The 461,373-nt window shown below is 51.0% G+C and carries 377 protein-coding genes, 2 tRNA genes, 6 pseudogenes and 1 riboswitch (1 of these 386 running past the window's edge); of the genes and pseudogenes, 128 read left to right on the top strand and 257 right to left on the bottom strand.

What is annotated here, in order from left to right:
• Positions 1-63: the beginning of a hypothetical protein gene (locus MKZ24_RS15515; protein ID WP_042138776.1), read on the bottom strand. Its footprint begins 267 nt before the window's first position; 63 of the gene's 330 nt are visible here — the first part of the coding sequence; the start codon lies at positions 61-63; the stop codon falls past the left edge of the window.
• A gap of 32 nt (positions 64-95) precedes the next feature.
• The gene (locus MKZ24_RS15510) at positions 96-1,031 is read right to left on the bottom strand and encodes a Gfo/Idh/MocA family protein (protein ID WP_340784346.1); all 936 of its coding nucleotides are present in this window, start codon (positions 1,029-1,031) and stop codon (positions 96-98) included.
• 148 nt (positions 1,032-1,179) lie between these two features.
• On the opposite strand from MKZ24_RS15510, the gene MKZ24_RS15505 reads away from it, so the two are divergent.
• Both MKZ24_RS15505 and msrA read left to right on the top strand, forming a co-directional pair.
• On the top strand, positions 1,180-1,788 hold the full coding sequence (locus tag MKZ24_RS15505) for a TVP38/TMEM64 family protein (protein ID WP_042237948.1): 609 nt from the start codon (positions 1,180-1,182) through the stop codon (positions 1,786-1,788).
• Between the two features lie 91 nt (positions 1,789-1,879).
• Entirely contained in the window at positions 1,880-2,866 is a 987-nt protein-coding gene (gene msrA, locus MKZ24_RS15500; protein ID WP_042237949.1) for a peptide-methionine (S)-S-oxide reductase MsrA, read from the top strand.
• A 112-nt stretch (positions 2,867-2,978) separates the two neighbouring features.
• On the opposite strand, the gene MKZ24_RS15495 is transcribed toward msrA, so the two are convergent.
• Positions 2,979-3,386: a GNAT family N-acetyltransferase gene (locus MKZ24_RS15495; protein WP_042237950.1), complete on the bottom strand. Its 408-nt coding sequence runs from the start codon at positions 3,384-3,386 to the stop codon at positions 2,979-2,981.
• 50 nt (positions 3,387-3,436) lie between these two features.
• On the bottom strand, positions 3,437-4,582 hold the full coding sequence (locus MKZ24_RS15490; protein ID WP_340784339.1) for a DUF4349 domain-containing protein: 1,146 nt from the start codon (positions 4,580-4,582) through the stop codon (positions 3,437-3,439).
• 370 nt (positions 4,583-4,952) lie between these two features.
• On the opposite strand from MKZ24_RS15490, the gene MKZ24_RS15485 reads away from it, so the two are divergent.
• Positions 4,953-5,105, top strand: a complete 153-nt coding sequence (locus MKZ24_RS15485) for a DUF1540 domain-containing protein (protein ID WP_076245672.1) — start codon at positions 4,953-4,955, stop codon at positions 5,103-5,105.
• Positions 5,106-5,291: 186 nt separating this feature from the next.
• Here the strand turns inward: MKZ24_RS15485 and metE are convergent, their stop codons facing one another.
• From metE to MKZ24_RS15460, 5 genes are all read right to left on the bottom strand, one after another.
• Positions 5,292-7,592, bottom strand: coding sequence for a 5-methyltetrahydropteroyltriglutamate--homocysteine S-methyltransferase (metE, locus tag MKZ24_RS15480; RefSeq protein WP_340784334.1), 2,301 nt, complete (start codon positions 7,590-7,592; stop codon positions 5,292-5,294).
• A gap of 252 nt (positions 7,593-7,844) precedes the next feature.
• Positions 7,845-8,705 carry an undecaprenyl-diphosphate phosphatase gene (locus MKZ24_RS15475; protein WP_042237952.1) on the bottom strand — a complete coding sequence of 287 codons (861 nt, stop codon included), beginning with the start codon at positions 8,703-8,705 and terminating at the stop codon, positions 7,845-7,847.
• Between the two features lie 30 nt (positions 8,706-8,735).
• Positions 8,736-9,359: a DedA family protein gene (locus MKZ24_RS15470; protein ID WP_039295402.1), complete on the bottom strand. Its 624-nt coding sequence runs from the start codon at positions 9,357-9,359 to the stop codon at positions 8,736-8,738.
• Positions 9,360-9,374: 15 nt separating this feature from the next.
• Complete coding sequence (locus tag MKZ24_RS15465; RefSeq protein ID WP_042237954.1) at positions 9,375-11,324, bottom strand: FtsX-like permease family protein; 1,950 nt, start codon at positions 11,322-11,324, stop codon at positions 9,375-9,377.
• On the bottom strand, positions 11,299-12,069 hold the full coding sequence (locus MKZ24_RS15460; protein ID WP_042237956.1) for an ABC transporter ATP-binding protein: 771 nt from the start codon (positions 12,067-12,069) through the stop codon (positions 11,299-11,301). Before MKZ24_RS15460 ends, MKZ24_RS15465 begins: the two co-directional genes overlap by 26 nt.
• 249 nt (positions 12,070-12,318) lie before the next feature.
• Here MKZ24_RS15460 and MKZ24_RS15455 point away from each other — a divergent pair, with 249 nt between their 5' ends.
• From MKZ24_RS15455 to MKZ24_RS15445, 3 genes are all read left to right on the top strand, one after another.
• Positions 12,319-13,356, top strand: a complete 1,038-nt coding sequence (locus tag MKZ24_RS15455; protein WP_340784325.1) for an NADH:flavin oxidoreductase/NADH oxidase — start codon at positions 12,319-12,321, stop codon at positions 13,354-13,356.
• A 95-nt stretch (positions 13,357-13,451) separates the two neighbouring features.
• On the top strand, positions 13,452-13,886 hold the full coding sequence (locus tag MKZ24_RS15450) for a MarR family winged helix-turn-helix transcriptional regulator (protein ID WP_340784322.1): 435 nt from the start codon (positions 13,452-13,454) through the stop codon (positions 13,884-13,886).
• A gap of 131 nt (positions 13,887-14,017) precedes the next feature.
• Positions 14,018-14,293, top strand: coding sequence for a PQ-loop domain-containing transporter (locus tag MKZ24_RS15445; RefSeq protein WP_042237962.1), 276 nt, complete (start codon positions 14,018-14,020; stop codon positions 14,291-14,293).
• A gap of 21 nt (positions 14,294-14,314) precedes the next feature.
• Here MKZ24_RS15445 and MKZ24_RS15440 read toward each other — a convergent pair whose 3' ends face one another.
• Together MKZ24_RS15440 and MKZ24_RS15435 are read right to left on the bottom strand one after the other, a co-directional pair.
• Positions 14,315-15,289, bottom strand: a complete 975-nt coding sequence (locus MKZ24_RS15440; protein WP_042237964.1) for a sensor histidine kinase — start codon at positions 15,287-15,289, stop codon at positions 14,315-14,317.
• Position 15,290: 1 nt separating this feature from the next.
• A complete protein-coding gene (locus tag MKZ24_RS15435; protein WP_042237965.1) occupies positions 15,291-15,989 on the bottom strand; it encodes a response regulator transcription factor in 699 nt (232 codons plus the stop codon).
• 107 nt (positions 15,990-16,096) lie between these two features.
• Here MKZ24_RS15435 and MKZ24_RS15430 point away from each other — a divergent pair, with 107 nt between their 5' ends.
• The gene (locus tag MKZ24_RS15430) at positions 16,097-16,894 is read left to right on the top strand and encodes a class I SAM-dependent methyltransferase (RefSeq protein ID WP_340784318.1); all 798 of its coding nucleotides are present in this window, start codon (positions 16,097-16,099) and stop codon (positions 16,892-16,894) included.
• 495 nt (positions 16,895-17,389) lie between these two features.
• On the opposite strand, the gene MKZ24_RS15425 is transcribed toward MKZ24_RS15430, so the two are convergent.
• The 7 genes from MKZ24_RS15425 to MKZ24_RS15395 all read right to left on the bottom strand — a co-directional run bounded on the left by MKZ24_RS15425 (position 17,390) and on the right by MKZ24_RS15395 (position 25,371).
• A complete protein-coding gene (locus MKZ24_RS15425; protein ID WP_340784316.1) occupies positions 17,390-18,187 on the bottom strand; it encodes a TIGR00266 family protein in 798 nt (265 codons plus the stop codon).
• A gap of 433 nt (positions 18,188-18,620) precedes the next feature.
• Complete coding sequence (locus MKZ24_RS15420; protein ID WP_340784314.1) at positions 18,621-19,307, bottom strand: YitT family protein; 687 nt, start codon at positions 19,305-19,307, stop codon at positions 18,621-18,623.
• A gap of 315 nt (positions 19,308-19,622) precedes the next feature.
• The gene (locus tag MKZ24_RS15415; protein ID WP_340784312.1) at positions 19,623-20,123 is read right to left on the bottom strand and encodes a Crp/Fnr family transcriptional regulator; all 501 of its coding nucleotides are present in this window, start codon (positions 20,121-20,123) and stop codon (positions 19,623-19,625) included.
• Between the two features lie 214 nt (positions 20,124-20,337).
• Positions 20,338-21,459: an IS200/IS605 family element RNA-guided endonuclease TnpB gene (gene tnpB, locus MKZ24_RS15410; RefSeq protein WP_340784307.1), complete on the bottom strand. Its 1,122-nt coding sequence runs from the start codon at positions 21,457-21,459 to the stop codon at positions 20,338-20,340.
• Between the two features lie 204 nt (positions 21,460-21,663).
• On the bottom strand, positions 21,664-23,613 hold the full coding sequence (locus MKZ24_RS15405) for a PTS fructose transporter subunit IIABC (protein WP_340784305.1): 1,950 nt from the start codon (positions 23,611-23,613) through the stop codon (positions 21,664-21,666).
• 44 nt (positions 23,614-23,657) lie between these two features.
• Positions 23,658-24,569 carry a 1-phosphofructokinase gene (pfkB, locus tag MKZ24_RS15400; protein WP_340790174.1) on the bottom strand — a complete coding sequence of 304 codons (912 nt, stop codon included), beginning with the start codon at positions 24,567-24,569 and terminating at the stop codon, positions 23,658-23,660.
• Positions 24,570-24,609: 40 nt separating this feature from the next.
• On the bottom strand, positions 24,610-25,371 hold the full coding sequence (locus MKZ24_RS15395; RefSeq protein ID WP_197072957.1) for a DeoR/GlpR family DNA-binding transcription regulator: 762 nt from the start codon (positions 25,369-25,371) through the stop codon (positions 24,610-24,612).
• Between the two features lie 400 nt (positions 25,372-25,771).
• On the opposite strand from MKZ24_RS15395, the gene MKZ24_RS15390 reads away from it, so the two are divergent.
• Positions 25,772-26,071, top strand: coding sequence for a hypothetical protein (locus MKZ24_RS15390; protein ID WP_042237985.1), 300 nt, complete (start codon positions 25,772-25,774; stop codon positions 26,069-26,071).
• 13 nt (positions 26,072-26,084) lie between these two features.
• On the opposite strand, the gene MKZ24_RS15385 is transcribed toward MKZ24_RS15390, so the two are convergent.
• A complete protein-coding gene (locus MKZ24_RS15385; protein ID WP_042237987.1) occupies positions 26,085-26,558 on the bottom strand; it encodes a general stress protein in 474 nt (157 codons plus the stop codon).
• Positions 26,559-26,769: 211 nt separating this feature from the next.
• Between MKZ24_RS15385 and MKZ24_RS15380 the strand changes: the two genes are divergently transcribed.
• Positions 26,770-27,909 carry an AI-2E family transporter gene (locus MKZ24_RS15380; protein WP_063840078.1) on the top strand — a complete coding sequence of 380 codons (1,140 nt, stop codon included), beginning with the start codon at positions 26,770-26,772 and terminating at the stop codon, positions 27,907-27,909.
• A gap of 899 nt (positions 27,910-28,808) precedes the next feature.
• Here MKZ24_RS15380 and MKZ24_RS15375 read toward each other — a convergent pair.
• From MKZ24_RS15375 to MKZ24_RS15360, 4 genes are all read right to left on the bottom strand, one after another.
• Positions 28,809-29,213: a hypothetical protein gene (locus MKZ24_RS15375; RefSeq protein ID WP_039295375.1), complete on the bottom strand. Its 405-nt coding sequence runs from the start codon at positions 29,211-29,213 to the stop codon at positions 28,809-28,811.
• A gap of 31 nt (positions 29,214-29,244) precedes the next feature.
• A complete protein-coding gene (gene ung, locus MKZ24_RS15370; protein WP_039295373.1) occupies positions 29,245-29,913 on the bottom strand; it encodes a uracil-DNA glycosylase in 669 nt (222 codons plus the stop codon).
• Between the two features lie 70 nt (positions 29,914-29,983).
• Positions 29,984-30,649 carry a ribonuclease H gene (rnhA, locus tag MKZ24_RS15365; RefSeq protein WP_340784296.1) on the bottom strand — a complete coding sequence of 222 codons (666 nt, stop codon included), beginning with the start codon at positions 30,647-30,649 and terminating at the stop codon, positions 29,984-29,986.
• Positions 30,650-30,807: 158 nt separating this feature from the next.
• A complete protein-coding gene (locus MKZ24_RS15360; RefSeq protein WP_340784295.1) occupies positions 30,808-31,383 on the bottom strand; it encodes a TetR/AcrR family transcriptional regulator in 576 nt (191 codons plus the stop codon).
• A gap of 162 nt (positions 31,384-31,545) precedes the next feature.
• On the opposite strand from MKZ24_RS15360, the gene MKZ24_RS15355 reads away from it, so the two are divergent.
• The 3 genes from MKZ24_RS15355 to MKZ24_RS15345 all read left to right on the top strand — a co-directional run bounded on the left by MKZ24_RS15355 (position 31,546) and on the right by MKZ24_RS15345 (position 34,541).
• Positions 31,546-32,106 (top strand): hypothetical protein, encoded by a 561-nt coding sequence (locus MKZ24_RS15355; protein WP_042138799.1) that lies wholly within the window; start codon positions 31,546-31,548, stop codon positions 32,104-32,106.
• A gap of 89 nt (positions 32,107-32,195) precedes the next feature.
• Entirely contained in the window at positions 32,196-33,554 is a 1,359-nt protein-coding gene (locus tag MKZ24_RS15350) for a metallophosphoesterase (RefSeq protein ID WP_340784289.1), read from the top strand.
• Positions 33,555-33,638: 84 nt separating this feature from the next.
• Positions 33,639-34,541, top strand: a complete 903-nt coding sequence (locus MKZ24_RS15345; RefSeq protein ID WP_039295366.1) for a manganese catalase family protein — start codon at positions 33,639-33,641, stop codon at positions 34,539-34,541.
• 186 nt (positions 34,542-34,727) lie between these two features.
• Here MKZ24_RS15345 and MKZ24_RS15340 read toward each other — a convergent pair whose 3' ends face one another.
• The 3 genes from MKZ24_RS15340 to MKZ24_RS15330 form a co-directional block, all read right to left on the bottom strand.
• Entirely contained in the window at positions 34,728-35,009 is a 282-nt protein-coding gene (locus MKZ24_RS15340; RefSeq protein WP_340784282.1) for a Dabb family protein, read from the bottom strand.
• The gene (locus MKZ24_RS15335; protein ID WP_340784279.1) at positions 35,009-36,133 is read right to left on the bottom strand and encodes a hypothetical protein; all 1,125 of its coding nucleotides are present in this window, start codon (positions 36,131-36,133) and stop codon (positions 35,009-35,011) included. Before MKZ24_RS15335 ends, MKZ24_RS15340 begins: the two co-directional genes overlap by 1 nt.
• A gap of 336 nt (positions 36,134-36,469) precedes the next feature.
• Positions 36,470-37,000: a hypothetical protein gene (locus MKZ24_RS15330; protein ID WP_340784276.1), complete on the bottom strand. Its 531-nt coding sequence runs from the start codon at positions 36,998-37,000 to the stop codon at positions 36,470-36,472.
• A gap of 258 nt (positions 37,001-37,258) precedes the next feature.
• Between MKZ24_RS15330 and MKZ24_RS15325 the strand changes: the two genes are divergently transcribed.
• Entirely contained in the window at positions 37,259-37,486 is a 228-nt protein-coding gene (locus MKZ24_RS15325) for a hypothetical protein (RefSeq protein ID WP_052416612.1), read from the top strand.
• Between the two features lie 148 nt (positions 37,487-37,634).
• Here MKZ24_RS15325 and MKZ24_RS15320 read toward each other — a convergent pair whose 3' ends face one another.
• Positions 37,635-37,883: a hypothetical protein gene (locus MKZ24_RS15320; RefSeq protein ID WP_042238005.1), complete on the bottom strand. Its 249-nt coding sequence runs from the start codon at positions 37,881-37,883 to the stop codon at positions 37,635-37,637.
• 187 nt (positions 37,884-38,070) lie between these two features.
• Here MKZ24_RS15320 and MKZ24_RS15315 point away from each other — a divergent pair, with 187 nt between their 5' ends.
• From MKZ24_RS15315 to MKZ24_RS15290, 6 genes are all read left to right on the top strand, one after another.
• The gene (locus MKZ24_RS15315) at positions 38,071-39,066 is read left to right on the top strand and encodes a LacI family DNA-binding transcriptional regulator (protein WP_081956602.1); all 996 of its coding nucleotides are present in this window, start codon (positions 38,071-38,073) and stop codon (positions 39,064-39,066) included.
• A gap of 181 nt (positions 39,067-39,247) precedes the next feature.
• Positions 39,248-40,669, top strand: a complete 1,422-nt coding sequence (locus tag MKZ24_RS15310) for a tagaturonate reductase (RefSeq protein WP_340784272.1) — start codon at positions 39,248-39,250, stop codon at positions 40,667-40,669.
• A 29-nt stretch (positions 40,670-40,698) separates the two neighbouring features.
• On the top strand, positions 40,699-42,186 hold the full coding sequence (locus tag MKZ24_RS15305) for a UxaA family hydrolase (protein ID WP_042238011.1): 1,488 nt from the start codon (positions 40,699-40,701) through the stop codon (positions 42,184-42,186).
• A gap of 35 nt (positions 42,187-42,221) precedes the next feature.
• A complete protein-coding gene (gene uxaC, locus MKZ24_RS15300) occupies positions 42,222-43,646 on the top strand; it encodes a glucuronate isomerase (RefSeq protein ID WP_340784268.1) in 1,425 nt (474 codons plus the stop codon).
• Positions 43,647-43,659: 13 nt separating this feature from the next.
• Positions 43,660-44,346: a rhamnogalacturonan acetylesterase gene (locus MKZ24_RS15295; protein WP_042238015.1), complete on the top strand. Its 687-nt coding sequence runs from the start codon at positions 43,660-43,662 to the stop codon at positions 44,344-44,346.
• A gap of 106 nt (positions 44,347-44,452) precedes the next feature.
• Positions 44,453-45,295: a sugar phosphate isomerase/epimerase family protein gene (locus MKZ24_RS15290; protein ID WP_042238017.1), complete on the top strand. Its 843-nt coding sequence runs from the start codon at positions 44,453-44,455 to the stop codon at positions 45,293-45,295.
• 159 nt (positions 45,296-45,454) lie between these two features.
• Here the strand turns inward: MKZ24_RS15290 and fucU are convergent, their stop codons facing one another.
• Genes fucU through MKZ24_RS15270 form a run of 4 tightly spaced genes read right to left on the bottom strand, consistent with a single transcriptional unit; the run spans position 45,455 to position 49,862 of the window.
• The gene (fucU, locus tag MKZ24_RS15285) at positions 45,455-45,895 is read right to left on the bottom strand and encodes an L-fucose mutarotase (RefSeq protein WP_042238018.1); all 441 of its coding nucleotides are present in this window, start codon (positions 45,893-45,895) and stop codon (positions 45,455-45,457) included.
• 33 nt (positions 45,896-45,928) lie between these two features.
• Complete coding sequence (locus tag MKZ24_RS15280) at positions 45,929-46,582, bottom strand: class II aldolase/adducin family protein (RefSeq protein WP_339841432.1); 654 nt, start codon at positions 46,580-46,582, stop codon at positions 45,929-45,931.
• A complete protein-coding gene (locus MKZ24_RS15275; protein WP_340784259.1) occupies positions 46,579-48,066 on the bottom strand; it encodes a rhamnulokinase in 1,488 nt (495 codons plus the stop codon). The genes MKZ24_RS15280 and MKZ24_RS15275 overlap by 4 nt, the downstream gene beginning before the upstream one ends.
• A 29-nt stretch (positions 48,067-48,095) precedes the next feature.
• The gene (locus MKZ24_RS15270; protein ID WP_042238025.1) at positions 48,096-49,862 is read right to left on the bottom strand and encodes an L-fucose isomerase; all 1,767 of its coding nucleotides are present in this window, start codon (positions 49,860-49,862) and stop codon (positions 48,096-48,098) included.
• A gap of 333 nt (positions 49,863-50,195) precedes the next feature.
• On the opposite strand from MKZ24_RS15270, the gene MKZ24_RS15265 reads away from it, so the two are divergent.
• Complete coding sequence (locus MKZ24_RS15265) at positions 50,196-50,966, top strand: DeoR/GlpR family DNA-binding transcription regulator (protein WP_042238027.1); 771 nt, start codon at positions 50,196-50,198, stop codon at positions 50,964-50,966.
• 166 nt (positions 50,967-51,132) lie between these two features.
• Here MKZ24_RS15265 and MKZ24_RS15260 read toward each other — a convergent pair whose 3' ends face one another.
• Positions 51,133-51,984: an MBL fold metallo-hydrolase gene (locus MKZ24_RS15260; protein WP_340784253.1), complete on the bottom strand. Its 852-nt coding sequence runs from the start codon at positions 51,982-51,984 to the stop codon at positions 51,133-51,135.
• 302 nt (positions 51,985-52,286) lie between these two features.
• On the opposite strand from MKZ24_RS15260, the gene MKZ24_RS15255 reads away from it, so the two are divergent.
• Positions 52,287-52,628, top strand: a complete 342-nt coding sequence (locus MKZ24_RS15255) for an antibiotic biosynthesis monooxygenase family protein (RefSeq protein WP_340784251.1) — start codon at positions 52,287-52,289, stop codon at positions 52,626-52,628.
• A gap of 302 nt (positions 52,629-52,930) precedes the next feature.
• Positions 52,931-54,868, top strand: coding sequence for an NAD(+) synthase (locus MKZ24_RS15250; protein WP_340784249.1), 1,938 nt, complete (start codon positions 52,931-52,933; stop codon positions 54,866-54,868).
• 283 nt (positions 54,869-55,151) lie between these two features.
• On the opposite strand, the gene MKZ24_RS15245 is transcribed toward MKZ24_RS15250, so the two are convergent.
• The 4 genes from MKZ24_RS15245 to MKZ24_RS15230 form a co-directional block, all read right to left on the bottom strand.
• Positions 55,152-55,580 (bottom strand): GreA/GreB family elongation factor, encoded by a 429-nt coding sequence (locus MKZ24_RS15245; RefSeq protein ID WP_042238035.1) that lies wholly within the window; start codon positions 55,578-55,580, stop codon positions 55,152-55,154.
• A 168-nt stretch (positions 55,581-55,748) separates the two neighbouring features.
• The gene (locus tag MKZ24_RS15240; RefSeq protein ID WP_340784245.1) at positions 55,749-56,654 is read right to left on the bottom strand and encodes a class I SAM-dependent methyltransferase; all 906 of its coding nucleotides are present in this window, start codon (positions 56,652-56,654) and stop codon (positions 55,749-55,751) included.
• 110 nt (positions 56,655-56,764) lie between these two features.
• Positions 56,765-57,166: an RrF2 family transcriptional regulator gene (locus tag MKZ24_RS15235; protein ID WP_042238039.1), complete on the bottom strand. Its 402-nt coding sequence runs from the start codon at positions 57,164-57,166 to the stop codon at positions 56,765-56,767.
• 262 nt (positions 57,167-57,428) lie between these two features.
• Complete coding sequence (locus tag MKZ24_RS15230) at positions 57,429-60,092, bottom strand: glycoside hydrolase family 78 protein (protein WP_340784243.1); 2,664 nt, start codon at positions 60,090-60,092, stop codon at positions 57,429-57,431.
• A gap of 149 nt (positions 60,093-60,241) precedes the next feature.
• On the opposite strand from MKZ24_RS15230, the gene MKZ24_RS15225 reads away from it, so the two are divergent.
• Together MKZ24_RS15225 and MKZ24_RS15220 are read left to right on the top strand one after the other, a co-directional pair.
• Positions 60,242-61,165 (top strand): helix-turn-helix transcriptional regulator, encoded by a 924-nt coding sequence (locus MKZ24_RS15225; protein WP_340784241.1) that lies wholly within the window; start codon positions 60,242-60,244, stop codon positions 61,163-61,165.
• Between the two features lie 105 nt (positions 61,166-61,270).
• Complete coding sequence (locus MKZ24_RS15220) at positions 61,271-63,010, top strand: ABC-F family ATP-binding cassette domain-containing protein (RefSeq protein WP_340784238.1); 1,740 nt, start codon at positions 61,271-61,273, stop codon at positions 63,008-63,010.
• Positions 63,011-63,086: 76 nt separating this feature from the next.
• Here the strand turns inward: MKZ24_RS15220 and MKZ24_RS15215 are convergent, their stop codons facing one another.
• The 9 genes from MKZ24_RS15215 to MKZ24_RS15175 form a co-directional block, all read right to left on the bottom strand.
• Positions 63,087-63,638 (bottom strand): SMI1/KNR4 family protein, encoded by a 552-nt coding sequence (locus MKZ24_RS15215; RefSeq protein ID WP_042238043.1) that lies wholly within the window; start codon positions 63,636-63,638, stop codon positions 63,087-63,089.
• Positions 63,639-63,908: 270 nt separating this feature from the next.
• Positions 63,909-67,094 (bottom strand): alpha-mannosidase, encoded by a 3,186-nt coding sequence (locus MKZ24_RS15210; RefSeq protein WP_340790172.1) that lies wholly within the window; start codon positions 67,092-67,094, stop codon positions 63,909-63,911.
• 275 nt (positions 67,095-67,369) lie between these two features.
• Complete coding sequence (locus MKZ24_RS15205; protein WP_042238045.1) at positions 67,370-68,407, bottom strand: LacI family DNA-binding transcriptional regulator; 1,038 nt, start codon at positions 68,405-68,407, stop codon at positions 67,370-67,372.
• A gap of 1,020 nt (positions 68,408-69,427) precedes the next feature.
• Positions 69,428-71,119 carry a cellulase family glycosylhydrolase gene (locus tag MKZ24_RS15200; RefSeq protein WP_340784230.1) on the bottom strand — a complete coding sequence of 564 codons (1,692 nt, stop codon included), beginning with the start codon at positions 71,117-71,119 and terminating at the stop codon, positions 69,428-69,430.
• A gap of 15 nt (positions 71,120-71,134) precedes the next feature.
• Positions 71,135-72,007: a carbohydrate ABC transporter permease gene (locus tag MKZ24_RS15195; protein WP_340784227.1), complete on the bottom strand. Its 873-nt coding sequence runs from the start codon at positions 72,005-72,007 to the stop codon at positions 71,135-71,137.
• Complete coding sequence (locus tag MKZ24_RS15190) at positions 72,004-72,891, bottom strand: carbohydrate ABC transporter permease (protein ID WP_340784220.1); 888 nt, start codon at positions 72,889-72,891, stop codon at positions 72,004-72,006. The genes MKZ24_RS15195 and MKZ24_RS15190 overlap by 4 nt, the downstream gene beginning before the upstream one ends.
• A gap of 32 nt (positions 72,892-72,923) precedes the next feature.
• Entirely contained in the window at positions 72,924-74,246 is a 1,323-nt protein-coding gene (locus tag MKZ24_RS15185; RefSeq protein ID WP_340784218.1) for an ABC transporter substrate-binding protein, read from the bottom strand.
• A gap of 132 nt (positions 74,247-74,378) precedes the next feature.
• Positions 74,379-75,452 carry a response regulator transcription factor gene (locus MKZ24_RS15180; RefSeq protein WP_340784215.1) on the bottom strand — a complete coding sequence of 358 codons (1,074 nt, stop codon included), beginning with the start codon at positions 75,450-75,452 and terminating at the stop codon, positions 74,379-74,381.
• Positions 75,430-77,220: a sensor histidine kinase gene (locus tag MKZ24_RS15175; protein WP_052416616.1), complete on the bottom strand. Its 1,791-nt coding sequence runs from the start codon at positions 77,218-77,220 to the stop codon at positions 75,430-75,432. The genes MKZ24_RS15180 and MKZ24_RS15175 overlap by 23 nt, the downstream gene beginning before the upstream one ends.
• Positions 77,221-77,421: 201 nt before the next feature.
• Here MKZ24_RS15175 and MKZ24_RS15170 point away from each other — a divergent pair, with 201 nt between their 5' ends.
• Positions 77,422-78,057, top strand: coding sequence for a TetR family transcriptional regulator (locus MKZ24_RS15170; RefSeq protein WP_052416619.1), 636 nt, complete (start codon positions 77,422-77,424; stop codon positions 78,055-78,057).
• Between the two features lie 13 nt (positions 78,058-78,070).
• Positions 78,071-79,345, top strand: a complete 1,275-nt coding sequence (locus MKZ24_RS15165; RefSeq protein ID WP_042238057.1) for an MFS transporter — start codon at positions 78,071-78,073, stop codon at positions 79,343-79,345.
• A 140-nt stretch (positions 79,346-79,485) separates the two neighbouring features.
• Here MKZ24_RS15165 and MKZ24_RS15160 read toward each other — a convergent pair whose 3' ends face one another.
• Positions 79,486-80,001 carry a hypothetical protein gene (locus MKZ24_RS15160; protein WP_042238060.1) on the bottom strand — a complete coding sequence of 172 codons (516 nt, stop codon included), beginning with the start codon at positions 79,999-80,001 and terminating at the stop codon, positions 79,486-79,488.
• Positions 80,002-80,228: 227 nt separating this feature from the next.
• On the opposite strand from MKZ24_RS15160, the gene MKZ24_RS15155 reads away from it, so the two are divergent.
• Positions 80,229-81,689, top strand: coding sequence for an alpha/beta hydrolase family protein (locus MKZ24_RS15155; protein WP_340784209.1), 1,461 nt, complete (start codon positions 80,229-80,231; stop codon positions 81,687-81,689).
• Positions 81,690-82,339: 650 nt separating this feature from the next.
• Here the strand turns inward: MKZ24_RS15155 and MKZ24_RS15150 are convergent.
• The 6 genes from MKZ24_RS15150 to MKZ24_RS15125 all read right to left on the bottom strand — a co-directional run bounded on the left by MKZ24_RS15150 (position 82,340) and on the right by MKZ24_RS15125 (position 90,770).
• Positions 82,340-84,766 (bottom strand): glycoside hydrolase family 31 protein, encoded by a 2,427-nt coding sequence (locus MKZ24_RS15150; RefSeq protein WP_340784207.1) that lies wholly within the window; start codon positions 84,764-84,766, stop codon positions 82,340-82,342.
• 36 nt (positions 84,767-84,802) lie between these two features.
• Entirely contained in the window at positions 84,803-85,726 is a 924-nt protein-coding gene (locus MKZ24_RS15145; protein WP_042238061.1) for a carbohydrate ABC transporter permease, read from the bottom strand.
• Between the two features lie 16 nt (positions 85,727-85,742).
• Complete coding sequence (locus tag MKZ24_RS15140) at positions 85,743-86,666, bottom strand: ABC transporter permease (protein ID WP_042238062.1); 924 nt, start codon at positions 86,664-86,666, stop codon at positions 85,743-85,745.
• Positions 86,667-87,185: 519 nt separating this feature from the next.
• Positions 87,186-88,469: an alpha-amylase family glycosyl hydrolase gene (locus MKZ24_RS15135; protein WP_340784206.1), complete on the bottom strand. Its 1,284-nt coding sequence runs from the start codon at positions 88,467-88,469 to the stop codon at positions 87,186-87,188.
• Positions 88,470-88,486: 17 nt separating this feature from the next.
• Positions 88,487-89,113: a LacI family DNA-binding transcriptional regulator gene (locus MKZ24_RS15130; protein WP_052416623.1), complete on the bottom strand. Its 627-nt coding sequence runs from the start codon at positions 89,111-89,113 to the stop codon at positions 88,487-88,489.
• Positions 89,114-89,162: 49 nt separating this feature from the next.
• A complete protein-coding gene (locus MKZ24_RS15125) occupies positions 89,163-90,770 on the bottom strand; it encodes an extracellular solute-binding protein (protein WP_042238065.1) in 1,608 nt (535 codons plus the stop codon).
• 318 nt (positions 90,771-91,088) lie between these two features.
• On the opposite strand from MKZ24_RS15125, the gene MKZ24_RS15120 reads away from it, so the two are divergent.
• The 3 genes from MKZ24_RS15120 to MKZ24_RS15110 all read left to right on the top strand — a co-directional run bounded on the left by MKZ24_RS15120 (position 91,089) and on the right by MKZ24_RS15110 (position 96,007).
• Positions 91,089-92,828, top strand: a complete 1,740-nt coding sequence (locus MKZ24_RS15120; RefSeq protein WP_042238067.1) for a sensor histidine kinase — start codon at positions 91,089-91,091, stop codon at positions 92,826-92,828.
• The gene (locus MKZ24_RS15115) at positions 92,825-94,435 is read left to right on the top strand and encodes a response regulator (protein ID WP_042238068.1); all 1,611 of its coding nucleotides are present in this window, start codon (positions 92,825-92,827) and stop codon (positions 94,433-94,435) included. Before MKZ24_RS15120 ends, MKZ24_RS15115 begins: the two co-directional genes overlap by 4 nt.
• A 555-nt stretch (positions 94,436-94,990) precedes the next feature.
• Positions 94,991-96,007, top strand: coding sequence for an ABC transporter substrate-binding protein (locus MKZ24_RS15110; protein WP_042238071.1), 1,017 nt, complete (start codon positions 94,991-94,993; stop codon positions 96,005-96,007).
• A gap of 126 nt (positions 96,008-96,133) precedes the next feature.
• Here the strand turns inward: MKZ24_RS15110 and MKZ24_RS15105 are convergent, their stop codons facing one another.
• From MKZ24_RS15105 to fabZ, 7 genes and pseudogenes are all read right to left on the bottom strand, one after another.
• A complete protein-coding gene (locus tag MKZ24_RS15105; RefSeq protein ID WP_042238073.1) occupies positions 96,134-97,126 on the bottom strand; it encodes a Gfo/Idh/MocA family protein in 993 nt (330 codons plus the stop codon).
• A 139-nt stretch (positions 97,127-97,265) separates the two neighbouring features.
• A complete protein-coding gene (locus MKZ24_RS15100; protein ID WP_042238074.1) occupies positions 97,266-98,621 on the bottom strand; it encodes a glycoside hydrolase family 30 protein in 1,356 nt (451 codons plus the stop codon).
• A gap of 61 nt (positions 98,622-98,682) precedes the next feature.
• Positions 98,683-100,323 (bottom strand): sugar ABC transporter substrate-binding protein, encoded by a 1,641-nt coding sequence (locus tag MKZ24_RS15095; protein ID WP_042238076.1) that lies wholly within the window; start codon positions 100,321-100,323, stop codon positions 98,683-98,685.
• 63 nt (positions 100,324-100,386) lie between these two features.
• Positions 100,387-101,274 carry a carbohydrate ABC transporter permease gene (locus MKZ24_RS15090; protein WP_340784194.1) on the bottom strand — a complete coding sequence of 296 codons (888 nt, stop codon included), beginning with the start codon at positions 101,272-101,274 and terminating at the stop codon, positions 100,387-100,389.
• Between the two features lie 15 nt (positions 101,275-101,289).
• Positions 101,290-102,270, bottom strand: coding sequence for an ABC transporter permease (locus MKZ24_RS15085; RefSeq protein ID WP_197072958.1), 981 nt, complete (start codon positions 102,268-102,270; stop codon positions 101,290-101,292).
• Between the two features lie 183 nt (positions 102,271-102,453).
• Positions 102,454-103,473 (bottom strand): LacI family DNA-binding transcriptional regulator, encoded by a 1,020-nt coding sequence (locus MKZ24_RS15080; RefSeq protein ID WP_340784191.1) that lies wholly within the window; start codon positions 103,471-103,473, stop codon positions 102,454-102,456.
• A 111-nt stretch (positions 103,474-103,584) separates the two neighbouring features.
• A pseudogene (gene fabZ / locus MKZ24_RS15075) lies at positions 103,585-104,015 on the bottom strand (3-hydroxyacyl-ACP dehydratase FabZ).
• Between the two features lie 838 nt (positions 104,016-104,853).
• On the opposite strand from fabZ, the gene MKZ24_RS15070 reads away from it, so the two are divergent.
• Entirely contained in the window at positions 104,854-105,168 is a 315-nt protein-coding gene (locus MKZ24_RS15070) for a helix-turn-helix domain-containing protein (protein ID WP_052415919.1), read from the top strand.
• Positions 105,169-105,173: 5 nt separating this feature from the next.
• Positions 105,174-106,106, top strand: a complete 933-nt coding sequence (locus MKZ24_RS15065) for an IS3 family transposase (RefSeq protein WP_081956614.1) — start codon at positions 105,174-105,176, stop codon at positions 106,104-106,106.
• Positions 106,107-106,602: 496 nt separating this feature from the next.
• On the opposite strand, the gene MKZ24_RS15060 is transcribed toward MKZ24_RS15065, so the two are convergent.
• The 3 genes from MKZ24_RS15060 to MKZ24_RS15050 all read right to left on the bottom strand — a co-directional run bounded on the left by MKZ24_RS15060 (position 106,603) and on the right by MKZ24_RS15050 (position 109,523).
• Positions 106,603-107,988 (bottom strand): MATE family efflux transporter, encoded by a 1,386-nt coding sequence (locus MKZ24_RS15060; RefSeq protein ID WP_340784189.1) that lies wholly within the window; start codon positions 107,986-107,988, stop codon positions 106,603-106,605.
• 44 nt (positions 107,989-108,032) lie between these two features.
• Positions 108,033-108,464 (bottom strand): MarR family winged helix-turn-helix transcriptional regulator, encoded by a 432-nt coding sequence (locus tag MKZ24_RS15055; protein WP_197072959.1) that lies wholly within the window; start codon positions 108,462-108,464, stop codon positions 108,033-108,035.
• A 303-nt stretch (positions 108,465-108,767) separates the two neighbouring features.
• Positions 108,768-109,523 (bottom strand): YheC/YheD family protein, encoded by a 756-nt coding sequence (locus MKZ24_RS15050; RefSeq protein WP_042238087.1) that lies wholly within the window; start codon positions 109,521-109,523, stop codon positions 108,768-108,770.
• Between the two features lie 212 nt (positions 109,524-109,735).
• On the opposite strand from MKZ24_RS15050, the gene MKZ24_RS15045 reads away from it, so the two are divergent.
• A complete protein-coding gene (locus tag MKZ24_RS15045; RefSeq protein WP_042238089.1) occupies positions 109,736-110,551 on the top strand; it encodes a DUF6492 family protein in 816 nt (271 codons plus the stop codon).
• Positions 110,552-110,565: 14 nt separating this feature from the next.
• A complete protein-coding gene (locus tag MKZ24_RS15040) occupies positions 110,566-111,891 on the top strand; it encodes a sugar phosphate nucleotidyltransferase (RefSeq protein WP_340784184.1) in 1,326 nt (441 codons plus the stop codon).
• 295 nt (positions 111,892-112,186) lie between these two features.
• On the opposite strand, the gene MKZ24_RS15035 is transcribed toward MKZ24_RS15040, so the two are convergent.
• Positions 112,187-112,981, bottom strand: a complete 795-nt coding sequence (locus tag MKZ24_RS15035) for a Nif3-like dinuclear metal center hexameric protein (protein WP_340784182.1) — start codon at positions 112,979-112,981, stop codon at positions 112,187-112,189.
• A gap of 34 nt (positions 112,982-113,015) precedes the next feature.
• Complete coding sequence (locus MKZ24_RS15030; protein ID WP_042238104.1) at positions 113,016-115,100, bottom strand: alpha-glucuronidase family glycosyl hydrolase; 2,085 nt, start codon at positions 115,098-115,100, stop codon at positions 113,016-113,018.
• A 291-nt stretch (positions 115,101-115,391) separates the two neighbouring features.
• Here MKZ24_RS15030 and MKZ24_RS15025 point away from each other — a divergent pair, with 291 nt between their 5' ends.
• Positions 115,392-116,297 (top strand): AraC family transcriptional regulator, encoded by a 906-nt coding sequence (locus tag MKZ24_RS15025; protein ID WP_042238106.1) that lies wholly within the window; start codon positions 115,392-115,394, stop codon positions 116,295-116,297.
• Between the two features lie 82 nt (positions 116,298-116,379).
• Here MKZ24_RS15025 and MKZ24_RS15020 read toward each other — a convergent pair whose 3' ends face one another.
• Positions 116,380-117,012 carry a GntR family transcriptional regulator gene (locus tag MKZ24_RS15020; RefSeq protein ID WP_340784179.1) on the bottom strand — a complete coding sequence of 211 codons (633 nt, stop codon included), beginning with the start codon at positions 117,010-117,012 and terminating at the stop codon, positions 116,380-116,382.
• Positions 117,013-117,256: 244 nt separating this feature from the next.
• Here MKZ24_RS15020 and uxuA point away from each other — a divergent pair, with 244 nt between their 5' ends.
• Positions 117,257-118,333, top strand: coding sequence for a mannonate dehydratase (gene uxuA / locus MKZ24_RS15015; RefSeq protein WP_042238111.1), 1,077 nt, complete (start codon positions 117,257-117,259; stop codon positions 118,331-118,333).
• Positions 118,334-119,950, top strand: a complete 1,617-nt coding sequence (locus MKZ24_RS15010; RefSeq protein WP_340784175.1) for a mannitol dehydrogenase family protein — start codon at positions 118,334-118,336, stop codon at positions 119,948-119,950. It begins immediately after the preceding gene.
• 96 nt (positions 119,951-120,046) lie between these two features.
• On the opposite strand, the gene MKZ24_RS15005 is transcribed toward MKZ24_RS15010, so the two are convergent.
• The 6 genes from MKZ24_RS15005 to MKZ24_RS14980 form a co-directional block, all read right to left on the bottom strand.
• Positions 120,047-121,054, bottom strand: coding sequence for an alpha/beta hydrolase family protein (locus tag MKZ24_RS15005; protein WP_340784173.1), 1,008 nt, complete (start codon positions 121,052-121,054; stop codon positions 120,047-120,049).
• The gene (locus tag MKZ24_RS15000; protein ID WP_042238118.1) at positions 121,032-121,715 is read right to left on the bottom strand and encodes a GNAT family N-acetyltransferase; all 684 of its coding nucleotides are present in this window, start codon (positions 121,713-121,715) and stop codon (positions 121,032-121,034) included. The genes MKZ24_RS15005 and MKZ24_RS15000 overlap by 23 nt, the downstream gene beginning before the upstream one ends.
• Entirely contained in the window at positions 121,712-122,506 is a 795-nt protein-coding gene (locus tag MKZ24_RS14995; RefSeq protein ID WP_445324167.1) for a MerR family transcriptional regulator, read from the bottom strand. The genes MKZ24_RS15000 and MKZ24_RS14995 overlap by 4 nt, the downstream gene beginning before the upstream one ends.
• A gap of 178 nt (positions 122,507-122,684) precedes the next feature.
• A complete protein-coding gene (locus MKZ24_RS14990) occupies positions 122,685-124,271 on the bottom strand; it encodes a glycoside hydrolase family 43 protein (protein ID WP_340784166.1) in 1,587 nt (528 codons plus the stop codon).
• The gene (locus tag MKZ24_RS14985) at positions 124,268-126,235 is read right to left on the bottom strand and encodes a YjhG/YagF family D-xylonate dehydratase (RefSeq protein ID WP_042243002.1); all 1,968 of its coding nucleotides are present in this window, start codon (positions 126,233-126,235) and stop codon (positions 124,268-124,270) included. The genes MKZ24_RS14990 and MKZ24_RS14985 overlap by 4 nt, the downstream gene beginning before the upstream one ends.
• Positions 126,236-126,300: 65 nt before the next feature.
• A complete protein-coding gene (locus tag MKZ24_RS14980) occupies positions 126,301-127,059 on the bottom strand; it encodes an IclR family transcriptional regulator (RefSeq protein ID WP_042238121.1) in 759 nt (252 codons plus the stop codon).
• A gap of 95 nt (positions 127,060-127,154) precedes the next feature.
• Here MKZ24_RS14980 and MKZ24_RS14975 point away from each other — a divergent pair, with 95 nt between their 5' ends.
• The 4 genes from MKZ24_RS14975 to MKZ24_RS14960 all read left to right on the top strand — a co-directional run bounded on the left by MKZ24_RS14975 (position 127,155) and on the right by MKZ24_RS14960 (position 129,014).
• Positions 127,155-128,090, top strand: a complete 936-nt coding sequence (locus tag MKZ24_RS14975; protein ID WP_340784164.1) for a dihydrodipicolinate synthase family protein — start codon at positions 127,155-127,157, stop codon at positions 128,088-128,090.
• Positions 128,091-128,325: 235 nt separating this feature from the next.
• A complete protein-coding gene (locus MKZ24_RS14970) occupies positions 128,326-128,535 on the top strand; it encodes a sugar diacid recognition domain-containing protein (RefSeq protein ID WP_340784162.1) in 210 nt (69 codons plus the stop codon).
• Positions 128,532-128,735 (top strand): sugar diacid recognition domain-containing protein, encoded by a 204-nt coding sequence (locus MKZ24_RS14965; protein ID WP_340784159.1) that lies wholly within the window; start codon positions 128,532-128,534, stop codon positions 128,733-128,735. The genes MKZ24_RS14970 and MKZ24_RS14965 overlap by 4 nt, the downstream gene beginning before the upstream one ends.
• A gap of 69 nt (positions 128,736-128,804) precedes the next feature.
• The gene (locus tag MKZ24_RS14960; RefSeq protein WP_052416635.1) at positions 128,805-129,014 is read left to right on the top strand and encodes a hypothetical protein; all 210 of its coding nucleotides are present in this window, start codon (positions 128,805-128,807) and stop codon (positions 129,012-129,014) included.
• Positions 129,015-129,543: 529 nt separating this feature from the next.
• Here MKZ24_RS14960 and MKZ24_RS14955 read toward each other — a convergent pair.
• The 9 genes and pseudogenes from MKZ24_RS14955 to MKZ24_RS14905 form a co-directional block, all read right to left on the bottom strand.
• The gene (locus MKZ24_RS14955) at positions 129,544-130,686 is read right to left on the bottom strand and encodes a glycerate kinase family protein (RefSeq protein WP_042238123.1); all 1,143 of its coding nucleotides are present in this window, start codon (positions 130,684-130,686) and stop codon (positions 129,544-129,546) included.
• A gap of 27 nt (positions 130,687-130,713) precedes the next feature.
• Positions 130,714-131,516, bottom strand: a pseudogene (locus tag MKZ24_RS14950) (GntT/GntP/DsdX family permease).
• 187 nt (positions 131,517-131,703) lie between these two features.
• On the bottom strand, positions 131,704-133,182 hold the full coding sequence (locus MKZ24_RS14945; RefSeq protein WP_042238124.1) for an MDR family MFS transporter: 1,479 nt from the start codon (positions 133,180-133,182) through the stop codon (positions 131,704-131,706).
• A gap of 124 nt (positions 133,183-133,306) precedes the next feature.
• Positions 133,307-133,735, bottom strand: a complete 429-nt coding sequence (locus MKZ24_RS14940) for a MarR family winged helix-turn-helix transcriptional regulator (RefSeq protein WP_042238125.1) — start codon at positions 133,733-133,735, stop codon at positions 133,307-133,309.
• 104 nt (positions 133,736-133,839) lie between these two features.
• Positions 133,840-134,373, bottom strand: a pseudogene (locus MKZ24_RS33105) (HNH endonuclease signature motif containing protein); the annotation flags it as partial.
• A gap of 328 nt (positions 134,374-134,701) precedes the next feature.
• The gene (locus MKZ24_RS14920) at positions 134,702-135,178 is read right to left on the bottom strand and encodes a hypothetical protein (RefSeq protein ID WP_042238127.1); all 477 of its coding nucleotides are present in this window, start codon (positions 135,176-135,178) and stop codon (positions 134,702-134,704) included.
• 15 nt (positions 135,179-135,193) lie between these two features.
• Positions 135,194-137,296: a DNA/RNA non-specific endonuclease gene (locus MKZ24_RS14915; protein ID WP_340784152.1), complete on the bottom strand. Its 2,103-nt coding sequence runs from the start codon at positions 137,294-137,296 to the stop codon at positions 135,194-135,196.
• Between the two features lie 130 nt (positions 137,297-137,426).
• On the bottom strand, positions 137,427-138,485 hold the full coding sequence (locus tag MKZ24_RS14910) for a helix-turn-helix transcriptional regulator (RefSeq protein WP_340784149.1): 1,059 nt from the start codon (positions 138,483-138,485) through the stop codon (positions 137,427-137,429).
• Complete coding sequence (locus tag MKZ24_RS14905; RefSeq protein WP_340784148.1) at positions 138,461-138,883, bottom strand: hypothetical protein; 423 nt, start codon at positions 138,881-138,883, stop codon at positions 138,461-138,463. The genes MKZ24_RS14910 and MKZ24_RS14905 overlap by 25 nt, the downstream gene beginning before the upstream one ends.
• A gap of 369 nt (positions 138,884-139,252) precedes the next feature.
• Here MKZ24_RS14905 and MKZ24_RS14900 point away from each other — a divergent pair, with 369 nt between their 5' ends.
• From MKZ24_RS14900 to MKZ24_RS14880, 5 genes are all read left to right on the top strand, one after another.
• Positions 139,253-141,043 carry a cache domain-containing sensor histidine kinase gene (locus MKZ24_RS14900; protein ID WP_340784145.1) on the top strand — a complete coding sequence of 597 codons (1,791 nt, stop codon included), beginning with the start codon at positions 139,253-139,255 and terminating at the stop codon, positions 141,041-141,043.
• Positions 141,036-142,637: a response regulator transcription factor gene (locus tag MKZ24_RS14895; RefSeq protein ID WP_340784143.1), complete on the top strand. Its 1,602-nt coding sequence runs from the start codon at positions 141,036-141,038 to the stop codon at positions 142,635-142,637. Before MKZ24_RS14900 ends, MKZ24_RS14895 begins: the two co-directional genes overlap by 8 nt.
• An 87-nt stretch (positions 142,638-142,724) precedes the next feature.
• Entirely contained in the window at positions 142,725-143,681 is a 957-nt protein-coding gene (locus MKZ24_RS14890) for an ABC transporter permease (protein ID WP_340784141.1), read from the top strand.
• Positions 143,682-143,690: 9 nt separating this feature from the next.
• Complete coding sequence (locus tag MKZ24_RS14885; RefSeq protein WP_340784139.1) at positions 143,691-144,593, top strand: carbohydrate ABC transporter permease; 903 nt, start codon at positions 143,691-143,693, stop codon at positions 144,591-144,593.
• 75 nt (positions 144,594-144,668) lie between these two features.
• Positions 144,669-146,420 carry an ABC transporter substrate-binding protein gene (locus MKZ24_RS14880; RefSeq protein WP_340784138.1) on the top strand — a complete coding sequence of 584 codons (1,752 nt, stop codon included), beginning with the start codon at positions 144,669-144,671 and terminating at the stop codon, positions 146,418-146,420.
• A gap of 342 nt (positions 146,421-146,762) precedes the next feature.
• Here MKZ24_RS14880 and MKZ24_RS14875 read toward each other — a convergent pair whose 3' ends face one another.
• On the bottom strand, positions 146,763-147,977 hold the full coding sequence (locus tag MKZ24_RS14875) for a helix-turn-helix domain-containing protein (protein WP_340784136.1): 1,215 nt from the start codon (positions 147,975-147,977) through the stop codon (positions 146,763-146,765).
• 177 nt (positions 147,978-148,154) lie between these two features.
• On the opposite strand from MKZ24_RS14875, the gene MKZ24_RS14870 reads away from it, so the two are divergent.
• From MKZ24_RS14870 to MKZ24_RS14860, 3 genes are all read left to right on the top strand, one after another.
• A complete protein-coding gene (locus MKZ24_RS14870; RefSeq protein WP_340784135.1) occupies positions 148,155-149,501 on the top strand; it encodes an MFS transporter in 1,347 nt (448 codons plus the stop codon).
• A 228-nt stretch (positions 149,502-149,729) separates the two neighbouring features.
• Complete coding sequence (locus MKZ24_RS14865; RefSeq protein ID WP_340784132.1) at positions 149,730-150,137, top strand: hypothetical protein; 408 nt, start codon at positions 149,730-149,732, stop codon at positions 150,135-150,137.
• Between the two features lie 92 nt (positions 150,138-150,229).
• Complete coding sequence (locus tag MKZ24_RS14860; protein ID WP_340784130.1) at positions 150,230-150,652, top strand: DUF4362 domain-containing protein; 423 nt, start codon at positions 150,230-150,232, stop codon at positions 150,650-150,652.
• An 83-nt stretch (positions 150,653-150,735) separates the two neighbouring features.
• Here MKZ24_RS14860 and MKZ24_RS14855 read toward each other — a convergent pair whose 3' ends face one another.
• A complete protein-coding gene (locus MKZ24_RS14855) occupies positions 150,736-151,383 on the bottom strand; it encodes a FusB/FusC family EF-G-binding protein (RefSeq protein WP_340784128.1) in 648 nt (215 codons plus the stop codon).
• Positions 151,384-151,619: 236 nt separating this feature from the next.
• Between MKZ24_RS14855 and MKZ24_RS14850 the strand changes: the two genes are divergently transcribed.
• Positions 151,620-151,841 (top strand): helix-turn-helix domain-containing protein, encoded by a 222-nt coding sequence (locus MKZ24_RS14850; protein WP_340784126.1) that lies wholly within the window; start codon positions 151,620-151,622, stop codon positions 151,839-151,841.
• A gap of 84 nt (positions 151,842-151,925) precedes the next feature.
• Here the strand turns inward: MKZ24_RS14850 and MKZ24_RS14845 are convergent.
• Both MKZ24_RS14845 and MKZ24_RS14840 read right to left on the bottom strand, forming a co-directional pair.
• Positions 151,926-152,676 (bottom strand): annotated as a pseudogene (locus MKZ24_RS14845) (glycoside hydrolase family 30 protein); the annotation flags it as partial.
• Positions 152,677-152,928: 252 nt separating this feature from the next.
• A complete protein-coding gene (locus tag MKZ24_RS14840; protein WP_042238138.1) occupies positions 152,929-153,426 on the bottom strand; it encodes a MarR family transcriptional regulator in 498 nt (165 codons plus the stop codon).
• Positions 153,427-153,542: 116 nt separating this feature from the next.
• Between MKZ24_RS14840 and MKZ24_RS14835 the strand changes: the two genes are divergently transcribed.
• A complete protein-coding gene (locus MKZ24_RS14835) occupies positions 153,543-154,424 on the top strand; it encodes an SDR family NAD(P)-dependent oxidoreductase (protein WP_042238141.1) in 882 nt (293 codons plus the stop codon).
• 165 nt (positions 154,425-154,589) lie between these two features.
• A complete protein-coding gene (locus MKZ24_RS14830) occupies positions 154,590-155,012 on the top strand; it encodes a VOC family protein (protein ID WP_042238143.1) in 423 nt (140 codons plus the stop codon).
• A gap of 68 nt (positions 155,013-155,080) precedes the next feature.
• Here the strand turns inward: MKZ24_RS14830 and MKZ24_RS14825 are convergent, their stop codons facing one another.
• The 4 genes from MKZ24_RS14825 to MKZ24_RS14810 all read right to left on the bottom strand — a co-directional run bounded on the left by MKZ24_RS14825 (position 155,081) and on the right by MKZ24_RS14810 (position 161,580).
• On the bottom strand, positions 155,081-156,979 hold the full coding sequence (locus MKZ24_RS14825; protein ID WP_231637694.1) for a DUF2264 domain-containing protein: 1,899 nt from the start codon (positions 156,977-156,979) through the stop codon (positions 155,081-155,083).
• Positions 156,980-156,986: 7 nt separating this feature from the next.
• The gene (locus MKZ24_RS14820) at positions 156,987-158,123 is read right to left on the bottom strand and encodes a glycoside hydrolase family 88 protein (protein ID WP_042238145.1); all 1,137 of its coding nucleotides are present in this window, start codon (positions 158,121-158,123) and stop codon (positions 156,987-156,989) included.
• 413 nt (positions 158,124-158,536) lie between these two features.
• Positions 158,537-160,351 (bottom strand): heparinase II/III family protein, encoded by a 1,815-nt coding sequence (locus MKZ24_RS14815; protein WP_042238147.1) that lies wholly within the window; start codon positions 160,349-160,351, stop codon positions 158,537-158,539.
• A gap of 86 nt (positions 160,352-160,437) precedes the next feature.
• Positions 160,438-161,580, bottom strand: coding sequence for a DUF2264 domain-containing protein (locus MKZ24_RS14810; RefSeq protein ID WP_042238149.1), 1,143 nt, complete (start codon positions 161,578-161,580; stop codon positions 160,438-160,440).
• 121 nt (positions 161,581-161,701) lie between these two features.
• On the opposite strand from MKZ24_RS14810, the gene MKZ24_RS14805 reads away from it, so the two are divergent.
• Positions 161,702-162,532 (top strand): helix-turn-helix domain-containing protein, encoded by an 831-nt coding sequence (locus MKZ24_RS14805; protein WP_052416642.1) that lies wholly within the window; start codon positions 161,702-161,704, stop codon positions 162,530-162,532.
• 92 nt (positions 162,533-162,624) lie between these two features.
• Here the strand turns inward: MKZ24_RS14805 and MKZ24_RS14800 are convergent, their stop codons facing one another.
• Both MKZ24_RS14800 and MKZ24_RS14795 read right to left on the bottom strand, forming a co-directional pair.
• Positions 162,625-164,139 carry a response regulator transcription factor gene (locus MKZ24_RS14800; protein WP_340784112.1) on the bottom strand — a complete coding sequence of 505 codons (1,515 nt, stop codon included), beginning with the start codon at positions 164,137-164,139 and terminating at the stop codon, positions 162,625-162,627.
• Between the two features lie 16 nt (positions 164,140-164,155).
• On the bottom strand, positions 164,156-165,940 hold the full coding sequence (locus tag MKZ24_RS14795) for a cache domain-containing sensor histidine kinase (protein ID WP_340784110.1): 1,785 nt from the start codon (positions 165,938-165,940) through the stop codon (positions 164,156-164,158).
• Positions 165,941-166,134: 194 nt separating this feature from the next.
• Between MKZ24_RS14795 and MKZ24_RS14790 the strand changes: the two genes are divergently transcribed.
• The 3 genes from MKZ24_RS14790 (at position 166,135) to MKZ24_RS14780 (ending at position 169,266) form a co-directional block, all read left to right on the top strand.
• Positions 166,135-167,478 (top strand): ABC transporter substrate-binding protein, encoded by a 1,344-nt coding sequence (locus MKZ24_RS14790; protein WP_042238155.1) that lies wholly within the window; start codon positions 166,135-166,137, stop codon positions 167,476-167,478.
• 85 nt (positions 167,479-167,563) lie between these two features.
• Complete coding sequence (locus MKZ24_RS14785; RefSeq protein ID WP_340784107.1) at positions 167,564-168,436, top strand: carbohydrate ABC transporter permease; 873 nt, start codon at positions 167,564-167,566, stop codon at positions 168,434-168,436.
• The gene (locus MKZ24_RS14780; protein ID WP_042238158.1) at positions 168,436-169,266 is read left to right on the top strand and encodes a carbohydrate ABC transporter permease; all 831 of its coding nucleotides are present in this window, start codon (positions 168,436-168,438) and stop codon (positions 169,264-169,266) included. The genes MKZ24_RS14785 and MKZ24_RS14780 overlap by 1 nt, the downstream gene beginning before the upstream one ends.
• Before the next feature lie 469 nt (positions 169,267-169,735).
• Here the strand turns inward: MKZ24_RS14780 and tnpB (MKZ24_RS14775) are convergent, their stop codons facing one another.
• The 5 genes from tnpB (MKZ24_RS14775) to MKZ24_RS14755 form a co-directional block, all read right to left on the bottom strand.
• Positions 169,736-170,857, bottom strand: a complete 1,122-nt coding sequence (gene tnpB, locus MKZ24_RS14775) for an IS200/IS605 family element RNA-guided endonuclease TnpB (protein ID WP_340784104.1) — start codon at positions 170,855-170,857, stop codon at positions 169,736-169,738.
• A 207-nt stretch (positions 170,858-171,064) separates the two neighbouring features.
• Positions 171,065-177,739: an S-layer homology domain-containing protein gene (locus MKZ24_RS14770; protein WP_340784101.1), complete on the bottom strand. Its 6,675-nt coding sequence runs from the start codon at positions 177,737-177,739 to the stop codon at positions 171,065-171,067.
• A gap of 150 nt (positions 177,740-177,889) precedes the next feature.
• Entirely contained in the window at positions 177,890-178,729 is an 840-nt protein-coding gene (locus MKZ24_RS14765) for a carbohydrate ABC transporter permease (protein ID WP_340784098.1), read from the bottom strand.
• 15 nt (positions 178,730-178,744) lie between these two features.
• Positions 178,745-179,635, bottom strand: a complete 891-nt coding sequence (locus MKZ24_RS14760; RefSeq protein ID WP_231637695.1) for a carbohydrate ABC transporter permease — start codon at positions 179,633-179,635, stop codon at positions 178,745-178,747.
• A 201-nt stretch (positions 179,636-179,836) separates the two neighbouring features.
• The gene (locus tag MKZ24_RS14755) at positions 179,837-181,180 is read right to left on the bottom strand and encodes an ABC transporter substrate-binding protein (RefSeq protein WP_042238165.1); all 1,344 of its coding nucleotides are present in this window, start codon (positions 181,178-181,180) and stop codon (positions 179,837-179,839) included.
• A gap of 325 nt (positions 181,181-181,505) precedes the next feature.
• Here MKZ24_RS14755 and MKZ24_RS14750 point away from each other — a divergent pair, with 325 nt between their 5' ends.
• The 6 genes from MKZ24_RS14750 (at position 181,506) to MKZ24_RS14725 (ending at position 192,522) form a co-directional block, all read left to right on the top strand.
• On the top strand, positions 181,506-183,233 hold the full coding sequence (locus MKZ24_RS14750; protein WP_340784094.1) for a sensor histidine kinase: 1,728 nt from the start codon (positions 181,506-181,508) through the stop codon (positions 183,231-183,233).
• Positions 183,234-183,706: 473 nt separating this feature from the next.
• The gene (locus MKZ24_RS14745) at positions 183,707-185,338 is read left to right on the top strand and encodes a helix-turn-helix domain-containing protein (protein ID WP_042238169.1); all 1,632 of its coding nucleotides are present in this window, start codon (positions 183,707-183,709) and stop codon (positions 185,336-185,338) included.
• 433 nt (positions 185,339-185,771) lie between these two features.
• Positions 185,772-186,761, top strand: a complete 990-nt coding sequence (locus MKZ24_RS14740; protein WP_042238172.1) for a LacI family DNA-binding transcriptional regulator — start codon at positions 185,772-185,774, stop codon at positions 186,759-186,761.
• Positions 186,762-186,870: 109 nt separating this feature from the next.
• Complete coding sequence (locus MKZ24_RS14735; protein WP_042238175.1) at positions 186,871-189,171, top strand: alpha-galactosidase; 2,301 nt, start codon at positions 186,871-186,873, stop codon at positions 189,169-189,171.
• A gap of 333 nt (positions 189,172-189,504) precedes the next feature.
• Entirely contained in the window at positions 189,505-190,122 is a 618-nt protein-coding gene (locus MKZ24_RS14730) for a TetR/AcrR family transcriptional regulator (protein WP_042238177.1), read from the top strand.
• A gap of 33 nt (positions 190,123-190,155) precedes the next feature.
• Positions 190,156-192,522 carry an MMPL family transporter gene (locus tag MKZ24_RS14725; protein WP_340784088.1) on the top strand — a complete coding sequence of 789 codons (2,367 nt, stop codon included), beginning with the start codon at positions 190,156-190,158 and terminating at the stop codon, positions 192,520-192,522.
• Positions 192,523-192,728: 206 nt separating this feature from the next.
• On the opposite strand, the gene MKZ24_RS14720 is transcribed toward MKZ24_RS14725, so the two are convergent.
• The 4 genes from MKZ24_RS14720 to MKZ24_RS14705 form a co-directional block, all read right to left on the bottom strand.
• Entirely contained in the window at positions 192,729-192,938 is a 210-nt protein-coding gene (locus MKZ24_RS14720; RefSeq protein WP_042238181.1) for a hypothetical protein, read from the bottom strand.
• 260 nt (positions 192,939-193,198) lie between these two features.
• Positions 193,199-193,336, bottom strand: coding sequence for a hypothetical protein (locus tag MKZ24_RS14715; RefSeq protein ID WP_156123271.1), 138 nt, complete (start codon positions 193,334-193,336; stop codon positions 193,199-193,201).
• A gap of 48 nt (positions 193,337-193,384) precedes the next feature.
• The gene (cls, locus tag MKZ24_RS14710) at positions 193,385-194,827 is read right to left on the bottom strand and encodes a cardiolipin synthase (RefSeq protein ID WP_340784084.1); all 1,443 of its coding nucleotides are present in this window, start codon (positions 194,825-194,827) and stop codon (positions 193,385-193,387) included.
• Between the two features lie 35 nt (positions 194,828-194,862).
• Positions 194,863-195,261 carry a winged helix-turn-helix transcriptional regulator gene (locus MKZ24_RS14705; protein WP_340784082.1) on the bottom strand — a complete coding sequence of 133 codons (399 nt, stop codon included), beginning with the start codon at positions 195,259-195,261 and terminating at the stop codon, positions 194,863-194,865.
• 202 nt (positions 195,262-195,463) lie between these two features.
• Here MKZ24_RS14705 and MKZ24_RS14700 point away from each other — a divergent pair, with 202 nt between their 5' ends.
• Complete coding sequence (locus tag MKZ24_RS14700; RefSeq protein ID WP_042238187.1) at positions 195,464-196,060, top strand: NAD(P)H oxidoreductase; 597 nt, start codon at positions 195,464-195,466, stop codon at positions 196,058-196,060.
• 105 nt (positions 196,061-196,165) lie between these two features.
• Here the strand turns inward: MKZ24_RS14700 and MKZ24_RS14695 are convergent, their stop codons facing one another.
• The 15 genes from MKZ24_RS14695 to MKZ24_RS14625 all read right to left on the bottom strand — a co-directional run bounded on the left by MKZ24_RS14695 (position 196,166) and on the right by MKZ24_RS14625 (position 224,727).
• A complete protein-coding gene (locus MKZ24_RS14695) occupies positions 196,166-196,561 on the bottom strand; it encodes a hypothetical protein (protein WP_042238189.1) in 396 nt (131 codons plus the stop codon).
• A gap of 487 nt (positions 196,562-197,048) precedes the next feature.
• Entirely contained in the window at positions 197,049-198,548 is a 1,500-nt protein-coding gene (locus MKZ24_RS14690; RefSeq protein WP_340784078.1) for a beta-N-acetylhexosaminidase, read from the bottom strand.
• 55 nt (positions 198,549-198,603) lie between these two features.
• Positions 198,604-201,375 carry an alpha-mannosidase gene (locus tag MKZ24_RS14685; protein WP_340784075.1) on the bottom strand — a complete coding sequence of 924 codons (2,772 nt, stop codon included), beginning with the start codon at positions 201,373-201,375 and terminating at the stop codon, positions 198,604-198,606.
• A gap of 6 nt (positions 201,376-201,381) precedes the next feature.
• Complete coding sequence (locus MKZ24_RS14680) at positions 201,382-202,380, bottom strand: glycoside hydrolase family 130 protein (protein WP_042238195.1); 999 nt, start codon at positions 202,378-202,380, stop codon at positions 201,382-201,384.
• An 85-nt stretch (positions 202,381-202,465) separates the two neighbouring features.
• Positions 202,466-203,785: a glycoside hydrolase family 125 protein gene (locus MKZ24_RS14675; protein ID WP_340784073.1), complete on the bottom strand. Its 1,320-nt coding sequence runs from the start codon at positions 203,783-203,785 to the stop codon at positions 202,466-202,468.
• 234 nt (positions 203,786-204,019) lie between these two features.
• Entirely contained in the window at positions 204,020-207,334 is a 3,315-nt protein-coding gene (locus tag MKZ24_RS14670) for an alpha-mannosidase (protein WP_340784070.1), read from the bottom strand.
• Positions 207,335-207,336: 2 nt separating this feature from the next.
• The gene (locus MKZ24_RS14665; RefSeq protein WP_340790171.1) at positions 207,337-209,631 is read right to left on the bottom strand and encodes a glycoside hydrolase family 3 N-terminal domain-containing protein; all 2,295 of its coding nucleotides are present in this window, start codon (positions 209,629-209,631) and stop codon (positions 207,337-207,339) included.
• Between the two features lie 43 nt (positions 209,632-209,674).
• Positions 209,675-210,592, bottom strand: a complete 918-nt coding sequence (locus MKZ24_RS14660; protein WP_042238202.1) for a carbohydrate ABC transporter permease — start codon at positions 210,590-210,592, stop codon at positions 209,675-209,677.
• A gap of 29 nt (positions 210,593-210,621) precedes the next feature.
• Positions 210,622-211,548, bottom strand: coding sequence for an ABC transporter permease (locus MKZ24_RS14655; protein ID WP_042238204.1), 927 nt, complete (start codon positions 211,546-211,548; stop codon positions 210,622-210,624).
• 91 nt (positions 211,549-211,639) lie between these two features.
• Positions 211,640-213,145 carry an ABC transporter substrate-binding protein gene (locus MKZ24_RS14650; protein WP_042238205.1) on the bottom strand — a complete coding sequence of 502 codons (1,506 nt, stop codon included), beginning with the start codon at positions 213,143-213,145 and terminating at the stop codon, positions 211,640-211,642.
• Positions 213,146-213,340: 195 nt separating this feature from the next.
• On the bottom strand, positions 213,341-214,858 hold the full coding sequence (locus MKZ24_RS14645; protein WP_340784065.1) for a response regulator transcription factor: 1,518 nt from the start codon (positions 214,856-214,858) through the stop codon (positions 213,341-213,343).
• Positions 214,851-216,677 carry a sensor histidine kinase gene (locus MKZ24_RS14640; RefSeq protein ID WP_042238210.1) on the bottom strand — a complete coding sequence of 609 codons (1,827 nt, stop codon included), beginning with the start codon at positions 216,675-216,677 and terminating at the stop codon, positions 214,851-214,853. The genes MKZ24_RS14645 and MKZ24_RS14640 overlap by 8 nt, the downstream gene beginning before the upstream one ends.
• A gap of 137 nt (positions 216,678-216,814) precedes the next feature.
• Entirely contained in the window at positions 216,815-221,854 is a 5,040-nt protein-coding gene (locus MKZ24_RS14635; RefSeq protein ID WP_340784061.1) for an endo-beta-N-acetylglucosaminidase, read from the bottom strand.
• A gap of 354 nt (positions 221,855-222,208) precedes the next feature.
• Positions 222,209-223,210 (bottom strand): glycoside hydrolase family 43 protein, encoded by a 1,002-nt coding sequence (locus tag MKZ24_RS14630; protein WP_042238211.1) that lies wholly within the window; start codon positions 223,208-223,210, stop codon positions 222,209-222,211.
• Complete coding sequence (locus MKZ24_RS14625; RefSeq protein WP_340784057.1) at positions 223,207-224,727, bottom strand: glycoside hydrolase family 43 protein; 1,521 nt, start codon at positions 224,725-224,727, stop codon at positions 223,207-223,209. Before MKZ24_RS14625 ends, MKZ24_RS14630 begins: the two co-directional genes overlap by 4 nt.
• A 332-nt stretch (positions 224,728-225,059) precedes the next feature.
• Here MKZ24_RS14625 and MKZ24_RS14620 point away from each other — a divergent pair, with 332 nt between their 5' ends.
• The 4 genes from MKZ24_RS14620 (at position 225,060) to MKZ24_RS14605 (ending at position 228,690) form a co-directional block, all read left to right on the top strand.
• Complete coding sequence (locus MKZ24_RS14620; RefSeq protein ID WP_340784055.1) at positions 225,060-225,998, top strand: ATP-binding cassette domain-containing protein; 939 nt, start codon at positions 225,060-225,062, stop codon at positions 225,996-225,998.
• Positions 225,976-226,731 carry an ABC transporter permease gene (locus MKZ24_RS14615; protein WP_340784053.1) on the top strand — a complete coding sequence of 252 codons (756 nt, stop codon included), beginning with the start codon at positions 225,976-225,978 and terminating at the stop codon, positions 226,729-226,731. The genes MKZ24_RS14620 and MKZ24_RS14615 overlap by 23 nt, the downstream gene beginning before the upstream one ends.
• 190 nt (positions 226,732-226,921) lie before the next feature.
• Positions 226,922-227,620 (top strand): response regulator transcription factor, encoded by a 699-nt coding sequence (locus MKZ24_RS14610; protein WP_340784051.1) that lies wholly within the window; start codon positions 226,922-226,924, stop codon positions 227,618-227,620.
• 2 nt (positions 227,621-227,622) lie between these two features.
• A complete protein-coding gene (locus tag MKZ24_RS14605; protein ID WP_340784049.1) occupies positions 227,623-228,690 on the top strand; it encodes a sensor histidine kinase in 1,068 nt (355 codons plus the stop codon).
• A 2-nt stretch (positions 228,691-228,692) separates the two neighbouring features.
• On the opposite strand, the gene treR is transcribed toward MKZ24_RS14605, so the two are convergent.
• The 3 genes from treR to treC all read right to left on the bottom strand — a co-directional run bounded on the left by treR (position 228,693) and on the right by treC (position 233,202).
• Entirely contained in the window at positions 228,693-229,412 is a 720-nt protein-coding gene (treR, locus tag MKZ24_RS14600; protein ID WP_039302521.1) for a trehalose operon repressor, read from the bottom strand.
• Between the two features lie 77 nt (positions 229,413-229,489).
• On the bottom strand, positions 229,490-231,478 hold the full coding sequence (treP, locus tag MKZ24_RS14595) for a PTS system trehalose-specific EIIBC component (RefSeq protein WP_340784046.1): 1,989 nt from the start codon (positions 231,476-231,478) through the stop codon (positions 229,490-229,492).
• 11 nt (positions 231,479-231,489) lie between these two features.
• Complete coding sequence (gene treC, locus MKZ24_RS14590; protein ID WP_445324166.1) at positions 231,490-233,202, bottom strand: alpha,alpha-phosphotrehalase; 1,713 nt, start codon at positions 233,200-233,202, stop codon at positions 231,490-231,492.
• 711 nt (positions 233,203-233,913) lie between these two features.
• On the opposite strand from treC, the gene MKZ24_RS14585 reads away from it, so the two are divergent.
• Positions 233,914-234,141, top strand: coding sequence for a hypothetical protein (locus MKZ24_RS14585; protein WP_340784044.1), 228 nt, complete (start codon positions 233,914-233,916; stop codon positions 234,139-234,141).
• Between the two features lie 38 nt (positions 234,142-234,179).
• Here the strand turns inward: MKZ24_RS14585 and MKZ24_RS14580 are convergent, their stop codons facing one another.
• Both MKZ24_RS14580 and MKZ24_RS14575 read right to left on the bottom strand, forming a co-directional pair.
• Positions 234,180-235,283, bottom strand: a complete 1,104-nt coding sequence (locus tag MKZ24_RS14580; RefSeq protein WP_340784041.1) for a Gfo/Idh/MocA family protein — start codon at positions 235,281-235,283, stop codon at positions 234,180-234,182.
• 23 nt (positions 235,284-235,306) lie between these two features.
• Positions 235,307-235,966, bottom strand: a complete 660-nt coding sequence (locus MKZ24_RS14575) for a ThuA domain-containing protein (RefSeq protein WP_042238223.1) — start codon at positions 235,964-235,966, stop codon at positions 235,307-235,309.
• 176 nt (positions 235,967-236,142) lie between these two features.
• Between MKZ24_RS14575 and MKZ24_RS14570 the strand changes: the two genes are divergently transcribed.
• From MKZ24_RS14570 to MKZ24_RS14560, 3 genes are all read left to right on the top strand, one after another.
• Complete coding sequence (locus MKZ24_RS14570) at positions 236,143-236,976, top strand: helix-turn-helix transcriptional regulator (protein WP_042238224.1); 834 nt, start codon at positions 236,143-236,145, stop codon at positions 236,974-236,976.
• 123 nt (positions 236,977-237,099) lie between these two features.
• Positions 237,100-238,131 (top strand): ROK family protein, encoded by a 1,032-nt coding sequence (locus tag MKZ24_RS14565; RefSeq protein WP_340784036.1) that lies wholly within the window; start codon positions 237,100-237,102, stop codon positions 238,129-238,131.
• Positions 238,132-238,220: 89 nt separating this feature from the next.
• Complete coding sequence (locus MKZ24_RS14560) at positions 238,221-239,420, top strand: MFS transporter (protein WP_340790168.1); 1,200 nt, start codon at positions 238,221-238,223, stop codon at positions 239,418-239,420.
• A gap of 68 nt (positions 239,421-239,488) precedes the next feature.
• On the opposite strand, the gene MKZ24_RS14555 is transcribed toward MKZ24_RS14560, so the two are convergent.
• Complete coding sequence (locus MKZ24_RS14555) at positions 239,489-240,172, bottom strand: GDSL-type esterase/lipase family protein (RefSeq protein ID WP_340784033.1); 684 nt, start codon at positions 240,170-240,172, stop codon at positions 239,489-239,491.
• A 265-nt stretch (positions 240,173-240,437) separates the two neighbouring features.
• On the opposite strand from MKZ24_RS14555, the gene MKZ24_RS14550 reads away from it, so the two are divergent.
• Both MKZ24_RS14550 and MKZ24_RS14545 read left to right on the top strand, forming a co-directional pair.
• A complete protein-coding gene (locus MKZ24_RS14550; protein WP_445324190.1) occupies positions 240,438-241,079 on the top strand; it encodes a pectate lyase in 642 nt (213 codons plus the stop codon).
• Positions 241,080-241,181: 102 nt separating this feature from the next.
• Positions 241,182-241,853 carry an SOS response-associated peptidase gene (locus MKZ24_RS14545; RefSeq protein ID WP_336102520.1) on the top strand — a complete coding sequence of 224 codons (672 nt, stop codon included), beginning with the start codon at positions 241,182-241,184 and terminating at the stop codon, positions 241,851-241,853.
• A 309-nt stretch (positions 241,854-242,162) separates the two neighbouring features.
• Here the strand turns inward: MKZ24_RS14545 and MKZ24_RS14540 are convergent, their stop codons facing one another.
• Positions 242,163-242,705, bottom strand: a complete 543-nt coding sequence (locus tag MKZ24_RS14540; protein ID WP_340784028.1) for a thiol-activated cytolysin C-terminal domain-containing protein — start codon at positions 242,703-242,705, stop codon at positions 242,163-242,165.
• A 136-nt stretch (positions 242,706-242,841) separates the two neighbouring features.
• Here MKZ24_RS14540 and MKZ24_RS14535 point away from each other — a divergent pair, with 136 nt between their 5' ends.
• Entirely contained in the window at positions 242,842-243,432 is a 591-nt protein-coding gene (locus MKZ24_RS14535; RefSeq protein ID WP_336102515.1) for a hypothetical protein, read from the top strand.
• Positions 243,433-243,488: 56 nt separating this feature from the next.
• On the opposite strand, the gene MKZ24_RS14530 is transcribed toward MKZ24_RS14535, so the two are convergent.
• On the bottom strand, positions 243,489-244,265 hold the full coding sequence (locus MKZ24_RS14530) for an NAD-dependent epimerase/dehydratase family protein (protein ID WP_336102514.1): 777 nt from the start codon (positions 244,263-244,265) through the stop codon (positions 243,489-243,491).
• 483 nt (positions 244,266-244,748) lie between these two features.
• On the opposite strand from MKZ24_RS14530, the gene MKZ24_RS14525 reads away from it, so the two are divergent.
• From MKZ24_RS14525 to MKZ24_RS14515, 3 genes are all read left to right on the top strand, one after another.
• Entirely contained in the window at positions 244,749-250,292 is a 5,544-nt protein-coding gene (locus tag MKZ24_RS14525; protein ID WP_340784023.1) for a CBM35 domain-containing protein, read from the top strand.
• A gap of 507 nt (positions 250,293-250,799) precedes the next feature.
• Complete coding sequence (locus tag MKZ24_RS14520) at positions 250,800-251,114, top strand: helix-turn-helix domain-containing protein (protein WP_052415919.1); 315 nt, start codon at positions 250,800-250,802, stop codon at positions 251,112-251,114.
• A 5-nt stretch (positions 251,115-251,119) separates the two neighbouring features.
• Positions 251,120-252,052, top strand: a complete 933-nt coding sequence (locus MKZ24_RS14515; protein ID WP_081956614.1) for an IS3 family transposase — start codon at positions 251,120-251,122, stop codon at positions 252,050-252,052.
• A gap of 308 nt (positions 252,053-252,360) precedes the next feature.
• Here MKZ24_RS14515 and MKZ24_RS14510 read toward each other — a convergent pair whose 3' ends face one another.
• Genes MKZ24_RS14510 through MKZ24_RS14485 form a run of 6 tightly spaced genes read right to left on the bottom strand, consistent with a single transcriptional unit; the run spans position 252,361 to position 259,670 of the window.
• Positions 252,361-253,572, bottom strand: a complete 1,212-nt coding sequence (locus MKZ24_RS14510) for a DUF4432 family protein (protein ID WP_340784019.1) — start codon at positions 253,570-253,572, stop codon at positions 252,361-252,363.
• Entirely contained in the window at positions 253,569-254,273 is a 705-nt protein-coding gene (gene pgmB / locus MKZ24_RS14505) for a beta-phosphoglucomutase (RefSeq protein ID WP_340784016.1), read from the bottom strand. Before pgmB ends, MKZ24_RS14510 begins: the two co-directional genes overlap by 4 nt.
• Entirely contained in the window at positions 254,251-256,509 is a 2,259-nt protein-coding gene (locus tag MKZ24_RS14500; protein ID WP_340784014.1) for a glycoside hydrolase family 65 protein, read from the bottom strand. Before MKZ24_RS14500 ends, pgmB begins: the two co-directional genes overlap by 23 nt.
• Positions 256,510-256,561: 52 nt before the next feature.
• Positions 256,562-257,386 (bottom strand): carbohydrate ABC transporter permease, encoded by an 825-nt coding sequence (locus tag MKZ24_RS14495; protein WP_039308352.1) that lies wholly within the window; start codon positions 257,384-257,386, stop codon positions 256,562-256,564.
• Positions 257,387-257,406: 20 nt separating this feature from the next.
• Positions 257,407-258,282 carry a carbohydrate ABC transporter permease gene (locus MKZ24_RS14490; protein ID WP_340784010.1) on the bottom strand — a complete coding sequence of 292 codons (876 nt, stop codon included), beginning with the start codon at positions 258,280-258,282 and terminating at the stop codon, positions 257,407-257,409.
• A gap of 38 nt (positions 258,283-258,320) precedes the next feature.
• Entirely contained in the window at positions 258,321-259,670 is a 1,350-nt protein-coding gene (locus tag MKZ24_RS14485) for an ABC transporter substrate-binding protein (RefSeq protein ID WP_340784008.1), read from the bottom strand.
• 315 nt (positions 259,671-259,985) lie between these two features.
• Here MKZ24_RS14485 and MKZ24_RS14480 point away from each other — a divergent pair, with 315 nt between their 5' ends.
• Positions 259,986-261,818 carry a sensor histidine kinase gene (locus tag MKZ24_RS14480; protein WP_081956616.1) on the top strand — a complete coding sequence of 611 codons (1,833 nt, stop codon included), beginning with the start codon at positions 259,986-259,988 and terminating at the stop codon, positions 261,816-261,818.
• A complete protein-coding gene (locus MKZ24_RS14475) occupies positions 261,811-263,433 on the top strand; it encodes a response regulator (RefSeq protein WP_042238238.1) in 1,623 nt (540 codons plus the stop codon). Before MKZ24_RS14480 ends, MKZ24_RS14475 begins: the two co-directional genes overlap by 8 nt.
• A gap of 25 nt (positions 263,434-263,458) precedes the next feature.
• Here the strand turns inward: MKZ24_RS14475 and MKZ24_RS14470 are convergent, their stop codons facing one another.
• Entirely contained in the window at positions 263,459-263,698 is a 240-nt protein-coding gene (locus MKZ24_RS14470) for a hypothetical protein (RefSeq protein ID WP_340784005.1), read from the bottom strand.
• 367 nt (positions 263,699-264,065) lie between these two features.
• Between MKZ24_RS14470 and MKZ24_RS14465 the strand changes: the two genes are divergently transcribed.
• The 4 genes from MKZ24_RS14465 to MKZ24_RS14450 all read left to right on the top strand — a co-directional run bounded on the left by MKZ24_RS14465 (position 264,066) and on the right by MKZ24_RS14450 (position 266,951).
• Positions 264,066-264,836 (top strand): amino acid ABC transporter substrate-binding protein, encoded by a 771-nt coding sequence (locus tag MKZ24_RS14465; protein ID WP_340784003.1) that lies wholly within the window; start codon positions 264,066-264,068, stop codon positions 264,834-264,836.
• Between the two features lie 29 nt (positions 264,837-264,865).
• Complete coding sequence (locus MKZ24_RS14460; protein WP_042138968.1) at positions 264,866-265,525, top strand: amino acid ABC transporter permease; 660 nt, start codon at positions 264,866-264,868, stop codon at positions 265,523-265,525.
• 15 nt (positions 265,526-265,540) lie between these two features.
• Positions 265,541-266,284: an amino acid ABC transporter ATP-binding protein gene (locus MKZ24_RS14455; RefSeq protein WP_340783998.1), complete on the top strand. Its 744-nt coding sequence runs from the start codon at positions 265,541-265,543 to the stop codon at positions 266,282-266,284.
• Positions 266,285-266,510: 226 nt separating this feature from the next.
• Positions 266,511-266,951: a hypothetical protein gene (locus MKZ24_RS14450; RefSeq protein WP_340783995.1), complete on the top strand. Its 441-nt coding sequence runs from the start codon at positions 266,511-266,513 to the stop codon at positions 266,949-266,951.
• A 489-nt stretch (positions 266,952-267,440) separates the two neighbouring features.
• Here the strand turns inward: MKZ24_RS14450 and MKZ24_RS14445 are convergent, their stop codons facing one another.
• Positions 267,441-268,547, bottom strand: a complete 1,107-nt coding sequence (locus MKZ24_RS14445; RefSeq protein ID WP_340783992.1) for an AI-2E family transporter — start codon at positions 268,545-268,547, stop codon at positions 267,441-267,443.
• A gap of 177 nt (positions 268,548-268,724) precedes the next feature.
• Between MKZ24_RS14445 and MKZ24_RS14440 the strand changes: the two genes are divergently transcribed.
• Together MKZ24_RS14440 and MKZ24_RS14435 are read left to right on the top strand one after the other, a co-directional pair.
• Complete coding sequence (locus MKZ24_RS14440; RefSeq protein WP_042238251.1) at positions 268,725-269,396, top strand: response regulator transcription factor; 672 nt, start codon at positions 268,725-268,727, stop codon at positions 269,394-269,396.
• Positions 269,393-270,463: a sensor histidine kinase gene (locus MKZ24_RS14435; protein WP_340783989.1), complete on the top strand. Its 1,071-nt coding sequence runs from the start codon at positions 269,393-269,395 to the stop codon at positions 270,461-270,463. The genes MKZ24_RS14440 and MKZ24_RS14435 overlap by 4 nt, the downstream gene beginning before the upstream one ends.
• Positions 270,464-270,536: 73 nt before the next feature.
• Here the strand turns inward: MKZ24_RS14435 and MKZ24_RS14430 are convergent, their stop codons facing one another.
• A complete protein-coding gene (locus MKZ24_RS14430; protein ID WP_340790167.1) occupies positions 270,537-271,550 on the bottom strand; it encodes a suppressor of fused domain protein in 1,014 nt (337 codons plus the stop codon).
• Between the two features lie 250 nt (positions 271,551-271,800).
• Here MKZ24_RS14430 and MKZ24_RS14425 point away from each other — a divergent pair, with 250 nt between their 5' ends.
• The 3 genes from MKZ24_RS14425 (at position 271,801) to MKZ24_RS14415 (ending at position 275,612) form a co-directional block, all read left to right on the top strand.
• Positions 271,801-271,959 carry a hypothetical protein gene (locus tag MKZ24_RS14425; RefSeq protein WP_340783986.1) on the top strand — a complete coding sequence of 53 codons (159 nt, stop codon included), beginning with the start codon at positions 271,801-271,803 and terminating at the stop codon, positions 271,957-271,959.
• Between the two features lie 129 nt (positions 271,960-272,088).
• On the top strand, positions 272,089-273,846 hold the full coding sequence (locus MKZ24_RS14420; RefSeq protein WP_340783984.1) for an ABC transporter ATP-binding protein: 1,758 nt from the start codon (positions 272,089-272,091) through the stop codon (positions 273,844-273,846).
• On the top strand, positions 273,846-275,612 hold the full coding sequence (locus tag MKZ24_RS14415; RefSeq protein ID WP_197072966.1) for an ABC transporter ATP-binding protein: 1,767 nt from the start codon (positions 273,846-273,848) through the stop codon (positions 275,610-275,612). The genes MKZ24_RS14420 and MKZ24_RS14415 overlap by 1 nt, the downstream gene beginning before the upstream one ends.
• 142 nt (positions 275,613-275,754) lie before the next feature.
• On the opposite strand, the gene MKZ24_RS14410 is transcribed toward MKZ24_RS14415, so the two are convergent.
• The 4 genes and pseudogenes from MKZ24_RS14410 to MKZ24_RS14395 all read right to left on the bottom strand — a co-directional run bounded on the left by MKZ24_RS14410 (position 275,755) and on the right by MKZ24_RS14395 (position 277,549).
• The gene (locus tag MKZ24_RS14410) at positions 275,755-276,318 is read right to left on the bottom strand and encodes a 5' nucleotidase, NT5C type (protein ID WP_042238258.1); all 564 of its coding nucleotides are present in this window, start codon (positions 276,316-276,318) and stop codon (positions 275,755-275,757) included.
• A gap of 209 nt (positions 276,319-276,527) precedes the next feature.
• Positions 276,528-276,674, bottom strand: a complete 147-nt coding sequence (locus MKZ24_RS14405) for a lmo0937 family membrane protein (RefSeq protein WP_144026097.1) — start codon at positions 276,672-276,674, stop codon at positions 276,528-276,530.
• Between the two features lie 165 nt (positions 276,675-276,839).
• Positions 276,840-277,286: pseudogene (locus MKZ24_RS14400) on the bottom strand (carbohydrate ABC transporter permease); the annotation flags it as partial.
• Entirely contained in the window at positions 277,187-277,549 is a 363-nt protein-coding gene (locus tag MKZ24_RS14395; RefSeq protein ID WP_231637939.1) for a carbohydrate ABC transporter permease, read from the bottom strand. The pseudogene MKZ24_RS14400 and the gene MKZ24_RS14395, both read right to left, overlap by 100 nt.
• A gap of 46 nt (positions 277,550-277,595) precedes the next feature.
• On the opposite strand from MKZ24_RS14395, the gene MKZ24_RS14390 reads away from it, so the two are divergent.
• The 8 genes from MKZ24_RS14390 to MKZ24_RS14355 all read left to right on the top strand — a co-directional run bounded on the left by MKZ24_RS14390 (position 277,596) and on the right by MKZ24_RS14355 (position 284,263).
• Positions 277,596-277,991, top strand: coding sequence for a hypothetical protein (locus MKZ24_RS14390; protein WP_340783980.1), 396 nt, complete (start codon positions 277,596-277,598; stop codon positions 277,989-277,991).
• 32 nt (positions 277,992-278,023) lie between these two features.
• Complete coding sequence (locus tag MKZ24_RS14385; protein WP_340783977.1) at positions 278,024-278,461, top strand: hypothetical protein; 438 nt, start codon at positions 278,024-278,026, stop codon at positions 278,459-278,461.
• Positions 278,458-278,628: a hypothetical protein gene (locus MKZ24_RS14380; protein ID WP_156123281.1), complete on the top strand. Its 171-nt coding sequence runs from the start codon at positions 278,458-278,460 to the stop codon at positions 278,626-278,628. Before MKZ24_RS14385 ends, MKZ24_RS14380 begins: the two co-directional genes overlap by 4 nt.
• A gap of 1 nt (position 278,629) precedes the next feature.
• Complete coding sequence (locus MKZ24_RS14375; RefSeq protein ID WP_042238263.1) at positions 278,630-279,139, top strand: response regulator; 510 nt, start codon at positions 278,630-278,632, stop codon at positions 279,137-279,139.
• A 188-nt stretch (positions 279,140-279,327) separates the two neighbouring features.
• Positions 279,328-281,217 carry a PAS domain S-box protein gene (locus MKZ24_RS14370; RefSeq protein WP_340783970.1) on the top strand — a complete coding sequence of 630 codons (1,890 nt, stop codon included), beginning with the start codon at positions 279,328-279,330 and terminating at the stop codon, positions 281,215-281,217.
• 134 nt (positions 281,218-281,351) lie between these two features.
• A complete protein-coding gene (locus MKZ24_RS14365) occupies positions 281,352-283,013 on the top strand; it encodes a ribonuclease J (RefSeq protein ID WP_231637698.1) in 1,662 nt (553 codons plus the stop codon).
• 240 nt (positions 283,014-283,253) lie between these two features.
• On the top strand, positions 283,254-283,883 hold the full coding sequence (locus tag MKZ24_RS14360; protein WP_042243072.1) for a LysE family transporter: 630 nt from the start codon (positions 283,254-283,256) through the stop codon (positions 283,881-283,883).
• Positions 283,884-284,035: 152 nt separating this feature from the next.
• Entirely contained in the window at positions 284,036-284,263 is a 228-nt protein-coding gene (locus MKZ24_RS14355; protein ID WP_340790166.1) for a sensor histidine kinase, read from the top strand.
• Positions 284,264-284,396: 133 nt separating this feature from the next.
• Here the strand turns inward: MKZ24_RS14355 and MKZ24_RS14350 are convergent, their stop codons facing one another.
• The 19 genes from MKZ24_RS14350 to MKZ24_RS14260 form a co-directional block, all read right to left on the bottom strand.
• The gene (locus tag MKZ24_RS14350) at positions 284,397-285,146 is read right to left on the bottom strand and encodes a class I SAM-dependent methyltransferase (RefSeq protein ID WP_340783968.1); all 750 of its coding nucleotides are present in this window, start codon (positions 285,144-285,146) and stop codon (positions 284,397-284,399) included.
• 7 nt (positions 285,147-285,153) lie between these two features.
• Positions 285,154-285,909: a class I SAM-dependent methyltransferase gene (locus MKZ24_RS14345; protein ID WP_340783965.1), complete on the bottom strand. Its 756-nt coding sequence runs from the start codon at positions 285,907-285,909 to the stop codon at positions 285,154-285,156.
• The gene (locus MKZ24_RS14340) at positions 285,906-287,576 is read right to left on the bottom strand and encodes a nickel ABC transporter substrate-binding protein (RefSeq protein ID WP_340783963.1); all 1,671 of its coding nucleotides are present in this window, start codon (positions 287,574-287,576) and stop codon (positions 285,906-285,908) included. Before MKZ24_RS14340 ends, MKZ24_RS14345 begins: the two co-directional genes overlap by 4 nt.
• An 18-nt stretch (positions 287,577-287,594) precedes the next feature.
• On the bottom strand, positions 287,595-288,443 hold the full coding sequence (locus MKZ24_RS14335) for an ATP-binding cassette domain-containing protein (protein WP_340783961.1): 849 nt from the start codon (positions 288,441-288,443) through the stop codon (positions 287,595-287,597).
• A gap of 39 nt (positions 288,444-288,482) precedes the next feature.
• Complete coding sequence (locus MKZ24_RS14330) at positions 288,483-289,268, bottom strand: ABC transporter ATP-binding protein (RefSeq protein WP_340783958.1); 786 nt, start codon at positions 289,266-289,268, stop codon at positions 288,483-288,485.
• Positions 289,265-290,116 carry a nickel transporter permease gene (nikC, locus tag MKZ24_RS14325; protein WP_340783957.1) on the bottom strand — a complete coding sequence of 284 codons (852 nt, stop codon included), beginning with the start codon at positions 290,114-290,116 and terminating at the stop codon, positions 289,265-289,267. The genes MKZ24_RS14330 and nikC overlap by 4 nt, the downstream gene beginning before the upstream one ends.
• A gap of 17 nt (positions 290,117-290,133) precedes the next feature.
• Entirely contained in the window at positions 290,134-291,072 is a 939-nt protein-coding gene (gene nikB, locus MKZ24_RS14320; RefSeq protein ID WP_231637699.1) for a nickel ABC transporter permease, read from the bottom strand.
• Between the two features lie 240 nt (positions 291,073-291,312).
• Entirely contained in the window at positions 291,313-293,844 is a 2,532-nt protein-coding gene (locus MKZ24_RS14315; protein WP_340783953.1) for a hypothetical protein, read from the bottom strand.
• A gap of 24 nt (positions 293,845-293,868) precedes the next feature.
• On the bottom strand, positions 293,869-294,957 hold the full coding sequence (locus tag MKZ24_RS14310; protein WP_042238280.1) for a sensor histidine kinase: 1,089 nt from the start codon (positions 294,955-294,957) through the stop codon (positions 293,869-293,871).
• Positions 294,950-295,648: a response regulator transcription factor gene (locus tag MKZ24_RS14305; RefSeq protein ID WP_042238281.1), complete on the bottom strand. Its 699-nt coding sequence runs from the start codon at positions 295,646-295,648 to the stop codon at positions 294,950-294,952. Before MKZ24_RS14305 ends, MKZ24_RS14310 begins: the two co-directional genes overlap by 8 nt.
• A 24-nt stretch (positions 295,649-295,672) precedes the next feature.
• Entirely contained in the window at positions 295,673-296,992 is a 1,320-nt protein-coding gene (locus MKZ24_RS14300; RefSeq protein WP_340783950.1) for an ABC transporter substrate-binding protein, read from the bottom strand.
• Between the two features lie 50 nt (positions 296,993-297,042).
• Positions 297,043-298,203 carry an efflux RND transporter periplasmic adaptor subunit gene (locus tag MKZ24_RS14295; RefSeq protein WP_340783948.1) on the bottom strand — a complete coding sequence of 387 codons (1,161 nt, stop codon included), beginning with the start codon at positions 298,201-298,203 and terminating at the stop codon, positions 297,043-297,045.
• A gap of 47 nt (positions 298,204-298,250) precedes the next feature.
• Positions 298,251-299,084 carry a carbohydrate ABC transporter permease gene (locus MKZ24_RS14290; protein WP_042243084.1) on the bottom strand — a complete coding sequence of 278 codons (834 nt, stop codon included), beginning with the start codon at positions 299,082-299,084 and terminating at the stop codon, positions 298,251-298,253.
• Between the two features lie 55 nt (positions 299,085-299,139).
• Positions 299,140-300,006, bottom strand: a complete 867-nt coding sequence (locus tag MKZ24_RS14285) for a carbohydrate ABC transporter permease (RefSeq protein WP_042238285.1) — start codon at positions 300,004-300,006, stop codon at positions 299,140-299,142.
• A gap of 241 nt (positions 300,007-300,247) precedes the next feature.
• Positions 300,248-301,918: a sensor histidine kinase gene (locus MKZ24_RS14280; protein WP_340783945.1), complete on the bottom strand. Its 1,671-nt coding sequence runs from the start codon at positions 301,916-301,918 to the stop codon at positions 300,248-300,250.
• 149 nt (positions 301,919-302,067) lie between these two features.
• Positions 302,068-302,949 (bottom strand): carbohydrate ABC transporter permease, encoded by an 882-nt coding sequence (locus tag MKZ24_RS14275; RefSeq protein ID WP_042238289.1) that lies wholly within the window; start codon positions 302,947-302,949, stop codon positions 302,068-302,070.
• A 15-nt stretch (positions 302,950-302,964) separates the two neighbouring features.
• The gene (locus MKZ24_RS14270) at positions 302,965-303,855 is read right to left on the bottom strand and encodes an ABC transporter permease (RefSeq protein WP_042238291.1); all 891 of its coding nucleotides are present in this window, start codon (positions 303,853-303,855) and stop codon (positions 302,965-302,967) included.
• Positions 303,852-305,549: an extracellular solute-binding protein gene (locus tag MKZ24_RS14265; protein ID WP_340783943.1), complete on the bottom strand. Its 1,698-nt coding sequence runs from the start codon at positions 305,547-305,549 to the stop codon at positions 303,852-303,854. The genes MKZ24_RS14270 and MKZ24_RS14265 overlap by 4 nt, the downstream gene beginning before the upstream one ends.
• A 211-nt stretch (positions 305,550-305,760) precedes the next feature.
• Entirely contained in the window at positions 305,761-307,293 is a 1,533-nt protein-coding gene (locus MKZ24_RS14260; RefSeq protein ID WP_340783941.1) for a response regulator transcription factor, read from the bottom strand.
• 81 nt (positions 307,294-307,374) lie between these two features.
• Between MKZ24_RS14260 and MKZ24_RS14255 the strand changes: the two genes are divergently transcribed.
• The 3 genes from MKZ24_RS14255 to MKZ24_RS14245 all read left to right on the top strand — a co-directional run bounded on the left by MKZ24_RS14255 (position 307,375) and on the right by MKZ24_RS14245 (position 311,137).
• The gene (locus MKZ24_RS14255) at positions 307,375-308,271 is read left to right on the top strand and encodes an AraC family transcriptional regulator (RefSeq protein WP_340783939.1); all 897 of its coding nucleotides are present in this window, start codon (positions 307,375-307,377) and stop codon (positions 308,269-308,271) included.
• Positions 308,272-308,382: 111 nt separating this feature from the next.
• Positions 308,383-310,209 (top strand): class I mannose-6-phosphate isomerase, encoded by a 1,827-nt coding sequence (locus tag MKZ24_RS14250; protein WP_340783937.1) that lies wholly within the window; start codon positions 308,383-308,385, stop codon positions 310,207-310,209.
• Positions 310,199-311,137, top strand: a complete 939-nt coding sequence (locus tag MKZ24_RS14245; protein WP_340783935.1) for an ROK family protein — start codon at positions 310,199-310,201, stop codon at positions 311,135-311,137. Before MKZ24_RS14250 ends, MKZ24_RS14245 begins: the two co-directional genes overlap by 11 nt.
• A gap of 545 nt (positions 311,138-311,682) precedes the next feature.
• On the opposite strand, the gene MKZ24_RS14240 is transcribed toward MKZ24_RS14245, so the two are convergent.
• The 17 genes from MKZ24_RS14240 to MKZ24_RS14160 form a co-directional block, all read right to left on the bottom strand.
• Positions 311,683-312,798, bottom strand: a complete 1,116-nt coding sequence (locus tag MKZ24_RS14240; RefSeq protein ID WP_340781212.1) for an IS110 family transposase — start codon at positions 312,796-312,798, stop codon at positions 311,683-311,685.
• A 204-nt stretch (positions 312,799-313,002) separates the two neighbouring features.
• Positions 313,003-314,556 (bottom strand): response regulator transcription factor, encoded by a 1,554-nt coding sequence (locus MKZ24_RS14235; protein WP_340783933.1) that lies wholly within the window; start codon positions 314,554-314,556, stop codon positions 313,003-313,005.
• Positions 314,557-314,883: 327 nt separating this feature from the next.
• Positions 314,884-317,328, bottom strand: a complete 2,445-nt coding sequence (locus MKZ24_RS14230) for a glycoside hydrolase family 38 N-terminal domain-containing protein (RefSeq protein ID WP_042238299.1) — start codon at positions 317,326-317,328, stop codon at positions 314,884-314,886.
• A gap of 95 nt (positions 317,329-317,423) precedes the next feature.
• A complete protein-coding gene (locus MKZ24_RS14225) occupies positions 317,424-318,941 on the bottom strand; it encodes a discoidin domain-containing protein (RefSeq protein WP_340783930.1) in 1,518 nt (505 codons plus the stop codon).
• On the bottom strand, positions 318,935-319,186 hold the full coding sequence (locus MKZ24_RS14220) for an acyl carrier protein (protein WP_042238301.1): 252 nt from the start codon (positions 319,184-319,186) through the stop codon (positions 318,935-318,937). Before MKZ24_RS14220 ends, MKZ24_RS14225 begins: the two co-directional genes overlap by 7 nt.
• Entirely contained in the window at positions 319,179-320,237 is a 1,059-nt protein-coding gene (locus tag MKZ24_RS14215) for a Gfo/Idh/MocA family protein (protein ID WP_042238302.1), read from the bottom strand. Before MKZ24_RS14215 ends, MKZ24_RS14220 begins: the two co-directional genes overlap by 8 nt.
• Before the next feature lie 27 nt (positions 320,238-320,264).
• Positions 320,265-321,068 carry an ABC transporter permease gene (locus tag MKZ24_RS14210; protein WP_340783929.1) on the bottom strand — a complete coding sequence of 268 codons (804 nt, stop codon included), beginning with the start codon at positions 321,066-321,068 and terminating at the stop codon, positions 320,265-320,267.
• 9 nt (positions 321,069-321,077) lie between these two features.
• Positions 321,078-321,881 carry an ABC transporter permease gene (locus MKZ24_RS14205; protein ID WP_042238303.1) on the bottom strand — a complete coding sequence of 268 codons (804 nt, stop codon included), beginning with the start codon at positions 321,879-321,881 and terminating at the stop codon, positions 321,078-321,080.
• On the bottom strand, positions 321,878-322,861 hold the full coding sequence (locus tag MKZ24_RS14200) for an ABC transporter ATP-binding protein (protein WP_340783926.1): 984 nt from the start codon (positions 322,859-322,861) through the stop codon (positions 321,878-321,880). Before MKZ24_RS14200 ends, MKZ24_RS14205 begins: the two co-directional genes overlap by 4 nt.
• Before the next feature lie 10 nt (positions 322,862-322,871).
• Complete coding sequence (locus MKZ24_RS14195; RefSeq protein WP_081956621.1) at positions 322,872-323,786, bottom strand: FkbM family methyltransferase; 915 nt, start codon at positions 323,784-323,786, stop codon at positions 322,872-322,874.
• A complete protein-coding gene (locus MKZ24_RS14190) occupies positions 323,783-324,670 on the bottom strand; it encodes a hypothetical protein (RefSeq protein WP_340783923.1) in 888 nt (295 codons plus the stop codon). The genes MKZ24_RS14195 and MKZ24_RS14190 overlap by 4 nt, the downstream gene beginning before the upstream one ends.
• Positions 324,671-324,672: 2 nt before the next feature.
• On the bottom strand, positions 324,673-325,851 hold the full coding sequence (locus MKZ24_RS14185) for a radical SAM protein (protein ID WP_340783921.1): 1,179 nt from the start codon (positions 325,849-325,851) through the stop codon (positions 324,673-324,675).
• Positions 325,805-326,914, bottom strand: coding sequence for a hypothetical protein (locus MKZ24_RS14180; protein ID WP_340783919.1), 1,110 nt, complete (start codon positions 326,912-326,914; stop codon positions 325,805-325,807). Before MKZ24_RS14180 ends, MKZ24_RS14185 begins: the two co-directional genes overlap by 47 nt.
• A gap of 33 nt (positions 326,915-326,947) precedes the next feature.
• Complete coding sequence (locus MKZ24_RS14175; RefSeq protein ID WP_052416649.1) at positions 326,948-328,276, bottom strand: hypothetical protein; 1,329 nt, start codon at positions 328,274-328,276, stop codon at positions 326,948-326,950.
• Between the two features lie 13 nt (positions 328,277-328,289).
• The gene (locus tag MKZ24_RS14170; RefSeq protein ID WP_042238312.1) at positions 328,290-328,535 is read right to left on the bottom strand and encodes an acyl carrier protein; all 246 of its coding nucleotides are present in this window, start codon (positions 328,533-328,535) and stop codon (positions 328,290-328,292) included.
• Between the two features lie 186 nt (positions 328,536-328,721).
• Positions 328,722-329,990, bottom strand: coding sequence for an anaerobic sulfatase maturase (locus tag MKZ24_RS14165; protein WP_340783913.1), 1,269 nt, complete (start codon positions 329,988-329,990; stop codon positions 328,722-328,724).
• A gap of 50 nt (positions 329,991-330,040) precedes the next feature.
• Positions 330,041-330,841, bottom strand: a complete 801-nt coding sequence (locus MKZ24_RS14160) for a helix-turn-helix domain-containing protein (protein ID WP_340783911.1) — start codon at positions 330,839-330,841, stop codon at positions 330,041-330,043.
• Between the two features lie 226 nt (positions 330,842-331,067).
• Between MKZ24_RS14160 and MKZ24_RS14155 the strand changes: the two genes are divergently transcribed.
• The 4 genes from MKZ24_RS14155 to MKZ24_RS14140 all read left to right on the top strand — a co-directional run bounded on the left by MKZ24_RS14155 (position 331,068) and on the right by MKZ24_RS14140 (position 334,596).
• Complete coding sequence (locus MKZ24_RS14155) at positions 331,068-332,528, top strand: sulfatase family protein (protein WP_340783909.1); 1,461 nt, start codon at positions 331,068-331,070, stop codon at positions 332,526-332,528.
• 447 nt (positions 332,529-332,975) lie between these two features.
• Positions 332,976-333,341 (top strand): ArsR/SmtB family transcription factor, encoded by a 366-nt coding sequence (locus MKZ24_RS14150; RefSeq protein WP_340783907.1) that lies wholly within the window; start codon positions 332,976-332,978, stop codon positions 333,339-333,341.
• 12 nt (positions 333,342-333,353) lie between these two features.
• Positions 333,354-334,313: a permease gene (locus MKZ24_RS14145; RefSeq protein WP_340783905.1), complete on the top strand. Its 960-nt coding sequence runs from the start codon at positions 333,354-333,356 to the stop codon at positions 334,311-334,313.
• A 55-nt stretch (positions 334,314-334,368) separates the two neighbouring features.
• Positions 334,369-334,596, top strand: a complete 228-nt coding sequence (locus MKZ24_RS14140; RefSeq protein WP_340783902.1) for a thioredoxin family protein — start codon at positions 334,369-334,371, stop codon at positions 334,594-334,596.
• Between the two features lie 74 nt (positions 334,597-334,670).
• On the opposite strand, the gene MKZ24_RS14135 is transcribed toward MKZ24_RS14140, so the two are convergent.
• The 8 genes from MKZ24_RS14135 to MKZ24_RS14100 form a co-directional block, all read right to left on the bottom strand.
• Positions 334,671-335,102 carry a protein-tyrosine phosphatase family protein gene (locus MKZ24_RS14135; RefSeq protein WP_042238320.1) on the bottom strand — a complete coding sequence of 144 codons (432 nt, stop codon included), beginning with the start codon at positions 335,100-335,102 and terminating at the stop codon, positions 334,671-334,673.
• A gap of 18 nt (positions 335,103-335,120) precedes the next feature.
• Entirely contained in the window at positions 335,121-336,908 is a 1,788-nt protein-coding gene (gene arsA / locus MKZ24_RS14130; protein WP_042238322.1) for an arsenical pump-driving ATPase, read from the bottom strand.
• 20 nt (positions 336,909-336,928) lie between these two features.
• Positions 336,929-337,288, bottom strand: a complete 360-nt coding sequence (arsD, locus tag MKZ24_RS14125; protein WP_042238324.1) for an arsenite efflux transporter metallochaperone ArsD — start codon at positions 337,286-337,288, stop codon at positions 336,929-336,931.
• A gap of 55 nt (positions 337,289-337,343) precedes the next feature.
• A complete protein-coding gene (gene arsC / locus MKZ24_RS14120; RefSeq protein WP_042238326.1) occupies positions 337,344-337,763 on the bottom strand; it encodes an arsenate reductase (thioredoxin) in 420 nt (139 codons plus the stop codon).
• Between the two features lie 21 nt (positions 337,764-337,784).
• On the bottom strand, positions 337,785-339,095 hold the full coding sequence (locus tag MKZ24_RS14115; RefSeq protein ID WP_340783895.1) for an arsenic transporter: 1,311 nt from the start codon (positions 339,093-339,095) through the stop codon (positions 337,785-337,787).
• Positions 339,096-339,440, bottom strand: a complete 345-nt coding sequence (locus tag MKZ24_RS14110; RefSeq protein ID WP_042238330.1) for an ArsR/SmtB family transcription factor — start codon at positions 339,438-339,440, stop codon at positions 339,096-339,098.
• An 83-nt stretch (positions 339,441-339,523) separates the two neighbouring features.
• A complete protein-coding gene (locus MKZ24_RS14105) occupies positions 339,524-339,847 on the bottom strand; it encodes an ArsR/SmtB family transcription factor (protein WP_042238333.1) in 324 nt (107 codons plus the stop codon).
• A gap of 112 nt (positions 339,848-339,959) precedes the next feature.
• Positions 339,960-340,385 carry an arsenate reductase ArsC gene (locus MKZ24_RS14100; protein ID WP_042238335.1) on the bottom strand — a complete coding sequence of 142 codons (426 nt, stop codon included), beginning with the start codon at positions 340,383-340,385 and terminating at the stop codon, positions 339,960-339,962.
• Between the two features lie 157 nt (positions 340,386-340,542).
• Between MKZ24_RS14100 and MKZ24_RS14095 the strand changes: the two genes are divergently transcribed.
• The 3 genes from MKZ24_RS14095 to MKZ24_RS14085 are packed head-to-tail and all read left to right on the top strand — an operon-like array spanning position 340,543 to position 342,376.
• Entirely contained in the window at positions 340,543-340,992 is a 450-nt protein-coding gene (locus tag MKZ24_RS14095; RefSeq protein WP_042238337.1) for a MarR family winged helix-turn-helix transcriptional regulator, read from the top strand.
• Positions 340,993-341,052: 60 nt separating this feature from the next.
• Positions 341,053-341,859 (top strand): arsenite methyltransferase, encoded by an 807-nt coding sequence (locus MKZ24_RS14090; RefSeq protein WP_340783890.1) that lies wholly within the window; start codon positions 341,053-341,055, stop codon positions 341,857-341,859.
• 22 nt (positions 341,860-341,881) lie between these two features.
• Positions 341,882-342,376 (top strand): arsinothricin resistance N-acetyltransferase ArsN1 family A, encoded by a 495-nt coding sequence (locus tag MKZ24_RS14085; protein ID WP_340790165.1) that lies wholly within the window; start codon positions 341,882-341,884, stop codon positions 342,374-342,376.
• Positions 342,377-342,454: 78 nt separating this feature from the next.
• Here MKZ24_RS14085 and MKZ24_RS14080 read toward each other — a convergent pair whose 3' ends face one another.
• The 9 genes from MKZ24_RS14080 to MKZ24_RS14040 all read right to left on the bottom strand — a co-directional run bounded on the left by MKZ24_RS14080 (position 342,455) and on the right by MKZ24_RS14040 (position 351,187).
• Positions 342,455-343,687 carry a cation:proton antiporter gene (locus MKZ24_RS14080; protein WP_042238345.1) on the bottom strand — a complete coding sequence of 411 codons (1,233 nt, stop codon included), beginning with the start codon at positions 343,685-343,687 and terminating at the stop codon, positions 342,455-342,457.
• 108 nt (positions 343,688-343,795) lie between these two features.
• On the bottom strand, positions 343,796-344,614 hold the full coding sequence (locus MKZ24_RS14075; RefSeq protein ID WP_340783886.1) for an alpha/beta fold hydrolase: 819 nt from the start codon (positions 344,612-344,614) through the stop codon (positions 343,796-343,798).
• Positions 344,603-344,736: riboswitch (cyclic di-AMP (ydaO/yuaA leader) on the bottom strand. Its footprint overlaps the gene before it by 12 nt.
• On the bottom strand, positions 344,735-345,094 hold the full coding sequence (gene mnhG, locus MKZ24_RS14070) for a monovalent cation/H(+) antiporter subunit G (RefSeq protein ID WP_081956623.1): 360 nt from the start codon (positions 345,092-345,094) through the stop codon (positions 344,735-344,737). Its footprint overlaps the riboswitch before it by 2 nt.
• A complete protein-coding gene (locus tag MKZ24_RS14065; RefSeq protein WP_042238350.1) occupies positions 345,084-345,377 on the bottom strand; it encodes a Na(+)/H(+) antiporter subunit F1 in 294 nt (97 codons plus the stop codon). The genes mnhG and MKZ24_RS14065 overlap by 11 nt, the downstream gene beginning before the upstream one ends.
• Positions 345,377-345,859: a Na+/H+ antiporter subunit E gene (locus tag MKZ24_RS14060; RefSeq protein WP_042238352.1), complete on the bottom strand. Its 483-nt coding sequence runs from the start codon at positions 345,857-345,859 to the stop codon at positions 345,377-345,379. The genes MKZ24_RS14065 and MKZ24_RS14060 overlap by 1 nt, the downstream gene beginning before the upstream one ends.
• 5 nt (positions 345,860-345,864) lie before the next feature.
• A complete protein-coding gene (locus MKZ24_RS14055) occupies positions 345,865-347,340 on the bottom strand; it encodes a Na+/H+ antiporter subunit D (RefSeq protein ID WP_340783878.1) in 1,476 nt (491 codons plus the stop codon).
• Positions 347,337-347,669 carry a Na(+)/H(+) antiporter subunit C gene (locus MKZ24_RS14050; RefSeq protein ID WP_042238359.1) on the bottom strand — a complete coding sequence of 111 codons (333 nt, stop codon included), beginning with the start codon at positions 347,667-347,669 and terminating at the stop codon, positions 347,337-347,339. The genes MKZ24_RS14055 and MKZ24_RS14050 overlap by 4 nt, the downstream gene beginning before the upstream one ends.
• Entirely contained in the window at positions 347,657-350,509 is a 2,853-nt protein-coding gene (locus MKZ24_RS14045) for a Na+/H+ antiporter subunit A (protein ID WP_340790164.1), read from the bottom strand. Before MKZ24_RS14045 ends, MKZ24_RS14050 begins: the two co-directional genes overlap by 13 nt.
• A gap of 45 nt (positions 350,510-350,554) precedes the next feature.
• Entirely contained in the window at positions 350,555-351,187 is a 633-nt protein-coding gene (locus MKZ24_RS14040; protein WP_340783875.1) for a universal stress protein, read from the bottom strand.
• 498 nt (positions 351,188-351,685) lie between these two features.
• On the opposite strand from MKZ24_RS14040, the gene MKZ24_RS14035 reads away from it, so the two are divergent.
• From MKZ24_RS14035 to MKZ24_RS14020, 4 genes are all read left to right on the top strand, one after another.
• The gene (locus tag MKZ24_RS14035) at positions 351,686-352,555 is read left to right on the top strand and encodes an alpha/beta fold hydrolase (RefSeq protein WP_445324189.1); all 870 of its coding nucleotides are present in this window, start codon (positions 351,686-351,688) and stop codon (positions 352,553-352,555) included.
• Positions 352,556-352,693: 138 nt separating this feature from the next.
• On the top strand, positions 352,694-353,173 hold the full coding sequence (locus MKZ24_RS14030; RefSeq protein WP_042238363.1) for a cupin domain-containing protein: 480 nt from the start codon (positions 352,694-352,696) through the stop codon (positions 353,171-353,173).
• A 295-nt stretch (positions 353,174-353,468) separates the two neighbouring features.
• Entirely contained in the window at positions 353,469-354,419 is a 951-nt protein-coding gene (locus MKZ24_RS14025) for a hypothetical protein (protein WP_042238366.1), read from the top strand.
• A gap of 124 nt (positions 354,420-354,543) precedes the next feature.
• Positions 354,544-354,780 carry an aldo/keto reductase gene (locus MKZ24_RS14020; protein WP_081956624.1) on the top strand — a complete coding sequence of 79 codons (237 nt, stop codon included), beginning with the start codon at positions 354,544-354,546 and terminating at the stop codon, positions 354,778-354,780.
• Between the two features lie 269 nt (positions 354,781-355,049).
• Here MKZ24_RS14020 and MKZ24_RS14015 read toward each other — a convergent pair whose 3' ends face one another.
• Positions 355,050-355,733 carry a hypothetical protein gene (locus MKZ24_RS14015; RefSeq protein WP_340783868.1) on the bottom strand — a complete coding sequence of 228 codons (684 nt, stop codon included), beginning with the start codon at positions 355,731-355,733 and terminating at the stop codon, positions 355,050-355,052.
• Positions 355,734-355,926: 193 nt separating this feature from the next.
• On the opposite strand from MKZ24_RS14015, the gene MKZ24_RS14010 reads away from it, so the two are divergent.
• The 3 genes and pseudogenes from MKZ24_RS14010 (at position 355,927) to MKZ24_RS14000 (ending at position 360,132) form a co-directional block, all read left to right on the top strand.
• The gene (locus MKZ24_RS14010) at positions 355,927-356,682 is read left to right on the top strand and encodes a LytR/AlgR family response regulator transcription factor (protein ID WP_340783865.1); all 756 of its coding nucleotides are present in this window, start codon (positions 355,927-355,929) and stop codon (positions 356,680-356,682) included.
• Positions 356,669-357,967, top strand: a complete 1,299-nt coding sequence (locus MKZ24_RS14005; RefSeq protein ID WP_042238372.1) for an ATP-binding protein — start codon at positions 356,669-356,671, stop codon at positions 357,965-357,967. The genes MKZ24_RS14010 and MKZ24_RS14005 overlap by 14 nt, the downstream gene beginning before the upstream one ends.
• Positions 357,968-358,090: 123 nt before the next feature.
• Positions 358,091-360,132, top strand: a pseudogene (locus tag MKZ24_RS14000) (serine hydrolase domain-containing protein).
• Between the two features lie 78 nt (positions 360,133-360,210).
• On the opposite strand, the gene MKZ24_RS13995 reads toward MKZ24_RS14000, so the two are convergent.
• Positions 360,211-361,380 (bottom strand): hypothetical protein, encoded by a 1,170-nt coding sequence (locus MKZ24_RS13995; protein ID WP_340783861.1) that lies wholly within the window; start codon positions 361,378-361,380, stop codon positions 360,211-360,213.
• Between the two features lie 194 nt (positions 361,381-361,574).
• On the opposite strand from MKZ24_RS13995, the gene MKZ24_RS13990 reads away from it, so the two are divergent.
• Entirely contained in the window at positions 361,575-362,108 is a 534-nt protein-coding gene (locus tag MKZ24_RS13990) for a cupin domain-containing protein (RefSeq protein WP_445323665.1), read from the top strand.
• Between the two features lie 78 nt (positions 362,109-362,186).
• Here MKZ24_RS13990 and MKZ24_RS13985 read toward each other — a convergent pair whose 3' ends face one another.
• The 8 genes from MKZ24_RS13985 to MKZ24_RS13950 form a co-directional block, all read right to left on the bottom strand.
• The gene (locus MKZ24_RS13985) at positions 362,187-364,304 is read right to left on the bottom strand and encodes a serine hydrolase (RefSeq protein ID WP_340783858.1); all 2,118 of its coding nucleotides are present in this window, start codon (positions 364,302-364,304) and stop codon (positions 362,187-362,189) included.
• Positions 364,305-364,384: 80 nt separating this feature from the next.
• Positions 364,385-365,755, bottom strand: coding sequence for a 3-phosphoshikimate 1-carboxyvinyltransferase (gene aroA / locus MKZ24_RS13980; protein ID WP_081956625.1), 1,371 nt, complete (start codon positions 365,753-365,755; stop codon positions 364,385-364,387).
• Entirely contained in the window at positions 365,712-366,950 is a 1,239-nt protein-coding gene (locus MKZ24_RS13975; protein WP_340783855.1) for a Coenzyme F420 hydrogenase/dehydrogenase, beta subunit C-terminal domain, read from the bottom strand. Before MKZ24_RS13975 ends, aroA begins: the two co-directional genes overlap by 44 nt.
• Positions 366,951-366,968: 18 nt before the next feature.
• Positions 366,969-368,147, bottom strand: coding sequence for a glycosyltransferase family 4 protein (locus MKZ24_RS13970; protein WP_340783853.1), 1,179 nt, complete (start codon positions 368,145-368,147; stop codon positions 366,969-366,971).
• 21 nt (positions 368,148-368,168) lie between these two features.
• Complete coding sequence (locus MKZ24_RS13965) at positions 368,169-368,603, bottom strand: hypothetical protein (RefSeq protein ID WP_340783851.1); 435 nt, start codon at positions 368,601-368,603, stop codon at positions 368,169-368,171.
• Entirely contained in the window at positions 368,596-370,656 is a 2,061-nt protein-coding gene (locus MKZ24_RS13960) for an alpha-amylase family glycosyl hydrolase (RefSeq protein ID WP_340783849.1), read from the bottom strand. Before MKZ24_RS13960 ends, MKZ24_RS13965 begins: the two co-directional genes overlap by 8 nt.
• 2 nt (positions 370,657-370,658) lie before the next feature.
• Positions 370,659-371,798: a DUF1611 domain-containing protein gene (locus MKZ24_RS13955; protein ID WP_340783847.1), complete on the bottom strand. Its 1,140-nt coding sequence runs from the start codon at positions 371,796-371,798 to the stop codon at positions 370,659-370,661.
• Positions 371,799-371,818: 20 nt separating this feature from the next.
• The gene (locus tag MKZ24_RS13950; protein ID WP_340783844.1) at positions 371,819-372,961 is read right to left on the bottom strand and encodes a DUF1611 domain-containing protein; all 1,143 of its coding nucleotides are present in this window, start codon (positions 372,959-372,961) and stop codon (positions 371,819-371,821) included.
• A gap of 199 nt (positions 372,962-373,160) precedes the next feature.
• Here MKZ24_RS13950 and MKZ24_RS13945 point away from each other — a divergent pair, with 199 nt between their 5' ends.
• Together MKZ24_RS13945 and MKZ24_RS13940 are read left to right on the top strand one after the other, a co-directional pair.
• Positions 373,161-374,072, top strand: a complete 912-nt coding sequence (locus tag MKZ24_RS13945) for a LacI family DNA-binding transcriptional regulator (RefSeq protein ID WP_340783843.1) — start codon at positions 373,161-373,163, stop codon at positions 374,070-374,072.
• Positions 374,073-374,119: 47 nt separating this feature from the next.
• Positions 374,120-375,385 carry an MFS transporter gene (locus MKZ24_RS13940; protein ID WP_042238391.1) on the top strand — a complete coding sequence of 422 codons (1,266 nt, stop codon included), beginning with the start codon at positions 374,120-374,122 and terminating at the stop codon, positions 375,383-375,385.
• On the opposite strand, the gene MKZ24_RS13935 is transcribed toward MKZ24_RS13940, so the two are convergent.
• The 4 genes from MKZ24_RS13935 to MKZ24_RS13920 all read right to left on the bottom strand — a co-directional run bounded on the left by MKZ24_RS13935 (position 375,366) and on the right by MKZ24_RS13920 (position 380,766).
• Positions 375,366-376,718 (bottom strand): sigma-54 interaction domain-containing protein, encoded by a 1,353-nt coding sequence (locus MKZ24_RS13935; protein WP_042243123.1) that lies wholly within the window; start codon positions 376,716-376,718, stop codon positions 375,366-375,368. The two genes, MKZ24_RS13940 and MKZ24_RS13935, sit on opposite strands and share 20 nt — an antisense overlap.
• A 156-nt stretch (positions 376,719-376,874) precedes the next feature.
• Positions 376,875-377,834 (bottom strand): DUF561 domain-containing protein, encoded by a 960-nt coding sequence (locus MKZ24_RS13930; protein WP_042139058.1) that lies wholly within the window; start codon positions 377,832-377,834, stop codon positions 376,875-376,877.
• 66 nt (positions 377,835-377,900) lie between these two features.
• On the bottom strand, positions 377,901-379,139 hold the full coding sequence (locus tag MKZ24_RS13925; protein WP_042238392.1) for an L-lactate MFS transporter: 1,239 nt from the start codon (positions 379,137-379,139) through the stop codon (positions 377,901-377,903).
• 40 nt (positions 379,140-379,179) lie between these two features.
• Positions 379,180-380,766 (bottom strand): acyl CoA:acetate/3-ketoacid CoA transferase, encoded by a 1,587-nt coding sequence (locus MKZ24_RS13920; RefSeq protein WP_042238393.1) that lies wholly within the window; start codon positions 380,764-380,766, stop codon positions 379,180-379,182.
• 642 nt (positions 380,767-381,408) lie between these two features.
• On the opposite strand from MKZ24_RS13920, the gene MKZ24_RS13915 reads away from it, so the two are divergent.
• Positions 381,409-381,603 (top strand): hypothetical protein, encoded by a 195-nt coding sequence (locus MKZ24_RS13915; RefSeq protein WP_042238395.1) that lies wholly within the window; start codon positions 381,409-381,411, stop codon positions 381,601-381,603.
• A gap of 82 nt (positions 381,604-381,685) precedes the next feature.
• On the opposite strand, the gene MKZ24_RS13910 is transcribed toward MKZ24_RS13915, so the two are convergent.
• The 34 genes from MKZ24_RS13910 to MKZ24_RS13745 form a co-directional block, all read right to left on the bottom strand.
• A complete protein-coding gene (locus tag MKZ24_RS13910; RefSeq protein WP_340783829.1) occupies positions 381,686-382,492 on the bottom strand; it encodes a Nif3-like dinuclear metal center hexameric protein in 807 nt (268 codons plus the stop codon).
• 27 nt (positions 382,493-382,519) lie between these two features.
• Positions 382,520-383,413 (bottom strand): carbohydrate ABC transporter permease, encoded by an 894-nt coding sequence (locus MKZ24_RS13905; protein WP_042238399.1) that lies wholly within the window; start codon positions 383,411-383,413, stop codon positions 382,520-382,522.
• 12 nt (positions 383,414-383,425) lie between these two features.
• The gene (locus tag MKZ24_RS13900; protein ID WP_042238401.1) at positions 383,426-384,349 is read right to left on the bottom strand and encodes an ABC transporter permease; all 924 of its coding nucleotides are present in this window, start codon (positions 384,347-384,349) and stop codon (positions 383,426-383,428) included.
• Positions 384,350-384,419: 70 nt separating this feature from the next.
• Positions 384,420-385,964: an ABC transporter substrate-binding protein gene (locus MKZ24_RS13895; RefSeq protein ID WP_042238403.1), complete on the bottom strand. Its 1,545-nt coding sequence runs from the start codon at positions 385,962-385,964 to the stop codon at positions 384,420-384,422.
• Between the two features lie 357 nt (positions 385,965-386,321).
• On the bottom strand, positions 386,322-387,917 hold the full coding sequence (locus MKZ24_RS13890) for a helix-turn-helix domain-containing protein (protein WP_042238405.1): 1,596 nt from the start codon (positions 387,915-387,917) through the stop codon (positions 386,322-386,324).
• Between the two features lie 2 nt (positions 387,918-387,919).
• Positions 387,920-389,632 (bottom strand): sensor histidine kinase, encoded by a 1,713-nt coding sequence (locus MKZ24_RS13885; RefSeq protein ID WP_340783823.1) that lies wholly within the window; start codon positions 389,630-389,632, stop codon positions 387,920-387,922.
• A gap of 210 nt (positions 389,633-389,842) precedes the next feature.
• Positions 389,843-390,634 carry an alpha/beta hydrolase gene (locus tag MKZ24_RS13880; protein WP_340783821.1) on the bottom strand — a complete coding sequence of 264 codons (792 nt, stop codon included), beginning with the start codon at positions 390,632-390,634 and terminating at the stop codon, positions 389,843-389,845.
• Positions 390,635-390,661: 27 nt separating this feature from the next.
• On the bottom strand, positions 390,662-392,128 hold the full coding sequence (gene gtfA, locus MKZ24_RS13875; protein ID WP_340783819.1) for a sucrose phosphorylase: 1,467 nt from the start codon (positions 392,126-392,128) through the stop codon (positions 390,662-390,664).
• 10 nt (positions 392,129-392,138) lie between these two features.
• A complete protein-coding gene (locus MKZ24_RS13870) occupies positions 392,139-393,095 on the bottom strand; it encodes a carbohydrate kinase family protein (RefSeq protein WP_042238413.1) in 957 nt (318 codons plus the stop codon).
• A gap of 176 nt (positions 393,096-393,271) precedes the next feature.
• Positions 393,272-394,210, bottom strand: coding sequence for an alpha/beta hydrolase (locus MKZ24_RS13865; RefSeq protein ID WP_042238415.1), 939 nt, complete (start codon positions 394,208-394,210; stop codon positions 393,272-393,274).
• Between the two features lie 53 nt (positions 394,211-394,263).
• On the bottom strand, positions 394,264-395,238 hold the full coding sequence (locus MKZ24_RS13860) for a LacI family DNA-binding transcriptional regulator (protein ID WP_042238417.1): 975 nt from the start codon (positions 395,236-395,238) through the stop codon (positions 394,264-394,266).
• A gap of 140 nt (positions 395,239-395,378) precedes the next feature.
• Positions 395,379-396,368, bottom strand: a complete 990-nt coding sequence (locus MKZ24_RS13855) for a LacI family DNA-binding transcriptional regulator (protein ID WP_340783811.1) — start codon at positions 396,366-396,368, stop codon at positions 395,379-395,381.
• Between the two features lie 71 nt (positions 396,369-396,439).
• The gene (locus MKZ24_RS13850) at positions 396,440-397,267 is read right to left on the bottom strand and encodes a carbohydrate ABC transporter permease (RefSeq protein ID WP_340783809.1); all 828 of its coding nucleotides are present in this window, start codon (positions 397,265-397,267) and stop codon (positions 396,440-396,442) included.
• The gene (locus MKZ24_RS13845; protein ID WP_042238420.1) at positions 397,267-398,148 is read right to left on the bottom strand and encodes a carbohydrate ABC transporter permease; all 882 of its coding nucleotides are present in this window, start codon (positions 398,146-398,148) and stop codon (positions 397,267-397,269) included. Before MKZ24_RS13845 ends, MKZ24_RS13850 begins: the two co-directional genes overlap by 1 nt.
• An 85-nt stretch (positions 398,149-398,233) precedes the next feature.
• On the bottom strand, positions 398,234-399,592 hold the full coding sequence (locus MKZ24_RS13840; RefSeq protein ID WP_231637703.1) for an ABC transporter substrate-binding protein: 1,359 nt from the start codon (positions 399,590-399,592) through the stop codon (positions 398,234-398,236).
• A gap of 397 nt (positions 399,593-399,989) precedes the next feature.
• A complete protein-coding gene (locus MKZ24_RS13835) occupies positions 399,990-401,618 on the bottom strand; it encodes a response regulator (protein WP_052416653.1) in 1,629 nt (542 codons plus the stop codon).
• Positions 401,572-403,284: a sensor histidine kinase gene (locus MKZ24_RS13830; protein WP_197072969.1), complete on the bottom strand. Its 1,713-nt coding sequence runs from the start codon at positions 403,282-403,284 to the stop codon at positions 401,572-401,574. Before MKZ24_RS13830 ends, MKZ24_RS13835 begins: the two co-directional genes overlap by 47 nt.
• A gap of 56 nt (positions 403,285-403,340) precedes the next feature.
• Positions 403,341-405,047, bottom strand: a complete 1,707-nt coding sequence (locus tag MKZ24_RS13825) for an extracellular solute-binding protein (protein WP_042238422.1) — start codon at positions 405,045-405,047, stop codon at positions 403,341-403,343.
• A gap of 93 nt (positions 405,048-405,140) precedes the next feature.
• Positions 405,141-406,019, bottom strand: a complete 879-nt coding sequence (locus MKZ24_RS13820; RefSeq protein ID WP_042238424.1) for a carbohydrate ABC transporter permease — start codon at positions 406,017-406,019, stop codon at positions 405,141-405,143.
• An 18-nt stretch (positions 406,020-406,037) separates the two neighbouring features.
• On the bottom strand, positions 406,038-407,006 hold the full coding sequence (locus tag MKZ24_RS13815) for an ABC transporter permease subunit (RefSeq protein ID WP_081956627.1): 969 nt from the start codon (positions 407,004-407,006) through the stop codon (positions 406,038-406,040).
• 782 nt (positions 407,007-407,788) lie between these two features.
• The gene (locus MKZ24_RS13810; protein WP_340783796.1) at positions 407,789-412,117 is read right to left on the bottom strand and encodes an endo-1,4-beta-xylanase; all 4,329 of its coding nucleotides are present in this window, start codon (positions 412,115-412,117) and stop codon (positions 407,789-407,791) included.
• 817 nt (positions 412,118-412,934) lie between these two features.
• Positions 412,935-415,325, bottom strand: coding sequence for a glycoside hydrolase family 95 protein (locus tag MKZ24_RS13805; RefSeq protein WP_340783794.1), 2,391 nt, complete (start codon positions 415,323-415,325; stop codon positions 412,935-412,937).
• 83 nt (positions 415,326-415,408) lie between these two features.
• Positions 415,409-417,142 (bottom strand): hypothetical protein, encoded by a 1,734-nt coding sequence (locus MKZ24_RS13800; protein WP_340783793.1) that lies wholly within the window; start codon positions 417,140-417,142, stop codon positions 415,409-415,411.
• Between the two features lie 70 nt (positions 417,143-417,212).
• Positions 417,213-418,085, bottom strand: coding sequence for a carbohydrate ABC transporter permease (locus MKZ24_RS13795; RefSeq protein WP_340783791.1), 873 nt, complete (start codon positions 418,083-418,085; stop codon positions 417,213-417,215).
• A 27-nt stretch (positions 418,086-418,112) separates the two neighbouring features.
• The gene (locus MKZ24_RS13790) at positions 418,113-418,979 is read right to left on the bottom strand and encodes an ABC transporter permease (RefSeq protein ID WP_442950529.1); all 867 of its coding nucleotides are present in this window, start codon (positions 418,977-418,979) and stop codon (positions 418,113-418,115) included.
• A gap of 123 nt (positions 418,980-419,102) precedes the next feature.
• Entirely contained in the window at positions 419,103-420,692 is a 1,590-nt protein-coding gene (locus MKZ24_RS13785) for an extracellular solute-binding protein (protein ID WP_042238431.1), read from the bottom strand.
• A gap of 322 nt (positions 420,693-421,014) precedes the next feature.
• Positions 421,015-423,267, bottom strand: coding sequence for a helix-turn-helix domain-containing protein (locus tag MKZ24_RS13780; protein WP_042238432.1), 2,253 nt, complete (start codon positions 423,265-423,267; stop codon positions 421,015-421,017).
• A 29-nt stretch (positions 423,268-423,296) separates the two neighbouring features.
• The gene (locus MKZ24_RS13775; RefSeq protein WP_340783786.1) at positions 423,297-423,791 is read right to left on the bottom strand and encodes an MFS transporter; all 495 of its coding nucleotides are present in this window, start codon (positions 423,789-423,791) and stop codon (positions 423,297-423,299) included.
• A gap of 203 nt (positions 423,792-423,994) precedes the next feature.
• Positions 423,995-424,978, bottom strand: coding sequence for an ROK family protein (locus MKZ24_RS13770; RefSeq protein WP_042238433.1), 984 nt, complete (start codon positions 424,976-424,978; stop codon positions 423,995-423,997).
• A 27-nt stretch (positions 424,979-425,005) separates the two neighbouring features.
• A complete protein-coding gene (locus MKZ24_RS13765; protein ID WP_042238434.1) occupies positions 425,006-426,199 on the bottom strand; it encodes an ROK family transcriptional regulator in 1,194 nt (397 codons plus the stop codon).
• Positions 426,200-426,535: 336 nt separating this feature from the next.
• Complete coding sequence (locus MKZ24_RS13760) at positions 426,536-427,147, bottom strand: GNAT family N-acetyltransferase (protein WP_340783783.1); 612 nt, start codon at positions 427,145-427,147, stop codon at positions 426,536-426,538.
• A 22-nt stretch (positions 427,148-427,169) separates the two neighbouring features.
• Positions 427,170-427,742: a TetR/AcrR family transcriptional regulator gene (locus MKZ24_RS13755; protein ID WP_042238437.1), complete on the bottom strand. Its 573-nt coding sequence runs from the start codon at positions 427,740-427,742 to the stop codon at positions 427,170-427,172.
• Between the two features lie 181 nt (positions 427,743-427,923).
• Positions 427,924-429,867 carry an alpha-L-arabinofuranosidase C-terminal domain-containing protein gene (locus MKZ24_RS13750; protein WP_052416657.1) on the bottom strand — a complete coding sequence of 648 codons (1,944 nt, stop codon included), beginning with the start codon at positions 429,865-429,867 and terminating at the stop codon, positions 427,924-427,926.
• A gap of 48 nt (positions 429,868-429,915) precedes the next feature.
• Positions 429,916-430,929, bottom strand: coding sequence for a glycoside hydrolase family 5 protein (locus MKZ24_RS13745; RefSeq protein WP_042238438.1), 1,014 nt, complete (start codon positions 430,927-430,929; stop codon positions 429,916-429,918).
• 188 nt (positions 430,930-431,117) lie between these two features.
• Here MKZ24_RS13745 and MKZ24_RS13740 point away from each other — a divergent pair, with 188 nt between their 5' ends.
• Positions 431,118-431,900 carry an AraC family transcriptional regulator gene (locus tag MKZ24_RS13740; protein WP_042238439.1) on the top strand — a complete coding sequence of 261 codons (783 nt, stop codon included), beginning with the start codon at positions 431,118-431,120 and terminating at the stop codon, positions 431,898-431,900.
• 63 nt (positions 431,901-431,963) lie between these two features.
• Here MKZ24_RS13740 and MKZ24_RS13735 read toward each other — a convergent pair whose 3' ends face one another.
• Positions 431,964-432,503, bottom strand: coding sequence for a PadR family transcriptional regulator (locus tag MKZ24_RS13735; RefSeq protein ID WP_042238440.1), 540 nt, complete (start codon positions 432,501-432,503; stop codon positions 431,964-431,966).
• A 229-nt stretch (positions 432,504-432,732) separates the two neighbouring features.
• Between MKZ24_RS13735 and MKZ24_RS13730 the strand changes: the two genes are divergently transcribed.
• Complete coding sequence (locus tag MKZ24_RS13730) at positions 432,733-433,989, top strand: MFS transporter (protein ID WP_042238442.1); 1,257 nt, start codon at positions 432,733-432,735, stop codon at positions 433,987-433,989.
• Between the two features lie 382 nt (positions 433,990-434,371).
• On the opposite strand, the gene MKZ24_RS13725 is transcribed toward MKZ24_RS13730, so the two are convergent.
• The 3 genes from MKZ24_RS13725 to MKZ24_RS13715 form a co-directional block, all read right to left on the bottom strand.
• On the bottom strand, positions 434,372-435,217 hold the full coding sequence (locus tag MKZ24_RS13725; protein ID WP_340783773.1) for a glycoside hydrolase family 130 protein: 846 nt from the start codon (positions 435,215-435,217) through the stop codon (positions 434,372-434,374).
• 348 nt (positions 435,218-435,565) lie between these two features.
• Positions 435,566-436,471 carry an ROK family protein gene (locus tag MKZ24_RS13720; RefSeq protein WP_340783771.1) on the bottom strand — a complete coding sequence of 302 codons (906 nt, stop codon included), beginning with the start codon at positions 436,469-436,471 and terminating at the stop codon, positions 435,566-435,568.
• Positions 436,452-438,002 (bottom strand): glycoside hydrolase family 32 protein, encoded by a 1,551-nt coding sequence (locus MKZ24_RS13715; RefSeq protein ID WP_340783769.1) that lies wholly within the window; start codon positions 438,000-438,002, stop codon positions 436,452-436,454. Before MKZ24_RS13715 ends, MKZ24_RS13720 begins: the two co-directional genes overlap by 20 nt.
• 466 nt (positions 438,003-438,468) lie before the next feature.
• Here MKZ24_RS13715 and MKZ24_RS13710 point away from each other — a divergent pair, with 466 nt between their 5' ends.
• Entirely contained in the window at positions 438,469-439,506 is a 1,038-nt protein-coding gene (locus tag MKZ24_RS13710; RefSeq protein WP_340783767.1) for a LacI family DNA-binding transcriptional regulator, read from the top strand.
• 462 nt (positions 439,507-439,968) lie between these two features.
• Here the strand turns inward: MKZ24_RS13710 and MKZ24_RS13705 are convergent, their stop codons facing one another.
• The 11 genes from MKZ24_RS13705 to MKZ24_RS13655 all read right to left on the bottom strand — a co-directional run bounded on the left by MKZ24_RS13705 (position 439,969) and on the right by MKZ24_RS13655 (position 453,172).
• Positions 439,969-440,862, bottom strand: coding sequence for a hypothetical protein (locus MKZ24_RS13705; protein ID WP_042238448.1), 894 nt, complete (start codon positions 440,860-440,862; stop codon positions 439,969-439,971).
• 4 nt (positions 440,863-440,866) lie between these two features.
• On the bottom strand, positions 440,867-444,079 hold the full coding sequence (locus tag MKZ24_RS13700) for a reverse transcriptase domain-containing protein (protein WP_197072971.1): 3,213 nt from the start codon (positions 444,077-444,079) through the stop codon (positions 440,867-440,869).
• Between the two features lie 1,423 nt (positions 444,080-445,502).
• Positions 445,503-445,576: transfer RNA gene (locus tag MKZ24_RS13695), tRNA-Lys, on the bottom strand.
• Between the two features lie 157 nt (positions 445,577-445,733).
• Positions 445,734-446,531, bottom strand: a complete 798-nt coding sequence (locus MKZ24_RS13690) for a DUF4145 domain-containing protein (protein ID WP_042238449.1) — start codon at positions 446,529-446,531, stop codon at positions 445,734-445,736.
• A gap of 409 nt (positions 446,532-446,940) precedes the next feature.
• A complete protein-coding gene (locus MKZ24_RS13685; protein WP_042238450.1) occupies positions 446,941-448,692 on the bottom strand; it encodes a GTPase in 1,752 nt (583 codons plus the stop codon).
• Between the two features lie 477 nt (positions 448,693-449,169).
• Complete coding sequence (locus MKZ24_RS13680) at positions 449,170-449,280, bottom strand: hypothetical protein (RefSeq protein ID WP_339843021.1); 111 nt, start codon at positions 449,278-449,280, stop codon at positions 449,170-449,172.
• 148 nt (positions 449,281-449,428) lie between these two features.
• Positions 449,429-450,811: a type I restriction endonuclease subunit R, EcoR124 family gene (locus tag MKZ24_RS13675; protein ID WP_231637704.1), complete on the bottom strand. Its 1,383-nt coding sequence runs from the start codon at positions 450,809-450,811 to the stop codon at positions 449,429-449,431.
• A complete protein-coding gene (locus MKZ24_RS13670; protein ID WP_231637917.1) occupies positions 450,783-451,607 on the bottom strand; it encodes a DEAD/DEAH box helicase family protein in 825 nt (274 codons plus the stop codon). Before MKZ24_RS13670 ends, MKZ24_RS13675 begins: the two co-directional genes overlap by 29 nt.
• Before the next feature lie 108 nt (positions 451,608-451,715).
• Positions 451,716-451,801, bottom strand: a tRNA-Leu gene (locus MKZ24_RS13665).
• 149 nt (positions 451,802-451,950) lie between these two features.
• Positions 451,951-452,409: a WGxxGxxG family protein gene (locus MKZ24_RS13660; protein ID WP_340783759.1), complete on the bottom strand. Its 459-nt coding sequence runs from the start codon at positions 452,407-452,409 to the stop codon at positions 451,951-451,953.
• Positions 452,410-452,485: 76 nt separating this feature from the next.
• Positions 452,486-453,172: a M15 family metallopeptidase gene (locus tag MKZ24_RS13655; RefSeq protein ID WP_042238451.1), complete on the bottom strand. Its 687-nt coding sequence runs from the start codon at positions 453,170-453,172 to the stop codon at positions 452,486-452,488.
• Between the two features lie 252 nt (positions 453,173-453,424).
• On the opposite strand from MKZ24_RS13655, the gene MKZ24_RS13650 reads away from it, so the two are divergent.
• Entirely contained in the window at positions 453,425-453,586 is a 162-nt protein-coding gene (locus MKZ24_RS13650; RefSeq protein ID WP_197072972.1) for a hypothetical protein, read from the top strand.
• 36 nt (positions 453,587-453,622) lie between these two features.
• Here the strand turns inward: MKZ24_RS13650 and MKZ24_RS13645 are convergent, their stop codons facing one another.
• Both MKZ24_RS13645 and MKZ24_RS13640 read right to left on the bottom strand, forming a co-directional pair.
• Positions 453,623-453,958: a YolD-like family protein gene (locus MKZ24_RS13645; protein ID WP_042238452.1), complete on the bottom strand. Its 336-nt coding sequence runs from the start codon at positions 453,956-453,958 to the stop codon at positions 453,623-453,625.
• A gap of 245 nt (positions 453,959-454,203) precedes the next feature.
• Positions 454,204-454,824, bottom strand: coding sequence for a hypothetical protein (locus tag MKZ24_RS13640; protein ID WP_042238454.1), 621 nt, complete (start codon positions 454,822-454,824; stop codon positions 454,204-454,206).
• A 199-nt stretch (positions 454,825-455,023) separates the two neighbouring features.
• On the opposite strand from MKZ24_RS13640, the gene MKZ24_RS13635 reads away from it, so the two are divergent.
• Positions 455,024-455,521, top strand: a complete 498-nt coding sequence (locus MKZ24_RS13635) for a zinc ribbon domain-containing protein (protein WP_042238456.1) — start codon at positions 455,024-455,026, stop codon at positions 455,519-455,521.
• Between the two features lie 17 nt (positions 455,522-455,538).
• On the opposite strand, the gene MKZ24_RS13630 is transcribed toward MKZ24_RS13635, so the two are convergent.
• Entirely contained in the window at positions 455,539-457,026 is a 1,488-nt protein-coding gene (locus MKZ24_RS13630; protein ID WP_340783755.1) for a glycosyl hydrolase, read from the bottom strand.
• Between the two features lie 185 nt (positions 457,027-457,211).
• Between MKZ24_RS13630 and MKZ24_RS13625 the strand changes: the two genes are divergently transcribed.
• The gene (locus tag MKZ24_RS13625) at positions 457,212-457,652 is read left to right on the top strand and encodes a NucA/NucB deoxyribonuclease domain-containing protein (RefSeq protein WP_340783753.1); all 441 of its coding nucleotides are present in this window, start codon (positions 457,212-457,214) and stop codon (positions 457,650-457,652) included.
• 237 nt (positions 457,653-457,889) lie between these two features.
• The gene (locus tag MKZ24_RS13620) at positions 457,890-458,027 is read left to right on the top strand and encodes a hypothetical protein (protein WP_156118708.1); all 138 of its coding nucleotides are present in this window, start codon (positions 457,890-457,892) and stop codon (positions 458,025-458,027) included.
• Between the two features lie 48 nt (positions 458,028-458,075).
• Here the strand turns inward: MKZ24_RS13620 and MKZ24_RS33100 are convergent, their stop codons facing one another.
• A complete protein-coding gene (locus tag MKZ24_RS33100) occupies positions 458,076-458,231 on the bottom strand; it encodes a hypothetical protein (RefSeq protein WP_155991357.1) in 156 nt (51 codons plus the stop codon).
• A gap of 169 nt (positions 458,232-458,400) precedes the next feature.
• Here MKZ24_RS33100 and MKZ24_RS13615 point away from each other — a divergent pair, with 169 nt between their 5' ends.
• From MKZ24_RS13615 to MKZ24_RS13605, 3 genes are all read left to right on the top strand, one after another.
• Positions 458,401-458,577: a YjfB family protein gene (locus tag MKZ24_RS13615; RefSeq protein WP_076243860.1), complete on the top strand. Its 177-nt coding sequence runs from the start codon at positions 458,401-458,403 to the stop codon at positions 458,575-458,577.
• A 143-nt stretch (positions 458,578-458,720) separates the two neighbouring features.
• The gene (locus tag MKZ24_RS13610; protein ID WP_340783748.1) at positions 458,721-459,263 is read left to right on the top strand and encodes an ImmA/IrrE family metallo-endopeptidase; all 543 of its coding nucleotides are present in this window, start codon (positions 458,721-458,723) and stop codon (positions 459,261-459,263) included.
• A gap of 87 nt (positions 459,264-459,350) precedes the next feature.
• On the top strand, positions 459,351-459,515 hold the full coding sequence (locus MKZ24_RS13605; RefSeq protein ID WP_156123296.1) for a hypothetical protein: 165 nt from the start codon (positions 459,351-459,353) through the stop codon (positions 459,513-459,515).
• Between the two features lie 496 nt (positions 459,516-460,011).
• On the opposite strand, the gene MKZ24_RS13600 is transcribed toward MKZ24_RS13605, so the two are convergent.
• The gene (locus MKZ24_RS13600; protein ID WP_042238463.1) at positions 460,012-460,209 is read right to left on the bottom strand and encodes a hypothetical protein; all 198 of its coding nucleotides are present in this window, start codon (positions 460,207-460,209) and stop codon (positions 460,012-460,014) included.
• Between the two features lie 215 nt (positions 460,210-460,424).
• On the opposite strand from MKZ24_RS13600, the gene MKZ24_RS13595 reads away from it, so the two are divergent.
• A complete protein-coding gene (locus MKZ24_RS13595; protein ID WP_197072973.1) occupies positions 460,425-461,084 on the top strand; it encodes a WD40/YVTN/BNR-like repeat-containing protein in 660 nt (219 codons plus the stop codon).
• Positions 461,085-461,095: 11 nt separating this feature from the next.
• Here MKZ24_RS13595 and MKZ24_RS13590 read toward each other — a convergent pair whose 3' ends face one another.
• Positions 461,096-461,365 (bottom strand): hypothetical protein, encoded by a 270-nt coding sequence (locus tag MKZ24_RS13590; protein WP_042238465.1) that lies wholly within the window; start codon positions 461,363-461,365, stop codon positions 461,096-461,098.
• Positions 461,366-461,373 lie beyond the last annotated feature (8 nt).

The raw sequence follows: 461,373 nt of genomic DNA, 5'->3' as shown, positions 1-461,373 counted from the left end.
ATCCCGTTTGTAGCTTTCGATAATTCTCTCTTCCATTGACTTGCCGTAATCCTGATCCTCCATGTTGTTCTCCTCTCTGCTGCTCATCTGATAATTCAACGGCTGAGCTTCGCTGCCAGCTCATGGCTCGGCAATACGGCTGAAGCGGAAATGCCGCATTGCTCCGGAGTCGCGATATTACTCAGGTAATGGCTGACGGCTCCGCTGAAGCCTCTGCGCTCCAGTATAGTGTCCCAGCTGCCGAAATTCTGCGTGCGCGGCAGGGAACCCTGCTCATATAATGTCGCCCGTTCCATATCCGTCACTTCGACTGATCTGCCGTTTCCGTGCAGCTCCAGCTTCTCCAGATCAGCACCGGCATCACGCACCATGCTGTATATTCCGGTTGCTCCGCTCTTCCAGTCCAGCTGTCCCAATGACTGTAACAATCTGTCCTCCGCATCTGTCTTCAGGCTGCTGTGAAGCAGCTCATAATCGCCGCCGCACAGCCAGAGGAGCAGATCCAGCATATGGATCAGATCATCATGAATAGTCTCACGGCTTGCTCCCTGCTGCAGCTTCGTCCGGTGCTTGATTGCACTGCATTGGCTAATGCCCCCGGCCTTCAGCAGCCAGGACTTGGCCGCCATGTACATCGGAGCATAGCGGCGGTTGAAGCCGACACCCAGCAGCAGACCCTTGTTCTCCGCGAGTTCAGCCATCCGCCGGGATTCTTCCAGATTATACGACAGCGGCTTATCCACATATACGGACACCCCATGTTCCAGGCAACGGGTAACAAGTTCATAATGTGTAGGTGTAGGGCTATGCACGAATACAGCATCAAGATCCCAGGATAACAGCTCATTCAGTTCTGTTGTCCCTTTCTGAAGACGATAAGTCTGAACTGCCCGCTGCACCGTCGCAGAGGAATAGCTGAGTACCCCTACAATTTCTGCCTGATCATGACGGGAGAGCAGCGGCAAATAGACTTTACGGGCAATATCGCCGATGCCAATTAATGCTACTCTTTTGCGTACAGGTATATTCATTGAGGTATCTCCCTTAAATATTGGGGGATTTCTATCCCTTATAGGTGTATTATACCGTGACAAGCGGCTTCGACAATGATCTTTGCTTCAATAATCACTTTTTTTTCAGTATGATGAAATGTATGGAGTGAAGAAGGGGCATAGTAAAATGAGAAAATGGTTGACCGTAATTCTGTATGTTTCGTCTATAATCCTTGCGTTTATCTACAGGTATGACATTCTGGCCTGGCTCAAAGAGGACCATAATCTGCTGCTGTCCATGCTCGCCGCCACTGTTCTGGCCTTATTTCCGGTAATCCCCTACAAGCTGATCATCGGTCTGTTCGGATACGCCTATGGAAGCCTGGCGGGAGCGTTACTATGCTGGAGCGCAACCACATTGGCTGCAGCGATCGTGTATGGTCTAGTTAAATTTATGTTCCAGAATAAATCCATGACTTATCTGAACTCGATTTCGGCGCTGGATAAATTCACCGGGGCCGTACAGCGGCGTCCGTTTGCCTCTGTAGTCCTTGCCCGGCTGGCGCCTGTGATTCCACAAATGGCCGTAAATATCTACGCCGGTGCTGCCGGACTGCCCTTCTGGAGTTATCTTGCAGCAACCGGCATTGGTAAAATCCCGGGGATTACCCTGTACGCCTTCCTCGGCGGCCAGATGTTCCAGCATCCGCGCAGTGCTGCCATTGCCGTGATTCTATACGTTGCCGTGCTTGCAGCTGCCGGATTCTCCCTGCGTCCGCGGTCCGCTAAAATCTGAGCGTGACCCGTCAAGCTGGCAGAGTGCAGCTATTTGATTTATAATTAAATTGTGATCTATTTAATTGCATTCTATAGATGGAGGGATATTAATGAGTGAAGTTCAATCTGATTCTATAAACGTCAAGACGGAAAAAGCTACGTTCGCCGGCGGATGCTTCTGGTGCATGGTATCCCCGTTTGAAGAACTTCCCGGTATTGTCGAGGTAATCTCCGGCTATACAGGCGGTCATACCGCGAATCCGACTTACGAGGAAGTCTGCTCGGAAACGACCGGACATGTCGAGGCTGTGCAGATTACGTTTAATCCGGATATTTTCCCATATACCAAGCTGCTTGAGCTGTTCTGGCAGCAGATTGACCCTACTGATGCCGGAGGACAATTCCATGACCGTGGAACCTCCTACGGAACAGCGATTTTCACCCATTCGGAAGAACAGCGGCAGCAGGCTGAGGCATCTAAGGCAGCACTGCAAGCCAGCGGACGTTTCTCTGCTCCTATTGTGACTCCGATTCTTCCGGCTAAGCCATTCTATCCGGCTGAAGAATATCATCAGGGATATCACCACAAGAATCCCGGCCATTACAAGCGTTACCGCAAGGGCTCAGGAAGGGAAGCTTTTATCGAAACCCACTGGACCCACAAGGAAGACAAAAAAAGCCTGAAGGAGCGTCTGACTCCGCTGCAGTATGAAGTTACGCAGAACAGCGCTACCGAATCTCCTTTCCGCAACGAATTCTGGGATCATCACGGGGATGGAATCTATGTGGATATTGTTTCCGGTGAACCCCTGTTCAGCTCACAGGATAAATTCGATTCCGACTGCGGCTGGCCGAGCTTCATGCGTCCGATCCGCGATTATGCGGTCAAGGAGAAAACTGACCTCAGCCATCTGATGATCCGTACCGAAGTGCGCAGCAAAAAAGCCGATTCCCATCTCGGCCATGTCTTTAATGATGGTCCCGGGGCAAACGGGCTGCGCTATTGCATCAATTCTGCGGCCTTGCGTTTTGTTCCCAAAGAAGATTTGGAGAAGGAAGGCTACGGCGAGTACCGCGTTCTTTTTCAGCATGCCTGATGCAGGGGAATAAGGGCCGTCTCATCCACCCATAGACAGTTACAGCTACAGCACAAAGCCTCCAGCCCGGTTACAACGGGTTTGGAGGCTTTGTGTAATGACGCTATCGCTCCTATAAAAACAAAGTCATCCCCGGCGCCCCGGCAGGACGTTCCTGAAATCCGAACTGAGTATAGAAGCCCGATTTCCCCTGGGCGGATGACAACTGAATCCAGCGGATTCCCCGGCTGCGGCAATGATTGATCAGCTGATCCATAACTACGCGTCCCAGCCCCTGCTTCTGATAAGCCGGAAGCACAATCATATCGCATACATAACACTGGATTACACCATCGGACACGATCCGGCCGGAGGCCACCAGGCGGTTATCCTCATACACCGTGAGAACATGCCAGCTGTTCTTCAGCGCCATGTGCATATGCTCCTTCGTCCAGAGCCCGTCTGCATTCCAGCCGGTGGACTGATATAAGCTGTAATACTCATCCATGTCCGGAATATCTGTGCGGTAAGTAAAGCCCACTCTACATCCCCCTTAATCACTTCAAACTCTGAACATGACTATTCAACTGCTTATTTATTGTCTTTCTCAGTATCACTCTCTATTTCAGCTGGTGCGATAGGCGCCTCAACGTCACGGTTCAGCAGCTCCCGGTTCTGCTCCCGGTTGCCCTGACGTACCCCTGCCAGGTGCTCCCGCTCCCGCCGCTTATAGATTCTGCGGACCCAGATCACAATGGCCACAACCACTCCAGCCACAATCAGCACCGGAAGCGCTGCCGCCAGCACAACTACAAGCCACTGGAACATCACAGATAATGCCTTCATGCTGCCCTGCAGCGCCTCCGAAGCACGTTCACCCAGCGGCCCCTGTACTTTTACCTGTGTGACGGCATTGCTCTCCTCTGACTGGTAAAGGCGAAGCTCCACGGTTGAGAAGGATACGTTCTGGTCGATGTAACGCATTCTGCCCTTGATCTGTTCGATTTGCTCCTGAATTGCACCCAGCTGGTTGGCAAACTGCACAAGATCTGCCGGCTTGGTCGCTTTTTTCATAAAATCGATATATTGGGTCTCCATCATCTGCTTGGCTTTGAGGCGTGACTCCAGATCTACGTACTCTTCCGAGACATCCTGCCCCTGAATACTTCTCTGCAGCTTCTCATGTTTGACCTTCTCCAGATTGTTCAGAAAAGAAGAGAAACCCGACGCCGGTACCTTGAGGATGAAGGTTCCGCCCTGTTCATACTCAGACATATTCTCTGAAAATTCAATAATGTAACCGCCTGCCAGTGTAATCATATTCCGTACTTCGGTCTGTGCCGCCCCGTAATCGGCCACCTCCATGTTGAGGTTAGCCTTATAGATCAGCTTTTTGTTCAGTCCTGCCACTACATCGGTTCCTGTGAACCCGGCTGAAGCGTCTGCCGCCTGCTCTGCTCCCGGATTAGGGACCGCAGGATTCGCACCACTGACTTGCACTGCATTCTGATCATTCACAGCCACCGCGGTGGTGGAGTTGAAATTTTCGGTCATTTCCTTCGCTGCCGGCACACTGGCAGCTGAGCCTTCTTCCACTGCCGCCGCGGACTCAGCAGTCAGCGCATTACCCGCTGTATCTGCCGCCGAATTGGAATTGTTGTTTCCAGCCCCGCAACCTGCCAGAACCACTGCCAAAACAATTAAACATAACAAAGAATGCAGACCCCATTTTCGCATGTTCATTCCTCCAAAAGTGTAATTGCGAAAGGCCGTTATATCTATAGATCTCTTCCGCACTTATACCTTTGACGTTCCAAAAGCTGGAAGGTTGCAGACAATTAGGAGGATAGCAGCCTTTTTTTGTGTTTTTTCCCATATCGGTAAAATGCCAAACAGGACCACTCAACAGCTGAATGATCCCGTTTGCGTAATAGCTCTTTATTTGTTACAATTATAGTGTTTGTAAAAGACAAAAAAAACCAAATACCCTCCATTCTCAAGGAATAAGGGTAAGGTGCTGTTCGGACAAGCTCCACCTTGCCGGACAGATCTATTCAATTGCTAACTGATTTATGATGCCAACTACTATAAGAGGAGGTGAACCCTCATGGCAAAAGACGTATTGTGTGCAGTTAACTCCTGTACTTACTGGGCTGAAGAAAACAAATGCAACGCTGAGTCCATCTTCGTTGCTTACCACAGCTCCAAAGAACCTACTCATTCTGAAGAAACAGATTGCAAAACCTTCGAAAGCAAATAAGGTCTGAAAAATATCGAAGGGACCCTCCACGGTTCCTTCTTTTCTTTTTCTCATTTTATCAAGAATGATAATTATTATCAAGTGTTTCTTTCAAAAAATGAAAATAAATCACTTTAACCAGAGTGAATTACCCCGGATATAGTGATTTATTTGTGTCCGGCAGCTACCACAGATTAGCTAAATCGTTTATCGGGTGACTGCTCCGCTCTTCTCCCGTACAAGGAGAGCAGCCTTCACCATATTACGAAGCGCGGCTGTGGTCTCTTCCCATCCACGAGTCTTCAATCCGCAGTCCGGATTAATCCAGAACTGCTGCACATCAAGAGCGCGCAGCGCCCGCTCGATGGCCGAAGTCATCTCCTCTACGACCGGAACCCGCGGGCTGTGGATATCATACACTCCAAGTCCAATGCCCTTGTCATATTCCTGCTCCTCGAAGCTGACGATCAGCTCCCCGTGGCTGCGGGAGGTCTCAATGGAGATAACATCCGCGTCCATCGCCGAGATCGAACCAATCATGTCGTTGAATTCGCTGTAGCACATATGCGTATGCACCTGGGTCGTATCCTTGACATGGTTCGTCGCGATCCGGAACGACTTCACAGCCCAGTTCAGGTAGTGCTCATGATCTCCCGCCTTCAACGGCAAGCCTTCGCGGATGGCCGGTTCATCGACCTGGATCATCTCAATACCCGCCTCCTCCAGGGCTGTTACCTCATGGCGCAGCGCAAGTGCGATTTGCCCTGCAACGGCTTCACGGCTGAGATCATCGCGGACAAAGGACCAGTTCAGGATCGTGACCGGACCCGTCAGCATCCCCTTGACCGGCAGCTTCGTCAGCGACTGGGCATACAGGCTTTCTTTGACGGTCATCGGCTCGATAAAAGCAACATCGGCATAGATAACCGGCGGCTTCACGCAGCGTGAGCCATACGATTGAACCCAGCCGCCTCCGGTGAAGAGATAACCGGCCAGCTTCTCTCCGAAGAATTCGACCATATCTGTCCGCTCAAACTCCCCGTGTACCAGTACGTCAAGCCCAAGCTCCTCCTGAAGGGTGATAGCCTCAGCGATTTGACGCTTGATGAACCCGTCATAACGCTCCTGGGTCCATACCCCCTTGCGCCACTTCAGCCGGGCCTGGCGGACCTCAGCTGTCTGCGGGAAGCTGCCGATAGTGGTTGTAGGCAGCAGCGGTAACCGCCACTTCTCCTGCTGAACCTTCAACCGCTCTACAAAAGGAAGACTGCGGTTGTCCGGCAGCTTCTCCAATGAGCGCACCTGCTCAGCTACATCCTCACGCCCACGTTCCGGAAGGGCACGGAATACAGCAAGCATCTCACGATTTGCAGCGAGTTCCGCTGCATAACGTTCAGTCCCCCCGTTTGCAGCTGCCGCAATTAGAACCAGCTCTTTAAGCTTCTCATTGGCGAAGGCTAATGCATTCTTGACCGCGGATTTCAGTTTATTTTCCCCTTCGACTGTAACGGGCACATGCAGCAGGCTCGAGGCGGGCTGAAGAATCAGCTGCTCTTGTGGCACATATTTCTGCAGATCAGCAACCAGCTCCAGCTTGGCATCTATATCCGAAAGCCAGATATTGCGTCCGTCGATAATTCCGGCAGCCAAGGTCTTATCCTGCGGCCAGCCCAGCCGGGCAATGGACTCCAGGTTCTTGCCTCCATCATGGACGAAATCCAGGCCCAGACCTTGCACTGGCAATTCCAGCAAGGCTTCCAGCGGCTCGGCAGCTTCGAAATACGTCTGCACAATAACATTAAGGCCCGGTACTGAAGCGGCGATCTCCCCGTAGATTGTCTTAAGCAATGTGATGTCCTCTGCCGTTATACCCGTTACAATTGCCGGCTCATCGATCTGTACCCAGGCCACGCCTTCTTGCAGCAGCTCCTGCAATAGCTGCACGTATACCGGCAGGAAGCGGGCAGCAACTGCGGATATTTCGGCAGCCGGGAAGCCCTTGGACAGCTTGAGGAAGGTATAGGGCCCTACTATAACAGGCTTGCCTTGTATGCCCGCCCGCTCTTTAGCGAACCGGTAGGCTGCCAGCGGCTTATTCTCTGTCAGGACAGGTGTAATGCTGCCAATCTCAGGCACGATATAATGGTAGTTCGTATTGAACCATTTGGTCATCTCGCAGGCTGTAGCCCCTGCATTGCCGCGGGCCATGGCAAAGTACAAGTCGAGCGGAATCTCTCCACCCTGATAACCATAGCGCGCCGGTACAATTCCGAACATCGCTGCTGTATCCAGTACATGATCATAGAAGGTGAAGTCGCCCACCGGAATCAGCTCTATGCCAGCCTGCTGCTGGGTTTGTAAATGCTGTAGCTGAATTTCTTCCATCTGCGAGCGGAAATTCTGCTCATCTATTTTCCCGGCCCAGTAAGCCTCCAATGTTTTTTTCCATTCGCGGTTCTTGCCGATTCTCGGATAGCCGAGGCTGCTTGTCTTAATTCCTTTGCTCATTTATGTCCGCTCCTCTTGGGTTAAGTTAGGTGCTGCATCCTTAATCTGCTGCCATCTTACTTCACATTTTCCGCGGTCCGCAACAGATTCCGGGGAGTTTGGCTATACAGATTCCTTATAACAAAAGCAAATCCCCACACAAAGCGGGGGATAGCTTCGGGGATCACTCAGGTACTTTACGGGGACCCCGAACATAATAAAAGCCGCAGTCTCCAATGAAGGAGGTGCGGCTGTGGCAACCGTGCAGACGGCTCAGAACCAGATCAGATAGACTACACCGGCGAGAATAATCCGGTAGATGGCGAAGGGCAGCAGCTTAATTCTGTTAATCAGCTTCAGGAAGAAACGCATCGATAACAGCGCGAACAGGAAGGCGCTGATAAAGCCGGCAATGAAGAACGGCAGGGCATCCAGTGTGAAGTACTGCCAATTCTTCAGCAGCGAAATCAGGCTCGCTCCGGCCATAATCGGCACAGCCATAATGAAGGTGAAATCGGCAGCCGCGCGGTGGCTCATCCCCAGCAGAACACCGCCGGATATCGTCGAGCCGGACCGCGAGAACCCCGGCCACAGGGAGACACACTGGATCAATCCGACCGATAGCGCCTGCCTATATGTAATCTGGTCCACACTCTCTGTTGTGATGGTTTTGGGTGCAAACCGGTCGGCGCAGATCATAAATACAGCACCTACAACCAGTCCGATCAGCACTGTAGAAGTGGAAAATAAATGCTCATCAATGTAGTCCTCGAACAAAAAACCGAATATCCCGGCCGGAATCAGGCCTACGATTACCTGGGCTAACTTCAGACGGCCTTCGGCAGGTGCCTGCGGCTGCCCCTCAGGCACCACCGTAAGCTCCTTGCGGCTGAATTTCTTCAGTCCGAGCAGATCGATGAACCGGTTACGGAAAATAATTACTACAGCAAGGATGGAGCCCAGCTGAATAACAACCTTGAACGTGTTCGCCGTATATTTTCCCAGAAACTCCTGCGATTTAAGCCACATATCATCAACGATGATCATATGGCCTGTTGAGGATACCGGAGCAAATTCAGTTAGTCCTTCTACAATTCCCAGTATGATTGCTTTGACAATGGTCAGCAGCTCCATGGTTATCCTCCTTTGAATGTTGTTGGAAAATTATCCCCGGACCTTGCCGGCATTCAGTCTTTTACGGTAATACAGGAATCCGAGCAACAAAAGTCCTGCAGCAATGATGGCATATACTACACTGGAATAGGTGCCGATAATACCGGCAATATCCTCCCACGACTCTCCAAGCGCGGCCCCCAGCAGCACCAGCAGCACATTCCAGCCTAAGGTTCCGATCGTTGTAAACAGCATGAACACGCCGAATTTCATCCCGGACATCCCTGCGGGAATGGAGATCAGACTACGTACGAGCGGAATCATCCGGCAGAAAAGCACGGTCCAGTAGCCGTATTTGTCAAACCAGGCGTCCGCCTTGCGGATATCCTTCCCGCTGATCCGCAGCAGGCCGCCCCAGCGGTCTACGATCCGCTCCAGTCTGTCCACATCCAGCATCCGTCCGATCCAGTACAGAATCACTGCTCCCAGCAGTGAACCGGCGGTTGAAGCGATCAGCACTCCGGGAATCGTCATGTCAGTCGTAGTGGTCATGAATCCGCCGAAGGGGAGAATGACCTCTGAGGGAATGGGCGGAAAAACATTCTCCAGCGCCAGCATCAGAAAGATGCCGAAGTATCCGAACTGCTCCATAAAATCCGTAATCCATGTTTGCATATGCGGGCCTCCTGTTTAGAGCAGATTTTTCTTGAGATTACGTAAATAACGGCTGCGGATGAAGAAGAAATAGATTCCCTGGGCTGCCAGATATCCGGCCAGCACTGCCCCTGTCTCGGCCGCAATCGACAGATAGAACAGGCGCTGCAGGGCAATGAAAGCAAAGACGCTGTGCAATATGGCCAGCAGCACCGGAACGAAGAACATCAGGGCCAGCTGCTGGGTGACGCTGCGGTCCAGCTCCTGATCGGTGAAGCCCATTTTGGACAACGCAGAATACTGGAAACGGTCATGCTCCAGATCCATGTACAGCCGGAAATACAGGAAGCTTCCTGCCGCGATGAAGAAGACGGTCCCCACCAGGAGGGAAGCAAACAGCATGGTGCTGTACAGTGTCCGCTGAATCTCAAACAGTGTACCGCTGACCACGACAGCGTAATTTGCCTTCTGCTCATAGGCGACCTTGCCGCCGTCCGCAAGACTTGAAGCAATGCCTACCGTCTGGGGGAAATCCTCCATGTAAAAGCCGTAGTATATGTCCTGCTGGACCGGAACTATGGTGTTATAGAGACTGTCGCTGACCACCAGGCCGCTGAAATCTCCGCCCCCCCGCCCGTCCAGCTCCGGCAGCAGATATTCGGCAACCGGCACATGCTGTGTGTAGCCAATTTCCCGGATATCTGTTCCCTGCTCCAGCGTATAAGTGGCTTTGACACGCTCACTGATCAGGCTGCGGTCCCGCTGAGAGCCGATCATCACCAGACCGTCGTGTCCTGCCAGCGGAGGTTCAGAGGAATCGAAGCCGGCATATTGGAGAGCCAGCCTATAGTCACTGTAAGCCATGAGCGGCAACCGTTCGGTATGGTCCGGTCCGCTCTGCGCGGCCACATCGGCATATTTCACCGGGATCGACAAGGTATCATACGCTAGTCCCAACTGCTTCAGCTCCGACTCGATGCCGTCCAAATCCTGCACTGCCGTGGAACTGGCCGCTCCGCCTTTGGCGACGTAGCCTACGGCTGCGGGATAATCCAGCTTCAGCTCCCGGGACAGGGTATGGATTGAGGCGAAAACGCCCACCGAAGTGAAGGATACCGCCGAGACAATGGTCACCATGAAGAACATCCGCCCGTTATCCTTCCAGCGGTAGGATAAACCCGAGAAGGTGATAATCCGCATCCGCTGCCAATAGAAGCGCCGGATTCTTCTCAGCTGTTCCACCACGTGTAGACTCAGCTGTGTATAGAACAGGTAGGTACCCACAACCGTGATAGCCACTACCGGGAACATCATCACCTCAACCGTTGTGGCTGTAGTGAGCACTGCCAGCACATAACCGCCAAGCAGCAGCAGAGCGGCGAGCAGCGCCTGCCAGCGGCGAACGCGCGGCTCCGTATCTCCTCTGCGTCCGCCTTGGAACATTCCCCGCGGCGACTCATTGCCGATAAAAAAGAAGGTGCACAGCGAGATCAGTACGAACAGCAGCACAAAGCTGATAATAGTCAGCACGGGTGCCTGCCAGCTTAGATGGAAATCCAGCGGGGGAATGCCGAGAAAGGCGGAGCCGATCATCAGGAACAGCTTGCCGAGCAGCATCCCGAGCAGTGTGCCGGTGACGATGGCCGAGCCGCCGATCAGCATATTTTCCAGAAACACCATCTTGTTGAGCTGTTGCTTGGTCATGCCATGCATCAGCAGAATACCGAATTCCAGCTTGCGGGACTGCAGGAAGGAGCCGACGGATACCAGTACGAACAATGAGCAGAAAACATAGATGATCCCTTCCGCCATCATCATTGTCTTAGCCGCAGTATCCAGGATCAGATCTCCTGAGATTACCGGATGAAAGATGAACAGGGCACACAGAAAGAAAATCATCACCGAAAAGGCACTGCTGACGAAGTAGGCGGCATATTTGCGCTTGCTCCGGGTTACATTCCTATAGGCGAATTGCCGAAAGGTCATGGCCGGCTCCTCCCAGCAGCGACAGCATGTCGATGATATTCTGGAAGAATGCGGCTCTGCTGCTGCCCCGGTACATCTCGCTGTAGAAACGGCCGTCTTTGATAAAAATCACCCGGTGGCAAAAGCTCGCTGCCACCGCGTCATGCGTAACCATCAGCACAGTGGCCCCCTCGGCTTCATTCACTTCAGCCAGCAGCCCCATCACTTCTTCCGATGCCTTGGAATCCAGACTGCCGGTGGGTTCATCCGCCAGAATCAGCGAAGGGCGGTGGATCATCGCCCGGGCAATGGCTACACGCTGCATCTGGCCGCCGGAGATTTCATAGGTGCGTTTGTTCAGCAGCCCGGCAATATCCAGCCTGGAGGCCACTTCGGCCAGCCGCTTTTCCATTTCCGCAACGGAACTCCCGCTTAGCGTCAGCGGCAATACTACATTCTCTTCTACCGTGAGCGTGTCCAGCAGATTGAAATGCTGGAATACAAACCCCAGCTCCTTGCGGCGGAACAGCGCCTTCTCTTTACGGCCCAGCAGGTTAGGGTCCCGGCCGCTGATCATTACCTGGCCTGAGGTGGGTTCATCAATCGTCGCGATAACATTGAGCAGCGTGGTTTTGCCGCTGCCGGACGGGCCCATAATTCCGACGAATTCCCCCTTCTCTACGGCGAACCGGATATGGTTCAGCGCGTGAATGGATACCTTGCCTTCATATATTTTGGATAAATTGTGTACGTCTAATAGGGGCAAGGGCTACCGCTCCTCTTTCACCTGGATTGCTTTCATTATACAAACTGTAAACTAATGCTGCTATTTCTGAAACTTACAGCTACCTTACAGTATTGTAAGCACAGTTGTAGTTGATAGTTGACAGTGTAGAAATAAAGCCTTATATTTAAATGCATGAGCATGCATGTATTTTATGGAGAGCCGATTTTTACCATAATCCTCCCCCTGCCGCATGCCAATTCCAGATGGAACGAAGGAGCGCGACGAATAATGAAGGATCTGTTCACCCCCTATGAGTATAAGAGCCTGAAGCTGAAGAACCGGGTAGTTATGCCGCCTATGTGCCAGTATTCGGTCACCAATAAAGATGGAATCGCTACAGATTGGCATTATAACCATTATGTGAGCCGTGCAGTCGGCGGTGCCGGACTGATTATTGTAGAGATGGCTGATGTTGACCCGGATGGCCGTATCACCGACTATGATCTGGGACTCTGGTCCGATGAACAGATCCCTGCCCTGGCCCGGATCGTGGAGGCCAGCCATGCCTACGGTGCCAAAGTGGGGATTCAGGTCGCCCATGCCGGACGCAAGGCCGAGGATGCCGTGCTTCCTGTCTCCTCTTCCGCTATTCCTTTTGACGATAAGTCCACTACTCCGCATGCCTTGACTACGGAAGAAGTGAAAGCTATGGTAGGCAAATTCAAGCTGGGTGTGCAGCGGGCTGTTCAGGCCGGCTTCGATGTCATTGAACTGCATGGTGCCCACGGCTATCTGATTCACCAGTTCCACTCACCACTGACCAACCAGAGAACGGATGAATACGGACAGGACCGGACGCTGTTCGGCCGGGAAGTGATTGCCGCCGCGAAGAGCGTAATGCCTGAGGGTATGCCGCTGATCATGCGCATTTCCGCGCAGGAATACGTTGAGGGCGGCTATGGACTCACCGAGAGCCTGATAATCAGCAGAGCTTATAAGGAAGCCGGAGCGGATATCTTCCACATCAGTGCAGGCGGTGAAGGCCCGATAGCTGCAGCCGGCAGACCGGGCACCCATGCTGCCTATCAGGTGCCGCTGGCCAGAGCTATCAAGCAGGAGCTGAATGTTCCGGTGATTGCCGTCGGCCGGCTGGATGAAGCGGTACTCGCCAATGCGGTCATCGGTAATGAAGAGGCTGATCTCGTAGCGGTTGGACGGGGCATGCTGAGAAATCCTTACTGGACGCTGGAAGCTGGTGTAGTACTCGGCAAAGACGCGGGCGTTCCCACGCAGTATGAGTTCGGGTTTCCCCGCGCCGCCAAATAATTGAGTATTCCCTGCGGTGTCCTTCTCATCTTCCAGATGATATACTAAAGTGAAATTTATATTCATGAATGGCATGCACCGGGAGGATTGAAGACATGAAGAACACCCCTGCAAATGACCTGATATCCAGCTGGTTGTCACTCTCTCATATACAAATGAATGTTGCCGCTGCACTTGAAGCAAAGCTGGTGGAGAACTATCAGTTATCGCTCAAGGAGTTCTACGTACTGCTGTTTCTGTCCGAGGCACCCGAGAAGAAGCTGAAGCTCCAGCAGCTTGAGTCCATGGTCGGGCTGAGCCAGAGCGCCGTATCCCGGCTGGTCAGCCGGTTCGAAGCCAAAGGCTGCGGCGCGCTGGAGCGCAAGGTCTGTGATGATGACCGCAGAAGCATCTATACCTCTTTGACTGACATCGGTCAGAATAAGGTGGACCGGGCGCAGGTGACCGTAAATGAAGTGCTGCAGGAAGCCTTTCCTGTAGCCGATATACAGCAGCTGCTGGAACAGCTTGTGCAGCTGAAACAGCAATAGACCCGGGCAGAGCGCCTGCCGGGTGAACCCGCCGTCCCTTACAGGGGCGGCGGGTTTTTGATATGCAGCACCGAACCTGATACGCCCCCTGAGCATACAACGTACTAAACGAAGAATAGCGGGGTGTACGCATGTTGTTCACAGTAATGCAGCTGATTGGCGGTATCATTCTCTCTGTAGGCTGGGTTCCACAGATTCTGCAAATCATCAAGACCCGGTCTGTCACAGACCTTAGCTTGAAATCCTACCTGCTGATGCTGCTGGGCATCGCCCTGATGGAGGCTTATGCGGTAAATCTGGCCGCTCACGGGGTTGGGCTCGCTTTTCTGATCACCAATACCCTGTCGCTGGCGGTTGTAACAACGGTCGTCCTCCTGATTATCCGCTACCGGGCAAGCAGTAAATAGGCAGAAATGCCGCCCCCTGTGTCAAAAAACAATCCGCACTGCCGTCCCCTTGCCTACCTCAGAGCTTATCTCCACCTCATGCTCCAGCTTGCCGCAGATTTGCTTCACCAGATACAAGCCCATGCCTGTAGACTCCTGAAAGCTGCGCCCATTGACGCCGGTAAAATAAGGATCGAATACCCGCGGCAGGTCACCCGGAGGGATGCCCACGCCTTCATCGCGCACCTCCAGCACAGCCCTGCCCTGCTCCTGAAGATACCCATGGAAATGCACAAACTTCCCCTCCTCCACTGTATAGCGCAGGGCATTGGTTATCAGCTGGGTTATGACGAAGGACAGCCATTTCTCGTCCGAGGTAACCGAAATCCCGCTCTCCACAGAAATCACCGGAAACACCCGCTTGCGGATAAACAGCCGTTTCTGTTCCGAGGTTACGCTCCGCACCACGGCCGAGAGCTCCAGCCGCTCGACATAGAAATCATGCTCAAAGGTATCCAGCCGGGCGGTGTAGAGCACCGTTTCCAGCCCTTTCTTCAGCCGGTCCAGCTCATCGCCAATGGCCGTGAACGGAGCCCCGTCTTTATCCTGTATCATCAGATGAATCACTGAAAGCGGCGTCTTCATGCCATGCACCCACTGGTTGATGAAGTGAATATGCTCCTCCAACTTGTGGCGGTAGTTGTGCAGGTCGTTCTGGTACAGCCGGAACTGCTGGGCCAGCAACATACGCAGACTCCCGGCCAAAGGCGTGTTCTGCGCCGGCCCGCCGGATTCCTCGAGCGATGCCGGCACCGTCAAAAGCCGCTCATAGAATGTACGGTTTGTGAGATAACGGTAGGCCAGATAACCCAGCAGCAGAATTGTACTGAGCAGCGCCGCATACAGGCTCACTGTGACTCCACTCCCCCCGTCCAGCCGGTAGACAAGCGTAATTATGATAAGCTGGGCCAGATAGACGATGATCAAAGGCGATTGTTCCCGCATGAACAGCTTCATGTCACCCCTCCTCCCAATTCCCGGTGAGCCTGTACCCTTGACCGCGCACCGTCTGCAGCCCCTCCATAATGTCCAGCGCAGCCAACTTCTTGCGTACCCGGGTTACGTAGACATTCAGTGTGTTGTCATCCACAAAAGCTTCGGTATCCCAAATCTTCTCCAGCAGCCGGTCACGCGTAACGAGGGTACCGGATTTCTGCATCAGCTCATCGAGAATCTTGGCCTCGGTGTGGCTGAGGTCGATTCTGGCTCCGCCCCGTGTCAGGATCAGCCGTTCTACGTCCAGCATCAGTCCCGAGACGGTGAGGCTGCGTTCAGTGCCGCCCCCGGCGTAGGAGCCGTAAGCGCGGCGCAGGTGGCTTTTGATTTTGGCCATCGCAATCTCGTAATCAAAGGGTTTCGTAATATAATCATCCGCGCCATTCTCCAGCGCCATGACCTGATCCATCTTCCCGTCTCGCGCGGAGATGAACAGAATGGGACAAGTCGAGACCGCACGGATCTGGCGGCACCAATAATATCCGTCGAATTTGGGCAGGTTCACGTCCAGCAGGACCAGCTGCGGGGCGAACGTCTCGAACTCGGTCCGTACCGCTTCAAAATCATGCACCGCCATTGTTTCGTATCCAAACTTATGTAAGTAGTCCTGGAGCAGGGTTACCAGTCCCTTGTCGTCCTCAATGATAAATATTTTGAACATCATAGCCCTCCGGTTGCCGCCTTAAGTAGTCTAAGGGGTTTGCCCCATAATATATACAGTACCTGCGTTCCAGTCAAATCTGCGGTATACTTTCCGGGAAGCGGTGAATGCCAGTACAATTCCTGTTTCGAAAAAATAACGGGCTTAAAGCCGTTAAGGAGGTACCCCGCATGAAGCAAAACAAATATGATGAGACCAGCTTTTTTGAAAATTACAGCCGGATGCCGCGCTCCACAGGCGGACTTGAGTCCGCCGGAGAATGGGGAACCTTCCGCACGCTGCTGCCTGACCTGCAGGGTCAGCGGATACTGGATCTGGGCTGCGGCTTCGGCTGGCACTGCCGGTATGCCCGTGAGCAGGGGGCCGTATCTGTAGTGGGCATCGATCTTTCCGCGAATATGCTGGAGCGGGCCAGGGCGATGACCCGCGATCCGAAGATTGAATACCTCCAGCTGGCAATTGAAGATGCCGCTTTCGGTGCGGATGAATTCGATACAGTCATCAGTTCACTTGCCATTCACTATGTAGAAGACATCGCCAGCCTCTGCCGCCAGGTCTACTATTGCCTGAAGCCTGGCGGAGCCTTCGTGTTCTCGGTCGAGCATCCCATCTTCACCGCGCTCGCCGCGCAGGATTGGCATTACGGTCTTGAAGGCGGGAAGCAGCATTGGCCTGTTGACAATTATCATCTCGAAGGACCGAGGCAAGCCAATTTCCTTGATCATGCAGTCACGAAGTACCACCGTAATACCGCCACCTACATTAATACGCTGATCGGTTCCGGCTTCACCCTGACCCGGATCTCCGAGCTGCAGCCGACTGCAGCTATGCTGGAGAATAATGCTGCCTGGCAGGAGGAAACCCGGCGTCCGATGTTCCTGCTGCTGTCTGCGGTGAAGAATTAGCCGGTATATAGCGTGCGTTTGAGAAACAAAATTGCTGGAGGGCGAGGCTGGGTGAGGCTTCGCGGGCGAGGCTGGCTGGAGCTTAGTATGCGCGTATTTGCTCCAGCAGTGGCCGGTGGGTTCTTCATAACTCACTCATCAGCTTGTGGGGAGGACTGAGATTCCGTTATTTGTGCAAATCGAGTGATTTCACAGGGTAAGCGGACTCAGATTCCGTTATGGGGCCGATTATCCCTCCTTTTGAGCTGAAATCAACAGGATAAAGGAATCTCAGTCCGTTTCATCAGCAAAAAAAAGGTCTTTCCAGGAAATAAGGGCATCTCAGTCCGCTTCCCTCCGCAGACCAAACAGCCGCCTCCCGGGGAATCCGGCGAGGCGGCTGTTGCACTTACCGGGGAATCCCGTGAAGCAGCGGCTGCATTCCGCTCAATCCCGCGAGGCGGCAATTTGTTACGGTTGAATTTGGAGCGGCGGCTTATTTTGTCGCCGCTCCACTTACTTGCCGTCCAGCAGATTACCCAATCCGCCAAGGATGCTGCCCTCTTCCTTGCGCCCGGAAGGTCCGGCGGCTGACAGAATACGGTCGGCCATCCGGCTGAACGGCAGCGACTGCACCCACACCTTGCCCGGTCCGCGCAGGGTGGCGAAGAACAGGCCTTCGCCGCCGAAAAGTGCAGTTTTCACACCTTTGACCATCTCGATATTATAATCGATAGAGGATGTCATGGCGACGAGACAACCGGTGTCGAGCTTTATAGTCTCTCCAGGCTGCAGCGTCCGCTCCAGCACATGACCGCCGGAGTGGACGAAGGAGAGTCCGTCTCCTTCGAGCTTTTGCATGATGAAGCCTTCGCCGCCGAAGAAGCCCGCCCCCAGCCTGCGCTGGAATTCAATGCCGATCGACACGCCTTTGGCTGCGCAGAGGAAGGAATCCTTCTGGCAGATGATTTTGCCGCCGTATTGCTGAAGATCCAGCGGAATAATCTTGCCCGGGTATGGGGCGGCAAAGGTTACGCTTTTCCGTCCATATGCCCCGCTGTGCGTGAAGACGGTCATGAACAGGCTCTCCCCGGTCAGCAGCCGTTTGCCTGCACCCTTCAGCATGCCCATCAGTCCGCCGCCGCCCCGCGAGTTGCCGCTGCCGTCACCAAAGATCGTCTCCATCGTAATCTCCGGGTCCATCATCATGAAGCTGCCCGCTTCAGCAATGACACTCTCCCCCGGGTCGAGCTGCACCTCCACACACTGAATTTCCTCACCCATAATCGCATAATCAATTTCGTGAGCACTCATTCTCGTACATCCTCCTCTACATTCTGAGCATAGTGTAACCTCGGGCCTTGCAGTTTGAATGAAATATATACGCGCGCTCACGCCTCACGGTTTCAGTATCCAGGAACACCTGGGAGGTCAATGTGTGAATTGTGGCGCAAACGAAGAAATACACATTTTACCGAAAACAAACTAACAGAGGATGATATGTAAAATTGTTGCAATATTACAACTTCGATTCACTGATACCGGGGTGTGCGGAAGGATTGTTGTATGAAATACAAGAATCCTCTCGTTAATCGGCTTGGAGGGGGCAGAATGCTGCATTTCATAAAGCAATTTCCGGTTACGGTCGATATTACGGGCGGAATGTTGTATGAAATGCAGGATTTTTTCAAAAAAAAGACCAGCTGGACTTAAGTCCGCTGACCTTTCATCATCCCCGTATAGGGGTTCACATTGCATTGTTCACATTCACCGTGCCATCCTGAGTCTTGGCTAGTGGAGATGGAATCTTCGGAGCCTTGACCAGCTTCGGTCTGCCCAGAGAGGTTGTAAAAGTAATCACATATCCGGCCACAACTACAGCCATCACTGTGTACAGGGTCTCTTTTAACGGCATATAGAAGAGGGACAATGCCAGTACAATTACATCCATCAGGATAAATACGGTTCCTACCTTAATTCCTTTCCATTCACTAATCAATAGCGACAAAATATCATCACCGCCGCTCGCCCCGCCACCACGCAGGACCATTCCCGCTCCTAGACCTGTCAGTACACCGGACAACAGCGCCGCAACAGGCAGATTGCCCTGCAGATCAATAACCCATCCGGAATAGCGTTCCATAAGTCCGTAGAATACCGTGAAGGCTACTACAGAAATGAAGGTGTTCACAACGAACGATTTTCCTTTGAAGATGATGGCGATTAAGAGCACTGGAATGTCTAAGATCAGGATCGATAGTGATGGTGAAATCCCTAGTACATATTTGCCGAGCAGCGATAATCCTACGAATCCGCCCTCGGTCAAATGGTTCTGATAATTAATGTGATAATACGTAAATGCAAGCAATAGTGTTCCGGACAAAATAACAGCTAGTCGGAGCGGCAAACTCATGCCACTGTCTTGTTTCCTCATTACTCGGTCTCCCCTTATCGTATATGGCGGCTAGACGTCCCACCAGCCTCTACGACGGGTTAAACCGGAGGTGTTGCTCCTTCGCATACAATACTCCCTTCCCTCGCAGAGGCGGTTCGTCAATTAACAACGGTTCGCGCACATTCTACAGGGAAGCTAAGTATAAGACAGATCATAACGTTTCCAAATCGTCCTTTGGGGAATCGTCCTTCGGGGACACATGGTATCCTGATCCTTTCTTTAGTTTGATATGTTCTGAATAGATTATACCACGCGGAACGGCCACTCTAAACAGTTTCCAGTAAAAATAAGCAATTAGCCCTGATTTCGCAATAAGCGGTTGACTGTTTCCCGGCGTACACCAATTAATTGTCCGATCTCTTCCTGTGTCAGCAGATCTGTGAGCTGTGCGCCATGAGAGTATTCGTTCAGCCAGTCGGTCAGGAGTGCCATCCGTTCTGCGGGTGATCCGACCGTGAGGTGGTCGAGCCGTGTCTGCATAAACCGCACCTTCTCCTGCAGCAAAAGGGCGATCTCCATCACCTTCTCAGGATTCTCCCGCAGCTCGCGGTACCATTCCGCAGCGGGAACGATCTCGACCTCGCTTCTCATCATTGCCACCGCTGTTCCATGCGCCTCCTTCGGCGAAATGAGGGAATGATGGGGGACGGTCTCACCCGGATACAGCAGGTTGAACAGTACCATGTTCCCGTTCTCGTGCAGTCTTGTCACCTTGAACAGCCCGCTCTTCACCCGGTACAGGTTCTCGCCGCCGTCGCCCTGGCGGAACAAGACTTCCCCTTTGTGCAGAATCATTTCGCATTCTCCTTTGCTTTCTCTTTATATATATTTTTAATTATACCGAAATACGACATTGAATTCTCCCCCACTTAGCTAACGCTTGAAGTGGCGGATTCTTGCGAACAGAAGAGTACCCTCTTCTTATGGAGCAAGCGATCCCTGCGTTCCCGCAGTTTTACATTTTTGACGCTAGTGAAATCTTGAATTCTATCGTTTGGTTAGGTGGGGGTTAAACCGCTACTTGTTCAATATTGTGAGCGGCGTTTTCGTCACGGTCATGGATCGTCCCGCAGGCCGTACACGTCCATTCCCGAATGGACAGGTTCTTCACCTCGGGGTGGATTGTGCCACACACATGGCAACGCTGACTGGTCGGCTCAAACGTGTCGGCGATCCGAAGATTTCGTCCATACCATTTCGCTTTATACGTCAGCTGTCGCACCCACTCGCCCCAAGACGCATCAGCAATGGATTTTGAAAGCTTGGGGTTCTGAATCATATTCGCCACACGCAGATGTTCGATACTAATCGTTTGGTTTTCACGAATCAGTCTCGTGGTCAGCTTGTGGAGGAAGTCATTTCGTTTATTGGCAATGCGTTCGTGAATACGAGCGATATGCTGCCTTGCTTTCTTCCAGTTGGAGCCGCCCGGAGTACGCCGAGCCATCCGCCGCTGCCAAAGCGCCAGCTTGTTCTCGTATTGACGGTAAAAGCGAGGATTGGCGATATGTTCGCCGTTTGAGCATACTGCATATTCTTTCAAGCCTAAGTCGATGCCAATAGGTGTATCCACCTGAGGCAGAGGGTTCTTTTGAACTTCGCAAACGAGCGAGACGAAAAATTTCCCGCTGGCGTTTTTACGAACGGTAGCGGACAATATCCGGCCTTCCAGCTTCCGGGAGTTTGCAAAACGTATCCAGCCGAGTTTGGGGAGCTTCAAGCGACTGCCCTCCATGGCGATATTCCCGTTGGTGAATTTGGTCGTGTAACTTTGAATCGGATGCTTTCGGCTCTTGAAGCGTGGCGCTTGATTTTGCTTCTTGAAAAAACGATCAAAGCTATCCGCCACATGACGAGCAGCCGACTGCAAAGCGATGCTATCGACTTCTTTCAGCCAGTCGTATTGTGCTTTTAAACCGGGGAGTTGTGTCGCACAAGCGTGATAAGACAAGCCTTTTCCCGTTTCCGCATAGCTTTGATTCCAAGCTCCCAAGAAGTAATTGAACACAAAACGGCAGCAGCCAAACATTCGACGAATGAGTTGCTGTTGCTCTGTATTGGGGTAGATCCGATATTTATAGGCTTGATGAACCAGGTGTTTCGAAGAAACCTCCTGCGCAGACACGAGCATGTGCAACACCTCCTTTTAGTGATCTCATCCATATTATAGCACATACGTTCGTCTTGAAATCGAAAACTACAGATTCATCCCCACCCTATCGAGGGTGGGGTATTCTCAGCTTTTTTAGATAAAATGGAGCGTGCAAACAAAGAAACCGTATGAATGCAGAATGTTGCTCTGCTTCCATACGGTTAAGGACAGGAAATGATTACGTTACTTCAATGCGAGCGGCTTCTTCCAGAGACCCAGCATCAGCCCGGAAATAACGGAGCCGATCAGCACAGCCAGCAGGAACAGCAGCGCGCTGCTGGACAAGAAGGCTACGAACACACCTCCATGCGGTGCAGGTACATTGATATTCCACAGCTGGGTCAGTCCGCCGGCTACGGCTGAACCCACGATACAGGAAGTGAGCACCCGCAGCGGATCTGCTGCAGCAAACGGAATGGCACCTTCGGTGATGAACGACAAGCCCAGCACGTAGTTGGTTAATCCGGATTTGCGTTCAGTTTCAGTGAATTTATTCTTGAAGAACGTAGTTGCAAGGGCAATCGCCAGCGGAGGCACCATCCCTCCGGCCATGACGGCAGCCATCATCAGTCCGTTTGTATTGCCGCTTGAGGTGAACACACCGATAGCAAAGGTGTATGCTGCTTTATTGAACGGACCGCCCATATCGATAGCCATCATACCGCCAAGCACCAATCCCAGCAGTATTTTGTTGCCAGTACCCAGGTGGTTAAGCGCATCAATCATACCTTCATTAATCCAGCTGAATACCGGATTGAACAGATAGAACATGACCGCGCCGGTAATAAGCAAACTGAACACCGGATACAACAGAATCGGTTTCAGGCCGTCAAGCGTACGCGGCAGGCCAGAGAAGGCTTTGCGGAGCATAATCACCACATAACCGGCCAGGAAACCGGCAGCCAGGCCGCCCAGGAAGCCCGCATTGGCATTTAGAGCCATGATACCGCCGACCATACCAGGCATCAGCGCCGGGCGGTCGCCGATGCTAAGTGCGATAAATCCGGCCAGAATTGGAATCAGGAAGTGGAACGCCCCGTCTCCTCCGCCAATCGTCTGCAGCAGCTTCACCAGCGGATTATCGACACTGGCTACCTGTTCAATCAAGAAGGAGATCGCCAGCAGAATCCCGCCGCCGACTACGAACGGCAGCATGTGGGAGATGCCATTCATCAGGTCTTTATAAATTTTGCTTCCGATTGTACCGGACTTCGCCGATGCGGCACCATCCTCATTACGGCCGGAGCTGCGGTAGATTGGCGCATTGCCTTGGACCGCGATGCGGATTAATTCCTCTGACTTGCGGATTCCATCGCTTACGGGACGCTGAAGTACAGGCTTGCCGTTGAAGCGGTCCATCTCCACGTTCTTATCCGCAGCAATAATAACTCCGCTCGCCCGGGCAATCTCATCCGCAGTCAGCACATTCTGCGCACCTTCTGAACCGTTCGTTTCTACACGGATGTTAACTCCCATCTCTTTGGCTTTCTTCTTCAGGGCATCCTCAGCCATGAAGGTATGGGCAATTCCCGTAGGACATGCTGTCACAGCCACAACAAAGCTCTGCGAATCCGGGTTCCCGGTGATCATCCGTGCAGGTTCAGCCTGCGGCGCCGCTGTCTTCCGGGCTTCATGCTCCGCAGCTGCCTTAGCTTCCGCTTCCGCCTGAGCTTCGGCCTCAGCTTGCTTGGCATCGAACAAGCGTGTTACTTCAGCAGGAGTCTTGGCACTCATGAGCTGCTCGATGAATTCGCTTTCAATGAGCAGCCTTGATAATGCAGCCAGTGTGCGCAGGTGCATATTTCCAGCTCCGTCCGGCGCTGCAATCATGAAGAACAAATGAGCCGGCGCTCCATCCAGTGAGGCAAAATCTAGTCCGGCGCTGCTCTTGGCGAACACAACCGTTGCTTCATTCACAGCTTTGGTCTTGGCATGAGGCATAGCGATGCCTCCGCCGATTCCCGTACTGGACTGGGCTTCACGGTCCAGTATCTTGTCTTTGAACAGCTTCACGTCATTAATGCGTCCGCTGGCTGCGAGGCTGGCAATCAGTTCGTCAATCGCCGCTTCCTTCGTTGTAGCCTTCAGCTCCATAATCATAGTTTCCTGTATCATCAAATCTGTAATTTTCATTAATCTCAACTCCCCGGTTTACTTAAAATCTTTCGTTATGTTGTTTACAGCTGGGAAATTACAACGAGCGGCCGAAGCTGATCTATCTTCTGTCTGTCCGCCAGATCGTCCGAGAATGCCGTTGCGCTTCCTGAGGCGACGCCGGCACGGAATGCCTCCAGCACATCTCCGGTCAGCGACAAGTTCCCCACAAACCCGGCGATCATGGAATCTCCTGCACCTACTGAATTCTTCACCTGCCCTGCAGGAGCAGCTGCATGGTAGACACCTTGCTCCGAAATAAACAATGCCCCTTCACCGGCCATCGATACCAGCACATGCCTGGCCCCTGCTTCCAGCAGCTTGCGTCCGTAGGTAATAATCTCCTCCCTTGTGCTGATCTGAACGCCGAACAGCTCTGCCAGCTCATGGTGATTCGGTTTGACAAGCAGCGGTCCCAAGGGCAACGCGTCTTTCAGCGCCTGTCCCGTTGTATCAATTACAAACTCTGCCCCCTTCTGTTTGCATACTGCGATCAGCCTGCTATAGAAATCTCCGCCAAGTGACGGTGGAGTACTTCCCGACAGAATAACAACATCACCCTGCTTCAGGGCATCCAGCTTGTGCAGCAGAGAAGCGGTCTCAGGCTGCGAAATCTCCGGTCCGGCTCCGTTAATTTCCGTCTCTTCCCCGGCTTTCAGCTTGATATTGATCCGGGTATCATCCGTTATGTGAACGAAATCACTTGCAATCATCTCTTGACGCAGCCACTGTTCAATATATCCGCCCGTAAAACCGCCAAGGAATCCGGTTGCCGTATTCTCGACCCCCAGCTGCTTCAGTACGCGGGATACATTGATTCCCTTCCCACCGGGCAGCTTCATATCCCGCTTCATCCGGTTTAACCCGCCTAGTGTAAACTCATCAACCTCCACGATATAATCGACGGAAGGATTAAGTGTCACTGTATAAATCATCATTCATCCCTCATTTATAATGTTTGTCTTCTTCTCACACTCACACCAATGTATAATCAACGTCCATCTTCTCCAGCTCCCGGCGGAAGTTATCCGGCGTATCCGTATCAAGAATGCAGTGATCCATCTCCTGCAGATCCGCGACTTTACAAAAGGAGATTTGCCCGATCTTGCTATGGTCTGCGAGCAGAATGGCTTGCTTTGCGACAGCAATCATTTTGCGCTTGGTTGCAGCCTCCAGCATATTGGGAGTCGTGATGCCTTCATGTATATCCAGCCCGTTGGTTCCAAGGAAGGCTTTGTCTACCCGAACCATATCCAGTGAGCGTTCTGTCATCGGTCCGACAAAAGCCATCGTGTCCGGCCGCAGCATTCCGCCTGTAATCGAGACTTCGATATGGCGGCAATCCTTCAGCTCATTAAGCGCCATAATCGAGTTGGTGATGACCTTGAGATTACGGAAGGATTTCAGCGCCCGGGCAATCTGCAGCGTAGTCGTTCCGCCATCCAGAAGAATTGCATCGCCTTCCTCAATCATCTCCACGGCCTTGCGGGCAATCCGCAGCTTCTCATCAAGGAACCGGTCTTCTTTATCCGGAACAGCCGCTTCAAAGTTCACACTCTGCAGGGATACCGCCCCGCCATGCGTACGTTTCAGCAGCCGTGCTTCCTCAAGCTCCTTGAGATCGCGGCGGACCGTTGATTCTGAAACGGACAGCTCCTGGCTCAGCTCCTGAACCGATGCTCTTGTATGATTCTCAATAAACTGCAGAATACTCAGCTTCCGTTCTTCTTCAAACATGCGCTTCACTCCTCGGACTTGCAGCACCTGCTGCCGGATTCCTTTTATACACAATCGTCTATTTGTGTTCGGGCTTATTGTTAATTGAATTTAAATAAAAGCTCATTCGTGACTGATATTGATCATTTCTGCTCATTTATGATTGTAACAGCGTTTTCATAAACTGTAAAGTGCTTTTTTATCCGCTTATTTTTTACGGAAAAAGCTTATACTATGCCTTATGCGGCGGCTTTTTTCGTTATCCGCTGATCGAATGGCTGAATGGATGCTCATCTCTGCTCATTTCATCCTGAAAGGGGCAAATACCGGCTGCAGCAAATAACCACCCGAACGCCTATTTCACAAACGCGGTCAGCGACATATTTTATATTACATATGGGGAAAAGCGGGTGAACAGGAGATGGCCTATAACAATAATAATTATGGATCCGGCTATACAGGCGGTAACAACAATAACACTAACGGAGGTGCGGGCAAATCCTCCCCTGCAGAAGCTGAAGAACTCAGTGCCGAAGACTATGCAATCATTGCCGCAGGTTTTGGGGCACTAGGTGAAATCTTTGCTTTTCTCTCCCTGGTCAAAGCCAAACAGGTCACCAAAGAAACCGGAGGACAGGCAGGCTTTGAAGTGGACCCTATCCTATTCGTACAGTCACGAAAAAAAAAAGCAGCCAGACGAAAATCCCGCCGGCCGCGTTGATATATTCTTGTGCTTAAGAAATCTTCAAAGGCAGAACCTGATGCTTCGCGAATATAGAGTCCACCTTCTCTCGCTGCTCCTCCTCATCAAGGAAAACAATGACTATAATATGCTCCAGCTCTACATGCCTGGCATAAGCCTCCGCATCCTCCTGCAGAATGCCAATACCGATCAGACTTACAGTAAGACCATCCGTTTCAATATCCGCTCCAGCCAGTTTGCGTGCAGCCGGACCCGCAGCCACAGCAGTATCGGCCAGCATGTCGAGTCCAACTCCTAACCCGCGGGCTGTACCGAATAATCCCTCATTGCCTTCCCCGGTCTGCGCAGTACCAATTCCGGTATCGTGGCTGATGATCTCCAGCGTATTTTTCTGCTTGGTTACTGCAGATATATTCTTCGAATTGATTCCATTCTCTTTCATTTCCCCAATCGCCAGTGCAGCATCGGTCCGATGGCCAAAAATCCCGAGTACCAATGTAGGCATCTAACATCCCTCCTGTTAGTGCGATATTACCACTCTGCCTGCAGCTTGAACCTGACGGCAAGACTCACCAGTAGTGAATCAATCTCTCCTAATTCGGTTATAAAGATAGAATCAGGCAAATTGATATACAGCAGTCTTATAAAATAAGATAGAACGCTGTTGCTCCTGATGCGTATACATAAACATAAATTATAAGATTGGAGGGGCTCCTGTGCTTCAAAGCAAATATTTCCGGACAAGCCTGGCCATTATCGCCTTTTTGACGATATTGTATCTGGGTTCCAAAGTTATCTTCTTATTCACGCCTCTCGTGTCCATCTTTAATCTTCTGCTTGTGCCAATGATGCTGTCGGGCTTCATGTTTTATCTGCTTCGCCCGCTCGTCAACTTTCTGGAGACCAAAAAACTTGGACGCGCACTCTCGATTCTCCTAATCTATCTCGTCTTTATCGGATTGTTCGTCCTGTTCTGGGTGCTGGTCTGGCCGACATTGCGCGAGCAAATCCAGAATTTCATTGACAACACGCCGTATCTGGTAGAGGGACTGCAGAATCAGTTCAACAAGCTGCAGAATGATCCGTCATTATCCCGTTTTTTCAAGGGCGATACCGATCTGGCTACCCGGCTCTCCGGGTACTTGAATGACGCTATTACCTGGGTGACCAATTCCATGTCCAATCTGATCGGTGTCATCTCCAGCATCGTAGTAGTCATCGCCACGCTGCCGATTATTCTCTATTACATGCTGAAGGATGGACATAAGCTGTCTCCGATTCTTCAGGGCCTGATACCAAGAAAGTTCCGCAAGGAAGGCCAGGATATGCTGAAGGATATCGACAGTGCGCTAAGCGGCTTCATCGTTACGCGCGTCCTGCTGAATGTGGTGCTGGGCATTATTCTCTACATCGGATTCCTGGTAATCGGCCTGCCTTATTCCCTGTTGCTGGCCGTCATCTCCATTCCGCTTAACTTCATTCCGTATGTCGGCTCGCTGCTAGCGGCAATCCCGGTTATTATCGTAGGATTCATTGAATCACCTTCGATGGCGCTCTGGTCTCTGGTCATCATCGTCGTTGCCCAGCAGATTCAGGATAATGTTCTGTCACCGATTATCTACGGTAAATCCCTGGATGTACATCCGCTGACAACCGTTGTGCTTGTCCTGATAGGCGGCGACTTCTTCGGCATTATCGGTGTGCTCATTGCGCTGCCTGTATATATGATTCTCAAAATCCTCTTCTTGCGAATTTATGAAATCATTATCGCTGAGCGTGAGGATGATCCGGGCGGTCCCGGGCCTATAGCACCGGAAGGGATTGAGGTCGAGATAGTTAAGGAAGAGCAGTTGTAGTTCAGTTAAACCTGGTTTGAGTGTTATATTTCAAGACTGATTCGCCCAAGGGCGAATTCTGCTGGAGCAGATGGGGCATGTGCGAACTAATATAAGCTCATACAGGCAATAAAGCTTATAAGGCAACCTCACATTGCTCCAAGTAGACTAATTCTGGGATACCAGGGGGTGGAATCAAGGGCATTAATGCCCCTCATTTGCTCATTTGGGTTGCGTCCGGTAGAATCAAGGGCATTAATGCCCCTCATTTGCTCATTTGGGTTGCGTCCGGGGGAATCAAGGGCATTAATGCCCCTCATTTGCTCATTTGGGTTGCGTCCGGTGGAATCAAGGGCATTAATGCCCCTCATTTGCTCATTTGGGTTGCGTCCGAGGGAATCAAGGGCATTAATGCCCCTCATTTGCTCATTTGGGTTGCGTCCGGTGAAATCAAGGGCATTAATGCCCCTCATTTGCTCATTTGGGTTGCGTCCGGTGAAATCAAGGGCATTAATGCCCCTCATTTGCTCATTTGGGTTGCGTCCGGTGGAATCAAGAGCACTAATGTTCCTCATTTGGTCATTTGCTCAAAGTTCGACGGAATTAGAGGGATTTATCCCCTTGATTTCTCCGTTCCGCCTACTTTCGGCGGGATTAGAGGAATTTATCCCTTTAATTTCCCTGTTCCGCTTACTATCGGCGGGAACAGAGGGATTTCTGATATAAGAATAAGAATTAATTCATTCTACAAACGGATCGCCACAATTCGAAAGCATCTTATCTATAACTAATACGCAGATCTTATCCACAACAGTCAAATATCATAATATCCAAATAACAAAAACAGCAAAACGGGCAAATCTCTTATTTAGAGGTTTGCCCGTTTTGCTGTACCTTCCGAAGCCTTCCGTTCCGCAATCTCAGCCCCGCAGAGAGCGCACCACAAAAATGTGATTGCCCTTCAGCAGGTTCTGCCCGTCGCGGAGCGTGACTGAACCCTTAGTGTGCGCTACGATGGTCGTATTGAGGGCAACCAGCTGATCACCTTTCCAGATGGTGACCGCCGACTTGAAATATACTGCGTTGTCAAACTGCTGGCGTTCCCTCATCACGTACCCTACAGAATGGAGGACCGGGGGCAATGCCCTCTCCTTGGGAGCCAATGCCTTGATGAACACAATGTCACGAAAAGGGACGGCAATCTCCTGATGTCCGATTACGGCTACCGAAGCTGCAGGGTCCCATCTGCGCAGCACGCCTTTCATGATCGTATATGGCTCTTCTCCGCAGTACATAATGACCGGTCTGCCTACCCAATGCTTCATGGCTCCACCCCCTTCGCTGTGTCCGTGCTACTTATACATTCGGTATGGACCAATCGATTCCTGTAAGCCCGTGCGACTCCAGATAGGAGTTAGCCTGTGAGAACGGATGGCTGCCGAGAAATCCGCGGTGGGCCGAGAACGGACTTGGATGCGGAGACTGAATAACCTTATGCCTGCTGCGGTCAATCGAAGCCCCTTTGAGCTGAGCATGACTGCCCCACAGGATGAACACCATCGGTTCTGTCCGTTCATTCAGCTTCTCCATGATGGCATCTGTAAACGTCTCCCAGCCCAGGCCTTTATGCGAGTTCGGCTGGCCTTCACGTACGGTCAGCACTGCGTTAAGCATCAGCACCCCTTCTTCTGCCCAGTGGAGCAGAGAACCATGGTTCGGCACAGGTACGCCCAGATCATTATGCAGCTCGGTATAAATATTGCGCAGTGACGGAGGAATCCGCACTCCCGGCTCGACCGAGAAACTCAGGCCATGAGCTTGTCCCGCCCCATGATACGGGTCCTGACCCAGAATGACCACCCGGGTCTTGCTGTAAGGCGTCAGCTTCAGCGCTGAGAACAGCTTGTCTTTTGGCGGATAGACTGTATATTGCTTATATTCACGTGCCAGCGCATAACGCAGCTCTTCAAAATAGGGCTTATGCGTTTCTTCCTGCAGTACCTCATCCCAATCATTGCCAAACATCCCGTTCTCCTCCTGCTTGCTTCCCTGTAGTATTCATTCATTACCTGTTATTAACCAGAACCCGCAGAATTTATTTGCGCCCGTAATCTGCTTTGATCTCGCCCCACACCTTAGTCTGCCATTTCAGCACCTTATTCTCATATGTATGGCTGCGCAGCCAGCTCTCCGCCCGGTCAATCAGCGTCCAGATTTCCGCTGTGGAAGCATCCCGGGGCAAGGTAGTAGCGACCTTCTTCTGCTTCACCCACTTCATAGCATTCACGGAGTCGGTATAGACCGTACGGCTGCTGCCTTCCTTCTTAAGCAGAGCCAGCGCATGGACAATCGCCAGAAATTCCCCGAGGTTATTCGTTCCCTTACTGATTGGACCGCAGGAAAAAATAATGTCTCCGGTCTGCGTGTCTACGCCTTTGTATTCTACCGGTCCGGGATTGCCGCGGGTGCCGACATCTACAGAGATGCTGTCATAATCAATCTCCTCTGACGTTTCTACCGAGGCACTGCGGCTCCAGCTGTTTGCCGTTTTACTCTTGGCACCTGCGCCGGATGATGTAGGTCCTGTTCCCCAGTTGCCTTTCCAGCCCGCCTTATAGGCCGTATCCGCCGCCGCTTTGCTCTCATAGGATTTATATTTCGCTCCGGTATAGTGATCGGTCTGCGCCTGGCATTCTGCCCAAGTGCTGTACACTCCCGGCTGCTTGCCTTCCCACACCACATAGTATTTCTGCTTAGCCATGAATACGTCTCCTTCCTGCACGCTGATGAATCATCAAAAACATATTGTAATCCAAACAGCAGCGATATTGAAGTGAAAATAAGCTCAGCACCACTGCTGTGAGCCTAAATTAAAATTGGATAATTACCAGCAGGCGTGTTCATACTATTAGGGTCGCATTATTCCAATACGGCAAGCGTAGTGTTAACGATAGTCTGGAGCTTGTTAATATCCCGGGTGGTTTTGACCATGACCCGCAGCCCGACGAGGGCATTATGCAGATAAGCAGCAAGCGCGGAGGCCTGATACCGACCGGAGAGCTCACCGCTAGCCTGTCCGTGCTGGATCAGCCGTTCAATGAGACGTTCGGTATTCAGAAAAGCATCATTCGCTTTGGTTGCTGCTTCCGGATCATGATTGGACAGCTCCACTGCGGTATTCACCAGCAGACAACCCTTGGGCTCGTCTTCACTTCTGTGAATCGTTGCTTCGAACAGCAGGGTGATCGCAGCTTTAGCCGAGGAAATACCTTCGATCCGGCTCTCCATCCGGGAGGCGTTGATGGCTGCGAACCGCTCCAGTGCTTTTATATATAAAGTATGCTTGTCTCCAAATGTGTCATACATGCTTCTCTTGTGAATCCCCATGCCAGTTACAAGATCCTGCATCGAGGTTTTCTCATAGCCCTGCTGCCAGAAGATATTCATCGCCTTTAACAGTACATCATCAATCTCGAATTCTTTGCTTCTCGCCATCACCATGCTCCTTTCTGAGTCAATTTTACCATTTATAGAACGATCGGTAAATATAATTAACAATTGTGAATTGAATCACATTAATTCCGCACTAGTCATTCTATATTAATTTTAAAGGAAAAATAAATCTACAGCAACACACACCATAAGGAGGTTATTTACATGAGAAAGCTCGCAGCAATAGCAGCCGTATTCACTCTGACCCTGCTCGTCGGATGCGGCAACTCGGCCAACAACAATGCGGCAAATACAAACACGTCCGCAAATAACGGCAATACGGCCACGGCCACCGAAGCACCGGATGCTGTAACATCAGTCTCCGTCGTTGATAATAATGAAGCCTTCAAGAAGGCGATCAGCAAAGACGGCCACTGGATCGCCGCAGTCCTGAATGACCTGACCTTCACGGAAGAGCTTGTGGTAGACGGACAGTTCATCAATAAGGAAGAGCCGGCCCGCAAAATCGCGCTCTATACCCAGGATGCAGATCACAACATCACCAATTCCTTCACACTTACCGCTCCAAAAATGACAATCCGCAGTGAAAATGCCCGTATTCAGGGCGGTACCTTTGTTGGGGATGTCTACGTTGAAGCTGACGGCTTCGCTGTTGTGAATGCTACCATCGAAGGCAATGTCTATTTCTCGGATGCCAAATACCAGGCTACCTACACAGCAGCTGACCAAGGCAAGGTAACCGGTGTGACTGAAGTCAAGAAATAAGTTATTCTGTACAGGAGGTGTTCCCTTCAGGGCAATCTTGCCGGGGACACCTTTTTGCGGTTTCTACCAGGAAAAGAGGTGCAGAACCCATGTTATCCGTCCGTAAGTCCGTCATACTCTCCCTATTGCTGCTGCTGTTCTCATCCTGCAGCGGGCAAGAAGAGAATCAACAACCGCAATACCGTATACAGTCCGGCCATGATCTTAGTATTCTTACGACTACCGATACGCACTATTTATCTCAAAGCCTGCGGGATCTCGGGCCTGCCTTCAATCAGTTTCTGGCTGCCGGAGATGGTAAACAGCTGGGATACAGCAACGAAATGATGGAAGCCCTCGGATACGACATTGGCATCCGTAAGCCGGATGCCGTCATCATTAGCGGGGATCTAAGCAACAATGGTGAAGAAGCCAGCCATAAGGACCTGGCCAAACATCTGAAGACCATTGAACAGGAGACCGGGACCCGGGTATATGTGACTCCCGGCAATCACGATATTCAGAATCCCTGGGCCCGCAAATTCAAAGGCCCGCGCCAATCCCCTGCGGATTCCGTTACAGCCAAAGAATTCCGCAAATTCTATGGCAGCTTCGGTTACGATGAAGCGCTGCTGGAGGATGAGGATTCGCTGAGCTATCTCGCCGCCCCGTCGGATGATTTATGGCTGCTTATGCTCGACACCGCGCAGTACAAGAATAATAAAATTCTGGGAAATCCGCAGCTTGAGGGCAAGGTGAGCGCTTCGACCCTCAAATGGATTGATACCTGCGGTGAAATGGCTGCGGCACATGATGCTCAGATCGTAGCAGTCATGCATCACAGCCTGCTGGATCACAGCGATTTCATCCAGGAGGGCTTCACTGTCGATGATAACGGGCAGGTTATTGACGCCCTGCTGCGCAATAATATCCATACCACACTCAGCGGCCACATTCATATTCAGGATATAAGTGAATATCAGAAGGACGGTAACAGCATCTTTGACATCGCAGACAGTGCCTTATCGGTATTCCCGCATCAATACGGCATCTTAAACTATTCAGCTGCCAATCAGACCCTGGATTACAATACGGCTAAATTAGGGATGGAGCTGTGGGCCGCAGCCTCGGGCAGCACAGATCAGAATCTGCTACAGTTCAACACTTACAGCGAAGCGAATTTCCGCAAGCGCTCCGCGACCCGCAGTTATTCCCGGCTGACCGCGGACACAGCCTATGCTAATTACACGGATACCGAGCTGAAAGCGATGGCGGATGTGGTCGGCCGGCTGAATGAGATTTATTTTGCAGGGACCGCCAGTACTGACAATGCGGCTGTAATCAACACGGAAGGCTACCGCCTCTGGCAGAAGGCCCCCGCCAGCGGGACTAGAAGTTATGTCCTGAGCATGGCTGCACGGGAGCAGAAGAACAACCACCAGCTGCATGTACAGCTTCCGGTCCGTTGATGTTTGAGCATGAAGGATTGCGTTTAATTTAGGGCTGTACAGCAATATCATGACTGCTGAAGCGCTAAGGAGGATGACAAGCCAATGTTCAAACGCATGGATGAGATTATGATTGAGATTCCGGACGTCGAGAAACCAGATCCGAATGCTGCTGCGGCTGTACAGGAACTGCTTGGCGGTAAATTTGGTGAGATGTCAACACTCAACAACTATCTGTATCAGTCCTTTAACTTCCGTTCCAAGGAGAAGCTGAAGCCCTTCTACGATCTGGTAATGAGCATTACCGCAGAGGAGTTAGGCCATGTCGAACTCGTCTCCCACGCGGTTAACAAATGTCTTAGAGGTTCCACGGATTATAAGAAGCCGGACTCTACTCCATTGGATGCTGTAAAAGATGCCCGGCTGTCCTATCACTTCCTGGCCGGAGCCCAGGGTGCCATGCCGTTCGATTCCATGGGTAACCCCTGGACCGGGGCCAATGTGTTCAACAGCGGCAACCTCGTGGAAGATCTGCTGCATAACTTCTTCCTGGAATGCGGGGCCAGAACACATAAAATGAAGGTCTACGAAATGACCGACCATCCGGCTGCACGTGCTGTTGTCGGCTTCCTCCTTGTCCGTGGAGGCGTTCATGTGGTCGCTTATGCCAAGGCACTAGAGATTGCCACAGGCGTCAATGTAACCAAGCTTGTGCCGATCCCTTCCCTTGACAACAAATCGTTCAATGAAGCTAGAAAGTATGAAGAAAAAGGCGTGCATACGAAGCTGTACACCTGGAGTGATAAGGATTTCAGCTCCATTGACCAGATCTGGAAGGGCACCCATCCAGAGGACGGGCTTCCGCTTGAGGTTATTCAAGGCGTGCCTGAAGGTGTACCGATCCCCGAGGCTCCCGAGTCCAAGGAGGAATTCGCACCGGGAATCTCGGCCGAGGAATTCAAGGAGATTGCCAAACGGCTTAAGATGGCAGGCAATATCAAAGATTAGACAGGGCTGGTGTTGGCGTATATTTTATGCGGTGAACACAGGCTGGCTGAAATAAAGAAGCGGATGTTCCGGAAGCCCTGAGAGGGCTGCATGGACATCCGCTTTGTTGTGCAGGTTGGTGCAGGAGGAGGTTGCGGATTATCCGCATATCCCTCAAGATTCGCTGAATCCCTGACTTTTACCGAATCAGGATTCATAACAGAAGGAAGCTGCCGACTGCAGAACACCAGTAATGTACTCCGAAACCCTGACATGCACCGGATGAACCAGATAGGCTTCCAGATCCGCCATGCTCTCATATTGCACAATCAGCATCAGATCGTAAGAGCCGCTGCGGACATCCACCTCCACCTTCAATTCATGGATTTGGCCGATTTGACCACGCATGCCCAGCAGCACTTCACGGGCTTCAGCAATGCGCTCCGGGCTGTTGTCCTTCAGCTTGATTAACAGATTGTTCGTAATCATTAAACCGTTCCCCTTTCATTCTGAGGTTCGAGAAGCAGTGATGTGCTTGCCGCTTCGCGGCCATTTACCAGCAGCGTCACGGTATGTTGTCCGGGATAATGCCGGCGGGTGGTCAGGTCGGCCCAGCGGTGCGTCCGTACACCAGCCAGTCTGGAACCCCCGGGGACTGTTTTGTCTGACAACAGAAAGAGCTTGCGGGAGGTCTTTCCTCCTGCCTTCACGAAGTCTATCCCGTATTCGATGCGGATACGCACCGGTTCACCTTCCCGGATGGTGAGGGCATACTGCAGTTCGCAGTGGTCACCGATCCGCAGCTCAGCCGGTTCTGCCGCGAGGACAGCAGCGGTGACCAGCGGCGCACCGCTCTCTTCAGGAGCATAACCGAACAGCTCCATAATCTCCGGGGCCGCCTTACGGATCAGCGACCGGCAGCCATGCCGCACAATCCAGTCCGTATTCACATTGTTGCCTTTCCAGCGGCGGGCTGTCTCAATGACGACAGCCGGATGATCCTTCGCGATATCGTTCAGATTGTTGGCCACACTCTTGCGTACATAGAGCGACGGGTCCGCCTTCAGCTTCTCCAGCAGCGGCAGCACCGGGGACGGATCGCGCTTGAACATCGGCAGCGCCTGGCCCCATGGGAGACGGGGCCGGCTGCCTTCGCTGGCCAGACGCCGCACATGCTCATCCGGATGCTCTGCCCAGGCCAGCATCTGAATCATCATCCGCTCCGGGTCCCGCAGCATGAACGGCCTGACGGCGAACTCTGCCGAGGATTTCGGCGTGAACCGTTCCAGCGCCGCCATGGACAACTCCCAGTGCTCCTCCCTGCCGCCGAACACCTCGATGAAATCAGGGAAGATCAGATACGGAAACCCGACACAGTCTTTATCGATGGCGTACAAAATATCTAATGCTTCTTCATAACGCGATGGCAGGAATGCCCCCAGAGTCTCTGTGATCCGCCGCATCCGCGCCTTAAGCTCCAGTTCCTCCCAAGGCTCTTTCATTGCCGCAGCGGTGAAGTCCTCCGCATCAAATGAACCGTATACGGCATGGATCTTAGTGCCGAGGCTGCGCAGGAATTCCTTGTTGTACATTGCTTTTAATGGTTCCGCCATCCTATGATTCCTCCTGCTGATTGTGTTCAGATCACTTGTCAGAACAGCGTAACATAACAAACTGGACAGCCTTATGTCACGTTAAAATGATTCCCGTCCAATACCTTGGCACGGCTTAATAAAATATGCCCAACGACAGCGCCATCCTGCTCGGCAACAATGGACAGCTCCGGCACGAACTCCTCCGAAGCTCTGATCCGCTCAATCAGCCTGGATTCATCCTCCCGGTTCCGAATGCCTTGACATTCAGTTCAAATACTTGACTATAATCCTGCGCCGCTGTCTCGGTTCTTATCTGCATCTGAGTTTCCCCTTCCATAATAACGGTTATGCCGGTCAGTTAATCAGGCGCTCCACTTCTTCAATGCTTTTCTTCGCCCGGCTGTTCAGCGCCCGCTTGTCCTTGAGTCCGAGCTGCTGCAGCTCATGGCCGGGGTCTGTCACCAGCGGCTGTGTTACCACACTTTCTAGCAGTTGCACGGCGATCCGGCAGGCGCTGAAAAGCAGTTCGCGGGTAATTACTATTTTATGGGCGCGGATGATGTCTACCAGAGCTTCTGCATACATCAGTCTGACTATACTGTCTGCGCTCATCAGGTTGCGGGAGGCGAAAGAAGCTGTCTTGTCCACAATGACCGGGTCCTGATAGTTCTTGGACAAGGCTTCAAGCCCGGCAACAGCCTCCCAGTCCCTGATCGACAGACGCCCGCACCCTTCCGCGATCATCTCCTGAAACCATTGAAGCTCCATTTCCCGGACAATGCCATATTGTTTGTACTGCTTAAGGGCACCTTCACGGTGCATTTGGGCCGGGCTGCCCAGATACCGGATGAATATCTCCCGTGCTTGCCGCGTTTCTGCTTCCATACTGCCCTCCACCTTATTTGCTATATTTTTTTGTTCACCATAACCATTAACGCCAGGGTAGTATAAACCGTCTTTCTCCCAACACTCACGAGGGAACAGCCACCTTCATCCTTCGTCCGGCCTTCAAGCACAATTCCGGGAAAATTTTCAACTATTTCAGAAAAGAAATCCTATTTTCAAAACCCGCTGTGTGTCGTAGAATAGTGCTTAAGATTCTTCAACGTTATATTCATATTACAAATGGAAGGGGCTGGGATTATGCCGCAGACACTGGTCCAAAATGCTGATTTCTGGGTTGCCGCTTTATCGCAGACCTTCGTGTCCGCCTTGCAGCTTGACCCCGATGGAATGTACTCCCAGGTTGGAGTCGGAATTGTAGAGAAGTTCTCCGAGGAATATGTGCGGCTCAAAAGATTCGACGGCACTGTCTCGCATTATGCCCGCGATATTACCAAATTCCAGCACAATCAAGCCCCACGCCGCTAACAGGTCTATGATGTACTTTCCCCTTTGGGCCGGAGTTCTCCTGCTTGGGGGAAGTGAATTCCAATTGGTTTCCCCACAATGGGCCGATACCGCTACAGCCTGCCCGATGTCATTTCCTTGCCCTGCTCTGTTCGCTATAATCAGGTTCTCAAGCATCAGCTTCCGGCCGCCGAGGAACAGTGTAGGGTGTAGCAGCGCCTTGGCTTGTCTGTTCATGGTCATTACCACTTACCCGATGCCCACTATTAAGATTGGACCGGTATATTCTTACCGCCTCTTCATACACACCTGATATAATATACAGGGTCACCGGCTTCTCCAGCGGATCCCGTTCAAGTTCATCCACCGCTCCCTTGATACTCTGGTAATCGCAAAAGTCCCGCTTGCCCACCAGCATTGCTTCGTCCCCCCTGAAGAAACAGGTCCTGTTCAAACCGGCATTCTTTGTCACGTAAATTATACCGCCACTTCACAGTAATATTCCAGATAAATTTTAACGTGTGCATTTCAATAATGTCTTGACTTGATGCGGTTGTAGCACTAAACTGAAATCGTTAACAATTCTATTTTCCCGGAGAGATATTATGATTACTATCAAAGATATTGCACGCGTCGCCGGCGTCTCCCACACGACTGTATCCAGAGCGCTGAACGGCAGCCCGCTGATCAAGAAAGTCACCCGGGATAAGATTGAGCGAATCGCCGCGGAAATGAATTATGTACCGAATTACAGCGCCAAGAGTCTGGTTACGAAGAGATCATTCACCATCGGGCTGTTCTTCTCAAGCATTGAGCAGGGTACTTCAGCAAGCTTCCTGGTTGATGCGGTCAAAGGCATTACGCATATCCTGGATGAGAACTACAATCTGACCGTTAACGGAATAGACGGTGTCCATAATTTCAGCAATATTCAGCCCCAGCGTTTCGACGGCATTCTGGTCATGAGCCAGAGTGATGAGGATAATGCCTTCATCTATCATGTGAAGAAGATGGGCATACCGCTTGTGGTGCTGAACCGCCATCTGGAGGACCCGGGCATTATGAATGTTGTAGCCAATGACCGCGAAGGCGTAAAGGAAGCGATTGATTACGCTGTGCTTCAAGGGCACCGGAAGCTGGCCATTATTGAAGGGAAGCCCGGCTTCAAATCGTCAAGCGAACGCAAGCAAGGGTTCATGGACAGCCTGATTGCAGGCCGTCTGGCGCTTAATCCCGATTATTTCGCTTCAGGAGATTACAGCATCGAGAGCGGCTATGCGGCAATGACCGCGCTGCTCAGCCTTGAGGATCAGCCTACGGCTGTATTCTGCTCCAACGATGATATGGCCATTGGCGCGATGAACGCCTGTTATGCCCATAAGGTAGATGTGCCGGGACAGATATCCCTGATTGGATTCGACGATATTATGTTCGCCCGTTATACGAATCCTGCCCTGACCACCGTCCGCAAGCCCATTGCGGAGATCAGTGAGCTCGGTATGAAAATGCTGATTCAGCTGTTGCAGCAGCCCGAAACAGAGCCGCAGCAGCTATTCGTCAAGACCGGCCTCATGGTACGCGATACTGTCGCCAAGATCTGAGTTGAGTGCTGGTTCTGCGCAGTGAATTACCCGCACGTGCCGGGCTCCCCGGCTTGCCCCGCTTTGTATTTTCAGCAGACACGAATAACGTCTTACAATGACGCATTTCAGGGTTTGCTCTAAATAAAATGTTAACGTGTGCATTTATGATATTATACTTTAAAAGGAGATCATGACCATTATGACAAACCGTTTATCCAGAAGTACCCACCCGGGGTTAACCCTGCATCCTGAACGGATGATCCAATTCGGCGAAGGCAACTTTATGCGCGCCTTTGTTGACTGGCAGCTGCAGCAAATGAACAATCTTGGCCTGTTTAACGGAAGCGCCGTACTGATTCAGCCGATTGAACAAGGACCCGGGGGAGTCGGCGGATTCATGGCCGCCCAGGACAATCTCTACACCGTGCTGCTGAACGGCATTATGGATAACCAGACGGTCAACACGCGGGAAATCATCTCTTCGGTCAGCCGCGTTATTAACCCTTATAGCGATTACGGGAGTTATCTTGCGCTTGCAGAGAATGATGAGCTGGAATTCATCACCTCTAACACTACGGAAGCCGGTATTGCCTATCTTCCGGGCGACCGTGCAGACGGCACGCCGCCGAAGAGCTTCCCTGGCAAGCTGACTGCGCTGCTCCACCGCCGTTTCGAGCTAGGCAAAAAAGGCTTCGTCATCATCCCCTGCGAGCTGATCGACCGCAACGGTGAGAAATTGCAGGAAATTGTACAGCAATACGCCGCTGACTGGAATCTGGGCGGGGAATTCCTGCAATGGCTGAAGGAGGAGAATACCTTCTGCTGCAGTCTGGTTGACCGGATCGTTCCGGGTTATCCGCGCGATAAGGCCGCTGAGCTGGAAGCTGAACTGGGATATCTGGACCATGTGATGGTTACTGCCGAGCCTTTCCTGTTCTGGGTCATTGAAGGGCCGGAATCACTGGTTGAGCGCCTGCCGCTGGCCAAGGCCGGACTGAACGTTATAGTCACTCCTGATATGACGCCTTACCGCGAACGCAAGGTTCATCTGCTGAACGGGCCGCATACGGCAATGGTTCCACTGGGGTTACTGACGGGTCTGGAAACCGTTGAGGATGTTATGAATGACGAAACATTCTCCCGCTTCGTGAAGCAGCTGATCGAAGACGAACTGATTCCTATGCTGGATCTGCCTGCTGAAGAGCTGCTATCCTATGCGGATGCCGTGCAGGAACGGTTCAGAAATCCGTTCATTCGCCATGAGCTGACTTCCATCTCGCTGAACAGCATCTCCAAATTCAAAACCCGGCTACTTCCAGTGCTGCTCCGCTACCAGCAGGAACGCGGCAAGCTTCCGGAGCGGATTACGCTCGCCTTCGCCGCCCTCCTGCTCAGCTACCGCGGTGACCGAGTGCCGCTGCAGGACAGTCAGGAAATCCTGGAGATTTTCACACAGGCATGGAGTGATCCGGCAAGCTTCGCAGGCACCATTCTCAGCAACACCAGCCTGTGGGGACAGGATTTGTCCTTGCTGTCCGGACTCACAGCTGAGATTAACGCCCATCTTCAGCAGCTGGAGCAGCACGATTCCCGCGCCGCTCTGCAGCAGCTTGTCGGCTAGGAATAACTATCAAACTTAGGAGGGTCAACATGAAGCACTTAATGAAAATGAATCCAAGAGATACAGTAGCTGTAGCCCTGCGGCCGATATCGGCCGGGGAGCAGCTTACCATAGACGGCTTGACGCTTCAGGCAGCCCAGGATATTCCGCAGGGCCACAAGATTGCCCTGACCGGTTTCCAGACTGATGAGGTTATCACCAAATACGGTTATCCTATCGGCCATGCCATCGCTCCAATTGCCGCAGGGGACTGGATTCATACGCATAATATCAAGACCAATCTGTCCGGCGAAGAGGAATATGAGTATGTGCCGGATGTTCATCAGGTTACGTATCCCCGCCGTGATCTGACCTTCCAGGGCTATCGCCGGAGCAATGGCAAAGTCGGCATCCGTAATGACCTGTTCATTATCCCGACCGTCGGCTGTGTGAACGGGATTGCCGAGCAAATGCTGCAGGAGTTCAAGGCTGAGCATCCCGATCTCGGCGGCTTCGATAACTTCACGGTACTGAAGCATCCTTACGGCTGCTCGCAGCTCGGCGATGATCACCGCATGACCCGCAGTATTCTGCTCGACGCGGTCAACCATCCGAATGCCGGAGGGGTGCTCGTGTTCGGACTCGGCTGCGAGAACAACATCGTCTCCGAATTCCGCAGCATGCTGGGCGATTATGACGAGTCGCGGGTGAAATTCCTGGTTGCCCAGGAGGTGGGCAATGAGGTAGAAGCCGGTCTTGAGCTGCTGGAGCAGCTGTATGAAGCTGCGAAGAACGATGTACGTGAGCCTGTTCCGCTTAGTGAGCTGAACATCGGCCTGAAATGCGGCGGCTCTGACGGGTTCTCCGGGATCACAGCTAATCCGCTGCTGGGGGCGTTCTCCGACTTCATCATCTCCCAGGGCGGAACCTCGGTACTGACGGAAGTGCCGGAAATGTTCGGTGCAGAGAAAATGCTGATGGCGCGTGCAGAAAGCCATGAGGTCTATGAAGAGATCGTCTCGCTGATCAATAACTTCAAACAGTATTTCCTCTCCTACGGCGAACCTGTATACGAGAATCCTTCCCCCGGCAACAAAGCCGGCGGCATCAGCACTCTGGAGGACAAGTCGCTGGGCTGCACCCAGAAGGCTGGAACCTCGCCGGTGGTGGATGTGCTGCAATACGGCGTGAAGCTGCGCAAAAAAGGGCTGAGCCTCCTGCAGGCTCCCGGCAACGATCTGGTAGCCGCCTCCGCTCTCGCTGCTTCGGATTGCCAGCTGGTGCTGTTCACTACCGGACGCGGAACGCCGTTCGGCAGCTTCGTGCCTACGGTGAAGGTGGCCACCAACAACGATCTTTTTGCCAAAAAAGGCCACTGGATGGACTTCAACGCCGGTCCTCTGCTGGAAACACCGATGGCCGATGTGCTGGAGGAATTCATCACTTATATCATTGATGTCGCCAGCGGCCAGAAAACACGGAACGAGCAGAACGAAGTGCGTGAGCTGGCTATTTTCAAAACCGGCGTTACGCTATAAACCCTGTCCAAATTCATGTAAGGGAGATCTTATCCATGTTTCTTAATGAAGATTTCATGTTATCCGGCGATACCGCACGCCAGCTCTTTCATCAGCATGCCAAAGCAATGCCGATTGTCGATTACCATTGCCATCTGGACCCGCGCGAAATCTATGAAGATCAACCGTTCGAGAACCTCACCGCAGCCTGGCTCTATGGAGATCATTACAAATGGCGGCTGATGCGCGCGAACGGTGTGCCGGAATCGCATATTACCGGGGACGCCTCCGATTATGATAAATTTCTGGCCTGGGCCCGTACACTCCCGAAAGCCATCGGCAACCCGCTGTACAGCTGGACCCATCTGGAGCTCCGCCGCTTCTTCGGAGTGAATGATCTCCTGAACGAAGCTTCAGCCCCGGCAATCTGGGAGAAGGTGAACCGCAAGCTGGCCGAACCGTCATTCACCCGGCGTGGTCTGATCCGCAGTTCGAACGTCAAGGTAATCTGTACTACGGATGATCCGGCAGACTCGCTGGAATACCACAAGCTGCTCAGAGACTCTGAGACTGCGTTCCAGGTGTTCCCGACCTTCCGTCCCGACAAGGCACTGAACATCGATGCCGAGGGCTTCAGCGCCTGGATCGGCAAGCTGGAGGAAGCTGCAGGCCAGCAGGTCAAGACCTATCAGGCACTGCTTGAGGCACTGAGTAACCGTGTGGACTTCTTCCATGAGAATGGCTGCCGCTTGTCGGACCATGCCCTCGATGTGCTGCGTTACGAGGCTGGTGAACCGGAAGCTGCCCAGGCGGTCTTCGCCAAAAGACTTCAGGGCGCTTCCCTGTCACCGCAGGAAATTACCCTCTACCGTACAGAGCTGCTGACTGCACTGATCGGCTTCTACCAGGCCAAAGGCTGGACCATGCAGCTTCATTTGCATGCATACCGCAACAACAACACGCCGATGTTCCGGAAGCTCGGGCCGGATACCGGATACGACGGCATTAATGATCTGCCGCTCACCACACCGCTGTCGAAGCTGCTTGACCGTGCTGAGAGCGGCAGCGGACTGCCGAAGACGATTCTGTACTCGCTGAATCCCGGCGACTACCCAGCCCTGCTGGCCCTGCTGGGCTGTTACCAGAAGGATACCGCCGGCAAGCTCCAGCTCGGCTCCGGCTGGTGGTACAACGATACGCGCAGCGGTATGCGCCAGCAGTTGACCCTGCTGGCTGAGGGCAGCCTGCTGGGGAACTTCGTCGGCATGCTGACCGATTCACGCAGCTTCCTCTCTTATACCCGGCACGAATATTTCCGCCGGGTGCTCTGTGAGCTGCTCGGGGAACTGGTGGAACGCGGCGAGGCACCGGATGACATAGACTTACTGGGCGCTATGGTAGAGGATATCTCCTACAATAATGCAGCAGGCTATTTCGGCTTCCAGACCTCCGGCAGCTCTGTGGAGGTTACCACCCGGTGAAGGAGTGCTGAAGATGCCAACTATTTATATTGCCGGCGATTCTACCGCAGCCCGGAAGGCGGCCTCCGAATCGCCGATGACCGGATGGGGAGAATTTCTGCACAGGCATGTAGGACAGGAGATGCGGATTGAAAACCGGGCAGTGAACGGACGGAGCACACGCTCCTTCCTGGCTGAAGGCAGGCTTGCAAAGATCGAGCAGGACTTCCAGGCTGGAGACTTCCTGCTGATCCAGTTCGGGCATAATGACCAGAAGATCGAAGATCCGGCGCGTTATACGGATCCGGATACCGAATACCGCCAGAATCTCAAGGTGTTCATCGATTCCGCCCGCAGCCGCGGCGGGTTCCCGCTGCTGTTAACCTCTGTGAGCCGCCGCCGCTTCACAGCGGAGGGTGACCCTGATCCTGAGGCTGTTGGACCTTATCCGCAGGCCATGCGCGAAGTTGCAGCAGAGACCGGAACACCGCTGCTCGATATCTTCGCCTCCTCCCAGCAGCTCTATCGCTCAATGGGAGTACACGCTTCGATACAGCTGTTCATGCATCTGCCGCCGGGCAGTCATCCCAACTACCCGGACGGGATCGCGGATGACACTCATTTCTCGCAGGCTGGCGCACAGCGGATCGCCTCGCTGGTTGCGGAAGCAATGGAACAGACTGCGGGACTCTCAGCACTGCAGCCTTACTTGCGGGTATAGCGCAAGTAAGCCGCTTCACTTGATGACTCAAATTGGCCGCCATGTGCCTTTGCGGACACAGGCGGCCTTATTTGCGGGAAAATTGCAGAACAAAGGAGTAAACCATATGACCGTTCCGTTTCATCTCGGCGTCCGCGCCCATGATTTCAACCCGTGTCCTTTGCCGCAGCTGATTCAGAAGCTGGAAGAGTACAGCTTCTCCTCTGTTCAGTTCGCGCTGCATAAGTCCTTTCCGGAGAGTGCGCCCAGACTCAGCGCACTCAGTCCCGGAACGGCTGCCTATTATGGCGAAGCCTTCAGGCAGGCCGGCATCAGGATTGCCGTGCTCGGCTGCTATGTAAACATCATCGATCCTGATCCCGAACGGCGCGCACAGGCATTGAACGATTTTCATGCCCATCTGCGGCTGGCCCGTGATTTCGGGGCGAGTCTGGTAGGTACCGAGACAGGCAGTGTTGGAAATGGATATACGCCGGATAATTTCACGGAGGAAGCTTTTGAACAAGTTGTGGCTTCTGTTAAAGCAATGGTTGCGGAAGCAGAGCGTTTCGGGGTAACGGTCGGCATCGAGGCAGGGATTAACCACCCGCTTCATACGGCTCAGCTGACCAGACGGCTGTTGGACGAAGTGGCCTCCAATAATCTGCAGGTTATATTCGATGCCGCTAATTTGATAACGCCGGATAACTATTTACAGCAGGAGAGTATTGTTGCAGAGGCTCTTGAGCTGCTGGGTGACCGGATTGCCGTTCTGCATCTGAAGGATTTCACGCTCAGGGACGGCAGGATTGAGATCGTCCCAGCAGGAGAGGGACAACTGAACTTCGCTCCGCTGCTCCATTACATGAAATATAAGCGTCCCCATATTCAGGGCCTGCTGGAGAGCACCCCCGAAGAGCATATGTGCGGCAGTGCAGAGCTGCTGCGGAGGATGTATAACGAAATATGAACAAGTGCCCCGCCATATAGCGTACGGGGCACTTGTTTATATTGAATCCGGTTTAGGGGCTGGTTCAATACTAGAAATGAGCAATTAACAGTAATCGGTCGTTCGCTCCGGTCCTAAGCGTGTATCCTTTATCCTGCGACATTAAGCAGACTTGAACCTTTATACCCCGGCATCAGGCGGAATTACGCCTTTTTTGAGAATAATATTCCCGTACAGCGCCTCTTCTCCAGTAACTAAGATGGCATAACTCCGCTTCGAGCGGTCATAGAACTTAAAACGCTCTTCAAACTCTACCTGAGCCGCAGCGTCATGTTTGGCCAGGATCTCCTTATACGTCTCCCATATCACCGGAACCGTGGGGTCTCCCTCCACTACAGCCATGAATGCGGCCTGGGCCGGGGCATAATGATCCAGCGGGAGCAGCTCCAGGATGGCATCCAGCAGCCGGGGAATACCGATTCCGTCTGCTCTTAGCACTCTTGAATGAAGCCCATGGCCCGGGTAATTAGCATCTGCGAGAACCAGCTCATCCCCATGGCCCATTTCCATCAGGGTACGGACCAGTTCGGGGGAGAGCAGCTTGGGTATTTTTTTGAGCATAAGCATCCTCCTTCATTTCTGAGTCGAAGCAGCTTACATGCCGTAGAATGATCTCAAAGCTACCAGTTCCTCGATCCGGTGCTGTGGCAGCTCACGTTCCCCGCCAATCATCCGGGTCAGGAAGGTCAGCTTCGCTGTATACTCAAGCCGCTCCATATTCATGTATGCGCTCATTACGTCCTTGCCCCAGGTCAGGGCACCATGACTTTCCAGCAGTACAGCGGTTTTCTTGCCAAGGAAGGGGATTAGCGAATCCGGAATCTCTTCAGTTGAAGGCGTCCCGTATACCGCCAGTGGAATGTCCCCCATGGCAATCACAGACTCAGGCATCATCATCTTGTCGAGCGCTTCACCCTTGATGGCAAAAGCGGTCGCATATGGCGGATGTGCATGAACTACACCGCCCATCTGCGGCAGCTCATTGTAAATCTTCAGATGCATCTTCACTTCTGTGGATGGCCGGTAGCCTTCCGCAGCTTCAAGGATATCTCCCTGCAGATTCACTTTGACCAGCATATGCGGCTGCAGATAGCCTTTGCTGACTCCTGTTGGTGAGGTGATTACCTCTGTAGCCGACAGTCGTGCCGAGATGTTGCCGTCATTGGCGGCAATAAAGTCCTTATTAAACAGATTGCGGCCGATATCACAGATAAGCCGGCGCAATTCCTCTTCCTTCGTATTCATCATTGTCCTCCTTGATCGCTATGGATAATTGATAAAGCCGGCTGATACCGGACAGGGGCACTGGAACGGGCTACAATTGTTCTGGCTTCGGATGCTTCAATCGCTCCCAGTGCCGTCAATTGCACCAATACGTTGCCGATTGCACTTGCCTCTACCGGTCCGGCAATGATTTCTTTGCCTGTGGCATCCGCTGTAAGCTGGCACAGCAGCTTGTTCTGGATGCCTCCGCCGACCATATGAATGCAGCTGACCGGGCTGCCTGTAAGTGTCTCCAGTTCACGGATCGTGCTGGCGTAAGACTGGGCTAGACTCTCCAGAATGGTGCGGATGATCTCAGCCCGGCTCTGCGGTACAGGCTGGCCTGTGCGGATACAATACGATTCAATCCGCAGCGGCATATCCCCCGGGGTGCTGAAGAGGGGATCGTTCGGGTCCAGAACGGCTATGCGCGCTGTCGACCGGTCCAGCCCCTCAGCAAGCTCTGCCGCCTCCTGATGGCTGAGCGGTTCTCCCGCTTCTGCCCAGCCGCGCTGGGTCTCCTGCAGCAGCCACAGGCCGGTGATATTCTTCAGCAGGCGGTTCGTGCCGCCGAAGCAGCTCTCATTGGTGAAGCCGTAGGCGGCGGCCTCGGCGCTAAGTACGGGCTCCGCAGTCTCCAGCCCGGCCAGCGACCAGGTTCCGCAGCTGATGAAGCCGGCGGAACCTGCCGGACTGGAGAAGCCTCCAAGTCCGTAAGGGATGGAAGCCACAGCGGAAGCTGTGTCGTGCGAAGCCCCGGCAATGACCTTGAGCGGGCCGGAACCAAGCTCTTCCTGCAAGCCTGGCCGAAGTTCGCCAATTACAGTGCCTGCCGGCACCAGCCGGGGAACCAGCTCCACCGGGAGCTCCAGCCTGCGCAGCACTTCGCTTGCCGGAGCAGACGAATCCGGATTCAGCAGGCCGCTGGTGCTCCAGATGGTCTGCTCCGCCACAGCTGTGCCGCTGAACATATAATTGAACAGGTCAGGCATCATCAGCAGCTGACTCGCCTTCCCCCGGAGCTCCGGATTAGCCTGAAGATCGGCAAATAATTGATACACCGTATTAATCGGACTGGACTGGTTGCCCGTCAGCCTGAACTGCTCCTCAGGGGGCAGGGCAGTCTCCAACGCCAAAGCAATCCCCTCCATCCGCTGATCCCGGTAATGATGCGGGGAGTACAGCAGTTCTCCCTCTGCATCCAGGAAGCCATAGTCGACTCCCCAGGTGTCGACACTTATAGACTGCAATGGGCCGCGGGACTTCACGGCCTCCAGAATCCCCTGCTTCATCTCATGAAACAGCTGCTGGACATCCCAGTACAACTGCCCGTCAGCCTCTACGGGCCCGTTAGGGAAGCGGCGGATCTCTTCCACCTCCACCTTCCCTCCAGCATACGTTCCCAGCATGGCCCTGCCGGAGCTGGCACCCAGATCGATGGCCAGCAGCTTGATTATCTCTTCGCCCATGTTCTCCGCACCCGCTTCATTTTGAAGATTTAGTAGAGCGGCCCAAAGTTACGGCAGGCTCTGTAGTCAGCACTTTCCAGATCCTCTGTGCCGAATAGCGACCAGACACGCGGCCGGAAAATACGCGATTCCTCCACGTTATGCATACTGACCGGAATCCGCAGGATCGAGGCCAGTGTAATCAGATCGGCTCCAATATGCCCGTAGCTGATCGCTCCGTGATTGGCGCCCCAATTGTTCATCACATCATATACAGACTGGAACGAGCCCTTGCCTGTCAGCTTAGGTGCGAACCAGGTTGTCGGCCAGGTAGGGTCCGTTCTCTGATCCAGCGTATCATGCACTTCTCCTGGCAGCTCCACCGTGAAGCCTTCCACCAGCTGGAGCACAGGCCCGAGGCCCTTAACCAGATTCAGCCTGGCCATGGTGACCGGCATTCCGCCCTTGGTCAGGTAGTCTGTCGAGAAGCCGCCCCCGCGGAAATATTCCTGCGAGGCCGGGCGGAACTGGGTCTGTGCGAGACAGGCAGCCGCTTCCTCATCCGTGATGTCCCAGAATGGCTTGATCGCCGGCTTGCCGTCAATGCTCTGCTCACCGGTTCCGTCCAGTGCCGCTGAACCGGAGTTAATCAAATGCAGCAGACCGCCTGCCGCTGCCCCCTCCAGCTCGTATCCGGTCACACGCTTCACTGCAGCCGGACTCCAGAAGGTACGGACATCGGCAAAAATCTGCGCCGTATTCGTCAGCAGATAATTGAACAGCATCGTGATCCCGTTCAGGCTGTCATTCTCGGTCGCGACAATATAAGGCGCCCGTCTGCCGTTCCAGTCGAACGAGGAGTTAAGAATCGTCTCCATGAAATCACCGTTCGGGAAATGGTCCGTCCATTGACGCTGGCCCTGGAAGCCGCCCAGCAGAGCGTTGTGACCGTTTGCTTCTTCCTCGAAGCCAAGCTTCGCAAGCTCCGGATTGCCGATCATCAGATCGCGGGCAATCAGCGCCATTTTGACACAGGTCTCCCATTGCTCTTCCTTCACTTCTTCGCTGAGCTGCAGATGCTGCGGGTTATTGTCCGCGCCCACCCGGCAGTTGTCCTTCACCCAGGCCAGCGCCCGCCCAAATTCCTCAGGATCATAGATCCCTTCCTCGAATCTCCGGACATATTCAGACATATCGATATACTCATTGCGCATGCCGAGGTACTCCTGGAAGAACTGCTCGTTGACGATGGAACCGGCGATCCCCATAGATACGGAGCCCATCGACAGATAAGACTTCCCTTTCATCAATGCAGCTGCAAGTGCCGACTTCGCGAACTGGAGCAGCTTGGCCTGCACATCCGCCGGGATCTCTTCGCTGCTGGATTCCTGAACATCCTCGCCGTAGATGCCGAAGGCCGGAATACCCTTTTGCGCATAAGCAGACAGCACTGCTGCCAGATATACCGCCCCCGGGCGTTCCGTTCCGTTGAATCCCCAGACCGCATGCGGAATGGAGGCATCCATATCCATCGTTTCCGATCCGTAACACCAGCACGGTGTCACCGTAATCGATACGCCTACACCTGCACCCGCGAACTTCTGCGCCGCCGCAGCAGCTTCCTTCACACCGCCGATCGTAGAATCTGCAATAATACATTCCACATGCGAACCGTCCGGATAAAATAAATTCTTCTGTAGAAATGCTGCCACACGCTCCGCCATGCCCATCGTCTGGGCCTCAAGCGATTCACGCACCCCGCGTCTTCTGCCGTCAATCGTAGGCCGGATGCCAATCTTCGGATAATTTGCTGTCACTGCTGTTCCTCCCCGGAATGAATAATGGATTAAATAATTACATAGGAGCTGCATACTCCGATTAGTAAGCGCTATCAAATACAGCCCGCAAATGTCTGCAAACTATGGGCATCCTCCGCCGACTAATCATTTTCTTCTCCATCATAGATTTCTAAACCCATAAAGTCAACAATATTCCACACTTTTTATTTGATATTTATGTGGTATTGTGTGATATAATTCAAATACAGTGTGGGATTATACCCGTTTTAATTATTTAAGTTTTGCAGAAATATGTAGTAAACTAGTTGATATACTATGGCTAGAACTATTTAATCAAGGGTGGGCAACGGGATGAAGGCTTTTGAACGGCGGGATCTGGTAATCAACGAGCTATACAGGCATAAGAAGGTTCACGTAGCGGACCTGGCGCAGAAATTTGGTGTATCGGAGGAGACCATCCGGCGTGATCTCGACCGGTTGGATAAAGAGGGTATTGCCAAGAAGAATTACGGCGGGGCGATTCTGAACGCCCATACCAACGAGGACCCCTCCTACTCCCATAGGCATCAGGTCAACATTGAAGCGAAGCGGATGATTGCCGCATGTCTGCTGGAGCTGATTAGTGACGGGGACAGTGTGATGACTGATACCAGCACAACAGCTTTTGAAGGCTTGCGGAGAATCGTGGAGGACAAAAAAAATCTGACAATCATCACCAATTCCCTGGCGGTATTGTCAGAGTTCCAGCATTCCGGACAGAAGCTCATTTCTACGGGAGGCATCCTGGGGCCGGAGACCAGCTCTTTTGTAGGGCCGACGGCGTCGCAGACGATCCTGAAATATAATGTGGATGTGGCCATCTTCAGCTGCAAGGCGCTCTCCATGACCGGCGGACTCAGTGATTCGAACGAAGCGGAGACCGAACTCAAGGTGCTGATGCAGCAGCAGGCGAACAAAGTTGTGCTCCTGGCCGACCATTCCAAGTTCGACCGGATCGCCTTCATCCGGCTGTTCAGCTTCGACAAGGTCGATTATATCGTCACCGATCAGCGGCCGTCCGAAGAATGGATTGAATTCTTAAGCAAATATCAGGTGTCTTTGCTCTATCCTGCGCTGCAGTAGTGCACACTCTGCACCGGAAGGAGGTGAACCACAGAATGGGGATGATCCAGATTGCTGCAACCTCCGCTCCACTGTGGTTTCCGCTGGTTCTCGCCGCCGTCGGTGTGTGTCTGATTTCGCTTTTGTGGATGGTATTCAAGAAATCGGGCTGATTTTATGAATGCGCTCACTTGAAGTCTGGAGTGCTGTTCTTAAAAGCCTGCGCCGATACATAGACAAACCGTTCGGCTCTGGCCATCATATGGAATTTCTGCTCCGGGAAGTGGCGGTACAGGTGATCGACGAAATATCCCGGATTCTCAGCGTTTCCGGCGAACAGGTCATAATGGAGTGGAATGACCGTCTCAAACCCGCTGGTCGCCGCAAACTCCGCCGCTTCCCGGTAGTTCATATTGCCGACAATATTGCGGCTTCCCCGGTAGTAGTCACGGCCGTTAATCGGCAGCAGCGCCAGATCAATCTTCCGGCTGCCGACTTCCTCAATCAGCTCAGGGAACAGAACCGTATCTCCGGCATGATACACCATGACCCCATTCAGCTGCAGGATGTAGCCGACATACTTGGGGTTTCCCTGTTCATCGCGCTCCAGCTGTTCATGCGCTGCGGCAACAGGGAACACCTGCAGGCCGGGTGCAGGCTCTGCTGCGTGAGCAGGCAATGCTGCGGTTAGGCGCTCCTTCTGTATTCCTAGTCCCTGCAATCGTTCCAGGCAGACCGCCGGAGCCATGAACCGGGCTGCGGGATTGTGCTCTGCAAGCATCGGCAATGCCCGCTCATCCAGATGATCCGAGTGGTCATGGGTGATCAGACATACGTCCATATTGGTAATCTCCGCAGGCGGAATCGGCGGCGGGAACGTCCGGTCCGGGTCAGGAGAGACATAAGGATCAATATAAACGGTCACCTCTGCCCCTTTGATAATCACACTGGCTTGTCCCAGAAACCAGACGGCCAGACAGCCATAGGGCACCTCGGTCGCCCAGACTTCCTCGATCAATTCTTTTCCTGTTAACGGCATGTACATGCCCTCCCTTCTTCTCGGCAAAATTCTACCCCAAAACCAGCGTGCACGCAAACGCAGCGAGCAGGCCCGTGGCTTCAATCGCGGATTTTGCTCCTCCGCCCGTTGTCTTACCGCTGCATAATCCCTTCCCTGACATCCCGCTTCTGTGGACCGGCGCTTGCTTCATGAAGCTCTGACAGGCCGGTTCGTCCGCCAGGCTATACATCCGGATCATAGATGCACTACTATAGATAAAGAATTAGATAATAAAATAGATAAATGAAATAGCAACATTCCAATCAAATGGAGGGAAAGTCATGAGTGAAATTGCCAACACACCAGAGCCCCCTTATTATGCCGTGATTTTCACATCTGAACGGACAGACGGGGATAACCAATATGCGGAGATGGCCGAGGAAATGGATAAACTCGCAGCCGCCCAGCCTGGATATCTCGGAGCAGAAAGTGCCAGAGAAGGTCTAGGAATCACCGTCTCTTATTGGGATTCGCTCGAAGCTATCCAGCAATGGAAGCACAACGAACGGCATCTGGTCGCCCAGAGCAAAGGGATTGAGGATTGGTATCTGACCTATAAAACAAGAATCTGCAAGGTGGAAAGAGATTATGGATTTGAGAAGGGGAGCCCCCCGGTCCGTTAGTCCACCCCAAAAATTAATGGTTAGGTACCGGCTGAATCCCGCATTGAAATTAGCAGCTGCCCGGCAAATGCGCCTCCGTTCATGATCAAGTGGAGAAAATCCACCTATTGCCTGCCGCCAACGCTACCACACTCACTCCTGCCAACTGCCAATGCTGTGATTTCCTAATCTATCAAAAAGCGCGTCCCGTTCGGTTGCTGCTTATTGCTGCAAATCCCCGCTTGTTACCGATGCCATTTCATGGGTACAATATTTAGATAGTGTACTTCTACTAAAGGACAGGTAAAGGACAGGTGAAATGCATGCAGAATCACGGATTCGCGCGAGTCGCTGCCGCTTCCCCCGAGCTTAAGGTGGCCGACTGCGTATTCAATTCCGAACAAATTATTGAAGTGATAAATAATGCCGCGGCACAGGAGGTTGAGTACCTGGTACTCCCGGAACTGTGCATCACGGGGTACACCTGTGCCGATCTGTTCCTGCAGCCCAAGCTGCTGGATGCCGCAACGGAGGCTCTGCTCCGGATCACTGCCGCAACGGCAGAATATACAATGATCGTTATTGCCGGTCTGCCTATCTCCATCAAGAGCCGGCTGTTCAACTGCGCTGCTGTCATCCAGCAGGGTCATATTCTCGGGATTGTCGTGAAGACCTGCATTCCCGGGTATAGCGAATTCTATGAGCCGCGCTGGTTCGCGGGAGCTGAAGAGCTGGAAGTGGCAGAACTTCGGATCGGCGGAGCTGTAGTACCGATCGGTAATGATCTGATTTTTGCCTGCGAGAGTAACGGGAATTTGTCCTTCGGCGTTGAGATCTGCGAGGATCTCTGGGTTCCTGTTCCGCCAAGCAGTCTCCTGGCCCAGGCCGGGGCCACGCTGCTGTTCAACCCGTCTGCCAGCAATGAGCTGGTAGGCAAGGCCGATTACCGCCGCCAGCTGGTGGGCAGCCAGTCTGCTTCCTGTGTGGCCGGTTATGTCTATGCCGGCTGCAATACCGGTGAATCTACAACGGATGTTGTCTTCGGCGGGCACTCGCTGATCGCGGAGAACGGCCAGCTGCTGGCCGAGTCTGAACGCTTCACCCACGAGAGCCGGATGATCACCGCCGACATCGACCTGCCGCGGATTCAGTATTCCCGCACCGTGATGGGCACCTTCCGGGCCGGCAAAGGCGGCCGCAATTACCGCGAGCTGCTCTTCACTTCTCCAGTCCGCGAGAATAGTAAGCGGGAGCTGAAGCGTACAGTAGGTGTCAATCCGTTTGTCCCTGGCAATCCATTGCAGCGCGCCGAACGCTGTCAGGAAATCCTCTCCATCCAGACCTCCGGCCTGATGAAGCGTATCCGTCACATCGGCACCAAGCAAGCCGTAATCGGCATCTCCGGCGGCCTTGACTCTACGCTTGCGCTGCTGGTAGCTGTGCGTGCTATGGAGCTGCTCGGGCGTCCGGCCAGCGATGTGCTTGCCGTCACGATGCCTGGCTTCGGCACGACGAACCGGACCTACGACAATGCCGTCGGCCTGATCAAAGCGCTCGGCGCCTCGCTTAAGGTCGTTGATATCAAGGCTGCCTGCCTCCAGCACTTCGAGGATATCGGCCATGACAAAGATGTACATGACCTGACTTATGAGAATGTCCAGGCCCGGGAGCGTACGCAGATTCTGATGGATCTCGCCAACAAAAACGGCGGCATTGTCATCGGAACCGGCGATTTATCCGAGCTGGCGCTAGGATGGTGTACCTATAACGGCGACCACATGTCGATGTACAGCGTGAATTCAGGCATTCCGAAGACACTGATCCAATATGTCGTCGCCTGGTATGCGGATCATGAAGCCGATGAGACGGTGGGCAAGTTCCTGTACAGCATCATCGAGACCGGAATCAGCCCGGAGCTGCTGCCGCCATCGGCAACCGGAGAGATCGTCCAGCTCACCGAGAATATTCTGGGGCCCTACATTGTGCATGATTTCTTCCTGTATTACATGCTGCGCACAGGGGCTTCTCCCGGCAAAATGCTCTACCTTGCGCAGCACGCTTTCGGTGAGGCCTACCCTAAGGAGCAGCTGGTCGCTTGGCTGAAGGTGTTCATCACCCGCTTCTTCACCCAGCAGTTCAAGCGCTCCTGCCTGCCGGACGGACCGAAGGTGGGTACCGTCAGCCTCTCGCCGCGCGGCGACTGGCGCATGCCGAGTGATGCTTCCGCTGCACTCTGGCTCCGGGAAATCGAAGAATTGTAATCACCGCCCGGGCGCTCGTGAGGACGCTCCGCGAACAGACCGTTGTTCCAATCGCTGTTGTCCCCAGATTTTATTCATTCTCCTTAGCGGTGAAAATCCGGGGACAAAGGCGACCGCTGCCGCTTTTACACAATCGTTCTGTCCTCTCCGCTGTTTAAGCGGGAATCGTATCTTCAATCTTAAAACAGAGCAGCAATCCTCGCGTTATTGGAGGATCGCTGCTCTGCTGATTTTCGCCTTTTTTTATTAACCGCCCTAGACAGTTACTGCACTTCCTGCCCGTTCAATCATACACATTATCCAGAATCAGCACTTCATCGCTGCCAAACGGGGTTTGGATTGTGACGGTATCGCCGGGACGTGCCAGAATCAGCCCCCTGCCCATCGGAGACCAGAGGGAGATGCAGAATTCATCCAGCTCGGCTTCACCGGGAATTACGATTCTATAGGCATCCTTCAGCGTTTCCTGGCCGATCCGCAGCGATACCCGCGACCCGACCAGAACAGTGGATTGCTCCAGCGCTTCATCCCCGCCGGACAGAATCTGCTCCACCGCCTCCTGATACTTCCTGATCAGGGACTGAATCTCCGCCCGTTCGGCCGGTGACTCCCATGTTCCCCGGTCCAGAATAACAAATTTATGCTCATCGAGATAGACCAGCTGCTGCACCAGCTCCTGGCGCAGGGAAATCGTAACGAGACTATGGCTCATAGTAGATTTCACCCACTTTCTTCATCAGGTCATGCTCGAAAATACGCTTACTCAACCTCATAGCCCTCAGTCCTCCCAAATAATAAAATAGATCCCGCGTGGGGATCTACTCTCTATGATAGCATCTTTCTATGGAAAGACAATGTCATGTATATATGCTGTTGTGATTTACTGCTTGGCTGCAGCTGCAATGCTGTACATATTGAGATCCTGCAGCTTAATCAGTACCTTGCCGAACCGTCCGCCTTGGCGTATCACTACCTTTTGATCAGAATAAGCAGTATGCAAATAATCCGTGACGACCTTCAGGGTAGCCTCTTTCCCGTCCAAATGATGCATAGGCAGCATCTCTATTACTTCAGCAAGCGCAGCTTCAACGGATAGCTCCTTGCTTTTCGTCTCGCGGGTCACAATCGATTCATAGGAATACCCCTTCAAATACAGCAGCTGCATCAGGTAGGCCATATCCGAAGATTCCGCATGCACTGCCCGGCCCGTCAGCAGAGGCAGCACTTCATTCATGAGGCTATGCTCCTGAACCCCCGCCGATGTGCTGATATAGCAGTATTGCCGGGCACAGCTAATGACCTTCTCCGTGCTCTCCCAGTCAAATACCGCCGGACACATGGACACAAATACAAGATCGAAGGCGTTCAGCCAGCCTTTTGCCGCAATATCAATATCCTCAAACGGTTCGCGCACCAGTTCCACTTGACCAGGGGCGTAGCCTGCGGTGTTGTGCAGAAACAGTTCAGACAGTGGAATGTTAGGCTCTACTGCTGTTACCTTGGCCCCTCTCTCGATAAAAGGTACGGTGAAGCCGCCAGAAGCCGCGCCAACATCCAGGACAGTCAGCCCTTTGAAATCTACTCCCTGGCCCTCCATCCAGCTGATAATCCGCTCACTTCTGTCTCTCCCCGCGCTGCTGAACACCTCTTCATTAAACACCTTCGCCTTATGATCGAAGCTGGTGTGCGGGTTCATTCCCATTGCTTTGAACTTGTTGGTCATTGCCTTGGGATCTTCCTTCCAGGCCTGTTCCCATACTTTTGCATCAAATAATCCGTTAATCATCTCTGATTCATCCTCTCTTATTTTACAGACTTTACAGACTTTGAATATCTACAAAACCCCAAGAAGAAACGGCTTTGCCGTCCTTGAATAAGGACGATACCGTTTCAGACTTAGTGACTCTGCATCATCTTATCGGCAAGCTCCGACATCATCTTATTGCGCAAATACTCCTCCATCTGACCCTCGGCCTTCACCATCTCCTGCTGGATCAGACACTCGCTGGAATGATTAAGCGTGCAGTCAAACAGCGAAGCCGTGCCTTCGATCGCATGAATAATATCGAGGAACGATATTTCTTCCTTCCTGCGTCTCAGGCGGTACCCGCCGTTCGCACCGGATGCCGATTCAACCAGCCCCGCCTTTACCAGCTTCGTAAGGATCTTGGACAAATAAGTAGGCGATACATTCTGCCGCTCGGCAAGCTGCTGTACGCCTACCGGCTTATCAGGGGTGTGCGCTACCAGGAACAGCATCGTATGCAACGCATAGTTCGTTGCCTTTGAGTATTTCATCGTACATATCTCACCTCAATCACGGACTTTATTGATCTATAATAACCCCTATAAGGAGAGAATGCAAGCGGGTGCTACAAGAGGGCAGCCCTTTTCCATTTCCTTCTATGATCGCTGACCAAACAAATGAAAACGGCTTTACCGTCCTTTTTTAGGACGGTACCGTTTCAGCGAGAAAGATAAGGACAATTTATGCGCGGAGCATATCAATTTTGAAAAAAACAGAGCCCGTTGTCCCCTAGGAGCTCTGCATAATGTAATGTTATATCGTCCGCAGGGTATACTCAAATCTGTATTCACCGGACCCGAGCGTAATCTTCACAGCTTGCTCCAGCTGCTCTACGGCATGAATGCCGCGGACCTGCTGAAGCTCCTGCCCGTTCTCCAGCACACCCGCCAGCACAGCGTCCGGGAGATGCACAGTAGCCGAGGTATTCGGCGGAACTACGGTCACCAGCTCTATTTTGCCGGAAGCTATCGTCCACTCGGAGCGGATCTTCCCATACATGGATTCCAGCCCGCCAGCAGCCGAAGTCAGTCCGCCTCCCGGATGCGGCTGAATCAGAAACTGCTTATAGCCCGGATACTCTTCCACCTGCTCGATGCCGGCAACACAGCGGTACAGAAAATCGCCAATCGCCCCATACGCATAATGATTGAACGAATTCATATCCTTGCTCCAGAAGCTGCCGTCCTCCTTAATTCCGTCCCAATGCTCCCAGATGGTCGTTGCTCCCCTAGTTACCTGATACAGCCAGGAAGGGTAATCGGTCTGCAGCAGCAGCTTGTAGGCAGCATCATAATGGCCCGCCGCGGCCAATACCAGATTCAGATAAGGTGTGCCGACGAAGCCCGTTGTAAGATGATATTTGCTCTCTTCCAGCAGTTCTATAAGCTTGGCAACTGTACGTTCCTCCGCCTTCCCCTCCACCAGTCCGAACATTAATGCCAGCACACAGGCCGTCTGTGTAGCTACACTTATCCGTCCGGCAGGCGTGATGAATTCCCGGTTAAAAGCTTGTTTGATCCGCGCATGCAGCTGCGAGTAATACTGCACGTCTTCTGTTCGGTCTAGCACTGCCGCCGTCTTGCCCATAAGCTCTACAGAATAGGCATAGAAGGCAGTCGCGATATAATCCCTGTCCGTAGCGCCGATGTAACTGTCAGGCCTCGCGTCCAGGCCCAGCCAGTCTCCGAAATGGAAGCCGGTATTCCACAGGAATTCATCCGTCCCCTGCCGGCGGATATACTCCACCCAGCCCTGCATGCTGCTGTACTGCTGCTCCAGAATCCGCTTGTCGCCATAACACTGATAAATCGTCCACGGACAGATGACAGCCGCATCGCCCCAGGCAGCGGAAGAATGGGAATTCTCATCCAGCACGTGGGGAATTACGAACGGAACACCGCCGTTATCCAGCTGATCGGCAGCCAGATCCTTGAGCCATTTGCTGAAAAAGGGGGCCACATTCATCAGATACGCCGACGTACGGATGAACATCTGCGCATCCCCGGTCCAACCGAGCCGTTCATCGCGCTGCGGGCAGTCTGTCGGCACATCGACGAAATTGCCTTTTTGCCCCCAGAGAATGTTATGCTGCAGCTGATTCAGCAGCGGATTGGAACAGGTAAAGCTGCCGGTCGGCTCCATATCCGAATGTAAGACAATCCCTGCGAAATCCTGCAGATTGAGGTCCTCCGGGAAGCCTATCAGCTGAACATACCGGAAGCCTTGGAAGGTGAAACTCGGCTGGAAGCTCTCCCGTACTCCGCCTCTGGCAATATAAGTAACTGTCTGTTTGGCTGCCCGCAGGTTGTCTGTGTACACATTACCTTCCTGATCCAGCACCTCGAAATGCCGCAGCTGAAATTCCTGTCCTGCCTGCCCTTCCATGGAGAACCGCATCCAGCCGACCATATTCTGACCCATGTCCAGCACGGTCTCCCCGGCCGGAGTGCGCAGGAGTGCGATGGGTGACAGTTCTTCAATAGCTTTTACGGGAACATTCTCCTGGGCCAGCAGAATATCCTTGGTGTACGGAAGGATCTCCGCAGGCGTCCATAACTGGTCATCGTACTCCGCCCTGCTGAAACCGGTCTGCTCCAGACGGGCATCATAGGTTTCGCCGTGATAGATCTCCGACATCAGCAGCGGTCCGGGCGATACCATCCACTCTTGATCCGTCCGGATGATCTGCTCCACCCCGTCCGCATAGATGAGATGAATCTGCATCAGCAAGGCCGTGCGGTCGCCGAACACATGCTTTTTGTTATCCCAGGCCAGGTTTCCTTTGTACCAGCCGTTCCCCAGCCAGGCGCCAACCGCATTGTCCCCCACTGCCAGCTGCCCTGTGATGTCATAGGTCTGGAACTGCAGGCGGGTGCTGTAGCTGGTCCAGCCGGGGGTCAAATAATCCTCGCCGACTCTTGTACCGTTCAGCTCCACTTCATAGAGACCGAGACTGGTCACATACATTCTGGCCCGGGTGACCTGCCGGTCTACATGGAAGCTCCGCCGCAGCAGCGGAGCCTGCTCTGCCTGGACATCCAGGCAAGCCAGCGGCGCTGTAATCCACTCTGCCTCCCAATCCTCCGGCGAGAGCAGGCCCGTCTCCCACCAGGCGGTATCCGACCATTCTGTAGGCCGGTTCTGCTGATCCCATATTCTAATCCGGTAATAATAGCGCTGCTTAGGCTGCAGTTCCAGCTCCTTCAGCTCAATATGAAGGGATTGTCCGGACTCCACTCTGCCCGAATCCCATACCGTGCTTACGAAGTCCTGATCTATTGCTGCCTGAAGCTGATACGCTTGCTGCATGACATCCCGCTCATACGCACTCAGCTGCCAGCTGATTCTTGGATAACGGACATCCAGTCCCAGCGGATTGTCTTTGTACTCCACACGTAATTTCCGGACTTCTATCATGGACTCCACCCCGTCTTTTCTAATAATGACCCTATAAATATGAAACGCTTTCTATTACAATTATAGAACTAAAGATTCGATGCATGACCTGCAATATGGACATTTCACCGGGGTAAAAAGGACATTTTGTTGTTTGGAGGAGTGAGCTGATGCATTCGGCCAATCATACGCTAAAAGGAGAGTATTTCTTCCAGAACAATCTCCAGTTATATGTGAACCGCGCTACCGAGAACTATGATCTTCCGCTTCACACCCATGATTTCATAGAGCTGACGTTCGTTGCCGAAGGCAAGGGCTTTCATTATATCGGGCAGCAGGCTCAGCAGACCGGCAAGGGTCGGCTGTATTACATTCCCGTCGGAGTCTCCCATGTCTTCCGTCCGTCTTCACCCAGCCCGCTCCGGGAACCGCTCGTAGTCTACAATTGTCTGTTCAAGCCGGAGCTGCTGGACAGCCTTGCCTCCATTGTTCCGGACCCGCCGATTGCCTCCTATCTGGAGCAGATCCGCAATCATCAGCTGCCCGCATTCTCTGTGACGGACCAGAACGGCTCTATCGAGAGCCTGTTTCTGGCGCTTCACCGGGAGGTTCATCTTCCGCAGACCGGCGCGGGCAGCTATTTGCTGACCTTGTTCATTCAACTGCTGATAAGTATCTACCGGCTCAGGCATGACGAGATCCAGTTTCCGCTGAACAAGCAGACGCAATTCCTGCAGATTCTGAATTATGTCAACCAGGAGTACGCGCAGGAAATCACCCTGAAGCGTCTGTCACGCAGTTTTGACTGGAGTGAACGACATCTTCAGCGGCTGTTCAAGGCGCATACCGGGCAGACCTTCCATCATTACCTGCAGAATGTCCGGATTCAGCAAAGCTGTCTGCTGCTGGTTCAGCAGCTTAATGCGCCCGTTCAGCTCATTGCGGAGCAGGTCGGCTACCATGACCCGAAGACCTTCAATCTGGTGTTCAAGCGGATTATCGGCACCACTCCGGGGAGCTACCGGCAGGCGTCCGGCAAGAAACATTTGGAGGGCCCGGAGCCGGGAGGAACAACTTTAACGCAGAATGATTGATGTTATTTGTAAATAGTGTTAGGCTATCAACGGTAAACTCAACATCTGTGCTCTTCAATACATCCTAAAATAGTCACAAATTTAGTTAGAAAGAAAGGTAACACTATGATAAAAGTAGAACACTTATCCTTCTCATTCCCGCAAAAAGAACTATATAAAGATATTTCCTTTACGCTTGAAGCCGCACAGCATTGTGCTTTCATTGGAACAAGCGGCAGCGGCAAAAGTACACTGACCGATATTCTGATGGACCCGGAAAGATATCTGTTTGAGGGCAGGTTAGAGATAGATCCTACTTGCAGCATCGGGTATGTAAGCCAGTTCTCCCAACCGGAAAAAACTAAAGATACAACCGTTTTTGAATATATCGGCGAAGAATTTATTAAGGTACAGACTGAAATAAATTCTATTTTGGCTGAAATGGAAACCTCCTCGGATATGGATTCGCTGCTGGAAAGGTATCAGTTGGCGCTAGACGCCTTCGATGCTATGGACGGGAATGATTACGAAAGCAATATTAATAAGAAGCTAAATCTGGCAAACCTCATGAAGCTAAAGGATGTCAGGGTATCTGACCTGAGCGGCGGGGAATTCAAGCTCATTCAAGTAATGAAGGAAATGCTCAGCCGTCCGGACTTCATGATAATGGACGAGCCCGATGTATTTTTAGATTTTGACAACCTAAATTCGCTTAAGAATCTTATTAATGCCCACAAAGGCATACTGCTGGTGGTTACGCACAACCGCTATCTGCTCAATCATTGCTTCAACAAAATCCTGCACCTTGAAAACAAGGAGATCCAGGAGTTTGACGGGCGGTATATGGATTACAACTTCTCCTTGCTGCAAACCAAAATTGAGCTGCAGGAGCTCGCCATCGCTGAAGAGGAAGAAATTGCGAGAAACGAGAACATCGTCAATAACCTTAGAGCAATCGCAACTTATAATTCTGAGGCCTCCAGAGGGAGAGCGCTAAAAGCCAGAGTTAAATTTCAGGAAAGACTGGAAGCGCGCAGAATTAAAGCTCCATTCGTAGAGATTAAGCAGCCGGATATCCGTTTCGGGTTCGATCAAGAACTGGAAGACACAACTGTTATAAATGTTAATAACTATAGCGTTTCCTTTGATGAGCTGCTGTTAGAAAATATTAACTTTGAGATCAAATCTACGGATAAAGTAGCCCTTATCGGTGCAAACGGCACCGGGAAAACGACATTACTCCGGGAGATTTATAGGAATAATCATGAGGCAATTGAAGTAAATCCGGATGCTAAAGTGACTTATTTATCTCAGCTTCAAGGTGAAATGCTGAAGGATTCTAATACCATCCTGGAGGAATTCATCGATGCCGGGTTCGCAACGTATGATGAGATTAGATCGCATCTTTCAAGCTACGGCTTTGAAGGGGAAATCCTTGAGCAAAGAATAGAATCCTTATCCGGCGGCGAAAAAAACATGCTTCAGTTAGCTAAAGTTTCGGCCAGTAAAGCGAACGTACTGCTGCTTGATGAACCGACAAGCCATTTGGACACCTATACACAAATCGCACTGGAGAACGCTATCCAGAACTATAAAGGTGCGATTCTCATGATTTCGCATGATTTCTATTCGGTGGTAAACGGGATGGATTATGTTCTGATCATTGACGGCAAGACGATTAGAAAGATGACGATCAAGAAATTCAAAAAGATGATATATGCCCGGCATTTCGATAAAGACTATCTGGAACTGGAACAAAATAAAAAAGCTGTTGAAACGAAAATCGAGTTGGCTTTGAAAGCTGCTAATTTCGAACTTGCACAAGGTTTGATGGATGAGCTGGAGGAGCTGATTAAACAGCTGTAAATGATAACTAAATAGGATTCACCTGTCAGAAAAAAACGACAAAAGAAGCCTTATATTTAGGGTTTCTTTTGCTGTTTTATGGAAAATATTTATTAAGATTCTCTGGTGTGATGCCGTTCCATAACCAAAATTGATCCCCTTGCGATACAAGTAATCGATCGAGCCATAGTTCAAAGCTTAAATTAAGCGGCTCACCATTATCACGAGCTGAGGTATAGATTGACTGGTCAAACAGATAGTCTTTTCTGCCTTGCTTTACATAATCGCTATTTACACATATTAAAGTCTCACTGAATTTTGCTATAACGTATACATGCTCAGGGGTTGGAAACTTTTCCAATGCATCTAGAATTTCATCCACTCCAAAAATATGCCAATGAGGTGCCGATTCTTCAACATCCTTATATAATTCCATTCCGTTATGAAGAGACAAAAAGAACTTATAATCCTCAGGCAGCTTTAACTCCGTCTCCGCTTCAAAATCCTTGATTTCTTTCAATAAGACGGGCTTAGAAAATGAAAATCTACATGTAAGCTGGAATCCTAAATTTCTTTGTATAGAAAAATTTTTGTTATTGTAAATTACCTTCTTTAAAGCCTCTAAGGATGCGGTTATTAATTTTGACATTTGCCCTCCTCCTCATAAAAAAACCACCAATTGATTTGTAAAACCCATCATATCTAGGGTATTCGCTTAGTATTTAAACAATCCTGCGCTTAATGAAAGTACCCGCAATCTAATACTTTTGTCCTTTGAACATCAGGGGATCGCCTCTTTTGGGTTTGATTTGGTCCGGCTTACCATTATTCGGCAGGGCGGCTTTTCTCCCGCAAAAAAGCAAAAAATCCCCGGAGTCCGGGGATCTTTCGGTCAATCAATGCATAATTAACGCTCACATCAGGCAAAGACAACATGCAGCGTATGAATCTCATACGGTTTGAAATCAAGGCGGATGGCCGGTCCGTCCACCGCTTCAGTCTCCAGCGGACGCTCCATCAGATCGCGCAGCTGCCAGGAGACGGCGGAGTAATCGCTGCCGATATTCGCCGTGCTGCGTGTTCCCGTATACTCATGCAGTCTGACGATACATCCGCTGCCATCCTCGGCCAGCTTAACGGCATCGACGGCAATGTTCGGCACATCACAGGTGATCAGCGACTTGCCGTTACCGGCGGCATAACCCCCTTCTGCAGCGAGGAGCGGATTATTCAGCGCCCAGGCTTCCTGCACGGTGCCTGCCGCAGCCCAATCCCCTTTATGCGGAAGCAAGGCATACGTGAAGCGGTGCTCGCCCTGGTCAGCCAGCCGGTCCGGGCTGGTTGCCGATTTGATCAGCGACAGCCTCATCGTGTGATCTTTAATGTCGTATCCGTATTTGCAGTCGTTCAGCAGACTGACGCCATAGCCCCGCTCCGACAAGTCCGCCCACTGGTGGCCGACGCTCTCGAACCGCGCATAATCCCAGCTCGTATTCCAGTGGGTCGGCCGCTTCACATTCCCGAACTGGATATCATAGGTAGCTTCCGTCGCGCGAACCGCAACCGGGAAAGCTGCCTTCATCAGCTGATGCTGTTCATGCCAGTCCACCAGGGTCTCGAAATCAATCCGTGCACTTCCGGCATATACCCTAACCTTCTGAGTGATCGAGGAATCCATGTACTTCCAGGTGAACTCAAGCACCGCCTGCAGCGGGCCGCATTCGGTCAGCTCTACAGAGCGCAGATCGCTCACCACCCGCATTTTCTCCTGGTAATACAGATCGATATCCCAGGCATCATACATCTTCGGCTTATCCTCGAATACCTGCAGCAGGTTGCCGCATTCGCCCGGCGCCAGCACCTCACGGGCTTCTCTGCGGTCGAAGATCCGGCTCAGCTGTCCGGCTGCATTCCACTCCAGAATGTAATAAGGGGTAGTTAGCGTAGAATCCTGCCAGGTAAAAGGAACGGAGGGTTCCGTATTCTCTCCGGAAGCGGCGGGTTGTGCAGCGCGGATCACTGCACTGCCCATCGCCGGAACGGTTTCTACCTCAACCAGCCATTGGCCGCCGGAGCGCTGGGCGGACAGCGGGTTGCCGGCGGCATCACTCCAGACGGCATTCTCTGCGCTGTGTGGGACGGCTGCCAGACGGGGACCTCCAAAGAGGGAGCTGTTGAACAGCGTGTACTCCTTGTGTGAATCGGTAGACGCCGGGTCATCCTCACCCGCTGATGCAGCATCAGGGCTGTTAAGGTTGACGAGTCCCGCAGCCGCAGCATTAAGCGCAGCCCGGCCCAGTTGCTCTGCTTCGGCATATTCCAGCCGTGAATCCTGGTAGACCTCATGGATCGAGGAGCCAGGGATAATATCATGGAACTGGTTGCGCAGAATAATCTGCCAGCCTTCCAGGAGCGACTCTGCAGGATATTGTGCATATCCGCCTGTCTCCGCAGCAAGGAGTATCTGCAGCCACTCCGCCTCGCGGTACAGCAGCTCCAGCTTGCGGTTCATTCTTTTGTTATAAGCCTGGCTGGTGTATGTCCCGCGGTGAAACTCCAGATACAACTCCCCGTCCCAGGTATGCACATATTGATCGGTGCCCTCTATAGTTTCATGCAGCCGCTCGAAATAGTCATCCGCCCGGCCCGGCTTCACTTGCGGCAGCCCCGGCATGGTATCCAGCCTCCGGCGCATCTCCAGCATCTCGCGGTTCACACCGCCGCCGCCATCTCCATACCCGTAGGAGAGCAGCAGCTCACGGTTCAGGTTCTTGTCGCGGTACTGGTCCCAGATTCCCTGCACAGAGAAAGGCTCGATAAGGCCGTTATACGTATAGTACCAGGCGCTGGAATCAGGAGCTTCGGGTGTGGTGATGAAGTGGGTCAGTACCTCGCTGCCGTCAATCCCTCTCCAGTGGAACGTATCATGCGGCATGCGGTTGTATTGGCTCCAGCTGATCTTGGTCGTCATAAAGGTGTCAATGCCCGACTTGCGCAGAATCTGCGGCAGCGCCCAGCTGTAGCCGAACACATCCGGCAGCCATAGGTACTTGCAGTCTACGCCAAATTCCTCGCGGAAGAATTTTGTCCCGTACAGAATCTGCCGCACCAGCGACTCGCCACTGGTCAGATTGCAGTCCGCTTCCAGCCACATTGCACCTCCGGCTTCCCAGCGCCCTTCCTCCACCCGCTGCTTAATTTCGCTATAAATCTCCGGATAATCCTGCTTGATGTAGGCATAGAGCTGCGGCTGGGTCTGCAGGAAGATGTACTCAGGGAACTCCTTCATCAGCCGGAGCACCGTAGAGAAGGAGCGGGCCGCTTTCTCCCGCGTATGGGTAAGCCGCCATAACCAGGCCACATCAATGTGGGTATGGCCGATTGCGGTTACCGTAACCGGATGCTGCTGTTCCAGCAAGACCAGGGCCTCAAGCAGGCTCTTCTCGGCCTCCTGGACTGAAGCATAGAAATCCGCGCTGCCGGGCCTTGACCAGTCCAGCTTGTTAAACGAGCGGTTCAATGCCATCAGCAGCTCATGCTTCTCGATCTGGCTGTCGGCAAGCTGCTTGAATGTACCCAGTGCCGCCCGGCCTGTATAATAGAGATTGTCGGCCGCTTCATCCAGATATGCCAGCTCAGCCTGCTTGATCCGGTGTTCCTGAGCAATCAGCTGGCCGTCTCCGTTCAGGCCTGACCATAAGCGGAAGGTGAAGTCCAGCTCCCTGCCAGCGGCATCCTCAAGAAACACCTCCTGGTGATTGGAATCCACGCCCTGATACGGCTTGCCATCCAGAAACAGCAGGGATTCGAAGCCGCTGTTGTTCCCTCCGCCTGTCCGGCCGAAATCGAATATACCTACAATACGTTTCCCCTGCCAAGCTGCGGGTACGGTTATTTTGCGGTGCAGCCACAAATACACATCACTGCCGGTCCAGTAATCCCCTATACGAAGCTTCTTGTCTCCTTCCGGGGCGGATGGATAGACACCATTGTCACCCTCCTGATCCTCTGTAACCAGCCATTCATCAAGCGTAATAACCTCACGGTACCGGTAACCCTCCAGCTCCTTCAACCGCAGTGCAAGCTTCTCTTCAGTCCAAAACATTCCCATTCCGATTTTCCTCCCTTTTGTATAACACGTGTTATAAAATGGGCAGAAAGACGGTCCATCCGTGTAAGGATGGTACCGTTCCCTGCTAATTAGGATAAGCTGCCACTACAAAGTGAATCGCTGCTTAAGGCATATTGCCTGTTAGCTCAGCCGGCTCAGACTATGTGCAAGCTAAAGCTACATCGTCCCCCAGCAGAAGCTGTTCAGGCTGTGCCGGCAGCAAGTGCAACACCCTAAATGGCTTAGCCTCCCCTTCATACCAAGCGCGGTTACGCGCTTTCTCCTGCCCTTAATACTGCTGGAAGCCAGATTTTGTCCGCCTGTCCTGCTTCGTTCCTGCCGTTCATCTGCGTAAGTAAGCAGCGTACCGCCTCTTCCCCCATACTCACATAAGGGATTTCTACGCAGCTTAGAGACGGCAGGCTAAGACGGTGACCCTGAATCGTATTATCTGCCGCCATGATCCGCACATCTTCACCGATACGCAGGCCAAGCTTGTGAGCCGCCCGGTACAGATCGGGAATTGCGCTTGACCAGTTGACCAGCAGCGGCACATGCTGCGGCCCGCTATCCGCCAGCCTCTGCAGGCACGCTGTCCAGTCGCCATGGTGTTCCTCCAGCCGGATCACGATTGGCTCCATCCCATGTGCGCTGCACCAGCCGGTATAGGCATCGCGGCGGTTCCGCTCCGCCCAGTTATCCGCGCTATGCTCATGGTATACCTCGGCATAGACCGGGCCGGGCTGCTGCGGTGTACCCTCCCGCAGCAAATAATTCAGCGCCGTCTCCACACTGCCCGAATAATCGGCCAGCACGGAAAACACACCAGGCACTTCTGCGTACCCTTCCACAGAAACATAGGGGATTCCGGCATTCCCTATGCGGGAAGCCCACTCCTCATCGTGGTAGCTGGTATGATCCAGCGTCACAATCCCGTCGATCTTCCGCCGGTGATATAGCTCCAGCAGCTCGGTCCTGCCGTTGGCGTTCCCCTTATGGCGCGGAGAGCAGAGCAGAATATGATACCCGCTGAGCTCACACTCCCGCTGCATGCCTTCCAGTAGCCGGGTGAACAGCGGATGACGCGTATCACCGAAAGCGGCAAGCGTCATGCTTCTTCCCGTCTTCATGCTGCGCGCTCCGGCGTCCACATGGTAATTCAGCTCGCGGATGGCTTCCAGCACGGCTTCGCGCGTCTCCGCTCCAACCCCGATGCCGGGAGTATCATTCAGCACCGCAGATACTACACTGCGGGACACGCCTGCCCGCTTGGCTACGTCAAAGCTGGTCACTCTTTTTTTGCCCATATATCAGCACCTCACCGAGAGTATAACACGTGTTATCAAAAGTTGTATAGCGCTTTCTTTCATTTTTATGCCTGCTGACTTTTCGCCTTATGCATTGCGCAGATGAATTTGTGCTAGCTTTCGGAACGAATCGGACTTCTGCCTAAAGCAGAGGAGCTTTCGGGCTTTAACTGTATTTAGTGCAATTAAAACAGCAAGATTTTGTCAGACGAGTACTATAGTTGCACTCTCTCTCTGCAGTTATATTTAAAGTTATTCCTTAGAGCATCACCATTTGCCGGTTTTAGTTGTACAGAATACAGTTAGCGGAATAAAACCGGCTTTTCCCGGCTTTTAATTGTACGAAATACAGTTATTTGCTCGCTGCATACAATTATCTGCTATCCGCGTTCCATAACCACACTTCACTTAATTCGGTACCGGCTGAAAATCTACTCCCCCTGATGGAGACATCCAGGAAGCCCTGTAATCATAATTGTTGTATGTTTTACAACTTTGATTCACGGATAGTTCGGTGTTCGGGAGGATTGTTGTATAAAATAAGAAAAATCCGGCTAAGCCGTCTGAAACAGGAAAAATGTTGCATTTGATATAACAATATTGGATTTGAATCGATATTAGGCGGAAAATGTTGTATTTTGTGTAGGATTTCACAAAAAGTCACCCGCTACCTGCCACGGAAAGCGGATGAATGAGGAAATTCCTGAGGTAACAAAGGTAACAAAGTATTATTGCATACAAAAAGGCCCGTAAACTGCGGAAACGCAATTCACGAGCCTTATCACATTAGCTGAATGATCCTGTTAGCGCAGACGGGCATGCTTGTCTGCATTCCCATACTGTACCTTTACTGTACCTTCGCTGTACCTTCGCTGTACCTCTACTTTTCCTGCACTCTAACTATATTCTATTCTTACATTACCTCTACCCTACCATTTACTCTACTTTTACTGCACCCTCGCCGTTCCTTCTCTGCATCCATACTGTACCTTCATGTTGTACCTTTACAGCACCTTTGCACTACCGCAAATCCAGCCACTCCAGGGATGCCGCACCCGATGCAGCGCTGACTGTCAGCTCATGTGCTCCAGCTTCCAGCGGCTGACCACTCTGAATCCGCACCGTCTGCCAGTCCTGCCCGGAGTCCGAGGCATTACCGTGAATCCGGCCGATCTCCTGACCATCCAGCTTCACCATCAGCTCACTGTCCGAGCCGCTCATCAGGACCCGCAGCTCCAGAGCCAGCAAGCCCTCCAAGTCCCCCAGCTTCAGCAGCTCCATATCCCCAGCCGCAACCGCAACCGTAAATTCATACGCTGCCCAGTCCCCCTCCGCCAGATCCACACACAGCCTCTCCTCAGGCAGCCAGGCCTGGCCGCGGCCGTGCTGGAAATTGGGTACCGTCCGGTCTCCCTCCACGAAGCGGAAGTTCATTCCGTCCTCCTCCCGGAAGCCCGTGCCTACCGCAGCCTGTCTGCCGGAAGCTCTCCCGAAGCTGAGACCGCTCCCCTTGTAGCCATAAAATATAGCAGGAATCCTCACCGGCAGCCGCCGGAACAGCGAGTGGACCACCTCTGAATGGTACACACAGTTGTCCAGGCTCAGATTGAGCAAATATTCGTCCAGAATCTCTTGAGCCTCCACACGCTCCGGCTTCGCACCTCCCTCCAGATAGCGGACCAGCTTAGGCCAGCCCTCAGGAGGAACGATGGAGCAGGGGGAGTTATCCGTGTCGAGCTTCTTCCAGGTCCAGAAGTTCCAGGAGATGCCGTGATCCTCAAACAACTGGAAAGCGCCGGCATACCAGTCCTTATTATTCTCCCCGCCCTCCCCCATGAACAGCGGCACATTCAGCCGCTCTCTTACGTCGAGATACTTCTGAATGCTCTCCGTATCCGGGTTGTTCCAGTACTTGTGAAACTGCAGCATTACATTATCATCCGGCAACTTATTATCAGGCAATCCCTCGAAGATCGACCAGTCCGTCGCCCAGTGCACGCCCTCCAGAATAATCATATGCAGGGCATCGACCTCCCGGATAGCCGCAATAATCTCGCTGTACAGCGGCATCACCTGGTCATTGTATTGCGAGAACCAGTCCGGCAGCGGCTCGTTCAGCAAATCATAACCCGCTACGATCCACTCGTCCTTATACCGCTGCGCAAGCATCCGCCAGATGGCGATGGTCAGCTGCTTGTTACGCTCATCTGTGAACAGCTCCGGCAGATCCCGCGCGGAGTCGTCGATATTCGTTCCGGTCTGGCCTCCGGGTGCTCCATGCAGATCCAGAATGGCGTAGATTCTGTGCTCCCTGCACCAGCCAATGATCTGATCCAGCCGCACCAGATGCTCCTCATGCCAGCCGGACACTCCCTCTTCTTCCCGCAGGATATAGCGGGCGTTAATCGGAATCCGGATCGAGTTGAAGCCTTCTGCGGCAATCCGCGCAATATCCGTTTCGGCCACATAGCGGTCATAATAGGTCTCCCAGAACGCCTCCGCCCCGTCAGCACCAATTAGCGCTGTAATCATCGCTTCGATCCGGCGCGGACGGTCTCCCTGTTCCGGGAAACGCCACATGTACCCTTCAGGCAGCAGCCAGCTGCCAAGCCCCACACCCCTCAGCAGCAGCTCGCGCCCTTCCCCGTTTCTTAAGCGGTGCCCGTCTGCATAGAGAAACCCGCTTACTTCATGATGGTCCGGGTGAATCATTTGTTTTTCCTCCCTTTACCCTTTGACGGCGCCTTCGGCAATGCCATTCAGAATGTATTTTTGCAGCAGCAGATATAGAATCACAACGGGCAGCATCGTCAGCACCAGCGAAGACAGAATCGCCGACCAGTCATTATTGCCATATTGCCCGAACAGCATATTGGTGGACAGCAGCAGCGTATATTGATCGGCATCCGTGAGCATGAGCAGCGGCAGCAGAAAGTCATTCCACATCCACAGCAGGTTGAGAATCGCCACAGTTGTCGTAATCGGTAGCAGAAGCGGAAAAATAATCGTAGTGAACAGCCTGACCTCCCCGCAGCCGTCGATTACCGCAGCCTCATCCAGATCCCGGGGGACCGATTTGACGAATCCGTGATACAGGAAGATGGCCATCGACACACCCAGCCCGATATAGATTAGGCCGAGGCCGACCGTGGTGCCCTGCACCGCCAGCTTCATGGAGATCCGGTTCAGCGAGATCATAATCGAATGAAACGGAATCAGCATCGACAGGACGAACAGGTTGAACAGGAACGTGCTCAGTCTGCCGGGTGTTCTGGACAGCTTATAGCCGGCCATGGACGAGAATAGAATAATACCGACGAGACCAGTAGCCGCGACTACCACCGTATTGCCGAGACTGCGCAGGAAATTGGTTTTCTCAAAAGCATCACTATAGTTGCCGAATTCCAGCTTACTCGGAATGGCCAGAATATTATTCATCATGTCCCCTTCCGTCTTCAGAGAGTTGAGCACCCCCATGTAGATTGGAAAGAGCGTAATTACGGCACCTGCCAGCAGGAAAAGAAAGACGATAAACGAAGACAATCTGCGCCGCCCCGCAATACCGGACTTCAATGTTGAATTCAACCGGACGGTACTCATGCCTCCACCTCTCTTCGTTTCATAATGCTCAGCTGTATCAGCGTGATCACCAGGACCACCAGGAACAGGATCATCGCCTTGGCACTGGCGTAGCCGTAGCGGCCGCTCATCTTGAACGCTTCCTCAAAAATATTCAGCGCGAGCACCTGGGTCGCTCTTCCCGGTCCACCCCCGGTGAGCGCGAACACGGCGTCAAAAGCCTTGAACGAGCTGTTCAGCGTCACGAAGATACCGATCGTTACAGCCGGATAGACCATAGGCAGTGTAATGCTGCGGAAGGTCTGCCAGCTATTCGCGCCGTCAATGGCAGCCGCTTCCTTGAGCGCATCCGGCACCCCTTGCAGCGCCGCAATATAGATCACCATCAGGTAACCTACGCCGCCCCACAAGGAGACAATGACAATCGCCAGAAAAGAATATTTCGGGTCGCCGATCCACGACTGGTCCAGAAAAGCCAGGCCCGCATGCTCAGCGATATAAGGCAGTGCTTTGGTGAAAATAAACAGCCACATGAATCCGCCGATAATCATGCTGATCATGTTCGGCATGAAGAAGATCGTCCGGAACCAGGCCTTGCTGCTGCGGCGGGATTCGATCAGCACAGCCAGCAGCACCGCCAGCACATTCTGCAGCACGACCATAAAAACTACAAATTTCAGGGTAAACCAGACTGAATCGATGAAAAAAGCATCATCCGTCAGCGCTTCGATGTAATTGGCGAATCCCACCAGATGGTAGGCGGGATTCAATCCGTTCCAGTCCGTGAAGCTGTACCATGCCCCGCCGAAGGCGGGAGCAAGCATGAATACGGCGTAGAACAGCAGGGCGGGAAACACGAAGGCCAGCAGAATGAGCGACTGTTTGCTTTTACTGCTTCCACTCATCTCTATCACTCCTATGCTGTTTCTGGGTTTCCTTAGTTACCTGCTTTTACCGCATTGGCCCAGGTCTTGTCGAGCGTCTTAATGAATTCCTCCTGAGTTACACCCTTGGTGTAATAGCTCTGCAGCAGCTTGGCCGTCTCATCGGTTACGCCGTTCGGGAGCGACAGATCCAGATAAGCCTTGCCTTCGGAGACATAAGAGCTGGCCTCGGTCACCCACGGATAGGTATTGTAGGTGTGCTGCTTCGCCACCGGATTAAATTTCAGCTCCTCGAACAGCGCCGAAGAATCCTGGTCATCCAGCACATAATTCACCAGATCCAGCGCCACAGCCTTGTTCTTGCTGTTAGGGGATACCGCCAGAGATGTCGAGGTCGCCAGATTAATCTGTGTAGCCGCGGGATCGTTACTGACTGGCAGCGGAGCCACACCAAATTCCATATCAGGATTGGCTTTGAGGATGGATTCCGCCTGCCACGGTCCCTGCACCCACATTGCCGCTTTGCCGTTCGCAAAATCCGTGGACCCTGCCGCACTGCCCACCTCAAACGGTTTATCCGTGCCGTTCGCCATAATCAGATCAATAATGTTGAAGACATCCTTCACATCGGCATAGGAGGCTTCGCCTTTGTTCATCTTCTCCACCCAGTCCGGATGCTCGGAGGATACGATGCCTCCAAGAGACAGCGCCATCATCAGCTGCGGAATCCACGATTCCTGGAAGCTCAGCTCGAACGGCTTAATCCCGGCTGCATTCAGCTTGTCAATCGCTGCCTGCATGTCATCCAGTGTCTGCGGCGGCTGAATGCCGAGCTCGCTGAAGATTTGCTTGTTGTACAGATATCCCCAGGACAGGCTCTCCAGCGGCAAAGCTACAACTTTATCATCATAGGTAACGGTCTGCCGGACACTGTCATACAGCTTCGGTACGAAGTCCTGATCCGACAGATCGCTCAGATAGCCGGCCTTGTAATACCGGGGCACATCCGCAATCGCATGGAGGGTGAATACATCCGGCGCATCATTTGAGGCCATCCGGGTCTCCAGAATCTGCTTGGCCTGATCCGGGTTCGGCATCTCCAGCTTGACGGTGACATCAATATTTTTCTCCGCCAGCTCCTTGGCCTTGAATTGCTCGAAATATTTATCGAATTGATCCTTAAAACGCGGGAAGCTCATGAATACCTTCAGCTCCACTTTTTGGGCCGGGCCTTCAGTCGCTGCTGCTGCCGCACTTTCTGACGGCTTGCTGCTTGCGCTCTCCCTTGGCGTATTTCCATTTGAACCGGAGCTGCACCCCGATACAATCCCCAGAACAAGCATCAGTGCCATTGCTGTATTAAGCGCTTTCTTCATTTCTGTTACCCCCTTCTGTTATGTCTGCCTCTTTAGTCTAGGGGATATAAGGGGCAGCGTCTTTTAAGGATATTAACATCGGGAGTTGCATTATATTGATACGCTTTCATTTTTATTTATCATCCGCAAAATTCACTTCTCGCTCCGCAGCTCTCCGGGGGTAATGCCGTAGTGCTTCTTGAAGACACGGTAAAAGTATGCCAGATCCTCGTACCCGCAGAGTCCAGCAGCATCTTTGATCGGCATGTCACGCCCTGCGATCAGCTCTCTGGCCCGCTCCATTCTCAGCCGGGTAATCCGGTCGAGTACCGTGTCTCCCGTTGCGGCCTTGAAAGCGCGGCTGAGATGCTCCTTCGTCACCAGGAAATGTACGGCGATGCCCTCCAGCGACACCTGCTCCAGGTAATGATTCCGGATATAATCCTCAACCTCCGCCAGATCAAGCTTAACGCGGTTCTTGCGCTGCTCCAGAAGCGTGTTGATCAGCTCTGTGAAGTGATCCCCAAGCCCCGTTACCATGGTCTGAACTGACGGCCATGGCTTATCGGGCCTATCGGACGTATCCGGCGTATCCGCCGCCGTGACACCCCCGTTTGTCTTCGCAGCTTCACCGGCTAGCAGCAGCAGATCACGGGCAGTCCGCTCGATCATTGCTTCCAGCTGATGCTGCGGCACCGAGCGTTCCAGCTCCCGTCCCAGCTTCTCCAGCTCTTCTCTTGCCGCCGGCTTGTTCAGCGCGAGCAGCTGATCATAGATCCGCTGGCGGTAGGCGAGATAACGCTCCATCAGCGGCTGATCCATGAGCATCAGCGGTGATCCGGTTAAGCGCTGCCGTTCCCGCTCCTTCGCGCACTCCGAGAGCACGTTATTCAGCTCTGCCCGGTCCACCGGCTTCAGCAGATATTCAACCGCCTTCGAGCGGATCGCCTGCTTCAGGTAGACGAAGTCATCATATCCGCTCATCACAATAATCTGCACCTCCGGGTACTGATGCTTCAGTCTTTCCAGCAGCTCGACCCCGTCCAGTCCGGGCATCCGCATATCGGTAATTACTAGCCCCGGATGAAGCTTCTCCACCAGCTCAAGTCCTTCGATTCCGTCCTCCGCTTCGCCGATCACCTGCATTCCGTGTTCTTCCCAGGCGCCGAGCGACTTCACGACCTGTCTGGACCAGGGCTCATCGTCAATAATCAGAACCTTCAGCATTCCGCTCTCCCCCCTCTGCGGCCGCAGGCCACTGGATCACAACCAGTGTTCCCGCCCCGGCCTTGCTGTATATACGCATTCCATACTTCTCTCCAAATTGCAGCACCAGCCGTGAATGGACGTTGTGCAGGCCGATGCCCTTTCTCCGCCGGGGCTCTCCCGCTCCGGGATCGGCCAGCATCGTGACATTCCCCCGGAGTGCCGCACGGATCTCCTCGAGCCGCTCCGGCGTCATGCCTACGCCTTCGTCCTTAACCATGAATACAGTGCGGCTGCCAACGGTCCGGATCCGGATCAGCAGCCTCCATTGCCCGCGCTGTGGCTGCAAGCCATGCTCAAAAGCGTTCTCCACCAGCGGCTGCAGCGTGAAGCGCGGCAGCAGGCTGGCCCGGGAGAACTCATCCGCCTCAGTCACCACTGTACAACGCCCCAGGAAGCGGTTCTCCTGAATGAACACATAGTTGCGCACATGCTTAAGCTCTTCCTCCAGCTTCACCAGCCCGCCTTCATTGCTGATCGAATAACGCAGCAGGTCGCCAATCACCCGGGTGATGTTATAAATATCATCAGCATTCCTCGACAAAGCCATCCCCCCGATCAGCTGGAGCGTATTGTTCAGGAAATGCGGATTGATCTGGGCCTGAAGAGCGAGCAGCTGGGCATTCTTGACCTCAATCTCCTGGCGGTATTCCACCTCAATCAGCTCCCGTATCCGTTCCATCATCGAGTTGTAGCCGCGCTCCAGCAGCCCGATCTCATCACGGCTCTGCACCGAGTGCTGTTCGAAGTTGCTGACATGCGCCTTGCGCATCGACACCGCCAGACTGACAATCGGGCGGGTAATCCGCAGCGAGAACAGGATAGACAGCAGAATGGAGGCAATCATGAACAAGCCTCCGGTCAGAAAACCGGCAGCAATCGTAGGCCGTGCGCTCTTGGCGACAGTGGACAAGGGAATGGCTTTCACGACCGTAAGCTGACCATCGGCCACTTTTTTCATGAAGAAGAAATAGCCGTCCTCCTGCCGGAATTCAAGTTCATGCTCAGAGACGGCAAGATTCTGCAGCCGCCTGCCGATATCACCGGAGCTCTCGGAAATGCTCGAGCCGGAGAGCAGCTCGCCCTCATCATTCAGCAGGAAGACCGAGCTCTCGTCCTCGGACTGGAGTATATGGCTGACCTCCTCCCATACCTCCCGATTGATCCGCACGCCTATGCCTCCGAGCAGCCGGTGATCCTCGAACCGGTTAATGCCGTGGTAGGCATAGATGCCGGTGCCGTTCTGCTTGAAATACATATTGACCGGCCCGTAGGGCAGCCGGCTCCAGGGGCCCTCACCGATATCCAGCGGGGAAACGCTTCCACTATTCACGAAGTCAACGGAGATGGCTTTTAATTGGTCATGCATGTACAGTGTCAGCTCGTCTACCTTCCGGGAGTTCGTATAGAACTGCGAGGTTATGGCTTCGCGGATATTGTTCAGCGAACGGTACTGGACACTAATGTCCGGGCTGTCCGTACCCGTTAACCCCGCCATAAGCTGAGGGTTAATCTGCAGGGTGTAGAACAGGGTATCCAGCTGCTCAATCAGCTCATCCAGATACTGGTCCGCCCACTGCATCCGGGAGTTATTCGCATTGATCATTTCCTTCTCCACGGATTGCCGCGTATTGTACGTGGCAATGGTGGTAACAGTGAGCACCGGCAATGTGGTCAGGCAAATCATGATGACCAGGAGCCGGACCCGGAGACTTGTCCGCTTCATCATAGGCTGATTCCTTTCTGCGAAGCTGGATTGCTTTTACCGTCAAAATATAGCATGCCGGATCAGGCCAGACAATACGGTGCTGAGAATATTGCTGGCCGGGGAGTGGATATAGCGGCCGATTCAACTGCCACTTGTTAAATGACAATGATGTCATTATAATATTAATGACAAGCGTGTCATTATTTGAGAGGGGGAAGTGAGATGTCACCCAGAATATCCGACCAGCAAAAAGAACAGCGGAGGATGCAGATCCTCGGTGCCGCCAAAGTGGTGTTCACCGCCAAGGGCTATGAAGCAGCTACGTTCACAGATATCCTGGAGGAAACAGGGATGAGCCGGGGCTGGATCTATTTGTATTTCCAGACCAAGGAGGAAATATTTGAAGCGCTGCTCGATCAGCAGGATAGTGAATATGAGGCCTATACAGCAGCCCTGTTATCGGCACACCCTGGGGTGTGGGAAGTCATCCGGCAGATGTACGCCGATCAGCAGGCAGAGCTGCTGCGCATGCCGGGCGGAAGTTTCCTTCCGGCCTTCTATGAGTATTTCCTGGGCGGCTCCAGGGATGAACGGCGGCGAAGCCTGCTGCTGAAGCGGTACGAGACCGGAATTGCCCGGTTTGAGGCACTGCTGCACTCAGGCGTGGAGCGGGGGGAATTCAGCCCGCTTATGCCGCTTGCGCAGCTGGCGAGAATTACAGCCTCTTACCAGGAAGGAATCATGACCCACACTCTTGCCGTAGGCCCGGAGCTCGCTCACACGGAATTCCAGATTAACGCGCTGCTTAATTATCTGGAGCAATTACTGAAGCCCGGGCGCCGCCCGGCTGAAGAATAGGAGGCCCCGCCACATGTCCGCACTCTTCCGCAATCCCGTCTTTACCAGGCTGTTCCTGGCCGCCTTCGCTTCACAGCTCGGGACAGTTGTCGGGAACATGGCCTTTGCCTATTACCTTGTGGACCATTTCAGCACGCGTCCGGCACTGGCGGCAACGGCTGAACTGATGTATTCCTTGCCCACCCTTGCCGTGTTCTGGCTTGTCGGAGTCATCGCCGACCTGCTCGACCGCAAGAAGATTGCCGCTTACAGCGACTGGATCCGGGCCGGATTAACGCTGCTGCTCCTGGTATGCGTACATGGTCAATTGCTTACCTTATGCTTCCTGGTGTTGTTCCTGCGCAGCGCCATTGCGAAGTTCTTCGGCCCCGCCGAGATGGGCCTGCTGCAGGGCAGCATCGGGCAGGCGCAATATGTTCAGGCAGCGGGCCTGAACCAGATGATTATGGGGCTGTTTATGCTGTTCGGCATGAGCCTTGGCGCGGCGGCTTACCGCTTTCTCGGGATTGAAGGTGCTATCCTTATCGACGGGGCGAGCTTCCTCATCTCCGGACTCCTGATCCTAAGCTGCCGGTTCACAGCTGAAGTGCGGATGCCCAGCGGACACTACGCACTGCGGGATATCCGGTTTCCGCAGCTGCTTAAAGATTTCCGTGAAGGGCTGCGTTATATCCTCGGGCACAAGCTGCTCCTTACACTCATCTCCGGCTTCCTGTTCTTCGGCATCGTCAACGGCGTATTTGCCGTCCTGCCTATTTTTGCAATGAAATACAAGCTCAGCCCGGATAACTATATGCTTCACGCCTCGCTGATCACCCTCTGCCTGGGCACCGGCTTCCTGATCGGCAGCCTCGCCGGCTCCGCGCTGATCCGCCGGTTCACACGCCCCCGGGTGCTGATCTTCGGACTGCTGTTATCCAGCCTGCTGATTGTTGCCCTGGGCTCGGCGGACACCCTCTGGATCTATCTCCCGCTCGTTCTGATCGAAGGCATCTGCATTGCGCCGGTGAATATCGCGCTGGGCAGCTGGCTGCCGGAGCTGGTCATCCCGCAGAACATGGGGCGGGTGAATGCAATGATTGAGCCGGTGATGATGCTCGGCCATTCCCTGGCGCTTGGTTTTGTCGCTATTGCATTTCCGGCTGTCGTGTCGATCACTTGGCTTCACTACATTCTGGGCCTATGCACCCTGCTGGTCAGCGTGTATTACGGATTCGCCCTGCCTCCGCTCGTCCGCAGGCTGGCCCTGCCTAACGGGAATTCTTCAGCCGCTGAAAGAGCTGGCTAAGGCCGTACCAGATAACTGTTTATTCGATCGAATGCACAGCAAAAAGGATGCCCCAAGCCCATGATCCATTACATTCGGCTTTAGGGACATCCTGTCTCAATTTTTCCTGCTTCTTCATGCTTTTTCACAGCTGCCTCTGTTTATTTTTGCAGCTCCAGATCCTTTTGCTTCAGCAGATCAGCGTATTCCGCTTTGTACTGCTCCAGCTTCAGCTTCAAATCGGCGCTGTCCGGACTCGATTTCAGCAGGCTGCTGGTGGCCAGGATATTATTGACCGCCGTATCAATTTTAGCGTCGATAACTTCGATTCTGCTCTTGGTCACGCTCAAGGCGGGATCAGGCGTAACAATCGGCACAGGACCAAGAATGGCATTCTTATCGCTTGAGGAAGAAGCGCCTCCCTCTGTCTTTTCATCCAGACTGATCGTTTTACCTTCTACGGAAACCTTGAATCCGGCTAATTCTCCGATTGCACGGACGGGTGCATAGCTTTTGCCGTCAATTACGATGGCCGGATCGGCCAGCTTCTTGCCATACACCTTCACGGTATACTCCGCCTGAATTGCCTTTCCTACCAGTGTTGCCGAAGCGCCCAGCGCCTGCGCACCCACCATCAGTATCGCCCCGGCAATGAATCCGGCAGCAATCTTTTTCATAAGAAATTCACTCCCCGTCAAAGACTATGACTACTATTCTACCATTTCACAGCCGCCTGTGCCGACATTTGCCGGTGATTCCATTGGAAACGCCTGTCCGAAGAACCCTTTTAACCCAAATTTAAACCCGGCAGCTACCGGTATTTAACCTTCCATATGTACACTTTAGATAGGCTGAATCTATGAAACATGCGGTCTTACTGGGGATGTAAATATAGGAGGTACATATGAGAGTATTGGAGATTATTTTGACTGTGTCCGCATTATTATTAATGTTCAGCTTCGTGTCTGGCAAGGGCGTTCTCAAGGTGAAAATAGCTTTAACTGCGGTTAGCGGCACATTGTGCGCAGCACAGCTTGGGCTCGAAGGGTACCGCTGGCAAATGGCGGGCGTGTATGTAATTGTGCTGCTTGGCCTAATCATCCGCATTGCAGGAATAATTAGCGGCCGTTCGCGGAAGCTGTTGTCCACTGGCCAAAAAACCAGGAAATCTGCATTCCGCCGGTTGAAACGCGGCTGGGCAATAGCAGGTACCGCAGCAGGTATACTTATAGTGATCTGCTCGGCAGTGCTCTCTTCCATGATCCCGGTTGTGGAGTTACCCGCTCCTTCAGGGCCTTTTGCCGTTGGCATGCAGACTCTACATCTCACCGACAGCAGCCGGCCTGAATCTCAGACACCTGACCCCGGGGACTCACGGGAGCTGATGGTTTATGTCTGGTATCCGGCCCCGGCGGAGAAGGGTCACCAGACTGCACCTTTGCTGCCTGGTGATAAACAGAGCAACCGGAAGGTTATGTCCGCTTTTGCCGGATCATTAGGAATCCCATCCTTCTCCCTCGATTATTGGGCATATATTCATACGAATGCTTACCGGAATGCGGACTGGCTGCGCTCAGAGGGACCTTATCCGCTGATTCTGATCAATCACGGCCTCGGTACCTCAAGTCTGCTGCATACCACACTTGCAGAGAACCTGGCAGCGAACGGTTATATTGTAGCGGCCGTAGATCATACTTACAGTACAGCGGCTACTTTATTTCCAGACGGCACAGTTACCGAGTTCAGCGAGTCTTTAAGCAGTGATCATTTCATAGCAACAGGAACGCAGCTGGGCAACGTATGGAACGACGATAACCGCTTTGTCCTCAGCCAATTGAAGCAGCAATTCGCAGATTACATAGATACTGATCTCATCGGGATAGCAGGACACTCCTTCGGTGGAGCAGCTGCGTACGAGGCGATGTTCTCCATTCCTGAGCTTAAAGCGGGAATTGATCTGGATGGAAGCTTGTATACCCTCACAGGTCCGTCCCTGGGTAAACCGTTTTTGTTCATAGAGTCAGAGGATTACAATAACCGGAAGAAGCAGATTTCAGATCCGGATATCGATGCCGAGGAAAAAATAATGAATAACGCCAGGCTAAGCGGGGGCGGCAAGCTCTATATCAAAGGCACAGCACACTTCAACTTTACAGATCTGCAGCTCTATTCAAGCCTGCTGAAGTACACCGGAATGACGGGCGGCATTGACGGCGGGCGAAGCAATGAAATTGTGAATCAGCTTGTGCTGGATTTCTTCAACAGCCATTTGAAGGGAATCCATGAGGATGGAGAGGATGCCGGGACCGCTGCTGGGACCGCTGCCGGGACGGATGCCGGGTATGATGAGGTGGTTAGGCCTTAATCTCCTTGGAATACATATCGCTAGCTTGGCTGTTCACTTCTGGTTTACTTCTGGTTTGCTTCTGGTTTGCTTCTGGTTTGCTTCTGACTTGCTTCTGACTTGCTTAGGTCTTTAACCTGTTCCTTGCGGACTGTACCGCGCTTATTTTCAGTCCTGGGCACGATTCGCCAGGCCAACGGACTCCAGCGCGCTTATTGTCTCGCCACGGAGCCGATTTCAGGTGAATCCTGGCAAATAGCTGCATCTGAGTCCGTTAGCACAGAAAAAAGGTGCTTTTCGAGGAAATAAGGTCTCCTCAGTCCGTAACAGGTGTACCATGCGATAAAGCCGCTAATATATGCTAGAAACTGTAAGAATTTCCGTATCCACCTATCAGAATCTAATTCTCCATCCTGAATGCTCCACCTGTTCGGCTTCAAAAAGTCCCCCTGAGAATTCCCCGTTTATGCAGACGGGTAATTCTCAGGGGGACAACACTGAACGCTCCATGCTTCATGCTTATGTCTCATACTCATACTCATACTCATACTCATACTCATACTCATGTTCATGCTGAATGCTTATGCTCAATACTCATGCCTCATGCTCCATGCTTCACATTTCGCGCTTCACGTTATACTCCTTGCTTCACATCCGGAGACGCAGGCCGCTTACAACCGGGCCGTCACAATCTCACATATCGCCCCATACAGCGCAGGCTCCAGCTCCAGCGAGGATAGCGCGGCAAGTGCCGCCGCAGGACCCGCGTTCTCCTTCACCAGCCGGTAGATTTGCTCCTTATGGTCGAACCGGATCTGCGCATGGTTTAGCAGCGCAAATACCTCCTCCTCCACCCTGTTCACCGCAACCCGCGCCGTAGTGAGCATTACCGCCAGCTCCTCAGTCACCTCAAGCTCCGGCACAGTAACGGTCAGGGTATGCGAAGCCTCATCATACTTAGTTTCGGCCGCAACCGCTCCTCCTCCAGCCATGACTGTCACCTCTGTCTCTGCACAGCCCATGAAGAGCAGCTTCCAGCTCCGCCGCTCCGGCACCATCGCAGTATTACCCTGCGCAGGCTGAATGGTGAAGACCGCCGACTGTCCGGCTTGTCCCCATGCCAGGGCCATCCCGGTAACACACCAGTTCCCGTCCAGGTCTTCCGCAGTGTCACCTGCGTCCTCCCAGAGCTGGAACTGGCCGTCCGCTCCGGCAAACACCCGTACCTCCAGCCGTTCCGGGTTGGCCACCGATGACGTATACTCCGTCAGATCGGCCAGCGGCACGATGGCCCCCGCCTTCGCCAGCACCGGAATATGCTCCAGCGTGCGGTACAAGGACAGCCTTCTGCCGCCGTCATAGACTCTTCCGCTGAAGAAGTCGGTCCACAGCCCTTCCGGCAGCCAGGCCTTGAACTCCGCCACGCCTGTCTTGGAATGTACAGGCCGGGTAATCGGACATGCGATCAGCTCGGTGCCGAAATAATACTGATTCGGCACCCCGTAAGCTTCCCGCTGCTCCGCGTGATGGTAATACATCGGCTGCACCAGCGGAAGTCCTTCCCGGCTGGCATAACGGTTCATCGTATACAGATAGGGCAGCAGGCGGTGCCGCAGACGCAGGGAATCCTTCATAGCCTCCCCGGCAATTCGATTGAACCGCCATGGCTCCTTGCTGTTGAACGGACTGGCTGAGCTGTGCAGCCGCAGCAGCGGGGAGAATACGCCGAACTGCACCCAGCGCAATGCCAGCTCATCATCCAGATACCCGCCCATATGGCCGCCGATATCATGACTCCACCAGCCATACCCGCTATTGGACGCCGTTGCCGTGAAATACGGCTGGAAGTCCAACGACTCCCAGGTGATGATCGTGTCGCCGGAGAACCCTACCGGATAACGGTGGCTGCCAAGACCTGCATAACGCGAGAAGGTAAGCCGCCGCTTCCCCCGCCGGCCGCTGTCCAGGTAATGATAGTGATTCAGCATCCAGAGCGGATCAAGACCCGGAACCTTAGTCATCCCGCCCTGCTGCCAGTCGATCCACCAGAAGTCAACGCCCTCTTCCTCCAGCGGATAATGCAGGAACTTGAAGTAGGCCTGCAGGAACTGCGGATCGGTAATATCAAACTCCACTGCCTCCCCTTGCTCCGGGTCCATGCCCAACTCCCCCGCAATTGCCAGATACGGCTCCTCGAAGGCCCGTACCCCGTCAGCGGGATGGACATTTAGCGTTACGCGCAAGCCCCTGCCATGCAGCCAGTCCAGGAAACGCTGCGGGTCCGGGAACAGCTCCCGGTTCCAGGTGTAGCCGGTCCAGCCGCTGCCGTACTTCGGATCAATATCGACCAGATGCCAGTCCATATCCATCACCGCTACGGAGAACGGAAGCTGCTCCTGTTCAAAACGTTCAATCAGCGTAATATACTCTTCCTCGGAATACCGGTAATACCGGCTCCACCAGTTGCCAAGCGCATACCGCGGCAGTAGCGGAGTGCTGCCGCACAGCCGGTAGAAATCCTTCAGGCACTTCAGGTATTCATGTCCATAGCCGAACAGGTACAGATCGATTCCCTCCTGCTCCCGCTGCTGCACCGTCCCGTCTGCTTCCAGGAGCAGAGAACGGCTGTCATCCACCACCGTAACGCCTCCACGCGACAGCAACCCCGGCTCCAGCGGAATGACACCGTCGGCATTATCCAGCGTGCGCGCGGTACCGCCGAGATCCTGCTCCTCATCCCCATAGTGCCAAACGCTCAGCAAATGTCCGGATTCATTCCTCACCTTCACACTCAGCCCATGCCGGGAGAAGGGCGCTTTGTCATAGGTGAGCTGCAGGCGGTCCGTCATAATTTCAAGCCTGTTCCCGAGATCGGTCACCCGGAAGTCAGGAACCGGGAACTTACGGTTCATCACCATCTGGGTCGCCCGGTCTTCGAAGCCTCCCTTAGGACTGTATTCCATCCGGATCAGCGCCGGAGTAAGCACTGTGAACCGGTAGCATTCGCCTTGAATGACTGCCCCAGCACTTGCGGCCGGTTCAGATGCGAACCGTAAGTGCTCCGGCAGCGGCAGCAGCTCTTGAGTTGTTGTTTTCATCGATAAACCTCATTTCTGCGTAGATAAGCAATCTGTCTATTCCTTCACGGCACCAATCATGACGCCTTGATTGAAATACTTCTGGACGAACGGATACACACACATAATGGGAACTGTAGCAATGATAATAACGGAATAGCGCATCATATTAGCCAGACGCAGGGCAATCTGTGCCGCTTCACCGCTGCCGATGCCCGACTGCATCTGATTCGTGATCAGAATGTTACGGAGAATCAGCTGCAGCGGATACATATTCGGATTCTTCAGATAGATTAGCGCGTTGAAGTAGGAGTTCCAATACCCGACGGCAATCCATAGGCCGAGCACGGCAATAATCGCTTTGGACAGCGGCAGCACCACCTGCAGGAAATAACGCAGATTCCCGCAGCCGTCAATCTGCGCCGCTTCCCACAGATCTCCGGGAAGGCTCGTCTGGAAGAAGGTCCGGGCTACGATAATGTTGTAGACGCCAACCGAGAACGGCAGCACCATAACCAGGAAGGTATCATACATGTGGAAGTCCCGGATCGTCAGGAAGGTCGGGATCAGCCCGCCGTTGAAGAACATGGTGAAGATGAAGAACAGCGAGAGGATTTTGCGTCCCGCCAGGTCTTTTCTGGACAGTGCGTAGGCTGCCGATATATTCACAACCAGACCAATGACCGTCCCCACCACCGTATAGAGGATGGTATTCCGGTAGCCAATCCAGATGTTTTTATGCCGCAGCAGCTCCTGGTAACCGTCAAGCGTGAACCCCCTCGGGAACAGCCAGACCTTGCCGCCCGCCACCGCAGACGGATCACTGAATGAAGCAATGACGATGAAATACAGCGGATAGATCAGGATGATCAGAAACAGGACAGCGATAACATACATAATAATTTCCATTACCGAATCCGAGGACCGGTTATTTTTGATTTTGCCAGTTCTCTTGCTGGCTGCAGGCTCTAGTACTCCCATTGTGCTGCTCCCCTTTCTACCACAGGCTGTTTTCACTAAGTTTTTTGGAAAGCTGGTTCACCATGATCAGCAGAATAAAGTTGATGACCGTATTGAACAGGTTGATCGCTGACGAGAAGCTGTATTGGCTGCTGAGCAGGCCGATTTTGTAAACATAGGTGGACAGAATCTCACTGGAGGTGATATTCAGATCATTCTGCATCAGATAGACCTTCTCAAATCCTACGCCCAGCAGACCGCCCACCCGGAGAATCAGCAGCGTGATCGCCGTCGGCATCAGCATCGGGATATCGATATAACGGACTTTATTCCAGCGGCTGGCCCCATCCACCGTAGCAGCTTCGTACAGGCTCGGATCGACCGACGAGAGCGCGGCAATGAAAATAATGCTGTCCCAGCCGACATGCTGCCACACATCCGACCAGACATACACACTGCTGAATAGCGAGGTCGAGCCCATCAGATCAGGAGCCTCCCCGCCGAACAGGCTGTACAGATTACCGACCAGCCCGGTGCTTGGCGAGAGCAGAATCATCATCAGGCCTACCATTACGACTGTGGAGATGAAATGCGGCATATATGACACGGTCTGGAAAAAACGTCTGAACCGGTTCGGCCGCATCTGATTGACCATTAGCGCAAGGATAATCGGGATCGGGAAGGTGATCAGGCTGTACACGCTAATAATCAGCGTATTCTTAATCGTGTTCGAGAATTGATAGGAATTGAAGAACTTGTCAAAATACTTGAATCCCGCCCACGGACTGCCGTCAATTCCCAGCGCCGGGCTGTAATTCTTGAAGGCGATGAGCACCCCGTACATCGGTTTGTATGCGAACAATAACGTAAGCACAACTGCGGGAAGCAGCAATAGATACAGTCCCCAGTTTCGTTTGATCTGTCCGATGGCTGCTGCCGGACTGGACTGACCGGATTTCATTGTGACCCCTCCTAAAAGTTTGAGTTTGTTAGCATAAGCTTCATGATCGACTTCGGCAAAACTCGCTCCGGTAGCCTACGCTTATCTATATTTTCATTCAGTATACCTGCCCCCCGCCGCGCCAGCCGGACCTCCTCACAGCGTAAACCGGACTTTCGTTGTCCGCAGGAGAGAACTTCGCGCGGCCCGTTACCCGGGAGACACTAAGCCAGACGGTATGCAGACTTCCGCTAACGTTATCCGGACTTTTGGGGCATAAACCCATATGTCGGACACCTGAGCAGGGAACGGATGCTTCCGGAAGGCAAATCCTGCAGCATACTGCGAATCAGGCTTAACCCATCCAGCGTTCACGGCGGAATTAAAGGGGTTTATCCCTTTATTTCCCTCTTTCCGCCCACTTCCGGAGGGAGCAAAGGGACTTTCCCTTCGTCAACAAAAATACCGCCCTGCAGCAGACATCGTTGCGGGACGGCATTTTATCAAAAGGCAGCCTGAAGCTTGCTCACACTGCTTATTTCATGCTTCGATGATCACCGGCCGGCCGCTGCAGTGCAATCTGCCCTCGGCCACGTTTACCGCGCTGCCGTCAATCAAATTGACATACGCTCCATCCGGAAGCTCCAGCTCCACATCTCCCTGCCTGCCTCTCAGGCTGAACACACCAGCCAGCTTCTGCTCACCCCAGGTATGCATGCCGCAGACCATTCCGTCTTCTTCATGTGCCGTAAACTGACAGACACCATGGGCCATAATTGCTTTGTGCTTAATGGGGTACAGCGCTTTGAACAGCCAGGACAGGTCCTTCCCCGTATTCCAGCTGACAGTACACTTGTCGAACAGATCGGGACAGACCTCATTCTCCGTCTCCTGCCCGCCGTAGATCAGCGGCATGCCCTTCTGGAAATACATGAATGCCGTCCAGTTGATCAGCTCATTCTCCTCCGGGAACAGTGCCTTGGCCCGCGGCCGGTCATGGTTCTCCAGAAACCGCAGCTTCACATAATTGCCCGGATAGATATACTCCTGCGCATTGATCTTCTCTATATAGCTGCCCAGCGTAACGCTGCCGTTCAGATAGCCCGTGAAATACGGGTACACATCATAGTCATAGCAGGCATCAAACGCCTGGAGCACCTCGCTGTCGGACAGACTGGCCATGCCCCGGGAACGCAGATGCATCGTGAAGTCCGGTTCGATGGATTCGGCAAGCCATAGGCAGCCGGGGTTAACCGCAGCCACCTCTTCCCTGGCGTTCAGCCAGAAGTCCAGCGGCAGCAGAGGGGCTACGTCACAGCGGAAGCCGTCTACCATTCCGGCCCACATTTTCAGCGATTCGATCTGATAATCCCACAGCTCCTGATTGTTATAGTCCAGATCCACAATGTCGCCCCAGTCGCCAACACGGTTACCAAGCTTGCCCTCCGGAGTCCTGTAGAAGAATTCAGGATGATGTTCCACCAGCCAGGAGTCGGGCGAAGTATGGTTATAGACCACATCAATGATGCATTTCATCCCGAGCCTATGAATGGCCTCCGTCAGACTCCGGAAATCCGCCAGACTGCCAAGCTCCGGATTCATCTCCCGGTAATCCTGATTGGCATAAGGACTGCCAAGCCCGCCCTTGCGGGCCGCAAGGCCAATCGGGTGCACCGGCAGCAGCCAGATAATATCCACACCAAGCTCCTTGATGCGCTCCAGATCCTTCTCTACCGCCTTGAGGGTTCCTTCTTCGCTGTGATTGCGCACATAGATGGAATAGACCACTTGGTTCCGCAGGGTTACTTCCGTTAATTTAGCCATACTTACACTCCTATTGGTTACACGATTCTGCTTGCCTTGAGATGCTCTGGAAGCCTGATCTTCCCGGTTAATGCCCGGACAGCAAGAGTTCCCAGCTCATATCCCTCCCTGACCAGATGCTGCGCAGCCTCAAAATCTGCCATATTCTGCTGCGTACCCGCACTTATGATCCCTTCATCACCGCCGCAGCGGCCTGCCAAGACAAAAGGGTAGCCGCTGCTCTGCAAATACCCCATCACAGCCTCTTCCCCGCTGGATGGCAGCAGAATGACTCCGTCTGCGCGGTGCCCCTTCAAGAGACCGGAGACAGCCTTCAGTTCCTCCTGCTCATCCGCACCTGAACAGATGATCGTGTCATATCCTAAGCGGCCCGCCTCCGCTATAATTCCGCGCAGGGTCTCCATGAACATCAGACCTAAGATGGCCTGCTCTGAAGGTCCCGGCAGCAGAATGCAGAAGCAACGGGCTGACTTCAACACCAGGCTCTTCGCGATGATATTCGGCGTATACCCCAGCTCCTCCATCACCTGCTTCACCTTGCGGGAGACTTCCTCCCGGACCACCGGCCGACCGGACAGCACCCGGGAGACCGTGGAGATGGAGACTCCCGCTCTCCGGGCGACTTTTGCCATCGTAACCGTCATTATAGAAGCCTCCTTCCGCGGATCAGTGGAATCTTTAGAGCTATGGTCTTTATTTCACGCTGTTGTAACGTCCGTATGCATCCGTGCGGATCTTCACCAGCTTATCCAGACCCATATCGTTCAGCTTCTTCACATAAGCATCCCAGTTCCCGTCGATATCCCCTTTGCTGATAAACTGTGCACGCATGGTGTTCACATAAGTATCGATATCCGTGGTCAACGTCGGAAGCTCTTCGAACTCCTCGGAAGTGTACATTACGTTAGGGAACGGTGTCGTTACATATTCACTGCCCAGCTTGTCGAGCTCCAGCTTAAGACCGTCGCCCGCTTCCGGGTTAAGTACGATCTTCTGTTCAAAGGACGGGCTGACATATTTCGGTCCGAAGTCCCGCAGGGACTGATCCCAGTACCAGGCATCTGCGCTGGTTCCGCTTGGAGGGTCCATCAGTGTATAGGTGTCGTTATCATTCTTCTGGATAACCGTTCCGATTGCTCCCCAGAAGTTCTGAATGCTCGCTTCGTTCGTGTAGAACTGGTCCGCCCAGCGTGCGGCAATCTCCGGTGTTTTGCAGGAAGAAGTGATCAGCAGCTCGTTGCGGTTCAGACTCATCCCGATCGGATTGCCGATGGTGTAGCGGTTACCATCCGGTCCGGCAACCGGCGGAATCGTTACATACTGGTCACTCCATTTGCCGAATACGGCATCCGGTGTCCACTGGTAGGTGAAGCCGACGATCGGCGCATCCGGGTTCTGGAACTTGGCTGAGATCATCGTAGCGTCCTGGGTGAACAGCTCTTTGTCGAGCAGACCTTCGGAATACAGCTTATTCTCCCATTTCATGCCTTCCTTGTACTCCTCCGTTATCGGGTAATACACAGCCTTGCCGTCTTTAACCAGCATGTTGTTGGTATTCAGATCGGCAATTCCAAACGGACTGATCATATCATTGCTTACTTCAATATACGGAATTTCATCCGCTTTGCCGTTTCCGTTCGGGTCCTGCTCCTTGAAGGCTTTGAGCACAGTGTAGAGCTCGTCAATCGTTTCCGGAACCTTCAGGCCCAGCTTGTCGAGCCAGGTTTTGTTGATGACCGGCTGGCGTGAGCTCTTCGGACGCGAAGGCAGCCGGGTCGGCATGGAGTAGATTTTACCGTCCGGGAAGGTGCTGATCTTCTTCATATCTGGTGTTTCTTCCATCGCGGCCTTGAGATTAGGCATATACTGATCAATATAATCGTCCAGCGGACGGAAATAGCTGAGATTGTTCACGATATCGGAGTCGGTGAAGGTCTGATCGCCCAGCACGACATCCGGCAGTGTGCCGCTGGCCAGCAGAATGGATTTCTGTTCGGCCCAGTCATTGGAGGACATGACCTGCCAGTCGATTTTGACATTGGTATTCTTCTCGAGATCGATCAGCCACTGGTTCTTGGTGAAGGTATCCCCCATGCTGCCCCAGCGTACCGTCAGTACCTTAAGCGTTACCGGCTCCTTGACGATCGGCAGGCCTTCTTTATTGAAGCTGTCCGTGTCTACAGCCGCCGTGTTATTCTCTTTGTTGCCGCTGCCGCATCCGGCCAGTCCGACAAGCATCGCTGCCGCCATTAGTGAGATCGCCCACGTCTTGGCCACCGGTTTCCTGTTCTGTTTAACCATTCATAATCCCCCGTTTCGATGTATTAGATCCTTTTGACATCCCTAATGATACCTTCTTGCTTCTCCGCATTCCGGACAATAACGCCCTGTTATTCGGACCTATGCATCCGCTTACATTATTTAGGGAAGCCAGCCCCCGGTTTTAGGCAGTTTTCATGACGCTATTCAGACTTTTACTTGCGGTATCCGGACTTTGGGGTGAAAAGCCGGGATTTCCCCATGTTTTTTTGATCCCGGGGTTTTATAATGACTGTGTTACCTACTCGCAAGTAGTACGTCCGGAAACGGACATACAGGAAAGGACTTCACCAGACAACTATGGTCAAAAAAACGGCACGAAACAAACCCTACCCGATACGCCATTATGTTAGAGTCACGATCCTGATCTCATTCATTGTGCTTATTCTGGATCTTGTCATCAGCGTTGCTTCCATTTCCATCGTCAAGCAGCAGTCCACCCGGTATTTGCAGGATACCGCCGATTTGTATATCAACCGGATTAATCATGATTTTGCCTACATTAATCATTATATGGGCTGGACGCTCGCGAACGATGAGAGCCTGAATATGATGAATGCCCACGACAAGACCAGCAAAGAGTTTATTAATTCAAACGAGGATTTGCACAAACGGTTTACAGAGCTCCAGAAGAATTACGGGCAGGAATATAACTTTTTCTACTATTTAAAAAACCAATCCTTCTTCCTGAATTGCGCCCCCATCAGCATCGATTATACCGTCTACCGGGAGCTGAAGAAGCAGATTATTTCTTTTATTGATGATAAAGAGGTGTATGAGAAGTTCTATTCCCGCTGGACCCCTATACTCGTGAACGGTAAATATTACATTATCAACATTGTTCCGTACCACAACCGTTATTTCATCGGGATGATCTCGGCCGATAATCTCATTACCCCGCTCCGCCAGATTAATTTGGGTGCGAACGGCTATGCTTCACTTGTTGATGAGAACGGGACAGACCTCTCCACTCTGGTCTCGAACAGCGGCAAGCCTCTGCAGGAAGAGGCGGGCATCCGGAACCTGTTCCAGTCGCGCACAACCATTGAGAGTGAGTTCTCCGGTACAGCCTTCAGCGCCAAGATGGTAATCAAATTCGGGGCTTTCGAGAAAATTATGATTGCCCAGCTGCTCATCATGCTGCTCTTCTTCATGGTCACCTCTACGCTCTGCGCCGTCATGCTGTTCTTCAACCGCAAGGTGCTCGGACCGATCCAGAGCTTCTCGGAGAGTCTGACGCACCTGAATGAAGACGGCCAGCCCGCCGGGTTCAAGAGCAGCACAATCATCGAGCTGGAAGAGGCCAGCGCGCAGTTCAAGGATTTGGCCCTGCAGATCCGCAATTACAAAATCGCCATGTACGAGCAGGAACTGGAGAAGCAGAGTATCCAGCTGGACTTCATGAAGCAGCAGATCAAGCCCCATTTCTTCCTGAATTGCCTGACCAGTATCTACAGCATGGCGCAGATTCAAATGTACGAGGAGATTGAGCAGATGGCGATGTCCACCTCGAAATATTTCAGATATATTTTTCAAGGCAGCGAGGACTTTGTCCTGCTTAAGGATGAGATTGAGCATGTGCGGATCTATCTCGATATTCAGAAAAGCAGGTACCGGGACGCTTTCATCTATCAGATTGAACAGGAAGCGCAGACTACAGACATGAAGATCCCTCCGCTGGTGCTGCAGACCTTTATCGAGAATTCAATCAAATACGCGATCTCCAGAGCTAACGAGGTGCAGATCAGGCTTACTGTGAAACGCCGCAGAATGGATAATGAAGAGATGACCATGATCCAGATTTCCGACACCGGTCCCGGATTCCCCGCAGAGGTGCTGGATAAGCTTGTGCAGGGTAAGCCGCTGGACCAGTCCAAAGGCAACCAGATTGGCATTATGAATACGCTTAAACGGCTGGAATACCTCTATTTGAGCAAAGCAGCCGTCAGCTTTTCCAATCCCGCAGAAGGCGGCGCATGCATCACCCTTTGCCTACCGGATCTGCCGGAACTCTCAACAGGAACGGAGCAACTCTTATGAATATTTTGCTGGTTGATGATGACTACTATGTAATTGCCGCGCTGCAAAAGAGAATGGACTGGGCGCTGCTTCAGATCGAAACCGTGTTCACTGCGAGCAATGTGTCACAGGCCCAGGACATCCTGGAGAACCATTCTGTGCAGATTCTCATCTCCGATATCGAGATGCCGCAGGGGAGCGGGCTGGAGCTGCTGGCCTGGATCAGAGAGCGGCAATACAGGATCCAGACGATCCTGCTGACTAACTATGCCGATTTCAACTATGCCCAGAAGGCGATTGAGCTGCAGAGCTTCGAGTACTTCCTGAAGCCGATCGAATTCGACAAGCTGATGCTGATTATCCAGAAAGCGATATTACGTGCCCGGGAGCAGCAGCATAACGAGAAGGCCATTCAGGAAGGGCAATACTGGCAAAAGAATCAGGCGAAAATTCTCGAGCACTTCTGGCGCAAGCTGGTCAATGACAGCACGGCCTTCCCTATCCGGACCTCTGCCATCTTCCAGGCCATGGAGGAGCAGAACCTGAGCTATCAGATGAATGAGATCATCCAGCCTGTGCTCTTCAATCTCTTCCCCCATAACGGCAGCATGGGCAAGGAAGAGAAGTACCTGTTTGATTTCGCACTGCTGAATGTGCTGTATGAGCTGTTCATGAGCCCGCTTTTCTCGATCGAGAGCATCCTTGAATATAAGGAATCGAACTGGATCGCCATTCTGAAATGGAACAGCGCACCTGAGCTTCACCTACTGGAAGGGCTGTGTAGTTCTTTTATTCAAAAAGCCAATCCGTATTTAAAATGCGATGCCTGCTGTACGATCGGCTTATCTGGTGAACTTGGCGAGGTCGGCAGTATCTTCAAATCCACCCTCACGATGGATGAGGAGATTACCCGCAGCCGCAACCATACCTTCCTGGTGGAGACCTATCTGCAGCATAGCAAAGCCGCCTATCTTCCGCCGGATCTGACGCAGCTGGAGGAGCTACTCAGCCAGAACAACCTTTCCGCCTTTCTGGCCGAGGTGACTGGATACCTGCGGGGGATGCTCCGGGGCCGGGCGCTGGATACCTCTGTCCTCAGCCTGTTCCGGCTTGATATCGTGCAGCTCGTCTACTCCTTCCTCAAAATGAAGGGCATTCAGGTTCACAAATTATATACTGGCAAAACCCATGACCAGCTGCTGCTGCACTCGCTGGCTTCCATTGAAGATATGGAGGAATACCTGAACTATCTGGTCAGCACGGCGATGAAATACCGGGACTTCACCTCGCAGCCCCAGTCGGTAGCCGAAGAGATCAAGCAATACATCCATACCCATTACGGCGATGATCTGACCCGGGGCGATCTGGCAGAGATTGTCTACCTGAATCCGGATTATCTGGCCCGGCTGTTCAAGAAGGAGACCGGCATTTCCTTAGGCAGCTATGTCATTCAGGTCCGAATCGCCGCTGCCAAGCACCTGCTCGAAACGACCCACCATTCCGTCTATACCATTGCGAACAAGGTAGGCTACTCTAACTACTCTTATTTCTCCAAGCTGTTCAAGCAGGAGGTCGGCCTGCCGCCGAATGAATATAAGAAGGATCAGCATTCTCAATCGGTGCTGTAGCCCCTACATTTCCAACTCTAGCACAAAGATGCCGCTGCACCACTTGGATGGTGCAGCGGCATCTTTGTGCTGTTGCTGATAGAGTGCGGGTATCGAGGAGTGACTTAATGAGTACCTTTGGGGAGTAGCTTGGATAAGTAACTTAATGAGTAGCTTTAGAGAGTACCTGTTGAGGATTGACAACTCTCTTGTTCCTCTCTATTATAATAAATTATAATCTAGTGATAATGATTATCATCTTCATTTAGGTGCAAGGGCATTTTCACAGTTGAGGACCGGCTGCGCTTACCTCCAACCTTTCCCACCGCCTCCAGCCTCTGCGAACCATTCAAATCCGTTGTAAATAGCGGGATGTGGTAGTTAGTGGGATATACCCCTTTAAGTTCACTACAAGTACACGGAGCAAAACCGCTGCGAGAGCTTCTACTTTTTTTGCCAAACGGCCAGTTAGCAACAAACAAGGTTGTTGCAAGAAATAAGATCTGCTCAGTCCGTTACAGGCCGGAACCCCTCTCCCGCAAGTCCAAAACAAACCATCATAAAGGAGCGTCACCCATGCTAAGCACAAAAAAGATATTTCTTCCATTAACCTTCCTTCTACTAATGTTAATCCTGGCCTCCTGCGGACAATCGAACAACAGTAACAACGCAGCTCCAGCTTCTGCGGCTGCAACGGCGGCTGCTACTGAAGCACCTGCTGCCACTCCGGAGGCAACTGAGCCCGCTACGGCTGCAACACGGCTGTACACGGATTATAAAAAGAGAGAGGTAGAAATCCCGACCGATCCGCAGCATATTGTATATGTCGGCAGCAATCCTGGTGACCTTCTGGCGCTTGGAATAAAGCCTATAGGGGCTTCGCTTAGCGTCATCGGGACGCAGGTTGCCTACCCCGATCTGCTCGAAGGCATTGAAGATATCGGATACCCTTTCTCTCCTGAGAAGATCCTGGCCCTATCACCGGACCTGATTATTTTTGACGACTGGGATGAGACCGGGATTGAGGCGTTAAGCCAAATTGCACCGACCGTAGTAGTCGGCCTTGACGGCACCTTCCCGACGGAAGAGCGTGTACGGCAGATTGCTGAATTGTTCGGCCGCACGGAACAGGCGGATACCTGGTTCAACGCTTATAAAGCAAAGGTTTCCTCCGTGAAGGAGCAGCTGAACTTAACAGAAGGCGAAACCGCTACGTCCCTGCTTGTCCTGGGCTCTGATCTGTATATCATGGGCAACAAAGGCCTGAACGAAACGCTGTACGGACAGCTCGGATTCAAACCGACAGAAGGTGTCCAGAAGCTGATTGATGCCGACGAACGGTTCGCGAACATCTCCGACGAGGTGCTGACGCAGTATATCGGCACACACATGTTCATTCTGACCGACAACAGCAGCGAAACCGTAGCGAGACAGACGGCACTTACAGATAGCGGCTTATGGAAAGCTATTCCTGCCGTCAAAGAAGGCCGCGTCTACACCTTCGACAGCAAGTACAACTTCGACGACCCGATTACGCTGGACAGGCTGCTGGATGAGATCACCAGTATCTTTAGTAGTCCGGGGACCAAATAACACAACTTTTCATCCAGATGCAGCCTATCAAGAAAGGGATGTCCTCCGCCAACTAACGGCCGGGACATCCCTTTGCTCATTCATCTAACCGGTTCAGCTTCATCAGCTTGCTGGTTCTTCGCCAGTTTAAGCCAGTGCCGATAAGATCAGATCGCATAATTCCATCGTCTGTACATTATCCCTTCCGCTGGACAGCGGAGCCTGACCCTTCCGGCAGCAGTCCATGAAATGCTCCATTTCCCCGACAAAACCCCGGAGATACAGATCTCTAAGACCGCCGGACATCGCCGAAGCCGAAGGTGTCAGGACGGTATCCTGCTCCTCCAGCGATTGCCACGGCAGCCTGCTGCCGGAATACGATCTGTGGATCTTAAGCGTGTTGAGCTCATCGGCAAGGGCAAACCCCTGGTCGAAAGTAACCAGCACACTCTCGCTCTCCCTGGACCATGCGCTCATGCCGGAGAAAGACAGGCTGCCCACTACACCGCTGGCAAACTTTATGGAGAGACTCTGCGAGATACACTCCCCGCTGCTGCCCGACATGCCTGACACCTGAGCGGCCTTTCCGAACAAATATCGGGTCAGATCGACCATATGAATGGCCGCCAGCTTAATGAACTGTTCCTCATCCTTACAGAAGGGGGTACTGTCCACGGCAAACTTCACCTGAAAAGATCTGGCGGCACCCAGACTTCCATCCTCAATAAGTGCTTTAAGTTTCTGATACACAGGAGCATACCGCTTCATAAAGCCGACCATCAGAACAACCCCTGCTTTCTCCGCAGCCTCTGCCATCACAAGCGCCTCCGTTGCATTCCAGCCCAGCGGTTTGTCTACATAGACATTTTTGCCTGCCCGGATGCAGTCCAGCACAAGTGAAGGCTGATCCCCGGGCTGGGCTACCACAACCACGCCGTCGCAGGCTTCATTCTGGAGCATCGCTCTATAATCCCCGTATGGTGTCCCGCTGCTCCCGAAACGCTGAAGCGCAGCTGCCGAACGCTCCAGGCTGCGGGTCGCAATAGCCTGAATGTCCGCCTTCGCTTCCACTGCCGCAGGATATATATTCGTGGCGGCATGGAAGCCTGCCCCGATGAAACAAAGCTTGATCGTACTCACTGGATGAATCGCTCCTTCTTCGTATGAGGCTTCTTAGTTGCTTATATCTTAACGCAGGCTGTGCCATTAGAAAAAGGACAGGTGTCCCTGTCCTTTCTCTGCATTCAATATACGCATGTGACCGGAGCTTAACGCCTGCCTACTCCCTATTGCCGTCCACCTTCAATGAAACAGCGCTTTTTGGTGCCATGGAGAAGGTCAGCACCTCTCCCCCCTGCAGCTTCACAGCTACCTTCTCTTGCGTATCCCCATTGTTGAACAAAACCGCCGCAACCGATCCGTCACTGTTGCGGAAGGCAACGGAGCGTACTTGCTCATTGCTCGCGGCAGAAGCAAGCCGCAGCGCCTTTGGCCGGATGACTTTGCTGAAATGTGCCAGCGCGTAATAATCCAGGGTATACGTAAGCTCCCCGGTCTGCTGGTTGACCGTCACTACTCCGCGGCAGGTACTCTTGCCGAAGCCGGGAACGGTGGGGCCATTCTGCTCATCCAGCGCCATATTCCACAGCACGAACGACTTGCTGTGATTCCTCAGGATCTCAATTCCCGTACGCATTACATTGGAGAACGCCTGCTCAAACGGCGGAATCCATTCCCCGCCCGAGCCTTCGGTGAAATGTACCTCTTTGCCGGGATAAGCCTTTAACACCTCGGACTGTGCGGCCGGTGCGCCGCCGTACCAGTGCCAGGCTACACCATCCACTTCAGTTGCAGCCTCCGCTAGAACAGACAGCGCATAGTCCGGCCGGTCCCAGTTGTGGTCATAGCAGAGGATTTTAGTCCCCAGTCCGTGCTTCTGGAAGCTTGGCTTCAGAAACCTGCGGATGAACTCCAGCTGCTCCTCCGGAAGCATCAGCATACTCGGATAGTGCTGCGGTTCATAGAGCGGCTCATTCTGCGCAGTGACGGCATAGGTAGGCAGACCGTGAGCCGCGAAGGCCTGGATATAGCGGACAAAATAATCCGCATACACCTGATAATGCTCCGGCTTCAATTGGCCGGCAATCATCGACCCGCTGGTCTTCATCCAGCCCGGCGCACTCCAGGGCGAAGCCATCAGCTTGATTTCCGGATTCAGCTTCAGCGCCTGCTGCAATAAAGGGATAATATCCGCTTCATCATGGGCAATGGAGAACCCGGACAATTCGGGATCGGTCTCGTTCTCAGGCAGATCGTTATAGCTGTAGACCGTTCTGGCATAATCCGATGCCCCCATCGGATTCCGCAGGAAGGACAACCCTATCCCGTCCTGCGGGTGGAACAGCTTGCTCATTACTTCCGTTCTTCGCTCCTCGTCAAGCACCTGATGAATCAGATAGGCGGCCGAATCCGTGAAAGAGGCCCCGAACCCATCCATCTCCTGGTAGGTTTGACTGGCATCTATCTCAACTGTGGCGGTAACCGCATCCGCTGAAATCTGCGGCAGCTGTGCAACAGACTGCTCCACAAACAGCTCGTCTTCTCCGTTAGACTGATACATGATAATCTCCCGCATGTGTTATCCCTCCATCTTTTTATAGAAAAGGGCCCAAAGCGGGCCCTTTCTTGTGCCTTGCTTATTTAATGCCCAGTTTATCCTTGTTGGCTTGCATCTTCCCGCTGCGGATCTCTACGATCTTATCCCAGCTGTTTTTGTCCAGGAAGGCTTTATAGTCAGCCAAGGTACTGTCAAAGGCTGCATCATCCTTGGCACGGATCATGCTTACCATTGTTGTGTTCCAGGTGGTGTTAATCGCCGTCAGACCGCGGGCTTCGGCCGTACCTTGATCCGGATTAATGTTCTCCAGAATGAAATGCGGTTTCAGCTTGCCTTGGCCCCATTCCTGCATTTGCTTGATCGATTCAGGGAAGGCATCCTTGCTCAGCGCTTTGTGGCGGTCATGCCCGAAGAACATGAATTCTCCCATCCGGTAATCCTTCTTGAACTTATCCGCATTATTCAGCTGCAGATCCTTCACTTCCGGCAGCAATTCAACCGTACCGTCGCTATTTGCCTTGTAGGTCTCGCCTTCAATACCATAGTTCATCAGCTTCTGACCTTCTTCACTCAGCAGGTACGTGAAGATTTGAATCGCTTTAGCCGGGTCCTTGCAGTCTTTGGTGATGTAGCTGATCATCCAGCCGGTAATTCCGGACTGATTGAGTGTAGGCTGATGTCCAACCGTGCTCTGCGGGCCATCGATGGCAATGTACTCTTTTCCCGGATTAGCACTCATGAAGATCTGCAGATTACCGCCCTGCTGTGGAGTCCCGTCGAGCAGCATCGTGGCATATTTACCGGACTTCACTTTCTCCTCAAAGCCTGTACCGTCATCGGCGAAGCTGTCGTCACTGATCGCCCCGTCTCTATATACGGCATTCAGCGTCCGGAGCCAGGTCAGGTAATCCTCATCCAGATTGCGGTTGTAGAACTTGCCATCTTCCGTTTCAAGCGGAACGCCGATGAAATCCTGCAGCACATCCCCGAGCGATCCGGTGCCTTCCCCAATGGAGTTGAAGCCGAAAGGAATCATGTCAGGGAACTGTGTTTTGATCTGGTTCAGGACACTCTTGAATTCTTCCGGGGTCCCGAAGGATGGGCTGCCCAGTGCTTCATAGACATCCTTCCGGATGACAAAAGCGGTTTTGGCCGGAATGTTGCCGCTGTCGTAATCTGCCTGTGTATTGGAATAGTTAGGATAACCGTAGGTTTTGCCGTCTTTCAGTTGGAACCAGTTCAGTGTGTCGGCCGCAGCGACCTTGTTGAAGTACGGATCGTATTTCTCGGCCAGATCATTCAGCGGGAGCGCCCAGGTAGCGGCCTTTTGCACGACCGGGGAGTTCGAGTCGAAGATCGTCAGCAGATCCGGCATATCACCGCCCGCGAAGAACGTATTCAGCTTGGTGTCGTCCCCCGTAATGAACTTGATGTCAATGTTCAGATCCTCTTTGATCTTCTTGGTTACTACATCCTTGCCGAAATCGGTGTTCCACCAGTCCGCGTTGACATACCAGGTCAATTCCGTAGTCTCCGATTTCTTATCCAGCTGCCAGGCCGGGGTTTCCGGGTCCACCGTGTAGCGGTCTTCTATTGAGACATCGCTGCCCTTCTTCGAACCGCCGTTTGAGCTGCAGCCTGCCACCACCAGCATTGCCGCCATCAGCAGCAGCGCAAGCTTAACACCCTTATTCCCCAGGACTTTATTCATCTTAATCATTGATAAACCTCCTATAATATGATGTAGAAACCTTTTTTTAAGAAATACGCCCCCTCTTCTTCTCTACTCTTTGACCGCCCCCATCATCATGCCGGAGATAAAGTACCTTTGAAGAACTGGATACATCGCAACAATCGGCAGGGTAGTAATGACAATTGTTGCTAGTTGAACCCCTTTGGTGGTGGTTTCAATCACGGCGGAGCCCCCGATGTTCTGCATCGACTGGGTCTGTGACTGCACGATAATCTCATACAGCTTCATCTGTAGCGGATAGAGGGCCTGATTGGTGATATATAGCTTCGTTGTCATGAAGTCGTTCCATTGCCCCACCCCGTTGAACAGGGCGATTGTCGCCATCGCAGGCATGGAGAGCGGAATGAAGATTTTGAGGAAAATATGCCAGTCGCCTGCGCCGTCAATCTTGGCCGATTCTTCCAGCGAATCCGGGACATTCCGGAAAAAGTTCATCAGAATGACAACGTCGTAATAGCTGAATAATGCGGGTATGATATACACCCAGAAGCTGTTCAGAAGTCCAAGCGATTTAATGAGCAGGTAGGTCGGAATCATCCCGCCTGAGAAAAACATCGTAATCACGCCCATCGTCACATACAGCTTGCGGCCGCGGATGTATCTTTTGCTGAGACCGTAGCCGATCATGGCGCAGAAGAACACATGGGTGAAAACCCCGACAAAGGTTTTGGAGATGGAGACCAGGAAGGACTGCCCGATGCTGCTGTCATTGAATACGGCGCGGTAATTCTCCAGGGAGAATTCCTTGGACCAGAAGATAAATCCGCCTTCGGCAAGCGCCTTGCCTGAGCTCAAGGATGAAATAATGACGTTCCATAAGGGAACGAGAATAATAACCATGAAGATTATCAGCAGAACCATATTGACCGCGTCAAAGATCCGGCTGTCGATATCTTCTTTAACCACCTTTCGGTTCACAGCACATGCCTCCCTTTATAACACGGATTGATTATCATTCAATTTACTGGTGATTTTGTTCGCCGTAACCAGCAGGATCACCGATACGATGGAGACACCCAAACCAACGGCGGTCGCATACGAGAAATCACCTTGCGTCATCCCCATACGGTATACATAAGAGTTGATAACTTCGGCTCTCGCCCGGTTCTGGGAGTTCATGAGGACCAGCGTCTGATCCAGATTGGAGCCGAGTAAACCGCTTACAGTCAGAATCAGATTCAGGCTGATAATTGACTTCATGTTCGGAAGAGTGATATTCCAGATTTGCCGGAGCCGGCTGGCTCCATCTATTTTGGCCGCCTCGTAGTAGGTCGGATCGATTTTTGACATAATGGCCAGATACAGAATTGTGCCCCACCCGGCTTCTTTCCAGATATCGGACAACGTGGCAATCCACCAGTACTTTCCGGAATCCAGTAGAATGTTGGACGGCTTCGAGATCAGTCCCAGATTCAGCAGCAGCTCATTGAACAAGCCGGAAGTAGAGAACCAGGTGATCAGCATTCCGCCGAGTACGATCCATGACAGGAAATGCGGCAGGTAGGAGATGGTCTGGACGAATTTTTTGAAGCGCCCCATGTTCAGCTCGTAAATCATGATGGCGAGAATAATCGGAATGACGAACCCGATCCCAAGCTTCAGGAAGCTGATGCCCAGCGTGTTCACGACCGCATCCCAGAAGTATTCGTCAGACAGAATAATCTTGAAGTTATCCAGTCCCACCCAGGGTGCAGTAGACAGTGTGTCTATGACCGTGTAGTTCTTGAAGGCAATTGTCAGACCGTAAATCGGTATGTAGCAAAAAATAATCATAAAAATAATGCCCGGCAGAATCATGGATTGAATCTCCCACTGCCTTTTGTAATCGATTACAAATTCTTTGATCCGCTGCCCCATAGGCTTCTTGGCGTTCGGCGGCATTGAAGTTGCCGGTACTACAGCTGTTTTATTCACGTTCTTCTCCCCTCCAAATCAAGAAATCAGATATTTAAATCAATAAAAACGTTTTTATTTCTGCGCAAAAAAAAGCCCCCCTGCTGTGCATATTTTTATATAACAATGAAGTAGAAACAGAAGGAAACCTAATCGTGTGAAAACATATGGATGCTTATATCTGGAAACGACCACTTCTACTCTCTAAGGGCGGTCATTCCGGTCCATCTTTACATGGCTTGAGCCTCTTACAACAAGTTCACCCTGCAATTTCTGTACGGCGCCTTGCTCCTTCTCTTGAATCATGCGCACCAGATGGTCAATTGCCAGCATGCCCTGCCTTGCGATCTGATTCCGCACTGTCGTGAGCGGCGGCGAGTAGTATGGAGCGATATCAATATCATCGAAGCCCATTACGCTGACATCCTCCGGCACCTCATACCCGTAGCTCTTAAGCGCCTGGATACAGCCGATCGCACTGATATCATTACCGGCCAGGAAGGCATCAGGTAATTTCTCGGGATGCACGCGGATAAAGGACTTCACGGCATTATAGGTGCTGTCTTCCTCAAAATAACCCTGAAGAATATAATCCTCATCTTCCGGAAGCTGATATTGGCGGAGCGCTGCCAGATAACCTTCCCGCCGCTGTACGCTGTCGAACATCGTATCTACGCCGGAGATATAGGCAATTTTCTTATGCCCCAGGCCGATTAAATACTTGGTAGCCTCATAGCCTGATTCAAAAGAATCAAAAATGATGCTCCCCATCCCTTCGTCCTCCAGCACCCGGTCCAGAAACACTGCCTTAATCTTGTCTTTCTTCATCGCGGCAATGTCCTTCTCATCGATGCCCAGCTCTTCATAGATAATGACACCGTCCACGCGCCGCCCGAGAATATTGCTCATGACCACTTGTTTGTCCTTGGTGACAAATACATTCAGCCCGTAGCCTAGGCGGTCGCACTGACGGGCCATGGATTCTACCAGCTTGTAGAAGTATGGACCTGACACACTTGTGGTGAAAAACCCCAGCATCTTGGTCGTACCGGACTTCAGCAGCTTACCGTTCAGGTTCGGAACATAATTCAGGCGCTGCGCTACCTTCAGCACATGGGATTTGGTCTCCGGGTTGAGTACATCCACGTCATTCAAGGCGTTGGAGACCGTGGAGATGGAGACGCCCGCTTCTCTGGCCACGTCTTTGATTGTTATCTTTCCCATATCATTGTTCCTCTGCAATAAAAACGTTTTTATAGTTTATAAAATAGCATGAAACCGTTTTAAATACAACACTTTTTCTCATGATCTTTCTCCAGCCACCTTTTCCGCTAGTTATTGCCCGCTGAACGCAAACATAATCTCTGCCTCGCACACCCGCTCACCCTCTACAGTGGCGGTCCCGGTTCCTTTTACAATCATCCCTTTGATGCGGGTGACCTCACATTCAAGGCGCAGCTGATCTCCCGGCTTCACTTGACATTTAAACCGGCAGTTGTCTATTCCCGTGAGCAGTCCGAGGGTGCTTCTGCTCTCCTCCTGCTTGGACATGGCTATACCGCCTACCTGAGCCAGCGCCTCTACAATCAATACACCCGGCATCACCGGGTATCCGGGGAAATGCCCCTGGAAGATCGGTTCGTTTATACTCACATTCTTAATTCCTACCGCGCCCGCTTGCCTTCTTCAAGCTCGGTGATCCGGTCTACCAGCAGAAACGGATAACGGTGGGGAACCCGCGCCTGAATTTCATTCACGTCCAGCATACAGTAACTCCTCTGTGATTAAATTTATCTCATTTTACTATAAAGCAGCGGGCTTTAGCTATGCAGGAGTTGGAGTGGCTGCGGCGGATGGGGCGGTGAGTGCGGGAGGGCGCGGCGGCGGACAGCGGGCCGGTGGAGTAGCACGGTTTCACGGTCACACGGCGGCGAGGGCGGTGGGTGCCGGTGACTGACGGTGGTACTGGCGTGGGCGAGGGGTGTGCCGGTGACTGGCGGTGGTACTGGTGGGGGCGGGGGGTGCCGGTGACTGACGGTGGTACTGGCGGAGGCGGGGGCGGGGGGTGCCGGTGCGGATGCAGCGCGGATACAGCGCGGATGCAGCGCGGATACAGCGCGGATGCAGGGGCAAGCACAAGTTGGGAGGTGAGTGGGGACGGAGTGTTATAGGGTACAGGCGATGGAGGCGAATTGAGGGACGCTGTCCCCCTTCGTTCCACTCACTAGCCCACTTGCAGCAGAATTAAAGGGATTTATCCCTCTAATTCCACTCGTCCCGCCTACTTTTGGTGCATTTAATGGGATTTATCCCTCTATTCCTCTCATTCTGCCTACTTTCGGCGTAATTAGTGGGATTTATCCCTCTATTTTTCACCGGAACCAGGGGCACTGTTGCCCCTCATTTACCTCTCCACGCCCGCTTCCACCGGAACCAGGGGCACTTTTGCCCCTCATTTCCCACTTCAGGCCCACTTCCACCGGAACCAGGGGCACTTTTGCCCCTCATTTCCCACTTCAGGCCCACTTCCTCCACAGCCCCCTAAAGAAGTTGGAGTCCTCCCCCACAAAAATGTAGACTAGATACAGGAGGAGGATGAACGGAATGGGACACTTAACAGGAACAAGAGAGAAGGCAGCGCAAGAGGTGTTGTCTGGCATTAAGGCGGCGGTGGTTGCCCGAAAGTATGGGGTGACTCCATCAACGGTGAATCAGTGGGTGAGGGATTACCGGGAAGCCCATGGGGAGCAAGATCATCCGTATCCCCAGGACCAGGTGGAGGAACGGAAGCGCCTGCTGGACGTCGAGCAGAAATATGAGAAGGCCGTCAAGATGCTCGGTGAAAAGGAGTTAGAGATTGAGATTCTGCGTGAACTGCTAAAAAAGCCAACCCCTGCTTATCCGAAAAAATCGAGGTAGCCGATATGTTCATTAAGCAGGGGAATACCGCAGCCTTGGTGCTCCGTCTCGTGGGGCTAGCAGAGTCTACGTACTACGACCGTAAGAAACGCAAGAAGCAGGAGGCGCAGGCCGTCCCCCAGGGGCGTGGAAGACCCCTACCCGGCTACTCCCTGACCGAGTCGGGAGAGAAGATTAGCGACGAGCAGATCCAGGAAATGCTCCTGGAACTGGTCGCTGGAGAAGAGCACGTGTACGGGTACAAACTGCTGGCCAAGTGCTTGTGGAACCAGCACGGGCTGAGGCTCAACCACAAGAAAAGCTACCGGCTGTGTCAGGCGCTGGAGATCCTGCAGCCCCAGCGTCAGAAGCGCTTTAAGCATCCCCGGAAGCTGCCGGAGAACCGAGTCATTACCGGAGCGGGCCAGCTCTGGCAGATGGACATTAAATACGGGTATGTGGCGGGCCGGGACCGGCATTTCTTCGTCCTGAGCATTATCGATGTGTTTACCCGGGTTATCGTCGGGTATCACCGAGGATCGTCGTGTGAGGCCAAGCACGCCTGCCAGACGCTGGGACGCGCCATGGAGCAACACTGCGCCCCTGGCAGCGCGCGCCCGGTGATCCGCACCGACAACGGCCCCCAGTTCATCAGCCATCTGTTTGGCGACATGTGTGAAAGCTGGGAGATGACCCATGAACGCATTCCGCCTCGAACGCCGGATTTAAATGCTTTTATTGAATCGTTCCACAGCAATATCGATCGGGATTTGTTCCGCAAAGAGGCCTTCGACACGTTCGAAGAGGCCTATGAAGCCGTGGACCGGTACATGGACTTTTACAATAACCGCAGAATGCATACGAGTCTTCGCAACATGCCGCCAGCTACCTTTGCGGAGTGGGTGCTGACCCTAGAAGACCAGTCCTGCTTCTTCTGGCCGAGAGAAAAAGCGAAATAAAGAGCAAGGCTACGACAAGTACCGATTTTATACGGAGGACTCCGGGATAAGGGGGTCGCACCGCTTCCACCGGAACCAGGGGCACTTTTGCCCCTCATTTCCCTCTTCAGCCCCATTTCTACCGGAATCAGGGGCACTTTTACCCCTCATTTTCTCTCACAGCCGACTTCCACCGGAATCAGGGCACTTTTACCCCTCATTTTCTCTCACAGCCGACTTCCACCGGAATCACTCTTACCCCTCATTCCCTCTCATTGCCTACTCTCGGGGGGGGGGGGGGGGGGGGGGGGGGGGGCCGATGGATTCATCGTATAATTAAAACCTTGTATATAGTTTAACTTAAGAATGTTGACCAGCCGATGGACGACCTTCCTGCAGAGCAAGGGTTCGTCCATGTAGCAATTCAGATTCTAGGTTTACCCTATATAGATTCAAGGTTTTTAAAGAAATCTAAGTAATTCACTTAGGACTTCAGGGCTTCAAGCTTCAGGAAGCGTCACACCGACAACGCCGGAGCAGCATCCAGATCATCTACACTAGCCATGTTTCTCAGCTTCCGCTTGAAGCCGATGAACAGGATCGCGCCCAGAAGGCTTGTCGTCACCTCGGTAACCGTCATGGACCAGATCACGCCATGCAGTCCGAAGAAATAATGCAGCACGATAATCACCGGGATATAGAGCACACCTTGCGTAACAGCCATAATCCCCGCCTCGGCGGCTTGGCCCGTGGCCTGGAAGATGCTCATGAACAGACCGGTAAAACCATTGAACAGCGCGGAGATGAGCATGGCTGCCAGGATATAAATCCCCATGCTGATCACTGAGTTATCGCTGGAAAATAAATGCAGGATAGGTCCCCGGAACACATAGACCAGACTGACAAATACCACCGCAATGCTGGCGATATAGCCAAAAGCATACTTTATGCTGGAGGTAAGTCTCGCTCTGTTCCTGCTGGCATAGTTAAAGGCGAAGAGCGGAATCAGGCCCAGGAACAGTCCCATCGACAGGAACTCGGGAATCTGCACAATTCTCAGCGCCACCCCAAACCCGGCTACGACATTATCACCATACTGGATGGAATAGTTATTAAGCAGTAGTGTGGTCACAATCAGAAAAGCGCATTGCAGCAGCTCAGTGATGCCGACTTTATAGATCTCCAGCTTATCCTGTAGGGATATTCTGAAATGCTTCAGGAACCCCCTGAGATTCTGACTCCGTTTCTCCAGATAATAGAGATAATAGAGTGCCGAACCAAGGTTAGCGAGACACATGGCCAGCGCCGCTCCGGCTACATGCCAGCCCAGAATCAGGATAAACAGCGGGTCAAAGATCAGGCTGAGCGCCGTGCTGATGAAAATGCCGTACATCGACTCCTTCGAGGCCCCCTCCGCGCGGACCAGCTGTTCAAGCGCAAAGTTAAGCACAATCGCGAAGCCGCCGGCGAACATCGTCAGGGCATAGGTCTTCGTGTAATCGAAGGTTGCCGCATCCGCACCGAGCAGGCGGGTGAGCGGATTAATCGCCAGCAGCGCCAGCAGGGCGATAACGATTCCGGCGATGATGCTTGCATAGAAGGTATATCCGGCGATCCGCTTACCCTTCTCCGTATTCTTCTCTCCGGCCAGCCGGGTGACGAAGGTTCCGCCGCCTACTCCAAACACATTGCCGAAGGCCATCAGGACGGTAAAAATCGGCAAGCCCAGCGTAATCGCCGTCAGCATCCCCGTATTATGCAGCAGGCCGATGAAATACGCGTTGATCACATTGTAGACCGTTCCGACCGACATGCCGATCATCATGGGAACTGACAAATGGAATATCGCCTTTTTCATTGGAGCGGATTCCAGGTAATATTGGTTGGATACTTCCTTGTTCATATTCATTCCTCCGAACGTGTATCTTCATAATCAAATTCATTCCATTACAAGCTTTGATTAACTTTGGACAGCAGCGACAATAGGGTTGCTGCCTCCTCCTTGCTGAGCTGCCGGGTAATACCGGCTTCGACATCCGAGAACATCAGGTTGAACTCCTCGACCAGGATGACTCCCTTCTCCAATACGGTCAGCTTCTTCTGACGCTCATCCTTCTCATGGGTGACGCGTGCGATGTAGCCTTTTTTCTCCAGGCCCTGGAGCATGCTGGTGATGCTGGCCCCGCGCCGCTTGAACTGCTCCGCCAGATCCTTCTGGATCACACCTTTGTCCTGATTCTCATAGATATATCCGATCATCCTGCCTTGTGCGGAGTTCAGTCCCAGCTCGTTCAGCCGGGCATCGGCAGAGCTCTTAAGCTTGAGTCCAATCTCACGGATCAAATCTGAATACGGTGTATGCAAAATGGGTTCGGCCATCTTCATTTCCCCTTGTCATTTTAGATAGAATTCTAAGTAATACAGTAAGCATATTAGATAGAATTCTAACTGTCAAGGTTCTAATTAACTGGATATCGAAGCAGCCCGGGCCTCTCCTCCTCTCGGCATAGCCATGATCCGCTGCAGACCTAATGTACTTAGGGAATGTAAACTGAGTTTAAACAGCGTCAATGACGAATCGGCCAAGCCGTCTGGTTGACTCCTGCTAGCTAAGCGTAAGCCTATATAAATAATTATTACAAAAGAAAGGCCTCGCACGCTGGCAGGCCTTCTTCGTATGCTCTATGGCTTCAGGCTAAAACGCCGGTACCTCATCACTCTGCGGTACATGGATTTATCCTTAAGCTGATTAAAAATATACGGGTCTGGATTCATGTTCACTTCAATAATCCACGGCTTGAGCGTCCGGTCAAGACCGATGTCTACACCGAATTGCCGGTGGTGAGGATAGGTCTTCTGCATTTGAACCGCGATGCGTGTGCCCAGACGGTTCAGTTCACCCTTCAGCTGTACGAGCTGGTGGGCCGACAGATGGGTAGAGAGCAACTGCTCCACTGCGGTCGGTTTGCCGCCGCTGTGGTAGTTGGTGACTATTTTGCGCGGATGGCCCAGCCGGCCAATGATCCCGGTAGCCTCCCAAACGCCCTTGGGGCTGAGCTGCACCATCACCCGGAGGTCAAAGCGGCGCCCGCCCTGCTTCAGCAGATGGATACCTTTTTGAACCAGATAGCTCTTTCTGCCGATCTTCTTCGCCAGACTTTTATGAAAAGCTTCAAACGCATCGAAATGGCGCCGCGTTTCCTCATACTGGTACGTATACCCCTGCCGTTCCCCCCGCTCAGCGCGGATCACTCCATTGCCATAGGTTCCCCGTTCCGGCTTGACATAAATCATTCCATAGCTGTGAATCATCTGCTCCAGATTTCGTCTGGTAAACCTCCGGGTATCCGGAATGAACGGGGAAATGGTTTGGTTCTTAAGCAATAATCGGGTCTTGTACCATTTGCTCTGACCTGACTGAACCTGCTTGGCTGTCACGCATACACTCTCCTGTCCGGGAAGGAGCTTTCCATCCTCCCTTGATTTGCATAGTCGCTGCATTCTATGCGGAAGAAGGCGTATTTGAATAAAGCATCTGCCCCCTACGGGAAGATTATCTTTCAGCAGGATCATTGCCCTGTCAACCGTTAATCCGCAGGCATACCCTAGTGCAGGCGCTCAAGTGTCAATATAGGTACGGAGATGAACCCATGTCAGATGCTTCGGAAAATGTAACGAAAAATGGTCCTCCAATCGATGTCCTGATCCCGGCTATTGAAAAGGATCTTGCCACCCTCCCCCATGTAATCGACAGTCTCCGCCGTTACGTCCGCCACCCTATCAGCCATATTTATATTGTCTCGCCGAACAGCAGCAAGATCAGAAGGCTATGCTCCCGCAAAAATTGTGTCTTTGTCGATGAAACCACCGTTCTGCCGTTCACTAAGAAAGCTATCCGCTACTCCTCTTCCCGCTGGAACCGTTCCGGCTGGCTGTACCAGCAGCTGCTTAAGATGAACGGGGATCATATTTGCCGCGAGAAATTCTTCCTGGTGGTTGATGCGGATACGGTGCTGATTCGCCCCCATCGTTTCCGTTCCGGCGGGAAAAGCATCTTTTACTGCCGCAGCTGGAGCCAGCCGGAATATTTCCGCACCTACCGGAAGCTGCTCGGCGCCGCCGCTCCTTCCCCTAAGTCTTTTGTTACACACTATATGCTGTTCGAGTCCGCGAAGCTGGCCAGTCTCAAAAGAATGATTGAAGCCCGGCACGGGATGCCCTGGCATGCCGCTATCCTCCGCTCCATCGACAAAACGAAGCAGTTCGGCTTCTCCGAATTCGAAACCTATGCCAACTATGTGTACAGCAGGAACAGCGCCGCTGTGCTGCTCAGGAACGCCAACAATAAAGCTCTGAAGACTCCGGCGGCCTCCCTGGGCAAAGCGCAGCTTCAGAAGTATGCCCGTACGTACCGTTCGCTGTCCTTCCATCAGCGCAAGGGATATTCCACTCCGCCCAAACCTTAAGGAGGCAGACCGCCTTGCATACTATTCTTCTAAGCGGGGGCTCCGGTATGCGGCTATGGCCCCTCTCCGGCAGCATCCGTTCCAAGATGTTCCTGCCGCTGCTTCCTGCACCTGACGGGGGCACAGAGTCCATGATCGGACGCGTATGCCGGCAGCTCGGTCAAGCGGGACTTGACGGATCCGTGCTGTTCGTTGCGCATCAGGAGCAGCTGGCCATCACCCGGCGCTATACCGGAAAAAAATTCCAGGTGATCGGGGAGCCTTACAAACGCGGCACATTTACGGCAGCCGCCTATGGCGCCCTGCATTTGTACTCCGCAGGAACGGCTAAACTGGAGGACATCATCTGCATCGCTCCGGCTGATATGTATGCGGACGAAGACTTCTTCCGGCTGTTTCCTAAGTTTCCGGATATTCTGGCAGCCTCACAGGCAGAGCTCCTCCTGCTTGGAACTCAACCTGCCCATCCTTCGGATCAATACGGCTATATTGTCCCGGCACAAGGAGGCATGGAGGCGTATGCTCAGGTGCTCTCTTTTGCAGAGAAACCGGATATCGCCAAAGCGCGGGAGCTGATGCAGGAGCATGCCTTATGGAACTGCGGGGTATTCGCGTTTCGGCTAAGCTTCCTGCTGTCGCATCTGCAGAGGATGGGGCTGCCCACTGATCATGCGGCATTTGCTGCTCAATATGCCGGACTTCCGGTCCGCAGCTTTGACAAGGAAGTGGCGGAGCACAGCACCAAAGCAGTCGTTGTGCGGCATAAGGGGGAGTGGTCTGATCTGGGAAGCTGGGATATGCTGACTGCCCGGCTGGACTCCCCGTTGACTGGCGAAGGAGGCTTATGGGGGGAATGCCGGGATACCCATATCGTCAACGAGCTGAAGGTTCCGCTGCATGTAATCGGTGTACCCGGCATAGTCGCCATAGCGAGCCCCGAAGGCATCCTGGTTGCAGCCAGGAAGGAAGCAAACATGATCAAGGACATCCTGCAAGAGCATTCTGTTCAGGAACCGAGGTACGGTGAGACCGGCTGGGGCAGCTATACCCTTCTGGACCAGGCAGCAAATGGCATCCGCCTTGTACTTACGATGATGCTAACACTGCTGCCGGAGCATGACATCCCGGAAATGGACTGTCAGCATTCTGCCAAGACATGGATGATTGTATCGGGCCACGGTGAGGTCACGGTGAATGGAGCCGCAGCCGCAGCATCGGCAGGGGGAATATTCACTATAGCCCGTGGAGACCGGCATGCGGTCAGGGCTGTCAGCACCTTGAAGCTTATTGAGGTACGGATCAGTGATCCAGGCGATGAGAGGCGGGTATATGGCAGCTGATAAGAAGTTTCAAGGCTTGTTCTTCGCATCCGCCGCTACAAACAAAAAGGGATATCTCAAACGCCAGATGGTGGCTGTTTGGAATATCCCTGATTGCTATACGGACCGCCTCCGATATAAGTGCAGTTGACGGCTTGCTGCCTCTACAATGTAAGCCGAATCTTGTATACAAACAATATTCTTAATGCGGAATCCGGCTGGATATTCCCGCCGATTGTCCCCCCTTTGCCGGCAGAAGACCTGAAGGGACAGCCATTGTCCCTTGATCTTCACACCTTCAAAGAGGCTTCTCCAGTTATACAATTTGATACACAGGCTGTTCCTGAATATAATGCACCGGTACATCCGGAAACTGCAAGGCCAGCCGCTGCGCCAGCAGCTTCATCCCCGGCGCTTCACTCTCCGCATGGCCCAGCATAATTAATGCCTGGCTTCGGCCCTGCCGGACGGCATCCCGGATATATTCCGGGGTCTCCCACTCCGGGCCTTCACCGGCGATAATCAGATCAAGTGACTCCTGCTCAAATAGGGGAATGGTAGCTGCACCACCGCCTCTGTAGCCAACCAGCACGCCCACTCTGCTGCATACAGCGGATAAATTGCCTGCTGCGCGGACATAGGGGATATGCAGCTGCTGCTTCAAATATCCGGCAATCTCTGAAACTGACGCAGCAGGGACCGAGAGAATAGACACATGGGGCAGATGCCGTTCGACATACGGCTCCCATTCCAGCTCCCGCAGCAGCCCTTCTATGATCCCGTCCGGTGTATAGCGGTGCACATAGTCATGGAAGCGGTAGATACCTACCCCGGTGCTGGCGATCAATGCAGATTTCTGCCGGTATACAGGATCATTCTCCAATCCTTCCCGGTTGTCCTGATGGCTATAAAAAACACCTTCATGCGTAATGATCAGATTCGCGCCAAGCAAGACCGCCTGTTCAATTACATACTGCGAAGCCGAGAAGGCGGTCACAATTCCCTGCACTTCCGACTCCGGAGCACCCGGCTCCAGCCTGTCTACCGTTCCATCCGGCTTGCGGATGCCTGCTGTTAAATGTCCGATAACCTGTCCGAAAGTGAGCGTCATGAACCTGCCCCTCCTAATAGTTCCCTATTAACTCTCAATAAATCTTGCGTGCTCCGGAATCTTCTATACCGCTCTTGCGGTAAAAGTAAGTATTGATCTGGTCGCGCCACTCCTTGGCATGCGCAGCCTGTCCCCGCAGACGTTCCTCTACCTGCACATACAACCCCTCTGCGATCCTTCCCTTCAATCCGTTCCAGGCAGCCAGCAGCCCGTCAGCACGTTCCGCACCTGCAAAATGGGTGTCGTAGATATGCTGAATCACAGTTTTGCCGGAATGCAGCACATGGGTGTAAGGCACATGATGGAAGAACAGCAGCAGTTCATCCGGACATTCTTCCAGCGAATCATAGCGCTGCGCATTGTTGCCCATATACTGGGCGCTGTATCCGGTGCCTGTAGCCACAGTCCGGTCTACACCGATTCCCTGATGATCGGCATAATGGTAGGTACCCCATTGTGAATATTCATAGCCGTCAACATTAGGTCCATAGTGATGCTCAGGGTTAATCATCCAGCCCACGCCAAGCGGTGCCGTATAGGACTCGTAAATCTCCCAGGAATCCAGTAGAATCCGGCTGATTACGCCGGCAACCGCAGCCTCTGCACCAAACGTCAGGGCGATCCACTCCGCAGCTATTTCTTCCGCGCTAAGCTCCGGGTTCCAGGCCAGCCGCCCGAATCCGTAAAGATTCGCCTGAGCCAGCAGATGACCGGTCCAATTCCGGTCATTGCCCACATTGGATACCGCGGCCACACCGCTGTAACGGTTGCCCCATAACGAGCCGTCAACGATATGCTTCACCGGAGCCGTTCCGCCTTGGGCCAGCGTATCAAATTCCATAATCTCTTTCCACTGCGGAACCAGATAACAGACATGACGCTGCTGTCCGGTATACTCCTGGGCAATTTGAAATTCAATTACCTGATTGGTCTGTTCAAGCGCCCCGAACAGCGGAGATACCGGTTCTCTGACCTGGAAATCCATCGGGCCGTTCTTGATCTGCAGAATTACGTTATCATGGAACTTACCGTCAAGCGGCTTGAAATGATCATAGGCTGCTCTCGCCCGGTCCGTCTTGCGGTCACGCCAGTCCTGCTTGCAGTTGTACACGAAGCAGCGCCAGATAACGATGCCGCCGAACGGCTCCAGCGCCTCCGCCAGCATATTGGCGCCATCGGCATGATCCCGCCCGTACGTGAACGGGCCTGGCCGGTTCTCCGAATCGGCCTTGACCACGAATCCGCCGAAATCAGGAATCACCGTATAGATTTCAGCCGCTTTCGTCTTCCACCACTCCCGGACTCCGGTGTCCAGCGGATCTGCAGTTCCTACTTCACCTTCATGCATCGGGCCCGCGAAGTTCACGCTCAGGAACAGCCGGATACCATAGGTTCTGAATACATCAGCGATTCTCGCTACATCGGGCAGGTAGGTGGAGATAAACAATGTTTCCAGCGCATGAACGTTCACGTTATTGATCGCAATGGCATTAATCCCTGCGGTAGACATCAGCCGAGCGTAATCGGTAATTCTGTTAAAATCATCCGTGAAGCGGTTATTCTCATAGAGGAAGGATCTCCCCGAATATCCCCGCTCTACACTGCCGTCGAAATTATCCCAATGGTTGATCATGCGCAGCGCGTTCACCGGATTCACGGTTTCATCCAGACGCTCAATGTCTTTCAGACCTCCAATCAGGCGCAGGAGGTGGAAGACACCATACAGCACACCTGCCGGTGCGGAAGCCCCTACGGCAATGCACTTCTGGGTCAGGCTGGTGCGGATCGCGAATCCTTCCGGTCCTACCCCTTGAATCGTCTTCACATCAAATACATCCTGAATCAGCGGATTGCCACCATGGAAGGTGCCGAATGCTATGGTGAATCCGCCCGCAGCCGGTGAAGCCCCTGCCTCAATGTCCAGCATCGAGGCAATCCCTCTCTGCCATTCACGCAGCGCCGCTTGCACCGTCTCCTGCTCTTCCGTCACGGTTACGGCTCCGCACCATTTCACATATTGCGTATATAGATTGCCTTGCGGCAGCTTCGGGTAGCTTAACCAGGCGTCGTATCCGCTGCCGGCTACTACGGCAGTCTGATTGTCCGGTTGTTGTCTCATGCCAACATCTCCTCCAGTGTATTAATCATGTTTAGCGGGCGTATGACCGGGCAGGTATCGCTGAGCCACGGTTATTAACACAGCCGTGAAGCTCAGGCTTCTTCGCCCATCTTGTATACTAGTTCCTGTTCAGGTTCATCCTACCACGCTGCCGCCGGACGGGAACATTGTCAAATCAAGCAATTATTTACCCAAATCAAGCAGGTTTCAGCTATACTAAAAACGAGATAATGGATCGCGTAAAACGAATACACTCGTTAATTCTAACGCAAGTGTCAGGGGGAGAATCTATTGGTTTCCGCTTTTTTACCGCCTGTATTGGGTCAATGCCTTAGTGAAACGATCATCCCGGATGTGAAAACCACGCTTAACCTGTTTGGTATGCATCTGCGCAAGGTCAGCGGGGAATGGGATTATCCGCTGCACGCCCATCCGCAATATGAATTCAACTATGTGCTCGAAGGGGAGCAACTGTTTACCGTTAATAACCGCAGCTATATCCAACGGGCCGGAGACTTAGTACTGCTCCGGCCGGGAGATTCTCATGCCAGCCGCAGCGGAAACGGCCAGGCTTTTACGTATTTCTGCATTCATTTTGATATCGATGACAAGCTCCTGATCTCCTTGCTCAGCCGCCTGGATCACGTACTCTTCCCTTCCGCAAGCAATATTGCCCATAAGCTAGGGCCCATCCTCTCCAAATTGGTGGATATTTCAGGCTCTATCTCGGGAGACATCACCATGTCACAGCGCATGAGGCTGCAGTCCGCCGTCTTCGATCTGTTCGCCCAGCTGTGGGAAGCCTTCTCTATTGAAGCTGATCTGTCTTCCCCTGCCACCTATGAGAAGATTGAGCTGGCCCACCAGATCCGCGGCCGCCTTCAGGGGCTGGTCTACCAGCAATTCAAGCTGGAGCTGCCCTATGACAGCCATTACGGAATTGATGATATTGCCTCGGAGCTCGGGATCAGCGCCTCGCACTGCTACCGGGTGTTCCGCCAGGTGTTCGGCATCTCGCCCCGGGAGTTTCTGTCCGAACAGATGCTCCATGAAGCTAAGGTCCTGCTGGATGATCCCAGCCTGTCCGTCAGCCGGATATCAGGCATTCTCGGCTACCGCGATATTGCCCATTTCAGCCGGCAGTTCAAGCGCTGGCACGGCACCTCACCGCGCGAATACCGCGAGTCCGGACTATAGGCCTCCATGCCAAATATCCCTGCCTTCATGTCACATGAGTGCAGGGATATTTGGCATCTGCCAGACGGTCCAGAATACGGATTTATTGCTTGATATAAGTGGCAAAATGCTCCTGAAAGTTCGTCGAATCAATATCTGCCCGCAGATGATGATGCAGCAGCTCATCGATCCCCGCCGTGTCCCCCTGCAGGGTATAATCCAGCAGCTGCTGATGCTCCTGCTGAATCGTAGCCAGCTTCTCGTCCTTCAGCATATGCAGCTTCCGGTAGCGGATGTAATGCACATTGAACTGCTGCAGCACCCCCCACAGGAATTCTCGTCCGGCCAGGCCGAACATGGTGCGGTGAAATTGATCATCCAGCTGCAGGAAAACCTCGGCCCCCTCGGCCTGCTCAATACACTTCTGCTGCTGCGCAAGGTTGCCCCTCAGCTCATGCAGCCCCTTCAGCGGAATATTACCGGCCAGCGACTTCATAATTTCCTTCTCCAGCACATTGCGGAGATAGATTATCTGCTCCACCGACTCCAGATCTATGTACGAGACCAGATTGCCTTTTTTGGGATAGATGTCCACGTACTGCTCCAGGGACAATTGCTTCAGCACATCCCGGATCGGCGTCCGCGACAGCTCGAAGCGTTCGGAAAGCGCGGTCTCACTGATCATCGACCCGGGCTTCAGCGCAAGCGAGAGAATTTCCTGTTTCAGATACGACATTATTTCTTTCTTGGAAGTCATGGAATGGACCAACTTTCTGTACGATATTCTTCTCCACTCATTATATAGAAAACAGATAGGAATTACATTGACAAAGCATAAAGCTTATTCTATGATCAATACGAATCCTAGCTTGTATACAAGATAATCATATCACAAAACGTTTTATCCGTATGGTCAATTGTCACAAGGCTTCAGAATGATTGTATTTGTATTTATGTTTAATACCAAGGAGGAAATGACAATGAATATGACTTGGAGATGGTATGGCGAGGGCAACGACAATATTACCCTTGACCATGTACGTCAAATTCCCGGAGTAATGGGCATCGTCTGGTCGCTGCATCACAAGGTAGCGGGTGAAGTATGGGAAATGGAAGAAATCCAGAAGGTTGCCGATCAGATTACAGCCAAAGGCTTCAGCACAGCGGTTGTAGAAAGCGTTAACGTTCATGATGATATCAAGATCGGGCTGCCGTCCCGCGACAAATACATTGACATCTATATCGATACCATCCGCAAGCTGGCCAAGGTCGGCGTTAAGGTCATCTGCTACAACTTCATGCCGGTGTTCGACTGGACCCGTACTGAGCTGTATAAGGAGCTGCCGGACGGATCGAATGCACTCTTTTATGAAAAGGCTGCCATTACGGATAATCCGCGCGAAATGGTGGACCGGATTCTGAGGGGTGCCGGAGAATTCACAATGCCGGGCTGGGAGCCGGAGCGGCTGGAGAAGCTGGATGATCTGTTCGCGGCTTACGCCGATGTCACCGAGGATATCCTGTTCGACAACCTGAAGTATTTCCTGGAGCGCATTATTCCGGTGTGTGAAGAAGTGGATATCCGTATGGCGATTCACCCTGACGATCCGGCCTGGCCGATCTTCGGACTGCCGCGCATCATCCGCAGCCGCGATTCCATCCGCCGTTTCCTGGACATGGTCGACAGTCCGTATAACGGCCTTACCTTCTGTACAGGTTCGCTTGGAACCAACCCGCAGAATGATCTTCCGGCGATGATCCGCGAATTCCACGACCGGATTTATTTCGCCCATATTCGCAACGTGAAGGTATTCGACAATGGCGACTTCATTGAAGTATCCCACCGGGGGCAAGATGGCAGCGTGGATGTGGCTGAGGTTGTCAAAGCTTACCACGAGAACGGATACACTGGCTATGTGCGTCCGGACCACGGCAGACATCTCTGGGGCGAAGAGAAAAACTGCCGTCCGGGTTATGGCCTGTACGACAGAGCGATGGGCATTATGTATCTGCTGGGCGTATGGGACAGCCTGGAGAATGCCAAGGGGGCGAAATAAATGCTGAGCCTCACCAGAAGCAGCATTGCGGACCGTGAAGCCTGGGAAGCCGCAGGTGTAGAGCTGCCGCAGTTCGATTTCGCAGCGGTAGCACAGAATACACTGGATAAGCCGGAGTGGGTTCACTTTGGAGCCGGAAATATCTTCAGAGGCTTCGTGGCCAATGCCCACCAGAAGCTGCTCGACAGCGGCAAGGCAGATACCGGTATCATTGCTGCCGAGACCTTCGACTTCGAGATGATCGACAAGGTCTACAAGCCTTATGATAATCTGACTCTGCTGGTATTGATGAATGCGCGCGGCGACTTCCAGAAGAGAATCGTCAGCAGCATCGTGGAAGGTCTCACAGCGGATAAGACCCGCGAAGCGGATTACAGCCGCCTGACCGCAGTGTTCGAGAATCCCAGCCTGCAGATGGCCAGCTTCACGATTACGGAAAAAGGCTATTCCCTCACCGGACCGAACGGCCAGTATCTGGGTATCGTCGAGAAGGATATCGCCGGCGGTCCGGAGCAGCCGGTCCATGCGATGAGCATCGTCTGCTCCTTCGCTTACCGGCGTTATCTGAAGGGACAGCATCCGATGACCTTCGTCAGCATGGACAACTGCTCGCATAACGGCGATAAGCTGAAGAACGGCATGGTTACGATCGCCAAAGAATGGGCGGCCAAAGGCCATGTAGAAGAAGGCTTCGTTGCTTATCTTGAGGATGAGCAGAAGATTACCTTTCCGCTGTCCATGATTGACAAAATCACGCCGCGCCCGTCCGAATCGGTGCAGGCGGCGCTGCTGGAGCAGGGAATCGGCGGCATGGATGTGATCGTCACCTCCAAGAATACGTACACCGCCCCCTTCGTCAACGCCGAGATCAGCGAGTACCTGGTGATTGAAGATAAATTCACCAACGGCCGCCCGGCGCTGGAAGAAGCCGGTGTCATCTTCACCGACCGGGATACGGTCAACAATGTCGAAACCATGAAGGTAACTACCTGCCTCAATCCGCTGCATACTGCGCTGGCAGTAACCGGCTGTCTGCTCGGTTACACGCTGATTGCCGATGAGATGAAGGATGATACCTTGCGGAAGCTCGTGGAGATTATTGGCTACAAAGAAGGCCTGCCGGTGGTTGTAGACCCGGGCATTCTGAGTCCGAAGCAGTTCCTCGATGAAGTGCTGCAGGAGCGCTTCGCCAATCCGTTCATTCCGGATACCCCCCAGCGGATTGCTACCGATACTTCGCAGAAGGTCGGCATCCGCTTCGGCGAGACGATCAAGTCGTACATCCGCCGTGAGGAGCTCGATCCGGCGCAGCTTACGGCCATTCCGCTGGCAATTGCAGCTTGGTGCCGGTATTTGCTCGGCGTGAACGATGAAGGCGGCGTGTTCGCGCTGAGTCCCGACCCGCTACTGGAAGCTTTACAGGCGCGGCTGGAAGGAATTACGCTAGGCGCGAATGCAGAGCAGGCAGCGAAGGTGCGGGCGGTTCTCGAGGATCAAGCCATCTTCGGCGTTGACCTGTACGCCATTGGACTGGGTGAAGTCATCCAAGGGATGTTCACTGAGATGCTGGCGGGCCCCGGTGCTGTGCGGGCTACGCTGGAGAAATATATCGCCTGATGGGCAGGTGATACGAGATAGGTACTTACCGAAAGACCGGGACGGTTGGTCCCGGTCTTCTTTTATATCCAACCCCTCCGTTCTTCCTTCCACCCTTCAGCCTTGTTTACTAAGAAACTGTTCTATCTGCTCCATATAACCATCAACTGTAATCTTCCGAGGGGCAAAGAGACTGATCATCAATGCACGCAGAGCAGAATCAGCCGTTTGGACCCGAAGCATAGAATGCTCGGTGTCCGGGAACAGCCTAACCGTGAGCAGTGAGGCAGGGCTGATGTTCTCACGGTACACCGACTCCGTTTGCTCCACATCTACATTCAAGTCCTCTTCGCCAAGCAGCAGGAGCACCGGGGATTTGAAGTTCTGTAGCTCATTCGTAGCGTCTGACAGAAAGTTCCGGCGGACAAATGACCAGCGTTCTGCGGACATTGCCTCCTTCGGATGAGTCAATTGTGTATATTCTTCATAGTCTGCTCCCTGAAGCAAAAGCTCGTCCACTTGCTGCTCGTAGGTGATCTGACGCTTAATTTCCTCGGCGGTATACCCGTCCTTCTTCATCTGCTGCCGGGTATTATACGCCCCCTGCTGCAGCCAATTGATGGCCGGTGAGACCAGAATGCTGAATGCGAGCGTTTCTTGTGCCGCAAGCTTCGGAATCACCCAACCCGCTTGGCTGGCTCCCCATACACCAACCCGCCCGCTATCCACGAACGTCTGCGCTCTGGCCCAGGCCAGTGCCTGTCCGGCTTCCTCCACCCGATCCCCGATACTCTGCTCAAGCCAGCTGCCTGCGGATCCATTGATTCCTCTTTTATTAAGCGACAGAGAGGCATACCCCAGCGAGGCGAGCCGTTCCCAGAGTGGTTTGTATCCGTCATGATGTGAAGCATCGACCGGTCCGTCGCCATGGATGAATAGTACTAAACCCAGTCCGCCTGCGGCGTTCTTAGGGAGCGTCAGTATCCCCGTTAATTTGCCCTGCGGGGTGGGAATCTCAACGGACTGCTCTATCATTTCAAACGTATTCTGACGCACAATATAAAGACCCGCACCAAGCAGTATACCTAACACGATGATTAAGCTAATTACGATTTTCTTGTTCATATGAACCTCCATATTGCCTGCTGATCATATACTCCCACTTCACTTCACCGGACAGAAATTTGCTTAACAGGCTATACTCTTCCGCTTGGGTGCTGAATCCAAGCCGTTCATACAAACTCTTGGCAGCCCTGTTGTTTCCAGAGACATGCAGGCTTAAATATGTTAATCGCGGATGATCCTGCATAAATTGTTGTGCCCGGCCTATCAGCAGTTGCCCTACACCTTTACCCTGATGTTCAGGATGAACCGCAAGATCTGCGATATAGCATTCTCCCGGCAATGGGTCATAGTTCAAGCCATAGAGTGTGGCCAGCAGCAGCAGTGTATTTCTTGTGCCAATCGCTGTAATCTGCTTCCATGCAGAAAGCTTGGCGGATTCAGCCGCCTTTCCGGTGATACTTACAGAGTTCTTGTGCCACTTCAGGCTAAGGGTACCCGCCACTACCCCGCCTCGCAGCGCCACCACCCGTTTCGTGCACAGACCTTCCGCTGAATGCTCCAGCAGCTGCTCAAAAAACACGGCTAACTCCCCTGGATCAACCTTGGCTAGCGCCATAAACTTACTCTGGAATCCATGCACAATGATCCGGCTGACCTCAAGATTATGTTCCGGCTGTATGTCTACAGTGGTAATCGTTTTGGGAACAGAAGAATGGGTCATAAAGGATCTACGCCCGAAGCGGCTTCGGTTTCAATGCAGAGCAATATCTCATAATGGAGCATGCCCTGGCTGAACAAAGAGAGGTAGGATTTCTCGATAAGAATAAGCGGACCCGGAAGTTCACCATATTCATGCTCAGCATGGCGGCTGAATTGTTCAATAGCCTTCTCAAGCCCGGATTCATCTTTCACCTGTAACTTAAGAGAGAGATAGTTGCCCGCCGGTAAAATCCGTCCGGTTCCTCTGCCCCGCTCCAGAGCCGTATACAATGAGACAGTATCCTTACGGTCATAAACATAATGAATATCAGTTTCGAACAAATGGTTTACGCCTGCAGACTGTTCCACCAGTGTTCTTGCATCAAGAGCGGCTGCCGAATCCATGTCAAACCACTTTTGCAGCTGCAATGCTTCACGCATTTTCACGCTGTAGCTCTGCTTGTCCATCTGAAAATCACGCTGCTCATGCAGAACCTTCAAGAGGAGCTGCTCCAGCTGCTGGAGCCTGGCAATCTCTCTGCCTACCTCCCCCAGCGAGTGATGCAGCTTCTCTTCCATTACCTGCTCTCCGTCCTCCGCCATACTTTCTTTTATCGCCTGCACGGGCATCCCCAGCTTGCGCAGCAGCATAATTTGCGAGAGCTGATAGATCTGGTCTATGCCATACTTGCGATACTGGTTCGTATCCGTATAGGAAGGGAGAAGCACCCCTTTTTCCTCAAAATACCTGATCTGATGAACCGACACCTGCATCAGCTCGGCCAATTCGCCAATTGTAATTTCCGCCCCCAACACTCATCCCTCCTCACTTCCCTGCCTATGCTTCAATGATATACCTTAGGCCAGACCTAAGGTCAATGACTTAGTCAGAAATGTAAAAAAGACGGCACGAAAGAACGATGTAATGGATATACAACCGCTCTTTCAGTGACGCCTGGTCCTATCGTATTTCAATCAATATTAACTACGCTTACACATCAAACTCCTGGTACTCAAAATAATCAAAATCCGCCGCATGAAGCGTTCCGCTCAAATCCTGCACACACATTCCGATGAAAGTCCCGGTAAAGCGGATGTAGGCCGGGAAATCATCGGACAGATGATAGATTTCCATGGGCCCGCCGATTTTCTCCCAAGCGGATTCCCCCGACTGATAGTGGAATTGGGCGAATTCCCGGTCGATCACTACCTTTAATGCTACGCTTGCTCCCGTCGGCAGCGGGACATCCGCAGTTAGGGTATCCTCATAGACCCCGTCCCGCGAGCGGATGATGCCCACGCATTTCCCGAGGGTCTCATCATGAGTAATCCGCAAGTAGAGATAATCCTTCGTATCATAATAGACAATTAATCCGGCCATCTGCTGGAAGTGCTGCGGCTCGAATTCAATGGCGGTTTCGGCGCTGCAGCTGAAAGCCTGCTGGCGCAGGGCAACCAGACTCTGGTGGTGCATGGAGCTCATGGATTCTCTGCCCCGGAGGCGCAAATACCCGGGGCGCTCCTGTAGCGATAGCCACGCTTCCTCAGCAGGCACACGCAGGGTGCTCCAGCGGACATCCAGCTGCGGGGCATCGAAATCATCACGGGGAGCCGGAGCGGAGAATGGATGCTCCGGAATGGCCGGACCGGGCACAGTAAGCGCCGGGGCGTTCCCGCCGCCGGCCAGGGTGAGCCAGCCTTCATCCGTGAATTCGCAGCGCTGAATAGCCGTCTCCCGGCCCAGATTACAATAATTGTCCTTCACGGGACGGCCGCATAAATGCACCATATACCATTCATCTGTATGCGTGTGGACAAGACTGGCGTGTCCCGCCTTCTGCAGCTCCAATTCACGATTTCCGGCAGAAGTCAGCAGCGGATGATTAGGGGCCGTTTCGTAAGACCCTTCGATTTGCCGTGACCGCGCCACGGTTACCGCATGATTATACTGTGTGCCGCCCTCAGCCGTAATGAGATAATACCAGCCGTCCTTCCGGTACAGATGCGGTCCTTCCGTGAGCTTCAGCTCCGTTCCCTTATAAATGGGAATGACCGGACCGGTAAGCCGCTGCTCAGTTGCCGAATACTCCTGCAGCACAATGCCGGCGAAGCTGTTATTCCCGGTGCGGTGATCCCACAGCATATTAACCAGCCATTTGCGCCCGTCTTCATCATGGAACAGCGAAGGGTCGAAGCCACTGCTGTTCAGATACACAGGCTCAGACCAGGGACCTTCGATATTCTTAGCAGTTACCAGATAGTTAGGCGTATCCTTGAACGCCCCCTGTCTGCTTTTGACATCGGTATAGATCAGATAAAAGAGTCCCGCATCATAAGTGAGACAAGGCGCCCATACGCCTCCGGAATCCGGATCACCTTCCATATTCAACTGCGATTTGCGGGTCAGCGCATACGTAAGCGGGCGCCAGTTTAACAGATCGCGTGAATGATGAATCCGTACGCCGGGAAACCATTCGAAGGTGGAGGTGGCAATGTAGTAGTCCTCCCCCGCCCGGCAGATCGACGGGTCCGGATGAAACCCGCGGAGAATCGGATTATGAATCAGATTTCTGCTCATGCTTTCTCCCCCAATGCTTGCCGTCCTGCTTCCAGTAAGGCAATGATTTTGTCGGTATCGTAGACACAGCCCTGCCAGGTCCCTCCGCTTGCTGCCTGCAGTGCGGCCCATAGCCGGGTGTCATCGGGCAGTCCCGGATCAACGGCAAGACCCGGATGCGGAGTCCGCGAAGCCAGAATCAAGGTGCCTGCTTCCTTCGACAGCGGCTGTCCCCCTTCTCCGCCTTCCCCGACCAGATTCACGCTCCCATCCAGCTTCACAGTATCGATCAGCACCTCTACCCAGTCATTATCCCGCAGCTTCCCGAGGGGACCGCCCGCCAGCGCTTCCGGTCCCATATGCCCGATGCAGGCACCGGTGGACACACCGGAGAAACGGGCATCCGTGATCAGCGTGACATATTTGCCGTAAGGCAGATGCTTGAGCGCGGATGTCAGCTGGTAGGTCTCTTCCATTCCTGTTCCGCTCGGCCCACGGCCGATAATGGCTAGGATATCGCCAGCCTTCACCTTGCCGTCCTTAATGCTACGGATCGCATCCTTCTCGGCAGTGAACACCTTCACTCTTCCCGTATGCCTATAGACTCCTTCGCTGTCCAAGACGGAAGGGTCAATCGCTGCCGATTTGATCACCGCCCCTTCAGGGCAGAGGTTCCCGGTGGGAAACGTCATCGTGGAAGCCATACCCTGCCGCTTGGCCTCTTCCGGGCTCATGATCACAGAATCCGGGTCAATACCGTCCGCTTCCTGTAATCTCCTGCGCATGTCCGTCCGTCTCTGCGAAGTCTCCCACCAGTCGAGATTCTCGCCCAGTGTCCGCCCCGTTACCGTCAGTACGGATTCATCAATCAGTCCCAGGCGCCGTAAATGCAGCATGACTTCAGGGACACCGCCTGCCAGGAACACGCGGATCGTCGGATGCGGCACCGGACCGTTCGGAAGCACACTGACCAGCCGGGGAACCTGGCGGTTCACCTCGTTCCAGTCATCTACTGTGGGAATCTTCAACCCGGCGGCATGGGCAACGGCCGGCAGATGCAGCAACAGATTCGTGGAGCCTCCGAACGCAGCATGCAGTACCATCGCGTTCTTAATAGCCTGATCTGTAAGAATATCACTCATCACTATCCCGCTATGCTCCATATGCTGAAGTGCGCGGGCCGACTGGCGGCCGATATTCTTCCAGACCGGCTGCCCCGATGGTGACAGAGCCGAATGTGGCAGTGACATGCCCAGTGCTTCAGCAATCACCTGGGCCGTTGCGGCGGTGCCGAGGAATTGACAGCCGCCTCCCGGGGTCGCGCAGGCCCGGCAGCCCAGATCTGCTGCATCCTCGAGCGAAAGTTCACCATTGCTGAACCGCGCTCCGATGCTCTGTACCTTGCCGGCATCCTCGCCGTTAACCGGCGGCAGTGTAACGCCGCCAGGCACGATAATCCCCGGAAGCTGATGCCGCATTCCGGCCAGCGCCAGCATCATGGCGGGCAGACCTTTATCGCAGGTGGCTACGCCCAGAACTCCTTTGCGGGTAGGCAGGGAACGAATCAGCCGCCGTAGAACCACGGCAGCATCATTCCGGTAAGGAAGAGAATCGAACATGCCCGTGGTCCCCTGGGAACGCCCGTCACAGGGATCACTGACATAACCGGCAAACGGTATCCCCTGATTGGCGGTGAGCTCCTCAGCAATTTCTTCCATCATCACGCCGATTTCCCAGTGTCCGGTATGGTAACCGAGCGCTAGCGGACTGCCGTCCTCCCGCCGGATTCCGCCCATTGTGCCGAGAATCAGATATTGCGGTCTGTTCAGCAGCAGCGGATTCCAGCCCATGCCCGCATTCTGAGTCATGCCGAAGATTTCTCCGCTTGGTGCACTTCGCAGCTGCTCTCCTGTAATCGGCAGCTTGCCTGCGGGACCCTCCGCAGCGGTATGTACAGGAATAGTATCATCTATGGCTTCCTTCATAATCTCATGCAATGTCAGCTTCACACTTAACCCTTCTTTCCTTCAGAATGAACTTGCCCAGACGATTAACACGAGGATAGTTTCCTCGCCAGCTCTATCACTTCCCGGACCGCAGCCTCCTGTTTATCGGCAAAAGCATGCTGCAGCATCGTGGTGCTTACAGCGGCAACGGCATTTCCTGTAGCATCCAGAATCGGCGCAGCCACACAGCTGATGCCCTGAATAATTTCTTCCCGGTCCACGGCGTAACCGGCCTCACGAATCTCAGACAATGCAGCCGTGAATTCCGCCCAACTCGTCAACGTGTGAGACGTAACCGCAGTTAAGGTTTTGCCGGAGTAACGTCTTAGGAGCTCGGCTTCCGGCAGCAATGCCAGCATCATCTTGCCCATGGCGGTCGCATGTGCCGGGAACCGCATCCCTGGGCTGGACTCCAGCCTCACAAGTGAGGGCCCTTCCTGCTTGGCCAGATAGATAATCTCATCCCGGTCAAGAACCGATAACTGAAAGGTTTCCCCGATTACCCTGACACTCTGTGCAGAGCTTACCAGGAACCGCTCCACCAGATTCGTATTCTGCTTAAGGGATTCGTTGTAAACCGTATTATAGTAGGAAACCCCAGCCCCCAGTGCGTAAGCCTCCCTGTCATCCTTCACCACCCATTGCAGGGTTTCCATCGTGCGTAGCAGCGAGAACATGGAGCTTTTGTTAATGCCCGTTTCATCGCACAGGTCGGTCATCTTATGTTCTCCGGGCTTCCTGGAGATTGCCGTAAGAATCAGATCGGCCCGTTCTAAAGCTGGAACCCAATATTTCCGGTCCAAACCTTCATTCCCCTCTCATAAATCAATTGATTAAGCCGCCTTAGTTCACTATAATAATCTTATGTTTATAATAACAAACTTGGAGGCGGAATAAAATGAAAATTTCTAACATGACCATGAGACCGCATCATACAGGCATCATCCCCCCGGTTCCGACGATTCTGGATCAATCCGGAAAATTCGACCCTAGCGGAATGAAGCTGCTGATCGACAGCCTGATCCGGCAAGGGGTTCAGGGACTCTTTTTCCTCGGGACAGCCGGAGAATTCAGCTTGTTCAGCACCGAGCAGCGCGAGGAAATCGCTGAGGTATGCGTTAAATACACGAATGGCCGTCTTCCCGTATGGATTGGTACCGGCAGCAATACGACAGCAGAGACCCTCCGCCTTACCAAGCATGCTGCGGAGCAAGGAGCAACAGGCGTCGTTGTCATTAATCCTTATTATTACAAGCTTAGCGAGGAGGCTTTGTTCTCGCATTATGCCTCAATTCTGGAAGCCGTTGATGTGCCGCTGATGCTGTACAACTTCCCGGCACTGACTGGCCAGGATCTGAGTCCGGCCTTCGTCAGCCGCCTTGCCGCCAAATACACAAATGTAACTGGAATTAAGGAAACCGTAGACCAGCTCAGCCATATCCGGCAGATGATTATGCAGGTGAAGGCGGTCAAACCGGACTTCTCGGTATTTTGCGGTTTCGATGAATATCTGCTGCCTACGCTTGCTGCCGGTGGAGACGGGGCGATTGCCGCCAGTGCCAACTTCGCACCGCAGCTGATGCTCGGGTTACTCAGCAGCTTCCTGAAGAATGATCTGGCAGAGGTGCATGAGCTGCACCGGAGAATCATAGAGATCCCTGCGCTGTATAGCATTGATGATCCTTTCATTCCTTCAATAAAAGAAGCCATTCGTCTGGCTGGTGTGCCGGTGTCCACCTTCTGTCTTGCACCCGTAACCCCCTGGAATGCTGACAAGGAGGTTAAATTGAAAGAGATTTTCAGCCGGGCGGGAATCTCCCAAATCTCTATCTAGTCCATAGTCCCCATAACCCGTAAAACACCGCTACGCTACTCTGCCTGGACCGTTTGGCCGCCCCCTTAGCTCCGGTACACCGGTTCAGCCTTTATTCTCCGTGCAGAAGCTCTATACTTTTGTTCAGATGCACAATGAAAGAGACTGAGGCTGCCTAGGCAGCCCTCCGGGCACGGCGAAGGGGGAAATTCCGGTTGTTTCAGCTATCCGAGAAGCAGGCACAGGAAATTGTAAAATGATGATGGATATTCCTTATAACATCATCATCATTAATCATCAGGGGATTATTGTCGGCAGCGGAAAGAAAGAACGGGTCGGCACCGTTCACCAGGGTGCAGTCAAGGCATTGTCCACCGGGCAAATGGTCGAGGTGCTGGAGGATGGTCTGTATGAGAAAAAAGGACCAACGAACCGATTGTCATCGTCAACACCCGCGTTGGTGTGATCGGAATTTCCGGGAGCCCTGAGGAAGTCCGGCCTTTTTGCAACATCGTAAGAACAACGGTATCCCTCCTGCTCATCGAACAGCGGAACACACTGGAGAATCTCGCGAATGAGGTATACCGCAAGAAGGCTATGCTGGAAATGCTGCTCGCCCATCTGGGAGCGTATTCCCAGAAATTAAGAAAAGAAGCTGCTGCATAACCAGCCGCTCCTGCTGCTGGCCTCCGGCAGACTGGAACCCAGCATTGCCGAGGGATACCTCAGGCCAAATTGGCCTTGGGTATACAGCTTGCGCTGAAGCCTGCTTCACAAGCCATTACCTTCGAAGAAGCTGAATTTCTGGTGAAGCTCAGCCATGCGAAGCTGTCGGACAAACCCGGCAGGGCGATCAAGCTGGAGGATACCGCCGATCTGCTGGAGACACTTAGAAGCTTCATCAACCATAACTGCAGCTCTTCGAGCTTACGTATGAATTGCTAGCGCTCTATAAGTAGAGCGGCTTCTCGTGTTGTTATGCCCGGGCGAGGATGCGGGCGAGGGAGGGGGTGCGGGTTGCGCGGGCGTCCCGTGCGGGTGTCGGTGCCGGTACGGGTGCTGGTGCGGGTGCGAGGGGGCGGATGCGGGTGTAGGCAGGCGGGTGCTCGGGCTCGGGTGCGGGCGGGTGCGGATTGCGGGGCCTCCCGTGCGTTGAATTACTGCCCCGCGTTTCCAAATGTTGTACGTAATACAACTCGGAAGCGTAAATTCAGGCGGTTTCGTAACGATTGTTGTATGAAATACAACAATCTGTGATTAGACCCGATATCACGGGAAGAATGTTGTATTTCGTGCAGGATTTCACCTCTGCGGGGATTATTTATAGTCTTATCTCCCGCACAAAATCAATAGCCCCTGGGAATTATCCCAGGGGCTATTCAATCAGGCTCAATTCAACTCAACTCAATCCAATTCAACTCAGCTATTCGCCCAGCTCCACTATTCACCTCGCTGCACTACCCGTCCAGCTCCACTATTCGCTAAGCTTCAGCAACCTCGCAATATTCTCGCAGGTCCGCTCAACATTAGCCGGGCCTTCAGCCAATAACTGCTCCAGGCTGGAAGCGCCCGGGACTATGCCGAAGATGGCATCAATGCCTTCTGCATACAGCGTTTCAATTCCTTCGCCGATGTAGCCGGCCAGGGCAATCACCTTCTTGCCGTTGGCCTTGGCGGTACGGGCTACACCATATGGTGTTTTGCCGAATTTCGTCTGGAAATCGATTCCGCCTTCACCGGTTAATACGAAATCCGCATCCGCCAGCTTCCGGCCTAGACCCGTGTATTCAATCACGATCTCGATCCCCTTCTGGAGTGTGGCCTGCGTGAAGATCATAAGGCCTGCCCCCAGACCGCCGGCCGCACCGGCACCGGGAAGATCCCGCACATCCTTGCCAAGCTGCTGCTTCACCACCGCCGCATAATGAGCGAGATTGGCATCAAGCTGCTGCACCATTTCAGGTGTAGCACCTTTTTGCGGGCCGAATACCGCCGATGCCCCGTGATCACCGCAGAGCGGATTCGTCACATCACAAGCCACAATCAGCTGAATCTGCTGCAGTCTTGCATCAAGTGAGCTGATGTCGACGCTGCTCAGCCGGCCCAGACTGCCGCCGCCGCGCGGCAGCAACTTCCCCGCCTCATCGATGAATCTCGCACCCAGCGCCTCGGCCATGCCTGCGCCGCCGTCATTGGTCGCACTCCCGCCGATGCCGATGATAATCTTGCGGATTCCCCGTTCCAGACATTCCATAATCAGCTCACCCGTACCGTAAGTCGTTGTGATCAGCGGATTCCGTTCCGCCTTGTCCACCAGCTGAATGCCGCTGGCAGAAGCCATTTCGATCGCCGCAGTCTCTCCGTCGCCCAGAATCCCGTATTTCGCCGTAACCGGCTGTCCCAGCGGCCCCACGACTTTTTTATAATGAATCTCCCCGCCGGAAGCATCGACAAGAGACTGTACCGTCCCCTCTCCGCCGTCTGCCATGGGAACATGGATATAAGCCGCTTCCGGATAAATCTTCCGCAGTCCGCTCTCCATCGCAAGACAGACTTCCTTCGCAGTCATACTCTCCTTAAAGGAATCCGGTGCCAGTACAAAGGTTTTCTCTCTCATTTCCACACCCCGTATATGATATTGATATTAGAATGAAAATCCGTAAACCAGCGTAGCCACAATCGTCATCGTTCCGCCGACAAGCGCTTCGTAAGGGATGAGCCCCATACGCTGTTTGATCGTCATCTTCATACTGTCCGCAGTAACGTGATAAGTAAGTGCCCTGCGGCAGCGAGTCGATGACCGTCGCCCCGGTATGGACCATAACGGCTGCCGCCAGCGGAGCCGTGTCCATATCCAGAATGGCCTGTCCGAAGGAACCGGTCGCCACAATAACCCCAGTCGAAGTGGACGCAGTTGCCGCTGCTATCAGAATACCGGAGATCGGTGCCAGGAACGTGCCGGAGATTCCGGACAGCTCAATGAGATGAACCACCTGATTCGATAAATCCGAAGCAGAGATCAAGCCGGCAATTCCGCCTGCCCCGATCAGGATCAGGACGGTGGCTGTCATTTTATGGAGACCGGAGGAAGTATACTGCAGAACCTTGTTCCCCTGCCCCATCGCCAGCATACCGATAATTCCGGCCAGCGGCAGAATATAAAGCGCATCTACTTTAAGTCTGGCCAGTGGCTTCAGCCGCCCCCGATTCCATCATGACACCAGCCAGGACTCCGGCGGCCAGCACCCGCAGAACCGTGCCCATTACACTTTGTGTACCGCTTACAAGAACGCTTACCGTCTGTTCCAGATTGGCTCCGCCAATAAGCGCCCCTACAATGGCTCCCAGGAACAGTGCGTATACCGGATTCAATTTTCTAAGGATCAGAATAATGGCAATTGCCAGTCCTGTCAGTGCTCCGTACCAACCAATGATTAATCCTTCCATTTCGAATATCCCCCTAAGTACTTGTTGAACACGCTCTCATTATACGGTCTCGGGGCAGTAAAAGAATATTGATGATCGGACGAAATGCATTGTGCAAGTGACCAATAGAAACCCGCTATATTTGTACTCCATTGTTAAAAGAGGACCTCCGGCAACTGCCGGAAATCCCCTTATGAACTCTCGAATATTAGGAAGCCGTCTGCCGTCTTGGCGTATCCGGCTGTGCTGCAGCATGGCTGTGAACGATACTCCGTCTCACGAAGAATCCGGCAATCACACCAATCAGCGTGATGACTGCCGCCAGAATGAACGCATTATGCACGCCTGCCGCCAGACTTAGTGATCCCATATCCGCTGCTGCGGTATCCAAATGAGTACTGATGTAAGTACTTTGGCCGGCAGTCATCACACTTACAATCAGAGCTGTCCCGACTGCACTGGCTAACTGCTGCAGGGTATTCATGATGGCTGTACCATGCGGATGCAGTTCCCGTGGCAGCTGATTCAGCCCGTTCGTCTGCGCCGGCATCAGGGTAAGCGCCAGACCCACTGTCATGCAGCAGTGCATAAGAATGATCATGTAGACTGGAGTATTTACGTCAACGCTGGTGAACATCCACATGGCAGCGGACAGAATGATCATACCCGGAATAACCAGTACCCGGGGGCCGACTTTATCAAAGCTCCGTCCGATAATGGGTGACAGTATGGCATTGACCAGCCCTGCGGGAAGCATGAGCAGTCCGGCATACAGCGCTGACAATCTCAGTGAGCCCTGCATAAAGATCGGCAGCAAATACGATGTAGCGAAAATCGTCAGGAAGCCGATAACAATAAACAACGTACCTGCTGTGAACATAGGATATTTGAACGCCCGCAGATTCATGATCGGCTGCTTCATCGTGAGCTGGCGCAAGATAAACAGTAAGAGCGCTGCAAGTCCGATAACAAGGCAGGCAATAACCTTCGGACTGCCCCAGCCTCCGTCTCCTTCGCCCACAACACTAAGCCCGTATACGATACCTCCAAAGGCGATGGTGGACAGGACAAGCGACAAAATATCAATCTTCGGTTTGGTGATCGTTGCCACGTTCTCAATATTAAGCAGCCCGATAATAAAGTCGATCACCAGGAAAGGAACCAGCACCCAGAACATCCAGTGCCAATCCAGCTTGTCGATGATCAGCCCGGACACGGTAGGTCCAAGCGCCGGAGCTACCATCATCACGAGACCTACCATACCCATAGCCGCCCCGCGTTTAGCGGGTGGAATAATAGTCAGGATCGTATTGAAGATGACCGGCATCAAGATTGCGGTACCCGCTGCTTGAACCAAACGCCCGATAAGCAGCATCCCAAAGCCCGGGGCAAGCCCTGCGGCCAAGGTTCCGAGCATAAATAAGCTGATCGCTGTCACAAATAGTTTTCTAGTTGTGAACCACTGCAGCAGTAAGGCTGAGACCGGCATAATGATGCTGATGACCAGAATGTAACCTGTGGTGATCCATTGTGCGGTTGAAGCGGAAAGATTCCACTCCGCCATAAGCACGGGCAGGGCCACGTTCATCATGGTCTCACTTAACAACCCGATGAATCCCCCTAATAATAGCGCAACGAGCACAGGGATTACCTTGTATTTCACCTTGATTTGTGTTGCCTCATTCATGTACTAACGTTCTCCTCTCGAATTGCCTAACCATATTATCTATATGTTCGATTATTATATGTTCACTTATTAAATGGAGTCAAGGTTTTTCTTTAAACTTTCTTTTGGCAAATTCATTCCAGAGCTATGTCGACAGCGTCTTTAGGCGGGCAATGAAATCATGCATATCCGGCCCCAGTCTGGAGAAAAACATCTGGTCCGCGCTCATAACAATCCGGCTGGCACGTTCCATAACAGCTACACCGGATTCGGTCAGTGAGATCAGCTTGGCTCTGGTATCCTGCGGATGCGGCACACGGCTGATATACCCTTTTTTCTCCAATGTTCTCAGCACTTCTGAAGCCATCATCGGATCGATATCAGAATTGTGGGCAATCTGAATCTGCGTCACACCGGACGCGCTTTCCCGCTCATTCAGTGCATGGCAGGAACGCAGCAGCGCAAATTGGACATGTGTCAGATCCACCTCCCGCAGCTCAGCTTTCATTAACTTTTGCCAATTGTTCGTGACTCTCCACATGATATAACCTATATCTTCCGTATATTGATCCATTCCGCGTCTCCCGTCGTTGTTGCTGCATTATATTTGTTCATTATAAGCAGGAGAAGAAGCGCCGTCAAAAAATATAGATGCTCCCCATTCCGATTATTTTGCTGCTAAATTACAACATCCTGATATCCAACATCAACTACAGCTTCATCCAATAAACGAAGTCCCAGGCCATTTTCCTGATCCCATGTACTCTTAAATAGAATCCCAATATCTTGTCCTTCCCTTTTTAAATCTCTCCCTACTATTTATCCGCAAATCCTTCAGGTTCAAACGCACCCGCGTTCCACCAACACCACCAAGATGTTCAAATGTATTGTTTATCTTTGTTGGGACAAGCTGCATTGTTTTAACATCATTTAATTCGTGCCATGTTAATTTGTATTTATCTCTTTTGTTCTGATGCCTGACGAAAAAACAGGTCAACTTTGGTGGAATCCACTTATAGTCGGTCTGTAAATGAAATAGAAATATTTTGACAAAGAATACTTTGCTGAATAGCCCCCCCAATTTTCTTTCAAAGTATTAAAAGTATTATATGAAGCATACTGTTTTTCACTAAATTCGCCATCTTCTTCACCATCTACCATCAAAGCAATATTGACTTCTCCTCCGAAAAACTCAATTGTAGTATCCTTGCTTGATTAACAAATCTGTTGTCAACGGTTTTAATAAGACCATTAAGAATGAATATTATCTTTTCTTCTTAACCGGTACTGCCGAACCCCTATGAGAAACGAAAACAACAAAAACAAGTCAATCATGGGGGCATCTGACCACAATTGACCTGTCCTGTGTAATAGAATAGCGACACTTTCTTCATCATAAAAGAATACTTCAAGTAATTGACTTAGGTCATAACTTGACTCTCCCTCCTAATTGAACGAACATAATTTCTGTTTCATTTGCAATTAGGCAGTTTGGTGACCAACGTTAGTCACTTCCAAAAAAGAAACAAAATCATTGGGTTCAGACTTTATTATTAGTTAGTCCCATTTTAATTTGTTCAAACCATTCCATAGAAATGTCATCTGCAGTTTTAACAGGATCATTAGTATGTATCAAATCATATTTATATTCAGCATTAAGACTATTCTTATCTACTTTGTAAACTAGTTTAATTTCAGTGGGCATTTCTCTGTTGTAATCATTGCATAATTTATATATTTTTTCGATGTCTCCATTTATTATTCTCATTACTCCTCTTTGCCGGTCTACAGATGTATTATATTGAAATTTATTTTCATTTTTTTCCAAAGCATCATTTAATTTATTTTTTCTAACAACTTTCCCATTAATCAAGAAGAAAAAATCACTGGAAATGACCTTTTCCTCAAATGAGCAATAGATAAATATTGTATCAGCATTATTACTAACATACTCCAAACATATAGAGACCATATCCGCTTGCAATTCACTAAAAAAATCTTCAAACACCTTATTCATTGATTGATCATCCTTTCAATTCAATAAATCCTTAGAAAAAAATTCTCCATCTATCTCGTAATCTATAATAAACTTAGATGGTCGTAAGTTATCTCCCTCATATTTCACTTCAACATTTACTTTTACTTGCTTTCCTTCCTTTATTGCTGCCGCCCACTGATTTTCAATTTTTTTATACTTACTCAAATTCACATTACTTGACTGAGATACAAGGTTATCAATCTCTGGTGACCCTCCAAATCTGTCTCCTGCCAAATGACCTGCATGGTCTCCAGTTACTTTGCCTGGTGTATTTGCATCATGCGGTAATCTTTCATCTCTTGCCGTTAATTTTAGCTCATCCGTACTAAACTTTTCAATTCTACCCAACTGATCTGTTTCATAATTATATTGGTGCTCACCGGCCTTATACTTCGCATTAGGTATTAGTTTCCCTGTATCATCAAAAGGATTATCAGCAAAAGTCTTTTCAGGTACTTCACCCGGCCCCTCAACCCTACCGCCGTTGCCACCCATTTCATCCATCGCATCAATATATTGCTGCTGCACCGGCGTCTTCGGCAACGCTGGGGTATCGGGTATTTCCCCTGCCTTGAAGGCAAACCCCTCCGGTGTCTGTAAGACTGGACCCAGCTCCGGGAGCTTCGACTTGATTCCTTTCAGGGCATCCTTCGCCGCCTGGCTGACGACGTCTTCCACCCCGCTGAACACTTTCCCAGCTTTGCCAATTTTGGTGACCTGCAGTCCCGGAACCAGTATGGACGCTACCGAGCCCAGCATCGCTGCCTTCTCTTCCGGGGTTCCTTCGTCAAAATTATGATAAGCCATCTTGGCCGCTTCCACCAGTACTTCCGGATGCTCCATGATATACACCGCTTGATTCTTCATTTCCGTTGTTGTTTTGACCGGGTGGACCACAAGCTTGAAGGCAAATGTAGCCGTATCCGCCACACCCATGACGACCTCTGTGATCAAGCCTTCCCCAAAAGCCCTTACTACCGCGTCCGCTTGTACGACTTTTTTCCGCCATTCCGTCATACCGTACGTGTCTTCCAGCCACATTTCATAGGCCAGCACCTGATTGGTTACTTTGGGATCAGAAATCCGCTCCATATAATAGTTAAAGGTCGTCTCATTTCGTTTGTTGCTAGCGGTAATCGGAGTGCCATCCGGCAGTTCCAGCGGCGGACCGTTCAGCCGTCTTGCAGCTTCGATCTGCTCCTGGACCTGCCTCACAGCCTCAGCGATCCTGATCTCCTCCCGCTTCACTTCCAGCTGGCTTCGCGCATAGTTCCCAGCGGCACTCTTCTCCATCGCCAGCCGCAGCAGCAGGAGATATTCTTCGTTATGTATGAGCGGTACACTCTCCGCCGTGATCGACGGATCATAATCGCAGGCTTTGACAGCCGGCTGCTTGAAATAGCCGCTTAGATCCTTCCCTGGTTCATATTGGACCTTGGCTACACCCAGCGAAACCAGCTTCCGGCGTGCTTCCTCGGCCTGCGCATGGACAGCCTCCATCTGCGTCTTGTTCCCGAACGCTTCATAGACCTTGAAGGCCATCTGCGCCTTCGCGATCCCATCCCGCGCCGCGAAGATATCCTTCAGCTTGCTTACGGCCGCAATACCCTCTACGGTCAAAAGCCCGGACGTTTGGATGATATTCCGCAGCTTCTGCACTGCCGGATCGTTATTCAGCTCATCCTTTCCCAGCAGGACGGTAACCGAAGTGATCAGATGCGATACACTCTTCTGCACAAAGGCTGGAATGGAAACCCGCCCGGCAGGACCTTGTGTCCCAAAGCTTCCGAATACACCCGCGAGAAGACTAAACTGCTGCGTGAGCTTGTCGGCCTGCCGTTTATTCTCCTCCTGGAGTCCTGCAACCCCCTTCAGGGCGGTCCGGATAATATCCTCCAATTTCTCTGCTTCTACGGTTAATTCATTGATCATGACCTGGGACTTCACGAGGTGGTCTCCCAGGGGAATTCCGCCCCAGCCGCTGGACTGGCCCTTCAGCTGCAAATACAGCCGGTTAGTGTCCTGGCTTACCTGGCCTATTCTGGTCTGCAGGCGCTGGACTTCATTCTCATTAAATATAAGCTTCCTGGAAGACAATATCATCCCTGCTTCCTTGTCAATATATATCCATTATTGTTATGCAGATTCCTTCTTTATCGGATTAATCTTCCATAAATTTAAGAGATAACCATTGAGATGAAAGAGTAAGGGATGGTAAACACTTCGGCTATTGATCTATTGACGCAGACAGTACTTTTTGCTGATTACGGTATTCTACCGGACTCACACCTTCACTTTCTTTAAACACCCGGTTGAAGTTCTTCGTGTTCTCAAACCCGGATTTCTTGGCGATCTCGTAAATCATATCATCTGTTGTTTGGAGCAGCTGCTTGGCCTTACCGATCCGGACTTTCTTCAAATAGTTCACAAAATTCTCTCCCGTGTATTCCCGGAAGACCTGGCTAAAATAAGAATAGTTAAAGGACACTAGATTAGAAATAATGGTCATATTAATATTCTGCGCATAGTTCTCGTGAATGTATTGGATCGCCTTCTTCATTTCTTTATTATCGATCTGCACGGATTTCAGGGTTTGGAGGTTGCCATCCAGCAGCAGGAACAGGCTCTCTACTTCACAGGAATAGTCTTGGAAACAGCTGAACTGATATAAATCGCTAACCTTGCTGTACTGTTGGAGTATTTCCGTTGATTCTTCTTTACCATACGATTGAAAGGTTTGATCAAATACAAGTTCGTTCAAGGCTCTGCTAATTCCCTCAAGATACCCGATATTCTTCGGGCTGATATCCGCAGCGTCCAATATTTCACGCAGCAGGCCCAGCAGCTCCTTCTCCCGCCCTGAACCCAGCATATTTGCAACCCTTTTGATTGTATCAGCCGGCACCTGATAGGCGTTATCCTTAAGGCAAACCTCTTCGAATGTTACGATACCGGGTGCGGGCAGCATGAAAGTATGCTTCAAAGAAACAGCCGCCTCCTCATAAGCAGAGTACAGCTTCTCCATCCCATAATTCAGCCCGCTTACGGAGATATTCAGGTGAGAATCTGCCTGCATCAGCAGCCTTGTTACTATCCGAGCAGCATGCATCCCTTCCGTCAGGATAACAGCCTGCGTATTCCGGTCAAAAAACCGCACAAAGCGAAAATGAAATGCAGGCTGAAGCTGTTCTATTAACACTTGAAACTGCGCCTTAAAGGTCATCGACCCTAGTGCCTGCAAATCCCCGGCATGTTTAATCATTACTGCATGAAAACCGTGATCCATCCAAACCAGCTCCAGCTGGGCCAGCCGCTCTCTAACCTCTTCCGGCTCCGCTGATGAAAACCTTTATAGGCACCCCTGGTGAAGGTCTGCACACTCTCCTTAATGAATGCCTCAAGTGAGATTGTACCAATATCCAGGTTGTTGGCGAATACCCCGTAATTCATCGAGATGAAGGAATAAGCCTGAATCTCCGGATTGATATCGGTCAGCTTCCCCTTGCCGGCCATCACCGTGAAATAATTCGTCAAAATATTTATAAATTGTCTGGGATGCTTCAATGTTCTTTCCCTGAACCCCGGTAGATTATCCGCTTCCTTCACGCTGATCATAATCATTTTGCGGTTGCGGTTCATAATTTCATGGTAGGTCCGGCTGATTAGCAGCAAGTCTGTCTGCAAATCCCAGATAGCCAAACTTGGCTGAGAATGAAGGAAATTTCGTGCCAGCCCCCCCAAAGCTTCTAGCTGCTGCCTAAAGTTCTCCTGAATCGGTTTATCGGCGTCAAAATTTGAATCAAAGCTAATGCCTATGAATAAACGAAACGATACGTCAGAAAACAAGTGGAAGTTAAGCTCCATCAACAAGCTTATGTGTGTGAGGAGTAGATTTACCGGCTGAGTGTAAACGAACACGTCCTCCCGCAGAGCTATCCGGACTCAGATGACCTTATTTCGTGGAAAAATAAATTACATATATTGCTTTGCAGTTTGCAGATATACTCTTATGTAAGCGTCAACAATAAAGGACTGACGGAGGGGATTGTATTCGTGTATACCCGTATCATCACCCTGATGAACAATCTGAAGCTCAGGACCAAGCTCTTTCTATCCTTTGGTTGTGTTGTCCTGATTCCGGTGCTGATTGTGGGGGTGTTCCTGACAAGTGAACTGCAGAATATGGCTCTGGATAACGCACTGGAGCAGATTACAGCCAATGTAGACCGGGTCAAAAAAAGAACCGGCGAGATGCTGAATGTCCCGCTCGATATCGCCTACCGGCTGTCCAATGACAGCCGGCTGGAGGAGGCTGCCAACCACCGTTATGAATCGGTCTATGATGTGGTGCAGGCTTACCGGGATTATCCGGACTTCCGGGAATTCGTTAGGCTATACAAAGAAATCTCGAGCATCCGGCTGTATATTGACAACCCGACGGTGCTGGACAACTGGGAATTCCTCCAGGCAGATGCTGCAGTAACGCAGGAGTCCTGGTATCAGACCGCCCTTGCCCAGAAAGGGCTGGTCTGCTGGAATTATATCCGTGACAACCGTAACGGCCAGTATTATCTCAGCCTGATCCGCAAGATCGATTTCCTGAAGCAGCGGACGACCGGCGTGCTGATTGTGAATGTGAATACGGAGAGGCTCAACGCCATTCTGGATCAGGAGACCTTCGAGACCATTATCGTTGATGAGAACGACAACATTGTTGCCTCGAACCGTGCAGATTCGCTGGGCAAGACGCTGGAGGACATCGACTTCAAACCGCTGTCTCCCCTTGCCGGACAAGGACCGGCCGATGTAATGATTGGCGGCATGCCCTCCAAAATGCTGCTCGATGACTGGCATCCCGGGGGCAGCTTGAACAGCCTGCGGATTATCTCCATCTTCTCGGTAGAGAGCATTGTGGGTGAGCCCAACCGGATTATCTCACTGGCGTCTATGGTCATTATCTCAGCTCTGATTCTAGCAATTATCCTGATCTACTACTTCTCACGGCTGCTCACCGGACGCATGCTGCACTTAAGCAAGCATATCTCCAAGGTCGCGTCCGGGAATCTGGAGGCGAGGCTGGTGATAGACGGCAAGGATGAGATCGGCCAGCTGGCAAGGCAGTTCAACCATATGGTAAGGAATATTAACGATCTGATGAGCGAGGTGCAGGAATCGAACCGCCAGAAGAACGCCACCCTGCTGAAGCAGAATGAGATTAAATTCAAGATGATGGCCAGCCAGATCAACCCTCATTTCCTGTTCAATGCCCTGGAATCGATCCGGATGAAAGCCCACTCCCGGGGCCAGACCGACATCTCCCAGGTGGTAAGGCTGCTCGGTAAGATGATGCGCAAGAATCTGGAGGTCGGTAATGGAAGAATAGCGCTGCAAAGTGAGCTGGAGACCGTAAGCTCCTATCTGATCATCCAGAAGTTCCGCTATAATGACCGGCTCGCCTATGAGCTGTATGTTGATCCGGCAGCGAATGCAGTGCAGATACCGCCGCTGATTATTCAGCCGCTGGTAGAGAACTGTGTCATACACGGACTGGAAAACCGGATGGACGGCGGAATGGTCAGAGTAGACATCAGGGTCGAGAATGCCCTGCTCAAGGTGGAGGTATCGGATAACGGAGTAGGGATCTCAGCTGACCGGATCGCTGAAATCCGGCAGATGCTGGACAACAAGGATGATTATGACACCAATAATATCGGAATGCGCAATATCCACCTGCGTCTTCAGCTGACCTATGGCCCGGAATGCGGCCTGAACCTGGCCAGTCAGAGCGGATACGGCACGCAGATCAGCTTCGACATCCCCCTAAGGAGTGATTCCTATGTATAGTGTATTAATTGTTGATGATGAATTGTCTATCCGTGAAGGACTTGTCACCCTGCTGGACTGGGAGAGCCTTGGCTACCAGGTGGTGGATACCGCGGCCAACGCGGTTGAAGCCCGGCATAAATATGAGCTGTATACCCCGGATCTGATGATTATCGATATCCGCATGCCCGGGAAGGACGGACTGGAGCTGATCCGGGAGCTGCGGGAGGAAGAGGCGGATATGCATATTATCATCCTGAGCGGCTATGCCGACTTCAGCTACGCCAAGCGTGCGCTGTCTTACGGCATCGATAATTATCTGCTTAAGCCTGTCGATGAAGATGAACTGCAGCAGTATCTGACCAGCCTGTCTGACGTGCTGAATGCACGGACTATAGACCGCAGGAATCATGCCGCCGTCAAGGTATGGAGCCGGGAGATGCTCGTCCAGTCCCTGCTGATGAAGAGCCGATTGCACCCAGCAGCGCCCGTAATGATGGACCCGGTACTGGAATCCGGCCTGCTCTGGGATTCCTATCAGGTAGTCCTGATCCGGCTGCTGCTCCAGGATCATGCGGATAACGGACCTTCCACCGCCGTCAAGGCCAGACTTACGGCAAGCTTTGAGAACAACAGCTGGGGCATCGTCTTCTCGCTGGATTCTTATCTGGGCGTGCTGCTGCAGCCCTCTTACCAAAAGGAGCTGGTCCGCAAATTAATCGTGCAGAATATCCGCGAAGCATCCGCCGCCGAGGGACTGGAATGTATTATTACCGCCGGAGACATGGTGGACAGCCTGGATGAACTCTCCGTCTCCCATCAATCGGCGCTGGCCCGGATGAAGGATCATTTCTTCTATGATGAGCCGGGGATGATCGGTCCAGACTCGCTGAAGATGAAATCGGGACTTCCCGTTAACCTCCCGGATGCGGAGAGCAGCCTCGCACCTGTGATGGATCGGCTGTATTTTGCCATGGATACCGGGAACCTCACAGTGATTCCTTCCCTGATCCAGGAAGCCTGGGATATCATGACTGCCGCAAGCTTATCGGAGATGGCTGTGAAATCCTATTACGTCCGGACGGTTACGGGCCTTTTCAACAAGCTCTCCCTGGAATTCAAGGAGCTGGTCCAGGCGCAGAGCCGGGTGGACGGGCAAATCCAGCAAATCTACAGGCATACCTCGCTTCCCCAATTGCAGCGCTATATCACGGATCTGCTGGAGCAATATGCTGGCGGAATTATCCGTGATGAGATGAATGTCTTAATGAAGCGGATGCTGGACCTCATTCACCGGCATTATGACGAGAATCTGAAGCTGGAAACCCTGGCTGATGTGTTCTCTTACAGCAGTGCGTACCTCGGCAAGCTGTTCAAGAACAGTACGGGCAGCTCCTTCAACAGCTATCTGGACAATGTTCGCATCGGGAGAGCCAAAGAACTGCTGGACCAGGGCTGCAAAATCCATCAGGCCGCTAGCGAAGTCGGGTTCAGCGATGTGGATTATTTCCGTGAGAAGTTCAAAAAAATCACAGGCCTCTCCCCCTCTGTCTACCGGCGGAAAGATTCACTGCAGGAGGATGATTTTTCAGAAAGCGCTTACGAAAAGGACTGATTTCCCCCTGTTTTTCCGCGTAAATCTTCGGGTGTTTCCCCGTTTCCCGGAAGATTATGATAAAGCCATATCGAAGGAGGGACATAAATGAAAGCGATTACTCCCGCAATGAAGCCGGAGCTCAAGAAACCAGCTTCACGCTTCTGGGCCAAATTCCGGCAGCAGAAATATCTCTATATGATGGCGGTTCCCTTTGTCCTGTGGGCCTTTGTCTTCAGCTATCTGCCGTTATGGGGATGGATGATGGCCTTCCAGAAGTATAAGCCGGGCAAATCTTTTTTGGAGCAGAAATGGGTCGGCCTGCAGTATTTCAGGGAGCTCTTCCAGGATGAACAATTCTTCAATGCCCTGCGCAATACTCTGGCGATGAGCCTCATGGGCCTGCTGGCCGGATTCATCATTCCTATCCTATTCGCCATTCTCCTGAATGAGGTCAGACTGCAGGTGCTGAAACGGTTCGTCCAGACGGTATCTTATCTGCCCCACTTTGTGTCCTGGGTGGTTGCCGCCGGGATCATTACCAAGATGCTCTCCACCGACAACGGCGCAGTCAATGACCTGCTGCTGAGTCTCCATATTATTAGTGAACCGGTCCAGTTCATGGCCAAAGGCAATCTGTTCTGGGGAATCGTGACCGCGTCTGATGTCTGGAAGGAAACGGGCTGGAACACAATCATCTATCTCGCCGCGATCTCAGGGATCGGTCCAGAGCTGTATGAAGCCGCCAGAGTCGACGGGGCAAGCCGGCTGCAGCAGGTGCGGAACATTACACTGCCGGGCATCCGGGCGACGATCGTCATTCTGCTGATCATTTCCATCGGCCATCTCATCAGCATTGGGTTCGAGAAGCAATTCCTGCTCGGCAACAATCTGGTGCGCGACTACTCGCAGACGCTGGATCTATATGCGCTGAACTACGGGCTCGGAATGGGACGGTTCTCCTTCGGGACCGCTATTAATATTTTCAACTCGGTGGTTAGTGTGATTCTGCTGTTTACGGCCAATGGTATCTTCAAAAAAATAACCAAGGAAAGCATCATTTAGGAGGCCCTTATGCTGATCAAAAAACTGGCCGCCGCGTCCTGGTCGGACCGCATCTTCGATTTGGTTGTCTATATTGCAATTACGGTGGTGACTGTGGCTACACTGTACCCTTTTCTCAATGTGCTGGCGATTTCATTCAATGACTCCACGGATAGCATCAAGGGCGGTATTACGGTCTACCCCCGGGTGTTCACCTTCCAGAACTATGAGACGATCTTCGCCTTCTCCGGTCTCATTACCGGATTCAAAATCTCTGTGCTGCGCACCATCATCGGGACCCTGCTCGGCCTGATCAGCGCCTCTATGCTGGCCTTTACCCTGAGCCGGGTAGACTTTCAAGCCCGCAAATTCGTCTCCACCTTCCTGGCGCTGACCATGTACGTCTCGGGCGGACTCATTCCTTTCTACATTCTGATCAAGAATCTGCATATGATGGGCACCTTCGGCGTCTACGTCCTTCCCGGTCTAGTAAGCGCATTCAATGTATTCATCATCCGCTCTTTCATTGACGGCCTGCCATACGCCCTGCAGGAATCTGCCAAGCTGGACGGGGCCAATGACTTCACCATCTTCTGGCGGGTAATTCTGCCGCTGACCAAACCTGCACTCGCTACCATCGCCTTATTCCTGGCCGTCGGCCAATGGAACGCGTGGGTTGATACCTATCTCTACAACGGCTCAAATGACGCGCTGACGACACTTCAGTTCGAGCTGATGAAGGTCATCCAGAGTACCACGACCAATGCGGATAATTTCCGTGGCCGGAATATGGTTGAGGTTATGGCCCAGATCTCCCCGGAATCGGTCAAAATGGCAATCACGATTGTTGTCACCGTACCTATTCTAATTGTTTATCCGTTCCTGCAGCGCTACTTCGTCAAAGGTATGACGCTCGGTTCGGTCAAAAGCTAGTTCGTTCACTGGTATCGCCAGGCAAAGCCTGTGTATACAATATATTCTCACCAGATAAAGGGAGGGTTTCTATTCATGACAAGAAAGACAGCGAAACCGTATGTGCTGCTGATGATCTTGACCTTACTGCTTACTGTGCTGGCAGGCTGCAGCGGGAATAATAACAACAACAAGAATACAGCGGAGAATACCGGTGCCAAGGCTACCAATAGCGGGAATGCGGCCGCCACTGCTGAGGCTACGGCAGAAGCCGAGGATTTGAGTCCATTGACACTTTCCTTCTTCGCGGAAGATCCTAATCCGAACTGGAATAACATGAAGGACGAAGTCAGCATGGTCCTTACGGAGAAGACAGGTGTCACTCTCGATGCCGAGTTCGCCGTAGGCGATCCGCAGCAGAAGATCGCACTGATTGCTGCCGGCGGGGAATATCCCGACATCATCTCGGCCAAAGGAGATATCGGCAAGCTGGTCGATGCCGGTGCTGTCATTGACTTGACTGAACTGATTGATAAATATGCGCCCAACATCAAACGGGTGCTCGGCGACAATCTGGCCCGGGCGAAATACACAAATGAAGACCAATCCATCTATTCGATTCCTACCTGGGCAGCTGTAGATGAGAAGAAATTCGTAGCCGGCGGCGGCTTCGAGCTGCAGCACCGGGTAGTGAAGGAAGCCGGATATCCGGAGATCAAGACGGTCCAGGATTATGAGAATGTAATCAAGGCCTACCTGGAGAAGCATCCGACTGACGAGAACGGCAATAAGAATATCGGCGTATCCCTGAATGCAGATGACTGGCATATGTACATTTCCGTAACGAATCCAGCGGTTGCAACTACCGGCGGTTCCGATGACGGGGAATATTATGTCGATCAGGAGACGCATGAAGCGATCTACCACTTCCGCCGTCCGGAAGAGAAGGAATATTTCCGCTGGCTGAATCACATGAATGATGTTGGCCTACTCGACAAAGAAAGCTTCGTTCAGAAATACGACCAATACAAAGCCAAAGTGGCAACTGGACGCGTTCTTGGCCTGATTGACCAGGACTGGGACTACAATGACGCACAGCAGGCTTTGAAAACTGCCGGTAAATTTGATCAAACCTACGGCCATTATCCTGTGACCTTGACCAGTGAATATAAGGAAACCAGCTTCTGGCCTACAGGCTTCATGGGCGGCTACGGGATCTCGATCTCGACCACTAACCCTGATCCGGTCCGGACGATTAAGTTCCTGGATTATCTGGCTTCCGATGAAGGACAGATCCTCAACAACTGGGGCATTGAAGGCAAACATTATGTGCTTGAGAACGGCAAGCGCGTTGTCCCTGCCGAAGTGCAGGACCGCATTAACAATGACAACACGGCCTTCACCAAGGAGACCGGCATCGGCTTCTACTGGAATATGATGGTCCACTACGGTGACGGAGCTAAGGATTCTACCGGCAATTATTACACCAAGAATTTCCCTGAGCAGCTGGTACTCGGCTACAGCGATGTTGAGAATGAGACGCTGGCCGCTTACAAAGCAACTACCTGGAAAGATCTGTTCCCAAAAGAAGAAGAATTTAAAGAAAAAGCATATGGGGCAGCCTGGAACATTGCGATTCCCGGCGAGGATGAAGTCTCCATTCTGGGCAATAAAATGAAGGATATTACATGGAAACGCATCCCGCAGGCTATTCTGGCCAAACCGGCTGAATTCGATAAAATCTGGGATGACTACATGGCCGACCTCGAGAAAGCCGGTGTTAAGAAGATGGAAGCAGGCTACACCAAATACGTGCAGGACCGCGTGGAGCTGTGGAGCTCAAAATAGGGTGTTCGTTATTGCTTGAGCCACAAATGATTAAAGATATGGAGCCTGTACTATTTAAGAGATGGACTTAAAGCTTATTCGTTACTGCGGTGAACATTTGGACTTCCGGCCGCTGTTGTCCCCAGATATCTTCAATTTCCACCGCTGTTAGCGGTTGATATCCGGGGACAAAGGCGGTCGCTATCGCTCCTACAGTTCCAAATTTCCCCTTCGCTCCTTTTCGCTTTTTGTTAATCTCTATAGTACTTTTTCCTTTCTCTAAAGATTTAGAGTTCAACCAATAGTTCACATGCAGAACCAACCGTGCGAGAAGCTGCACGGTTGGTTTTTGTTTGTGATTGTTTAGTTTTGGTGATCGTGGAGTTCGTGGTAAGTCTGTCTAATTAGTTCCGCATATTCAGAAGGCGGATAATCCTTTACCTGATCATAGGCAAACTCCACCTCGTGGCGGGCTTCCTCCATCCGGCCTTGCATAGCGAAGATCTTCGCTTTGTAGGCATAGGCAGTGAGCAGGTCGACCCGGTCAAGCGGATGATAGACCTGGTCGTTCAAGACTACTTTGGACAAGTCCGCCAGTGCCTCTTCATTCCTCTCCAGATGGTAGAGAGCGGTCCCCGTCATCATATGGACAAAAGGCATGAACTGGCTGTCTTTCGCCGGATAATGCTCCGCCAGTATCAGCACCTCCCCGTAATTCCGCTTCGCAAGAGCCAGTCTAATTTCGCCAAGATGCACCAGCTCCAGTGACTCCGCAGCTTCCGTGAACTGTGCGAACAGCTTTGCCTTGCTTAGGTACGCCTCTGCCTGCTCAAGGTCATTGTGAAGCAGGGCCAGATGGGAGAGTAGACGGTACAGATGATCCGACAATGAGTAGACCCCTTCTTCGTGCGACAGCTTAAGTGCCGCCAAGGCAGCTTCCCGGCTGCCGGAGTACTCTGCCAGTGCAGACAACGTAACACTTTCCGCATAATAAAGATCGATTTCAAATAAAAAATCGTTGCCTACCTTATTGTTCACATATTCCTTACGGACACGGCGAATCAGCTCCAGGCCATCCTGGTATCTGCTTTTGGCGAACAATAAAGCATAAGCCAAATACTGAATCTTGGCACGCTCTACAAATAAACCGAAACGCTCATAGATTTCAACAGCCCGTTCGATTCCTTCTTCTCCGCCCTCTATTCCGGTATGGTAGCAGGAGCCCACATAAAACTCCATCAGCCGTGCGGCATCCACTGCCATCGGAAGCGTATCCTTCATCAGCGGCTGGATTTCCGTGACAATCTCCTTATACTGCTTCGCCTTGTACTGCTGCTCAATCTTACGGACCAGCGGACCCAGCTCCGCTTCGTGTTCGCCCTCCAGGAAATAACCGGCATCTGTACCCAGACGCCCGGCAAGGAATTGCAGCGTATTCATCGAAGGCAGAGCCCGTCCGTTCTCGATTTGGCTGAGCATGCTTTTGGTCATATGTTCCCCGGCCAGGTCAGTCTGCGTAAGGCCCTTGGCTTTACGTAACTGCTTGACTTTATCGCCGATTGTCAGTTTAGTCGTCATCTGCTGTGCCAACTTTCTTTGGTTGCTTTTCTTCCAGTATAGCCTAATATTCAAGCGAGAAAAAGCCGCATCAAGACAAAAGTTAAATATAATTAAACTTTTCATTGCGATAATCAGATTCAACCGCTACAATAAGTTTAATATAATTTAACTTTTTCGGAAAAAGGAGTGTTTGTAATGTCTGAACCAACACCGGTGTCAGCAGCATCCAACCGCAATATCATTCTTTTCTTCAGCGGAAAATTCGCTTCTGTTCTCGGCTCCAGTATGTACACCTTTGTTGTCGGCCTGTATATTCTGCAGCTCACCGGTTCAGGAAGCAGCTTTGCAGTTACGTTGCTGTGCGGTATGCTGCCCAGTATTATTCTGTCGCCCTTCGCCGGCGTGGTGGCTGATATGGTGAACCGCCGCAAGCTGCTGATCGGCTCAGATGCTGCAAGTGTTTTGATTATGCTGCTTTCCTTTGCCGCCGTCTCCATTGGGGGAATGTCCCTCTTACCGATTTATATCTCACTGATCCTTCTGTCCATCTGCGCTACCTTCTACAGTATCTCCGCCTCCTCTTCCATGTTGATGCTCGTTGACCGTGATTCCATCCAACGTACCGGCTCCCTGAATCAAATTGCCAGTTCTGTCGGCCACCTGCTGGCTCCCATTCTTGCCGGTATGCTCTACGCCTTCCTCCCGCTTGAAGAATTCATGCTGCTGAACGCGGCAGGGCTTACCCTCTCGACCGTGATGGGCTGCATGCTGAAGTTTAGACCGGTTCCAGAAGCCTTATCTGAAGCTGGCCTTGCAGATGGGGCTGCCGAAACCGGAAATCCGCCCTTTCGCGAACGCCTGGGCAACGTGGCTGCCGAGGTCCGCACGAATCTGAAAGCAGGCTTCTCCTATGTAATCCGCCGTCCCGTTATCCGCTCCCTCCTAATTATCGTGTTCTGGATTAATTTCTTTGTAGTCGCGCTGAATGTCGTGCTGCCCTTTGTGGCCGTACAGACCCTGGGGCTGTCTTCTAAGCAGTACGGTATACTTGAAGCCATGCTGGCAGCGGGCATGCTGCTGATGTCCCTGCTCCTCACCGTTCTCCGCCAGAGCAACAATCCGGTAAATACAATTATCGGAGGTCTAAGCGCACTGGGGCTGCTGTTCCTTGCGATGGCGCTTCCGCTGCTGCTTCATTTCACCGCTGCCGTTACCTTCTTTTTCTTCCTGCCGCTATTGATTCTGGTCGGTGTCGTCATTATGATCATCAATATTCCGATTCAAGTGTACTTACAGCAGAGTATAGAAGAAGAGTATCGCGGGCGGGTATTCGGGCTGGTTGAAGGTATCGCCGGTTCCATCGCTCCGCTGGGCATGCTGCTCTACGGAGTGCTCCTCGACTGGATTCCGGGCTCCATTATTCTGCTGGCCTCCGGAGCGGCTATTCTGGCGGTAACTCTGATCGGGCGGAGAGGCTTAATCAGCAGTAATGCTGATGAGCAGCAAGGAATTCATGCAGAGGTGGAGCAGGCCGGGGCGTAACTCCTTGAGGAGACATAGCAGGTATAGTAACTTGTACCATCAATGATGCTACCTTTCCAGAGATAAAGAAACATTTTTAGACAATAAAATACTAAATTTTCATTTTATCGTTAAAAATATTTATAATTTTAGAAATTAACAGATAATGTAACGGATAAAGTAACTTCTACAGCTTCCCCAAAAGAGGTTGTAGAATATCATGGAGACCTGGCCGAAAATTTCAATACAGTGTCTAAACTCACTTATGGTTCAGATGCTATTTATGAAGTTGAGGTGAATGATTCTAAATCTTTTGAATATGAGGGTGTAATATTTACCGTATCAAATGCCAATGTAAATGAACATTATAAAGGCGGTTCCATTGACACAGTGAATATTCTGGAAACTGGTGGTAATTACAACAATACGGAATATGTGTTCGAGGATTCAAGTGTTTTGAAAATTGGAGATAAAGCTATAGTTTATTTGGAGAAATATGAAGGACCCATCCCCGAAGCACAAGGAACATATGTAGTTACAGGTGCCTATCAAGGGAAATTTGAAATTGATGAAGCTAATGGTTCATTGATTCCTGCTGCCGTAGATCAAGAGGAACTAAAAGAAGTCAGAGCACTAACAGATTTGAATTTGGAATAGGATAAATTAGTACAATTTTACGGTAGAACGTCAGAAACATTCTTTGACGTTCTATCGTCTTTTTGTTAAACGGTTTAATGGAGGGCTACAGAATGAAGATGTTAAGAGTATGTATATATATGTTGCTGATGTCGTTAATTATAGTAGCTTGCTCAAATTCAATGCATTATGAAGCGGCTGCAAAGAAAGGTTATGTTGTATATGTTCAAGGTGAGATTATTAACTATACGTATTTCGAACAATTCGTGGAAAATTACAACAATGGTCAGGATGCCACTGTTAAAATCGCAAAATATACAGATGAAGGAGATCCTATCTTCCACACGCTTGAATATAAACGGGATCAGAAAAAAATCAGTTATACCTATGATAACAGCGAGGATGAAAATGGAGATAAATTGCAGGCAAATACTCTGTGCAGCAGTATCACAAATGACGATGGTGTCTATCACTTAGCCGATTGCGCTGACGATGAAACGGGTAAGTGGTTTAGTGCAAAGCAGCCATCTAAGTAAGCCATGCAAGTGCTGGAGGCATGGACTAAGACAAAGGGACTGACCCGTATTCCTATGGGCAGTCCCTTTGCAGCTATATCATGCTATTTCTGCACCGAGAGCACGAACCTCTCCAGCGAGCTTATATTGGTGATACTCTGATTACATCCATGATTATCTATACATACGTATTGCCCCACAGAAGCAATGTTATCGGCTGAAGCAAGCTCAGGCTTGGTCTTGACTGTAAGGAAGGCAAGCTCCTGCTGGCGGTTGCAGAACAGGCAATAGCCTTTCTTCTGGGTCGGTATTATTCTGCCCTCTACGCCGATGAATTGTCCTTCGTATGGATAGACGATGAACAGCTTATTCGTGGCAATGTCTGCCCAGGCCAGATACGTCACATAACGAAAATCAAATGATTGTAAATCAGGTAGTTTCATCTTCTTATTCTTAGGAAACAGCTTCTGAATCTGCTTCAGTGTAATCGGCGGAAATGGCTCCAGATAAGGCTCGAAGCCGCTGATATACTGCTGGAAATCCTCGGCTTTCTCCAGGGTGGAGATAGGCTTCAGCATCTGCTCCTGCTCGGTGGTCAGCGAAGAAAATGCCTCATTCACATTCACCTCAGCACTGTACCGTACGGTCTCCAGGACACGGCGATCTGCTACAGACCGTAGTGTTTTCAGCACGAAATCCGATTGTTTCTTAATATAATTATATTGATGGTTTCTAATAAATGTTGTAGTCACAGCTCTTCAGCCCCTTATTCATATTGGTCAATCCAATAAGGTGCAGAGCCTGCTAATTAGAAACGATAAAATCAGTTTGGGCGATCAAGATCTTCCTGCCGCACCCCACGCAAAGTATCGCCCCAGATCAGGCTCTGCATGAGGACTTCCTAGCTAATGAGCAATTCGTTGCCATCAGTGTAACCCCCTATCCAATAACATGCCAAAAGTATAGCAGGAAATTGCGGAGCCTACAATTGATAATCTCTTATCTATCATTCCCCTTAATTAAAGATCTGGCGGAGTGGATCGGACTGAATCCCGTCTACCTGGGTAAGCTGTTCAAACAGAATACCGGCTCCACCTGCAAAGAATTCCTGAACAGGGTCAGGGTCAATAATCCCGAGATGATTCTGTCTGCGGGCGGGTTCAATGTGTCTGAGGTGGCGGAGCACTGCGGATATCATGATGTGGCGTAATTCAGCAATGTGTTCAAAAGCATGAAGGGGTATCCGCCGTCAGCTGCTTTGAAATGACGGCGGATGGAGTCATGTGATTCTATTTTACAGAACAATGGTATTAAAAGATTCTGCATCCAAATTGAGCATATATTGCGTTTCATCTTTAGCCAAAAGAATCGTTCTTGCTTCCTTGAACGGATTCGCGATCACCAGCACCCGCCTGCCTTCCGGCGTCCCGAATGCCAGCGCGTTGCCTGTCCATCTGCGCTTCAGTCCGATTCTGCGGGAGCCGGGGCCAATGAAATGAGCGAAATGCTTCATGACGTAGAACTCGGGATTATGCACGGCCTTCGGTTCATCCGGATCTACAGTAATCATGGAGTTCTGCTCCCATCCCCAAGTACTGCGGCCTTTCGGCTGAAGCACCATGTTCCAGTAGATATAGGCGTTCACGCCATTGGTGAAGTAATGTTGATACAGGTTAAACACATATTTGGCATAAAACCAGGTGTTCACCCCATCCCCGCACTCATTCTCCGTCTGCATGTAGCGCAGTTCAGGATAAGCCTGCACCGTACGCTGAATGCCATATTTGCCCGCCCATTGGTAGCCAACGCCTTGCACATATTTGTATGCTTCAGGATCGCTTAACACCGTGTGCGCATAGGCATCGAATCCGCTGTCCTTCTGCTTCATCCACTCATCCCAAGGCTCCGGCGCATTAATCGTACCCAGCCAAATCTCTGTATCCAGGCCATGCTGTTCAAAAGCCGGTCCCAGATAGTCACGGATAAATTCAAGCAGCTGCTCGCCCGCCCGTCCATACGCACGAAGGGAATTTCTGATCTGCTACGGTAGATGCCATAAATTGTCCCGCGTTTATCGCTGCCGGCAATGACAAGCGCCCGGTCCACGACAGGCATTGGAGCTTCAACCAGCTACAGCCGGTAGCATTCCCGCTTGCCTTAAATCGATGTGACGTTGAGGACGCCTTCTGCAATCAGCTTGTCGATCAGTTCATTTCCGCCTATGGGGCCGGCGATGACTGCTGTTTCCGCCAACTGCTCCAGCTGCAAGCATTACCGGTGCTATCCCGCTCACCAGCTTATAACCCGTTGAACTGCTTGAGCATGTAAATGAACTGATGCAGCTCGTCGTCATTCCATACCGCAGTCCGCCCGAAGAACACGGAACCTTTCTCGTTCAGGGCTGATATTGTCTGCTGCTGTCCCTGCTCCGTCAGCGAGAGGAGGATGGCCCGGCCGTCATCGGGTGAGGCTTCCCGGCTCACATAGCCCAGAGACTCCAGCTGTTTGATCAGACGGCTGACCGCGCTGCGGTCCATAGCCGTTGCTTCCGCAATGGCGGCAGCACTTGCCGGCCCATAGGAATAGAGCCAGCGGACAATATGGAAGGCAGCCGGCTGCAACGAGGAATCGAAGCGCGCGGCGGCTTTGACATTCAGCGCATGCGCTGCGCTGATCAGTGCGTTAAGCTGCTCTCCCAGCGCCAGCTCCAGCTGTTCTCTTGAGTCAAGCTTTGATTGATTAATGTTTATCGGGTCATTGTTTACTTGGTTATCGTTTATGGGGCCCTGCTTCATATTCATTCACCTGTCCTTATCTTCAAAGATAACAGTTACTGATATAGTTGACATATATCCATCATATAATTATAGTGGACATATATCAATTATACGTCACTTAAAGGAGAATAACCATGCCTAAACAACCAACCGTTGTCATCACCGGAGCCACTAGCGGACTGGGACAGCTTGTTGCCATCCAATTGGCGGAAAGAGGCTATGCGCTTGTCCTGACTGCCCGCAGTGAAGAACGTGCCGCGGCTACCAGAACCATCATTGAGGCCCGTCAGCCTGCTGCAAATATCCGTTTTGTCTATGGGGATCTGTCGCTGATGCAGGATGTGAACCGGGTTAGCGCTGAAATTACTGCCGCCTGCCCTTCCATCGACGTACTTTTGAACAATGCAGGAATCCACGCCTTCGAGCCCCGCACCACTACCGAAGGTTTGCCAGAGATGATGGCTGTGAACTATCTGGCACCGTGGCTGCTGACTCATAGACTGGAGACTTCACTGCGCAATGCAGGCAAGGCCAGAGTAGTCAACGTAGCCTCAGAGGCTTCGCGCCGTCATGGTATACTCCGCCTGCCCGGGGACTTAACGGATACTGCTGCTTTTACTGCCCGGGGCTCCTCTCCTGTCTACGGCAAAACCAAACTGCTAAACATCATGTTCACGGCAGAAGTGGCCCGGCAATGGGCAGGCAGCGGAATAACCGTCAATGCCCTGAATCCGGGCTTCAATGTAACCGGACTGGGACGCGAGCTGCGGTTCGCTTCTGTGATCGAGCGGATCCTGAAGCTCATCCGGCTCGGAGACCCGCGAAGAGGAGCAGAGATTATCACCCGGTTAATCGTGGACCCGTTTTATGGGACAGTAACCGGAGGTTATTTTAACGTGGGCACAGGAAAGTCCATTGTACCGGTATCCCCTGGCGGCGATGAAGCGATGCAGCGCAGGTTGTGGGCAGATACACGGGAGCTGCTGGGGGAGATACTGGTACAGCATCAGAACTAAAGAAGTGAGTTAGTGCATTTAAGCCTATCTCATACCGTAATGTGGTCACTGCAAACCCTCAGCAAACATTTGGCCAAAGTGGTTTTCACCAGTTAATATCAGTAATATAGAATAATACAGGTACACACAAGATGATCTATTACTTGAATTGGAGGGTGCTAAGAAATGATTCAGTCTATTATACACATCGCTTTGGTTGTAAAAGATTACGATGAAGCAATAGATTTTTATACAAAAAAGCTGCGCTTCACATTGATTGAGGATACATATCAGCCAGAGCAAGATAAACGGTGGGTAGTGGTTGCCCCCCCCGGCTCTTCCGGTACGACAATTTTACTTGCCAGAGCGTCGAAAACTGAACAAGAACAGTTTATAGGCAATCAGACAGGCGGTCGTGTATTTCTATTTCTGAACACCGACGACTTTTGGAGAGATTATAAGGAAATGGTCTCTGAAGGCATCGAATTTGTTAGAGAGCCCAAAGAACAATCCTACGGAATGGTTGCTGTGTTCAAGGACTTATATGGTAATTTGTGGGACTTGCTGCAGATGAATGAAGCTCACTCGATTTCCAAACGCGTTAGATGAGGTCATATGAGATGCATATAATCAAATAAGGCTGCACCCTCACAATCACTTGAAGATGCAGCCCTTTTCTATTGTATCGGGATAAAAATTTCTGCTTCGCCCGTAGTTTGAACCGTGATGCCATCCTCAGCAAAAGTAACCGTCAGCAAGGACTCGGGAGATTGCTCCAGAATATTACTGACTCCGTTCGCCTGCCGATCTGAAGGATCCGCTGACGGATCACCGTAGACGGCCGAAGCCAGCCAGTGAATTCCGGGCTCAAGTGTAGCCGTCAATGTGGGCAGTACCGTCCGGGGACGAAGTACATTCGTGTTGGCATTGGGCCAGATCAGCTCTGCCTTCCCGTAACCCTTCAACCCCTTGATTCCGCTGGTTCCCCAAGCTGTAGACGCAACTGCACCAGATCGGCTAATCTGCTGCGCAAGCTCCGTTTCCTGGCCCAGGGCGAACCCGCCTTCTGCGGCGTCTAGTGCCCGGCCTGTCTCGATCCGGTGAATCCGGATATGCCACGGCAGTCCCGCTACAACCCAGGTTCTGACCTCCACATTGGCCCAAGGTTTCCAGACAGACCGCAGAACATTGTCCGTAATCTCAGATTCCACATTCCGGCGCCGCACGCGATACAGATTGTCCCCGCCTTCGCTAAGCGCAAGCATGGAATCGAATGCTCCCTGTGACAGTCCCCACTCGGAACGGGGCACGCTGAACCCGAAGCCTGTGGAATAGACGAATTTCTCGTATTTGGCCGAGGTATGGGTATGCTCATTCGTGTACTGGTGGCCGCTGTTGAACGCCGCCACATGACCGGAGGCCGGCTCGCGGACTAGGACAAGATGTGCAGGCTTCTGAACCATAACTGCCGGGATTTCCGGCAGGGGAAGCTCCTCTTCGTTCCAGAACGGATGCTCTTCACCAAGTGCGAGCGGCAGGAAGGTCTTCAGGGCCCAGTAGGGTGAGCCGGGAGCATTATAATTCTCCGCCATGACCAGATTCGGATACGTGTATCCGATGGTCAATACGCCTGCCGCATCAAAGATCGGCTGGCTGAACCACCAGCGCAGATTGCGCAGAACAACGCCTTTCACCACACCGGCAGGGAAGCCTTCAACATCCGCATAAGCCAAGGCACTCCAGAACGCCGATTGGGCGAAGCGGTATGCCAGGCTGCGCCCGTAAGGAAGCGCGGAGCCGTCCGGGGCGAACCAGCCTAGGAAACCGGCGGCGAACAACCGGGCCCGTTCTTTGAACAATCGGGAACGCTCTGGATCCTCCTGCTCCATCAGCTTCGCATAGAGCAGCGAATAGTAATGGATCGCAAACGGCCCGTAATAATCGCAGTGCCCGTCAACACCGTCACTGTACCAGCCCTCGCCCAGGTAGAAAGCATCCATCCGCTGCAGATTGTTCTCCAGCTGCACCGCATCATACGGGCGGCCGATGGTGCGGAATCCAACATTAACAAGTACATTGAAGAACAGCCAGTTGCAGTCATAACAGGGATGGGAGTTAATCTGATTCAGCCAGTTGTACAGGTGATGCTGCTCCTGAGGAGCAAGCGGTGACCAGATCTGCTCCGGAACCGCTGCAAGCGCGAAGCCGAAGGCCGCCATCTCGACCAGACGCTGGTCGTAATCCCGTACATCTCCCCAATATTCTTCATGGGCAGGGTCGGTGCCATGCCGGATACCCTCCAGCACGATGTCCCGGATTTCGCTGCTTCCGCCTCCAGCGAGCAAGGGAACCAGCCCCCATAACACCCGGGAAAAACCTTCCATCCCGGCAGTTGCTGCCGGATAGCTCGCTCCGGTTCTGCCGATCTCAAGTCTTGCGCCGCCTTTGCTGTAGAGCGGACACAGCGGACCCGTAAGCTGTTCAAGTGCAGTCACCAGGTCCGCCCGCGTCTTCAGCGGATTGTCTGCAATCCGCGAGGATAATATTTCGGATGCTGCTTTGCCGTTAGTCATCATAATCTCCCTACTCCCAGTAGAACGGGCCGGCTTCTTTGATCCGTGCCAGCGCTTCGACATAGAAGAAATCACCGTAGATCAGCGGAACATCGATATTCCGGTTCTCCGGGTAGTTGCTTGTACCATGAAGCAGCAGCCCCTCTTCCTCCGAATTATCCCAGGTCCCATAATTCCGGTAGAGGGATTCCGTAATTCTTAGCGCGCCGTTCCGGTACACATGCGCCTCCGATTCATCCACCTGGCTTGCCAGCAGCAGCAAGCCGCTCGCCGCGCAGGAACCGGCGGAGCTGTCACGAATCTCTCCGATCTCACCAGGAGCCCGGAAATCCCAATGCGGAACCTGATCCTCGGGGAGATGCGTCAGGAAGAAATGGGCAACCTGCTTGGATGCATCAAGGTAGCTCTGCTTGCCGGTATGATGATAGGCCAGCGACAACCCGTAAAGTGCCCAAGCCGCGCCGCGCGACCAGGCCGACTCCGGTGCGTAACCCTGACCGCCGCGCTTCTCTACCACTTCGCCTGTTTCCGGGTTGAAATTGACAATGTGATAGACAGAGCCGTCCGGCCGGATGAAATGTTCCAGCACCGTGTCCATATGGGCCTCGGCGATATGCCGGTAGCGCGGGTCTCCGGTTACTTCAGAAGCCCAGAAGAGCAGGCTGGTATTCATGCTGCAGTCGATAATAGCGACCCCGCTGTTGTCCTCTCCTTCTCTCCATGGATTCCACGCGCGGATATAGCGGCCTTTGAGGTTGAAGCGGGCAGCCAGATAGTTGGCAGCCTTAAGCGCCCGGACCCGTGATTCCTCGGTGCCCGTGAGCTTGTAGTTGGCTACACTGGTCAATAGCCACATGAACCCTAAGTCATGATCCAGCTTCCCATATCCATCCAGTACCTCGTCCAGCCGCTCCTCGCAGCGTTCGGCAATCTCCTTCAGGCTCTCGTCTCCGCTCCCGGCGTAGAGCTGCCAGAGCATGCCCGGCCAGAAGCCGGCGGTCCACCAGCTCGGTGTCTCCAGTACATACTTGCCGCCTTGGCTGGCATGGGGGAATTCCGCGCCGATTCTCAAGCTGTTTGCTCGCGTTTTCTCCAGTGCCTTGCTCCAAGCCTCATCTACCCATGCCTGCTGTATTGTTCCACTCATCTGAATCCCGCCTTTGTTTGAATTGAATTGCATATCTATATAAGCTAAACGAAACACATCTGCCAAAGAATTAGCTTTCACCAGGGCAAATCAGGGGGCTTTCGGCGCTTTCCGATGGGGGCGCAGGAGCTCCGGCGGCGTGCGCCGCAGCTTTCCGGCGGCGTGCGCTGCTGCTTCCCGGCGGCGTACGCGGCAGCTTTCCGGCGCTGCTGTTGCCGCAAAAATCACCCGGTTCCCCGCCCCATTGTACAATCCTGCATAAAATACAACATTTTGACCTAGTCCGTCTGAACACCAGCGATGGACCGGCCGCTTTGTTGGAATCGTCTACTATGCGGGTTATATGCCCCACCAGAGAAGCGGTAACTGCGGCGGATGCGGGTACCTGGAATTCGGGCCGCCTGATTCAATCTTCACAGAAATTGAAAAGTGAATGCTAATGTGCCCTCCGCCCCGGGCTGTAGAACATGGAAGTCCAGACTATGCCACAGCGTCTCCTGGCCATAGTGATCCCGGTACACATGCGCGGTAATCTCCGGCCGGACTGCCTCCGGTTCATAAGTGACCTCAACACCGTGACCCGCCGCAGTGCCCGGCAGCAGTACGCTGCCCGGGTGAAGAAGCTTGGGTCTACGCGAGGTTACAAACCGCTCTGTCCAACCCGCCGGAGCTCCCTCATACCGGTAGGTGTCTGTCAATTCCAGACGGGGCAGGTCCTCTTTATGCCAGACCAGCGAACGCACTAAGGACTGCAAGCCTGACACCGGATAAGCCTGTGCCATCTCCAGTGTCAGCTCATCCTTCTCCGCCGCCGCAGATGCATGCAGCACTGCGGTGCTGAACTCCCGGCCTGCACCCTGGTACTGGCCGCCTACGATTGGCACCGAATGTCCCTGTGATCCATTGCAGTCATAGCTGTAGCGTCCGGCACCGAAATAATCAGCGGTATATTCTCCACTGCCCAGGTCAGAAGCGAAGATCTCTCCCCGGCCGCTTAGAATGAAGTGGCCCAGATCATTGTGATTGTGCGGCTCATCATTGTGGCCGGCTTTGGCTGCGAACCCAAAGGAGCCTGCTGCCGGCACATGACGCGAGACAATCCATGCGGCATCCGGAAGATAATAACTGGCAGCCTCCCAGGCTTCGTTCTCCCGTCCCGCTCTGGTCCAGATCAGATTCCGCAGAGCCGGTGCGAAGCGGCTGCAATGATCTTCAGTGAACGGAGCGCGGAGCCCAGACGGGGGACGCAGGACATTCGTGCAGGCCTCAGCCAGATAATGGGACAAGCCCATATGCACACGTACCTGAGGCACCGAATCCGAGAAATTGGCGACATGACTTTCGTCAATGAAGCATTTTTGCTGGAAACGGGCAATCTGCGATACCTTCTCCTGCTTGAACCAGTCCAGCCTGCCTCCGGTTCTTGCCCGGAGCAGATCGCTATAATAAGTGAAATAGCCAAAACCATAATTCCAATAGCCCAGCCCTTCCAGACAAGCGCCGTCGTCCCCGAAGCCTTCCAGATAATAACTCATGCTGCTCTCTGTCTTCAGCAGAATATCCGTCAGCATGGCCGGTTCCTTCACCAGCAGCAGCGCAGCTGCCCCGATGGAGCCCGCACAGACTGCCGCCCAGTTATGGCGTGATGTCTCCCAGAAATATGGCCCCTGCTCAAGAAAAGGCCGGAAGATTCTGCGCTCTACCTCATGCCGTATCCGGGACTGGAGCAGCAGCGAAAGCCGGTCCCCCAGCAGCAATAATACTTCACTTAAAGTGAATCCCGTCTCGGAGGAGAACAGGTCAATATGCCGGCTGATCTCAGCAGCGTCAGGGTCTGCGGGAAGATGGGCCGGAAGACACCAGGTGTACTCATCGCAAATGACCCAGAGGATATCCTCCAGCTTCTCCAGAGCCCCCGTATTATCCGGCTCCAGCAGGCTTAGGAATGCATAGGTATTCAGTCTTCTTCTCCGTTCGAAATAGACCCGTTCATATTCCAGTCTCGAGCCTGTACGCGCAAAAATAGAAAATAACGTATACGTCAGCGCGGATATAGGCTGACCGTCCAGCCTTTGCGCTTCTGCGCGAATCTCGCTAATGTCTGCCTGTAATCCTCCGGATGATATCGCCCTGGTCCAAAAAGCAGACGAATCGCCCTGCGGATAATATAAGCTCCAATCCGCCGGCTTCATGTCCTGCACAATTCCGGCAAGCTCCTGTCTGTTCATGCCCGTTATCTCCTCCTTATGGGTGCACCTTCTGATCAGAGCCGCACCTCATTCTCGCTAAAGCACCTAAAGCGGGTGAATATCCATTATTCCAGCGCATGATCCCGCATGACATTCTCACCGTCTGCTATTCTCAGCGCAGTCCATTTCAGCGCTTCACCCGACCAGAAGGGATCTGCCGGAAGCAGCCCCAGCGGAAGGAATACAGCAGCGCATAAATAGAGGCTGCCTGTATTGATGTAGCTCTCCGCAAGCTCCGGCTGATAGCCGTAGATCCCCGGCCGCAGCCAGCCGTTCTCATTCAGTGTACCCGGAGCATTCATGATCCGCTCTATCACGGCGGTCAAAGCACTGCGCACCTGTGCCGGAGGCAGTGCCTCCTCCAGGAAATGCTGCAGCGCCGCCTGCGACAGCAGCTGAAAGGCGCCGAAGCGATACACGATCGAGCGCCCGAGGAACGGATAGGTGCCGTCCGGGGCAATGCTGCGTTCAAGCACGGAGGCATATCTCTGCGCCCGTTCCATAATCACCGGCTGAAGTGCAGCATATTGCGCCGATTCCTGTTCAAAGACAGCCACGACATCAACCAGCATCGGCTGAATCACGAAGCTGTTGTAATAATCCCAGTGAAAATCCTTGCCGTCCCCGTAAACCCCATCACCCTTGTACCAGTCCATGAACATATGAACCGCATAACCGACACGCATCCGGTCATAGTCGGCATCACCCAATATATACAAAGCCGCTTCCACCATTGCACTGAACAGCAGCCAGTTGCTGCCGCTTGGAGCAGTCCGGCGCGTCTGCTTCAGCGCCAGTATCAGATTGCCTTTGACACGCTCATCCAGCCGGCCTGTAATCGCTTTCGGTGCGCGCACCAATGCATGGGCCAGGAAGGCCGCATCGACCAGCGGCTGGCCTTCGGTCCTGAACTCCATATAGTCAGGCGACTGCGGATCTACAGCCGCATCGAGGGCTTCCAGCATCAGCGCGGTATAACGGGCTCTAAGCTGTTCTTCTTCTCCCTCCAGGCCCTCAAGCTCCAGCCATGGGGCCATCCCGCAGGCCAGTCTCGCAAAGGCTTCCAGATGGGCAAACTGGCTCCGGTCACTGTGAAACTCCGTAGGCAGCTGTTCTTTCAGCTGCCGCTTGGCCAAAGCCTCCAGCACAGGCCCTCCGATCAGCAGCATCGTGTCCAGCCAGTATTTTCGCTGTTCCTTACCCTTCATTCACAATTCCACCCTTTCAGGTATTCTTCTTCTCTAGTGTAGTGTGGTATTATTGCAATGTCTTTGCGAATAATGATGTTTTATTGCGTTTGTTGCGATTAATCTGAAAGGGGCAATGACTATGAAGCATGCCCGGTATCATCAAACATTCAACGGCGATATTCTGGCCGGAATCGGCAATTCCCCGATCTCCCCGACCAGGGACTTCCATATCCATGACCACTATGAAATCTTCCTGTTTCTCGGCGGCAGTGTGAACGGATTCGTCGACCAATACAGCTATCCGTTGCAGCGGGGCAATGTTCTCTTGTTCAACAATCACGAGATTCATAAGATCATCAATCTATCCCCAGAGCCTTATGAACGGCTCACGATTCATTTCAAAGCTCCGCTGATCTATCCCTTCTGCACGGCAACGACCAATCTGCTCGCCTGTTTCCAGAACCGTCAGCCCGGAGAGAATAATCTGGCACAGATGGAGGAACCGCTGCTAACCGAATATATGACACTAGCTTCACTTCTTATTGCGGCACTGGAGAGTGAGCAATACGGCAGCGAGGTGCTGGCTCTGACTTACCTGATTCAGATTCTGGTAATCGTTAATGAGCTATACAGCCGGACCCGCTCTGCCGTACCCAGCATTATTTCCTCACATATTCAATCGGCCATGAGCTACATCGACAACCACCTGCATCTGAATCTGTCCCTGGAGCATATAGCCGGAGAACTGAACGTCAATAAATATTATCTGAGCCACTTGTTCAAGCAGCAGACCGGAGGAACCATCTACCGTTACGTCCTGCTCAAAAAGATAGCGTTATCCAAGCAGCTGCTGGCTGCCGGAAACTCCGTATCTGATACCTGCTACCTGTCCGGCTTCAATGACTACGCCAACTTTATCCGCACCTTCAAGAACATCACGGGCACCCCGCCCGGCAAATACAGCCAATAGCAAAGGTACCGTTCTTTTAGAGAATCAGTACCTTTGGGGTTTGGAACATATTCTTATCAAAATCACCGACCCATCAGGACAGCCACGCCCTCCTAGCTCCCGCCCGTCTGTCCTTCCTTGTACTCTGTGGGACTTGCGCCCGTGTATTCCTTGAATACTTTGGAGAAATAGTGCTGGTCTCCGAACGACAGCACCTCCGACAGCTCCTTCACCTTCATCTCCGGCCTCACTGTAAGGAGCCGGCAGGCTTCGGCAATCTTCAGCTGCATATAGTAATGCACGAAGGTCCTATTCGAATATTTTTTAATGACCCTGCTGATATAAGATGGACTCACATGAAATTTGAGCGCCACCTCGGCAATGGAAATCTGGGAGTAGATATGCTCCTGCAGGTATTGATCCAGCTGCCGGAACAGCTCCTCGCCACTTTTCTTCCTCTGCTGGTTCAGCCAGTCAAAGCATTGCTCCGTCCAGTCCAGCACCGCTTCCGTGAAAGCATCATAGTCCTCACTCTCCAGCATCTGCCAGACATCCTCCTCCAGCTTCAGCCCGTCCTCTGAATCCTGATCGGAGCTTATGCTGCCAAAGGCTTCTGCCAGCGACCAGATGAACCTTTCCAGCTCGGCAATCCGGATATTGGCCGTTCTAAAATGCATCAGCTGCTGTTCCAGCAGCAGCATACAGCGCTCCTTCTGCCGCTGTGCAATCATGTCTGTGAATTGCGCCGTCAAGCGCACAAAGTCACCACCGGGCAGTATTCCCTTTGGCAATGTGTACGCCGTGTCCATAAGGCGGCTGGACACAGACAGTTGCTCATTCATCAGCTGATCCAGCCTCTCATAGACCTTGCCCAGCGCCCGGTTCACTGCAGGCTGTGGCTCCACCGCTATGGACACCTCTATGCCCTGAAGCTGCAGCAGCGTATAGATTCTCTTCATCCATTCATGAACAGGCGGGTGTGCTTCCAGCACCTGGCTGCTTAAAACAACGAGATACTGAGCGGGCTTCAGGGCAGGAAATACCAGGCATTCATAGGGTGCACAGGCCTCGTTCAGAGAAGACCGAATGACCTGCGGATTCCAGCGGTCCGGTCCCGGCCAGGGTGTGAACGGCTGTCTGCGGAGGATCAGCATAATTTTGTCCCCGGCAGCGAAGCAGGTCTCAGGCGCTAGCGCCATGAGGAACCTCGGCTCGGCGATTCCTTCCAGAAGCTCCTTGATACTGCCCTGCTGCTCCTGCAGATGGGCAATCAGCCGCTGCATAACCTCGGCCAGCTGATGGCGCTCGACAGGCTTCAGCAGGTAATCGAATACCTGCAGGTTCAGGGCTTTGCGCGTATATTCGAAATCACTGTACCCGCTGATAAGTACTGCCTTCAAATTCGGATTCACCAGCTTGCACTGTTCGATCAGCGCAAGCCCGTCCAGCTTGGGCATACGGATATCGGTCAGCAGGATATCGACAGAATGAGCCTTGATATATTCCAATGCCTCCAGCCCGTTCGACGCCGTGGCGGTGATGACGATGGGCAGCTCCATTGACTGCATCAGAGCCCTGATATTCCGCAGGATCGGCTTGCTGTCTTCTGCAATAATAGCGGTATACATTGCGGTCCCTCCCGGTTTAGTAGAAGTCTTTACTCATGGATGCAATAATCTGAACCGTGGCTCCCCGGCCCTCCTCTGAATGGTTGTAGATGTTGAAGAACAGCCGGTTCTTGTACATCAGCTTCAACCGGTTCACTGTATTCACAATGCCCATATTGCCGATCCCCGAAGTATTATGCTGAAGCTCGTACACCCCTGAATCCGAGCCGTCGATTTTATCCAGAATTTCCTTGATTCTGCCTGGCTCGAAGCCCTCTCCGTTATCCCGGATTTCGATGGCCCACAGGCCGTTGTACACCTTCACCCTTACCTTGATATTCCATGGCGGATCCGTGTTCCTGAAAGCATGTTCAATGCAATTCTCCACGAACGGCTGTATGACAAGACGGGGTAGCTCGATCCGGTCAAACACCTCATCCTCGTCGATCTCCCATTCAAGGTCGTCCTCGAAATTGTGCTGAATCAGAGACAAATAATGCTGGGTATGCTTCAGCTCCTCCGTTAACGTGACATGCTGATAGGGGGAGGACACAATATAGCGCAGGCTGTCCGACAGATGCTTGCACATATCGGTTACGACCACATTCTTCCCCTCCTGTGCGGCGATACTGATGAGATACAGAACATTGTGGATGAAATGAGGGGCAATCTGCGCTTGAAGGGCAGAATTCCGCGACTTCACCTCTTCGTGCAGCGCAAGCTTCTCCCGTTCGATGGATTCCTGCAGCCGTTCTAGCAGCTCCTGAAAAGCCCCGTTCAATTGAATCAGCTCATTGTTGTGGGTGCGCGTATCCGCCTTTACATTCAGATTGCTGTAATTAATCCGCAGAATCTGGCTGCGCAGCTTACGGATGGGGAGCAGCAGGTTCTTCGTAGAGAAGTAGATGAAGATGAACGAGAATAGAATCAGCGCTGTAATCAGCAGAATAGAGATGTATTTCACCGAATTGACAGAACCCAGCACCACATGCTTCGAGGTCACAACATAGGTGGTCCAGCCCGTCTCGGCAGATCTATGATAGGCCACATAGCTCTGGCTGCTGCTTAAATAGATTCCGCTCGCCGCTGAAGCCGGGGCAAATTCCGGAGCCGCTTCCCCTTCCTGAAGCACCGGGGAGCTTGAGATCAGCTGATCGTCCGGATCAACAATGTATACCTTGCCGCCTGCAATGCCGGCCGCCGATCTTGTCAGATATTCCTGATCCAGCTGAATCGCCAGATAGCCGAACACCTGACCGTTCTGGTTCCTGATTGCCCGCACAAAGGAGATAACATCCGCCCCCTGACGGTACACGGCGTAACCGCTTGCATTCCAAGTCGCCAGCCTCCCGCTCTCCTCCAGGAATGGGACAAGTGAGGTCTGGTTGCCGGCATATCCGATATAGGAGGCTACCTCTGCCCCCTTCAGGTCATAGATAATCATATCTTCAATGTTCAGACTCGGGCCAAGTGCCTGGAACATGATATCCTTGAGCCTGCGGCTGCGGGTCAGTCCCTCAAGGGTAAGCTGCGAGTAATCACCGGCGGACAGCAGCGTGAAGACGTCTTTGTTCGACAGAATCCGCTGGGACAGCTGGTTCTGGTTATTGATATAGAGATTGAGCTGATCGCTGACTTTGGCGGCGGCCATCTTCATTTCATTCTCGGTCTTGTCCTTCAGCGGCTTGATGACCATGATGTTGACATAGACCAGGAAGCAGCCCAGCACAATCAGCAGGAGCAGCATGAAGGTTAAGAAAAACTTCGTTTGCAGACTGGCCTGAACCCTGCCTCTGCCGAATTTGTTGAGAAGGTTAGCCAAGTTGAATCCTCCCTGAACCGTTTGATGTCCCTACTTTACAACCAAACCGGCAATTGGACAAGCGGCCCACGAGTTCAGAATATTACACAGAAAGAGTCACGTACAAACATGTACCTTGCACAGGCATCAATCTATAATCAGAAATGTAAACGGATTCAAAGGCACCAGAAAAAAATCACTACGGGGGCGATCACATGAATGGCAAAATGAAAAAAATCGCAACAGGCGTGTTGGCGGGTGTAATGACCCTATCCCTGGCGGCATGCGGCTCTGACAATTCAGGCTCCGGCAATGCTGCGGCTACCAACAGCGGTGGAAATGGGAACAGCGGCAGTGGCAGCGGTGGCGGCAAAAAGGTAACCATTGAGCTGGCCATCTCCAAAAGCTCGCAGGATTCGGCGTTTGTGGCCCAGGATGTACTGGATGAGTTCGAACAAAAAACCAATATCAAAATCAATCTCCAGCTGCTTCCGGCAGAACAGACCGCCACCGTGCTGCAGACCAAGCTGGCGGTTGACGAGGTTCCCGACCTTATTCAGTACAATCTGGCCAGTGCCACCACGGATCTCAATCTGGAGCGTAACTTCGAAATTCTGGACAATGAGCCTTGGGTGAGCCGGCTGCTGAATAAGGACGTTCTCTCCGCCTATGGTCATGTATACAGCTTCCACTATAGCCAGGATACAGGCATGCAGGGAGTGGTCTACAACAAGGATATCTTCAAGGAGCTGGGGCTGAGTATTCCGAATACCTACGAGGAATTCCTGGCCGTATGCGAGAAGATCAAGGCCAGCGGGATTACACCGGTCTTCATGCCGTTCAAGGATAACTGGGCGGCGAATATTTGGCCGGCTGCCGCTTTTGCCGACTGGGCTGCCAAGAACGAACCTTCCCTGTTCGAGGACATCAATGCCGGCCGCAAGAAGTGGTCCGATGTTCCGGAATTCGCTACCTTCCTGGAGCAGCAATACGAGGTCTACAAGAAAGGCTACACCAACGCTGACATCCTCAGCGACAGCTACGATATGGCCGTGGGCAAATTCCTGAACAAGGAAACCGCGATGATGTTCATGGGAGACTGGCTGATTGTGAACGTGGCCGAAAAAGATCCGAATGTGCATCTGGGCCTGTTCGCCATCCCTTCCTCTGAAGATGCAAGTCTGGGCGCAAGCCCGCTGGGCGGCCAGTTGTTCATTCCGAAGAAAGCCAAGCATATGGATGAAGCGAAGAAATTCCTGGAGTTCCTCGCCACCAAAGAAGTCGCACAGAAAATGGTTGACAGCCAAGGCTCCGTCTCCAACTTCAGCGATGTCACTACGCCGAAGCTTCCGGAATACAAGCAGGAGATTGTCGATCAATATATCACACCGAAGAAGACTACACTGACTACCGATGCTTACATGATCGTAGACCGCAGCGAGCTGTACCGTCTGCTTCAGGATGAGTTCGCCGGCGGTCTGGACGCTGCGGGCGTACTCAAGGCCTGGGATGAGAAATTCAGCCAGCTGATGAAGGACAAAGGCGTCGAGGGCTTTTAATGTACAGCAAATAACCATTACAACAGGCAGAATAAAGTCCGGCCAGGGCTTTATTCTGTCCTGGGCTATATAGGAGTGTGAAGAGATGAAAATATCAAAGAAACTATACTCGTATTACCTCATCTGGCCTGCGCTGCTGATCTATTCCATTTTTTTCGTGCTCCCGGCGCTAACGGGTCTCTTCTATTCCTTCACGGATTGGCGCCTGGACCGGGAAGCGATCAAGTTTGTCGGCTGGGACAACTTTGAACGTATTTTCACCGACAGAACCCTGCTGCTGGCCATCAAGAATACAGCGATCTTCGCAGTAGTCACCGTCATCGGCAAAAACCTGCTCGGGATCGCGCTGGCGGTCGGCTTAAATATGAAGCTGAAATCCAAAAATCTGCTGCGGGCTATTTTCTACTCCCCGTCGATCTTAAGCGTTCTGGTCATCAGCATTGTCTTTACGCCTATGCTGCGCTCTGACGGTACGATTAACCGTATCTTCGAGGCTGTGGGTCTGCCTTCGCTGAGCCAGGCCTGGCTGACCAACCCGGCCATTGTCATCTGGACCGTTGCCTTTGTGTCCATCTGGCAGCATACCGGCTTCCAGATGGCGATCTACCTGGCCGGACTCCAGTCCATATCCAAAGAATATTATGAAGCCGCTACGATTGACGGGGCCGGATCATGGCGGAGCTTCCGCAGCATCACGATTCCGCTTCTGCTTCCTGCGATCAACATTAATCTGATGCTCACCCTGATCGGCGGACTCAAGGTGTTCTCCGAGGTATTCGTGCTGACCGGCGGGGGACCGGGCAATGCCTCCCAGGTGGTCGGTACCATCATCCTGCGCTCGTTCGGGGAAGGCAGCTGGGGACTTGGCACGGCAGTCAACACCCTGCTGTTCGCCGCTGTAACCATCATCGCGATTCCACTGCTCATCTTCATGCGGCGTAAGGAGGTATCGGAATAATGAGCTTTTCACGCAAAATGGCCTGGCGCAACTATCTGGTAGAGGGCTTCCTGATCCTTGCCTCCCTGCTGATTATCCTGCCGCTGCTGATCATGATTTTTGGCAGCTTCATGACCAGCACGGAGGTGCTGAAGTTCTCCCTTCGTCTCCCGGACAAATGGGTATTCTCCAACTATTCCACGGTCTTCCGTGAGGGCGGTCTGGGGCGCGCGTTCCTGAACGGGCTGCTGATTACCGGCGTGTCTTCGATTCTGAATATTTTCACCTCGTCGGCGGCCTCCTTCATTCTGGTCCGCAGGGAGACCAAGTGGTCTAATTTTCTGTACATGTTCTTCTTCATGGGCCTGATTGCCCCGATGTCCACCATCACCACAATCCGTGTGGTCCAGTGGATGGGCTTCTATGGCAGCATCACCAGCGTAATCCTGATCTATGCTTCGCTCAACACCGCGTTCAGCGTGTTTCTCTACAGCGGATTTATCCGCTCCATTCCCAAAGCTCTGGATGAGGTGGCTTTCCTGGAGGGTGCGAATACGTTCGATGTGTTCTTCCGAATCGTCACCCCGCTGATCGTTCCGGTCAACGCGACCGTAGCAATTATGGTCTTCATGTCCGTCTGGAACGATATTACCATTCCGCTCTACTTCCTGACCGACAGCTCGGACTGGACCATGCCTCTGTCAGTATACAATTTCTACGGCAAGTATAGCCGGGATTGGAATCTGATCTTTGCGGATCTGGTGCTGACCTCGCTGCCCGTACTCATCCTGTACGTATTCTGCCAGAAGTATATTGTAAGCGGCCTTACCGCAGGAGCGGTCAAGGGGTAACCCGTGGCAGAATACCTAGCGGTTCCGGCAACCCATTGTGCAGCAAGAGCTGCCCCTTAGCCATGAGATGGCTTGGGGCAGCTCTTGTTTTTTTTGATGCAGGATTTAGGTTAGAGGCACTCTGCGAACAGACCAAAGGGCCTGCTTTTGGCGGACTCTGAGGGATTTACCCGTTTGATTTCCACGCAAAGCCAACCGCCTGCCGTCCACAGCCAATGGACTCCGCACAATTCCTGATGTAGCAACATATTTAAACAACAAAAGACAGATATAATCCAACAAACGACTATCATCATTATCTAAGGCAACGACTTTGAATTCTCCCCCACTTAGCTAACGCTTGAAGTGGCGGATTCTTGCGAACAGAAGAGTACCCTCTTCTTATGGAGCAAGCGATCCCTGCGTTCCCGCAGTTTTACATTTTTGACGCTAGTGAAATCTTGAATTCTATCGTTTGGTTAGGTGGGGGTTAAACCGCTACTTGTTCAATATTGTGAGCGGCGTTTTCGTCACGGTCATGGATCGTCCCGCAGGCCGTACACGTCCATTCCCGAATGGACAGGTTCTTCACCTCGGGGTGGATCGTGCCACACACATGGCAACGCTGACTGGTCGGCTCAAACGTGTCGGCGATCCGAAGATTTCGTCCATACCATTTCGCTTTATACGTCAGCTGTCGCACCCACTCGCCCCAAGACGCATCAGCAATGGATTTTGAAAACTTGGGGTTCTGAATCATATTCGCCACACGCAGATGTTCGATACTAATCGTTTGGTTTTCACGAATCAGTCTCGTGGTCAGCTTGTGGAGGAAGTCATTTCGTTTATTGGCAATGCGTTCGTGAATACGAGCGATATGCTGCCTTGCTTTCTTCCAGTTGGAGCCGCCCGGAGTACGCCGAGCCATCCGCCGCTGCCAAAGCGCCAGCTTGTTCTCGTATTGACGGTAAAAGCGAGGATTGGCGATATGTTCGCCGTTTGAGCATACTGCATATTCTTTCAAGCCTAAGTCGATGCCAATAGGTGTATCCACTTGGGGCAGAGGGTTCTTTTGAACTTCGCAAACGAGCGAGACGAAAAATTTCCCGCTGGCGTTTTTACGAACGGTAGCGGACAATATCCGGCCTTCCAGCTTCCGGGAGTTTGCAAAACGTATCCAGCCGAGTTTGGGGAGCTTCAAGCGACTGCCCTCCATGGCGATATTCCCGTTGGTGAATTTGGTCGTGTAACTTTGAATCGGATGCTTTCGGCTCTTGAAGCGTGGCGCTTGATTTTGCTTCTTGAAAAAACGATCAAAGCTATCCGCCACATGACGAGCAGCCGACTGCAAAGCGATGCTATCGACTTCTTTCAGCCAGTCGTATTGTGCTTTTAAACCGGGGAGTTGTGTTGCACAAGCGTGATAAGACAAGCCTTTTCCCGTTTCCGCATAGCTTTGATTCCAAGCTCCCAAGAAGTAATTGAACACAAAACGGCAGCAGCCAAACATTCGACGAATGAGTTGCTGTTGCTCTGTATTGGGGTAGATCCGATATTTATAGGCTTGATGAACCAGGTGTTTCGAAGAAACCTCCTGCGCAGACACGAGCATGTGCAACACCTCCTTTTAGTGATCTCATCCATATTATAGCACATATGTTCGTATTGAAATCGAAAACTACTGATTCATCCCCACCCTATCGAGGGTGGGGTATTCTCAGCTTTTTTAGATAAACGTAGAGCAGCGGATCTCCATTAACTGGAGATCCGCTGCTCTGTTTGAACGATATGGTGTGGGGCATGAACCGCCTCGCTGGTGTTACAGCTGCCCCATTAAATTAGCGATGACTTGGGCACTCTCGGCGCGGGTCATGCTCCCCTGCGGCGCGAATTGCTGATTGCCGCGGCCCTTGATCAGCCCGGCCTGTAGGGCGATGCCGGCTGCGTTCTTCGCCCAGCTATGAATCTGGGAGTAATCACTGAACGCGCCTGCAGCTGTATCACTTGCCTGGCTTACCCGGCTTCCCTGTAAGTACTCATAAGCGCGGACGATCATGACCGCCATTTCCTCCCGGGTAATACGCTCATTCGGAGCGAAGGCATCCTTGCTGCGTCCGAGCACGATCCCCGCTTCATTTACAGCCGCAACAGCTCCGGCATACCAGGACTTGGAATCCACATCAGCAAATGACGGTGTACTTCCCGCCTTAAGGCCAAGTGCCCGTGTAATTATAGCGGCGAATTGCGCCCTGGTTACTTCACTTTGCGGATTGAATTCTGTAGCCGAAATGCCTTCGAGAATATGCTTCGCAGCCATAGACTTAATGACACCGCTGGCCCAGCTGGTGCTGCTGACATCCGAGAATGTCTTGTCATACTCCAGCACTGCATACTGGCTGAAATGATTGATTTCGGCGGTGAATTTACCATCTGTCAATGTTCCGCCCATGTATTCAAGGGCACCGCTGGCAGCAATATAGTAGACACCGAGCAAGCTGCGGTTCGCATTAGGATCTACAGTGAATGTAAGGGTAAGCGGCTTGTCAAAAGCGGTTACCGGCATGGCCGTGCCGTCCGCAGCAAGTACCTCCAGGCTGAAGCTGATTACATCACTTGCCGCCGATAGCTGAACGGAACCGTTGACAGCCGGATTCTTCATCAGCTGCTCCGCAGCAGCCTTCGCAGTCTTCACGGCTGAAAGCTTAATTCTCGCCCCCTCCGGTTGTCCTCCGGCACCCGCAACCTTCTGCTGAATGCTCTTCAGCACTTCCGGTGTCAGGTCGACCGCAACCGTACTCCAGGCGAGACGCAGGGTATTCTCTCCTGTAATTCCCGATAATCCTGCCGGAAGCAGCACGGATTCTGTAGCATCCGTGAGCTGAACCGTTATTGTCCCGCCAGCCGGGGCCGCGAAATCACCAGGGGCAAGAACCTTCTCGGTCTGCGGCTGCGGAGCCGGTGATGGCGTAGCCGCTGGTGTTGGTGCTACCGTAGACACTGGCGCATCTGTAGGGGCCGGTGTTGCCGTTGGTGCTGTTGTCGGCTCCGGTTCCGGCGTCGGCGTAGGTGTTGGTGTCACCGGCGGCTGTTCTGCTTCGCCTACAGTCACCGTCCGGGTCACCTCAGCAGCGGCGTTGCCCGCTGTATCCGTCACATTATAATGGTACAAATAGGTGCCTGCAGCCGATGTATCCAGCGTCAATACTGACTCCCCATCCTTCGTAATCGTCTCCACGATGCGCTCCGTAATGTCGCCGTCACGGTCATCTGCCGCAGTAGCTCCGGCATCGGTATAGCTTGCGCCATTCTCCAGTTGAACGGATGCTTCCCCAAGCAGGGTTATCACCGGCTTCGTTACATCCGGATCAATGGCAACCACTACGGTTCTTGTTACTTCCTCCGCTGCATTCCCTGCGGTATCGCTGACGTTATAATGGAAGGTATAAATATCCTCTACCGCCGTATCCAGCTCTGTCAGGCCGTATACTTCACTGGTCACTGTTGTAACGATACGGCCCGTTATATCGCCGTCCTGATCATCAACAGCCGTGGCTCCGGCATCCGTATATTCCGAACCAACCGGCAGATTAACGGTCGCCTCGCCACTCAGGGTAATTACCGGCAGAACCGTATCCGGTACCGGCAGCGTAATTGCTCCGCTGGCCGAGCTATCCGCCTTCGCCTCTCCCTTGCTCAGCGTAACAGAGAAGGTGAAGCTGCCATCCGTATCCTTCGTTGCTTCCTGGAATGGCGACAAAATGATGTCACCCATGGCAACTCCGGTAGCACTGAAGCCGGGCAGTGTGTTTATGGTTTGCTGCAGCCAGGTCTGGACAGCCTCCTCACTATTCGCTGTCTCCTTCTTCACATTGTAGGCCGCACCTTCAATGATGCTCTTCGCCTCATGGACAGCCTGCTCATTGGCAACGCTGACCTTATCTCTGGCTACAGCTACATAGCTGATTACTGCAGCCTGACTGAACGTATTGTACACTGCATAGGTCACGGTACCGCTCACCGGCAGCGTGAAGTCATGATTGACCGCTGTACCCGCAGAACCTGCAACCAGGCCGGTACGAACCTTCTCAGATACGGCTTTCCCCTCAGCATCAGAATAGCTAAGAGTAACATCCATCGTCCGGCTGCTGTTGTTCCACCAGTCCAGATGATAGGACGAAATCGTATATTTGCCTGCATTCAGAGGCAGCTTGTAGACCAGAGGCGTATTCTTCGTATTCAAGCTGTATACTCCAGTCTGTGCTTTGTCTGTAGCAACTACTGCTCCGCCAAGTCCCTTTGGACTGTAGTTAGCCGTACTGTTGGTATGTCCCCAGACCGCATCCCCTGTCGACAATTGATCCGCCTTGTCATTCAGCAGGCTGTCGCCGAAGAAATTCTTGATGGTTGTATATGGCGGTGTTACCCCGTCAGCGGAGACACCAGGGTCCAGGAAATATACGAGGCCAGCAGGTACCACTTCCACATACGCTGTTGTCTTCAAATTTCCGAAAGTACCGGTTACAGCTACCCGCTCATATGGAGTATCGAAGCTGACTGCGTCTACATTCCATTTCACAGCCACCTGCACCTTGGAGCCGTCAGCGCGCGTTGCTTCCAGCATGGCCGGCAGGTTAGGCTTCTTCCTGGCATAAGTGGCCGTATCCTGAGGAGCGGCAAGCTCCCTCACATCGCCTACAACCAGTCCGATATAGGCCGAGGTCAAGCGCGCTTCAAGGTGCGTTGCTCCTTCCTGATCCAATCTGTACAGCACAGGATTATTCAATGCTGCCTCAACTGCACCTAGCGCATCTGCGAACAACTTCCAGTCACTCTCCGGAAATTCATCCTGCCGGGTAATTTCCTGCGCGTCCTTCACCGCCTGCTGAAGCGCAGCAGTATTCACGTTTCCTGCAGCTCCGCCGGAGATAGTTCCCACGGAATCCACTGCCAGTGTCCCGCTCAGCACCTTGATCTGGACCGTGTGCTCTCCGTATTCCAGCCCGCGCAGCATGAAGGTCTGATACAGCTCCTTCGATGCCGCAGCAGCGCCCGAGAGCACTACAGTCCGGCCGTCCACACTCGCCTCCAGCTTGGCGGAGCCGTCATTAGGCCCGAGAATATCCAATCCGGTGCCGGTAAAAGTATACTTTAGCACCGCACCAGCAGCCTGACTGGTCGAAAGGGAACGCTGGTACACATACATCCCTTTGCCATTCTCATGGGCCCATGCCCCCTCGTACACCAGCTTGGATTGCGGAACCGCAGCCAGATCGTGCATCTCCAGATTATCCAGCAGCTCTGAATAATAAGGAGTATAGCCGTCTACCTTCTCCACCTTTAGATTATCGAAGCAGACATGATAGAAGCCGCTCGCGAGCTGCACGCGTCCGGACAGCTTCGGATTCGGGTCGGTATAAGTTGTAAGCTCAACATGATCCAGATAGGCAGTGATTCTATCACCTGCAACCTGAAGAGCAATGTTATGCCATGCGTCGTGTGCGGTATCGTAACCCTCAAGCCTCACACCGCCGGTGCCAGTGGAAGCATTGCCGCTGGCGACAACAGTACCGCTGGACAGCAGCTGCCAGCCGCCATCGAACCAGAACTTCAGCGCATATGGCGTTCCGCTTAGCGTCTGTGACCCGCCCTGATAGCGGGCTCCGACTGCTGCGTAATTGTTGCCGCTATAAGTACTGTTCTGCTCAAAAGACACATCGGCACTGACCTTATAGTTGGTCCAGCGGTTATCACCGATCACTGTGACCGGGTCTCCGCCGTTCCAGGCACCGCCAACTCCTGTTGTAATCTGATCCAGCTGCTGGCGCAGGACATAATTATCCGTATCGCCGATACGATACCCCTCGAAGGCTCCGTTAAGGTCCTGGGTATAACGCGGAATGACGCTCTGCTCACCGCCGCGGGAGCTGACATAACTCTGCTCGCCGGCAATCCCTCCGTCTTTGCCGATGACGGGAACGCTTTTGCTGCCGTAATTGAAGTCATCCGCATACAGAATTCCGTCTTCCGTATTCTGTACGGAACCTGTTGCATCGGTATCCAGCACCGTACGTTCTCCCTCAACCGGAAGCGGTGCCGGCGACTCTGCTGTAGCGTGATTATCCAATGTGCTTACAGTTACAATCGAGAACGGCTTCACTCTCACCGTGTATACACCGCTGCCGTCTGCCGCCGCATCGCCTAGATATTTCATATAATTGCTGTTAAAAGCCTGACCCTCATCAGCCGCACGGGTCTCCCATACTTCCAGGGAAGGGTTTCCTGTATAGCCCATGTTCACCGCCTGAAGCTTGTAGATCTTCTCATACTCGCTGTCATTGATGATGACTGTCGAGAAATCCTGCTTGCCCGGAGCAGCAAGTGTCATGTAGCTCGGAGTCCCGTTCCGTCCGCTGACAGGGTTCGTGCCGGATGCACCGGTATTGCTGGCCTTGGGAACCGCTCTCCAGATTCCTGCTGTATTATCCCCATTCTCCCAGCCCGTCTTGGCAAACCCGTTGAAATGCTGGAGAATAACCAGCCCTGCGTCATAGTGTATGAAGCCCGACCACGGATCCCGCGCGCTGACCAGCTCCTTGAAGGAATACTGTCCGCCTTCATAGAAAGAGCCGATCGCCGGCTGGTAGATGAAGTGTGTCCGGCGGGAATTCACGAAGCCCTTAATGATGGTATTGCCCATCTCCAGCGGACCGCCGGTGCCGCCGATGCCCGTTCCGGCCGCTGACGGGTCCTTCATATTGTTGTTCGGGCGGAAGGCCGAGTTGCTGAAGGTCGCCTGCGCCTCACTGTTCCAGATTTCCTTGTCGAATTCTTCGGCCAGCCGTTTGAAGTTGCCTTTGCTGTCATCATCGGTGTTGTAATGATAGCCTGCGGCCGTTACCGCCTCCCGCAGCGAAAGATCGCTCACCATAGCATCGCCGAAGGTGCCGATTCCGACCTCGTCGGAAATAATCAGCTTGATGTCGTGATACAGCGCCTCCTCCTCAGTGCTCTCGAAGCCTACAGTATCCGCTTTAACCTTGGCGCTGTATTGCTTGATCCAGTTCAAATCTGATGCATGCTCATTGACATCAGGATTGACGTAATCGACCATATACCCGTATTCACGGTAAGCGGACAGAATCGTATTTTTGTACCAGGTATATATTTTGTCGTTGTTATTCGCCCAGGCCGGAGCGTTCCAGCGCAGGAAGCTTACCTTAACCGCAGGATTGATGGCCTTGGCATCAGCCGCAAGCTGGAAGCCGGGATGCCGGGTAACATTGGCTTCATCATTCTCCGTACGCATCGTCGAAGGGTCGGGACCTGTCGAGTTGTTGCGGTCATTCCCCATCTCAATCTTGACATGGTCGATCAGCGGACGGTCGCCGCCGAACAGAACCTGCAGCAGCTGCGCATAAGCCTCTGGCTGCTCAGATTTATAGTCCATCAGCAGGGCGCTGGTACTGTTGCCGCTCAGCACGCCGAAGCCTTTGAACGTCAGGCCGTTAACATTGTCTTCCTTAATATCGTTGCCGTCGAGCAGAACTTTGACCGTAGAGGCTGCGGTCTGCCGGGCATCCTCAAGCTCTTGCTTGATCGCACCTTCGGCAACAGCGAACCAGCTCAGGATCGGCTTCTCCCCGGATACTGAAGCATAGGTCAAGGTCATAGGACTGCTGACATCAACATCTCCGGGAATGGTGAATTCACCGGAAATAAACTTGGTCGTATAGGTGTCCAATTGCGTGAACGTGATCGTCTTGCTGTCCCCGGCGGTATTCTTATACTCCAGGCGTGGCTCTATCCCGCGGTTGCGCGTGCCGGAGTACCATTCATAGAAACCGCTGCTGAGTGTATACGTGCCCGCATTAAGCGCTTTCAATTTATAAACGATATTAGCGCCGGACGGATCTGCCCGCAGGCCTACCTTCCATATGGACGGTTCGGTGGCCGGATCGGCTAGTCCTCCGTCCTTAGAGTTCTTTACCTTATTGCCGGTATCATCGAAGCCCCAGTCTGTCGTTCCGCTGACGTATTTCTGATCCGGTAACCCGTTAAGCAGGCTGCTGCCGGACAAGGTTTTGACCGCCTCGTACAGGGGCGAGTCTCCAGGAGGATTCCCTAAGGAATCGCCGCCTCTGCCGCTGTCCACGAAGTAGACGAGCGGACTATCGGCCGGCGGAATTACTTCCACATTCGCCACCACCGGCCCGCCGTTCGCGGTTCCGTTCACGGTTACGGTGTCATACGGCACATCAAAGGTATCTTCGCCAATGCTCCAGTTCACAAGTGCACTCTGGCCGCCAACATCGACGCTTGCAGGCAGAGTCGTACCTGCCGTTGTCTTTGCCCCCATATAGGCCGCTGCATAGACCGTATTTACAGTGGCCGCAGATACGGCCGGCATACCTAGTGCCGGAAACATTCCGGCTACAAGTGCCCCTGACATCAACACAGAGAATAGCCTTTTCTTGACACGGGTTGTGCTGTTCATTCATTCATCCTCCTCTTATTCAACAAATAATCGTATACATTGCCTTGTTAGAAGAATATTTACTTGGACAGACCTTTGCCTTACCTCCATAGTGGTTATAAAAAACCCGGCAGCCACGAAAAGATGCAACTGCCAGGCGCGTTACTTGTTCTAGCCTTTAATCCCCGATGCTGCAACACCTTGCACGAAGTACTTCTGCAGGGCCAGGAATACAATCACTACCGGAATAATGGAAACCACACTTGCTGCCATGATCAGACCGTACTCCGCAGAATACTGCGAGATGAACATCCGCAGACCGATCTGAATGGTCTTGAGCTTCGTATCTGTCAGATAAATCATCGGCCCCAGGAAGTCATTCCAGGTGGCGACGAAGGTGAAGATTGTGAGTGTAGACAATGCCGGCTTGGACAGCGGCAGCATGATTCTTGCCCAGATGCCGTATTCACTGAGTCCGTCGATCCGGGCTGCTTCACATAATTCATCAGGTACTCCCTGATAGAACTGGCGCATCATGAACACACCGAATGCCGAGAACGCCTGCAGCAGAATGATAGCCAGGTGGGTATTGTTCAGTCCCATGTAACGCATCAGGATAAACTGCGGCACCATGTAAGCCTGCCAAGGGATCGCAATCGTTGCGATATACCCCAGGAAGATAAAGTTCTTGCCCCGGAAATGCAGCTTCGAGAACGCATAGGCCGCAAAGCTTGAAGTCAGCAATTGCAGAATCGTTACGATAATCGATAATTTCGCAGTGTTAAAAATAAACCGTCCGAGCGGAATCCGCGTCCAGATATCCGTGAAATTCTCCCAGCGGGGGTTCGCCGGAATCCACTGCATCGGGAAGGAGAAGACATCCTTGTTCAGCTTGAGCGATGAGGACAGCATCCATATATACGGAACCAGCATCGCCAGCACGGTCGCAAACAACAACATATACACAAGAACCATGAGGCTGATTCTGAGTCCTTTACTTTTTCCAACCATATCTTTTGAATCCTCCTATTGTCCGTATTTCTTCTCGCCGCGGAACTGGACGATGGTGATGCCAAGTACCAGCAGAAAGAGTACAATCGCCATGGCACTGGCATATCCGTAATCAAGTGAACGGAATGCCGTATTGTAGATTTGATAGACCATAACCCTCGTAGAGTCGTTGAGCTGGTTATCGGCGCCGGCAAATAGGTTGATAAAGATATCGTAGACCTTGAACGAGTTAATGACCAGAATCATCAGAACAAAGAAGGTTGTAGGTGCCAGCTGTGGCACGGTGACATTGCGGAATCTTCTCCACGGGCCTGCGCCGTCCAGCTCAGCAGCCTCGTAGAGCTCAGGGTTAATTCCCTGGAGTCCTGCCAGATAGATGACCATATAATAACCCATATTTTTCCACACTGTGAAAAGAACTACGGTAAACATGGCCCACTGCTTATCCGCCGCCCAGCGGGGAAGATCCTCCAGCGGGATACCGGTAAGGGTATGCAGAATGTTGTTGATCGGACCCATGGTAGGGCTGAAGATGAAGTTCCATACCGCCGCAACGGCTACCAGGGAGGCTACATAAGGGAAGAAGAACACGGTTCTCATGAAATTACGGCCCATAATCTTCTGGTTCAGCAGAATGGCCAGCGCCAGCGCCACAATCATGGTCAGCGGTACGACTCCGATGGTGTAGACAATGGTGTTCCACAAGGCTTTGTGGAAGGTTGAATCTTTGAGCAGCCGGGTGAAATTGTCCAGCCCGATGAACTTCATCGGATTGGCCCCGTCCCATTTCACAAACGCAAGGACAAAGGCAAATATCATGGGTACCAGTGTAAACAGGGCAAATCCGATAAAGTTCGGCGCAATGAAGCTGTAGGCAATCAGGTTATCTTTAACCCCTCTTGACATACGTCTTTTTGGGCTCTTATTTGTATGCAATATGGTTTCGTTCTGCATTGTTTCTCCTCCAAACCTTATATAACATCCCCGCAAAGTATGAATTACTGTGATGCCTGTTCAGGTACTTTGCGGGAACCCCAAAGCTGTCCTTTGTCATATAGAGGGCGGGCCTTCGCCCGCCCTTACTAGCGACCGCCCTACTCAGAACGGTTAATTGTTCAAGAGCTCTCCTACACGTTTGTTCATATCCTTCAGGCCTTCATCAATCGAAGCGTTCTTCGTCATGATGTTATCGTGTGCTTCATTCAGGATAACCTCGATGTCTGCACTCTTTTCATGTATAGGCATTTCCAGATAAGTCTGAACAGTATTTAGTGCAGCCTTACTGTTCTCGTCTGCAGGGAAACCGTCGATGGAAGTAATGGAATTGATAACTTCATCGTTCTTGATGGCCGGAATGGTTCCGGTAGAAGCAATAACCTTCGCGCCTTCTTCACCAGTTACGAAGTTCATGAACTCCAGTGCGGCTTCTTTGTGCTTGGATTTCTGGTTTACAGCCAGGGAAGTAATCGTACCCAGAGTTGTACCGGCTTCCACACCGTCAGGGTGAGGGTATTTCACAATGCCCCATTCTGTTGATTGGGATTCGCCGCTCTTCACTTTCTCGATCTGGGTAGCAATGAACCAGCTGCCCATGTTCATCATGGCAACGGAGTTGTTGTAGAATACGCCGGAATAATGCGTGCTGGAAGTCTTCAATGTAGCGTAATCCATCACGATACCGTCTTCCTGCTCTTTCAGAATCCGTTCATAGGTAGGCTTCAGGAAGTCATAGTTGCCGCCGACCACCGTATTCTTGCCGTCAAGAATACCGAACAGTTGAACCGCGCTCCGCCAAGTGTGGTAGTGGGCACCGTATACTTTTTCGGAACCGCTGCCGGAGGTCATTTTGCGGGCGAGCTCATCATATTGGTCGAAGGTCATATCATTACTCGGGTATTCCACGCCTGCTTTGTCGAACAAAGCTTTGTTGTAATAAACCACCCAGAAGTCACTGCGGAAAGGAAGCGCATACACCTCGCCGCCCACTTCAATCTGCTCCACAGTACCGCCATACAAGGAAGGATCAATGGAATTTGTGCTCATGTAGCTCTTAAGCGGCTCCAGATGATTCTGCTTCACCAGGTTCGAATAACCGGGAATATCTTTAATGGTAAGAACGTCCAGGTCTGCACCGCCGGAGAGCTGTGTGCTGAGCATGGTCATATAGTCCGTGGAGCCAAGATCTACATATTCAATCGTTACATTCGGATGTGCAGCTTTATAAGCATCGATCAGCGGCTTGTAGTAAGCGGTTGCTTCCCAGTCCCACAGCGCCCATTTCAAAGTCACAGGCTCCTGACTTGGTTCAGCGGAAGCGTTTGCAGCGTTACCCGCCGCAGGTGCGGTAGTTGCAGCAGCTTCATTATTGGCGTTGTTCCCGGAACATCCGGCCAGCATGCTCACGGAGAGCGCTGCGCTAAGGGTCATGCCATAGAATCTTTTTAAGTTCATTTAAATATCCCCTTTTCCTTCTTATGGTCAATCCGCGACCGGCTCAACCGGCCTTAGTTCAAAGTGTAAGCCTTTTCAGACGGGATTGGGATGCAATATCAAACACAGAACATTCACTTTTCTGTGCTCTTCTTCCCCTCGTCCGGCCTAAACCTGTAATATCCTATCCGAAACATGTAAAATTCTTAGCTTCTTCTCCTTGGTCTGTATTGAACGGCAGGAATATGATAAGGTAGATGAAAACGCTTAATATGTTTTCAACATTTACAAAGGAGTGTTCTCAACGGTAAGAAAATCTACTATTAAAAGCCGCATCATTCTGCTCATGGCCGTATTCGCACTGCTGATTGCGTCGCTGCTGTCTTTTTTCAGTTATGAATTGATTACGTATTATCAGCGTAAAACAACCATTCAGGCGACCGAGTTCAATCTGCAGCTGGTTTCCCATATTATTGAACAGGATTTGATTAACCTGTCTGGCCTGGCAATGACCTGCAGCACCAACTCGTCCACCAATACCCTGATCACGAATTATTTCGCGTCCAAGAACCCCAGCTCCAAGGAAGCCATTAACGTCTTCAACTCGATGCAACAGGAATTCCTGAATAACCGCTCGAACAGCTATGCCCGCCGCCTGATTGTTACGGATAACAACGGAAAGTTTCTGCAGGTGGATAACACCGGCACCTCCGTTCCGCTTACCATACACAATATCGGTCATATCGCCGGTCTTAATGCAGATGCCGAGGAGCAATGGGATCAGGTGATCAAGGACCCGCTCTCCAACACGAATGGAATCCCGTTTGTGTTTCCGATTTACGGCAAAGGAGCTATACGGGTTGGAACGGTATATATGTTAGCCAATACCTCTGTTATCACCGACAAGCTGAAGGGATACTCCCTGCCGAAGAATTCCCGGCTGCTGCTCACGCTCGGCAATCATCATTATCAGCTTACCGGCGATCAGGTCACAGCCATTACAGAACCTTATGTACCGGTAGCCTATACCAATGACAAACCTGTCGGCCCGCAAACCGAGCTGTCCATGGTCAAGCTTACGGATGATGAAGAAAGACATATTGTGGTATCTTATCCCGTACGCAGCGGAGTCATTCTGTCACAGACTTTATCGAACGACCAGTTCGCGCCCAAGGCAAACATATGGATTCTGGTGATGCTTGGCGTTGTCCTTCTGGTTATTGTCTTAAGCGCTATCATTACGCTGTATTTGACCCGTACGATCAGTCTTCCAGTAGAGAAGCTCAAGAAGCGCATCGATAAGATTGCCCAGGGTAATTTCCTGATTGACCGCAATATTGAGTGGAAAAGCGAGCTCGGCGACGTCGGACGCGGCATTAACCGCCTGTCTCAGGATATCGTGGCCCTCATGGACAGCCGGCTCGCGGACGAGAAGCAGAAGCAGGAGCTGGAATACCGGATGCTGCAGAGCCAGATCAATCCGCATTTTCTCTACAACACACTGAATTCAATCAAATGGATGGCCACGATCCAGAATGCTACAGGCATTGCAGAGATGACGACTTCACTGTCCAGACTGCTCCGCAGCATCGCCAAGGATAACCGGCGGCTGATGCCGCTGAAGGATGAGCTGAGCCTGCTCGATGACTATTTCCTGATCCAGAAATACCGCTATGGCAGCACGGTCACCATGGTCAAAGACATTGAGAATGAAGAGCTGCTCACCGGCCTGATTCCCCGCTTCACGCTTCAGCCGCTGGTAGAGAATGCGATCTTCCATGGCATTGAGCCCAAGGGCCGTGGCGATATTATCATCACGGTCTCCAAAAGCGGATTCGCCGATATCCTGGTCACGATCGAAGACAATGGTGTCGGCATGAAAGAAGAGCAAATCTCCACAATTCTATCCGTTCCTGAGGACGAATCCAAGGGAATGCTGGAGAATGTCGGACTGCGCAGCGTGAATGAACGTTTGCAGCTGGCTTTTGGCGGGAATTACGGCCTATCTATTGAGAGTGAGCTTGGACAATATACCATCATGAAGCTGCTCCTGCCCTTCCTGCAGAGAGAGTAGCTAAGTACAGACTGCGTTACCGTCCCTTTTAGGACTATACCTCATCCGCCCGACGTTGCCCAGTAACAGTAACTGTATATAAAAGTGCCGCTATGCTTAAGCAGAACCGCCCTGGCTGTGAAGCTGGGGAGCTGCTGTAGATTCGGGGGCTGGCGGCTGGAGCTGACTGCTGACTGAAGAGCTGGCGGCTGGCTGAAGAGCTAGAAACCAGCGGTTCCCTCAAGCAAGTGGAAAAATGTATCTTAATTGTTCGGTTTCGCAGGATTAGGGGCAATTAAGTGGAAAAATGACATCTACGACTTGAGGTTTCAGCTACTTTGAAAGAAATGAGATCATTTAAGTGCTTTTTATCCAACTGCTGTAATTGCAAGGCTCCCTCGCTCCTCAGCAAGTGGAGAAAATCCAACTGCTATCATACGTATGAACCATATAAACTCTTATATTTCAGCAGACTGAGCAAGGATGTGATGAGCTTGATCAAATTATTAATCGCAGATGACGAGGCCCTGGTCTGTATCGGCCTGCAGTCCATGCTGAAGTGGGACCAGTACAATATTGAGATTGTAGGCATTGCCCACAACGGCGCCCAGGAAGAGGAGATGATCGATACACTCCGCCCTGACATCGTCATCAGCGATATCAAAATGCCGATTAAAAGCGGTCTCGAGGTTGCCGGCTCGGTACGCAAAAAGTATGGCCGGCTGCCGCTCTTCATAATGCTGACCAGCTATGAAGAATTTCAATACGCCCGCGGAGCGATTGAAGTGCAGGCCACGGATTATCTGGTTAAGCTGGAGCTGACCCCGGAGGCGCTGTCCGAATCCATCCGCAGAGCGATCGGCATGCTTGAGACTTACCAGACGATGGAGAGCTACCCGAAGCTGGTCCACCGCGGGAATATCCAGGGCCAGCGCGATAAATTCTTCATCCGCCTGTTCAACAACCTGTTCGAGAACAAGAACCAGTATCTCCTGCAGAAAGAGGATCTGGACCTGGATTTGCCAGGGGCCGCCTATCTCGTCTGCACCTGCCGCATTCTGGGTCCAGATACGGTTCCACCGCGCGGCGATAAGCTGGTTGCCTTATGCTCCAGTACCGTACAAATGGCTAAGGATACACTCTCTTCCGTCAGCCCGTGTTATGTAACCAGTCTGGATCTACGCAATTTCGCCGTAGCACTGCCTCTCCCGGGCACCGATCCACAGCTCTGGATGCCTGACATCCAGAAGCTGCTTGGAGACATGGCCTCTGTGCTGCACAACTACTTCAATGTGACGATCATCGGTGCCATCGGCTTTGCCGTCGAAGATCCTTATCTGCTGCGGGAGAGTTATCTTGCCGCCCGGAAGGCACTTCCGGCCGCGGTTAAAGAGCGCTCCTTCGTCTTCTTCACAGAGGGCGAGACACTTCTGCAGGAGCATCTGATGTTCGATTTCTCCGAATCACGTTCGGAGATCCGCCGTGCTTTTGAAGAGATGGATACCCGGGCCTTGTACACCATTATCTCCAGAATGATCGAAATCTTCGACGGCCGGTCCGACCTGCTGGTTCCCGCCACCGATGCCGCCTGCAATATCCTGTATATGGCCACTTCCCTGCTTGCGGACGGGGAGAACATTGTGGAGCAGATATTTGAGAATGAGCCGGAGGGCTACCGGGCCATTTATCAGATGCATACTATAGAAGAAATCGCCGGCTGGCTGATCCAGTTCCGGGACGGATGCGAAGGTATCCTCTCCACCCGCAGACAGAGCTACAAGGAGCAGGTCGTGAAGAATGTCCAGGAATATATCAAAAGAAATCTTGGCAGTAAGCTGTCGCTCAATCAGGTGGCGGATGTGTTCAATTTCAGTCCTAACTATCTGAGCCATCTGTTCTCCAAGGTCGCCAAGGTAAACTATGTAGAGTATATCACAGAGATCAAAATCACCACCGCCAAGGAAATGATGGTCCGCGGGGAAGGCCGGATCTACGAGATCTCGCAGAAGCTCGGCTACGAGAGCGCCTTTTACTTCAGCAAGGTATTCAAGAAGGTCACCGGTCTCTCCCCCCGGGATTACATGCAGCAGATTGAATCAGGTACGGAGGATGTGCGGAGTCATTGAGCTGAACTTGGTTAGGCGGATGACGGAGTTGAAGTACATGAAGCGATCTGAGTCCGTATGCCTGCCGAATGGCGATATTCATGCAAATAACGGCTCTCCAATCCGCCAGGAATCTGCTGTGTAGCGTGACATAACATAAAACTGCTTCATGAGGGCTCATGTCCATCATGTCTCATAACGAGCCTGCTCCTGAAAGAGATTGCCCAAAAGCCATGTAATGGCGCCTTGGGGCAATCTCTTATTTTATAGTTAACGAAACTTTTACCCGGTTAAGGCACAAACTAAGGCCATTGCACAGTTGAGGCAGGAGGAGCTCTCATCGACGCCCTCCTAATGTAAGCGCCTCAAAAATCCACTTGAAAGAACATGAAAGTAGTGGTAGGATAAAAGCGAAGTTTTAGTAAATATATTAACTAAAAAGGCGTGAAGCAGCTTGGCAACGATTAAAGACATCGCCCGTGAGGCGGGTGTATCAGCCGCAACCGTATCGAGAGTGCTAAATAATGACCTGTCCCTGGCTGTCAGTGACGACACGCGGAGCCGTGTGTTTGCAGTCGCAGAGCAGCTTGGCTACAAGCCCTCACGGTTAAGGCAGCTGAAGCGGGAGACTGAGCTGAGCAGCAAAGCTATTACGCTTCTGCTCTGGTGCTCGGCGGAAGAAGAACGGGAAGATCCGTATTACGGCTCAATCCGCCGCGGGGTTGAGCTGCGCTGTGAGGAGCTGGGGATTGTGCTCGGCCAGACGCTGCGCGGACGTAACCTCCTGCCCCCGCTCCGGGCCGATGATGGACTTATCGTCGTAGGCGGCTTCGACCCCAAGGAATTCGAGAGGCTGCATGCCGACAAAAGCACGACCGTACTGGTCGACCAGTACGAGGAACACCTGGAGTACGACTCCGTGCAGACGCATTTCCGTCAGGCTGTCGGTCAGGCGCTTACTCATCTGCTGGACCTTGGCCACCGGGATATTGCCTTCATCGGCGGCGGCAGTGAAGGCGAGCGCCGGGCGCATCACTTCAGCCGTATGATGCAGAGCCAGGGCTGCTACGATCCGGAACTGGTCCGCAAGGGCAGCTGGAGCAGTGCTGACGGTTACCGGATGATGGACGAGCTGCTGGCAGGTGGCAAGCGGCCAACCGCCTGCTTCGCGGCCAGTGACCCGCTGGCGGTCGGCGCCCTCCGCGCCCTGCACGACCACGGCGTGCAGGTGCCTGCAGAGATGGCCATTGTCGGCTTCGATGATATCGAGATGGCCGCCTACGTCCAGCCCCCGCTGACAACGGTGCGCGCCTATCCCGAACAGATGGGCAAAGCGGCTGTCCAGCTGCTCGCCGAGCGGTTCGAAGGACGCGAAGTGCCATCGCATACGATTATCGGCACGAAGCTGATCGTCAGGGAGACCAGCGGCGGGACACCAGAGTAACAGTAGCCCGGTACACACAGAAATCATGTAATGCATATCACCAGTACAGAAGGTTCTGACGGTTCAGACATCCGGACCGTATCTCACTTCACAAGGAGAGTATATGAATATGAACATTTATGCAGACGAAACACTGGGATTGTTCCACCTTCAATCCAAAGATACCAGCTATATTATCCAACTGGTGGAAGGCTATCCCGCCCATGTATACTGGGGTCCACAGCTCCGCCATGACAACAGCCTGACCGGGGCGCTAGAGCTGCGCGAGCGCGCATCCTTCTCCCCAACCCCGCTGCTGCAGAAGCCCACCCTTTCTCTGGATGCTCTGCCCCAGGAATATCCGCAGTATGGAACAAGCGACTTCCGCCGCCCTGCCTATCAGGTTCAGCTGGCTGACGGCACGCGGATCTCTGAACTCCAATATGCCGGCTATGCCATTACACCGGGCAAGCCTGTACTCGAAGGACTGCCTGCCGTCTATGTCGAGAATGAAGCAGAAGCACAGTCTCTGGAGCTTACACTGAAGGATGATTACGCGGGTCTGAGCGTTAAGCTGATGTATACCGTCTTCGCTGACCATAGCGCGATTACCCGTTCTGTCCGCTTTGAGCATAACGGTGAGGCACCGCTACGGCTGGAACAGGCGCTTAGCGCATCCGTTGATTTCGCCGATTCCTCCTACGATACCCTGCACCTGAGCGGTGCATGGGCGAGAGAACGCCATGTTCAGCGCCGTCCGCTTACCCCGGGCGCAGCCTTGTCGCTGGAGAGCCGCCGCGGCTCAAGCAGTCACCAGACCAACCCGTTTCTCGCCCTGCTCCGACCGGGTGCGGATGAAGATCAGGGTGATGTGTTCGGCTTCAATCTGGTCTACAGCGGCAGCTTCGCCGCAACTGCAGAGGTTGAACAGTTCGGACAAACCCGGGTAAGCATCGGGATTAACCCGTTCGACTTCTCCTGGCTGCTGGAACCGGGCCAATCGTTCCAGACCCCGGAGGCTGTGCTCGTCTATTCCAGTGAAGGACTCGGCGGCATGTCACGCACCTATCACCGTCTGTACCGGACCCGGCTGTGCCGCGGCGTTCACCGCGACCAAGCCCGTCCGATTCTCGTCAATAACTGGGAAGCGACCTATTTCGATTTCGACGCTGACAAAATCGCGGCGATCGCCAAAGAAGCAGGCCCGCTCGGGATTGAACTGTTCGTACTCGACGACGGCTGGTTCGGCACACGTGACCGGGACAACAGCTCGCTCGGCGACTGGTTCGAGGACCGCCGCAAGCTGCCTGAAGGTCTGGCCGATCTCGCCAGCCGTGTTAACAGCGAAGGCCTTCAGTTCGGACTGTGGGTCGAACCGGAGATGGTCTCACCGGACAGCGATCTGTACCGGAAGCATCCGGACTGGTGCCTGCATGCCGCAGGACGCCGCCGCACGGAAGGCCGCAACCAGCTGATCCTGGATCTCTCCCGCCCGGAAGTATGCGATTATCTGTATGAGACACTCAGCGCAGTCTTTTCCAGCGCACCCATCACCTATGTCAAATGGGATATGAACCGCAACATGACGGAGATCGCCTCCGCCAAAGCCAGCCCTGAGCGGCAAAAAGAAACCGCGCACCGCTATATGCTCGGTCTGTATCATTTGCTGGAGCGCCTGACCTCCCGCTTCCCTCACATTCTGTTCGAGAGCTGCTCCGGCGGCGGCGGCCGGTTCGATCCGGGAATCCTGTTCTATATGCCGCAGACCTGGACCAGTGACAACACCGATGCGATTGAACGCCTGGCTATTCAATATGGTACAAGTATGGTCTATCCGGCCAGCAGCATGGGAGCTCACGTGTCAGCGGTACCGAACCATCAGGTGGACCGCATCACTTCCCTTGCCACCCGCGGGGATGTAGCGATGAGCGGCAACTTCGGCTATGAGATGGATCTTACCAAGTTCACGGAAGCCGAGAAGGATCTGGCTGCCCGGCAGATTGCCCAGTACAAGGAGATCCGCACGCTAGTGCAGCAGGGTGATATGTACCGTCTGCTGAGTCCGTTTGAGGGCAGCGGTGATACCGCCTGGATGTTCGTCAGTGAAGATAAGACAGAAGCTTTCGTAGCCTATTTCCGGGTGCTTGCCATACCTAACGCACCGATCTCCCGCCTTACGCTCAAAGGACTCCATCCGGAGCTGGATTATGTCATTGAGACGGGTGCAAAAGGCAGTATCGCGCATGTCCACGGCGGCGCAGAAGCCTCTGCACCTGCAGAAGGCGACAGCTCCGCTCCATTCCAGACCGCCTTCGACGGCACACCGCTCGGCGGCGACCGTCTGATGCAAATAGGTCTTGTGGTCTCCGACCTGCGCGGGGATTACGCCAGCTGCACCTATCGATTAAGAGCGGTACAGCGCCAATCCTAAACTTTGAAAAGGCTTCAGTCTCCCCGGGGACTGAAGCCTTTTGGTTATATGGGTCGGCGAGGCTCCCGCAATATCTCATCCATCAACTGAAATTGTTGTACGAAATGCAGCATTTCTGCTCCCTCAGTAGTAACTAACCAGGTGAGGGAAAGCGATTTTTTTGTAAAATTTTAAATATTCACTATTCAGACACTAATTGCTCATTGTGCAATCTTTCTCTTTGGGCAATAATATAGACTATAGATGATATCAATAGCCAAGTGGAAATGGCATGGCTGCCTTCCATAGGGGCAGCACCGTTTCAGCGGGAAAGATAAGGAGGAAGCATAGAACTTGAATCCCAAACTGACACTGCGGGACAAAAAAAAAGAAGCCACCGCCTACGCTTTAGCTATTGCCGCCTTCGAGCTTGCGGTTGAGCAAGGCATGGACGGCTTCATCGTTGATGACATTGTCCATAAAGCTGGTTATTCCCGGCGGACCTTTGCGAATTACTTCTCCTGTAAAGAGGAGGCAGTGGCGGCCTATTTCATCAGCAGCGCTGCCCATGAGCATGACAACCAGCTGTTCGACATTCTGCCTCAGGATGCTACACCTCTGGAAGCCATGTACAATCTGCTCAAGCTGCAGTTCACCTCCGAGTTTCTGCATAAGCTGCGGCAGTTCGTATCCCTGGCGAATCAGTACCCTTCACTGGAGCCTTACATCCTGAGCGTATTCCGCCGCCTGCAGATCGCAGCCGAGGAAGTGCTGGAGCTGTTCTCCCGGGGCCGTTACGATGACGGATATACCCACCTTCTCGCCGGTGCTGTCTACGGGGCATTCGTCCCTATTCTGGACGGACGCCTCAACGTCATGCTGCCGGGCGAAACACAGGATGAGCCCTCCAGTGCCATGCCGTTTGATCAATATTTGAATTCCATGTTTGCTTACTTACGCAACGGCTTCTAATTAAATTCACAGATAAAGAGGAGAAACCATTACATGTCAACATTTCTGTACCGCCTAGGAAAGTCGGCCTATTCCAAGCCCTGGTATTTCATCGCGGCGTGGATCGTCGTGCTCGGTGTTATAGGAGCCCTGCTTGGTGTCAATGGCATCCAGTCCAGCTCCGAAATGAAAATTGAAGGCACCGAATCGCAAAAAGTGCTGGATAAGCTCACCCAGGAGCTCCCTGCTGCTGCCGGCGGCCAGGCGAGCGTCGCCTTCACCGCACCAGACGGAGAACGTTTGGATACGCCGGAGCGTGCAGCTCTGCTCCAGAAAGCTATCAATGACGTCTACAATATGGAATACGTCATCAATCCTATGGAACTGGCAGCACAGGCTGCCGCCGCCGCTCAAGCCGCTGCTGCTGATCCTTCCGCTGCTGCCGGCCAAGCCGCCGCTGCTGATCCTTCCGCCGCTGCCGATCCTTCTGCTGCCGCCGCCGCGGGCCAAGCTGCCGCTGCACAGTCCGCTCCTTACGGCCCGCTGATGGCAGACGGCGCTCCTGTTCCCGGCGTGATGCTGTCTGCGGACGGGAATATTGCGCTGTTCCAGTTCCAGTTCACCGTGCAGCAGACCTCTCTGCCGTCGGATGTACCGGATAACATCATCGATACCGTGACTGAAGTCGAACAGTCTGGCTCCGGCATCACTGCGATTCCGAGCGATTCGCTGAAGAGTATGCCGGCCATCGGCTCCACTGAAGCTGTCGGTGTTGTCGTTGCGGCCGTTGTACTGTTCATGACGCTGGGCTCGGTCGTTGCCGCCGGCTTGCCGCTGATTACCGCCCTCCTCGGTGTCGGAATCAGTGTCGGAGGCGCGTTTGCCCTCGGCAGCCTGATCCAGATGAATGACATTACACCGGTTCTTGCCGTGATGATCGGCCTGGCCGTAGGTATCGACTACTCGCTGTTTATTGTCAACCGTCAGCGTCGCCTGATTCTCGATGAGAAATTAAGCGCCGGTGAATCCGCCAGCCGGGCACTGGGTACTGCCGGCAGCGCCGTATTCTTCGCCGGTCTGACCGTCATTATTGCCCTATGCGGCATGCTCGTTATCGGCATCGGCTTCTTGTCGACCATGGCCCTTGTCGCCGCAGCCAGCGTGCTGATCAACGTTCTGCTGGCGCTGACTCTGCTGCCTGCGCTGCTGGGACTGGTCGGCGAGCGGATTGTCACCGCCAAAGCCCGCACGAAGAATACCGCAGCAGGCAAAAAAGCAAAGCACAGCTTCTCTCACCGCTGGGCCAATGCTACCGTGAAATACCGCTGGGCCATCATTATTCTTGTGATACTGGTGCTTGGAACAGCAGCGATTCCGGTAACCAAGATGGAGCTGGGCATTCCGTCCGGCGCCTCGGCGAACCTGGACACTCCGGCACGCCAGAGCTATGATGTGATCTCCAAAGGGTTCGGCGAAGGCTTCAATGGACCGCTGCTGCTGGTAGCGGAGCCGAAGAACCCGTCTGACAAAATCTCAATGGAACTGCTGGGCAAGCTGACCCAGGAGCTGCAAATGCATGATAACGTAACACAGGTGTCTCCGTTGGGGGTAAATGCCACCGGTGAACTCGCCATTATCAGCCTGATCCCGAAGACAGGTCCGACCGATACAGCAACAAGAGATCTCGTGCAGGAGCTGCGCGATCCGTCTTCCAGCCTGACCTCGGGCAACAATATTAACCTGGGCGTGACCGGCTTCACCGCCATCAATATTGATATGTCCTCCAAGCTGTCTGATGCCTTCCCTGTCTACATCGGCATCATTGTTATTCTCTCGCTGATCATCCTGCTGCTGGTCTTCCGGTCGATTATTGTACCGATTAAGGCAACCATCGGTTTTGTTCTCAGTATCCTTGCCACCTTCGGTGTGACCACTGCTGTCTATCAATGGGGATGGCTGCATTCCCTGTTCGGCTTCGATACAGGAGGACCACTGCTCAGCTTCATGCCGATTCTGGTCACCGGCATTCTGTACGGTCTGGCCATGGATTATCAGGTGTTCCTGGTCAGCTCCATGCGTGAAGCTTATGTCCACGGCCGCCGCGGCAATGACAGCGTCGTTCACGGCTACGATCTCGCCAGCCGCGTTGTACTTGCCGCAGGCGTAATCATGGTTTCCGTCTTCTTCGGCTTCATCTTCGCCCCTGATGCGATGATTAAGCAGATCGGCTTCGCACTTGCCTTCGGCATCCTGATCGATGCCTTCATCATCCGCATGACGCTCGTTCCTGCTGTCATGGCCGTCTTCGGCGACAAGGCCTGGTGGCTGCCGAAATGGCTGGACCGCCTGCTGCCGAATCTCGATGTTGAAGGCGATAAGCTGATCGCCAGGCTGAATGCCGAGAGCGGACAGAACAAGTAGAAACGGCTTGACCGTCCTTTCCAGGACGGTACCGTTTCAGCGGGAAGGGCGGCATCCCCGCCGTCCGCCCCGAAATACACAGAGCCTGCGGGATTGTCCGCAGGCTCTGTTTCACTTGCTAAACGTAAGCTGACCGCGTTCTCCGCTTCAAGCCTGTGCTTGTGACGCTCAGACAGACTTACCGGCTCAGACACGATATACATACATTATTCCCTCCGGTTTCGTGCAAAATTTGGACACTGCCAGCCTTGTTCTGCCGCTTCCGTCAGCCATGCCTGCATCCCGAGCACCTGCTGCAGATAACCGTCAGCTATACGCTCTTCCCGGAGCTGTTCAACTTCCTCACGGGTCCAGGGCTCACAGAAGATTCGCTCGGCCCGGATGACATTCTGCCAACCTTCTTCACCGTACCCCATACCAAATATTCGTGAAGCACACTGACCCAGCCCCCGCTGCTCTGGCTTACGTACATAACCGCCTTACGCTCCGGCGCCTCCAGATCAGGATAACCCAATACTTCGCCATACTTGCTGGCCAGCTCTCTTAAGGGTTATGAGATCTTCGGGGAAATTAAAGATTGTCCGCAGGAAGGCCACACGAAATATTGTCTCCAGAAAAGCCTGAAGACCGGGTCCTCTCCTTCCTGAGACGGCCCGGCGCTTCACGCGATCGGATTTCAGACTATACTGAAGATGACATGCTTCCCGGCGGCCAGCGCCTTCCTGTAGAAGTCCAGTAGCCTGGCTCCATCCATCTCCATCATACGCTCCAGGGTGTCCTCATCTACCATGACATATTGGCCCAGCATCCCCATTAGCTATTCCTCCTTCTACGAAGTGCAGTTGCTTACTCTTCACTCTCTTTACAGAATCGGCGACAGCAGCCGGGAGATTCCCTCCTTCAGCTTAATCATCAGCGACCGCTCCCTGTAGCGCTCAAGCGTAAGCTCAGAGCTTAGCTTGCTGTCGCTCAGGAACATATCCTGGAGCTGTGCAGCAATCTTCCGGTCATACACAATGGCATTGACCTCGAAGTTCAATCTGAAGCTGCGCGAATCGATATTCATCGTCCCTACGGAAGCCACCTCCCCGTCTGCCACAATGGTCTTGGCATGCAGGAAGCCGTTCTCATAGAGCAGGATCGTGGCTCCATAATTAAGCAAATCCCCGGCATACGCCCAGGTCGCCCAATACACGAACGGGTGGTCAGGCTTGTCAGGAATCATGATCCGCAGATCCACACCGGAGAGCAGGGCGATTTTGCAGGCATCCATGAAGCTCGTGTCCGGAATGAAGTAGGGGGTCTGGATAAATATGCTTTGTTTGGCCGACAGAATGAGCTTGATGTACATGTTCTTCAGATGCTCAGTTTCTGAATTGGGGCCGCTTGTAATGATCTGGACCGGGCTTATCCCGGAATGCTGCTCAGTGTAAAAGGCGAATTCCTCGTAATCCCCCCGCGTATGCTTCCCGGCCTGATGCCAGTCCAGAACAAATCTGCCTTGAATATGATTGACTGCATTCCCGGTGATCCTGAGGTGGGTGTCCCGCCAATAGCCGAATTTCTTGTCCAGCCCAAGGTATTCATCCCCTACATTGAACCCCCCGATATACGCAATTCTTCCGTCGATAATGCACAGCTTACGGTGATTTCTGTTGTTGATCCGGAAATTCAGCGGCTTCAGCACAGACGGGAAGAACACCTCAACCTCTCCTCCGGCTGCACGCAATTCCTGAAGAAAATGCCTGGAGATCCGCTTGGATCCAACCTCATCGTAGAGCAGACGTACCTTCACGCCTTCCAGTGCTTTTGCCGTTAATTCATCCCTAAGCCTCGTCCCCAGCGCATCCGGCTGAATGATGTAATACTGAATATTGATCTCTGTCCTGGCCGAGCGGATATCCTCGAATAAAGCGGCGAATTTCTGATGGCCGTCACTGTAGATGACCAGCTCATTATCACTGGACAAAAGGCCATGCGACGATCTGATGTTCATGGTGATCAGCTCTGCATATTTCTGCAGCAGCGGCGGCGCATCGTCAGCCTCCTGGTTCAGGACCGCCAGCTGCTTGTCCGCTTCCGCCTGGACATATTCCTGCTCTTCGATAAACAGATTATAGAAATTCTTCTTCTTCAGATTACGCCCGAAAAAGATATACAGGATAAATCCCAAAATAGGAATGAAGAATAGAACCATCAGCCAGGCCCAGGTATATCCCGCCTCCCTGCGTTCAATGAACAGAAAGCCCAATGCCAGAATGATATTGATCAATGTAACCACTGTCGTTATATTTGCAAATTCCATGACTTGTCCCCTTTCGTACGTCCGTGAAGTCCGGCCTAGAACTCCTCCAGCACTCTGGATTTGTCGCCATACACCTTGTCCAGATGCTCCTCACCCCAATAGCAGAGCAGATCCAGGGCAGGCTTCAGTCCCCAGCCGTAGGCCGTCAGCTCATATTCCACCCGGGGCGGGATTTCCTGATACATCTTCCGCGAGATAATCTCATCCTTCTCCAGGCCTCTTAGCTGGGTGGTGAGCATTTTTTGCGTAATACCGGGGATCAGCCGCATCAGCTCGGAGGTGCGTTTGTGTCCGGTCATAAGATGGTAGATAATCAGCGGCTTCCATTTGCCGCCCATCACTTCCAATGCCGCCTCAACGCCCACCTTATATTTCTTCGGCGCATTAGTTATCTTTTCCCCGCTCAGTTCACGATTTCCATTCTGTTCAGTCATTTCCGATTCCTCCGTTACCGCGGTTGTTAATGCCGGGACAAGATTAGCCTATGTAGGGAACTTCAATGTTCCTGTGGCACTTCGAGCTTCCTATAGCACATGAAAGTGCGTACTTCCGGATTATTAGATTCCTGTCTATAATAGCATCAGCCACTGAACATGGCTACAAACCTGCAGCTTAAGAAAGGTAGTGAAGATAGAGATGAACGTATTAATTGTTGTTTCGCACCCGAGGCAGGATTCCCTGACCTTCCAGGTTGCCCGCCGCTTTGCACAAGGTCTGACCGCAGCCGGACACGGCTATGAGATATTGGATTTGCACGAAATCGGGTTTGACCCTATTTTAAGAGAAAGAGACGAACCTGACTTGTCCCTTGCGGAGCAATCCTTCTCACCTGAGGTAGAACGGGAAATGCAGCGGATGAAGGAGCATGATGCCCTGGCGTTTGTGTTTCCGGTGTGGTGGTGGCATCTGCCTGCAATGCTGAAGGGATATGTGGACCGTGTGCTCAATAACGGATTCGCTTACGGCACAAGCCAGCTTCCCCATCAGCATGCCCTGTGGCTGGCTCTGGCAGGCGTAACGCAGGAGCAGATGAAGAAGCGTAATTATGATGAAGCCATCATGCAGCTGCTTAACGTGGGCATTGCCGATTATTGCGGAATCACAGACTCCAGGGTGGAGTTCCTCTACGAGACTACGAGTTCCGACCCGTCGCATTATGGGGTGCTGCTGGAGCAGGCTTATCAGGCGGGGTTGAATTACGGTAAGGGAGAGCACAGTCAGAAGTTCTTGTGAAAAATTGTCACATAGAAAAACAACCCAATCAAGCGAATTAAGGTATCCTCAAGATTCACTCTAAAAGGATGATTCGTTGTATGGGTTATAATTAACTGCCTAAAATTAGCTGACTTTATTATGTCTCCGACGAATATATTGGACATATGCTTTAAAACAACTAAACAAAATAGTAGTTACGTTTGCTATTAGCATCCCAATATAGACATCTGATGCTCTAGTTCGAAACACCCATTTTTTAACTCCTTGTCCGGTTACTCCTAATTTCATTAGATATGGTTCTAGTTCTTTTGTTGTAAGTTTATCAACGTATACTAACGGAATGTCAGTAATGTCATTTGTACCAATTTCAGGAGTGAATTCAACCCATAATTGTTTGGTCCATCTATCATATTTATAGGTGAATATCTCATCTGATTCGCGGTATTCCCACCTGAAATTCCCCATAACAATTAATATACAAAATGTAAGTATGCTAATTAACAAAATTTTATAGTTCATAGGATCACCACCTTAAAGATCAAAAAGTATATCCATGTAACACTGGATATACTTTTTGTTAATTATAATTAATCCGTTAATTCCTTTTTTATATTATCAATAAAAGCTTCCGCATCCAAACTCTTAAATTCTTGAAGAGCCTGAGCTTCTGAACCAGAATGAACACTTCCATTTATACGGTTCCATTTGGGCAAAAACAGTAGTACTTACATAAAGACAGCTAAACAAACCAATGAAAGGCTAATTATAAACCTTTTATTCTTTTTCATTTATAAACCTCGTAATTAATAAAACAAATCACCTCAATTACATTTGCCGATCATTTTTCCAAATTATAACATTTCATCGCTTTTTACAACCATTTTTTTACTATTGTTGAAAATCCAAGATGGGAATACTCTGTTTTCACCATCTCTGCCTCCCTCCATTAAAAAAGCTGCCCCGACAAGCCTTGGTGGCTTGTGGGACAGCACTTAGCTTCAAACTATTAACTTCGTTCGCTAACCTCCGCGTCACCGTGCGGCTTCTGCTTCCCCAGCCACGCTAACTCCGCCATCGCGCCAAGCGGCCCGCGGATGCCTTGCGCCACTTCGGCTTCGCTCTGCGCTTCCGGCTTATCGCTCCAGATAGAGAACGTGCAGCCGATGAATTCACGCGGATAATCTCCGGTGTATTCCTGCTTGGCTTCCCCGGTACGGGCCGAGAATAATCCCGGATGCCAGGAAGCGCGGATTTTCTCTGCCGTCGGGTACGTGTAGCCCGCATGCTCGCCCAGCACGTAATACAAATAACCGTCGTTGAAGTTAATCACCTGATGGCCTTTGGCCACAATCGCGTCCAGCGGGGCCATCATAGGGTGCCACTTCGTCCAATACGTAATTTGAATGGAGGGTTTGGGTGCCACTCTCTGGGTCTGGTCGCCGCGGTACAACCCGTCATTCCAGGCGCGGACAATCCACCCCTTGGACTCCAGATGCTCAGCAACTCCGTTGAGGTAGTCAATGTAGGCATCCACGCCTGTTCCGCCGCTGATGTTCAGTACATTCCGCGCATATTCGGCGAGCTGCGGATACTTGTCGAACTCCGCAAAGTCGATGAATTCATCCCCGCCGATATGAAAATAGCGGCTGCCCGCAAACAATTCCGCATATTCGTCCATCAGGTCCAGAACGAACCTGCGGGCTGCCGGGCTCGTAATATCCAGCGCCCCCCGAGCAGCATTACCTGCCGAGTCCTTGAGCAGCCAGTCCGGATGTGTAAGCAGCGCTTGGGCCAGATGCCCCGGTGAATCCAGTGAAGGAATGATATCCACATGATATCGCTGGGCCGCAAGGATAATAGCCTTCATCTCTGTCTTGGTTAAAGCTTGATCCGACATCACCTCAGGATGGCTCTCACTCATCAGCCGGAAGCCTTCGTTCTCGGAGAAATGCAGCTGCAGCGTATTCAGCCGGAGCCGGGACATCTCCCTGACCCGGTCCATGATCCATTCTTCGGTATAGAACTTCCGCCCGATGTCAATATGCAGCGACCGCTCCGCCACCGCAGGATAATCGGTAATGGTTCCGCAGGGCACGAAGCCGTCAGCCTCCAGTATCTGCAGCAGCGTCCGCAGTCCATACATCACTGCACGTTCACTTGGCGCGGTAATCCTCGCATAGCTCCCGATGTCAATGACATAACCTTCCAGGCTGTCCATACCTCTGCTCTGTCCGCTGCTGTTCAGGTCAATGACAATGTCTCCTGAATCCGGTGTCTCACCTTCTCCATATACTACAGGCATGAGCCGCTCAGATTGCGTCAGACTGCCCGCATATTCCGAGAGAACAATAAAAATTGTGTCATACAGAACCTTGTTTCCATCCGAACTGGCATTGTCTGCGATCCTAACCCGGGATTGTGCCGACAGTCTCCATTGCCCCTGAGAGGCCCTGATATACTGCTGCACACCCGGGAACGGGCTTGGATCACCGGTTAGCTTCTCCATCTGCGGTTCACCTCTCTACTACAGCTTTATCTTCTGCATCTTCGTTATCCATGGATCAGCCAAGCCGGATGCCGACCGTTGTAATCTCATGTCCGCCAAGCTGAAGCTTGAGCGCGGCAGCGTCCCGGTCAGTCTCCAGCAATTCACCCTCGGCTTCCAGCACATTCGATGTATAGAAGGCGGCAACCGGCAGCGGGGTATCCAGCTTCAGTATACTGGACTCGCCGGTCATATTGAACCAGCGGAGCAGCAGATCTCCGCTGTCCTCGTTCAGCTTGAGTGAGGAGAACGCTGCCGTCTTGCCGCTCCAGCGGACAGCCGAGTACACGGCAGGAATGGTTCCAGCGTGAAGCTCCGCCTGCGAGCAGGTCCATGGAATCTGGAACTGGTAGGCCATAGCCGCCGCACCAGAGGCCACAACATCTCCATGATGCGGAATAAGCAGCATCTCGGCAGTCTGTTCACCCAGGCACTGGGCTTCCGGCGTAGGGAACCAGCCCCAGTCGCCCATCTCGCCGACACTGCGGAGCAGAGTCACGGCGATGGTATTGCGGCCGTCGCGCAGGATCTCGTATTCATGGAGTCCGAGATTGGCGGCCGTAAGTCCCGCCTGCTCCCCGGACACATCTACGAAGCACTGCTGATGCTGCGCATTGCTCGGGTTCAGCCACTCCGGCGCCGGTTCATTCGGACGCTCGGCCAGCTCGAACATCGAGTCCACACGGTGGGATGCCGCTTCAAGGTCGGTAGGGAACAGCATCCGCAGACGGTGGTCCTTCGCTGTATTGTCGATGTAGCTCTTCACTTCCAGGCCTTGGCCGCTGCGCTCCAGCCTTAATACCGTCCGCAGCTTAAGCAGCACTGTTTCCGAGGAGCGCTGCGCCTGCCGCTCCGGATAATAGACCAGCGCACGCTGCTCTTCTTCCAGCATGGCGTCAGCGGAAGCGGGAATCTCCCATTCATGGACTATCTCTACGGAGGCCCGGTATGGTGTATCTTCAATGACGCTGACCGCAGCCGTCAGCCCCCGGGTAGTCAGCGGAACTTCACCCGCAGGCTGTCTGTACATATACTCATTGCCGATGTCACCGGTGTTCTCATAGACGCCGAGATCGCGGTAGACTCTGCCGCTTGGCTTATGCTCCAGTGTGAAGGAACCGTCTGCCATCACCTCAACCCGCAGCGTGGCATTCTCCAGAATACGCCCGCCGTGGACAAGCGTCGCTGAGGCTCCGGCCACTGCCGGGTCTTGGCCGGACCGCCCGGCAGCAGCCTCTGCCAGCGGGTGAACCCAGGCATAGGTGCGGAGGCCCAGCGCAGGCACTGCCGCCGCTTCGAAGGTCAGCTGCACCTTGCGGCAGCTGTAAGGCTGCCGGAACCGGTCATCCGGCAGATCATAGCCGAACGACAGGCCCAGATCCTGAACCGTACAAGGAATCTCATTGCCTTGTTCATCGATTAGAATCCGTCCGCCGAGGTCCACCGCCTTCATCCGGCGGGCGGTCTCTTCAAGCGTGTGCCCTTCGCGCAGATACAACCGGACCGCATCAAGCTCCACGGTCACTGTCCCCGTGCGGCTCCAGCCGCTTGTATTGGTCACAACGAGCGGAATTGCAGCTTCATCATAGGCGGCGAAGCCCGAGGTGTCCACCGCTGCGGTGATGGCCTGCATGCTGTCCGCCACAATGCCCTCGGCGGTGTGGTAGCTCTTGTCGAACCGGGTAACCATCTCCCGGTGCACCTCATCCACACTGCAGCCGCAGATGGAATCATGCGGATGGTTCTGCATCAGCGTCTTCCACGCATAGGTAAACAGATGATGCGGATACTCCCCGCCTTGCAGCTTGGCGATAACAGCCAGAGGCTCAGCCACCTTCTCCAGCAGCGCCTGGCCCCGCTGGTTCAGCTGCTTCAGGTACACCCGGGCGGAGGCGGTATTGACCAGTGTGCCCCAGCCGTCAGTGCGCTGGCTTCTCAGCTCGCCCTTAACGGTGGAGAGGCTACGGCCGGCAAGAGAGTTCTGCACAGCCTTAATATAATCGGCAAAGTTCGAATGAACGAAGGATATCTCCGGGTGCAGCTGCTCCGCAGTACGGATCGCTTCCGGCAGATCGGTCTGCAGCGGCTGATGATCGCAGCCGTTCATGAACAGCAGCTGATCCGTGGCCGCATATTGCTTCGCATCTGCCAGCTTGCGCTCCCAGAAGCTCTTCGCCTCCTCTAAGCCTGCCGGAATCTCATTCCCGTTAGAATACCAATTGGCGAACAGGATACCCAGCACCTGCGACCCGTCCGGCCCTTCCCAGACCAGCTCCGAGAAGGAGGATTCATAGCCGTCGCTGGAGACCGTATTGTTGAAGCCTGTCGGCTTCACCCCGCGCCCGAAGAAGGCATTGGTAATTCCCGCCTGCACCATGAGCTGCGGAATCTGTCCGGTCAGGCCGAAGGTGTCAGGGAAATAACCGATCTTGGAGACTTCCCCGTACACACCGGCATCCTTATGGCCGATCTGCAGATTGCGCACATTGGCTTCCGGACTGGTCAGGAACGCATCCTGCAGGATGTACCATGGCCCGATATAGATCCGGCCTTCACGGATATGGCGCTCCAGCCGTTCCCGGTTCTCCGGGCGGACCTGGAGGTAATCCTCGATGATAATGGTCTGTCCGTCGAAGAAGAAGCTCCGGAAATCCGGGTTCTGCTCCAGTGTGTCCAGCAGGCTGTCCACCAGCCGGATAAGCCGGAGGTGATGGCGTTCATACGGGAGGTACCATTCCCGGTCCCAGTGCGTATGTGAGATAATATGCGCTGTCTGTTGTTTTGTCATAGCTGTTTACCCCTCAATCTCCAGCGGATATTCCTCCATATAGCTAATCAGCTCATCCACAGTGGTGAAGGCCAGACCTGTAACTGTATCTGCACAGCCGTAATAGATGGCAATACGTCCAGTAGCCGCATCGGTCAATGCCGCGCAAGGGAAAGTTACGTTCGGCACATCGCCTACACATTCGTACAACGTCTCCGGGCCGAGAATATAGTTGCGCGAGCGGGCCTTCACCTTCCAAGGCTGATCCAGATCCAGCAGCGCACATCCCATGCGGTAGACGAACCCGTTACAGGTGTTAATTACGCCATGGTAGATGAGCAGCCAGCCTTTGTCGGTTTCAATCGGAATCGGACCGGGGCCAATCTTCTTGGACTGCCAGGCGGAGGCATCGCCGTTCACTGTGCCCATTACATAACGATGTTTACCCCAGAAGGTAAGGTCAGGACTTTCGCTGTAAAAGATATCGCCAAACGGCGTATGTCCAGTATCACTTGGACGGCTGAGCATGGCATAATTCCCGCCAATCTTGCGGGGTAACAGTACGCCGTTACGGTTATACGGCAGGAAGGCATTCTCCAGCTGATGAAAGGTCTTGAAATCAAATGTATATGCAAGTCCAATTGTAGGCCCGTGATAGCCGTTGCACCAGGAGATATAATAACGGTCGTCAATCTTGCATACGCGCGGATCATAGCGGTATTCCCGCTTGATGATCTCTTCATCGCCCTCGAATACGATAGGCTCATGGTTGATCTTCCAGTTCACACCGTCTTCGCTGAAGCCGGCAAAGATATCCATGCTGACCGACCTGGAATCACAGCGGAACACACCTGCGAAGCCGCCTTCAAAAGGGATAACCGCCGAATTGAACACACTGTTCGAGTTCGGGATGGCATCGCGGTTAATGATCGGGTTAGCGGAATATCTCCATACAGGCGAATGGCTGCCCGCCGGTTTTTCCTGCCAAGGGATGTTTGCTAAGGGTTCTCCAATAATTGTATTCATGATCAGGTCTCCTTTGTATATGAAAAGTGCTTTTACACAATAATTAGCATCCTGTATTCACTATGCTTCTGTATGCAGGCCAGACCTAGAGAATCCCTTCCTGCAGCGCCCGCCAGACCAGCTGGGAGAACAGGCTGTTCGACCAGGCGAACCACTTGCGGGTGAAGACCGACGGATCGTCGGCGAGGAAGCCTTCGTGCATATATCCGGTATCGGCGTCGGTTGCTTCAAGCATAGCGATAAGTGCAAGCCGTTCTTCCTTGTTGTCCGCCGTGATTCCCTGCATGGACAACGCCATATGCCAGATATAGCCCGGAGGGGTATGCGGGCTGCCAATTCCCTTGGCGGCTTTGCCCTCGAAGTAGAACGGATTCTCGCTGCTCAGCGCAAAACGTCTTGTATTCTGGTAGACCGGATCGTCATTCGTCACGTAGCCCAGATACGGAATGGACATGAGGCCCGGTGTTCCGGCATCATCCATCAGGCTGTAGTTGCCATAGCCGTCTGTCTCGTATGCGTAGATCGGCCCGAATTCCGGGTGGCGGTAGGTGCCGTACAGCTTGATGCCGTGGTCCACCTCCTGCTCCAGTTCCTTCAGCTCGGCCAAGAAATCCAGGTCCCGGAATACCCACTCGGCGAAATCCTGCATCTGGCGCAGTGCCACAACGGCGAACATATTCCCTGGAATGTTGTAGTGGAAATCGCAGGCATCGTCGCTGGAGCGGAAGCCGGACCAGATCATTCCGGTGTAATTCACCGGCATCCCAAGGCCGCCATTTCGGATTGAATCCTCCATAATCCCGTTGTTCCGCGTGAAGCGGTAAGGGGACTGCTCGGCGTGATGCTGCTCCCGCTTGAACAGATCGGTGATGACACGCAGCATTTTTTTGAAATCCGCGGTGAAGAAGTCGGTCTGCTTCGTCTCTTCCCAGTACGCATGGGCCAGCCGGATCACGAAGCACAGCGAGTCAATCTCGAACTTGCGCTCCCACACCCAGGGCGACATCTCCGTCACATCCCCGGCATTCCAGTGCCAGTCGTTAGCCGTTTCGTTGAATGCGTTGGCGTAAGGATCAATCAGCACATACTGCGTGTGACGCTTAATCAGCCCGCCGATAATACGCTGTAGGTCCGGGTCCTCTGCGGCAAAAGGCACATAATGAATGACCTGCTCCACGGAATCGCGCAGCCAGCAGGCCGGAATATCGCCCGTAATGACAAATGTAGTTCCATCGTCAAGCAGCTTGGTGGTAGTCTCCAGCGTGTTCGGAAAACAGTTCCGGAACAGACGTTGCAGCTTGGGCCGGTGGGCCAGCTTCTGTTCGGCTTCGGCCAATACGGCCTGAATGGATGACGGGAGCGGCAGCTCCGGCATCTGAATGCGGGGAAGTCTGAATTGTTCCAAGATGATAGTCTCCTTCGGTTTAATCTATAGTGTAGCTGAACTGAAGCTATTAACTTAAAGCTCGCTCGTCACTGCGATGAATATTTGGACTTTCGGCCGCTGTTGTCCCCAGATTTCTTGATTTAACCTGCTTTTCGCAGTTGAAATCCGGCGACAAAGGCGGTCGCTATCGCTCCTACAGTTCCAAAATCCCCCTCCGTTCCTTCTAGCTTTTGTTATCTTCAATTATTCAGCTTATTTAGAATGAATAACTTTCAGGGTCTTGATTTCAAAAGGTTGGAAGTCTAGCGTCAGCTCTCCAGCCTCACCCGGCAGCAGCTCTGTCTCTTCTTCCAGTGCGTTGGACAGATAGATCGCCGAATGCGGCAGCGGCCAGCCGAGCTTGACGGTCTCGCGTCCGCCAGCGGATTCATACAGCCGCAGAATACTGCCGCTTCCGTCTTCCGCAAGCTTGACCGTATCCAGCACAACCTGCTTCCCTTCATAGGGAAGGAAGGTGCCGACCGGCGGGCGCTGGCCCGTACTTGAATCACAGGCGACCGCATAGGAATTGTGATTCAACTCAGTGGCTTTGCGGAGGGTATGCGCCCCGCGCCAGTCGCCGGTATGCGGATACAGTGAATACGTGAATTCATGTGCGCCCTGATCCGCCGAATGATCCGGCCAGCGCGGCGCGCGTAGCAGCGACAGACGGATCGTGCTGCCTTGCGTGTCATAGCCGTATTTGCAGTCGTTCAGCAGACTTACGCCGTAATCATACTCCGACACATCGGCATAGCGGTGCCCGCAGACTTCATATTGCGCCTGCTCCCAGCTTGTGTTGCGGTGCGTTGACCGTTCCAGCGCGCCGAACGGAATCTCATAGGTCGCCTTGCTGGTCACTACATCTACCGGGAAGCCGACCTTGAGCAGCTTATGGGCTTCATGCCACTCCACCTTCGTCTTGAAGTCGATCCGCCGGTCACTGTGATACAGGATCAGCTCCTGCTCTATTTCGGATTGACCGATGCTCCAGCGGAAGTACAGCACATCGCTGACGGGGCCTGAGGACAACAGCTTCTTCTCCAGCAGTACTGCTTCTCCGGCAGGCTGCTCTTCATAACGGCTGTCTATATCCCAGGCATCCCATAGGATAGGGCGGTCATGGAAGAAATGCAGCCGGTTCAGGCGCTCTCCGGACTTGACAATCTCACGCCCGGCTTCCTTGTCGTACAGGCTGATGATCTCGCCCAGAGCATTGAACCGGAGACGGTAATAACCGGTCTCCCATTCCAGATCGAACGATGCTGCGGCTGCCGATATTGGCTCATCTCCGCCATTGTCGTCATGCGTGCCCTCTCCGACAACTCCGCTATCTCCACCATTTCGGGAATTAGCGACAGCTCCGCTGTTTCCGCTGTTTCCACCGTTACCGTGAACTCCGCTGTTTCCACCGTTACCGTGAACTCCGCTGTTTTCACTGTTACCGCGAACTCCACCGTTCCCCGCCGGTTCCGTCTGCTCCTCTGGTCTCAGCCACACCGTAACATACCCGAAGGCCGGAACCGCCGGCACCCGGACACGGAGAACGGCTTGCTCTCCAGCAGTAACCTGCTCTGATTCCAGCCGTATTCCGCTCTTGTCATATACGGCTGAAGCGGTATGCTCCACTCCGGTCTGCTCCAGCTCTACCACCATATCCCGGGTCCAGCCCAGACCATTCAGAATGACATAAGGCTGTCCCTCTCCACGGGTATCAATATCCGTTACGGCAGCCTCCATGACCGACTTCAGGCTGCCCCCTCCAAGGGCGAAGATGCTCTGGTACTCCTTATCCGAGGTCTGATAGACCTCGGGGATCGACGAGCCGGGAATAATATCATGGAACTGGTTGAGCAGAATCAGCTTCCAGCCTTCATGCAAGGCATGAAAGATCTCTTCCCGCCGCTGCGGCTGCAGATGGTGTCCGGCCAGCGTCTGCCATAGTTCCGCCTCCCTATAAAGAATCTCGGCCTTGCGGTTATTGCGCTTGTTCCGGGCATGTGTGGTATAGGTTCCCCGGTGCAGCTCCAGATAGAGGTCGCCCTGCCAGACCGGCAGCTCAGGCTTCGCTTGCTCAATGCCTGCGAAGAAATCAGCCGCCGTGCTGTAGCCGGAGGCTGGCTGGCCCACCATCAGCTCGGAGCGTGAGAGATATTCGAGCATCTCCCGGGTCACTCCGCCGCCTCCGTCGCCGTGTCCATAGAGCAGCATTTGTTCGCTGTGCACGGCTTTTTCACGGTAAGATTGCCAGTGCTCATGAATATCCTTCGGCAGCGTACTCTCATTCACTCCGTGGTTCATATAAGACAGAAGTTCGGTTCCGTCGATGCCTACCCAGTGGAACAAATCATAAGGGAACAGATTCGTATCATTCCAGCCCAGCTTGGTCGTCATGAAATAACGGACCTTGCCGTGCTTCAGGATCTGCGGCAGGGAAGCGCAATACCCGAAGGTATCCGGCAGCCATTCAATCTCGGACTGCCGTCCGAACTCCTCCTGGTAGAACCGCTGCCCGTACAGCATCTGCCGCATCAGGGATTCGCCGCTTGGAATATTCAGATCCGGCTCCACCCACATACCGCCAACCAGCTCCCAGCGCCCTTCGAGAATCCGCGCCTTCACCTTCCCGTACAATTCAGGATCATTGTCTTTCAGATAAGCGAATAGCTGCGGCTGGCTCTGGGCATAACGGTAATCGGGATATTCCTCCATCAAGGCATGAACCGTCGAGAAGGTACGACTGGTCTTCCGCACCGTTTCCCTCGTGGGCCATAACCAGGCAATATCAATATGTGACTGCCCGATCATATGAATGAAGCCCTCGCTGTTACCGCCGATGGCCCGCACACTTGCGGTCAGCGCCTGCTCAATGTCTCTGATCCTGCCGCTGCTGCCCCCATCTTCAGGTCGTCCCAAAGACACATACGCATCCATCGCCTGGTGTAGCGCTTCAAGGATACGGACACGCCGGAAGTCCTGCTCCGGCAGCAGCAGCGCCGAATCCCGGATGACGGTCACTGTATACATCAGCGACTGTACCGGCTGGTTAACCCTGACGAGCGCAGCAGTGATGAACCGGATTGGCGGCTGAATAACCGCCTGCTTGTTCAGCGGATCATCCGGCTCGGGAACCGGATCGTAGAGCTCGATCTCAAGCTCCGGGCTTCTTCCGTCGGAGGCAGGGTCAAGTGAAACGAAGGTATGATTGCGGTCCAGCCCCTGGCGGGAAGCTCCGCCTACACGCAGCAGCCCTTCTCCGCCGGAGTGGAAGATGATCCCTGTATCCGCACCGGTCCAGTCCGCCGGAATATCAAGCGTGGTGCGGAAGAAATAAGTCGTTCCTTGCACACTGGGAAACAATCCGAAGGATTCGCTGCCCGCATAAGGCTGTAATTCGTCATAATGCCCCGGCTGGCGGTAGGTTGTGGAGAAGACCTTCCAGTCTTCAATCGCCCGGTATTCCAGCCATTGCGCTTGCGAACATTCGCGGATAAATCTATCTATTCGTTCCGTATTCAATCGTTCCATATCTAACCCTCCATCACCGCAAGATCTGTACCCAGCGTATCGGTCACATTCCGGCCGACTCCGATCCGGAAGATCCCCGGCTCAACCACCAGCTTGTACTCCGGTCCGATATAGCTCAGGTGCTCTGCACTCAGCTTGAACGTAACGGTCTGCTTCTCACCCGGCTCCAGAACAATCTTGCGGAAGCCCTTGAGTTCCTTGGCCGGCCGGGTGACCTTGCTGACCCGGTCAGATATATAGAGCTGCACGACCTCTGCACCGCTGCGGGTGCCTGTGTTCTCTACTTCAACCGTAACCTCAGCCGTCCCGTCCGCCTGGATTTCAGCAGGCTCTACCTTCAGTCCGCTATAGCTGAATTCGGTATAGCTGAGTCCGAAGCCGAAGGGATACAGCGGCTCCGAATCTCTTTCAAGATAACGTGCGCCGCGTGAACGTTTGCCCAGATAATATACGGGTAGTTGTCCTACATCCGCAGGAAGGGAGAGCGTTAATCTGCCGGACGGATTCACATCGCCGAACAGGATGTCCGCAATGGCATGACCGCCCTCCTGCCCGGGATACCAGGCTTCCAGAATGGCATCCGCCTGTTCGTCAATCCAAGGCTCAGCAATAGGACGGCCGTTGATATACACGACAACTACCGGCTTGCCGAGCGTCTTCAGCTCCTTCAGCAGCTCCAGCTGAACGCCGGACAGATGTAGCGACATCCGGTCAATGCCTTCACCGCAGTCCATATCGCTAAGGCCATTCTCCGTTACCTTCGAGGCTCCGGTCCGCAGATCAATGCTGCCCTCGCCGAAGTCTCTGGCGCTCGACCCGCCCAGCGCCAGCACAATCGTATCCGCTTCGGCTGCCGCCTGGCGCGCCAGCTCGAAGCCCTCGGTGGAGCTGTCTTTGATCCGGCAGCCCGGCGCATAACGTACCCGTTCCGGTTCAGCGGCGAGCTTGGCCCGTATTCCGGCCAGTACCGTTGCTACCCGGTCACGCGGCTGCGGCGAGGTGTAATCCCCAAGCTGATTGTAGCCGATATCTGCGTTGGGGCCGATCACGGCAACCGTGCCTTTGTTTTTCGATAATGGAAGGATACCGTTATTCTTCAGCAGTACAATTCCTTCTGCCGCAATGCTCCGTGCCAGCTCCGCATGTTCCGGATTGCCGATCACCTGCTCTGCCCGGCCCGGATCGGCAAACGGCTGTTCAAACAGGCCCAGCCGGAACTTCAGCTCCAGCACACGTGCAGCCGCTTGATCCACCAGCTTCTCATCCAGCCGCCCGGAACGGAGCGCCTCCAGCAGATATCCTCCGAACATGACGCCGGACATCTCCATATCAATCCCGGCGGTGAGCGCCTGCACTGCCGCATCTTCTCCGCCGTCCGCTGTATCATGGCCCGAGGCCAGCATATCAATAGCGCCGCAATCGGTAATGACCATGCCCTTGAAGCCCCATTCGCCGCGCAGGATATCCTCTAGCAGCTCCTGATTGGTTGTGCAAGGCACTCCGTCAATCTCGTTATAAGCCGGCATGATGGATACCGCACCGGCTTCCACCGCTTTGCGGAACGGGTACATATCGACCTCCAGCAGCTCCCGTTTGCCGATATGCGCCGGACCGGCATTCCTGCCGCCTTCCGAGCTGCCGTAAGCGACAAAATGCTTCAGTGTCGCCCCCACACTGGACCCGCTGTCAAGCCGGTCGCCCTGCAGTCCTTCCACAGAAGCTACAGCGAATTCACCGATGAGATACGGATCTTCGCCGAAGCACTCCTCGGTTCGGCCCCAGCGCGGATCACGCACCACATCAAGCACAGGGGAATACGTTACCGCTCCCCCCTGTGCCCGGGTCTCCAGCGCTACCGCGCGGGACATCTCCCGATAGAGGTCTACATTCCATGTGCTGCCGATCAGCAGGGGAACCGGAAATACTGTCGCCCCGATCGCCATATGCCCATGCGAGCATTCCTCGCCGATCAGCAGGGGGATACCCAGCCTGGAATGCTCCAGCACATAACGCTGGATGGTATTCACCGCTTCGGCTCCGGCCCGCGCTCCAAGTCCGCTCTCCAGGGTGACCCCTGTCCAGGGATCTGCCCGCAATGTGCCGTATAATGCACCGATGCCGCCTTCGCGGATCTGGCGTTTGAAGTCTTCTGTAAGTTCTATCGTTCCTTCTGTATGATCATAGGTCTGCCACCCGAACAGCTGAACGAGCTGGCCTACCTTCTCTTCCGGCGTCATCAGCCCAAGCAGATGTTCAGTCCGTTCCTTGACGGGCTTCGCAGAGTCTTTATATAACATTACGGCTCCCACACCCTTTCTCCTGTTGTACTCCTCTAGACCCCTACTCTTTAACCGCACCCACGGTAAGACCCTGGATGAAGTAACGCTGGAAGAACGGATACGCAAAAATAATCGGCCCGGTAGCCAGTACCACCATCGCCATACGCGAGGTATCCTGCGGCATATTGCGGAGTGCCTCCAGGCTGAGCGAGCTGTTCTGCGAGTTCTGCATAATGAACTGCATACTGGTCTCAATCCGCATCAGCATCGACTGCAGCGGCACCAGATTCGGATTATCAATATAGAGCAGGGCATTGAACCAGTCATTCCAGTACCCCAGGGTGCTGAACAGCCCGATTGTAGCGAGGCCCGGCAAGGACAGCGGCAGCACGATTCCCAGGAAGGTGCGGAACTCTCCGGCGCCGTCGATTTTGGCCGACTCAATCAGGGCATCCGGCACGCTGGTGATGTAGAAGGTACGCAGGATCATAATGTAAAAAGCATTGACGGCCAGCGGCAGCACCAGTGCCCAGATGGTGTCCTTCAAACCGAGCATCTGTGTCACTACAATATAGGTAGGAACCAGCCCTCCGTTAAACAGCATGGTGAAAAACGCGAAAAACGCGAAGAAATTGCGGTATTTGAAGCTTTTACGTGAAATGGCATAGGCATAAAGTGAAATAATGATCAGGCTGACAAGCGTGCCAATGACGGTTACGGCAATGGTCACCCCATAGGAACGGAGCAGCGTGTCCCCAGAGCCGAATACATATTTGTAGGCTTCCAGACTCCATTTGGCCGGGATTAATTGATAGCCGTCCCGCGCAAGCGCCCCTTCGTCCGTGAACGAGATGAGTACGACGAACAGGAACGGGAAGATACACAGGATGGCAAAGCCCCCGGCGATACAATTGAAGATAATATTCCACACCGGCGACAGCTTGTGGAAATCGCGCGATTTCACTGGATTAGCAGACATTTGGATGACCTCACTTTCCTTCTTTTTCCCTAGAATAATGCACTGTCCTTATCGAATTTACGCACGATGTAATTAGAGGTAATGACCAGCACGAACCCTACAACGGATTGATATAAGCCCGCAGCCGTACTCATTCCGATCTCGCCGGTAGTCTTGAGTCCACGGTACACATACGTATCAATTACGTTGGTCACGCTGTAGAGCGTCCCCGAATCTCTCGGCACCTGATAGAACAGTCCGAAGTCGGCATAAAATATCTTCCCTATAGCAAGCAAGGTCATAATGGTGATGATCGGCTTCAGCATCGGCAGCGTAATCCCGCGGATCTGCTGGAATTTGCTGGCCCCGTCGATCATGGCCGCTTCGTAGAGGGACTTGTCTATACCCATAATTGCGGCGAGATAGACCACGCTGTTATAGCCGACGGCTTTCCATAGAAACACGAATATAATAATGAACGGCCAGTATTTCGATTCAGAGTACCAGGAGATATTGCTGCCGAACATGGCGTTGAGCAGCCCCCGCTCCGAGCTAAGGAAGCTGAATGCGAAGTATCCCACAACGACCCAGGACAGAAAGTATGGCAGGAACATGCCTGTTTGATAGAACTTGGCAAGCTTCTTGTTGGCAATCTCGGACAGCACCACCGCCATCACCACCGACAGGATCAGGCCAAGGATGATGAAGGCTAAATTATACAAAAGAGTATTACGTGTGATCAGATAGGCATCATTGGTGCTGAACAGAAACTTGAAATTATCCCAGCCGACCCATTTGCTATTGATGATGCTGGCCCAGAAGCCATCCCGGCTGAAGCGGTACTCCTTAAAGGCAATGACCGTACCCACCATCGGCAGGTAGGAGAAGAATAAAAACCACAGCGTGCCCGGCAGAACCATAAACAGCAGCACTTTATTTCTCAACACATCTTTGGCGGACTTTCCTATTTTCCCCATACTCCTAGTTCCTCCTATACCGGAAAATTCTTCCGTTGATACAAAAAGACCGGGCAAAGTCTAATCACCCGCCCGATCCTTGAATAGAATGCTACTTATTGTTCGCTGCTTTCCAGGCGTCGATCTGTGATTGGGCTTCGGCAATGATTTTATCCAGACCGGCGGCTTTTAGTTTCTCATTGGCCTTGGTCAGGTATTCTTCCGAATCTACAGATCCGGTCATCAGCGGTGCCCAGAATTCTTCCTTCACGTTCTGAACGGCGGCGATTTCATTCGTCACCTTGGAAGTATCGAAGTTGAAGCCGAGCAGCGGTGCATTGATACCGGCATCATTGAACTTCTTGAATTCTTCCCATTTGTTCTCAGGGTCGCCTTCATTCAGATAGTTGATCATAATGTTACCCAGGGAGAACGTCGGCATATCGTAGTTCTTCGCATCCGGGAGGTTCTTGATCATGTTGTCGCTGATTTTCTCGTAATGTACGCCTTCGATGCCTGAGTCAATCATGTTGCGCAGCTTAGGGTCTGTATTCAGCAGGTTCAGGAATTCCATGGCTTTCTCAGGATACTCGGAGTTGGCGGAGATCGCCTGCATGGAGCCCATGACGGACCAGTTGTAGATATAAGGCTGACTGGCTGGTGTTGACACAACCGGATACCCGTAGCTTACTGACCACAGATTGTCGGCCATCGGCTGGGTAGATGCGCGGTCAGTGAACCATTTGCCGGCTTTGTACAAGTCATCCACCGATGATGTAGTGGCTACTTCAGGAGAGATGTAACCCGCCTGATAGAATTTGCGGACCGTCTTAAGCGCTTCCTTGATCTCAGGAGTTTCAAGGATGTTGACCACTTTGTAGTCCTTGGTGTCCATATATACTGCCATCGGCATCTTCTCGATCACATAGTCAAATGGCATAATCGGCATGAAGTCTTTGACCATAGCGTACGGGGTCACTCCAGGCTCGTTTTCCTTGATGGTTTTGAGCAGCGGCTCCAGATCGGCCATCGTTTTCACGCTGGTCAGATCAAGCTTGTATTTGTCCAGCAGCTCTTTATTGAAGCGGAAGACTTCTTGAGCCGGAAGCTCTTTATTGGCCGGAATGGCATAGTTATGGCCGTCAACCTTGGAGCCTTCCATGAATGCCGGATCAATCGTATCTACAATGCCCTTGCCCTGGTTCTTCAGCAGATCATCGAGCTGCAGGAAGGCGCCCTTACGTGCATTCTGCACATAATCGAAGGCCCAGGAAGAGGTGAACAGGATATCCATAGGCTCGCCCGAAGCAGCCATGACCTGCATTTTTTGCGTATAGTCCCCGAAGTCGAGCATTTTGATATCGAGTGTTGCGTTGATTTTTTCAAGCGTGTATTTATTGACTTCTGCAAGCACCTTATCCATATCCTTCTGCGGCGGCCCGATAGTGTACCAGATCAGCTCTACAGGCTTCTCCGTAGACTCCGTAGCTTTGTTGCCTCCTGAAGCCGTTTCCCCGCCTGCATTGTTCTTAGTGTTCCCCCCACATGCGCTAAGCGCAAGTGAAACGGTTAAAAGCGTTGTCAACAACAAGGAGAAGTGTTTCTTTTTCTTACTCATTTGCCGTACCCCCTTTTAATTAGCCGTCCGGAAATTCAGGCCTGCCGGGCATTCCCGGCTGCAGGTTTCCATGAGCTATACCTTTACTTTATAAGATGAAAGCATTTTCAAATAGAAGAGAAACTATATATATTCAGGTATGAAATAAAGAAATTAAACCCCAAACATAACATATATCTATCAATAAGGAGCTGCTTAGAGCAGCCCCTTGAATTCTGTCGGTGAGATGCCAACGTATTTCTTAAATTGTTTATAAAAATAGCCCATTTCCCAGTAGCCGACACTTCGTGCGATCTCATGTACCTTGTTGTTTGTCGAGCGGAGCTGCTCCTTTGCTTTCTCAATCCGGTAACGGTTCATATATTCCGCAAACGATTCACCGGTCATTTTGTGAAATAGCTGGCCCAGGTACACCGGGTGAATATTGAACATGAAGCCCAGCTTCTTCAGTGACAGATCCTCACTGTAGGATTTCTCTATGTAATTCAGCACCTGGTTCACAACTGGACTCTTCAGCTCACGGTCCAGCAGCTCGATGATGCTTCCGGCCGTCTGCATGACTGCGGCGGACAGCCCGGGCAGCGAATTCGTCCTGTGGATCGCGGTCAGCCCCTGTGCAATAAGCTCCCGTTCCATTTCACTGCGGATTTCCTTAATCAGCATGCGGAAATACAGAATCCATTCCAGGGAAATCTCCCGGAGCAGCTCGGGTGTTAGGGACTCCATAGCTTTCCCGGAGAAATACAATTCAATTTTCTCTGTCAATGCTGGAAGATTCTTGCCCATAATCAGCTTGGAATATTCGCTCCAGTCCTCCGGCAAAACCGCCCCCAGATCCTCCTTCCGGTCCTTCAGCTGCTCATAATAAATGAGGCTCCGTGCCGGATGGATCTCCATGAATTCCTGGGTCTGCTTCGCCTGCTCATAGCTGAAGGGTGCAGCATCCACTCCCTCCACAGCCGAGCCTACGGCCGCCCGCACACCTTGGCCTGTAGCGCATAGGCCGGTGATCTCCTGGAGCATGACTGCCATCTGCTCCGCTCCCTTGGAGGCTTCTTCATAATTATGTATGAGCACCAGATCATTGTCGGAATCCCAGAACATGAAGAATGAGGTCTGTGCGCCGACCAGCTCCTCCACGTTCTTCCTGAAGGCTTCCGTAGCCGGTTCTGCCTGCACCAGGGCAACTTGAACATAACGCCCGCCGAGCGGCAGGCCGATCAGATTCAGCCGTTCGGACCGCTCTTCAGGATCAATCTGCCCCCGCATCCAGCGCAGCAGCACATTATCCTTCAGCACAGAGTTCGTATATTCCCACCACTGCGTACCCAGCCTGGAGACATCAAGCTTCTCCACAATCGTTTCCAGCGTGCTCCGGAATTCCTCCAGATTGATCGGCTTGAGCAGATAATTCTCAATCCCCAGTGACAGGCCTTCTTTGACATATATGAATTCATCATATCCGCTCAGCACAACCACCTTCAGCTCCGGACGGAATTCCCGGACCGCACGGATCAGCTCTAGGCCGGTCATCACGGGCATTGAAATGTCGGTAATGAGAATATCGGCAGGCACCTCCCGCAGCTGCTCCAGCGCCTCCTGCCCGTTCTCGGCTTGTCCCACAATCGCAAGGCCCAGCTGCTCCCAGTCCAATATATCCTGCAGGCCGCTAAGAATGAACGGCTCATCATCAACAATAAACACCTTATACATGATCTGTCTCCTCCTTGACGGGATATGGAAAAGTTATAGTGACCTCGGTTCCGGCTCCTGCTTCACTGGCCAGCTCAACCCCGTACGGCTTGCCGTACATCAGCCTTAACCGCTCATGAATGCTCCGCAGCCCGAATGACTCTGATCCGGACAATTCACGGTTATCCTCCAGGCCCAGCCGGAGCTGGTTCAGCTTCTCCCCGGCAATCCCCAGGCCGTTGTCCGAGACAACAACCCTTATATTGTTGTGATCATCCGGATGGACCCTGATGCTGATCACATTACCGGTTTGTCCGGTGCGCATGCCGTGCAGAATATAGTTTTCAATCACGGGCTGAAGGGACATTTTGAGTACAGGAATAGGCTCCAGCTCTTTACTGCATTCAATGGTATAGGAGAACCGGTCCTTGTAACGGATCCGGAACAACTCCAGATACATACGGCAGGCTTCGAGTTCATCCTTGAACGTATATTTCGCCTTCGGACGAACATACGATTTGAACAGCACAGACAGGCTGTAGATCATCTCGCCCACATCCTTCGCCCCGCTTGAAATCGCCCGCATCCGTATAACCTCCAGCGTATTGTAGAGAAAATGCGGATTCACCCTTGCCTCCAACGTAGCGATTTCCGTATGCTTCTGCTTGATTTCAGCTTTGTACACCTGATCAATGTACTGGTTCAGTTCATCCAGCATGCTGTTGAAGCTCTTGGCAATCTGGCCCAGTTCATCCTCACGGTTGTCTATAATCCGGGTGTTCAAATCCCCGTTTTTCACTTTCCGGGTGAAGCGGATAATACGGTGCGTCCGTTTGGCAAAATTCGAAATAAACATCGCCGGCAGCAGCACGGCGAACAGGATACAGACGAGGGCAATCGTAACAATAGTATTGCGTGCGCTGCTATAGGTTTCGGCAAGCTCCTTCTTGGAGATCAGACTGACCACCGTGTAGCCGGCCTGGCTCTGGGTCAGGCTGGTGACCACCATTCCGTCCATAGAGATTTCCTCCCCGGAGTTCGCCCCCTGCAGCTTCATATATTTCCGGCCGTACCCTTGACCCGAAGTGTCAAAGATGACTTCATTCTGGGCGGAGAGCACAAGAATCTCGCCTTTGAAATCCTGCTTATAGTTATGCATGGACTGCCAGATGGATTCGGAGTCGAAGTAGACCAGCATCTGGCCGATATTGAGCAGCGACGACTTATTGTTAATGGGAATCTTCACCGAGAACATAGGGGCTCTCGGCATGCCGATGCTCTTCAGCACCCATATATTCGGCACGGAAACCAGGCTCTCTTCATCCAGAACCATCGAATCCGGGACAAAGGAATGGGCCGCATTGGTGGATACCCGGTCAAATTGCCTGCGGTTGTCGTAATAGTACATCACCTGCTGATTGGCGCTGTACAGCATCAGGCTGCGGATATCCGGATCATCGTCGATCTTGTTCTGGAAATACTGTACGGCGTTAGAGGTCGTCTGATCCCCGAGCAGGTAGCGGTCCAGCCTGTGCTCGACATATTCGCCGAAGGGGTGCTCCAGCAGAAAGGTGGTATTGCTCGCCAGGCTGCCGTCCCGGTACACATCACGGATCATATCCTGGACGGACTGGTATTTGTTCTCCACATAGTTGCTGATACTCTCCATCGTCTTGCGCTGGATATCCATCTGCCGCTGCACCGCAGAATCCGAGATCAGCATCAGCACCAGATACGAGAAGGCAATAATCGTTGCAATGAAGATACAGGAGACAATAAGAGTGAAGCGCATAAACATATTATCTTTAAAATACTTGCGGTACAGGGAATTACTCCGCATAGTCCACCTCCTTAAAGTATGTCAGCTTACGCTTATCATTATGATACACAAGAAGCGCTCCCCCCTAAATGCTGTTCAGGGGGTGAGCGCCTTGTTTATGGCTTGAGCCGGCGGTATTTCCTTACCGCCCGCCAGGCTTAATTCAAATAATTCAGCAGCATCTGCGCAGCTTCTGCCCGGGTGGCGGGAGCTTTGGGTGCAAAAGTTCCATCAGCCCGCCCTTTCACGAGGCCAAGCGCAGCGGCTTCAGCCACCTGATCCGCTGCCCAGCCGGAGATGTCTCCAGCATCCTTAATAGACAGGCTGCCCGCTGCGGCCGGGATTGAACCCTGCTGCAGCCGGTAAGCGCGCATCAGAATGACGGTCATCTCTTCCCGGCTGATTGCTGCAGCCGGCTGGAAGGACTCCGGCGTACGGCCGGTAATCAGACCGGCCTGGACCATGCCAGAGAGTGCCTGCTGATACCAGGCGCCTGCCGGAACATCAGCGAAGGAAGTGGTGCCGTTACCGCTTAGCTGCAGCGTACCGGCCATCAGCTGCACGAATTCAGCCCGGGTAATATTCCGGCCCGGCTGATAAGCCTGCTCCGATATCCCCTTGATCAGATGCTTCGCAGACAGCTCACGCAGGGCTTCAAAGGCCCAGTGCGTAACCGGAACATCGTTGAACTGCTTCGTATACTCCAGCAGTGCGTACCTGCCGCTGCCGTCAAGAAGTCCCGTAAATCCACCGTCTTCAGCCGCTCCGCCCAGATAGGCGAGTGCGCCGTCACCTCCTACACGGTACAGGCCAAGCAGCTTCGGATGAAGTCCTTCACCGGCTGGCCAGCTTATCCTAACAGGAGAAGCGTAACTGCCGGGACGCTTAACGGTTCCATCTGCAAGGGACAGGCTCAGATCATAGTCCAGGAGTTGTCCCTTAAGCGATACACCGGCTTCCGTCTTCAGCGAAGCTTGTGCAAGTGCCTTGAATTCTGCTTGCAGCACGATCTTTGCACCGTTGCCCTGGGCAGCAGGCACGGCTTCGGCCAGCTGCTTCAGCAGGTCTGGTGTCAGCATCAGCCCGATTCTGTCTCCTTGCACACGCAGGGAATTGGTTCCCAGCAGCTCACCGGCGTTAACCGGAAGCTCAACTCTAACCGCTTGCTGTATCTGCACGGTAACTACACCGTTCACGGCCGGACTGCCCAACTGTGCGGCTGATATCACTGCAGCTGCAGTCGCAGGCGCCGGTGTTACAGCCGGTACAGGTGTTGCTGTTGGCAGAGCAGCCACCGGAGGATAGGTTGCCGTCAACGGGGGATTCGTCGGCGTCACCGGCTGACGGTTTACAGTCAGAGTAATAACCTCTGTATCCGCCGCGTCCACATAAGGGCGGCCGCCAACGATGCGGGTATTCTCTACACGCGCCTTATAAACGCCCGTATCAGAAAGTTGTGCCTTGGCAAGGGTCAGGCTGCTGCCAAGAGCACCCTCTATAACCAGATCATCTTTGAACCAGCTGTAGCCCATTTCACCATAAACGGAATCGGCAACAACTGTAAAGGTCACATCGTTACCTTCCATTACCGACTGGCTTGTCGCCGTAAATGAAGCAATCGCTGGAGCTTCATGCTGCGGATAGACCTTCAGTGCCAGCGGTGAGCCAACGATACGCGCCGGGTCTGTGGCCTCTTTGCCGGTCAGCACAACACGATAATTCGTTCCATCCTCTTCAAATAATGGATTGAACCGGTATACCGCACCGGTAACGCCCGGAACCGTCTGCCATTCCTCATCGGCAGCACGCTTTCTTTCCCACTCAATCGAGGCAATATCTCCTGATGTATCGACGGCAAGCGCGATCGGCTCCCCGCCAACAGTCTCAAGTACCGATGGCAAGTCCATCACAAAGGCCGGGGTCATCCATTGGATTTCCGCCGGAAGCACCTGCAGGTTATATTCCTTCTCTGCGGTCAAGCCTCCTTCGCCGGTCACAATGACCTTATAGCGGTAACCGCTCATATCTTCTGTCAGATCTGTAAGTGTCAGCGTGTCGCCAGCGGCAATAACTTCACCGTATCCTTCTCCCTGATCGACATACCAGGCATAGACTAATGTGCCGGAACCTTTACCAACAGCGCGAAGCACCCCATCCTGTCCTGCCCGGAACGAGCCTTCACTGACCACCTGTACATCCGACGGCAGCGCGGTCCATTTCGCCTGAAGCGTAAGCGGACCATTCACCGTGTCAGAGGCAAAGTGCCATCTCACATTACCGTTATACCAGCCTTCCAGCACATAACCTTCTCTCGCCACATTCGGTGCAGTCACAAGCGCACCGTTCATAACCTGAACAACCTTCGCATTCGGCTGGCCGCCGTTACTGTTAAGGGTTACATTGTACCGCTTATCCAGCTGCAGCGGCTGGGATTTGTTGCCGCTGTAATCCTCCATCACCACTGTTACTGCTTTGGTCGACGTAAGGCTAAGGCTCGCCTTCGTGGTGCGTCCGCGGATAATCATCGGCTTTTGCGCTGCTGCCCCTGAGAAATAGGTTACCGCAAAAGATTTAGGAACTCCGTCTTCATAGACGTACATGTACCTCCAGTCCCGTGTGTTCGGCATTGGCAGGCTCAGTGTATTTCCATTCCAGGACCATGCTTCGGCATAAGGCTCCGACAGCTTGTCAATGAACCTACCATTATAGGTTACAATATCGGAGTTGCCTGCCTGGATGGTTACAGTGTACTCGTCTCCATTAATTGGCATATCACCGAACAATGCCGAGGTTGTCCCTTGCGGCAGGATCAATTGTCTGGAGACAGGTTCTGCGGTTGTAATCCAGTTTACCGATTTCACCGTCACCTTAACGTTCCCGGCAGCGTCTGAACCGGACCACTTGACCAGGAGATCGCCGTTCTCGCTTGATTCGGCTTCAATACCCGATACCGCCGAGTCCAAATTAAAGGACACTGTAGCCGCTTCCCCTTCTACTCCGTCCGCTCCTACAGGAATGACTTTAATTATACCGGATTTGGCTGGCAGCTGTTTGATGTAGAACGTTTCGTCATATTTGCCACCCATAAAGATGTCGTTCACATATACATTGTATTGCTTCACCTTGGAATAATCGCTGTTTAGATCCCACTTCAAAATCATTTCATTCGTATTCGGCAAGGCCTGCGCAACCACCAGATGGGTTGGCGCGGCCGGCTTCACGGCTGAACCGTCCGAGATGCGGATTTGACCGATGTTTACCTGATAATCGGCGATTGTGCTTGCCCCCGGTGTAAACACCAGGCCAAAGGCCGCAATTTCTTTACCTGCGTAAGCCCCCAGATCTACCTCTGCCGTTACCCAGCCCATGGTTTGTTTACCGCTGTTCTCCACAGGAACCTTGACTACCTTGGACGGATTGTCCTTGAAGATCAGGCCTGCACTCAAGACAGAAGCATCGTCGGCTGAAGTCTTATTATAAGCAATCGACAGTTGGGACGTTGCCTGTACAGACAGGTTGCTCTTGTACAAACGGAGAAAATTCTCCTTGTCCAGCGCCCCGTTCACAACCAGTGAACTGCCTCCGTTGAAGCCGCCGATCTGCTTATAGCTCATACGTGAATTGTCTGTCATTGTATATTCCGGACCGTAGTCATAATCAACCGTCAAGCGGTTGCCCAGGGTATCCTGCCACCACTGCCACGTTACAGGAATATCCTGAAGGCTCATGTTGGACCATTCTTCCTGATTTGACTTCTCCCCGTTAACATAATAGGAGATACCATGTCCGGTATTGAAATTCGTATAGAAGTTGGAATTCTGTACCACTGAGCGTTCCGCAATGACCGAAGAAATTCCCGGCCAGTAGCGGTTATCCGCATAGACATCCGACACCGTATTCGCGGGCGAAACAGTTGTATTGCCGGGATTCACATTCGGACCTGACCACCAGAGCTGCTCCCGCAGATTGGCCATCCACTGGTAATCATTGTCTGTACGCCTCGAGACAGGCCACGCTTGTCCCATATCCTCGTCAAGACCGGCATGGACGAAATCGGCTCCGAGCGTAGCGATGCTTAAACGCGGAGCTCCGCCTGCTGTCAACTTGTCTTTCAGAGCTGTTCCCTGTACGCTCTTGAAACGGTCACGGCCTGCTTCAAGTCCTGCAAAGCCAATATCATACAGATTGTAATTTGTCCCTTCATCCTCATTCATTCCAGTCAAATAGCCTATCGCTGTATTAATATGGGTACTATTCACTCCGTAATCGAAGAAAAAGGAGTTTGAAACCGGCTCTTTTGCCGTTTTATCATACAGCATCGAAATATTGTTATTACTAAAGGTCCTTGTAAAGGTATTGGAACCGTTGTTCGTAGTTAAAGAATCGTACCACTGGACGTATAACCCGCCTTTTTGCAGCACCTTCATGAAAGCAATGTAATCGGGAATATCGGCTGGAGCAACGTTCGGATTCAGCTCTTCCTGATTAAGGAAATAGCCGTCGAAGCCGAAGTAATTGGCCATTTCAATCATTTTCCTGGCCACCGGGAAGTCACCGTTCTCATCCTTCACAATCATTTGTTTGTACGTTTGCTGTCCGCGGTCATTGTTGGAGAAAAACACACCGGCCAGCGACATGACCCCATTCTTGTGCGCGGCATCCGTATAGGTTGGATTCGGAATATTCAGCATGCCGAACTCAAACCACTTCTGCTGCCAGTCGGACTGGGCCAGATCATCGTAATATTCCGGCGGTGTATATGCCGTTGCCGTACCATGCCAATACGAATAATAATCAACATACTGCCAGAAATTGAAGTGATATTGGGCAAACTTGTTGGTATAAGGAGCATTTTCAATGAAAGCATTTCCATAATCGCCTGCGACATTCATCATTTTGACATCCGGACTCAGCTTTGGATTAGCCTGTGTAGCCGTGAAAGATGCAATCCGCTTCTGTAAAGGCACGCGGGAACGAAGCAGTTCCGCATCCGGATCGGTCTCAGGACTCCAACCCGCAATTTGATTGCTGGTATAGCCATGTACACTCGGCTGGTTAGCTCCATGCGCGCTGCCCCCTTTGAACGGCCAGGTATCTCCGGCCAGGACAGTCTGCGGCAGCAAGCCTGCAAGTAGCGCCGCACTTATTACGGTTGAAGTCAGCCTGCGAAGTTTTCGTGTTTGGGTATGAGATATCATGGTCCACTCTCCTCATGTAATGGGGATGTTCTTGGATTCTGCTTGCTCAAACGGCGCAATATTGGAAACGCATTCATAAAAACCCTGCTGTCCCCCCCTTCTATTCTCTGTCCAAATTTAATATATAGCAGGAACTACCAGTCCAAGTAGAAGCGAAATTAAAGATACACTGGTCAAATTAAAGGAAAGTCTGCAACAGCCCATAACCAAATAGAGCACATCTCCAATAGTCCTGAGGCATGCTCTGATTAATTATTCACTCTACATACAGCAAAAAAGCAGCCTCCGCGGGGAAGCTGCCGTTTGTTCTGCTGTCATACAGGCTGCTGTACTGCATGCTGCTGGGCTTGCGGATTACTCCGCTGATTCAGTAGAGGCCGGGTATGGATCAATCTTCTGAATTGTTCCGTCTTCATTATACTTAAGCTCGGTATATTTCACGCTGCGCTTATGGTTCACGCCACCCGATAACGAGCTGTCGTGATAGAACAGATACCACTTGTCCTCGAATTGAACGATGGAGTGATGAGTGGTCCAGCCAATGACCGGGGAGAGAATTTCTCCCTTAAAGGTAAATGGACCCTGTGGATTCCGGCTGACGGCATATACCAGCGTGTGCTGAGTTCCAGTCGAGTAAGAGAGATAGTAATAATCATTGTATTTGTGAACCCACGGTCCTTCGAAATATCTCCGCTGCTCGTCACCGGCAAGAATCGGGTTCCCCTCTTCATCTACAATTGAGATCTCAGAAGGCTGCTCCTGAAAAGACAGCATATCCTCACTCAGCAGCGCCACACGCGGCCCAATCGCCGGCGCATCCAGCGCAGGCCCTTCCGCATCCGCCACGAATGTGCCTGTCTGCCATTTCTCCAGCTGCCCTCCCCAAAGACCGCCGAAATAGATATAAGCCCGGTTATCGTCATCCACCAATACAGCCGGATCAATACTATAGCTGCCGGCGATGTAATCGGGTTGCGGCTCAAACGGGCCTGCCGGTGAAGCAGAGGTTGCCACACCCAACCGGAATATTCCGTCGTGATCACGAGCCGGGAAGAACAGATAATAGGTATTATTCTTATAGGCTGCGTCCGGAGCCCAGAGCTGCTTCGAGGCCCAGGGGATCTGATCCAGATGGAGCGCCTGGCCGTGATCCACTACCGGTGACTCAAAATTATCCAGTGACAGAATATGATAGTCTTCCATCGCATACTGGTCCCCGTTATCATTATCCGGTCCATCGTGATCCAGGTCATGGGAAGGATAAATATAGATTTTTCCTTCATAGACATGGGCGGACGGGTCCGCAGTATAGATGTGGGTAACGAGCGCTTCATTAGGTTTCGGCAAATGTGTCATAAGACATCTCCTTTTGTATTTGTGTAATAGAATTCGGCAAAATAACCTGGAGCCGCAGCATCCGCACCCTCTCCCGAGGCGTGAAGTCCCAGGCAGACACCGGTGAATCCGCCGTTCACCTCAGGTGACAGGACAGATACATGTACCTTCTGCTCTGCGTCATGCCAGGAGAGGCCATCCTCAGAATACGAGCAGGTATAGACCTCACCGTCCGAACGGAGGCGGAGCCGAATCTCTCCCGAGCTCCCAACCGGGTAATGATATATCTGCTTCTGATCCCCGTCCTTGACGGTAAGCTCCATAACCCGTCTGCCACTCCGGCCCGAGAGTCCCCAGAAGAGATAGCCCCGGTTGTTCAGGCGGGCGGCCAGTCCGGCATATTCCCCATCCTTCGCCGGATCAAATTCCAGACTTACGCCCATCTCCATCCGGTGATGCTTCTGGCGGATACAGGCCAACACTGCCGGCGCCTCGTCATCCAGCGTATAGGCATTCCCCAGGATAGCGAGTTTACCTTCATGCTCCGTCCAGGAATACCGTTCCTCCTCATAGCTTCGCAGAAAAGCCCATTCCGGGCCGAAGCTGCCGCTCAGCTCCAAACGCTGAACAATGTCATCCGGACTGGAATTTTCAGCGGAGACAACGGTTCCTTCATTGTTGTCAATCACCGGCCAGCCTTCTTCGGTCCAGGTCACCGGAGCCAGGAAGGTCTCTCTGCCCAGCGGAGAGTATTTGCCGTCCACCGGACGCATGCCCAGAAAGACGGCCCACCACTTCCCGGACGTATCCTCTACCAGATCCGCATGGCCCAGGCATTGAACCGGATGCTCCTTCAGCCCGCGGTGGGTCAGTATAGGTTCAGGCTTATCCTCAAACGGCCCGTAAGGGTTGCTGCTGCGGGCAATGATCTCCCGGTGATCCCGGGCGGTGCCGCCCGATGCCGTCATCAGGTAGTAGACGCCCTTGATTTTATACAGATGCGGCCCTTCTACCCATGGACCCTCATCCCCACGCCAGATCTCCACAGGCTCAGACAGCACTTCACCGGACTCCGGATGAATCTCGTACTGGATAATATGGGATTCATAGCCGGCTCCATTCTGCACAGTCACGTAAGCGCGCCCATCCTCATCGAAGAACAGGGACGGATCGATCCCCCCATAAGGCAGCAGGACCGGCTCCGACCAGGGACCTTCCGGTTTGTCCGCGGTCACGAAGAAATTACCGATCCCCCTCACATCCGTAGTAATCATATAATAACGGCCCGCATGATGGCGTATCGTAGCGGCATATATACCGCTAGAGCTACGGCATGTCCGCAGGTTCACCTGGGAATTCCGGGTCAATACATGTCCTATGGGCGTCCAGTGGATCAGATCCTTGCTATGGAAGATAGGGACGCCGGGAAAATACTCAAAAGAGCTGTTAATCAAATAGAAATCATCATTTACACGGACTACACTCGGATCTGGATAGTAGCCGGAGATCACGGGGTTCCTGACATTTGTTGAGTACATAATAGCCTCCCTGAAATGGTGCGCAAGCGTTTACAAATCCTCAGTACCATTCTACAAGCCGAAATTATTTTATCCCATACGCAGAATAAAGGACTTCCCCCGAAAATTATGAGAATTGCCATCCTATTGAAATTGTAATTCAAACTGGGGACCACTGCTCGCCATTTTATTTGAAGGATTGGTCATTTTTTGCTGAATGTTTATCAAATGTTAATGAAATCTTTATGGACTGTTCAGATTAGCTGCGGTGAACGTTTATAACGCGCCGCTAGAATGAGAGAAAGCCGGCAGATAATTTAAGTACGTAGAAATCAAATGAGGTGGGAGAACGCATGAGCGAATATGTGCTTCAGGCACGCCAATTATCCAAGCATTACAAGCATCACCCTGCACTGGACCGTGTCGATCTGTCGATACGCCGGGGCAGCATCTATGGGTTCATAGGCCAGAACGGTGCCGGGAAATCAACCCTTATGCGGATAGCGGCGGGACTTTCCAGGCCAACCTCAGGTCAAATCGAATTATTCGGATATAAGGAAGGCGCACAGCTTGTACAGGCGAGAAAAAGGATGGGCACGACTATTGAGACACCCGCCCTTTTCCCTCATCTATCAGCCGCAGAGAACCTGGAGGTATTCCGGCTGCAAAAGGGAATCCGCGACAAGGCGCAGATCCGCCAAACCTTATCACTGGTAGGACTGGAGCAGGCCGGCAGCAAAATCGCTGCCAACTTCTCCTTGGGTATGAAGCAGCGTCTGGGACTAGCGGTTTCACTGCTCGGCCACCCTGAGCTGCTTATTCTTGACGAACCTACCAATGGACTCGATCCTGTGGGAGTTGTTGAATTAAGGGAACTATTGCTTCATTTAAACAGGGACAAGGGCATTAGTATTCTGATATCCAGCCATATTCTGAGCGAGCTTCATTTGCTGGCAACGGATTACGGGATTATTCATAACGGGCGAATGCTGGAGCAGTTGTCTGTAAGCGAGCTTCAGGCCAAGTGCAGGCAATACCTGCACATTAAGGTAGACTCACCAGAGAAGGCCATAGGAATTATACAAGAAGAATGGCAGACAACGGAATATGAATTAGATGCTGACGGTATCATCCGCTTGTATGAACCGTTCGGCCCTCCCGGCGCACTCTCGGCTAAGCTGTTTGCAGCAGGTCTGGAAGTCCAGCAGCTCATGCCGAAGGGCGAAATGCTGGAACGGTATTATACCAAGCTGATTGGAGGGGCGGCAAATGGCAAATCTGTTACGGTCTGAGCTGTACAAATTATACAAAGAGCCCTCGTTCCGGATTCTCTGTTTCACTTTTATCTTCGTGGCGGTCATCTTATCCGGAGTTATCCATTATATGGGCTCAGATCAGAAGGTTTTCAGCGGGATATCCGGGCTAGGCCAAGGTGTACAAGTGAATGTGCTTGTGCTTAAAATCTCATTAGCCGTAGTAGGAGGCTTCTTTCTCTCAGGTGAGCATGGCCTTGGGATTATGAAAATCTCGGTTGCTTCAGGGTACAGCCGCAGACAGATTTACACTGCCAAGCTGACGGCCTATGCTATCGGAATCATCATTTTGTCCTTAATCGTCCCTGTCATATGTGTGATAGCCGGTAGTTTGCTGAATGGCTTCGGCAGCCTCCGGGAAATTCATGCCGCCCTATATTTATTTCGTACACTTGCCTTCACGATACTGTATGCAGCTGCCTTTGCCTCCATGGTTGCCGTCTTCGCTGTCACAACAACAATAAGCGGCATAACGATTGGCGCGGTGCTGCTGGTAATGCTTTTCTTCGACACCCTCTCAGAGTGGCTGAGCGGCAAATGGGCTGTGTACAGAGAATTTTATGAGCATTCCGTATTTAAGCTTAGTATGGATATCGCAACCCCAACGCCGACAACGTATGAGCTTACTCTCTTAATCCTGATTCCCATTGCGACTATTCTCGTATTTGCCTGGCTTGGGATCATGAGCTTCCGGAACATGGAAATCAAATAATCAATACATTAAATCCAAGGAGACCTGACTATGAAAAAACGCATTCTCTATCTGTTGATCATTGTTGCTGGCGCAGTTTTAATCTTATTATCCATGATCGGTTTTGAAACGTCCTGATTTACGGAAATATCCAAATCATATATGATGGTCACTAGAACAACAATCCTATGAAAACGGGTGTGTCCTTACTATGGCAAGTGAACGGATTATGATTGTCGAAGATGAGCTGGAGATCGCCGAGCTGATCAAGGATTATTTGGAGATCGAGCGGTATGAGGTGATCATCTGTCCTGACGGTGAAGAAGCGCTCCGGGCTTTCGGACAGTTTCATCCGCAGCTGGTAGTCCTTGATATTATGCTGCCGCTGCTTGATGGAATGGAGGTATGCCGCAGAATACGTACGGAGTCCGATGTTCCCATCATTATGCTCAGCGCAAAAAAACGGGATTCCGATAAAATTCTGGGCCTAGGTCTGGGAGCGGATGATTATGTGGTGAAGCCTTTCAGTCCAGGTGAGATTGTAGCCAGAGTTAAAGCTCAGCTGAGGCGTTTCAACGGGTTAACCCTACCTTCAAAGCAACAAAGCATAGTCGTATATCCCGGCCTGGAGCTTGATCTCAAAGCCTATGAGGTCCGGGTACGCAAGGAGACCGTTCATTTCTCAGCGCGGGAATTCGAGGTGCTCCGCTTTCTTGCGATCCATCCCAATCAGGTGTTTACCCGTGAACAGATCTTCGGAAGTGCCTGGGGAATACACGAATACGGAGATCTGAATACGGTAACAGTGCATGTCAAAAAGATACGGGAAAAAATCGAAATAGATCCGGCCAATCCCCGGTACATTCTTACTGTTCGAGGCATAGGCTATAAATTTTACGGGGGGATATAAATATGAAGAAACCGGGCCTCCGCTTTCAAATGGTTACTTCGATGTTTATCATTATCCTGCTTCCGCTGCTTCTCTTTTCTATATTTATCGGTACCAGTTACAGTAATAACGCACCTGCAGATAAAGCTTACACTGGAATGATCCCTGTGGTCATCCTGGTGTCTCTTCCGCTGATCTGCTGTACAATTTGGATGACCCGAACGATAACCCGCAAAATTCTACTGCCTCTCCGGGAGCTTACGCTCGCGGCTGAACAGATTGTGCAGGGCAACATGGATTGCCCGATCACTTACCGGGCCAACGACGAAATGGGCCAGTTCAGCACTGTGTTCGAGCTAATGAGAACCCGTCTGCTGGAATCCAAGGTGAACCAGGACGCTTATGAACAAGCACGCAATGAACTCATAGCGAGCATCTCCCATGATCTCCGAACCCCTCTTTCCTCCATCAGGGGATATGTGGAAGGTCTGCAGGATGGCGTCGCACAGGATAGAGTCAAATTCGAGCGTTATTTATCGATCATCCGGGACAAGACAGACAAGCTAAACGATCTGATTGAGGATTTGTTCCGCTTCTCGGAGCTGGAGTCGGGGCAGCTGCAAATGAACTACGAAGAGATCGAATGCGATCTTCTGCTGGAGTCCATCGTGCGGCCGCTGGAATATGAATTTGCTGAGGGCAGGGCCAGATTAAGTGTGGTCCGGCCCTTTCCGGCTGGAAGGGTGCGGGCAGACGCGGTCCGCCTCACACAGGTATTTAACAACTTAGTCGGCAATGCCACCAAATACGCAGGTGAAGAGGCACATATAACCATAGCCGCTTCCCGTACCGGGAAGCGGCTGAATGTGAGTGTGAGTGATAACGGTACAGAAATCGCACCCGAGCACTTGCCCCATCTCTTTGAGCGGTTCTACCGCGGGGATAAATCACGCTCCAGCCAATGGGGGGGAGCCGGCCTGGGGCTTGCCATCTGCAAATACATTATTGAAGCACATGGCGGGGACATCGGAGTTCACACCCTGCCGGGTGCCGGCAATGTTTTTTTCTTTTCGTTGCCGCTTACCTCATAGTATTACCGCCGCACCCGTCTGGCAAAATCCACGAACTGAAACTTATCCAGCCGGTGTCTGGATTCGGTATATTGGAACAGCACCGTATTCTCCAGATACACATAGTTCCGCACTACGACAATATGCGTATATTTCTTCAGATCAAGCAGGCGGTGATCCTCCTCCGTCGCAGGCTCAACGGATATCAGCTTCTTCGCATAACTGATTTTCAGCCCCAGCTCCACTTCCAGATATTCATAGATCGAGCCTGCCGCGATCTCTGCGCTTAAGAACGGCACAATATCTGCCCGGAAATAATCCTTGTCCAGAATGATTCGTTCTTCTTCTATCTCTCTGGCGCGGATCACCTTCCATACCGGAGTATCCTCCGGAACCTGCAGCTGTCTGGCCAGCGCAGAGCCGGCCGGCTCCATCACCGTTTCCTCTACCAGTGTCCGTGAGGGAGCACCGAGTGTACCTGCCATTTCCTTGAACGAGATCAGACCGGTAACGGGAAAATCCATCCGGGTCATATCCAGCACAAACGAGCCCCTGCCCTTGATTTTGTGAATATAGCCCTCACGGAACAGCAGATTCAGCGCTTTGCGCACCGTTTCCCGCGAAGTGCAGTACGCCTCGGCCAGCTCACTTTCAGAAGGCAGCTTGGTCCCCGGCAGCAGCTGGCCGGAATGGATCTGGTTACTGTATTCATTGTAGATTTGCAAATATATATTTTCTCTCATTATAGATCACCGCCCTATATTGTATCACGCCATGGCTCTGGACGCATGGATTCAATTCGGGGGCGGGGCGGGTCCGGTCAACCCTTAAGATGAATAGTCAGAATACTGGTCTGCTTCGCCGCCGCTGGTCCTATCTTCTCCTCAATCTTCTCCACCATCTCCTGCCCCGCAGGAATGATGATAGGGGTAATCACCGGGTAACCGGCTGCACGGATAGCATCCATATCGAATTCCAGCAGAAGCTCGCCGGCCTTCACCTTATCGCCAATATTCTTAAGCTGGGTGAACCCGCTGCCCTTGAGCGACACCGTATTAATCCCTACGTGGATAAGTACCTGCACGCCGCTGGCATGCTCCAGTATAAGCGCATGTTTGCTCTTGATTACATGGGCGACTGTCGCATCAAACGGTGCATATACTTTCCCTTCGGAGGGTTCAATCGCAACCCCCTGACCCATCTGCCCCTCGGCAAAAGCAGGATCGGGTACCTGCGCAAGCGGTACTGCCGTCCCGTTGAGCGGTGCAGCCAGCTCCAATATGTTCACCGGCTCCTGTGAGCCTTGAACGGACCGGCGGCTGCTGAGTTCATCTTTTCCAGCCGGGGGGCTGAGCGTTGTTGGTGCGGTTGCAGCTGCTGCTGCCCCTGAACTCTTCTCGGCACGGCCGACGACGGCACGGCCATACAGCACAGTAGCCACAAACGGTACGATCAGCACAATCGCCATACCCACGAAGAATACACCCCACTGGTTCGGGAAGATGGACAGGAAGCCGGGAACCCCGCCAACGCCAATGGAAGAGGCGCGGACCTGGTTAATCGTGAGCAGAACCCCACCCAGTGCAGAGCCGATCATCCCGAAGATGAACGGATAGCGGTAGCGGATATTAACCCCGAAGATCGCAGGTTCCGTAACTCCGAGGAAGGCAGAGATCGATGACGTCACCGCAAGTCCCTTGGTCTTCTGTTCTTTGATGACGAACATCATCGCCAGTGCCGCAGCCCCCTGTGCAATGTTGGAGAGAGCGAGCATCGGCCAGAGGAATGTGCCGCCTTCACTGCCGATAAGCTGAACGTCAACGGCCAGGAAGGTATGATGCATCCCCGTGATGACCAGCAGCGCATAGAATCCGCCATAGATTAAGCCGCCTAGAATCGCGAAATGATCGAACACGTAGACCAGTCCGGAAGTGATCGCATTGGCTATGCCGAAGGTAACCGGTCCAATGATTGTGAACGCCAGAAAACCTGTAATCAGCAGAGTCACTGGCGCAACAACCAGCAGCTTCATCGAGTCATGTACCCTCTTGTTCAGGAACTTCTCAATGCCGGCCAGAATATAGGCCGAGACCAGCACCGGCAATACCTGACCCTGATAACCGATTTTCTCCAGATGCCAGCCGAACAAATTCCAGGTCGGAACTGTTCCTTCCGTGGAAGCACTGGCATAACCGTAGGCACTTAATAAATCCGGATGAACGAGAATGAGTCCGAGCACAATCCCGAGCAGCGGACTGCCGCCGAACCGGGTCACTGCCGCCCAGCCGATCAGGGCCGGCAAGAACGTGAAGGCCGTACTGGCAATCGTATTGATTATCGCCGCAATATCTTTCCACTGCGGATAGACATCGACCAGCGACTGGCTGAAGAAGATACCCGGGCCGGTCAGTATATTATTGATCCCGAGCAGCAAACCTGCGGTCACGATGGCCGGAAGGATCGGAATAAAAATATCGGCGAGCGTCTTGATCGCCCGCTGCAGAGGATTCTGCTTACGGGCCGCTGCCGATTTCACCTCATCCTTAGAAGAACGGGCACCGCCGGTCAGCTGAATCATTTCGTCATACACTTTATCAACGGTTCCCGGACCGATGACGATCTGGAACTGGCCTTGGCTGGAAAATTGTCCTTTGACAAGGTCATTGGCGTCCAGTGCTGCTGAATCGACCTTGCTCTCGTCATAGAGCGAGAATCTTAGCCTGGTTACGCAATGCGTCGCGACCTCAATATTCTCCTTGCCCCCAACCGCCCGTACAATATCCTCTACATTCTTGCGGTCAATAGCCATATCATCACTCCTTAAGTATTAGATGTTGTTAACCACATATAGGAAGCATATGGACTGAGCTGAAGCTCTTGTGTTAATGCAGGGGCATCGGCTGTATTACCGATTAGAGGCTTGTCCGTGCCAGCTTGGCTTAAGTCTGCCCAATACTTGTCCTCGAACCGGAAGCTAATTTCCTTACTGCTGAAGTTCGAGACCACCACAAGTGTCTCCCCGGTCCCTGTCCGGGCATAAGCGAACACCTCGGGATGACCTTCATCCAATCTGCGGAATACGCCTCGGGTGAATACAGCATGCTCTTTGCGCAGCGCAATCAGCTTGCGGTAATGATGGAGGATCGAATCCGGCCGCTCCAGCTCCTTCTGTACATTAATGTCCCGGTACCGCTCGTCGACCTTCAGCCATGGTGTACCGCTGGTGAATCCGGCATTTGGGCTGTCATCCCACTGCATCGGCGTACGTGAATTGTCGCGCGAACGTTCCTGCAGGATGCTGAGGGCCACTTCCGGGCTCTTGCCCTGTTCCTGCAGAATGCGGTACATGTTCAGGGACTCAATATCGCGGAATTCTTCGATGCCCTTCCACTTCGGATTCGGCATGCCGATCTCCTCGCCCTGATAGACATAAGGCGTTCCTTGAAGACCATGCAGCGTTGTAGCCAGGAGTTTCGCGCTTTCTTCACGGTAAACATCATCATCGGTGAATCTGGAGAGAGCCCGCGGCTGATCATGATTGTTGAAGAATAGAGCATTCCAGCCACCGCCCTGCTGCATCCCGGTCTGCCACTCACTGAACAGCCGTTTCAATGCCTCGAAATCATAGGGCATCAGCTCCCACTTCCGGCCGTCCGGATAATCCACCTTCAGATGGTGGAAATTGAAGGTCATGGAGAACTCCCGCTCTGCAGGGTTCGAGTAGCGTATACAATGCGCAAGGGTAGTGGAGGACATCTCCCCGACCGTCACCAGCTCAAACGGGCCGAACACCTCATCATACATGTCTTTGATATATTCATGAACGCGCGGTCCGTCTGTATAGAACTTCCGTCCATCCCCCGGCGGCACACTTCCGTCATCATTAGGGAACTGCTGGTCCTTGGAGATTAGATTAATAACGTCCATCCGGAAGCCGTCCACACCCTTGCGTGCCCAGAACAGCAGCATATCATTAACCGCTCTGCGGACCTCTGCATTCTCCCAATTCAGATCGGCCTGAGTCTTGTCGAACAAGGTAAGATAATATTGTCCTGAAGCTTCATCGAACTGCCAGGCAGGCCCCCCGAACTTCGATTGCCAGTTATTCGGCAGGCCGCCGCCTGGTGCCGGGTCTTTCCAGATATAATAATTACGATACGGGTTGTCCTTGCCTGAAATCGACTGTTTGAACCATTCATGCTCCGTCGAGGTATGATTGACCACGATATCGGTCATCAGCTTCATGCCGCGCCGGTGCAGCTCCTCTATCAGCTCATCGAAATCCTCCATCGTGCCATAATCAGGGTTAATATTCTCATAATCCGCAACATCGTAACCGTTATCATATTGGGGCGAGACATAGACCGGCTGCAGCCAGACGATATCAATCCCAAGCTCCTGCAAATAATCCAATTTCTCAGTAAGGCCTCTTATATCGCCTGTTCCATTGCCTGTCGTGTCCTTGAAGCTCTTCGGATACACCTGATACACTGTGGACCGGCGCCACCATTCTGAATACCGGGACTGGGTCAAATTAAGCACCTCCAAAAGAATTGCTGTCTTTCAATCATTAAACTTGTATATACAAGCTCAAACACTCCAAACAGTTTAAACCTGTATATACAGGTTGTCAATAGGGGTAATCCTCCAATAGCTTGTGTAGGACAAATGTTTGCGTAGCACGGGTAAGCGAAGTACGGATGTAAGCGAAGTACAGCTGTTTGTGCAGTATTGGTGTTTGCGCAGTACAGATAAATGATATTAAGACAGGCGATAATGTGTATCTGGGGGGGGGGTGCAGCAGCAACGCCATGATTGCGGTAACTGCGATAACAGAAGCGTAGCGGTAACTCCGTTAACAGAAGCGTAGCGGTAACTGCATTAATAGCGGTGTTAGTTACTGTAATAGTAGCTTTAGCCACTGATTGACCGCATTGCGCTGGAAAGCCCCTCGTTATGCATAAATAATAGTAATATTTGGTTAAATTAAGGGTGCGTGAGCAATCTGCAGCGGGGAATTGGACATTTATCGCAGTAATGGCCCGTTTTGATAGGTTTGTCTCTAGCCCAGTATTAATTAAGTGGAAAATGTACATTTAAATTTCAAGAACCAAACTGATTAATAACAATAAGTGGATAAAGGGCATCTAATTCACTCCATTTCTCTGCGGAAGGCATATTCGGCAGAATTAGTTGTTCTTTTTCCACTTATTATCCTCTTTTTAGTATTGGATGAGATATTAAATGTACTTTTTCCACTTAATTCGATTGGCCAGCATCGGGGCGGCGCGCGGGATCGCTCGGGATGAGCTGCGGGGCGGATTGGCCGGACTGCTGGAGCAACGAGGTACGGAGCGGATTAGTCACACTTCTGCACGACGGGCTGCGGGGCGGATTGGCCAGACTGCTGGCGCGGCGGCGGCGAGCGGGGTAGATGAACCACGCACAAAAACAGCGGCCTATCCCTGGTAACCCGGGAACAGACCGCTGCTTTCAAACCCGTATATTAACTACTCCAAATACCCCTTAACCAAACCCAGCGGCAGCAGCTTCGGCTGCTCGCAGCTGGTGGACAGCTCCGCGTAACGCTTAGTGTCCGAGCTGGTATGGAACGCATGCATGATCTCTAGGACATGATTCGCCAGCTCGCCGTTAGCGCGCGGGGTGTCTCCTGTCCCGATGCAGCGGGCCATATCCGCTACGCCAATGCCGCGGCTGTTCCCGGCATAATTGTAGATCAGCGGAATCTCCTGGAATTCCGTGCTGTGCGCCGGACGCAGCAAGACCGGACCGCCGAAGGTGTTCGGATCAGGCACGATCAAGGTGCCTAGTGATCCGTAGATTTCGATCCGTGGCAGCGTACTGTGCCAGACATCGAAGCTCGTAATCATCGTAGCCACGGCACCGCTGGCGAATTCGATGGTTCCGGCCACATGTGTAGGGACTTCAACGTCAACTACCTTGCCGAACTTCTTCTCACTGGTGATCGTCCGCGATGCGAATGAGGTTTTGGTGATCCCGCATACCGTCTTCGCCGGGCCAAGCAAGGATACCAGCGCCGTAAGATAATACGGCCCCATATCAAACATCGGGCCGCCGCCCGCCTGATAGTAGAACTCAGGGTCCGGATGCCAGCTCTCGTGACCATGACAGAGCATGAAGGCGGTTGCAGCAACCGGCTCTCCGATATAGCCGTCCGCTATCAGCTTGGCGCAGGTTTGCAGGCCGCCTCCGAGGAAGGTGTCCGGTGCGCAGCCGACGAACAGATTCTTTTCTTTTGCCAGCTTAACAAGCTCGGTTCCATTCTCTAGCGTCAGTGATAGCGGCTTCTCCACGTACACATGCTTTCCGGCCAGCAGAGCCTGCTTACAGACATCGAAGTGGAAATTAGGCGTCGTCAGATTCACGACAATCTCTATCTCTTCCGAAGCCAGCAATTCCTCTGTCGTCCATACATGAGGAACTCCATATTTCTCCGCTGCCTGCGCGGCCCGCTCAGGGTCCAGATCAGCACAGGCGTAGACATCTGTATTCACAAAGGTTCCGGTCAAATTCTCAAAATAAATGCCGCTGATATTCCCGCAGCCGACGATGCCTACCTTCACTTTACGCACAATGAGTCCCACCTTATCCCGGTTTATTTTGCTGCCCAGATGAAGCCTTTACGCATCAGTTCCTTGGCTTCAGGAATATCGAAGATATCCGCATGATGTCCAAGCGAATTATAGAATACCTTGCCCTGGCCCCAGCGTTTCGTATAAACAACCGGCATGGTAATTACACCATTCGCCGAATGGTCGCCTTCGCTCAGCACAAAAGTTGTAGTAGCAAGTACATCTACCGCCGGATCTACATGCAGGTAATACTGCTCTGACTTCACCTTGAAATCCGGGATGCCTTCCACAATCGGGCTGGAGCCGGATCTTACGATATTCACTTCATAATCCACTCCGTCGTTGAAGGGATGAGCCACCCACTGTGACCCGGTCAAAAATTGCCATTCTGTATTGTTACGGAAGGAGTCGCACATCCCGCCGTGACAACCGGCAATGCCTACCCCGGAAGCCACTGCTGCAAGCACCGATGCCACCTGTTCACCCGCAATTTCACCCATTGTCCATACCGGCACAATCAGGCTCAATTCCTTAAGCGCCTCGGCGTTGTTGAAGCTGTCCAGCGTATCCGACACCTCTACCTCGAACCCTTCAGCCTCCAGAATACCGGCAAAAATAGCTGCAACCTCATTCGGTTCATGACCATCCCATCCGCCTTTTACAATCAATGCCTTCTTCGCCATATCAAGTTCTCCTTTTTATCCTGAAATCAAATTTGGTTTTGGAATGAATAGCACGTCTATACCCTGAAGAAATTGTAATCCAAACCGGTGGCGGATGCTCGCCAATTTGCTTGTATGAATGGTCATTTTTTGCTATGTTTAAATCTAAATAGCGGAAGATCAGAACAGGAGATATCATGAGAGCTTTTCACGAGAACAGAACGTATGGAACAGCTTTTCCCTTCACTGCATTTGTGTGTCAAAATATAGATTTCCTGGCCCACTGGCATAATGATCTGGAGATCATCTATGTACTGGAAGGCTCAATCCGGATGGGGATCAACTCGGAGACACGGGTACTGCATGCAGGCGATCTGGCCGTATGCAGCAGCGGAGATATTCACTACTATGACAGCAAGGACAACACATCGAAGCTTATTCTTGTCATCTTTAACCCGGCGCTGATCGGCTTCCCTGCAGGCTGGCCCCTGAATCTGCAGCTCACCTCCCCTTTCCGGGAGAACCGGCCGTCTACACCGGAGGATGAGGTCATTAACCGGCGTCTGTCCGCGATTATGCAGGAGCTGCTGCAGGAGCATCTTCTGAAGCCTCCGCATCACGAGCAGCTGATGACCGGCCTTTTGCACGAGCTGTGCGCATTGATTCTGCGGCATATGCCGCTGGGAGTAGTCAATCCTCATAAGGATAAACGGCGCATTACGAATATGAAGATCATGCAGGAGGTTCTGGAATATCTTGACGTCAATTACATGCATCCCATCACCCTTGCCGACGCCGCCAATCACGCCAACATGAGCCTGTTCTATTTCTCCCGCTTCTTCAAAAGCATCTCGGGCATGAGCTACGTCGCCTATCTCAATAGTATCCGGGTCAACCAGGCCGAGCGGCTGCTGCTGAATACCGGCAAAAGCATACTCGATATCGCGCTGGAATGCGGTTTCTCCAACATCCGCACCTTCAACCGTGTATTTAAACAGGTCAAGCAGCGGACACCGAGTGAACTGCGTTGATCATGAGTGAATGCTGCGGTTCTGCTAATCATCGCTTGCTTATTTACCGGGAAGTCACTACAATACACTTATTACAACTCTTTTAATAATAGAATTATAATCATCCGGGAGGAAGGTTACGATATGGTAAATCCGTCTCATAACACACAGCTGGTCAAGAAAATAAACGTGGAACTGGTTAAAAATATACTCCGCACATCCGGCACAGGCACCAAAGCATCCATCGCCGGGCAGACCCGGCTGAGTGTAGCCACCTGCGGCACCATTCTCAATGAACTGGTTCAGACCGGGGAGATTCTGGAGCTTGGGTGGGAGGAATCCAGCGGAGGCAGACCGGCGCGGAAATATCAGTTCAACGCCAATTATTCCCTTATGATCTGTATGATCGTGCGTTCGGAGGGCGGGATTCAATCCATTAGCTATGCGCTGGCGAATCTGAATGGTGAGATCCTGGAGCAAACGGATAAGGTACATGAGCAAATTACCGTAGACACCCTCACGGACTGGCTGGATCAGATTATTGAGGCTCACCCGAATGTTCAGGCGGTCGGCATCGGCATTCCCGGTGTAGTCCAGCAGGACCGGATTGGGATCTGTGATGTTCCGGCGCTCGCAGATCAGCCTCTTGGCATTCTGCTGAAGGAGCGCTATGAAGAGGTTGAGATTATTATCGAGAACGATATGAATCTGACGGTTTACGGCTTGTATCAGCGGCTGTTTCCGGATGAGGAGAGCCATTTTGCCGTGCTGACCTTCCCCAAGAACCATTTCCCGGGGGCCGGCTTTATGGTGAATGGACGATTGCTTAACGGGAACAGCTTTTTCAGCGGAGAAGTGTCTTACCTGCCTTATGGCATTCCGAGGGAGCAACAGCTGCAGCTCCTGCAAAAGGGCGGAGATCCCGGCAAGCTGGCTATACATGCACTGGTATCCATTATCAGCATCATTAACCCTGCTGCGATCGTTGTCACCGGTGACAATATATCCCCAGAGATGCTGGAGGATCTGCGCAGCGGGTGCCGGGAGATTATTCCGCCCGAGCATATGCCTGAGCTGATCATCCAGAATGACACCCGCCGGGAATACATGGCAGGACTGATTACAACAACCATGGAAAGCCTGACCTACCGGTTCCAGCTGGTGGAACGGAAGTAAGCCAAACATTATTTTATCATCATTCAGGAGGCATCCCTTTGAAGGCTCAAGCACGCAATTCTACAGGCAAGCGCAACACGATCTATATCATGCAGCTCGTAACGATCTTTCTGGGCTTTGTCGTCTTCGGGATCTCGGAGAATATTAAAGGACCTGCAATCCCGCGGATTCAGCTCGCTTTCAATCTGGATGAAGGACAGCTGGGTACACTGCTCTCGCTGAATGCGCTGGGCTACCTGATCGCCTGTTCGTTCACTGCTATTCTCGTCCGCAAATGGGGCATCAAGGCGGTCAGCATTATTTCATTCGGTTCAATGGTTCTCTCCGGAGTACTGATTTTCCTGTCGCATACCTACCCTTTATTCGCTTCCTCCTACTTCCTGATGTACATCGGCAACGGGATGCTGGAGATTGGCCTGGCGATTCTGGGGGCACGTATTTTTGTAAAAAACACGGGGATGATGATGAATTTATCCCACTTCTTCTATGGACTGAGTTCGACTGTAGCGCCGCTACTGGCCACCGGGGTTATGTCACTAAGTGTGTTTGGACATATGCTGGACTGGCGCGGAATGTATCTGGTGATGCTGTCGCTCTGCCTGTTGCCGATTGTGTCGGCGCTGCGCAGTACGTTTCCCGGAGATGATCTGCCGCACGAGGACCGTACCTCCTTCAAGACCTTAATGCGCGATCCTGCGCTCTGGATGATGGTGTTGATCCTGTCCTTCGGGGTTGTCTCCGAGCTCGCCGTGGGCGGCTGGCTGGTTAATTTTCTGGAAAAAGCCTACGCCTGGGATACCGTCAAGGCCTCCGGCATGCTATCCGCCTTCTTCCTGCTATTCTCGCTGGGAAGACTCGTAATCGGACCGCTGACCGACCGGATCGGCTTCGTGCTCTCGCTGATTATCTTCTCAATGTTCTCGGCAGGCTGTACCTTTGTAGCGCTGGCCGGCGGGGAAAGCCTGGCTTTTCTGTTCGCCTTGTCCGGGGCAGGGATCGCGATCATCTACCCTACCGTCATGGCCTTTATTGCCCGCCGCTATCCTAACGGGAGTGATACTGCGATTACTTTTGTAGTCACGCTGATGGGTCTCGGCAGTGTTATCGGGAACTATATTATCGGCTGGGTGATTGAACTCGTTAAGACGGTCTATGGCCGTTCAAGCGAGCTTGGTCTGCAGCGCGGCCTGCAGGCGGGCTATGGCTTCATCGGGTTATGTGCTGCGGTCTGCTCCGTGTCGGGAATTGTGCTGTATGTGTATTTGAAGCGGAGAGGGGAACTGATCTGAGGGCTCGTTATAACTGAACAGCGGCTCTCCTGCTCCGGAGGACCGCTGCTTTGCATTCTATCCTACGCTTATAGATATTCTTTTAGATTATTAAGGACCACCGCGTAACCATTCGCATACATATGAATCCCGTCCATCGTGTACTCTTCGTTCAGATTCCCTTCCTCATCCGTCAACCCTTCATTCACATTAATGAACGCATATCCATGCTGCGCTGCTAGCTTCTCCACTTCGGCATTGGCTTCGAGTAACGCGGCATTTGTTCTGGTGCTGAACATTCCCGCCTTCATCTCTTGATCCACTCCGCTGAAATCAGCCTTAGCATTCACCGGATAGTACGCCATGACATACACCTTGCATTCCGGCAGCCTTGCTCCGATCTGCGTCAGAATCTCATTATAGTTCGCAAGCAGATGCCCGACATGATATTCGCCGTCTGCTGAGCTGATGTCATTGGTGCCAATATTAATGAACAGCTTAGAAGGCTCCAACTCAACAATACATTCCTCCAGGGAATTTAACAGCTCACTGGTTACATAGCCTGCAATTCCGCGGTTGTAAATAATCGTCTGCTTCTCCAGCGTCTGCTGTAATTCATTAACCGGGAAGTACTCCATCAGTGAGGAGCCGGCCATTACGGTCTGTCCTTTCTTGGCATATGTATTCAGAATCTTAACCTTTTTGACTTTCTCTTCTTTCTCTCTTGTCATATTATTGTTCATAATCTCGTGGATAAGTTCTTCCTGCGTCAATGTAATCTCCTCCATTCTACTATTGTTATACACTATAACCGAGCTTGCAGCTCCCTCCAAATTGTGTCGGAAATATGGTAATTGATCTCAGTAGAACTAATTTGTTCTATGCACACGTGTTCCGAATATCCTATATATCGGGTGCGGGCAGAGGTGCACATCTGGTCAGGACACCTGCAAGATACCGGTTCGCCGGATCTATACTCTACAGTTGAAGGGCGGAATATTATTGAAAAAGGTTGTGGGCTTACTCCTGTCGGTTGTCATGTTGTCTTCGTTCTATGTTGCCAGTCCGGCCAAGGTATCCGCTGCAACGCCAATTGTTGTCAGTACAACGATTGTTGTTCCAGCAGGAGAGACCTTTAACGGCAATGGCCAGACTTATGTCGCCAATGCAAGTACACTTGGAGATGGCAGCCAGGCAGAGAACCAGAAGCCAATCTTCCGGCTGGAGAAGAATGCTACACTCAAAAATGTAATTATCGGTGCTCCCGGCGCAGACGGGGTGCACTGTTATGGAAACGCTACAATCTCTAATGTAACCTGGCAGGATGTGGGCGAGGATGCATTGACGCTGAAAGCCTCCGGTACAGTCAATATTACTGGTGGAGGTGCATATAAAGCTTACGATAAAGTGTTTCAGGCAAACGCTTCGGGCACAATCAACATTAAGAACTTCAGAGCCGACGACATCGGCAAGCTGGCCCGCCAGAACGGCGGAACCTCCTACGCCGTGAACTTCACACTGGACAGCTCTGACATCTCGAATGCCAAAGATTCCATCTTCCGTACAGACAGCAGCAGCAGCGCCGCAAAAATCACCAACACCCGCTATCACAATGTGCCCACCTTGTTTAAGGGCTTTGCCTCAGGTAAAACCAGCCAGTCGGGCAACACGCAATATTAAGGTGAAGTCAGCTGGCATAATTGCAACCGAATAATCAATCCAACACTTACCTCCTCTATCCATAGAAGCCAAGCGCTATAATTGGATGAGGAGGTTGATTATATGTGTGGACGCTTTACCATTACGGTCACCCTGGAAGAACTAATTACGCACTACTTAATCGATGACAGCAAATTAGCTACACTGAAACCCAATTATAATGTAGCTCCCATGCATAATGTTCCGGCGGTAATCGCCAGTGACGAGGGGAAACGCCTTGGGGAACTGCGTTGGGGATTGGTGCCGTTCTGGGCCAAAGACGATAAGATCGGCAGTAAGATGATCAATGCCCGCGCGGAGACGGTATCCGAAAAACCTGCCTTTAAACGGCTGCTTAAATCTAAACGCTGCATCATTCCAGCTGATGGATTTTATGAGTGGAAAAAGGACGGGACCAGCAAGCAGCCCTATCGGATCCTCATGAGTGATGGCAGCCTCTTCTCCTTCGCCGGATTGTATGACACCTGGGAAGATCCGGAGGGAAAGAAACTAAGTACCTGCACCATCATTACCACTACCCCGAACAGTTTGATGGAGGATATTCATGACCGCATGCCCGTGATCTTGCGTCCTGAGGATGAAGCTGATTGGCTGGGAAGAGACAATGACGATGTCGAGTCCTTATTAAAACTGCTGAAGCCTTACGATGCAGCGAAAATGCGGGCTTATAAAGTCCCTTCGGCTGTGGGGAATGTACGGAATAATTCTAAGGAATTGCTTGAGGATATTGGATGAATTGAACATGCCAGACAATAAATAATCCCTGCCGACCAGATGGGTTAGCAGGGATTATTTATTATGTATCATTAAAAGTTAATGGGCTACTTTATGTATGCTCTAAATTCAAATTGCCGAACAAAACGGGCAGCGGCTATTATAATTGCGACGTGTATCCCCTTACTACTCCGCCATAATCCATGAGTTGGCGAATAGAGTATGGATCTTCTCGGTACAATCCAGAACCACAAATCACTTGGAACATTATGTATATTCGCAGGTAAATACCCCCACTGAATGCAAGCAGGGGAACACACCATTATCAATTCATCTATACGTTATGGCCATTTGCTTATCTGTTAACAGAATATTACGTACATTTCCGCTACCATCAAACATAACTGAAATGAGATGAATTTTTGTGTTATCTTCAATATTTTTAGCCCACTCAGATTCTTTTACAAACTGTTTGCTGTCTGAATCGTAAGCATAATCCAAATTTTTCTCAAGATCCGCCAGATATTGATCCCCATAAATTTTCTTAACATCCTCTTTGGACATTCCGATTTTCAAACCGCCGACCGTCTCATACATATCCTCCGATTCTTCAGTCAAATTAATACCCGCCACTTTATCCTCACGGTACATAATCCTTACTCCGGAGCTGTAAGCGAATGAATTGCCGATTTTTATATCTTCGCCTTCACCAAGCACTTTTTCCGCATCCACACGACTCATTCCATACTGAACAACCGCTTTATCATCATCCGCCTTTTTTATGCCTAAGTCTTTCGTGGTAAGTCCTCCATTTGAAGATCCACAAGCAGTCAAACAGAACAGAAATAATAATGCCATTATACTCTTTCTCATGTCCAGCCCCCTAGATAATTTACCTAAAGTTTACCATAGGGAGAAATACGAAAAAAGCTCATCCGACCCGATGAAGGGATACCGCAGGTCCGTGGTGCTGAAACTAAATGTCATATCAAATCAGGAGCGTACCGCCATGGTCAATACTGTATCGCTTGCTGTTAATGCGGTGATTGGCGCAGGCAAGCTGATTCTTGGCGTGTACCTCCTTTCCGGCTGGTTGATCACCAACGCCATTTATTATTTGATTCTCAGTGCGGCAAGAGGTCAGGCGCTCCACAAGTTCGCAGCCGTCAAACAAATCGAACAACCCGGCGAGAGGCTCCAGCTGGAGCATAACATTTACAGGCGCAGCGGCCTGTTCCTTTGCCTGCTGGGCATCAGTTATCTGCTCGTTTCCCTGCGGATGTATGTCCTCGGGGATGCCCTTATTTTCAGCGGAAACCTTGTCTATCTCGTCGCTGCCGTTTCATTCACCAAGCTTGGGATGGCGGTTTGCAGCATGACGGCTAACCGGCAGCTGAAGGGTCCCATTGTATCCACACTCAAAATATTCAGCTTCACCGACGCCTTAGTCTCCATCGTAGTCACTCAATACACCCTGCTGACTATGCAGCAATCCCCCGGAGCCCTGGACAGCAGTGCTTTGCTCGGGATGGGTTTCAGCCTTTTCTTTGTATGTATAGGTATGTATATGGCTTGCACAAAAAAAGCACGCGAAAGATAATCTTCGCATGCCTTCTTTATATACAGGTAACAGAAAATCGCGGGTTGCGCTGTTTCCTACTCCTGCTGCCCGCCCTGATATTCGGTTTCATCCTTGCGTATTTCCCGGCCCTCCGCCTTCGCCTGTTCGAGCAGCTCCGCCGCATCATCCTGGGGCTTGTATCCGATCAGCTCCTCCAGATAACCGATGGTATAGTAGTTGTCACTATTCGCCGAGGTCCCGTACAGATTCAAATATTGCAGCTCCTCATCCGCTTGGATACAGCAGTTGACAAGCTGCAGCAAATCACGCTCCGAGATCCAGATATGCCCTGCCCGCTCCGAATGGGGCCGGTCGTCCCCGGGGAAGTTGCCGATCCGGATATTCAGCGAGGAGATTTTGCCCTGGTCCGAATAGAGGCGGCCCAGCAGCTCGATATAACATTTACTTAATCCATAGAAGCTGTCCGGCCGGTAAGGGTCAGACGGTCCCGTTGTCTCATCCGACTTATAATAACCGGTCGCATGATTGGAGCTGGCGAATATAATGCGCCGCACCCCATTCTGCACCGCCGCCTCAAACAGCTTATACGCACCCGCTACATTCCCCTGAAGCACTTTACCGAGGAAATCGTCTTCATCCTTAATCCAGGCAAAGTGGAGCACCGTATCGACATCTTTAGTAAGCTCCGCCAGCCGTGCTTCATCATTGATGTCCAGTTGGGCGATCCCCTGCTCTTCGTCTGCCTGTATATCTGCGCCGGTTACTTCATATCTGCTGTCTTCTTTCAGCCCTTTGAAGAGTGCGTTGCCGATCCTTCCAGCCGCTCCGGTCAGTAAAAGTTTGCGTTTCATTCATCCCTTGCCCCTTTCCAGCCTGCTAGTCCTAAGCATTATTAACCGCTGAAGGGGAAAAGATTACAAACAGCTTGAATTTTACAGTACTAATGCAGAATTCGTCTCTTGGTGGTTATCGTATAAATTATAAACAGCCAGGATACAAAAAATAATCAGCATACCCAGGACTCCAAATTTCCCTGCCTCTATTAAGAACAAATTTTACAATAAAGACCAGTCAAAATAACATAAGAAAGCCAAAAATATAGCAAGAAAACCGTGTTCCGGTCCCCGCCCCCTCTCCGGCTCAGCCAATCCCTCAAAATATCGCAAAACATGATGCGGAAAAACAGTTCCACTCTTATTTTATAATGGATGCGTAGCGCTGCAATTAATGGTAAGCGGTTTCAAGAAAAGCGGGGATCATATCTTTGCGGAGGAGGGCAAGTGAACATATTTATTGTCAAAATGATCAGAAATTGCTTAGAAAAGGAGATTCATATGAGGAAAAAAAGCTTAAAGCTACTCCCCCTGGTGTTGATACTTTCATTACTGCTGTCAGGCATCTCTTACGCGGATGTAACCTCTAATTACGTTAACCCGCTGATGGGCGGTGCTGATCCTACCGTGGCTAGGGCTGCTGACGGTTATTACTATTCTGCATCTTCAGGCGATAATAACATCACCTTGAAGAGGCATGAAACCATTCTCGGCGTATCTACGGCCAAAAGCAAAGTGGTCTGGAAGAAACCCGATAACTTCGGCTATGTGTGGGGTCCTTATATCTACCGGCTGGACGGCAAGTGGTATCTGTATTTCTCTTCCGGCCCGGAGAACAGCTTCGGATATGGGCATCCAAGCTCCTATGTTCTGGAGAACGCATCGCCCGATCCTTTTGAAGGAACCTGGGAGCTGAAGGGCGAATCCGCCAATGAAGACAGCAACGGGCAGGTTACGGTCAAGCAGGGGCTGCTGAACACGCAGGGATATGGTTTGGCCTGCGGCGTAGTCTCCATTAAAGGGGAACCCTACTTCACCTATACCAAATACTATTATTTCAAGGACCCGCAGAATCCGGATAATACGAAATTCGATGAGAGTCCGACGATTGTCAAAATGAAGAACCCGTGGACCCTGGAGGGGCCGGAAGGCACGGTGGCCAAACCGGAATATGATTGGGAAAAGAAAAACGATAATATCAACGAAGGCGCTGCGGTAGTCGAAAGAAACGGTAAAATCTATTTTGCATACTCGGCCAGCAGCTTCATGAATGATAACTATGCGGTAGGCGTATCCGTTGCGGATGCATCCTCGGATGTGATGAATGCGGATTCATGGGTCAAATATCCTGAGCCTGCGATGAAAAGATCGGACGAGAACAGCTCGTATGGCCCCGGCTCTCCCCTGTTCCTGAAGTCCGAAGACGACAGCGAGGATTGGATTCTGTATCACGGGATACCGACCCACGGGCAAGGCGGCGGGAACAGAGGAATCAGAGCGCAGCGGATCCATTGGGATGATAATGATTTCATCAATCTTGGCATTCCTTCCAATCCCGGCACAGTCCTGAACAGACCTTCCGGAGAAGAGAGAAGCGAAATCTATGAAGCCGAGGAGGCAAAGCTGTCGGGAGTAGCAAGAATCCCCGGAGCAACCGCTTATGCTTCGGGCGGCGTATACGAAAAATACAATAACAGCAGCGCTAATGACTATATAGAATTTACAGTTAACACTACCGCTGGCGGGACCTACTCGCTGGATTTCCGATACAACAATAATACGGCGAATCCGGTTACTATGAAATTAGGCGTTAACGGGGGAGCAACCCGCGATCTGTCCTTCCCTTCAAATGCCGGATTTGAGGCGAATTTCGATCTGAAATCCGTTTATAACCTTCCGCTTAACGCCGGAAGCAATACAATCCGCCTGTCCGGCAAGAGTGCTTTGGCTCTGGATGCCATGATTATCAAGCGCAGCACCTTGTATGAAGCAGAAAATGCCATACTGTCCGGAAATGCAAAGGCTGATGCAGATCATCCGGGTTACAGCGGAACGGGATTTGCCGGAGGGCTCTGGACCTCTAGCTCTGCAGTTACCTTCAAGGTAAATGCCGCTGCTGCCGGCAGCTATTCGGTTAAGCTGGGCTACAGCCTGGGATTCAACGATGACCGGACGCTGACTATGTATGTGAACGGGCAAAAGCTTAAGCAGGTCGATTTCTTCAGCCTAAAAAGCTGGGACCGCTGGGCCGACCGCTATGACAATGTTTTCCTTCAAGAAGGGGAAAATACGATCACATATAAATATGACGAAGGCGACACCGGCAACGTCAATCTGGACTTTATAACCGTAACAGAAGCCACAACCTGGCATTATGGAGCTGAAGATGCCAAGCTGGCTGGCGGGAACGATGCTGCAGTTGTTTACGCCAAAGACGGAAATCTGGGAACCGGTTATGTTACCGGGCTGTCCAAAGCGGGTTCGTCCGTAGAGTTCGCGGTAAATGTTGAGAATGCGGCATCCTATGATGTGAAGCTGAGATATGCCAAAGAAGCTGCAGGTTCGACCTATAGCCTGTATTTGAACGGCACGAAGATTAAGAATATCACCCTCCCTTCTACCGGCGGACTTACCGTCTGGAAGGAGCAGCTTGACACATTAAGCCTGAAGGCGGGTAAAAACACAATTACTTATAAGAATGAAACAGGAAACTCCGGCATTCTAAATATGGACAGTGTTCATCTTAATAAGCGTACTCCGTGGAGGTATCAGGCCGAAGATGCCACCCGGCAAGGAAGCCTCAAGGTTGTCAGGGATCATTTATGGTATGAGGGCAACGGGTTCGTAGGCGGATTTGAGCAGACCGGGGACACGCTGAAGTTTGAAGTGAACGTCCCTAATACGGCTGACTATACGTCGACATTGCGGTATTCCGGTGTACAAAGCTCAAATATTACCCTGTCGATGATGGTTAACGGACAGAGAATCAAGCAAGTGTCCTTAACTCCGACAGCGAATTGGGATATCTGGGCTAACAGTACGGAGTCCGTGAATCTCAAAGCCGGTAAGAATACGATTGAATTCATCCGCGAACAAGGAGATACCGGCAGATTCAATGTCGACAGTCTCACAATTGATAAGACGAGCGGCGGGTTCATGAGCTCGATTGCGGGGAAGATCATTCCGGAGAAAATGGTCAAAATCCAGCCCAAGCACAGCGGAAAAGCATTGGATGTGGACAGAGTCTCCAGTGATCCGCTGGCGGTGATTAACCAGTGGTCCAACGGCGACGGCAATAATCAGCTGTGGAGATTCCTGGATCTCGGTACAGGATATTATCAGATCCAATCGGTCCAAAGCGGCCATGTGCTCGATATTCTTCCCGGTTCAGCGATCCAGCAGCTGTGTCAGAATATCAAAGCGTCCGGAACGATACCGGATACGCAGCAGTGGAAGCTGGAGAAGGACGGAGATTACTACAAGATCGTTAACAAAAGCAATAATAAAGTAATTACTGTAGAAGGAGCGTCCAAGAGTGACGGTGCAGTAGTGAGAGTAGCCGATGACCAGGCGAAGGATAATCAGCGCATGAAAATTGAAATCCGCAACCTCAGCAATAGCGAAATCAGTGCTCTGACCGAGTTAAACGGGCGCTATGATATTACTTTTGACGCGAATGGCGGAAGTCCGGCGCAGACAGTCGTTCAGGCTGCATACGGCGAACAGTTAACGGCTCCGGCCGTAATGAATAAAGGCTATGTGCTGGAGGGCTGGTACAACGATTCAGAAAAATGGGATTTTGCCAATCAGACCGTGCCGGGTGTAATGACGCTGACGGCGAAATGGACCCAAAAGGCGCCGGAGGTACAGATTGTCAGTGAGGGCTTGATGCGCGCGGGGCAGGACGGTATGCTCCGCGCCGCTGGTAAAGGTGAAGGAACACTCTCCTTCACCTGGTACCTCGACAAGGGCGATGGCTATGGTTATGGCGAGCCGGTCGGTTCGGGTGATAGCCTGACGCTGGCGGCGTTGACGGAAGCAATGAGCGGCTACCGCTATAAGGCGGTTGTGGCAGACGATAGCGGCTTAACCGGCGAGCAGGAATATATATTGCAAGTGCTCCCGGCTGCAGTAGAGTGGATTACCCCTGCCTTCGCGGTAGATTTACCTTCTGCGATGGACGCCGTTGAGGGCGAACCCTTGACGCTGCTTGTTGATGCAACAGGTGACGTGGAGTCTATCGGCTGGGAAATGAAGCGGCCAGACAGCGTCGATTGGCTGCCGCTAACGAGTGTTACCGGTGCAGTATACCGTTTCACACCGGGAATGGAAGAGAACGGGACAGCTTACCGAGTTGTGCTGACCGGCAAATCGGAGGTGCATCCGGAACGTATCACCGGAACAGAGCTGGTGCTCAAGGTCTATCCGGCACATGAAATTCCGGTGATCCAGTCGTTCACGGCAAGTGTAAATCCGGTAAAGGAAGGGGATTCCGTTACCTTTAACGTTGTAGCCCATTCTGTGTATGGAGAGCTGAGCTACCGCTGGCTGAAGGACGACCTTGTCCTGGACGGTGCCGCCGGGAGCAGTCTGACACTGGATAAGGCTGCAATAACTGATGCAGGGGCATACAAGGTTGAGGTTACGAACACCCGTATGATCGGGGAGTATGCTTATGTGGATGCGGTCCCTACAGAGACGATTGAGCTGACTGTCAGCCGTCAGCCGGTAACGCCAACAGATCCTCCGGTGACACCAACGGACCCGCCGGTGACAACCAGTCCGCCGTCATCTACGGCGAAGCCTGCGGCAACACCACAGCCTACCGCAACGCCGGGTCCTTCGGCTGCAGTCATTACTGCCGCTCAGTTGAGCAGTCCTGCGGTGAACGGTGTGGTTACAGTCCAGGTAGGGCAAGCGGCTGCGGTTGAGCTTCCGGTGAATGCCGGGACGCTGCTGGGAACCCATTCCCTCCGTGTACAGGGAGACGGAATAGAGCTTGTGCTGGCGCCGGAGCTGCTGAAGCAGCTGGCCGAAGCCGTGCCTGCTGCCGGGAGCAGCGGTGCCAAGATTGTGCTGAAGGCGCAGCCTAAGGCACTGGAAGCCGTGAAGCTGAAGACAGAAGCCGGCGTAGCGCTGAAAGGCAAGCTGATGGATTATGACCTGAGTCTGGTAAGCGCAGACGGGACAGCGCTCCATCTGGAGGATTATCCGGTTCCGGTAAGCGTCAGCTGGCCAGCGGATGGGCTTGATTCGAGGCTGCTTGGCCTGTACCGTGTGAGCAGTGACGGTACACTCACTTATCTGGGCGGGGCAGCCGAAGCGGGCGGGCTGAAGGGACTTCTTGACGGCAGCGGTACGTACGCGCTGCTGGAGTATTCCAAGCAATTCAGTGATGTTCCGCTTACACACTGGGCCTTCGAAGCCTTGCATGAGCTGTCTGCGAAACATCTGATCCGGGGAGTGACGGAGCAGGCTTACCAGCCTGGACGGAACATTACCCGGGCTGAATTCGTGCAGCTGATGTCCGGTGTGCTGCAACTGGGCGGCGGCAACAGCGGTGGCAGCGGCAGCGGAAACGTTGGCAGCAACAGCGGGAACGATAGTAGCGGTGCCAGCGGGAACGATAGTAGCGGTGCCAGCGGGAACATCAGCGGGAACGGCGCCAGCAGTGGCAGCATCGCATTCGCTGATGTTCCGCAAGATGCCTGGTACAGGGATGCTCTTTCCGGCATGGTGCAGGCAGGGCTGATTGCCGGACGGAGTCCGGTGTCCTTCCAGCCGAATGCAGAGATCAGCCGTGAAGAGATGACCGTCATTCTGATGCGGGCTTACAAGCTCCAGCATGGTGCAGGTGCAATCCCGGCCGCTGTAGACATCACTTCTATGAAGGATGCAGCGGAGATCTCCGGCTGGGCAGCAGAACAGGTAGCCTCAGCCGCTTCACTGGGCTTCGTGAACGGACGGGCGGACGGGACCTTTGCTCCAAAGGCTGCTGCCACCCGTGCAGAAGCTGCACAGCTTCTGCTGAATTATTTGAAGTAAGGAAATGAGAGGCGGATATTACCGGTTCTGCTGCAAGGCATAAACAAGGCGCTTCCCTGGAACATTGTCCGGGGAAGCGCCTTTTGTTTACCCTGTAATTATTCACCTGTAGCTTATTCGGGCTGTACAGCGACCTTCCATTTGGCCCGTTTACCCTCGTTTAAGCACATTGTGTTCGGTTTTTCGCTTACATTTGGCCCGGTGGCCTTCACGCCAGCACATTGTGTTCAGTTTTTCGCTTACATTTGGTCTAGTTACCTTCGCTGTAGCACATTGTATTCGGTTTTTCGCATACATTTGGCCCTGATACCTTCGCTGTAGCACATTGTGTTCGGTTTTTCGCATACAGTTGGCCCTGATACCTTCGCTATAACACATTGTGTTCAGTTTTTCGCTTACATTTGGTCTAGTTACCTTCGCTGTAGCACATTGCTCCACAGCCCCCTAAAGAAGTTGGAGTCCTCCCCCACAAAAATGTAGACTAGATACAGGAGGAGGATGAACGGAATGGGACACTTAACAGGAACAAGAGAGAAGGCAGCGCAAGAGGTGTTGTCTGGCATTAAGGCGGCGGTGGTTGCCCGAAAGTATGGGGTGACTCCATCAACGGTGAATCAGTGGGTGAGGGATTACCGGGAAGCCCATGGGGAGCAAGATCATCCGTATCCCCAGGACCAGGTGGAGGAACGGAAGCGCCTGCTGGACGTCGAGCAGAAATATGAGAAGGCCGTCAAGATGCTCGGTGAAAAGGAGTTAGAGATTGAGATTCTGCGTGAACTGCTAAAAAAGCCAACCCCTGCTTATCCGAAAAAATCGAGGTAGCCGATATGTTCATTAAGCAGGGGAATACCGCAGCCTTGGTGCTCCGTCTCGTGGGGCTAGCAGAGTCTACGTACTACGACCGTAAGAAACGCAAGAAGCAGGAGGCGCAGGCCGTCCCCCAGGGGCGTGGAAGACCCCTACCCGGCTACTCCCTGACCGAGTCGGGAGAGAAGATTAGCGACGAGCAGATCCAGGAAATGCTCCTGGAACTGGTCGCTGGAGAAGAGCACGTGTACGGGTACAAACTGCTGGCCAAGTGCTTGTGGAACCAGCACGGGCTGAGGCTCAACCACAAGAAAAGCTACCGGCTGTGTCAGGCGCTGGAGATCCTGCAGCCCCAGCGTCAGAAGCGCTTTAAGCATCCCCGGAAGCTGCCGGAGAACCGAGTCATTACCGGAGCGGGCCAGCTCTGGCAGATGGACATTAAATACGGGTATGTGGCGGGCCGGGACCGGCATTTCTTCGTCCTGAGCATTATCGATGTGTTTACCCGGGTTATCGTCGGGTATCACCGAGGATCGTCGTGTGAGGCCAAGCACGCCTGCCAGACGCTGGGACGCGCCATGGAGCAACACTGCGCCCCTGGCAGCGCGCGCCCGGTGATCCGCACCGACAACGGCCCCCAGTTCATCAGCCATCTGTTTGGCGACATGTGTGAAAGCTGGGAGATGACCCATGAACGCATTCCGCCTCGAACGCCGGATTTAAATGCTTTTATTGAATCGTTCCACAGCAATATCGATCGGGATTTGTTCCGCAAAGAGGCCTTCGACACGTTCGAAGAGGCCTATGAAGCCGTGGACCGGTACATGGACTTTTACAATAACCGCAGAATGCATACGAGTCTTCGCAACATGCCGCCAGCTACCTTTGCGGAGTGGGTGCTGACCCTAGAAGACCAGTCCTGCTTCTTCTGGCCGAGAGAAAAAGCGAAATAAAGAGCAAGGCTACGACAAGTACCGATTTTATACGGAGGACTCCGGGATAAGGGGGTCGCACCGATTGTATTCGGTTTTTCGCTTACATTTGGCCCGGTTACCTTCGTGGAAGCACATTGTATTCGGTTTTTCGCATACATTTGGCCTGACATACCTCGCAGCAGCTGGCAAAGCAAGCAACCTTTGATCAGAAGCCCAACCCGACAGAAACCAAAAGAAAATAACCAGCCGCCGGTAGATTTCCGGCGGCTGGTTATTTGTAGTTTCATTTGAATGTGGATGGTGTCCGCGCTACTGGCATACATCAATTAATTTACTGCGCTACGGATCATGTGCGTAAGGGTTGTGATTTCCTGCGGATCACGTGTTGCCCCTATGATGATCCAGCCGGTGCTCTGGCCGTGGGGGCCGATATAGATCACTTCACCATCTATCGTTTTTTGCTCCAGTGAATTGGGTCTGGTCTTGCAAGGCTCCAGCGCATACATCCGGTCACTGACCGCCCGCTTGGCGATTAGTGACCGGGGATAACATTGCAGCGAACGAATGACATAGGCTGCCGTATCCTGCCCGGCGTTCACCAGCATCTCGGCTGTCAGCTGCTCACCGCCCCCGTCTGCGCAATAGTCGCGGACCTGCGGCAGATCCGCAAGCCCCTCTACCGGCTCAGGAACGTATTGATAACAGCGGATCGGGTCCAGCCTCGTTTCGGCATCGTAGATGATTAACGGGTCCACCTCAGGCGGGGCAGAGTCGCGGAGCAGCATTTTTGCGGTGGAGACCGGCAGGACATAACTCCCCCCACCTGACATATAAGCTCCTGCCAGCTGAATATGATACCCGTCATCCACTGGCTGGGCGACATCCGTTAAATTCAGCACCGTATCCTCCCGGAACAGCGTAGCTGCCCCGTAACGGATTACGATCCGGACTGTTTTGGCATATACAGGCAGCGGCCCGTATCCTCTCACCGGAACATTACCTTCCAGGCAGATCTGCTGCTCATCCCAGGTCAGCCTCACCGATCCCGGCTGCGCGGAGGAGTAAGACCCCGTCCCGTGGACGGTTCTTACCTCATCCGGAGTGCCGAAGATTTCTGGCCCAATGGCAGCTACCGCTGCATAGAAGCCTGAATCCCAGCCCGAATGCTCATTGTCGGATAGATCTACATGATCCGGATGGAGCAGATACCGTTCGTCACGCTCCCAGCTGATTTTCTCCGCTTCCAGCCAGATTTCCCCAATGTCCATCCCCCGCTCCAGTATCACCGTAAAGACCAGCCGGCCATTGGATATAGTCAACAGGTGTATGTGCGAGCCGAAGGAGTCTGTAACAAGCGTCAGGGTGACAAAGCCTCCTCCAGGCAGCACCTGGCGAGTGCCCGGCTGCAGCTGCTCCAGCGTCAATTCGCTTACTCGCTGATTGCTATTTAGCTCATTGCCGTTCTGCTCATTGCTTACTCGCCCATTACTTATACTCTCATCGCTTTTCCGCTCGTTGTCTACTTGCTCACCGTTCATTCATCCACCTCCCCCCTTCCGCTGTCACCGTTTAAGTCAATGTGGCTAAGCAGAAACACGGGTTCCAGCTGTTCAAAGCTGGCGATGGTAAGGTCGGCGCGGTCAAGCAGCCTTCCGTCTCCGATGCCAATCACGCGCATGCCCGCCCGGATTGCCCCTTCTACACCGGCGGCCGCATCTTCAAAGACCAGACAAGCGGCCGGGGCCACATCAAGCAGCCTGGCTGCTTGCAGGAACACCTCCGGGTCCGGCTTCGCCCTGCCGATGGTGTTCCCGTCCGCCACTGCGTCAAACAGCGGCCTGATGTTCACCTTCTCCAGAATCAGCGGAGCATTTTTGCTCGCCGAGGCAATCGCTGTTCTGATCCCGCGGGAGCGCAACAGCCCAAGAAAGCTGCTTACACCGGGTAATACATCGTCCGGAGTAAGTGTCTCCAGCAGCTCCTTGTACCACTCATTTTTGCGGGAGGCCAGCTCCTCCTTACGTTCCGCCGTCAGATCTGTTATTCCGCCGGACCGCAGCAGAAGTTCAAGCGATTCCATACGGCTAACGCCCTTCAGCTGCTCATTCGTGCTCTCGTTGAAATCGAAGCCGAGCTCACCGGCAAGACGCTTCCAGGCCTGATAGTGAAATTTCGCGGTATCGACAATGACACCATCCAGATCAAAGATAGCTGCCTCAAAGGGTTGTGCCCGCAACATAGCCCCTCCCTTCCAGCTTGTGCACTGCATGAGCATCCGGATGAATCGTGATCCGGTAGCGCTCCCCCTGCCAGGCAAGCTGGAAGCTCAGCTTCGTCCAGCCCTTAGGCAGCCGCGGCTCCAGCTTAATGTCCTTGCTCCACATCGCACTCTTCAGTCCGGCTAACCCGTATACGATCAGCTGCCACAAGCCGCCGCAATTCGCGATATGTATTCCCTCGGCAGCACCCTTCTTCTCCAGCGAAAGGTCGATATCCATCACCCGCTGCAGGAAATTTGCCGCCGCTTTCGGCTGATTCAGCCAGGAGGCCACAATGCCGTGAACTGCCACGGACAAGGAGGAATCATGGGTTGTAATCGGCTCATAATAGTCATAGGCCGCTTTCAGCTGCTCCCGGGAGAATTCCTGCGGGAACAGCAGCATCAGTTCCAGCACATCCGCCTGCTTAAGCGCCTTGGACCGGTAATTGCGCTCCTGGGAGATGAAATGGCCGAAGGGTCTGGATCTGTCGGTCCAGATGCTATCGAAATCTAAATCCGCGTAAGAAGCAAAATCGTCAGACTGCGGAACAATATCCGTTCTGCTGTCATAGGGCAGCCGCAGCTTCTCCGCCGTGTGCCGGAACAGCTCCCGTTCCTCCGGAAGAATGTTCAGGCGCTCTGCCGCAGCCGCATAGCTGGCTGGCTTGCTGCTCATCAGGCGGTCCAGACAGGTTACGGTCTGCTCCAGACTGAACTTGACCATGCGGTTGGTGAAGGCATTGTTGCGGGTAAAGGGCAGATATTCGTCCGGTCCCATCACGCCGAGCAACTCGCCCACTCCTTCCCGGTTCCAGTCTACCCGGTCACACCAGTACCGTGCCGTCTCCACCAGAATATCAATGCCGTAGTGCTCCAGGAAATCTTCATCGCCTGTTGCCCGCACATAATGGTAGAGAGCATACACTATATCCGCTGTTATATGAATTTCATGGTCGGCGTACTGCCAGTTGGCACATTGTTCATCCCCGCTTAACGAGGACTCCCAGGCATATCTTGCTCCCCGGTAGCCATAATTCTGCGCATTGCGTCTGGCTCCGTCCAGCGTATTGTAGCGGAACAGAAGCAGATTGCGGGCCGCCTGCGGGTTGGTATGCAGGTAGAAGGGCAGCAGGTTGATCTCCGTGTCCCAGAAATACCTGCCGAAATAGGCCTCACCGGCATACCCCTTAGCACAAATCGCCACCCGGGCATCCTCCGGTGCATTGGCACGAAGCAGATGATAGAGTGAAGCCCGGACATTTAATTGCGCCAGATCATCTCCCTTGATGATGATATCGGCCTCCTGCCACTTACTCTTCCAGCAAGCTGCATGCCGTTCATACAGCTGGTCCCAGCCTATCTCACATGCATGGCTGAGCTGCGCAAGCGCTCTGCTGCCGGCTCCGCCTTCCTCCATATCCCGGTCCGTGGTCACCGCCGTCAGCTTGCTGACAGTCAGCCGGTCCCCGGTCTGCACAGCGAACTCACCCCGGAGAGCCGCCGCCGCCAGGCTATTCTCCTCCTGCCAGATCACCGCTTCAGAGGCGTCCAGCGCAGAGTGCATGAAGATCCGGTTACCCTGCTCCGTCAGCGTTTCAAGCGACAGGCTGCCCCCAACTTCCGCAGTGGGAACCACACTATCAAAATGATTCATTCCATTGGTGCGTACATCTCCCCGAAGGGAAGCAGCAACCTCCAGTGTGCCTTCCCCTGCCAGCACCTCAACCTGTATGCGCTGGATACACAGATGGGTGTCCGCCATACTGATGTAGCGCTCGAAGATGCACTGAAGCTGCATGCCCTCTGCTGTCTCCCAGATCAATGAACGGTGAAGACATCCATCCCTCAGATCCAGCCAGCGGCTGTAGCCGCTGATCCGGGAGCGGTCCATATCCAGGCTCTCGCCTGCAGATCGCAATTCAAGCCCCAGCATATAAGGAAGATTAACAATCTCCTCCTTCAGCAGCGGATGCTCTGCGACAATACCCGGGATGAACGTTCCCTGCTTGGACTTCGGATGCCGCGGCTTCTCCAGCGTGACGTTATCCGGAAAGCGCAGATACTCCTCATCCTGAGGGGCATCGCTGCATCCCTCCTCAAAGCTTCCACGGACATGCATATAGCCGTTCCCCTGGGTAAACAACCCCTCATAATGCTTATGCAGTCCGGCCTCATACCCGTTTTCTTTCAGGCACCACAGGTGTTCTTCATTCATCTGCAACCCCCCAATTCTCTTGTATCTTTCCATGGCATTCCTGTCCGCTCCGTCATCCCTTGACCGCTCCCGCAGCAAGTCCGGATACTACCTGCTCCTGCAGCAGGATATAGACTACAATACTCGGGATGATGACGACCATCGTAGCGGCAAACATAACGCCGTAATCACTGGCAAACTGGCTTTTGAAATAATAGAGCGCCAGCGGCAGGGTCCGGCTCTGATTGCCTGTCGTCAGAATGATCGCGAATTGAAATTCATTCCAGCAGAGCAGGAACTGCATGACTCCCGCCGTGCCGAAGCCCGGCTTCGAGATCGGCAGTATAATCCGGAAGAAGGTCTGAATGAAGCTGGCCCCATCCAGGTAAGCCGATTCCTCCATCTCCTTGGGAATCGTCAGGAAGTAGCTGGATAGAATGTAGAGCGAGACCGGCAATCCGAAGCCGGTATACACAATAATAAGTCCGATCAGCTTGTCATACAGCCCAAGCGCGTTAACCGTCAAGTACAGCGGCTGCAGCATCGCAGCGCCGGGAATCAGCAGCGAGAGGGAGAAGGCTCCCATCAGCAGCTTTTTACCGCGGAATTGAAAGCGCGCCAGGACATAGGCTGCCATTCCGAGCAAAAGCAGATTGAGCAGTGTTCCAAAAATCCCCACAATTACACTGTTGATGTAGAATCGGGATATCGGCGCGATCTGGAAGGCCTTCGTATAATTGGAGAAGCGGAAGCTGCTTGGCCAGCCGAGGGAATTGCTCAGAATCTCGGCATTCGTCTTAAACGAAGCCAGCAGCACCCACAGGAACGGACCCAGCGACAACAGGACAATCAGGATTACAAATCCATACTTAAGTACACCCAAACTTTTTTTCAACATTCTCACCCCATCCGCTCCATTCAGTTTTGGGAGCTGCCTATTCTGAACAGATTTCGGCATAGCAGGACAAAGATCAAGCCAAAGCCGATTAGGAAAACGCCCACGGAGTTGGAATAACCGAAGTTATTGTCCATGAGAGCGGTTTTGTAAATGTAAATGGGCAAATTCATCGTTTGATTGCCGGGTCCGCCGCCTGTTGTCATTAGAATAATATCCATCTTCTGCAGCATGCTTGTTCCCGACAGAATCACGCAGGTCCCGATAATATTGCGCAGCATAGGAATGATGATGTACAGGTTGATCTTGAAATTGCTGGCCCCGTCGATACGTGCCGATTCGAACAGACTTTCCGGAATGGCCGCAATCTCGGCCAGAATAAGAATCGTGACAACTGCCGCATAAGGCAGCCAGGTCATCGTGACGGATAGAAAAGCCGTGGCATAATCCATGAACCAGTTCTGGGAGTAATCCGCATTGCCGAATAAACGGACGATACTGTTCACCGCACCGAATTCAGGATTGAGCATACACAGGAACAGCATACCTACAGCTGCCCCTGAGATAATATTCGGAAACATGTACACCGTGCGGGCAAACTTCCAGTAGAATTCCTTCATACTAAGAATAACCGCGAACAGGGTGCCGATGGCAACGTGGATCGTAGATTGCAGAACGACCCAGATCCCCGTATTCAGAGCGCTTTGGCGAAAATCGGCATCGTCCGTAAACAGCTTGATATAGTTAGCGAGACCGGTAAACACCGGGCTGCGTCCGGCCGACCATTCCGTAAAGGATGTGCCGAACAAAATGACAAGTGAGACGGCATAGACAATAATAAACAATGCTACAGTCGGCAACAGGAAAAGCGTGATATACCCTCTATTTTTCCTAACCATCCATATGGTCCTCCCCAATCCTCAGCTTACATTACTCTTTATTTATTCTTAGCAGCAATCTCAGTCAGTTCCTTGGCAATCTCTTCAGCCGTTGCCCGGCCCGCCGCCAGCTTCGGATACAGGTTCTTCCAGGCATCCGTTACGTTCGGATAGACGATGGAGTCCAGGGTCCGGTAATGCAGCTGTGTCTTTTGAGCGACTGTGATCGATTCGACCATGATCGGATACTTCTCTTTAAGTGCATCTGATGGCTGAACTTCACTCGATACCGGCATGACATTGCCGTATTCAAGCGCGAGGGTCTGTCCTTCAAGCCCTGTTTTGAACTTGATGAATTTCTCCGCCGCATCGCGGGTTTCCGGCGTTTTGGCTCCGATCATATATCCAACCTCATAAGTGGAAATCAGGCTGTTATTCGGATACGCGGCAACGCCCACCTTTGCATCGAAGCCTTCACTGGATTTGGTCGGATCGCTGAAGTCTCCAATCATCCAGGGACCGTTGGCAATCATCGCTGCCTTGCCCTGGCTGAATGCGTTCGCTGCATTGGCATAGCCCGCTCCAAGCGCATCCTTCGTCGTATACTTCTCCAGCAGCTCCTTCATCATATTAAGCGCCTGAATCATTTCGGGCGTATTGAAGTCGGTAGGGTGCAGGGTGTTCATGAACGCCTTGCCGTTCTCCCCGTTAGTGCCGATCATCGCAGCAAGAATCAGATTGGATGTCCAGGCATTCTCCCCAGTCATCAGGGCGAGGGGAACGAAGCCTGCCGCCTTCAGCTTCTCGTTGTTGCTCATGAATTCATCCCAAGTCTCCGCCGGCTTAATACCTGCCTTGTCAAACATTTCTTTATTGTAGAAGTAGCCGATATTCTGCTTCTGATCACTGATCGACCAGATCTTCCCGTCCCGGGTATTGGAAGCAAGTGCATCTTCTCCGATAGCTGCCTTCCATTCCGCGTCCTTGTCTAAATAATCATTGAAAGGGGTTGCAAGATTTCCTTTGATCAGGACATCATTAATTCCGTCCTTGCCCATAACGACATCCGGCACATCCCCGGAGGCTGCCAGAATCTTAATCTTATCCACGTATGCGGCATCACTTGGAATTTCTTCAACCACAACCTCCACTTCATTGCCATACTTGGCATTGAACTGCTTGATCTGCTCTTCCTCCATTTTGGCTGACGCATGCGTGCCGACCCGGAAGGTAAGATAAGAAATTTTGACCGGAGCTTTAGCCGCAGGCGCTGCTGCATTTCCTGAGCCTGCCGTTGCGGCTGCTCCATTATTCTCTGCTGAATTTCCTGATCCGCATGCCGTAATGGACATGGTCAGCATCAGCATGCCTGCTAAGGTACAGCCCGCTTTGTACAAAGACTTTCGCACAATAAATCCCCCTTTAGAATGATGGCTTAAGCCAGGGCATCCCCCTGCAGCCAATTACAGTTGTTTACAGCTCTCATTGTAGACCAAAGAAAAAAAGGATAGAATTCGTTTTTCTGCATGATCTTTTATAATATCTTGAGCAAATGTGATTTGGCAGCGAGGTTGGTGTAAGGGTTTTCAGATTTCTTTAACTCTGTATCGTTATCTTTACCATCTGGCCGGAAACGGCACGATTTCACCCGGCTCTGCTATTCGCTGTCAAGAAATGAATATATAATGGCTGTACTACAGACTCATCAGCAAGGAGCAACCAACATGTCCAATCAGCATATCCTGAAGCGGATCAGCCTTCGTCCCCTACTCGGACGTTTCTCCCTAATTCCGGTACGAAATAAAATGGTCATTATTATCTTCCTGCTAATTCTGCTTCCGATGACGTTCGCCGGCTGCTACTTCTATTGGAGCATCTCCCAGATTCTAACGAGGAATGCCAATGATAATCTGTCCCTGCTGATCCGCCAGACCAACGACAATATCGAGAAGTCCTTTCAGATTATTGATAATACCTCCCTGCATTTCCTCTCTACTAAAATGTTAAGAAGCTGGTTAATCGACGATATGTCGCTAAGCGATGACTTCTACAAGAAATTCGTCAATAAAAGTGAAATGGAAGAGGATTTGAAGTACAGCCTTATGTTCAACAATGCTTGGAATATCAGCCTGCTGTCAACGGCCTATGTATTTTTTGATAACGACAACTATGTATCCGTTCTGAAGTCCCCGCCAAACATTGAGCAGATTAACCGGAATAATCTCGCAGTCTATCAGTCGGTTAACGGCAGAATGGTCCGCGGCAAAGAAATATTGACACCAAGTCCCGGCGATCCCACGCTCTATTTCACCCGGGTGATGTCCAATATTAATCTTCCCGAGCAACGCCTGGTGCTGATCTTCGGCACGAATGAAGCTGATTTAGCGGAGAAATATTCCGGACTGCTCGAATACCCGGGCGCCATGGCCTACATCATTGATAACCAGGGAGTCATCTATTCTAGTGCGGGTAAGCAGGAATTAGGTTCAACTGCTCCTCCCGATGTGCTTGCGCTGAGGGATCATACGGAAGTAAGTGAGGTCAAGCTTAATCAGGAGACTTATCTAGCCGCTTCCCGCAGCATCGGTACAACCGGGCTCACCTTCATTGCCGGTATTCCGAGGAAGCAGGTACTCGCCAAATTATCCGGCAGCATGCACAATTATATTTGGTTTATCGCGCTGATCGCGTTCGTCTCGCTTGCAGCAGGTGTGTTGCTATCGCTTCGCTTCACCCGGATTATCCGCGATCTGCTGCGGAGTATCCGTAAGGTCAAGAAAGGGGATTACAACACCAGAATGCCCGCTTTCAAGGATGCAGAGCTCAACCAGCTCAGTTCCACCTTCAACAACATGACTGACGAGATCAACTATCTGATCAAGGAAGTCTATGAGAAGCATCTGCTGGTCAAAGAGTCAGAGTTCAAATTTCTGCAGGCTCAGATGAATCCTCACTTTCTGTTCAATACGCTGATTACCATCGGCTACAAGGCAAAGCTGTCCAAAGATGAGACCGTTTACAAGATGGTAACGTCCCTTACCGAGCTGCTGCAGGCAAGCATCTATTCGAGCAGTCTGGCCAAAATCCCGATCCGGCAGGAGCTGGATTTCATCCGATTCTATCTGTATCTGCAGAAGGAAAGGTTCGAGGACAAAATGGAATACACGATCCAGATCGAGGATGAGGCCATACTGGATCTGCTGCTGCCCAAGCTGAGTGTCGAACCGCTGGTCGAGAATGCTGTCGTGCACGGGGTGGAGCGGAAGCTCGGCAAAGGAAACATCAACATCCGCATATACCGCGAGAACGATTCGGTCTATTTCGAGATCACCGATAATGGCAACGGGTTTGAGCATATGCCCAAGAATTGGAGTCATTTCGAGAGCGACACGATGCGCAAGCAGGGCCACAACAATATCGGCCTGATCAACACGCATAAACGGGTTAAGCTGCTCTACGGCGAGCCTTATGGAATTGAGGTCGAGAGCGAGCCTGGGGCAGGCGCGAGAGTCACTCTACATATACCGGAAGATCAGGGGGAACTAACACATGTATAAGGTTATGATTGTAGACGATGAGCCTGTGATCAAAAAAGGGCTGCAGTGCTTCATCGATTGGAGTATTCTTGAGTGCGAGGTTGTTTGTGAGGCGTCGAACGGCCTGGAGGCGGTCGAGCTGCTGGGCTATTACGATGTCGATATCGTTGTCACGGATATTCGCATGCCGGGAATGGATGGCCTTGCCTTATCGGATTATCTGCACCAGCACTTTCCGCAGACGAAGGTTATTATTCTTACGGCCTTCGCAGACTTCTCCTATGCCCAAACGGCTATTCAATATGAAGTTGTAGACTTTGTAGTCAAGACCAATCCCACAGAGCAGATTCCCCGGGCGATTGAGAAAGCCACGCTGCTGCTGGAAAAAGAACGGGAGCAGAAGCAGAAGGTCCGGCAGCTGGAGAGTAAAATCAACGATAATCTGTCCGAAATCAGCGAAAAATTCCTACGGGAAGCCGTCTATGGCCTGATTAGCGATGAAGCCGGTCTATTCAGCCGCTCAAGCGAGCTGGGGCTGCAGCTGGAGGACTATTTCGCTATCTATATGGAGGTAAAAGATATACCTGGACCCCACGGCTCTGCCGTGAACCCGGCGAATGACCATTACCGCTTCCTGGCCTCCATCCGCCAATTCCTTGCCCTGGCCTTCGGGGAGCATCCCTCTTATATTATGGCCATGGAGAAAAACACCCTGCTGGCGCTTGTCTCCATGACCGGCGGCAATACCGCGGTCTCCACCCAGGCCCTGCTCACAATCAGCAATGAAATTCTCGCCATGGCGGAGAACTTCAGGCAGTATCATGTCAATATCGGCATCAGCCTGCTGCACCGGGATATATCGACGCTGTCAACGGCCTATTTTGAAGCGAGAGAGGCGCTGCAGGGCAGCTTTTATAATGATAATTATGTGGCTGTATATATCCCTCATGCGAACCAAGCCCTTACGCCTGCAGCCCCTCCCCATCATGCCGCCGAGCAGATTGCCGGACATCTGCAGCAGGGAGACAGCGAGTCGGCCATCCGGCAGTTGGACCAGCTGCTGGAGAACTACAGAAGCATTAAAGAGCCGATTGAGAATGTGAAGGTAGCCTGTCTGCTGATCAGCTCCTATTGCTTCCGCTTGCTGAGCACAAGCCAGCCCTTCGCACCGGAGATGGAGGAGAGCCAATCCGCCGTGTATAAGCAGATTCAGGAGAGCAAAAGCATCCAGCTGCTGGCAGATATCCTGGGGCGCCTGATTCTGAGCTGCTCCAGGGCAGTGGCAATGAGTGACAGACAGCCTAATTACATCGTAATTGAATGCCAGAAATATATCAGAGAGCACTACAATCAGAATCTGAGCCTGCAGATTATTGCCGACCATATCCATATCAACAGCAGCTACCTCAGCCGCCTGTATAAGAAGGTCACCGGTGAGTCCATCATCGATGTGATCAACAAGTACCGGATTGACATGGCCAAGAAGCTGCTCCGGAATCCGGCGAGTAAAGTATTCGAAGTCGCGGAAGCCGTTGGCATTGAGACACCCGCCTATTTCACTCATGTGTTCTCCAAATACACAGGGATGAGCCCCAAGGAATATAAGCTGAATTATTCACAGAGCGAATTGGGATAAACGGAAGAAGTACACCAGACGTTGATCATATCGTCCGCTCCGGAGCCTTGAAGGCCGAACATAATCCTTCGCTCCGGTAGTACGCAATGGCTCCGTTCAATTCTTCCAGATCGCATTCGATCTCTGCCTTAGTCATTTCCCGCACGATTTCTTGTGCCTTCTCCACGGCATTCGCCTTGACATAACAGTGCAGGCACTCCAGGTACAGCCGGGGCTCTTTCTGTGAAGCCTGCTGCAGATAAGCCCCCTTCTGCCGAATCCACATGAACCTCGCCCTCCATCAGCCCTTCCAGAGCCGTGAACACTGACAGCTCATTGTGACTGGTTACCAGCTCCTCTGCCTTACCGCATTGCTCATTATTTAATTCTATCACCTATCACATTCCTCCTTATTTCAGGCCGCCTGTGTACCTGTTACAGGAATCGTATCAGATTACGAATTGAGATCTAATGGAAAAATTAAATAAAATAAGAGTCTGCGTAGCGGCAGGATTTGATTTATTTTGGACACAAATGTATTCCCCTACTCTATCGACAGTAACTCACATCATATGTTATTATGATAAACTGATAACGTATTAACGAACTAAAGCGCAGGCTGCTGCGTGTAATCTACTAGGGGGAATAGAGAGATGAAGAGACAAGGAATATTGAGTTTATTGGTAATTTTGGCGATTGCTATAATAGCAGGCTGCTCCAGTTCTGGAGGCAATGACGGTAAGCTGGTGATCGGTATAGATGATAAGTTTGCCCCGATGGGCTTCCGGGATGATAACAATGAAATTGTCGGGTTCGATATTGACTATGCGAAAGCGGCTGCTGAGAAAATGGGCAAAGAGGTTACCTTCCTGCCGATTGACTGGTCTGCCAAGGAATCGGAGCTGAATAGCGGACGCATTGATATGATCTGGAACGGCTACACCATCACGGACGAGCGCAAGGAAAAAGTGTTATTCACCAAGCCTTATCTGGAGAACAGCCAGGTTGTAGTCGTGCTTGCGGATTCAGCGCTGTCTGCGCTTAAGGATCTGGCCGGCAAAGAGGTCGGACTGCAAAGCCTCTCCTCTGCTGCCGATGCCCTGGATGCTAATCCGATTAAGGCAGAGCTTAAAGGTGTCTCCGAATTCACCGATAATGTGCTTGCCCTGACAGACCTGAAATCGGGACGTCTGGATGGAGTGGTCATTGATGAAGTGGTGGCCAGATACTACATAGCCAAGGAGCCGGACACGTACAAGCTGATGGATGAATCGCTGGCCCCAGAGCAGTATGGTATAGGGATTAAAAAGGGCAATGAGGACCTGCTGACGGAGCTGCAGAAGGCATTGGACGCGCTGAGCAGTGACGGAACGGCGGCCGAGATCTCCACGAAATGGTTCGGAGAGAACAAAGTACTTAACTAGATGGTTTCCTTTAGGAGTCGGGTGAAGAGATGAATATTGACTATATTATTAAAATTTCCGGACCGATGCTGGAGGGGGCACGGACAACGGTATTGCTATTCCTGATCGTGATCGTATTGTCCATTCCGCTCGGGATGGTGGTTACCCTGATGGCCAAAAGCTCCGTCAAGCCGCTGGCCTGGATTGCACATACTTATATTTATGTGATGCGCGGCACTCCGCTGCTCTTGCAGCTGCTGTTCTTCTGCTTCGGCCTGCCGCAGATTCCCGTGATTGGGCAATATCTGGTCATGGACCGGTTCGTTGCGGCCAGCCTTGGATTTATTCTTAATTATGGCGCTTATTTCGCCGAAATCTTCCGCGGGGGAATGCTCTCGATTGATAAAGGCCAGCATGAGGCGGCCAAGGTTCTCGGGCTTAGCAAATGGCAGACGCTGCGCAAGGTGATTCTGGCCCAGATGTTCCGGGTGGCGCTGCCGGCGGTAGCCAATGAGTCCATAACCCTGGTCAAGGACACTGCCTTGCTGTATGCCGTAGCCGTACCGGAGCTGCTCAATTTCGCCAAAACGGCGGTAAACCGTGATTTCACGGTTACCCCTTTTGTCGTAGCGGGCGTAATTTATTTGCTGATGACACTGGTGCTTACGCTGTTCTTCAAGACACTGGAGAAACGTTTCAAATTTGAGTAGAAGGGCTGTTTGGCTATGAGTTGTATGATTGAAGTATCGCAATTGCAGAAATCCTTCGGCAGCCTCGATGTGCTGAAACAGATTACCTTTGACGTTAACCCCGGGGAAGTCGTTGCGGTGATCGGACCTTCCGGCTCCGGCAAAAGCACCATGCTGCGCAGTCTTGTGCATCTGGAGGAGGTTACCGGAGGAAGTATCCTGATCTGCGGCAAAGCGCTCGTGAACAATGGCAAATATGCCAGTAATGCGGACATTAGGGAAATTACCTCGACCATGGGGATGGTATTTCAGCACTTTAATCTGTTTCCGCATCTCACCGTAAGGGGAAACCTGGAGCTTGCCCCAAGAACGCTGAAGCGGGAGAGTATTCAGGATATCACGGCCAAAAGCGAGGCGCTGCTCTCCAAAGTAGGTCTTGCCGATAAAGCAGACGTGTATCCCTCCATGCTGTCAGGCGGGCAGAAGCAGCGGGTCGCCATCGCCCGGGCGATGATGCTCAGTCCGGACATTCTCCTGTTCGACGAGCCGACCTCGGCGCTCGATCCCGAGCTCACCGGCGAGGTGCTGCGGGTCATCCGCCAGCTTGCGGACGAGCACATGACGATGATTATCGTCACGCATGAGATGAATTTTGCCCGCGATGTGGCCGACCGCGTCTTCTTCATGGATAACGGCGAAATCGCCGAATCCGGCACACCGGAGCAGATCTTCGGCAACCCGCAGCTGGAGCGGACCCGGACATTTCTGAACCGGGAGTAACGGGAGTGGATTCAGGAAAGGGACCGCCCCCACTAGCCATACAATGGCTACTTGGGGCGGTCCCTTTTTTCTTATCGTTTGCCCTCGCAGTGGCACATTGTATTCGGTTTTTCGCATACATCTGGCTCGTTTGCCTTCGCAGTGGCATATTGTATTCGGTTTTTCTGTGAAAATACGTCTGGCACTGCGATAAACGCACGGCCTACGCGGCGCACCCAGTCCAATTGTGTTCGGTTTTGCGATTACATTTGGCCTACGCGGCGCACCCAGTCCAATTGTGTTCGGTTTTTCGATTACATTTGGCCTACGCGGTGCACCCAGTCCAATTGTGTTCGGTTTTTCGATTACATTCGGCTTAAGCGGCGTACCCAGTCCAATTGTGTTCGGTTTTTCGATTACATTCGGCTTAAGCGGCGTACCCAGTCCAATTGTGTTCGGTTTTTCGATTACATTCGGCTTAAGCGGCGTACCCAGTCCAATTGTGTTCGGTTTTTCGATTACATTTGGCCTACGCGGTGCACCCAGTCCAATTGTGTTCGGTTTTTCGATTACATTTGGCCTACGTGGCACGTCCAGTCCAATTGTGTTCGGTTTTTCGATTACATTCGGCCTACGCTACCCACCCGGTCTAATTGTGTTCGGTTTTCCGTTAAAATTTGTTAAATAGATGAACAGACGACGTTCTGTTTTTTAGCCACGCTGCTCATTTTCATGCTGGAGTTGTGCCTTGAAAGACATGTTTGTTTTCGCATACATCTGGGTCGTTTCACTCCGCAGTGGCACATTGTATTCGGTTTTCCGCATACATCTGGGTCGTTTCACTCCGCAGTGGCACATTGTATTCGGTTTTTCGCATACATTTTGCTCGTTTACCTCCGCATATTTCCCACTTCCGGCCGATTCAGAGTCAGATTTGGCTTGTATATTTGGACCCGGAGAGACAGCATTTCGCCCCTATTTTTCATTTATTCCCTCGGGACAAATCAGAGGGGTTTACACCTTAAATTGGTGCTATGAGCCACTTTCGATGGATTCAGAGGGAGCCCTCTATTTTCACCATTTGGGCCATTCATTTCCGGCTCGGTTAATAAGCATCATCAAATCCAAAAGGACCGGAAAGCCTAATGACGGCCTCCCGGTCCTTCCCGTATTCCATTTAATCCCCCGCTTCCGCAGGGACTTCCGCTTCCTTATCCCAGCGCTGCCGGACAAACAGCTGATAGAGCTTGACCGTTATAATCTTCAGCATCATGTAGACGGGAATAATCAGCAGGATGCCGATAATACCGCCGAAATCACCTCCGGCCAGGACCAGAATGATCGTGGTCAGCGGATGGATATCCATGCTTTTCCCGAAGATATAAGGCGCCACCAGGTTATCCTGAATTTGCTGCGCGACCAGCACAACCACGATCGACCAGATGGCCGTGGACGGCGACTCGATCAGACCGAAGATGAAGATCGGTACAGTGGATAGAATGGCCCCGATAAACGGGATGAAGTTCATCAGCACAGCCATCAGTGTCAGCAGCAGCGCATACGGTAGCCCAATCAGCAGGAAACCAAAATACATCAGCACCCCCAGCGCCAGATTGACCAGCACCCTCCCGACGATGAAGCTGCTCATCACCCCGTCGATTTCAGCAATAACTGCAGCACCTTCCTCATGATACCGCTTCGGAAAGAAGCTCACGAGCTTATCGCCGAACTTCCCGCCCTCCTTGAGCATGTAGAACAGCAGGATCGGAAAGGTAAAGAGCACAATGGCGAAATTAGAGACAAAGGAGAATAACCCCGACACATAGACCGTCATTAGCGAAAAGCCTTTATTCAAATAATCCATCAGCTGGCTGGCCGGATTCATGTCCGCAGGAATCAGCTTCGACAACAGATCGCTGTCCTCCAGCTTTGTCAACTGCTCTCCCACGGCATTGAACACGCCAGGCATATTATTAGCCAGATTCAGCAGCTGAGTCTGCAGCGACGGCCAGACACCTACCGTGAATCCCAGCAGCAGCACCGCGATAACCAGATAGACCAGCAAGATAGCGACTGTCCGGTTCAGCTTGCGGGAGGCCAGGTAATCAATTAAGGGACGCAGCAGATAATAGAAGAAGACGGCCAGCATTAACGGCACAATGACCACACTGAACAGCGAGATAATAGGTGTGAAAATAAAGTCCACCAGTGAGCTTACATAGATAATTCCCAGCACCAGCAGCACTGCAATACAAATGCGGATAAACAAATTCAGTTTGGCCATGAGTGACTCCTGTTTTCATATTTGAACCGGTGGTTCTTTTCCCTATAATATAGAGCGTCATTCTTAATTCAGACTAAACAAAGCCTAAAGAAAAGCTAAAGATTTTGTCTTTAGCCTTTTTTTACATTAGAATGATGGGGAAACGCGGTCAAATCCGACAACCTATGGAGTGAAACCATGATAAAGATCCTTGTTGTAGAAGACGATAAGCATGTACGCAAGCTGATGAACGCTGTGCTGAAACGGGAAGGTTATGACGTGGTAACGGCTGAGAATGGAAGAGAAGCTCTGGAGGTTCTTGAAGTCCAACATATCGATCTGATTATTCTGGATATTATGATGCCGGAGATGGACGGGTATGAATTTGCCGAAGAGCTCAAGGAAGCGGACAATCGAATTCCCATCCTTATGGCCACAGCCAAACAGCTACCTGAGGATAAGAAAAAAGGGTTCCGGCTCGGAACCGATGATTATATGACCAAGCCTGTAGATACAGAAGAAATGCTGCTGAGAATCCAGGCCCTTCTCCGCCGCTCGCAGATTGCGAGTGCCCGTAAGCTGGTGATCGGCAGGGTTCATCTGGACTATGACACATTAACCGTGACCCGGGACGAGGACAAGCAGACGCTTCCGCAGAAGGAATTCTATCTGCTCTATAAGCTTTTATCCTATCCGGAGCGCATCTTCACCCGCATCCAGCTGATGGACGAGATTTGGGGCATGGACAGCGAAAGCACGGATACTACGGTGAATGTGCATATCAACCGCCTACGCAAACGTTTTGAAGCCTATCCGGAGTTCGAGCTGGTCTCTGTCCGCGGGCTCGGATATAAGGCGGTGAGAACATGAACATGATCAAGAGGCTGACGGGTAAAATCGGCCTGTCGCTCTACTTCTCGCTTGCTGTATTTATCATCTTCCTCATTACCGTTCTGATTACCGGCATACTGGTCTATCTGCTGATGGTCTTCGGTGTACTCAATGAACGCATCATTCAGGATTTCAAAGTCCTCACCTTTATCACATTAATTGCCTGCATCATGATCGGCACTGTCACCTCGGGCCTGGCCAGCCGGAGGATGCTGAAATCCATCCGCACCTTCATCGATGCCACCAACCAGCTGGCAGGAGGAGATTTCACCACCCGGCTGCGGCTCAATAATCCGCCCGAATTCAAGATTCTCTCTGCCAATTTCAACCGGATGGCGGATGAGCTGGGCGGCATTGAGATTCTGCGCACGGATTTCATCAACAATTTCTCGCATGAGTTCCGCACCCCGATTGTGTCGATCAAAGGGTTCGCCGAAATCCTCAAGGATGATGAGCTGAGCAAGGAAGAACGGAATGAATATCTGGATATTGTCATTGAGGAATCCACCCGTCTGGCCGCCCTCGCCTCCAACGTCCTGAGCCTGTCCAAAGTGGAGGCCCAGACGATATTAACGGGCCGCGAACCCTTCAATGTCGGCGAACAGATCCGCCAGTGTGTCTTGCTTCTGCATCCCAAAATGGAGAAAAAGCATATATCCATTACAGCCAACGTGCAGGACTATGAGGTGCCGGGAAATAAAGAGATGCTGAATCAGGTCTGGCTGAATCTGCTCGACAATGCCATTAAGTTCACTCCGGAGCATGGCGAAATCGAAGTTTCGATGAGGCAGGCCGAAGACAAGATCGAAATCACCTTCCGGGATAACGGTGCCGGCATCAGTGCGGCTGCACTTCCCAGGGTGTTCGACAAGTTCTATCAGCAGGATACCTCCCACTCCACTGCCGGTAATGGGCTGGGGCTTACCATTGTCCGTAAAATCACTGAGCTACACGGCGGAACCGTCACTTGTGATAGTGTTCCGCTGCAAGGGACCACCTTTACGCTGCTGCTCCCTGCCGTAAAGAAGCTTCCGTCCACCAAATAAAAGATCCCCACAAAGTGGGGCCTTATCTTCGGTGATTACTCAACAAAGGGCGGTCCACATGACCGCCCCCCTATTAGCCGATGGTATCCACAACATTGCCTTCCTGGTCTTTGATATACGTTTTTCTCACCCGTATCATCAGTTCCTTGGCCGTGGACAGCTTGAGCTCACTCTCCTTAGGCCTAAGCTTCGATTCCAGCTCCAGAACAGCAGCTTCACTTAGGCTGATGCGGACGGTCCCGCCGTCTTCCTTGCAGCCGGTCTCTTGTGCCAGTTCCAACACAACCTGCAGTTTAGGGCTGGTGAGCGTCAGCTTCTTGCCCTTCAGCAGGCGGCCGCGCAGCAGTCTGGCTACCGTTGCTGCCTGCTGCGCCCCCATGGCCAGGACGGCCGGCGCTTTGCTGAGCAGACGGTTCTTCCCAGGCTCCCAGTCCAATTGATCCACATACAGGATACCTGTCTGAGACCCGTCACGTTCAATCCCCTGCCGCACTGCATCCTCTATAACCGGAAGCTGCAGCAGTGAATCCCGTCCAAGATCGGTGATGTAAGCGGGAAGCACCTCATGGCTGGCCTGCAGGAATGCGTTGGTATTCCAAGACATCATGGCTTCCAGCTCATCGGCTGTAATCCCCACCATTTGCAGAAACTCTACCCGCCCATTCGGGGTATCAATAGCCGGAAGCTCCGGATCACCGGTAAAAGCCAGAGCAGTCAGCCTCGTGTCTGCACCCAGGCAGATAGGACCGTTCGCATCCAGATAATGTCCGGAAGCAAAAATATTGCCGCTGCTGAACACATATCTGGCCATATTCTGCAGCAGATTCATCGCCCAGGCCGGAGGCTCCTCTTCTCCTGCAGTACGTGCCAGACGGAAGGTCAGCTCAAATCCGTAGCCGCTGTATTCCGGGTCCTCTGATTCCTTGTCATATAGCTCAGAGAATCCGAAAGTTACAAAGTGCCAATGGGGATAAGGCAGCTCCGCCTTATAGGCACTGATTCCGTTCAGCGGGTCCTTCCCACCCAGCATGTAAGGCAACAAGGCAGCATAATGCTTCGGCTCCTGTTGTCCATACAATCCTGACATCTGTTCCTCAATAGCATCCCAGCCGGTTGCTTCCACTTCTTCTTCGCTCACTTTGGTTCCCTCCGTATTCGACTTTATGTATTTTTGGCCCATTCAAGCCCTTAATCTCCCGTTCATTACCCGGAATTTCTTGATCATAACCAGCTATGACCAGTACAAGATTTATCTGCCTCCAGGTGATTGCTCTGATTAACCCACCCTCTTATTCATGTTACACTAAATGTACGAGACTTAAGGGGGCTACCAGAAGATGAATGTAGAATCGCTGCAACAATTTCGAATTATGGCCGATTTAATGAGGGAATTGTTGTATTTTGTACAGGATTTTGATGACTCTTACCAGACCAGAGGCTATCCCAAGCTGAACGGCCACCTCATGGCTGCTCCCGGGTTGGCCTCTTTTTCATAGCAAGTCTCCTGGCTGCTCCCGGACGGCCTCTTTGTCATAGTATTTTCTGCTTGTTTCAGCAAAAGTTAATTTTCAGTTTATCATTCTCCGGTACGATCATAGCAACAAACACGCAAAGGAGTCATTCTTATGTTGAAATTACTGAAGAACCTGGAGCCCAAAGAATGGTTCTTATTCGGCATCAGCCTCATGTTCATTATCGCGCAGGTCTGGCTGGATCTGGAGCTGCCTGACTACATGAGTGATATTACCCGACTGATCCAGACCCCGGGCAGCCAAATGAGTGAGATCCTGACCGCCGGAGCCTGGATGCTGCTCTGTGCACTCGGCAGTCTGGCCACCTCGATTGTCGTGGCAGGGATTGCCGCCAGAATCGCGGCCGACCTGTCAGCCAGATTACGCGCTAATTTGTTTGATAAGGTGCAGTCTTTCTCGATGGAGGAGATCAGCAACTTCTCCACCGCCAGCCTGATTACCCGGTCCACGAATGATATCACCCAGGTGCAGATGCTGATTGTCATCGGCTTGCAATTGCTGGTCAAAGCACCCATCCTTGCCGTATGGGCGATCCTCAAGATTACGGGGAAAAGCTGGCAGTGGACGCTGGCGACCGGCGCCTCTGTTGGGCTGCTGGTGCTGATTGTCGCCGTCTGCATCACTCTCGTTCTTCCTAAATTCAAGAAACTGCAGCAGTTAACCGACAATCTGAACCGTGTCTCCAGAGAGAATCTGAACGGTCTGCGGGTCATCCGGGCTTACAATGCCGAGAAATACCAGGAAGGGAAATTTGCCTCCGCCAACAACGAGCTAACCCGCACCAATTTGTTTGCCAACAATGTAATGACAACGCTGATGCCGAGTATTTCCCTGATTATGAGCGGACTCAGCCTCTCCATCTATTGGATTGGTGCTGTAATTATTCAAGCGGCTGACGGCACCGCCAAGATGGGCTTGTTCTCAGATATGATTGTCTTCTCATCGTACGCGATACAGGTGGTTATGGCCTTCATGATGCTGATCATGATCTTCATTCTGCTGCCCCGCGCCCAGGTATCGGCCAAACGTATTAATGAGGTGCTGGAAACCGTGCCTAGCCTGAAGAACGGATCAGTTACTCATTTCCCTGTGAAGCGTGTGGATGAGCTTGAATTCAGAGGGGTTAGCTTCAAATATCCGGACGCAGAGGATTATGTGCTGGAGAACATCAGCTTCACGGCGAAGCAGGGGGAGACGGTTGCTTTTATCGGCTCAACAGGCTGCGGCAAGAGTACGCTTGTTAATCTCATTCCCCGTTTCTATGATGCTACCGAAGGCGAAGTGCTCGTGAATGGCATCAATGTCAAAGAATACGACCAGCAGGCGCTGCGGAATAAAATGGGCTATGTCTCCCAGAAGGCGGTACTGTTCGGCGGAACGGTGGCTTCTAATATTGCTTTTGGCGAGAATGGTGCCGGTCAGGTGCTCAGCTCCGATATTGTAGATGCGGTTTACACGTCCCAATCCTCTGAATTTGTGGAAAAGCTGGAGGGCAGCTACGATGCCCACATCGCCCAAGGGGGCTCCAATCTGTCCGGCGGACAGAAGCAGCGGCTCTCGATTGCCAGAGCAATTGCCCGGCGCCCGGAAATTCTGATCTTCGATGATTCGTTCTCGGCGCTTGACTATAAGACGGACCGCAAGCTGCGCAGCGAGCTGAAGAAGGTTGCTTCTGCATCCACGATGCTGATCGTTGCCCAGCGCATTGGTACGATTAAAGACGCCGACAAAATCATCGTACTGGAAGCCGGACAAATTGCCGGAATGGGCACGCATGACGAATTAATGCAGACCTGCAGCGTCTATCAGGAAATTGCCTACTCACAGCTGACCAAGGAGGAGCTTGCCTAATGAAGATGAAAACCAAGACCAAAGGACAGAATACCTGGAGCAAGCTGCTCCGTTACTGCCGGAAATACGTTCCGGTGATCATCATTGCGCTGATCTGCGCGGCGGCGGGAACCGTGCTCACCCTGCTCGGTCCGGATATGCTCTCCGAGATTACGGACAAAATCACTGCCGGTCTCGCAGGCGGGATCGATATGGACGGCATTGCTGCCATCGGCATCACCCTCGTCGTGATTTACGCCATCAGTGCGGTATTATCGCTCTCCCAGGGCCTGATCATGTCGAATATTACCCAGAAGGTCTCCAAGAAATTAAGAACCGATCTGGCTCATAAGATGAACCGGCTTCCAATCTCCTACTATAATAAGTCAGCCACAGGGGATATCCTCTCCCGGGTAACGAATGATGTGGATACCATCGGCCAGGCGATGAATCAGAGCATAGGTACAGTGGTAACCGCCATAGCCATGTTCATCGGTTCAATCCTCATGATGCTCCGGACCAATGTAATTATGACCCTTACCGCTATCGTGGCAACAATCATCGGCTTCGGCCTGATGGCGGTTATTATGAAGAAATCGCAGAAGTATTTTGCCAGCCAGCAGGAATTCTTGGGCAAAATCAACGGTCATGTTGAGGAAGTCTATACCGGACATAATGTTGTAAAAGCCTATAACGGTGAAGCGCAGATGCGCAGCACCTTCCAGGAACTGAATCAGGGGCTGAAGAACAGCGCCTTCAAAGCGCAATTCCTCTCCGGACTGATGCCGCCGCTAATGGGCTTTATCGGTAATCTTGGTTTCGTTGCCGTCTGTGTCGTTGGTGCTGTACTGGCCTTAGATGGAACTATTTCCTTCGGGGTTATCGTCGCCTTCATTATGTATGTACGTTACTTCACCCAGCCGTTATCCCAGATCGCCCAGGCCGCGCAGAACCTGCAATCGGCATCGGCCGCAGGCGGACGTGTGTTTGAATTCCTCGAAGAAGCAGAATTGGAAGACGAGAGCCGCAAAGAGAACACACTGGCAACTGCGGCAGGTAAAGTAAGCTTTGACCAGGTGAAATTCGCTTATGAGAATTCCGGGAACCTGGTGATCAAGAACTTCTCGGCCGATGTGAAGCCAGGGCAAAAGGTGGCCATTGTCGGACCGACCGGCGCAGGCAAAACCACGCTCGTCAATCTGCTCATCCGCTTCAACGAGCTGACCGGCGGAGAAATCTACATCGATGACACACCGATCAGTAGTCTGACGAGGGAGAACATCCACGATTTGTTCTGCATGGTGCTGCAGGAAACCTGGCTGTTTGAAGGCACAATCAGGGAGAACCTGATCTACAATCAGCAGAATATCACGGACGAGAAGCTCGTAGAAGCCTGCAAGGCTGTTGGGCTGCACCGCTTCATTCAGAGCCTTAGCGACGGATATGATACCGTCCTGAACGATAAGGTCAACCTGTCCGCCGGACAAAAGCAGCAGCTGACCATTGCCCGTGCGATGCTGAAGGATGCGCCGATGCTCATTCTTGACGAAGCTACAAGCTCCGTGGATACCCGGACTGAGCTGCTGATCCAGCAGGCGATGGATCAGCTGATGGAGGGCAGAACTTCCTTCGTCATCGCCCACCGGCTGTCCACAATCAAGAATGCCGATGTGATTCTCGTCCTGAAGGACGGCGATATCCTGGAAAGCGGCAGTCATACAGAATTGCTGGCGAAGAACGGATTCTACGCGGAGCTGTACAACAGCCAGTTTGAGCAGGCTTCCTAATCGTACGAACAAAGGCAGGCCCAGATGAATACCCGAGGTTAGCAGAATTACACTCAAGGTCATCCTAAATTTAAAAAGGGCTATCCCAAGCAGCCATTCTTGGCTTTCTGGGTTAGCCCCTTATAGCAGATGCAGTCAACGGCTATTGCCGTGCCTGCAAAATTTCATCCACCCGCTCCTTCGCCCCCTGCCAGGAGGTCATCAGCGGAAAGGCATATTCCTCCCGGGCCCGCAGGTTCCAGGGATGCGGGATACAGAGCACCTTCCTCCCTGCCTGTACAGCGGGCAGCAAATTATGCGGACCGTCATCAATCAGCAGATCGAAGCCGATCAGATGCTTGCGCTTGCAGGTGAAGAAGTTCTCGGCCGGGATATACGGCATGTGCTTTTGCATCCAGTTCCATTTCTCAAGCACTGTTTTGGGAACAGCGGCTGTAACAATAATGACATCATAAGCGTTGTGAAGCTTCTCCATCTCTTCGACCACATATTCATCGAACAGCTCCAGCTCTTCGTACAGGCCGGGTCTGCCGAAGAAAAGGTCCATCGTGCTGTCCGGATGGCGAAGGTGGTCTGTATTCCAGTCCATCATATCCTCGTAGCGGAGCGGATGCGTAGGAAACTCAATGTTGTTGTGGTATATCGCACGTTTGACGAGATGACAGATGGTATCATCCATATCGACGGCGATGATCGGTTTATTCATTGATTCTCCTCCAGGTTGCATAGTGATTACATTATAGGCATCCGGAGGGAACGTGTCCAGACTTGCCGGAAGCAGGACTAATCCTTAAAGTCTCCCTTGCGGGAGAATTCAAGGATTACGCACGAAAGCACGCGTCCCTATGAGGGTGCCGCGTGCTTGTGTGTTAACTGTTTAATTAAGTATTTGAACCCGCTCTTGTTTATGTCCTGTTAACTCCGGGATCGTCCCCGGAACAGGTTAATCACAAACAGTACCGCAGCGACAAATAGCAGAAGGTGAATCAGATTGCCCATAACATCAAAGATAAAGCCGAACAGCCATACTACGACAACAAGTCCGATTAATCCCCACAGCATAAGCTTACCGCCTTTCTCCTCGAGGGGTGTTTCTCTCTTTTTACCCTTCTGGAAGGAGGTTCAAACGGCTGTTCAGCAGACTGGAGGCCGTGATCCTGTGCCCAACCGGCAGCTGCCGTTCCGGCTGGTACAATGCCCATGGCTTCGGAGCTTACTAGAATAGCGGGCCGGCTGCACAAGCGGCAGGGCGATCCGGCTAAAGATCGTCCAGTGGCCGGCAGCATCAATACGGGCGGATTCAATAATCTCATCATGAATGCCGAGGAAAAACTGTCTCAGCAAAAAGGTTCCCAGCACACCTGAAGCGGCAAGCAGCACATGCCCGATATGACTGTCAAACAGTCCAAGCCAGCGGTACATAATAAATTGCGGAACGAGAATGGCTTGGGTTGGAATCATAAAGGTGGCTAAGACAACCAGGAACAGCATATCCCGTCCCTTAAAAATAACCTTCGAGAATCCATAGGCTGCCATGGCGGAAATAATCAATGACAGCGCTGTCGACATCAACGTTACCTTCGTACTATTCCAGTAATAAAGTGAGAACGGTACGGCTCCAGCCCATACCTGCCTGTAATTCTCCACCATATTCCATTTCGTTGGAAGCCATTGTTGGGATGGTACAGTACTCTCCATAATAGGGCTATAGCAACAAAGCTCGAAATGAAGGGCATGAAATAAATCACTTTGAAAAAGGTTTTGAAATACGTTGCTTTGTTAATTAATGCTGCCAGCACCAACGCCAGAAACATCGCTACTGGGACCACGGCAATCATAATAAGGTTGTTAATCAGCGAACGGTGAAAGGATTCATCCTGCACCAGCCTGGTGTAGTTGTCCAGGCCGACAAAATGAAACCCTTCCAGCCCGGACACAAAATCCCCATCCGAGAAGCTAATCACACCGGATAAGAGAATCGGAATGATCACCAGGGTTATGGTCAGAATTATCCGGGAGCACTCTCTGGAAAAAGCCACGCAATCCTTAACGATTGTGCAGTCACAGATTGATGTGATCTTCGAAGAGATGGTCTCGGTCTCGAATTTTGTCCACTTTGATCCGGAGATCAAGACCCTGCTTGAGGATGCCAAGACCAATCCGGTCGCCGCAAGAACCTTGACCAGCCGGCTGGAGCAGGTGGCTGGCGATACCCTCGACTTACGCATCACGCTTCTGGACAAGGAAGGACATGCCTATTCTGATTATTCCTTCTACGACTATGATCCGCGTCAATTTATTGGACAAGGCTGGTTCCCAACCCTGGAGAAGCTCTTCCCGTATGACACTTTATTCATGGGGCAGAAGCTAATTATCTGAACTCCCTTGAGCCTGAGAAGCCGTTTGTATTCATGAGAGCCCGGGCATTAAGAGAAGGGATTGCCGCTCCGCCCTATGCATACCTTATTGTCAGCCGCAGTGAAGCCTCCATTCGTGAGAGGTTTGCTTCATTAGAGGAAGATGTTTATCTGCTGAATGATAAGGATACGATTCTGTCCAACCGGAACCAGGCCCTGATAGGATCTGATTTCAATACCCTTTTGCCGATCGATGAGCTGGCGTTCCCGGATATCGTAGAATTTAAGAACGAGAACCAGCTTCTCCTCTCGCTGCCGCTTAAATATGCCAAATGGAGGTTAGTCAGCGTAGCCCCCTATGAACAGCTGACGGAAAGATTGAACGTGATCAACCGGACCGGCCTGATCTTTCAAACCGTATTTGCGGTCAGTTTTTTGTTCGCGTTAACGTATTTACTGCGAAGATTTACCAAGCCTGTACTTGTCATGTGAATAAAGACTTGCTGCTGGAGACCGTTCCGCGGTTTATTCTCCAGCCGATTATTGAGAATGCTTATAAGCACGGATTCGTACAAGGCGGGGGCAATATTGAGAGCCTTCACGGACACCGTACAATCGTACAATTAGTACTGCCTGTGAAGCGGATTGGAGTGGATTAACGTGTTATACAAAGTAGTATTAGCCGATGATCACTATCCCGTACTGGAATATCTGAGCGCCAGTATTCCCTGGGATACCTTAGGCCTGGAGCTGTCAGCTTCTTGCTCTGACGGCAAACAAGCCTGGGAAGCCTGCCAGCTGCATCAGCCTGATATTCTGCTCACAGATATCGGCATGCCGGCGATGGACGGACTGGAATTAATCCGGAAGGCCCGGGAAGTAAATCCCCAGCTCCAGGCGATTATCCTGTCCTGCCACGGGGAATTCGAATATGCCCAACAGGCAGTGAAATTGAATGTTGCCGAATATATATTGAAAGAAAGCCTGCAAATTGATCAGGTCATTTCAGTATTGACTGAGGCGGTTTCCCGGCTGGAGATCAGAATGATCTCCCAGAATAATTACCTCCAGATGCAGAAGCTGGTCTCGCAGAACCACTCTGCAATCCGGACGAGATTTATCCGTATGTTCCTCGAGCAGCCAGTCTGGGATGAGGCTGAATGGGTATGACTCCGGTAGAATACCGGAAATTGATCTAAGCCCCTCTTTTTGGCAAAGCCAACCATTCTGATTCAATAAGAAACCAAAGGGGTAAATTTAATCCGAAGTTATATCCATTATATTTTAAGTATCGAAAAGACCTTCAAAGCGGAAGGTCTATTTTTCACGACAATAAAAACTTACTTAAGGAGGACGCCATGCATCGAGTAAACCTGAATCAGGAACGGTTCAACCAGCAGGTCATAGATAATGCCTCCTTTGGAATCGCACTGGTTGGATCAGAAGGTGTGATATTGACTGTTAACCCCGCCATGGAACGGATCTTTGGCTATTCCAAGGCTGAGTTTGACGGAATGAAGCTGCAAGAACTTTTCAATCCCGATGATGAATTCGGAAATATACATGATCTTAGGGAGCTCTTGGGTGACCGAACGGATATACAGCTTGAAACGCGGTTTCTTTCAAAAAAAAGGGATCAGATGTGGGGAATGCTCACTCTCAAGTTTTTCAGCGGAGAGGCGGATCATCCATCGTATTACATTTGTCAAATCGTTGACATCACTAAGCAAAAGGAATCCGAGCAGCGCCTTCAGGAGTCCGTAGAGCGGTACACATCGCTAAAAAAATACAACCATGACTCCGTCATTTCCTTTGGCCTGGACGGCCGGATTATTAACGCCAACCGTATGGCTGAAAAAATAACCGGCTACTCCATCGAGTCTGATCTGATCTGTATGGAGCTGGCCCTTCTGATTGGACAGGAGAGTGTCCAGAACATTCTGGACAGATCTCTATATGATGAATCGGTTGATCAGCATATCAACACGCTTTACACCAAAAATGGAGAAGTCATAGAAGTGCTTACCAGTATTGCACCAATTTACGTGAATAATCAAAATATCGGATTCTACCTTATATGCAAAGACATTTCCGAGCAGAGACAGCTGCTGCTTGCCAAGGAAGCCGCCGAATCCACAAACAGGGCGAAAAGCGAGTTTCTGGCTATGATGAGCCATGAAATCCGTACTCCGATGAACGGGGTTGTAGGCATGACGGATATCCTGCTCGACACCACGGAGCTTACCGGAGAGCAGCAGAGCTATGTGCAAATTATCCGTAAAAGCGGAGAAACCCTGCTCAATATTATCAATGACATCCTTGATTTGTCCAAAATCGAGGCAGGCCGGACAGAACTTCAGGAGCATACATTTGATCTGCGCAAATGCCTCAAGGACAGCTTTGCTGTCATTTCCATGAGTGCTGCCCAAAAGAACCTGGAACTCTCCAGCACCATAAATCATGATGTTCCCGACCATATATACGGCGACAGCGAACGTCTAAAGCAGGTACTTCTGAACCTGCTCGGCAATGCTGTGAAATTCACGCAGAGCGGCAGTATATCGGTAAAAGTGAAGCTTGTCCGGGAAGCTCCGTTCATGTTGGCCTTCACAGTGACAGATACAGGCATTGGAATTAATCCCTCCCGGCTTAACGAGATCTTTGAGCCCTTCGCGCAGATTGACAGTTTTATGTCACGCCAACATGAAGGCACCGGCCTTGGCCTTGCTATCAGCCGCAGAATTATCGGCATGATGGGCGGCGAGATCTATGCAGAGAGTGACGGCAAAAGAGGCTCCTCCTTCACCTTCACGATCAAGCCCAAGAAAGCTGAAGACAGTTACAGCCAAGAGACTCCCTTGAACAAACTTCCTGCCACACGCGAGGTGAGCATCCTCCTTGCCGAAGACAATTATATTAACCAGCTGGTGATGACCAAGACACTTGAAAAAATAGGTCACAGGATTACTACCGTAACAAACGGGATAGATGCAGTCGAAGCAGCATGTAAACAGCCGTTTGATCTCATATTAATGGATCTGCATATGCCGATTATGAACGGCTTCGAGGCGGTAAAGAGGATCAGAGAGGAGCTTAAGGAGAAGAGTCCTCCTATCATCGCGGTTACAGCCAATGCGCTGAAGGGGGACCGGGAAAAGTGCCTGGCTGCAGGGATGGACGAGTATGTCAGTAAGCCTGTAAAGCGTGAAGTCATTCTGAAGCTTATAAACCAGTTTGTGCAAAAATAGGATATGGATGCGCAGACCTTCACAGAATATACCGGAGGTCTGCTAATGCGTCTAGTATATGAATAGATATCTGGATAATATCCTGCACACCCAAACATAATAAAGATGATTTATATATGGAAGGGGTGCTCACAATGTCAAAAGAACGGCTACGGATTGCTGCATTAGGCGGTGTACACGAGATAGGCAAAAATATGTATTTCCTGCAATATGGGGATGATATCGTGGCTATTGATTGCGGGTCCAAATTTCCTGACGAGAGCCTGCTTGGGATCGACTTAATTATTCCGGATGTAGCTTTTTTATTAGAAAATATCGATAAGGTACGGGCCCTGGTTGTAACTCACGGACATGAGGATCATATCGGAGGCATCCCTTACCTGCTGAAACAATTAAATATTCCTCTCTACGCCTCCCGCCTGACCCTGGGATTAATCGAGAATAAGCTCAAAGAACACGGGCTTCTACGTCAAGCCAGCCTGAATTGCATCAATTCGGACTCCATCCTCACGTTCGGCCAAATCACCACTAGCTTCTTTAATACCAATCACAGTATTCCGGACTGCCTGGGTATTGTCTTTGATACCCCCGAAGGAACTGTTGTCCACACGGGCGATTTCAAGTTCGATATGACCCCGGTCAACAAACAATATCCGGATATACATAAAATGGCGGACATTGGCAAAAAGGGTGTCCGGTTTCTGCTCTCGGAGAGCACAAATGCTGAACGTCCCGGATTTACTCCATCCGAGCAGCTGGTAGGCGCCCATTTAGAAGAGGCTTTCAAAAAAGCAGAGCGCAGAATCTTTGTCTCTACCTTCGCCTCCAATGTACACAGACTGCAGCAAATCGTTGATGCCGCTATCCTCACGGGGCGGAAGCTTGCCTTGCTTGGACGGAGTATGGTGAACGTTGTTGCTGTGTCTAGGGAGCTGGGTTACTTGACCATTCCTGAGGGAATGCTGGTCGAACCTGCGGAGGCTGCCAAGCTGCCGCTGCATGAAATAGCTGTCCTGTGTACGGGAAGTCAAGGCGAGCCTATGGCGGCATTATCCCGCTTGGCGAATTCAAGCAACCGGCAGATGGAAATCGGTGCCGGAGATACCGTACTCCTTGCAGCCAATCCGATTCCGGGCAATGAACGCAATGTATCCAGGATTGTAGACAATCTGTATCTCCTCGGCGCACGGGTGATTTATGGATCGCGCAGCGAGCTTCACGTGTCCGGCCACGGCAGCCAGGAGGAATTAAAGCTGATGCTGACCTTAATGAAGCCGGAGTACTTCATTCCGATTCATGGGGAATACCGGATGCTGCATCACCACCGCTTATTGGCCGAAGCTGTAGGGGTACAGGGAGATCATATCTTCCTGCTCAAAAATGGCGAGCTGGTGGAGTCGGCAGAAGGAGTTGTCCGCCAATCAGGAAGGGTGACTGCCGGGCAGATTTTTGTGGATGGCCTTGGAATTGGCGACATTGGCAATGTAGTCTTGCGGGACCGGCGCCAATTATCTGCTGACGGGGTACTGATCACGGTTATTACTCTTAGTCAATCGGATGGGCGGCTGTTGAACGAGCCGGATACGATTTCGCGGGGATTCATTTATGTCCGCAATTCAGACAATCTGATGGATGAGATCAATCAGTTGGTCAAGGCAACTCTTCAGAAGATGAGCGAGGCTGACTTAGGTCAGTGGAATATTATTAAGCAGACCCTAAAGGTCACATTAAGCAAATTTCTATATGAGAAGACGAAACGCCGTCCCATGATTCTCCCTATCATTATTGAAGTGTAAACGGAATTTCAAAGGGATAATATTTCTGCAATTTTTGCAGATTATCGGGAATGCTAACCCTGTTTCCATTTCAAAGATAAAGGAGCTTACTTATAACTTCTTGTTACCCCTCTCAATGGATTGGATTCTCCAAAACTGATTTTACAAATTTAAGGCCTGCGATTCCGCAGGCCTTAAATTTTGGTTGTCCTACAAACTCCTTTATCAGAATAAACTAACGGTATAACGGGGGTGGACAATATTAACATTTTTGTAGGTTATATCTTTCTGGGGTTATCCCTTTCGGCGCCCATCGGTCCCATTAACGCAGCACAGCTGGACAAGGGTCTCCGCGGAGGATTTCTGCACGCCTGGGCGGTTGGCCTTGGTGCAGTCAGCGCAGATATTATTTACATGCTGCTCGTCTATTTCGGCATGATTCATTTGCTGGATGCTCCGTTTGTCAAGGCTTTTCTGTGGCTGTTCGGATTCTTTGTCCTTGTCTACACAGGGGTGGAGAGCATCAAGAGTTCGGGTGAAGTTTCGGTAGCAGAACTGAGAGGAAGTGAAGCCTCCCTGTTCAAATCCTTTCTATCCGGGTTTCTGATGTCACTGTTCAATCCCCTCTCTATTCTGTTCTGGCTAGGCATTTACGGATCAATATTGGCCGAAGCGGCAAGCCAGTACCCGATGCACCAGCTGCTGCTGTACAGCGGAGCCATCGTGCTGGGGATACTGCTCTGGGATGTCACCATGGCAGCGGCCTCCAGCATTTTCCGCAAATTCCTGACCGTCCGGGTGCTAAAAGCAATCTCTGTATGCTCCGGTCTGTCACTGGTCGGATTTGGTTTCTATTTTGGTGTACAGGCTGTTCAGCTGCTCTTTCTCTAGAGCATTCAGCATCCGCGAAGTGAGCGCACTTCCCGGAATGCGTTTCTGGACTTTTATCACATTTTTCAACAATCAAAATTCGTTCATTTTTTGTTCAGTTAAGACGTTTACACTGTTTCAATACTCTCACACGTATATGCAGATGAGAAAAGATTATCCCAATTAAGTATACGGAGCAAGGAGAGGTTATTATTGAAGCCTCTACTGTTGGTGACCGGGTTAAGGTCAGTATTACGGATACAGGAGTAGGAATGGATGATGAAACCACGGCCCGAATATTCAATCCGAATGAACAGGGGCAACAAACTGTTGAAGGTGGAATAGTCCCTTCATCACAGCAGCAGATGCACTTGATACCAGAAGATGCTTCATCCAATTGAACAATACTACCTCCAGGCTGTTGGAAGAGATCACGCGGGGGGCAGTGTCTGAGTCTAACATTCGAGAAAGGTTTTTGGGTATTCAAAAAGGCACCCTGAGGTGCCTTCATATCGGTGTTTGAAGAGTACTTTGTCACTTCTCAGCACAGATCATGAACATCGGCGTTGACCGGTTCAGGACCTGCTGTTTCTCGTCCAGTACTTTGGCGTTCAGATTCTCTTCAGCATAGATAACGGAGTATCCTTCTTCCTTGAGGGTCCGTATATCCCATTCTGGACGCCACTCTCTGGTCAGGGGCAAAACAAGGCTCAGACGGTCAGTTTCCTCTATATCCTTATGATGCGGAAGCTCACCGAAACCCTTATCCACATAGGCTTGCTGATCCTCTGCGTGCTTCCGCTTCATCTCTTCGTCCCAAAGATGACGATTCCAGTTGGCATCAAAGACCAGCAGCCGTCCTCCCGGCTTAAGGACTCTTCTCCACTCTTTGTAGGCTGACTGCGGATGGGTGAGGCTCCAGGTGACATTGCGGCACACGATCAGATCGAAGCTCTCCGCAGCAAAGTCAAGCCTGTGCGAATCCATCTTGCGGAAAGTAACCGTCACACCCTCCCGGCTGGTGTGGGCCCGCGCTTCTTCCAGCATATTGTCGGTGCAATCAATCGCAGTAACCAGATGCCCGGCACTTGAGAGAATCACCGAGAAGAAGCCGGGGCCGCAGCCTATATCAAGTACATGCAATCTTTCCTTCTGTGGTGCATGGGCGAGGATAAGCTTCAGCCAGGCTTCCCGCTGGAATCCGTTAAGCTCCTTTTGAATACCTTCACTATATAGCCCCGCTTCGCCTTCCCAATACATTTCCACCTCTTGTTGTATACTCATCAATCATTCACTCCTTCTTGGCAAGTATCATGAACCGGTTAACATTCTGATAGCCGTATTTCAAATAATTCAGCGGCATCGCACGGCCAGGGATAAAGTTCCGCTGAACATCAATGCTGCGGAACCCGGCCTGTCCCAGCGCGGCCACATCAGCTTCAGGCCGCAGTACATTAACAAAGGGCAGCCCGCTTAACAGCTCCTTATCTTGACTGCTCCGCTGGCGGATTCTTTGTTCTGTAAGCAGGATCAGTGTCCAGGATAAGGCATACCAAAGTCTGCGGAATACAGTCTTGCTCTCTTTATATAAATAGTTGCCGTCAAAAATAATCAAGGTCCCGCCCGGTTTCAGCACCCGGTACCATTCGGCATATGCCCGCTGCGGATCAGGCAGCGTCCATACCACATCCCTGCAGACCACTGCATCGAAGCTATCTTCTAGCTCCATATCCAAGCCGGCAGCATCACCGACATAAGCCGGAACCTGGTATCCGTAACTTTTGAAATTCCGTGAAGCTCTTTCAATCATTCCCGGAGAAGCATCCAAGGCTGTAGGCAGATGACCCATCTGTGATAAGAGGATGGAGAAAAATCCGGGGCCTGTTCCTACATCCAGCACCTTTTGCCCGGGTTTTGTCCCCAGCCCTTTCATAAGCAGCTGCTTCCAGAGGCTGATGGTTTTGGGGCTGCGGAATTGCGTCTGTATGACTTTGTCATAACTCTCCGAGCTTGAAGTCCAGTATTTCGAAATCTCTTTCAGCATCATTCTTCACCTATGTCCAGCTGGTTCCAGAAGATTGGCGTAAAGGTGGTGTACCCCGGCCGGAATCCGGTTACTCTATTATTTACTGCCAATATATCATCAGGGAAATATATAGCTGCAAACATAGCCTCCTGATACATTTTGGAGAAAATAGAGTCATATGCGCTCTGACGTTCCTGAAGGTCGGTTGCTTCTACTGCGGTGTCAATTTGTGATTCCAATGCAGCATCAGACCATACCACTGCAGGGGCTTCAGCTGTTGCATGGAACAGGGACAACAGGAACGCATGCGGATTATAGGCATCATCATAAGTCCGGTACATGATCAGATCATAGGCTTTGCTTGTCCACAACGCATCGTAGTAGGCATTCGGCTCAAGCATCTGAAGATTGACGGCAATGCCAATCTCCCTTAGCTCAGACTGAATCAGCTCACTGATGGATTTCCATTCCGGATATTCAGCCTGCTGCAGCACGAAATTGAGCTCTAGCGGTAATCCGTCCTTCTCGGCAATCCCGTCTCCGTCCGTATCCGTGTAGCCGGCTGCTGCCAGCAGCTGCTCCGCTTCCTGCGGATCGAAGCCGTACCAGGTATTATTGGACTCCGTTACATAAGGGACCGTCAGCGGGAACAAGCCTTGGGCTTCACTGCCGATGCCGTCCATGAGATCTTCGACTATGCTTTTTTTATTGATTGCCAGATTGATCGCTTTGCGGACATTCAGATCCTGAAGAGCAGGCGTATTATAATTAAAGATCATGAAATGAGAGTTAGTTCCTGGTGCTTTTTGCAGACTTAATGAGGGAGCTGCTTCGATTACCGGCACACTTTCCACCGGGATTTTACCCAATTGGCCTCCAGCAATGTCAACATCCCCGCTTTGCAGTGCCAGTACTCTGGACTGCGGGTCAGGGACGACCTTCAGGATAATTTTGGAGAGCTTCGGCATTTCTCCCCAATAATTCGGATTCCGGACAAGTACGGCTTCCTGATCTGTTGTGTAGCTCTCTGCCATCCAGGCGCCAGTTCCGATCGCTTTGATAAATGTACCCGTAATATCCCCGGCAGGCTCCACAGCAGAAGGGCTGATCATCCGCACCGGTCTGGCAAAGGATAACTCCGTTAAGAACGGATAATAGGCTTTGTTGAATGTCATTGTAATCGTATGTTCGTCCACAACGTCAAGGGACTCCATTGCCGTAGCCACATTTAATGAATTGGCCGGATCCTTGATCCAGCGTTCGAAGGAGAATTTAACCGCAGCGGCATTAAACGCCGTACCGTCAGAGAACTTGACGTCCTTTCGGAGCTGGAACGTATATACTTTTCCGTCTTCAGAAATATCCCAAGACTCCGCAAGCGCTGGCAGAATTTCGCCCCTTTCACCATACTCCACTAATCCGTCATAGATCATCGCGTGCACATTCATCGAACCGTCATAGGCCCCGGCATCTAAGCGGTCTATACCGGGATCAGAGGATATGGCAACAGTGACAACCTTCTCCTGGATAGCAAGATCTTGTGCGGCCTCGTTATTCGCAGGCTGATTGGCATCAGCTGTAGACGGGCTGTTATTACTGCTACACCCGGATATCACCATAATTATTACAAGAAGCAGGAAGAATAATGATTTGGATAATAGGCTTGTTGTCTTAGGATTCTTTCTCATTCATGGTACACCCTTTCTTTACTTAACATCAAAGTCATGGCTGGTATGCCACTCTGTCCCTGGTCTCTTCTTCCTTAAACGGGGGTCCTGCACAGGTACCGAAGAGAGCAATGTTCTTGTATACGGGTGGTCTGCTTGACGCAACATTTGTGCGCCCGATTGCTTCTCCACAATTGCCCCTTGATGCATCACAGCCACACTGTCGCAAAACCGGTTTACAACTGACAAGTCATGCGTAATGAATACATAGGATAATCCCAGCTCGTGCTTCAACGCCAGCAGCAGATCCATCATCTGCTTACGTAAGGTAACGTCAAGACTCGAGAACGGTTCATCACAGATGATCAGCTCCGGCCGCAGCGCAATCGCCCGCGCAATTCCAACCCTCTGCTGCTGTCCGCCGCTGAGTTCATGCGGATAACGGTGAATATGCTGCCGTTCAAGTCCAACCAGCTCAAGGGTGTCTGCTATCGTGGCCCTGCGGGCTCCGGCCTTACGCTCTCCGTAATTCCGAAGTGGCTCCCCGATAATCTGCTCCACTGTAAACATTGGATTAAATGAAGCCAGGCTATTCTGAAATACCATCTGCATCTTCCTGCGGATCATGCGCATCCCGCTGAAGCTCCAGTCCGTATAATCCTCGTTCTTGTATAGAACTCTTCCGGAGGACGGTTTCTCCAGTCCCAGCAGGAGTCTGGCCAAAGTGCTCTTACCACAGCCGCTTTCCCCTACTAGTCCAAGGGTCTCGCCGCTCTCTAGACGGAGGGACAAGTTGTTGACGGCATGGACACTCCTGGCATTACGTGTGAACCACCCCCTTTCCGTCCCGTATCTTTTATTCAGGCTTACCGCCTCCAACAGCCTCAAGTTCACCACATCCATTTCGTCGATGTAATATTATCGTTGTTATCTGCAATCCATTAAGTATTTAGTATAGGGATGCACCGGATTAGAGAAAATGTCAAACACATTGCCCGATTCCACGATCTTCCCGGACTTCATCACATACACATAATCTGCAAGCTCTGCAACCACACCGAGATCATGCGTAATGAACAGAATGCCGACATCATTCGTGCATCTGATTCTGTCCAGTTCTTCAAGAATCTGGGCTTGAATGGTTACATCCAGGGCCGTTGTAGGCTCATCGGCAATAAGCAAGTGTGCACCGGTAACCAGTGCGATGGCGATCATTACCCTTTGACACATCCCCCCGCTAATTTGAAAAGGATACTGATTGAAAAGCTGCTCCGGATCGCCAAGACCTGCCTGCTGCATCTGCCTCATGGCAAGCCGCTTCGCCTCTTTTCCCGATACCCGCTTATGCAGTTTAATCGTCTCCATGATCTGCCTGCCGATGGTAAGCACCGGATTCAGTGCATTCATAGGATCTTGAAAGATAGCAGCCATCTCGGTTCCCCGGAGCTTCCTTAACTGACGGCTGGAGTACTCCCGAAGATTGTTGCCCTTAAGCCAGATTTCCCCGCTCTCAACGATGCCAGGAGGATCTACTAAGCCTAGGATGGACATTGCCGTAACACTTTTACCGCTCCCGCTCTCGCCTACCAGCGCGACAATCTGCCGGGATCTCACCTCGATACTGACATCATCTACGGCCGCAAGGGTATGACTCCCTGTGTGGAAGCAGGTGCGTAGATGACTGACCTTCAGCAGCGCAGTCTCTGCACTCATGTTCTGGACCCCCGCTTCCCTGCAGCATTGATATTATGCTCTGAGCTCTGCAAGCCTTCTCCCAACAGATTAAAGCCCAGAACCGCCAGCATGATCATCACACCCGGGAAGAGCATCAGCCGCGGCTCTGTCTGAATATAGGCACGGCTGTCGTTCAGCATAACTCCCCATTCCGGTGCAGGCGGCTGAGCTCCCAAACCCAGAAAGGACAAACCTGCAATGGAGAGCATAATCGTACCCACTTCCATAGAAGCAAGAACCAGAATAGGCCGGGCAGCGTTCAGCAGAATATGCCTGAGTATAATTTGTGAATGAGAAGTGCCTGACGCTTTGGCGGCGGTAATATATTCACTTTCCTTGATTTGAAGCACCATGCTGCGTATCACTCTGGCATACCCGGTCCACCAGACTGCAGCGAATGCGATTAACAGATTCTTCATACTGGGACCCAGCATGGCAGTAATGGCAAGGGATAGAATTAAGCTGGGAAAGGCAAGCAATATATCTATGATACGCATAATCAAATGATCGATCCGGCCGCCGGCGTAGCCTGCCAGGAGCCCGACAGGGATGCTAATTGCAAAAACAACGATCAACACCATGAACGAATAATACAGGGACGTTCGGGTCCCATAGATTAACCGGGATAACACACAGCGTCCCAGATGATCGGTACCGAGCGGGTATTGCCAGGAAGGCATACCCAGTTTATGTTCCATATGTATCTGCAGCGGATCAGAGGGAGACAGCCACGGGGCAAAGAGCCCGGCACATATGAACACAAGTACGATACCCGCTCCTACCTTTGCTCCGTTATTCTTAAATAAGGGAATACGAAATATGATCATCCGCTCCTTCTACAGCGTCACCGCAGCCTGATTCGCGGATCCAGCAGGAGATGTAACAAATCTACTGTCAGGTTAATCAGGACAACGACAACAGCCATCCATAATACGTAACCCTGAATGACAATATAGTCTTTGGCAAAAATCGCCTCGATGGCATACTTGCCCATTCCCGGCCAGGAAAAAATAGTTTCAACAATAACAGAACCGCCCAATAATCCCGCTATATTAACCCCAAGGAGGGTAAGACTCGGAAGAAGCGCATTACGCAGTGCATGCCGAAGGATGATTCTCCATTCCTGGAGTCCCTTAGCCCTGGCTGCTGTGATGTAACGCTTGCCCATAACGTCCAGGAGACTAGAACGGATCAAGCGGATGTAGACGCCTGCCATTCCAAACCCCAATGTAAATGCAGGCAGAATGACACTGGCTGCCCCATCCATTCCCATCACAGGAAACAGCTTAAACTTCACCGCACCATAATAAATCAGGAGCAGACTAAGCCAATATCCCGGCATGGAGACACTGAGCAGTGCACAACCTCTTCCCAGCCGGTCAAACATTCTACCGGGATAAAGTGCAGATCCCACTCCAAGAGGCAGGGCAATAAGAATAGCAGACAATACAGAACAGCTACTTAGCAGTACCGTAGCCGGAAATCGGCTTATCAGCTCTGTGAACACTGGACGGCTGCTGCTGTAAGATATACCTAAATCGAGATGGAGCACCCGGTTCAACCACTGAAAATATTGCATATGTATAGGCCCATCCAGACCCAGAGCATGTCTGGTTGCCTCAATAGCTTCATGTGTAGGCTTAATGCCGTCAGCACGCAGCATGATCTCCGCCGGATCCCCGGGTGTTAAGTGCATCAGCGCAAAGGTAATGGCAGAGATGCCCAGCAGCACGGGAATGAGCTGCAATACGCGTTGTAAGAGATATTGTTTAATGGCGTTCAACTCCAAAGCCTTAATCGTAATATTTACGATTATATCATAAATGTTTTAAATTAATAGTCTTAAAATTATTTAATTCAATTCGTATATGATAAATTGTGTATATCTTCTAATAAAAAACAGCGGCAGACCAAGACTTAATAAATAAAGTCTTAGACTGCCGCTGTTGTCATCTATGCTATTGATTCAGTTCCAGATACTCCATCTTTCTATACCCGACATCCCTTATTTTCGAACGATTCATCAGTTAACGGGGAAAGAGGGTTCCTGAACCACCTCTGTCCTCCGGGGAGCAGTCCGCTCATAAGTAACAGGATAGCTCTGGCTTCCCAGCAGAATCCGCTTCCCTTGGAACTCATCATAGATATTCACCCGCACCGTTCCGCCGGTAAGGGTCTTATACGCTTTGTTGTTCAGCGAGAAGGACAAGCTGCCTAAGGCTCCGGCCGGTTCTTCGCCCAGAGAGAGAAGCTTCTCCGAGGGCTGTCCGAACGGATCGATCAGCTGGACCACAAGCTTATGTTCGTTCGCTGCAGTAACATACTGCTCACTGCGGGTTACGCGGTAGTTCATCTGTGCCTCTATGGACTCCCGGTCTTCGGGCATCGTGGCTGTAGCCTGGGTCACGGACAGGGAGTACGGGAACAGCTCCAGCTTCTGAAGGGACGGCTGCGGTGCGGGATTCGCCGGGTTAAGCTCAAGGCCCACGGTATGAATGTAGGCGGTCGGCGCTCCCCCGGGTGCGGTCAGCTTGCCTCCAGAGATTCCTTCCCCGAGATAGAGGGTTAGCTCCGAAGCATTGATCTCCGGCGGAAGCTTGCTCCAGACAGTCACGAGACTTTTCTCCTTGGCATTCAAGGCCGCGGCGGACTGCGAGATTACCGCTTCGAAATACTGATGATCCGGGGTCCGGTAATAGCCCACCAATTGCGCGGGCTGGGTTCTCCGTAATTCCTCGTTTGTCATCACCAGCTCGGTATAGACCAGCTTGGAATCCGCGCCGGGATATATCCGTGTCTGTCTCTCCAGAACCTCTGCTTTCTTCCCGGTCAGCTCAAACTGGAACGGCTCTCCGGCCGCAACGGTTCTTAAGGTATTACCCAACTGGCTGGTGAAAAGTGTAAGGAAATTCGCCTTGGCCTCTCCCGAAGCATACTGGAGGATAATCTTCAGCTTCGTGAGATTATAGGAATAAGGAAGGTTCCCTGCGATATACAGCACCGCTGTTTCCTGCGGAGCCAACTGGCTCTTTGAACCGTCGATCACCATCTGCGAAGTGCCGCTGATATCCATATCTCCCGCCTTTAGAAGAGCTGTAAGCGCCGGGAGTTGTACACTCGCCACACCTGTGTTCCGGAGGCTGACCTTGGTCACTATCTGATCCTGGTCCGACCACGGCAGGCGTTCTACCGATTCGAGCTTCACTACGAAGCTACCCAGACTATTCTGCACAGGATATTCAGTCGCCAGCAGGTGATCCGGCTGCAAGGAATACGGAATCTGAAAATAGGCCGCCGGGAAGGCGATCCGGTTCGCTTCAGCCGGCTCAGTCATCTGTAGCTGGAGAACGCCCTGATTCAGCTTCAGAGGCAACTCTGCGCTGAGTTCTACCGTCTGCTCTTCCAGTGGCTTAAGCGTCAGACCCGTAAGCGCTTCATTACTCACAGGATAGCTATATCCCTCGGAAGCGATTAGGCTGAACGGGTAATCCGGCAGGGTCACCGCCTGGTTGCCTGTGTTCCGCACACGGAACTTCAGGCTCCATTTTGCCAAATTGTCCTCTGCATACACCGCCGCGCTTGCCAGTCCGGTCTCAATCGTATGGTTACCCACCTTGAGCTTGGCGACTGCGTTAACGGGTACGGTGAAGTTAGGCAATTCCGCTGCGGGCAGCTTATATTGAGCAACTGGAAGTTTCACTTGCAGCGTGCTGTCTTCCTGGACAAATTGCAGGGACATATTATCCAGCTTCGTATAGGAAGGGAGGTCTGCCAGATAGTACAGGGTTCTTTTCTCCTTGGGCTGAATCGGGTAATCAGCATGGTCAGCGTTCAGCTCAAACCTGGAACCGCCCGAGGATACCAGATATCCCTTGAGGCCTGTATCCTTAAGAACCTTGGCACCCAAATTGGACAAGGTCATCCCAACCCTGGCGTACACTTTTCCGTTCGTTTTAACAATCTGCAGGCTTTCCGCCTTGCTGATAACCGGCATCTCTCCCAGGACCAGCTTCTTGCTCTGGCCTCTGGCGATTACCGTGGAGTAGGAGCCCGGAATTGTAAACATCCCGAGCTTCTTCTGGTAATTCGCCTGACTGAAGTCCCAGCCGAATAGGGAGATGCTGACTCCGTTTATTTTGGCAGCCTGACCCGCATTGACGTAATACGTCACCGGCTGGCTGCTATTCGCCGGAATGGACTTGATTGCAGCACTGCTTGTCACCGGTTTGCCCTGAATAACAGCGCCGCCTGAAGTGGTGACCTTGGAGAAATAATCGATTAAGCTTACGTTGCTGCTGCTCCCGTTGTGGTAATTCAAGGTGTACGTAAGAATATTCCCGCTCTCCTGGGGCTGAAGAGATGCGTCCAGCAGCTTCACACTCACGCCACTCTTCAATGAGACCGCCCCCAGTCCCTCCAGCGTGGACACGGCGGCTGAAGCCGCGGTTCCCGCTGAAGGTCCGGCCGCTGCCGTATAGGCTCCGAAGGCGATGGATTGGCTAAGAACCGCCAGGCTTAGCATGGCGACAGCATATTTTCTCGTGGAATGATACATGATTCTCTCCTCCCTTAACTTCGCTTAAGCTTGCGGCAGCCGCATCTCGAACCTTGTCCATATTTCATTACTCTCTACAGACAAACTCCCCTCATGCTGCTCTACGATATTGCGTGCAATGAACAGACCGAGACCGGTGCCGCCCTCCTGATGTGTCCGCGCCCGGTCCCCCGAATAATACATCTCGAAGATATGCGGCTGCTCTTCCGGCGGAATGGGATTTCCATAATTGATCACCTCAACCACTACTACGCCTGAATCGAGACGGCCTTTAATATCCACATACACACCTTCTTGTCCATAACGGGCGGCATTGGTCAGCAGATTCCCTAGTACACGTACCAGCAGATCCCCATCTCCATAGACGCTTAAGCCCGGAGTAACATTCAGCCGGGAGGTCAGGCCATTCCGCTCGAATACCGGGTACAGCTCCTCGTTCAATTGTCTCAGCAGCTCGCTGAGATCCAGGTGTGTCTTCACCATAGGCAGCGTGCCATAGTTCATCCTGGTGATCTCGAACAGCCCGTCAATCAGCTTCTCCAGCCGCTGGGACTTGGTGAAGGCAATGGTAGCGAAATGTCTGATCGTCTCAATAGGCAATTGCTTATCCTTAAGAATCAGATCCAGATACCCGAGCACGGAGGTGAGCGGTGTACGCAGATCATGCGCCAAATTGACGACAAGCTGGTCCTTGCTGCTCTCGGCGAAATCGCCCCTCTTGACCGCCTCCTGCAGTTTAGCCCCTGCCACATTCAGATCCTCGGCGATTGCGCTGAACTCATCCCTGGAGGCGATCTGCACCTGATTCTGAAATTCTCCGTTAGCCAGATGATGAATGCCCTTGGATATCTCGTCAAGATAGCGGATGTACGGCTGGGTGAACTTGAAGAAGAATATCAGCATCAAGGGGATAAACAGCATCAGGAACACATTGAAATCTCCGATCCTGAAGATCATCCGGCGTAATTCTGCCTCCGGGTCCTCCCACCGGACCCCGGCGTAATAGAGCTGGAGCAGCTTAAACAGTCCATAGATCATACTGCCTGACAAGAGCATGCTTACACCCAGTAACTGGACCAATCTGGCTCTGAAGCCCCGGAGTCTCTTAGGCATTGAATGTGTACCCGACACCCCAGATGGTTTTGATGAACCGGTCCTTATTCTGATCCTCTCCCAGCTTCCTGCGCAGGGTGCGGATATGTACCATCACGGTATTGCCGCTTTCATAGTACGCTTCGCCCCATACCCGCTGAAATATGCTCTCTGCACTAAACACCTGCTTGGAGTGGCTCGCCAGCAAATAGAGGATGTCGAATTCCTTGGGTGTGAGGTCAATCTCTTCTCCATACAGCGTAACGGTGTGCCGGTCAGGGGAGATGATGAGCCCGCCCAGCTCCAGAACTGAAGTCAGATGGGCCGCCGGAGGCTGGCTGAACTGCAGGGAACGCCGCAATTGAGAATTGACACGGGCCAACAGCTCCATAGGATTGAAGGGCTTAATCATATAATCGTCAGCTCCCATCACTAGACCGGTAATCTTATCGAAATCAGAGGTCTTGGCACTCAAAAAAATAATCGGCAGATTATGCTTCACCCGCACCTGGCGGGTGACCTCGTACCCGTCCAGCTCCGGCATCATAATATCCAGGATCGCCAGGTCGATGGACTGTGATTGAATTGCCTGCACCGCCGCTTGGCCATCAGATACTTTGATACAGTGATACCCTTCCTTCTGCAAATGCAGGGCCACCAGGTCGGCAATATCTTTCTCGTCCTCTGCGATCAGAATAGTGACTCTCTTCATACCGGAACCCTCCTAGGCCTAGATCTATTCGTTCAGGTATGTGGTCGCCTTATTCTGAATCAGCTTCGCCACTTCCTCCGCTGTCTTCTGTCCGCTGAAGAAGGCGCCCATCTCTTCTCCGAGAATGGAGAGAATCTTGAAATCCAGCATGGCGAAGTTATCCGCAGTATTCATCAGCTCTTGAAACTCCTTGAACTGCCCGTCAGGCACACTTACAGGCATGCCGCTTGGGAGCTTATACGTTCTGCTCTTCACCTGCTGCTGAAGCTCACTGAGCTGCTTGTCATTCACCGATTGGAGCAGGGAGAAGCCTTCTCTGCTCTGGAGGGACTGCGCTTCCTCAGAGAGCAGGAACTCTATGAACTTCCAGGCATGATCTGCAACCGGCGATTTGGCCTGTATCGCAAATGTAGAGGTCGGAATAATCCGCATGGCGCCGGAGCTTCCGCTATGTGGCTTATGCAGCAGCTTTGGATTGGCAAAATAAGTATACGGAACATTGACGAAATCGGCCGGGGTTTGCAGAACGGCGGAATAGAACAATTGATTCCCGGCTTCCGCCGGCTTCGAGGTCATCACTTTATCGTCATACATCTCTTTAATTTGCCTCATCATAAATATGAATGCAGGGGAATCAAACTTGGCTGTCCGCGCAGCAGAATCTACAAACTGGTTATAGCCGTCCACCACCATCTCCTGAAGAAGGACCTCCGGCGGATTCTCCGAGATCGCATAGCGATGACCGGAGCCTGCCTTCTCCTCGGCTTCAATCATTGATTTGACAATCGCATTGAATTCCTGCCAAGTCCAGCTCTTATCGTCTACGTTCGTGTGCTTGAGCGCTTCCCCATCTCCAATGAACGCTCTCAGATTGTACCCCGAAGGAATGATATAGGTGCCGCCATTCAGCTTCAGGGCATTCAATACATTCATTGCAAGATTATCCTGCTTCAGGGTTTGCGACTGCTTCAAGTAATCCTCCATATTAAGAAATAGCTGCTTGTTCACATATTCACTGACAGGCAGGCTGCCGGTTTCATAAATGTCGGCTCCTTTTCCCGAGAGCAGGGCCGTAGCGGTGCTTTTCAAATATTTCTCATAATCCGGCCCTTCCATAGTCTCGCCGATCCCCTTGTAAGCCTGAATCTGCAAATCAATCTCAGGATAGACCTTTTCAAACTTCTGCTCTACAGCACGGTAGAATTCAGTGTCCAGCTCAACGGATAACGTAACGACCGTCTTCCCGCCTGTGCTCGAAGCTTCCCCGCTGCTCCCAGGGCTGCATGCAGTCATTAGGGTGGTAAAAGCAAGGCTCATGCCCAGCCAACTCTTCTTCATCTTCATTTATAAATACCTCCTAAGATTCTTCGTATTGTATGTCGTACAACTGCTGCTTACTGGAGACGTACGCGATTCCCGTCCTGTAAGGGCTCACTGCTCTCCAGAATAATCATTTCATCTTCATACAGGCTATCCGTTTGGATGACGCTGTCTATACCATTGGTGGTACTGGACCGGATCTGAACTTCGCGGGCAACAAACACATTGCCTAATGCCCCCCTCTGCTCCTCGATCTTGTACACATAGCTGCGCTCCCCTGTCTGGTGGATAGCCTTACTCGGGACCACCAGCCCCTCTTGAAGAGACGGCTTCTTCAGCTTGATCTGAACCTGCTCCCCCCCCTTAAGCGAATCATCCTCCAGCACCATAAAAACATTCTTTTGAGGGATTTCCTCCGTCTTGCCGTTCTCCTCAGCAGGTGAGCTGCCGATACGCGCCTGAACATCCTTGATCTCCGTAACCTTCCCCTGTTCGGAGCGGACCTGTGGCCCCTCCGAACTCTGAACCTCCACCTCTAGCTTCTCTCCTAAGGAGACCCCGAGACTGGATAACAGCTCCGCATCCGCCGTAAAATCAAATTGATACCCCTTGCTGCTATTGGAGATGACCAGATCCGGCTCCCCCGCAGACAGCATCTCCGGAATGGCATTCACCGTGGTTACAATCCCGTCGAATGGAGCCTTCAGTTGCTGCTCACTGGTTAACTTTTCTCTCAGATCAGCAATTTTACGCGTCTGCATGGCCTGGTCAATCTTGCCCGCCTCAATCTCTCGTCTGGCCCTGCGAATCTGAAGCTCATCCCCCTCCAGGTACGTCTGAATGAACTGATCCTGCAGAGTTTGCTGTTCGATCTTCTGCTTGTCCAGGAGCGTGATTTCATCCTGCAGCTCTGATTCAGCAGTCTGGCTGTCATAGAGAATCAGCTTCTGCCCCTTCTTGACCTTGTCCCCCTCCTTCACAAGAATCTGCCGGACCTTCCATCCGCTGGAATTCAGAAGCTGCGCTTCGCTCACAGGCCGCAGCATCCCGCTGCCCTCCAGCGTGAATTCAAGGCTACGGCTCTCCGGTTTGACCGTCGTCACTTTGGGCAAGGTCAAGGACTGCAGCGTATTGCTGAAAAAGGTGAAGAAGAGCAGCACGCCCAAGAGCAGAAGGAAGGCCTTTCTGATTATTTTTTTGCGCCTGCGGTCTGCCGGCACCCCTGTAATCTCCATATCCCGTCTTTCTCCTCCTTCCTTAAAAGTTCCCTCACACGCGGGCATTACCCCTTAATCCCAGACAATTGGACACCTTCAATGAAATACGTCTCCGCATACAGAAAGAGAAGGACCATCGGAGCCATATAGATGGCAGAAGCGGCAAAGGCAAGCCCCTTCTCGCTGCTGACATTGGACAGATAGACCGAGAGGGGCTGCCTTAACGGGTCGTCCAGGAAGATCAGCGGCTGCTCCACCATATTCCAGTAATCGACGAATAACAGAATCGTGAGTGCGGCCAGGCCCGGCTGAACCATTGGAATAATAATGGTATAGAAAATCCGTAAATGTCCGGCGCCATCCATCTTGGCCGCTTCGATATAGGCATACGGAATGTCCAGCATGAACTGCCTGAGCATGAATACACCGAAGGCCGCAAAAATACCGGGCAGGATAATGGCAACTGAGCTATTCAGCAGCCCCAGCCGTTCCGCCATGATGTAATTGGGCACAAGAGTCACCTGAAAGGGCATGAGCATCGTCAGGACATAGATAAGAAACATGAATTCCCGACCCCGGAATCTCAGCTTGGAGAACGCATAGGCAGCAAGCGCAGCTATAAGCGTCTGTCCGGCAATGATGGGCACCACCAGGAATACCGAATTCCAGAACAACGACAGGTACAACGGGCTGTCCATCAACACCTTGCCGTATTGCTCCAGGGATACCTGATCCGGCAGCCATTTCAAATTTGCAAAGAGATCATTTCTCCCCTCCATAACCTTGTTCATTTGTCCGACAGGACCGTAATTGATCCCTATTTCACGGGTACTCATGAATGAATTAATGAGGGTCACCCCAATCGGGAACAACATTACGAGAGCAATCGCCCCCATCATGACGGTTAACGCTAGCTTGTGTATGACTTTACCAACTGGCAAGACCTCTCCACCTCTATTCCATATATCGCCGGTAGCGGCGTTCCATGGCGAACAACCCGAGTACGATGATAAGAATGCCGCCAACCATTAAGGTGGACGCAGCCGTCATCTTCGGGAGGTCGAGCGACAGGAACATATTGTTCATAAAGTGCTGCAGCATATAGATGCTGTCATGCGGATAGGGTCCGGCAATCAGATATGTCTCCCGAAATACCTTGAAGGAATTAATGATCGACATAATGACGACAAAAAACATCGTGGATGTTAAATAGACCAGCGTAATGCTCCGGAACTGCCTTAGTCGGCCAGCCCCTTCAATCTGGGCGGTTTCGTAGTAATCCTTCGGGATCTGCTGCAGTCCGGCCAAGAACAGGATCACGTTATACCCGATGTTTTTCCATATATACATCGTTATGATTACATTCCGCGCTGCCTCTGTCTTCATCCAATCCACCCGCGCCAGACCGAAGCCGCTCAGCCAGGCATTCAGCGCCCCGTTCCAGTCAAACAGGATCTGCCAGACCAGGATAATGGAGGCGACAGGAACGACAAGAGGGAGTACATAGGCAGTTCTCAGCCATTTTTGACCATACAAGCTTCTATTGAGCAGCAGCGCCAACCCCAGCGACAGTACAATCAGCAGCGGAACACTCACCAGGCTGAAGTAGAAAGTACCCGAGGCTGCCTTCCGGAAGGAATCGCCCGCAATCAGCTCCCGGTAATTCTGCAGTCCCACATACTGCCCGCCCACCGTGCGGTCCATGAAGGAGTAGAACACGCCCATCCCAAACGGAATCAAGTAGAACAGTGCAAACCCTGCCACACTGGGTGCCAGAAATAACCATGCAATCGATGAATCCTTACGGGCCCAATTCTTCAAGCTACTCCCTCCCTGTCCTCAAGAATAGGAAAAACTGTTTAAGAAGAAGTCGGGTAAAGATTAAAACTTTCTTAAATTCTCTGATATTCCCAAAGCAAACTACCGCAGCCCGCCACATAGCAAAAAAGCCGCAAACGGATGCCTCATCCATTCGCAGCTATTTGTGCACAAATTCTTTGGCGGTAGATGCCTTTCCGCAAAACGAATCAGGAATTCTCAAATGACATACTTTGCCTATTCTTTACTTTTCCCTCCTGGGGATTCTCACCTCAACTGTTGTACCCTGGCCGATTTCACTTTTGATCGTAATCCCGTAGGTTTCGCCAAAATAAATACGGATTCTCTCCTGGGCGTTGAACAGTCCGTACGATTTGGATTGCCTGTTTAATACCGTATCCATGGTTTCCCGGGTCATTCCCGGACCGTTGTCTTCAATGCCGAATACAATGGTGTCTTCCTCAAAGCAAGCCCGCAGGCTTATCCTGCCGCGTCCTTCCCGTTTGTTATCTACACCGTGTTCAATCGCATTCTCCACAATAGGCTGCATAATCAGCTTAATCATTTGACAGCCCAGAACTTCCGGATCCACCTCGTACACCACATCAAAGCTGTGGTCATGCATAATCAGCTGCAGATCAATATAAGATTTCGTATTTTCCAGTTCATCATGAACGCTGATTACATCTTGCCCTCTGTTCAGGGTCGTCCGGTAAAATTTGGAGAGGGTCGTGGTGATTTTACTGATGTCATAGGCTTTGATAGCTATAGCTTTCCAGTTGATCAGCGACAGGGAGTTATAGAGAAAATGAGGATTAATCTGGGCCTGCAGCGCTTTCAGCTCCGCGTCCTTCTGCACAACCTTGCTGCGGTAGACTTCATTGAACAGCTCATTCAGGCTTTGCAGCATATCCTTGAAACGCGACGTCAGCTCACCGATTTCGTCATTCGAATCCACAATAATGTCTACATGCAGATCCCCGCGGGTCACCCTTTTCATCGTGCGGTTCAAGCGGTAGATCCTTCGCACAAAAGCATTCGATAACAGCCAGACCGCCGGCACCAGAATCAGCAGGCATATCCCGACCGTGAGTATGGTGGCGCGGAGAATTGTCTTGGCGTCGACGCCGATCGAGTCCTTGGGCATATAAAAGACAAGCTTCCAGCCCGTTGCGCTAAGCTCTTGGGAGATCACGATGAAATCATTCGCTCTGCCTTCCGCCGCCTGGGCCGATTCAAAGGGCGGCAGCCCATTCTGATAAGCAAAAACAGGCTCCTCCGCTCCATTCTCCACCAGAACGCCGTAATCACCGGAGACTACATTGGTCAGGCCCGCAAAAATATCCTGGCTGTCAAATCTTAAATAAATCAGGTTGTCATACTGCGTTCCCGAACCACCCACCATTCTCCGCACGGCGGACAACGCCGGACCTTCCTTGATCCATTGTGTCTGCCCGCTTGCCATCGCTGCTTCAAACCAAGGCTCCCCGGATATGTTGCCAATCGGCAAAATTGTATTTTTGCGTTCCGTAATATTATTTCCTGTATAAACCGTCAGCTGCCTGATTTCTTCGTTCAGAAACATAAGCGTATTGAACAACGGCTCCACGATGGTATTCAGATCATTGTACATATAATAATAATTATCGGAGTAATCATTGTTGAAGACGGACACCACACTGGAGTTAAAAGTGAACGAGTCCAGCGCGGCACTTAGCTTGCCGAACTTATAATCCAGATTGGCGGCGATTTCCGACACATTGTCGGTTAAGGTCAGCCGGGCCTGCTGAACAAGCAGATTCCTGGATTGATCATACGAATACCAGCCAAGCACACTGAGCGGAACAATGATAACGAGTAAATAAGAGACAAACAGCTTATGCTTAATTCTTAGATCCCTGATGAACCGGCCCAAGCGCTCCAGATCTACCCCTCCTGTCTTAAGCTCTTTTCCTTATAAAGTAGCATTGCCCCCGTCAAATAACAATCCACAGGCCGAAACAACAAAGGGGTGTCCCCAGCCATTTCCGGCTTAAGGGACACCCGTTTACATGCAATTTCCGCTTACTCTTTGACGGCACCAAGTACGATTCCGCTGACGAAATACCGCTGCAGAAACGGATAAATGAGCATAATCGGTATCATCGAGACCATGACCTTGGCGGCATTCAGCAGTTGGCTGGACATATTGGACAGACGCTTGATCTCTTCCGGATCGGTGGTGTTCATGATCGAATTCATGCTGATGATCAATTGCTGGATATAGGTTTGCAGCGGCCAATTCTCCTTGTGGTTCATCAGGATCATCCCGTCAAAGAATGAATTCCAGTGTCCGACGACCGAGAACAGGGTGACTGTTGCAAGTGAGGGAAGGGAAATGGGGATAAAAATCGTCACCAGCGTTCTCCATGCCCCTGCCCCGTCCATTCCGGCAGCCTCCTCCAGCTCCTTCGGAACGCCCTTGAAGAAATTCATCAGTAAGATCACATTAAATACAGGAACCGCGGTAGGCAGCACAAGCGCCCAGATGGAATCGAGCAGCCCGTACGTATTGATCGTCATATACCATGGGATCAGCCCGCCGTTGAACAGCATACAGAAGATTACGAACCACATATAGATATTTCTGCCGGGAAAATGTTTGTTCGATTTGGATAACGGATAGGCCATCAGCACCGTAACCAGCAGGTTGATGACCCCGCCCAGCAGCACTCTTTGTACGGATACACCAAACGATATAAAAAAGTTCCGGTCCCTGATTACGGATTCATAGGCGGCCAGATTGAAATCAACCGGCCAGAAGAAGACCTCCCCCGACATGGCCGCCACTTTGCCGCTGAACGAAATAGCCAAGGTGTTCAGTACCGGGGCCAATGAAAGAAAAGCAATCACGGTTAGAATACAATAAATCACAATATCAACAGTCCGGCTGGTTCCTCGGATCACAGCAAATCACCTCTGTCAGAAAATACGGTAGTTGGCAAACCGGGCGGCCAGACCATAGGACGCGGCAATCAATATAAAGCTTACTACCGATTTGAGCAGACCTACCGCTGTTGCCAGGCCGTACTGGATTTCAAGCAATCCTGAACGGTATACATAAGTATCAATGATATCTCCCGATTCATAGACAATCGGATTATATAAGTTGAGAATTTGCTCAAAGCCTGCATTAAGCACATTACCTAGGCTTAAGGTCGCCAGCAGAATAACTGTTGTCATTAAACCCGGAATCGTAATATTGGTTAACCGCTGAAATCTGTTCGCTCCATCGATGGCGGCCGCTTCGTAGAGATTGGTGTTGATTGAAGTCAGGGCAGCGATATAGATAATCGTATTGAATCCGAATTCCTTCCATACATCGCTTGACACGACAACGACGCGGAACCAATGATTGCTCTGGAGGAACATAATCGGATCGCCGCCGAACCACCCGATCATCTGATTGACAATGCCGTCCAGACTTAGCAGGTTAATCAAAACTCCTGAGAGAATGACCCAGGACATAAAATGGGGCAGGTACACAATCGTTTGGATGGTCCGTTTGAATTTCACGTTGGCCACTTCATGGAACATGAGCGCAAATACAAAGGGAACAGCCAATCCGGCAATAATTTTCAGCAAAGCAATGGTTAAGGTGTTTCCGAGAATCAGCCTGCTGTCAGGCAGGCTGAACATGTAAGCGAAATTCTCCCATCCCACCCACTCAGAGTGGAATATGCCAAGCGTAGGCTGGAAATCCTGAAAGGCAATCACAATCCCGAACATAGGAATTACACTAAACGCTACAAGCAACAATATGCCGGGCAGCAGCATGATGTGGTAATTCCAGATAGAAGCTCTGTTTCTCATGGTGTCTCAACTGCCTCAGCAACTTCTTTGGTGATTTCTTCTCCTCCGATGCTTTTCCAGGTCTCGACGAACTTGTCGAACTCTTCAAGCGGAGAAGTACCGGTGATGATTTTCAAAAAGGTTTCGTTTTCGAGTTTTTCCAGATTGGCTCCCTTTTTGAGCATGGCATCCGTCTTGCCGTAGAAAATAGGCTCCACCTTCACAATTTCTTTCGCTCCGGTGATGGAGGCCGCTGTATAGAAGGCGAGTGAATCCGCATAAGCGGGAATGTCCTGTTTCGGATTTTCATTATTCTTCAATACGGCCTTGACTCTTGGCAGGATACGGGCCGGCAAACCGTCCAGCTTCTTATCCTGAATCGCCTTCTCATAAATCGGAACATCGCGTGCCAGGGAATCCTGATAATCCAGCTGCACATTGATCGGGTAATTGAGCCAGCCCACACCCAAATCCTTATACAGCTCCTGCGCCACCGGATCAATCAGGCGGATACCTTCATACTCCACACTGAGCATTTTCAAGGCGGCTTCCGGATGCTCTGCCTTTTTGTTCACCACAAGGAAGGTTCCGGACGGTGTGGAAGGCACGATATTCCGTTTGCCGTCCCCGTCCAGCGGTACTGCCAGCGGAACCCAGTCCGCTTCCGGATTGGCTTTCACTGCATCAGACAACGCCCAGCCTCCGAACCAGGGGGCAAACAGGATGCCTGCCCGGCCGCCGGACACCAGCCCGGCATTATCCTCGTATTTCCGGGTCAAAAACTCTTTGTCGATCAACCCGTCCGCATACATCTCTCTCAGCTCGGAGAGCGCCTGCTTGGTCTCTGGAGTCGTGGAACCGTAAATGATGTTTCCGCCCTCATCCTTGAACCAATTCTTTGGATAGGCATGATTGGCATTAAAGATCGGATCGAAGGTGAAGAAGCCGCCGTCTGCGACCACCGTTTTATCGCCAAGAAGACCAACGGTATCCGCTTTCCCGTTTCCGTCAGGGTCCTGCTCCTTGAAAGCTTTAATCACAGTCTTAACCTCATCCATGGTACGGGGCGTCTCAAGCTTCAGCTTGGTCAGCCAATCCTGGCGTATCCACAGGAGCTGGTAATTACCGTCGATATTGGTATTGGGCAGAGCCATCAGCTTGCCGTCAATTCTTCCGGTGTTCAGCACCCGGTCTCCCGTGTAGGAGCTGTAGTAATCTTTGATCAGCGGAGAGGCATATTGATCGTATATACGGGTCAGATCGGCAAGCATGCCCGCTTTTGCCATCCGCTTGAACTGCTGTTCATCCACAACCAGAATGTCAGGCAGGGAATTGCTCGAGATCGCCAGCGTGACCTTCTGGTTGTAGGCGTCCAGGTCCTCCACCGAGAAATCGTATTTCACTTTTACGTTCAGGCGGTCCTCAACATATTTCAGATACTTGTTATTCTCAAGCGTATCTCCTGCCGGCAGATTGTTCCCTGATACCCCCTGTCTCCCCAGAGACACGGTAACGGGTTCTTCATATTTGCTGAAGGGTCCATCGTTCTCCTTGGCGGTGGCGGATGGTTCATTGCCTCCGGCATTCGTGGATTCACTGCCGGCGGGCGCAGCAGCCTTCTCCTCCTTTGGACTGCTGCCGCAAGCTGCCAGCAATCCAAGCATCATCACCATGGACAGCAGCAAAGCCATAACACGAATTTTCTTCAATCTCATAGATGCCCCTCCCGAATCTTTATTATAAAACGCTTTCATGCTTACAGTTAAATTGTAAATTAGCGCGGGATGGAGTGATATCATAATTTTTTTGGATTTGCGTCAAATAATTTGGAACAACAAGCAGACCGGTTAGATCCATAAGCAAAATTCACACCAAACAGCCCTACAAACTAGGGCTGCAGCTTCGGTGATTACTCCTGAAATGATCCTATTCGTCCAGCATTTCACGGTATTTCTGCGGACTGATTCCGTAATATTTCTTAAAGGTCAGGCAGAAGTAGGAGGAGCTCCAATAGCCGACATTCTCAGCGATATCGACGATCTTCATATTGGTGCTGCCCAGTAGATGCTGTGCACGTTCCAGACGCTGCAGGGTGATGAATTTGATCAGGCTTTGCCCGGTTTCTTTCTTGAACACATGGCTCAGGTAGGTCGGATTGAGCGATACCCGTCCGGCGATGGCCTCCAGACTGAGATCATCCCTGAAATCCTTCTCCACAATTCTGATGACTTGCTGTACAAGATGGCGTTTGCTTTCACCTTGAGCGCCGCCCTCCGGTTCAATCTCAGAGAGTGCCTGCAGCAGCACTTCCTTCACATCGAGAATGGAATCGCTTTTGAAAATACGCTCCACCGTTTGCTGAAAATCGGTTTTCTGCCTGCGGCCCGATTGTTCAAACGCATTTCTCACCAGGTCGGAACATAGATACTTGACGTATATCGCGGAGGAGCTTCCATTTCTGCTCAAGTGATTGAACAGAAGCTCAATGCTTCTGGAAGCGCCCGCATGCTCTCCGAGATTAATAAACTGGTTGATGTCCGCAATCAGCGTCTCGGCGCTGACAATATCCGGGATACGGCCTGCAAAGTCATCCCCGGCAAACAGTACCACCGTATCCTCAAAAAAGAATTTATAGTCCAAGGTTTGCTCCATCTGCTCGTAGCAGGCTGAAATCTCCTGCCAATCGGAGATCACCGGACTGAATACGATGCAGCAATGCCGGTAAAACCGTTCCGCGATCCGCTCCGCCATCCGTTCGCTCAACCCCCTGATCTTCTCCCGGCCGCCACTGGGCGGGCAAGGGACAATGAGCACGCTCTGATATTCATTCAAATTCAGCATTTCATATTCACCGGCTGTGAGCTGTTGCACGATTTCCTCAAAAGCCTCATAATTGCGGTCAAAATAACGCTCTTTGAAATCAATCAGCATTAGCGCAGCCGGCCCCCCTCCAAAGGGCAGCGTGCCGGCATCGCTGATGACATTAATCCCGTTCAGCAAATCTGTCAGCCACTTCTCCTTCTCATATTCCAGACCCTTTTGATACCCCTGCATAATTTCGGCAGTGCGTAGCTGCTGCGTTGCCTTATCGGAACATTTCTGTATCACGCCGGACATGACCCCGGCGAACTCATCCATATCAATCGGCTTCAGCAGATAACTGGAAGCATTGGTGTACAAAGCACGTCTTGCATAGTCAAATTCCCCGTAAGCACTGTATATAATTATTTCCAGGGATGGCTGAGCCAGGCTTGCCTGCTCCGCCAGCTCCAGTCCGCCCATAAATGGCATTTTGATATCTGTGAGCAGAATGTCCACCGGGTTCAGGCGAAGATACTCCAGCGCCTTCTCCCCGTTCTCTGCTTCGATGACGTGCAGCTCATATTTCATTTCGGCTATCAGCCCTCTGATACCATCCCGTTCAATTTTCTCATCATCCACAATCAATATGGTATACATAGAGTTCCCTCCTGATCTCTGATAGAATCAAAAGCAAACGTTTTCTATTCGTTGAAGCCTACATGATGAGGAGGTCCCGCCATGCGTCAGGCGTACCGGAAAGCCAATGCACTTCTCAATCAGCATATCTCAAATCTCAGTGACGGACAAACCTCATTTCATATCCACTACTGGGGCTTCATGCCGAATCATTATAATAATTCCCTCCACCGCCATTCTTTTTTTGAAATCTGCTATGTCCAGCAAGGCACGGGCTCTTACCTGGATGACGATGTCCTCTACCCCCTGGAGCCGGGAGCCCTGTTCTGCTCGCGCCCAGGTATCTGGCACCAGATCCGCAGCGAGCAGGGGCTCGTTCTGTTCTTCATCGCCTTTGAAATTGACGAATCCCGGACCCCTGCGGCTTGCCGCAAGCTGTTTCAGGATATCACCGCCAGTGGACAAGCCATAGCCTCGCATGAGAATGCCGCGCTTTCTGCCCGAATCTGGCTTACCCTCTTCAGTCTTGCCGAAAGCGAGGCTGCAGTGTCCAGGCTGCCGATGAACCATCTGGCGCTTGCCCTGCTGCATTCTTTCACGCAGGCGTTCTCTCCCGAATCTAATCCGCAGGCCGGAGCCATGGAGGAAGACAGCGGGGAGCACCGCCATTTTGAGCGGGCCAAGCTTTATATCCGCGACAATTTGTCCTCCCCACTGCAGATGGCCCAGGTTGCCCGGGAACTGGATATTTCCCCGCGCCATCTGTCGAGAATCTTCCAGGTTCGGCTGGGCCAGACTTTTGTCCATTATATTCAGGAACGGAGAATCCAACAAGCCAAGGATTTGCTGCTGCACACCGATCTCCCCATCAAAGACATCGCCGAGCGCTGCGGCTTCGAATCTGTGCACTATTTTACACGCGTGTTCACCAAACAGCTGGGCGTCTCCCCCGCCCGGTTCCGCAGACTGCAGTTTGCGGACGGAAGGCAAAACCTGTAGCCAAACCGCCAAATGTCCGGATTGTACAAAAAATCAGACGCCCTTTCCAAAGAAAATCCCTGCCGTACTCCTTACAATGGTTGTAAACCCATAGAAGGAGTGAGTGCTAAAATGTTTGAGAAACGACCGGTCAACCTAGTACGCAGTCCCGTCCCTGTTCCCCAGGATGGCTTACACTTGCCTGAACCCCCTGCGGTGCTCCGGGAAGGTTATTCCGCAATTGCCGCCTCCCTGCTTCAACTCGCCGGTGAGACGGGAAGCGACAGGCTGTATGTTGCTTTTGACGGAACACATGGCGCCCCGTTTCAGGCTGTTCTGCAAAAAGCCGTCGATGCCCTGGAGCAAGGGGGCCATTCGGTGACCCTCATTGGCTCGGGCAGCTATCTCAAGACGAGCGAAGAGCTGCGGACACATTTTGCCGCCAATATTACGGATAACCGCGCCTTTGGTTATTTTACAGAGGGTAGCCTGGAGGACTATTTCCGGGCCGGGGCCAGGGAAGAAGCCGCCCGCAGGCTGGATGAAGCGGCGCCGGGTACGGATCGGGCTTCATTCTGCATTGTTTTTGGCCCGGGGGCTTACTGGCTTGGAGAGGGCCGGTTCGATCTTTCCTATTATCTGGATGTCTCGCGTGAATACCAGCAGGCCGGCCACCGGCAGGAGCTGCTCAATTTCGGACTCAACTGGAACCGGGATGCCGTGGAGAAATATAAAATCGCCCTTTTCGTAGAATGGCCCATTCTGGAAACGTACCGTAAACAAATCTTGGAGCAAATGGACTATTATATGGACCTGAATCAGCCGAAGCAGCCGGTCATGACTGCCGTAACGGCCTTGCGCCATATGATTTCGGATATCGCAAAGTCGCCGCTGCGGGTGAAGCCCTTTTATGCACCGGGAGTATGGGGCGGGCAATTCCTCAAACAACTGGCTGATCTGCCGGAAGATTGGGTGAATTGTGCCTGGAGCTTTGAGCCGATTGCCCCGGAGAATTCAATCCTTTTGGAATATGAAGGCAAGCAGATAGAGATTCCCTTTCTGCTGGTCATGCAGAATGAACATACAACGATCCTGGGGGAACGGCTGACCGGCTTGTTCGGAGATTATTTCCCGATCCGCTTCAACTATCTGGACACGATGGACGGGGACAACTTATCCTGCCAGGTCCACCCCACCCAGGACTATATCCGCAGCCGGTTCAATGAATTCATGGCCCAGCAGGAATCCTATTACATCATGGAGCAGCAGGGAGATTCCGGAGTATATCTGGGACTTACGGAGGCCTGCTCACCGGAGCAGTTCCGCCATGATGTGCTTAAGGCCCAGCAGACGGGTATCCCGCTGCCGCTGACCGATTATGTGAACCGTTACGAATCACGGAAGGGAGATCTGTTCCTGATCCCTCCCGGAACGGTTCATTCCGCTGGAAAAGACAATCTGGTGCTGGAGGTTTCTTCGACCACCTGGTGGTTTACCTTTAAAATCTATGACTTTCTGCGCAAGGACCTGGATGGCAAACCCCGCCCGATCAATATGGACTACGCCTTCGATAATATTGACTTCACCAAGAAGACCGCCTGGGTTGAAGATCAGCTCATGCCCTCACCGGTACTTCTCCACCAGCAGGGTGAGAATGAAGAATATGTCCTGGGCCAACGCGCCGATTTGCTGTTCTATGTTCACCGGCTCCACCTGCGGGACCGGTGGCGCGATCATACACATGGCGAAATGACCATGTATAATCTGGTTGAAGGAGAGGCCGTGCGGATTGTCTCTGCTGCGGACGAAGCGGTGTTTGTTGAACTGCACTACGCCGAATCTTATATTCTCCCGGCTGTGCTTGGCGGATATACGATCATCAATTTGGGCTCAGCCCCCTGCAGACTGATCAAAGCTGGTGTCTCCAAAGCATGGGATGTGAGTTTCCTTGAGCCGTAATATTGTACTTGCGCTGGATGTGGGCGGAACCTTTATTAAGACCTGCGTGCTGGAGGACGGCCTTCCACTGCAAGGCAGTGAAATGGAGTTTCCCGCCCTGGCTGACCGGGACCGGGAAACGATCCTTGACCATTTTATATCTATCTTTCAGGCCCAGTACGACCTGTATCAGCACCAGCGCCGGGACGCGGTAACGGACTGCCTCTATCATATCGGGATGGCCTTTCCCGGCCCCTTCGATTACAGGCAGGGTATTTGCCTTATTCAGGGGCTCAGCAAATTCGAGGCGATTTACGGGCTGAATCTGCTCCATGCCTTCCGTGAACGCTGGCCCGCAGGCAGCTCCGGGAAGGCCGGCCCGCTGCCGGACATGGATATCCGCTTCGAGAATGACGCCCGCCTGTTTGCGCTTGGTGTCAGCGCCGAGTTCCCCCGGGAGCGGTTCATGGCCTTGACGCTCGGAACCGGCCTGGGCTCCGCCTTCATCGACAGCTCCCGGATCATGGAATCCGGGCCGGGTATCCCGCCGAACGGCTGGCTGTATGACCAGCCCTATCTTGACGGCAGGGCGGATGACCTGTTCTCCAGGAGAGGCATCCTGAAGCTGGCCCGTGAAGCGGGCATTCTGGAGACGGCTATGGATGTGAAGGAGCTTGCTCATGAAGCCAGGCAGGGGAACGCTTCCGCGCGCGGGGTATTCGCCGAATTCGGAGCCCGGCTCGGAGAGCTGCTCCAGCCTTATGTGGGCGGCTACCGTCCTGACTTCATCATGCTGGGCGGGCAAATCTCCAAAAGCCATGACCTGTTCGGCCCTGCCTTGCTGAACCGCTTGCAGAGCTCTTCTTCCCCTGCCTTGACGGTCCGCACGGCAGAGCATGTGCTTGCCTATACCTTCCGCGGCATTGCCCGGATGTTCAGCGAGGTATAGGCGAGGGCTTCGCCATTGCTTCGTCATGTGCTTCGCCGGGCGTTTCGCCATGTGCATTCGCCATGTGCTTTCGCTGTGCGCTTTCGCCATGCCCTTCGTCGTTGCACCCGTCCAGCTCAGGATCACAAGTGGAAAAACGTATCTTAATTTGTCCATTTCCAGGGAATGTACGGAAGCAAGTGGATAAACTACATCTGCTATTGTGCGTTTTCGCTGCTTGGGGTGAAATCGGAGAATTTAAGTGCTGTTTATCCAACTGCTATGAACGAATTTGTCAATCCCCCTGTTTCTTCCCTTTTTAACAAAGGTTTTTTCAATCCCTTGGGCATGGAGACAACATGCGAGTCGTCGGCTGGCACACTGCTATCCGTGGGTTGGTTCCACATGTTAGGCCTACGTCGAAGGAGCTTCCCTAAACTATTGTCGCACGTCAAACCCATCCGGGTTTTGTGCAGTTGGATTTCGTGGATTCTCCTCGAACCTTTCTCGTTGTCTCCATGCCCCAAGGATTCATCCTTTGGGGACAGGCTTTTTCTTGTTCTATATTATGCGATTCCTGCTTCTGCCTTTACCGCAACACACCAAATGAATCCGACCAATTCCCGTCCCACCGCTGCGATCACCAAGTTTCGGTGTTTTCCCCGTTTGACCATCTGCACATATTTTTTGTGCAATCTCTCCTGCGCCTTCCATGACGTTTCCTGGACATGAGCCCTTTGCCCTTCTAACCGCTTTTCTAAATCGCCTTTGACCGCCGGAAGGTAACGGTAACTCCAGGCCGATTCCACCAAAGCACGCCTTACGGAGGCATTTCCTGTTTTAGTCAGGCGGCCCCGTCTTGTCTTGGGTCCTGTAGAAGATTCCCGCGGAACCAGTCCCAGGTAACTCATCAGCTGCGCAGGCGAACGGAACCGCTCAAAATTCCCGATTTCAACGACGAGCGTCATGGCCGTGAGCAGGGCAATCCCCCGAAGACCCTGGAGCGCTTGAATCACAGAGGCGTACGGGCAGATTTCGGCTTCTTTCCGCATGGCCTCCTCTAGCCGTTTAATGCGCTCCTCCACCTCCCGCAACTGTTGTTGCATCTCGGTGAATACCCGTTCTTGCGCGGTATGCTCAAACGTCAAGGTAGAGAGCCACAGCCGGTATCGTTTCGTCCAGCGTTTTTTCATCCCTTCCGGGGTGTGGATCTGGTGCCGTAACAGAAAATGAACGAGGTGCTGCCGGGCCCGGTGCAGTTCTTCCCGAGCATTCTCCCGGGCTCGGATGAGATCCCGAAGAGCCTCGAGTTCCGGAGTGGGTACATGAATGCCCGTCAATTCTCCCGCACGGTGGAGCTGAGCGAGCCGCTCTGCATCCCGTCGGTCGGTTTTAATGGCATCGCCTGAACGCTGAGGAATACGTGAGGGGGCGATGACCGTGCAGGAAATTCCCATCTTGGTCAGCCAGCGATACAAATCATACCCGGTGGGTCCTGCCTCATAGCAGACTTCAAGAGTAACCTCCGGGCTTTTCAGTTTCCGAATGAGTCGTCCTACAGCATCTGGCGTATGGGCAATCGCTCCGTGATACCGTGCGGGGTCCCGTCCCTCGTCTGCAATCGCCACTGCAATTTTTTCTTTTGACACGTCCAAACCTACGTATTTTATGGTATTCTTCATAGTAACAGCTCCTTTCGCATTTAGCTCTGAAATGGTTGTCCTTACTCCCATTTTAACCTAAGGTGTGCGAACAGGGGCTGCCTTTCGTTCATCATAACTACTGCCGCCGCAGGGCTCCATCGTCCATCAGCAAGTGTACAAAATCCAACTATTTCCGGTATCCGTTACAGCGAGAAATAGTTGGATCATGGTGAGGGCGCTAACCTACGGAGAGCCTTCCCTGAACTTGGCCGGAGTGACTCCATGATAATTACGAAAGGTCTGGATAAAGTAGGTCGAGCTTCTGTAGCCCAGCTTCTTATAGATATCGACGATCTTCATATTCGTTGTATTCAGCAGCTCGACGGCTTTGTCCATTCTCACCTGCGTGATGTACCGAATGAGACTCTGGCCCGTCTCCTTCTTGAACAAATAGCTCAGATAACTGGGGGTCAAATAGACCCTCTCCGCGATGCCCTCCAAAGAGAGGTCCTGATCGTATTCCTTGTCGATTACATCTGTAATGGTCCGGATCAGCTTGAGATTGGCGGCCTTCTTGGGGCTCGCTCCGCTGCCGGTTTCCATGAGGGACAGGATCGCAAACATATGATCCTTCAGATCCTGAAGGGAAACGGTCTTATGAATTTGCTCCAAGTAATGATTCATTTCCGCAGGCTCATGGTTTTTCTCTCTCGTCACCACCTTTTTCATAATTTCCGAACAGATGAACTTGGTGTACAGGGACGAGAATTGCCCTTTGGTTCTCAGGTAGGTAAACAGCAGCTCTATACTGTATTTCGCACCGGTAAAATCGTTATACTCCAGACACTGGTAGACCTTATCCAGAATCGGCTTCAATTCGATCTCATTGAAGCCCGCTTGCTCAAAGGGTTCATCGGCAAATAGAAGAGTATACTCATCCATGAAAAATTTGAATTCCAGCATCTGCTCCATCTCGGTATAGGCCTCATACAACTGTTCCGGCTGATTCACCGCTCTCCCGATCACCAGACCCACATTCAGATCCAGGCTCCCGGCGGTGCTGCGGATGATCTGATCTCCAAGCATGCGCAGCGTCTCTTTGGGGATGGGGCGGGGGTGCTTGACGAACAGCATACTTTGATGCTCGCTCAAGTTCACATAATCGAAGGCGTAGCTGAGGTTATCGTGTAACAGCCTAATGAATTCATCATTGTGAATATCAAAAAACTTCCGGCGGCAATCCACCAGAATCATATGCAGCCAATGCTTGTGATGGACATATTCCAGCAGTTCCGGAGACATCCATGCCTCCGCATTTATTTTCACTCCGTTTAGAGAGTCCAGCAGCATTTTTTCCTTCTCATACAGAAGTCCCCGGTTATACCCCTCCACCAGCTGTTCGTTCCGCAATTTCTCTGCCGCTTTGTCTTCACAGGCCTGGATCGCCTCGCTTACCACACTGAGAAACTCCGGGATATGAACCGGCTTGAGCAAATAATTCGATATGTTGGTCCGCAAGGCTCTTCTCGCATATTCAAACTCATGGTAAGCGCTGAAGATGATCATTTCAATATCCTGGCCCAGGCTGCTGACCTTCTCCGACAATTCCAGCCCGTCCATAAAGGGCATCTTGATATCTGTAATCAGAATATCGATCTTGTGCTTCCCAAGGATCTCCAGCGCAATCTCGCCATTCGCCGCAAGGAGTGTCTCCAGCTCCAGATGGTGTTCCTGTATTAATTGCTGAATGCCCTCTCTCTCAATGCGTTCGTCATCCACAATCAGAATACGGTACACAGCGCACACCTCCCTTTTTTACACAAGGCTCTCTTCTATATAGAGTGAACTTGTATTTCTTATGATCCGGGATTGCCGTGACTCCAGAGAATGTTTGGCCCTCCGGCCGCTGTTGTCCCCATATTTCTCGATTTTAAACTGCTCTTCGCGGTGGAAATCCGGTGACAAAGGCGGACGCTGTCGCTCCTACAGTTCCAAAATTCTCCTCCGTCACTTTTCCCTGTCTGTATTTTTTCCAAGTTCAATCTATATTGCTTGAAGCCTATTAACTAGACAAAAAAAGGGCTTCTCTATTAAAGATTCAGCCCTTCTTATGCCCGCCGGAATTTATGTGGTTCTGAATGCAACCGTGCCTGCATTGGCACTGTGGCACAACTGAATAGCTTGTTCTGCCGTATCTGCTTCGCTTCCCCATTGCAGCATATACCGGAATTCGTAGAATCCCCCGAGGGTCGCCTTGAAGTTCGTCTCCCAATAATTGGTCAGCACCCAGGCATACAATGAGGTATGGGCGTTCTCTTCTTGTTGGCCCTGCACGAGTCTTGGGCCATATTCCAAAGGTCCGGTCTGCATCAGCGGCGTATCCGGGGTCGCAATGGACAGCCCGCCATGAGGGGATATAACCGCAAGCCCTTCCTGAATACAATAGAAATCTGTACAGGTGCCCGGGATCTGATCCACTCCCGGCCTTAGGACAGCCCCGGCCTTCTCGAACCACAGTTCACTGCTGCCGCCTGCACTAAAGGGGAGGGCGACGTACACATTCTCCGGGTCCCACACACTATCCTTATGGATGCGGACGGAGACATCGACTCTCTTCCGGTCCTTGAACACCTTCAGGAATAATGAATAGTGGCTCATTCCTTGAACCTGATATTTCAATTCAATGATGCCATATACCGGTCCATTCGTTATTTCCTTCACACCTGAGAGGACACCCTCCGAACGCTGAACATTCATGCCTTTACGGTTCCTGCCCATGATTCTCCGCACGGTCATCTGGTCGTCTCCGCCGCCGGGGGTCACTTCATACACCGGTGTGAAGGCTCCGTGCGTCTGACGGGGATCAATGAATTCCTGGCCGGTTTGCTTATCTATCCAGGAGACGATGCCTTCACCGGCTCTCCACGCAATACGTACGCAAGGCGATTCAATATGATTCTCCGTGATGAACAGCCGTGGGGTCTCCTCTTGCACAGGAGGGTAGATATCCCGTATATCATGAATCCGGTCGGCTCCCCGCAAGCGGGTGCTGCTTGTCGTCACCGGGACGGTCTTCGAGGCTTCCCGGATACGGAACCGCTTCTCTTCCTTCGCGCCAAGCTTGACCATGACCGCAATCTGGTATCCTCTGCTTACCTTCTCCTGCTGATGGCTGACCACTTCTCCGCTCTGCTCATCGACCACCTCGAGCCCCTGCCGGAAATAATCCGCTTCCCACTGCTCCTCCAGATAGAAATGAGCCAGATCCTCTACGGGGTAATCGAAGGAATTGATTACTTTATAGGTGAATGCCCGGTCTGCCCGTAGCAGCACATCGCCCCGCGCCTTCAGAACCGCATCCAGCGAGGCATGAACCAGTCTGCTGGCATTGGCGGCATACGCCTCTTTGCGGACTGCCAGCTCCTGCACCATGATGTGCCAGGGCTCCGAGATGGAGGAGTGATATCCCCAGGTATGCTCGGCATACATCATTAACTGCTGCTCTGCCTGGGCAATATCGCTTGATGCCGCCATCTTGCGCTCCGGGTCCAGCCGCTTAACTACGTCCAGGGTTCGCTGGGCATTCCTGAAGATCTGGGTGTGCATCGCGGTCGAAGCCACGCCATCGGACCACCAGTCCGGCCAGTCACCGCTATAGACAGGAATCTCGGCCTCCTGCTGCCGCAACCGCTCGAAGTACCGGTTAAGCGTTGTCATTTCAAGCTCTACATGGTCCCCGTGCTTCTGATTCCATTCCTTGATGAAGGTCATGATTCTTGGATTTGGCGCCGAGTTATCCCGCAGCAGCCCCATGACATTCACCAATACAAAATCGTATGGATACTGCTCCTTCTCCAGCTGATCCAGATAGCGGGCAATCCGGGTCTCGGCCAGCTTCCAGTGATCTTTAGAGATCCCCCATACCGGGTCTTCGTCTTTGATGGTATAAGATAATGCCCCATCCGGATTGATCCCCAGATCATTCCCCATCATGTAATGCTCGCCGCTCCATACCAGCAGGCGGTTGCCTTTGGGTGTCTCCCAATAAAAGGGGAATTGCTTGCGCCCGATGGCAAACATCCCGTGATGTGTGTGGATACTGGACAGCAAATTCTCGACTCCTGCGTCTGCCAAAGCCTGTGCATAACCCCAGCTGTATCCATTAATATCTGCGGTCATGGCCGACTTCACCTGAAGCCCCAGCGGCCGGGCGAATTGCCCTGCCCGTGCAAGCATACTGCCCAGCAGCTCAAAATTGATCAGTTCCGTCATATTCAAGTAGGTGCCCGATAACTCGATATCCCCGCGTCTGAGCGCGGCTGCAAATTGTTCCTTCTCTGCTTCCGTGGCTTCCTCCAGAAACTTCTCCACGGCCCAGAAGGTTTCGCAGGTCCACTTAAAGCCCGCCCATTCTTTGCGGGCCTCCGTATGAGAAGCCTCGCATATAGCAACAGCCTGCCGGATAAAATCTACGTGATACTGCTCTATCTTCTCCTGCCGCTCGGTGTAACCAATATCCGTATGGGAATGATGAATAACAAATATTTTCCATTTTTTCTTGTTGTTCATTGTAGATTCTCCATTCAATATGGCATGTATTTTTTACATTTTTATTATAGCTACCAGGCTAAATCCAAAGATATATTACATTCTTTTGAATCATGTCAGTTTTTTGTGGCGTGGGTTACAGCTGGCCCCCATACCTCAAGCTCAAAAATCCGAGCCTGAAAATCATTCTGGGCCGGATAAGTGATATATAGCCTGATGTATCTGAACGAACAGCCGTCAGCCTCATGCGCGGTTAAGACAGACTCATTATTCCGTACAGCCGCTATTTGCTCCCATTGCTCCTTGTCGTTGCTGCCCTGAAGCTCATAATCCATCGTGATATAGCCGGGGGCAGGCGAATGCCTGATCACAAATCTCAGAAGTTCTCTCTGCTTCAGCAGATCCAGCATCAGCCAATGGACTGGCTGGGATTTGTCTGAATGCCAGGAATCCGTGATCCAATTCTCCCGCCTGCCATTTACGGCTTGGCTTGCTCTACATACGGTTTCCGGATCAGGGCTATACTCACTATCTGCCGATACCTCGGCGCAAGCCGCATAGTTAATTAAAGCCTGTGCGGCATTGCCAAGAACCTGCTGATTATGGTGCTGTGAGTGATGTAGGATCAGTTCCTCCAATAGAGAGAACAACTCCGTATCCAGTTGTCTAATCTCCTCTGTAAGCTGAAGAATTCTATCCGGCGGCATCAGCTTCCGTCTCAGCGTATCCGCATGGAGACTGGAGATCAGATGGTATCTGAATTTGATATATTGATCCCGGAACCCGCCGAATATCTGCCCCCATTCTTCATGAGCGGATACCCAGGGCAGCGCCTTCTCGAAGATATCAAACATAATGATCGCCGAGCCGTGATAACTCCTGCGCATGCCTTCAAATTCAACCGCAATGGCATTTGCATCATTAAGCCCCTCCATAAGAGAGACATTGTCATTGAACCGTTCCACAGATTCTATTAAATGGCTGGAACGGTTCTTATAGCACTGTGCGAAATCCTCAACCAGCTCCAGATAGCTGTGAACCTCCGATTCGCCTATTTTCGCTACGCTAAACAGCTTGTTATAACAATAATTCCTGATTTCCTTGAAAGAAGCATTGGATTTATTCCAGATATCCGCTATCATCTCCTCGGTCAGCTGCAGCTTGAAAAAAGGCTCCCCCTTCATCACATTCAAGGTTACCTCTTTGTTCAGCTGATTCTCCCGGATCACGATCAGCCTTCTGGCTGAATCATATTCCGTGATTAACACGGCATGATCATCAATGACCGTCCCGTATTGGCTCAAAAAAAACAGATAGTTGTAGTTGGCAATCATCACGACCGGGCACTGCTGATCAATGTTCATGTGAATCACAGACAGCAGCCCAGCAGCATCCAGAACCTCAGTTACCTTAAGGGTCAAGCCCAGCTTGTTAAGAATGCTGCGTCTGGAGGCCACCCAGTCCCCGCCCGCTGCCTCTCCCCAATTCATCATGACGGCATACAGGAAGGTATAGTAGAAATAGTTCTCATACTGATGAAAGCCTGCGGCACCTGCCATGGGCAAATCCACACAATTGGAGTGCATGGTCCGGTAGCCCTCGCTGAAATAGTCCATCTCCAGGGCTACTAACATACAAGATCCTGTGAATCAATATATTCTCTCCACTTCTGAAGACTGTATAGTTTATCTATATCGAGAAATTCCGGGCTCACCTCTATTGAGAAATGCTCTTCCAGGACCACCGCAAAATGAATAAACAACAAAGAATCCATGCCATAACCTCGCAAATCCGCGTCCATACCTGCATTCTTCAGGTGGGGAGAACCGCCGGGCAATTGAGCGAGTAGCTTACGAATCTCCTGTTCTCTGTCATCCATAATTCACAGCCTCCCCGTCCGGTCTATCTTCCAGGGTAGGCTGCCCAGCATGCTTTTTCCTGGCAATCTCATAGATGGCGTTCATAGTTGCCACCCGTTCATAGGATTCGGATAAGGGGATATTCTCTCTGGTGCCCCCAAGAACCTCTGCCAAGAACCGGAGCTGGTTCACATAGTAATTCTGCGGAGAGTATACAAGCTTGTCTGTTGTTCCTTCTTCCGTATGTTCAACCTGAATGATGATCTTGTAATCCCCATAGCAAGGCTTAAAAAAGCCGCTGATCCTTACCCTAGCCCGCTCAAACTCCAGCCAGTGGGTGGCATTGTTCGGCATTTCAAAGGAACCCAGGAACTCTGCCTCGACGCCCCCCTCATATTGCAGCGCCGCGTGAAAGGTCCAGTCGCATTGATTGATGCCGGAGAATGTCGAGAATCCGTCCAGTGTCTGCGGCTTCAAGCCGATAATCTTTTGGATAAACTGCAGCCAGTACGAGCATTCGTCGATGAAGCAGCCACCGCCGTACTCAGGCTTGAACCGGTAATTATCCGCGCTGTAGTTGCTTTGCAGAATTTCAAAGGAGATCCGGGTTTTGATTTTTTTCAATTTGCCGTAGGTTTCAGCTGTAATCATGTCCGTTATATCCTGCTGCCACGAATGATGCTGCACCATTAGCGCTTCAAGGACATGCACACCCTGTTCCCTGGCCCGTTCATTGATGAACAGAACCTCATCGGCAAGCAAGGCTATCGGTTTTTCAATCAAGACATGCTTGCCAGCCTCAATCGCCCTCAGCGTCCATTCCTTATGCAGGAAATTGGATAACGGAATATAGACCACATCAATGTCCGCCGACGCCAGCAGCTTATCGTAGCTTTCAAAAACATGCGGAATCTGATGCTTCAGCGCATAGGCTGCAGACCGGTCCAAATCACGCGACGCTACACCATACGTTACAAATTGATCAAGCTCCCTGACCGGGTTAATGATCGAGAACGGAGCGATTGTGGAGCAGCCCAAAATACCAATCCGATATGGCTTCTGAGTATTCATATCCTTACCTCCTGTGATTCCGGATATCTAGCCGCCAGAGCTGTTGTAATTACGAATCGCTTTGGACCAGATCCATCTCGTGATTCCCAGCAACAGGATGGGAGACAGAATAGCCCAGAGGAAGAGGCCCGGATGTAACCGGTCCAGCACGAATAAGGGTGAGAAGTTAGTAATCAATAGAACAGGGACAACAAATATCCCTATTCGCTGTATCCATTTGGAGTAAATCATCATTGGCATGTTATTCAGCTCGAACAGGCCATTTGAGATGTCATTGACAGCACCAATCTGAATAAACCAGAACGATAATAATTGCGGGATCAGGAACAAGGTGTAGGTCATGAGCAGCCCCAGTACAAGGAAGCAGATGAACCCGCCTATTGAAGCGGCATCAGCCGGAAGCCCCAGTCTTCTCCAGCCCACCACAACCATGGTCATGCCGCCCAGCACATTCGGAATCGCCAGACCAAAGTCCACATTCCGTAACGTCATCATAAATTGCAGGGAAATCGGCTTCGTTAACAAAATATCAAGTGACCCGGTTCTTACATGCTCCGGGATCTGCACGAAGTTGATGGCAAACAGTCCCCAATATAACCCCGTCATCAAGGTGTAAGTGCCAATAAACAGCAATATCGCATCAATGGGCACTCCATCCAGCGTTAATCCCGCCTCATAGACAATAATCACATACAGGAATTTGGCGAACAGATAGGAGGTCTCCACCAGCAGGCCCATCAGGAAATTAACTCTATACTCCATTTGGGACATCAGGGAATTTTTGATGAACAAGGTATATATGAAACCGTACTTCCGAAGTGATCTGAGCATCGGGTTCACTTAACCCCCTACGGCAATATATTTCTTGATCGCCACTTTCCAAATATAGCGCGTAAGCAACATAATGAGTCCAATCCATAGCAGTTGCAGCTCTATCACATGCAGCGCCTGAAGCAGGGTCAGCTTGCCGTTGATTACATTCACCGGCATGTAGATCGTATACTTGAACGGCAGGTAATCGAAGACAGCCAGCCATGTCGCCCCAAAAATATCGAGCGGGAAAATCCCGCCGCTAAATATCTGAATCAATAACGCTGTAACATGAAAAAAGTAAGAGACATCGGTTAACCAGAAGGCAATCGCGCTGACCGCGAATGAGATCATGAAATTAAGCACAACCGCCAGCATAAGCACGACACCAAAAACCAGTATACGCGATACGCTGATTGGCGCCTTGAAGTAATAAACCATGAACAGCACCACGCCCAGCAGCATGATTAACGTAATGGCAAACGAGAGGACCTTCCCCCCAAGGTAGACACATATTTTATAAGGAAAATAACCGACCGGCCGCACCAGATATTTATTGAGCCCCCCGCTCTTGATATCATGGTTAATGTCATATTCCAGACCCGTAGCCACCAGCCGCGAGATCAGGGCAGCTACGATGGTATAGACGATCATCTGGTGGTAAGTATAGCCATACAAGTTCATATTGGAGGCATGGCTATAGACCGCCTTCCACAGGAAGAGCTGGATGAAGATAGGGAAAAAGAGACTGGCAAAACCCATAAAAAAGTTAAAGCGGTATTCCATGGAGTTCTGGATTCCCAGCGAAAAGCTGACGGCAAATTTATTGTTCATCCGCGCGGCTCCGGCTGTTCATATAAACGTGCAATGGCTTCCTCCAGGGGAATGTCCTCCAGATTCAGATCAATGACGGGAAAGTGATCCATGGCCATTCTGGAATACTCTTTGAACTTCGCGCGCTCCACTTCGAGAATGACGTCATAGCCGCTATATTCTTTAATAGAACCCATAACGGCCAGATCCTTCCGGTCGACGATGGCCGAGAAGGTCAGCTTCATTCGTTTTTTCTCATTCATGACCTCGTTGATTTTGCGGATCTCCCCGTCATACACCAGCTTGCCCTGATTGATCACGATGGTCCGCTTACACAGGTCTTCAATATCCTTCATATAGTGGCTCGTCAGCAGCAGCGTTGTGCGGAATTCATGATTGTACGCCTTGAGGAACTCGCGGATGTTCTTCTGTGACACCAGATCCAGGCCAATCGTCGGCTCATCCAGAAAAATAATCCTGGGTCGGTGCAGCAAAGCTGCGATCAGCTCCATCTTCATCCGCTCCCCCAAGGACAGTCTTCGGACCTGCACATGCAGCAGGTGCCTGACATCCATCAGCGTAACTAACTCGTCAAGTGTATCCTTATATTTCTGGTCACCGATTTCATAGATACATTTGTTTAAATACAGGGAATCGCTTGCCGGCAGATCCAGCCACAGTTGGTTTTTTTGGCCCATGACAATGGAAAATTGCTTCTTAAAGTCATTTTTCCTTTCCCAGGGCGTGTAGCCCAATACCTCCGCACTGCCGCCACTCGGATACAGGATGCCGGAGAGCATTTTCAAAGTGGTGGTTTTGCCTGCTCCGTTCGGCCCCAGAAACGCAACCATCTCGCCTTCATGAATATCAAACGAAACCTTGTTCACGGCATCCTTCGTTAATTTCTCCCTGTGGAACAGATTCTTGACGGAGTTTCTGATTCCCGTTTCTTTTTTGTAGTAATCAAAGGACTTGCTCAATTGATCCACATGAATGACCATACCGGCATCCCTACTTTGCAATGGTTATCAATCTGATGAACGGGCTGTATATCCGGATATGCTCCGGCTGAAGACCAAATATATTCTGTGCCGTAAGCTCCGCAGCACTGTCCAGCTCCACAAGCTCCTCTGCGGCCAGTTGAAAGAGCTGATACTGATACTGCTGCAAAAACCGGAACAGATCACTTATCGAATTTCCGAACCGCATTGCCAGAGCCTCCGTCGCTTCCAGCATGAGCATGGGCTTCTCATGATGCTGCTGCAAATACTGTTCAAATCCCTTTAATGCTTTTAATTCGCCGCCTTCAATATCGATTTTCATCAGGTCAATGTGACTGATATGCTGCTGCTCAATGTACGTATCCAGAGTTTGCACCCGGCAACGGTAGGTTTCATGCTGCAAGGCCCGGTCAATCACCAACGCAGCATCCTCCGATCCGCTTCGTACAGGCAGGTAGATCTCCGCTTCCCCGTTATAGTCAGACAGCGCAAGCTGATTGAGAACTACATTCTGCAGGTTATTTAATTGGATGTTTCTTGCCAGTTCAGCGAAGGTGGGGCTTACCGGCTCAAAGCTATGAACTCTGCCCCCCTGCCCTACCGCTTGTGCGAATAACGTGGAATACCATCCATAATTCGCCCCGATATCCAATACTTCAAATCCTTCACGGATCAGAATGGACAATAACCGGCTCTCTTCGCGCTCCACAAATCCATCCCGCATGAGAAAACCAAGACTGTTCAAGTGCCCGGTATCCCAAAGAAACCGTCTCCCGTCCGTCAGCCTGATCCGGGTCTCCGCTTGATGAATTTCAATCTGCTCCACCTGCTCTTTAAGCACCCGTCTAAGCAATTGGACAGCCTCGACCCTCTTCTCCCAAAACATCCGCTGGATCTGCTCGTACCTGGTTTCTTCCGGCATCATCGGCCTCCTGTTGCATAGGAATGTAAATAAGCTAGCTCATCCTCCGCAATCTGCTTCAGATGATTCACGGTAGCCGTTACCCCTCTGTCCAAGCTTATCGTCATCTTCATGAAGCTCACTTCAAGCTTCCTCCAGGCTGAGCCGAGATGAGCGTAATCCATGGTGCTGCAGGTGCCGAAATGCCTTAACCGCGATAGAGCAATCGTGCGGATGCAGCCAAACTGTTGTTTGAACACAGGGTTATCCATTAAATTCTCCGACTCCCTATAAGCCCCAACATCCATGATCCGTTCCGAAATTCGGGCAAAGGTGACGGGGAGCAGCTCTTCATAGGGCTGTGTAGTTAAGTAAGGCCGGATAGAGTTCAGGTCAGGATTCAGGCTGAGGGGCGGGCTGATTTCTATAACCGGTTCGCTGAAGGTGCGCCATGCCTGCTCCACGCAAGTTCGGTCTGCCAATAGGCTTGTTGCGAAATAGGGATCTGTAACTCTCAGGCTCTGATCGTCTTCCGCTTCAGCCAGCACATAATGCAGCATATGGCCCTTCCCGTAGAATTCCTTCATGTAAGGCACATAATAGGCGTCCACCGGCAGCAAATACATACGTCCACTAACCATCGAGTCTAAACGGCAAGGCTCCAATCTAACTCCATAAGCACGCCGGATAAAGCTAAACAGTTCATTCACCGGCACCGTACTGTCGAACCAGTCATAGCCTGCATAATAATTAATGGAGAAATTATACCTGTACAGCGGATTCGGATCGGCATGATGCCTAGACAGACAGAATGTAACCGTATTCAATAAACAATCATAAGGACCCAGGGGAACCACCCAATCCATCAGCTCGCGGCTTACAGCAGAATTCTTCGTTGTAGCCTCCATCCTTACTTCCCGTGAAGATACAGCAGAATGCATTTGGAGCATACCGGCATCAGGCCGCATTGCAGGGTTTCCCGGACTCTTTCGAAATTCTCGCCATCCCATATCTCTTTAAGATCCTGATCCGCCAGATTCCCCAAGGAGAACTCTGGAAATAATTTGCAGGCACTGACTTCACCGTCAGCCAGCACATCCAGTCTGGTGCGGATCGACAAGCATTGCGTTTTATTCTGGGCGGGCTTCTCTGAACCCAATACAAAGTCCCGTACTTCATCCATTTCAAGCGCAGGCTGATACCGTGTTCTTAAGTTCCAGGTTCGCTGGTAAATCCTCTCCATCTGCGCAAGCAGCGGATCAATCCTGTCAGGGGAGATGCGATACTTGAACGAATGCCAGCTGTTGCGGTGCCCTTCCTCCAGATCATCTGCCAGCCACTTGAAATGCTCGTTGAAATAGCGGTCCATATTACTGGACACTTCGTCCGGCAAATACCACGGGAAGGTAATATACACCGAGTCAATCCCCTTTTGTTCAAAAAACTCAACAAAATCATACAGCTTATCGATCATGACATCGCTAATGGTCAGATGGATGGAGATTTTTCCTTGATAGATACCCTCCTTCTCCAGCTCCAGCAGCTTATCAATGCCCGCCATAACCTTCTTGAAGGTGCCTTTTCCCCGGATCGCATCATTCTCCGCTTCGAAGCCTTCCAGGCTGATCAGACAGACCAGACTTTTGGACATTTTGAGGATGGAATCCAGCTTCTCTATGATTTGAATTCCGTTGGTGCATAACACCGTCCATCTGGGGTCCTGCTCCAGCAGGTCGGCCAGTTCATTGAACCGGCTGTAGTATAGAGGCTCGCCTCCCCAAAGGAACATATTGGCGTTCGTTTCCCTTGTTTGCCGGAACACTTTTTCAATCACTGCAAAATCCAGTTCTTCTCTCTGCTCGGCTCTGCCTAAATCCCGGTGATACCCCTCAGAGTTCCATTCAAAGCAATGCTTGCAGCGCAGATTGCAGCCATTGGTTAATTTAAGCCCGACCTCGACCGGAAGATTCGTAGAATACGTTGGGTCAAGATGAACCTGCTTGTGCGTTACCGACATATGTTTAATGGTTTTCTTCAAGCGCTCAAAGGAATCCCGGTCCAGAACTACGGATGTTTGCGGCTGTCTCATGAAAGCACCTCCCGTAATGTAACACCTGAGTCTTATAGCTTCTTAAGTTCTCACTACATAACTCCAACATCTCAAGCGGACAACCCATACTCATCCAGCGCTCATACCTTATTCCAAAACCCAGCCGCTCCCATAGCTCCGCGTTGCAGGCTTCATGCTCACCCAGCGGCTCCAGGAAAATAACCGGCGTGAAGGATTCCAGCGAATCCAGCAGGGTTCCTCCCCCCGGCTTGCTGATAATAGCCTTCGAGTTACAGATCAGCTGATAGAAGCTATGCTTCACCCCGGTATCCTCGCAAAAACAATGATTGATAACTTCACCGAACGGCGGCAGGGTATATTCATGCTCTTCGTTCTTCATCCAGGGCGACCAGCCCGGCTTCACCATGTAATAACGGTGCTCTTCTCCATAAGCCTGATCATCCGTGAGCTCGTGAATGACGATGTTCAATTCCAGGGAGTGCTTCAGCTCTGCTGCCGTCTCCTTGTAGGTCCCCATTCCCCAGCCGCCGCCATGGATAACGAACCGGTTGTCACGTTCCTTATAGTACTTAGGGGCAGCATGACCCATCGAAATACTGTAATTCACCCGCCCAGCCGCCCCGTCAAAAAACCAGACATCGTTCACCGTAAACAGATCATTACGGATATTGTTGGAATACAGCTTCCACGAAGGAGATATAAACGCATCCATATGAATCAGCTCTGCATGGACATCCTTGCGGTAATTCCTCGCATACTCCTCTACGACGGGCATCCAGAATCCTGAGAAAACCATAAACACCCTCCGGTTCTCTTCAGCCCACTTGCCTAAAAGCCGGGTTACCAGATGCGGGTCCAGATTCGGTGTGATATCCCTGATCATTCTGTGACCCAGCTTGGCTACTTCAAACCTCGTAGAGAAAACCTTCTTGTTTTCGGTTAATTTCAGTCTTGTTTCGGGCGGATACAGGCTTTCCAGCACTTCCAGATCGGCCTCATATGACCTGCTTAGCTCGTCACGTAACAGGACCGCAGGCGTATAGACTCCCAAAGCGACAGATGAGCATAAAATGGTAATCATTTGTCAGCTCCCTCGTTTTACAATAAAGACTGGTCAGTTATAAATCTTAATCGCCAGAGACTTCAAGACATCCTTTACCCGGTGGATTAGAGTTAATGCTTCACTCACATTAGAGGCATAGGGAGCAGCTACATAAAACTTCCCCTTCCGCCATTCAGACTCCGCGTCAGGAAATGCTGTATTGCCGGAGCCGAAAAGCGTGTTTGCACCCAGTGGTATAATTCCTTGCCTGTTCTCTTCCGTAAACAACAATCCGCCTGCTCTCAGAACCTCTAGAATCTGCAGCATGGTCACTTCCGTGGAGCAGCCTGCCGAGATAAAGGTCAAAAAGCTGGACAAGGAATACTGCTGTAAATAGTTATTGAGATGATGATTAATCAGCCCCATGGACTTTCTGGCATTAATCTCAACGATGGGCACCAGCTCACCGCTTGCCAGCAGCATGGAATCTATACACACCTCGCCGTGATAGCCTGTCTCGAACAAGTCCTTGCAGGCATCTTCCATAATGCTGAAATAACCCTTGTCCCGGAGCATCCGGGTAAACCCGGAACCGGCAGGATAGGAGCCTACATAAGAGAAGGCTTCATTCACCATTCGTTGAACAGACAACAATTCCACTTCCCCCTGCTCTGTTAGGAACAGCTGACAGGAGAAATCCTCCGTTTTATCAAGCAGGGGTTCGATAATGAACTGTGTTTGTTTGCCTCTATTCTCTTGCTCTTGCAGATAGGCCGCAATTCTTCTCAGCATTCTCTCGCTTGAAATTAACATATTGCCTTTGCCTGAGACACCCAGCGGGTCCTTCACCAGCACTTGTCCGGTCCGTAGCAGCTGAAGCCCGTAGGTCAGCAGTTCCTCAGAACTTTCAGCTATCGAGGAACTATTGCGAATGCCCAATCTTTGTCTTAGTTCATGAGAATAAATCTTTGAATTCACAGCTCGAACTGTATCTAAGGAGGGAAACTGATTACCGAAATTGAACCTGCGCACTAACTCACTGGTATCAGAAAGAATAGAATAGGGAGAGATCAGAGCATCTTGCGGGAGTAGCTGCTGGTAGTAGCTTGCATCAGCCATTAGAAGATCAAACACATGCAGCCTGTAGTCATCCGCATGAACGGGATTTCTGCAATGAACATTGGTGAAGGTATAGCCGAGCAGCGATAAATAGCTTCTAAGAAGCTCGTCCATGGGCTGCCGGGTGAACAGAATGTCCTGCTCCTTGCATAACGGAAACAACAATTCATCCATACCCATCGTCACAGCTTGGCTGCTGTTCATAGAAGGAAGCATAGATCCATGCGGACTCCGCCACCACGCCTCTGAATCAAAGGTGCCTAGAACCACGGTTGACTTCATCCATGAAGCCCCCTTAAGAAGCGGTTTGCGTGGCTGTGATGAACCCCATGAAATCCCCGATAGACTGGAAATCCTCATAGGCAAAATGATCAAAATCAAACTCAATTTCGAATTCGTCTTCGATTCGGAGAATGAAATTAATCATTTGCAAGGAATCCAGACCTACATCATTCACAATATCGGTGGCTTCAGTGGCTGTGAGCAACAGCTCCGGATTGTTCTTAATTTCACTCAAGATCCGCACAATGGTATCCTGCATATCACAATTCCCCTCGCATGATGAATTTTAATAAGGAATTCCTTACCAATAATCATACAATCCTACGGCTCCAGCTTCTAACTCACATTTTTATGAAATGTATAGGTTTTTTATTGGATTAAAAAAAGCGTGCCTTAATAGGCACACTTCATATAAATCAAATTAGGCAGATCAATGAACTCCCGGCTAGGACACGGCAATGTCTGCACAGCAATTCTTGAATTTCCGGCCGCTGCCGCATGCACAAGGATCATTGCGGCCCGGAAGACGACCTTTAAAGTATCGCTGTACATTCTCCGCGAACAGCTGCCGCCGTAGCGATGCTCCCAGCGTCTTCATATGCTCATCGGCATAAGCATAAATGCGCTTGTAGCCGGCGCAGAAATAATCCGGGTCCGATACACTCAGATCATCTGCCCATTTGCGGTTGCGCGGACAGCCTCCGTGGCACAGCGGCTTGTATTCACAGCTGCGGCAAGCTTCAGGCAGCGTCTGCTTCATTCCAAGAAATAACTTCCGTGCGGGATGCGACAGCAATTCGTTCAAGCTGTCCTCGGCCACATTGCCGAGCCTCCAGTCATCGTGAATATAGAAGTCGCAGGGATAGGCGTCCCCGTTCTGTTCCAGTACCAGCATGGTGCTGCATCCGGAGCGGTGAACACATAACTCAGCCTCTCGGCCCGTATAGACACTAAGCATATTGTCGAAGATTCGAATTGATGTCCGCGGCTGCCCGTCATTATACCAGTAATCAAAAGCTTCACACAGGAATTGTCCATACTCCTCGGGTGTGATATCATAGCTGCCAGGCATGCCTGTTTCCTGAGAACGGAAGTCCATACAAGGAATAAATTGTACATATGTAAATTCTTCACGCTCATAGAATTCAATCAGCTCTCTGGCCTTATTGATATTCCCCCGGTGAAGCACTGTAAGAATATTAAAATCCACTTGATGCCGACGCAGGCAATCAATACCCTTCATAACCCGATCAAAGCTCCCTTGCCCTCGGGAATCCACCCTCCGCTCATCATGAATATCTCTAGGTCCGTCCACGCTAATGCCAATCAAAAACTGGTATTCCCGGAAAAAAGCAGCCCATTTATCTGTGATCAGCGTGCCGTTCGTTTGCAGGGCATTACTGATTTCTGTATGTGCAGGGGCATACGCCGCTTGAAGCATCACGACCTCTTCAAAAAAATCCAGTCCGGCGAGCAGAGGTTCTCCTCCCTGCCAAGCAAAGGAGGCACTTCCCTTGCTCATTTCCATATATTCTTGGATAAATGTATTCAGGACAGCGGAATCAATCCGGTTGATCCGTGGACCGGGCTTCCCTCCACAGGTGCTGTAATAACAATAATCGCAGGCCAAATTACAATCCTCTGAAACGGTCTTCCACAATACGCCAACGTTCCCGTTATTTCCGTAATCGGTTGTTGAACATGTACCGGTCATAATACCCTCCTATACTCATTTGGAAATAATCTTCGGTATTTCAGGTGCCATTATCCAAAAAAATCCTCCATGTCCAGCGGCTGGCCTATAGCGATAAATTCACTTGGCGACATGGAGGTCAGTTGCTTAAACATACGAAAAAAATAGGAGCCATCATAGTATCCCAAATATTGGGAAACTGCCGCAACCGTTGTTTTGGTGTTAAGCAGCAGATAACACGCCTCCGAAATGCGAAGCCGATGCAGATATTTAATCGGCGACTGTCCAGTCACTTCCTTGTACACCGAGATGGTGTAATTGTCCGAGCATCCAATAAGTTTGGCCAGTTGCCCAACCTCTATGGATTCGCGATAATGGCGCAAAAGATAATTCTGAATCGTCCGAGCATACTGGACTTTCATTGGCGCGATTTCCGGCTGTTCCATCTCGCGGGCGGTAATGCCGAGCAGTTCTTGAAGAATCCCCTGACAGATCATTGAGCGGAAGCTCTTGACTCCACGCATTTCCATAAATAACTTCTCAAAACGTCGACGAAGGGCTTCAAAACTGCGCGGCTTGACTATGGTATGCCTGCCTTGGCACAGAAAGGGGAGTAGCTCCGCTTCTTCTCCGGAGGTAAACAGAATCGTATATTTCTGGTGTGGTCCGCTCTCATGATCCTCTCCCGCCCGATCAATGCGGTAGGGGAGAATTAACAAGTCGCCTTGCTCCAGGACAATCCGCTTTCTCTCGATATAGTAAACCACCTTCCCTTCGATAACCAAAATCAGCACATTAAATTTGATCCGTTCCTGCATTGTGCGCCATCCCGGAATCATTAAATCATGATGCACCGAATCTACGGTAAACAAATAACCTCCTCCTCCCTTTCACGTTTGAATACTGAGAATATCGACGTTTCACTAAAGTTTAAGATGAGAATTGTACATGTAATCTTAACAACATACATCGACTTGCCTTATGCCTTAAATCTATAATTAGGGCAACGTTAAGAGCAAAGCTTTGCATTTGAAACATTACCACGCACTTTTTAAAGTTGCAATGACGCTGATAAACATACAGAAGGAGAGGAATCATTTGAAAATTTTGCTGCTTGATTTGGATTCGACATCGCCTAGTCACCTGGGCTGTTATGGCTACCACCGTGACACTTCCCCCAATATCGACCAGATTTCACGGGAAGGCGTCCGGTTTACCAACTATTACACCTCTGATGCACCTTGTCTCCCCTCCCGTACCGCGCTCATGACAGGCCGCTTCGGCATTCATAACGGCGTCGTTGGACACGGCGGTACCGCCGCTGACCTTCGTCTGGAAGGAGAAGAACGCAGCTTCCAAAGCCGTTTGAACCGGGAGAGCCTTCCGGCGCTTTTCCGTGCAGAAGGCATGCACACCACCCTGATCAGTCCTTTTGGGGAACGTCATTCGGCCTGGCCCTTCTATGCCGCTTTTAATGAGATTCACAATACCGGAAGAAGCGGCGCAGAATCGGGTGAGGAGGTCACGCCTCTTGTATTGGACTGGATCTCTCGAAACGCAGAGAATGACCATTGGCTGCTGTATGTAAATTACTGGGACGCGCATACTCCTTACCGTGCTCCGGAATCATTCGGCAATCCGTTTGCCGGTGAGCCGTTGCCTCCCTGGATGACCGAAGAGATTCTTGAAATGCATAAGCGGAAGGTTGGTCCGCACAGCGCCAGCGAGGTCAACATGTTCAACGATCAGACGCAGGAGGAATACCCGCGCCTTCCCGGCAAGATTACCGACATGCACAGCCTCCGGCAAATGATTGATGGCTATGACTGCGGCATCCGCTACATGGACGAACACATCGGCCTTATCTTCGACGCCCTAAAAGCTCAAGGCATCATGGACGACTTGGCTATTATTATCACGGCTGATCACGGTGAGAATATGGGTGAGCTTGGAATTTACGGTGAACATGGCACTGCTGACCAGGGAACTTGCCGAATTCCAATGATTATCCGTTATCCCGGCATGAAGCAAAATCATGTAGATCATGGACTGCATTATCATTTGGATCTCGCTCCAACATTGGCCGAGCTCATGGGCCGCGAGCCGATGCCGAGCTGGGATGGGCAAAGTTACGCGCCGGCGCTCAAGACAGGCCAGGATTGTGGAAGAGAGACGCTGGTCATCTCGCAATGCGCCCATGTCTGCCAGCGTAGCGTTCGTTTCGATCAGTGGTTGTATATCCGCACCTATCATGATGGCTATCATCTGTTCGACACCGAAATGCTATATCATCTGGAGGAAGATTCGCATGAGCAGCACAATGTCGCCGCCGCACATCCGGAGGTATGCCGTGAAGCCGTGTACCGCCTGAATGAATGGCATGACGGTATGATGCGCACCATGCCTTACGACACGGACCCGCTGTGGACGGTGATGAAGGAAGGTGGCCCTTACCATGCCAAAGGACAACTCAAAGCCTATGCACATCGGCTGGAGGAAACCGGACGCGGTCATGCAATTCCTGAGCTTATGAAGCGACATCCGCGGGAGTTCCAATAGAAGCTGGCGGGAGAATCCAAAAACAGTAATCCTTATATACACAAATAAACAGAGCAGCAATTCAACATTGAAGGAATCGCTGCTCTGTTTTTTTCGTCCTTTAGAAATTAATACTTGCAATTTGCAACAAACTAAATTATAACTTAGTTAAAATTTTTCAATAACCATCATAGATAAATAATATCTTTGAAAGTCACCGAAATTCATTAATTTCCTTTAAAAGACTTAATACATCTATAATATATTCCACTGATTTTCTGTCAATCTGCAGGTGCAAACTGATCAGGAGAGTCAGAGTCCCATGTAATTCTATATCAACCACTATGTTACCCAAATAAGCATAATCGTCACATTATCGTCATGTGAAACATAAATTAGCTCATTTCAAAACTACATATTTAGTTTTATAATTGTGTCATGACATTAATACATATGGAGGGATACCTGATGATGAACCAGATAATAAACGGTTGGCAGCCAAGAAGCGACACTGAGATGATGGCAATTGCCAAACAAGCGGTTGAGGTTCTTCCTGTATTAGGCAATGGAGAAGAATTGAAAACCAAAGCTCAGCTATTCAAAGCGCTCGGAGATGAGACCAGATTAAAAATCATTGGCATTCTAAAAATTCAAGAAGCATGCCTTTGTGAGTTGGTTGAAGGCCTGGAGGTTCCCTCCTCCACACTAACTCATCATTTGCAAATTTTAGAACGGGGTGGTGTTGTGAAATCCAGAAAAGAAAAGAAATTCACTATTTTCTCGCTGGTTCAAGATCCCAGATTTGATATGTATCTTGCATCAATTGTGGATTAGGGGTGATAAAACATGTTTAATTGGCTTGATTTCTTGATTCAGGGGCTGGTGGAGTCCGTCTTTGGTATTTCTATGGATACACGACTTGGATCAAGCGTACATTTCTTCTTTTTCGATACCATAAAAATCATTATTTTACTCGGCATCATGATCTTTCTTATCACGTATATCCGCAGTTATTTCCCCCCTGAACGGACCAAAAAAATATTGGAGCGATTCAGCGGAGTGAAAGGGAATTTCATGGCATCCTTGTTAGGAATCGTTACTCCATTTTGCTCGTGTTCTTCCATCCCCATTTTTATCGGCTTTGTGGAGGCTGGAATCCCCCTCGGGGTGACGTTCTCCTTCCTCATAACCTCCCCAATCGTCAATGAAGCCGCTTTTGCAGTGCTTGTTGCATCCTTTGGCTGGAAGATAGGATTGCTCTATGTCGCATTTGGCGTGTTGATTGGAGTTGTCGGAGGCATCGTTATCGGAGCCCTCAAGATGGAAAAGCAGGTTGAAGAATATGTATATCAAGTGGCTGCTGCAGCAGAGATCGAAATTCAGAAACCAACAAGGCTGGATAGAGTCCGTCTCTCGTGGGATAGTGTTAAAGATATTATCAAACGGGTATGGATCTATCTGCTCATCGGGATCGGAGTGGGAGCATTCATTCACGGATGGGCGCCTGCGGAGATGCTTGCCAAATACGCCGGACCTGATAATCCCTTTGCGGTATTTATTGCCGTCGTTCTAGGAATCCCCCTTTATTCCAACGCTTTAGGTACAATCCCAATTGCAGAAGCTTTAATTCATAAAGGGGTGGGAATGGGAACCGCACTCGCCTTTATGATGGCGGTCACTGCGCTGTCATTACCTGAGATGATTTTGCTGCGAAAGGTGATCAAACCGAAACTAATCGCCGCTTTTGTACTGATAACTGGTATTGGTATTATTCTGGTCGGTTATTTGTTCAATCTTATTGTTTAGAACAGTAGAAACAAGAACAAGTAATATTATTATCTAACATGGGAGGAATTTATTAATGATTATCAAGATTCTAGGGTCTGGATGCGCAAACTGCAAGAAACTGGAGGGGCATGCTAGAGAAGCAGTTAAACAACTTGGATTGGATGTGACTTTCGAAAAGGTTCAGGATTATAAGGAGATTGTGTCATATGGAGTCATGAAAACACCAGCACTGGTTGTTGACAATCAAGTGAAAATTATGGGTAGAGTGGCATCGGTTGAGGAAATTAAGAAGCTGCTGTAAGTGCATGTATTTCAACTCCATAACAAAAAAGCCATCCCCCTTAGGAAATAGCTCTTTTGAATATGAATTTCACTTTACTTGGATGAATAAAAGCCCTTCAGTATATCACGCATATCCTGCTTGATGTTGATATCCGGACGCTTTTCTTTGGCCAAGGCTTCCGCCTCTTCTACATTCGCAGCATGGCCAAGTTCAAGCAGGACTCCTGTGGCCACAGTTCCTGTACGGTTCCGTCCGCCGGCACAATGGAAATACACAGTTTTCCCATCATTTACTGCTGCCGTAACTGCCTGGATTGCCGCTTGAACAGAATCTTCCTGTCCGCCCTCATCCTCCACGATCGGAAAATGATGACGGGTTACATGCTCAGGGAAGCCTTCTGCCTTCGTGCCGGTATCCCTTAAGTCAAACACATCGGTAATCTCTTGCTCCTGCAGGGCTTCTAGTAGCGCATTCTCCCCGCCGATGTATACTTTACCTTCGATCAATTCATGATAATTCGCCATTATAGTTCTCCCCTATCTCTATTCTCTAGCAGCAGTTGCTTTCCGCCACGAGAGTTCTTTAAGCTGCTCATACCCGGTTACTTCATTAGACTTCCAAGGGATGATTACCACATGCCCCTCAGCATTTTGTTCTACCTTCTGAATCCAATTCAGTTCGGCATGAGCCCGCCCGCTAAGCACTGGATCTGTTGTCCCTGCAGCAGCAAAGCTTTGATTAATCGCCCACCATTTCGTTGGTATACCCGCACGCTTCAGATCCTGTTCCAGGCGGGAGGCTTCATAGACCGGCGTTGCCTCCGCCAGCGTGACAATAACGACGCTTGTCTCCTTCGGATCACGAAGTCTCGGCAGTAAATGCTGCACGGAATCCGGAATGACGCCGGAAGAACGGGCGATTTCCTTATGGTATTCCTGAGTCGCATCCAGCAATAACAGCGTATGTCCGGTTGGTGCTGTATCTATAACTACAATCTCTTCCTCAGAGCGCTCTACCAAGTCAGCAAATGCACGAAACACGGCGATCTCTTCGGTACATGGCGATCTTAAATCCTCTTCCAGGAAGGCAAGCCCCTCTTCATCCAGGGAATCTGCATTCTGGCGGATCACCTCTTGCTGATATTTCTCTAGTTCCACCTTCGGATCCACCCGGCTTACGGAAATCTGATCGGAATGATCACCGAATACATATTCCAGATGAGCCGCCGGATCTGTTGTACTGAGATGAACCCGGTGTCCCCGTTCGGCCAGGCCGACAGCTATAGCAGAGGCTACAGTTGTTTTCCCCACACCGCCTTTACCCATCGTAAAAATCACCCGAATCCCGCTACCCTCCAAATCGGAGATCAAGGCTTCAAGTGAGGGGATGTCAGCGTTTACCTCTACCTGTTGTACATGATCTGGATTCCCTTGGACTGGAGCGAAGAATGCACGCAAGCTTGCGATGCCTGTAACATTAAAGGGAGCTAAGGGGATTGTGTAGCTTGCTAGAGCCTGTAGTTCAGCAGGCATATGTGACAGCGCCTTCTGTTGCCGCTCTACAAAGCTCTTCCCAACTTCATCTTCGTTGATAGATGAAGTAAGTACCCCATTAACCACAAGCAGCTGATTTTTTATCCCGGTTTCTTTTAGTTCAGATGATGCACGTGCGGCTTCCCTTAAGGGAGAAAGCTCCGGACGGGTAACCAGGATTAGGGTAGTCAGATCCTTGTCCGATAAGGATTTAACCGCTTCATGATATAGAACTTTTTTACCTTCCAGACCCGCCAGTGGACCCAGACATGAGGCACCATGCGTACTTTCATCCAGGAATCCGCTCCAGGCTGAAGGCAGCTGCAACAGCCGCAGCGTGTGTCCTGTTGGCGCAGTGTCAAACAGAATATGATCGAACTGTGCCTTCAATTTCTCATCCGTCAACAGGGTTGTAAACTCATCAAAAGCAGCAATTTCCACCGTACATGCTCCTGATAACTGTTCTTCCATCGACGCGACGACCGAATCAGGCAATACTCCCCGGTAAGGAGCAACCACTTTTGCCTTATATTCTTCGGCGGCAGTCTCCGGATCTAAATTAGCCGCAAAAAGATTGGGAACCTCTTCAATGGGAGTGGGATGGTTAAACAGCTCTACACCGAAAACATCCTGTAGATTGGAGGCGGGGTCTGTGCTCACCAGCAGAACCCGTTTGCCGGAGTCTGCCAGCGCAACTGCTGCCGCACAGGCTGTTGAGGTCTTACCCACCCCGCCTTTCCCTGTAAAGAACAGGTAAGGTGTCGGCAGCATAGTCAGTGGATCAAAGAGTTTAGACATGGTATGCCTTCTTTCTTTCATTATGACTTCGTCTTGATTTCAAGACGGATGCGGGGCTTGGCTGTCAATTCAGCTGCGGCAATCCCTGTCCACTGCTCTAACTCTTCATTCGTGGGGTAGCCCTGTTTCTTAACCACTTTCCCGTCTACAAAAGTAACAGGCAATACTTCAGGACCTTCATCAGCCAGCAATTGTCTGACTTCACCATTCGTAACAAAGGCATCCGGTTCACTGGTCAGATTATATCTGGATACATCTACAGCCTGCTTCTTCAAGTTATGAACTACAGCAGATATACGAATTAATTCAGGATCAGCTACAGGCCCACATACACCGGTGGAGCAGCACATCGCCGGATCATAGATTTCAATTCTTTTCATGAACTCCATCTCCTCCTTAGAAATACAGCCGGGAAGCCCCGGCTGTTACTCTGTCTTATTTTCCTGTTTCAGCGAATTGCTTGATGCGCTCGCCCACTTGATCACGAACCCGCTGGAAGACTGCCCACTTCTCTTCATCTGTTCCTTGCGCTTTCGCAGGGTCATCAAATCCCCAGTGCTCACGTTTCACTTGGGGCGGAGTAATTGGACATTTATCTGCAGCGTCTCCGCACAATGTAATCACAAGGTCAGCATTATTAAGCAGCTGCGGATCAATAATATCAGACGTTTGAGCTGAGATGTCAATTCCTACTTCGTTCATCGCTTGAACAGCTTTCGGATTCAGACCGTGAGCCTCTATACCTGCACTGTACACATTCCATTCCTCGCTCAAGTATTTCTTAGCCCAGCCTTCGGCCATCTGGCTCCGGCAGGAGTTTCCTGTACACAAAAAGTAAATGGTTTTCTTATCCATGAGTCGTAATCTCCTTTGATTTTAAAATAGATTTAACGTTATATAGAGGCCAAGCAGTGTGATAAACAGTGTAGGGATCGTCAGGATAATACCTGTTTTGAAATACGTTCCCCAGGATATCTTCACCCCTTTGGTCGAAAGCACATGCAGCCACAGCAAGGTAGCCAGTGAACCAATCGGTGTAATCTTCGGTCCCAGGTCAGAGCCGATGACATTCGCATATATCAAGGCTTCCTTAATCAGTCCCGAGGTATGCGTAGCATCAATGGCCAGCGCATCAATCATCACCGTAGGCATGTTATTCATTATGGAAGAGATGATTGCAGCAATAAAGCCCATCCCCATCGTTGCGGCGAACAGCCCCTGATCAGCCACAGCCTGGATGACATCGGCAAGGACGTCCGTCAGCCCCGCATTGCGCAGGCCATATACGACGACATACATCCCGATGGAAAAGAATACAATCGCCCAGGGCGCACCCTTCACGACTTCCATCGTGGGAACATTCGGGCTTCTTCTTGCCATGAGAAGGAAGAAAATTGCGATAACCCCGGCTACCACAGACACCGGAATGTTAAGGAACTCACTCACAAAGTATCCTACCAGCAGAACCGCTAATACCCACCAGGACAGTTTGAACATCTTCTTATCTTTGATCGCTTCCTGCGGATTTTTCAGCTGGGAGCTGTCGAATTTCTTAGGGATGCTTTTACGGAAAAAGAAGTACAGAACCAGAATACTTGCCCCCAAGGAAAACAGAGTAGGCATCAGCATCCGTCCAGCGTATTCCATAAAGGTAATCCCGAAAAAGTCCGCCGATACGATGTTCACCAGATTACTTACAACCAGCGGCAAAGACGTAGTATCCGCAATGAACCCGCTGGCAATGATAAACGGAAAGACCTTCTTCTCATCAAAATTCAGCGCACGGACCATAGCCAGCACAATTGGAGTCAGAATGAGCGCCGCTCCGTCGTTGGCAAAGAACGCGGCTACAATCGCACCAAGAATGGTGACATAGATGAACATCCGGGTTCCATTCCCCCGGGCAGCTCTGGCCATTTGTAGGGCAGCCCATTCGAAGAATCCGATTTTATCGAGGATGATCGAGATCAGAATGATCGCAACAAAGGCCAATGTGGCATTCCATACAATCAAGGTAACGTCCTTAACATCACTAAAGCTGACTACTCCGGCAAGTAAAGCGAGTACCGCTCCGCCGCAGGCAGACCAGCCAATGGACAAGTTTTTAGGCTGCCAAATGACAAATACTAAGGTAACAATGAAAATGAAACCCGCTAAGAATACAGAAACCAATCCGCTAACCTCCATTTAGTCACATGAAATTCTTAAGCCTTTCTTATCGAGCTCTTCTAATTCATGATCTTGTGAAGGAACGAAGGCAATCAGATTCTGAATTAATTCATGCTGGATGCTGTTTGGATTCACCGAGTAAAAAATCCACTGGCCTTTCCGGTTCTCCTTGACCAGCCCCGCATCCTTGAGCTTCCGCAAGTGCTGGCTCACAGATGGCTGACTAGTCTTGAAAATATCAACAAGCTCGCATACACAGCACTCCTGCTTCTCCAGAAGCTTCATCATCGTCAGCCTAGTTTTATCCCCCAGTAGCTTCAACGTCTGTGATACTTCATCCAGCTCATCCAGATCAAAACTCATCTTCAGCCCCCCTTTCACCACATCATTATATAACTATACGCTTATATAATCAAGTGAGAATATGATTCCCTTCTGTTCAATCCTTAATCACAAGCACATTCCGTGTACTCCCCTTTTAACAAGGACAGTAGCGTTTGGGTGTCAGGCAATGCACTTAGAACGGGTTGAATAAAGGAACCCTCTTCAATATTCAAGGAATAGTATACCCATTGAGCGCGTTTCGTCTCCTTCACTAGCCCCTGTGCCTTTAATTTCCTCAAGTGCTGGCTCACACCAGGTTGAGACATATTTAAGATTTCGACTAAATCACATACACACCATTCTTTATCTTTAAGCAATCCAAGTATCGTTAGCCTGGTTTTGTCACCCAATAATTTCAGCTTCTCTGCCATTTCACTATTGAACATAGGCACAGTCCTCTCCAGAGTACAAACCAAATGATACATAAATATATAATCATATATTAAAGTTCATTTCGTTTAAAATCAAGAAAGGCGAAAGTAGTTTGGCAAGAAAGCCTTATTCGTTAACAGGGACATTCATTTCCTTTAGTAACTGAAGCACCCGCAGCTGGATGTGGTCACGTGCAGCCCTCACATCTTCCAGACGGCCCTCATGGGTTAATGGATCCGTAATATCCCATTGTACATTCTTGATGGCAAAAGGAACAATCGGGCATTTTTCATTAACTTGTTCACATAATTTAATAATGACTTTCGATTGCATAAATGTTGTCATATCAATCGTTTTGGAGCTGTTGCCTGAAATATCAATCCCTACTTCTTTCATGACTTTGACCGTATAGGGATGAATCTCTCCGGATTCAAGTCCTGCACTTTCAGCGATCACATGCTCACCGCCATAATGTCTGGCAAAAGCCTCGGCAATTTGACTGCGGCAACGATTCTGGATACAGAGGAAATACAGACGAATGGGTTGTTCCATTTTCTCAGGCCCCTTTCTATTTATAGTTCATTATATAATTGAATGTTTATATTCAAGTCATTCTTTTTGTTTCCGTAATGTAAAACTTCCAATCAGATGATATTTAACTTGCAATTTGCAAGTATCTGAGTTATAACTAATACATGAGGTGAAAACAATGGAAACTCCACGAGAATTACTCCAAATCATGAGCAGGCGTTTGGGACTACTCAATAAGGATTGCTGCAGCGTAGGCGGATGTGATCTCTCTGCGACCCAAAGCCATCTATTGTATGAAATTGATCGAAGCCACAATCCCTCCATGCAACAGGTCGCCGAAACACTCGGGACAGATATTACTACCTTTAGCAGACAAGTCCAGTCTTTGGTGAAAATGAATTTAGTTAAGAAGACACCTGACCCTGCGGATCGAAGAGTCTATAACCTGTCGCTTACTCCCGAAGGGAAAATGGTGGCTACAACGATTGATCAACAAATGAATGAATACCTGAATGAAGCCTTCTCACACATGAGCGAATTTGAAGTAGAAACATTACTACGATCCATTAAGCTTTTCAATGAAGCCATGGGGAAATCCAGCAATTGCTGCGCACCTGTAAAAGGGTGATTTCTCTAGTCTTATATTTGCAATTTGCAAGTTATTCCACTATACAAGGAGTGTTTAATCATGAACAAACTTACTAATGACCAGATCCGCCAGAATGTACGGGCGCGCTATCAGACAATCGCTGTAAAAAAGGTCGAAGCTGCCTCTTCCTGCTGCGGACCTGCTGACAGCAGTTGCTGTGACTCCCCATCTGATTTTGATGCCATATCCGCTAAGCTGGGTTATTCCAGCGAGGATCTGTCTGCAGCTCCTGAAGGCGCAAATTTAGGCCTTGGATGCGGTAACCCTCAGGCTATTGCTGAACTGCAGGCGGGTGAACATGTTCTGGACCTTGGGAGCGGTGGTGGATTCGATTGTTTCCTCGCTTCCCGGCAGGTAGGTGAGCAAGGCCATGTTATCGGTGTGGATATGACACCTGAAATGATCAGCCGTGCAAGAGATAATGCCATTAAAGGAAAATTCAACAACACGGAATTCAGATTGGGCGAAATTGAACATCTCCCCGTCGCTGACAATTCAATAAACGTGATTATCTCTAACTGCGTGATTAACCTCTCACCAGACAAACAGCAAGTATTCCGTGAGGCCTATCGTGCCCTTCAGCCTGGCGGGCGTCTGGCGATCTCTGATATTGTAACTACAGCTGAGCTTCCCCCTGAGATCAAAAATGACCTGGGCGAACTATATTCTGGTTGTATCTCCGGAGCCTCTTCCATCGCTGATGTAGAGCAGATGCTTCGGGAAAGCGGCTTCTCTGAGATTAGCATTGAGCCCAAAGATGAATCCAGAGCATTCATCAAAGATTGGGTTCCCGGTGCGAACGTTGACCAATTCATTGTATCTGCTGTAATTAAAGCGAGAAAGTAAGCATTTGGAGGCTGTTCATATGATCACTACATTAACTGTTCGTCAGGCCACTTCAAAGGATACGGAAAGCATCCTTCGTATCTACAACCAGGGGATCGAGGACCGGATCGCTACGCTCGAAACGGAGACGAAAGACTCCTCCTATATGAAGGCATGGTTCAACGATCACCAAGGCCGCTTTAGTGTTGTGGTCGCTGAACTAGAGGGTGAAGTCATTGGCTGGGCCTCCCTAAATCCTTATTCGCACCGCTGTGCCTATCATGGAGTCGCTGACCTCTCCGTTTACATTGACCGCAGCTTTCGTGGGCAGGGTGTGGGTAGTTTTCTCTTAGAGTCCTTACACAAGATAGCCAAGGAAAACAGCTTTTATAAAATTGTTCTCTTTACTTTTCCGTTCAACCAAAGCGGTCAAGGGCTATACAAGAAAACGGGTTATCGGCAGGTTGGTGTATTTGAGAAGCAGGGGATTCTGAATGGAGAGTTTATTGACGTGATGATTATGGAGAAACTGCTTTAATTGTACCGTTCTCCCGGTGTTTAATAACCAACTTATCGATCACGCCAATGGCAGAAACATAATAGATATGAGCATTTTTCACTTCTCCATTACATTATCCTGGGTCAAATCCAGTTTCTTTACCAGCGGCTTGATGGTCAACCCTTGAACCAGCAGGGAGAACAAGACAATACTGAAGGTTAAGACCAGGATATTCTCCCTGCCTTCAAATGATGCCGGCAGACTCAATGCGAGTGCAATGGAGAGACTTCCCTTTAATCCGCCCCAATTCAAAACAATCTTCCAGGAGGCCGGAAAATTCTTCAGAAACCTGAGACTGGCATACAACGCAATGGTCCGTCCTGCCAGTACGATAAGAATCGAAGCGACAATAAGCAGCCATTTATCGGTAAAATCAATATTTCTAATCTCAAGTCCAATCATCAGGAAGATCAATGAGTTAGCCACCAGGGTGATGACATCCCAAAATGAATTGATATTTACCTTCGTGGTCTCTGACATACCTATCCGCGAACCGTAATTTCCAAAGATCAGCCCGCTTACCGCGACAGCAATAACTCCGGATACATGAAAGTGCTCCGCGATAAAATAGCTTCCAAAAAACAGCAGCATGGAGAATCCGATCTCCAACGGGAAATCATCATAAAGACGAATTAATTGCGAGAACAAATATCCCATTATCGCTCCGATAAGGATACCGCCTAAAGAAAATTTTAGGAACAGCAGAATTCCGCTGCCAACCCCTACCCAGCCCATTTCCATATAAGACAGCAGGTACACCGAAGAGATTTGAAACAGCACTACAGCAATCCCATCATTAAAAAGAGATTCTCCTTCTATAATAGTAACAATATTCTTCGGGACACCCAAAGATTTAAAAATCGAAATCACACTAATGGGGTCTGTCGCACTCATCAGCGCAGCAAAGGTGAAGGAAACAATAAGCGGAAGGCCCAGCCCCCAATACACAGCCAAGCCGATGATGAGAAATGACAACAAGGTTCCTCCAAAAGCCAAAGCCAGCACCGGCTTATGTTGCTCCCGAAGATGGGAGAAAGGAAGCTTTAAGGTGGCATCCCCCAAGAGAATCGGTAAGAATAATGAGATGATGATCGCCTGAAAGACATGCGACTGGGTGATGAAAGCCTCTGCTTCCACCAAAATAGGAATATGCACAAACCCCAGCAGCAGCCCCACCACTACAAGCGCGATGGAATAGGGCTGATTCATTTTTTTGGCAACTGCAATGACTCCCATGGATATGGCAAGCAGAATTAATATCTGAATAAATACATCATCAAACTGATTCATATAACACCCCATATATTGTTTTTTAGAGGAAAGATTTCTTCAGCGAATCAGTATCCACATCTATTCTATTATTAGCAAATCAGCTGGCAATAATCATCTATCTCCCTCCTACTTGCCGGCCGCCGCCCGCTGAAAACTATGCTGTTCCCTAAGATAATCCAGCAATATACGGTTGAAGAGCTGGGGTTGACACAGGTGACTCGGGTACATGGCGTCTTCAAGGATCGCCAGGCGGGCAGACGGATACTTGCCGGCTGTTCTTTTCACCTGCTCCAATGCCCATTCATTCTGATTCCCGGATACAACAAGAACAGGAACCTGCAGCCGTAACGCGAATCCGTAGCTGTCCGTTTGTCTAAGTGCCAGCCGCTGCATAATTAATTCAGTGGTCCGTTCATGCACAAGCTCTTTCCTGAGAATATGATAAGCTGAGAGCCATTTATTGTAGGTGATGCGTAAAGAACGGATAAACATTTCGGCAGGAAGATAATGGGCGGCCCATGCGCAGACCTCGAAGATTCCTTTCACTTTCCCGCCTCTAGCTGTGTATTCTCCCTGGAAATAGCTGTCCACCAATACCATATTAATCACCCGCTCAGGGTACAGATAGGCGAATTTCTGGGCGAGCACAGCACCACTGGAACAAGCTACGATAACAGCCCTCTCTACAGCCAAAGCGTCCAACAACAGCTTCAAATCTTCACATTGTGTGTCTACGATCCGGCTAATCTCCACATCCATTTTCCCCGATTGTCCGTTCCCTCTTAAATCGAATACGACCACTTTCGCACGCTTGCTGAAATAATCCGCTTGCGGGTCAAACAGATGATGGGAGGTCGAATAATCATGAATAAAAACAATGGGCAGACCGCTGCCCGACATCTCGTAATACAGCGACGTTGCGGCATAACCAATGCATCCTCTCATGAACGCTTGCGGGGTTAGCTGCCGGATTCGGGCCCTGAAAGTAGCCCTACTCGTTTATCCGAGATTCACCCCATATAACCTGGTTCCCCCGCTTCCTATAAGGAATTCAGCGATTAAGTATTATTTTGCAGACGTTTCCTGACTTTCTTCCCCCAGGACCTTCAGATCATCCTGTATGCTCCCCTTCCACAAGGGGACTCCGGAACGGTAGGCTGCCCGGCCATTTAAATGGCCTGCCACCGGTGAAGTGATGAATACAAAAACAATCGCCAGCAGCAGCTTGACATTAACCGTTCCGTCTTTAAACCAAAAGTACAGGAAGCCTCCTGTCAGCAAGCACAGTACCCCGAAGGTTGCACTTTTGGTAGCCGCATGTGAACGCAGGTACACATCAGGCAGCCGGACTAAGCCGAAGGCACTTAAACCGCAGAAGACTGCACCAATTACCACAATAATGGAGCTAATCAGTTCACCTGTCATTCGGGTTCCCTCCATCTTCTATAACGGCTCCCCGTTCAATATATCTGGCCAGTGCCGTTGTTCCAATAAACGTAAGAATACCGATAACCAGAATGACTTCTAGAAAATCCTGGGTATCCAGCAGCATACAGAAAACGGTGATCATAGCGAGTATATGAATGCCTATCGTATCGAGTGCGGTAACCCTGTCTGAACGGGTTGGCCCTTTCAGGAGACGGAACAGGCATGCCAGCATCGCCAGCGCCAGAATGATCATGGCCACAGTTAGTATAACTTGGATCATTACCGGGTCACCTCCATAATTGCCTGTTCGAAAGTGCCTCTAATCTGCGTGACCAACAGCTCTGCATCTTTAATATCAATAGCATGAATGTACAGCGTCTTGCCATCCTTCGAAACATCAAGGGTCAGGGTTCCCGGTGTCAGACAGATCAGGCACGATAACAGCGTAACCTCCCAAGCCGAGGTCAAGGCAGTCTCATAAGCAAAGATGCCGGGACGTATAGCCAGCTTCGGACGGATGATATGGCCGATGACCACGAAATTCGAGACCGTAAGTTCACGGGCAAAGATCAGCAGAAGCTTCAGTATAGCCCATATACGTATGAGATAGAATGGCCGGGTCCGGGCCAGGGATTTCGTCAAAATCAGCAATAATATAATACCGAGCACATAGCCTACGATGAAGCTTGAACCAGAGCCATTGTTATTTATCGCCATCCACAGAAAGGCAATCAACAGATTTAACAGGAATTGTAGGGCCATCTTCTCTACTCCTTCATTATGGCTTCAATGTATAGCGCAGGTGAAGCCAATACCTCTCCAGCCTGCGATACATAAGTATACACGGACTCGGCACCAACCCCCATTGCAATCACAAGCAGCAGGAGTCCGGCGGCAACAGCCGATGCAGCCTTCAAGCTCACTTTAGGCAGCTCTTTCACAGGTTCATTTCCCCAGAATGCCAGCCTGAACACCTTCATCAGGGAATACAGCACCAGTAAGCTCGATCCTAGTCCAATTAAGGACAACGTCAGCATTCCCTCAGCCAGAGCTCCGCGGATGATCAGGATTTTGCCGGCAAACCCGCTCAGCGGCGGAATACCTGTCAGGGCAAGCGCAAGAGTAAAGAACATCCAGCCGATGAACGGATACTTTTTAATCATCCCGCCCATACTGCCTAGCCGGTCAGTTCCAGCTGCGGATATAATTATCCCGCCTAGAATAAACATGAGTCCCTTGGCCAGCATATCGTGCAGCAGATAGAAGACCGCCCCATTCAATGAATCTGCTGTCCCAACAGCAAGTCCAAAGGCTACAAACCCAACGCTGATAATGACGTTATAATTCAGAATCCGCGGGATATCCTTATACGCGACTGCCCCCAGGCTACCGAGGATCATGGTAGCAGCAGCCATCCAGGCGATCCAGGCATGGGTGAAGCCGGGATCGTTAACAAACAGCAGCGTGAAGGTGCGGATGATTGCATAGAGTCCAACTTTGGTCAGTAGAGCACCGAATAATGCTCTGACAGCCGGCGGAGGCGCACTGTATGACCCTGGAAGCCAGAAGAACAGGAACAGCCCTGCCTTTAGGGAAAATACAATCAGGAACAAAACAGCAATCACATTAAGCACACCGCCTTGTCCCGCTTCAGCGATACGCTGGGACAGGTGTGCCATGTTGAGTGTTCCTACTGCTGCATAGAGATAAGCTACCGCTGCTACAAACAGTGTCGAGGATACGATATTAATGAGCAGATATTTCGACGTTTCTCTTAGCTGAAGTTTGGTCCCTCCGAGTGAGATGAGCGCATAGGAAGAAATCAGCATAACCTCAAAGAAGACAAACAGGTTGAAAATATCCCCGGTAAGAAACGAGCCGTATACCCCGACCAGCAAAAACTGAAAGAACGTATAGTAATAGAACCGCTCCCGCTTCTCTCCAATGCTGCCGAAAGAATACAACAGAATCGCAAAACTGACGATCGAAGCCATCATAACCAGCAGTACTGCAAACATATCACCTACAAATACAATGCCATACGGAGGAGCCCAGCCCCCCATCTGCAGGGTCTGTATGCCCTCAGAGTGGACACGTGAAACCAGCAGCGCCGCAACCAGAATGTTCAGCAAACCGCTGAGCGCACTAATCACGCGCTGAAGCCGGATCTTCTCTTTGAAAAAAATCAGGATGACAGCCGTAGTCAGCGGAATGAGAATCGGAAGTACCAATAGATTGCTCATTCGTTGTCCTCCTTAATGCTGTCCATTTCATCAGTACCCAGCGTCTGATAAGACCGATACGCGAGTACGAAGTAGAAGGCGGTAACCCCAAAGCTGATTACTATGGAGGTTAGAATCAGTGCCTGCGGCAGCGGATCAACATAAGTATCCGCTTTGCCCAGTACAGGGGCTGCACCCTTTTTGAGCCCGGCCATTGTGAGCAGCAGCAGATGGACACCATGCGTCAGCAGGGAGGTTCCCAGCACAATGCGCAGCAGGCTTTTGGACAGAATCAGGTATACACCGATCGTGAAGAGAATGCCGACCGCCACCGCCATTAGGAGTTCCATTTCTTTTCCCCTCCGATCGATAAAATGATGTTCATCGTCACGCCGACTACAGCCAGGTATACGCCAAGGTCAAACAGGACGGCAGTCGCCAGCTCCGTATCACCAAGCACAGGCAGATGAAAATGGCCGAAAGCATGACTTAGAAAAGGAGCATCAAACAGGAATGAGCCTGACGCTGTTAGAATCGCCAGCAGGAGTCCGGAAGCTGTAAGCAGCCGGTAATTCACAGGGAGCACCTTGCGTACCTGATCCATTCCAAATGCGATTGAAATGAGGATCAGCGCAGCAGAAGTCATCAATGCCCCAATAAAACCTCCACCCGGATGATTATGTCCGGCAAAGAACAAATACAGGGAGAATATCAGAATAATGAGGACAATCCCCTTAGACATCGTCTGCAGAATCACGTCATTGCTGCGCAGCGGTAACGTCCCCTTCTTGGCGGGCTGGAGCGGCGGCAACTCCTCCTCCATTCTCAAATGAATCAGACCATAAATGGCCAGTGAGGCGATGCCAAGCACCATGATTTCAAACAAGGTATCAAACCCGCGGAAATCTACCAGGATGACGTTGACAACATTCTTGCCGCCAGCCAGGTTGTAGCTTTCTTTCAGGAAAAACTCGGAGATAGGTTCAAAAGGACTGGTACCCATAGCCGCCAGAGCGATCAACGTCATTGTAATACCGGCTCCAAGCGCAATGATCAGATTAGGCAGCTTAAAGCGCAGCGGCTCCCTCTGCTTCTTCAGCTTCGGTAAATACCGGAAACAAAGAAGGAACAGAATGACCGATACGGTCTCTATAATCATTTGGGTGAGTGCAAGATCCGGTGCCCGGAAAAGAACGAAAAGCAGCGTCACCATATACCCTACACCACCGGTGAATAGAATCGCGTTGACACGTGACTTGGCAAATGGAACCGCAAAGGCAGCCAGCAGCATTGCTGCTACAACAGCCGTTTCATAAAAAGACAATGAGGCATACTGCTCCATGCCGAAGCTTATGCCTGGCTGCCGCAGCAGAACTGTGAGTAAAGAAATGATGAAAAAGCTGAATATATAGAGCAGGTAATGGCGATTGGAACCTGTCATATAAGCATCGGTCAAACGTCTTGAACCATTCTCGAGCAGTCTTAGCGAGAAGTCATAGATACGGTTCAGCGTATTGCGTCCGCTTGCTTCGCGGTCCAGTACCCGCAGCCGGGTATAGATTCTAAATAACAGCGTACCTGCTGCTATAACGCCGAGGGTCATGAAGATTTCCGGTGTCCAGCCATGCCAGAAATGAATAGATACCTCAAAGGCTTCTTCCGGTGCGAGTAATCCCGTATGGATGGAAGACATTGCCGGTTCAATCAGCGTAGCAGAGACCAGGTCAGGGAAGAAAGCAAACACTACAGCAAGTGAAATTAGAATCACCGGTGACAGCAAGAGACCCAGTGGAGCTTCATGCGGAACTTTATCCAGTTTGTCTTCCCTCAGCTTGCCGCGGAAGGTCTTGAAGACAAAGATCATGCTATATACAAAGGTAAACACACTGGCAATCCAGGCAATTACCGGAAAGAGCTGCATCCAGTATCCTGAGCTCAGGATGTCAAACTCCCGGATATTGAGCACAGAGGTGAAGAACATTTCTTTACTGAGGAATCCGCTGAATGGCGGCAATCCAGCCATGGAGAACGCCCCGATCAATGCGACAGAGAAGGTGACCGGCATGAGAGACATGAGCCCTCCAAGCTTGCGCAGATCGCGGGTACCCGTCTCGTGGTCAATAATGCCCACAACCATAAACAGACTGCCTTTAAATACAGCATGATTAATGAGATGAAAGAGCGCTGCTGTAGTAGCCATCGTGTAGAAAACCGCATTCCCCGTACCGCTAAAGAAGGCTGCCGCCGACCCGAGTCCCAGCAAAGACATGATCAAGCCGAGTTGGCTGATCGTGGAGTACGCCAGTAAGGCCTTGAGATCCGTTTGCCGGATGGCTTTGAACGACCCATAGATTAGAGTTACTAGCCCTGTGACAGAAACGAGCCAGAACCACTCGGATTGTCCGGCATATAGAGGGGTGAGCCGTGCTACCAGATAGATCCCCGCCTTAACCATGGTAGCCGAGTGAAGATACGCACTGACCGGAGTCGGCGCTTCCATGGCATCAGGCAGCCAGATATGGAACGGAAACTGGGCGGATTTCGTAAAGGCACCCAGGAGAATAAGCAGCATGGACGGGATAAACATGGCACTTTCTGTCAAGGCTCCTGCCTGTGCAACAATCTCGCGGATACTATAAGTGCCGGTCATTACATAGAGCAGATTAAATCCGGCAAGCATCGCCAGACCGCCAAACACAGTAATCAGCATGGACTTCATTGCCCCATAAGAGGATCTTTCCCGGCGGTGCCAGAAGGCAATAAGCAGGAACGAAGAAACACTCGTCAATTCCCAGAATCCGTACAGCACCATCAGATTATCTGACAGGACAACGCCCAGCATTGCTCCCATAAACATGAGCAGGTACATATAAAACTGGCGGATTCCCTCCATCAGCTTATCAAGATAATAAATGGAATAGAGCACAACCAGGGCACCCATTCCGGTGATCAGCAGAACAAAGAGCAAGCTGAGTCCGTCCAGCACCAGAGATATATTTACCCCAAAGGACGGCATCCAGGTGATATTGTTTACAATAGGCTCTCCAGCCCGAATGGCTGGAATTCTCGTCAGGAAATAAATGAAGAGAGCCGCGGGAAGGGGCAGAGCGATCCAGCCCAGGTGAAACCGTTTATTTCGCTTCATCAGCAGCAGAAGCGCAGCCAGCAAAAACGGAAGCAGGATAATCATATGCAGCAAGGCTTAATCCCCCTTTCTAGTTTTGGTATAATCCGCTTAACGGGGCTTAACCCATTCGTTCTGAACAATTCTCAAATATTGCGCTTCACCGTTTTTGACGATTTTGAACAGGCCGGTATTGAAATCCGTATCGAGCTCACGGAAGAAGACCCCCTTCATGGCTTCATCTCCATCCGGTTCATCCATAAGGATATGACGGTCGCCCTCTTTGACCAGATAAGCAGAGAATCCTTGCTCATGGGACTTTTCGAGCAGCTCCGGATAACGCTGCACCGCAACGATATGAAGATCAATCGGTCCCATCCGCTCCAGCAGCTCATTGATGAAGCTTCCCCTCGTAATCTCCTGCCACAGCGTTTGGCTTGACTGTCCGAGTACAATTTGCGTTATTTTGTTATCCTTTGCAGTCTCCACAATCACATCAGCCGTTTTCTTGCCATTACATTTGCGGATCACAAATTGTCCGCCGGCCTCCTGGGTCTGTTTCTCCCAGCCAGACAGGTACTGCTGCTTCTCCCGGTTATATTCATTGTCTCCGGATGCATCTACTGTAAGCACAATCAGCGGAGCATTGAGCAATTTAGCCAATTGTCCTCCACGCTGTATTAACCGCTGCCCGTGGGGGCCATAATGCACACACACCATGATGCTCTCATTGTTCATTTCCATTTCAAAACCTCCGTGACAGTAAATTTATTCCAGAAAAAAAGCACAAAAAGAGCCCGCTGTTGGCAGGCTCCTCCGGTTAACTCCGTATACAATTATTGCAATTATATAGTCACCGGAGGAGAATGTAAAGGAATTTGCAGTGAATAATCCGGGAAGCATCAGGGGAGCCTGTGTGAAAAGGAGGAATCCCTCATGTTAATACGTAAAATAATATGCTGCATTTCCCTGTTCGCCGCCATGTTGATACTTGGCTGGAAAATGGAAAATTTATTAATTTCTCATACGGCAGTATCACAAATAAGCAGCTTTTCCGTTGAAGAATTTAGTTTCCATACCGAAAGCTTTACTGATCCGCCCCCAATCAGCGTACCCTATCTCCCCAGGGAATATGTGAGAATTAGACGTACGCTAAGATAAAGTGATTATGCTTCCCTCTGTTCACTTATTTCGGGTAAGATAGGGGTTAACCCTTGAATAGAATGGGAGCAGAGAGATATGCTGAGAAGAAGTACCCGGATATTAGAGCTAGAAAATGGGACAATCCTTGAATATACAATAGCCGGATCAGGGAAGCCCATTTTGCTTCTTCACGGTGGGCACTCCAATTGTCATGAAGAGTTTGGATACAAGAATCTGTTAGAGCAGGGCTATTCGATTATTACTCCTTCGCGGGCTGGTTACGGCACAACAAGCAAAGAACTAGGGCTTTCGTTAAATACGGCTTGTGAGGCTTATCTGCAATTGATCAATCACCTTGATGTATGTACAGTTCATGTCGTTGCTGTATCCGCTGGCGGACCCAGCGGCCTAACCTTCGCATCCCTCTACCCCCACCGCGTCAGCAGTCTTGTCCTTCAATCTGCCGTATCCAAAGAATGGCATACTCCTAAAGACACTATTTATAGAATGGCCAAACTATTGTTCCATCCGGCCACAGAAAAATATACCTGGAAACTTGTCTCCTTCTTCAGCCGTACATTTCCAAATTTCATTCTAAAACAGATGGTACCTTCATTCAGTATCCTTCCTGTACCTGAGGTCTTGCAACAGTTCAGCCAAGAGGATATCGAACAATTTATCGCCATGAATCAGCGCCAGCGCTCCGGCCATGGGTTTATACTTGATCTTGAACAGAGTGCAGCCTTTACCCCCTCCAAACTACAGAAAATTCTGTGTCCGGCCCTGATCATGCACAGTAAAAATGATAAGGCTGTTTTACCGGAGCATGCATTGTCTGCTCATCACCATATCCCCCAATCCACACTATGCCTTCTTGACTCATGGGGACATTTGATATGGCTGGGCAGTGGAGCCCGGAGCGTTGACACGGAAATGAATAAGTTTTTGAGCTCATTACCTACTATCTGAGTCTTATAATGATTACTTTCAATCAATATCTGCTTCCAGTTTTTAGGCTATAGCCCATTTTTGCAAGCTTTGCAATCTTTTATATAGGCAGATGCATATGATTAAAGTACACACTAAATCGTAAGAGGAGAATTGAGTATGTACCCTAATTCATGCAATCAAAGTTATCAGCCTCAATACTATAATAATTGTTACCCTGATGAAAAAATAAAATTAAGAGATTATGGACAATGTCCACTTGTAGTGAATATTGACCAGGCAGCACGTCAAAACCAAAATTACCGTACGGCCTTATGGACAGGGAAATATTTCCAAGTGACTCTAATGAGCATCAATGTTGGCGATGACATCGGTTTAGAAGTCCATCCGACAACAGATCAATTCATACGTATTGAAGAAGGCCAGGGACTTGTTCAGATGGGTGATAGGAAAGACCATCTAGATTTTAAAGTGATGGCCAATGATGACTATGCAATAATGATACCTGCTGGAAAATGGCACAATTTAACGAATACAGGAAACAAACCCCTTAAAATTTACGTTATCTATGCCCCACCTGAGCATCCCTATGGTACAGTTCATGAAACAAAGGCAATTGCCATGAGTGCTGAAGGGTAGTATATGTTCATACAAAAAACAATCTTATTTCGTCCCAGCCAGAGCTGTGGGCGATTTTTTTCATCTTATTACAGTGCTCACATATAAAACCACACCGCTAACGATAGGGTTAGCTAAATCTGGTAATATCCATCTGAAGCATTCACAAAGGTCAGCATGATCGATAACGGTTAAATAACTTGAGCACCTTGGTAGACAGGCTATCCATATTGGCAATGCAGAACGTATTCGCCGGGATTTTATGATACATTATTAATGATGCGCTGCACGAAATGCAATGAGAATGGAGAATAGAATGAGAAATTTCACGAATGATACCGCCCACAAAATATTAGCCAACGAAATTAGCGTAGAAACATTATTACAACAGTATCCGGAGTATCAGGCGGAGGTACTACAAGAACTAAGTATACTGAAAAGCACCAGGAATTCTAATCTTATCCCTGCCATTCTTGATAAATATACGGCAAGTGCAAAGATGGCCAATCATAAAATTTCCAAAAGCGGCTTCAATGAAAAAACCGTAAATGCCTTTCTGCCTAATGTGATTAAGGCCCGGTTTGCCATCCATCTGCTGGAGCAGCTAAATATAACGGCGTCTTCAAAAACTCCTGCCGGAAATGTAAAGTTCAACCTCTGGGACGGCGTGATCTTACAAAAGCTTTTATTCAAAAAGGGGCTTGAACGAAAGCCGGTTTCTCTGGGCCTGTTCAGGATGTGTTGGAGGATTCTCCTAAATAAAAAGATATTAATGCCACTTGTCAATAAAAAAGGCATCTATTGTTTCTATTCAAAACCTTTAATTAACGAACTCTCAAGCTTGATAGGCGATAAAAAATGTCTTGAAATAGCTGCAGGCGATGGTACGTTAACCAAGTTTTTGAACCAAAAAAACATCAACTGCACAGCAACAGACGACTATAGCTGGAAGCACTATATCGATTACCCCGGCTTCGTGGAACAGGCAGATGCCAAAGCTGCCCTTCATAAATACAGTCCGGTAGTAGTACTCTGCTCTTGGCCTGTACCCAAAAACCCGTATGAAAAACATGTATTTAAAACCGATTCGGTTGACTTATATATCGTTCTTGGCACAAAAGATCCTGCGGTGACTGGAGATTTCGACGCTTATTACAGCGCGGATAAGTTCACCATGGAGCTCAGCGAACGATTGTCCTCCCTCCTGTTACCCCCTTCGCCTGATAATGCTGTTTATATTTTCAGGCGGAAATCGGTTACCTCCTAGGATCGAAGCTTCAAAGTGACGCTGCAGGAATGATCTTCTGCAGCCTGACTTCATTCATATATTTCAGCATGGGTATGGTAAATGTTAAAAAAGGCTTTTGGTCACTTTTTGAGTTAAATGTTCTATTTTCGGCATCAACAAAGGTGAGAACTTCCAAAAGAATATTAAAATCGTTGATAAACTAGCGGAAATCGCCAAAGAAAAGAACTGTACGGTACCTCAACTAACAATTGCATGGACAGTAGAAAGAGGCACATTGCCGATTCCTGGTACGAAACGCCGTAATTATTTGGAGGATAATATCAAGGCACTTGACCGTATTGATGCTGTTAGTCCAAATGCATTTGGTGGTCGTTATTAATGTAATCGTCAAGGAGACTACGAGGCTTCTCTCAGTTATCTGCACCTTCTATTCCATCCATCCTGACCCTAATCACGTCGATGAGCCCTACAGGTAATTTCCCTTTGATTGTTTTCCTGTAAGATATACGTTCTTGTATAGGCTCCGTTTTTCGGGCGGGTCGCCCGACATCGCCGCCACCTCTGGTTCACTGCATTCCGGGCTGGACTTTGCCTGCAGGCCCCTCGGATTCTTCCTCATGGAAGAACCCTGTCTATCCGAGCAACCTTTTAATTTCTTTCAAGTGTCGCCAAGGAAACCATTACCCAGGGAGAAAACTTATTGGATAAAGTGCCCTTAGGATTGTGTATCCGGAAAAGAAAAGCTTCCCCCGCCTGATTCTTCCATACCATGTAATCCACAACTCCTTTATCACCTGTAGCCTGCAAATACAATTCTGCAAACCCGAGCGGATGTTCAACCAATTCCCCGCTATAATCTTTAGCACTGCCTGTAGCGGAAAGCTCAGTTTCACCTTGTTGCTTCAGCGCAGTGAGATCGTATTCAGAAGCCAAGCTTTCAATTTCCGCATAGTAGGCCGGATCCTCCGTAAGTGATAAACGGTTAGTCTGTACATTCAATGTGAAATCCCCAGTGATATATAGGGAGTATCCATCACCTTGCTCCAGTGTAGCCGTTTGCCCGCTAACCCCGCCCTCCTGTTCACTGAATTCCCGGGTCTCTGGCCGTTCAGAGGTCTGAGGATCAGTAGGGTCAGGAGCGGCAGACGCCGCCTCCGTGGCTGAAGGAGTGGCCGATGGTACAGGAGTGGCTGTAGCTTCGGCCACAGGCATAGTCGCTGCACTTGTTGCTGTTGGCTCTGTCTCATTTGTAGCTTCATTGTTGCTGCACGCGCCTAGAATTGAGGCGGATAGAATAATAGTGGCAGCTGCCGTAACTAATTGTTTGTTCATTGTATACCTCCTCCATCTGGATAATAGTTATTACCCAATATCTACAATCTCCCCCCAGAGCCCGCATCCGTCTGCATTCCAAGGATTCCATTTTGCATTTGATCCCCATGGTTGTTTGTTCTCTTTAAAAATGCTATATACTGTTGTGAATCTATTTATAGGACATTGCGCCGGAACGAAAGGGGTGGCATTCATGTATAGAGTAGCGATATGTGATGATGAGGAGAAGCAGCGAGAGCTTGTTAAGAGGACTCTGATAGGCTTATCCATCAAGACAAATATTGAATTCGAGATAGAGTTGTTTCACTCGGGCGAGCAACTGGCTGCTCATTTTGAGCGTGGCGAAGCGCCCTTCCATATTCTTATTCTTGACGTGGAGATGGGTGGAATGAATGGGATTCAGACGGCACGGAGAATCAGGGAGCTGAAGCACTTTGATGAACAGATTATTTTCCTTACCAGCTACCCTCAATATATGGTGGAGAGCTTCGATGTCATCACATTCCAGTATTTAATCAAACCGGTAGCGCCTCTCCTTCTGGAAGAGAAGATCGCCAAGCTATGCCAATATTTTCAGGCCCAAGATAAGAAATTCATGGTCATTAAATCCGGTTATGATGAAGTTGTATTAAGATATGATGATATCCTTGCGATTGAGGCTGCCAAAAGCCTAACGATAAAAAGCAAGCTGCATGTGATCACCGAAGCCCAAATCTATGAGAGCAAGGGTATTATTGCAGATTATGCCGCAGCTCTAAAAGACAGTAACTTCCTGCACATCCACCGTTCGATTATTATCAACCTGCTGCATGTGAAGAAGTTCGCCAGCGGCTCCGTTCTCATGTCGAATGGGATGGAGCTTCCTATAGGCCGGTCCAAGATCAAAGAGGTTAAAGATTACTACACCAAATTTATGATCATGAAGGGTAATTCGTATGATTCTATATAACCTGCCTATAGTCCTCTGTGTGCTGCTGGTGATGTGCTTTCAAACCAACTTTTTCTTCACTTCCGTCTTTGACAAGTCCGCCAGGAAGACTAACCGGATCGTTTACTTCATCATTTACGGTTTGCTTTGTTTTATCTATTTAGTCATTCCGATGAATTCCTATGCAGCCTCTTGTGTCGCATTGCTGATGATCTTTGGTTTGGCGCAATCCTATGAGGTGGAGATTAAGACCAAGGTCATTTTTTCTATCCTGTATGCGGTTTTGATGACGATGGTCAGTTTTATCTCGCTTTATATTTTCTCAACCTTGGATGCCATAGATTTCACTACCCTGGATTCGGGTAACGGGCAGGACCGGCTGACCTTTACGAAGGCGTTAAGCCTTAGCTGTGTGATTATGTTTGCTGTGATTCAGGTGATCAGATTCATTTCCAAACGCAGAAGCTTCTCTTTGCCTTACCGCTACTACATTTTCTTCTTGATCGTCCCCCTGATCAGTATCTATCAGATCAATGTACTTACTGTCACCAGTGAGAAAAACATCTATTATTTCATGGCAATTATCGGATTCCTGTTCCTGAATGTGATGGTCGTCTATATTTTCGATACGATTATTGATAAATTTCAATTCATGCATGAGAATACGCAATTGCAGCACCAGATGAATTATCAGGATGCGAATTATGAGAAAACGGTGCACAGCTTCAAATCCATTAAGCGGATTATTCACGACACCCACCAGCAGTTTCTCTACATTGAAGAATGTATTAAACGTAATGATTCAGCGGCGGCACTGGAGCATATCAGCGTTACCTTAAATAAAGTCGAGGACGCCTACCAGCGGGTGAACACCGGACATCTCGTTATAGATGCGCTTGTCACGAATACCCTTAATATTGGACAGGCCAACGGGATCAGAATGGATACCAGGCTTCAGCTCTATTCGCTGGAAGTGAATATTGACCGTTATGACCTATGTGTCGTTCTTGGAAATATGCTGGATAATGCGATAGAAGCCTCTAAGAAGGTTAGGGTGGCAGAGGACCGGTACATGCTCATCCAGATTCATTCGAATGAATCGGCGCTGTTCATCCACATCCTTAATCATATGGACAAAGAGACCGCCCCCTTGCACAGCCAGAAGCCGGACCCGGAGTATCATGGCATCGGCTTAACCAATATAGCCAGAATATGTGATAAGTACGGCGGCAACATGACCATCGAGTCCGGACATAAAGTCTTTAACAATATGGTCGTCCTCCCCTTTCACACGGACAATCCTTAGACAATACTATTGTTTAGGGATTGTTTTTTTCGTTTCAGGGTACTTCGGATCTTCTCCCTCCTTCTTGCTTGTATGATGAACCCAGATTTAAATTTCGAGCAGCAACAGGAGGAGGAAATAAGGATGAAGAAGTTGATTGCAGCCGTATTGGCTTCGGTGTTAGTAATCCCCATGGCTCAGGCCTCGGCACAGGAGAAGGGGACAACCGTGGAAGACAAGGCCCGCGCGCTGGCTTCGGAGATCATCTCCAATTATGGGGTAAGCGGACTACAGTATGCCATCAGGGATAAAGGTTCTATCACCCTGTCCGGGGGTGCCGGTGTGTACGATAAAGCCACTCAGGCACCGGTAACGAAGGATACGATGTTTGGGATTGGCTCGGTCAGCAAAATGCATGTCTCTGCCGGGGCGATGATCCTGGCGGATTCCAAGGCTATTGATATCGACAAGCCCCTCACTACGTATTTACCGCAGTTTAAGATGGCCGATGCCAGATATAAGGACATTACACCGCGGATGCTAATGAATCATTCGTCAGGTCTTTACGGCAGCCACTATGGCAACAGCATGCTGCTGGATGACAACGACACACAGAATCATGATGAATTACTGTCAAGGCTGGAGTCCGAACATCTGAAATCCAATCCCGGAGAATATTCGGTCTATTGCAACGATGGCTTCCAGCTGCTCGAGCTCATGATTGAGCAGGTGAGCGGATTAAGCTATTCCGAATTCCTGGACCGGTACCTAAGCAGTCCGCTGCTGTTAAGCTCGACCCAAACGCCGCTCGATACGTTTGACAGACAGCAACTGGCCAGAACCTATTTCCCGGGGCTGGAGCAGGCTCTGCCCGTTGAGAATGCCAACGTCATTGGAGCAGGTGGAATCTATTCCACGGCAGAAGAATTGACCGAGTTTGCTGAAGTGCTGATCGGAAACCGTACGGATATTTTATCCGAAGCCTCGGCCAAGGCTATGCAGGCGCCTGAATATAAGAATGGAATCTGGGTACCGGATGAACGAAATACCTTCAGCTATGGTCTGGGCTGGGATGCTGTGAGCCTGGCCCCGTTCAGCGATTACGGAATCACCGCACTAACCAAAGGCGGGGATACCATTATGTATCATGCTGCGCTAACTGCAATACCCGAATCCGATATTTCGATTGCTGTACTCTCCTCCGGCGGGAGCTCGATCTTCAATACGATTTTCGCCTCGAATGTCCTGCTGGAGTACTTGAAGGATACCGGGAAGATTGACAAGCTCCTGCCGGCCCCAACCTTCGTGCCCCCGGTAAAAGCGGCCATGCCCGCGCTGAGCTACAATCCTATTCCGGATTATACGGTACAGTGGGCGCAACAACTGCTATAGCAGTTAAGGATGGAGAGCTTGACCTGCCTGCTCTGGAAGGCGGACTGATCCCCGCACAGAAATATATTTATACAGGCAACGGGCAATTTAAGAGCAGCGATGGCCGTTCCGCCGTAAGCTTCGATCCGCAGAAGAACGGCAAAACCTACCTAAAGCTTAATGCCGAGTTGGATTTCCCCGGAGCCGGCCAGATGGTGATGGTAACCTACGAATATCAGAAGCTGGAGTCCAATCCTCTAACCCCCGTGACGAAGCAGGCCTGGGAAAAGAGAAACGGGAAAAATTACTATGCTTTGGATGAGAAAATCAATTCATTATTTTATCTGTCCCCTGCGATCCTAACGAAGAATATCGCTGTGGATGAGGGATATGCCTCGGGCACCCGGATTGTGGATGAGCACCAAGCTGTCAATGCGGCTGAAATACCGGTCATGAACGGAAGAGATGCGTTTGATTTGAACTTCTATACGAAGAATGAAGCTGAGTATTTAAGCATTGATGGCAATGCTTATATCAGCGAAGATGCGGTTCAGCCTATCTATGGGGGCCGGTCATCAATCAGTACGGTATCTGCTAATGGTCAAGGGATATGGTTCAAGATCGGTGAGAAATCAGCCGGGAAAACAATGACTGTGACGGCTCCGGCAAGCGGCGGCTTCGCTGTCTACGATGCCGATGGAATGATCGTAAACTTCTCTGTGGTGACCAAGAACCCTTCGGCAGTCTTGCCGCAAGGCGGTATGGTTGTCTTTGGCGGTCAAGCAGGAGATGTATTTAAGATTAATATGAAATGACAGTTCCACTCTAAGCGAGCAATATCAAAACAGTCGCAGGGCACCGGCATGATGACGGTACTCTGCGACTGTTTCATACTAAGGATTCATAAAGACAACCTCGTAATCGGGAAAGTCTTCCGTCCATTTGGCAATCGTCTTCGGCAGCTCAGTTGTATTCGGCACGTTGGTGTAGAACCGGACAATGGCAATATCGAATTCCTCCAGGCTGTTCTCCTCATCCGTGTCGAGCACCGCTGCCCAATAGTGGCCCTGTTTGTCATACATAATAATCGCTTCTGTCAGTGTAAACAGTCCGCGCACGCCGCCTGAGATTACGCTTGCACCCAGACCATCCAGATCCTTCGGCTTATCCAGCAGCTGCATGCTGTACAAGAACAGATCATAATCATCGCCTACCACTGTGCGGAAGGCCTTGTCTGCTGCAGCTGTCTTGAAGACACCTGTATCCTTCAGCGTGTAGACACCCTCTTTGTAGGGACCTCGGGCATATTCGCCGGTGTAGGTTACATTCGCTCCCGCAGAGTACACTGGCGAAGGGCTGGTTACATACAGCTGGCCGTTCAGCAGGTAGAAAAAGACAACAGAACCGTCCTCTTCCTTATATACAGCCATCCGTTTGCGGACCACGGCCGACTCCTCATACAGCTGGCCGGAATGGCCGCCATCGAACGCATCGATGGAAAAGGTCAGCTTATCGCTCTTGACGTTGCTGAATGTTGCATATCCCCCATAGAAAGGCGATTTGCTCGCCATATACCATTCGCCGTTCCACTCAGCAGCTGCCGGAACCTTGACACTCTTGGAAGCTGTTGCCGTCAACGCCTCTACCGGCAGCTGGCGGGTACCGTCCGGATTGCTCCATACCCCGGCAAAACCGGTGCCGGCAATCCACCAGCCCTCGAAGCGGCCCGTTTCCTTGCCCTTGGCATCATATTCATACATATTGACTATTTTGCCGCTGACATCACCTGAGAGCTTGATCGTCTTTTTGTATTTGTCGTAATAATAACTGCCCGTCAGCTTCCCGCTGCTCTCAATCTTGACCGACATATGAATCGGCAGATTCCCGTTAATTGCGCCGGTCAGCGGCACCAGTCCGTTCGTGGCCGGACTCTGGGTTGTCGCCGCTGCGACCTGAACCGGAGCAGCCTTGTCTTGTACCGGAGCGGCAGCCGCCGCCGGGATAATGAAGAGTGCGGGCAGCAGCAGCGCGGCAGCCAGCAGTGTACCTATTTTACGTATCATAATGAACCCTCCCTTTCACGCCATCTACAACAGATATATTACACTGTATGCCATGAATTACCCTATAGTTGTCAGATAGACCCTCAGATTATCAAGACCCGGGAGAAAATTATCAGCAAGAGGGAACTACAGGATAGGCCAGGAAAGAGTTTGGGTAATGACAACTAAAGACAAGGACAAGGAGATGATTAGGGTTGCCAGAATCTCATCATGACAGACCGAAGCAGGATGGCTCCATAGAAACCTTCGCCTTCAAAGCCGACAAGCTGCTGCCGAATAATCCGGAGCTTCCGGCAGTTCTGTATAAAGGTGCATTTCAGGAGAATCCGGAAAGCGCAGAACAGATCTTCAATGACAACGGCTGGCTGAACAGCTGGGTGAACGGGGTATTCAGCTATCACCATTACCATAGCAATGCGCATGAGGTGCTCGGCGTAATGTCCGGCAGCGCCAGCCTGCAGCTGGGCGGCGATGCCGGCCGCAGGGTTGAGGTATCGGCCGGAGACGTACTGGTGCTGCCTGCCGGTACGGCGCATAAGCGGCTCACCTCCTCGCAGGACTTCCGCATCGCCGGTGCTTATCCCGGCGGAGCAGATTACAACACCCGCCGGGCCACGCCGGACGACTTCGAAGCGGCGCTCCCTGAAATCGGCCAAGTGCCGCTGCCGGATAGTGATCCTGTTTATGGTGAGGCAGGTCCGCTGTTGAAGGTATGGGGAAAGAGTTGAGCTTCCGGATAGTTGAAAGACTTTGCGAACCCAAAGAAAGAGCACATCCCTTAGAATGTGCTCTTCTTTGAGTCAAGATTATTTACCCGCTTCGCCGGATTTCTCCGCCAGTCCGGCTACGATCTGATTCATCGGATTCGTGAACAGGGCATACAGAATGGCAGCATTCTCCTGTTTACTTAGGGCTTCTCTGGACTTGAAGTCAACAGCGCCTTTGGCATCCGCCTTGATGTCCGGTCCGTATAATCCCAGAGCCACAGCCATCTTCACTGCCGGAACTGCCCATTTATCCGTATTCCCCGCCAGCTTCACATCCTGGAACAGTTTATCCGGGTATTGTGCACTTAGCAGTCTCCATACCATGACCGCCGCCTCCTGGCGGGAGATGACCCGGTCAGGCTGGAATTCTCCGCCCGCTGTTCCCTCCACCATTCCGAGTTCTACAGCCATTTGTATATAGCCGGCATCCGGATGTCCCTGCAGATCAGGGAACGCCAGCTTGGTAGTCTTGCTTTCTTTGACACCGCTGCTCTCCAGCATCAGCCGCACATACTCGGCACGCGTGATTCCCGCCTCAGGCTGAAAGCTGAGCGCCGCATCATTCGGCAGATAGCCCAGCGACTGCAGCATCATAACCGGGGTCGCATAAGGATGGCTTGCTGTGACATCGGAATAACCAACGCCGTCCGGCCCTTTCTGCTCATAGCCGTATGGATTAAGGTACGGCTCTTTCAGATAAGCTCCTTGTCCGCCCGGCGTCAATTCAAAGCCGGTAAATTTCTTGGTAAGCTCATCGATGAACAGATTATCATCTACCTGGCGCAGCTGGCGGGTGCCAAGGAAGGCGTCACTAATGGTAAGTGCACCCTCTTGCATAGCAACTGTAGAGACCAGGCTCTTGAGCCGGAGATCCGCATAGTATCCGGTGAACGCATCCAGAGCTTCAGCGCTCAGCGGCTGGAAGGCGTCCAGCTTCGCCGGTGCGGCATATTGCGGGAAGAATGCCTGAATGAACGCCGGGTAGAACAGCTCCCGCAGTGCGCTCTGCTGATTATAGGCAATGAACACCCCGGTGTTCTGCTCCGGGATCAGGAACATATAAGTGCTGAAGCCGATTAAATCGCCTGCTTTGGTGATAATCTTGGAGCTGCTGCCGGCACCGGGAAGCTGAATCGGTGCTTCGAAGCCGTAGGTGGTATTCGGCAGCAACGGGTGGATGGAGGAACGGTATTCCTCCATGGCATCTACGGTACTTGCAGCCAGAATGCGGTTATTCCCGGAAACGCCCCCATTCAGAAAAGCCGTCATGAACTTGCCGATATCATCCGCAGTAGAGAGCATCCCTCCTTGCGGCATAACAGTCGGAGTTACTGTATACAGATCAAGCGCCTTGCCGGTGGCATCATAGGCGGTAGCAAGCTCATCTTTCAGCTTGCCTTCCAGCAGGAAGCCGCTTGAATCCATATTCAGCGGGGCAAACACATGCTTCTCCAAGTAATCCTCATAGGGCTCGCCGCTGGCTTTCTCCACCACCAGACCGAGCAGCATTGAAGCGAAGTTGTCATACATGTAGGAAGTCCCCGGCTCTCGGACAACCGGCGGCATATTCCGCAGCACATAATCCTCGATCGACACCTTGGTTTCGAAATCATCGTTGATATCTTCCGGCTGCGGGTCCTGAATCCGGAAGCCGGTGGTATGGGTCAGCAGATCCTCCACCGTTACCGGAACGCCGAAGGGATTGTCGAAGACAATAGGTCCGGTATAGACTTGAAAATCCGCTTTCAAATCGATTTTGCCTTGCTCTACCAGCTGCATGGCAGCAGCGGCAGTGAAGGTTTTGGATACCGAGGCCATGCGGAAGACCGTTTCATCCGGGTCTACCGCTGTTTTGGCAGCCTTGTCTGCGTAGCCGAAGCCTTCTTCAATCACCGTCTTGCCATCCTTGACCACAATGACAACCGCGCCGGCAAGCTGCGCTTTCACCTCATCCGAGCTGAAGAATTGCTTGAGGAATGCTGCGGCATTCTCCTTTGTTAGGGGCTTGGCTTGTCCGGCTACAGACGCCGGAGGTGCAGATACCGCAGGAGCGGCAGACGCTTGTACCGCCGGGGCCGCCAACGTTAGAATCAGGGCAGCAGCAAGCACTGTCCTCGTCCAAAAGGCCGAACGGTTACGCAATATAGACAACTTCACTAACATCACTCCATTTCCATTGAATTAACAGGCATAGTTGTTTCTACGCCATTTCATGGAAATGGGTTCAATTATTTCCCCTACAATGGATGCAAAATATCAATATGCGCAAACTGTGAGAGATCCTCTACGAAGCCTGGATAAGAAATATTGATACAGCCGCAGTTACGGATGATCGAAGGCTCCTCCAGGCTGCTGGCCAATACAGCGGCGGTCATGGCGATCCGGTGATCGCCGCAGCTGTCTACAATGGCAGGCGATAGACGCTGTCCGCCATGAATGACCATTTCGTCCTCACTGCAGGTAGTTTCCACGCCGAATGCTCTTAGCACCCCTGCAGTGGTCTGAATCCGGTTCGTATCCTTGTCTCTCAATTCCCGGCAGTTCCTGATCACAGAATCCCCTTCAGCGAATACCGATACCGCAGCGAGCAGAGGAACCTCGTCTATCAAGCTCTGTATTTGCCCGTTGCCTTCAGCACAGACAGGGGACAAACGGGTTCCCGGCGTGCAACAGATATCTGCGATGGGCTCCCCGGATATCAGCTCCTGTTCCGCTTGCAGCGTCAAAGGAAGCCCCATCTCTGTGAGCAGACGGATGAATCCGCTCCGGGTTGGATTAACACCCACCCCCTTAATCAACAGGCTGCCCTTGCGCTCCATTCCCCGGATAGCATAGGCAGCCAGCAGAAAAGCCGCTGAGGACAGATCCCCCGGAACCCTTACATCTTTGGCGGAAAAGGCACTTCCTCCCTTCAGGAAGGTAACATCATTATCAGAATGAATATCTATGCCGAAATACTGCATCAGGCGTTCGGTGTGATCCCGACTTTGACAGTTTTGCCGGTAACATGTGATTCCGTCCGCATATAATCCCGCGAACAGCAGGGCGGACTTTTCCTGTGCACTGAATACGGTGGCTTCCATTTCTATGGGGGACAAGGGTGATGCCCCCTGAATCCGCAGAGGCAGACAGCCCTTCACCCCAAGATATTCAATCACAGCCCCCATGTCTGTAAGCGGCTGAACAACCCAGTCCATCGGTCTTGCCGAGAGCAGTGAGTTTCCCCCGAGTTCCGCTGCAAAGGACTGTCCTGCCAGGACGGACAACATCAACCGGGCCGATGTGGCCGTATTCCCGACCTCAAGTCTGCCCGCCGGTGCCTGCAAGCCCCGAAGCCCTCTTCCATTCACAGACAGATCATCCCCATTCCATGCAAACGTTACACCTAATTGGCGGAGAATCGCGATACAGCTCTGAGTGTCACGGGAACGCAGCACATTATACACCGTGGCTTGGCCTTCAGCGATAGCATTCAGGACGATCGCCCGCTGGGAAATTGATTTGTCTCCGGGAACCGAATCGAATTGGAAGGAACCCAACTCCTGCTTCGCCTTAATCCGCAAATCACATTTGGCCGGTAGCCCGACCCTGCTTCGTCCCAATTCCAATTCTGATCACCTCGTCATCCGAGAGTATTTGCGAGTAATCCATATCTCTTCCGGGAGCCAGCGGAATCCTCCGGTCGCCCATTGCTGCATAGCTGCGGTACCGCTGCCGTTTCCGCTCCAGTCCAAGGTTATTCTCAAAGGTGTAATCGTACAGCTTGACCGCGTTCCGGCGCACCGCAAGCTCAAGCAGGTCAGCTCCTGTCTTCGTTCGCACCATTACCGTGGAAGAGGCTTTGGCAGATATCCCTTCCCTGCTGGAATCAAAAATATTAGGATCTCCATCCGAAATCGAAATATCAGCAATGCCTGACCACCAGTCCGGACAAGCAAGACAGCGAAAGGTTTTAAACTTTTTGAATTCCTCCACCAGCCGGTAAAAGGGCAGATAATGCTCCTGCCCCTGACGGGTCCTGACCATGAACTGTCCCGGATATTCCCCTTCCCGGTATCGCATCAAAACTACGTCAGCCAATTCGATCCCCAAGATCTCCGTAATCAGATGCTCGGTCCCCCCCAGTGAAGTGTTGGAGGCGCATCCAAGCTCAATCGTGAACGCCACTTTGTCTGCCAATACAGTGGACGGCGAGTGTTCCGGCAGATTTAGCAGCTTATGGATGCCTTGAATCTGGCAAGGTACGCCTATAATGCCGATCTTGTCATATCTGCGATCCTGCAGCAGATCCAGATTGGGGGTGATACAGTAGCTGGTCTGGGCACATTCGATAATCCGGTCCACTGAATCGGCAAGGTAGGCCTTCGGCACCCAGGGACGCTCCTTATCTCTTCCCACAACAATCACCGCGTCAGCAAGCTTCTCCTCCAGCGCGGTAACCGCCAGGATTGTCCCTGCCCCGCCGGCTGCCGCCCGCCCGAGAATCTCCGGGTCTGCCGCCGACAATTGACAGGTAGACAAGTAGATGCCGGTCCAGCGTTCAAGCTCTGAACGGTTGCGGCCGAAGATGCGCCGCTCGGATTCCATAACGCCTGTATCATAGCCCGGGCACACCTCCGAGCAGAGATTACAGCTTCCGCAGGTGTCGGCCGCCTGGCTCTCCAGACCCTGAAAGACCGGGAGCGAGATGGAATCTCCGATCATCGCAAGCAGACCTTGGGGACACACTGCAGCGCACAATCCGCAAGAGGCGCATAGCGATAGATCTAGAATCTCTTCCTTGAGCGTTATAAAAGATGTCATACCGGCATCTTCCCTTCCTTATAATCTCACGCCGCTCAGCGCGGAATAGACTTCTCTGGTTCTGTCAGCAATGGGGGTCCAGTCATACCGGAGCAGCACCTCCCGCCGGGCTGCTTCTGCAAGCAGGCTCCCCTCATCAGGCTCACGGAGCAACTGTAGAATCCGGCCTGCAAGCATGCCAGAATCCCCGGATATGCTGGTGAGTCCGGTCCGCCCATGCTCGACAATCTCGGCCAGTCCCCCTTCTTCAGACACAATTACCGGTGTACCGCTGCCCATCGCTTCCAGTGCCACAATGCCGAAGGGCTCATATAAGCTGGGAAAGACACAGACATCGGCAATTTGGAACAGATAGCTTTTCTCCAGGCTGTCCACGAAGCCGGTGAAGTGAATGCTTGTACCCAGCTCAGCCGCACTGGCCTCAAGCTCGGCGAACATCGGTCCCCGGCCTGCGATAATACAGGTGCAGTGCGGGAATTCCCGCACTACCTCATGCATGCTTTGCAGCAGCACCTGTACTCCTTTTTCCTTCACTAGTCTTCCAATGAACAAAATAATCTTTCCGCCGTTCTGCGCATACTGCTCTCGTCTGAAGGAATGTGCGGGAATCAGCTCCAGTGAACGGAGATCAATGCCGTTCGGAATAATCACCGTCCTTGACTCCTCAAGACCATGCACAGTGCAGACCTCCCGCTGCATATGCAGGCTGCATACAATAACCTTGTCCGATGTTGAGACCAGTTCATTCTCAAGGGCATGAATCGTGTGCTGCTGAGGCGTGAATACTCCCTGGTTCCGTCCAAACTCCGTAGCATGGATTGTTGTAACAAGCGGTAACGACAGACGTTGACGGAGTATAAGGGCTGCGTAGCCGACCAGCCAATCATGCGCGTGAATAAGATCGAGGCTTACGTTCCCGATTAGCCGGGATACAACGTAATCTACAATCGCCAGATTGAACTCAAGCACCCAATCCTCGAAATCGGTCAAGTTCTCATAAGAATTCACACGGTGCACGTATACGCCGTTCTCCACTTCCAGAACGGGCCGCCCGGGAGCGCTGTTGGTGATTACATGAACCTCGGTCTGCCCGCTTGCCAAATGCCTGGACAATTCATAGACATGCGGGGCCATCCCTCCGATCACCATAGGCGGATACTCCCAGGACAGGATTAAGACAGATGCGCTGGACTTCATAGGTTGTCCCCTCCTAATCTCTCAATGTGTAGATAGTGAATATCCTGTGAAGAATTCCCACCATGTATTTTGCTCCAGCAGCGGAGGTGAAGAATGGTCTCTCTGGAAGGAAAGCCAGTCGGAATACTCAAGGCTGCCGTCATCACAAACAAATAACACATTAGATCTTAAAATTGGTACAAACGTTTGCACTTTTTTAATAATCCCTAAATCAGCATAATAGTAACGGTCTAGCGGCCTGGGAATCTGCATCTCCAGCGTTTGCCCGAGCGGCCTGTACACTGGGAACAGGAACTGGGCAAATTTGTTATCGGATGAGAGGGTGGTTAGCCGGACAGCCTGCTGCAGCTCAAGCCAGCCGCTTTTAAAATGCCAGGCAATCAGCCGCCTTGTCTCTTCGTCCAGTACCGTTCGGAAGATCAGACGCGTCCCGTCAAACTGCAATCTCTCATCCATACGCAGCATCTCCTTCGGATAACAGATTAGCTTCCTGGTGACATCCCTGCCACTCCACTATCATTTCCGATACACCCTCCGCAGGCGTATGAATGTAATGAGCCTCCCCTTGCTCCATGCGCACAATACCAGAGTCACCCCTTAGCAGAAAGTTGAACTCGATCCGGCAGTCTGCGGGCAGACTGATATCGCAATACCAGCTTGGATACCGGTAGACAATATGATTGTAAAACGGCCCTGCGGCCCTCTCTGCTTGCCATTCTCCAAGCTCATACACGTTTCCCGTCACATAGACCCGAGTATCATATTCGGTATGCAGATTCTTGACTACCAGCCTTACCGTGACCAGCGTTCCTGTCCACACCGTCAGTTCTTCCGCCAGCTGGAACTCGCTCTCCCCGCCTGTCAGACCTTGTACACAATGTGTTCCCGCCGGGACCGCCGGAATCTTGGCTACGATCTTCTCCGGTTGCCATGAGATTACATCAGCCTCATAACCGCCAACCCTCAGACGGCCGTTGTCCCCTAAATGTCTGCCCCGGATAATAAGCTCGCTTCCCGGCGCCGCTGCTTTGGGATAGAAGTGCAACGCATCCAGCTCCTCCAGATCTGACTCATGAACATAGATATAAGCAGACTGAGGTGCCAGTATCACATTTTGTATGTCCCCTTCGGCTCCGGCAACTGCCTGACGGTCTGGATAAATGTCCTTAAGCAGGCTGGAGTAAGCGCCTTGCGGCAGGGAAGTAACCAGCGGAGGCAGTGTATGTCCGCTTTCACCCTGATTAATTAGAATAAGTGCAACATCCTTCTTGTAGCTGCGCTCGAATACGAGCACTCCCGAATTCAAATACAGCAGCTTCGTATTACCGTAACCAATCGCAAGATTACATGCTCTTAAACGATTAAGCTGAGCCACTAACCGGTAGGCCGTAGTCTCCCTGCTGAAGGAGCTCATCATAGCACGATTGCCGGGATCATCCCCGCCGCTCATGTACTGCTCGGTTCCATAGTACACCACAGGCAGGCCTGCGGAAGTCAACAGCAGCACAAGCGCCAAATCCGTAAGCAAAGGATCAGAATCCCGGGTAAACCGGCTCATATCATGATTATCCAGAAAAATAAGCTGGTCATTCAAATGCTTATAGCTGCCGGAGGATTCGCATAGCATTTCAGCGAAAGCACCGAAGCCCTGCCGCCCATGAAAGGCCTCGCGGATCGCATGGGTGAACATAAAATGCAGCAGACTCATCCCGCTCCCATTGGCAAAGGCTGCATTGTCCTGTGTGTGGCCATGTGCTTCAAGAAACCACTCCCCGAACAGATAGGCCGGTTTCCTGGCATGGATGAAGCCGCTCAAGGAGGTTAGCCAGCCTGGGGGAATATGTTTGGCCGCATCGATCCTCACACCGTCCACCCCCAGATCCAGCCAGAAGGCAATCCCTTCCCGCAAAAGCTCATCCACTTGCGGGTTCATCTGATCCAATCCGGCAAGGTCATACAAATTCCGGTACTGCGAATCTTCGGCATCCCGAAAAGCAGTGCCGCCATTATGCAGAAATACACGCTCCAGGTCTCCCGAATAAGTAGCTACCAGCTGGCCCGCGCGGTATATTGCGCCATTCTCCATATAATCCGGCCGCAGTTCCAGTGCAGGGGACGTATGATTCGGTGTAAAATCAATAATTACCTTAAGTCCGTGCTCATGCGCTGTGCTCAGCAGGGCGCTGAATGTATCCATAGAACCAAAATAAGGATTGGGCTTCAGGAAGTCTCTGGGCCAATATCCATGATAGGAAGCCGTGCCTTCTTCATCGTCCGTGCACACATGAATGTTCTCTGCCGGCTGGGAAATCAGGATCGCGCTGACCCCCATACCGGTAAGATATCCGTCCTGAATCCTGGCAATAATTCCTGCCCAGTCGCCGCCGAGATATTTTCGCAGATTGCCTGCTCCAGAGCTGAAGAGCTCCGCTCGCGGCCGGCTGGCAGGGTTGCCTTCGCAGAACCGGTCGGTGACAATCTGATAGATGCATTCGCCCGGATTCAGCATGGTTACTTACCAGAAGCGGCCGGAATAGCATTCGCTTCCTCCAAGATAAGATTCACCGCTGCTTCTGCTTGTTCGGTAAAGAGGACATGAATATGAAATTTCTGTTCCAGTTCAAGCTTGCGGGCCAATCGTTGTTCAAGGGGATAGATCTCATAATGCCCATAAGAGGTTTCAAGCTTATCCGGCAGCAGCAGGGCAATCGGCCGCCTGGAGTAGATTCTTAAGATTTCAATCGCATCAAGTATAGCGCTGTCATCATCATAACCGGCAATCAGCAGAACATACTCCGGATCAAATGTCCGCAGCATCGCGTATCGCAGAGAATTGAAAGCAATATTCATTGTGGGGAGAATGGAGCTTTGCCCCGCCATAACGATCCAATCGCTGCCACTCTGCTGGGCTTGATGAATAACAGTATCGATATAATACGGGTACTGCTCCAACGGACGGTGCGCCAGGAATTTGAAGATATCCCCTTCAGGCTGCCCGAACAGGAATCCGGTTGGCTCTGTGATAAAGGCTGTAGCCGGAATGCCCAGCGCTCCGAACTGCCGATAGAGATTCATCTGCACGGTAAACTTGCCAATGCACCCCCGTGTAGCAAAAATACCCACTCTCTTAATCGTTCTGGGGCGGGCGAACATCAAGGCTTCCTTCTCAAACTGTCCCAGATAGCACTCAATATCTGTTCCGCCCGTGCTGTAACGCTCATCCATCTCCTGAAAGAGCTGCTCCTGAGGACTGTGAACCACATCGATTTTTAATTGCTGCTCTGCCATCCAGTTCAGGGTATCCCTGTCATAAATTTCATGAACACTGACTACCCTTAAGCCCCGGCCAGAAGCATACAAGACCAATTTCCGCCATAATTCCGCCAGATCATGCTCAGCGAATACACCTTTGTTCCCCCCAAAAGTAGTGCCGGGATCATTGAGAATCAGAGTGTCCGCATCCTTCAGACCAGCTTCCATAGACGAATGAATAAGAATTCCCGAATGCTTCCCGTCCACCTGCTCTCCGGCATCTTGTCCGTCTTCCTGCACGAAGTCGATCACCGACACAATGTCCACGCTCAACAGGTCACGAAAGCGAAGCAGACCCTGCGTGATTTTATTGAAGGGATACAGGACAACCCTTTCCATGTTCACCGCCTCCGCCCGGATCATAATTTGACAGTCTTCTTATAGCCAGCCAGCTTGGCAGCCAATCTGCCAATGTCCAGCACCGATTCAACATTCTCGGCTGCAAACCGGCTGCGGATCTCTTCCTTGCGCTGTTCTATTTCTTCCGGGGTCTTCGAGATGTATTCTCCGAAATCAACTTCGTATTTATCCGGAATCAGAATGGCAAACGGCCGGCTGCTATTGCCGTAAACGCGAAGAATATCGAGGCTGTCTCTAATCTGCTCATCATCATCGTAGCCTGCGATCAGGATCGTCAAATCGGGCTGTAAAGCGCGCAAATAGGAGACCTTGGTCGCTGCAATCACGAAATTCTCATTCGGAAGCAAGGAGCCTTGACCTGACAGCAGGACGTAATCACAGCCTTCCCTCTCTGCTTCCCGGACTGCCGCGTGAATGTAATACGGATATTGGCTCAGCGGCTTATTGGCAATAAATTTCATTATATCGCCGCCCGGTTGATTGAAGAGTGCGGCTGTGGGCTCGGTTATAATCGCCTGGACCTTCTCTCCTGCCTGCTTAAGCGCCCGGAATAATGACATTTGGGCAGTGAATTTCCCGAGGCATCCTCTTGTTGCGAATATACCTACCTTGCATATATTGCGGTTATAAGCGGTTATTTGTACGTCCATATCAAAATAAGATAAGTAAGTGGCTATTTCATCTCCAGGGGAAGGAAAAACATATTCTGTATGAAGCCGGCGCTGCAGACTTGCGGGGATTTGAGGCAGAATTTCAATCATGATTCCATTCTCGAGCAGCCATTCCAGGGTCGGACGGTCAATGATTTCGTGCACACTGATGATCCGCAGCTTGTGCTCATGGGCAGAGACAACGAGCATTCTCCACAGCTGGCTGAGCTTATGCTCACCGTACACACCCTCGTTATTTCCGAAGGAAGTTCCTGGATCATTCAGAATAAGAGTATCCGCTAAGCCAAACACCTCTTCAAAATTGTCCGTGACCGGAATGCCCGCCGCACGCCCTTCCACCAGCTCTGCTGCATCTTTGCCCTTATGCAGGACAAAATCAACAACCGCTCTTACTGTAAAATCCGTTAGATCCCTGAACCTGATGATCCCTTGCGTAATCTTATTGAAGGGATACAACACTACATTGTCCATACATAACCGCCTCCCAATAATAGAGTAAAGAATAGACAACAATCGGTAGACTTAACCGATTAAGCTGATACTACAATATTTTACATATTATATCAACAACAAGAAATAAAAGGTTTATTATGACACATCACATCCAGGATTGACGACTGATCCAGCTAATGTTAATCTTTAGGAAATCAACAGACAGGAGATTGGTGCGTTGAAAAAAACGACTATGAAGGACATCGCCATCCGTGCTAACGTATCCGTTGCCACCGTAAGCTATGTGCTGAATCGTGTGGATAATCAGACCATTCCTGAGAAGACGCGCCGCCAGATTATGGAACTGGCTAAAGAGCTCCGCTATATTCCAAACTTAGCAGCCCGCTCACTGGCAAATCAAAAAACCGGTCTGATAGGTGTATTGGTCCACAAATCCAAGTCATTGCCCTACTGGAAGCTGCATGCCCAGCTCGCCTTCATTCATGCTTTGGAGCAGCGGCTTACAGCGGCCGGTTATCATACGCTCCTCTATTCTCTGGATACCGACACCCCTTCGCTGGATATTATCGTTGAACGCAAGCTGGAAGCCGTGTTCCTCATTGATGCACAAGATAATTCCTTCTACTCGATCTCCAGACACTTTGTCGAAGGCATCCCCCTGATTCTGATCGACAGCATGATAGAGGATAAGCTTTTCAAGCAGGTGGTGTTTAATTTCCGATCAGCGCTTGAAAAAGCTCTTCCCGAAGATCTGTCGCAGGTCTGCTTGATTATGGAGGGCTTTAATAATTCGCTCCTCACCCGCTATATCCGCAGCAGTGTTCCTCTGGCTGAGGATGCCGTATTTGAGATCCATGAACTTCAGGATTTGCTTCCGGCCATGGAGCACCACCGCTTCAAGCAGGCAATTGTGATCAATGAATTCATTGGCAGCTACGTGGAGAAGTCTGGAAAGTTCGAGCATCTTACGGTCATCTGCACAAGTAATTCCCCGGAAATGCTGGGTGAAGATGTGAAGAAGATTGTTTTTCAAGGAGATAAAGCGGAGGTTGCCTATGAACTCATGCAAGAGCTATTGCACCATCCGGACTACTCCGAGCAAGTGAATAACTGTTATTATGTCGACTAATTTTTTTGAGGGTTAACTTAAGCGTTTAAGTTGAAAGGAGAGTAACTATGCCAGAACCCGTTATAGCCAGCCAGGCGGCCCCTGCGGTACACTCCTATCCAAAACTGTGGGCCAACAAAAAATTCATGCTGCTGCTCTGCTCCTTTTCCATTTCCCTGTTCGGCAATACCTTTCACAGTATCGCTCTCAGTCTCTGGGTGCTTCAGACCACCGGCAGTGCCAAGCTGGTGGCTGTACTGACGGTCATTAATCTGTTGCTCAGCTCGCTGCTCGGATCCATTGGAGGAACGTTTGCAGATCGGATCAACCGCAGAACAATCATGCTGGTCACGGATCTGATCAGCTGCATACTGGTAGTAACGCTCGCCCTGGTCCTCTCTCTCTCTTCCGCTTCCTTCATTATCGTAGCCCTGCTTACTGCGTTGACTACTGTATCTGCCCTGTTCCAGTCCCCCGCCTACCAGTCCTCCATTATCACCGTGGTCGGCAAAGAGCATGTCCAACAAGCCGTAGGCATGCTTAACCTGTCAGAGAATATTTGCCGGACAGTTGGCTTTTCCATGGGCGGAATCTTTGTAGCGAGCTTCGGTGCGGCGGATGCCATTTTATTCGATGGAGTCACGTTTCTGGTCTCCTTCCTGCTGGTTCTTGCTGTCCGTTCCCTTCCCGTGCCGACACGCGTGAATTCCGAGCCCGGGCAGAAGAGGAATTTTATTCAGGACCTTGGGGAGGGCATACGGTATATCTGGAAATTCCCTTTTGCCAAGGCCGTCATCATTATGCTTCCGACGCTCACTCTATTCTTCATGCCCTCGCTGATGCTGACCCAGGTTATGGCCGTCAACGTCTGGAAGGCAAGCCCGTTCCAGTTCGGACTCATGGAAGCTTGTATCCCGCTCGGCTATATGATCGGCTCAGGCATAATTATGATCCTGGGCTCCAGAATCAGACGGAGAGGATTATTTATTATGAGCGGCCTGTTCTGTCTGGGCCCGATGTACATCCTGTTATCATTCATCCCTTCTGCGGCCACAGCCATTCCTATCATTCTCCTGATTGGATTCATGTTCTCGTTCTGCACGCTGCTGATCAATATCATCCTCAGGCTGGAAATATCGGAAGAGATTCAGGGCCGGGTCTTCGGAGTACTTGGGTCGATTATGAGTGTCGCTCCGTCGATCGGTCTAACTCTTGTCTCCTACCTCTCGGATTATTTCAGCCCGGGTCCTGTCATGGGTTCCATTGGTCTGCTGCTGTTCCTGTTCGCCTTATATGCTTCCACCAAGCTCAAGATCATTCGGGATTATAAATAAAATTCCGCAGCACTTCTTCCATTTTCTTCAGCTTTCTGTAAATAACCGAGCGGTCCACATTTAATTTCTTTGCCGCTTCTGTACCGTTTCCATAACAATCCTTCAGCACTTTTACAATATAACGTCCCTCTGCTACTGCAGTGAAATCCTTCAGCGCAGACAGGTGATGTTTGTTCTTGGCTATGAAGTGGTCGATTGCAAACCAGTCCGCTACCTGATCCTCTTCCTCCTGGCTAATTCCCATGTATTCCGTAACCACAAGCCGTTCGATATAATTCCTCAGCTCTCTCGCATTCCCGTGCCAGGGCTGACTCAGCATCTTCTCAAACTCTTCCGCACTTAAGACATATTTCTTCCCGTACATTTGATTGAAGCTGGCGATATAACTGGAGATTAGTCCTACAAGGTCCAGCTTGCGGTTACGGAGCGGAGGAATATGAATCGGGATCACATTAATCCTGTAATACAGATCTTCGCGGAATAGCCCTTTCTTCACCATACTCCACAGATCCCGGTTCGTAGCTGAGATCACACGGCAATGGACCGGTATATTCACGATGCCGCCGACGCGTCTTACTTCATTATTCTCCAGAACCCGCAGTAGCTTGGCTTGCATCTCAAGCGGCAAATCCGCTATTTCATCCAGAAAAAGAACCCCGCCACTCGCAATTTCAATCATGCCCGCCTTCACTTCCGTCTGTCCTTCCATGACTCCTTTTTCGTATCCAAACAATTCATATTCGAATAGAGCCGGAGCAATAGCTGCGCAATTAATCGCAATGAAGGGCCCCTTCCACTTTTCACTTCTTAGATGAATATATTTGGCTATTACCTCTTTACCGGTCCCGGATTCACCATAGATTAACACTTTACTGTCGTAGGACGCGATCTGGTTGCAGACTTTAATGATCTGTTTCATGGCCAGGCTTTCAGCTACAATCCCTTTGCCTTCCCCCGCTGCTGCTTCACCGAGCTGCTTGTTGATCTGCTGGGTTACAGGTACATTTGCTTCATAATAGGCGTGCTCCTGCTTGAATTCATTAGAAGTGGTGACTACCAGCTGCACCTCCCCATCCTTATCCAGAATAGGAATCGCTGTTGAGAAGATATGAAATCCTCTTGAGGTGATGACATTCTTCGAAACCTTTTGTTTACTTTGAATGGCCTCCATCGTAATTGAATGAGGATAATAGCCGGCCTTCACCAAGTCCTGGACATTCGCCTTCAGCAGCTCCTCCAATTGAACTCCGATGGTTAAAGCGGTAAATTCATTGGAGATTAATATATTTCCGTGTGGATCGGTAACAAATAAAGTGGACGGCAGCTCTTCCATAATTTCGTCTATCGTACGTTTACCTGATTTTTTATTTCTTTTGGTCAAATTTATCAGTCCTATACTATTATAGTAACGCTTACATCCTTATATAGAAAAAAGCCAAACGATATCATTACGTAAATGATACCACTTGGCTTATGATATGACACTTTATTATGCGCCTACAACTGATAATGGCCCCAGCTGTAAATGTCCCAGCTTCCCGAGGGTTTCCTGCGCCTCTTCGAACATAGTGGTAATCATCTCTTCAACCGTAGTAATCTTATTCACCATCCCGCAAATCTGTCCAGCCATTACGGAGCCCGTATCTGTATCTCCTTCAAATACGGCCCGGCGCAAAGATCCGAGGCTTAATTTCTCCAGCTCTTCGCGCGAAGCCTTCTCATTCTCAAGTCTCAGGAATTCAGCAATCATACTATTCTTGATGCTTCTTACAGGACCGCCCAGGCTGCGGCCAGTCACCGTTGTGCTAGTGTCATCTGCAGCAATGACGGCTTGTTTGAAGTTCTCGTGAGTAGGGCATTCCACTGTAGCCAGGAACCGGGTTCCAACCTGAACACCCTGTGCTCCGAGTGCAAATGCAGCCGCGATGCCACGGCCATCCGCAATCCCGCCGGCTCCGATTACCGGAATCGACACTGCACTGGCGACTTGAGGCAGAAGAGCCATCGTCGTGGTTTCACCCACATGTCCGCCTGCTTCGGTTCCCTCGGCAACAATTGCATCCACACCTAAGGCTTCCATTTTCTTGGCGATTTTGACCGAAGGAACTACCGGAATAACGATAATGCCATGCTCTTTGAGCGTCTTCATGTATGGAGCAGGCGTGCCTGCACCTGTGGTCACAATCTTCACGCCTTCTTCGATAATGACCTCAATAAGCTCAGGGATATTGTTCATCATCAGCATCAAATTTACAGCGAAGGGTTTATCGGTGCTTGCTTTCACCTTACGGATCTCATCACGAAGACGGTCCGCGGTAAATCCGCCTGAACCGATAATGCCCAGCCCTCCCGCATTGGACACAGCACCTACCAGAGGAGAAACTGCGATTTGAGCCATGCCCCCCTGAAAAATCGGATATTTAATCCCTAATAATTGTGTAATCGACATTGTGTTAACCTCCATTTATATTGTTCGTTAATGTAACTTAGTTATTCATTAATGTAACTCAGTTTCTTAAGCGGCTTGGGTAACTTCAGGCTGCGGCGGCTGTTGTTTATCCATTGCTTTGTACACAAAGGTTAGGGCAAAGCCCACCAAAGAGATCACCAGCGCGATGTAAAAAGCATTCGTGAACATTCCGTCATTGGCTGCTGCCACTTTACCGGCAATTCTCGGTCCGAAGAAGGCAGCTCCTGAATAACCGATAAAGGTTACACCATAGTTGACACCGTAATATTTCATCCCGAATTTCTCGCCGACAATCGAAGGGAAGATGCCCATGGTTCCGCCGAAGCACAAGCCAATGCCTGCGATGGCTACCGCAAATCCGGCGATGGATGTCGATAATGCTATTGTCAGCATCATGGCCGCAATGACCAGATAGATCATGAGCAGACATTTTACCCGGCCGATTTTGTCGGATACAGCGCCCCAGAATACACGGCCGATGCAGTTACTGAGTGAGTACAGACTTACATATAGTGCTGCGGCTGCGGCGGAGAGGCCAAACATCTTCTGTCCGATGACAGACGCATTGGCGGTTACCATCATGCCTGACAGGGCACCGATTAGGAACAGGCAGGCGATGACATAGAAAAGCGGCTTCTTGATCATTTCATGCCACTGTACATTCACGCCGCCCTTGGCAGCTCCGGCAGCCGGAGGCGTCCAGCCCTCAGGGGCATAACCGGCCGGTGCAGGTCTAACGAGCAGACCCAGGCTCAGAATAATTACCAGGAAGACGGCACCGAGCATGATCAATGCCGGCTGGACACCCTGACCGCTGATTAACGCGTTGGCTATAGGTGCGATAACAATGGTTCCGCCGCCGTAGCCCGCTGTAACAATTCCTGCAGCCAGGCCTCTTTTATCCGGAAAGAGCTTCACACTGTTGCCGATGGTCGAGGAATATACGATCCCCTGGCCGATCCCGGTAATAACACCGTAAGTGATATACAGCATCCAGGGCGCGGTTGCGAGTCCCGATAGAATGAAGCCGATCCCGAACATGGCTCCGCCAATAAAGATAGCCTTCCTCGCTCCCCCTTTATCGACCAGCTTCCCTCCCAGAATCATTGGAATTGGAGAGATTGCTGCATTGATCGTAAAAGCCATCATAATATCCGGCATCGAAACATCAAACACTTTGGTTAATGGAAGGGCGAAAATACTGAATGCGTATATTGCACCTACACAGATATTAATAATGGCCGATGCGATCAGTATCCTCCAGCGGTTTAACTGAATATTCATGAGATCATCCCTTTTCATAGTGTATTGAAGCATTGATAGATTAATATACTTCCAATAAGACCCGGTTTTTCTCGGCAATAATAGATTTCAGCTTCCCCCAGTGTTCGTGGAACATGGCTTGATCCATTTGCTTGAGTGCGGGTGAGATCACCGGTACAAAGTCCATCTGATCCAGAATATGTGTCTGCAGGTCAACACCCGGTGCGATTTCAGTTAAGGTTACTTTTCCATCCAGCAGTTCAAATACTGCGCGCTCCGTAACATATACAACCGGTTGCTCTACTTTGGCCGCATAAGAACCGCTGAACGTGATCTGCTGCACCTTCTTAATGAACTTTTTCACTTTTCCCTCTTGAAGGATGTGCAATTTCCCGTCTTCAACCTTGATCTCGAGACCGCCGGCGGTAAATGTACCTGCGAATACCAGCTTTTTGGCTGCTTGAGAGATATTAATGAATCCGCCGCATCCGGCTACCCGGGTACCGAATTTGCTGACATTTACGTTCCCGGATTCATCCATTTGAGCGAGGCCAAGGACAGATAAATCGATACCGCCTCCATCATAGAAGTCGAACTGTGCGTCATGATCTACGATGGCCTCAGAGTTATAAGCATGACCGAAGTCCTTCAGACCTGCGGGAACACCCCCGATAGAACCGGCTTCCGTGGTTAGAATCAGCTGGTCACTTACTCCCTCCTCTTCTGCTATGTTGGCAACATTTACCGGAATTCCAACCCCAAGATTCAGGATCGCATTCGGCTGAAGCTCAATTGCTGTGCGGCGGGAGATGATTTTGCGTTCATCCAGCGGCAGTGATTCAATAGATTCGGTAGGTACCTTAACATGACCGGAGAATGCCGGATTATATTGGGTGTTCTCTGTCTGGTAATGATTCTCCGGCTTGGACACGACAATATAATCTACTAGAATCCCCGGAACTTTAACATCCTTAGGGTTAAGGGTGCCGCGCTTGGCAACCGTCTCTACCTGGGCGATCACGATACCTCCCGAGTTTCGGACTGCCTGGGCGATGGGCAGGACCTCCATATGCAGGCCTTCTTTTTCCAGCGTCAGATTGCCATTCTCATCAGCCACGGTTCCGCGGATCAAGCCGACATGAATGGGAAAACACTTATAGAATAACCACTCTTCGCCATCAAGTTCGATAACCTTTACAATGTCTTCCTTCGTGGACGGGGACATTTTGCCGCCTTCGACCCGGGGATCAACGAACGTCTCCATGCCTACTTTGGTAATCACACCCGGACGCTTGGCTGCAATTTCCCGGTAGAGCTGAGTAATTACACCTTGGGGCAAATTGTACGCTTCACATTTGTCTTCTTCGATCAGCTTCGCCATCCCGGGGGAAGCAATGGCAATTCCGCCAATCCAGCGTTTAATCAATCCTTCATGGCCTAAATGGCTCATCCCTTTGTCGCGGCGGTTGCCGACTGCACTGGCGTGCATGACCGTCAGATTTCTCGGCAGCCCCGTTTGCATGAAGCGGTCTTCAATGGCTATCCCCATCTCTTCTGCCCAGCAGGATAATCCAAATCCGCTGGCTGCCACTGTATCTCCGTCTTTGATGAGTTCCGCTGCTTTGGCGGCTGAAATTACTTTGGTCATTTCATCTGCTCCCTTGTATGTGAATAATTTCACTTCGGTGATTAAAAAAATAAAACGGTTGCTTCATACGCCTTGAATGTATTGTGAAATATTTCGCAATGTCATCGTATTACAGAAAAAAGGACCGGTCAACCGTCCCAAAACGGCTTTAATTAAAGGTTTTTTTCTGTTGTTTTTTTGCGACTTGCTCTGTTGAACACACCCTTTTCAAGCAGGTTTTTTCTGCAATGCCTGATATGCAGGCCTGACTAAACAGCTGAAATACACGGTTGAATTTCCCCCACCCGGTCTAGAGGTATGAGTCGCAAAATAACCACACTATTTCATCCCTCTTAGTCTGGCCGTTAGTGACAACAACGCGGAGGCGGCCTTTCCTATCCGGCGGATAATACAAATTGATGCAGAACCGAAATTAAGTTATTCCGTATCTGTCCAAAAAAAATAAAATATTTTTCCGATATTGCGTAAATTGCATTTTTGCAACAGCAGATTGAAGCGGAAGTACTCAAAAAATAATTCAAATCCATATTTTGTAGACGTAACTTTCCTTTTCACTGGTGCACTAGACCTTAGTCAAAGAAAGGGCATTGCCATGCGCATGTCCTAAAAATGAACGCCCGCTGAGAATGCCCCTAGACCTACATGATTCATAAGAACCCGCAGGAGAGCTTGGCTGATTACCTGTCGACCAAAGTGTTCCATGCAGAAGAAGGGCAGGTGGTAGCTCCGGGCAGCGTTGAGGTGGATGGCTTCGCCTTGTTTATGGAGCGTTACACGGAAGGACTGGCCATTGAGCGGGCAGCAGTAGATCATTTTGTGGAGAATTGGAAGAAGTGAAAAATGCAAAAGAGCAGCCATCTTCCCGTCAATGGGCAATGGCTGCTTTTTATTTGGGGCATATGAAGCTGTTCCCCTTACCTCACAAATACACAAACGGCTCCTTCGCATCCACGAACGTGACCGGAAGCCCGTCTACCAGCGGCGTCAGCCACTCCGCCATATACTTCATGCCCCACTCCTCGGACCGCTCATGGCCGATTACGATCATCGCTTTGTTCATGCCCAGCATGGCGGCATCATTCACATAAGCGCATAAGGTCCACTCCGTAATATCGCCGCAGATCATCACATCCAGGTTCTTCTCCTGCATCAGCTCCATCGGCATTTGCTCCCTGCCTAGCCCGAGGCTGCCGCCTCCCACCAGGATGCCGATACGGGCACAGGCTGCTTGCGGGTTACCGACAATCTGAATGACCTTCATGCCCAGCCGCTGCTTCAGGAAGCCGGCCAGCGCCCCGACGGTGGTCTCCTCAATCTGATACCCCCAGGCATCCTTATCGTCCAGCTTCTTGTCCTCCCAATCCAGCTCCTTGAGCAGACCGTCATAAATCCGGTCCGTATCGGCCAGGTGCATGTGGTCATGGAACCGCCAGATCGTCATTCCGTGTTCATCAATCAGCTTCTTCTTGGCCAGATATACCGGGTCCTGCTGAAGCCAGTCCAGCGAATCCATTCCGGTAAAATAGGTGGGCTCATGGGTAATAATCAGGTTCGCTCCGATTGCAATGGCTTCCTTGATCACATCCACAGTCGCCATGAACGTTGTGACAATCCCTGTGACCTCCATGTCTTCCTTGCCGCTGGCAAGCACATCACAGGTCTGTTCCAGCTTGCGTCCTCCGCAGCAATCGAGTAGAATCCGGTCAATAACCTCCTGGACATTCATCGCTCATTCTCCTTTTCATTTCAGTTGTCAGCCTTTGACAGCACCAATAATCACGCCGCGGGTCAGGTATTTCTGCATGAACGGCAGGACGAACAGCACGGGCACAATGCCCAGCACCGCCATTGCCATCCGCACGGCTGTGCTTGGAAGCGATACGGACTCCGCACCCAACACGTTGCCGGCCTGACCGGAATTGAGGAATTGAATGTTGCTCATGAGTTGCATCAGCAGATTCTGAATGCCGTATAATTGCGGCTTCGATACAAAATATAACGCATTGATCCAGTCATTCCAATAGGCCAGGCCCATGAACATCCCCACGGTAGCCATCACCGGCATGGACAGGGGAAGCATAATGCGGAAGAAGGTCCGCAGTTCTGAAGCCCCGTCGATCTGGGCAGCTTCGATAATCTCCAGCGGAACATTATTCTTGAAATAGTTACGGACCAACAGCACGTTGAAACCGTTCGCCAGCAGATTGGGCAGAATCAGCGCCCACATGGTATTTTTGATATGGAAATATTGGGTCCACATGATATACGAAGGCACGATTCCCCCGCTGAACAGCATAGTGAAGAAGACGACAAACGCCAGCACATTATGATATTTGAAATCGGACCGCGACATCGGATAAGCAAGCATACTTGTTATAAGCAGTCCAATGGCAGTTCCCAGGATCGTAACCAGAAAGGAAACGCCATAGGCTCTGATGAAGATGTACGCCGAGGACTTAATATACCGGTACGCTTCAAGACTGGTATGCTCAGGGAAGAAGCTGTACCCGTTGCGGATCAGGGTCGTCTCATCGGTGAACGAGGCAATGACAATCAGAAGGAAAGGTAAAAAAGCAAAAACCGTCAGCAGGAACATCACGACCGCAGAAAACACAGTAAACGTCCGTTCTCCTCTTGTTTGGATCATCTGTATTTCCTCCTAGAACAATGCATTTTCTGGATTAACCTTCTTGACGATGGCATTGACCGTAAGCACCAGGGCAAAGCCGACCAGCGACTGATACAGACCGGCTGCCGCCGACATTCCAATATCATTCAGCTGCATCAAGGCGCGGTAGACATACGTATCAATCGTCTGGGTTGTGCTGTACAGCGCACCGGAGTTCATAGGCACCTGATAGAACAGGCCGAAGTCGGAGTTGAAAATCCGTCCCATAGACATCAGCACCAGCACGATAATGGTCGGCTTCAGCAGCGGCAAGGTAATCATGCGGATCTGCTTCAGCTTCCCGGCCCCGTCAATTTTGGCAGACTCGTAGATGCTCTTGTCGATGCCTGCGATAGATGCGAAATAGATAATGGAACCGTAGCCTGCCGTCTTCCAGATCTGAATAAGCACCAGCAGATAAGGCCAATATTTCGCCTCCGAATACCAGTTAATCTCCGGAATCCCCAGCGGCCGGAGAATCGAATGATTCACGAATCCGCTGTCGGCGTTCAGAAAGGCGAAGACGAGTAACGAAAGGACGACCATCGAGATCAGATTCGGAAGAATCAGTCCGGTCATGAACAGCTTCGAATAGAGCTTGTTCAGCAGCTCCGACATCAGAATGGCGATGAGAATTGAAACTATGGTTCCAAGCGCGATAAAGGCCAGATTATACAAGAGTGTATTCCGGGTCATAATCCAGGCATCGCTGGTCTGGAACAGAAAGGTGAAATTCTTGAAGCCGATCCAGTCACTGCCGAAGATGCCCTTCGCATAGTTGACATCCTTGAACGCGATGAATACCCCGAACATGGGGAAGTAGCTGTTGATTAGAAAGTACAGCAGGCCCGGGCCCGCCAGAATTAATAAAGGAAGTGTTTTTTTGAGTGGTTTGGATTTAGGTTTGGCTATCATGCCGGATTCACCTCCATTGCCGAGGGCTGAGCCTCCGTTAGCGGCTCAACCTTCAGCAGGCTTAATTAAATTACTGTTTTTGCGCGGCAAGCCATTGATCCAGTTGTTGCTGCTTGCTGTCTATAATGTCCTGTGCACCCGCATCCTTCAGCGCACTGTTGAATTTCGCAATAATGCTCTCAGGGTCTACCGATCCGCTGACAAGCGCCGGCAGGAATTGATTCACTACGTTGTTCACAGCACTCATCTGCGTCTTCACTTGGCCTTGGTCAAAGATAAATCCGAAATACGGGGATCTGGTGGTATCCTTGTTCTCCTGGAGCTTCAGTTCCACATCCGACCAGTTGATTCCCTCCATCTGATACTGGAGGGACTCGGAGCCTACGATCCCGGAGCTAAGCATAGCTGTGTAAGGGACTGTATTGGCGTCCATGCCCTCAGGGAATTTCACATGATGCTCATCCACCTTGAGGTAATCCTCCCCTTCGATTCCGAAGAGAATGGTGTTGATCAGCTCTTTGTCGGTGTACAGCAGGTTCAGGAACTTGACGGCAGCTTCCGTCTCCTTGGAGGTACTGGAGACCATCCAGGTTACGGAGTTCACGGCACTTGTATCGAAGTAGAACGGGGCGATCCGCTTGGTCTCAATGTTTTTCCCGACTTGCGCACTCAGCTGCTTGCCAACCTCCATACCGCTGTACCCTCCCAGGAAGGAGAATCCGCGCCCGGAGGAGACCATCTCCATCGCTGTAATCGTCGTAGTCGCAGTATCCTTCTGCAAGTATCCCGCATTGAACCACTCCCGCATCATCTGTATCCCATTCTTGAATACATCGGATTCGTAGAAGTTTACGACCTTGCCGTTGTCGCCGATGACCACACCGACTCCGGTGGTATCGGTCAGGTAATCCACCTTGCTGGCACCCTTCATCCAATTCACAAGTCCCGTATCTGTCGGGTTCACATTAATCGGGCCAAACGGAACCACATCGGGCAGCTTCTTCTTCACGGCAGCGAAGACAGCGGGCAGATCCTCCACCGATTGGATCGTGTCAGCCGAGACTCCTGCGTCTTTCAGCATATCTGCGTTGTAGATGATATTCGTAGGTAAAGCCATCCCTTTATTTACTGGAATTCCATAGATATGCCCATCCATTGTAGTGCTCTTTAGGATATCCGGACCGAAATCCTTGTCCAGAATGGCGGATAGCTCCTTACCATGTTCGGGAAGCAGCTCTTCGAGCGGAGCTACCTGACTCTTGGACACATAGTTGGAGAATTGTCCTAGCGTGGTGAAGATATCCATTTTCTCTCCGCTCTGGAGCGCCAGATTGACCTTCTGGGCATAATCCGCCGGACCGAAGAGCCGGAAATCTACTTTGACACCGATCTTCTCGGTTGTAATGGCATTGATCGCATTCGTCACCTTGCTCAGATCATCAGGAATCCGGTTGAAGGACGGCAAGGCAAACACAATCTCAGCAGCCTTGGCCTTAGCTTCTGTATTCCCGGAACCCTCGGACGTTGTATTGGAATTGCCGCCGCAGGCGGAGAGCAGGGAACCGCAGATTACCATAGACAACAGCAGTGAACCTAACCCCTTTTTATTATTCATGATCATGCCTCCTGTTCTATATTTACATTCTCATTGTACTGGTCCTGGAGGGGGGCAGGCTTTCAAAAAGACGGGCTGTTTTTATAAAAAAACGTACTGGAGCGTGATTCTCTGGCGGGCGGCGTGACCGCCCTGCTTCGGCCAAGCAAACAAGTGGAAAAAGGCAGCTTCGTTTCTCCATTTCTACGAATGATGCCCAAGCAAGTGGACAAACAGCATCTATTATTTGAAATTTTTCAACTTTACAGGAAATGCCGCGAATTAAGTGTTGTTTATTCAGCAACAACTGTATACAATCCAACTAAAATCTCTATAGCAAGAAGCTCCGCTTCTCACGGGGAGATACGGAGCTTCCTGCTATAGAACAGCCTTGTGCTTGGCACGATAAGCTGCCGGTGTTTCGCCGGTCCATTTTTTGAATACTGTCGAGAAATAGGAAATCGTATCAAACCCGGTATCCATGGCGATCTCCCCTATGCTGGCCGCACTCTCCAGGAGCATCTGCTTCGCCGCCCGGATGCGGCAATCGTTCAAATATTCCTTGACCGTCTGCCCGGTCCCGTTCTTGAAGACCTTCGCCAAATAGTCCGCTGTCAGATAGACGCTTGCGGCAACATCCTCACGGCTGAGGTCTTGAGTATAATGGTCCTGGATGAACCGTTTGGCCCGCTCGACTACGCCTTCCGACTGCAGCACTTCCCTGATGGAATCCACCGTCTTCTCCGTAAGCACCTGCGCCCACTTCATGAAGTCGAACACACTGCTCTCGGCATCCTGGGCCAATTGCTGGCTGAGTTCATCGGCAAACAACCGGTGTGCCTGAATATGATGCCGGGAGAGCAGCGAATAGACCACCTGAAGCAGATCTTCCCGGATGGCATGGAGGGTTGCCGAATCCAGCTTGTTCCGGCTGGTCAGCAGCTCCAGCTCCTTCTTCAGCCGGTTCACAATCTGCGCCTTCTCCTTCTGGACGAACAGCAGGGTGAACAACTCGGTATCCAGGGTATAGCGCTCGGTTAGATCAACATAGAAGGGTTCGTTCGGCAGATGGACCCTTCCCCTGAAAATAAGATTCGACTCATCCGCCTGCTCCAGCTCCGCCTTGAGCTGCGAGAGACCGGAGATGGCCGATGGCTCACTGAAATAACAGGTGGCGGTACACTTCAGATAATGTCTGCTGAGCCGAATGATCTCTCCGGCACTCGCCTCCAGCCACTTCTTATCCACCTGGCTCTCGGCAAGAACTGCATTATAGAACACCTTATCGACCTGGTAGGCGATGATCCGCCCGCCGCTCACCTGGCTGCTGAGAATTTCAGAGACGAGGTTCGAGAGCGCGTAATGGAAGATACTTTCGTCCCACTCCCGTTCAATCTGGGAGCGGGGAACACTAATCAGCAGCAGCCTATAATCCGCCAGTACGGAGACAGGCAGCTCCCGCTTCTGCACTTCACTCTGAATAAGCCGGATTCGGGGAGATATCGTCGCTGTCAGGACCTCACTCCAGAAGCTCCGTTCCATCAGATCCTGATTCTTGAGCCATGCCTGACCCATTTTGCTGTATTCACCCATCATGATTTTGTTCTTCAGCGTATCCATGGACTTGCGCAGGGCCGCCTCCAGCTCCTGCTTGTCCAGCGGCTTAACCAGATAAGAGTCGGCATCATACGAGATGGCCTTAGAGGCGAAGCTGAAGCTCTCATGACAGGTCAGGAAGATGAACCCGCCTTCATATTGGCGGTCTCTCGCCCACTGGATCATATCAATCCCTGAGCCGCGCGGCATTTCGATATCGCAAATGATCAGATCCGGCTCGGCTTGCCCGAATAACTGCTTCGCATCCTGTATATTATGGGCGGCCTGCACTTCCGTAATCCCGAATTCATCCCAATTGACAATCCTGCGCAGGGCTTCTACGGTTGGAATATCATCATCAATCAACATACAACGCATATTTATCCCCCCTCTGATATGGGCTGGTCCACCCGGTTCACAGGTATCCAGAGCTCTACTCTTGCGCCTGTAGACTCTGCATTGGACAGCTTCAGCAGATCATCGCGTTTGTAGAGCAGCTTGAGGGTTTTGCGGATATTGGCGATTCCGACCCGGCCTCCATCCTCCGTCACCTGTACGGACTCCGGCGAATTCAGCCATTCGGCAGTGAAGCCTGCTCCGTTATCCTCAATCACAATACTGACAAACGGACGCCCGTCCCTGGTCTCTATCCGCACCCTGATGAAGATGGACAGCATCTCCTGATAGAACATGGCGTGCTTGAAGGTATTCTCCACAAAGGTCTGAATCATGAATTGCGGTATCGGTACCTGCCGGGCTTCCTCCTGGATCTCGATCATGAAGAAAATTTGATCCGGGTAACGGATCTCCTGCATCCGGATGTAATTCTCAGTGTGCCGGATCTCTTCCTCCATCGTAACTTCCATCAGCCCGCCTCTGAACATATACCGGAGATGTTCCGACAGGCAGTGGATCAGGCGCCGGATTTCTTCATTCTTATTCTGATAGGTTAAGCTGGTGATCGTCGAGATCGCATTCAGGAAGAAATGGGGCCTGATCTGCATCTGCAGATATTTGATCTCTGCGCGGCTGATCTCGATCTGTTCTTCATAAGATTGAATCTTCAGATCCTTAATTTCACTGACCATGGATTCCAGCGCATGGAACAGCTTCATGAATTCCAGGGAGTACGGTGTATTCTGGGGAATCTGGTATTCAAGCTGACCCTGCTCGACGGCCTTGGCCGCCTTCACCAGCTCCAGAATCGGCCTCAGCACATCCCTGGTCAAGAATCTCAGCACTAGCGGTACAACAATCGCCGAGAGCACTGCCAGCAAGGCGATCCCCCACTGAATAAGCTGGAGGCCCGAGAACAATCCGCCCTTGGGGACCATATTGGTCATCTGGCCAAACTCGCCGATCGGTTCAGACACAATCAGGAAGCTGCTCTGATATTGCTCCGTTAAGCTCTCCAGGGTTGTGTCCGCCTCATTCAGGGAGATATTATTGGCAGCCAGTATTATCCCCTCTGCATCACTCAGTACATACCGGTTCTGATCATTGGCCCCTCTGTCTACCATAGACAACAGGTTGTCCGCCTTCACCAGGGTTCCGAAGCTGACGTCTGAATAGGTAATGTATTTGAACAAATAATATTCGTCCCGGATCTGGAACACCTTCCATTCCCCGCTTTGCGCTACCGGAGCCGTATCGAACTTGTGCATATTCAGAAAATCAACCAGAGACAGCTTATCCCCGGACTCCATCCGGCTATTGAACTGCTCCAGCACCAGTTCTCCGGAGAGTCTGATGAACATGCCGTCACTGGAATAGCCGCCCGCCATTTTCGCCTGCAGGTTGGTTTTGAGCTGCTGGACCTTGAAATACCGGCTGCTCTCATCCATACCCGCTGTATTGACAGCGGTATCTATGTTATGGTCGAACACCTCAATCAGATCCTTGGAGAAATTGTTGAAGTTGTTATGAATATTCGCCTGATAGAGGGCAAGTGTATTCCGCGAGCTGGTCAGCGCATTACTTCGCACCACCTCCAGGGAGTATATATTGCTCAGCACAAGGATGGACAGCAGGATCACAAGAATCACGGTCATCTGCAACGAAAATTTGAAAATGATACTGTTCGTTCGGATCATCCCCACCTCCTCCTTCCCCCGGAATTCAGCAAGCCCCTGAAGCCGATACGAACTCGATGGGCCCAGGGGCGTGCAAGTATGCAATTTGCTGTTAGATAAACTGAACTTAAGATCCAAACTTGAAGCTCCGTCGTCACTACGGTGAATATTTGGACTTCCGGCCGCTGCTGTCCCCAGATTTCTTTAAATTTTAACCGTTATCTATATTGTTTAATTATCCGCCCACTCCAGCGCAGCTTCAATGTGCTTATCCCAGTACTCCCAGTTGTGGTCTCCCGGGCCTTCCACATAGTGGTGTCCGGCCCCTTCACCCTCAAGGAACTGATGGAACCGGCGGTTCACATCCAGCAGCATATCCTCTGTTCCACAGGCCATGTACAGCTTCGGCAGCGCAAGCCCCTTCGCCTTCACATCCAGCACAAGCTGCTCCGGGTCTTTATCACTGCCCAGCAGCCGGCTCAAATCACCGAACACACTTGCGTAATAGGAATAGCTGGCGATGCCATCCTTATAGTCCGGGGGAATGCCCGCAATCCGGTAAGGGATCAGCGCCGAGGACAAAGCTATAATCCTGCCGAATTGCTCCGCATACTTCAGGCCGTTGCGGATCGCTCCGTAGCCGCCCATGGATAAACCGCCGATCCATGTATCCTCGCTCGCCGCAGACAGCGGGAACATCCGGCGCGTGAACTCTACCAGTTCCCTGCCGACATATTCACCGTAGAATGCGTCTCTGTTCTCATCATCCACATAGAAGCCATTCTCACCGGCAGGCATAAATACCGCAATCTGATATCTGTCCGACAGCTCCCTGATCCGTGAGAAGCTCATCCAATCACTATGGCTCCCGGAGAAGCCGTGCAGCAGATAGAGGGATCTTAAGGGCTGGCCCGCCCATACCGGCAGCCCCAGACCCTCAGGCAGATCCACCGGCAATAACGCATTGAACGTCACTTCCCGCTTCAGACATTTCGATTGCAGGCTTATTTGCAGTGTAGCCATAATCATTCCCCCTTAACATGATTAGGATTAGACCCGGTAAACCGCTTCCTGTCCTTGCTCATCCACATATTCAATCACAGTCTGGTAATTCTGCAGGTCAATGAACAGTCGGCAGTAGTCTCCGCCATGCTCCCACATCAGCCGGATCTCATGGTCTGCCGCCTCCAGCACCCGGAACGTTCCTACGAAGGCACTGTAGGTATTGCGGAAACGAATCAGCTTCATCAGTCGCTGCACCACCTCCCGCTGAGTTTCTGCTTCAATCTCCTCCAGCGTATAGTTATGGCGGTTGATCTCCCGCCCTTCACCCGTCAAGGCTACCTGCTCCAGATCATTACTGCCGGCCAGCAGGCCCACATAATAGACCTGCGGGATACCCGGTGCGAAGAATTGAATCGCCCGGGCCGCCAGATAAGCATCGTCATCTTCTTTCAGCGCGCTGTAATACGTGCAGCGGATCTGATGGACATCGAAGCCGTCCGGAGCCTTATGCTCCTCCGACAGAATCAGGCTCAGGTTCGCCCCCCGCTCCACGCAGAGATCCACCAGCTTCTGTGCTTCCTTCGTATCAATCAGATCATCCATATCCGGCTTCACCGGAACGCCGTCGTGACAATCCAGCATCGTGAACTGCTTATGCGGGCGGGTCTGCAGATAGGAGTACAGCTCCTTATTGGATCTGCCGGTCAGTGCCTCAAGCACCCGGTAGGGCAGGATGAAGTCGTAGATCCAGCAGCCGTATTCCGATAGCTTGTTCTGTATACTGTAATGCGCATGTACCTCGGGCAGCAGCTCTATATCCAGCGAATCCGCCATCGCTTTGATCCAGTCCAGAAATTCATAAATCTCCGGCTCCACAAAAAAACAGCTGGTGCCCAGCTTCTTGATCACATATCCCACCGCATCAAGCCGGACGATCTTGACATTCTGCGCTTTGAAATTCTCAAAGAACCGCTGCAGCAGCTCCCGGGTGAGCGGTGAATGGATATCGAGATCAATTTGCTCGGAGGGATCAGTTTTGCCAAAGGTTGTCCAGACCTTCTCTTCCCCGCTCCCCGGGGTGGAGTAGGTGGAATAGGGCAGAGGCCGCCGCAGGAACATCTTCTCAATATCCGCCTGGACAGGCTGGCCGTCCGCCCATATTTTGTCCAGGGTAATGAATAAATCGGCATATGCGGAAGCCCGCCCCTTCTCCAGGAAGTCCTGGAAATAAGGCGATTGCCTGGAGATGTGATTCACCATCAGGTCTACCAGCACATCGAATTCTTCCCCTATGCTGCGGATATCCTCCCACGTGCCGAACTCCGGCTCAATCTCCAGATAAGTCAGCGGAGCGAACCCGCGGTCCCCGGAGGAAGGAAAGGGCGGCAGAATATGAATTCCGCCTGCAAACAGATCCGCGAACGGCCCGCGCAGCACCTGATGAAGCTGCTTCAGGTCGCCGCCCAGCGAATCGGGATAGGTAATCAATTGGACTTGATTCTTCAGTGTCATCTTCTTCCTCCTACAGGTTATATTCTTGTTGTATGACTTCCAGGGCAGGCAGATTTACTACGGCCCCTGTAAATTTCAATTTGTACGCGCTGACGGCAAACCCCAGCTCCAGCGATTCTCTGAGCGTATACCCTTTAACGACTGCCGCATAGAAGCCGGACCAGAAGGCATCTCCCGCTCCTGTCGTATCTTCGATCCGGGTAGCTCTGGTAGCGAACGCCAGCGTTTCCCTTCCATTGGACACCAGAGCGCCGTCTTTGCCCAGCGTCATAATTACCAGCTTGGCTCCAAGCGCCAGGAATCTCCCGACTTGCTCTGCCGGAGTTCCGGGTCCGAACAGACGCTCGGCATCATCCTCCGAAGGCTTGATGATATCCACCTTCGGGATCATGCTTTTGACATAGGCCACCCCGTCCTCACCCTGCTGCCAGATCAGGGGATGATAATTGGGATCGAAGCCGATGAGCAGGTTATGCTTCCTGGCCACCTCAATCACCCGTTCAACCGTATCACGCGACGGGATTCTTGAGATCGGCCAGCAGGAGAAATGAATGATTTTAGAATGAATGACCGCCTGCTCAAGCTCATTATTATATTCCAGCCCGTAATCCGCCCCGCGGTAAAAGATCGGAGTCGGCGTGCTCTGACTCTTCGTAATCACCACCATACTGGTAGACGCGTCTACCTGCTGGATTCCGCTGGTATCCATCTCCGCACTTTGCAAGCCCCTGATCAGAAACCCGCCCAGACCATCCTTCCCCACCGCCGAAGCGACATGAGACCGGATGCCGAGCCTATGGACATTAATGGCAATATTGGATGGCGATCCGCCGGAATATCTGGTATATCCATTACAAGCTGTGTCCTCGCCATACTCATTGGCAATCATATCAACGAGCAGTTCCCCCACCGTTAACACATCGTTCGTTTGATCTTCAAACGGTATTGCCTCACCGAGATTAAACACCCGTACTCCCCCTTGCCCTACAATATCCCTTCTTCATATCCATTCTATGGTTTCTGTAGCTGGTTTACTTTCAAAAAACCGTTCTCTTTTTTCAATTTAAGTGGAAACGGCTTTGCCGTCCTTCTATAGGACGGTACCGTTTCAGCGAAAAATGATTCCAGATGTCCGGCCATCCCTCACGAATTCAAGGCCCTTGCCAGGGCATGAATATATTCTTCCCTGGCTCTGCGGCTAATTCCGGCTGTCGGAACGACATGCTCGAAGCCGTGATAGCCCCCGGGATAGAGATGGAATTCCACTTCTACACCGGCCTGTGCCAGCCGGGTGACATACTCAATCGTCTCATCGCGGAACGGGTCCAGCTGTCCGACGCAAGTATAGGCGGGCGGCAACCCCGCCAGATGCTGCGCACGGCCGGGCGCAGCATAAGGGGAGGTAGCTTCGCCTCCGGCAGGTCCGCCCAGATACATCTCCCAGGCGATCAGGTTGTTGGCCCGGTTCCACACTGCCGGATGCGTAATCTCATGACTGGAGGGTGTAAGATTGCGGTCGTCAAGCATCGGGTACAGCGGAAGCTGGAAGCAGAGAGATGGACCGCCCTTATCCCTTGCCATCAGTGCCAGGGCAGCAGCCAGTCCCCCGCCTGCACTCGCTCCGCCGACTGCTATCCGGGAAGCATCAATATGAAGACCATTTGCGGCACCCGCCAGCCACACTAACGCCGCGTAGCTGTCTTCTATGGCTGCCGGGAACGGATGCTCAGGAGCGAGACGGTAGTCGGGCGATACAACGACACAGTTGGCCGTCTCTACGAAGCTCTCACATAACCCATCATCCCCGCCGGGATGACCCAGAATGTAGCCTCCGCCATGGGTCCAGAGCAGAGCGGGCAGCCCATGTTGTTCCTTTCTCTGCGCCGGTTCGTAGATTCTGACCTGCATCTGATGGCCACCGGCAACGGTCAGAACCTGTTCTGTAATGCGGACGCGCTCCGACTTCACGGCAGGCAGTGGAATGTTATTTCTGGCGGCAGCCAGATCCTCCGGCAAATGAAACGGCGGTAATTCGGCAATCCCCTGTTGTAATTCCGGGGTTACCCGGTGAATGAATTCCATCTATGTTTCCTCCATTATTGTTCGTATGTGAATGAATCTTAGGTTCCTCAAGCTTAAGTGGTTCTCTTCTCCGCTAATCGGACCGGAAGAATCGTCTCCAGCGGGACCTGCTCACCGGCAATCTGCTGAAGCAGATAATGCACCGCTAATTCGCCCATCTTCTTGATCGGCTGGACGATGGTCGTCAGATCCTCAGCATCTCCTGCCGCAATCCCATCATAGCCTATCACCTTCACTTGCTCAGGCACCGTTCTGCCGAGCCTCCGGCATTGCTTGAGCACCTGCAGCGCCAGCATATCACTGCTCGCAAATACACCGTCGAGCTCAGGACATTCCTGAAATAGGCTGCTTACCAGCTTCTCATACTCCTTATACTTGAAACCGTTCAGATCCGTTTGTTTCACGATGAACTGGACATCTTGTCCGCTGACCTGCTCCAGGAAGGCCTCATGTCTCTGTTTAGCCAGGAGACTGAGCCGCAAATTCCCGCTGAGGTAGGCTATATTCCGGCATTTTTTCCGCAGCAGTAACCGGGTAGCCAGTACGCCTCCCTGATAATTATCAGAGGCAATAAACGGAATAGACCTGGAGATCTGCCGGTCCAAGGAGACCAGCGGCAGGTTAATCGACTTATAATCGTTCACGCTCATTGTATGGCTGCCCATGATGATCCCATCGACCCGGCTGGCTCTCAGCAGATCAATATATTCTTTCTCTTTCTTCTTATGGTGCAGGGAATTGCACAGCATGAGCTTATACCCGTGTTCGTAGGCATAAGCCTCAATATGCTTGGTGACCTCTCCGAAGAACGGATGGGAAATATCCGGGAGGATAAGACCTATAATATTGGATTTCTTGCGCAGCAGGGAGCGTGCTACCTCACTCGGATGGTAGTTCATCTCCTCCATGACATCGTTCACTTTTTGCTTCAGGCTGTCACTCAGATATCCACGGTTATTGAGCACACGGGAAACGGTTGTGACGGAGACGCCCGCCTTCTCTGCAATATCTTTGATCGTTACAGCCATCCGTACCCTCCTCCCCGGAATCAGCTCTCCTCCTTCGTTAAGGGAACGGGAGAGATCCTATATTAACCGGTTAATATATAAGTGTAAAACGGGTTCGCCGTCCTTAAAAGGACGGTATCCGTTTCAGCGGGAGCTTGTTTCTATGTCGTACCTCGTTCCACCACTGTCACCGGGAACGTGTTCACCATCGTAACGGCTTCGCCTTCAATCTGCTGAACAGCCAGCTTAATGATAGCTTCGCTCATCTCCTGAACCGGCTGCCGGACCGTGCTTAGGCGCGGTGAGATCAGCGAGGCGATCTGTACATCATCGTAACCTACGATTCGGACCTGCGAGGGAATATTCTTGTTCAGCAGGTTGCAGGCATGAATCACATCGGCGGCAATCACATCACTGCTGGCAAAAACACCGTCGATCTCAGGATGCTCCTGCAAATAGGCGGTAATGTCGGTGTTGCTTCCGGCGTAATTGCCCCCTTCAGCATCGAGCTGCAAATGCAGCGGCTGCAGTCCTGCGCGCTCCATCTCCGCTTCATACCCTTCCCTTCTCTGGCCCGCCAGCATCAGATGATGCTGGGGACCGTCAATTCCCCGGTAAATATAGACCGGATGAAGACAGCCCTTGCCGATTAATAACCGGGCAGCAAGTCTGCCGCCCTCCAGATTATTGGAGGTGACCACAGGAATCTCCACCGAGATTATACGGTCGAAGGAGACAATCGGCAGATCCAGGTTCAGATAATGCTGGACATCCAGCACCGCACTGCCCATGATGATGGCATCGACCTGATTTTTTTTGAGCATCTCGATGTATTCCACTTCCTTGGCTACGTTGCGGTTGGAATTGCACAGCAGTAGCTTGTAGCCCTTAAGATCAGCATAATATTCCAGATAAGAGGTTAGCTCGGCAAAAAAAGGATGCGAGATCGTCGGTATGATCAGCCCGATCATATTGGATTTTTTGCGGAACAGGGCCCGGGCCATTTCATTCGGCTGATAGTTCATTTCCTTCATCACCCGGTAGACCTTCTCCTTCGTCTTCTCACTGATATACCCTCTATTATTAAGCACTCTGGAGACGGTATTGACAGACAGGCCCGCTTGCTTGGCTACGTCTCTTAGATTCGGCATAGAAACCACCTTGTTTTTAGTTTCAATTATAGATGAATTCTGCCTGCATTACAGCTACATCGTTCTACCTCTTATTTCAAAGCACCTTCCGTAATCCCCTTGATGATCTGCTTCTGCAGGAACAGATAGATGACCAGCACGGGGATAATCGTCATGATCAGCCCGGCCATCAGCGGGGCATAGTCTACCGAATAGGAGGAGAAGAACGTGTAAGTCGAGAGCGGAAGCGTCTTCTGGTCCGGCGACAGCAGCACGAGGCTGGGCAGAAGATAGTCGTTCCAAATCCAGAGCACATCGAGCACCAGCAGCGTTACGAATACCGGCCTCAGCAAGGGGAGCACAATACTGAAAAAGGTCCGCAGTGTGCTGCTGCCTTCGATAAAGGCCGATTCTTCCAGCTCATAAGGTATCCCTTTGATAAATCCGTGGAAGGTGAAGACGCCAAACGGAACCCCGAAGCCCAAATACATAAACAGCAGCGTCAGCTTGGTATTGAGCAGCCCCATATTCCCGTATAGCATAACCATTGGAATCATGAGTACCTGAAAAGGAAGCGCCATCGAGGCCAGCATGAGGAAGAACAGGATGGAGTTCACCTTCCATTTGTAACGTACGAATAAATACCCGGTCATGGCCGAGAAGATAATAATGACAAATACCGAAATCCCTGTAATGATCAAGGAATTCATGAAGCCCTGCATAAAGTCCATATTCTCAAAGGCGCTTGCATAGTTCTTGAAATCTATCGTTGTCGGTAGGGACAAAGGACTCTCGAAGAATTGCTGGGTGGTCTTGAATGAGTTCATAATAATCAGCAGGAACGGCGTTAAAAAGGCGAACAGCAACAGGTATAATAATCCTGTTTTGAGTCCGGAGAGGATGCGCTGGTTACCATTCATTAAGATTCCACCTCCAGTTTCTTGAGCAGATAGGACTGAGTCAAGGCTATAATCGCTACGACGGCAAACAAGACCACGGCTTCTGCCTGGCCGACACCGTATTGATTGGACAGAAAGGCTTTTTGAACGATATGGTAGGTGGCAAGCTCCGTCGAATTGAACGGCCCGCCTTTGGTCAAGGCAAGGTTGATATCATACGTAAGGAAGGAGCGGGACAGTGAGATGAAGATACAGATGACGATCGCAGGAACCGTAAGTGGCAGAATGATTCTGCGGATTACCGCATACCGCCCTGCTCCGTCGATACTGGCGGCCTCCAGAACATCACCCGGCACGCCTGTGAAGCCGGCAATGTAAATGATCATCAGATATCCGACGAGCTGCCAGGCTGTCGCAATGATCAGTGCCCAGAAGGCGGTCCCTGTGTCTGTAAGCCAGGAGGTCTGGAACAGATCCCAACCGTACTTATTGCCCAGGTAAGGCAACACCTGTGAGAACAAGGTCTGCCATAGATATCCGAGGACGATCCCGCCGACCAGATTGGGGGTGAAGAAGCCGGTGCGCAGCCATTGCTCCCCCTTCCCTCCCCGGGTCAGTGCCAGCGCAATGAAGAAGGCAAACACATTGGCAATCACCACGGTAAAGAATACATACTTAAGCGTGAACCACAATTGGCTGAGGAAGACTTTATCCCGGAACACTTCCAGATAGTTCCCGAAGCCGATTAGGCTGCTGTCCCCTGTACGGACATCCCAATTCGTAAAGGTCAAATATAAGCCGACGATGAACGGTATGATCACAACGGCGGTAAAGGCAAAGATGGAGGGACCTCCGAAGACTAAGAAGGTCCCCGTGTTCTTCAATGATAACTTTTTGTTCATAGTGCTGCCCCCTTTCCTCCATAAAAGATGGGCTGGGGCGCCGCCCCAGTCCCATCCAATCTTTTATCATAAACCAGCGGCCTCTTTATTTCCCCGCATAAGATTTCCAATAATCCTGAACTTCCTGCGCCAGTCCCTGGCGGTCAGTATTTCCTACCAGATACTTCTGCATCGCAGCGCCGGTCTTGGCCCAGTAATCCTGCGGCAAGTAATTAATCACACCGATATTGATGATGTTCCCTTGCTCTACGTATTTGCTGACGGCATTGGACATGATGTTGGTGCTCTGTGCCTTAAGATCCTTATACGGCATGGACAGCCCCATATCGGTAATAATGGCCTTTTGCCCGTCCTCGCTGGTTACCATCCATTCGATGAACGCTTTGGCGGCTTCCTGCTGCTCAGGTGTGGACTTCGAGTCATCTATGGCGAATAGCTTAGGTTCGCTGTAAGCCACTTGAGCGTTGCCGAAGTCTTCAGGGTTATTGCTGATTGGCAACGGAAGGATGCCGAATTCCTCGTCGCGGCCTTCAAGCGGTCCAATGACCGCCCAGCTCCAGTCTCCCATGAAGTAGAAGGCCGCGTCCCCTTTGGCAAAATCCGCGCTGTCCCGGTTATAATCGGATACAAGCGGGTCGCTCTTACGGGCGTTGTACGTCTTCAGCAAGTCGAAGGTATCCATCAGACCGGTAAATTGCGGATTCTCGGTTAGATTGACCTGCCCGTTCTTCAGCTCTTCCACGAATTTACGGTTGTCCTCCACCTTCTGCGATTGTAAGGAATAGGTCAGTCCCAGATAGTGGGCACCCAGCGACCAATCTGCTCCGTGGACCATCACCGGTGCCTTGCCTGCCGCTTCGATTTTCTTAAAGACCGCTTCCAGATCGTCGCGGGTCTTCACGGATGCAGGATCAAAGGTACCGCCAATGCCCTCCTCTACCGCACGTTTGTTGTACAGCAGGCCGTAGCCCTGGGCCGTCCATGGAATACCCAGGAATTGTCCGTCCAGCAACGCTCCATCAATGGCTCCCGGATTTGTCAGCGCTTCATACTTCGCCTTATCCGGCTCCAAGTTCAGAAAATCGTCCTTATATTGAAGTATCGTTCCTGCATCAAGGTTAACAATCGTTGCCGGATTACCGGAAGCCAGCAGGGATTGGAACTTTTCAAGCTGTGCCCCTCCGATCGGCGTAGGAATCAGTTCAATGGTTACCTTCGGATTCAGCTCGTGATACTTCTTAAACATCTCCTCAAACACTGTATTGACTTCTGCAGAGGTATTGAAGAATGTGAGCTTAACGTCTTTGGCGGCTGGCTGTGTCTGTGCTGCGCCTTCTTCCCCTTTGACAGCGCTGGTTCCTGAATTACCCTTGGAGCAACCGGCCAATAGCCCCATAGCCACCGTTAGACCCATAACGCAGCTTGCAAGCTTTCTCAATTTCAAATGAATTCCCCCTTACCAATAATGGTTTGAATGCGCATTCATTTCGGATGCAACTTTATGATAACCGGTTAACATATTTATGTCAATCGGTTATCATATTTAAATTTAATCTATTACAAAGGATTACAAATATGGTGTGGGCTGTTGTTTTTAAAAGAAAAAATCACCCTGCGGGGTGATTGAGGTAAGGACTTATGCGGCGCGTGCAGCTTATAAGACGAAGTGCATTTATCCATCTGCTGTTTACGATTACTTTGTATTTCATTTATTCACATTGTTCTCTAGCTGGCTATGGACAACTTGGGTCGCCAAATTTTGACCCATCCCTCTGCAAGTAGAAACGGCACCCGGTGAATTCAAGTGCTTCAGCTTTTGCCGGCTTCTTTCATCCATACAATCACAGCTTCCCCCGGTAATCCTGGGGCGTCATGCCGAATTGTTCTTTGAACACTTTAATGAAATATTGGCTGTTGGCATAGCCGAGCTGCTCGGAGATTTCATAGATTTTCATATCGGAATTGCGGAGACATGCTACGGCCTGCTCCATCTTCATGTTCAGAATATACTCGCTGATGCTGATTCCGCTGACCTGCTTGAACAGTCTGGAGACATAAGCCGGATGAAGCGAGACGGCGTCCGCTACGAACTGCTGGCTGGCTTCTGCCAGATTGGCGGCAATGCAGCTCTGCATCTCTTTGATAATGCCCAGCCGGTTATTCTGGGTATCCCGTTCCAGCTTGACCTGCAGGGTATCCACCAGCGTTTCGCCCCAGCTGATCAGCTGGGATACGGAGCGGAAGAGTGTTTTATCCAGAAGCTCCCGTCCAACCAGGTCTGACAGCAGGGAATGATTCTTATGGGCAATATAATGAAAAGAGCCCAAGATCATACTGCGGATCTCCTCAATATACTCTTCATTATAGGCCGGCAGATTATTGCTGAGCTCCTTCATCTGCTGCAGTCTTTCTTTGTAGCCTTGCCACTGGCCGGTCTCCAGCAGATGCATCAGCGTCGGAGAAGCATATAAGTCCTTAAGCGGCTGTACCGGCGAGCTCCTCTGCTTATCCGTCAAGGAGATGAAATATCCCTTGTCATTCCCCACCTGCTGTCTCAGCGCCGACTGGGAATCCTCGTACATGGAGCGTATATCCAGCGGAAATCCCCCCGGGTAAGACAGAATGACCGAGATCCCGCCATTCAGATATTCGTTCACACTGCTATGCAGCTGATGGGTGTTATGGGTTAGCTGCTTCAATATTTTGTCCGCGTCCATAGCTTCCTCATCATTGCTCTTCACAAGAAGCACCAGATTCTCGTATGTATCCCGGCAGTGCCACACCTCAAAGCCTGCACCCAGCAGTTCACAAGCGATATTGGTAACCGCATATTCAAAGAGCAGCTGGCTATCCAGCCCGAAGTTCGTGAAATGCTCCTCCAGGCGAATCAGGATCAGGAAGATCCGGTCTTTCTCCTGAAAATTCAATTGATATCCGCTCAGCTTCTCCTTCAGCCGTTGCTCTGGATAAGCTTTGCCCTGAATCAGCTCGGCCAGCAGCTTGTCCCGTAGTGCCGGAAGATGCTCCCGGAAGGCCAGCATCGCCTGCTCATAGGACGCCGTTGTGTCAATCTCCTTCTGAATGATCTTAATCGTGCTCTCCAGTGCAGCACGCAGCTTATGATGATCGAGCGGCTTGACCAGGTACTCCACCACCCCGTATTGAAGGGCTTCCCGGGCATATTCAAACTCGGCATAGCCGGTAAGCAGAATACACTTGACTCTCCGGTGGGTCCACCGCATCTGCTTCACCAGCTCAAGCCCGTTCATTCCGGGCATCGCAATGTCGGTAATGACAATATCAATCGGGTATTGCAGAGCGATCTGCATGGCTTGGGCGCCTGAGTAGGCTTTGTATACTTTTTCAATCCCGAAATCCTGCCATGGAAAAGCAAGCTCCAGGTCATCTACGACATATTGTTCATCATCTACCAGCAGAATTTGCAGAATGCGCTTCTCCCTCCTTATCAATCCGTATCCGGTAACTGGTGCCTTCGGACAGCGCAGAGTCCACGGATAACCCGGAGTCCTTGCCAAAATATAAGCGCAGCCGCTGATTCACGTTCCTCAGTCCGGTTCCCAGCATTTTATTGTTCATTAGATTGTCGTCGATATGGCGGCGGACTGTGCCGAGCCTGTCCTCGCTCATGCCGATTCCGTTATCCTTCACGGTAATCAGAAGATACGAATCCACTTCTTCCGCAGTAATCGAGATAATTCCGGGACTTAAATTCGGTTCAATTCCATGCTTAATACAATTCTCAACAAGCGGCTGCAGAATCATCCGGGGCAGACGGTATTTCCCCGCCTCTGCCGTGACACTGAACTCAAAGGCAATCTCTTTTTTGCGCAGATGGACCATATGAAGGTAATGCTCTACAAATTCCAGCTCATCCTGAAGGGTTGAGTCCAGCTGTTCAATCTTGTGAATATACCGGCAGTACGAGGCCAGATGAAGCGTCATCGCAGTAACCGCCTGATGGTCTTCAATGCTGGCTTTGCTCTGTATGAAATTCAGGCAGTTATAGAGAAAATGCGGGTTGATCTGCGCCTGATACTGCTTCAGCTTCGCTTCCTTGACTTCAATCTCCCCTACCAAGACCTGCTCTATCAGAATTTGGGTATTCTCCGCCATCCGGTTGAAGGAATTGCCCAGCACCCTGAACTCATTGACCTGCAGATCAACGGCGCGGCTGGAGAAGTCGCCCCTGTCGAATCTGTCAATGGCCTTGCGCAGCGTAATCACGGGCTTCTGCACCTGCCTGCGAAGCAGGAGCGTGTAGAACATAATACCCACAAGCACAATCAGCACCGCATAGAGGAACAGCCTGTTGTTGCGGTTGATCGGCTCAATATACTGTCGTTTGGGATAGGCGTCAATGAAATATAGATCCAGCATGTCCGACTTCATGTAATTGATCAAGTACTCTGCATGATGCTCATCCGCTGAAATCGTGCCGCTATTCCCGGTGATCCGGGGGATCATAGACTGCAGTAACTCCTCGGGAAACACTGCACCGGTCTGAATGAACGCCTGCTGAGAGGCATCATATAGGATCGGCATCCCCGACACATATTGCTCCATCATTTTCACAAGATTATCCAGAGAAATCCGCACTTCAATTAACAGCGAGCTGATATGACTGCGCATGATATTGGAGTAATACCCCTTACCCTCCTTATCCATATGCAGAGTCCAGCGGTTGTAGGTTTGCTCCGGAGGGGCAAAGGAGCTGAAGGAGAACGACGAGTCCGAGGATACCGTCTCCTTCTCATCTTCATAATACAGGATAACCGTGTTCTTCCAGGTGGTGGAAGCCGTGTTCAAAGCCAGCTTATCAATGATGGTCAGCTTCATCTCATATTTGGAATACTGATCCCCGAACTTCAGAATATACGGATAACCCCGCACGGACTGATCCTGCGACAACGTAATTGTGTTGGCCAGCACCTGTTCAAACTGCGTGGATAGCTGGGAGGTCATGAATTCAACCTCATACATTTTATTCTTCCTCAGCTCACTCTGAATGTCCTTAACGTTCAATCTGTATATGATCCAAAAAGCCCCAACGATGATCAGAAGCATCAACATCAGGACAAACGACAGCCACTGAAAGATAGACAGACGATATTTCACCTTGGCTCCTCCGAATGAAAGGACGGCCTTAGGGGCCGCCCTTGTCTCCTGTTTCTTTATTTCTGAATGGATTGATACCATTCATTGACCTCTTTGGTCACTTTATCGCCGCCCGTTGTTGTCCATTTCTCTACAAAGGTATCGAATTCATCCACCGGCGCTTTGTCATAAATAATCTTGTTCAGAATTTCTTTCTCCAGCTTCTCCAGCATATCGCCACGGGACAGCTGGGTTTCAGTAGGCGTACCCGTGAACATCTCCGGCATTACGCTGTCTTTTTGGTCGATGATGATTTTGGCCGCTTTGATCTGTTCAGGAATCCGCTCAGACAGATTCTTCTCATATTGGTTCGACGGCTCTGCACCTTCTGCCAGCTTAGCCAGCGTATTCATCATCAGGTTCGGAATAATGGCTCCGTCGTAGGTTAAGGTATAGCGGATCGCATCCACCCAGCCGCCTGGAATCTTATCGCTGTCCTGCTCTTTTAGAATGGTTCCGTCTGGAGCAATATCATAGTCATAGCCTTTGGCGAAGCCATTGACGAAGGTCGTGCTGTCCGGATTCGCCCAGTTGTCAAACAGATAATTCTGATAGACGAAGAAGGCATCCTTATGCTCCATATCCTTGTTGATGAGAACGGCCCCGGAGGCAATCTTCGTGCCGTGTCTGCCTACCTTGCCATCAGGTCCTGCCGGAAGCGGATAAGCCTTGAACTCGGCATCCGGAACGTTCTTCTGCAGATCCGGGAGCGGCCAGCCGGTCATCCAGTAAGGGCCGACAATAATGCCGGACTTGCCAGCTGTGAAGGCTTCAGTTGCTTTGGCTTCATCATACAGGCCGGATTCGGAGGAGATATATCCTTCCTTCATCCACTTCTGCATCGTCGCCAGCCCTTGCTTCATCTCCGGCTGGACAGAACCGTAAGCGAGCTGGTTATCAGCCGTCTTGTTCCACTGGTTAGGCATGGCGCCGAACATTCCAAAGACCCAGCCGGCTTCAGACATCCAGGTATTCAGGTTATTCTTAAATCCTACAGATAGCCCTGTAGTATCCTTCTTTCCGTTGCCGTCCGGATCTTGATTCGTGAAGGCATCCAGCACAGTCTCCAGCTCCGCGAGGGTAGACGGCGCCTTGAGATTCAGCTTCTTCAGCCAATCCTCTCTGATATACATAACAGGATCATTATTATAGGCATTCTCCAGAATCGGAATCCCCATACGTTTACCGTCTCTCATGTACGGATTCCATACGCTTGGCTCCTCTGCCATCGCTTGTTTGTAGATATCGGAGGCATATTTGTCGAATAATTCGCCGGCATCCGTGAACTGGCCGCTGTCAATCAGATCGGATATAAGCGATGGACTACCCCGGAAAGAGATAATGTCCGGCATTTTCTCCCCAGATGTAAGCATCAGACGCAGCTTGGTTTCATAGGCGTTATTCTGGTCACTGACGGTCCAGAGATACTTGATGTCGATTCCCATTGTATCCTTTGCCCATTTGGTGTGCACGTTATTTTCAATATTTTCGCCATTTTTGAATTTCAGGCTGCTCGCAATGGGAAATACAGTCGTGATGGTCACGGGCGTTGTATATTTACCATTCTCAAAGGGAGCTGAATACATGGAGTCTTCACTAGCTGCCGGCTCGTTGTCTCCTTCTGCCTTCTCCTTATTGGTGTTGCCGCCGCATCCCGCTAGCAGACTCGCGAGCATGGCTGTAGATAACACCGCCATAGCAGAGAATTTCATTTTCTTTATCATTAATCTTGCACCCCTTTAATCAAATTTTAGCAAAAGTTATGGATGAGTACATCTTTTTTAGCGTTTGCATCACCCCCTTTATAGGAAAGGCAGCTATTCCTTAACCGCCCCGAGGACAATTCCTTTCACAAAAAAACGCTGCAGGAATGGGTAGACGATGAGGATCGGTGCCATTCCGATGAAGATTTGGGCTGCTTTGACTGTTCTTTGCGAGATATTCTCAAGATCCTCCGGACGTACCGTCACCTTACTGAAGTCCTGCTGGACAATGACCGTCTGCAGGAAGGTGGCCAGCGGATAGTTCCGGTGATTGGTCATATAGAGCAAACCGTCGAACCAGGAATTCCAATGCCCCACAATCGTAAACAGGGATAAGGTCGCAATCGCCGGCATGGAGACCGGGAGATACACGCTGAACAATGTTCTGAAATGACCGGCTCCGTCAATAAAGGCTGCTTCCTCCATCTCTTTGGGGACCGCTCTGAAGAAGTTAAGCAGCAGGATGATGTTCCATACCGAGACGGCTCCGGGCAGAATCAGCACCCATAACGTATTCATCAAATGCAGCTTCTGAATCAGAATGTACATCGGAACCAGACCGCCGCTGAACAGCATGGTGAACACCAGCAGCCAGATATACAGATTCCGGCGTCTGAACCGGGCATTCTCTTTGGATAGCGCATAGGCGGCCAGAATAACTACTCCCATGCTGAACGCGGTTCCCAGCACCGTCCGCTGCAGCGTCACCCAGATGGAACGGGTGAAATTCTCATTGGCTATGGTCTTCGTGTAGGCATCCACGGTGAAATCTATCGGCCACAGACCTACCAGATTGGCATTGGCTGCCGCCTTTCCGCTGAAGGATACAGCAAGGACATGAATGAGCGGAATAACACACAAGACCGAAATCGCAATCATCAGGATATAGTTGAACACGGTGAAGATACGGTATGGTTTTGTCTTATGATACATGCCACGTTGGCCTCCATTCTAGAAAATACGGTAGTTAGCAAATTTATACGAAATGCGGTAAGCTGACACGATCAGGACAAAGCTGACAACCGATTTGAACAGTCCGACCGCTGTGGAGAAGCTGAACTTACCGTCGACAATTCCCAGTCTGTAGACAAACGTATCAATGATATCGCCTTTGTCAAACACAAGCGCATTATACAGGTTGAAGATCTGATCAAACCCTCCGTTGAGAACGTTTCCAAGTGCGAGCGTTCCAACAACGATCGTGATCGGCAGCATGGCCGGCATCGTAATCGCACGCGTCTGCTGCCAACGCCCCGCTCCGTCCACTTCAGCGGCTTCATACAGAGCCGGATTGATTCCGGCCAAGGAGGCCAGGAATACGATGGTATTGAAGCCGAACTCTTTCCATACATCACTTACGACAACGACAAATCTGAACCAATTCCCGTCGCCCAGGAAAAATATCGGTTTGATTCCGAAGACACTCACCAGCACCTGATTGATGAGGCCTCCGTCTCTCGCCAGCAGGTCGGACAGGATACCGCCCAGTATGACCCATGATAGAAAGTGAGGCATATAGACTATGGTCTGCACCATTTTCTTAAATGCCATTTTCCTAACTTCATTAAGCAGCAGCGCGAACAGGAACGGAACGATCAGGCCGGCAATCATCTTCAGACCGGCAATAATCAGCGTGTTCCAGATCACCTGAACGTTCTCGGGAATGCTGAACAGATACTCGAAATGCTCCAGCCCCACCCATTTGGAGGCATTGAATCCTAATCCCGGCTTGTAATTCTTGAAGGCAATGGCAAGGCCGGTCATAGGAATATAAGCAAAGATCAGGGTTAAGATCAACGCCGGCATGACCATCAGATCAAGACTAAGGCTTGTTCTCCATTTTGATTTCTTCCGGGGACTCCCCGCACTCACATCCAGTTTCTCGCCTTTCACGCTGGCAGGCGTAACCAAGTTTTTCATGCTTCTGCTCCCCTTTGCTGGTCAACATGTATCTCTTTACTGTGGTTTATAGATTTATCATAACTAGTAGAGACTTTCAGATATATAATAAATCCAGAGCATAGATAACAATTTGATAACCATGATAATTGTGGGTACATGAGGCAGAGCGAGATTACCCTACAGCCATGACACAGCGAATCGGGGCGGCCCTGTGTTTGGAAGAAGTATAAATGCTGGCACTTGGGTGGACGCTCCGGCTCGCTCCGGGTTGCTTCGAGATACTTGGGCTGTTTCGAGCAACTTGAGCCTGGAACAAGAGTTACACTCCCCTCTGGCAGCATTAGTTGGAAAAACGTATCTTAATTTGTCTGAATTGGTGTATTAGAGGAATTTAGTTGGAGATATGTATCTTATTTTCGTGGAAATCTTCTTTTTTGTGCCAATACAGGTATAGTAAGTGCTGTTTTTCCAACTACTGTCTGGCCATGGCCATTCTGCCCGTCAACAAGTGTTGAACATCCAACTATTTCCTGACGCCAACACCGACGCCAACGCGACACCAACTCCAATGCCAACTCCAATGCCAACTCCAATGCCGGTGCAGCCGCCATAAGCTCACGCTGCTCACGCCATCGGTACCCGCATGCCTCAGGTGCTATACTCTACTTCAGGTGTCTCTCTCAGCTTCAGGTGACACCCTCTACTTCAAGTGTCACACTCACCCCATTACAAAGAGCAGCGGCCCCTATCGGGAGACCGCTGCTCTGCTCAAAAGATCCTATAGGCTCGCTGACACTAATCTACGGATTCAAGGCAATTATCCGGTACACCACCACAGCAGCCTGTTCCTTGGTCATCCGGGCCTTTGGCAGGAAGTAGCCGTTCTGCGCGCCTTGAATCACTCCGGCAGTCCGCAGCTTCTCTATTGCGGCCGAAGCCTCCCCGGTCAGCAAGTTTAGATCCTTGAAGCCTTGAACAGCAGCGGAGTCACCCTTCAGCCCGATCTGCTGCAACTGGACAACCCGATACATCATCAGCGCCATTTCCTGACGGCTGAGCGTATCGCTCGGACCGTAGAGCCCGTCTGCTCTCCCTTTGACAATATCCAAAGCTCCGGCAATGCCGATGGCTTTGGCATAAGGGGAATCCATGCTGACATCTTTGAAGCCTGAAGCATCAGCAGCAGTCTGAAGGTCAAAGGCATTGACCAGCAGCTGGGCAAATTCTGCCCGGTTCATCAGCGCACCTGCCTCGTAGGAAGCCTCTGCTCCCAGAGGAAGTATTCCTCTTGCAGCCAGAGCTTCAATGCTCTCGGCGGCCCACTTGCTGCCCTTCTGATCTGTCAGCTTCACTGTAGCGACTGCATATTGGCCCAGTACTTTCGCCTGGAAGGAGACATAGCCTGTGGCCGAATCATATTTACGGTCCTTCACCATCACAAGCTTGCCGTTCTCCAGAACCTGATACACCCCAATCTGATGTGCCCGTTCTCCTGCCTTAAGCTCATAAGGGAGCCTCACGGTGAGGGTAGCAGCGTCAACCTTAGTCGTCTTGACTCCATGGATAGTGAGTGCGAAGTCTAGCACATCGGCTCCATTCAAGCGGTCCTTAACTGCCGCAGGCCATCCGTCCTGCCCCGCACGCTTCACCTGCAGCAGAAGGAAATCTCCGGCCTGTATATCCTGCAATTTCAGCAGTTGCCGGTTCAGGCTTAGGACAGCCCCCAATCCGGTTTCAATCTGAATTTCTGTAATATTCGGCTGTGTGCTCAGGCTCTGCAGCGGAAGCTGGAGCTGCAGCTCTCCGGCTTCTGCAGCCGGCTTGACCGCAATCTTCAGGATGCCGCCTCCGAGCGACTGGAGCACTGCCTGCTGCACAGCCTCAGGCGACAGCTTCACATGAAGGATGCCATCCTTATCCGCTACGGGCTGAACAACAATCAGTCCTTCGGTGAAGGTCTCGGCCGGAGCAGGGGCCCGGGACGTTGGAGCAGAGCCTGAAGATGGGGACGGGGACGTCCCTTCAGGCGGAGCCTCCGGTGCCGCCGTAGGCGACACAAAGCTTAGAATCCCGAAATGGGAGGTATCCCGCCACGTATCCTCTCCCTTATCATTCCATTTGCTTGTACTGCGCTTCCCAGCACCTTGATCATCATTGACCTGGATATCAAGCCCGATAGAGCTGCCCGGTGTTGCCTTGACCGTTCCGAAATCAATTTTGGCTTCTACACGATACCCGGTGTCCGTGTGAACGACCGCGCTGGTTAATCTGCTCACCGAGGCCCCTCCTCCAAAGGAAGCCACATTATTGATATTAATCCGGTATTGACCGTCGTCCCCCTCATAGTACGGAGTTCTGTTGAAATTCTCATCAATGAAGATTTCAACGGAATCCTGGTCCCATGGATACACGGCATCTGCCTTGAGCAAGGCATCCTTCACATCTAAGATCAGATATAGGCTGTCCTCCGTCCACAACGATCTCGCTTCTGCGGTGGTGCTGTAAGGAGCGGCAGACATTTTTACCTGAAAAGGCTTCGCTTTCTCCCATTCCGCATCCATCTGTCCGTCGATCTTCACCTGACCTTTCACCGATTCCGCAGAATTAGGCATCGCGGTGTAACGGATGACCCCGTAATGACTCGTATCCGTATCCTGGGATCTGCTTCTGTCATTCCAGTAAGCGGGTACGGCCTCCGGAACACCGGCATCGCTCACCCGGATATCCAGACCCATCTCCAAGCCTGCGGAGCCGCTGACCGATACGAGCGGAATCTTCGCTTCGATCGTATAGCCACCCCCCTGCCCGGTGCTTACGAAGCTGATCCCTTCTGTCCCGGTGCCTGAACGCTGGAGTGTAATCTTCCGGTCATCCGGCTCATAGGCAGAGGTCTTGCTGTTATTCTCATCCAGGAAGATTTCAACCTTATCTTCTCCGTTCAGACTTGGGTCGGTAACGTCTACCTTCACATATAGGTTCTGCGGGTCCCACAGGGTATGAACCTTGGCAGTTACAGTACTCCCCTGTTCAAGCGGAACCGCCGCTGTCTTGTTCCACAGCGATTTCCCGGCTTCGCCGAACTTTGGCGTGCCTTCCAGAGCCAAAGCTACATTATGCAAGGCCGGGAGCTTGGAAGGATCAACTGCGCCCCAGTAGGCCGGCTTCGCTTTTAACTGCTCGTCGAATAACATGGCATGGTTATTGTAGCTTTTCTCATCCTGCACTCCCCAGATGGAGACCGAGGAGATGTTGTCCTTATACTTCTTGTAAAGTTCAAACAGATCCTTATACCGTTTCCCTTGCTGCGCAGCGATACCGGCCGGTAGCGGCGAGTCAGGGCTTATGCCTGTATCCACATCCAGCTCGGTGATCTGAATATCCAGTCCCAGCTGCGAATACATTTGAATGGTTTTTTCTATCTCCTGAGTGCTCGGGGAGTACAAACCATGATGTGACTGGAGGCCCACACCGTCAATCAGATTCTTCGCCTTAAGCCGCTTCAGCAACTGATAGATATGCTCACGCTTTTCCGGTACCTCGGTGTAATAGTCGTTATAATAGAGCTTCGCTTCCGGATCGGCCGCCCGGGCAAATTCAAAGGCCTTCTCGATATAGTCCGGACCAATCAGGTTATACCAAGTTGTCAGTCTCATTCCATTGGGACCGCCGCCATTGTCGGCAATCGCTTCGTTCACTACATCCCAAGCATAGATCTTGCCTTTATAGCGCTGCATGACGGTCTCAATATAGCTCTGCAGACGCTCCAGCAACAGCTCTCTGCTTGCCGGCTTCCCGGCATCGGTGAACATCCATTCTGCGGCATCAGTGTGCCATAGCAGCGCGTGTCCCCGGAGCCCCATTCCGTTCGCTTGGGCAAAATTCACATATTTATCAGCCCCGTCAAAGACATAGGTACCCTCTTCAGGCGCAATAAATTTAGGCTTCATTTCATAGGTTGCCGTGATACTGTTGAAGTGCTTCTTCAGCAGCTCCCCGTAGATCCCTTCCATTTGCCAGGAATACGCAGCGGCTCCGATCGCGAAGTCGTCAGCGAAGACCTCTTTTAACCCGGGAATATCCTGTTCAATACTCATCTCCGGGGCAGGCTCAATCAATACATCATCGACATAGAAGGATAAGGTATCTACGGTATCCTCCGTAATGTAGGGAGTCTCCACGAAAAGGTTCATTTCAGACGGCTGGTCGCTGTACTGGAATTTGCCCTTGAGCAGATGCCATTGCTCCCATTGATCCGCCTTAATACTAACCTTATCAATCGCATTCCAGCTCTCGGAGCCGGCTTTCTTATACACGGTCATCTGCAGGCTTTGGTCTACCTCCGGCTTCTCCTTAAGGCGCACAGCCATAGAGATCTGGTAGCTTTTGCCCGGCCGCAGATGCTCCTTCACACTCAGGCTTGGGCCATAAAAGCTGCGCTGTCTCTCCTCTACCAGCATACTGTGAGTCCCGGTGTTAGCGGCTTCCTGGCTCACCGTAAGCGATTCCGGTCCAATCCGGTTCTTCCAGCCCTGCAGCGTCCCATCTTCAAAGTCCGTGCGTAGCCCTTCCTCCCCGTCCGGAATGTCAACCGCTGCGGCAGAGATCTTGACATCGTCCACGTAGAATGCGTTTCCTGCTGCGGCTTCTGCATAAATCTCCGTGAAGCCTACATTACTACCTGTAATAAAAGCACCTTCAAGATAAGTCCATTCCTCCGACCACTTCGCTCCGTTAAATTCCGCTACTGGCTTCCAGTCCTCGGTTTCACCGATTTTGGTATGCACCGTAAATTTGACCGGCGCCGGAGATTTCACCCAAGCTCCCACGGTGTAGGCTGTATTCGGAGCCATGTGATCCGTCAGAACCTGATTGGGCCCTTCCCAATCCTTGGTACGTCCATCCACATACAGGCTGTAGGCGCCCCCATGATAGACCGCCTTCGTTACTGTAAGCTGTTCGTCGCCTTTCTTGGTCCAGCCCTGTACGGTGCCGTCCTCATAATCAGAAGCAAGAATAACGGCCGGGCCTCCCTCAGCCGCAGCATGGACCGGAGTCCGCATGGGCAGCACTGAAGCAGCGAAGACCATCAGCGCAAGAGCCCCTATCATGATTTGTTTACGACCAAACATTCGTATCCTCCTTCGGTTCATCCCTATCCAGCGGATTCCTGATTGAATTATAGCCGTTTGGAAAACGTTTACAAATAACAATATGGATGGATAGATAACAAAATGATGAGCGGAGAGAGGAAATTAACCTGCGAGGGGGAAAAGCGGGCGACGGGGAGACCTGTTCTGCATTATAAGTGTGTTTTGTAGAACGAAAACCGGCCCGGCCCACGCACTCCAGCACATTGCGATTGTATTCGGTTTTTCGCATACATTTGGTCTGGTTACCCTCACAGCAGCTCATTGTATTCGGTTTTTCTGTGAAAATACGTCTGGCACTGCGATAAACGCACGGCCTACGCGGCGCACCCAGTCCAATTGTGTTCGGTTTTTCGATTACATTTGGCCTACGCGGTGCACCCAGTCCAATTGTGTTCGGTTTTTCGATTACATTTGGCCTACGCGGCGCACCCAGTCCAATTGTATTCGGTTTTTCGCGTACATTCGGCCCACTTGCCTACATGCTGCCCGTTGTATTCGGTTTTTCGCGTACATTCGGCCCACTTGCCTACACGCTGCCCACTGTATTCGGTTTTTCGCATACATTCGGCCCACTTGCCTGCATGCCTGCACATTGTATTCGGTTTTTCGCGTACATTCGGCCCACTTGCCTGCATGCCTGCACATTGTATTCGGTTTTTCGCGTACATCCTGGGCTCCTCGTTTATCGTTTGGCCTGTCTGGTGGAATCCGGGCAGTGTCCGCTACAACACAAAAGCAGCACACTCCATCCACCTGAAGTGTACTGCAATCTGTATGGACTATTATTTACTCTGCCTTATTTACTCTGCATTATTTGCTCGCCATACTGTACGACTATACGGTCCCCCGGCTGTGTCTGTAGACTAATCAGCCCGTCCGGAGAAAGCTCCAGGCGCTGTTGGTGTTCCCCGCTCATAACCTTCACAGGGCGTTCTGCCAGAATAGAGCATATTCCCCCGTGATGAGACGTAATTTCAACTTGCCCTAGGGCTCCCGCAGTCCAGGTCAGGCTTACTTCAAAGCCGCCGCGTGCCCGCAGTCCCTTCACCCTTCCCTCACCCCAGCTTGCCGGCAAGGCGGGCAGGAACTCCAGATACCCCTGGTGCGATTGCAGCAGCATCTCGGCAATCCCTGCCGTAGCTGCAAAGTTCCCGTCAATCTGGAACGGCGGGTGGGCGTCGAACAGGTTCGGATAGACACCGCCGCGTTCATTGTTAATGGCCTCCGGCTTGACCAGTGTTAACAGATTGGAGATCAGCTGCTTGGCCCGGTCACCCTGTTTGAATCTGGCCCACAGTCCGATTTTCCAGCCCAGACTCCAGCCTGTTCCTCCGTCCCCGCGATTCTCAAGTGAGGTTCTGGCCGCTTCATACAGTCCGGGAACCAGCTTCTCTGTAATCGATCTTCCGGGATAGACCCCGACCAGATGGGAGACATGGCGGTGATGCACATCCTCGCCCTGCAGATCAACCGACCACTCCTGAAGCTGGCCTTGCGCACCGATCTGCAGCGGCAGCAGCCGCGCCTTGGCAGCTTGCAGAGTCTGAATGAATTCTCCATCAAGCTGGAGCAATTCCGCAGCCTGGATACAGTTTGTGAACAGCTCCGCAATCAGCGTCAAATCCATCGTCGCCGCTTCACTGACCGCGTACCGCTTGTCCCCGTCTACGATTTTGTGTTCAGGGGAAGTGGATGGGGAAGTAATGAGATACCCGTCCTTGTTCTCAATCAGCCAGTCCAGGCAGAACATAGCCGATTCCTTCATCACAGGGTATGCGCTCTCCCGGAGATAGGACAGATCACCGCTGAATGCGTAGTGCTCCCACAAATGCTGGGTTAGCCATACTCCGCCCATCGCCCAGGATGCCCATACCGGATCGCCATCGCCGAAGCCTCCAACGGGAGCCGTCTGCGCCCAGAGATCCGCATTATGATGGGCTACCCAGCCGCGGGCGCCATAGTTCGTGCGGGCGGTCTCCCTGCCGTTGACTGCCAGCCTCCGGGTATAGTCAATCAGAGGCTGATGCAGCTCCGCCATATTGCAGACCTCTGCCGGCCAATAATTCATTTCCGCATTGATATTCAGCGTATAGTTGCTGCTCCAGGGCGCCCGGGTATCCTGATTCCAGATGCCCTGCAGATTCGCCGGCTGCGTTCCCGGACGGGAGCTTGCAATCAGCAGGTAGCGGCCATAATGGAACAGGAGCTCTACCAGACCCGGATCATTGCTTCCGTAGGCGGCAATTCTCTGATCCATCGGCATACCCTCCGGGGCCAGGCTCTCTCCAAGGTGCAGCTCTACCCGGTCAAACAGCTCACGGTGGTCGGCAACATGACGGCCCAGCAGCCCGGCATAAGGCTCATCAATAATGCGCTGCACAACTTGCGCAGTGTGCTGCTGCACGTCGTAATCCGCCTTCACTGTGCCGGATTCCGCATCGAAGGAGGTCGCTGCGCTGAAATAGAGAACGGCTTCCGTCGCTCCCGTTACACGGATACCCTCTGCTGTGGCTTCAAGGGTTCCCCCGGTCTGCACAGCGGCCAGGCGGCCGTGGAACTCCAGACTTCGCGGAGACTCCCCGCCATAGCCGACCGGTTCATCCACATCGTAGTAATTCGGTGCCACATATTCCGGGGCATGTCCCATGATCGTGTAATGCTCCCCCTCTGCTTCCGAGCGGAAGCGGAGCGGACTGTCCAGCTTCGCCCGGAAGCTGATCGCATGGTCCTTGCTTGCCGAGAGACGGACAACAATTACCTGATCGGGATGAGAGGCAAAGACCTCACGGCTATACCGGATACCGCCGATCTCATAGGAGACGGTGCCGATACCCGTTGACAGATCCAGATTCCGGCTGTAGTCTCCTTGAATGACCTGTCCATGCTCCATCGTAAGGAGCAGATCCCCGAACGGCAGATACGACTGTACATACGGACCCATCATTTGCTTGCACAGCTCATCTGCTTCTTCATTTTTGCCTTCTGCAATCAGTGCCCTTACTTTAGGGAGAATCTCCTTGGCCCCGGGGTTATTCCAGTCTGTCTTATATCCTGACCACAGGGTATCCTCATTCAGAGCCAGTCGTTCCTTCTCGATACCGCCAAAAATCATCGCTCCCAGTCTTCCGTTCCCGACTGGAAGCGCCTCCACCCAATAAGTGGCAGGCGTATTAAATGAAATATTCATTGCGCAGACTACCTCCATACACCTTAATTTCTATACTGCTGAACCCTTCAATCCTGACAACACTATCATTATATAAGCTTCTATCAGGAAAGACGAATCCGCAGTGTATAATCCAGCGGTGTTATCAGTGTCACAATGACCTTCTGACAGCCGTCCGGATAGCTCATGCCACGGATGTCCGCCAAGTGATGCTCATGGCAGCCCTGGTCGAGCTCCATCCAGTCCTCACCGGAGCTGTAGCGCAGCGTGCCGTTTGTCCAGAATGCTGCCCCGTTCATTCCCGGCACCGGCGTCAGCGCAGAACCTTCAAGTCTGCCCTCGCTCCCAAAGAGCAGGACGATCTGGGTCAGCACATCCACCGGGGATGGTGCAATGAAGTGCAGATCCCAACCGGCATCGTTCTCACTTACCTGGACGGAGACTCCGCTTACCTGAGAATGGGTGAGCGCTCTCTCTCCATGAGGCAGCAGATACCAGGGACTGCAGGGAAAACCGGATCGGGAAGGCAGCTTGTCCGCCGGAATCGTACCGTAGTAGCCCTTCTCAGCGACTGACTCAAGTCGGAAGCCGGTCTCCATCTCCGCAAGCGAGTCCATGGTAATCAGTCCCGGCTCGAAGCTCGAAGCCAGCTGAACCCCAAGCAGCTTTGCCCGGCCATGCCGCAGAGAGAACAGAGAGGAGGCTTCGGTCATCACACTTACGCTTGTCGCTCCGCTGCGGACCCGGGCGACCGGTGCGCCGAATTCCGTATGCTGCTTGCTGTGGCGGACAGGGCCACCGTAACCGTCCTGCCCGATTCTGCCCAACAACTCCTGACGGCCCCACATGCCATTGATTACCTTGCGGTACCGCTCAGGCAATTGTCCCGGTTGAACAGAAGAGGCCTGCATCTGCGGATACAGCAGGAAGCCCAGCATAATCTGATTGGGCAGCGAACCCGGATGTGTAATCGAGCGGCCCGCCAGTTCGGCGAGGGCAGCGAATTCAGGGTCACCGTCATGCTCAGCCATCAGCTTATAGCACAGGTAATAATCTGCCAGCGAGTAGACACTGCCGAAATCCTGCCGCCCCGAATAATCGGTTACTACCTCCCCATCCGGATGAACCAGATATTTCATCATACCAAGGTTCTGGCGGACCGGCTCCAGCAGCTCAGGCCGGCTCAAATCCTGCGCAGCATAATAGAGCATTATGTCACTGACCGTGTTATAGATTCCGTTACTCCGTTCTGTCCACTCTCCATCCGGGGTGATATCCATCCCCTCCTGAAGCCATTCTCCGGCCCTGGATTGCAGTGATTCCAGCGCAAATATCCGGTATAAAGAACCCAATGCCGCTGTCAGCACCCAGCGGTGATTAGGTGTATGTACGCCGCCGCTCAGCATCGCCGGAATCGTCCGCTCCAGGAAGGTTCTAATCTGCCCAGCCACCGGCATCAGCGGTTGCCAGGTCTGCCGCTCCAGCAGCGTGAGGATATTGGTTAATCCGACTACAACAAACGCCGTATCCGGCGGGGAATGATAATTCGTCCAGCCCGGTGATATCGTACCATCGTCATGCTGAAACCGCAGCATGAAATCCATTGCCACATGCAACTGCTCCAGCAGCACCAGATCCTGGTAATATCGCGACAGAGGATTCACCAGCGCAGCAGCCCATGCCGCAAGGTACTGGGCCGTACCTGTGTGATTCGGCCAGGCAACACCGCTTAGCGGATCACGCACGCCCCCGAAATACCGGCTCTCCCGGTCACCAATTTGCTGCTCCATGGATTCCTGTGTCCATTTGTCATTAATGGCAGTTACCTTCTTGAACATCTGCCTGTTCCCCCTATCCGTCAGCCATTTTTGGGTATGAATACTACAACACCTGCTCCAGGCGAGAGCCTCAGCCTTTCACGGCTCCGGTCATTACACCCGAGACGAAATATCTCTGCAGCCAAGGATAGACTAGCAGAATAGGAACGGTTGCGAACATCACCGTTGCTGCCTTCAGACTCTCAGGTACAACCGTGCTGATCGCGTTCCCCTCCATCCTCATCAGGTCGGACACCTGGCTGTTCTGGATCATATGATAGAGCTTAAGCTGCAGCGGGTACAGCTCCGGTTTCGTAATATACATCAGCGTGTCCTGGAAACCATTCCATCTGCCCACAGCGTAGAACAGGCTCAAGGTGGCAAGCACCGGCATGGACAGGGGCAGAATAATGCGGATCAGTGTACCGAACTGGCTGCTGCCGTCGATCTCTGCGGACTCCTTCAACGCATCAGGAATACCAGCCAGAAATGAGATCAGGATAATCATATAAAAGGGGCTGATCAGCCCGGGCAGAATGAGCGCCCAGATTGTATTGAGCAAATGCAGCTCACGCGTCAGAATATATTCAGGAATAATCCCGCCGCTGAAGAACATCGTAACCACAATCACAAACATGAAGACCTTGCGGCCCTTCAAATCTCTCTTCGACAGCGCATAACCGGCCGCAACCGTCATCACCATGCACAGAACCGTAAACAGCACGGTCAGAAATATAGTAAAGGCCAGCGAGCGGATCATAGCGGCATCACTGAACACTTTTTTGTACGCCTCAACATTGAAGTCCAAAGGGAATAAAGTTACTTTTCCCGAAGTGATCGGCACCGTTCCGCTGAAGGATACAGCCAGAATATGAAGAAACGGAATCAGACATGCCAGCACCGATAGGGTTAGACAGATCACAATCCATGTATCAAACGCCTTGTTAGCTGCTCTTCCACTCATAATGTTCACTCCATATCCAAAGGTTGATTATAGGATGCTCTCGTCCGTAAGCTTCTTGGAGATATAGTTCGCCACCAGCAGGAATATCAATCCGACCACCGCCTGGAACAATCCGACTACCGTAGCCAGAGTATACTGCCCGGATTCCAGGCCGATCCGATAGACAAAGGTACTTAGCACATCCGAGTATTCCATAACAGCAAGGTTACCGATGACAAACGGCCGTTCGAAGCCGATGGAGATCATATTGCCCAGATTAATAATCAGCAAGGTAACGATCGTCGGCTTGATGCCCGGAATCGTAATATGCAGAATACGCTTCAGCCTTCCCGCCCCGTCTACCTCAGCAGCCTCAAACAGCTCCTTATTGATCCCGGTGAGTGCCGCCAGATAGAGAATCGTCCCCCAGCCTGCGCTCTGCCAGACACCCGTCAGCAGGTACGTAATCAACCAGTAATTTTTGTCGGAGAGAAAAGGAATCGCATCCAGTCCCAGGCTTGTTAACAGGTTGTTAATCATCCCGGACTGAACCCCGAACAACTGGTATACGATGCCGCCGATGATTACCCAGGAAATAAAGTGCGGAACATACAGAATCGTCTGGGACAGCTTCTTGAACCAGACCACCTTAAGCTCAAACAGCATAATGGCAATAATCAAGGGTGCGGGAAAAGAGACGATCAGATCAAGAAAATTCAGCATCAATGTATTACGCAAGGTTACATAAAAATCCTGATTCGCAAATACCTCACGGAATCCATCCAAACCAATCCATTCACTTCCGCCGATGCCTTTGAAAAAGTTGAAATCCTTAAACGCAATTTGCACACCATACATTGGACCGTATTTGAAAATGATAAAGAACATAATGGGCAGCACCAGCAATGCGTACATCTGCCAATTTCTGCGGAAATAACGGGTGTGTTCCACAACGATTCCTCCTTCACTGTGCCTTGGGCTGTAAAGGGAGCGGCAAGACCTGCTGCCCCGCCGTTCTCCCTCCCGAACCCTAATTCATTATTTCTGCTCGCTGTAGGCAGCCTTGCGTTCATCCAGAATAGCTTGTCCGCCGCTTGACATATAGTCCTTCAGCATACTCTCATAGGTGACTTCGAACTCACCCGGTGACACCATAATCGACTTCACCATCAACTGCTTCGCCTTATCGCTAAGCGTAGTACCGTATTTGCTCTCAGCTTCAATCGGGCGGCTTGTGAACACAGGCTCAACTACATCGGTAGTTGAAATGGCCAGTGATTTCGCAATAATGTCCTGATATTGAGTTCTGAAGCTCTTCACAAACGCTTCATTGTTCTTCTCCTGACTCTCGAAGATCCGGCCGTTGGCAATAATTCCGATATCCCCGCCGCCCATCAGCTTGTTGGCAGATTCTACAGACAGATCCGGTATGGAGACAGGCACTCCATCTTCCAGCTTATAATGCTCTCCTTCAATCCCGTTCTGAATGTACTTCAGATGGTCATCCGAAGCCATCCAATTCAGATATTTGACCGCTTCTACGGCATGTTTACTGGATTTTGGAATCATGATATACATCCCGTTCGGAGCAGACACCGGCTTCGCCTTCTTGCCTTCACTGTTCGTAAACGGATCTATGGCCGTCAGCACAGCGTTAGGATTGTTCTTCGAGAGCACATCATAAGTACCGTCTGGGTAAAAGATCGCGTCGTTATCGTCACTGAATGCACCCACTAGGCCGTTGCCGATGTTCTGTGTAAGGGTCTCCTTATTCTCATCCAAGGCAAAATCCTTGCTGATCAGCCCTTCATTATACAGCTTGTTCATATATTGGACGGCTTCCTTGAATCCGGGCAGCAGAATCGGGAAATCACGGGAGCTCAGGTTCTGCGTAAGCTCGAAGCGTTCCTGCTCGCTGACCGGCTTGATGAAGGACCAGACCAGAGAGTCGTATTGTGCCACAGCAATCGTCATGCCCAGCGGAATCACCTTGCCGCCGGTTTCGCCCGGGTCCTTCTCCTTGAATGCCGTCAGTGTATTGTATAGCTCCTCCGTGGTTGCCGGAACCGGAAGCCCCAGCTTATCCAGCCAGTCCTGGCGGACAAAGGATGCATACTTGCCCACTGTAGACCGTTTGGCCGGAATACTGTATTGGACACCATCATATTGGCCGTAGCGGAGTGTATCCTCGCCAAGGAACTTTGTCAGATTCTGACCATACTCCTTCAGCAGCGGTGTCAGATCTGTCAGTCCGCCTTGTTCAGCATATTTATTGAAAGTCCCGGAATCATAAGTAAAGACGATATCAGGGACATCAGTTCCGCTGGCCATCAGGACGTTAAGCTTCGTCACTTCCTCCGAGCGGGGGATAGGAATAAATTCCACATTGATATTGTTAGTTTTACCGAAATTCTCTTTAACGTAATTGGTTAAAAAGTTGTCAGAAGCTGTCAGACCCGCAGGAGCATTGCCACGGTCAAAAATTTCGATCTTCAAGCTGCCCGCTTGCTCTGACCCGCCGCTGTTTGCAGCGGAATTCTCTGACGAGCATGCCGATAATAAGAGGGATGACATCATAACCGCTCCGAGACCCAGAGCCACTTTTCCTTTAACGCTATCAATTGTCATATTTCCTATCACCTATCCCTTTCGAAATCTTGTTTGATCAGCCTTTAGCTCTATTATGTTATGTTTCAGGCTTGATCATGGGATGAATTATTACATTTTGTTCTGAAATGTACAATAAACATGTTTCTAGTTGTTTTTTCATGAAAAATCAATCAAAATACAGCATTTTTCATTTCAAATATACAATTATCGTGAATGTTCAGCTCTAAAAAAACAGAAACATCAGAAATACATAACTTATACATAACACATTAAGTTATATATACAGTTAGAAATCAAAAAGCGCAAACCCGGGATAATCAGAATTGGGTTTGCGCAATCACTATTGATCTTCATCTTTATAGAGCTTCAATTTACGGTAATCTCCCGGCGTCATTCCAGTAATGCGCTTGAAGACTCTTCCGAAGCTGATGGAATTAGCATATCCAATCTGCAGCGCGATATCCTGAATACTGTCCGAGGTCGTATCCAGCAGCTCCTTAGCCTTCTTCAACCGCAGCTCCGCCAGAAAGTCCACAAACTTCATATTAAATTCTCCCTTGAACAGATAGCTGGCGTATTTCGCGGAGATCTGGAACCGCTCGCTCAAATGGCTCAAAGAAAGATCCGGGTTGGCATAGTGCTCCTCAATATAATGTTTAACCTCCATGATCATGACGCGGTGGCTCTTAAGCTCATTGACCGACACATAGACATGATAGGTTTCATTCAGCCATCCGGTCAGCAGCAGCCTGATCTCCTCCAGATCAGTGCATCCCCGGATGCGTTCCCGCAGTCCTCCAGTCCATTCTGCCGCGAGTTGCCGGTCCAGCGTGTCCGAAATCCCCTTAAGCTCCTGCTCCAGTGCCTGCAGCATAACCTCCAGAAGCATGTAGATCTCTTCATCCTTCATATGATCCTTACGGAAGGAATCGAAAATTTCGTCCAGCCGGATTCTCCAGTTCTCGCCTGACAGCCGGAATTCCCGGACAAGCTGTGTAAAGCTCCCAAAATACTTGTAGCTCTGTAGTGCAGAGTCGTCATTCTGCCGGTCCATAGGGACCGCCGCTATATCTGTGCCCATCGCGAGCCGGTGACTCAGCACTTCAGCAGCCGCTGCATAAGAGTACTGGATATCCTGCCAGGACTCCACCACCGAACCAATCCCGAAGGTAAGGGGCATCCGCAGATTATCGAGAATCCAGCTATGGCAGCCTTTTGCTAGCTCAAGCATGGTATCCGGGTTATCCTCTGCAGATCGGTACCGGAGACCAATAATGATCCCCAGCCGCTGCCCGCTTATCCATTCAGACCATGCCTGTAGCTGCTTATCCGCCAGCAGATCCCTGAGTACGTTGGTCAATGCAAATTTCAGCAGATTCTGATCCTGCAGCGATAAGGCATGCCATTCCTTCTCCCGGTTCAGCTCTGCCACAAATACAACAAAGCCCTCGAACTCGTAGTTGCCCTCGAAAGGGTCCAGTGCTGCCAGCCGCTCCGCTGCCTCCTTCGGCCGTTCACCCCCGAGGAAATCCAGGAACAGCTCCCGGCGCTGAATAACCAGATTCTCATAGCGCTCCCGTTCATAATCCGTAGTCATTTGCACCAGCCTGTCCAGCGCATTATGCATCAGGACCAGCTCATCCGAATCAACGGCAGCAGCAGTATGCTGGACTTGCGGCTGTAATGCCTGAATCCGCACCATCAGTTGATGGATCGGCCGGTAATTACGCCTTGTGATATAGATGATATAGAACACGCCCAGTGCAATGGTCAGCAGCCCTAGGATGAACCAGACATAAGAAATAACAGAGATCCAATCGAATAAGCGGCCAGCCTGGAGTCCGCTCTCGAAGGTCCAGCCCAGATTCTTCGCCTGGACCTTCGAGAGTGTTCTGTTATTCTCACCGTCTGCGGCTGGAGAGGAATCATAGATCGGAGTACCTGCCGCATCCTTGATCCGTAAGAATGACAATTCTCCATTTGTTAAGCTGTCCACCAGACGCTCCATGCGGTGTACGCTGACATTAATCACGATATAACCATCGGAGCCCCAAGGTATCGGAAGCCTGCTGGCCAGACTGATGACCGGTCGCAGATCCTGGGAGTTCCTAGGCTGGTACATCCGTACAGCACTCCAGCCCTGCTGCTCCTTGTGCGCGGATAGTTCATCCAGGTAAGTATCCTCAAGCGTCTGCTCCGAATTCATATACCCGCTTTGGCCCAGCATCAGCTTGTCCTTGTTGCGGTAGACATAGATGGAATCAATGAGACTGAAGCGTTCCGCGAGACGGTTCATACTCTGAACCACTTCATAGGAGCCATTGACCGGCGGGGCATTACCGGCGGAATCATCCAGGAAGTCATTATAGGAATAATTATTCCCGATCTCCTGCAGTACCCCAAGCTCTACATCGCTTAAGGTCCGCTCCACTGTATCGACAATATAGCTGGTGGAGATGTAATTGGCTTTTGCAGTCTCGCTGCGGGACAACTCTGTAACAATCATAAAGGCCAGAAATATAAGTACGGTAACTACAAGCAGAAAGACAGGGAAGTATGAAAATAGCATCCGACTATACCAACTGCGCTTCATAGATCTTCCCCTTCCTTTTATTTATGATATTACTGCTTCTGTGACATGGATTTGACCCTGTACATCAGCAGCGCACCAAGCGCGGCACTGACCGTGCAGGAGAAGTACATTAGCCCCGCACCACCGGTCTCAAGCAAATAGCCATTGTGCAAGTTTCCGGCAATGCCTCCGAGTCCGACGAACACCATATTGAACAGGCTTGGCCCTGTGGCCTGCAGTTCCTTGCCCGTTATGGAGGCTACATACTCCACGGCAGCAATATAGAAGAAACCAAAGGACAAGCCATGCAGCGTTTGGACTCCCATCATAACACCAGGAATGGGAATGAGCCATTGGATCGTCCACCGGAGCATGTAGACCGCGGAAGCCAGCATCAGCGTTTTTTCATAACCGTATCTCTTCAAGACTCTGGATGCAACCAGCATAGCAGGGACACTGGTAATGGAAGCAATCAACAGGGCAATCAGATTAAAGAGAAGAAACGGACCCCAAAGATCTGTAACTCCCATCCAGTTCAGATACATCCCGCCAAAATACCCTCCCAGTGCAGTGCCGATACTGCCGAACAGCCGGATGGTCCCAAAGGAGGTTCCTGCCGCAGAAGCAGCATTTACTGCATACGAGTCGGCAATGGGCGTCTGTGTACTACATCTTCAGGAGCACTTCGCCCTCCCTGCTGCTAACAGAGAATCTCATTATACTTGTTCCAGGTTTCATATTCATACCCTCAGTTCTTTCCTGTGCCCGCAGCCAGTCTGCTTCTTGCCGCAGCTGCGGCTCCTATCGCTCCCGCCTGGTTGCCTAGCACAGCCTGCCGGAGTATTAGGGATTGCTGAGGAGTGTAACGGCTAACTCTTGCCGCAATCTCCTGCACATAGCCCGGGTTCTTCTCCACGACTCCGCCGCCCAGAATGACAAGCTCCAGATCCAGGGTGAGGGCTATATTTTTCACAGCCGCCGCCATCTGCTCATACGCCTGATCCAGCAGCTTCATTGCCGTCTCGTCCTTGCGCTGCGCTGCAGCAAATACATGCTCCGCCCGGATCCTGCCGCCTTGCGCCAGCTCCCGGATTAGCGAGTTACTGCTGTTCTTGTACAGCTCGGCAGCAGCCTTAGCCCCAATTCCCGTGCCGGATACCTCCATTTCAAAGGGGCCAAATTCGCTGTATTCAGGATCAGTAGCGTTAGAGACCACCCCAGGCTCAACGATCAGATAGCCGATCTCGCCTGCGGCGAAGCTGGCCCCCCGGTACAGCTGCCCATTCAGGAACAGTGCACTTCCTACTCCCGTCCCTACCGTGATCATTATGAAATGCTCCGAACCGGTAGCCGATCCGGCAGCATATTCTCCCATTGCAGCCATGTTCACATCATTGTCAAGCGCCACCAGTCCCGGATAATGCGCCGCTATAACCGGACGGATATCGGTCATTGCAGGCCAATTCAAGGCCGGTGCGCTGGTCAGCGTGCCTGTACGCTCATTCATGACTCCCGGGAACCCGATGCCCACTCCCTGCAAGGAGGAGAGCGTAGTTCCATTGCGTCTGCAGAACTGCTCCAGTTCACCGAATAACCAGCGGAAGAACACCTCCGGCTCCCGGCTAAGCTGTGTCTCCAGCTTATACTGTTCAAGAACAGTTCCATCCTCATCCGTTAGACACAGGAGCGTTTTGGTTCCGCCCACATCAATTCCAGCCGTACACCTATTCATTTAGGATCCCTCCAGCAGTTCTGTAGTTTATAAGCTTATGTTGTTTCTATTATCACGCATATGCCGGAACGCGGACTGGACTGCGACTTGAACGGCTCCAAGGACAACATCCTTGTCCCCGTGGCCGGAAGCAGACAACCGCGGCATGCGGTGAAGCCCGTCCAGCTTGACTTCCAGCCTGTGCAGCAGTACATCCCCGTGACTGCCAAGCCCGCCACCGAGAACAACAGTATCGGGAGCCATCACCGTGCAAATACTGCCAAGCGCCTCTGCAAGCAGACTGCAATAAGTCTCAATGATCATCAGAGCCAGAGACTGGCCTCTGCGTACTTCATCCAATATCCGCTCCGCCGTGACCCCGGGAGCGGTCAGCACATGTTCCGCGTCTCCGTGATGCTCCCTTACCAACCGTGCGGCCAACTTCAGGAATCCGTCTGCGGACAGCACATCCTCCAGTCTGCCTGCGCTCAGCATCAGGTTAGCCAATTCTCCTGCACCGCCGCCCAGGCCCCGGTATATCTCCCCATGGATAATGAGCCCGCCTCCGGTTCCCTCGCCGATGGAGAAGTACAGAAGAGAACCGCTTGCTGCCATACCGGATGAGGTATATTCCGCCAGGGCGGCAAGATTGACATCATTCTCCGTCACGACAGGCACAGGGAAGAGCTGCGCCAGATTAGCCAGCCTCAGAGCTGCTTCGATCCCCCGCAGCGGTGCAACAAGATCAGACACTCCACCGTCTGCCGGGTCCACAACGCCAGGAATCCCGAAAGCCGCTGACTGGATCTTCTCCCAGGAGAGCCCGGAGTCTGCAAGAAGCCCTTCGATACCCTGTACCAGAAAATCCTGAAATGCCTGCTCGGTCAAAGAGTCCTTCGGCATTGAGAGCTGCTTGTAATGGCAGATCTGTCCGCTCATATCTGCGAGCGCCATCCGCAGTCTGCTCCCCCCCAGCTCAGCTCCTATGATATAGAAGCATTTCGGGTTGAATTCAACCAGTATGGCTTTGCGGCCCTGGACGTTCCCGGCTCTGCCAGTCTCTCTGACCAGTCCACGTTCGAGCAGATGGGCAATAGCCGAAGATACAGTAGGCTTGCTTAAGCCGGTGTACCGGCTAAGATCCGCTCTTGATTGCGGTCCACCGGCGATCATCCGGTCCAGAATCAGAAATTCATTCAGATTGCGCATGACCTTGGGAGTCCCTGCAGTTTGAATTTTCATGATTCATCTCCGTTCTATATATAGTTAATTAAGTTTACTAACTTAATATACATAAATCTAGACGATTTATCCAGTCCCCGGCTTCCTTCCAATTCTGCTGTTCTGCCTGGATTCGTTCGTCCACACGAAGTGCAGGAGCACCCGCGCCCCTCTTGTACTAAGCAAATGGAAATATGTAGCTTAATTCTCCCATTTCCGAAGAGAATGGGCAAGCAAGTGGATAAACAGCACTTACAACCCGACTATAACTCCGCCCCTAACCTCCCGGCTTGCTATCATCATTTGCGGTAGAAACCAAAAATTCCCGATCCTCAAGCGGATCGGGAAGGCGGCGCACTAGTCCAGCAGCTTCTCCATATGCAGCACTTTGGCAAAGCCCGCTTTTGCCGTAAACAGCCGGATATTCTGCACCTTGAAGGTTCGGAAGCCGAGCCGCTCATAGAGCTTCTTGGCTTGCGGATTGGTATCAACGACCTCCAGCAGCATCTTGCTGCGGTTCGCCTGACGGGTTATGGCAAAGGCCGCTTCCAGCAGCCGGGTTCCGATTCCCAGCCCTCTTGCCTCACTGGAGACGACAAGCGGATCAATATGAATGGAGTCCTTCGGAACGCCGCCATGAAACATACGATATAGACCGTAAGCTGCATAACGCCACGCACCGCCCGCTAAGCCAAACGAATGTCGTAGAGCCCCATAACCCAGTTTTGCGAAGAATCCTTCTCCTTTTTCCAGACCAATGAATCCAATTACCCTTCCCTCGCGTACCGCATACAGACCGTTGTCATAACGCAGGCTCCGGCACAGCACCTCCACGACTTGCTTCTCATTGCGGGTAAAAATCCACAGGGCATTGAACTTCAAGGCAAACGCCTGATAAAACAGTCTGGCAACCTCGCGTTTCTGCACTTCGTCCAGGCGGTTGACAATCTCTACGTCTAACATTGACATACAGCTTCCTCCTTAATGTGCTTCAGCTCCCGCTTCGTCCCGGGGCACCGAAGCCTTGAATGACGGTGGATACCAACAATTGCGGAGCATCATTCTTCGCAAGGTTGCCATTCTGGATCTCCTGCCAGGCGACGAACAGCAGATTATACATGACGGTGATCATCCAGTGGGCGGGCATCGCGGCATTCAGCAGACCGCGAGTCTGCCACCCTTCCACCGCTTCCCGCAGCGGTTGCTTGATGCGGGCTTCCTCGGCAAGAATATTAGGATTCTCGTCAACCGATGCCGCGAAACTTAGAAAAGACATCTTGCTGCCCAAAGGAATCAGCACCTCGAACACCTCCGTCAGGAAGCGGAGCATATCGCTGTCATCATTCATGATTCCTTCGAGCGCTTCATCCACCAGCCCGATGGCATTCAGCGCCAGTGCATCCAGCAGTAGCTCCCTTGTGGAGAAATAACGATGCAACGTGGCAATCCCGATTTGTGCATGATCTGCAATCTCCTGTAGCGTAGCCGTCGGCTTCAACGCCAGCAGCTCTGTTGCTGCGTCCAGAATAGCTTTTCGTTTATTGTCCTTAACACTGGGTTTCATGAACATAGACCTGCCTTTGCGGTGGATTAAGTGATATCTTTATGAATACAATGATATACTTATCTATCATTTATTATTATTTTATACTGGTGGGCAGCTGGTGTCAAATTGTTGATGTACATTAAAAACCCCCGTGAGGAAGCGTCATAACGCTTCCTCACGGGGGTTAGGTCAGGGGCTATTATGCCCTGCAATACATTTTCAGCACATGAAAGGACTTAGGCCCGATCTCATAGACCATGGAGCCCGCGGTCTCCAGCGGATAGGAATGCGGAGCGATGCTGCGGGGAGTCCCGATAGAGTTCACATCCTCCTCCTGCCCCTGCATGACATACGCCTCACCGAATCCGGTCAAGGGCATCCCGGTCTCCAGTTCCACAGTTACACTGCGCTCCAAGGTGTTCACCAGCTTCACGTAGATTACTTGCGCCTCTTCATCGTAAGAGACAGTGAACGGGATCTCTTCCTGCTCATTCACAGTCTGCAGTAGCTTCGTTCCCATTAGTGTACTGTACATCTGCTGCACATAATAGCTTGGCGTGCCATAGCTGTTCTCCCCATCGAACCAGATCATGTCAGGCGACCACTGGGCGTAGCCGAGTCTGGCGAACAACGGTGCATAGGAAGCAAGCACCACAATATCGGCGTTGCGCTCAAGGCCTGTCAGGAATGCGGCCTCTGCCAGCGCCGCTCCCCAGCTGTTGAAGTGCGGCGCATTCATCCCGTTGCCATAGTGACCCGCATATTCCCCGGCGAACACCTTGATGTCTCTCGGATACTGATCATAGAAATGTACATTGTCGCACAGCCATTCCGGCTTCACATAATAATGCTCATCGACAGCATAGACGAAATTAGGGTTAGCCTTGGCCCGCTTACGGTAATACTCCCACGCCCGGGTGTAGTGTTCCGAGCTGACATCCGGCCCTGCGGAGCCGATGAGCTGTACGGACGGGTACTGCGCATGAATCGCCTGCTCGAACAGGTCGTACCGGGTGAAGAAATCCGCATGCTCCGTCTCCCACTGTTCATTGCCTAGCCCAATCAGCTCCAGCCCGAACGGCGCAGGATGGCCCATCTGCAAGCGGAGAGCGCCCCACTGCGAATCCACCGGCCCATTGGCGAATTCCAGCAGATCCAGGGCATCCTGAATATACTCCTGAAAATCCTCATCATGCACGCCCACATGCTCAGTAGACTGGAACTGGCAGGCCAGCCCGACGTTCAGCACCGGAATCGGCCGCGCACCCAAGTATTCGCAGAGCAGAAAATACTCAAAGAACCCAATCCCCAGGCTCTGATTATAATGGCTATACTCGCTGGTGTAGTGATTCTCTTCATTGTTTCCATGCATCGCCCAGCGGCTGCTATTATTCCTGCGCTGCTCGGCGGCACCCACACTCTGCTTCCATTGGTACCGGTTATCCAGCGAATAGCCCTCTACAATACACCCTCCCGGAAACCGCAGGAAGCCGGGCTTCATCTCCTGCAGCAGTTCAACCAGATCCCGGCGGAATAAGCCCAGCACCGCATCGGAGGGAATCATGGATACGAAATCAAAGCATACCGTACCCGGAGTATCCAGCCGGATGACGAAATCCCCATAAGACACAGGTTCACTACAGCTAAGCTGCGCCGTATAGCGTGTCCATTCCCCTCTTACCGTTGAGGCAATGACAGCCTGTGCCATAACCGTGCTATTTTTCTCAACCGAAACTTCAATTCCGCCTGCATACCCCTCTGCTCTGGCATAGAAGGATACCTGATACTGAATCCCCGGCTTCAGAGAGACTCCATCATAGGCTTTATTGGTACAAGCATTCTGACGATCGGTGGCCGTAAACTCCAGATAATGGGGATTCACCTCATTCCGGGGATGCTCCGTTTGAATCTGCAGCGTTGCCCCGCTTGACTCTGCGGGATAAGCCGTCCAGCCATAGAGGCCGTCATAGCTCTCGCTGAAGCGCCCCTTGTCCCCCTTCGCTTCCATGAACTCGAAGGAACGGTTCTCGATCATCTCCGCATGCAGCCCGCCGTCCAGGCCGTAGTTGATATCTTCGAAGAAGAGGCCAATCATCCCCTTGTGAATAGATATTCCGGGTTTATCAGTAATTTGGATTCTCATCTATAGGACCTCGCTTAGAAAAAAGTAATTATACTTTCTATTAGCCATTTACAAATAAGAGATAATCTCCGTCGTAATGCTGCTGTCGTAACGGTCCGAGATGCCGAAGGACATGGATTTATAGGTCCACGCTGCCCGGCCGATATGATATTCTTCAAAAATAGCATGGACATCCTTATACCAGTTCACCACGCTAGGCGAGGGGGCATGTTCAATGACTCCGTATTCCCCGCAGTACAGATACACGTTACGCTCCATTGCAACGTCGATGGCCGTCTGGATCAGGCTGGTGATGTACTCAGGCCCCATCTGGCTGACGCCGTCTCCCTGAAGCCCCGATCCGAAAGCGCCGATGGCGGCCGAAGTGCTGCGGTACACCGCCAGTTCACCCGGATAATCCATGCTGCTCTCCGGCATCTGCTCCACCCATTCTGCACGCTGGTGAGTGAACAGGAACGGCTCATAGAAATGGAAGGTATATACGATATTGTCATCGTAGGGATGATCCAGTAGCTTAAGGGTATGTACGCTGTTCCATTGAATGCCGCCGACAATGATTTTGGTCTCCGGCGCATGCTGGCGAATCTCGGTAATCGTCCGGCGGGCCAGTGCATTCCAGCGGCTGCTGTCCTGCTCCACAATCTCATTCAGCAATTCAAAAGCCACAGTATCCTTATAAGCTGCGTAACGGATAGAGATCGCCTTCCACAAATTCAGGAACCGGAGCTGGAGCGCCGGATCGTCGAACAGAGAATTTGCGGCCACACTGTCGAAGGAGAACCCGGGCGTCTTATGCAAATCAATAATGAGATTCAGCCCGTTGGCAGCGCACCAGCGAATACAATTGTCAATATGCTTGAATCCTGCATAGGCCTCAGCGTTCGAGGACTCTTCAATGACTTCATAATCCACCGGCAGCCGGACATGGTCCAGGCCCCAGGAGGCAATCGTTTCGATATCCTTTTCCGTAATGAAGGTGTCATAATGTGCCTGCTGGTACGGACACTGGGACAGCCAGCCTCCGAGATTAACCCCTCTTGAATAACCGATCCATTCATTCATAACCTATCATCCTTTCCGGCTTCCGCCTTCATCATTTGCTTCCGGTGCTGCTTCTATTAAGCATAGATAAACCCCGCTGGCAGTACAATTACACATCGTGCGTATATACTAACTTATTGTGCAATCCTTCTTTACAAGCCGGCCTGCCGGCTTCTACAATAGACCTATCTGCTGCACTGGAGGCTCATATGAATATACAGAATATCGGCTACAACCATAGCCATGACGCGGATTTCATCATCAACCGGCCCCAAGGGTCCGGAGACTACATGCTGCTGCTGCTGAAGACCCCGGCAATCTTCACCTTCGCAGGGGTGAACCAGGTAACAGAACCGGGTTCTTTCATTCTGTACAGTGACTACACCCCTCAGTTCTACCGGGCTTACGGGCCGCAGTTCACCAATGACTGGTTCCATTTCCGGCTGGACAAGCCGGGCGACGCTGCACTGCTGGACAGGCTGGCTATTCCCAAGAATGAGGTGATCCCGGTTGGCGATTTGAATGAGCTGTCGATCATCATTAACAATTTGTGCTATGAGGCTTATTCCTTGAGCCCGCATAAGGAGGAGACGATGGAATTATATCTGCAATTATTCTTCATCAAGCTCAGCAACCGAATTCACTCCGCCCAGAAGGAAGTCGGCAATACACATTACAACAAGATGTCCCTAATCCGCACCAAAATCTATAATCAGCCGTTCCTGAACTGGACGATTGAAGGACTATCCCATGAGCTGACCATGAGCCGATCGTGTTTTCAGCATTTGTATAAGGACTTCTTCGGGGTGAGCCCGATGGCGGACGTCATTGCCAGCCGGATAGAACATGCGAAATACCTGCTTACCGCTACCGATATCTCTATCAAAAAAATTGCAGAAATGAGCGGCTACGCAAGCGAGATCCACTTCATGCGGCAGTTCAAGCAACAGCTGGGGTTGACTCCGACCCAGTACAGGGCGCACCAAAAATAACCCCACAACGTGGGGCATTGCTTGGTTACATTATTTCGCATCCAGAGATTCGGACAATGCCGACTAAAACAAATCACTTAATAAGTCCTGCTTTATCTTCTCTAAAAATTGTAATTGTACTTCGCACTGTTTATACATATTTTCAAAAATTAATAGCACATTATTCGAAATTTCGGAATACTTTTCCTTTTCTTTTTGCCCCGCTTTCATTTCATCATAAATATTTTGGATCGCCTGTTGCTGAACCTCCACTGCTCCTATGATGTCTTCTTTCGGTGCTTCATCCATGAATGTAAGAACTGTATACAAAGCAGTTGGAAAAACAACGGAAGCTTTCTTAAATGAGCTAATCAACATCCTGTCAAATTCAAATTTCCCCTTAGATGTGATCGAATAAATGGCCTTTGAGCGGTTCCCCGTTTGCTCAAGCCTTTCCAAACAAACTAATCCATCTTTGTCAAGCTTCCTCAGAGCATGGTAAATAGATGCAGGTTGCACGTATGCCCATTTATCTGTTTTCGCAGATATCATCTTTTGTTGAATTTCATAGCCAGACATCGGACCAAATTTTAATAATAGTCCAAGAACCATTTCATTTGTCATAATCTTCACTCCCATTCAGACAGTAAATTTATAGTATTTAAATTATAATACTTATTGATACTGTTTAATACAACATTTGAACTTATCATCTGTAAAGATAATTCATTACAAATTTGCATCTCCCTTTACACAGTAAGAGTTAGTTGTTATAATCCATTCAGAAAGCACATACTAAATATTTAGTATTAAATATTTAGTATCCTAATCACTAAAACTCAAGGAGGGTCTAATGAACACGATTACCAAGTCAAAACAAAAAGCAGCTCTGTTAGTTGTCGGGATAGCCATTTTTTTGGATATGTTGATTTATGGACTTGTGGTACCTATTCTCCCTAAATATGCCAGCTCTCTGGGGGCATCCCAAACTGAGATCGGATTGCTTTTTGGTAGCTACGCAATCGCATTGTTTATAGCAACACCTATATTTGGCGCTTTATCGGACCGAATTGGCCGACGTGCCCCTATGCTTTGGGGATTACTTGGATTGGCTGCAGCTACACTATTGTTTGCATTTGCAGAAGAATATTGGATGCTGATAGTAGCAAGAACCTTGCAAGGGCTTGCCGCAGCCGTGACCTGGACATCGGGATTAGCCATACTTGCTGATCTTTACCCTTCCAAAGAACGCGGCAAAGCCATGGGACTTGCATTGTCAGGACAGGCCGCTGGAATCCTTCTTGGGCCAACTATAGGCGGTTGGATGTACCAGTTAGGCGGTTACAAACTTCCTTTCCTGTTTGCAGCAGCTCTGGCTATAGCCGACGGAATGCTTAGGATCTTTCTGTTACGTGATCTACCGGAGAAAAAGTCCGGTGCGTTTCTCTCATCTTTCGGCTTACTTCGAAATCGAAGTCTTTTGCTAATTAGTGGTGTTGTTATTATTGGTGCGGCTATTCCTAGTGTATTGGAACCAACCCTCCCACTGCATTTGCAAGAGAAATTCAACGCCGAGCCTGGTTTTATCGGAATGTTATTCGCTATTCCTACATTATCTTACGGGCTCGCCACCCCTTGGATCGGTAAGTTATCCAGCAAAATAGGATATAAGAAAGCAGTACTAATTGGACTTGTAGTGGTTGCGATAAGTTTGCCGCTCTCAGCTCTGCCCAACTCCATGTGGATGCAGGCAGCTTCTTTAGTCCTACTAGGCCTCAGTATGGGCATGGTCCTTGCACCTTGTCTTCCCGCACTTGCGGACATTTCGGAGAAAAGTGGTCTTCCTTCTTACGGGATCACCTTTGCCATCTATAACACAGCTTATTCGTTCGGAATGATTTTAGGGCCCGTGAGCAGCAGCATTCTGACCGATGCCATAGGGCTCAAACTTTCATATCTCTCTATTGGTTGTGTTGCACTTCTTTATATGTTTATCATGCTTCCAAGTGTCCGAAGAACTGAAGCTACTCGGTTAACCAGCAATGTTCAACATGACCAATCAGGTTGTTACAACGCCAGAGCTAGAACGAAGGGTCGAAGATCACTTTAGTATCGTCCCCTTATTCATCTTCCGGTTAATCCCGCTCATATCCATCTGTTTGTCGAACCCCCGCAGCAGTACGGCCTGCAGACGGTTTCTGAACGCAGGAACCCCTTGGTTGGCGAGTGCGGCGGCATAGAAGGATGCATGCTGATCCAGGTACTGGAACGTGTAGAGCAGAGCGCCCTCCGTAGGAAAAAGCAGGGATAGAATATTTCTGTACCATCCGATTACTTCACCTTATTAAAAAGGACAAAACCGCACCTTGGTAAAGGTAGCTGCTTTGTCCTTTTTGAATGAAGTTTACTTTTGAAATAAATCGTCTTAGTTTTTTATATGTGAATAGAAAGTCATCAATCTCAAGCAACGTGCTGATCTTTGAATAAAGAACTCACTCCCCCAAACAAAGCTTGATTAGATCGTCCACATGGGCGGTAGCCAGGCATACCACCGTGTCGGCGGCTCCGTAATAGATTTCCACTTCACCGTCCTTCTCCAGCACCATACCGCCGGGGAAAATGACGTCATTGCGGAAGCCCCCTTCCATCTCGTAGGGCGCTTCAGGCGCAAGCAGCGGCGATGCGCTCATGCCAAGGATTTTCTTCGGATTGTCGAGATCAAGCAGCATAATGCCGGCAGTATAACGCTTCTTCCAAGATGGCTCCCAGCCGTTTTTCCCTCTTGCAGGATCGATATCCACCGCATGGAACGTAGTGAGCCACCCCATGTCCGTCTTCACGGGCGGTGCGGCAGGGCCGATCTTGTCATTGGCAAACGGCACCTGCTCCACCGCCAGCAGCAGCTCGGAACGGCCCCAATAGATCAGATCCGGCGACTCCGAGATCCAGGCGTCGAACGGGTCCCTTCCTCCTCGGCTGTAGACGGTGAACGGCCGTTCCAGCCGGACATAGTTGCCGTGAATCCGCTCCGGGAACAGCACCATATTGCGCAAGTCCGACGTCGACAAGCTCAAGATTTCAAAGGATTCGTCGCGCAGCTTGAAGACCGGCTTCGGCCCCGCCGTCCAGTGAATGCCGTCATCACTGAAGGCGATGCTGAGATCCGTTGTATGAGACGGCTCGAGGGTCTGCTTTTCCAGCGAGCCGTAGTCGTTGCGGAATACCATGACGTAGCGGCCGCCCAACTTGGCGACGCCCGCGTTGAAGACAAGCGCGGCGGAATACGGCACGCGGGCCGCATCCAGCACAGGATTGAATATCCAAGGTAGTCGTCCCAATCTCCAGTTCCAATCCCAATATTACATACCTGGATTTCATCAAAAACATCAAATTTCTTCTTTACATAATCTCTTGTCGCCAATTGGGTGTGAATGCATGTTGGAGAGGAGTTCCATTCTCCAGCTTCCAGAGCAGCCGTTCATTGACCTACCTTGTCAAACCTTGCAGGCCTAAGCGTCACTTCCTGAGAGGTTATAATCCTAGATTCCTACAATGCTGTCCTGTGAAAACAACGTGCGCACTACTATCTGTGCACACGTTGTTTGAAATGACCTTTGATAATGGATTTCTAATTATTGCTAGGTTTGATCGAATGTACTGACTTTGGGATTGAGCCTTTTAATACTCTAAACTCCCCCTAATTTTTGTACCGTTGTGTGTGATCCTAACGCTCTTATCCCAAGTGCTAAGGCCCCACACAAGCCGGCATTATCGCCGAGCATAGGTGCGACAATGTAATGCTCGATATCCGATACAATAGGCTTGGCACTCACGTATCCATTGAGAATGCTGCCTACCTGCTCTCGGATTATCGGGAATAACTGGACTTGCTTCATCACGCCCCCGCCTAGAATGACTTTCTTAGGGGATAACGTCAGGATGACATTCGATATGGCCTGCGCGATGTAGAACGCCTCCATCTCCCATGCCGGGTGGTCTTCCGGCAGTGTATCGCCCTTAGCCTTCCACCTTGCTTCCAGCGCCGGGCCGGCGGCCATTCCTTCCAGACAATCACCATGATAGGGACAATTGCCGCCAAAATCATCGTTCGGATGCCGCCTTGTGAGGATATGTCCACCCTCTGGATGAACAAGTCCATGTACCAGGTTACCTTCGGTATATACGCCGACTCCTACGCCAGTCCCGATCGTATAGTAGACACAGCTATTCAATCCTTGTGCTGCACCCCATGTGGCTTCGCCCAGCGCGGCAGCATTAACGTCCGTATCCCAACCGACTGGAACATCGAAGACCGATTTCAGCGTACCCACGAAATTATATCCGGACCAGCCAGATTTTGGCGTTGTCGTCACATAACCGTAAGTCGGACTGGAGTGTTCGAGGTCGACCGGACCAAACGATCCGATCCCTATACTATCGACTCTCTTATCCCGGAAGTAGGCGATGACATTCTCCATCGTCTCTTCAGGTCGACGCGTTGGAAAGTGAATCCGATCCTCAATCTCCCCTAATTCATTCCCGACACCACAGACAAACTTTGTTCCGCCTGCTTCAATTGCCCCGATACGCATGAGCTACCTCCTTGACCTCATCTCTCCATATGCTTCCCAGCTCATTGATCTGGAGCGATACCAGCTTTACGTTTCCGCCTACCGCGTAGAGCTCAAGTCCGTTGCTTTCGGAAGCGGGGAAAATCATGTCCGAGATGACCGCTGTACCCTCACCACCGAACACTTCTATTGAAGACCAATCCATGAAGATGGACATGCGTATACGGTTATTCACAGGCGGCAGCGGTGCCTGGTGCTTAGCTGCGAAGTCCGGATGGAAATTCGTAGTGCCTGATTTCGTGCGATCGACAAACAACTCCATCTTTAGGGTATCGTACCCGACCACCGTTTCTTCATCTGCAGACTTTCTAACCTTCATTCCGAACTCCGTTGCGGTTCCAATTTCGAATTCCGCGATCAATTCCGCTTTATTAATGGTGATGTCAGCCAGCGGATTCGTATCCGGAACCAAGGTCACATCCTCCAGAGCCATAAGCGGTGAACCTATCCTTCTCAATTCTTCAACCGGTTCTTGCACCAGACGAAGGCCTTCCCGATAGGTTCTCAACTTCAACTCTCGTGGAATGGATGCATTTCCCCGCCACTTGTCAGTCGGAAGCGTCCCGGCATACCGCCAGTTGTTCATCCAGCCGATCCATAGCTTACGTCCGTCTCCTTCCGGTATATCGCTCCAGGTGACGGCTGCATAGAAATCAGACCCGAAATCAATCCATTTCACATCATGAATCGAAAGAATAGGCTCATCCAGTGTAAATGTCTTACCATTGAAGCTGCCGACGAAGTACATCATACCGGAGCCTCCTGCCGGTGGTTCAGGCTCACTCGGGTTCACTCCATTACAATCGCCCACACTTAGAATGAGCACCCACTTCTTCTGATTTGGATCACCATCGACATTCATCGAGAATAGATCCGGACATTCATAAACGCCACGATGCGTTCCGATGACATCGGCGCCAAATGCACTAGCAAATGCCCATTCCTTCAAATTTGGAGAGGTGTAGAATTCCACACGGTCTTGAACAGCCAGAGTCATAATCCAACTAGATGTATCCTCATGCCAGAATACCTTCGGATCACGGAAATCAAGCGTCGTCTCCGGAAACAAGACCGGGTTCCCTTCATATTTCGTCCAAGTCCGTCCCTTGTCTCTGCTGTAGGCGATGCTTTGAACCTGCGGCTTACCTGGTTGCACCTTGTTGTCGTTATTCGTATAGATCGCCACAAGCCCTGACCCATCCTCATCAAAAAAACCACTTGTATTCTGTTTATCGACTACCGCGCTTCCAGAGAAAATCGCACCGTCCTCACCTGGCGGCAAGGATGGTTCAAGCTCCTCCCAATGGACCAGATCGGAGCTTACTGCGTGCCCCCAATGCATTCTCCCGAAATCAGGTTGGCTTGCGAACGGAGTGTGCTGATAAAATAGATGGTACTCATTCTCGTAATACACCATTCCGTTGGGATCATTCATCCAGTTTTTTTGTGGCGAATAGTGATACTGCGGACGGAACTTCTCTGTATAATTCATGTTTCTCCCACTCCTCCCCATAATACTCATTTGCAAAACATAAATGTGATTTTGGATACTCCTCTCGCGAAAGTAAGTGCTTCCATAAGTCACTGTCAACGGCTTATCAAATTCAATTTACAACATCATGATTCCTTCGTCAAGAATTTTTATGACTATAAAAGTAAACATATGAACACAACAAAAACACCATTTCATTTTAATAACGTAAAATTCATTGGTTTTTCTACTTAAACCAACAAGATAGTAGTTTTTTATTATGAAAAAGCCATGACGTGATAAATGCACACCGCCCATTTTTATTGTGCATTTGTTTACTTTTGAACAAAATGCAAACCTTATTAATCTCTCTTTTTACTTTTTATCTAATTGTTCATTTGTAACAATTAAGTTGACAATTACATTATTTTATACTACGATTATTTTGGTTGAGAACGCATTACTTCTGCTAAAGGAGCCATTATCTTTGAACAAAGAAAAAGTAACCATTCAAGATATAGCCGATTCGCTTGGACTTTCTAGGAATACTGTATCCAAAGCATTAAATAATAATCCCTCTATACCGGATGAGACACGCAGCAAAGTGGTTAGGAAAGCTATCGATATGAATTACAAGCAGTTCGCCTTGTTTGAACAAGAAGGCACTCCTGCCAAAAAAACCGGTAATATCGCCCTGCTTACTGCAAATATGCCGAACAATTCACATTTTGGCACATCACTGCTAAGCGGCCTCGAACAAAAAATCAGCTCCGAAGGCTTCAATTTGTCGATACATATCGTTCGAGAGAATGAACTCGATTCGTCGGCTCTTCCTGTGAATTTCGACAAAAGTAAAGTAGATGGCATTGTCTGTATCGAATTGTTCGACAAGAGCTACTCGGAGTTTATTACGTCATTCGGGATCCCGACCTTATTCATTGACGCTTCAGCAGAACTGACATTTTCTGAGATGAAGGCAGATCTACTGCTGATGGAGAACATTCACAGTACTTTCAGTCTAACGAAGAAGCTCATTGATGAAGGAATTACGGAGATCGGGTTTATCGGCGATTCCCGCCATTGCATGAGCTTCAACGAGCGTTGGGATGGGTTCACCAAAGCCATGTATGCCGCTCGGATTGATCTTGATGAATCCTTCTGCATTCTCGAAGACGACCGGCATATCGATGACTATAAGTGGCTTAAGCAGCGACTAGCAAGCATGACTAATCTTCCACCCGCGTTCGTATGCGCCAATGACTACATCGCTATTAATGTCATTCGTATCTTAAAGGACCTAAATATTCAAATTCCTGGTGAGGTTAGGGTCTGCGGATTCGATAATTCTCCAGAGTCGCGAATCGTGGAACCCCACTTGACCACCGTTCATATCCACCGATCCGAAATGGGCTTTCTTGCGGCCGAGATGCTTCTTTCCAAAATCGAAAATCCCGGCAGACCTCCACTGGTTACGCATGTTAAGACGATGCCGGTTTTCCGTCAATCGACGGGTCATGAGGAGTAGACAGTAGAAGAATGCCGTGGACTACGCGTTGGCAGAAGAGGAGTATTAAACGTGTCGGGACATATTCTTTCTAATTCCGGCGATTTGTAAAACAAACAAGGGTTCCAGCTCTAATGAGCTGAAACCCTTGTTGTTGTAGTGCCGAGGACGGGGGTCGAACCCGTACGGTACTCACGTACCGCAGGATTTTAAGTCCTGAAACAGGCTTTTTAACCATTTCTTAAAACCATAGAACTCTCGAATAAAAATCCTTTATCCATGCGGGTTAAAGGCACTTTTTTGTGTTCCTCATCTTCTAAGTCCAAGATATGTCGGACAGATTTATGTTAGCAAAAATGTTAGCAATATGAAGGGTAGAAACTTTGTATTTCTGCCCTTTATATGACAATTGACATCATCGCTGCCAGCGATGCGCTCTGGCGTGGTGGTCAGGGGCACTGCCCGAAAAATCTTAAATAGAGACTATTTAGAAGCCAACCTTCCAAAATCAGGAGGTCTATGAAAATACTTATTATCTCCTTGTTTAGTAACACCAGTTTCTTGAACCTTTTCAACTTCACTCAGAGGCAAATGTACAGATACTGCAGCCTGAATGTGATTGCCGTTTATTTGAAACACCTGCCGTTTATTGCGATCTCGCAGCGGAGTGAAAGCCACAGATCCACCATAATATCCTGTATTACAAATTACTACATTACATAACAACATTCGTTGCATAGTATCAGCTATCGATATAAACCCTGCAACGTCTGTATTATATGTTAATACGAAAAGTGTTTGAATCTGACTTTGTAAAATAGCTTGAACTGGGAGATTAAGAAAGTCAAAACATATGAGCACTGCAAAATTCCCTAATTTACTACTATTGAACTGATATATTCGATTACCGTTGATAAATTCAAAACCATGTCCCGATAGAAGATTTTTTTCGTCTGGAGCAGGATGTAATTTGGGAATAGTAATTACGGTCGCATTCCCATTTTTAATTTTTCTTTTTTGGTAGAGATTATCAGGTATAACAACAAAAGCCTCATTGTGCAAGCGGATTTTCCCTGTTGGAGATGGATAAGGCTCTGCTCTATATTCTAATCCGCCCATAATAATACTACCATATCGTACGGCCCTTTCTTTAATATGGCTAAATAAGAACCTACGGGGAAGAAAGAGTTCAGGTAGCATCACAAAATGAGCGCCGTCCTGTTCTGATACTTTTAGTATAGAATCAAGTGAGTCCAACTGTAAATGTGGTTCTGAAAATTTGAATCCATCATTATGATCAAGATAATAAAGTATATGGTGTTCGTGTATGGACTGTCCAATAGTGACAATTATCTCTTTTAATAATTCATTCTCCATCAACTTACTCCCTTGTCAACTTATCAATATCAATGAAGCGAATTTCACGTAATCCTGTATCACCAATAAAAAATCTATTTTCTAAAATAGAAAGATGTATTTTTAAACGCGTAAGATAGTCTGAAAATTTTTCTATTGGCTCTTTTTCAAGGGGGAGTAAAGGGAGTTCTTCTCCGAGTTCCAAAAAAGTGTTTTTATAAAATGACTTCTGATAGTTCAAAGACCCTGCGATTATTTCAGCCAGTTCGGTAGAAGGGAATTCCGCTTGAGCAATAATATCTGAAATTCTTTTCCACCCCTTCAGTTGGCTTATACCAGCAGACCAGGACTTGAAGTGTCTGTTTGATATAAGTCTCAGTAATAACATAGAAAAAGAATAGCAAAGTAAATACTCGTCATTCTTTGCAAAAGATACTTCTGTGTATGCCCATGCACTTAAGTAATACTCTGAAAAAATCACGAAATCTTCAGAAAATTTAAATTTACATAAATTTTTATCTGCTCTCCAATTTTTCCAGTCATTTATATTAAATGCAATACGGTTTAAACTCACTTTAGAAATCAGAGGATTCTGAATATTAAAGATAGACACCAGCAACTCATTCTGTTCACTGTTACGTTCTTCTAATTCAATAGATAACACTCCACCAATAGAGATTAACAAAGAGGTGATTTCTCCTTCGGTTAGTGGTAACAACACTGGAGGTATATCTTTTACTTCTAACCATTGCGGGAGAATATTAATGATTTCCAACCAATCCTGAAGCGGGATATCCTCCACATCTAGGTCCACTGCAGATGAAGGAATATCATCATGAGTTTCTCTATCTAATGAAAAAGCCTTTTTTATTTTGTTAATATTTTCAATACGTGAATTTAAGTATTTTCTAACACGATGTTCTGTTGATACTTTTCCCAAGGCACTTGATAAACGATTGGCTGTTAAGACATCCGATTGACTGGCTAATAAAGTGATTGCTTGATTAAGTATTTCCATAACTCCGTTATAAATAGGTATAACGTCAATTGAACTCTCTTTTAGTAGATGATTATCCTGATAGAAAGTGTATAAGTATTGTTCAGCCATTTCAATTAATTTGTGATAACCGTAAGTTGTAATTTTCCCTTCACGTCCACCAGCAATTTCAATCCAGACACGTCCATGCCTTTTTTGTTTCCAATCCCAAGCCTGAGTATTAGTCGAGTCCAGCCTCTCCCAGACCCATCCGATCCAGCTTTCTTCGTCTAGATACTCTCCCACTCTTATTCCTCTTGGACGATTACGTCTCCATATCTCACTCATAGTGGCAATTAACACAGCATCCTTACCATGTCCGGCTTTTTTATTCATAATTCTAAACAGACTATGGGCACGTCTAACACTTTTCATTGAGCTTTTTGTAACCAATTTTAAATCAGTAACTATTTTAGTGTTTGCAAATAGCCAATAGACAGCATATTGTTCGTGCCATGTTGGAATATTTGTTTGATACCATCCTGATACTTGTTCAAATATAATATCTCTCATCCGGTTACGGTTCTCTTCTGAAACATTATTCCAATTTTCAGCAATAGCAAATAAAATTCGTGTGCGGATGTATGCACCATAAAAACCTGGCTGAGTTATATCATTAGTTTTTTTTGCTGATTTGAACATTTCAATAATTAGCGCCTCAGTAGTTTTGACAAAGGGTATCTCCATCAAATGAAGTACATAACAATTGAGTAATGATATTTTGTACGGAAACTTCATGAAAGATCTTCTTAAGGTTTGCGTTACATTTTCATTAGCGTCCAACTCTCGGTATTGTGTATCTTTTGCCACTTTTCGAATTTTCCAAGCTGCAAACGATGACTTTGTATCACCCCTAATTTCCGCATCAGCAAACTCAGTGTTAACTAAGTCCATTAGCTCAGACAAATATCCTTCAAGTTCTTCTCCTCTCATAGCTCTAACTTGTTGGTCACCTAATTGCGATAGCTTGTCAATCAATGCTGTAGAACTCGGCAAGGTATCAAAACGGCCCACTCTAGGACAATAAATCTCATCCTGAAAAATGCTATTTATCAGTTCATTGGCTTGCTTATTGGATATACCTTCTACACTTTCTTTTATTCTTTTTATTAGATCGCCCTTCAACCTTGGTTTTGTTTTGTCTTCAGAAATTTTTAAGTCGATAGGTTGAATTAGCTCTTGAATTTTGTCTATAACTTCACGAATAACTGTTTCATCAGAAGATATAATCATGATATCGTCAGTATAACGAGTTAAATAAGTAACATGACCTTTTTCAGTCTGTTCATTCATAAACTCTTCCATTGGATGATCTAAAATCTCAGTTAATACACAGTTTGCGAGGAATCCAGCGGCGACCAGCCCTGTTGGTAATGTATCACATATAGAATCTTTATTACTCATATCTAACCCTATACCCTTAATCTCATCATCTTCTAGATAAGTAAGATCAGATTGAATATGACAGATTCGCTTCAGAACTTTAAACCAATTTTTCTTTGTATCGAGTGTTATCACGCCATACTTACATAATTCAGTTAATCGAACTTTTAGAACTTTCTCAACTACCCTCATTTTTAAACTAGGATAAAACTTTGTAATATCAGCTTGTCCATAATATGCAATCGGAAAGACATCAAGCACATGTTTAAAATAGTCTTCTTGCTTTTTCCGTTGTAAACGAAGACTTCTTTGGAAACTCTCATATAAATCATTATGCGTGTAATTAATCATAAGTCTTTGAAAGGTGTTGGAACCATTGTCAACAAGAGGATAATATTTCCGTCGCAACCGATTATTACAACTCCAATTAACCATCCATTGCAAATTATTAATATTTGAATTATTCTCATCTGAATTTAATGAATATTCGTTAGTATCAAACCATTCACCTAACGTTAAAACAACCGTGGCCCACGCCACTTGGTCACGAAAAGAAATTTTTGACATAGGGCGCAACTTAAGATCGTCACCCTTAGCTCCCTTAGGAAAACCATAAATAATCGGAGGTGTCATGCTGTAGGAAAAAGAACTAAGTTCATCCTTAATACTTAGAAGATTCATCTCCAACTCAAGCTCAAACTCTTTAATTTCGATTGGATCGTAAAAACCTTGCTGCTTAACAAAACTCTTAGCCTTTTTCCAACCAAAATAATAATAGTGCAGTGGTATTTCATTAGGAGAAAATAATATTTCGCTCAAATTGTGCCTCTCCATTGGTTCATATTTGTGATATTCGCTTCTCCATCTCTTTAACCTATCAACCAACGACAACCCATAAATCAACTTAATATTTAGTCTATCCGCAGCCTCTTTCGCCGCCTTCGTAAAATTACTCGTTGTAACAATCCAAGTATCATAACAACCATGCACCTGCTTACCTGCCTAAAATCTTAGTACAATGTCATTTCCAACATCCTACTTCCAGCGCTTATACTGCACAGCTATTTTATACCCCTATTTACCTTTTCAGGGTTAAATCGACTTCGTGATCGCCGGAACCGCCGACTCGTTGTAAGATATATCCTTGATCTATGTAATATAGCTCCATTAATCACTCGAAATCTCTACCGGTTCTGCATAATAAGTTCTAGCTATTACCACTTACACCATGCTTAATATATATCGAGCCACCGAACCCTAGAGGACTATGTACCTAAAACTTATTGACAATATATTTGATCATTCTTCTATAACTTCTAAAATCATGCATTATCCTCTCTACTATATCATAATAATGGGTATTCTTGGTATGATAAAAAGCCCTCTAGTGATCCTGAGGGCCTATCAATATCTACTTATATTTAGTTAACTACAGATTTTACTACAGATTTTAGTATAAGTTTCTAAGACTAGACTTGATTATCTTTTTGATGAGACAGAGTTTGGACGATGCCGCGGTTTGAGCAGTAGTACGAGGTTGAAAAGTAACATAGAGGATAACTCAAGACGAAGGTGATTTCTGGAAAAGGTTTAGGTTTAATTTCTTTGGGCCGCTACCGATATAACACGCCAGACGTATTTTGCATGAGTTTGTTAATCAACATTTATTGAATATCGTAGGAGGGCAAATCTTAACCAAACATAACAGCTTAGAATATAGCAAAATATACAGTGGATAAAGCATACAGTAAATCAGGTGAATTAACTGTATACTCACTGTTGATGATGAGTCAGATAAGTTTGGAACGGACCCTATGCAACTATTTGCTCAATTCCACCCCGATTATACCTGGTGAAGAACCAATAAGAGCTCTACAGTCCGCATGCATTGCTAAATGAGCCAAATACCTAAAATAAGCGCTGTACCTGTACAGTCCGTAGTGTTCATATTGAGCAAGTCAGAGCAATACAGGACAATTCAGGAATTTAAATTCCCCACACTCCTAGTGATTAAGCCAAATACACGATACGGATCGGAATTGGGTGCAGAAAAATCTTCAACGCCAGTCTGACAGACTCTGTTCAGCTTCAGTAATGCCTTACAAAATATGTGATTACATTAGCAGCTACGTTAATAATTCAGATAGCCTTTGACTTCTAAGTTTGCTATTTCTCCTACGCTCCGCCCTCTCATTGCAAATTCATAAACAGAAAAAACCCGGCATTTCTGCCGTTTTTTAGGATGACTCTCAGGGGCTCGAACCCTGGACAAATAGATTAAAAGTCTACTGTCCTACCAACTGAGCTAAGAGTCCATAATATGAAATTTGGTGGAGCCTAGGGGGATCGAACCCCTGACCTCAGCGATGCGCTCTCCCACGGATGGTCATTTACACACCCATAAAGCATATGGCTATGCTCTTAGAACAAGAAAGACTATAGTATGAAAACAAGCCATACCTTTTAGCAACACTTACTTATAGTTGTACCCTGAAACTAATACACAAAATAAATTAGTGAACTCTGGATATTTAGTGAAGTACTCATCTTTAATCAGTATGTTAAATATTCTTGCTGCGTCATCAACATTTCCTGAAATGTCAAGTATATGTAAATTTTTCTGTAAATTCTCTAATTTCCACACAAAATCTTCATAACAAGCCTCATCTATTTTGTCCTTTACAGACTCTAGGAAATTCATGCTTTTTTGAAAGTCTCCGCTTTTTAAATAGGCCATAGACAATTTATCAATAATCCATACATTGCTCCTATCTTGCTTCCAAATCTTTTCAAGAATGTAGACACGTTTTATTGGAGGTAGTGAACTGAGTATTGTAAGTACTGGGCCTTCAGTACCTATTCTATGTTTCTTAAAATAGACGACAAGCAAATCTTCAAATATGGTTACCGCATGACGAACGGCGTTACTAATTTCATTAGGAGTAATTCTTTTAGCAGTATAATGAGCGCCTTTGTTTCCAATATTTTTAATTTTAAAATACTTATTAGCTAGATCTTTATCAATATGTTCCTTAACCAAAACAATTTTGTCATCAAGGTCACTCTTTCTCCATTCGCTCTCTGAGATGTCAGCCAAACTTAAAAGTCTATCTTTCAGAAGTAAATCAATAGCGCCCTCTAAATATCGACGCAAACAAGTAGCTTGAACTACTTCTCTTAATGCAGGATTAATAAAATCCCTATATTCCTCCATTAGTTCAGATGGAATCAAAGGTGGAATAGTAACAGATAAAATATTTTCTTGACTCATATTACACCAACCTTTTCTATTAAATGTGAGGTAGCTTCGATTTAATAGTAAATAAGCTGAACACATTATGTCTCTCGGTGTGATACATACGAGCTGCAAAGTACTGGTTAGGCTTAAGCAAAAAAAAGATGCTTCCAGAATTAATTTCATATTACCATAAAACAAATTTCAGCAAACAACCATGTAAAAATAGGGCTCAACCTAATATTCATTATTTGACAGAAAACAGAGCTTAGTGGAGGGGCAGAGAGATTCTGAAGAAACTTCAGTGTTTGCTTTAAAGACCGATTCCAACCATAGACCCCATAAAATAGAAGGAATCGGACTTTAACGGCGGTCAGAAGAACTCTTTGTCCCGCCGCGTCTCACCTTGGTTGAAGTCAATTACTGATTTCTGGTTAGAACCTTATTATTTAATTATAAATTCATCAATTTCTTGAGGCATCGTACTAAGCAGACCATTAACTGCATTTGACACTGTTCGATTTATAACGCCGTAATATATGGATGCAGCATGTTGAGCCTTACCTAAATCTACACCGAAAATGGCGTTATTATTTATTTCATTTCTAACATTTTCATAAGAATACTCCCATGCGTAAAAATTACCTTTCCAAGGGCCAGCTTTATCTGATTCTTTATCATAGGCCAAACACAGTTTATCATAGTCAATATACGCTGTATAACCTTCTTGATATCCTGCTAATTTACCATACCTACAAATATCTCTACGAACTTTCCTTATAATAAGCTCAATTTGAGCGAAGTCCAAATTGGGAATTCCATCACGCTGTAGTTCTTCAAAACATTTTTCGAGACACACATAGCTGGAAATTGCTAATCTATCATAGTTGTATGCATAGTGCCCCGTTGTACCACCTTGTGGACCATGTATATATCGATGAACAGTCTCAATGAACTTTGAAACACTTTGAACAGTCTTGTCGAAATATACTCTTTGCAAGTCCTTATCATTAACTACTGGTGAAATACTTGCTTGCATAATATACTTATTACATTTTGACAATATATAATTTCTAATTTCCGTACTTGTCTTTTCATTAGTCATTTTCTCGATTAAACCTTGAACGGACTCATCCTCTTTAATTTTTGCATAAACAGCCCGTTGTAATATATCTTCAACGATTTTGCAATAAATATCTTTGGAATTATTGCACATATGTTCAGTAACAATGGTTTTACCTGTTTTTTCGTTTTTGCCCAAAATATGAGGTAATGTCCTGAAAATGTCGTCATCTAAAAGGTATAGTTCCATCATAGACTTATCTGAATTTGTTTTAGTTTGAATAATTCCTGTTTCTTTTAAATATTTTTTGAGTTTTGCCGCTGGAGTTGTTTCCTCTGAAAAAGCATCAGCATAATTTTCATTAAAGAAACTAACTACATTATTGCTTTCATTTATTTCATTTATTTCATTTTCTCTTAATTTTTGTCCTCTTGCACATAATATAGTTGGTATTTTCTTTACTTGATCAGTAATTGTAGATTCCATATCTTTATAATCAGAATCAATGTACTTGTCTGATATCATAAATATAGTCGCATCTGCTTTTGGGACTTCATAATGAATTAATGAGGTTGCATCACCAAATCCTTTAGTATCAATAATAGAAAAATAGTCCAGCTTATTTTTATCAATGATTCGCTTTGCAATATCAGATGCTTGTGTATGTACAACAATTAGTTCTATTAAGTCTCGCAAATGAGGAGATTGTTCAGATAAGGCTAAAACCTCTACTAGTTTTCGTTGACTCAGTTCATCTATATATTTTTTTACAATTTCATTAAAATTATTTGGCAAATCAATTAGACTACTTTCATGTAAGTTTTTCACTTCTGGTATTATATCAGCAAAATTTTTTTCGATTTTTTTTAAAGCTACTCCCATTTCTTCAACTTCATCAACATTTAACTCGGATTTCAAATAATAGTCTAACAACTTTTCATTTTTTTTAATTTCAAATGTGGTATTATCACATTCTTTATATAAACAATATTTAGCGTTTAATTTAGTTTTTCCTTTATCATTATTTTGATGTAAACTATTTCCTAAGTCTATATCAGCTAATAGAACTGATATGAGTGTTGATTTACCAGCATTCGATCTTCCCAAAACAGCTAATTCGATGGCTTTACCCATATTATCTCCTCCATTTTTAATACGAACCTAACTTAGGATATATAAATGTGAATAAATGAACATCCTATAAGTCAGTGTTAATCATATCCTATCTTCCATCAAAATTCCAGAAAATATTCCCAAAATCGACAAACAAAAAGACCCCTGCAAGCCGCCAGGAGCCTCATCTCAATCTAGTTTTATATACCCTATTCTAGCACTTTATCCGAATCCACTAGACCGCCAGCCTCGACACCCATCGTACCAATAAACTGACTGATTCGCAGTTTGAAGTGTACCTTGATTCCATCTCTACGGATCTCGAACCGCCAATGATCGTCCGAAGCATCCATATCAAGATGATCAGAGGTTCAAAATACTCGCCTTCAGTGTTCCAAGAAATGTAACCATTCACTAAGTCAGCTTCAAACTCGTAACTCGATCCAAAGTATCCGCCTATATAAGCTTCATTTTTTTTGATATTGTTATATTCCTGATTCAATAGCTACAATCCCAAACCATTAACAAAACCCGCTGCGTAACAATCTCTTCCTTAGTCCACGAGATACCCTTGCCCATTTTCTCATGATCTGGCGACAATTCACGGATATCATACTTAGCTTCTTTATCATTCCAGCTTATCCTTCTTAGTTCCTTTGTCCAACCCTTGAAGATTCCGACAATCTGCCGTCTATTTGAGTTGCTTTATATTTGAATTCTGCCATTTCTCCACATTGTACTTTCTATTTTAGATCTATTAAATCTTTCCACCTACTCCCTTAAACTTATCTACAAAGGCAGAGATTTTCTGAAAAACGCTCTGCTTTTTTGTTAAGTACAGAGGATTAAGAGGACTCATTTTAGGAAGAATTTCATTAAGCTCCGTTCCATTTTCACTGGCATATTCTCTTTTTAATGAAGTTAAAATATATCTTTTTGCAGCCTCTTCATTAAGTTTTTCAGTATTAATCAATTCTTCTGCTTCAGGCCTTTGCTCAGTTTGAGCAAATGAGAAGAAGGCATCAATAATACTCGCTTTATCTTGAATATTGTCTAAATCCGTTTGATTGATAAAATCGACTACTAAACTTTCTTTCGCACGGTTCCCCACACTAGAACGAATTAAACGACGTACCTCTTCAACCAATAAAACCTTATCTTTTACTTTTTTGTTATTTTCAAAAATAAGTTCAAGAATGTAATCTAAATTGATCTCTTGGGATTTTAAAAGATCTACTTCAAAGACAACATCATCCCCATCGATAGAGGAATTATCTTTTTCCTTTCCATTTTTTTCACGACGAAGCCAATCACGAATATCATTATATGATGAACGATAATCCTGTATTTCTAGTACTTTAATCTCTTTCATTGCAACTATATCCTCATCACTTACATAGTGATTAGATTTAAAATCCCCCAAAGCCTCAGGGTCATTAATATCTACTGTTTGTAAAGCTTTTAGACCTGAAAATTCATCATAATTCCGCAAAATATTGTCAATACGTAAATATTCACCAAAGAGTTTCGCAAACTCTTTTTTATCCTTTTCAGTAGCAATATCTTCAACATTAGGAAACCGCTCTTGTAGCTCTTTTACAACGTCTACATAACCACGACGAGCTTCACCCGTTGCCACATCAGTGAATCCTTCCATATACTCTCTATAACTTTTTTCCAGCACCACATTTTTAGTGTTGTCATCCCCAAAACATTTAATCGCATCAATAGTGGCTTGTTCTAAATCCCGGAAAGTAACAATATTTCCAAAGGTTTTAGTCGAATCATAGATACGATTTGTTCTCGAAAAAGCTTGCATTAAACCATTATACCTAAGATTTTTATCAACAAATAAAGTATTTAGTGTAGGTGCATCAAAACCAGTTAAAAACATTCCTACAACAATCAATAAATCAATCTCTTTGTTTTTTACTCGTTTAGCAAGGTCACAATAATAATTTTGAAATTCCTTACTTTCTACGCCATATTTGGTTTTAAACATGGCATTATAGTCTTTAATGGCTAAACTTAAAAACTCTTTTGCGCTACTATCCATTGCTGAAGGTTCAAAAGTTTCATCAAGAATTTCACCTATAGCATTTTGCTCTTCCTTAGCAGTAAAGGGAGAAGATTGTCGCAATCTTAAGGGGTTTACTGCTTCCCTTTTGTAAGTTATTTAATGATTCATAGTAAAGTTTGGCTGCGTCAACATGGCTCACAGCAAACATAGCATTAAATCCTTTTCCATTCGCATTTAAACGATGGGTTTTTATTTTAAAATTATTAAGAATATATTGAGATATTTCTTTAATCCGTTCAGGATGTAGTAATGCTTCTTTATTTTCTGCTGCCGATAGCTTTTTCTCATCCTGTTCTTTTTCAATCGTTTTAAACTTGGGACGTACATCGATATAATCTACTTTGAACTTTAAAACTTTTTCATCTCTAATGGCATCCGTAATTACATAAGTGTGTAACTCTCGACCAAAGACAGAAGCAGTCGTTTCAGAACCTAATGCATTTTCTAGGAAGATAGGCGTACCTGTAAATCCAAATTGATAGAACTTCTTAAACTTTTTATTAATATTTTTTTGAGCTTCACCAAATTGTGAACGGTGGGCTTCATCAAATATAAATACCACTTGCTTATTATATATAGGTAACTCTGTTTCGCTTTTAATTAGGTTATTCAGTTTTTGAATCGTCGTCACAATAATTTTATTATCATCTTTTTCAATGTTACGCTTTAATCCTGCGGTACTTTCTGAACCATTAACACTATCAGGAGAAAAACGCTGATACTCTTTCATCGTCTGAAAATCCAGGTCTTTCCTATCTACAACAAAAAATACTTTATCTATAAAATCAAGTTCAGTAGCCGAACGAGCTGCTTTAAAACTCGTAAGCGTTTTTCCCGAGCCTGTTGTATGCCAAATATATCCGCCACTTTCAAAAATGAGACGCCGTTAGCAAAATGTTAGCAAACCTGCTTAAAAAGAAACAAGGGTTCCAGCTCTAATGAGCTGAAACCCTTGTTGTTGTAGTGCCGAGGACGGGGGTCGAACCCGTACGGTACTCACGTACCGCAGGATTTTAAGTCCTGTGCGTCTGCCTGTTCCGCCACCCCGGCATGGTATGTGCGTGGTTAACGCGACAAGAAATATAATATCACGTATTATGGGGATACGCAACAAATAATTGCCATTAATTATTCCTGCATATAGACAAACAGCCCGATCAGCCGAAACTGATACGGGCCCTTTGCAGTCATTAACCCGCTTAGTGGCGTTCGCGCTCGCCGCTTCTGCTCCGCATACCGACCAGCCCCAGAAGTCCGAGCAGGCCGAGCCAGCCCCAGTTAGAGCCGTTATCGTTATCGTCTGTGGTGCTCTGTGCCCGGTAGATGCCGGTTGGTGTAGTATTGTTCAGAGGGGAGACGGAGCTGTTGTCTCCGGTACGGATTTTATCCCTCATGATCGTCTCGTTCCTGTGCATGGTGCCTGTGGTCTGGTTCATCATGGTATTGCCCCGGCCGTTCATCATTGGTGTGCTCCGGCCATCCATGTTGCCCATGTTGTTGCCCATAGTGCCCATTCGGGTATCCGATGTTGTGCTGTTGGTAACGGGTGCTGTTCCGCCCATTCCTGTCGTGCCAGCCGCAGCAGATGTGTAACCGGCCCCGAGCAGACTCATGGATAATACTGTGCCGCATGCAAGGCTTGTAATCAGCTTGTTCAAGATGGTATGCCTCCTCTGTAGTTGTGGTTTATCGCTGATAATTTCCCCACACGGCACATCATCTATGCAACGCAGATTATTTCTTTATGATGTTCACGGTCTTGCTGAGCGCATCATAGGTCACTTTGGCTCCAAGCGCTTCGGCAATGGCGCGTACCGGAGCATACGTGGTGACGCTATCCAACACGCCGGTCGTGAGCTTCTGTCCGTTCAATGTGATATTTACTTTAACCTCGGTATTCACCTCTGGGTCACCTCCGTTCATCCGGCTTAATGCGTCCTTCACCTGCTGATCGGTGGGGTGCTTACCGGCCCGAAGCTCAGCTGTGGTTAGTCCGAAGGTCATCTGCAGATGAGAGTAATCCTTGAAGGAACTCCAGTCCCCGCCCCACTCGAAACCAAGCTTCTTCGCCTCCTGTGCAACCTCCAGCCAGTCCGCTACCTTATCCCCGTCTCCGTCACGCTTCATATCCCAGGATACGCTTTTGCCATCCGGCAGCAGCAGTGCGAAGTCAATCGCCAGTCCGTAATTATGATAGCTGCTGCCGCCCCTGGCATTGGTGACAATAGCGCCTTTCTTGGTTCTCCCTTGTGCGTATAGTGCATTCTGTTCGGCAATGGTACGCATTCCCTGGGTAATAAGGATCGGAATCCCTCTGGCATAACTCCGCCGGATGAGTTCAGTAGCACCCGCCAGCAGTACCGGATGCAGATTGCCAAGCTCCCCTGCCGATTTACTCTTTACTTGATCCAAAGTCAGCATATACTCACCCCCTGGTATAGTAAATGCCCCCTTGTACTATGTTGCCTGTACACTTCCCCCCTGCATCCGCCCAAGTTCGCCGTTTCCCTGAAGCATACGAAATAAGCCCCCAGGGAGTCCTGAGGGCCTGAATAAGGCATGATCTTGCTTAGCGTAAACAAGAGAGCCAGCAAGCATGAATTGCTGCACAACAGGCCAGAATAACATTGAGTACCGTTTAATCCTTAATCCTGCAAGGAAAGGTGGACAACCATGGATATTCACAGTGACAGCTATAAGGTGGCCGCGCTTAGCGATCAGGAGGCTGTTGTCGAAGTGATCCGCGAGGCCGAGTCGGCCATTGCCCGGATGACCGGGAACCCCGGAGTCACGCTGATTGCTTATGAAAAGACGGAACCCGCCGGGAGAGATTAACCGCTCAGTCCGCTCTAGCCAGCTTCGCCTGCACACTCAGACGATATAGGCGTCTATAATATCATCCACGTTCAGCCACTTCCATTCCTCCGCCCACTGCAGCTTGAATTCGCGCGAGTGGGTGTGAATGGAGGTCACAAATCCGCTAAGCAGCTTGTGCTCAAGAGGGTCAAACAACACTATAGTAACCCGCACATGACTCCGCAGCGACAAAGCCAGCGTATGCTCAATCTCCTCCAGCTTGTGCTCATCCGGAACCGGCCTGACACTCTGCCACGTCTCCCGTTCACCTCTGCTGATTATACGCATCTGCTCCGGCAGTACGGTCCGGTTACTGTCCCACAGGTTATTGCCCTCCAGCTTTTTGCCCATTGCCGCTCCCCCAATCTATGGTCTATATACAATACCGCAATACGTTGTCCGCTCATGTACCGAACGTATGTTTGTATTATATCCGTGATCTTACTTTTTAAGCAAGCAGAAATATATGTAAGCACCAAGACCTGGGAGGAACCATACCAGACTCCGCCCGCACAGCAAAATAACCCCACAGCAGTGGGGCTAGCTTTGAATTCGATCTGATAATTACTTAGGCACTAAACGGGGATGAATACTTTTTAATTGGCCGTGTTTCCTGACGTGCTCTCTGTCGTTGCAGCTCCCGTACCCGTCTTCGCAGCGGTGTCCGCCTCTGACGGGTTGACAATCAGGCCTTCTGTGCTCTCTTCCGGGTCAATCAGTCCTGCGGCCGCTCTGGCTTCATTCAGCTTGGAGATGCCGTACAGCATCGCTACATCCGCCTGCTGGTTCATCTCATTGAATTCCTCGGCAGTTACATCGGGAGAAACCGCGCTTTTGGAGGCCTGCTCTTTAATGGAATACGCACTTTTAAAAGCAATAATAGAATCTCTGAGCAGCGTCTGGATCGTGTCCGGCAGGCTCTTGGAAATCTTCACGTCACTAACCTGGTTGGCAATATCAGAGGCTGTATCCTGGAACTCGTCCACGGCCTTCTGCAGCTCCTTGTCGGTCGCATCTCCGGTTGAATAAGAAGTTAGGGTGGTGTTGAAATTTTCCAGCGAGGATTTACCCATTTCATCGAATTTTGTCATTTCATTGTAAAAGCTCTGAACTGTATCCTGCACTACTTCCTGCGAAGCAGGTTCTGCGCTGTCATTGCTGCAGGCACTTAGCACTACTACGATCATAAGTAATCCTGCAAATAAGAATCGTCTCATATTTTATATCCCTCCACTTAACAGAATAATATCGTTTTTTGTTAAGTGCAAATGAAATTAATGTAAAATGGCCTGGGATGAAACATTTTTCTGCGATAAAGCGTATTCACAGAAAGAAACACAAGAAGAACCCGGTAGTGACCGGGAATTCTTGTTATACTATAATCAAATTATCCGTTATACGAGAGGAAGATATCCTATGCCTTATTGCACAGCCTGTGGTGCGGAATACAAGCAAGGTGCCAAATTCTGCGGAGAATGCGGAGCAGGTACAGAGGACAATAATGCTCCGGCAGCAGCACGCCGTCCGGCGGCAGATCGGGTCTCCGGAACAAGCACAGAAACCGAGCTGTGGCAGGGTAAGCCTGCGGGCATATCCGACCGGCTCAAGGGGCTTATTGGACTCAATAATACCAGATACACTATTACAACCCAGCGGATTATGGTGAAGAGCGGACTGATCGGCAAGGATGTCGAAGAAATCGAGCTGCTGCGGGTCAATGATTTTTCCGTCACGCAGTCGATTCCGGACCGTATTCTAGGCATTGGAACCCTTACGATCCTCTCGGATGACGCCTCGTCACCGCAGCTTCCTTTCCGCAAAATCCGCAAGGTTCAGACCGTAAAAGACGTGCTGCGCCAAGCCGTCCGCAACGAAAAAGTCGCCAACAACATCAGCTACCGCGAACAAATTTGACCTAATACCTTCCCCTGTTAAGGAAGATACAAAGCCCTTGCCGGAATTACGCTTTTGACCTGGCTGGGGCTCTCCCACATCAGCACGGCCCGCGCATCCCCCTGGTTCTCGTAATACTCCACCTTCAGCTCATGCAGCTTACCCGCAATCAGATTCACACTGCCTTGCCGCTCTTGCCCGCTCTGCTTCATCCAGCTGTCAATAATCAGCTTGCCGTCGATCCATACCCGGATGCCATCATCCGAAGAAGTATAAATGCTGTAAGTCTCGCTGTATACCGCACTCAGCCTGCCGCTCCAGCGTACCGAGAACAAATCTGCACGAATACCCGGATCAGGTGCTGCCTGTCTCCAGATGAAGTTGATGCTGGCATCCGTCCGGGTAAGAGCGGGCGTACCGCTAAGCGTAAGGTTATTGTAGTATTGCCCATACAAACCCGGCTTTGGCATGACGCCTGTTGATGGATCTATTGCTGCCGCCTTCGCTGCATATTCATCTCTGGTGAGCACGAAATGATCCTTCATGAAGGCCTTGATCAGCGCATCACTGTTCTTCTCATACAGCAGCTTGCCCCAGGTCATCTGGTAGCTCCATTTGTTCTGGGAACCCGCCAGCAGGGCTGCCGGAGGAAGCTCCCCATTCTCGCCAATAGCGATCAGCTTGCCGCGCCCCAGTTCCCAGAGGCTGTCATGATGGCTCCCCTTGAAATCCGCGTCATAGATATCCAGCGCCAGCACATCCACTCTCCCGCTGCCCGGGTAATATTTCGCAGGTTCATCACACCACTGGTTCTTCGCATTCGGACTCCACACCCACAGCAGATTATGCAGCTTGTGATCCACAGTATACCGCTCGAACATAATCTCCCAGAGGGTGCTGAAGGAAGACTTCTGCCCCCACCAGAACCAGCCGCCGTTCATCTCATGGTAAGGTCTCCAGAGCACAGGTACACCGGCATCCTTCAGTTTTTTGAGATAGACGGCTACTTTGTCCAGCTCTGCAATCATCGCTGTGTATTGGGCCGTTCCCGGAGTAATATAGCTGCTGAAATCTGCTTCGCTGAGACTCATTGAGACATTCGCCCAGACCGGAGCGGTTCCCGGCAGATTGGCATGATAGCTCATCGTTACGATTCCCCCGGCCTGATGCCAGCGGATTGCACTGTCCGTGACGGCCTGCCGCTGGCTGCTGATTTGCTGCTCCGTCTGGTTGCTGATGGCACCCATCTCATAGCCGTGAAGGCCCGCATAGCTCCCGCCGGTATTCTTCAGCTTCACGCTGAATTCATCCGGGCTCTCCAGATAATCATGCTGTCCGCTGATCACGCCTTGCCCCTGCAGCCAGTATAAGGTGTTCAGCAATTTACGCGCCGGCAGGGCCAGCTCCGCATCCGCAGGACTCATCAGCACACTGCGGAAGGCAGCCTGCCATTGTACATCCCCTACCAGCCGTGACGCGGAATCCAGCAGATCTCTGAGTACACGCTGTTCCACTTTTCCCACCATCCTTTTCCACCTGTTTGTACATTTTATGGCGAATTATGTAACATCAGCACGGCGGATAGACAAGAATCCGGTCTGTTCCAATTCCGCAGTCATACGCTATACTATTGTGAGCTAGGCTTCCGAAGCGAGTATTGCCGGAGCTTATCACTTGGAAGCTATGCTAACAAAACTTTTAAGGAGCAGATATGAAAGCCAAAAAATTCATCACCAGTCTCATTATTGTTGTTCTGCTCAGCCTCGCTGCTTATTACTTCGAGGAGAACGGTCAGCTCCCGTCCCAGACACCGTCTTCTGACAATTCGGAGGTTGTCCGGCTGGAATTCCCGTCTGACCGTTATCCGGAGACCGCCAGACATATTCAGGAAGCGATCAGGAACGGCGAGTCCTCCATCTGCACAATTGACCGGAATGAAGCCGAAGAGAACCGTAAGGAATCCCTGAAGGGCGTACCCACCAAAAAAGGTTATGACCGCGACGAATGGCCGATGGCGATGTGTGCAGAAGGCGGAGCCGGCGCAGATATTGAATACATAACCCCCAGCGATAACCGCGGGGCTGGAAGCTGGGTCGGCAATCAGCTGGAGGACTTCGCAGACGGTACCCGCGTAGAGTTCATGTTTAAATAGGCAGAGTGCCTGACTACTCCCGCACTACCGCAAACAATTCCTGAAATTGAAACAGACCTCGAAGCACCCGCTCTCCTCTCTGTCATATAAGGACATTTGGCATGCCTGTTATGCGAACGAAAGTTCTTTATGCAATTTCACCCGGATAAAGCGTAAAATAGTGTGGAATATTATTCCATAGACGGAGAGCCGGGAGTGTTCTATATCTGTTATCGGGGGAAAAGGCTGTACGGCCCTATGTCCGAGGCTGAAGCCTTACAGGAATGGTTTGCACTTGCAGGTACAGTCAAGGAGTTGTATATCATTGAAACGGATGAGCATACAGGCAGAATCAAACGCCAGATCGGTCCGGCGGCACGTAAAAAAAAGAAATAGCCCCATCCGGCCTCAGGCCAGACAGGGCAGCACTTGTTCAATGCGGTTCTAGAACAAACAAGCTTTAGTGATAATAACCAGTAGAATGAACAGAACCAGAATTGCACCAGTCGAAGTCCAAGGGCTTACAACCGGAACAATCGGGGGACCCTGATTAACTCCACCGACGTTATTTCCACAACCGCAACCATACTCTGCTCCCATAATTTAATTCCTCCTCTTGAATATTGAATACAGCACAGAATATGTGGAAATCTAACCCCTGGCATGGGCCAATCGGCAAAGAAATGCCATCCACCTAACGGCCAAGCCCTAACCGGTCGATATAAAAGGTGGATGCGATGCTTCAAAAAATTTTGGAGGAGGAACAAAAATGGATATTGCTGCACTATCGGTAGTCATGAACCAGTCCTCTTTACTGCAGGCTGCGGGATTACAGGTCATGAGTATTGCCAAAGATCAGGCACAGACCGATGCCCAGAATATGGTCCAGATGCTGAGTCAGGGCGCACACCCCACCTTGGGAAAAACACTTGATATTCGCGCCTGATTGCTTTATGCTTACATACATAGGAACACCCGTTCCATATCCATTCAGCTGCTGACTATTGAGTGTGCTGATTGCTTAGCCCTTCAGGGCTTTTCTTTTGACCATCAATACGAACATACGATCTTATATTGAGGTGATTGATTATGCAATCCTATTATCAGATGACTGCCTTGGAGAAATGGACAGAGGATTTATATCAGCGTATCGGTGTCCGCCAGCCGTCAGACATATCTATTGAATACATAGCCGAACGGCTGAATATCTGGATTCATTATCTGGATGTCCGAAGCAAGAGCATTGAGGCCAGCGCCGGAATGTACAGCATGTTCATCGACAACAGGCTCCCTCCCGAACTGCAGCGGCTGGAGTTCCTCCATGAGCTGTGTCATCTGCTCCGCCATGCCGGCAAGCATACTCTTATGCCTGAACAGTTCACACAGTCGCAGGAGGATGAATCAGAGAGGTTTATTCTGTATGCCGCCATGCCCTATTCCATGATCTCTGCACGGACACTGCCTGAATTGCGTGAGGATGCCGTGGCTGAGCTTTCCAGCACCTTTCAGGTACCTGTGGAGCTGGCTTTGCAGCGGATTGACCAGATCCAACGGCGTATTTTCCAGGGGCAATTAATGGCCGTAATGGAAAGAAACGAAGACAGAAAATTAATCCATAGACATATTCGCTAAGCGCTGCGGGGATAATACCGGCATAGACATAAGAACAACAGATGTACCTCTATGCATGGTGACATTTCAACCGTAAAGGGGAGCGACATGGAAGCCATAAAAGTCATTCAATTATTGCTGACCCATCCGGAATACAGCGTAGATGCAGTACATCCCGAAATTCCGGATTTTGTCGGCATCGAGACCATTGAAGTGGACCACGAAACGCAGACCTTCTCCATCTTACTGCAGGAACCCAAGGAGTACGATTAATCCTCTAAGCAGAATAATCAGCATATAGCCAGCACCGCTCAGTCTGTAACCTTTCACCCTATAAAAAGTGACCCCGCCAACGTCCGGCAGGGTCTGAGGTTTCTATCAGGGGTATGTATACAATATACTCACCGTTGCTTAAACCAAACTTAAATTAGGCTGAGCAGGTTCTGATTATGGGCAAAGGGTCAGGGGACTGCAATTTTCAGTTTTCTCTTGTGCTACCATATTGTACAATAATGGGAGTAACTGCAATTTATTATCCCCGCGGACGGAGTGATTCTATCACTATCAGCACAATCAAGAAATGGATCGTAGCCGCTCTAGTCTTTCTAAGCCTATTGCGTATTCTTTACTATTTACTATCCAAGGTCGTATTCGAATACATAACGTTCTCAGATCCCTATAATAATATCTTTCAAATGATCGCAATGGGCATCATGCTTATTGTAGCGCTGGTCTGCACTTCTCTGCTGATTAATGACAAGAATAACGACTAGCCGCTGCTGACAAACTGGATAATCCCGATACCCGCCATTGCCAGGAAGATTCCGAGTATTACCGCAAGCATGATCCAGACTACCTTTTTGGTGGACTGCGGGGGCGGGTTATAGTTCTCCATCACAGCAATCCGTTTCTCCAGCGCAGCAACCCGCTTCTCCAGTTCAGTTTTGTTATCCTCTGCTTCGCTCATTGCCACTCTCTCCTCCTTTCCTTTGGTTATATATTTTTAATTGTTTCATCATGATTCTGTAACTTATATCCAGTTGCCTTCCCTTACTATGGACAAGGGAGGTGTTTGTAGTGGAAATTCTAAGAAGTGTTTGGTTAATGCTGCAACTTGTAGCTGGTCTTTGGGGGGTCACATTTAATTCTATGCCCGCACCAGCCGCTGATACAGGTGCTTCTGTGTCTACAGAGAACATTCAGACTTATCAATATAATTTGGATGAGATGCACGGTTGGAAGGTCACTTCTGCCGGTTCCGGGATGTTCAGAGCTGATAATGCGATCTACCAGACGGCCGATAGCGGCAAGACCTGGGATAAGCTCAGTGATTCGGAGAACGGAACCTTACCGTCCGGACCGGTTGGAGCATTTACATTCAGTAGTGCGGATAACGGCTGGCTAACCATCAACACTCCGCAGCCAGGGACGCAGCGGCTGTACACAACCGGAGATAGCGGAGCGCACTGGACCCAAGAGAAGCTTGAAGTGCCTGATCAGTACGCCTCTTCCATGTTTGATCCTGCACCGCCTGTTTTCTTCAGCTCAACATCCTATGGAATCATGATTCCGGATCACCCGGAGATACAGAATGCACAGGGCGGAAACACTTCGTTTTTCCTTTTTTTCGTAACCCAAGATTACGGGCAGCACTGGAATGCTATAACTGACCCTACCGCGGGTACATGGAACAGTTTGTCCTGGGACGCTGCTGAAATTCAGGATAAGGAGCATTATTCTTGGGAAATCCGTATTGGCCATGCCCTTTGGACTTCACCGGACGGCAAGCAATGGGCTACCTCCACGGAAACAGCACATCAAAGATCTTCGTTCCATAAATGACAACCGAAACTCTATTTTGCTCTTCTGCGCGCTAATAGCCAATCGAACAATAAACCAAACCCTAACCAGAAGAAGAAGTGAATGCCGTATAGTATACACTGGAACAGAAGTTCATTATCCATGTTGTAATGCAGATCTGTCAGCTGAGGATTAAGCCATAACAGCAAAGGACTTGTCAAAAAAAGCAGCAGGTTTTTATCATCTTGTCCTGACAGATTAATCATACTTACCGCTACAGACAGGACCGGCAACCACAAACCCAATCTCTTAATTAATTTCATTTAAGCCC

The organism is Paenibacillus sp. FSL R7-0297, assembly GCF_038009025.1.
Taxonomy (GTDB): Bacteria; Bacillota; Bacilli; order Paenibacillales; family Paenibacillaceae; genus Paenibacillus_AQ.
This window is presented reverse-complemented; position numbering and strand designations above follow the sequence as displayed.

Excerpts from the sequence above, each read along its gene's own strand:
- MKZ24_RS15510 (WP_340784346.1), bottom strand. The coding sequence starts at position 1,031 with ATGAATATACCTGTACGCAAAAGAGTAGCATTAATTGGCATCGGCGAT.
- MKZ24_RS15505 (WP_042237948.1), top strand. The coding sequence starts at position 1,180 with ATGAGAAAATGGTTGACCGTAATTCTGTATGTTTCGTCTATAATCCTT.
- msrA (WP_042237949.1), top strand. The coding sequence starts at position 1,880 with ATGAGTGAAGTTCAATCTGATTCTATAAACGTCAAGACGGAAAAAGCT.
- MKZ24_RS15490 (WP_340784339.1), bottom strand. The coding sequence starts at position 4,582 with ATGCGAAAATGGGGTCTGCATTCTTTGTTATGTTTAATTGTTTTGGCA.
- MKZ24_RS15485 (WP_076245672.1), top strand. The coding sequence starts at position 4,953 with ATGGCAAAAGACGTATTGTGTGCAGTTAACTCCTGTACTTACTGGGCT.
- metE (WP_340784334.1), bottom strand. The coding sequence starts at position 7,592 with ATGAGCAAAGGAATTAAGACAAGCAGCCTCGGCTATCCGAGAATCGGC.
- MKZ24_RS15475 (WP_042237952.1), bottom strand. The coding sequence starts at position 8,705 with ATGGAGCTGCTGACCATTGTCAAAGCAATCATACTGGGAATTGTAGAA.
- MKZ24_RS15470 (WP_039295402.1), bottom strand. The coding sequence starts at position 9,359 with ATGCAAACATGGATTACGGATTTTATGGAGCAGTTCGGATACTTCGGC.
- MKZ24_RS15465 (WP_042237954.1), bottom strand. The coding sequence starts at position 11,324 with ATGACCTTTCGGCAATTCGCCTATAGGAATGTAACCCGGAGCAAGCGC.
- MKZ24_RS15455 (WP_340784325.1), top strand. The coding sequence starts at position 12,319 with ATGAAGGATCTGTTCACCCCCTATGAGTATAAGAGCCTGAAGCTGAAG.
- MKZ24_RS15450 (WP_340784322.1), top strand. The coding sequence starts at position 13,452 with ATGAAGAACACCCCTGCAAATGACCTGATATCCAGCTGGTTGTCACTC.
- MKZ24_RS15445 (WP_042237962.1), top strand. The coding sequence starts at position 14,018 with ATGTTGTTCACAGTAATGCAGCTGATTGGCGGTATCATTCTCTCTGTA.
- MKZ24_RS15440 (WP_042237964.1), bottom strand. The coding sequence starts at position 15,289 with ATGAAGCTGTTCATGCGGGAACAATCGCCTTTGATCATCGTCTATCTG.
- MKZ24_RS15435 (WP_042237965.1), bottom strand. The coding sequence starts at position 15,989 with ATGTTCAAAATATTTATCATTGAGGACGACAAGGGACTGGTAACCCTG.
- MKZ24_RS15430 (WP_340784318.1), top strand. The coding sequence starts at position 16,097 with ATGCCAGTACAATTCCTGTTTCGAAAAAATAACGGGCTTAAAGCCGTT.
- MKZ24_RS15425 (WP_340784316.1), bottom strand. The coding sequence starts at position 18,187 with ATGAGTGCTCACGAAATTGATTATGCGATTATGGGTGAGGAAATTCAG.
- MKZ24_RS15420 (WP_340784314.1), bottom strand. The coding sequence starts at position 19,307 with ATGAGGAAACAAGACAGTGGCATGAGTTTGCCGCTCCGACTAGCTGTT.
- MKZ24_RS15415 (WP_340784312.1), bottom strand. The coding sequence starts at position 20,123 with ATGATTCTGCACAAAGGGGAAGTCTTGTTCCGCCAGGGCGACGGCGGC.
- tnpB (WP_340784307.1), bottom strand. The coding sequence starts at position 21,459 with ATGCTCGTGTCTGCGCAGGAGGTTTCTTCGAAACACCTGGTTCATCAA.
- MKZ24_RS15405 (WP_340784305.1), bottom strand. The coding sequence starts at position 23,613 with ATGAAAATTACAGATTTGATGATACAGGAAACTATGATTATGGAGCTG.
- pfkB (WP_340790174.1), bottom strand. The coding sequence starts at position 24,569 with ATGATTTATACAGTGACACTTAATCCTTCCGTCGATTATATCGTGGAG.
- MKZ24_RS15395 (WP_197072957.1), bottom strand. The coding sequence starts at position 25,371 with ATGTTTGAAGAAGAACGGAAGCTGAGTATTCTGCAGTTTATTGAGAAT.
- MKZ24_RS15390 (WP_042237985.1), top strand. The coding sequence starts at position 25,772 with ATGGCCTATAACAATAATAATTATGGATCCGGCTATACAGGCGGTAAC.
- MKZ24_RS15385 (WP_042237987.1), bottom strand. The coding sequence starts at position 26,558 with ATGCCTACATTGGTACTCGGGATTTTTGGCCATCGGACCGATGCTGCA.
- MKZ24_RS15375 (WP_039295375.1), bottom strand. The coding sequence starts at position 29,213 with ATGAAGCATTGGGTAGGCAGACCGGTCATTATGTACTGCGGAGAAGAG.
- ung (WP_039295373.1), bottom strand. The coding sequence starts at position 29,913 with ATGTTTGGCAATGATTGGGATGAGGTACTGCAGGAAGAAACGCATAAG.
- rnhA (WP_340784296.1), bottom strand. The coding sequence starts at position 30,649 with ATGGCTAAGCAGAAATACTATGTGGTGTGGGAAGGCAAGCAGCCGGGA.
- MKZ24_RS15360 (WP_340784295.1), bottom strand. The coding sequence starts at position 31,383 with ATGGCGAGAAGCAAAGAATTCGAGATTGATGATGTACTGTTAAAGGCG.
- MKZ24_RS15355 (WP_042138799.1), top strand. The coding sequence starts at position 31,546 with ATGAGAAAGCTCGCAGCAATAGCAGCCGTATTCACTCTGACCCTGCTC.
- MKZ24_RS15350 (WP_340784289.1), top strand. The coding sequence starts at position 32,196 with ATGTTATCCGTCCGTAAGTCCGTCATACTCTCCCTATTGCTGCTGCTG.
- MKZ24_RS15345 (WP_039295366.1), top strand. The coding sequence starts at position 33,639 with ATGTTCAAACGCATGGATGAGATTATGATTGAGATTCCGGACGTCGAG.
- MKZ24_RS15340 (WP_340784282.1), bottom strand. The coding sequence starts at position 35,009 with ATGATTACGAACAATCTGTTAATCAAGCTGAAGGACAACAGCCCGGAG.
- MKZ24_RS15335 (WP_340784279.1), bottom strand. The coding sequence starts at position 36,133 with ATGGCGGAACCATTAAAAGCAATGTACAACAAGGAATTCCTGCGCAGC.
- MKZ24_RS15330 (WP_340784276.1), bottom strand. The coding sequence starts at position 37,000 with ATGGAAGCAGAAACGCGGCAAGCACGGGAGATATTCATCCGGTATCTG.
- MKZ24_RS15325 (WP_052416612.1), top strand. The coding sequence starts at position 37,259 with ATGCCGCAGACACTGGTCCAAAATGCTGATTTCTGGGTTGCCGCTTTA.
- MKZ24_RS15320 (WP_042238005.1), bottom strand. The coding sequence starts at position 37,883 with ATGCTGGTGGGCAAGCGGGACTTTTGCGATTACCAGAGTATCAAGGGA.
- MKZ24_RS15315 (WP_081956602.1), top strand. The coding sequence starts at position 38,071 with ATGATTACTATCAAAGATATTGCACGCGTCGCCGGCGTCTCCCACACG.
- MKZ24_RS15310 (WP_340784272.1), top strand. The coding sequence starts at position 39,248 with ATGACAAACCGTTTATCCAGAAGTACCCACCCGGGGTTAACCCTGCAT.
- MKZ24_RS15305 (WP_042238011.1), top strand. The coding sequence starts at position 40,699 with ATGAAGCACTTAATGAAAATGAATCCAAGAGATACAGTAGCTGTAGCC.
- uxaC (WP_340784268.1), top strand. The coding sequence starts at position 42,222 with ATGTTTCTTAATGAAGATTTCATGTTATCCGGCGATACCGCACGCCAG.
- MKZ24_RS15295 (WP_042238015.1), top strand. The coding sequence starts at position 43,660 with ATGCCAACTATTTATATTGCCGGCGATTCTACCGCAGCCCGGAAGGCG.
- MKZ24_RS15290 (WP_042238017.1), top strand. The coding sequence starts at position 44,453 with ATGACCGTTCCGTTTCATCTCGGCGTCCGCGCCCATGATTTCAACCCG.
- fucU (WP_042238018.1), bottom strand. The coding sequence starts at position 45,895 with ATGCTCAAAAAAATACCCAAGCTGCTCTCCCCCGAACTGGTCCGTACC.
- MKZ24_RS15280 (WP_339841432.1), bottom strand. The coding sequence starts at position 46,582 with ATGATGAATACGAAGGAAGAGGAATTGCGCCGGCTTATCTGTGATATC.
- MKZ24_RS15275 (WP_340784259.1), bottom strand. The coding sequence starts at position 48,066 with ATGGGCGAAGAGATAATCAAGCTGCTGGCCATCGATCTGGGTGCCAGC.
- MKZ24_RS15265 (WP_042238027.1), top strand. The coding sequence starts at position 50,196 with ATGAAGGCTTTTGAACGGCGGGATCTGGTAATCAACGAGCTATACAGG.
- MKZ24_RS15260 (WP_340784253.1), bottom strand. The coding sequence starts at position 51,984 with ATGCCGTTAACAGGAAAAGAATTGATCGAGGAAGTCTGGGCGACCGAG.
- MKZ24_RS15255 (WP_340784251.1), top strand. The coding sequence starts at position 52,287 with ATGAGTGAAATTGCCAACACACCAGAGCCCCCTTATTATGCCGTGATT.
- MKZ24_RS15250 (WP_340784249.1), top strand. The coding sequence starts at position 52,931 with ATGCAGAATCACGGATTCGCGCGAGTCGCTGCCGCTTCCCCCGAGCTT.
- MKZ24_RS15245 (WP_042238035.1), bottom strand. The coding sequence starts at position 55,580 with ATGAGCCATAGTCTCGTTACGATTTCCCTGCGCCAGGAGCTGGTGCAG.
- MKZ24_RS15240 (WP_340784245.1), bottom strand. The coding sequence starts at position 56,654 with ATGATTAACGGATTATTTGATGCAAAAGTATGGGAACAGGCCTGGAAG.
- MKZ24_RS15235 (WP_042238039.1), bottom strand. The coding sequence starts at position 57,166 with ATGAAATACTCAAAGGCAACGAACTATGCGTTGCATACGATGCTGTTC.
- MKZ24_RS15230 (WP_340784243.1), bottom strand. The coding sequence starts at position 60,092 with ATGATAGAAGTCCGGAAATTACGTGTGGAGTACAAAGACAATCCGCTG.
- MKZ24_RS15225 (WP_340784241.1), top strand. The coding sequence starts at position 60,242 with ATGCATTCGGCCAATCATACGCTAAAAGGAGAGTATTTCTTCCAGAAC.
- MKZ24_RS15220 (WP_340784238.1), top strand. The coding sequence starts at position 61,271 with ATGATAAAAGTAGAACACTTATCCTTCTCATTCCCGCAAAAAGAACTA.
- MKZ24_RS15215 (WP_042238043.1), bottom strand. The coding sequence starts at position 63,638 with ATGTCAAAATTAATAACCGCATCCTTAGAGGCTTTAAAGAAGGTAATT.
- MKZ24_RS15210 (WP_340790172.1), bottom strand. The coding sequence starts at position 67,094 with ATGTTTTGGACTGAAGAGAAGCTTGCACTGCGGTTGAAGGAGCTGGAG.
- MKZ24_RS15205 (WP_042238045.1), bottom strand. The coding sequence starts at position 68,407 with ATGGGCAAAAAAAGAGTGACCAGCTTTGACGTAGCCAAGCGGGCAGGC.
- MKZ24_RS15200 (WP_340784230.1), bottom strand. The coding sequence starts at position 71,119 with ATGATTCACCCGGACCATCATGAAGTAAGCGGGTTTCTCTATGCAGAC.
- MKZ24_RS15195 (WP_340784227.1), bottom strand. The coding sequence starts at position 72,007 with ATGAGTACCGTCCGGTTGAATTCAACATTGAAGTCCGGTATTGCGGGG.
- MKZ24_RS15190 (WP_340784220.1), bottom strand. The coding sequence starts at position 72,891 with ATGAGTGGAAGCAGTAAAAGCAAACAGTCGCTCATTCTGCTGGCCTTC.
- MKZ24_RS15185 (WP_340784218.1), bottom strand. The coding sequence starts at position 74,246 with ATGAAGAAAGCGCTTAATACAGCAATGGCACTGATGCTTGTTCTGGGG.
- MKZ24_RS15180 (WP_340784215.1), bottom strand. The coding sequence starts at position 75,452 with ATGCTGAAGGTTCTGATTATTGACGATGAGCCCTGGTCCAGACAGGTC.
- MKZ24_RS15175 (WP_052416616.1), bottom strand. The coding sequence starts at position 77,220 with ATGATGAAGCGGACAAGTCTCCGGGTCCGGCTCCTGGTCATCATGATT.
- MKZ24_RS15170 (WP_052416619.1), top strand. The coding sequence starts at position 77,422 with ATGTCACCCAGAATATCCGACCAGCAAAAAGAACAGCGGAGGATGCAG.
- MKZ24_RS15165 (WP_042238057.1), top strand. The coding sequence starts at position 78,071 with ATGTCCGCACTCTTCCGCAATCCCGTCTTTACCAGGCTGTTCCTGGCC.
- MKZ24_RS15160 (WP_042238060.1), bottom strand. The coding sequence starts at position 80,001 with ATGAAAAAGATTGCTGCCGGATTCATTGCCGGGGCGATACTGATGGTG.
- MKZ24_RS15155 (WP_340784209.1), top strand. The coding sequence starts at position 80,229 with ATGAGAGTATTGGAGATTATTTTGACTGTGTCCGCATTATTATTAATG.
- MKZ24_RS15150 (WP_340784207.1), bottom strand. The coding sequence starts at position 84,766 with ATGAAAACAACAACTCAAGAGCTGCTGCCGCTGCCGGAGCACTTACGG.
- MKZ24_RS15145 (WP_042238061.1), bottom strand. The coding sequence starts at position 85,726 with ATGGGAGTACTAGAGCCTGCAGCCAGCAAGAGAACTGGCAAAATCAAA.
- MKZ24_RS15140 (WP_042238062.1), bottom strand. The coding sequence starts at position 86,666 with ATGAAATCCGGTCAGTCCAGTCCGGCAGCAGCCATCGGACAGATCAAA.
- MKZ24_RS15135 (WP_340784206.1), bottom strand. The coding sequence starts at position 88,469 with ATGGCTAAATTAACGGAAGTAACCCTGCGGAACCAAGTGGTCTATTCC.
- MKZ24_RS15130 (WP_052416623.1), bottom strand. The coding sequence starts at position 89,113 with ATGACGGTTACGATGGCAAAAGTCGCCCGGAGAGCGGGAGTCTCCATC.
- MKZ24_RS15125 (WP_042238065.1), bottom strand. The coding sequence starts at position 90,770 with ATGGTTAAACAGAACAGGAAACCGGTGGCCAAGACGTGGGCGATCTCA.
- MKZ24_RS15120 (WP_042238067.1), top strand. The coding sequence starts at position 91,089 with ATGGTCAAAAAAACGGCACGAAACAAACCCTACCCGATACGCCATTAT.
- MKZ24_RS15115 (WP_042238068.1), top strand. The coding sequence starts at position 92,825 with ATGAATATTTTGCTGGTTGATGATGACTACTATGTAATTGCCGCGCTG.
- MKZ24_RS15110 (WP_042238071.1), top strand. The coding sequence starts at position 94,991 with ATGCTAAGCACAAAAAAGATATTTCTTCCATTAACCTTCCTTCTACTA.
- MKZ24_RS15100 (WP_042238074.1), bottom strand. The coding sequence starts at position 98,621 with ATGCGGGAGATTATCATGTATCAGTCTAACGGAGAAGACGAGCTGTTT.
- MKZ24_RS15095 (WP_042238076.1), bottom strand. The coding sequence starts at position 100,323 with ATGATTAAGATGAATAAAGTCCTGGGGAATAAGGGTGTTAAGCTTGCG.
- MKZ24_RS15080 (WP_340784191.1), bottom strand. The coding sequence starts at position 103,473 with ATGGGAAAGATAACAATCAAAGACGTGGCCAGAGAAGCGGGCGTCTCC.
- MKZ24_RS15070 (WP_052415919.1), top strand. The coding sequence starts at position 104,854 with ATGGGACACTTAACAGGAACAAGAGAGAAGGCAGCGCAAGAGGTGTTG.
- MKZ24_RS15065 (WP_081956614.1), top strand. The coding sequence starts at position 105,174 with ATGTTCATTAAGCAGGGGAATACCGCAGCCTTGGTGCTCCGTCTCGTG.
- MKZ24_RS15060 (WP_340784189.1), bottom strand. The coding sequence starts at position 107,988 with ATGAACAAGGAAGTATCCAACCAATATTACCTGGAATCCGCTCCAATG.
- MKZ24_RS15055 (WP_197072959.1), bottom strand. The coding sequence starts at position 108,464 with ATGGCCGAACCCATTTTGCATACACCGTATTCAGATTTGATCCGTGAG.
- MKZ24_RS15045 (WP_042238089.1), top strand. The coding sequence starts at position 109,736 with ATGTCAGATGCTTCGGAAAATGTAACGAAAAATGGTCCTCCAATCGAT.
- MKZ24_RS15035 (WP_340784182.1), bottom strand. The coding sequence starts at position 112,981 with ATGACGCTCACTTTCGGACAGGTTATCGGACATTTAACAGCAGGCATC.
- MKZ24_RS15030 (WP_042238104.1), bottom strand. The coding sequence starts at position 115,100 with ATGAGACAACAACCGGACAATCAGACTGCCGTAGTAGCCGGCAGCGGA.
- MKZ24_RS15020 (WP_340784179.1), bottom strand. The coding sequence starts at position 117,012 with ATGTCGTATCTGAAACAGGAAATTCTCTCGCTTGCGCTGAAGCCCGGG.
- uxuA (WP_042238111.1), top strand. The coding sequence starts at position 117,257 with ATGAATATGACTTGGAGATGGTATGGCGAGGGCAACGACAATATTACC.
- MKZ24_RS15010 (WP_340784175.1), top strand. The coding sequence starts at position 118,334 with ATGCTGAGCCTCACCAGAAGCAGCATTGCGGACCGTGAAGCCTGGGAA.
- MKZ24_RS15005 (WP_340784173.1), bottom strand. The coding sequence starts at position 121,054 with ATGAACAAGAAAATCGTAATTAGCTTAATCATCGTGTTAGGTATACTG.
- MKZ24_RS15000 (WP_042238118.1), bottom strand. The coding sequence starts at position 121,715 with ATGACCCATTCTTCTGTTCCCAAAACGATTACCACTGTAGACATACAG.
- MKZ24_RS14990 (WP_340784166.1), bottom strand. The coding sequence starts at position 124,271 with ATGAGCAGAAATCTGATTCATAATCCGATTCTCCGCGGGTTTCATCCG.
- MKZ24_RS14985 (WP_042243002.1), bottom strand. The coding sequence starts at position 126,235 with ATGAAGGAAGCCATAGATGATACTATTCCTGTACATACCGCTGCGGAG.
- MKZ24_RS14975 (WP_340784164.1), top strand. The coding sequence starts at position 127,155 with ATGAAAATTTCTAACATGACCATGAGACCGCATCATACAGGCATCATC.
- MKZ24_RS14970 (WP_340784162.1), top strand. The coding sequence starts at position 128,326 with ATGATGATGGATATTCCTTATAACATCATCATCATTAATCATCAGGGG.
- MKZ24_RS14955 (WP_042238123.1), bottom strand. The coding sequence starts at position 130,686 with ATGAGAGAGAAAACCTTTGTACTGGCACCGGATTCCTTTAAGGAGAGT.
- MKZ24_RS14945 (WP_042238124.1), bottom strand. The coding sequence starts at position 133,182 with ATGAATGAGGCAACACAAATCAAGGTGAAATACAAGGTAATCCCTGTG.
- MKZ24_RS14940 (WP_042238125.1), bottom strand. The coding sequence starts at position 133,735 with ATGGATCAATATACGGAAGATATAGGTTATATCATGTGGAGAGTCACG.
- MKZ24_RS14920 (WP_042238127.1), bottom strand. The coding sequence starts at position 135,178 with ATGAATAAGGTGTTTGAAGATTTTTTTAGTGAATTGCAAGCGGATATG.
- MKZ24_RS14910 (WP_340784149.1), bottom strand. The coding sequence starts at position 138,485 with ATGGATCACGGTTTTCATGCAGTAATGATTAAACATGCCGGGGATTTG.
- MKZ24_RS14895 (WP_340784143.1), top strand. The coding sequence starts at position 141,036 with ATGTATAGTGTATTAATTGTTGATGATGAATTGTCTATCCGTGAAGGA.
- MKZ24_RS14890 (WP_340784141.1), top strand. The coding sequence starts at position 142,725 with ATGAAAGCGATTACTCCCGCAATGAAGCCGGAGCTCAAGAAACCAGCT.
- MKZ24_RS14885 (WP_340784139.1), top strand. The coding sequence starts at position 143,691 with ATGCTGATCAAAAAACTGGCCGCCGCGTCCTGGTCGGACCGCATCTTC.
- MKZ24_RS14880 (WP_340784138.1), top strand. The coding sequence starts at position 144,669 with ATGACAAGAAAGACAGCGAAACCGTATGTGCTGCTGATGATCTTGACC.
- MKZ24_RS14875 (WP_340784136.1), bottom strand. The coding sequence starts at position 147,977 with ATGACGACTAAACTGACAATCGGCGATAAAGTCAAGCAGTTACGTAAA.
- MKZ24_RS14870 (WP_340784135.1), top strand. The coding sequence starts at position 148,155 with ATGTCTGAACCAACACCGGTGTCAGCAGCATCCAACCGCAATATCATT.
- MKZ24_RS14860 (WP_340784130.1), top strand. The coding sequence starts at position 150,230 with ATGAAGATGTTAAGAGTATGTATATATATGTTGCTGATGTCGTTAATT.
- MKZ24_RS14840 (WP_042238138.1), bottom strand. The coding sequence starts at position 153,426 with ATGAAGCAGGGCCCCATAAACGATAACCAAGTAAACAATGACCCGATA.
- MKZ24_RS14835 (WP_042238141.1), top strand. The coding sequence starts at position 153,543 with ATGCCTAAACAACCAACCGTTGTCATCACCGGAGCCACTAGCGGACTG.
- MKZ24_RS14830 (WP_042238143.1), top strand. The coding sequence starts at position 154,590 with ATGATTCAGTCTATTATACACATCGCTTTGGTTGTAAAAGATTACGAT.
- MKZ24_RS14825 (WP_231637694.1), bottom strand. The coding sequence starts at position 156,979 with ATGATGACTAACGGCAAAGCAGCATCCGAAATATTATCCTCGCGGATT.
- MKZ24_RS14820 (WP_042238145.1), bottom strand. The coding sequence starts at position 158,123 with ATGAGTGGAACAATACAGCAGGCATGGGTAGATGAGGCTTGGAGCAAG.
- MKZ24_RS14815 (WP_042238147.1), bottom strand. The coding sequence starts at position 160,351 with ATGAACAGACAGGAGCTTGCCGGAATTGTGCAGGACATGAAGCCGGCG.
- MKZ24_RS14810 (WP_042238149.1), bottom strand. The coding sequence starts at position 161,580 with ATGAAGGGTAAGGAACAGCGAAAATACTGGCTGGACACGATGCTGCTG.
- MKZ24_RS14805 (WP_052416642.1), top strand. The coding sequence starts at position 161,702 with ATGAAGCATGCCCGGTATCATCAAACATTCAACGGCGATATTCTGGCC.
- MKZ24_RS14800 (WP_340784112.1), bottom strand. The coding sequence starts at position 164,139 with ATGTATACCGCTATTATTGCAGAAGACAGCAAGCCGATCCTGCGGAAT.
- MKZ24_RS14790 (WP_042238155.1), top strand. The coding sequence starts at position 166,135 with ATGAATGGCAAAATGAAAAAAATCGCAACAGGCGTGTTGGCGGGTGTA.
- MKZ24_RS14785 (WP_340784107.1), top strand. The coding sequence starts at position 167,564 with ATGAAAATATCAAAGAAACTATACTCGTATTACCTCATCTGGCCTGCG.
- MKZ24_RS14780 (WP_042238158.1), top strand. The coding sequence starts at position 168,436 with ATGAGCTTTTCACGCAAAATGGCCTGGCGCAACTATCTGGTAGAGGGC.
- tnpB (WP_340784104.1), bottom strand. The coding sequence starts at position 170,857 with ATGCTCGTGTCTGCGCAGGAGGTTTCTTCGAAACACCTGGTTCATCAA.
- MKZ24_RS14770 (WP_340784101.1), bottom strand. The coding sequence starts at position 177,739 with ATGAACAGCACAACCCGTGTCAAGAAAAGGCTATTCTCTGTGTTGATG.
- MKZ24_RS14765 (WP_340784098.1), bottom strand. The coding sequence starts at position 178,729 with ATGGTTGGAAAAAGTAAAGGACTCAGAATCAGCCTCATGGTTCTTGTG.
- MKZ24_RS14760 (WP_231637695.1), bottom strand. The coding sequence starts at position 179,635 with ATGTCAAGAGGGGTTAAAGATAACCTGATTGCCTACAGCTTCATTGCG.
- MKZ24_RS14755 (WP_042238165.1), bottom strand. The coding sequence starts at position 181,180 with ATGAACTTAAAAAGATTCTATGGCATGACCCTTAGCGCAGCGCTCTCC.
- MKZ24_RS14750 (WP_340784094.1), top strand. The coding sequence starts at position 181,506 with ATGGCCGTATTCGCACTGCTGATTGCGTCGCTGCTGTCTTTTTTCAGT.
- MKZ24_RS14735 (WP_042238175.1), top strand. The coding sequence starts at position 186,871 with ATGAACATTTATGCAGACGAAACACTGGGATTGTTCCACCTTCAATCC.
- MKZ24_RS14725 (WP_340784088.1), top strand. The coding sequence starts at position 190,156 with ATGTCAACATTTCTGTACCGCCTAGGAAAGTCGGCCTATTCCAAGCCC.
- MKZ24_RS14720 (WP_042238181.1), bottom strand. The coding sequence starts at position 192,938 with ATGGGGTACGGTGAAGAAGGTTGGCAGAATGTCATCCGGGCCGAGCGA.
- MKZ24_RS14715 (WP_156123271.1), bottom strand. The coding sequence starts at position 193,336 with ATGGGGATGCTGGGCCAATATGTCATGGTAGATGAGGACACCCTGGAG.
- cls (WP_340784084.1), bottom strand. The coding sequence starts at position 194,827 with ATGGAATTTGCAAATATAACGACAGTGGTTACATTGATCAATATCATT.
- MKZ24_RS14705 (WP_340784082.1), bottom strand. The coding sequence starts at position 195,261 with ATGACTGAACAGAATGGAAATCGTGAACTGAGCGGGGAAAAGATAACT.
- MKZ24_RS14700 (WP_042238187.1), top strand. The coding sequence starts at position 195,464 with ATGAACGTATTAATTGTTGTTTCGCACCCGAGGCAGGATTCCCTGACC.
- MKZ24_RS14695 (WP_042238189.1), bottom strand. The coding sequence starts at position 196,561 with ATGAACTATAAAATTTTGTTAATTAGCATACTTACATTTTGTATATTA.
- MKZ24_RS14690 (WP_340784078.1), bottom strand. The coding sequence starts at position 198,548 with ATGGAGAAGCTAACCGGTGATCCAAGCCCGTTCCCGGGTGTGCAGCAG.
- MKZ24_RS14685 (WP_340784075.1), bottom strand. The coding sequence starts at position 201,375 with ATGACAAAACAACAGACAGCGCATATTATCTCACATACGCACTGGGAC.
- MKZ24_RS14680 (WP_042238195.1), bottom strand. The coding sequence starts at position 202,380 with ATGAATACAATTATTGGAGAACCCTTAGCAAACATCCCTTGGCAGGAA.
- MKZ24_RS14670 (WP_340784070.1), bottom strand. The coding sequence starts at position 207,334 with ATGGAACGATTGAATACGGAACGAATAGATAGATTTATCCGCGAATGT.
- MKZ24_RS14665 (WP_340790171.1), bottom strand. The coding sequence starts at position 209,631 with ATGTTATATAAAGACTCTGCGAAGCCCGTCAAGGAACGGACTGAACAT.
- MKZ24_RS14660 (WP_042238202.1), bottom strand. The coding sequence starts at position 210,592 with ATGTCTGCTAATCCAGTGAAATCGCGCGATTTCCACAAGCTGTCGCCG.
- MKZ24_RS14655 (WP_042238204.1), bottom strand. The coding sequence starts at position 211,548 with ATGGGGAAAATAGGAAAGTCCGCCAAAGATGTGTTGAGAAATAAAGTG.
- MKZ24_RS14650 (WP_042238205.1), bottom strand. The coding sequence starts at position 213,145 with ATGAGTAAGAAAAAGAAACACTTCTCCTTGTTGTTGACAACGCTTTTA.
- MKZ24_RS14645 (WP_340784065.1), bottom strand. The coding sequence starts at position 214,858 with ATGTATAAGGTGTTTATTGTTGATGATGAGCCGTTCATTCTTAGCGGC.
- MKZ24_RS14640 (WP_042238210.1), bottom strand. The coding sequence starts at position 216,677 with ATGCGGAGTAATTCCCTGTACCGCAAGTATTTTAAAGATAATATGTTT.
- MKZ24_RS14635 (WP_340784061.1), bottom strand. The coding sequence starts at position 221,854 with ATGATATCTCATACCCAAACACGAAAACTTCGCAGGCTGACTTCAACC.
- MKZ24_RS14630 (WP_042238211.1), bottom strand. The coding sequence starts at position 223,210 with ATGACACATTTGCCGAAACCTAATGAAGCGCTCGTTACCCACATCTAT.
- MKZ24_RS14625 (WP_340784057.1), bottom strand. The coding sequence starts at position 224,727 with ATGTACTCAACAAATGTCAGGAACCCCGTGATCTCCGGCTACTATCCA.
- MKZ24_RS14620 (WP_340784055.1), top strand. The coding sequence starts at position 225,060 with ATGAGCGAATATGTGCTTCAGGCACGCCAATTATCCAAGCATTACAAG.
- MKZ24_RS14615 (WP_340784053.1), top strand. The coding sequence starts at position 225,976 with ATGGCAAATCTGTTACGGTCTGAGCTGTACAAATTATACAAAGAGCCC.
- MKZ24_RS14610 (WP_340784051.1), top strand. The coding sequence starts at position 226,922 with ATGGCAAGTGAACGGATTATGATTGTCGAAGATGAGCTGGAGATCGCC.
- MKZ24_RS14605 (WP_340784049.1), top strand. The coding sequence starts at position 227,623 with ATGAAGAAACCGGGCCTCCGCTTTCAAATGGTTACTTCGATGTTTATC.
- treR (WP_039302521.1), bottom strand. The coding sequence starts at position 229,412 with ATGAGAGAAAATATATATTTGCAAATCTACAATGAATACAGTAACCAG.
- treP (WP_340784046.1), bottom strand. The coding sequence starts at position 231,478 with ATGGCTATTGACCGCAAGAATGTAGAGGATATTGTACGGGCGGTTGGG.
- MKZ24_RS14585 (WP_340784044.1), top strand. The coding sequence starts at position 233,914 with ATGTACTTTTTCCACTTAATTCGATTGGCCAGCATCGGGGCGGCGCGC.
- MKZ24_RS14575 (WP_042238223.1), bottom strand. The coding sequence starts at position 235,966 with ATGGCGAAGAAGGCATTGATTGTAAAAGGCGGATGGGATGGTCATGAA.
- MKZ24_RS14570 (WP_042238224.1), top strand. The coding sequence starts at position 236,143 with ATGAGAGCTTTTCACGAGAACAGAACGTATGGAACAGCTTTTCCCTTC.
- MKZ24_RS14565 (WP_340784036.1), top strand. The coding sequence starts at position 237,100 with ATGGTAAATCCGTCTCATAACACACAGCTGGTCAAGAAAATAAACGTG.
- MKZ24_RS14560 (WP_340790168.1), top strand. The coding sequence starts at position 238,221 with ATGCAGCTCGTAACGATCTTTCTGGGCTTTGTCGTCTTCGGGATCTCG.
- MKZ24_RS14550 (WP_445324190.1), top strand. The coding sequence starts at position 240,438 with ATGTTGTCTTCGTTCTATGTTGCCAGTCCGGCCAAGGTATCCGCTGCA.
- MKZ24_RS14545 (WP_336102520.1), top strand. The coding sequence starts at position 241,182 with ATGTGTGGACGCTTTACCATTACGGTCACCCTGGAAGAACTAATTACG.
- MKZ24_RS14540 (WP_340784028.1), bottom strand. The coding sequence starts at position 242,705 with ATGAGAAAGAGTATAATGGCATTATTATTTCTGTTCTGTTTGACTGCT.
- MKZ24_RS14535 (WP_336102515.1), top strand. The coding sequence starts at position 242,842 with ATGGTCAATACTGTATCGCTTGCTGTTAATGCGGTGATTGGCGCAGGC.
- MKZ24_RS14530 (WP_336102514.1), bottom strand. The coding sequence starts at position 244,265 with ATGAAACGCAAACTTTTACTGACCGGAGCGGCTGGAAGGATCGGCAAC.
- MKZ24_RS14525 (WP_340784023.1), top strand. The coding sequence starts at position 244,749 with ATGAGGAAAAAAAGCTTAAAGCTACTCCCCCTGGTGTTGATACTTTCA.
- MKZ24_RS14520 (WP_052415919.1), top strand. The coding sequence starts at position 250,800 with ATGGGACACTTAACAGGAACAAGAGAGAAGGCAGCGCAAGAGGTGTTG.
- MKZ24_RS14515 (WP_081956614.1), top strand. The coding sequence starts at position 251,120 with ATGTTCATTAAGCAGGGGAATACCGCAGCCTTGGTGCTCCGTCTCGTG.
- MKZ24_RS14510 (WP_340784019.1), bottom strand. The coding sequence starts at position 253,572 with ATGAACGGTGAGCAAGTAGACAACGAGCGGAAAAGCGATGAGAGTATA.
- pgmB (WP_340784016.1), bottom strand. The coding sequence starts at position 254,273 with ATGTTGCGGGCACAACCCTTTGAGGCAGCTATCTTTGATCTGGATGGT.
- MKZ24_RS14500 (WP_340784014.1), bottom strand. The coding sequence starts at position 256,509 with ATGAATGAAGAACACCTGTGGTGCCTGAAAGAAAACGGGTATGAGGCC.
- MKZ24_RS14495 (WP_039308352.1), bottom strand. The coding sequence starts at position 257,386 with ATGTTGAAAAAAAGTTTGGGTGTACTTAAGTATGGATTTGTAATCCTG.
- MKZ24_RS14490 (WP_340784010.1), bottom strand. The coding sequence starts at position 258,282 with ATGGTTAGGAAAAATAGAGGGTATATCACGCTTTTCCTGTTGCCGACT.
- MKZ24_RS14480 (WP_081956616.1), top strand. The coding sequence starts at position 259,986 with ATGTCCAATCAGCATATCCTGAAGCGGATCAGCCTTCGTCCCCTACTC.
- MKZ24_RS14475 (WP_042238238.1), top strand. The coding sequence starts at position 261,811 with ATGTATAAGGTTATGATTGTAGACGATGAGCCTGTGATCAAAAAAGGG.
- MKZ24_RS14470 (WP_340784005.1), bottom strand. The coding sequence starts at position 263,698 with ATGTGGATTCGGCAGAAGGGGGCTTATCTGCAGCAGGCTTCACAGAAA.
- MKZ24_RS14465 (WP_340784003.1), top strand. The coding sequence starts at position 264,066 with ATGAAGAGACAAGGAATATTGAGTTTATTGGTAATTTTGGCGATTGCT.
- MKZ24_RS14460 (WP_042138968.1), top strand. The coding sequence starts at position 264,866 with ATGAATATTGACTATATTATTAAAATTTCCGGACCGATGCTGGAGGGG.
- MKZ24_RS14455 (WP_340783998.1), top strand. The coding sequence starts at position 265,541 with ATGAGTTGTATGATTGAAGTATCGCAATTGCAGAAATCCTTCGGCAGC.
- MKZ24_RS14445 (WP_340783992.1), bottom strand. The coding sequence starts at position 268,547 with ATGGCCAAACTGAATTTGTTTATCCGCATTTGTATTGCAGTGCTGCTG.
- MKZ24_RS14440 (WP_042238251.1), top strand. The coding sequence starts at position 268,725 with ATGATAAAGATCCTTGTTGTAGAAGACGATAAGCATGTACGCAAGCTG.
- MKZ24_RS14435 (WP_340783989.1), top strand. The coding sequence starts at position 269,393 with ATGAACATGATCAAGAGGCTGACGGGTAAAATCGGCCTGTCGCTCTAC.
- MKZ24_RS14430 (WP_340790167.1), bottom strand. The coding sequence starts at position 271,550 with ATGTCAGGATTGTATGGACAACAGGAGCCGAAGCATTATGCTGCCTTG.
- MKZ24_RS14425 (WP_340783986.1), top strand. The coding sequence starts at position 271,801 with ATGAATGTAGAATCGCTGCAACAATTTCGAATTATGGCCGATTTAATG.
- MKZ24_RS14420 (WP_340783984.1), top strand. The coding sequence starts at position 272,089 with ATGTTGAAATTACTGAAGAACCTGGAGCCCAAAGAATGGTTCTTATTC.
- MKZ24_RS14415 (WP_197072966.1), top strand. The coding sequence starts at position 273,846 with ATGAAGATGAAAACCAAGACCAAAGGACAGAATACCTGGAGCAAGCTG.
- MKZ24_RS14410 (WP_042238258.1), bottom strand. The coding sequence starts at position 276,318 with ATGAATAAACCGATCATCGCCGTCGATATGGATGATACCATCTGTCAT.
- MKZ24_RS14405 (WP_144026097.1), bottom strand. The coding sequence starts at position 276,674 with ATGCTGTGGGGATTAATCGGACTTGTTGTCGTAGTATGGCTGTTCGGC.
- MKZ24_RS14390 (WP_340783980.1), top strand. The coding sequence starts at position 277,596 with ATGATCACCAGGGTTATGGTCAGAATTATCCGGGAGCACTCTCTGGAA.
- MKZ24_RS14385 (WP_340783977.1), top strand. The coding sequence starts at position 278,024 with ATGAGAGCCCGGGCATTAAGAGAAGGGATTGCCGCTCCGCCCTATGCA.
- MKZ24_RS14370 (WP_340783970.1), top strand. The coding sequence starts at position 279,328 with ATGCATCGAGTAAACCTGAATCAGGAACGGTTCAACCAGCAGGTCATA.
- MKZ24_RS14365 (WP_231637698.1), top strand. The coding sequence starts at position 281,352 with ATGTCAAAAGAACGGCTACGGATTGCTGCATTAGGCGGTGTACACGAG.
- MKZ24_RS14350 (WP_340783968.1), bottom strand. The coding sequence starts at position 285,146 with ATGAGTATACAACAAGAGGTGGAAATGTATTGGGAAGGCGAAGCGGGG.
- MKZ24_RS14345 (WP_340783965.1), bottom strand. The coding sequence starts at position 285,909 with ATGATGCTGAAAGAGATTTCGAAATACTGGACTTCAAGCTCGGAGAGT.
- MKZ24_RS14340 (WP_340783963.1), bottom strand. The coding sequence starts at position 287,576 with ATGAGAAAGAATCCTAAGACAACAAGCCTATTATCCAAATCATTATTC.
- MKZ24_RS14330 (WP_340783958.1), bottom strand. The coding sequence starts at position 289,268 with ATGAGTGCAGAGACTGCGCTGCTGAAGGTCAGTCATCTACGCACCTGC.
- nikC (WP_340783957.1), bottom strand. The coding sequence starts at position 290,116 with ATGATCATATTTCGTATTCCCTTATTTAAGAATAACGGAGCAAAGGTA.
- MKZ24_RS14315 (WP_340783953.1), bottom strand. The coding sequence starts at position 293,844 with ATGTATCATTCCACGAGAAAATATGCTGTCGCCATGCTAAGCCTGGCG.
- MKZ24_RS14310 (WP_042238280.1), bottom strand. The coding sequence starts at position 294,957 with ATGCCTAAGAGACTCCGGGGCTTCAGAGCCAGATTGGTCCAGTTACTG.
- MKZ24_RS14305 (WP_042238281.1), bottom strand. The coding sequence starts at position 295,648 with ATGAAGAGAGTCACTATTCTGATCGCAGAGGACGAGAAAGATATTGCC.
- MKZ24_RS14300 (WP_340783950.1), bottom strand. The coding sequence starts at position 296,992 with ATGAAGATGAAGAAGAGTTGGCTGGGCATGAGCCTTGCTTTTACCACC.
- MKZ24_RS14295 (WP_340783948.1), bottom strand. The coding sequence starts at position 298,203 with ATGGAGATTACAGGGGTGCCGGCAGACCGCAGGCGCAAAAAAATAATC.
- MKZ24_RS14290 (WP_042243084.1), bottom strand. The coding sequence starts at position 299,084 with ATGATGGGGGCGATTGCTCTCGTAATGTTGTTCCCGATTGGGGTGACC.
- MKZ24_RS14270 (WP_042238291.1), bottom strand. The coding sequence starts at position 303,855 with ATGAGAAACAGAGCTTCTATCTGGAATTACCACATCATGCTGCTGCCC.
- MKZ24_RS14265 (WP_340783943.1), bottom strand. The coding sequence starts at position 305,549 with ATGAGATTGAAGAAAATTCGTGTTATGGCTTTGCTGCTGTCCATGGTG.
- MKZ24_RS14260 (WP_340783941.1), bottom strand. The coding sequence starts at position 307,293 with ATGTATACCATATTGATTGTGGATGATGAGAAAATTGAACGGGATGGT.
- MKZ24_RS14255 (WP_340783939.1), top strand. The coding sequence starts at position 307,375 with ATGCGTCAGGCGTACCGGAAAGCCAATGCACTTCTCAATCAGCATATC.
- MKZ24_RS14250 (WP_340783937.1), top strand. The coding sequence starts at position 308,383 with ATGTTTGAGAAACGACCGGTCAACCTAGTACGCAGTCCCGTCCCTGTT.
- MKZ24_RS14240 (WP_340781212.1), bottom strand. The coding sequence starts at position 312,798 with ATGAAGAATACCATAAAATACGTAGGTTTGGACGTGTCAAAAGAAAAA.
- MKZ24_RS14230 (WP_042238299.1), bottom strand. The coding sequence starts at position 317,328 with ATGAACAACAAGAAAAAATGGAAAATATTTGTTATTCATCATTCCCAT.
- MKZ24_RS14225 (WP_340783930.1), bottom strand. The coding sequence starts at position 318,941 with ATGTTAGTAGCCCTGGAGATGGACTATTTCAGCGAGGGCTACCGGACC.
- MKZ24_RS14220 (WP_042238301.1), bottom strand. The coding sequence starts at position 319,186 with ATGGATGACAGAGAACAGGAGATTCGTAAGCTACTCGCTCAATTGCCC.
- MKZ24_RS14215 (WP_042238302.1), bottom strand. The coding sequence starts at position 320,237 with ATGAATACTCAGAAGCCATATCGGATTGGTATTTTGGGCTGCTCCACA.
- MKZ24_RS14210 (WP_340783929.1), bottom strand. The coding sequence starts at position 321,068 with ATGCTCAGATCACTTCGGAAGTACGGTTTCATATATACCTTGTTCATC.
- MKZ24_RS14205 (WP_042238303.1), bottom strand. The coding sequence starts at position 321,881 with ATGAACAATAAATTTGCCGTCAGCTTTTCGCTGGGAATCCAGAACTCC.
- MKZ24_RS14200 (WP_340783926.1), bottom strand. The coding sequence starts at position 322,861 with ATGGTCATTCATGTGGATCAATTGAGCAAGTCCTTTGATTACTACAAA.
- MKZ24_RS14195 (WP_081956621.1), bottom strand. The coding sequence starts at position 323,786 with ATGATGCCGGAAGAAACCAGGTACGAGCAGATCCAGCGGATGTTTTGG.
- MKZ24_RS14190 (WP_340783923.1), bottom strand. The coding sequence starts at position 324,670 with ATGGAGGCTACAACGAAGAATTCTGCTGTAAGCCGCGAGCTGATGGAT.
- MKZ24_RS14185 (WP_340783921.1), bottom strand. The coding sequence starts at position 325,851 with ATGAGACAGCCGCAAACATCCGTAGTTCTGGACCGGGATTCCTTTGAG.
- MKZ24_RS14180 (WP_340783919.1), bottom strand. The coding sequence starts at position 326,914 with ATGATTACCATTTTATGCTCATCTGTCGCTTTGGGAGTCTATACGCCT.
- MKZ24_RS14175 (WP_052416649.1), bottom strand. The coding sequence starts at position 328,276 with ATGAAGTCAACCGTGGTTCTAGGCACCTTTGATTCAGAGGCGTGGTGG.
- MKZ24_RS14170 (WP_042238312.1), bottom strand. The coding sequence starts at position 328,535 with ATGCAGGATACCATTGTGCGGATCTTGAGTGAAATTAAGAACAATCCG.
- MKZ24_RS14165 (WP_340783913.1), bottom strand. The coding sequence starts at position 329,990 with ATGACCGGTACATGTTCAACAACCGATTACGGAAATAACGGGAACGTT.
- MKZ24_RS14150 (WP_340783907.1), top strand. The coding sequence starts at position 332,976 with ATGATGAACCAGATAATAAACGGTTGGCAGCCAAGAAGCGACACTGAG.
- MKZ24_RS14145 (WP_340783905.1), top strand. The coding sequence starts at position 333,354 with ATGTTTAATTGGCTTGATTTCTTGATTCAGGGGCTGGTGGAGTCCGTC.
- MKZ24_RS14140 (WP_340783902.1), top strand. The coding sequence starts at position 334,369 with ATGATTATCAAGATTCTAGGGTCTGGATGCGCAAACTGCAAGAAACTG.
- MKZ24_RS14135 (WP_042238320.1), bottom strand. The coding sequence starts at position 335,102 with ATGGCGAATTATCATGAATTGATCGAAGGTAAAGTATACATCGGCGGG.
- arsA (WP_042238322.1), bottom strand. The coding sequence starts at position 336,908 with ATGTCTAAACTCTTTGATCCACTGACTATGCTGCCGACACCTTACCTG.
- arsD (WP_042238324.1), bottom strand. The coding sequence starts at position 337,288 with ATGAAAAGAATTGAAATCTATGATCCGGCGATGTGCTGCTCCACCGGT.
- arsC (WP_042238326.1), bottom strand. The coding sequence starts at position 337,763 with ATGGATAAGAAAACCATTTACTTTTTGTGTACAGGAAACTCCTGCCGG.
- MKZ24_RS14115 (WP_340783895.1), bottom strand. The coding sequence starts at position 339,095 with ATGGAGGTTAGCGGATTGGTTTCTGTATTCTTAGCGGGTTTCATTTTC.
- MKZ24_RS14110 (WP_042238330.1), bottom strand. The coding sequence starts at position 339,440 with ATGAGTTTTGATCTGGATGAGCTGGATGAAGTATCACAGACGTTGAAG.
- MKZ24_RS14105 (WP_042238333.1), bottom strand. The coding sequence starts at position 339,847 with ATGTTCAATAGTGAAATGGCAGAGAAGCTGAAATTATTGGGTGACAAA.
- MKZ24_RS14100 (WP_042238335.1), bottom strand. The coding sequence starts at position 340,385 with ATGGAACAACCCATTCGTCTGTATTTCCTCTGTATCCAGAATCGTTGC.
- MKZ24_RS14095 (WP_042238337.1), top strand. The coding sequence starts at position 340,543 with ATGGAAACTCCACGAGAATTACTCCAAATCATGAGCAGGCGTTTGGGA.
- MKZ24_RS14090 (WP_340783890.1), top strand. The coding sequence starts at position 341,053 with ATGAACAAACTTACTAATGACCAGATCCGCCAGAATGTACGGGCGCGC.
- MKZ24_RS14080 (WP_042238345.1), bottom strand. The coding sequence starts at position 343,687 with ATGAATCAGTTTGATGATGTATTTATTCAGATATTAATTCTGCTTGCC.
- MKZ24_RS14075 (WP_340783886.1), bottom strand. The coding sequence starts at position 344,614 with ATGAGAGGATGCATTGGTTATGCCGCAACGTCGCTGTATTACGAGATG.
- mnhG (WP_081956623.1), bottom strand. The coding sequence starts at position 345,094 with ATGACAGGTGAACTGATTAGCTCCATTATTGTGGTAATTGGTGCAGTC.
- MKZ24_RS14065 (WP_042238350.1), bottom strand. The coding sequence starts at position 345,377 with ATGATCCAAGTTATACTAACTGTGGCCATGATCATTCTGGCGCTGGCG.
- MKZ24_RS14060 (WP_042238352.1), bottom strand. The coding sequence starts at position 345,859 with ATGGCCCTACAATTCCTGTTAAATCTGTTGATTGCCTTTCTGTGGATG.
- MKZ24_RS14055 (WP_340783878.1), bottom strand. The coding sequence starts at position 347,340 with ATGAGCAATCTATTGGTACTTCCGATTCTCATTCCGCTGACTACGGCT.
- MKZ24_RS14050 (WP_042238359.1), bottom strand. The coding sequence starts at position 347,669 with ATGGAACTCCTAATGGCGGTGGCGGTCGGCATTCTCTTCACGATCGGT.
- MKZ24_RS14045 (WP_340790164.1), bottom strand. The coding sequence starts at position 350,509 with ATGATTATCCTGCTTCCGTTTTTGCTGGCTGCGCTTCTGCTGCTGATG.
- MKZ24_RS14040 (WP_340783875.1), bottom strand. The coding sequence starts at position 351,187 with ATGGAAATGAACAATGAGAGCATCATGGTGTGTGTGCATTATGGCCCC.
- MKZ24_RS14030 (WP_042238363.1), top strand. The coding sequence starts at position 352,694 with ATGTACCCTAATTCATGCAATCAAAGTTATCAGCCTCAATACTATAAT.
- MKZ24_RS14025 (WP_042238366.1), top strand. The coding sequence starts at position 353,469 with ATGAGAAATTTCACGAATGATACCGCCCACAAAATATTAGCCAACGAA.
- MKZ24_RS14015 (WP_340783868.1), bottom strand. The coding sequence starts at position 355,733 with ATGAACAAACAATTAGTTACGGCAGCTGCCACTATTATTCTATCCGCC.
- MKZ24_RS14010 (WP_340783865.1), top strand. The coding sequence starts at position 355,927 with ATGTATAGAGTAGCGATATGTGATGATGAGGAGAAGCAGCGAGAGCTT.
- MKZ24_RS14005 (WP_042238372.1), top strand. The coding sequence starts at position 356,669 with ATGATTCTATATAACCTGCCTATAGTCCTCTGTGTGCTGCTGGTGATG.
- MKZ24_RS13995 (WP_340783861.1), bottom strand. The coding sequence starts at position 361,380 with ATGATACGTAAAATAGGTACACTGCTGGCTGCCGCGCTGCTGCTGCCC.
- MKZ24_RS13975 (WP_340783855.1), bottom strand. The coding sequence starts at position 366,950 with ATGACATCTTTTATAACGCTCAAGGAAGAGATTCTAGATCTATCGCTA.
- MKZ24_RS13970 (WP_340783853.1), bottom strand. The coding sequence starts at position 368,147 with ATGAAGTCCAGCGCATCTGTCTTAATCCTGTCCTGGGAGTATCCGCCT.
- MKZ24_RS13965 (WP_340783851.1), bottom strand. The coding sequence starts at position 368,603 with ATGGATGAGAGATTGCAGTTTGACGGGACGCGTCTGATCTTCCGAACG.
- MKZ24_RS13960 (WP_340783849.1), bottom strand. The coding sequence starts at position 370,656 with ATGCTGAATCCGGGCGAATGCATCTATCAGATTGTCACCGACCGGTTC.
- MKZ24_RS13955 (WP_340783847.1), bottom strand. The coding sequence starts at position 371,798 with ATGGAAAGGGTTGTCCTGTATCCCTTCAATAAAATCACGCAGGGTCTG.
- MKZ24_RS13950 (WP_340783844.1), bottom strand. The coding sequence starts at position 372,961 with ATGGACAATGTAGTGTTGTATCCCTTCAATAAGATTACGCAAGGGATC.
- MKZ24_RS13940 (WP_042238391.1), top strand. The coding sequence starts at position 374,120 with ATGCCAGAACCCGTTATAGCCAGCCAGGCGGCCCCTGCGGTACACTCC.
- MKZ24_RS13935 (WP_042243123.1), bottom strand. The coding sequence starts at position 376,718 with ATGGAAGAGCTGCCGTCCACTTTATTTGTTACCGATCCACACGGAAAT.
- MKZ24_RS13930 (WP_042139058.1), bottom strand. The coding sequence starts at position 377,834 with ATGTCGATTACACAATTATTAGGGATTAAATATCCGATTTTTCAGGGG.
- MKZ24_RS13925 (WP_042238392.1), bottom strand. The coding sequence starts at position 379,139 with ATGAATATTCAGTTAAACCGCTGGAGGATACTGATCGCATCGGCCATT.
- MKZ24_RS13920 (WP_042238393.1), bottom strand. The coding sequence starts at position 380,766 with ATGACCAAAGTAATTTCAGCCGCCAAAGCAGCGGAACTCATCAAAGAC.
- MKZ24_RS13915 (WP_042238395.1), top strand. The coding sequence starts at position 381,409 with ATGATTCATAAGAACCCGCAGGAGAGCTTGGCTGATTACCTGTCGACC.
- MKZ24_RS13910 (WP_340783829.1), bottom strand. The coding sequence starts at position 382,492 with ATGAATGTCCAGGAGGTTATTGACCGGATTCTACTCGATTGCTGCGGA.
- MKZ24_RS13905 (WP_042238399.1), bottom strand. The coding sequence starts at position 383,413 with ATGATCCAAACAAGAGGAGAACGGACGTTTACTGTGTTTTCTGCGGTC.
- MKZ24_RS13900 (WP_042238401.1), bottom strand. The coding sequence starts at position 384,349 with ATGATAGCCAAACCTAAATCCAAACCACTCAAAAAAACACTTCCTTTA.
- MKZ24_RS13895 (WP_042238403.1), bottom strand. The coding sequence starts at position 385,964 with ATGAATAATAAAAAGGGGTTAGGTTCACTGCTGTTGTCTATGGTAATC.
- MKZ24_RS13890 (WP_042238405.1), bottom strand. The coding sequence starts at position 387,917 with ATGCGTTGTATGTTGATTGATGATGATATTCCAACCGTAGAAGCCCTG.
- MKZ24_RS13885 (WP_340783823.1), bottom strand. The coding sequence starts at position 389,632 with ATGATCCGAACGAACAGTATCATTTTCAAATTTTCGTTGCAGATGACC.
- MKZ24_RS13880 (WP_340783821.1), bottom strand. The coding sequence starts at position 390,634 with ATGGCTACACTGCAAATAAGCCTGCAATCGAAATGTCTGAAGCGGGAA.
- gtfA (WP_340783819.1), bottom strand. The coding sequence starts at position 392,128 with ATGACACTGAAGAATCAAGTCCAATTGATTACCTATCCCGATTCGCTG.
- MKZ24_RS13865 (WP_042238415.1), bottom strand. The coding sequence starts at position 394,210 with ATGGAATTCATTCACCGGGTAACCCCGGAATTACAACAGGGGATTGCC.
- MKZ24_RS13860 (WP_042238417.1), bottom strand. The coding sequence starts at position 395,238 with ATGGCTGTAACGATCAAAGATATTGCAGAGAAGGCGGGCGTCTCCGTC.
- MKZ24_RS13855 (WP_340783811.1), bottom strand. The coding sequence starts at position 396,368 with ATGCCGAATCTAAGAGACGTAGCCAAGCAAGCGGGCCTGTCTGTCAAT.
- MKZ24_RS13850 (WP_340783809.1), bottom strand. The coding sequence starts at position 397,267 with ATGAATGGTAACCAGCGCATCCTCTCCGGACTCAAAACAGGATTATTA.
- MKZ24_RS13845 (WP_042238420.1), bottom strand. The coding sequence starts at position 398,148 with ATGAACAAAAAGTTATCATTGAAGAACACGGGGACCTTCTTAGTCTTC.
- MKZ24_RS13825 (WP_042238422.1), bottom strand. The coding sequence starts at position 405,047 with ATGATAAAGAAAATGAAATTCTCTGCTATGGCGGTGTTATCTACAGCC.
- MKZ24_RS13820 (WP_042238424.1), bottom strand. The coding sequence starts at position 406,019 with ATGTATCATAAGACAAAACCATACCGTATCTTCACCGTGTTCAACTAT.
- MKZ24_RS13815 (WP_081956627.1), bottom strand. The coding sequence starts at position 407,006 with ATGAAAAACTTGGTTACGCCTGCCAGCGTGAAAGGCGAGAAACTGGAT.
- MKZ24_RS13810 (WP_340783796.1), bottom strand. The coding sequence starts at position 412,117 with ATGTTTGGTCGTAAACAAATCATGATAGGGGCTCTTGCGCTGATGGTC.
- MKZ24_RS13805 (WP_340783794.1), bottom strand. The coding sequence starts at position 415,325 with ATGAATATTTCATTTAATACGCCTGCCACTTATTGGGTGGAGGCGCTT.
- MKZ24_RS13800 (WP_340783793.1), bottom strand. The coding sequence starts at position 417,142 with ATGTTCAAGAAGGTAACTGCCATTAATGACAAATGGACACAGGAATCC.
- MKZ24_RS13795 (WP_340783791.1), bottom strand. The coding sequence starts at position 418,085 with ATGAGTGGAAGAGCAGCTAACAAGGCGTTTGATACATGGATTGTGATC.
- MKZ24_RS13790 (WP_442950529.1), bottom strand. The coding sequence starts at position 418,979 with ATGTACGCATTGCTGGTGCTGCCCATTATGTTCTTTATCATTTTCAAA.
- MKZ24_RS13785 (WP_042238431.1), bottom strand. The coding sequence starts at position 420,692 with ATGACAATTGATAGCGTTAAAGGAAAAGTGGCTCTGGGTCTCGGAGCG.
- MKZ24_RS13780 (WP_042238432.1), bottom strand. The coding sequence starts at position 423,267 with ATGAAGCGCAGTTGGTATAGTCGGATGCTATTTTCATACTTCCCTGTC.
- MKZ24_RS13775 (WP_340783786.1), bottom strand. The coding sequence starts at position 423,791 with ATGTATCTGAACTGGATGGGAGTTACAGATCTTTGGGGTCCGTTTCTT.
- MKZ24_RS13770 (WP_042238433.1), bottom strand. The coding sequence starts at position 424,978 with ATGAATAGGTGTACGGCTGGAATTGATGTGGGCGGAACCAAAACGCTC.
- MKZ24_RS13765 (WP_042238434.1), bottom strand. The coding sequence starts at position 426,199 with ATGAAAATTCAAACTGCAGGGACTCCCAAGGTCATGCGCAATCTGAAT.
- MKZ24_RS13760 (WP_340783783.1), bottom strand. The coding sequence starts at position 427,147 with ATGTCAATGTTAGACGTAGAGATTGTCAACCGCCTGGACGAAGTGCAG.
- MKZ24_RS13755 (WP_042238437.1), bottom strand. The coding sequence starts at position 427,742 with ATGAAACCCAGTGTTAAGGACAATAAACGAAAAGCTATTCTGGACGCA.
- MKZ24_RS13750 (WP_052416657.1), bottom strand. The coding sequence starts at position 429,867 with ATGAGAATCCAAATTACTGATAAACCCGGAATATCTATTCACAAGGGG.
- MKZ24_RS13745 (WP_042238438.1), bottom strand. The coding sequence starts at position 430,929 with ATGAATGAATGGATCGGTTATTCAAGAGGGGTTAATCTCGGAGGCTGG.
- MKZ24_RS13740 (WP_042238439.1), top strand. The coding sequence starts at position 431,118 with ATGAATATACAGAATATCGGCTACAACCATAGCCATGACGCGGATTTC.
- MKZ24_RS13735 (WP_042238440.1), bottom strand. The coding sequence starts at position 432,503 with ATGACAAATGAAATGGTTCTTGGACTATTATTAAAATTTGGTCCGATG.
- MKZ24_RS13730 (WP_042238442.1), top strand. The coding sequence starts at position 432,733 with ATGAACACGATTACCAAGTCAAAACAAAAAGCAGCTCTGTTAGTTGTC.
- MKZ24_RS13720 (WP_340783771.1), bottom strand. The coding sequence starts at position 436,471 with ATGCGTATCGGGGCAATTGAAGCAGGCGGAACAAAGTTTGTCTGTGGT.
- MKZ24_RS13715 (WP_340783769.1), bottom strand. The coding sequence starts at position 438,002 with ATGAATTATACAGAGAAGTTCCGTCCGCAGTATCACTATTCGCCACAA.
- MKZ24_RS13705 (WP_042238448.1), bottom strand. The coding sequence starts at position 440,862 with ATGGAGAATGAATTATTAAAAGAGATAATTGTCACTATTGGACAGTCC.
- MKZ24_RS13690 (WP_042238449.1), bottom strand. The coding sequence starts at position 446,531 with ATGAGTCAAGAAAATATTTTATCTGTTACTATTCCACCTTTGATTCCA.
- MKZ24_RS13685 (WP_042238450.1), bottom strand. The coding sequence starts at position 448,692 with ATGGGTAAAGCCATCGAATTAGCTGTTTTGGGAAGATCGAATGCTGGT.
- MKZ24_RS13655 (WP_042238451.1), bottom strand. The coding sequence starts at position 453,172 with ATGCTGACTTTGGATCAAGTAAAGAGTAAATCGGCAGGGGAGCTTGGC.
- MKZ24_RS13650 (WP_197072972.1), top strand. The coding sequence starts at position 453,425 with ATGGATATTCACAGTGACAGCTATAAGGTGGCCGCGCTTAGCGATCAG.
- MKZ24_RS13645 (WP_042238452.1), bottom strand. The coding sequence starts at position 453,958 with ATGGGCAAAAAGCTGGAGGGCAATAACCTGTGGGACAGTAACCGGACC.
- MKZ24_RS13640 (WP_042238454.1), bottom strand. The coding sequence starts at position 454,824 with ATGAGACGATTCTTATTTGCAGGATTACTTATGATCGTAGTAGTGCTA.
- MKZ24_RS13635 (WP_042238456.1), top strand. The coding sequence starts at position 455,024 with ATGCCTTATTGCACAGCCTGTGGTGCGGAATACAAGCAAGGTGCCAAA.
- MKZ24_RS13630 (WP_340783755.1), bottom strand. The coding sequence starts at position 457,026 with ATGGTGGGAAAAGTGGAACAGCGTGTACTCAGAGATCTGCTGGATTCC.
- MKZ24_RS13625 (WP_340783753.1), top strand. The coding sequence starts at position 457,212 with ATGAAAGCCAAAAAATTCATCACCAGTCTCATTATTGTTGTTCTGCTC.
- MKZ24_RS13620 (WP_156118708.1), top strand. The coding sequence starts at position 457,890 with ATGTCCGAGGCTGAAGCCTTACAGGAATGGTTTGCACTTGCAGGTACA.
- MKZ24_RS33100 (WP_155991357.1), bottom strand. The coding sequence starts at position 458,231 with ATGGGAGCAGAGTATGGTTGCGGTTGTGGAAATAACGTCGGTGGAGTT.
- MKZ24_RS13615 (WP_076243860.1), top strand. The coding sequence starts at position 458,401 with ATGGATATTGCTGCACTATCGGTAGTCATGAACCAGTCCTCTTTACTG.
- MKZ24_RS13610 (WP_340783748.1), top strand. The coding sequence starts at position 458,721 with ATGCAATCCTATTATCAGATGACTGCCTTGGAGAAATGGACAGAGGAT.
- MKZ24_RS13605 (WP_156123296.1), top strand. The coding sequence starts at position 459,351 with ATGGAAGCCATAAAAGTCATTCAATTATTGCTGACCCATCCGGAATAC.
- MKZ24_RS13600 (WP_042238463.1), bottom strand. The coding sequence starts at position 460,209 with ATGAGCGAAGCAGAGGATAACAAAACTGAACTGGAGAAGCGGGTTGCT.
- MKZ24_RS13590 (WP_042238465.1), bottom strand. The coding sequence starts at position 461,365 with ATGAAATTAATTAAGAGATTGGGTTTGTGGTTGCCGGTCCTGTCTGTA.